Annotated in this window: 314 protein-coding genes, 4 tRNA genes and 1 other RNA gene; 136 read left to right on the top strand and 183 right to left on the bottom strand. The window is 66.3% G+C overall.

Features of this window, described 5'->3' with window-relative positions; genetic code table 11:
* The 49 genes from ACTJI4_RS08520 to ACTJI4_RS08280 all read left to right on the top strand — a co-directional run.
* Positions 1-842 (top strand): flagellin (locus ACTJI4_RS08520; RefSeq protein ID WP_440869039.1); only part of this gene is annotated, 842 nt, incomplete at its 5' end.
* Positions 843-1,074: 232 nt separating this feature from the next.
* On the top strand, positions 1,075-2,433 hold the full coding sequence (gene fliD, locus ACTJI4_RS08515) for a flagellar filament capping protein FliD (protein ID WP_440869038.1): 1,359 nt from the start codon (positions 1,075-1,077) through the stop codon (positions 2,431-2,433).
* A 102-nt stretch (positions 2,434-2,535) separates the two neighbouring features.
* Positions 2,536-2,952 (top strand): flagellar export chaperone FliS, encoded by a 417-nt coding sequence (gene fliS, locus ACTJI4_RS08510; RefSeq protein WP_392917303.1) that lies wholly within the window; start codon positions 2,536-2,538, stop codon positions 2,950-2,952.
* Positions 2,952-3,266, top strand: coding sequence for a hypothetical protein (locus tag ACTJI4_RS08505; RefSeq protein ID WP_440869037.1), 315 nt, complete (start codon positions 2,952-2,954; stop codon positions 3,264-3,266). The genes fliS and ACTJI4_RS08505 overlap by 1 nt, the downstream gene beginning before the upstream one ends.
* A complete protein-coding gene (locus tag ACTJI4_RS08500) occupies positions 3,263-3,844 on the top strand; it encodes a PilZ domain-containing protein (protein ID WP_392917297.1) in 582 nt (193 codons plus the stop codon). Before ACTJI4_RS08505 ends, ACTJI4_RS08500 begins: the two co-directional genes overlap by 4 nt.
* Positions 3,845-3,977: 133 nt before the next feature.
* Positions 3,978-4,610 carry a response regulator gene (locus ACTJI4_RS08495; RefSeq protein WP_392917294.1) on the top strand — a complete coding sequence of 211 codons (633 nt, stop codon included), beginning with the start codon at positions 3,978-3,980 and terminating at the stop codon, positions 4,608-4,610.
* A 264-nt stretch (positions 4,611-4,874) separates the two neighbouring features.
* A complete protein-coding gene (rpoN, locus tag ACTJI4_RS08490; protein WP_440869036.1) occupies positions 4,875-6,284 on the top strand; it encodes an RNA polymerase factor sigma-54 in 1,410 nt (469 codons plus the stop codon).
* Between the two features lie 14 nt (positions 6,285-6,298).
* Positions 6,299-6,676, top strand: a complete 378-nt coding sequence (locus ACTJI4_RS08485; RefSeq protein ID WP_068851692.1) for a response regulator — start codon at positions 6,299-6,301, stop codon at positions 6,674-6,676.
* On the top strand, positions 6,673-8,169 hold the full coding sequence (locus ACTJI4_RS08480; RefSeq protein WP_440869035.1) for a sigma-54 dependent transcriptional regulator: 1,497 nt from the start codon (positions 6,673-6,675) through the stop codon (positions 8,167-8,169). Before ACTJI4_RS08485 ends, ACTJI4_RS08480 begins: the two co-directional genes overlap by 4 nt.
* A gap of 673 nt (positions 8,170-8,842) precedes the next feature.
* Positions 8,843-9,907: a YadA-like family protein gene (locus tag ACTJI4_RS08475; protein WP_440869034.1), complete on the top strand. Its 1,065-nt coding sequence runs from the start codon at positions 8,843-8,845 to the stop codon at positions 9,905-9,907.
* Positions 9,908-10,255: 348 nt separating this feature from the next.
* A complete protein-coding gene (fliE, locus tag ACTJI4_RS08470) occupies positions 10,256-10,618 on the top strand; it encodes a flagellar hook-basal body complex protein FliE (protein ID WP_392917281.1) in 363 nt (120 codons plus the stop codon).
* 12 nt (positions 10,619-10,630) lie between these two features.
* On the top strand, positions 10,631-12,277 hold the full coding sequence (fliF, locus tag ACTJI4_RS08465; protein WP_440869033.1) for a flagellar basal-body MS-ring/collar protein FliF: 1,647 nt from the start codon (positions 10,631-10,633) through the stop codon (positions 12,275-12,277).
* A gap of 22 nt (positions 12,278-12,299) precedes the next feature.
* Positions 12,300-13,286, top strand: coding sequence for a flagellar motor switch protein FliG (gene fliG, locus ACTJI4_RS08460; protein ID WP_392917607.1), 987 nt, complete (start codon positions 12,300-12,302; stop codon positions 13,284-13,286).
* A complete protein-coding gene (locus ACTJI4_RS08455; RefSeq protein WP_440869032.1) occupies positions 13,283-13,918 on the top strand; it encodes a FliH/SctL family protein in 636 nt (211 codons plus the stop codon). The genes fliG and ACTJI4_RS08455 overlap by 4 nt, the downstream gene beginning before the upstream one ends.
* A complete protein-coding gene (locus ACTJI4_RS08450; protein ID WP_440869031.1) occupies positions 13,915-15,297 on the top strand; it encodes a FliI/YscN family ATPase in 1,383 nt (460 codons plus the stop codon). Before ACTJI4_RS08455 ends, ACTJI4_RS08450 begins: the two co-directional genes overlap by 4 nt.
* A gap of 3 nt (positions 15,298-15,300) precedes the next feature.
* Positions 15,301-15,756: a flagellar export protein FliJ gene (gene fliJ / locus ACTJI4_RS08445; RefSeq protein ID WP_392917271.1), complete on the top strand. Its 456-nt coding sequence runs from the start codon at positions 15,301-15,303 to the stop codon at positions 15,754-15,756.
* Positions 15,756-16,895, top strand: coding sequence for a flagellar hook-length control protein FliK (locus ACTJI4_RS08440; RefSeq protein WP_440869047.1), 1,140 nt, complete (start codon positions 15,756-15,758; stop codon positions 16,893-16,895). The genes fliJ and ACTJI4_RS08440 overlap by 1 nt, the downstream gene beginning before the upstream one ends.
* 245 nt (positions 16,896-17,140) lie before the next feature.
* Entirely contained in the window at positions 17,141-17,674 is a 534-nt protein-coding gene (locus ACTJI4_RS08435) for a flagellar basal body-associated FliL family protein (RefSeq protein ID WP_392917268.1), read from the top strand.
* A gap of 9 nt (positions 17,675-17,683) precedes the next feature.
* A complete protein-coding gene (gene fliM / locus ACTJI4_RS08430) occupies positions 17,684-18,691 on the top strand; it encodes a flagellar motor switch protein FliM (RefSeq protein ID WP_392917265.1) in 1,008 nt (335 codons plus the stop codon).
* The gene (gene fliN, locus ACTJI4_RS08425; RefSeq protein WP_392917262.1) at positions 18,688-19,029 is read left to right on the top strand and encodes a flagellar motor switch protein FliN; all 342 of its coding nucleotides are present in this window, start codon (positions 18,688-18,690) and stop codon (positions 19,027-19,029) included. Before fliM ends, fliN begins: the two co-directional genes overlap by 4 nt.
* Complete coding sequence (gene fliO / locus ACTJI4_RS08420) at positions 19,026-19,427, top strand: flagellar biosynthetic protein FliO (RefSeq protein ID WP_440869030.1); 402 nt, start codon at positions 19,026-19,028, stop codon at positions 19,425-19,427. The genes fliN and fliO overlap by 4 nt, the downstream gene beginning before the upstream one ends.
* 2 nt (positions 19,428-19,429) lie before the next feature.
* Positions 19,430-20,212 carry a flagellar type III secretion system pore protein FliP gene (gene fliP, locus ACTJI4_RS08415; protein WP_392917256.1) on the top strand — a complete coding sequence of 261 codons (783 nt, stop codon included), beginning with the start codon at positions 19,430-19,432 and terminating at the stop codon, positions 20,210-20,212.
* A 7-nt stretch (positions 20,213-20,219) separates the two neighbouring features.
* Positions 20,220-20,489: a flagellar biosynthetic protein FliQ gene (locus tag ACTJI4_RS08410; protein WP_017356083.1), complete on the top strand. Its 270-nt coding sequence runs from the start codon at positions 20,220-20,222 to the stop codon at positions 20,487-20,489.
* Positions 20,490-20,496: 7 nt separating this feature from the next.
* Complete coding sequence (gene fliR / locus ACTJI4_RS08405) at positions 20,497-21,288, top strand: flagellar biosynthetic protein FliR (protein ID WP_392917252.1); 792 nt, start codon at positions 20,497-20,499, stop codon at positions 21,286-21,288.
* Between the two features lie 211 nt (positions 21,289-21,499).
* Entirely contained in the window at positions 21,500-23,641 is a 2,142-nt protein-coding gene (locus ACTJI4_RS08400) for a putative bifunctional diguanylate cyclase/phosphodiesterase (RefSeq protein WP_440869029.1), read from the top strand.
* Positions 23,642-23,818: 177 nt separating this feature from the next.
* Positions 23,819-24,949 (top strand): flagellar biosynthesis protein FlhB, encoded by a 1,131-nt coding sequence (gene flhB, locus ACTJI4_RS08395; protein WP_440869028.1) that lies wholly within the window; start codon positions 23,819-23,821, stop codon positions 24,947-24,949.
* A complete protein-coding gene (gene flhA / locus ACTJI4_RS08390) occupies positions 24,946-27,051 on the top strand; it encodes a flagellar biosynthesis protein FlhA (protein ID WP_440869027.1) in 2,106 nt (701 codons plus the stop codon). The genes flhB and flhA overlap by 4 nt, the downstream gene beginning before the upstream one ends.
* Positions 27,052-27,202: 151 nt before the next feature.
* The gene (locus ACTJI4_RS08385; RefSeq protein ID WP_440869026.1) at positions 27,203-29,095 is read left to right on the top strand and encodes an AAA family ATPase; all 1,893 of its coding nucleotides are present in this window, start codon (positions 27,203-27,205) and stop codon (positions 29,093-29,095) included.
* The gene (locus tag ACTJI4_RS08380; protein ID WP_068851643.1) at positions 29,082-29,969 is read left to right on the top strand and encodes a MinD/ParA family ATP-binding protein; all 888 of its coding nucleotides are present in this window, start codon (positions 29,082-29,084) and stop codon (positions 29,967-29,969) included. Before ACTJI4_RS08385 ends, ACTJI4_RS08380 begins: the two co-directional genes overlap by 14 nt.
* A complete protein-coding gene (locus ACTJI4_RS08375; RefSeq protein ID WP_440869025.1) occupies positions 29,966-30,712 on the top strand; it encodes an RNA polymerase sigma factor FliA in 747 nt (248 codons plus the stop codon). Before ACTJI4_RS08380 ends, ACTJI4_RS08375 begins: the two co-directional genes overlap by 4 nt.
* A gap of 16 nt (positions 30,713-30,728) precedes the next feature.
* Positions 30,729-31,121, top strand: coding sequence for a chemotaxis response regulator CheY (cheY, locus tag ACTJI4_RS08370; protein ID WP_017357461.1), 393 nt, complete (start codon positions 30,729-30,731; stop codon positions 31,119-31,121).
* Positions 31,121-31,735 (top strand): protein phosphatase CheZ, encoded by a 615-nt coding sequence (locus ACTJI4_RS08365; protein ID WP_440869024.1) that lies wholly within the window; start codon positions 31,121-31,123, stop codon positions 31,733-31,735. Before cheY ends, ACTJI4_RS08365 begins: the two co-directional genes overlap by 1 nt.
* Positions 31,736-31,739: 4 nt before the next feature.
* Positions 31,740-33,572: a chemotaxis protein CheA gene (locus tag ACTJI4_RS08360; RefSeq protein WP_392917229.1), complete on the top strand. Its 1,833-nt coding sequence runs from the start codon at positions 31,740-31,742 to the stop codon at positions 33,570-33,572.
* A gap of 67 nt (positions 33,573-33,639) precedes the next feature.
* A complete protein-coding gene (locus tag ACTJI4_RS08355) occupies positions 33,640-34,380 on the top strand; it encodes a flagellar motor protein (protein WP_392917227.1) in 741 nt (246 codons plus the stop codon).
* Between the two features lies 1 nt (position 34,381).
* Positions 34,382-35,374: a flagellar motor protein MotD gene (gene motD / locus ACTJI4_RS08350; protein ID WP_392917225.1), complete on the top strand. Its 993-nt coding sequence runs from the start codon at positions 34,382-34,384 to the stop codon at positions 35,372-35,374.
* 4 nt (positions 35,375-35,378) lie between these two features.
* Positions 35,379-36,161: a ParA family protein gene (locus ACTJI4_RS08345; protein ID WP_392917222.1), complete on the top strand. Its 783-nt coding sequence runs from the start codon at positions 35,379-35,381 to the stop codon at positions 36,159-36,161.
* A complete protein-coding gene (locus tag ACTJI4_RS08340) occupies positions 36,158-37,225 on the top strand; it encodes a chemotaxis protein CheW (protein WP_440869023.1) in 1,068 nt (355 codons plus the stop codon). Before ACTJI4_RS08345 ends, ACTJI4_RS08340 begins: the two co-directional genes overlap by 4 nt.
* Before the next feature lie 103 nt (positions 37,226-37,328).
* Positions 37,329-37,637 (top strand): STAS domain-containing protein, encoded by a 309-nt coding sequence (locus tag ACTJI4_RS08335; RefSeq protein WP_095363812.1) that lies wholly within the window; start codon positions 37,329-37,331, stop codon positions 37,635-37,637.
* On the top strand, positions 37,634-37,999 hold the full coding sequence (locus ACTJI4_RS08330) for a response regulator (RefSeq protein WP_038688521.1): 366 nt from the start codon (positions 37,634-37,636) through the stop codon (positions 37,997-37,999). Before ACTJI4_RS08335 ends, ACTJI4_RS08330 begins: the two co-directional genes overlap by 4 nt.
* A gap of 48 nt (positions 38,000-38,047) precedes the next feature.
* Positions 38,048-40,027, top strand: coding sequence for a chemotaxis protein CheA (locus ACTJI4_RS08325; protein WP_440869022.1), 1,980 nt, complete (start codon positions 38,048-38,050; stop codon positions 40,025-40,027).
* A 363-nt stretch (positions 40,028-40,390) separates the two neighbouring features.
* Positions 40,391-42,625, top strand: coding sequence for a methyl-accepting chemotaxis protein (locus ACTJI4_RS08320; protein ID WP_440869021.1), 2,235 nt, complete (start codon positions 40,391-40,393; stop codon positions 42,623-42,625).
* 155 nt (positions 42,626-42,780) lie between these two features.
* On the top strand, positions 42,781-43,560 hold the full coding sequence (locus ACTJI4_RS08315; RefSeq protein ID WP_392917209.1) for a flagellar brake protein: 780 nt from the start codon (positions 42,781-42,783) through the stop codon (positions 43,558-43,560).
* A gap of 536 nt (positions 43,561-44,096) precedes the next feature.
* Complete coding sequence (locus tag ACTJI4_RS08310) at positions 44,097-44,588, top strand: chemotaxis protein CheW (protein WP_392917206.1); 492 nt, start codon at positions 44,097-44,099, stop codon at positions 44,586-44,588.
* Between the two features lie 147 nt (positions 44,589-44,735).
* Positions 44,736-45,119, top strand: a complete 384-nt coding sequence (locus tag ACTJI4_RS08305; RefSeq protein ID WP_392917203.1) for a hypothetical protein — start codon at positions 44,736-44,738, stop codon at positions 45,117-45,119.
* Between the two features lie 94 nt (positions 45,120-45,213).
* The gene (locus ACTJI4_RS08300) at positions 45,214-47,574 is read left to right on the top strand and encodes a methyl-accepting chemotaxis protein (RefSeq protein ID WP_440869020.1); all 2,361 of its coding nucleotides are present in this window, start codon (positions 45,214-45,216) and stop codon (positions 47,572-47,574) included.
* A 195-nt stretch (positions 47,575-47,769) separates the two neighbouring features.
* On the top strand, positions 47,770-50,040 hold the full coding sequence (locus tag ACTJI4_RS08295) for a methyl-accepting chemotaxis protein (protein ID WP_440869019.1): 2,271 nt from the start codon (positions 47,770-47,772) through the stop codon (positions 50,038-50,040).
* Between the two features lie 12 nt (positions 50,041-50,052).
* Positions 50,053-50,919: a CheR family methyltransferase gene (locus ACTJI4_RS08290; protein WP_392917194.1), complete on the top strand. Its 867-nt coding sequence runs from the start codon at positions 50,053-50,055 to the stop codon at positions 50,917-50,919.
* The gene (gene cheD, locus ACTJI4_RS08285) at positions 50,916-51,512 is read left to right on the top strand and encodes a chemoreceptor glutamine deamidase CheD (protein WP_282248259.1); all 597 of its coding nucleotides are present in this window, start codon (positions 50,916-50,918) and stop codon (positions 51,510-51,512) included. Before ACTJI4_RS08290 ends, cheD begins: the two co-directional genes overlap by 4 nt.
* On the top strand, positions 51,509-52,576 hold the full coding sequence (locus ACTJI4_RS08280) for a protein-glutamate methylesterase/protein-glutamine glutaminase (RefSeq protein WP_440869018.1): 1,068 nt from the start codon (positions 51,509-51,511) through the stop codon (positions 52,574-52,576). The genes cheD and ACTJI4_RS08280 overlap by 4 nt, the downstream gene beginning before the upstream one ends.
* Before the next feature lie 162 nt (positions 52,577-52,738).
* Here the strand turns inward: ACTJI4_RS08280 and ACTJI4_RS08275 are convergent, their stop codons facing one another.
* The 6 genes from ACTJI4_RS08275 to ACTJI4_RS08250 form a co-directional block, all read right to left on the bottom strand.
* Positions 52,739-53,614, bottom strand: coding sequence for an amidohydrolase family protein (locus ACTJI4_RS08275; RefSeq protein ID WP_440869017.1), 876 nt, complete (start codon positions 53,612-53,614; stop codon positions 52,739-52,741).
* 11 nt (positions 53,615-53,625) lie between these two features.
* Complete coding sequence (locus ACTJI4_RS08270) at positions 53,626-54,648, bottom strand: amidohydrolase family protein (protein ID WP_440869016.1); 1,023 nt, start codon at positions 54,646-54,648, stop codon at positions 53,626-53,628.
* A 21-nt stretch (positions 54,649-54,669) separates the two neighbouring features.
* A complete protein-coding gene (locus ACTJI4_RS08265) occupies positions 54,670-55,950 on the bottom strand; it encodes a carbohydrate porin (RefSeq protein ID WP_440869015.1) in 1,281 nt (426 codons plus the stop codon).
* 79 nt (positions 55,951-56,029) lie between these two features.
* Positions 56,030-57,343: a C4-dicarboxylate transporter DctA gene (dctA, locus tag ACTJI4_RS08260; protein ID WP_440869014.1), complete on the bottom strand. Its 1,314-nt coding sequence runs from the start codon at positions 57,341-57,343 to the stop codon at positions 56,030-56,032.
* 42 nt (positions 57,344-57,385) lie between these two features.
* Positions 57,386-58,441, bottom strand: a complete 1,056-nt coding sequence (locus tag ACTJI4_RS08255; protein ID WP_440869013.1) for a 4-oxalomesaconate tautomerase — start codon at positions 58,439-58,441, stop codon at positions 57,386-57,388.
* The gene (locus ACTJI4_RS08250; RefSeq protein WP_440869012.1) at positions 58,434-59,105 is read right to left on the bottom strand and encodes a 4-carboxy-4-hydroxy-2-oxoadipate aldolase/oxaloacetate decarboxylase; all 672 of its coding nucleotides are present in this window, start codon (positions 59,103-59,105) and stop codon (positions 58,434-58,436) included. Before ACTJI4_RS08250 ends, ACTJI4_RS08255 begins: the two co-directional genes overlap by 8 nt.
* A gap of 100 nt (positions 59,106-59,205) precedes the next feature.
* Between ACTJI4_RS08250 and ACTJI4_RS08245 the strand changes: the two genes are divergently transcribed.
* Positions 59,206-60,459: a LysR family transcriptional regulator gene (locus tag ACTJI4_RS08245; RefSeq protein ID WP_440869011.1), complete on the top strand. Its 1,254-nt coding sequence runs from the start codon at positions 59,206-59,208 to the stop codon at positions 60,457-60,459.
* 101 nt (positions 60,460-60,560) lie between these two features.
* Here the strand turns inward: ACTJI4_RS08245 and acnB are convergent, their stop codons facing one another.
* The 3 genes from acnB to ACTJI4_RS08230 form a co-directional block, all read right to left on the bottom strand.
* The gene (gene acnB / locus ACTJI4_RS08240) at positions 60,561-63,146 is read right to left on the bottom strand and encodes a bifunctional aconitate hydratase 2/2-methylisocitrate dehydratase (RefSeq protein WP_440869010.1); all 2,586 of its coding nucleotides are present in this window, start codon (positions 63,144-63,146) and stop codon (positions 60,561-60,563) included.
* Between the two features lie 62 nt (positions 63,147-63,208).
* Positions 63,209-63,607: a type II toxin-antitoxin system VapC family toxin gene (locus ACTJI4_RS08235; protein ID WP_392917601.1), complete on the bottom strand. Its 399-nt coding sequence runs from the start codon at positions 63,605-63,607 to the stop codon at positions 63,209-63,211.
* 6 nt (positions 63,608-63,613) lie between these two features.
* Positions 63,614-63,838 (bottom strand): AbrB/MazE/SpoVT family DNA-binding domain-containing protein, encoded by a 225-nt coding sequence (locus ACTJI4_RS08230; protein WP_392917162.1) that lies wholly within the window; start codon positions 63,836-63,838, stop codon positions 63,614-63,616.
* Positions 63,839-64,050: 212 nt separating this feature from the next.
* On the opposite strand from ACTJI4_RS08230, the gene ACTJI4_RS08225 reads away from it, so the two are divergent.
* The 4 genes from ACTJI4_RS08225 (at position 64,051) to ACTJI4_RS08210 (ending at position 70,693) form a co-directional block, all read left to right on the top strand.
* Positions 64,051-64,686, top strand: coding sequence for a hypothetical protein (locus ACTJI4_RS08225; RefSeq protein WP_440869009.1), 636 nt, complete (start codon positions 64,051-64,053; stop codon positions 64,684-64,686).
* 229 nt (positions 64,687-64,915) lie between these two features.
* Entirely contained in the window at positions 64,916-67,669 is a 2,754-nt protein-coding gene (acnA, locus tag ACTJI4_RS08220; protein WP_440869008.1) for an aconitate hydratase AcnA, read from the top strand.
* A 165-nt stretch (positions 67,670-67,834) separates the two neighbouring features.
* Positions 67,835-69,511, top strand: a complete 1,677-nt coding sequence (locus tag ACTJI4_RS08215) for a long-chain fatty acid--CoA ligase (RefSeq protein WP_440869007.1) — start codon at positions 67,835-67,837, stop codon at positions 69,509-69,511.
* A 312-nt stretch (positions 69,512-69,823) separates the two neighbouring features.
* Positions 69,824-70,693 carry a crotonase/enoyl-CoA hydratase family protein gene (locus tag ACTJI4_RS08210; RefSeq protein ID WP_392917150.1) on the top strand — a complete coding sequence of 290 codons (870 nt, stop codon included), beginning with the start codon at positions 69,824-69,826 and terminating at the stop codon, positions 70,691-70,693.
* A gap of 59 nt (positions 70,694-70,752) precedes the next feature.
* Here the strand turns inward: ACTJI4_RS08210 and ACTJI4_RS08205 are convergent, their stop codons facing one another.
* From ACTJI4_RS08205 to ACTJI4_RS08180, 6 genes are all read right to left on the bottom strand, one after another.
* On the bottom strand, positions 70,753-72,966 hold the full coding sequence (locus ACTJI4_RS08205; RefSeq protein WP_440869006.1) for a response regulator: 2,214 nt from the start codon (positions 72,964-72,966) through the stop codon (positions 70,753-70,755).
* Between the two features lies 1 nt (position 72,967).
* Complete coding sequence (locus tag ACTJI4_RS08200; protein WP_392917144.1) at positions 72,968-74,107, bottom strand: HD domain-containing phosphohydrolase; 1,140 nt, start codon at positions 74,105-74,107, stop codon at positions 72,968-72,970.
* 138 nt (positions 74,108-74,245) lie between these two features.
* A complete protein-coding gene (gene lysS, locus ACTJI4_RS08195) occupies positions 74,246-75,763 on the bottom strand; it encodes a lysine--tRNA ligase (RefSeq protein WP_392917141.1) in 1,518 nt (505 codons plus the stop codon).
* A gap of 93 nt (positions 75,764-75,856) precedes the next feature.
* A protein-coding gene (gene prfB, locus ACTJI4_RS08190; RefSeq protein WP_392917598.1) for a peptide chain release factor 2 occupies positions 75,857-76,982 on the bottom strand; the annotation gives its coding sequence in 2 pieces (ribosomal slippage) (positions 75,857-76,906 and positions 76,908-76,982; 1,125 coding nt in all).
* Positions 76,983-77,037: 55 nt separating this feature from the next.
* Entirely contained in the window at positions 77,038-77,949 is a 912-nt protein-coding gene (locus ACTJI4_RS08185; protein ID WP_440869005.1) for a LytTR family DNA-binding domain-containing protein, read from the bottom strand.
* Positions 77,950-77,994: 45 nt separating this feature from the next.
* A complete protein-coding gene (locus tag ACTJI4_RS08180) occupies positions 77,995-80,916 on the bottom strand; it encodes a VIT domain-containing protein (RefSeq protein ID WP_440869004.1) in 2,922 nt (973 codons plus the stop codon).
* 124 nt (positions 80,917-81,040) lie between these two features.
* Here ACTJI4_RS08180 and ACTJI4_RS08175 point away from each other — a divergent pair, with 124 nt between their 5' ends.
* Positions 81,041-82,084, top strand: a complete 1,044-nt coding sequence (locus tag ACTJI4_RS08175) for a DUF1176 domain-containing protein (RefSeq protein WP_440869003.1) — start codon at positions 81,041-81,043, stop codon at positions 82,082-82,084.
* A 19-nt stretch (positions 82,085-82,103) separates the two neighbouring features.
* Here the strand turns inward: ACTJI4_RS08175 and recJ are convergent, their stop codons facing one another.
* From recJ to ACTJI4_RS08130, 9 genes are all read right to left on the bottom strand, one after another.
* Entirely contained in the window at positions 82,104-83,768 is a 1,665-nt protein-coding gene (recJ, locus tag ACTJI4_RS08170; protein ID WP_440869046.1) for a single-stranded-DNA-specific exonuclease RecJ, read from the bottom strand.
* 120 nt (positions 83,769-83,888) lie between these two features.
* The gene (locus ACTJI4_RS08165) at positions 83,889-84,806 is read right to left on the bottom strand and encodes a phosphoglycerate mutase (RefSeq protein WP_392917127.1); all 918 of its coding nucleotides are present in this window, start codon (positions 84,804-84,806) and stop codon (positions 83,889-83,891) included.
* Positions 84,807-84,813: 7 nt separating this feature from the next.
* The gene (gene greA, locus ACTJI4_RS08160) at positions 84,814-85,278 is read right to left on the bottom strand and encodes a transcription elongation factor GreA (RefSeq protein WP_392917595.1); all 465 of its coding nucleotides are present in this window, start codon (positions 85,276-85,278) and stop codon (positions 84,814-84,816) included.
* An 8-nt stretch (positions 85,279-85,286) separates the two neighbouring features.
* Positions 85,287-88,529 carry a carbamoyl-phosphate synthase large subunit gene (gene carB, locus ACTJI4_RS08155; protein ID WP_440869002.1) on the bottom strand — a complete coding sequence of 1,081 codons (3,243 nt, stop codon included), beginning with the start codon at positions 88,527-88,529 and terminating at the stop codon, positions 85,287-85,289.
* A gap of 68 nt (positions 88,530-88,597) precedes the next feature.
* On the bottom strand, positions 88,598-89,728 hold the full coding sequence (carA, locus tag ACTJI4_RS08150; RefSeq protein WP_440869001.1) for a glutamine-hydrolyzing carbamoyl-phosphate synthase small subunit: 1,131 nt from the start codon (positions 89,726-89,728) through the stop codon (positions 88,598-88,600).
* A 226-nt stretch (positions 89,729-89,954) separates the two neighbouring features.
* Positions 89,955-90,683 (bottom strand): 4-hydroxy-tetrahydrodipicolinate reductase, encoded by a 729-nt coding sequence (gene dapB, locus ACTJI4_RS08145; RefSeq protein WP_440869000.1) that lies wholly within the window; start codon positions 90,681-90,683, stop codon positions 89,955-89,957.
* 257 nt (positions 90,684-90,940) lie between these two features.
* Positions 90,941-91,195, bottom strand: coding sequence for a DUF6587 family protein (locus ACTJI4_RS08140; protein ID WP_440868999.1), 255 nt, complete (start codon positions 91,193-91,195; stop codon positions 90,941-90,943).
* A 1-nt stretch (position 91,196) separates the two neighbouring features.
* Positions 91,197-93,056: a ferrous iron transport protein B gene (gene feoB, locus ACTJI4_RS08135; protein WP_440868998.1), complete on the bottom strand. Its 1,860-nt coding sequence runs from the start codon at positions 93,054-93,056 to the stop codon at positions 91,197-91,199.
* Complete coding sequence (locus ACTJI4_RS08130; RefSeq protein WP_392917592.1) at positions 93,053-93,307, bottom strand: FeoA family protein; 255 nt, start codon at positions 93,305-93,307, stop codon at positions 93,053-93,055. Before ACTJI4_RS08130 ends, feoB begins: the two co-directional genes overlap by 4 nt.
* Positions 93,308-93,424: 117 nt before the next feature.
* On the opposite strand from ACTJI4_RS08130, the gene ACTJI4_RS08125 reads away from it, so the two are divergent.
* From ACTJI4_RS08125 to yeiP, 6 genes are all read left to right on the top strand, one after another.
* Positions 93,425-94,213: an enoyl-CoA hydratase-related protein gene (locus tag ACTJI4_RS08125; protein WP_440868997.1), complete on the top strand. Its 789-nt coding sequence runs from the start codon at positions 93,425-93,427 to the stop codon at positions 94,211-94,213.
* Between the two features lie 10 nt (positions 94,214-94,223).
* Positions 94,224-94,610 carry a VOC family protein gene (locus ACTJI4_RS08120; RefSeq protein WP_440868996.1) on the top strand — a complete coding sequence of 129 codons (387 nt, stop codon included), beginning with the start codon at positions 94,224-94,226 and terminating at the stop codon, positions 94,608-94,610.
* A 156-nt stretch (positions 94,611-94,766) separates the two neighbouring features.
* On the top strand, positions 94,767-95,660 hold the full coding sequence (locus ACTJI4_RS08115; RefSeq protein ID WP_392917107.1) for a hydroxymethylglutaryl-CoA lyase: 894 nt from the start codon (positions 94,767-94,769) through the stop codon (positions 95,658-95,660).
* Positions 95,657-98,221, top strand: coding sequence for a sensor domain-containing protein (locus ACTJI4_RS08110; RefSeq protein ID WP_392917104.1), 2,565 nt, complete (start codon positions 95,657-95,659; stop codon positions 98,219-98,221). Before ACTJI4_RS08115 ends, ACTJI4_RS08110 begins: the two co-directional genes overlap by 4 nt.
* A 79-nt stretch (positions 98,222-98,300) precedes the next feature.
* A complete protein-coding gene (locus ACTJI4_RS08105; protein ID WP_392917101.1) occupies positions 98,301-99,071 on the top strand; it encodes an SDR family NAD(P)-dependent oxidoreductase in 771 nt (256 codons plus the stop codon).
* Positions 99,072-99,109: 38 nt separating this feature from the next.
* The gene (gene yeiP / locus ACTJI4_RS08100) at positions 99,110-99,676 is read left to right on the top strand and encodes an elongation factor P-like protein YeiP (protein WP_392917098.1); all 567 of its coding nucleotides are present in this window, start codon (positions 99,110-99,112) and stop codon (positions 99,674-99,676) included.
* A 77-nt stretch (positions 99,677-99,753) separates the two neighbouring features.
* Here the strand turns inward: yeiP and ACTJI4_RS08095 are convergent, their stop codons facing one another.
* The gene (locus ACTJI4_RS08095) at positions 99,754-100,257 is read right to left on the bottom strand and encodes a hypothetical protein (RefSeq protein ID WP_392917095.1); all 504 of its coding nucleotides are present in this window, start codon (positions 100,255-100,257) and stop codon (positions 99,754-99,756) included.
* 319 nt (positions 100,258-100,576) lie between these two features.
* On the opposite strand from ACTJI4_RS08095, the gene ACTJI4_RS08090 reads away from it, so the two are divergent.
* Positions 100,577-101,704 carry a radical SAM protein gene (locus ACTJI4_RS08090; RefSeq protein WP_440868995.1) on the top strand — a complete coding sequence of 376 codons (1,128 nt, stop codon included), beginning with the start codon at positions 100,577-100,579 and terminating at the stop codon, positions 101,702-101,704.
* Entirely contained in the window at positions 101,691-102,722 is a 1,032-nt protein-coding gene (locus tag ACTJI4_RS08085) for a twin-arginine translocation signal domain-containing protein (protein ID WP_440868994.1), read from the top strand. The genes ACTJI4_RS08090 and ACTJI4_RS08085 overlap by 14 nt, the downstream gene beginning before the upstream one ends.
* 660 nt (positions 102,723-103,382) lie before the next feature.
* Here the strand turns inward: ACTJI4_RS08085 and ACTJI4_RS08080 are convergent.
* The 3 genes from ACTJI4_RS08080 to ACTJI4_RS08070 all read right to left on the bottom strand — a co-directional run bounded on the left by ACTJI4_RS08080 (position 103,383) and on the right by ACTJI4_RS08070 (position 106,920).
* A complete protein-coding gene (locus tag ACTJI4_RS08080) occupies positions 103,383-105,173 on the bottom strand; it encodes a DUF7844 domain-containing protein (protein WP_440868993.1) in 1,791 nt (596 codons plus the stop codon).
* Complete coding sequence (locus ACTJI4_RS08075; protein ID WP_068851491.1) at positions 105,173-105,469, bottom strand: DUF2388 domain-containing protein; 297 nt, start codon at positions 105,467-105,469, stop codon at positions 105,173-105,175. Before ACTJI4_RS08075 ends, ACTJI4_RS08080 begins: the two co-directional genes overlap by 1 nt.
* Positions 105,470-105,531: 62 nt before the next feature.
* Positions 105,532-106,920, bottom strand: coding sequence for an FAD-binding oxidoreductase (locus ACTJI4_RS08070; RefSeq protein WP_440868992.1), 1,389 nt, complete (start codon positions 106,918-106,920; stop codon positions 105,532-105,534).
* A gap of 173 nt (positions 106,921-107,093) precedes the next feature.
* On the opposite strand from ACTJI4_RS08070, the gene serA reads away from it, so the two are divergent.
* The gene (gene serA, locus ACTJI4_RS08065) at positions 107,094-108,335 is read left to right on the top strand and encodes a phosphoglycerate dehydrogenase (RefSeq protein WP_440868991.1); all 1,242 of its coding nucleotides are present in this window, start codon (positions 107,094-107,096) and stop codon (positions 108,333-108,335) included.
* Positions 108,336-108,525: 190 nt separating this feature from the next.
* Here the strand turns inward: serA and ACTJI4_RS08060 are convergent, their stop codons facing one another.
* Positions 108,526-109,110, bottom strand: coding sequence for an NUDIX hydrolase (locus ACTJI4_RS08060; protein WP_392917075.1), 585 nt, complete (start codon positions 109,108-109,110; stop codon positions 108,526-108,528).
* Between the two features lie 207 nt (positions 109,111-109,317).
* Here ACTJI4_RS08060 and ACTJI4_RS08055 point away from each other — a divergent pair, with 207 nt between their 5' ends.
* From ACTJI4_RS08055 to mtnC, 5 genes are all read left to right on the top strand, one after another.
* Positions 109,318-110,793, top strand: a complete 1,476-nt coding sequence (locus ACTJI4_RS08055) for an amino acid permease (protein ID WP_440868990.1) — start codon at positions 109,318-109,320, stop codon at positions 110,791-110,793.
* A 4-nt stretch (positions 110,794-110,797) separates the two neighbouring features.
* Positions 110,798-112,222, top strand: coding sequence for an amino acid permease (locus tag ACTJI4_RS08050; RefSeq protein WP_440868989.1), 1,425 nt, complete (start codon positions 110,798-110,800; stop codon positions 112,220-112,222).
* A 287-nt stretch (positions 112,223-112,509) separates the two neighbouring features.
* Complete coding sequence (locus tag ACTJI4_RS08045) at positions 112,510-113,148, top strand: methylthioribulose 1-phosphate dehydratase (protein WP_440868988.1); 639 nt, start codon at positions 112,510-112,512, stop codon at positions 113,146-113,148.
* A gap of 90 nt (positions 113,149-113,238) precedes the next feature.
* Positions 113,239-113,796, top strand: a complete 558-nt coding sequence (locus ACTJI4_RS08040) for a 1,2-dihydroxy-3-keto-5-methylthiopentene dioxygenase (protein ID WP_440868987.1) — start codon at positions 113,239-113,241, stop codon at positions 113,794-113,796.
* A 3-nt stretch (positions 113,797-113,799) separates the two neighbouring features.
* Positions 113,800-114,498, top strand: coding sequence for an acireductone synthase (gene mtnC, locus ACTJI4_RS08035; RefSeq protein WP_440868986.1), 699 nt, complete (start codon positions 113,800-113,802; stop codon positions 114,496-114,498).
* Positions 114,499-114,559: 61 nt separating this feature from the next.
* Here the strand turns inward: mtnC and ACTJI4_RS08030 are convergent, their stop codons facing one another.
* The 9 genes from ACTJI4_RS08030 to ACTJI4_RS07990 all read right to left on the bottom strand — a co-directional run bounded on the left by ACTJI4_RS08030 (position 114,560) and on the right by ACTJI4_RS07990 (position 126,046).
* The gene (locus ACTJI4_RS08030; RefSeq protein WP_440868985.1) at positions 114,560-115,273 is read right to left on the bottom strand and encodes a hypothetical protein; all 714 of its coding nucleotides are present in this window, start codon (positions 115,271-115,273) and stop codon (positions 114,560-114,562) included.
* Positions 115,274-115,276: 3 nt separating this feature from the next.
* Entirely contained in the window at positions 115,277-115,477 is a 201-nt protein-coding gene (locus ACTJI4_RS08025; protein WP_440868984.1) for a hypothetical protein, read from the bottom strand.
* Positions 115,478-115,507: 30 nt separating this feature from the next.
* Positions 115,508-116,038 carry a hypothetical protein gene (locus ACTJI4_RS08020; protein WP_440868983.1) on the bottom strand — a complete coding sequence of 177 codons (531 nt, stop codon included), beginning with the start codon at positions 116,036-116,038 and terminating at the stop codon, positions 115,508-115,510.
* Between the two features lie 203 nt (positions 116,039-116,241).
* Positions 116,242-118,869, bottom strand: coding sequence for a beta-mannosidase (locus ACTJI4_RS08015; RefSeq protein ID WP_440868982.1), 2,628 nt, complete (start codon positions 118,867-118,869; stop codon positions 116,242-116,244).
* Between the two features lie 24 nt (positions 118,870-118,893).
* A complete protein-coding gene (locus ACTJI4_RS08010) occupies positions 118,894-120,087 on the bottom strand; it encodes an AGE family epimerase/isomerase (RefSeq protein WP_440868981.1) in 1,194 nt (397 codons plus the stop codon).
* The gene (locus tag ACTJI4_RS08005) at positions 120,084-121,082 is read right to left on the bottom strand and encodes a carbohydrate kinase family protein (protein WP_392917046.1); all 999 of its coding nucleotides are present in this window, start codon (positions 121,080-121,082) and stop codon (positions 120,084-120,086) included. Before ACTJI4_RS08005 ends, ACTJI4_RS08010 begins: the two co-directional genes overlap by 4 nt.
* Positions 121,083-121,089: 7 nt before the next feature.
* A complete protein-coding gene (gene fucP / locus ACTJI4_RS08000; RefSeq protein WP_392917043.1) occupies positions 121,090-122,400 on the bottom strand; it encodes an L-fucose:H+ symporter permease in 1,311 nt (436 codons plus the stop codon).
* Positions 122,401-122,443: 43 nt separating this feature from the next.
* A complete protein-coding gene (locus tag ACTJI4_RS07995; protein WP_392917040.1) occupies positions 122,444-123,511 on the bottom strand; it encodes a LacI family DNA-binding transcriptional regulator in 1,068 nt (355 codons plus the stop codon).
* A 72-nt stretch (positions 123,512-123,583) separates the two neighbouring features.
* A complete protein-coding gene (locus tag ACTJI4_RS07990) occupies positions 123,584-126,046 on the bottom strand; it encodes a GH92 family glycosyl hydrolase (RefSeq protein WP_392917037.1) in 2,463 nt (820 codons plus the stop codon).
* Between the two features lie 352 nt (positions 126,047-126,398).
* Here ACTJI4_RS07990 and ACTJI4_RS07985 point away from each other — a divergent pair, with 352 nt between their 5' ends.
* Positions 126,399-129,479, top strand: a complete 3,081-nt coding sequence (locus ACTJI4_RS07985; protein ID WP_440868980.1) for a TonB-dependent receptor — start codon at positions 126,399-126,401, stop codon at positions 129,477-129,479.
* Between the two features lie 653 nt (positions 129,480-130,132).
* Here the strand turns inward: ACTJI4_RS07985 and ACTJI4_RS07980 are convergent.
* The 14 genes from ACTJI4_RS07980 to hisS all read right to left on the bottom strand — a co-directional run bounded on the left by ACTJI4_RS07980 (position 130,133) and on the right by hisS (position 144,250).
* Positions 130,133-130,870 carry a copper homeostasis protein CutC gene (locus tag ACTJI4_RS07980; RefSeq protein ID WP_440868979.1) on the bottom strand — a complete coding sequence of 246 codons (738 nt, stop codon included), beginning with the start codon at positions 130,868-130,870 and terminating at the stop codon, positions 130,133-130,135.
* Between the two features lie 2 nt (positions 130,871-130,872).
* Complete coding sequence (locus tag ACTJI4_RS07975; RefSeq protein ID WP_440868978.1) at positions 130,873-131,871, bottom strand: N(4)-(beta-N-acetylglucosaminyl)-L-asparaginase; 999 nt, start codon at positions 131,869-131,871, stop codon at positions 130,873-130,875.
* 53 nt (positions 131,872-131,924) lie between these two features.
* Complete coding sequence (locus ACTJI4_RS07970) at positions 131,925-132,953, bottom strand: glucokinase (protein WP_392917025.1); 1,029 nt, start codon at positions 132,951-132,953, stop codon at positions 131,925-131,927.
* A 103-nt stretch (positions 132,954-133,056) separates the two neighbouring features.
* Positions 133,057-134,655, bottom strand: coding sequence for a calcineurin-like phosphoesterase C-terminal domain-containing protein (locus ACTJI4_RS07965; RefSeq protein ID WP_440868977.1), 1,599 nt, complete (start codon positions 134,653-134,655; stop codon positions 133,057-133,059).
* Between the two features lie 81 nt (positions 134,656-134,736).
* Positions 134,737-135,360: a bifunctional phosphoribosyl-AMP cyclohydrolase/phosphoribosyl-ATP diphosphatase HisIE gene (gene hisIE, locus ACTJI4_RS07960; protein ID WP_440868976.1), complete on the bottom strand. Its 624-nt coding sequence runs from the start codon at positions 135,358-135,360 to the stop codon at positions 134,737-134,739.
* Positions 135,350-136,126: an imidazole glycerol phosphate synthase subunit HisF gene (gene hisF, locus ACTJI4_RS07955; protein ID WP_392917018.1), complete on the bottom strand. Its 777-nt coding sequence runs from the start codon at positions 136,124-136,126 to the stop codon at positions 135,350-135,352. The genes hisIE and hisF overlap by 11 nt, the downstream gene beginning before the upstream one ends.
* Positions 136,120-136,854, bottom strand: coding sequence for a 1-(5-phosphoribosyl)-5-[(5-phosphoribosylamino)methylideneamino]imidazole-4-carboxamide isomerase (gene hisA, locus ACTJI4_RS07950; protein WP_440868975.1), 735 nt, complete (start codon positions 136,852-136,854; stop codon positions 136,120-136,122). The genes hisF and hisA overlap by 7 nt, the downstream gene beginning before the upstream one ends.
* The gene (hisH, locus tag ACTJI4_RS07945; protein WP_093534481.1) at positions 136,851-137,453 is read right to left on the bottom strand and encodes an imidazole glycerol phosphate synthase subunit HisH; all 603 of its coding nucleotides are present in this window, start codon (positions 137,451-137,453) and stop codon (positions 136,851-136,853) included. The genes hisA and hisH overlap by 4 nt, the downstream gene beginning before the upstream one ends.
* A complete protein-coding gene (gene hisB / locus ACTJI4_RS07940; RefSeq protein ID WP_440868974.1) occupies positions 137,450-138,523 on the bottom strand; it encodes a bifunctional histidinol-phosphatase/imidazoleglycerol-phosphate dehydratase HisB in 1,074 nt (357 codons plus the stop codon). The genes hisH and hisB overlap by 4 nt, the downstream gene beginning before the upstream one ends.
* Positions 138,520-139,608, bottom strand: a complete 1,089-nt coding sequence (gene hisC / locus ACTJI4_RS07935) for a histidinol-phosphate transaminase (RefSeq protein WP_440868973.1) — start codon at positions 139,606-139,608, stop codon at positions 138,520-138,522. The genes hisB and hisC overlap by 4 nt, the downstream gene beginning before the upstream one ends.
* On the bottom strand, positions 139,605-140,900 hold the full coding sequence (gene hisD, locus ACTJI4_RS07930) for a histidinol dehydrogenase (RefSeq protein ID WP_440868972.1): 1,296 nt from the start codon (positions 140,898-140,900) through the stop codon (positions 139,605-139,607). Before hisD ends, hisC begins: the two co-directional genes overlap by 4 nt.
* A complete protein-coding gene (gene hisG, locus ACTJI4_RS07925) occupies positions 140,897-141,808 on the bottom strand; it encodes an ATP phosphoribosyltransferase (protein ID WP_068851417.1) in 912 nt (303 codons plus the stop codon). Before hisG ends, hisD begins: the two co-directional genes overlap by 4 nt.
* Before the next feature lie 10 nt (positions 141,809-141,818).
* Positions 141,819-142,145 carry a YerC/YecD family TrpR-related protein gene (locus tag ACTJI4_RS07920; protein WP_282247999.1) on the bottom strand — a complete coding sequence of 109 codons (327 nt, stop codon included), beginning with the start codon at positions 142,143-142,145 and terminating at the stop codon, positions 141,819-141,821.
* A 707-nt stretch (positions 142,146-142,852) separates the two neighbouring features.
* Positions 142,853-144,250: a histidine--tRNA ligase gene (gene hisS / locus ACTJI4_RS07915; RefSeq protein ID WP_440868971.1), complete on the bottom strand. Its 1,398-nt coding sequence runs from the start codon at positions 144,248-144,250 to the stop codon at positions 142,853-142,855.
* Between the two features lie 111 nt (positions 144,251-144,361).
* Here hisS and ACTJI4_RS07910 point away from each other — a divergent pair, with 111 nt between their 5' ends.
* Positions 144,362-145,111 carry a Crp/Fnr family transcriptional regulator gene (locus ACTJI4_RS07910; protein WP_440868970.1) on the top strand — a complete coding sequence of 250 codons (750 nt, stop codon included), beginning with the start codon at positions 144,362-144,364 and terminating at the stop codon, positions 145,109-145,111.
* A gap of 96 nt (positions 145,112-145,207) precedes the next feature.
* On the opposite strand, the gene thrC is transcribed toward ACTJI4_RS07910, so the two are convergent.
* The 5 genes from thrC to ACTJI4_RS07885 form a co-directional block, all read right to left on the bottom strand.
* The gene (thrC, locus tag ACTJI4_RS07905; RefSeq protein WP_440868969.1) at positions 145,208-146,497 is read right to left on the bottom strand and encodes a threonine synthase; all 1,290 of its coding nucleotides are present in this window, start codon (positions 146,495-146,497) and stop codon (positions 145,208-145,210) included.
* Between the two features lie 32 nt (positions 146,498-146,529).
* Positions 146,530-147,462, bottom strand: coding sequence for a homoserine kinase (locus tag ACTJI4_RS07900; protein WP_440868968.1), 933 nt, complete (start codon positions 147,460-147,462; stop codon positions 146,530-146,532).
* A complete protein-coding gene (thrA, locus tag ACTJI4_RS07895; RefSeq protein WP_440868967.1) occupies positions 147,459-149,981 on the bottom strand; it encodes a bifunctional aspartate kinase/homoserine dehydrogenase I in 2,523 nt (840 codons plus the stop codon). Before thrA ends, ACTJI4_RS07900 begins: the two co-directional genes overlap by 4 nt.
* 351 nt (positions 149,982-150,332) lie before the next feature.
* Complete coding sequence (locus tag ACTJI4_RS07890) at positions 150,333-151,280, bottom strand: DMT family transporter (protein ID WP_440868966.1); 948 nt, start codon at positions 151,278-151,280, stop codon at positions 150,333-150,335.
* A 73-nt stretch (positions 151,281-151,353) separates the two neighbouring features.
* Positions 151,354-152,082: a helix-turn-helix domain-containing protein gene (locus tag ACTJI4_RS07885; protein WP_440868965.1), complete on the bottom strand. Its 729-nt coding sequence runs from the start codon at positions 152,080-152,082 to the stop codon at positions 151,354-151,356.
* 143 nt (positions 152,083-152,225) lie between these two features.
* Here ACTJI4_RS07885 and ACTJI4_RS07880 point away from each other — a divergent pair, with 143 nt between their 5' ends.
* Positions 152,226-152,711 carry a GNAT family N-acetyltransferase gene (locus tag ACTJI4_RS07880; RefSeq protein ID WP_392916975.1) on the top strand — a complete coding sequence of 162 codons (486 nt, stop codon included), beginning with the start codon at positions 152,226-152,228 and terminating at the stop codon, positions 152,709-152,711.
* Positions 152,712-152,717: 6 nt separating this feature from the next.
* On the opposite strand, the gene ACTJI4_RS07875 is transcribed toward ACTJI4_RS07880, so the two are convergent.
* The 11 genes from ACTJI4_RS07875 to ACTJI4_RS07825 form a co-directional block, all read right to left on the bottom strand.
* On the bottom strand, positions 152,718-153,002 hold the full coding sequence (locus ACTJI4_RS07875; RefSeq protein WP_392916972.1) for a hypothetical protein: 285 nt from the start codon (positions 153,000-153,002) through the stop codon (positions 152,718-152,720).
* Between the two features lie 176 nt (positions 153,003-153,178).
* A complete protein-coding gene (locus tag ACTJI4_RS07870) occupies positions 153,179-153,628 on the bottom strand; it encodes a PA2169 family four-helix-bundle protein (RefSeq protein ID WP_392916970.1) in 450 nt (149 codons plus the stop codon).
* 553 nt (positions 153,629-154,181) lie between these two features.
* Positions 154,182-155,564 carry a DUF1214 domain-containing protein gene (locus ACTJI4_RS07865; protein ID WP_392916967.1) on the bottom strand — a complete coding sequence of 461 codons (1,383 nt, stop codon included), beginning with the start codon at positions 155,562-155,564 and terminating at the stop codon, positions 154,182-154,184.
* A gap of 182 nt (positions 155,565-155,746) precedes the next feature.
* Complete coding sequence (locus ACTJI4_RS07860; RefSeq protein ID WP_392916964.1) at positions 155,747-156,175, bottom strand: BLUF domain-containing protein; 429 nt, start codon at positions 156,173-156,175, stop codon at positions 155,747-155,749.
* A 76-nt stretch (positions 156,176-156,251) separates the two neighbouring features.
* Complete coding sequence (locus ACTJI4_RS07855) at positions 156,252-156,605, bottom strand: hypothetical protein (RefSeq protein ID WP_440868964.1); 354 nt, start codon at positions 156,603-156,605, stop codon at positions 156,252-156,254.
* 336 nt (positions 156,606-156,941) lie between these two features.
* Positions 156,942-157,015, bottom strand: a tRNA-Arg gene (locus tag ACTJI4_RS07850).
* Positions 157,016-157,122: 107 nt separating this feature from the next.
* On the bottom strand, positions 157,123-157,659 hold the full coding sequence (locus tag ACTJI4_RS07845) for a GNAT family N-acetyltransferase (RefSeq protein WP_440868963.1): 537 nt from the start codon (positions 157,657-157,659) through the stop codon (positions 157,123-157,125).
* 354 nt (positions 157,660-158,013) lie between these two features.
* On the bottom strand, positions 158,014-159,258 hold the full coding sequence (locus tag ACTJI4_RS07840; RefSeq protein WP_440868962.1) for a M35 family metallo-endopeptidase: 1,245 nt from the start codon (positions 159,256-159,258) through the stop codon (positions 158,014-158,016).
* Between the two features lie 599 nt (positions 159,259-159,857).
* Positions 159,858-159,932, bottom strand: a tRNA-Arg gene (locus tag ACTJI4_RS07835).
* A 219-nt stretch (positions 159,933-160,151) separates the two neighbouring features.
* Positions 160,152-160,757, bottom strand: a complete 606-nt coding sequence (locus ACTJI4_RS07830; RefSeq protein WP_440868961.1) for a hypothetical protein — start codon at positions 160,755-160,757, stop codon at positions 160,152-160,154.
* A 170-nt stretch (positions 160,758-160,927) separates the two neighbouring features.
* Positions 160,928-161,140, bottom strand: coding sequence for a hypothetical protein (locus tag ACTJI4_RS07825; RefSeq protein WP_440868960.1), 213 nt, complete (start codon positions 161,138-161,140; stop codon positions 160,928-160,930).
* A 221-nt stretch (positions 161,141-161,361) separates the two neighbouring features.
* Between ACTJI4_RS07825 and ACTJI4_RS07820 the strand changes: the two genes are divergently transcribed.
* A complete protein-coding gene (locus ACTJI4_RS07820) occupies positions 161,362-161,817 on the top strand; it encodes a carboxymuconolactone decarboxylase family protein (RefSeq protein ID WP_392916944.1) in 456 nt (151 codons plus the stop codon).
* 58 nt (positions 161,818-161,875) lie between these two features.
* Here the strand turns inward: ACTJI4_RS07820 and ACTJI4_RS07815 are convergent, their stop codons facing one another.
* The 6 genes from ACTJI4_RS07815 to kdsA all read right to left on the bottom strand — a co-directional run bounded on the left by ACTJI4_RS07815 (position 161,876) and on the right by kdsA (position 164,804).
* Positions 161,876-162,175 carry a hypothetical protein gene (locus tag ACTJI4_RS07815; RefSeq protein WP_392916941.1) on the bottom strand — a complete coding sequence of 100 codons (300 nt, stop codon included), beginning with the start codon at positions 162,173-162,175 and terminating at the stop codon, positions 161,876-161,878.
* 344 nt (positions 162,176-162,519) lie between these two features.
* Positions 162,520-162,708, bottom strand: a complete 189-nt coding sequence (locus tag ACTJI4_RS07810; RefSeq protein WP_392916938.1) for a phage tail tube protein — start codon at positions 162,706-162,708, stop codon at positions 162,520-162,522.
* An 85-nt stretch (positions 162,709-162,793) separates the two neighbouring features.
* Positions 162,794-163,156, bottom strand: coding sequence for a tail completion protein gp17 (gene gp17 / locus ACTJI4_RS07805; protein WP_392916935.1), 363 nt, complete (start codon positions 163,154-163,156; stop codon positions 162,794-162,796).
* Complete coding sequence (locus ACTJI4_RS07800) at positions 163,153-163,488, bottom strand: HK97-gp10 family putative phage morphogenesis protein (RefSeq protein WP_392916932.1); 336 nt, start codon at positions 163,486-163,488, stop codon at positions 163,153-163,155. The genes gp17 and ACTJI4_RS07800 overlap by 4 nt, the downstream gene beginning before the upstream one ends.
* A gap of 268 nt (positions 163,489-163,756) precedes the next feature.
* Positions 163,757-163,833: transfer RNA gene (locus ACTJI4_RS07795), tRNA-Arg, on the bottom strand.
* A gap of 125 nt (positions 163,834-163,958) precedes the next feature.
* Positions 163,959-164,804 (bottom strand): 3-deoxy-8-phosphooctulonate synthase, encoded by an 846-nt coding sequence (gene kdsA, locus ACTJI4_RS07790; RefSeq protein ID WP_440868959.1) that lies wholly within the window; start codon positions 164,802-164,804, stop codon positions 163,959-163,961.
* Between the two features lie 215 nt (positions 164,805-165,019).
* Here kdsA and amaB point away from each other — a divergent pair, with 215 nt between their 5' ends.
* From amaB to ACTJI4_RS07755, 7 genes are read left to right on the top strand one after another with little or no spacing between them, the layout of a single operon-like run.
* Positions 165,020-166,552, top strand: a complete 1,533-nt coding sequence (amaB, locus tag ACTJI4_RS07785; RefSeq protein WP_392916926.1) for an L-piperidine-6-carboxylate dehydrogenase — start codon at positions 165,020-165,022, stop codon at positions 166,550-166,552.
* The gene (locus tag ACTJI4_RS07780) at positions 166,552-167,376 is read left to right on the top strand and encodes an SDR family NAD(P)-dependent oxidoreductase (protein WP_440869045.1); all 825 of its coding nucleotides are present in this window, start codon (positions 166,552-166,554) and stop codon (positions 167,374-167,376) included. Before amaB ends, ACTJI4_RS07780 begins: the two co-directional genes overlap by 1 nt.
* A 50-nt stretch (positions 167,377-167,426) precedes the next feature.
* Positions 167,427-167,711 carry a DUF4190 domain-containing protein gene (locus ACTJI4_RS07775; protein ID WP_392916920.1) on the top strand — a complete coding sequence of 95 codons (285 nt, stop codon included), beginning with the start codon at positions 167,427-167,429 and terminating at the stop codon, positions 167,709-167,711.
* A gap of 7 nt (positions 167,712-167,718) precedes the next feature.
* Entirely contained in the window at positions 167,719-168,489 is a 771-nt protein-coding gene (locus ACTJI4_RS07770; RefSeq protein WP_440868958.1) for a class I SAM-dependent methyltransferase, read from the top strand.
* 9 nt (positions 168,490-168,498) lie between these two features.
* The gene (locus ACTJI4_RS07765) at positions 168,499-169,554 is read left to right on the top strand and encodes a quinone-dependent dihydroorotate dehydrogenase (RefSeq protein ID WP_392916915.1); all 1,056 of its coding nucleotides are present in this window, start codon (positions 168,499-168,501) and stop codon (positions 169,552-169,554) included.
* Between the two features lie 8 nt (positions 169,555-169,562).
* On the top strand, positions 169,563-170,600 hold the full coding sequence (murB, locus tag ACTJI4_RS07760; protein WP_392916912.1) for a UDP-N-acetylmuramate dehydrogenase: 1,038 nt from the start codon (positions 169,563-169,565) through the stop codon (positions 170,598-170,600).
* A 32-nt stretch (positions 170,601-170,632) separates the two neighbouring features.
* Positions 170,633-171,520 (top strand): DMT family transporter, encoded by an 888-nt coding sequence (locus tag ACTJI4_RS07755; RefSeq protein WP_440869044.1) that lies wholly within the window; start codon positions 170,633-170,635, stop codon positions 171,518-171,520.
* Between the two features lie 40 nt (positions 171,521-171,560).
* Here ACTJI4_RS07755 and ACTJI4_RS07750 read toward each other — a convergent pair whose 3' ends face one another.
* The 4 genes from ACTJI4_RS07750 to ACTJI4_RS07735 form a co-directional block, all read right to left on the bottom strand.
* Positions 171,561-172,610: a phosphotransferase enzyme family protein gene (locus tag ACTJI4_RS07750; protein ID WP_440868957.1), complete on the bottom strand. Its 1,050-nt coding sequence runs from the start codon at positions 172,608-172,610 to the stop codon at positions 171,561-171,563.
* Positions 172,611-172,699: 89 nt separating this feature from the next.
* A complete protein-coding gene (locus ACTJI4_RS07745; protein WP_440868956.1) occupies positions 172,700-174,904 on the bottom strand; it encodes a hypothetical protein in 2,205 nt (734 codons plus the stop codon).
* Positions 174,901-176,112, bottom strand: coding sequence for a helix-turn-helix domain-containing protein (locus tag ACTJI4_RS07740; RefSeq protein WP_392916900.1), 1,212 nt, complete (start codon positions 176,110-176,112; stop codon positions 174,901-174,903). The genes ACTJI4_RS07745 and ACTJI4_RS07740 overlap by 4 nt, the downstream gene beginning before the upstream one ends.
* Positions 176,113-176,202: 90 nt before the next feature.
* Positions 176,203-176,727, bottom strand: coding sequence for a DUF3592 domain-containing protein (locus ACTJI4_RS07735; RefSeq protein ID WP_392916898.1), 525 nt, complete (start codon positions 176,725-176,727; stop codon positions 176,203-176,205).
* A gap of 306 nt (positions 176,728-177,033) precedes the next feature.
* Here ACTJI4_RS07735 and ACTJI4_RS07730 point away from each other — a divergent pair, with 306 nt between their 5' ends.
* Entirely contained in the window at positions 177,034-180,072 is a 3,039-nt protein-coding gene (locus ACTJI4_RS07730; protein WP_440868955.1) for a galactose-binding domain-containing protein, read from the top strand.
* Between the two features lie 24 nt (positions 180,073-180,096).
* On the opposite strand, the gene ACTJI4_RS07725 is transcribed toward ACTJI4_RS07730, so the two are convergent.
* The 26 genes from ACTJI4_RS07725 to ndk form a co-directional block, all read right to left on the bottom strand.
* Positions 180,097-180,594: a hypothetical protein gene (locus ACTJI4_RS07725; RefSeq protein ID WP_440868954.1), complete on the bottom strand. Its 498-nt coding sequence runs from the start codon at positions 180,592-180,594 to the stop codon at positions 180,097-180,099.
* 85 nt (positions 180,595-180,679) lie between these two features.
* Positions 180,680-181,267, bottom strand: a complete 588-nt coding sequence (locus tag ACTJI4_RS07720; RefSeq protein ID WP_440868953.1) for a TetR/AcrR family transcriptional regulator — start codon at positions 181,265-181,267, stop codon at positions 180,680-180,682.
* A gap of 333 nt (positions 181,268-181,600) precedes the next feature.
* Positions 181,601-183,436 carry a DUF262 domain-containing protein gene (locus ACTJI4_RS07715; protein ID WP_440868952.1) on the bottom strand — a complete coding sequence of 612 codons (1,836 nt, stop codon included), beginning with the start codon at positions 183,434-183,436 and terminating at the stop codon, positions 181,601-181,603.
* A gap of 41 nt (positions 183,437-183,477) precedes the next feature.
* Entirely contained in the window at positions 183,478-184,779 is a 1,302-nt protein-coding gene (locus tag ACTJI4_RS07710; protein WP_440868951.1) for a hypothetical protein, read from the bottom strand.
* Complete coding sequence (locus ACTJI4_RS07705; protein ID WP_440868950.1) at positions 184,779-187,556, bottom strand: DEAD/DEAH box helicase; 2,778 nt, start codon at positions 187,554-187,556, stop codon at positions 184,779-184,781. The genes ACTJI4_RS07710 and ACTJI4_RS07705 overlap by 1 nt, the downstream gene beginning before the upstream one ends.
* A 9-nt stretch (positions 187,557-187,565) precedes the next feature.
* Positions 187,566-188,063, bottom strand: a complete 498-nt coding sequence (locus ACTJI4_RS07700) for a hypothetical protein (RefSeq protein ID WP_440868949.1) — start codon at positions 188,061-188,063, stop codon at positions 187,566-187,568.
* Positions 188,060-191,272, bottom strand: coding sequence for a DUF1156 domain-containing protein (locus ACTJI4_RS07695; protein ID WP_440868948.1), 3,213 nt, complete (start codon positions 191,270-191,272; stop codon positions 188,060-188,062). Before ACTJI4_RS07695 ends, ACTJI4_RS07700 begins: the two co-directional genes overlap by 4 nt.
* Positions 191,272-192,198 carry a hypothetical protein gene (locus ACTJI4_RS07690; protein WP_440868947.1) on the bottom strand — a complete coding sequence of 309 codons (927 nt, stop codon included), beginning with the start codon at positions 192,196-192,198 and terminating at the stop codon, positions 191,272-191,274. The genes ACTJI4_RS07695 and ACTJI4_RS07690 overlap by 1 nt, the downstream gene beginning before the upstream one ends.
* The gene (locus tag ACTJI4_RS07685) at positions 192,198-193,190 is read right to left on the bottom strand and encodes a hypothetical protein (protein WP_440868946.1); all 993 of its coding nucleotides are present in this window, start codon (positions 193,188-193,190) and stop codon (positions 192,198-192,200) included. The genes ACTJI4_RS07690 and ACTJI4_RS07685 overlap by 1 nt, the downstream gene beginning before the upstream one ends.
* The gene (locus ACTJI4_RS07680) at positions 193,190-195,922 is read right to left on the bottom strand and encodes a DUF499 domain-containing protein (protein WP_440868945.1); all 2,733 of its coding nucleotides are present in this window, start codon (positions 195,920-195,922) and stop codon (positions 193,190-193,192) included. Before ACTJI4_RS07680 ends, ACTJI4_RS07685 begins: the two co-directional genes overlap by 1 nt.
* Positions 195,923-196,159 (bottom strand): methylation-associated defense system helix-turn-helix domain-containing protein MAD1, encoded by a 237-nt coding sequence (gene mads1 / locus ACTJI4_RS07675; protein WP_440868944.1) that lies wholly within the window; start codon positions 196,157-196,159, stop codon positions 195,923-195,925.
* Positions 196,160-196,266: 107 nt separating this feature from the next.
* Positions 196,267-196,521, bottom strand: coding sequence for a DUF2274 domain-containing protein (locus ACTJI4_RS07670; RefSeq protein WP_440868943.1), 255 nt, complete (start codon positions 196,519-196,521; stop codon positions 196,267-196,269).
* On the bottom strand, positions 196,518-197,810 hold the full coding sequence (locus tag ACTJI4_RS07665; protein WP_440868942.1) for a TrbI/VirB10 family protein: 1,293 nt from the start codon (positions 197,808-197,810) through the stop codon (positions 196,518-196,520). Before ACTJI4_RS07665 ends, ACTJI4_RS07670 begins: the two co-directional genes overlap by 4 nt.
* Before the next feature lie 2 nt (positions 197,811-197,812).
* Entirely contained in the window at positions 197,813-199,231 is a 1,419-nt protein-coding gene (locus tag ACTJI4_RS07660; RefSeq protein ID WP_440868941.1) for a TrbG/VirB9 family P-type conjugative transfer protein, read from the bottom strand.
* Positions 199,232-199,533: 302 nt separating this feature from the next.
* Complete coding sequence (guaA, locus tag ACTJI4_RS07655; RefSeq protein ID WP_440868940.1) at positions 199,534-201,099, bottom strand: glutamine-hydrolyzing GMP synthase; 1,566 nt, start codon at positions 201,097-201,099, stop codon at positions 199,534-199,536.
* Positions 201,100-201,205: 106 nt separating this feature from the next.
* Positions 201,206-202,660: an IMP dehydrogenase gene (guaB, locus tag ACTJI4_RS07650; protein ID WP_282245539.1), complete on the bottom strand. Its 1,455-nt coding sequence runs from the start codon at positions 202,658-202,660 to the stop codon at positions 201,206-201,208.
* A 209-nt stretch (positions 202,661-202,869) separates the two neighbouring features.
* A complete protein-coding gene (gene folD, locus ACTJI4_RS07645) occupies positions 202,870-203,763 on the bottom strand; it encodes a bifunctional methylenetetrahydrofolate dehydrogenase/methenyltetrahydrofolate cyclohydrolase FolD (protein WP_392916885.1) in 894 nt (297 codons plus the stop codon).
* A 111-nt stretch (positions 203,764-203,874) separates the two neighbouring features.
* Positions 203,875-205,701, bottom strand: coding sequence for a monovalent cation:proton antiporter-2 (CPA2) family protein (locus ACTJI4_RS07640; protein WP_440868939.1), 1,827 nt, complete (start codon positions 205,699-205,701; stop codon positions 203,875-203,877).
* A gap of 125 nt (positions 205,702-205,826) precedes the next feature.
* Positions 205,827-206,966, bottom strand: coding sequence for a molybdopterin-synthase adenylyltransferase MoeB (gene moeB / locus ACTJI4_RS07635; RefSeq protein ID WP_440868938.1), 1,140 nt, complete (start codon positions 206,964-206,966; stop codon positions 205,827-205,829).
* Between the two features lie 27 nt (positions 206,967-206,993).
* Positions 206,994-208,391, bottom strand: a complete 1,398-nt coding sequence (gene der, locus ACTJI4_RS07630) for a ribosome biogenesis GTPase Der (protein ID WP_392916876.1) — start codon at positions 208,389-208,391, stop codon at positions 206,994-206,996.
* 12 nt (positions 208,392-208,403) lie between these two features.
* Positions 208,404-209,612, bottom strand: a complete 1,209-nt coding sequence (gene bamB, locus ACTJI4_RS07625; protein ID WP_440868937.1) for an outer membrane protein assembly factor BamB — start codon at positions 209,610-209,612, stop codon at positions 208,404-208,406.
* Entirely contained in the window at positions 209,612-210,250 is a 639-nt protein-coding gene (locus ACTJI4_RS07620; RefSeq protein WP_440868936.1) for a YfgM family protein, read from the bottom strand. Before ACTJI4_RS07620 ends, bamB begins: the two co-directional genes overlap by 1 nt.
* 72 nt (positions 210,251-210,322) lie before the next feature.
* On the bottom strand, positions 210,323-211,183 hold the full coding sequence (locus ACTJI4_RS07615; protein ID WP_440868935.1) for a helix-turn-helix domain-containing protein: 861 nt from the start codon (positions 211,181-211,183) through the stop codon (positions 210,323-210,325).
* A 6-nt stretch (positions 211,184-211,189) separates the two neighbouring features.
* Positions 211,190-211,987 carry a tetratricopeptide repeat protein gene (locus tag ACTJI4_RS07610; protein WP_440868934.1) on the bottom strand — a complete coding sequence of 266 codons (798 nt, stop codon included), beginning with the start codon at positions 211,985-211,987 and terminating at the stop codon, positions 211,190-211,192.
* Positions 211,974-213,179 carry a 23S rRNA (adenine(2503)-C(2))-methyltransferase RlmN gene (rlmN, locus tag ACTJI4_RS07605; RefSeq protein WP_392916861.1) on the bottom strand — a complete coding sequence of 402 codons (1,206 nt, stop codon included), beginning with the start codon at positions 213,177-213,179 and terminating at the stop codon, positions 211,974-211,976. The genes ACTJI4_RS07610 and rlmN overlap by 14 nt, the downstream gene beginning before the upstream one ends.
* Positions 213,180-213,189: 10 nt before the next feature.
* Positions 213,190-213,615 (bottom strand): nucleoside-diphosphate kinase, encoded by a 426-nt coding sequence (gene ndk / locus ACTJI4_RS07600; RefSeq protein ID WP_440868933.1) that lies wholly within the window; start codon positions 213,613-213,615, stop codon positions 213,190-213,192.
* Between the two features lie 276 nt (positions 213,616-213,891).
* On the opposite strand from ndk, the gene ACTJI4_RS07595 reads away from it, so the two are divergent.
* From ACTJI4_RS07595 to ACTJI4_RS07585, 3 genes are read left to right on the top strand one after another with little or no spacing between them, the layout of a single operon-like run.
* Positions 213,892-214,554: a TetR/AcrR family transcriptional regulator gene (locus tag ACTJI4_RS07595; protein ID WP_392916855.1), complete on the top strand. Its 663-nt coding sequence runs from the start codon at positions 213,892-213,894 to the stop codon at positions 214,552-214,554.
* 42 nt (positions 214,555-214,596) lie between these two features.
* Complete coding sequence (locus ACTJI4_RS07590; protein WP_440868932.1) at positions 214,597-216,969, top strand: 3-hydroxyacyl-CoA dehydrogenase/enoyl-CoA hydratase family protein; 2,373 nt, start codon at positions 214,597-214,599, stop codon at positions 216,967-216,969.
* A 20-nt stretch (positions 216,970-216,989) separates the two neighbouring features.
* Positions 216,990-218,198: an acetyl-CoA C-acyltransferase gene (locus ACTJI4_RS07585; protein WP_392916849.1), complete on the top strand. Its 1,209-nt coding sequence runs from the start codon at positions 216,990-216,992 to the stop codon at positions 218,196-218,198.
* A 138-nt stretch (positions 218,199-218,336) separates the two neighbouring features.
* Here the strand turns inward: ACTJI4_RS07585 and galU are convergent, their stop codons facing one another.
* The 8 genes from galU to cmk all read right to left on the bottom strand — a co-directional run bounded on the left by galU (position 218,337) and on the right by cmk (position 226,576).
* Positions 218,337-219,221: a UTP--glucose-1-phosphate uridylyltransferase GalU gene (galU, locus tag ACTJI4_RS07580; protein WP_392916846.1), complete on the bottom strand. Its 885-nt coding sequence runs from the start codon at positions 219,219-219,221 to the stop codon at positions 218,337-218,339.
* The gene (locus tag ACTJI4_RS07575) at positions 219,218-221,125 is read right to left on the bottom strand and encodes a polysaccharide biosynthesis protein (protein ID WP_392916844.1); all 1,908 of its coding nucleotides are present in this window, start codon (positions 221,123-221,125) and stop codon (positions 219,218-219,220) included. Before ACTJI4_RS07575 ends, galU begins: the two co-directional genes overlap by 4 nt.
* Before the next feature lie 16 nt (positions 221,126-221,141).
* Positions 221,142-222,116: an MraY family glycosyltransferase gene (locus ACTJI4_RS07570; protein WP_440868931.1), complete on the bottom strand. Its 975-nt coding sequence runs from the start codon at positions 222,114-222,116 to the stop codon at positions 221,142-221,144.
* A gap of 3 nt (positions 222,117-222,119) precedes the next feature.
* Positions 222,120-223,298, bottom strand: coding sequence for a lipopolysaccharide assembly protein LapB (lapB, locus tag ACTJI4_RS07565; protein WP_392916840.1), 1,179 nt, complete (start codon positions 223,296-223,298; stop codon positions 222,120-222,122).
* A 6-nt stretch (positions 223,299-223,304) separates the two neighbouring features.
* On the bottom strand, positions 223,305-223,589 hold the full coding sequence (locus ACTJI4_RS07560) for a LapA family protein (RefSeq protein ID WP_320458539.1): 285 nt from the start codon (positions 223,587-223,589) through the stop codon (positions 223,305-223,307).
* A gap of 36 nt (positions 223,590-223,625) precedes the next feature.
* Positions 223,626-223,931, bottom strand: a complete 306-nt coding sequence (locus ACTJI4_RS07555; protein WP_017355596.1) for an integration host factor subunit beta — start codon at positions 223,929-223,931, stop codon at positions 223,626-223,628.
* 90 nt (positions 223,932-224,021) lie between these two features.
* Positions 224,022-225,701 carry a 30S ribosomal protein S1 gene (gene rpsA / locus ACTJI4_RS07550; RefSeq protein WP_392916837.1) on the bottom strand — a complete coding sequence of 560 codons (1,680 nt, stop codon included), beginning with the start codon at positions 225,699-225,701 and terminating at the stop codon, positions 224,022-224,024.
* Positions 225,702-225,895: 194 nt separating this feature from the next.
* A complete protein-coding gene (gene cmk, locus ACTJI4_RS07545) occupies positions 225,896-226,576 on the bottom strand; it encodes a (d)CMP kinase (protein WP_392916834.1) in 681 nt (226 codons plus the stop codon).
* Between the two features lie 193 nt (positions 226,577-226,769).
* Between cmk and ykgO the strand changes: the two genes are divergently transcribed.
* From ykgO to ACTJI4_RS07515, 6 genes are all read left to right on the top strand, one after another.
* The gene (ykgO, locus tag ACTJI4_RS07540; RefSeq protein ID WP_017355593.1) at positions 226,770-226,895 is read left to right on the top strand and encodes a type B 50S ribosomal protein L36; all 126 of its coding nucleotides are present in this window, start codon (positions 226,770-226,772) and stop codon (positions 226,893-226,895) included.
* 224 nt (positions 226,896-227,119) lie between these two features.
* Positions 227,120-227,446 carry a hypothetical protein gene (locus tag ACTJI4_RS07535; protein WP_440868930.1) on the top strand — a complete coding sequence of 109 codons (327 nt, stop codon included), beginning with the start codon at positions 227,120-227,122 and terminating at the stop codon, positions 227,444-227,446.
* A 44-nt stretch (positions 227,447-227,490) separates the two neighbouring features.
* Positions 227,491-228,531 carry an agmatine deiminase family protein gene (locus ACTJI4_RS07530; RefSeq protein WP_440868929.1) on the top strand — a complete coding sequence of 347 codons (1,041 nt, stop codon included), beginning with the start codon at positions 227,491-227,493 and terminating at the stop codon, positions 228,529-228,531.
* Positions 228,532-228,764: 233 nt separating this feature from the next.
* Positions 228,765-229,652 (top strand): carbon-nitrogen hydrolase, encoded by an 888-nt coding sequence (locus ACTJI4_RS07525; protein WP_440868928.1) that lies wholly within the window; start codon positions 228,765-228,767, stop codon positions 229,650-229,652.
* Between the two features lie 23 nt (positions 229,653-229,675).
* Positions 229,676-230,206: an N-acetyltransferase family protein gene (locus ACTJI4_RS07520; protein ID WP_440868927.1), complete on the top strand. Its 531-nt coding sequence runs from the start codon at positions 229,676-229,678 to the stop codon at positions 230,204-230,206.
* The gene (locus ACTJI4_RS07515; protein WP_392916818.1) at positions 230,199-231,434 is read left to right on the top strand and encodes a TraB/GumN family protein; all 1,236 of its coding nucleotides are present in this window, start codon (positions 230,199-230,201) and stop codon (positions 231,432-231,434) included. The genes ACTJI4_RS07520 and ACTJI4_RS07515 overlap by 8 nt, the downstream gene beginning before the upstream one ends.
* A 135-nt stretch (positions 231,435-231,569) precedes the next feature.
* Here the strand turns inward: ACTJI4_RS07515 and ACTJI4_RS07510 are convergent, their stop codons facing one another.
* From ACTJI4_RS07510 to ACTJI4_RS07500, 3 genes are read right to left on the bottom strand one after another with little or no spacing between them, the layout of a single operon-like run.
* Entirely contained in the window at positions 231,570-234,665 is a 3,096-nt protein-coding gene (locus ACTJI4_RS07510; RefSeq protein ID WP_392916815.1) for an efflux RND transporter permease subunit, read from the bottom strand.
* Positions 234,662-238,177 carry an efflux RND transporter permease subunit gene (locus ACTJI4_RS07505; RefSeq protein ID WP_440868926.1) on the bottom strand — a complete coding sequence of 1,172 codons (3,516 nt, stop codon included), beginning with the start codon at positions 238,175-238,177 and terminating at the stop codon, positions 234,662-234,664. Before ACTJI4_RS07505 ends, ACTJI4_RS07510 begins: the two co-directional genes overlap by 4 nt.
* On the bottom strand, positions 238,174-239,322 hold the full coding sequence (locus ACTJI4_RS07500; RefSeq protein ID WP_440868925.1) for an efflux RND transporter periplasmic adaptor subunit: 1,149 nt from the start codon (positions 239,320-239,322) through the stop codon (positions 238,174-238,176). Before ACTJI4_RS07500 ends, ACTJI4_RS07505 begins: the two co-directional genes overlap by 4 nt.
* 206 nt (positions 239,323-239,528) lie before the next feature.
* Between ACTJI4_RS07500 and ACTJI4_RS07495 the strand changes: the two genes are divergently transcribed.
* Both ACTJI4_RS07495 and ACTJI4_RS07490 read left to right on the top strand, forming a co-directional pair.
* Complete coding sequence (locus ACTJI4_RS07495) at positions 239,529-239,924, top strand: c-type cytochrome (protein WP_392916806.1); 396 nt, start codon at positions 239,529-239,531, stop codon at positions 239,922-239,924.
* A gap of 8 nt (positions 239,925-239,932) precedes the next feature.
* Entirely contained in the window at positions 239,933-240,394 is a 462-nt protein-coding gene (locus ACTJI4_RS07490) for a c-type cytochrome (RefSeq protein WP_320458534.1), read from the top strand.
* A 45-nt stretch (positions 240,395-240,439) separates the two neighbouring features.
* On the opposite strand, the gene abc-f is transcribed toward ACTJI4_RS07490, so the two are convergent.
* Positions 240,440-242,335, bottom strand: coding sequence for a ribosomal protection-like ABC-F family protein (abc-f, locus tag ACTJI4_RS07485; RefSeq protein WP_392916802.1), 1,896 nt, complete (start codon positions 242,333-242,335; stop codon positions 240,440-240,442).
* A 36-nt stretch (positions 242,336-242,371) separates the two neighbouring features.
* Complete coding sequence (locus ACTJI4_RS07480) at positions 242,372-243,274, bottom strand: LysR family transcriptional regulator (protein ID WP_440868924.1); 903 nt, start codon at positions 243,272-243,274, stop codon at positions 242,372-242,374.
* A 114-nt stretch (positions 243,275-243,388) separates the two neighbouring features.
* Here ACTJI4_RS07480 and ACTJI4_RS07475 point away from each other — a divergent pair, with 114 nt between their 5' ends.
* Together ACTJI4_RS07475 and dbpA are read left to right on the top strand one after the other, a co-directional pair.
* Complete coding sequence (locus tag ACTJI4_RS07475) at positions 243,389-244,453, top strand: YeiH family protein (protein ID WP_440868923.1); 1,065 nt, start codon at positions 243,389-243,391, stop codon at positions 244,451-244,453.
* A gap of 143 nt (positions 244,454-244,596) precedes the next feature.
* Positions 244,597-245,973, top strand: coding sequence for an ATP-dependent RNA helicase DbpA (dbpA, locus tag ACTJI4_RS07470; RefSeq protein WP_392916793.1), 1,377 nt, complete (start codon positions 244,597-244,599; stop codon positions 245,971-245,973).
* Positions 245,974-246,005: 32 nt separating this feature from the next.
* On the opposite strand, the gene ACTJI4_RS07465 is transcribed toward dbpA, so the two are convergent.
* The 5 genes from ACTJI4_RS07465 to ACTJI4_RS07445 form a co-directional block, all read right to left on the bottom strand.
* Complete coding sequence (locus ACTJI4_RS07465) at positions 246,006-246,542, bottom strand: adenine phosphoribosyltransferase (protein WP_440868922.1); 537 nt, start codon at positions 246,540-246,542, stop codon at positions 246,006-246,008.
* Positions 246,543-246,582: 40 nt separating this feature from the next.
* On the bottom strand, positions 246,583-248,148 hold the full coding sequence (locus tag ACTJI4_RS07460) for a protein adenylyltransferase SelO (protein WP_440868921.1): 1,566 nt from the start codon (positions 248,146-248,148) through the stop codon (positions 246,583-246,585).
* 37 nt (positions 248,149-248,185) lie between these two features.
* The gene (locus tag ACTJI4_RS07455) at positions 248,186-248,878 is read right to left on the bottom strand and encodes a glutathione S-transferase family protein (protein ID WP_392916784.1); all 693 of its coding nucleotides are present in this window, start codon (positions 248,876-248,878) and stop codon (positions 248,186-248,188) included.
* Positions 248,879-248,979: 101 nt separating this feature from the next.
* The gene (locus ACTJI4_RS07450) at positions 248,980-249,189 is read right to left on the bottom strand and encodes a cold-shock protein (protein WP_068851222.1); all 210 of its coding nucleotides are present in this window, start codon (positions 249,187-249,189) and stop codon (positions 248,980-248,982) included.
* A gap of 407 nt (positions 249,190-249,596) precedes the next feature.
* The gene (locus ACTJI4_RS07445) at positions 249,597-250,487 is read right to left on the bottom strand and encodes a pseudouridine synthase (RefSeq protein ID WP_440868920.1); all 891 of its coding nucleotides are present in this window, start codon (positions 250,485-250,487) and stop codon (positions 249,597-249,599) included.
* A gap of 42 nt (positions 250,488-250,529) precedes the next feature.
* Here ACTJI4_RS07445 and ACTJI4_RS07440 point away from each other — a divergent pair, with 42 nt between their 5' ends.
* From ACTJI4_RS07440 to ACTJI4_RS07430, 3 genes are all read left to right on the top strand, one after another.
* Positions 250,530-251,084: a YaeQ family protein gene (locus ACTJI4_RS07440; protein WP_440868919.1), complete on the top strand. Its 555-nt coding sequence runs from the start codon at positions 250,530-250,532 to the stop codon at positions 251,082-251,084.
* A 10-nt stretch (positions 251,085-251,094) separates the two neighbouring features.
* Positions 251,095-252,279, top strand: coding sequence for an NAD(P)/FAD-dependent oxidoreductase (locus ACTJI4_RS07435; protein WP_392916770.1), 1,185 nt, complete (start codon positions 251,095-251,097; stop codon positions 252,277-252,279).
* Positions 252,280-252,369: 90 nt separating this feature from the next.
* Positions 252,370-254,439, top strand: coding sequence for an EAL domain-containing protein (locus ACTJI4_RS07430; RefSeq protein ID WP_440868918.1), 2,070 nt, complete (start codon positions 252,370-252,372; stop codon positions 254,437-254,439).
* Positions 254,440-254,931: 492 nt separating this feature from the next.
* Here ACTJI4_RS07430 and fabV read toward each other — a convergent pair whose 3' ends face one another.
* The 6 genes from fabV to queA all read right to left on the bottom strand — a co-directional run bounded on the left by fabV (position 254,932) and on the right by queA (position 262,027).
* Positions 254,932-256,188, bottom strand: coding sequence for an enoyl-ACP reductase FabV (gene fabV / locus ACTJI4_RS07425; protein WP_440868917.1), 1,257 nt, complete (start codon positions 256,186-256,188; stop codon positions 254,932-254,934).
* A 170-nt stretch (positions 256,189-256,358) separates the two neighbouring features.
* On the bottom strand, positions 256,359-257,339 hold the full coding sequence (gene secF / locus ACTJI4_RS07420) for a protein translocase subunit SecF (RefSeq protein WP_068851203.1): 981 nt from the start codon (positions 257,337-257,339) through the stop codon (positions 256,359-256,361).
* 16 nt (positions 257,340-257,355) lie between these two features.
* Entirely contained in the window at positions 257,356-259,212 is a 1,857-nt protein-coding gene (gene secD / locus ACTJI4_RS07415; protein ID WP_440868916.1) for a protein translocase subunit SecD, read from the bottom strand.
* Between the two features lie 61 nt (positions 259,213-259,273).
* Positions 259,274-259,618 (bottom strand): preprotein translocase subunit YajC, encoded by a 345-nt coding sequence (gene yajC, locus ACTJI4_RS07410; protein WP_068851197.1) that lies wholly within the window; start codon positions 259,616-259,618, stop codon positions 259,274-259,276.
* 152 nt (positions 259,619-259,770) lie between these two features.
* Entirely contained in the window at positions 259,771-260,901 is a 1,131-nt protein-coding gene (tgt, locus tag ACTJI4_RS07405; protein WP_440868915.1) for a tRNA guanosine(34) transglycosylase Tgt, read from the bottom strand.
* A 58-nt stretch (positions 260,902-260,959) separates the two neighbouring features.
* Positions 260,960-262,027 carry a tRNA preQ1(34) S-adenosylmethionine ribosyltransferase-isomerase QueA gene (gene queA / locus ACTJI4_RS07400; RefSeq protein ID WP_440868914.1) on the bottom strand — a complete coding sequence of 356 codons (1,068 nt, stop codon included), beginning with the start codon at positions 262,025-262,027 and terminating at the stop codon, positions 260,960-260,962.
* 212 nt (positions 262,028-262,239) lie between these two features.
* On the opposite strand from queA, the gene ACTJI4_RS07395 reads away from it, so the two are divergent.
* Together ACTJI4_RS07395 and ACTJI4_RS07390 are read left to right on the top strand one after the other, a co-directional pair.
* Positions 262,240-263,736, top strand: a complete 1,497-nt coding sequence (locus ACTJI4_RS07395) for an aminotransferase class III-fold pyridoxal phosphate-dependent enzyme (protein WP_392916756.1) — start codon at positions 262,240-262,242, stop codon at positions 263,734-263,736.
* 40 nt (positions 263,737-263,776) lie between these two features.
* A complete protein-coding gene (locus ACTJI4_RS07390) occupies positions 263,777-264,376 on the top strand; it encodes a TIGR00730 family Rossman fold protein (protein WP_440868913.1) in 600 nt (199 codons plus the stop codon).
* Here ACTJI4_RS07390 and ACTJI4_RS07385 read toward each other — a convergent pair.
* Positions 264,366-267,251, bottom strand: a complete 2,886-nt coding sequence (locus ACTJI4_RS07385; RefSeq protein WP_392916750.1) for a bifunctional diguanylate cyclase/phosphodiesterase — start codon at positions 267,249-267,251, stop codon at positions 264,366-264,368. The genes ACTJI4_RS07390 and ACTJI4_RS07385 overlap by 11 nt on opposite strands.
* Positions 267,252-267,454: 203 nt before the next feature.
* On the opposite strand from ACTJI4_RS07385, the gene ACTJI4_RS07380 reads away from it, so the two are divergent.
* From ACTJI4_RS07380 to ACTJI4_RS07360, 5 genes are all read left to right on the top strand, one after another.
* Positions 267,455-268,009 (top strand): RNA polymerase sigma factor, encoded by a 555-nt coding sequence (locus ACTJI4_RS07380; protein WP_392916747.1) that lies wholly within the window; start codon positions 267,455-267,457, stop codon positions 268,007-268,009.
* Positions 268,006-268,926 (top strand): hypothetical protein, encoded by a 921-nt coding sequence (locus ACTJI4_RS07375; RefSeq protein WP_440868912.1) that lies wholly within the window; start codon positions 268,006-268,008, stop codon positions 268,924-268,926. Before ACTJI4_RS07380 ends, ACTJI4_RS07375 begins: the two co-directional genes overlap by 4 nt.
* A 10-nt stretch (positions 268,927-268,936) precedes the next feature.
* Positions 268,937-269,545, top strand: coding sequence for an IMPACT family protein (locus ACTJI4_RS07370; RefSeq protein ID WP_392916741.1), 609 nt, complete (start codon positions 268,937-268,939; stop codon positions 269,543-269,545).
* On the top strand, positions 269,538-271,304 hold the full coding sequence (locus ACTJI4_RS07365; protein WP_440868911.1) for an ABC transporter transmembrane domain-containing protein: 1,767 nt from the start codon (positions 269,538-269,540) through the stop codon (positions 271,302-271,304). Before ACTJI4_RS07370 ends, ACTJI4_RS07365 begins: the two co-directional genes overlap by 8 nt.
* 68 nt (positions 271,305-271,372) lie before the next feature.
* Positions 271,373-271,561, top strand: a complete 189-nt coding sequence (locus ACTJI4_RS07360) for a hypothetical protein (RefSeq protein ID WP_392916736.1) — start codon at positions 271,373-271,375, stop codon at positions 271,559-271,561.
* Between the two features lie 186 nt (positions 271,562-271,747).
* On the opposite strand, the gene ACTJI4_RS07355 is transcribed toward ACTJI4_RS07360, so the two are convergent.
* The 6 genes from ACTJI4_RS07355 to hrcA all read right to left on the bottom strand — a co-directional run bounded on the left by ACTJI4_RS07355 (position 271,748) and on the right by hrcA (position 278,891).
* Positions 271,748-272,860, bottom strand: coding sequence for a prephenate dehydrogenase (locus ACTJI4_RS07355; protein ID WP_440868910.1), 1,113 nt, complete (start codon positions 272,858-272,860; stop codon positions 271,748-271,750).
* Positions 272,857-273,765 carry a pyridoxal kinase gene (gene pdxY / locus ACTJI4_RS07350; RefSeq protein ID WP_440868909.1) on the bottom strand — a complete coding sequence of 303 codons (909 nt, stop codon included), beginning with the start codon at positions 273,763-273,765 and terminating at the stop codon, positions 272,857-272,859. The genes ACTJI4_RS07355 and pdxY overlap by 4 nt, the downstream gene beginning before the upstream one ends.
* A gap of 108 nt (positions 273,766-273,873) precedes the next feature.
* Positions 273,874-275,001: a molecular chaperone DnaJ gene (dnaJ, locus tag ACTJI4_RS07345; protein ID WP_392916728.1), complete on the bottom strand. Its 1,128-nt coding sequence runs from the start codon at positions 274,999-275,001 to the stop codon at positions 273,874-273,876.
* A gap of 161 nt (positions 275,002-275,162) precedes the next feature.
* Positions 275,163-277,097: a molecular chaperone DnaK gene (dnaK, locus tag ACTJI4_RS07340; protein WP_440868908.1), complete on the bottom strand. Its 1,935-nt coding sequence runs from the start codon at positions 277,095-277,097 to the stop codon at positions 275,163-275,165.
* A gap of 129 nt (positions 277,098-277,226) precedes the next feature.
* On the bottom strand, positions 277,227-277,742 hold the full coding sequence (grpE, locus tag ACTJI4_RS07335; RefSeq protein WP_392916722.1) for a nucleotide exchange factor GrpE: 516 nt from the start codon (positions 277,740-277,742) through the stop codon (positions 277,227-277,229).
* A gap of 81 nt (positions 277,743-277,823) precedes the next feature.
* Complete coding sequence (hrcA, locus tag ACTJI4_RS07330) at positions 277,824-278,891, bottom strand: heat-inducible transcriptional repressor HrcA (protein ID WP_392916720.1); 1,068 nt, start codon at positions 278,889-278,891, stop codon at positions 277,824-277,826.
* Between the two features lie 92 nt (positions 278,892-278,983).
* Between hrcA and recN the strand changes: the two genes are divergently transcribed.
* Positions 278,984-280,648, top strand: coding sequence for a DNA repair protein RecN (gene recN, locus ACTJI4_RS07325; protein ID WP_440868907.1), 1,665 nt, complete (start codon positions 278,984-278,986; stop codon positions 280,646-280,648).
* 32 nt (positions 280,649-280,680) lie between these two features.
* Here the strand turns inward: recN and ACTJI4_RS07320 are convergent, their stop codons facing one another.
* Positions 280,681-281,598, bottom strand: a complete 918-nt coding sequence (locus tag ACTJI4_RS07320; RefSeq protein ID WP_440868906.1) for a LysR family transcriptional regulator — start codon at positions 281,596-281,598, stop codon at positions 280,681-280,683.
* A 97-nt stretch (positions 281,599-281,695) separates the two neighbouring features.
* Here ACTJI4_RS07320 and ACTJI4_RS07315 point away from each other — a divergent pair, with 97 nt between their 5' ends.
* Positions 281,696-282,937, top strand: coding sequence for an SGNH/GDSL hydrolase family protein (locus tag ACTJI4_RS07315; protein WP_440868905.1), 1,242 nt, complete (start codon positions 281,696-281,698; stop codon positions 282,935-282,937).
* A gap of 108 nt (positions 282,938-283,045) precedes the next feature.
* On the opposite strand, the gene fur is transcribed toward ACTJI4_RS07315, so the two are convergent.
* Positions 283,046-283,462 carry a ferric iron uptake transcriptional regulator gene (fur, locus tag ACTJI4_RS07310; protein ID WP_068851145.1) on the bottom strand — a complete coding sequence of 139 codons (417 nt, stop codon included), beginning with the start codon at positions 283,460-283,462 and terminating at the stop codon, positions 283,046-283,048.
* 104 nt (positions 283,463-283,566) lie between these two features.
* On the opposite strand from fur, the gene ACTJI4_RS07305 reads away from it, so the two are divergent.
* Complete coding sequence (locus ACTJI4_RS07305) at positions 283,567-283,962, top strand: outer membrane protein assembly factor BamE (RefSeq protein ID WP_392916707.1); 396 nt, start codon at positions 283,567-283,569, stop codon at positions 283,960-283,962.
* Between the two features lie 51 nt (positions 283,963-284,013).
* Here ACTJI4_RS07305 and ACTJI4_RS07300 read toward each other — a convergent pair whose 3' ends face one another.
* On the bottom strand, positions 284,014-284,271 hold the full coding sequence (locus tag ACTJI4_RS07300) for an RnfH family protein (protein ID WP_440868904.1): 258 nt from the start codon (positions 284,269-284,271) through the stop codon (positions 284,014-284,016).
* Between the two features lie 3 nt (positions 284,272-284,274).
* A complete protein-coding gene (locus ACTJI4_RS07295; RefSeq protein ID WP_440868903.1) occupies positions 284,275-284,703 on the bottom strand; it encodes a type II toxin-antitoxin system RatA family toxin in 429 nt (142 codons plus the stop codon).
* Between the two features lie 56 nt (positions 284,704-284,759).
* Here ACTJI4_RS07295 and smpB point away from each other — a divergent pair, with 56 nt between their 5' ends.
* The 3 genes from smpB (at position 284,760) to ssrA (ending at position 286,208) form a co-directional block, all read left to right on the top strand.
* Positions 284,760-285,263, top strand: coding sequence for an SsrA-binding protein SmpB (gene smpB / locus ACTJI4_RS07290; protein ID WP_068851133.1), 504 nt, complete (start codon positions 284,760-284,762; stop codon positions 285,261-285,263).
* A gap of 85 nt (positions 285,264-285,348) precedes the next feature.
* The gene (locus tag ACTJI4_RS07285; protein ID WP_392916698.1) at positions 285,349-285,705 is read left to right on the top strand and encodes a hypothetical protein; all 357 of its coding nucleotides are present in this window, start codon (positions 285,349-285,351) and stop codon (positions 285,703-285,705) included.
* 110 nt (positions 285,706-285,815) lie between these two features.
* Positions 285,816-286,208: a transfer-messenger RNA gene (gene ssrA, locus ACTJI4_RS07280) on the top strand.
* Positions 286,209-286,281: 73 nt separating this feature from the next.
* Here the strand turns inward: ssrA and ACTJI4_RS07275 are convergent.
* Positions 286,282-286,593, bottom strand: coding sequence for a hypothetical protein (locus tag ACTJI4_RS07275; protein ID WP_392916695.1), 312 nt, complete (start codon positions 286,591-286,593; stop codon positions 286,282-286,284).
* A 387-nt stretch (positions 286,594-286,980) separates the two neighbouring features.
* Here ACTJI4_RS07275 and ACTJI4_RS07270 point away from each other — a divergent pair, with 387 nt between their 5' ends.
* The 3 genes from ACTJI4_RS07270 (at position 286,981) to ACTJI4_RS07260 (ending at position 296,294) form a co-directional block, all read left to right on the top strand.
* Positions 286,981-294,564, top strand: a complete 7,584-nt coding sequence (locus ACTJI4_RS07270) for a deaminase domain-containing protein (RefSeq protein ID WP_440868902.1) — start codon at positions 286,981-286,983, stop codon at positions 294,562-294,564.
* Positions 294,565-294,666: 102 nt separating this feature from the next.
* Positions 294,667-295,335 (top strand): hypothetical protein, encoded by a 669-nt coding sequence (locus tag ACTJI4_RS07265; RefSeq protein WP_392916689.1) that lies wholly within the window; start codon positions 294,667-294,669, stop codon positions 295,333-295,335.
* A gap of 92 nt (positions 295,336-295,427) precedes the next feature.
* Complete coding sequence (locus ACTJI4_RS07260) at positions 295,428-296,294, top strand: endonuclease/exonuclease/phosphatase family protein (RefSeq protein WP_440868901.1); 867 nt, start codon at positions 295,428-295,430, stop codon at positions 296,292-296,294.
* Between the two features lie 24 nt (positions 296,295-296,318).
* On the opposite strand, the gene ACTJI4_RS07255 is transcribed toward ACTJI4_RS07260, so the two are convergent.
* The 7 genes from ACTJI4_RS07255 to ACTJI4_RS07225 form a co-directional block, all read right to left on the bottom strand.
* Positions 296,319-296,537: a hypothetical protein gene (locus ACTJI4_RS07255; RefSeq protein ID WP_392916684.1), complete on the bottom strand. Its 219-nt coding sequence runs from the start codon at positions 296,535-296,537 to the stop codon at positions 296,319-296,321.
* Positions 296,538-296,742: 205 nt separating this feature from the next.
* Positions 296,743-298,173 (bottom strand): efflux transporter outer membrane subunit, encoded by a 1,431-nt coding sequence (locus ACTJI4_RS07250; RefSeq protein ID WP_392916681.1) that lies wholly within the window; start codon positions 298,171-298,173, stop codon positions 296,743-296,745.
* Positions 298,167-298,904 carry an SDR family oxidoreductase gene (locus ACTJI4_RS07245; RefSeq protein ID WP_282245129.1) on the bottom strand — a complete coding sequence of 246 codons (738 nt, stop codon included), beginning with the start codon at positions 298,902-298,904 and terminating at the stop codon, positions 298,167-298,169. The genes ACTJI4_RS07250 and ACTJI4_RS07245 overlap by 7 nt, the downstream gene beginning before the upstream one ends.
* Before the next feature lie 25 nt (positions 298,905-298,929).
* Entirely contained in the window at positions 298,930-302,100 is a 3,171-nt protein-coding gene (locus tag ACTJI4_RS07240) for an efflux RND transporter permease subunit (protein WP_392916677.1), read from the bottom strand.
* A gap of 128 nt (positions 302,101-302,228) precedes the next feature.
* On the bottom strand, positions 302,229-303,431 hold the full coding sequence (locus ACTJI4_RS07235) for an efflux RND transporter periplasmic adaptor subunit (RefSeq protein ID WP_392916674.1): 1,203 nt from the start codon (positions 303,429-303,431) through the stop codon (positions 302,229-302,231).
* 92 nt (positions 303,432-303,523) lie between these two features.
* Positions 303,524-304,294, bottom strand: coding sequence for an SDR family NAD(P)-dependent oxidoreductase (locus tag ACTJI4_RS07230; RefSeq protein WP_440868900.1), 771 nt, complete (start codon positions 304,292-304,294; stop codon positions 303,524-303,526).
* Entirely contained in the window at positions 304,291-304,518 is a 228-nt protein-coding gene (locus ACTJI4_RS07225) for a hypothetical protein (RefSeq protein ID WP_392916668.1), read from the bottom strand. The genes ACTJI4_RS07230 and ACTJI4_RS07225 overlap by 4 nt, the downstream gene beginning before the upstream one ends.
* 142 nt (positions 304,519-304,660) lie before the next feature.
* Between ACTJI4_RS07225 and ACTJI4_RS07220 the strand changes: the two genes are divergently transcribed.
* The gene (locus tag ACTJI4_RS07220; RefSeq protein ID WP_282245138.1) at positions 304,661-305,683 is read left to right on the top strand and encodes a LysR family transcriptional regulator; all 1,023 of its coding nucleotides are present in this window, start codon (positions 304,661-304,663) and stop codon (positions 305,681-305,683) included.
* A gap of 72 nt (positions 305,684-305,755) precedes the next feature.
* Here the strand turns inward: ACTJI4_RS07220 and ACTJI4_RS07215 are convergent, their stop codons facing one another.
* Positions 305,756-306,451: an OmpA family protein gene (locus tag ACTJI4_RS07215; RefSeq protein WP_392916664.1), complete on the bottom strand. Its 696-nt coding sequence runs from the start codon at positions 306,449-306,451 to the stop codon at positions 305,756-305,758.
* A gap of 116 nt (positions 306,452-306,567) precedes the next feature.
* Positions 306,568-307,977 (bottom strand): cryptochrome/photolyase family protein, encoded by a 1,410-nt coding sequence (locus ACTJI4_RS07210; protein WP_440868899.1) that lies wholly within the window; start codon positions 307,975-307,977, stop codon positions 306,568-306,570.
* A 150-nt stretch (positions 307,978-308,127) separates the two neighbouring features.
* Here ACTJI4_RS07210 and ACTJI4_RS07205 point away from each other — a divergent pair, with 150 nt between their 5' ends.
* A complete protein-coding gene (locus ACTJI4_RS07205; protein ID WP_392916658.1) occupies positions 308,128-309,210 on the top strand; it encodes a catalase family protein in 1,083 nt (360 codons plus the stop codon).
* 6 nt (positions 309,211-309,216) lie between these two features.
* On the opposite strand, the gene ACTJI4_RS07200 is transcribed toward ACTJI4_RS07205, so the two are convergent.
* From ACTJI4_RS07200 to ACTJI4_RS07185, 4 genes are read right to left on the bottom strand one after another with little or no spacing between them, the layout of a single operon-like run.
* The gene (locus ACTJI4_RS07200) at positions 309,217-309,852 is read right to left on the bottom strand and encodes an inorganic diphosphatase (protein WP_392916656.1); all 636 of its coding nucleotides are present in this window, start codon (positions 309,850-309,852) and stop codon (positions 309,217-309,219) included.
* 8 nt (positions 309,853-309,860) lie between these two features.
* Positions 309,861-311,240 carry a metallophosphoesterase gene (locus tag ACTJI4_RS07195; RefSeq protein WP_440868898.1) on the bottom strand — a complete coding sequence of 460 codons (1,380 nt, stop codon included), beginning with the start codon at positions 311,238-311,240 and terminating at the stop codon, positions 309,861-309,863.
* Positions 311,237-312,349 (bottom strand): phytase, encoded by a 1,113-nt coding sequence (locus ACTJI4_RS07190; RefSeq protein WP_392916650.1) that lies wholly within the window; start codon positions 312,347-312,349, stop codon positions 311,237-311,239. Before ACTJI4_RS07190 ends, ACTJI4_RS07195 begins: the two co-directional genes overlap by 4 nt.
* Complete coding sequence (locus ACTJI4_RS07185) at positions 312,349-314,898, bottom strand: TonB-dependent receptor (RefSeq protein WP_440868897.1); 2,550 nt, start codon at positions 314,896-314,898, stop codon at positions 312,349-312,351. The genes ACTJI4_RS07190 and ACTJI4_RS07185 overlap by 1 nt, the downstream gene beginning before the upstream one ends.
* Before the next feature lie 157 nt (positions 314,899-315,055).
* On the opposite strand from ACTJI4_RS07185, the gene upp reads away from it, so the two are divergent.
* Positions 315,056-315,691, top strand: a complete 636-nt coding sequence (upp, locus tag ACTJI4_RS07180; RefSeq protein WP_392916644.1) for a uracil phosphoribosyltransferase — start codon at positions 315,056-315,058, stop codon at positions 315,689-315,691.
* An 11-nt stretch (positions 315,692-315,702) separates the two neighbouring features.
* On the opposite strand, the gene ACTJI4_RS07175 is transcribed toward upp, so the two are convergent.
* The 6 genes from ACTJI4_RS07175 to rsmD form a co-directional block, all read right to left on the bottom strand.
* On the bottom strand, positions 315,703-316,590 hold the full coding sequence (locus ACTJI4_RS07175) for an MBL fold metallo-hydrolase (protein WP_440868896.1): 888 nt from the start codon (positions 316,588-316,590) through the stop codon (positions 315,703-315,705).
* A 79-nt stretch (positions 316,591-316,669) separates the two neighbouring features.
* Positions 316,670-318,415, bottom strand: coding sequence for a gamma-glutamyltransferase (ggt, locus tag ACTJI4_RS07170; protein ID WP_440868895.1), 1,746 nt, complete (start codon positions 318,413-318,415; stop codon positions 316,670-316,672).
* Positions 318,412-318,693, bottom strand: a complete 282-nt coding sequence (locus ACTJI4_RS07165) for a YfhL family 4Fe-4S dicluster ferredoxin (protein WP_068851051.1) — start codon at positions 318,691-318,693, stop codon at positions 318,412-318,414. Before ACTJI4_RS07165 ends, ggt begins: the two co-directional genes overlap by 4 nt.
* Positions 318,694-318,820: 127 nt before the next feature.
* Positions 318,821-319,312, bottom strand: a complete 492-nt coding sequence (locus ACTJI4_RS07160; RefSeq protein ID WP_392916635.1) for a hypothetical protein — start codon at positions 319,310-319,312, stop codon at positions 318,821-318,823.
* 45 nt (positions 319,313-319,357) lie between these two features.
* Positions 319,358-319,867 (bottom strand): pantetheine-phosphate adenylyltransferase, encoded by a 510-nt coding sequence (gene coaD / locus ACTJI4_RS07155; protein ID WP_392916632.1) that lies wholly within the window; start codon positions 319,865-319,867, stop codon positions 319,358-319,360.
* Between the two features lie 7 nt (positions 319,868-319,874).
* Entirely contained in the window at positions 319,875-320,480 is a 606-nt protein-coding gene (gene rsmD, locus ACTJI4_RS07150; protein ID WP_440868894.1) for a 16S rRNA (guanine(966)-N(2))-methyltransferase RsmD, read from the bottom strand.
* 117 nt (positions 320,481-320,597) lie between these two features.
* Here rsmD and htpG point away from each other — a divergent pair, with 117 nt between their 5' ends.
* Complete coding sequence (gene htpG / locus ACTJI4_RS07145; protein ID WP_440868893.1) at positions 320,598-322,496, top strand: molecular chaperone HtpG; 1,899 nt, start codon at positions 320,598-320,600, stop codon at positions 322,494-322,496.
* A gap of 64 nt (positions 322,497-322,560) precedes the next feature.
* Here the strand turns inward: htpG and ACTJI4_RS07140 are convergent, their stop codons facing one another.
* Positions 322,561-322,860, bottom strand: coding sequence for a hypothetical protein (locus tag ACTJI4_RS07140; RefSeq protein ID WP_392916623.1), 300 nt, complete (start codon positions 322,858-322,860; stop codon positions 322,561-322,563).
* A gap of 132 nt (positions 322,861-322,992) precedes the next feature.
* Here ACTJI4_RS07140 and ftsY point away from each other — a divergent pair, with 132 nt between their 5' ends.
* The 3 genes from ftsY to ACTJI4_RS07125 are packed head-to-tail and all read left to right on the top strand — an operon-like array spanning position 322,993 to position 325,715.
* Positions 322,993-324,282, top strand: coding sequence for a signal recognition particle-docking protein FtsY (gene ftsY, locus ACTJI4_RS07135; RefSeq protein WP_392916619.1), 1,290 nt, complete (start codon positions 322,993-322,995; stop codon positions 324,280-324,282).
* A 17-nt stretch (positions 324,283-324,299) separates the two neighbouring features.
* Positions 324,300-325,442, top strand: coding sequence for an A/G-specific adenine glycosylase (gene mutY, locus ACTJI4_RS07130; RefSeq protein ID WP_440868892.1), 1,143 nt, complete (start codon positions 324,300-324,302; stop codon positions 325,440-325,442).
* Between the two features lie 3 nt (positions 325,443-325,445).
* Positions 325,446-325,715 carry an oxidative damage protection protein gene (locus ACTJI4_RS07125; RefSeq protein WP_392916613.1) on the top strand — a complete coding sequence of 90 codons (270 nt, stop codon included), beginning with the start codon at positions 325,446-325,448 and terminating at the stop codon, positions 325,713-325,715.
* Between the two features lie 155 nt (positions 325,716-325,870).
* On the opposite strand, the gene ACTJI4_RS07120 is transcribed toward ACTJI4_RS07125, so the two are convergent.
* The 10 genes from ACTJI4_RS07120 to ACTJI4_RS07075 all read right to left on the bottom strand — a co-directional run bounded on the left by ACTJI4_RS07120 (position 325,871) and on the right by ACTJI4_RS07075 (position 332,804).
* Positions 325,871-326,329 (bottom strand): DUF6491 family protein, encoded by a 459-nt coding sequence (locus tag ACTJI4_RS07120; RefSeq protein ID WP_440868891.1) that lies wholly within the window; start codon positions 326,327-326,329, stop codon positions 325,871-325,873.
* A gap of 87 nt (positions 326,330-326,416) precedes the next feature.
* Entirely contained in the window at positions 326,417-327,130 is a 714-nt protein-coding gene (gene lolD, locus ACTJI4_RS07115) for a lipoprotein-releasing ABC transporter ATP-binding protein LolD (RefSeq protein WP_392916607.1), read from the bottom strand.
* Complete coding sequence (locus ACTJI4_RS07110; RefSeq protein WP_392916604.1) at positions 327,123-328,364, bottom strand: lipoprotein-releasing ABC transporter permease subunit; 1,242 nt, start codon at positions 328,362-328,364, stop codon at positions 327,123-327,125. Before ACTJI4_RS07110 ends, lolD begins: the two co-directional genes overlap by 8 nt.
* A 34-nt stretch (positions 328,365-328,398) precedes the next feature.
* Positions 328,399-328,815 carry a hypothetical protein gene (locus ACTJI4_RS07105; RefSeq protein WP_440868890.1) on the bottom strand — a complete coding sequence of 139 codons (417 nt, stop codon included), beginning with the start codon at positions 328,813-328,815 and terminating at the stop codon, positions 328,399-328,401.
* Positions 328,787-329,035, bottom strand: coding sequence for a succinate dehydrogenase assembly factor 2 (locus ACTJI4_RS07100; protein ID WP_440868889.1), 249 nt, complete (start codon positions 329,033-329,035; stop codon positions 328,787-328,789). Before ACTJI4_RS07100 ends, ACTJI4_RS07105 begins: the two co-directional genes overlap by 29 nt.
* A gap of 71 nt (positions 329,036-329,106) precedes the next feature.
* A complete protein-coding gene (locus ACTJI4_RS07095; RefSeq protein ID WP_093534163.1) occupies positions 329,107-329,892 on the bottom strand; it encodes a succinate dehydrogenase iron-sulfur subunit in 786 nt (261 codons plus the stop codon).
* A gap of 84 nt (positions 329,893-329,976) precedes the next feature.
* Positions 329,977-331,767: a succinate dehydrogenase flavoprotein subunit gene (sdhA, locus tag ACTJI4_RS07090; protein ID WP_440868888.1), complete on the bottom strand. Its 1,791-nt coding sequence runs from the start codon at positions 331,765-331,767 to the stop codon at positions 329,977-329,979.
* A gap of 30 nt (positions 331,768-331,797) precedes the next feature.
* The gene (gene sdhD / locus ACTJI4_RS07085; protein ID WP_440868887.1) at positions 331,798-332,184 is read right to left on the bottom strand and encodes a succinate dehydrogenase, hydrophobic membrane anchor protein; all 387 of its coding nucleotides are present in this window, start codon (positions 332,182-332,184) and stop codon (positions 331,798-331,800) included.
* Positions 332,181-332,573 carry a succinate dehydrogenase, cytochrome b556 subunit gene (gene sdhC, locus ACTJI4_RS07080; protein ID WP_145477963.1) on the bottom strand — a complete coding sequence of 131 codons (393 nt, stop codon included), beginning with the start codon at positions 332,571-332,573 and terminating at the stop codon, positions 332,181-332,183. The genes sdhD and sdhC overlap by 4 nt, the downstream gene beginning before the upstream one ends.
* A gap of 57 nt (positions 332,574-332,630) precedes the next feature.
* On the bottom strand, positions 332,631-332,804 hold the full coding sequence (locus ACTJI4_RS07075; RefSeq protein WP_440868886.1) for a DUF1674 domain-containing protein: 174 nt from the start codon (positions 332,802-332,804) through the stop codon (positions 332,631-332,633).
* A gap of 39 nt (positions 332,805-332,843) precedes the next feature.
* Between ACTJI4_RS07075 and ygfZ the strand changes: the two genes are divergently transcribed.
* On the top strand, positions 332,844-333,707 hold the full coding sequence (gene ygfZ, locus ACTJI4_RS07070) for a CAF17-like 4Fe-4S cluster assembly/insertion protein YgfZ (RefSeq protein ID WP_440868885.1): 864 nt from the start codon (positions 332,844-332,846) through the stop codon (positions 333,705-333,707).
* A gap of 101 nt (positions 333,708-333,808) precedes the next feature.
* On the opposite strand, the gene ACTJI4_RS07065 is transcribed toward ygfZ, so the two are convergent.
* Positions 333,809-334,903, bottom strand: coding sequence for an ABC transporter ATP-binding protein (locus ACTJI4_RS07065; protein ID WP_440868884.1), 1,095 nt, complete (start codon positions 334,901-334,903; stop codon positions 333,809-333,811).
* 333 nt (positions 334,904-335,236) lie between these two features.
* Here ACTJI4_RS07065 and zwf point away from each other — a divergent pair, with 333 nt between their 5' ends.
* The 5 genes from zwf (at position 335,237) to ACTJI4_RS07040 (ending at position 341,231) form a co-directional block, all read left to right on the top strand.
* Positions 335,237-336,676 carry a glucose-6-phosphate dehydrogenase gene (gene zwf / locus ACTJI4_RS07060; protein ID WP_440868883.1) on the top strand — a complete coding sequence of 480 codons (1,440 nt, stop codon included), beginning with the start codon at positions 335,237-335,239 and terminating at the stop codon, positions 336,674-336,676.
* A complete protein-coding gene (gene glk / locus ACTJI4_RS07055; protein ID WP_392916571.1) occupies positions 336,673-337,680 on the top strand; it encodes a glucokinase in 1,008 nt (335 codons plus the stop codon). Before zwf ends, glk begins: the two co-directional genes overlap by 4 nt.
* On the top strand, positions 337,677-338,399 hold the full coding sequence (pgl, locus tag ACTJI4_RS07050; RefSeq protein WP_392916568.1) for a 6-phosphogluconolactonase: 723 nt from the start codon (positions 337,677-337,679) through the stop codon (positions 338,397-338,399). The genes glk and pgl overlap by 4 nt, the downstream gene beginning before the upstream one ends.
* Before the next feature lie 45 nt (positions 338,400-338,444).
* Entirely contained in the window at positions 338,445-340,361 is a 1,917-nt protein-coding gene (gene edd, locus ACTJI4_RS07045) for a phosphogluconate dehydratase (RefSeq protein WP_440868882.1), read from the top strand.
* Between the two features lie 210 nt (positions 340,362-340,571).
* Complete coding sequence (locus tag ACTJI4_RS07040; RefSeq protein ID WP_440868881.1) at positions 340,572-341,231, top strand: bifunctional 4-hydroxy-2-oxoglutarate aldolase/2-dehydro-3-deoxy-phosphogluconate aldolase; 660 nt, start codon at positions 340,572-340,574, stop codon at positions 341,229-341,231.
* Positions 341,232-341,282: 51 nt separating this feature from the next.
* Here the strand turns inward: ACTJI4_RS07040 and ACTJI4_RS07035 are convergent, their stop codons facing one another.
* The 3 genes from ACTJI4_RS07035 to ispG all read right to left on the bottom strand — a co-directional run bounded on the left by ACTJI4_RS07035 (position 341,283) and on the right by ispG (position 344,107).
* Positions 341,283-341,930, bottom strand: a complete 648-nt coding sequence (locus ACTJI4_RS07035; RefSeq protein WP_093534153.1) for a response regulator — start codon at positions 341,928-341,930, stop codon at positions 341,283-341,285.
* A gap of 223 nt (positions 341,931-342,153) precedes the next feature.
* Complete coding sequence (locus ACTJI4_RS07030; RefSeq protein ID WP_392916559.1) at positions 342,154-342,861, bottom strand: phosphatase PAP2 family protein; 708 nt, start codon at positions 342,859-342,861, stop codon at positions 342,154-342,156.
* Positions 342,842-344,107 carry a flavodoxin-dependent (E)-4-hydroxy-3-methylbut-2-enyl-diphosphate synthase gene (gene ispG / locus ACTJI4_RS07025; protein ID WP_392916556.1) on the bottom strand — a complete coding sequence of 422 codons (1,266 nt, stop codon included), beginning with the start codon at positions 344,105-344,107 and terminating at the stop codon, positions 342,842-342,844. Before ispG ends, ACTJI4_RS07030 begins: the two co-directional genes overlap by 20 nt.
* A gap of 132 nt (positions 344,108-344,239) precedes the next feature.
* Here ispG and ACTJI4_RS07020 point away from each other — a divergent pair, with 132 nt between their 5' ends.
* The gene (locus tag ACTJI4_RS07020) at positions 344,240-345,466 is read left to right on the top strand and encodes an ATP-binding protein (protein ID WP_392916553.1); all 1,227 of its coding nucleotides are present in this window, start codon (positions 344,240-344,242) and stop codon (positions 345,464-345,466) included.
* Positions 345,463-346,041, top strand: coding sequence for a response regulator transcription factor (locus tag ACTJI4_RS07015; RefSeq protein WP_392916550.1), 579 nt, complete (start codon positions 345,463-345,465; stop codon positions 346,039-346,041). Before ACTJI4_RS07020 ends, ACTJI4_RS07015 begins: the two co-directional genes overlap by 4 nt.
* 166 nt (positions 346,042-346,207) lie before the next feature.
* Here ACTJI4_RS07015 and pgi read toward each other — a convergent pair whose 3' ends face one another.
* The 6 genes from pgi to pcnB all read right to left on the bottom strand — a co-directional run bounded on the left by pgi (position 346,208) and on the right by pcnB (position 351,880).
* Positions 346,208-347,719, bottom strand: coding sequence for a glucose-6-phosphate isomerase (gene pgi, locus ACTJI4_RS07010; RefSeq protein WP_440868880.1), 1,512 nt, complete (start codon positions 347,717-347,719; stop codon positions 346,208-346,210).
* Positions 347,716-348,096 (bottom strand): aspartate 1-decarboxylase, encoded by a 381-nt coding sequence (panD, locus tag ACTJI4_RS07005; RefSeq protein ID WP_068850963.1) that lies wholly within the window; start codon positions 348,094-348,096, stop codon positions 347,716-347,718. Before panD ends, pgi begins: the two co-directional genes overlap by 4 nt.
* Before the next feature lie 235 nt (positions 348,097-348,331).
* The gene (panC, locus tag ACTJI4_RS07000) at positions 348,332-349,174 is read right to left on the bottom strand and encodes a pantoate--beta-alanine ligase (protein WP_392916544.1); all 843 of its coding nucleotides are present in this window, start codon (positions 349,172-349,174) and stop codon (positions 348,332-348,334) included.
* Positions 349,171-349,986, bottom strand: a complete 816-nt coding sequence (gene panB / locus ACTJI4_RS06995; RefSeq protein WP_392916541.1) for a 3-methyl-2-oxobutanoate hydroxymethyltransferase — start codon at positions 349,984-349,986, stop codon at positions 349,171-349,173. Before panB ends, panC begins: the two co-directional genes overlap by 4 nt.
* Before the next feature lie 31 nt (positions 349,987-350,017).
* Positions 350,018-350,506: a 2-amino-4-hydroxy-6-hydroxymethyldihydropteridine diphosphokinase gene (gene folK / locus ACTJI4_RS06990; protein ID WP_440868879.1), complete on the bottom strand. Its 489-nt coding sequence runs from the start codon at positions 350,504-350,506 to the stop codon at positions 350,018-350,020.
* Positions 350,507-350,509: 3 nt separating this feature from the next.
* Positions 350,510-351,880: a polynucleotide adenylyltransferase PcnB gene (pcnB, locus tag ACTJI4_RS06985; protein WP_392917584.1), complete on the bottom strand. Its 1,371-nt coding sequence runs from the start codon at positions 351,878-351,880 to the stop codon at positions 350,510-350,512.
* Positions 351,881-351,930: 50 nt separating this feature from the next.
* Here pcnB and ACTJI4_RS06980 point away from each other — a divergent pair.
* Positions 351,931-352,005, top strand: a tRNA-Glu gene (locus tag ACTJI4_RS06980).
* 64 nt (positions 352,006-352,069) lie between these two features.
* Here the strand turns inward: ACTJI4_RS06980 and ACTJI4_RS06975 are convergent.
* Positions 352,070-353,491: a sugar porter family MFS transporter gene (locus tag ACTJI4_RS06975; RefSeq protein WP_392916535.1), complete on the bottom strand. Its 1,422-nt coding sequence runs from the start codon at positions 353,489-353,491 to the stop codon at positions 352,070-352,072.
* A gap of 247 nt (positions 353,492-353,738) precedes the next feature.
* Between ACTJI4_RS06975 and fdxA the strand changes: the two genes are divergently transcribed.
* A complete protein-coding gene (gene fdxA / locus ACTJI4_RS06970) occupies positions 353,739-354,062 on the top strand; it encodes a ferredoxin FdxA (protein ID WP_392916532.1) in 324 nt (107 codons plus the stop codon).
* A gap of 234 nt (positions 354,063-354,296) precedes the next feature.
* On the opposite strand, the gene ACTJI4_RS06965 is transcribed toward fdxA, so the two are convergent.
* The gene (locus tag ACTJI4_RS06965; protein ID WP_392916529.1) at positions 354,297-354,806 is read right to left on the bottom strand and encodes a hypothetical protein; all 510 of its coding nucleotides are present in this window, start codon (positions 354,804-354,806) and stop codon (positions 354,297-354,299) included.
* A gap of 28 nt (positions 354,807-354,834) precedes the next feature.
* Positions 354,835-355,728: a 4-hydroxy-tetrahydrodipicolinate synthase gene (gene dapA, locus ACTJI4_RS06960; RefSeq protein WP_440868878.1), complete on the bottom strand. Its 894-nt coding sequence runs from the start codon at positions 355,726-355,728 to the stop codon at positions 354,835-354,837.
* Positions 355,729-355,890: 162 nt separating this feature from the next.
* Here dapA and ACTJI4_RS06955 point away from each other — a divergent pair, with 162 nt between their 5' ends.
* The 6 genes from ACTJI4_RS06955 (at position 355,891) to ACTJI4_RS06930 (ending at position 360,676) form a co-directional block, all read left to right on the top strand.
* Positions 355,891-356,451: a glycine cleavage system protein R gene (locus tag ACTJI4_RS06955; RefSeq protein WP_392916522.1), complete on the top strand. Its 561-nt coding sequence runs from the start codon at positions 355,891-355,893 to the stop codon at positions 356,449-356,451.
* An 81-nt stretch (positions 356,452-356,532) separates the two neighbouring features.
* Entirely contained in the window at positions 356,533-357,012 is a 480-nt protein-coding gene (locus tag ACTJI4_RS06950) for a peroxiredoxin (protein ID WP_392916519.1), read from the top strand.
* 81 nt (positions 357,013-357,093) lie between these two features.
* On the top strand, positions 357,094-358,494 hold the full coding sequence (locus ACTJI4_RS06945) for a PhoH family protein (RefSeq protein ID WP_392916516.1): 1,401 nt from the start codon (positions 357,094-357,096) through the stop codon (positions 358,492-358,494).
* Positions 358,491-358,994, top strand: coding sequence for a hypothetical protein (locus ACTJI4_RS06940; RefSeq protein WP_440868877.1), 504 nt, complete (start codon positions 358,491-358,493; stop codon positions 358,992-358,994). The genes ACTJI4_RS06945 and ACTJI4_RS06940 overlap by 4 nt, the downstream gene beginning before the upstream one ends.
* A 36-nt stretch (positions 358,995-359,030) precedes the next feature.
* Positions 359,031-359,840: a bifunctional hydroxymethylpyrimidine kinase/phosphomethylpyrimidine kinase gene (gene thiD, locus ACTJI4_RS06935; protein WP_440868876.1), complete on the top strand. Its 810-nt coding sequence runs from the start codon at positions 359,031-359,033 to the stop codon at positions 359,838-359,840.
* Positions 359,837-360,676, top strand: a complete 840-nt coding sequence (locus tag ACTJI4_RS06930) for an alpha/beta hydrolase family protein (protein ID WP_440868875.1) — start codon at positions 359,837-359,839, stop codon at positions 360,674-360,676. The genes thiD and ACTJI4_RS06930 overlap by 4 nt, the downstream gene beginning before the upstream one ends.
* Positions 360,677-360,791: the final 115 nt, after the last annotated feature.

Here is a 360,791-nt window from a genome sequence, read left to right as displayed (position 1 = left end):
CCCGCCAGACCAACTTCAACGGCACCAAGCTGCTGGACGGTTCGTTCTCCGGCGCGCTGTTCCAGGTCGGTGCCGATTCGGGCCAGACCATCGGCATCAACAGCATCGTCAATGCCAGCGCCAATGCCCTGGGCGGCGCCAAGTTCGACACCAGCACCCTGGACATCGGCGTGCCGGGCACCAACGGTGACGTGACCATCAAGGGCATGACCATCAAGGGCGCCGACGGCACGGCGTACACCCTGAAGGACATCGAAGTGAAGGCCGGCGTCGATGCGGCCGCCACCCAGAAGGCCGCCACCGCCGCCGTCGCCGCCGCCATCAACGAAAAGATGGACCAGGCCGGTGTGTACGCCACGATCAACGCCACCGCCGGCAAGATCGACCTGACCTCGGTCAAGAACAGTGTCAGCGACACCGGCACCTTCAATGCCATCACCGTGACCGCAGGCACCTGGACCGGCATCACCGCCCCGACTCCGGCCACCCCCACCACCGCCGCCGCCGGCGCCGCCCTGGCCAGCAAGTTCGCCAGCGACCTGGACATCTCCTCGGTCGCCGGTGCCCAGCAGGCCCTGTCGATCGTCGACAAGGCGCTGACCTCGGTGAACTCCTCGCGTGCCGACATGGGTGCGATCCAGAACCGCTTCACCTCCACCATCGCCAACCTCGGCACCACCTCGGAAAACCTGTCGGCCTCGCGCAGCCGCATCCGCGACACCGACTACGCCAAGGAAACCGCCGAACTGACCCGCACGCAGATCCTGCAGCAGGCCGGCACCGCGATGCTGGCCCAGGCCAACCAGTCGCCGTCGAGCGTCATGAGCCTCCTGCAGGGCTGATACCTGCAGAGGGTGCGCAACAGGAAACCCCGCTTCGGCGGGGTTTTTTGTGGTCGTCGCGCATCGAACGACGGCCGATGCCTGCCTGCTCTGGCATGACACTTGCAGCTGCCGTTGCATCAGCGCGCCCACCGTCGGGTGGACGGGCCTCAAGCCTCCCCGTTCCGGGCCGATACCACCTGCAGGAAGCGCAGGTGGATGCGTGCCCACTTTTCAAGACAGGACTGCAGACATGGCGATTGGCACCATTGGTACCGGCCTCGATATTCCCACCCTGGTAGCCCAGCTGGTCGCCAAGGAACGCGAGCCGCAGGAGAACCAGATCAATTCCGCCGGCACCGCCGCCAGTGCCAAATTGTCGGCACTGGCGACCCTCACCAGCGGCATGACCAACCTGCAGACCACCCTGGCCAGCCTGATCAAGAACGCCGACAAGCCGTCCTACAAGACCAGCACCGTCACCGACTCGAACTTCAGCGCCAGCATCGACACCAGCGAGGGCGCCGCCTCGGCCACGGCCGGCACTCACCAGGTCGAGGTCAAGTCGCTGGCGCAGGGCCAGAAGCTGAGCTCCGGCGCATTCGCCAAGGACGCCGTGGTCGGTGACGGCAAGCTCACCATCGCCTATGGCGACAAGACGCTCGATGTCACCATCAATGCCGACAGCAAGCTCAGCGACATCGCCGCAGCGATCAACAAGGCCGCTGGCGGCAAGGTGGTCAGCGCCAGTGTCATCACCGCCGATGATGGCCAGCACCTCATGCTCAGTGCGGTCGACACCGGCCTGGCCGGCGCCGTCAGGATCAGCGCCTCCGGCGGCAACGGTGGCCTCGCCGCCCTGACCTATGACGGCACTGCAGGCTCGCCGATGACCCAGGCGGTCGAGCCCAAGGACGCGGTCGTCATCGTCGATGGCTTCACGCGCACCTCCAGTTCCAACACCATCAGCGACATCGTGCCGGGCGTGAACCTGACCCTGACCAAGGCAGGCACCGAAGCCGGCAAGACCCAGACGCTGACCATCACGCGCGACAACACCTCGCTCAAGACCGACATGGCCGCATTCGTGGCCGCCTACAACTCCATGAACACCGCGCTGAAGTCCACCAGCGCCTACAACGCCACCAGCAAGACTGCCGCCGCGCTCACCGGCGATGCCATGGTACGTGGCCTGCAGCAGCAGCTGCGCAGCCAGTTCAGCAGCAACATCAACGGCCTCAAGGATATGGGCATCAGCCTGGCCGCCGACGGCAGCCTGACCCTGGACAGCGGCAAGATGGAAACGGCCATCGGCAAGGATCCCGACGCCGTCGCCAAGCTGTTCGGCAAGGACGGTGCCATCGGCAAGCCCATGGACACGCTCATCAAGAGCAATCTGGACAAGGAAACCGGCACCCTCACCCAGCGCACCAATTCGCTGAACAAGCAGATCAAGGACCTGGAAAGCCGCCTGGACGCGCTCGACGCGCGCATGGAAAAGGTCTCCGACCGTTACACCAAGCAGTTCACCGCCATGGAAACCCTGGTTACCCAGATGCAGACCACCAGCGACAGCCTGACCCAGGCACTGGCCAAGAAGACCAGCAGCTGAACCCCGGCGTCGCAACGCTCAAGTTTCCGCATTGCACCGCCGATATTCATGGCAGCACCCACCATCTGATTGTCGGCGTGGGGCCCAGAGGAGAGATTCCCAATGTACGGTTCCAGCCGTCAGTTCGCAGAGCAGTACCGAAAGGTCGGCGTGTCCAGCGCCGTCAACGATGCCGACCCGCACAAACTGGTCGCCATGCTGCTGACCGGCGCGTGCGAGCGCATCCGCCTGGCCGAAGCCTGCCTGGAGCGCAATGACCAGGCCCGCAAGGGCAAGGCGATCGGCGAGGCCTGCGCCATCGTCGGTCACCTCAATGGTTCGCTCGACCACGAAGCAGGCGGCGACATCGCCGGCAACCTGTCGGCCCTGTACGACTACGTCATGCAGCGCCTGACCGACGCCAACCTGCACAATGACGGCGCCGCCCTGCAGGAAGCCCTGCAACTGCTGACCGAGATTGATTCGGCGTGGAACGCCATCCCGCATGACCAGCGCCAGCCCGCTGCGGCAGGCGCCTGATGCGTGCCGCACTCGCCACCGACGTTCTGCAACCCCTGCACGACGCGCTGGACGAGTTGTCGCGCGCCGTTGAAGGTGAGGACCACGACCTCACCCAGTGCCTCATGGATGCCTACGACCAGCAGGTACGGGCGTACCTGGACGAACACGATGCGCGGATCGACGCCGGCTCGCTGCGTGGGCTGATCGCCCGCCAGCAGCAGCTCAGCATCCGCATGGCCGCCCGCCGCGACGAAGCGGCGACCCACATCACCGCCGACCGACGCGCCGTTCGCGCGTCCCTCGCCTACCTCCGGGCAGAATCCCTGACATGAGCGACCTTCGCCCCAGCGACATCCATCATCCGGCCGAAAGCGAGCTGTTCGATGAAACGCTGAGCTGCGATGTCGCCCTGCCCGCTGAATTCCGCCTGGGCACCAGCGTGATCCGCCCGGGCAGCGCCGAAACCCTGCTGCGCAGCGTTGCCCTGGTCGAGGATTCCCGGGGCGACGACGGCCACGACGACCGCGGCGAATCCAGCACCCAGCTGCAACGCCTGGAAGCCAAGCTGGACCTGACCATGGTCCTGCTCGGCCGGCTGGTGCGGCAGAGCGCCCAGGACCTGGACCTGCGCCCGCTGCGGTGGTCGCGCCGGGGCATCCGGCTGGAGCTGGGTGCGCGCACCGGTGCGCCTGCCGGCAGCCTGGGGGTGATCCGCCTGCAGCCCTGCGACTGGCTGCCCGACCATATCGACCTGCCCGTGGCCGTGCTGGCCGAGGCGGCCACCGGGTCCGGCTCCTGTTTCCTCTGGCTGCGCTTCGAGCCCATGAGCGACGGCCTGGAAATGGCCCTGGAGCGGCACCTGTTCCGCCTCCACCGGCGGCAGGTGGCAGATTCCCGGCGCTTGCGATAAAAGCCAGCGACTGACCGGTTGCCCGGCCAGGCGGTGGAGCCGATCGCGCCGCCGCCCGGGGCTACCCGCGCTTGGCTTGGGCCCCGCGCTAGGCTAATGTGAAGAACTTCTTGTCTTCACATCCCCTTTGCCCGTGCGCGTTCTCATCGTCGACGATCACACCCTGGTCCGCGCCGGCCTCAGCCGCCTGCTCCAGGGCTTTGCCGACGTGGACGTCGCCGCAGAGGCCAGCAATGCACAGCAGGCGCTTGAAATGGCACTGCTGCATTCACCCGATGTCATCCTGATGGACCTGTCCCTGCCCGGCCGTACCGGGCTGGAAGCGCTGAGCGACATCCTGGTGCGCGCCCCCGGCACCCGGGTGGTGATGATGACCATGCATGACGACGCCGTGCACGTGCGCGACGCCCTGGACCGCGGCGCGGTCGGGTTCGTGGTCAAGGACGCGGCACCGCAGGAACTGGAGCTGGCCCTGCGCGCGGCGCACGCCGGCCAGGTCTTCCTGAGCCCGCAGATCTCGGCAAAGATGCTTGCGCCCATGCTGGGCAAGGAAAAGCCGGTCGGTGTCGCCGCGCTATCGCCGCGCCAGCGGGAGATCCTGCGCCAGATCGGCAAGGGCGAGAGCAACAAGGAAATCGCCGCCGACCTGGGCATCAGCGTCAAGACGGTGGAAACCCACCGCGCCCGCATGATGGAATCGCTGGGCTGCCGCCGCGCCAACGACCTGCTGCTGCTCGCCGCCCGTCACCAGCACGAACTGGAATAGCTGCCGTCGATTCCCCGACACGCACCGGACTCAGCGGCCATCGTCGTCGGCTTTTTGAACCGGGTGCCGCCGGAAGGCTCCCGGAAATCACGCTTCAACCCGCGCACAGCGTCAAATAACCAGACATCCTGTAAGGAATCTCCCTACACACTGTCGGGAAGCTGACGACCCCGCTAGGGAACCCCCTGATTTCGCCCCTGCGAGATCACAAGCAAGATGTGTTCCATAACGCACCGGGGAGTCGGTGCGACGGGGATACACCATATGAAGCCGATGATGTCGACCCAGATGGGTCAGCAGCTGCACCTCACGCCGCAATTGCTGCAGTCGATCCGACTGCTGCAGCTGGATGGCATGCAGCTGGAGCTGGAAATCCGCCGCGCACTGGACACCAACCCGCTGCTGGAGCTGGAAGAGGCGCCTGCGCCCGAAACCGCGGAAACCGGCGAGGCCGGGGCCACGGTGGAGGTGGCCGCCTTCGACGAACTGCCCGAACCGGCGATGTGGGACGTGGCCGGTGCCAGTTGGCACGATGGTGACGACGACCGTCTGCAGCGCATCGCCGCCGACGAATCCAGCGACCCGCAGCTGCGTGCCCTGCAGCGTCTGTCGCTGGAACTGGGTGCACGCGAGCTGGCGGTCGCCCGCTTCTGGCTGGAGCACTGCGACGATGCCGGCTACCTGGATGCGCCGCTGGAGCAGCTGACCCTGTTGGCCAGCGCCCACTGCGATGTCGACGCTGCCGGCGTGGAAGCGGTTCGCCAGCAGATCCTGCAGGGCGACCCGGCCGGCCTGGCCGCCCGCGACCTGCACGAATGCCTCTCGGTCCAGCTGCGCGCCCTGCACGGCCGCGTGCCGGCCCGCCCCCTGGCCCTGCGCGTGCTGGACCATGGCCTGGAAGCCCTGGCTGCACACGACTACCCTGCCCTGGCCCGCCAGCTGGACGCCGAAGTGGCCGACATCCACGAAGCGGTGCGTCTGATCCTGTCGCTGCAGCCGCGCCCGGGCGACAGCCTGCTGCCGGATACGGCCGGCGCGGTGATCCCGGACGTGGTCGCCTGGCACGCCGACGGCCAGTGGCGCGTGGCGCTCAACCCGGCCACCAGCCGCCGCCTGAGCATCAACGCGACCTACGAGAGTGCCCTGGCCGATGCTGGCGACAGCGCCCAGCCGCTGCGCGACATGCTGCAGGAAGCCCGCTGGCTCACCCGTGGCCTGTCCATGCGCTACGACACCCTGCTGCGCACCACACGCGTCATCATCGAGCGCCAGGCCGGCTTTCTCACGCGCGGCGAAGAGGCCATGGCGCCGCTGACCCTGAAGGAAGTGGCCGACGCCATCGGCATGCACGAGTCGACCGTGTCGCGCATCACGACCGGCAAGTACCTGCAGACCCCGCGCGGCACCCTGGAGCTGAAGCACTTCTTTGCCGTGCGGCTGGAGGGGGCCAGCGTCTCCGGCCAGGCCGTGAAGGCCATGGTCCGGCGGCTGATCGACGCCGAACCGGCCGGTCGGCCGCTGGCTGATGAAGCCATTGCGGGACTTCTGTCACGCCAGGGCGTGAACATTGCGCGTCGAACCGTTGCAAAATACCGCGAACAACTGGACATCGCCCCGGCCCGGGAACGCCGCCGGCACAATGCCCGCACCCCGCTACTGGCCCGGGTGGGCTGAAGGAAGTACACGACATGAACAAGCTCACCGTCCTGCTGGTCGATGACCACGAGGGCTTCATCAACGCCGCCATGCGCCACTTCCGCAAGGTGGACTGGCTGGATGTGGTCGGTAGTGCCGGCAATGGCCTGGAAGCCATCGAGCGTTCCGAATCGCTGCGCCCGCAGGTAGTGCTGATGGACCTGGCCATGCCGGAAATGGGCGGACTGCAGGCGACCCGCCTGATCAAGACCCAGGATGATGCGCCGTACATCGTCATCGCCAGCCACTTCGACGACGTCGAACACCGCGAGCACGCCCTGCGTGCCGGCGCCGACAATTTCGTGAGCAAGCTGTCCTACATCCAGGAGGTCATGCCGATCCTGGAGGGCTTGAAGGAGCCCACGCCATGAGCGAGTCGCGCATCCTGGTGCTCGACAACGACGCCGTGCGTGCAGAGCGCACCGTTGGCCTGCTGGAATTCATGGACTTCAACCCGCGCTGGATTGCCGACGCGGCCGATTTCGATACTGCCCGCCACCGCGCCACCGACTGGATGGCCGTCATCATCGGCGGGCTGGAGCCGGGCGCGCGCAGTGAAGCACTGTTCGCCTGGGCCGGCCAGGGCGCATTGCCGCCGCCGGTGATGTTGATTGACGGCGACGCCGCCGCGTTCGCCCAGCGGCATGGTCTGCATGAGGCCAACGTATGGCCGCTGGAAGCTCCGCTGCGGCATGCACAGATGGAAGCCCTGCTGCGCCGGGCCAGCCTGAAGCGGCTCGATGCCGAGCACCAGGCCGGTGCCAGCCAGGACCAGGGACCGACCGGCGACGGTGCAGCGGTCAGCGCACTGCGCCAGATGATCGAGCAGGTGGCGGCCTTTGACACCACCGTGCTGGTGCTGGGCGAATCGGGTACCGGCAAGGAAGTGGTGTCGCGCTCGATCCACCAGCGCTCCCCGCGCCGCGATGGACCCTTCGTGGCGATCAACTGCGGTGCGATTCCGGCCGACCTGCTGGAAAGCGAACTGTTCGGTCACGAAAAGGGCGCCTTCACCGGCGCGCTGAGTGCCCGCAAGGGTCGCTTCGAAATGGCTGAAGGCGGCACCCTGTTGCTGGATGAAATCGGCGACATGAGCCTGCCGATGCAGGTGAAGCTGCTGCGTGTACTGCAGGAGCGCAGCTTCGAGCGCGTGGGCGGCAACCAGACCATCCGCTGCAACGTGCGCGTGATCGCGGCCACCCACCGCGACCTTGAATCGCGTATCGCCGATGGCAAGTTCCGCGAGGATCTGTTCTATCGGCTCAACGTGTTCCCGATCGAAGTGCCGGCGTTGCGTGATCGCAGTGAAGACCTGCCCGCGCTGGTGGGCACCATTGCCGGCCAGCTGGCACGCACCGGGCGTGGCGAAGTGCGCTTCAGCCCGGAAGCGCTGCAGGCGCTGGCCAGCTACGAATGGCCGGGCAATGTGCGCGAGCTGACCAACCTGGTGGAGCGCCTCGCCGTGCTGCATCCCGGTGGCAATGTCCGGGTGCAGGACCTGCCGGCGCGGTATCGGGGTGATTTCGCGGTCACGGCGCCGGTTGCGGTGGCGGCCCCGGTGGCTGCGGCAGGCGACGACCGGCTGGATCTGCGCAGCTTCTCGTTCCATGCCCCGGCAGCGGACGCAGGTGCGGTGACGAACGGTGCCGCCGCCAATGGCAAGGCACCTGCCCTGCCCGATGCAGGGCTCGATCTGCGCAACCATATTGCCAACATCGAGTTGAACCTGATCAACGAGGCATTGGAACGCACGCAGGGGGTGGTGGCACATGCCGCCCAGCTGCTTGGGTTGCGCCGTACCACGCTGGTGGAAAAGTTGCGCAAATACGGCATTGAGCGCGACCAGTCCGAACTGGCGGGTTGATGGGCCGCAGCGTTCACTCCCGTGTAATGAAGGCGCGGTCATCCTGCGGATACCCGATGAACGTTGAGCTCGATTGCAGCGCACGTCGGGGAACCGAGGTTTATGACGCGCCGCTCACGCACTCGTGAAAGCACGGCATGCGCGCCCACAGAGGGTACCGTCCATGGCGACTACTTCGAAATCAACGCACGACACCACTGCCGACCTGCTCAAACCCCTTGATGCAGCGCCCACCGAAGACGCGACTGGGCAGGACCAGGACGTTCAAGCCAGATGGCAGATGAGGAGCACCACGGCTGACACCCCTGATGCCAACGGAATCCCGCCAGCTCTGTCCATCGAGGATGCCGGATGATGTGCAACACAAGGCCCGGTTTCTACCGGGCCTTGTCCGTTCTGGGCGGGACATTCCAAAGCGCGCGCAACAATCGTGTCATCCGTGACCGTCTGTCTTCAGTACCTGTAGAAGATCCAGCCGACGGAGCCGTCCTGGATCACGATGGCAGATCAGTGCGGACCTTCACTCCGTCATGACGGCCACGGGCATAGCGTCGCCAGCAGCCGCGTGCAGGGGCCAACGACACGCTCCGGCACGCGGGGAATCGGGGGATTCACGCAGTTCGCTCGACCGGACAGACCCGGCCGGGTGCGCTGTCACCCGAGGATTTCCGCCATGGATCGTTCCTGGTATCGCATTGCATTGCGTGGTGTTTCGCGCGCCTCCTCCGCACGTTCCCTCGCCATCATCGGCGCAGCGCTGGGCGTGTTCCTGTCTACTTCCGCACCTGTGATGGCCCAATCGGTCTGCGACCAGACCGGGGGCACGGCGCCTACGGCTACCGGCGGGAGCGCCTTTGCGTGCGGCGATGGCGCAACAGCTGCGGGCGGCCTGGGTACCGCGTTCGGTACCGACAGTGCCGCTGGCGGCGGCAACTCCGTCGCCTTAGGTGGGATTGCCAACGCATCGGGTGACTTCAGCAGTGCCATCGGCCGCAGTGCCGCGGCAAGCGCCACTGCGGCTACCGCCGTGGGCTTCAACAGTGCTGCGTCGGGCGAGAACTCGATGTCGTTTGGTGCAAACTCCGCCGCGAGCGCAGCCAACGCCCACGCGTTCGGTACCGGCGCGGTCGCGTCCGGCGCCGACAGCACTGCCATCGGCAACGCCGCCAGCGCGACGGCTGCCAATTCGGTGGCGTTGGGTGCTGGATCCGTGGCTGGCGAAGACAACACCGTGTCGGTCGGTGCGGCCGGCGCCGAGCGCAAGGTCACCAACGTTGCCGCGGGCGTCAACGACACTGATGCGGTGAACGTGAGCCAGCTCAACGATACAGCAGCCACCACGCTTGCGTCGGCCAATACCTACACCGATCAACAGTTCAACCAGATCGGCGGATTGGCCAACAGCGCTGCTGCGGACCTGGCGCAGTTCAAAGCGGAAGCCAATGACCGTTTCGTGGGCATTGACGACCGTTTGAACGGCATGGACGAGAGCCTCCGCAACATGGACCGCCGGATCAGCCGCCAGGCGGCCATGGCGACCGCCCAGGTCCACTCCTTGGGCTCGCCCGAAGCGGAAGGCGAAAGCTGGTTCGGCGTTGGCGTAGGTCGGTCGGAAGGATCCAACGCCGTCGCGGTTGGATTCCGCCATCGCTTTACCAAGGGGTTCTCCGCCTCCGCGGGAGTTTCGAAGAGCAGCGACGAGAGCTCCGTGGGTGGTGGCGTCGGGTTCACCTGGTAACGCTCCGCCGCAATGAAGCAACGGACGCCCGGGCCTTCCGGGCGTCTTCATTTCAACGGGCACATCGCCCCCGCTGGCGGGCCAGGTGACCTTTGGACTTGATGTGCGCCGGCCAACAGCGCCACCGGATGCCGGCATCGAATCCCGGCGACGGTTTCCCGACGCCGGGGTTCCGTCACCTGCCCGCGTCGCCTTGACGCAGCGGCATTCCGTCGCGCCTGTCCTGTAACCGATTGCGCCGCAGGCCTTCACACGGCGCCATCACCACATCGCTGAACCACTCAGCCGTTTCGGCACGGGGCTTGCAACGTCATCACTCGAAACCCCCAAACAGCCGGAACGTTCCAGATGTCACACTCCGTCACCTCGATTCTCTCCCAGATCCGCACCTACCAGACCCAGGTCGGGCAGTCCGTAGCCAGCCCGCTGGCCGAGACTCCCCAGACCAACGCCCTGCAGGGGCTGGTGGCGCCGCGCGATGTCCAGGGCCCGAGCTTCACCGAGACCCTGCGCGGGGCGATCGCCGGGGTCAACGAGGCCCAGCAGAAGTCCGGCGCACTGGCCCGCGCCTTCGAGCTGGGTGAACCGGGCGCCGACCTGGCCAAGGTGATGGTCGCCTCGCAGCAGTCCCAGATCGCCTTCCGCGCCACCGTGGAAGTCCGCAACCGTCTCGTCCAGGCTTACCAGGACGTGATGAACATGCCGCTGTAAGGATAGAAACGCATGGCCCTGTCGCTCACCAAGGAATCCCTGAACGCCGAAAAGGCGGGCCAGTGGTTCGACCGGCTGCAAAGCCTGCAGATCACCCGTCGGCTCGGCCTGATGGCGATGATCGCCGTGGCCGTTGCGGCAGGCCTGTTCGTGTTCTTCTGGTCGCAGAAGCCGGGTATGGTTCCGCTTTACACCGGCCTGGACCAGAAGGCCACCGCCGAAGCCACCGACCTGCTGCGTGCCGCGCAGATTCCGTTCGAGCTGGACCCCGCCACCGGCGGCATCACCGTGCCGGAAAAGAACCTGCACGATGCGCGCCTCAAGCTGGCCGGCTCCGGCCTGACCGACAGCGGCAGGCTTGGCTTCGAGTTGATGGAGCGCGACCCCGGCTTCGGGGTCAGCCAGTTCATGGAGAACGCGCGCTATCAGCATTCGCTGGAAACCGAACTGTCGCGCACCATCAACACCCTGCGCCCGGTGCGCGATTCGCGCGTGCACCTGGCCATTCCCAAGCCCAGTGCCTTCACCCGGCAGCGCGACGTCGCCAGCGCCTCGGTGGTGCTGGAACTGCGCGGCGGGCAGCAGCTTGAGCGCGGCCAGATTGACGCCATCGTGCACATGGTGGCCGCCAGCATTCCCGACCTGGCCGCCGAACGGGTCACCGTGGTGGACCAGAGCGGACGCATGCTCAGTGTGTCCGACCCCAACAGCGAAGCGGCGGTCAACGCCGCCCAGTTCGAGCAGGTGCGGCGCCAGGAAACCTCGTTCAACCAGCGCATCCGCGAACTCCTCGAGCCGATGACCGGCCCGGGCCGGGTCAACCCGGAAGTCAGCGTGGACATGGACTTCTCGGTCACCGAAGAAGCCCGTGAGCTGTACAACGGCGAGCCGCAGAAGCTGCGCAGCGAACAGACCAGCGAAAACAGCACCAGTACTCCTGGCCCACAGGGTGTACCGGGTGCGGCCAGCAACACCCCGCCGGGCCCGGCGGCCGCGCCGGCTACCGCCGCCACGCCGACCGAAACTGCACGCAACGCCACCCGCAATTACGAGCTGGACCGCACCCTCCAGCACACCCGCCAGCCGGCCGGCCGCATCAAACGCGTTTCCGTGGCGGTGCTGCTGGACAACGTGCCGCGCCCCGGCGCCAACGGCAAGACCACCGAACAGCCGCTGTCGGCGGCCGAGCTCACCCGGGTCGAAGCACTGGTCAAGCAGGCAGTGGGCTTCGACGCCGAGCGCGGTGACACCGTGTCGGTCATGAACGCCCCGTTCGTGCGTGAGGTCATCCCCGTCGAAGGCCCCAAGTGGTGGGAGCTGCCGCAGGTGCAGGATGGACTGCGCCTGCTGCTCGGCGCCATCGTGGTGCTGGCGCTGGTGTTCGGCGTGCTGCGCCCGGCGCTGCGCTCGATCACCGGTACGCCAAGGAAGCTCGGCAAGGACGACAACCTGGAGCCGCACAGCGCCGACGTACAGCTGGTGGACGATGGCGAAGGCCTGCCGCAGCTCGCCTCGGACCGGGTAAACCTTTCAGGGCATGAGCCGCTGGCATTGCCCGTGGACTCCTACGAGGAACGACTGCGCATGGCGCGTGAAGCTGTAAAGACCGATTCCAAGCGCGTGGCCCAGGTGGTCAAGGGCTGGGTGGCCAATGATTGATCCCGCCGCCCCCCCGGCCCCGCTGAGCGGCGTCCAGCGCGCGGCCGTGCTGCTGCTGTCCCTGGGTGAAGTGGAAGCAGCCGACGTGCTGCGCCACATGGAACCCAAGGAAGTACAGAAGATCGGTATCGCCATGGCAACGATGAGTGACATCACCCGCGACCAGGTCGAACGGGTGATGGACCAGTTCAACGCCGAACTGGGCTCCAAGACTTCGCTCGGCGTCGGCTCTGACGATTACATACGCAACATGCTGGTGCAGGCGCTGGGCACGGAAAAGGCCGGCAACCTGATCGACCGCATCCTGCTGGGCCGCAACACGACCGGCCTGGACGCGCTGAAGTGGATGGATCCACGCGCGGTCGCAGACCTGGTCCGCAACGAGCACCCGCAGATCATCGCCATCGTGATGGCGCACCTGGAGACCGACCAGGCTGCCGACGCGCTCAAGCTGCTGCCCGAACGCACCCGGGTCGACGTGCTGCTGCGCATCGCGACCCTCGACGGCATTCCGCCCAACGCGTTGAACGAACTCAACGAAATCATGGAGCGCCAGTTTGCCGGCAACCAGAACCTGAAGTCGTCCAACATCGGTGGCGTGCAGTGCGCGGCCAACATCCTCAACTTCATGGACAGCGGCCAGGACCAGGCGATTCTGGGCGAGATCTCGCGCATCGATGCGCCGCTGAGCGCGCGTATCCAGGAAAAGATGTTCGTGTTCGACGACCTGATCGACCTGGAAGACCGCGAACTGCAGCTGGTACTGCGCGAAGTGAGTGGCGAACGCCTGGGCCTGGCGCTGCGCGGCGCCGACATCAAGGTGCGCGACAAGATCACCCGCAACATGTCCCAACGTGCCGCGGAAATCCTTCTCGAAGACATGGAGGCACGCGGTCCGGTGCGGCTGTCGGATGTGGAAACCGCGCAGCGCGAGATCCTGGCCATCGTCAAGCGCATGGCCGATGAGGGGACCGTCACGATTGGCGGCAACGCGGAGGCCATGCTGTGAACCACGCCGTGCGCTGGCTTGCCCCGGACCTGCTGGCGGCTCCTGCTGCGCCGCAGGACGACCATTACGACCTCGACGGACCGGTTGTCGAACACGAGCCCGAACCACTGCTGCAGCTGCCGACCCTGGAGGAAATCCAGGCGATCCAGGAGGCTGCGGAAAAGGATGGCTTCGAACAGGGACACGCCGACGGCCAGGCCCAGGGCCAGGCCGAAGTGCGCCGCCTGGTCGCGCAGATCGAAGGCATCCTGGACAACTTCGGCCGCCCGCTGGCGCGGCTGGAAAATGAGGTAGTGGCCGCGCTCGGCGAACTGGCCGTGCGCATCGCCGGGACCCTGGTCGGCCGCGCCTACGAGGCCGACCCGGCCCTGCTCGCACAGCTGGTGAGCGAAGCGGTCGACGCAGTCGGCGGTGCGAACCGGGAGGTCGAAGTGCGGCTGCACCCTGACGACATTGCCGCACTGGCCCCGCTGCTGCAGCTGTCGCCCACCCAGCGGCTCACCGCCGACCTCACCCTCAGCCGCGGCGACCTGCGCGTGCATGCCGAGGCCGTACGCATTGATGGCACCCTTGAAGCGCGCCTGCGCGGCGCGCTGGATGCGGTGCTGCGTAAATCCGGAGCCAGCGCATGAACCCTGACTCCCTGCCCCCGCCGGCGGCGGACTGGCTGGCTGCGCGCAACCTGCGCCTGGCCGCGCGACTGGACGGCATCCAGCCCGGCGGCGCGCATGGCCGAGGCCTGATCCGCGAAGGCGTGCTGCGCCGCGCGGTCGGCCTGACCCTGGAAGCGGTCGGCTGCGAATCGCCGATGGGTGCCAGCTGCAAAGTCGAAGTCGCCGACGGTGGCTGGGTCGATGCCGAAGTCGTCGGCTTCGCCGGTGAGCGCACTTACCTCATGCCCAGCGCCGAACTGCATGGCCTGCTGCCCAACGCCCGCGTGGTGCCCTCGCTGGGCCGCGGCGGCGTGGAAGTGGGCGAAGGGTTGCTTGGCCGCGTCATCGACAGCGACGGCGTCCCGCTCGACGGCAAGGGTCCGATCCGCGCCGAAGGCACAGTCGGCATGGCCGGGGTCTCGATCAACCCGCTCGCCCGTGAACCGATCACCCAGCCGCTCGACGTGGGCGTTCGCGCCATCAACGCCCTGCTGCCCATCGGCCGTGGCCAGCGCGTGGGCCTGTTTGCCGGTTCCGGCGTCGGCAAGTCCACCCTGCTCGGCATGATGACCCGTTACACCGCCGCCGACGTGATCGTGGTCGGCCTGATTGGTGAACGTGGCCGCGAAGTGCGCGACTTCGTCGAAAGCACCCTGGGCGAAGAAGGCCTGCGCCGCGCCGTGGTGGTGGCCAGCCCCGCCGACCGCCCACCGCTGGCCCGCCTGCACGGCGCCTACCGCGCCACTGCGATCGCCGAATGGTTCCGCGACCAGGGCTTGAACGTCCTGCTGCTGATGGACTCGCTGACCCGCTTTGCCCAGGCCCAGCGCGAAATCGGCCTGTCGGTCGGCGAACCTCCGACCACCCGCGGCTACCCGCCCTCGGTGTTTGCCAAGCTGCCTGCGCTGGTCGAACGCGCCGGCAACGGTGCCAAGGGCCGCGGCTCGATCACCGCCTTCTACACCGTGCTGACCGAAGGCGACGACCCGCAGGACCCGATCGCCGATGCCGCCCGCGCCATCCTCGACGGCCACATCCTGCTCTCGCGCCGGGTGGCCGACAGCGGCCTGTACCCGGCCATCGACGTCGAATCGTCGGTCAGCCGCGTCGTCACCGAGATCGCCGACGAACCCTGGCGCCTGCGCATCCGCAAGCTCAAGCGCCTGGTCTCGGCCTACTCCAGCAACCGCGACCTGATCGCCATCGGCGCCTACCAGCGCGGCAACGATCCGGCCACCGACGAAGCACTGGAACGCTGGTCGGACATTGTCGATTTCCTCGGCCAGGACGTCGGCAAGGCCGCCGACCTGCCGCACAGCCAGGCCGCGCTCAAGCGCCTGGTGGAACCTGAGGGCTGACCCATGCAATCCAAGCGCATCGACCCCCTGCTCAAGCGGGCCCAGGACCACGAAGACGAAGTCGCCCGCGACCTCGCAGAACGCCAGCGCGTGCTCGACACCCACCTCTCGCGCCTGGAAGAACTACGCCGCTATGCCGAGGAATATGCCAACGCACAGATGGCCGCCACCAGCCCGGCCCAGCTGCTCAACCGCCGCGCCTTCCTCGACCGCCTCGACACCGCCGTCGCCCAGCAGCGCCAGACCGTCGACAGCAACCGCGAAAAGGTCGAAGCGGAGCGCGCCCGCCTGATCCTGGCCAGCCGCGACAAAGCCGTGCTCGAACAGCTCGCCGCCAGCTACCGCGCCCAGGAAAAAGTGCTGGTCGACCGCCGTGACCAACGCGAAATGGACGACCTCGGTGCCCGCCGCAGCCGCCTGGCCCGTGCCGAAGACACCGACAGCGGAGACGCCCCGTGATGCCCCCCAGTCTGCTCGGCAGCAGTGCCGGCGCCACCGCCGGCAGCAGCGCCACCTCCACCAGCTCCAGCGCGCGCAGCACGACCAGCGGCAACGACCGACGGGACTTTGACGCCCTGCTCAAGCCCGACAGCGGCAGCAAGGACATCCCGGCCAAAGCCGCCACCAACACGCCCAGCACCGCCGACGCCGGCGGCAAGGCCCCAGGCGACGCCAAGCGCAGCCCGGGCAACGACGAACCGACCGAAGAAGCGGCCCCGGCGGCCGCGCCGTCCACTGCAGCCACCGACACGCCGGCAAGCAGCGAGCCCAGCGACGACACCGACGCCGCGCCCTGGCCCCCGCTTGGCCTCGCCGGCCTGGCCCTGGCCGGGCTCGAACCGGCCACGGTGATGGCAGCCCCCGCGGCCAACGCCGATGCCGCCGCCATGGCCAAGGCAGATCCCGCCCTGCCCACCCTGCCGACCGCCACGACCACCCCGACAACGCCGGCGTTGCCGGGCGCGATCGCAGCCGCCGACAGCAAACCCGCTCCCATCGCCCTGCCGCTGGACGCCGAAGCCGCCGAAGACATCCCCCTGCCCAAAGCCCTCACCGACGCCATCGCCAACGCCGGCGGCGACACCGACGCCCCCACCACCCCGCTCCTGCACGCCCTTCACGCCGCCGCCGAACTCAAAGCCGCCGCCACCGCCAGCACCCCGTTCCAGGGCGATCCCACCGCCACCCCGCACATCGGCGGCGACGACTTTGACGATGCCATTAGCACCCGCATCGGCTGGCTCGCCGACCAGAAAATCGGCCACGCCACCATCAAGGTCACCCCGCACGACCTCGGCCAGATCGAAGTGCGCCTCCAGATGGACGGCGACAAGGTCCACGCCAGCTTCAGCAGCGCCCACGCCGACGTCCGCCACGCCCTCGAATCCAGCATCCCGCGCCTGCGCGAAATGTTGAACGAGCAGGGATTCCAGCTGGGCAACGCCGACGTTGGACACCAGCAGACCGCGCAGGATGGCAAAGCCGGCGGTGGCCAGGCCGGCCACGGAACCACCGACGGCGACCCGGCATTAGCCGAAACGACGATTTCGCCATCTCAGTTGATGCGCCAACGCGGATTGGTCGACGCATACGCGTAAAGCCGGCCCGACCAACGGTCGGGCCCTACCGAAAGACAGGCCAATACCGGGCGCCCGACCAGCGCACCGGTTTTGCATTTGGTTTTTCCCCCGTCAATGGGACACCGACCCGCCAAGCCCTCAGACAGCGCACAGCCGACGCCTTTGACGTTGACGTTGACGTTGACGCCAGACCGTCAAATTCCCGACAACGGAACACCGGCGCATTACGGCACACCCTTTGCATGTAGCCAGGAAGCAATCCTATGGAGCTTCCCCTCGTGGCCGCAGCCGCTGACAAAACCAAGAAATCCACCGACAAGGACAAGGCCGCCAAGCCGCGCAGCCCCCTCCTTGTCACCGCCCTGATCGCCGTCGTCGCCGCTGGCGCCGCCGGTGGCGGCGTGTGGTACTTCACCCAGTCCCACGACGAGAAGACCCCCGCCAAAGCCGCCACCGCCAAATCGGCCGTGCCCGCTCCCGCCCAGTACTTCGGCCTCGAACCCCCGTTCGTCGTCAACCTCAGCAGCAGCTTCGACGGCCCCCGCTACCTCCAGGTCGAAGTCCAGCTCATGACCCGCGACCCGGCCGCCCTGGAAGCCATCAAGCTCCACGCCCCCGCCATCCGCGCCAGACTGCTCATGCTGTTCTCCCAGGTCGAACCGGCCCAGATCGCCGACCGCGCCGGCAAAGAACGCCTGCAGGCCGATTCCCTGGCCGAAGTGCAGAAACTGCTCAAAGCCGAAACAGGCAGCAAGGGCGTCGACGAACTGATGTTCACCAGCTTCGTCACCCAGTAAGGGCATCCCATGAACGACCTGCTTTCCCAGGACGAAATCGATGCCCTGCTGCATGGCGTGGATTCCGGCGCCGTCGAAACCGAAGTCGACGCCATCGCCCCCGGCGAAGCGCGCAACTACGATTTCGCCAGCCAGGACCGCATCATCCGGGGCCGCATGCCGACCCTGGAAATGGTCAACGAGCGCTTTGCCCGCCTCTGGCGCATCGGGCTGTTCAACCTTATCCGCCGCTCCGCCGAACTATCCGTGCGCGGCATCGAGCTGATCAAGTTCAACGACTACATGCACTCCCTGTATGTCCCGACCAACCTCAACCTGATCCGCTTCAAACCCCTGCGCGGCACCGGCCTGATCGTCTTCGAGCCGACCCTGGTCTTCGCCATCGTCGACAACTTCTTCGGCGGCGACGGACGCTACCCCACCCGCATCGAAGGCCGCGAATTCACCGCCACCGAAATGCGGGTCATCCATCTCCTGCTCAAGCAGACCTTCGCCGACCTGCGCGAAGCCTGGGCCCCGGTGATGGATGTCGAGCTGGAATACATCAATTCCGAGATCAACCCCCACTTCGCCAACATCGTCACCCCACGCGAATACGTCGTGGTCTGCCGCCTGCATGTCGAACTTGACGGCGGTGGCGGCGACATCCACGTCACCCTGCCGTACTCGATGCTCGAACCGATCCGAGAGCTGCTCGACGCCGGCATCCAGAGCGACCGCAACGACCGCGACGAAAGCTGGGGCACCATGCTGCGCGAACAGCTCAATGTCGCCGAAGTCACCCTGTCCAGCGTGCTCGCCACCAAGCGCATGAGCCTGCGCGACCTGACCCGGCTGAAGATCGGCGACATCCTGCCGATCGACCTGCCCCCGCAGGTGCCGCTGTGCGTGGAGAACATCCCCGTGTTCACCGGCCAGTTCGGCGTGGCCAACGGCATGAACGCCGTGAAGATCACCGCTACCCACCCCCCGGGCACCCGCCCGCGTGCTCCCGTTATCCAGGAAGACCCGCAATGAACGACGACATCGAAACCAACGAACCGGCACCGGCGCAGTTCACCACCCTGCACTCCGACGATACCAGCGGCGGCCCGGATCTGAACCTCGACGTGATCCTCGACGTACCGGTCACGCTGTCGCTGGAAGTCGGCCGCGCCCGCCTGCCCATCCGCAACCTGCTGCAGCTCAACCAGGGCTCGGTGGTCGAACTGGAACGTGGCGCCGGCGAATCGCTCGACGTGTTCGTCAACGGCACCCTCATCGCCCACGGCGAAGTGGTGGTCATCAACGACCGCTTCGGCGTGCGCCTGACCGACGTGGTCAGCCCCAGCGAACGGATCCGGAGACTGCGTTGACCGCCCTGGCACTCATTGCCGCCGGCGCACCGTCCGCCAAGGTGGGCCAGCACGCCGCGGCAGCACCCAGCATGTTCGGTGCCGTGCTTGCACTGCTGGCCGTGCTTGCCCTGATCGTCGGCCTGGGCTGGGTGCTCAAGCGCATGCCGGGCAGCGGCTTCAAGCCTGCCGACGGCCTGCGCGTGGTGGCCAGCCTCAACGTGGGTGCCAAGGAGCGCGTCGTCGTCGTGGATGTCAACGGCGAACAGCTGCTGCTCGGCGTCACTGCGGGCGGCATCAACACCCTGCACCGCCTGCCCGAGCCGCTGCCGACCCCGGAACCGGCACGCCTGCCGGATTTCAAGAACCTGCCGAATTTCGCCCAGCTGCTGCAACAGCGGCTGCGCAAGGAAACATGATCATGCGTGGCCCCCGAGCACCCTGGACCCGTTACCTGCCGTTGCTGCTGACCCTGCTGCTGTGCGCGCTGCCCGCGCTGGCCATGGCCGCGCCCGGCCTGCCCGGCAGCCCCGCGCTGCCGGACGTGAATGTCGGCAGGATCGGCAGCCAGCCGGTCAGCCTGCCGCTGCAGACCCTGCTGCTGATGACCGCGATCACCCTGATACCGTCGATGCTGCTGGTGCTCACCGCCTTCACCCGCATCATCATCGTGCTCGGCCTGCTGCGCCAGGCGCTGGGTACCGGTCAGACCCCGTCCAACCAGGTCCTGCTCGGCCTGGCCCTGTTCCTGACCGCCATGGTGATGCTGCCGGTGTGGCAGAAAGCCTGGGGCAGCGGCATGGCGCCCTACCTCAATGGCGAGATCGATTTCCAGACCGCCTGGACCCTGACCACCCAGCCGCTGCGCGCCTTCATGCTGGCCCAGATCCGCGAAACCGACCTGATGACCTTCGCCGGCATGGCCGGGCATGGCACCTACGCCAGCCCCGATGCCATTCCGTTCCCGGTGCTGGTCGCGTCCTTCGTCACCAGCGAACTGAAAACCGCCTTTGAAATCGGCTTCCTGATCTTCATCCCGTTCGTGATCATCGACCTGGTCGTGGCCAGCGTACTGATGTCGATGGGCATGATGATGCTCTCGCCGATGCTGGTCTCCGCCCCGTTCAAAATCCTGCTGTTCGTGCTGGTCGACGGCTGGGTGCTGGTGGTCGGCACCCTCGCCGCCAGCTTCAACGCCGTCTGAGGCCGCCATGACGCCCGAACTTGCCCTGACCGAACTGCGCGGCGGCCTGATCACCGTGCTGTGGGTGGCTGGACCGCTGCTGTTGACCGTGCTGATCGTCGGCGTGGTGGTCGGCGTGGTGCAGGCTGCCACCCAGCTCAATGAACCCACCATCGCCTTCGTGGCCAAGGCGGCCGCACTGACCGCCGTGCTGTTCGCGCTCGGCAGCCTGCTGATCGGTCACCTGGTCGAGTACACCACGCTGCTGTTCCAGCGCATACCGCACCTGATCGGATAGCCGCGCGATGGATTCGGCAACCCAGATGGCCGCCGACGGGCTCAACGCCTTCGGCATGATCGGCACCGTGCTGTGGACCATGCTGCGCATCGGCGCCATGATCATGGCCATGCCGCTGGTCGGCAGCCGCGCGGTGCCCAACCGGGTGCGCGTCATGCTCTCCGGCGCACTGGCCATCGCGCTGTCGCCGATGCTGCCGCCGGTACCTGCCTGGACCGGTTTCGATGCCGCCACCGTGCTCAGCATCGCGCGCGAACTGGCCATCGGCGTGTCCATCGGCTTCCTGCTGCGGCTGGTGTTCGAAGCCGGCGCCATGGCCGGTGAACTGGTCTCGCAGGGCACCGGCCTGGCCTTCGCGCAGATGAGCGATCCCATGCGCGGCGGCACCTCGGGTGTGATCGGGCAGTGGTTCTACCTGTTGTTCGGCCTGCTGTTCTTTGCCGCCAATGGTCATCTGGCGTTGATCTCGCTGCTCATGGACAGCTACAAAGCCGTGCCGATCGGGGCCTCGCTGCCCAACATCGATGCGTTCCTGGGTGCGGCGCCCGACTTCCTGCTGCAGGTGCTGCGTGGGGCGTTGAGCCTGTCCCTGCCGATCACCGTGGCCATGTTGGCGGTGAACCTGGCCTTCGGCGTGCTGGCACGTGCCGCACCCGCGCTCAATCCGATCCAGCTGGGCCTGCCGGTCGCCCTGCTGTTGGGGTTGTTCCTGCTCACGGTGCTCGCAGGTGAAATGGGCCCGCCCGTGCAGCGCCTTTTCGACGCTGCGTTCCAGGCCGCAGACGCTGTGACCCGTTGAGGAGCGTCCGCACCTCGCATCCCCCGGCGTATGCAGAACGGATGACGGCCGCGTGATGACGTCATGAAAATTGGCCGGATTTGCCCTTGCATTTGCCCCCGCCTGTGTCGTTACCATGCGCATACGGCAGGGGGAACGTGCCAGAGCAGTCCACGCAGAAGCGCGGGCCAGTCTTTCTAGATTGCAGCTGTGTACGCCAAGGAGAGTCATGATGCTCGTCGGCAGCTACACCCCATGGTTGGTCGTGGTTTCCCTGCTGGTCGCCATCATGGCGTCCTTCACCGCGCTGGACATGGCCAATCGCGTCACCACCGCGCCCTCGTCTCGGATCAGTATGTTGTGGTTGCTGGGCGGCGGCTGTGCCATGGGCCTGGGCATCTGGTCCATGCACTTCATCGGCATGCTGGCCTTCAAACTGCCCATTCCGCTGGGGTACGACCTTGAACTGACCAGCGTCTCGCTGTTGGCTGCGGTGGCCTCTTCGATGTTCGCGCTATGGCTGGTTTCCCGGGCCACGCTGCCGCACTCCCGGCTGGCCCTGGGCGCACTGCTGATGGGCAGCGGCATCGCGAGCATGCACTACCTCGGCATGGCGGCCATGCTCATGCGCCCCGGCATCGAATACAACCCTGGCTGGTTCACGCTGTCGATCATCATCGCGGTGGCTGCCTCATGGGTCGCGCTGTTCGTCGCGTTCCGCCTGCGTCACAACGACATCCGGCTCCAGCATCGCCTTGCACCGGCGGTGGTGCTGGGCGCGGCCATTGTCGGCATGCACTACACCGGCATGGCCGCTGCGCGGTTCCCGGCCGACAGCGTCTGTGGTGCAGCCGCCGGCACCGGCCTGCAGACCCAGTGGCTGGCAGCACTGGTGATGGTGCTCACCACCGCCATCCTGGCCGTGGTGCTGCTGGTGTCCTGGCTGGACCAGCGCCAGCAGGCGCAGCTGCTGCGGTTGCGCAATCAGCACCTGCGCAGTTCGCTGGACGATGCGCACGCCGAGCTCAGCCAGGCCGCACTGCATGATCCGCTGACCCACCTGCCCAACCGCCTGCTGCTGCAGCAGCGCATCGAACAGGCCCTGGTGGACGCCGAACAGCGCGGCGGACGCTTTGCGGTGATGTTCATGGACCTGGACGGTTTCAAGCAGGTCAACGATGCCTATGGCCACCAGACCGGCGACGCGCTGCTGGTGGCGGTCGCCACGCGGACCCGCCAGTTGCTGCGCGCCGCCGACGTGATGGCCCGACTGGGTGGCGACGAATTCGTGCTGGTGGTGGGTATCGACAATGACGAGGACGTGTCCGCCCTGGCCGGTCGCATCATCCAGGCCGTGGGCACCGGCAACCTGGTGCCCGGACACGAACTGCAGGTCACCGCCAGCGTCGGGATCGCCATCTGTCCCGACCACGCCACCACCGAACGCCAGTTGATGGGATATGCCGACGCTGCGATGTACCAGGCCAAGGAAGCCGGACGCAATGCGTTCGTAGTGTTCTCCGCATGGATGAGCGACAGCGCCGAGCAGCAGTTCCGGCTGCTGGCCGACCTGCGCCGCGCGATCCAGGGCAACCAGCTGTTCCTGCACTACCAGCCCAAGGTGCGGGTCAGCACCCACCAGGTGTGCGGTGCGGAGGCCCTGATCCGCTGGCACCACCCCGAGCATGGCTTGATTCCCCCGGATCGCTTCATCCGCCTGGCCGAACGCAGCGGCGTCATCCACGATATCGGACGGTGGGTGCTCAACGAAGCCTGCCGCCAGCTGCGGCGCTGGCATGACGCCGGCCATGACGGCTGGTCGGTCTCGGTAAACCTCTCCCCGATCCAGTTCGGCTCTCCGAACTTGCTCGGCGAAATCAGCGATGCGCTCAAACTGCACCGGGTGGAGCCGCGCCGATTGATCCTGGAGATCACCGAAAGCGCGGTGATGCGCGATACCGAGACCAGCCTGCGCCTGCTGCAGGCATTGGCGCGGCTGGGCGTGGGCATTTCCATCGACGACTTCGGCACCGGCTATTCCAGCCTGCTGTACCTCAAGCGCCTGCCGGCCACCGAGATCAAGATCGACCATGCCTTCGTGCGCGACCTGGAAAACAGCTCCGAAGACGTGGTGATCGTCTCGGCCATCGTCGCGCTGGGGCACGCACTGGACATGGACATCGTGGCGGAAGGGGTGGAAACCGCCGGCCAGCGCGCCTACCTGGAGCGTCTGGGCTGCGATTTCCTGCAGGGTTACCTGCTCGGTCGCCCGGTTGACGCCGACCGCTTCGCGCAGCTGCACGACCTGCCACGCCCAAGAATCGTGGTATCCCAGGACCACAAAGCCTCGCAGGGCGGGCATTTCCTGGATTAGCCGGACACGCGCAACACCACGGCTCCTGCCACGATCAATCCGGCATCGACTGCACGTACATCCCCGACGTTCGGTCAGGGCATGACCATCAACGAAGCAGGCTGTTGCCGTCCAACGGCCCGGTAACGGAACGGTTCTTGCAGCACCCCCGGTACCCCCCGTGGTGCCCTGCTCCCGATGTCCGACGAAGAACAAGCCGGCGAAAAAACCGAACAACCTACCGAAAAACGCCTGCGCGATGCCCGTGAACAGGGCAACATCCCGCGTTCTCGCGAGCTGGCCACCGCCGCCGTGTTTGGTGCCTCGGTGCTGGCGCTGATGGCGTTTTCGGCGGGCATGGCCCGCAGCGCCAAGGACTGGATGAAGCTGGCGCTGACCCCGGAGGCGGGCCTGCGGCTCGAGCCGCTGGGGTTGTTCAACCACTTTGGACACCTGTTCCTGCAGCTGATGCTGGCCCTGTGGCCACTGCTGCTGATCTGCCTGCTGGCCAGCTTCCTGGCCCCGGTGGCCATGGGCGGGCTGCGCTGGTCGAACAAGTCGCTGATGCCGCAGTTCAACCGGCTCAGCCCCATGGCCGGCATGAAGCGGCTGTACGGCGCCGAGGCCATCGGCGAATTCACCAAGTCCCTGTTGCGCATCGTATTCGTCGGCACTGCCGCCGGGCTGGTGGTGTGGCATGGCATCCGCGGGCTGCGTGACCTGGTCCACCAGCCGCTGGAAGCGGCCATGGTGAACGGCCTGGGCTTCACCCTGAAGCTGATGCTGGCCACGGGCGGGGCCATGATGCTGCTGGCCGCCATCGATGCCCCTTACCAGCGCTGGAACTGGATGCGCAAGCTGAAGATGACCCGGGAGGAACTGCGCAGGGAAATGAAGGAAAGCGAGGGCAGCCCGGAAGTGAAGGGCCGCATCCGCCAGCTGCAGCAGCAGATGTCCAACCGCCGGATGATGGAAGCGGTGCCCACCGCCGACGTTGTGGTCGTCAATCCCACCCACTACGCGGTAGCCCTCAAGTACGACGGCGGCAGGATGGGCGCCCCCACCGTGGTGGCCCTGGGCGTGGACGAAACCGCCCTGCGCATCCGCCAGGTGGCCGACGGCAACAAGGTTGCGATCGTCTCGGCCCCGCCTTTGGCACGCGCCTTGTATCGGGAAGGTCAACTTGGAAAGGAAATTCCCGTGAGACTGTATTCGGCCGTCGCCCAGGTGCTGTCCTACGTCTACCAGCTGCGTACCTGGCAGGGGGGGGCAATGCCGGCCGCACCCAGCATCGACGTGGATGAGTTCGGCAAGGGAGGCCGCCCATGAGCGCCCAGCCCGCCGGCATGAACACCCGCCGCGCCCTGGACATGATCCGCCAGGGCCTGGGCGCCCCGCTGATCGTGCTGGCCCTGCTGGCCATGGTGGTGGTGCCACTGGCCGCCCCGGTGCTGGACGCGCTGTTCACCTTCAACATCGCCATCTCGCTGATGGTGCTGCTGGCGGTGGTGTACGTGAAGCGTCCGCTGGATTTCACCATCTTCCCGATCGTGCTGCTGATCACCACCATGCTGCGGCTGGCGCTCAACGTGGCCTCCACCCGCGTGATCCTGCTCAACGGCCAGAACGGCCATGAAGCGGCCGGCAAGGTGATCGCCGCCTTCGGTGAATTCGTGATCGGCGGCAACTACGCCGTGGGCATCGTGGTGTTCGCGATCCTCACCATCATCAACTTCGTGGTGATCACCAAGGGTGCCGGCCGCGTTTCCGAAGTGACCGCGCGCTTCATCCTGGACGCCATGCCAGGCAAGCAGATGGCGATCGACGCCGACCTCAACGCCGGTTTGCTGACGCGTGAGGAAGCCAAGCTGCGGCGTGAAGAAGTCCGAGAGGAAGCCGACTTCTACGGCGCAATGGACGGTGCCAGCAAGTTCATCCGTGGCGATGCCATCGCCGGCATCCTCATCCTGTTCATCAACATGATCGGCGGCCTGGCAGTTGGCGTGCTCCAGCACGGCATGCCGTTCGGCGAAGCAGCAGCCACCTACACCCTGCTGTCGATCGGTGACGGTCTGGTGGCGCAGCTGCCGGCGCTGCTGGTGTCCTCGGCCGTGGCGATGCTGGTCACCCGCGCCTCGCGCTCGCAGGACATGGCCCAGGCCATGATGGGCCAGGTGTTTGGCCAGCACCGTGCCCTGACCATCGCCGCGGCGATCCTGGGCCTGGTCGGCCTGGTCCCGGGCATGCCGAACGTCGCCTTCTTGACGCTGGCCGCGATCCTTGGCTTCATCGCCTGGACGCTGTGGAAGAAAAGCGTGGCCGCCGAACGCGCCGCCGCGGCCCCCGCCGCCGGCTCGACCAACGCGCTGGGGCTGCCCGGTGCCAGCAGCCCCTCGCCGACCGCCGAACTGACCTGGGACGAACTGCGCCCGGTCGATCCGCTGGGCCTGGAAGTGGGCTACCGGCTCATTCCGCTGGTGGACAAGAACCAGGGCGGCGAACTGATGGCGCGCATCAAGGGCGTGCGCCGCAAGCTCACCCACGACATCGGCTTCCTGATTCCGTCGGTGCACATCCGGGACAACCTGGAACTGGGCGCCAGCGCCTACCGGCTGCTGATCCACGGCGTGCCGGTGGCCACCGCCGAGATCCACCCCGACCGCGAACTGGCGCTGGACCCTGGCAGCGCGCTTGGCGCGCTGGAAGGCATTGCCGGCAAGGACCCGGCGTTCGGACTGGATGCCACCTGGATCCAGCCGCACCAGCGGGCCCACGCCGAATCGATGGGCTACACCGTGGTTGACCCGGCCACCGTGGTGGCCACCCACCTGTCGCACCTCATCCGCGAACATGCGCCGGAGCTGCTTGGCCACGAAGAGGTGCAGCAGTTGCTGGCCAACCTGGCCAAGAGCGCGCCCAAGCTGGTCGAAGACCTCACCCCCAAGGCGCTGCCGCTGTCGGTGGTGGTGCGCGTGCTGCAGAACCTGCTGATTGAACGCATCCCGGTGCGCCAGCTGCGCAAGATTGCCGAATCACTGGTCGAGAACGCGCCGATGAGCCAGGACCCTGGCGTACTGACGGCTGCCGTGCGCAATGCGCTGGGGCGTTTCATCGTCCAGGAGATCGCCGGCATGTCCGCCGAGCTGCCGGTGTTCACCCTCAACCCGCAACTGGAACGGGTCTTGCAGGAGTCCACACAGGGCAACGGCGCAGCGCTGGAACCCGGACTCGCCGAGCGACTGCACCAGAGCCTGGCCGAATGCGTCGGCAAGCAGGAAGCGAAGAACGAGCCCGCGGTGGTGCTGGTGCCCGGCCCGGTACGTGCCGCGCTGGCACGGCTGGTACGCCACAGCGTTCCCTCGCTGTCCGTGCTGGCCTACAGCGAGGTACCCGAGGACAAGCGGTTGAAGCTGGTCGGCACGATCAGCTGAGCCGGAACTCCGACAGCAACGCGTCAGAAAACAGACACCCCAATTTCGCATTCACCGCAGCAGGACAAGAAGGGAAACCCGGACCGTGCAGACCACCGACAACCAGCGCTCCCCTTCCACCCCCCAGCCGCCCCAGTCCCGGTACCACAGCATGAAAATCAAACGCTTCGTCGCTCCCGATATGCGCTCGGCCATGAACCTGGTGCGCAAGGAACACGGTCCGGATGCCGTGATCCTGTCCAATCGCCGGATCGAAGAAGGCGTGGAAATCGTGGCCGCGGCGAACTACGACGAAGGCGCGGTGCAGCGTGCGTTGGAAGCCGCCCGCAAGGACGTGGCCCCGCCGCCGCCGGCCCCGCGCCCGCGCAATGCTGCCGATGCGGTGATTGCCGCGGTGACCCGCCGCAGGGCACCGGCCACCGCGCCGGAGCCGGTGGCCGCCACCACCTCGGCCGTGGCGGCCCTGGCCCGCGCCGCCGTCGGCGCCACGGGACGCACCCTGGACAGCGCCCACGAAATCGTCCCACCGCCGGGCAGCAGCGGCTTCGCCGCGACGCTGGCCCGCGCCAGCGTGCAGCCGCCCCCCCAGCTGCCGGAACAGATCTTCGCCCCGTTCAGTGTCGAACAGGCGGCGGCCGCCGAGCGCGCCGTGGCTGCGCAGGTCGCCGACCCCGTACCGGCAGGTGTGGAAACACCGGTCCGCGCCGCCGCGCCGGCCGCGGCCAACCGCGCCCGCTTCATCATCGACCCGCCACTGGACGAAGCACCGCTGTTTGAGATGCACGCCGCACCCGGCCGCACCCGCCTGCCGCCGCAGCTGCCGCAGATGCCGGCGCAGCAGATGCAGCGCGCTCCGCTTGAAACCCCGGCCGCCCCCCTGTGGGAAACCGTGCCGGTGGTTCCGGCTGCCGCCAGCCCGGCCATCCAGATCGACGATTCGGCGGTGTTTGCTGCCCCCGCTCCGGTGATTCCGGTGGTTCCGATGGTTGTGGACGACATCGCCGCGCCGGTCGCCGCGATGACCGTTGCTGCACCGGTCGAGCCGTCGCTGCAGGCCGCCAACGAACCGACGGTGACCGCCGAGGTCATCACCGCCCCGGTGGCTGCCGTTGCCGCACCGGTAACCCTGGTCCGCGACGATGAGGAACTGCGCCAGCTGCGCCATGAAGTGGCCGGCATGCGCACGGTCATCGAGCGCGAAATGAACCGCTTCACCGACGAGCGCCTGCGTGGCTCGGCGGTGCGTGCCGCGGCCCTCGACCTGATGGACGAGTACGGCTTCGACGCGGGCATCTGCCGCGACGTGGCCCTGCAGATCCCGCTCGACACCGAAGCCCACCGGGGCCGCGGCCTGATGCTGGGCCTGCTCTCGAAGAAACTGCCGATCGCGCCGGTCGACCCGCTTGAAGCCGGCGGCGTGATCGCCCTGGTGGGCCCCACCGGCGCCGGCAAGACCACCACCATTGCCAAGCTTGCCTCGCGCTTTGCCGAGGCCCATGCCGCCCGTGACGTGGCCCTGGTCACCACCGACACCGCCCGCATCGGCGCCCGCGAACAGCTGTACGGCTTCGGACGCCAGCTCGGCATCGCCGTGCATGAAGCCAGCAGCGGCAGTGACCTGGCCCAGCTGCTGGAGCGCCTGAAGGACTACAAGCTGGTCTTGATCGACACCGCCGGCCTGGGCCCGCGTGACCGCGCGCTGGCCGCACAGCTGCAGTGGCTGCGCGCGGCCCCGCAGATCCGCACGCTGCTGGTGTTGCCGGCCAACACCAGCTTCGGCGACATGGACGAAGTCGTGCGCCGCTTCAGCGCCGCCAACCCGCAGGGCGTGGTGCTGAGCAAGCTGGACGAGACCGGCCGCTTTGGTACCGCCCTGTCGGTGGCGGTTGACCACCGCCTGCCGATCACCTGGGTCACCGATGGCCAGGACGTTCCCGAAGACCTGCACCGGGCCAGTGCAGCCAATCTTGTACTTCGCCTTGAAGATTTGCGCCGCGCGGCCGATATGCCCTGCAACCCGGAGTTGAACCATGCCGTCGCGTGAGTATGAAAACCTGACCAGGACCTTCCCGTTGTCGGCCACCCGCAGCCAGCCGCTGGGACCGGTGCGCACCATCGCCGTCACCGGCGGCAAGGGCGGCGTGGGCAAGACCAACGTGTCGGCGAACCTGGCCGTGGCGCTGGCCGACATGGGCAAGCGCACGCTGCTGCTGGATGCCGACCTGGGCCTGGCCAACATCGATGTGATCCTGGGCCTGCAGCCCAAGCTGACCCTGGCCGACCTCGTCGCCGGGCGCTGCACGCTGGATGAAGTGATCCTGGAAGGCCCCGGCGGCGTGCTGGTGGTGCCGGCCGCGTCCGGTCGCCGCCACATGGCCGAACTGCAGCCGGCCGAACACGTGGGCCTGGTCAACGTGTTCTCCGAACTGGAACGTGACCTTGACTTCATGGTGGTCGACACCGCCGCCGGCATCACCGACGGCGTGCTGACCTTCTGCCAGGCCGCGCAGGACACCGTGGTGGTGGTCTGCGACGAACCGGCCTCGATCACCGACGCCTACGCCCTGATCAAGGTGCTCTCGCGCGAACGCGGCGTGGACCGCATCCAGGTGGTGGCCAACATGGTCCGCGACCCCAACGAAGGCCGCGTGCTGTATGAAAAGCTCAGCCGGGTCTGCGACAAGTTCCTGGCCGATGTCTCGCTGAACTACCTGGGCTGCGTGCCGCAGGACGACTGGCTGCGCCTGTCGGTGCAACGCCAGCAGCCGGTGGTGAAGGCCTACCCTTCCAGCCCGTCGGCCCAGGCGATCGCCGAGATCGCCCGCCGCACTGCGCGCTGGCAGGCTCCGACCGAGCCGCGCGGCGGCGTTGAATTCTTCCTGGAACGCATCCTCAAGCAACGCGGGGTGACCGCATGAAAGGCGCCGCACAATACAAAGAGGTGCAGCGCGCCGCCGCCAACGAGTGCATTGCCCAGCACTCGGACCTGGTCCGGCGCATCGCCCACCACCTGGCCGCACGCCTGCCGGCCAGCGTCGAGGTCGACGACCTGATCCAGGCCGGCATGATGGGCCTGATCGAGGCCTCGCGCAGCTACGACGCCGACCAGGGCGCTTCATTCGAAACTTATGCCTCGATCCGCATCCGCGGCTCGATGATCGACGAGATCCGCCGCGGCGACTGGGTGCCACGTTCCGTGCACCGCCGTGCCCGCGACGCCGCTTCCACCATCCGCCGCCTGGAACAGAGCACCGGCCGCGCCGCCAGCGCCACCGAAGTGGCTGCCGCGATGGACATGCCACTGGCCGATTATCTGCGCCTGATGGAAGACGCCGCGCGTGGGCAGGTATTGAGCCTGGAATCGCGGATCGAAGACCAGGGCGAACTGGATACCGTCGCCCAGGGCGGTCCGACCCCGCAGCAGGTACTGGAGCGTGGCGAATTCGGCCGCGAACTGGGCCATGCGATCGGGCTGCTGCCCGAACGCGAACAACTGGTTCTGTCGCTGTACTACGAGCAGGAGCTGAACCTGAAAGAGATCGGCGCGGTGCTCGGCGTCAGCGAGTCGCGCGTCTGCCAGATCCATGGCCAGGCAGTGCTGCGCCTGCGTGGCCGACTGAAGATCTTCGAGGCGGCCGACGCCGGCCTCGAGAACACTTGATACCGAGGAAAGTGCTTTGAACAAGAACATGCGTATCCTGATCGTCGATGACTTCTCGACCATGCGTCGTATCGTCAAGAACCTGCTGGGCGATCTGGGCTTCACCAATACGGCCGAAGCCGAGGACGGGCATGCCGCGCTGGCGCTGCTGCAGAGCCAGCCATTCGATTTCGTGGTCACCGACTGGAACATGCCGGTCATGACCGGCATCGACCTGCTCAAGGCGATCCGCGCCGACGCCAAGCTCAAGACCCTGCCGGTGCTGATGGTCACCGCCGAAGCCAAGCGCGAGCAGATCATCGAAGCGGCGCAGTCCGGCGTGAACGGCTACATCATCAAGCCGTTCACCGCCCAGACCCTGGAAGAAAAGCTCGGCAAGATCTTCGAACGCCTGGCGGCGAGCGCCTGATGGAGACCCTTCGCGACAAATCGGCGCTGGTGCAGCGCCTGCAGGATGCCCTGGCTGCGCTGGAAAGTGGCGACGAAGCCGGTTGGCGCCGGGAAATCGACGCCCTGGCCGCACTGCGCACCCAGCCGATGATGGCTGGCCTGAACCGGCTTGCCCGTGAGCTGGGCCAGGCGCTGGGTGAACTGCCCACCGTGCCCAGCGAAGCCGGCGAGCTGGACGATGCCTGCGCGCGCCTGGACCACGTAGTGGCGATGACCGAACAGGCCACCCACCGCACCCTGGACCTGGCCGAAGAATGCCGCGCGCTCACCGAGCAGCTGCGTGCCAACGGGCTGAGCCCGGACCAGGACCAGCAACTGGACCGGATCCGTCACAACCTCACCGAGATCGCGCTCACCCAGAGCTACCAGGATCTCACCGGGCAGATCATCCGCCGCGTGGTGGGCATCGTGCGCCGCGTGCACGAAGGCTTCGGCGCGCTCGGCCTGCCGCCACCGGAAGAAAGCGCCCACAAGCGCGACAACGGCCTGGCCGGCCCGGCCGTGAGCGGCCTGGACCGCCATCAGGTGTCGCAGGTTGACGCCGACGACCTGCTTTCCGATTTGGGGCTTTGAAACCATGAGTGCCGTTCCAGACGACATTGCTGCAGACTTCATCCTCGAGGCCCAGGAGATCCTGGATCGCCTCGGCGAACAGCTGGTGTCGCTGGAGCAATCGCCCCAGGACAGCGACCAGCTCAACGCGGTGTTCCGGGGTTTCCACACGCTCAAGGGCGGTGCCGGCTTCCTGGGCATCCAGGCCATGGTCGAGCTGTGCCACGCCGCCGAAGAAACCCTGGGCATGGCCCGATCGGGCCAGGCCGTACTGCAGGCCCACCACTTCGACGCCGGCCAGCAATCGCTGGATTACCTGCAGTCGATGCTGGATTCGGTGGCCGCCGGCACCGAGCCGGGCTATGCCCCGCCGGAACTGATCGCGCAGTTCGACGTCAACGGACCCGCCACGCCGGCCCCGGTCGCGGCGGCCGCCGCCTCCAGCGGCGAGCTGATCACCGACGATGAGTTCGAAGCCCTGCTCGATACGCTGCACGGCGGCGCCGCACCCACTGCGGTGACGAAAAAGAAAGGCGATGACCTGATCGGCGAGGACGAATTCGAAGCCCTGCTCGACCAGCTGCATGGCGGCGCCGCCCCCGGCGCGCAGGCCATTGCCGCCCCGGCGCCGGCCCCGGCCGTCGCAGCGCGCCCGGTTGCGGCCCCGGCCCCGGCCAAGCCGGCCGCCAGCAAGCCGGTCGCCGAAGCCGAACACACCGTGCGCGTGGATACCAAGCGCCTGGACGCGATCGTGAACCTGATCGGCGAACTGGTGCTGTCGCGCAACCGGCTCAAGACCCTGCGTGCGCGCCTGCACGACGAGGAACTGGACCGCGCCGTGTCTACGCTGGACATCGCCACCGCGCGCCTGCAGTCGGCGGTGATGCGCACCCGCATGCAGCCGGTCGGCAAGGTGTTTTCGCGCTTTCCCAAGGTCGCCCGCGACGTGGCCCGCAACCTGAAGAAGGAAGTGGAGCTGGAACTGATCGGCGCGGAAACCGAACTGGACCGCAACCTGGTCGAAGCCCTGGCCGACCCGCTGGTGCACCTGGTGCGCAATGCGATCGACCACGGCATTGAAATGCCCGACCTGCGCGAAGCCCAGGGCAAGACCCGCAGCGGCAACGTGCGCCTGTCCGCGCAGCAGGAAGGCGACTACGTCAGCATTGAAGTGCAGGATGACGGCGCCGGCATCGATCCCGAGCGCCTGCGTGCCAAGGCCCGCGAGAAGGGCCTGATCGACCCCGAAGCGGCCGCCCGCCTGACCAGCGAGGAGTGCCTCCATCTCGTGTTCCTGCCCGGTTTCTCGACCAAGCAGGAAGTCACCGATATCTCCGGCCGTGGCGTCGGCATGGACGTGGTGCAATCGCGTATCCGCGAACTCAGCGGCCAGATCCAGATCCAGTCCGAACTGGGCCGCGGCAGCCGCTTCATGATCCGCGTGCCGCTCACCCTGGCGATCCTGCCGACCCTGCTGGTGCAGGCCGGTGAGGATGTCTATGCGCTGCCGCTGGCGCGCGTGATGGAGGTGCTGCACGCCCCGAACTCCTCGCTGGGCTGGTTCGACGGCCGCGCGGTGCTCGACCGCAAGTCGCACACCCTGCCGCTGGTCGATCTGCGGCACTGGCTGGCGGTGGAGCCGGCGCCGTCGTCACTGCTCACCATCGTGGTGTTGCAGGCCGGCGAGGCGCGCTTCGGGCTGGTGGTGGACCAGGTCCGCGGCCGCGAGGAAGTGGTGATCAAGCCGCTGCCCAAGGCGCTCCGCGGCCTGCGCGGCTACGCCGGCGCCACGCTGATCGGCGACGGCCGCATGTCCCTGATCCTCGATGTGGACGGGCTGCGCACCCAGCACGATTGACATGCCGGGCTGAACCCCCGGCAGCCCTGCAATTCAAGTCCCCCACCCGCAAGCCGATATCGGACAAATGGACAGACTCAGCCTCATTGGACTTTTCCTTGCCCTGGCCTCGCTGGTCGGGGGCAGCATCCTCAAGGGTGCCGGGCTGGCTTCGCTGTGGTCCCCTGCCGCGTTCGTGATCGTCATCGTCGGCACCCTGGCCGCGATCCTGCTCCACACCTCGCCCGCCGTGTTCAAGCACGCTTTCAGGATCGTGCGCTGGGTCGTGCGCCCGCCGGCCAGCGACCGCGCCGAGCTGATCCGCCAGATCGTGGAATGGAGCAACATCGCCCGCCGCCAGGGCCTGCTGGGCCTGGAAGCGCACGTCGATGCCCAGGACGACCCGTTCCTGCGCAAGGGCCTGCAGCTGCTGGTGGATGGCGTGGAGCCGGAAACCATCCGGCACATGATGGAAATCGAACTGGGCAGCCAGGAGAGCCAGGACCTGGCCGCGTCCAAAGTGTTCGAGGGCATGGGCATCTACGCCCCCACGCTCGGCATCATCGGCGCGGTGCTCGGCCTGATCGCGGTGATGAAGAACCTGGCCGACCCGAGCAAGCTCGGCCACGGCATTGCTGCCGCGTTCACCGCCACCATCTACGGCATTGCCTCGGCCAACCTGCTGTTCCTGCCGGTGTCGGCCAAGCTCAAGAGCGTGATCCACCACAACAGCCGCGACCGCGAAATGATCATCGAAGGCCTGATCTCGATTGCCCAGGGCGAGAACCCGCGCAACATCGAGACCAACCTGTCGGGGTTCCTGCACTGACATGGCCCGCCGCAGAGCCCACGAAGAGCATGCCAACCATGAGGCCTGGGCGATCCCCTACGCCGACCTCATGACGCTGCTGCTTGCCTTTTTCGTGGTCATGTACGCCATCTCGTCCCTCAACGAAGGCAAGTACCGGGTCATGGCCGACGCGCTGACCACCGCCTTCGGTGGCGCGCCGCGCACCATCAACCCGGTGCAGGTCGGCAACCAGCAGGTGCAGGGGGGCGGCTGGGACAGCCCGTCGGTGATCAGGGCCGGCAACCGGGTCGGGCCGTCGGCACCTTCGCCCAGCAACGACCCGACCCTGCTGCCTGCGATGGCCTCGCAGATGCGCATGCCAGTGTCGGTACATAACCAGCAGCAGCTGCAGGCCGCCGAGCGCCAGCTCAACGGCATTGCCGATCGCCTTACCGCCACCCTGGCACCGCTGATCGACCGCGGCATGATCACCGTGCGCCGCACGGAGCTGTGGATCGAAGTGGAGATCAACAGCGACATCCTGTTCACCACCGGCTCGGCGACCCTGGACGTGCATGCGCGCGACACCCTCGCCTCACTGGCCAAGGTGTTGCACGACGCGCCCAATGGGGTCCGCGTGGAAGGCCACACCGACGACGTGCCGATCGCCACCGCCCTGTTTCCGTCCAACTGGGAACTGTCGGCGGCGCGCGCGGCCAGCGTGGTGCACCTGTTCGCCGACCAGGGCGTGCAGCCGGCGCGGCTGGCCATGGTCGGCTACGGGCAGTTCCGCCCGCGCGAAGACAACACCAGCGCGCAGGGCCGCAACCGCAACCGCCGGGTGATGGTCATCATCCTGGCCGACACCGCGCAGGGCGTGGACCCGCTGGGCCCGCAGCTCACCGCCGAAACCGGCACCGCGCCGGCCACGGCCGCGCCCTCCCCTGTTCCCCCCCTCGCCCCGGTGCAGCTGCCACCAGGGCCGGCCGGCAGCCGTGTTGGCGCCGCCGTTTCCCCCGCAATGAAGGAGTAAGCCGATGCGTATCTGGGCAATCGCCAACCAGAAAGGCGGCGTGGGCAAGACCACCACCACCCTGGCGCTCGGCCGCGGCCTGGCCGCCCTGGGCCACCGCGTGCTGCTGATCGACCTCGATCCGCATTCGTCGCTCACCCGTGCCTTTGGTGTGCCGCTGGATCCGCCACCCGCCGGCGTACTGGAGCTGTTCGCGACCCCGCCGGCAGAACTGGGCAGCCTTGCCCATCACAGCCAGGTGCCGGGCCTGGACTTCATCTGCGCGCAGGCCGCGCTGGCCACGCTCGAGCGCCGCAGCGCCAACCAGCCCGGCCTCGGCCTGGCTCTCCAGCACGCAATGGCCCGCCACCAGGGCCAGCACGACTACATCCTGCTGGACTGCGCGCCCACCCTGGGCCTGCTGATGATCAATGCGCTGGCCGCAGCCGATCGCCTGATCATTCCCACCCAGGCCGAGCCGCTGGCCCTGCACGGGCTGGATGGCATGGTACGCACCGGCGAGATGGTCGAGCGTTCGCGCCGCCGGCCGCTGCCGATGTCGATCCTGCCGACCCTGTTCGACCGCCGCACCCGCGCCGGCAACGAAACCCTCAAGCAGATGCAGGACCGCCACGGCCACCGCGTGTGGGAAGACGCGATCCCGGTCGATACCCGTATCTGCAACGCCGCCAGCCTGACCGTGCCCGCGACCTCCGACGACTACCCCGGCCGTGGCCTGGCCGCGTACCGGCGTGCGCTGGAATGGATCCTGGCCGATGACGCGCTGCAGATGGAGCGCGCGGCATGAACAGCACCGGCGTACTCGACGACTATCTCGAGGAACTCCTGGGCGACGCCGTGCCCGTGACCGCCGTGGCGGGCGCTGACACGGAAGACGCCAGCGGCGTGGCCAAAGCGATCCGCGCCGAATTCACCGCCGACGATGAAACACCGTCGTTCGACACACCGACCTCGCCCGGCGCGCCTGCCGCCATGGCGCTGCTCGACGAGCTGATGAACGACCCGGCACTGGGTCCGGTGCCGGAAACCGCTGCGCCTGCCCCCGTTTTCGACACGCCGACGTCGCCGGGCGCGCCTGCCGCGCTGGCGCTGCTGGACGAACTGCTCAATGACCCGGCGCTCGGCCCGGTCGAGGTGGCCGCGACGCCGGACGCCGCGCGGCCCAGCTGGGACGATCTGCCTGCCGAAGCGCTCCACGACACCGCGCCGTTGATTGCCGCCGCTCCCGTGCGCGCACCGGCCCCGGCCACTGTCCCGGCACCGGTCGCACGTACTGCACCGCCGCCGGCACCCGTGGCCGCACCGCGCCCGGCGGCGACCGCGCCCGTTCCCGCGCCCGTCTCCTCCAACCGCCCCAGCAGCTGGCAGGAACTGCAGGCGCAGGCCCGCAACCCGGCCTCCAGCCCGCGCGGCGACCGCCGCGCCAGCGAGCGCACCTCGCGCTGGCTGCGACTGCGCTGCGGGCCCCAGGCCTACGCACTGGAGCTGCTGAAGGTGCAGGAAGTGGTGCTGCCGGTACCGCTGCTGCCGCTGCGCGGCACCCCGTCGGCGATGCTGGGCATCATGAACCTGCGTGGCCAGGTGGTGCCGGTGATGGACCTGGGCATCCACCTGGGCACCGGCCCGGCCCGCGACGACGCCAACACCCGCATCGTGGTGCTGGAGGAAGACGGCGAAACCATGGGCCTGCGCGTGTCAGCCGTCGAAGACGTGGCCAACCTCACCGATTCGCAGATCGAACCGCCCGATACCGCGCGCATCTGCCAGATATCCAACGATCTGTTCCGCGGCGTGGCGCGGGTGACGTCGCAGCCGATGATCCTTCTGGACGCCACGCAGCTGTTGAACTGAGCGGCAGGGGCCGGCGGCAGGCGGCACATGCCATGCCGTCCGCCCCTAAAGGTTTCGCCAATTACGCCGTTATAGACCTCGGAACCGATTGTCCGGAGCAACGATGAGCACTGTGGCCCTGGGTGATGATCTCGGTATCGAGACCAGCACCGAGCTCAAAACACGCCTGGCCCCCTTGGTGGACCAGGGCGGCGACCTGACGCTGGATGCCAGCCAGGTGGGCCGTATCCATACCGCGTCGGTGCAGGTCCTGTGCGCGTTCGTCGAGGCCCGCCGCCAGGCCGGCCACCCGACCGCGTTCGATGGCTGTACGGCCACCTTCCGTGACGCCGCGCGCCTGCTCGGTGTCACCCAGGCCCTGGGCCTGGACGCAACCCATGACAACCTGAAATCTGTGGAGAACGCGGCATGAGCGCACGTATCTTGGTGGTGGACGATTCGGCGTCGATGCGCCAGATGGTTTCCTTCGCCCTCACCTCGGCCGGCTTTTCCGTCGAGGAAGCCGAAGACGGCGCCGTCGCCCTGGGCCGGGCCAAGGGCCAGCGTTTCAACGCGGTGGTGACCGACGTCAACATGCCGAACATGGACGGCATCTCGCTGATCCGCGAACTGCGCCAGCTGCCGGACTACAAGTTCACCCCGATGCTGATGCTGACCACCGAATCGGCCGCCGACAAGAAGTCCGAAGGCAAGGCCGCCGGCGCCACCGGCTGGCTGGTCAAGCCGTTCAATCCGGAACAGCTGGTCGCGACCGTCCAGAAAGTCCTGGGCTGATCCCCACCCGCCTCCCCCTCCCCCCTTGGTAACCGGACCCGAACGCCCATGAGCATGGACCTGCAACGCTTCCACGCCACCTTCTTCGAGGAAAGCCGCGAGGGCCTGGACGCGATGGAAGCGGGCCTGCTGGCACTGGAATCGGGCCAGCAGGATCCGGAAATCATCAACTCGGTGTTCCGCGCCGCGCACTCCATCAAGGGCGGCGCCGGCACCTTCGGCTTCGACGCCATCGCCGCGCTGACCCACGTGCTGGAAACGCTGCTGGACGAACTGCGCGCCGGCAAGCGTGCGCTGGAAGCGGCCGCAGTGGATGCCATGCTGTCCTCGGTGGACGTGCTGCGCGCCCTGCTGCGCGAAGCCGAACACGGCCAGCCGGCCGACCCGCAGGCCGTGGCCGCGGTCAAGGCACGCCTGGAAGCGGTGCTGTCCGGCCAGGCGCCGAGCGCCGCCGCGCAGGTCGCCGCCAAGGTCGATGACACCCCCGAGGCGTGGCAGATCGGCTTCGTGCCGGCACCGTCGCTGTTCATGAGCGGCAACGATCCACTGCGCATCATCCGCGAACTGGAACACCTGGGCTCGCTGCAGGTGGCTGCGCGCCTGGAGCGCCTGCCCGGCTTCGACCAGCTCGACCCGCTGGAAGCCCACCTGGCGTGGGACCTGGGCCTGGTCGGCAAAGTGCCGCGCAGCAAGATCGAAGACACCTTCGCCTGGGTCGTGGACGACTGCGAGCTGGACATCCGTCCGGCCGCGCCACCGAGCCTGGCCACCCGCGCTCCGGCCACCGCCGCGCCTGCCGCTCCGGTGGCCGCCCCGGCAGCGCCTGCCGCTGCAGCGGCACCGGCGGCCACCAGCGAAGCGGAAACCTCCATCCGCGTCGCCGTGGAAAAGGTCGACGCGCTGATCAACCTGGTCGGCGAACTGGTCATCACCCAGGCCATGCTCAAGCAGGTCTCGCACGCGCTCGACCCGGTGCATGCCGAACAGCTGTTCGCCGGCCTGGACCTGCTGGAACGCAACACCCGCGACCTGCAGGAAGCGGTGATCGGCGTGCGCATGCTGCCGGTGGACGCGGTATTCCGCCGCTTCCCGCGCCTGGTCCGCGACCTCTCCTCGCGCCTGGGCAAGCACGTGCGCCTGCGCACCATTGGCGAAGGCACCGAGCTGGACAAGGGCCTGATCGAAAAGATCGCCGACCCGCTGGTCCACCTGGTCCGCAACTCGATCGACCACGGCCTGGAAATGCCCGATGTCCGCCGCGACGCCGGCAAGGACGAAACCGGCACGATCACCCTGGCAGCATCGCACCAGGGCGGACATATCGTGATCGAAGTCAGCGATGACGGCCGTGGCCTGAACCGCGACAAGATCCTGTCCAAGGCACTCGAGCGCGGCTTGGCCGTGCCGGACAACCCCACTGACGCCCAGGTCTGGGACCTGATCTTCCAGCCGGGCTTCTCCACCGCCGATGCCGTCACGGATCTGTCCGGTCGTGGCGTGGGCATGGACGTGGTCCGTCGCAACATCCAGGCGCTGGGCGGCGAAGTACAGCTGGAAAGCAAGGCCGGCAACGGCACCCGCGTGCTGATCCGGCTGCCGCTGACGCTGGCCATCCTCGACGGCATGACCGTGGCGGTGGCGGGCGAAACCGTGATCCTGCCGCTGGCGTACGTGCTCGAGGCGCTGCAGCCGCAGCCTGAAGATGTCCGCTCCATGGCCGGCGAAGGCCGCGTGCTGCGCGTACGGGGTGAGTATCTGCCGATCCTGTCGCTGAGCGAGTATTACGGCTTCGGCCGCCGCACCCATGATGATTCGCTGGTGGTGGTGGTGGAAGGCGACGGCCAGAAGATTGCGCTGGAAGTGGATGAACTGGTCGGCCAGCAGCAGGTGGTGGTGAAGAACATCGAGAACAATTACCGCCGCATCAGCGGTGTGTCCGGCGCGACCATCCTGGGCGACGGCCGCGTCGCGCTGATCGTGGATATCGGTGGCCTGGTGCGTTCGCTGCGGGTGCCGCAGGCGGCGTAATCGCCCCGGCCCCTGCCCGCTGCAAGCGCCCCCGTTTGATGACGGGGGCGTTTTTTTTACGCCGCGCGCAAAACCGTGATGTCGGTCGGAGCCGATACGGCCGCGTATCGATGCCCCATTCGCCACCGCACGGTGAAACCATTGGTATTGCTTGCTCTCGCAACCATTGGCTGCAAACCGCGCTGCCGCGTGGTCCACGAAAAAATGTGACATCGCGCACTCAAGAAACCGTCGTGCGCCGCCGTTATCCGCAATAGCGATGAGACGTTGATCGCCCGCCTGACGCCCCACCGCCCTGCCGCGTTCGTCCTTACGCCCAGCACCCCACGGCTGCGCGCCCCCGCCCTGCCCGGAGTTTCCCGCATGAAGTGGTTCCATGATCTGCCCATCAGCCGCAAGCTCGCGGTCGGGTTTGCCCTCACCACCCTGATGACGATCGCGCTGGGCGTGTTTGCCCTGGTGCGCCTGAACAGCGTCAACGCCGAACTTGCCGCGATGGCGAGCAACGACATCCCCTCCGTCCAGCACCTGGGCGAGGTGCGCGCGCAGCTGGGTGAGTTCCGCACCTTCGAGCTGGCCCAGCTGAGCATGCTGGACCAGGCCGACAAGGTGGCCGACTACAACAAGCGCATGGACGCCACCGCCAAGACCGTGCGCGATGAACTGGCAGCCTACGCGGCCCTGCCCGCGGGCGAAAAGGAAAAGGGCCTCTACAGAAAGGTTGCGGCCGATCTGGAAGTCTACTTCGCCGCCAACGCGGAAATGCGCGCCGCCGTGGCCGCCGCCGATGGCGTGCTGGCGCAGCAGATCTCCGATGAAAAGTCGCGCCCGGCACGCCGCAAGATGTTCGACGACCTCAAGGAGCTCGGCGCCTTCAGCAGCGGCCTCATGCAGTCCAAGATCGCCGCCGCCAATGCCACCCATCGCACCAGCGTGGTGGCCATCCTGGTCACCATCGGCCTGCTCTCGCTGCTGGCCATCGCCATGGGCGTGGTGATCTCGCGCGCCATCACCGGCCCGATCCGCCAGGCCATGCACGCCATCCAGTCGGTGGCCCGTGGCGACCTGTCGGTGAACATCGCCTCGAGCACCACCGCCGACGAAGCCGGCCGCATGCTGGCCGCTACCCGTGACATGACCGTGATGCTGCGCCGCTTCTCCAGCGAAACCCAGCAGATGGTGGAAATGCATGCCGGCCCGGATATCAGCCACCGCATCCCGGAAGACTTCCCGGGCGTGTACGGCCAGCTGGCCGTGGGCGTGAACACGGTAATCTTCGAGCACCTGGATTCGATCAAGGACGCCATCAACGTGCTGAACCAGTACGCAGCCGGCGACCTGTCGCAGAACGCGCGCCGCCTGCCCGGCACCCGCGCGATCCTGCACGAATCGATGGACGCGGCCAAGGCCAGCCTGCTGGCCATCAACACCCAGATCCAGACCCTGGCCCAGGCTGCGGCCGCCGGTGACTTCAGCCAGCGCGGCGATGCCCTGCGCTTCGACCACGACTTCCGGGTCATGATCGAGCACCTCAACACGATGATGGAGGTGGCCGACGGCAACCTGTCGCAGCTCTCGCACCTGCTGCAGGCCATCGCCAACGGCGACCTCACCGCACGCATGCAGGGCCAGTTCCACGGCGTGTTCGCCAGCATGCGCGACGATGCCAACACCACCGTGGCCCAGCTGACCCAGATCGTCAGCCGCATCCAGCACGCCTCGGGCAGCATCAGCACGGCCGCCGGCGAAATCGCCTCGGGCAACAACGACCTGTCGCGCCGCACCGAGCAGCAGGCGGCCAACCTGGAGGAAACCGCCGCCTCGATGGAGGAACTGACCTCCACCGTGCGCCAGAACGCCGAACACGCCCGCCAGGCCAACCAGCTCGCCATTGGCGCGCACTCGGTGGCCTCGCAGGGCGGCGAGGTGGTCGGCAAGGTGGTCAGCACCATGCACGAGATCGACGCGTCCTCGCGCCGCATCGCCGACATCATCACCGTCATCGATGGCATCGCCTTCCAAACCAACATCCTGGCCCTGAACGCGGCGGTGGAAGCGGCGCGTGCCGGCGAGCAGGGCCGCGGCTTCGCCGTAGTCGCCTCGGAGGTGCGCACCCTGGCCCAGCGCTCGGCCAGCGCGGCCAAGGAGATCAAGGGCCTGATCGACGAGTCGGTCGGCAAGGTCGCCGAAGGCTCGGCGCTGGTCAACCAGGCCGGTGCGACCATGGGCGAGATCGTCGCCTCGGTGCAGCGCGTGACCGACATCATGGCCGAGATCTCGGCCGCCTCGCAGGAGCAGTCGGCCGGCATCGAGCAGGTCAACCAGACCGTGATGCAGATGGACGAAACCACCCAGCAGAACGCGGCGCTGGTCGAAGAAGCCACGGCCGCCGCACGCTCGATGGAAGAGCAGGCCGGCCACCTCACCGATGCGGTGTCGCTGTTCAAGCTCGAGGGTCAGGCGGCGCCGGCCGTCGCCGCCGCACCGGCAGCACGCCACGCCGCCCCGGCCCGCCCGCGTGCGCCGGCCGCGCCGGTCCGCCGCGCAGCGGTGCGGGAACCGGTACTGGCCAATGAAGGCGACTGGCAGGAGTTCTGAGCCCGGCCACCCTGCGCACTGACAGCACCCCGCTACGGCGGGGTGTTGTTTTAGCGCTACACAAACGTGCCCTACATTATTGTGAACTGCTGCCGATAAACGGACAGAGACCTGATATCGCACGATATCCGTACCCGCCCAACGCAGCAGAGTCCATGTCCGAAGGCAGCCTCGACCCTCATGACGCATCCCATGCCGCGCACGACGATGGCACGGACGATCGTTACCTGGTGCGCAATCCCCGGCAGATCCGTCAGCTGCTGCAGGCCCTGATTGACCAGCGCTCGCTGATCAACGCGCACCTCGGCGGGCGAGATCAGTCGTTCCCGACCGCGATCCTCGAGCTGGACGAGGACGACGACTGGCTGCTGCTCGACGGCAGCCCATCCGAACCGGCCAACCGCGCCGCCGAAGACGCCGGTCACCTGCTCTGTTTCGCGCAGCTGGACCGGGTGATGGTCCGCTTCCGGCTGGACCACCTGGAGCGCACCGGGGACCACCGCCATGTCGCGTTCCGCGTGCCCTTCCCCACCGAGCTGGTGCACCTGCAGCGCCGCGAACTCTATCGGCTGGAAACCCCGTTCACCGACTCCCCGCACCTGCTGTTCCCGATCAACGAAGACCGCAGCGAAGCGCTGCACCTGCGCGTAGTGGACATCAGCGGCGGCGGCCTGGCCGTGACCGTCCCGGTGGACTGCAACGTCTTCAGCATCCAGAAGCGCTACGACGCCCGCCTGGACATGCCCGACAGCGGCCCGCTGCAGATCTCGCTGGTCGTCTGCAACCAGCTGGCGGTCAAGCTGCCCAGCGGCGTGGAAATGAAGCGCATCGGCATGCGTTTCGATGGCCTCCCGCGCGGCGGCGACAGCGCCATCCAGCGCTACATCTTCCGCATCGACCGCCAACGCAGCGCCCGCAAGAACGGCGAGAGCTAGAACCAAGATCAAGAGCCGCGGTGAGCTGATCGCTTCCGGGCCGGTGCCGGTAGGCCCGCGGGGGGCGCCGTGAATACGTCCATGTAGGCTTGGTCGCCGCATCCATGCGGCTCACACCCCCGCAAACCTACCGCCACCAACCCGCCGACCGTCAGCTGGCGCCTCAGTAAGAGCAAGGGCAGGACCGACCAACGGTCGGTACATACCGCCTTTTCTGTGCGAACCGACCAAGCGTCAAAGGGCTGGCGGGGGTGGGTTTGCAGGGGTGTGAGCGGCATGGATGCCGCGACCAAGCCTACATGGACGTATTTACGGCGTCCCCTGCAAACCCACACCCGCCAGCCCAAGCCAGGGACACCCGCAGACCAGACGCTCTTGCTCTTGCTCTTGCTCTTGCTCTTGCTCTTGCTCTTGCTCTTGCTCTTGCTCTTGCTGTTGCTGTTGGCCCCGCGCCTCTAAAGTCGCGGCATCCCAGGCCGATATCCAGCGTGACGCCCCGGTTTTCCGACCGCCACGCCCGACCCAGGATTCCTTCCATGAACGACAGCAACCCCAACGCCGCCAGCAGCGGTGGCGAGTACCTCAGCTTCACCCTCGGCGCCGAGCACTACGGCGTGGACATCCTCAAGGTGCAGGAAATCCGCGGTTACGACTCCGTCACGCGCGTGCCCGATGCCCCCGATTACATCAAGGGCGTGATCAACCTGCGCGGCACCATCGTTCCGGTCATCGACCTGCGCCTCAAGCTGCGCCTGGACGAAGCCCGCTACGACGCCTTCACCGTCATGATCGTCCTCAACGTCGACAACCGCGTGGTCGGCATCGTCGTGGACAGCGTCTCCGACGTGATCCCGCTCAGCGCCGACCAGATCCGCCCCACCCCCGAATTCGGCGCCGCCGTCGATACCCGCTTCATCTCCGGCATCGGCACCCAGGACGATCGCATGCTCATCCTGCTCGATATCGAAACCCTGCTCGACAGCGCCGACATGGGCCAGCCGGCCGTCGTCGAAGACGCAGCTGCCTGATCCGGCCGCTGCGACAGACCGGAACGACTTTCGTTCAACAAAGTCCTTAAGTTGTGTCGCGATTGGCCGATAGCTGGATTCAGGAACCGGACGCGCGGCCCCGCCACGCCCCGGACCGTTTATCCATATCCCCCGGAGAATCTCCCGATGAAGTCCCTCCTCGCATTGCTTTCGGTCGCTGTCCTCGCCACGTCCGCCTCGTCCGCTTTCGCCCAATCGGCTGAAATGATCCCGCCGGAGCTGGCCGCGCGCGCCGTCGGCAAGGATGGCATGGTCTGCGGCAAGGTTGAAAAAGCCCGTTACGCCGAAGGCTCCGAAGGCCAGCCGACCTTCCTGTACATGGGCGGCGCCTTCCCGCGCCACACCTTCTCGGCGCGCATCGCCGGCGAGAACCGCGGCAAGTTCAGCTTCCCGCTGGAAACCCTGGAAGGCAAGACCGTCTGCGTGATCGGCAAGATCGCCCGCGACGCCTCGCGCGCTGAAATTGAAGTCAGCTCGCCGGCTGGCCTGAAGCTGGCCAACATCAAGTAATCGCCCCACGCCCCGCCACGCCGGTCCAGGCCGGCGTGGCCGCTGCAACCGGGCACCACGCCCGGACGCGTCTGCCACCGGAGAGTGCACCACCATGCAATGGATCAACAACCTCAAACTGATGCCGAAGTTGATGCTGACTTTCGGTGTAATCCTGCTGGTGATGCTGCTGCAGGGCGTCGTCGCCTATCGCGGCCTGCACTCCCTCAACAACGTGACCACCGAGCTGGCCGGCAACCGGATGGAGAGCATCCGCATGGCCGGTGAAATGCGTGGCATGCTCGGTGAATACCGCAATTCGGCCTACCAGGGCCTCATCCGCGCCAGCGACGACGTCAAGGCCGAAGCCAAGACGCGTGCCGCCGACCTGCGCACCAAGATCGACGCCTCGATCAAGAAGTATCCCGCCCTGATCGACAGCCCGCAGCAGAAGAAGCTGTTTGACGCCTTCGCCAAGGATTGGACCGAATCCCTGGCCTCATACGATTCGGTCGCCGAAATGCTGGAGCTGGACCTGCCGGACGACGCCGTCGACACCTTCGTTGGCGAAACCCGCGCCAAGCACCTCAAGGCCGCAGCCGCCCTTGAAACCCTGATTGCCGAAGACAACCGCCTTGCCCGCGCCTCGCGCGAACAGGCTGAATCCACCTACGCCACCTCCGCTACCCTGACCATCATCGCCCTGCTTGGCGGCGCCGCCCTCGGCCTGGTGCTGGTGTACCTGTTCGCCCGCTCGCTGGTGGGCAGCGTCCGCGGCGCCGTATCAGTGGCCAACGAAGTGGCCGGCGGCAAGCTGGACGGCCATATCGACGTCACCCGCAAGGATGAAGTGGGCGACCTGATGCAGGCCATGCAGCGCATGCAGCGCGACCTGCGTGACCGTACCGAAACCGAACAGGTCGTTGCCCGCGAGAACCTGCGCATCCGTACCGCGCTGGATTACAGCTCCACCGGCGTGTACCTCACTGACAACAACCTCAACATCGTCTACGCCAACCGCGCGCTGGAACAGACCCTGTCCCAGTACCAGGACGAGCTGCGCAGGAGCCTGCCGGAATTCGATGCCACCACCTCGCTGGTCGGCCGCCCGCTGACCGTGCTCGAGCACCGCGGTGAAATGGACGCCACCCTGCTGGGCAACCTCAAGCAGCACGGTGTGGCCCGCCGCGCCATGCAGTTCGGCGACGCCCAGTTCGCCCAGGTCGTATCCACCATCCGCAACGAAGAAGGCGAGAGCGTCGGCCACGTGGTTGAATGGCGCGACCGTACTCCCGAAGCGCTGGTCGAAGCCGAAGTGGCCCGCGTCATCGCCCAGGCCGCCGCCGGCGACCTGTCCGGCCGTATCAGCGCCGAAGGCAAGGATGGCTTCTTCCTGCAGCTGGCCCAGCAGATCAACGGCCTGCTCGACGCCAACGCATCCAGCATCGAACAGATCTCCGGGCTGCTCACCGCACTGTCGCAGGGCGACCTGACCGTGCGCATGCACGGCGAGTTCGAAGGCGTGTTCGCCACCATGCGCGACGACGCCAACGCCACCGCCGAACAGCTCAGCGGCATCGTCACCCGTATCAAGCAGTCCAGCCAGGCCATCAGCTCGGCCGCCAGCGAAATCGCCACCGGCAACAGCGACCTGTCGCGCCGCACCGAGCAGCAGGCAGCCAACCTGGAAGAAACCGCCGCCTCGATGGAGGAACTGACCTCCACCGTGCGCCAGAACGCCGAACACGCCCGCCAGGCCAACCAGCTCGCCATCGGTGCCCATACCGTTGCCTCCCAGGGCGGCGAGGTGGTCGGACATGTGGTGACCACCATGAGCGCCATCGAAGCCAGCTCCAAGCGCATCGCCGAGATCATCTCGGTGATCGACGGCATCGCGTTCCAGACCAACATCCTGGCCCTCAACGCGGCAGTGGAAGCGGCGCGTGCCGGCGAACAGGGCCGTGGCTTTGCCGTGGTGGCCTCCGAGGTGCGCACCCTGGCCCAGCGCTCGGCCGCGGCCGCCAAGGAGATCAAGGGCCTGATCGATGACTCGGTCGGCAAGGTCAACGACGGTTCGGCGCTGGTGCACAAAGCGGGCACCACCATGGGCGAGATCGTCGCCTCGGTGCAGCGCGTGACCGACATCATGGCCGAGATTTCGGCGGCCTCGCAGGAACAGTCCGCCGGCATCGAACAGGTCAACCAGACCGTGGTGCAGATGGATGAGACCACCCAGCAGAACGCCGCGCTGGTGGAAGAAGCCACCGCCGCCGCCCGTTCCATGGAAGAACAGGCCGGCCACCTCAGCGATGCCGTCTCGATCTTCCGCCTGGACGAGCAGGCGCTGGCGCCTGTCGCACCGACGCAGGCACCGCGCGCCGCGAGCCGCCCGGCCCCTGCACAGGCACCGGTGCGCAAGCCGGCCGGCCGCGCGGTGGCGGCAGAGCTTGCCGAAGGCGACTGGCAGGAGTTCTAAGCTGCGCTGCACACCCGTGCGGTGCTGAATGACACAGGCCCCCATGCTCCGGCATCGGGGCCTTTTTACGTCTGCAGCTGAATGCGCTCAGCTCGTGCAGCTAAATCGTGACCGCTTTCTGCCGATAACAGCATTGCCTCGACACGTTCGTCGACGTCGGCTTGCGCTGTACGCCCCTGCTAGAGAAGGCCCCCCATGAATCTTTCCAGTCGCTTCGCCAACCTGTCCGTGCGCGGCAAGTTGAACCTGCTTACCGCCCTGATCGCCATCGGCGTGATCGCGCTGGCCATCATCGCCGCGCGTATCCAGTACCTGGACCTGGCCGAAACGCGCAAGGACGCCCTGAAGACCCAGGTCGAACTGACCTACGGCATCCTCGACCACTACAAGCGACTGGCCGGCACGGGGGAACTCACCGAAGCCGCGGCCAAGGCCGCCGCGCTGCAGGCGCTGCACGGCATGCGCGCCGACGGGGAGAGCGCGTACTACAACGTGCTGGCGACCGATTACACCCTGCTGATGCACCCGTTCGCCCCCGACCGGGTGGGCAAGGTGCAGAAGGACTACCTGTCCAAGGACGGTGTGCCGCTGTATCTGCAGCAGGTGGACATGGCCAGGACCGGGGGCGGCTACACCTACTACTCGACCACCAAGCCCGGCGCCGGTGAAGCGCTGATTGAAAAGGCCACCTACGCCGGCATGTATGCACCGTGGCAGTGGGTGGTCACCAGTGGCGTGTACCTGGACGACGTACAGGCCGACGCACTGGCGTTCACTGGCATCATGGCCGCTACCGGCGGCGCGCTGGTGCTGGTCGTGCTGGCGCTGAGCTGGCTGATCGGCAACCGCATCACCGGGCCGCTGCGCCAGGCCACCAGCGTTGCCGACAGCATCGCCAACGGCAAGCTCGACACCCGCATCGGGGCACAGGCGAAGGACGAACCCGGCCGCCTGCTGGAAAGCATGGGCCGCATGCAGCAGCAGCTGCACGCGGTGATCGGCGCCCAGCGCGAAATGGCCAGCCAGCATGATGCCGGCCAGACCACCTTCCGCATGGACCAATCCGCGTTCCCGGGTGAGTACGGCTTGATGGTGCATGAAACCAATGCCCTGGTCGGCGCGCATGTGCAGACCATGCAGGACGTGCTGGCCGTGGTGCAGCGCTACGCCGTGGGCGATCTGAGCGCGGACATTGCGCGCTATCCGGGCGACAAGGCCGCCATCAGCACCACCGTGGACACCGTCAAGCAGAACCTGGCCAGCATCAACGCCGAGATCAAGCGCCTGGGCGCCGCCGCGGCCGCGGGTGATTTCTCCCAGCGCGGCGACGCGGCCCGCTTCGATCACGATTTCGGCCAGATGATCGCCAGCCTCAACGCGATGATGCAGGTCAGCGACGACAACCTGGGCAAGCTCTCGCAGCTGCTGTCGGCGATTGCCGAAGGCGACCTCACCGCGCGCATGCACGGCGAGTACCAGGGCGTGTTCGCCACCATGCGCGACGACGCCAACGCCACCGTCACCCAGCTGACCCAGATCGTGGGCCAGATCCAGGAAGCGGCCGGCAGCATCAACCTGGCCGCCGGCGAGATCGCCACCGGCAACAGCGACCTGTCGCGCCGTACCGAGCAGCAGGCAGCCAACCTGGAAGAAACCGCCGCCTCGATGGAGGAACTGACCTCCACCGTGCGCCAGAACGCCGAACACGCCCGCCAGGCCAACCAGCTCGCCATCGGTGCCCATACCGTTGCCTCCCAGGGCGGCGAGGTGGTCGGACATGTGGTGACCACCATGAGCGCCATCGAAGCCAGCTCCAAGCGCATCGCCGAGATCATCTCGGTGATCGACGGCATCGCGTTCCAGACCAACATCCTGGCCCTGAACGCCGCGGTGGAAGCCGCGCGTGCCGGCGAACAGGGCCGTGGCTTTGCCGTGGTGGCCTCTGAAGTGCGTACCCTGGCCCAGCGCTCGGCTGCGGCCGCCAAGGAGATCAAGGGCCTGATCGACGATTCGGTGGCCAGCGTGTCCGATGGTTCGGCACTGGTGCACAAGGCCGGTACCACCATGGGCGAGATCGTCGCCTCGGTGCAGCGTGTCACCGACATCATGGCCGAGATCTCCGCCGCCTCGCAGGAACAGTCGGCCGGCATCGAACAGGTCAACCAGACCGTGGTGCAGATGGACGAGACCACCCAGCAGAACGCCGCGCTGGTGGAAGAAGCCACCGCCGCTGCGCGTGCCATGGAAGAACAGGCTACCCAGCTGGCCGATGCGGTGTCGATCTTCCGCCTCGACAACCAGGTGGCTGCCGCCGTCAGCGCGGTCACCGCCCGCATCGCCAGCCCGGCGCCGCAGCGCAGCGTGACGCCGGCGGCCGCGCCAAAGGCAATTGCCCGCAAGCCGGCCCCGGCCGCACGCGCCGCCCGCAGCACCAGCGCCGATGACGGCAACTGGCAAGAGTTCTAAGGAACCCCACCCGTGACCACGCCCGCCGCACCTGTCTCTGCTGCATCTACGACCGGCCGCGAATTCGAGTTCGCCGACCGCGACTTCCGCCGCATCTGCGACCTGATCTATCAGCGCGTCGGCATTTCGCTGGCGCCGGCCAAGCGCGACATGGTCTACGGCCGGCTCTCGCGCCGGCTGCGCACGCTCGGCCTGCGCAGTTTCCAGGAGTACCTGGACCAGCTGGAAAGCCAGGGCGGCGATGAGTGGCAGGCATTCACCAATGCACTGACCACCAACCTGACCGCGTTCTTCCGCGAACCGCATCATTTCGAAAAGCTCGACACCGAGCTGCGCGCGCGGGCCGGCCACGGCCCCCTGCAGCTGTGGTCATGCGCGGCTTCCACCGGTGAAGAGCCCTACTCCATGGCGATCACCGCCTGTGAGGCGTTCGGCACGCTGAAGCCGCCCGTGCGCATCCTCGCCACCGACGTGGACACCCAGGTGCTGGCCACCGCGAGCCGCGGCGTATACGCCATCGACCGCGTCTCGGGCCTGGACCCGGCGATCAAGAAGCGCTACTTCCAGCGCGGCAGCGGACCCAACGAAGGCCAGTGCCGCGTGCATCCGGCATTGCGCGAGCTGATCGATTTCCGCCCGCTCAACCTGCTCGCACCCCGGTACGACGTCGGTGGCCCGTTCGATGCCCTGTTCTGCCGCAACGTCATGATCTATTTCGACAAGCCCACCCAGCGCGGCATCCTGTCGCGCCTGATCCAGCACATGGGAGACGATGGCCTGCTCTACACCGGCCACTCGGAGAACTACCTGCACGCCGCCGACTTGATCCAGCCGTGCGGGCGCACCCTGTACAAGCGTGCGCCCGGAGCCCCGGCATGAACCTGGCTGCCCGCCCCGACGATGTGATGCGTTACTTCGACAGCCGCTTCAAGGTTACCGCCGCCAAGCTGCTGCCCACCCAGTACCTCGTGGTCGACGACGACACCGCACTGACCACGACCCTGGGCTCGTGCGTGGCGGCGTGCCTGCGCGACCCGGTGCTGAAGATCGGTGGCATGAACCATTTCCTGCTGCCCGAAGGCAACGTGGGCGATGGTGCCCCGGCCCGTTACGGCAGCTATGCCATGGAACTTCTGATCAACGACCTGCTCAAGCGCGGCGCGCACCGCAAGCGCCTGGAAGCCAAAGTGTTCGGCGGCGCCAACGTGCTCAAGGGCTTTACCAGCAACCCGGTCGGCACGCGCAACGCCGAGTTCGTCCGCCAGTACCTGCAGGCGGAACATATCCCTGTGCTGGCCGAAGACCTGTGTGGCATCCACCCACGCAAGGTCTGGTTCTTCGCCGACACCGGCCGGGTGGTGGTGCAGCGCCTGCCGCACGCCCACGAAGCCGAAGTGGCCGCGACCGAATCGGCCGTGCGTGCCCGCCTGTCCAAGGCCCCGGTCACCGGTGGCGTGGAGCTGTTCGAATGATTAACGGTTCACCCTGCAGGGTTCTGATCGTCGACGATTCGGCGGTGGTGCGGCAGATGCTGAGCGAGATCCTCGCCAGCGACCCGGCCATCGAAGTGGTCGGCACGGCCGCCGATCCATTGCTGGCGCGCGAGAAGATCAAGCGTTTGGCCCCGGACGTGATCACGCTGGACGTGGAAATGCCGCGCATGGATGGGCTGGCATTCCTGGAAAACCTGATGCGCCTGCACCCGCTGCCGGTGGTGATGATCTCATCGCTGACCGAGCGCGGCGCCGACACCACCCTGCAGGCGCTGGCGCTGGGCGCGGTGGATTTCATCTCCAAGCCCAAGTTCGACGTGGCACGTGGTCTGCAGGGCTATGCCGAAGAGATCATCGGCAAGGTCAAGATGGCGGCGCGCTCGCGCGTGCGCACCCTGGCCCGCCCGATCACTCCGCGCATCACCCTGGACGCCATCGCGCCCACGCCCGCGCGCTCGATCCAGTTCCGTACCACCGACCGCCTGATCGCCATCGGCGCCTCGGCAGGCGGTACCGAAGCGCTGCGCGTGGTGCTCGAAGGCCTGCCGGCCGATGCGCCGGCGGTGGTGCTCACCCAGCACCTGCCCGCGACCTTCAGCACGGCGTTTGCCGAACGCCTTGACCGCCACTCGGCGATGTCCGTGCGCGAAGCCACTGACGGCGAAGCCGTGCTGGCCGGCCACGCCTATCTGCCGCCCGGCGGCAAGCACCTGCGGGTCATCCGTGACGGTGCGCGCTGGCGTTGCCGGGTGGATGACGGCCCGGCGGTGAACCGGCACAAGCCGGCCGTGGACGTGCTGTTCCGTTCGGTGGCAGAAAGCGCCGGCGCCAACGCCATCGGCGCCATCCTCACCGGCATGGGCGACGATGGGGCGCGTGGGCTGCTGGAGCTGAAGAACGTCGGCGCCCCGACGCTGGTCCAGGACGAAGCCACCAGCGTGGTCTGGGGCATGCCGGGCGCCGCCTTCAAGCTCGGCGCCACCGACGAGCAGGTTCCGCTGGAGCGGATCGCCGAGCGCCTGATGGCGCACGCGCGGGGTTGATCCCGCGGCGGCGCCGGCCAACGCACGACCAACGGTCGTGCGCTACCGATCAACCGCGCCGGCCACCGATCGTGCGCGACCGGCCAACCGCGCCGGCCAACGGTCGTGCGCGACCGGCCAACCGCGGTAGGTCACGACCGTTGGTCGTGACGCTCTCGCCCGTCAACCCCAGTACAATCGCATCGGGTTGTCCACCAGCAGCTTCTGCTGCTGCTCTGCCGTCACCGCAATCCGTGGAATGAACTCCACCAGCGTGCCGTCATCGGGCATGTGCGACTTCAGGTTCGGGTGCGGCCAGTCCGTGCCCCACAGTACCCGGTCCGGGAACCGCTCGACCAGGTGCCGTGCGAATGGCACCACATCGTCATACGTGGGTGGCCCGGACTGCGACAGCCGCTCCGGACAGCTCACCTTGCTCCACACATTCGGGTGTTCCCGCATCAACCGCACGAAACGCTGGAACTCCGGGCCGTCCACCGGCCGGGTCACATCCGGCCGCCCCATGTGGTCCACCACCACCGTGGTCGGCAGCGAGGTGAAGAAATCCCAGCGCTCGGCCAGATCGGCAGCCTCGAAGTACACGACAACATGCCAGCCCAGCGGCACGATCCGTTCAATGATGGCGTGGTAGTAAGCATCCGGCTTCGGGTCCACCAGCCGCTTCACGAAATTGAAGCGCACCCCACGCACACCGGCTTCATGCAGCTCGCGCAGTTCGCCGTCGGTGACCGTATCCCTCACCGTGGCCACACCACGCGCCCGCCCATCGGCACTGCGCAGCGCATCCACCAGCGCACGGTTGTCGGCACCGTGGCAGGTCGCCTGCACGATCACGTTGCGCTCAAAGCCCAGGTAATCGCGCAGCGCGAACAACTGCGCCTTGCCGGCATCGCAGGGCGTGTACTTGCGCTCGGGCGCATACGGGAACTCGTCCCCCGGCCCGAATACATGGCAATGGGCATCCACCGCGCCCGGCGGCGGCACGAACACCGGCCGGCTCGGGTCCGGGCAGAAATCCAGCCAATCGGCATCTTTCACGAAATCCGACATCACAGTCCCCTCGCCTTCAGCCGCGCGTCCAACCGTGGGTACACCCGGCGCGCATTGCCCGACAGCACCTTGCTGCGATCCGCTGCCGACAGCCCCAGCGCGTCCACATAGCGCAGCGTGTCGTCGAAGTACTGCCCGGTTTCCGGGTCGATGCCCCGCACCGCGCCAACCATTTCCGAGCCGAACAGGATGTTGTCGATGTCGATCACCTTGAACAGCAGGTCAATACCCGATTGATGGTAAACGCAGGTGTCGAAGAACACATTCTTCATCACATGCTCGTTCAGCGGCGGCTTGCCCAGCATGTCGGCCAGGCCGCGGAAGCGGCCCCAGTGGTAGGGCACCGCGCCGCCGCCGTGCGGGATGATGAAGCGCAGTTCCGGGAAGTCACCGAACAGGTCGCCCTGCAGGAACTGCATGAACGCAGTGGTGTCGGCATTGAGGTAATGCGCGCCGGTGGCGTGGAAATTGGCATTGCAGCTTCCCGAGACATGCACCATGGCCGGCACGTCAAGCTCCACCATCTTCTCGAAGAACGGGTACCAGGCGCGGTCGGTCAGCGGCAGCCCGTTCCAGTGGCCGCCAGAAGGGTCCGGATTGAGGTTGCAGCCGACAAAGCCCAGCTCGTTGACGCAGCGCTCCAGCTCGGCGATCGAGTTGGCGATGGGCACGCCGGGCGACTGCGGCAGCTGGCACACGCCGATGAAGGTCTCCGGGTACAGCGCCACCACGCGCGCGATCAGGTCGTTGCAGCGCCGGGTCCATGCCGCGCTCACCGCCTCGTCGCCGATGTGGTGGGCCATGGTGCTGGCGCGCGGCGAGAAGATCGTCATGTCCGCGCCGCGCTCCCGCAGCAGGCGCAGCTGGTTACCCTCGACGCTTTCGCGCAGTTCGTCGTCGCTGATCAGCGGGTACACCGGCGACGGCAGCGCAGGGTCGTTGAAATGGGCCACCTGCGCCTTGCGGAACGCATCGTGGCTGGCGGGAGCGGTCGTGTAGTGACCGTGGCAATCGATGATCATCAGGGGCCTCGTGGGGAGGAATCACCAGCCAAACAGCTGGGCAAAGTGGACGTCCACGCGCAGCCCGACGATCAGCGCGTCGGGAATGTCGGTGGTACGGGTCGGCGCGTAGATCGGGTCCGGATTGATCACATACTGCAGGTTGGGCATCAGCCGGATGCCCTTGTGCACCGCCCAGCCATAGCTGAGCTCGGCGATGATCTCGTCGGCGTTCGGCCCGCCGCTGCCACCGTTGCGCGCGCGGCGGTCGCGCAGGAAAGCGATCTGCTCATCGCTGAAGTGGGTGTTGGAGACGAACATCGCCAACGTGTCCTGGTCGCGGCCGGCGAAGGTGCCGGTCTTGACGAAGCCGACCGCGGCGAACTGGTCCACCGGCGCTTCGTTGCCGGTATTCACGTAGGCGCGCGCGAACAGCGCCAGGTTGCGCTTGCCCTCGCCGCGCCACACGGTCTGGTCGGCCATCGCGTACCAGCCTGCGCGTGCGCCCGCCTGCATCGCCGTGGGCTTGCCGGTCAGCGAGGCCGAGTTGCCATTGGCATCGAAGTAAGAGCTCTTGCCGCCGTCGGTATTACGGTACATGCCCACCCGGTAGGTGCGCGGCCGCCGGTCGTTGGCGAAGCTGGTCTGGTAGCCGGCTTCATAGGCGGTGATGGTGCCGGTGCCTTCGCCAACCGAGAAATCCAGCCCGTTCTTGCCGGCCTTGTTCAGCTCGTTGTTGTAGTCGAACGCGCCGCTCTGCACGTACCAGCGATCATTCACGTCGTAGCGCAGGATGCCGGCCCAGGACGAGTTGGGGAACGCGGTGATGCCCAGGTCGGTGATCGCGCCATACGGGGTGAGGCACATCGCGTTGCTCATGAACACGCAGTTGAGCGCGGAGTTGTTGAAATAGCTGTTCACCGGTGCGCGGCCGGCGGTGATGCTCAGCCCGTTGTCGAAGCGGTGGCGTACGGTCAGCCGGGTCAGGCGGCCACCGGCCACCGGCCGCCAGGTCTGCTGCGCGCTGATCGAATTGCCGATCTTCTCGCGCGCCAGGTTGCGCCCGGCAAACCAGGCCCACTGCGCGTCCACGTCGGTGTTGTGCACGCCGAACAGCGCGTCCAGGTCGAACTTCGACTGGGCCATGATCCAGTACGAGCCTTCGGTGCCCTGCTCCACCCCGCCCACGGGATTGGACGCAACATTGCCGACAAAATCCAGGGTCAGGTCGACGCCCTTCGGCAGGGTGTCCTCGGCGGCGGCCGGGGCGGCAAGTGCAGCGCTGACCAGCAGCGCCAGCGAGGTGTTGCGCAGAATTGACATGAAAACTCCCTCCCCGCTGCCGTGGGCAGCGGGTTCAATGTAGTCAGGTAGGCGCCGCGGGCAGCCCGCGGAGCGTCAGTCAGGCTTCGCGCACGCCGACGTGGCGCAGGCGGGCGCGGCGGGTGCCGATCTGGGCAGCCATCACTTTCTCGTCCAGCTTGCCTTCCCACTTGGCGATCACCAGCACGGCGATCGCGTTGCCGACCAGGTTCACGAACGTCAGGCCTTCCGCCAGGATGCGGTGGATGCCCAGGATCAACGCGATGCTGGCTACCGGGATGGTCCCGGTGGTGCCCAGCGTCGCTGCCAGCACCACGAACGCGGCGCCGGCCACGCCGGCAGCGCCCTTGGAGGTCAGCAGCAGCACCGCGATCAGCCCCAACTGGTGCCACACGGTCAGCTCGGTATTGGTCGCCTGGGCCAGGAACAGCGCCACCGTGGTCAAGTACAGGCAGGTGCCATCGAGGTTGAACGAGTAACCCGCCGGAATCACGAAGCCGACCACGCCTTCCTCGCAGCCCAGCTTCTTCATCTTCTCGATCAGGCGCGGCAGCACCGTTTCGGTGGAGGTGGTGGCTGCCACGATCACGATTTCATCGCGCAGGTAAGCCAGCAGCCGCCACAGACTGGCGCCGGTCCACCAGCACACCGCGCCGAGCACGAACACCGTGAACGCCGCGCAGACCACGAAGAATTCGATGATCAGCTCGCCCAGCGACAACAGCGAACCGGCGCCGAACTGGCCGACGGTGAAGGCGATGGCACCGAACGCACCAATCGGCGCAAAGTACATGACGTAGCCGATGATCTTGAACAGTGCCGACGACGTGCCTTCGATGACCTTCATCACCGGCGCGCCGCGCTCACCGATCGAGGCCAGCGCCACGCCGAACAGCACCGCCACGAACAGCACCTGCAGCACGTGCGCCTCGGTGAATGCACTGACCAGTGTGTTGGGGATGATCGCCATGATGTAGGACACGATCGACTGGTCGTGCGCGGAATGCACGTAGCCCTGGATGCTGGCCATGTCGATGGTGGCCGGGTCGATGTTCATGCCGGCGCCGGGCTGCCACAGATCAACCGCGACCAGCCCGACAATCAGCGCCAGGATGGTGATCACCTCGAAATAGATCAGCGACTTCAGCGCGAGCCGACCGACGCTGCGCATGTCGCGCATGCCGGCGATGCCGTGCACCACCGTCACGAAGATGATCGGGCCGATCATCATGCGGATCAGCTTGATGAAGGCATCGCCGAACGGCTTCATCGCCGAACCCCAGTCCGGCTGCAGCCAACCCAGCACGACGCCGATGATGGTGCCGGCCAGCACCTGGAACCACAGCTGGCCAAAGACGCCGAAGCGGCCCTGCCGCTTCTCAACCACAGTCATAACAACCCTCCCAGGTCACAAGAATAGAGACGTCGTGCGTATTCAGTCGAACAGCACGCCGTCGAACAGCTTTCGGGCGGTGCGCAGGATGGCCGCAGCGGTCACCTGCCCGTGCGCGTCGCGCTCCAGCACGCAGCCGGTGCTGCCGCTGGGGTGTTCGATATCCAGTTGCAGCCGGCTGCCATCGGGCACTAGTGCGAGCGCTTGGGCCGGCGAGCCGGGCAGCAGGCAGGCCGTGGCCACGGTGACCGCGCCGAGCACCCCGATGGACGCGTGGCAGCGGTGTGGAATGAACGAACGCACGCACAGCGCGCCGCCGTCGCGCGGGGCCGCCACCAGCATCATCTTGGGTACCGACTGCGCGCTGACATCGCCCAGATTCATCAACGGCCCGGCCTGCAGCCGGATCGCCTCCAGCCGCGCCTTCAACGTAGCGTCGGCATCCAGCGTGGCGCGGTCCTCGTACCCGCTCACGCCCATGTCGCTGGCGCGCAGCACCACGCAGGGCATGCCGTTGTCGATCAGGGTGAGCTCCACCCCGTCGATCACATCGACGTCGCGGCCGGTCGGCAGCAACGCGCCGCAGCTGGAACCGGCGATGTCGGCGAAGGTCAGCGGAATCGCCGCCGCCGTGCCCGGCACCCCGTCGATCCGCGCCGGACCGTCGTAGCGCACCTGGCCGCCGGGGGTCTGTACGTTGGCGGTGGCCATCTTGCCGGTGTTCACCATGAAGATGCGCACGTCGGTGCTTTCGCCGGTGGGTTGCACGAGCCCGCGTTCAAGGGCGAACGGCCCGACCCCGGCCAGCAGGTTGCCGCAGTTCTGCGCATCGCTCACCACCGCCTGGTCGACGAACACCTGCAGGAACAGGTAATCCACGTCCGCGCCGGGCTGGCGGGAAGGCGATACCACCGCGACCTTGGAGGTCAGCGGATCGGCGCCGCCCATGCCGTCGATCTGGCGTGGGTCCGGCGAGCCGTAGGCGCGCAGCAGGAACGCATCGCGCGCGTTCGCATCGGGCGGCAGGTCGGCGGCCAGGAAGTAGCCGCCCTTGGACGTGCCGCCGCGCATCCACATGGCCGGCACACCTTTACTCATACCGCAGGCCCTTGGCCGCCAGGCGTTCGCGCATCGCGTAGATGTCCAGGCCCAGCTCGCCCTTGGCCAGGCGTTCGCGCTTCTCGGCCTCGCGGGCTTCGCGCGCCTGCGATTCGGCCGCCACCCGCGCCGCATCGGCACGCGGCACGATGCACACGCCGTCATCGTCGGCGATCACCACGTCGCCGGGGTGGACCAGCGCACCGCCGCACACCACCGGCACGTTGACCGAGCCCAGTGTTTCCTTGACCGTACCCTGCGCGTGGATCGCCCGGCTCCAGACCGGAAAGCCCATTGCAGTAAGGTCGCGCACATCGCGCACGCCGGCATCGATCACCAGCCCACGGCAGCCGCGCACCTGCGCCGAGGTGGCCAGCAGGTCGCCGAAGTAGCCATCAGTGCAGTCGCTGGTCGGCGCCACTACCAGCACATCGCCTTCGCGCAGCTGCTCGATGGCCACATGCATCATCCAGTTGTCGCCGGGGGGCACTGACACGGTGACGGCGCTGCCGGCGATGCGGGCGCCGCTGTAGATCGGGCGCAGCCGCGAGTGCAGCAGGCCGCTGCGGCCCTGCGCCTCATGCGCGGTGGCCACACCTGCCTGGGCCAGGACCTGGAGTGCGCCGTCAGCGGCGCGTTCGACACGGGTGACGACGCGGGACATCCATCCATCCTTCAATGACGATGATGCAGTGTTGTCCTCCAGCGCTGACCCCTCAAGATCGATTTCCGCAACAGCCATTTGGTTTGGTTATAGTTGATCCATGAACCGGCCCTTTGAACTGAACCTGAAGCATCTGCATGCGCTGGTTGCGGTGCACCACCACGGCGGCATCAGCGCCGCCGCGCCACACGTGAATCTCTCCCAGCCCGCGTTGACCCAGGCGATTGCGCGGTTGGAGAACCAACTGGACGCCCCCCTCTTCGACCGCCAGCCCGGCGGCATGGCACCGACGGAAGCAGCGGAACTGCTGGTGCCCCGCATCGAGCGCGCTTTGGGCTACATCGCTGATGGCGTGCGCCTGGCACGGCGTGCACAGCGCCTGCCCGCGTTGCCCGCAGTGGAACGCCGCGTCACGCTCGGCCAGCTGCGCGCACTCGTGGCGGTGGACGATGCCGGCAGCTTCACCCTGGCCGCAGCGCGCGCCGGCATCTCGCAACCAGCGATCTACCGCGCCGTGCATGAGCTGGGTACCGCCATCGAAACCCCGCTGACCGAACGCCACGGCAAGACCGTGCAGACCACCCCGGCCGCTACCCGCATGCTGCGGCTGGTGCGGCTGGCGCTGTCTGAACTGGCAGCCGGCCTGGACGAAGTGGCCCTGCTGCGCTCCGAACAGGGCGGCAGGGTCACGCTCGGCGTGATGCCGCTGGCCCGCGCGATCCTGCTGCCGCAGGTACTGGCGCGCTTTGCCCGCGCCCACCCGGGCGCATCGGTCAATGTGATCGAAGGGCCTTATGCGGAACTGCTGGGCGATCTGCGTGCAGGCAGCCTGGATCTGTTGATCGGTGCGATGCGCGACACCCTGCCCGTACGCGATGTCGCGCAGGAAGGCCTGTTCGACGATGACCCGGTGATCGTCGCGCGCAGCGGGCACCCGCTGGCCGGCAGCGGCCGGCTTGAGTTCGACCGGCTATTGGCGTTTCCCTGGGTGATCGCCGCCACCGGCGCGCCTGTGCGCGCCCGTTGGGAACGCATGTTCCGCCAGCATGGCCATGAACCGCCTCGCCTGCGCATCGAATGCGGCTCGGTGCTGATCACCCGCGGCCTGCTGCTGGAAGACGACTGGCTCACCCTGATGTCACGCGACCAGTTCGTGATCGAACGCCGCGCCGGCCTGCTCAGCGAAATCGGCAGCGCCGGCGACGACCTGCGCCGCCGCATCGGCCTCACCACCCGCGCCGACTGGCACCCCACCCGCCTGCAGCAGGCGTTCGTTGAAACCTTCCGCGCCGTCTGCGCCGAACGCAGCCACGACGCCGACAACGCGTGGCCGTTCCGATATCCACGACGCTGACAATGATCGCGTGCGGTGCGGCATGCATGATCAATCGGCGACCAAAGAAAAACCCCCGGCTCTCACCGGGGGTTTTCGTTCAACACATCAGCCGATCAGGCTCAGGCGGCAACCGTCTTGGCCACGTCCTGGTAGTCCTCGATCTGGTCGAAGTTCATGTAGCGGTAGATGTCCTTGCTGCTGGCATCCAGCACGCCGATGTCGGCCATGTACTCTTCCTTGGTCGGGATGCGACCCAGGCGCGAGCAGATCGCGGCCAGCTCGGCCGAACCCAGGTACACGTTGGAGTTGCGGCCCAGGCGGTTCGGGAAGTTGCGGGTCGAGGTCGAGAACACCGTCGCGCCCTCGCGCACCTGTGCCTGGTTGCCCATGCACAGCGAGCAGCCCGGCATTTCCATGCGGGCACCGGCGGTGCCGAAGGTGCCGTAGTGGCCTTCCTTGGTCAGCTCCGAGGCATCCATCTTGGTCGGCGGGGCCACCCACAGCTTGGTCGGGATGTCGCGCTTGCCTTCCAGCAGCTTCGCAGCCGCACGGAAGTGGCCGATGTTGGTCATGCACGAACCGATGAAGACTTCATCGATGGCTGCACCGGCCACGTCCGACAGCGTCTTGACGTCGTCCGGATCGTTCGGGCACGCCACGATCGGCTCGTGGATGTCGGCCAGGTCGATCTCGATGACGGCGGCGTATTCGGCGTCGGCATCCGGCTGCAGCAGCTCCGGGTTGGCCAGCCAGGCTTCCATCTTCTCGATGCGGCGCGCCAGCGAACGGGCGTCCTGGTAACCCTCGGCGATCATCCACTTCAGCAGCGTGATGTTGCTGGTAAGGTACTCGATGATCGGTTCCTTGTTCAGGTGCACCGAGCAACCGGCGGCCGAACGTTCGGCCGAGGCATCGGACAGTTCGAACGCCTGCTCGACCTTCAGGTCCGGCAGGCCTTCGATTTCCAGGATGCGGCCGGAGAAGATGTTCTTCTTGCCGGCCTTGGCCACGGTCAGCAGGCCGGACTTGATCGCGTACAGCGGAATGGCGTTGACCAGGTCACGCAGGGTCACGCCCGGCTGCATCGTGCCCTTGAAGCGCACGAGCACCGATTCGGGCATGTCCAGCGGCATCACGCCGGTGGCTGCCGCGAAGGCCACCAGGCCGGAGCCGGCCGGGAACGAAATGCCCACCGGGAAACGGGTGTGCGAATCGCCGCCGGTGCCGACGGTGTCGGGCAGCAGCATGCGGTTGAGCCAGCTGTGGATCACGCCATCGCCCGGACGCAGCGACACGCCGCCACGGGTGGAAATGAATTCCGGCAGCGTGTGGTGGGTCTTGACGTCCACCGGCTTCGGGTACGCCGCGGTGTGGCAGAACGACTGCATCACCAGGTCGGCCGAGAAGCCCAGGCAGGCCAGGTCCTTCAGCTCGTCGCGGGTCATCGGGCCGGTGGTGTCCTGCGAGCCGACCGAGGTCATCTTGGGTTCGCAGTAGGTGCCCGGGCGCATGCCCTGGCCTTCCGGCAGGCCACAGGCGCGGCCAACCATCTTCTGCGCCAGCGAGAAGCCCTTGCCGGTATCCGGCGGGTCCATCGGCAGGCGGAACAGGTCGGTCGGGGCCAGGCCCAGCGCTTCGCGTGCCTTGGCGGTCAGGCCGCGGCCGATGATCAGCGGAATGCGGCCACCGGCGCGCACTTCGTCGAACAGCACGTCGGACTTGACCTGGAACTCGGCAATGACCTGGCCGTCCTTCAGCGCCTTGCCGTCGTAGGGACGCAGCTCGACCACGTCACCCATGTTCATCTGCGACACGTCCAGCTCGATCGGCAGCGCGCCGGCGTCTTCCATGGTGTTGTAGAAGATCGGAGCGATCTTCGACCCCAGGCACACGCCACCGAAACGCTTGTTCGGAATGAACGGAATGTCTTCGCCGGTGAACCACAGCACCGAGTTGGTGGCCGACTTGCGGCTCGAACCGGTACCGACCACGTCGCCCACGTAAGCCACCAGGTGGCCCTTTTCCTTCAGCGATTCAATGAACTTGACCGGGCCGCGCTTGCCGTCTTCTTCCGGCTCGATGCCATCGCGCTTGTTCTTGAGCATCGCCAAGGCGTGCAGCGGGATGTCCGGGCGGGTGGTCGCATCCGGGGCCGGCGACAGGTCGTCGGTGTTGGTTTCGCCGGTCACCTTGAGCACGGTGATGGTCAGGCTCTGCGGCACTTCCGGGCGGCTGGTGAACCACTCGGCATCGGCCCAGCTCTGCAGCACGCCCTGGGCGTTTGCGTTGCCGGCCTTGGCCTTTTCCTGCACGTCGTGGAACGCATCGAACACCAGCAGCGTGTTCTTCAGCGCGGTGGCGGCGATCGCGCCGACCACGGCGTCGTCCAGCAGCTGCACCAGCGGCGCGACGTTGTAGCCGCCCAGCATGGTGCCCAGCAGTTCGGTGGCGCGCTCGCGCGAGATCAGCGCGTTGGTTTCGCTGCCGAAGGCAATGGCGGCCAGGTACGAAGCCTTGACCTTGGCGGCGTCATCAACGCCGGCCGGCACGCGGTGGGTGAGCAGGTCGAGCAGGAACCCGGCCTCGCCTGCCGGCGGGTTCTTCAGCAGTTCGATGACGTCGGCCGTCTGCTGGGCGTTCAGCGGCAGCGGCGGGATGCCAAGCGCGGCGCGCTCGGCTACGTGGTGGCGATAGGCTTCCAACATGACAACTCCCGGGAAATTCTTTGAAAAAAACTTCGGTTGAATACGGCGGTTGAGTAACGGGCTCAGGCGTGCGGCACGATCAGCTTCAGGCCCTTGAAGTAGTCGCGGTAAAATGTGTCGTTCCAGGTGATCAGGCCGTCGCACTGCAGCAGCGCGTGCGCGCCGACCATGAATTCGTCGATGCTTCGGCCACTGGCGCCGCGCTGGCGGTGGCGGCGGTGCATTTCACCGGCCCGCAAGGCCGACTTGGCCTCCAGCGCATTGAAATGGACACCCATTTCCTCCAGCGCCTCCAGTACCTCGGCGCCGCCCCGCAGCGAAGCGCAGATCTCGGCCAGCGTCGCGCCGCACACCACCACCCGCCCGCCAACCAGGCTCTGGCGCAGGCAGGCCTCCACGGCATCGGCCTGCGGGCCGTTGCTCAGCAGTTCGACCAGGACCGGCGAATCCACGGCGATCATCACGGTTTACCCCTCGTCGCGCACCGCGCGGACGGCGGCCCCGGACGAATCAAATCCGTCCAGTGCGAACTTGCCGCGGGCACGTGAAATGGCGTCATCGACGCTCTTGCGAAGGATGATCCGGCTGCCGTCCAGTTCGACTTTGAGCTGGGTTCCCTTGGTGAGGCCCAGTGCGTCCCGAACCGCCTTGGGCAGGGTGATCTGGCCGCGTTCGGCGACGGTGGCTTCCATGGAGTAGGTCCGGCTTGGTATGTACGAATTATACATACTTTGCATTCCATACCGCCAGTGCGGGCCCCCTGGTCCGGCTGAACGGAACGATGCGGTACGCCGGCCGTGGAGGATGTGCCAGGCCTTCGCAGCGCCCTAACAAAAAACAGGCAAGGATGGGCGCGCAGGTCGAACGATGACGGGGGTCACCGTTTTACGTTCTGGAGAACGTCATGACCATCCAAGCGTCCCACTACGATCACATCGGCATGGCCTTGGAGCCGCCCGCACTGTATGTTCCGCCGCGCCTCCACGGCAGCAACATTGCGCGCCTTCATACCGTCCTTCCGCTTCCCGAAGGGGCGGAACTTGACTGCCTGCTCAACGGCAGCCCAGAAGCGGTGGAAGGGCTCAGCCTGTTCCATTATCCGCCGTCAACCGGGGTATATGTCGACCACCGGTTCCTGGAACATTACCCGGGCCCATGGCCAGCGATAGTGGAAGTCCGTTATCTGAAGAACGGCCGGCCGGCAGATCTGGTCCGGCTGCCACTGTTGAACACGCTGACGGCTGTACCGACCCATCTGCGCGTGTACGTGTCCGGCAGCCCGGTCCAGGTCCCACCGGAGGGCCATGTCGCGGTACTGCAGACCAACCCCTACCTGTACAACGCGGACGGGGTACCTCTTCCGTTCGGGTACGGCACCGCCATCGAACTGCTCGATCCGCATCCGGGCATCGAACATTACGACAACACCTTCACCATCACCCACAGCGCGGTTCCCGGCCATTACAGGGTCCGGATCACAACCCAGTGGTCATTGGAGCAGACGGTAAGCCTCACCGTGCTGGCCAGCGCGTCGCTTTGAGGACCCCTGTACTGGGGGCGTTTATCCGGATGTACAGGCCGCAAGGCCAGCACTGACGCGAAAACTACATGCGAATGTATAACCTTGCGTTCTGGGCCTGCGGCGCTGCGGCCCGCCCGGCATCGGCCATACTGGTGGCCTGCCCGGCCGGGCACAGCGCCCGCCGGCCATCGCAAGCGGGCCTGGAAACGGGCCACTGCAAGCCATCCGCAAGAGGAGTCACCCCCGCATGAGCGATTCGTTCTCCACCCGCAGCCAGCTGGACGTCGGCGGCACCACCTACGACTATTTCAGCCTGCCCAGGCTCGGACAGCAGTTCGACATCTCCCACCTGCCCTATTCGATGAAGATCCTGCTGGAGAACCTGCTCCGGCATGAGGATGGCGGGGTCACCGTCGGCAAGGATCACATCGAAGCGGTGGCGCGCTGGGATCCCAAGGCCGAGCCGGACATCGAAATCGCCTTCATGCCTGCGCGTGTGGTCCTGCAGGACTTCACCGGCGTGCCGTGCGTGGTCGACCTGGCTGCGATGCGCGATGCGGTGGTCAAGCTGGGCGGCCGCCCAGAGCAGATCAACCCGCAGATTCCCTCCGAACTGGTCATCGACCACTCGGTGCAGGTGGATGTGTTCGGCACCCCTGACGCGCTGGACCTCAACGGCAAGATCGAATTCCAGCGCAACCAGGAACGCTATGGCTTCCTGCGCTGGGGCCAGAAGGCGTTCGACAATTTCAAGGTGGTGCCGCCCAACACCGGCATCGTCCACCAGGTAAACCTGGAGAACCTGGCACGGGTGGTGATGACCGCCGAAAAGGGCGGCAGGCAGGTCGCCTACCCGGACACCGTGTTTGGCACCGACAGCCACACGACCATGATCAATGGCATCGGCGTGCTGGGCTGGGGCGTGGGTGGCATCGAGGCCGAGGCGGCCATGCTCGGCCAGCCCTCGTCGATGCTGATCCCGCAGGTCGTCGGCTTCAAGCTCACCGGGCGCCTGCCTGAAGGCGCCACCGCCACCGATCTGGTGCTCACCGTTACCCAGATGCTGCGCAAGCACGGGGTGGTGGGCAAGTTCGTGGAGTTCTTCGGCGAAGGCCTGCAGCACCTGCCCCTGGCCGACCGCGCCACCATCGGCAACATGGCCCCCGAATACGGCGCCACCTGCGGCATCTTCCCGATCGACAACGAATCGCTGAACTACCTGCGGCTGTCCGGCCGCAGCGAGGAGCAGATCGCGCTGGTCGAAGCCTACGCCAAGGCCCAGGGCCTGTGGCACGACGCCAACACCGCCCACGCCAGCTACAGCGCCACGCTGGAACTGGACATGGGCGAGGTCAAGCCCTCGCTGGCCGGCCCCAAGCGCCCGCAGGACCGCGTGCTGCTGGAAGACGTCAAGCAGAACTACCGCGACAACCTCGGCGGGCTGACCACCAACCGCGACAAGCGCAACGAAGAGGTCTCCACGTTCGTCAACGAAGGCGGCGGCGCGGCGGTCGGCAATGAGCAGCTGGCCAAGGGCTATGCCGATGTCGAGCATGACGGCACCCGCTACCGGCTCAAGGACGGCGCGGTGGTCATCGCCGCCATCACCTCCTGCACCAACACCTCCAACCCGGCGGTGATGATCGGCGCCGGCCTGCTGGCACGCAATGCCGCGGCCAAGGGGCTGGACCGCAAGCCGTGGGTGAAGACCTCGCTCGGCCCGGGCTCGCGCGTGGTCACCGACTACCTTGAGAAGGCCGGTGTGCTCAGCGAGCTGGAAAAAGTGGGGTTCTATGTGGTCGGCTATGGCTGCACCACCTGCATCGGCAATTCCGGCCCGTTGCCTACCGAAGTCAGCGCCGCCATCGCCAGCGGCGACCTGGTGGTCACCTCGGTGCTGTCGGGCAACCGCAACTTCGAGGGCCGCGTGCACCCCGAAGTGAAGATGAACTACCTCGCCAGCCCCCCGCTGGTGGTCGCCTACGCGATCGCCGGTACCACCGACATCGACCTCACCACCGAGCCGCTCGGTACCGGCAGCGATGGGCAGCCCGTATACCTGCGTGACATCTGGCCGAGCAACAAGGAAATCGGCGATGTCATCGCCGCCACCATCGGCCCGGAGATGTTCAAGCAGAACTACGCCGACGTGTTCAAGGGCGACAGCCGCTGGAACACCATCCAGTCGCCCGATGGCGACCTGTACGAGTGGGATGGCAGCTCCACCTACATCAAGAACCCGCCGTACTTCGATGGCATGACCATGCAGGTCGGCCATATCGAGGACGTGCACGGGGCGCGGGTAATGGGCCTGTTCGGCGACTCGATCACCACCGACCACATCTCACCGGCCGGCAACATCAAGAAGGACTCGCCGGCGGGCCGCTTCCTGCAGGAGCGCGGCGTGCAGCCGGCCGACTTCAACAGCTACGGCAGCCGCCGCGGCAACGACGACGTGATGGTGCGCGGTACCTTTGCCAACATCCGCATCAAGAACCTGATGTTCGGCGGCGAGGAAGGCGGCAATACCCTGTACTTCCCGAAGGCGGGCGGCGAGCCGCAGAAGCTGGCCATCTACGATGCGGCCATGAAGTACAAGGCCGAAGGCGTGCCGCTGGTGGTGTTCGCGGGCAAGGAATACGGCACCGGCTCCTCGCGCGACTGGGCGGCCAAGGGCACCAACCTGCTGGGCGTGAAGGCCGTGATGGCCGAGAGCTTCGAGCGCATCCACCGCTCCAACCTGGTTGGCATGGGCGTGCTGCCGCTGCAGTTCCAGGCCGGCGAGAACGCCCAGAGCCTGGGCCTGGACGGCTCGGAAACGGTGGACATCACCGGCCTGGCCGATGGCGCCAGCAAGACCGCCACAGTGACCGCCACCAAGGCCGACGGCACCGCAACGAGCTTCCAGGCCCACGTGATGCTGTTGACCCCGAAGGAAGTGGAGTACTTCAAGCACGGCGGCCTTCTCCAGTACGTCCTGCGCCAGCTGGCAGCCCGCTGAGCCGGCCCCTGCCCCTCCCCCGCGCAGGGGGCGTATCGACGCCCCCTGCACGCGATGTTCACAGGTTCTTCGCGTTTTCCATTCGGACCGGTATGCTGCCGGGGACCGAAACGACGGATACTGTCCGTCGGCATCACACCATCAACGTTTCCTGGAGGGGGAATAATGAGTCTGGAACGTCCCTGGCTGCAGAGCTATCCCGACGGCGTACCCGCCGAAATCGACGTCAACGAGTTCCATTCGGTATCAGCCGTATTCGATGCGTCGGTGGCCAAGTTCCGCGACCGTCCCGCCTACTCCAGCTTCGGCAAGGTCCTCACCTACGGTGAAACCGATGCCCTGGTCGAGCAGTTCGCCGCCTATCTGCTGGGTGAGCTGAAGCTCAAGAAGGGCGACCGCGTCGCCCTGATGATGCCCAACTGCCTGCAGTATCCGGTGGCCACCTTTGGTGTGCTGCGCGCCGGCCTGACGGTGGTCAACGTCAACCCGCTGTACACCGCCCGCGAGCTCAAGCACCAGCTGGTCGATTCCGCCGCCGCCGTACTGGTGGTGGTCGACAACTTCGGCGACACCGTGCAGCAGGTCATCGCGGACACGCCGATCAGGCAGGTCATCACCACCGGCCTGGGCGACATGCTCGGCCTGAAGGGCGTGGTGGTGAACTTCGTGCTGAAGTACATCAAGAAGATGGTGCCCAACTACACCCTGCGCGGCGCGGTCCGCTTCAACCAGGCACTGAAGCTGGGCAGCGGCCACACTCTGCCGAAGGTGGAGCTGGACCACGACGACGTGGCCTTCCTGCAGTACACCGGCGGTACCACCGGGGTTGCCAAGGGTGCCATGCTGACCAACCGCAACCTGGTGGCGAACATGCAGCAGGCGTCGGCGTGGATTTCCGCGTCGGGCATCGAGATGGGCAAGGAGTGGATCATCACCGCCCTGCCGCTGTACCACATCTTCGCGCTGACGGCGAACGGGCTGGTTTTCATGAAGTTCGGTGGCTGCAACCACCTGATCACCAACCCGCGTGACATGAAGGGCTTCGTGAAGGAGCTCAAGGCCACCCGCTTCACCGCCATCACCGGCGTCAACACCCTGTTCAACGGTCTGCTCAACACCCCCGGCTTCGACGAGGTCGATTTCTCCTCGCTGAAGGTCACCCTGGGTGGCGGCATGGCGGTGCAGCGTGCCGTGGCCGAGCGCTGGAAAAAGACCACCGGGGTGACTCTGGTCGAAGCCTACGGCCTGACCGAGACCTCGCCCGCAGCCTGCATCAACCCGCTCAACCTGGCCGAGTACAACGGCGCGATCGGACTGCCGATCCCGTCCACCGACGCCTGCGTGAAGGATGACAACGGCGTCACCCTGGCCCCCGGCGACGTGGGCGAGCTGTGCATCCGCGGCCCGCAGGTGATGAAGGGTTACTGGCAACGCCCGGAAGAGACCGCCAAGGCGATCGATGCCGATGGCTGGCTGCACACCGGCGACATGGCACGCATGGACGAACACGGCTTCTTCTACATCGTGGACCGCAAGAAGGACATGATTCTGGTGTCCGGCTTCAACGTGTACCCGAACGAAGTCGAAGACGTCATCGCAATGATGCCCGGCGTACTCGAAGTGGCCGCAGTAGGCGTGCCGGATGAAAAGTCCGGCGAAGTGGTCAAGGTAGTCATCGTCAAGAAGGACCCGAACCTGACCGCCGAAATGGTCAAGGAACATGCCCGCGCCAACCTGACCGGCTACAAGCACCCGCGAATCGTCGAGTTCCGCAAGGAACTGCCGAAGACCAACGTGGGCAAGATCCTGCGGCGCGAGCTGCGCGACACGCCCGCCGCGTAAGTAGAAAGGCCACCGCAGGAATTGAACGCCCGCACGGCATCGCCTGCGGGCGTTTTCTTGTCCGCAGATTCGTCCCATTCCTAAGCCGGCCCATTAACTTGCGCGCCGCCGGCGCAGCGCGATGCGAATCACTCGATTCCCTTGCGGCATAAGGCTGAACGAGATTCTGGCCGGCATTTCGGGCTGCCGTGGACATTATCAATGGCATTTGCATTCCGGCCCGGGTCGGCGGTGTAGGATCGCGGCGTGTGGACCCGTCCGGCCTGCCGCCCACCGTCCTCCCTGCAGGCCAACCCCGCCGAGGTAATCCCCATGCAATCCATCGAAAAGCTTCCGTATTCCCGCGGCTATGCGACCATCCGCACCGAATCGACCCCGGACGACGCCGCCCACTGGCTGTTCATGCACGCCGATGCCGCCACCGGCATCCGTCCCTGCTGCCGCAAGGACATGCTCGATGAAATGTGGAGCGTGATGAGCCAGATCACGCTGTCCCCGGCCGAGCGCAACAGCGGCCGGCTGCGCCACTTCGTGCTGGCCTCCGATGCCACCGCCTACAACCTGGGCGGCGACCTTGCGCTGTTTGCCCAACTGATCCGGGAAGGCAACCGCGACCGCCTGCTCGCCTATGCACAACGCTGCGTGGAAGGGGTGCACCACCTGCACACCGGCTTCGGTGGCGACGTGCGGTCGATCGCGCTGATCCAGGGCGATGCATTGGGCGGCGGTCTGGAAATGGCGCTGGCCTGCCACACCATCATCGCCGAGGAAGGCTGCGGCATGGGCCTGCCCGAAGTACTGTTCGGGCTGTTCCCGGGCATGGGCGCTTACTCGTTCCTGTGCCGCCGCGTGGCTCCGCAGCTGGCCGAGAAGATCATCCTGGACGGACGCGTCTACTCGTCCGAAGAGATGCATGCCATGGGCGTGGTCGACGTGCTGGTGCCGAAGGGCCAGGGCGTCAAGGCCGCCGAGGACCTGATCCGCCAGCAGCAGCGCACCCCGCGAACCTACCTGGCAATGAACGCCGCACGCAACCTGGCCCAGGCGGTGGGCTATGACGAACTGCTGGAAATCACCCGGATCTGGGTGGATTCGGCACTGGCCCTGGAAGACAAGTCGCTGCGCACCATGGATCGGTTGATCAAGGCGCAGACCCGTCGTGCCCAGTCCGATGCGGCGTAACTGCGCCATTGCAAGCAGGGGGTTCCAGTAAAAAAGCCCGGTAGGAGCCGGGCTTTTTTTCAGCGCATGTCGATGCCGCCGTCATCCGTGGATGAGGCACCCGGGCGCCTGCGCTCTTCAAGCGCCTGCCTGCCTTCCTTCACCGCCGTGCGGATCAGCTTCATCCGCTCGCACCATTCGCTCTTGAGCTGCCAGTCGGCCATGTGCATCACCTCGCCGGCACGGTAAGCCACCCGCACCAGACCCAGGTTGCTGGCCACACCCTTGATGGCGTGCGCCTGCTCACGCAGGTGTACCCAGTCGCCGCGTTCGCCCGCTTCCATGGCCACGCCCACGCACTGGGTAGCGTCGGCCAGGCACTGGCGGATGAACTCCTGTTCGAAGCCCTCGCCCATCCCCAGCGCGGCCAGTTCATCGAGCACGCCGGTATCAAGCACACCCACTGCCACCGGCGTGGATGGCACCACAGCGGTGCGTGCCTTCAGGCCGTCGTTGGCGGCGATCTCGGCCAGCGTGTCCAGCAGCTTCACCGGCACGACCGGCTTGCCGAAGAAGGTGTGCGCGCCGGCCTGGGTGCACTGCTGGATGGATTCGGGGGTGACATCGGCGCTGAGCACCAGCACCGGGGTACGCGGCGCGCCCCCGGCCTGCAGCACGCGAAGCTCCTTGAGCATGTCCAGCCCGCTCATGCCCGGCATGTGCAGATCTACGATGGCCACGTCGTAGTCGCTCTCGGCCATCGCATCGAGCACCGCTTCGCCGCCGTTGACGCAGACCACCTTGTGGCCGGCCTTCTGCAGCAGCCGCTGCAGCACCAGCCGGTTCGCCTGGTGGTCGTCGGCCACCAGCACCTTCATGCTGCGCACCCGTGCCCGGTGGCGCAGGAACGGGTCGGCGAAAGCGATTACATTGTCCTGCGCACCCTGCGGGCCGTTGCCGAGGACGGCCGGGGTGAACTCGCCGGCCACCACCGGGGGCAATGCGAAGGGCAGTTCGAACCAGAAGCAGCTGCCCTGCGGCGGGTTTTCGGCATAGCCGATCTGGCCACCCATGGCTTCCACCAGCCCGCGTGAGATCGAGGTGCCCAGCCCGCTGCCCTCGTGGCGACGCCCCAGGCTGACATCGGCCTGCTCAAACGCCTGGAACAGGCGCGCACGCATTTCCGGGCCCACGCCCATGCCGGTATCGAGGATGTCGAAGCGCAGGCGAACCTGGCCATGGGCCTCCTCACCTGCCGGTGAGACGCGAATTTCGACCCTGCCGTGCTCGGTGAACTTGACTGCGTTGCCCGCCAGGTTGAGCAGGATCTGGCGCAGGTGGCCCAGGTCACCACGCAGCAGGCGCGGTACGCCGGAGGCCACCTTGACCTGGTAGTCGAGCCGCTTCAAGCGTGCCTGCGGCATCAGGATCAGGCCGATCGACTGCACCACGTCGTCCAGCGAGAAGTCCTCGGCCACCACCCGCAGCTTGCCCGCTTCGATGGCCGAGATGTCGAGCACCTCTTCCACCAGCGCCAGCAGACTGCGCGAAGACGCCTGGATCGTGTTGACGCACTCACGCTGCTCTTCATCCAGCGTGGTGGTGGCCAGCACCTCGGTCATGCCCGACAGGCCATTGAGCGGAGTGCGGAATTCGTGGCTCATGTTGGCCAGGAAGCGGCTCTTGGCCTCGCTGGCGCGGCGCGCCTCGTCCATGGCGTGGGTGAGCTGGCGCAGCAGGCTGGCGAAATACAGCGGCACCGCCGCCAGGCCCAGCCACAGGCCGAAGCCCAGCCGCGCATTGGCCTGCCAGTAACCGGTAGCCAGCACGGTCACGCCGAAGCTGACCAGCGCCATCCCCACGGCGGCGTACAGGTACTTGTTGCCGTAGCGCATGCCGTTGCCGACCGTGACCCACATCACCACGATGTAGACCCACGCCAGCGGCTCGCCCATCTGCACCATGCCCGCGGCGATCAGCCCGTAGTCGGCCAGCATGCCGGCCACCCGGCGCGGATCGGAGCGCTGCGGGCGTGCCAGCAGCCACGAGAACAGCAGCACCGACAACGCCAGACCGGTCAGCACGATGCCCAGCACCACCTGGTACTGATGGTGTGGCAGGTCGTTGCGCACGCCGGGCATGAGCACATACGCAAGAATCAGCACGATCAGCACGATGCGCACGATCGCCTGGCCGTGTTCGCTGTCGGGACGATTACCGAGCTGGCGCCTCAGCAGCGCAAGGCCAGGGAGCGCACCGAGCCGCTGCTTCAGAGCCTGGAACGGACTGTGCATGTCACATCCCCGGGCGGGAAGACGCAGTCGAATGCTGCGCGCAGATATCGTCGAGCTGCTGCCTGCCGCGCAGCAGCGCATCCACGCAGCGCGGGTCGAACAGGCGCCCGCGTTGTGCGTACAGGTAGGCCAGGGTGGCTTCCATCGTCCATGCTTCCTTGTATGGTCGCGGCGAGATCAGGGCATCAAAGACATCGGCCACCGCCACGATCCGCGCTTCCAGCGGGATCGCGTCGCCGACCAGGCCGTCGGGATACCCGCTGCCGTCGTAACGTTCGTGGTGGCGCAACGCGATCAGCGCGCCCACCTGGATGAACCGGTTCTGGCTGCCACTGAGCAGTTCGTAACCAATGCGCGGGTGCCGGCGCATGATGGCCAGCTCCTCGTCGTTGAGTTTGCCCTGCTTGAGCAGCACGGCATCGGGAATGGCGATCTTGCCCATGTCGTGCAGCGGCGCGGCCATCTCGATGAGTCTGACCTCTTCTTCCGGCAGGCCGAGCTGTTCGGCGATCAGCCCGGCCACGTGCGCCATGCGCTCGAGGTAGGCACTCGTCCCAGCATCACGGAACTCGATCGCGCGGGCCAGCCGCGAAAGCGTCTCGCGCTCGCGTTCTTCGACCTCGTGCATGCTGGCCAGCAGCCGCTGTTCGAGCGACAGCGCGCGTTGCTTCACGTTTTCCGACTGCTGGCGCAGCTGCAGCAGGTTGTAGCAGCGCGCGCGCAGCTCGCGCGGGCGGATCGGCTTGACCAGAAAATCGATGACGCCCGCTTCAAGCGCGGCCTGGCGGATCGGCTCGTCGCCGACCACGGTGATCAGGATCACCGGAATGTCGCGGTGCTTGGGCAGGCGGCGGAAGCGGCGGGCAAATTCCAGGCCATCCATCTCCGGCATGCGGTAATCAAGCAGCAGCAGGTCCACCCCGTGCGATTCGCACCAGGCCAGCGCGGTGAGCGGGTCGCCGAAATCATGCACGCTCAATTCCGGCGCGATATCTTCGATGACATGCCGCAGCATGGTGCGCGCGGACGTTTGATCGTCAACGATGACAATATTCAAGGCTGCTTCCGTCGTCTTCCTGGACCACACTGGAACATGCTGCGGTAAGGATACTCCGCCGCTCTGTACACCGGCACCTTGCATTGGGACCACCTCCGCTCATGATTCCCCGGCCACCGCACCCATAGGGCGCATCAATGGGCCACGCGGAAACCATACTCGTCCGGCCATCGCAGGGGAACCCGCCCGGACGGCCCGGCACGGGCCATCCGGACCTGCGTCTCAGTTTTCGGGTCGCATATACGGGAACAGCAGCACGTCACGGATCGAGCTGCTGCCGGTCAGCAGCATTACCAGGCGATCGATGCCGATGCCCAGACCGCCAGTCGGGGCCATACCGTACTCCAGCGCACGGATGTAATCGGCGTCGTAATGCATGGCTTCGTCATCGCCCCCTTCCTTGGCCGTCACCTGGGCCTGGAAGCGGGCCGCCTGGTCTTCCGGGTCGTTCAGCTCGGAGAACCCGTTGGCCAGCTCCTTGCCATTGATGAACAGCTCGAAGCGGTCGGTGTAGCCGGGCTGGTCGTCGTTGGCGCGGGCCAGCGGGGAGACCTCGACCGGGTGATCGGTGATGAAGGTCGGCTGCACCAGGGTGTGCTCGACGGTGGCTTCAAAGATCTCCAGCAGCAGCTTGCCCCAGCCGTAGGACGGCTTGACCCGGATCTTCAGGCGCTCGCAATGGCGCAGCAGCGCCTCGCGGTCGGTGCAGTCCGCTTCGCTGATTTCCGGGTTGTGGTGGCGCACTGCCTCGTCCATGCGCCAGCGGCGGAACGCCGGGGCCAGGTCGATGGTGGCGCCGTCCCACTCCACCGTGGTGGTGCCCAGCACCGTGCTGGCCACGTCACGGATCACGCCTTCGGTCAGGTCCATCACTTCGTTGTACGTGGCGTAGGCCTCGTACAGTTCCATCATGGTGAATTCCGGGTTGTGCCGGGTGCTGACGCCTTCGTTGCGGAAGTTGCGGTTGATCTCGTAGACGCGCTCCAGCCCACCCACGACCAGGCGCTTGAGGTACAGCTCCGGGGCCACGCGCAGGTACAGGTCCAGGTCCAGCGCGTTGTGGTGGGTGGTGAACGGCTTGGCCGTGGCACCGCCGGGGATGTAATGCATCATCGGCGTTTCGACTTCCAGGAAGTCGCGGTTGTCCAGCCAAGCGCGCATGGCGCGGATGATGCGAGAGCGCTTGATGAACACCTCGCGCGACTCCGGGGTCACGATCAGGTCCACATAGCGCTGGCGGTAGCGCTGTTCGACGTCGGCCAGGCCGTGCCACTTGTCCGGCAGCGGGCGCAGCGACTTGGTCAGCAGGCGGATGCCGGTGGCCTTGACCGACAGTTCGCCGGTCCTGGTCCGGGTCAGCCCGCCTTCGACCGCGATGATGTCGCCCACGTCCCAGCCCTTGAAGGCGGTGTACGCGTCACCCAACGCATTGCCCTGCAGGAACAGCTGGATGCGGCCGGATTCGTCCTGGATCTGGGCGAAGCTGGCCTTGCCCATCACCCGCTTGGCCATCAGGCGGCCGGCCATCTTCACCTGGCGGTCGGTAGCTTCCAGCGCTTCGGCGGTCCACTGTTCGGCGTCGGAAAATTCATCCTGCAACTTGCCGGCGAAATCCTCACGACGGAAATCGTTCGGGTAGGCAATGCCCTGCCCGCGCAGCGCGGTCAGTTTCGCGCGGCGCTCGGCGATGAGGCTGTTCTCGTCGACGGGAGGCTGCGGCGCGGGGATCTGATCGTTCATGGCGTGGGTCTATGTCTGGGGGATATGGACAGGATGACGAAACCCGGGCGTGCCGGGGTGGAGCGGATCGGGCCGCACGTGGCGGCCCGACCGTCAGGCGTCGAGGCGTTTGGAGCCGGCTTCCAGGCCCGACTTGAGGCTGGCCTCGACGAATTCGTCGAGGTCACCGTCGAGCACCTTCTGCGTATCGGAGCGTTCGATGCCGGTGCGCAGGTCCTTGATGCGGCTCTGGTCGAGCACGTAGTTGCGGATCTGGCTGCCCCAGCCGATGTCGGACTTGGTGGCTTCCACCGCGTCGCGCTCGGCGTTGCGCTTCTGGATTTCAAGCTCGTACAGCTTGGCGGCCAGCATCTTCATCGCGTTGTCGCGGTTCTGGTGCTGGCTGCGGCCGGTCTGGCAGGCCACGACCGTATTGGTCGGGATGTGGGTGATTCGCACCGCCGATTCGGTCTTGTTGACGTGCTGGCCGCCGGCGCCGGACGAACGGTACACGTCGGTACGCAGGTCGGCCGGGTTGATGTCGATTTCAATGTTGTTGTCGACTTCCGGCGACACGAACACCGAGGTGAAGCTGGTGTGGCGGCGGTTGTCCGAATCGAACGGCGATTTGCGTACCAGGCGGTGCACGCCGGTTTCGGTCTTCAGCCAGCCGTAGGCATAGTCGCCTTCCACGCGGAGCGTGGCCGACTTGATGCCGGCCACATCGCCACCGGACACTTCCATCAGTTCGGTCTTCCAGCCGCGCGATTCGCACCAGCGCAGGTACATGCGCAGCAGGATTTCGGCCCAGTCCTGGGCTTCGGTACCACCGGCACCGGCCTGGATGTCGACGAATGCCGGGGCATTGTCCATCTTGCCGGAGAACATGCGCTGGAATTCCAGCTGTTCCACGTGCTTCTGGTACTTGTCCAGGTCGGCGACCACGGCCAGGGCAGTGTCTTCGTCCTGCTCGCTTTCCGCCAGTTCCAGCAGTTCGCCGGATTCGGCAAGGCCATCAAGGATGGAGGCGATGCCGCCCACGGTCTTTTCCAGGCTGGAACGCTCGCGGCCCAGGGTCTGGGCATATTCGGCGTTGTTCCAGATATCGGGGTTTTCCAGTTCCCGGGTTACTTCTTCCAGACGCTCTTTCTTGGCGTCGTAGTCAAAGATACCCCCTGAGCGAGAGCACGCGATCGGTGAGATCGGTGATTCGCTGGCGCACGGGATTGAGCTCGATCATATCGGCGGTAATGAAGGCTTGGGACAAGACCGGAATTGTAGCCCAGAGCGCTTGTTCATGTTGCTGTCGACGTCGCGGCGGGCTCCGTCGGTGCTGGCCCCTGCCCCAGCGCGGCGCGCAGCACCGGCAGCTGGCGGCGGCTGCATGGCAGCGCGCTGCCGTCCTTCAGATGGGCCCTGGCCTCCCCGCTGTCCAACGGCTCGATGGACACCAGAAAGCCCAGGTTGAGCACGTAGCTGCGGTGGATCCGCACGAACCGGGCCGGGTCCAGCTTGGCCTCCAGCGCCGCCATCGTGCTGCGCAGCGGATACTCATGGCCGCGAACGTGCAGGTTCATGTAGTTGCCTGCGGCCTGGGCGTACTCGATGTCGGCGGTGGCCACCAGGAAATCCCGGCCGAGCTTGCGCACCAGGAAACGCTGCGGCCGCTCGACCGGCTCCTCCGGCGGGGCATCGTCGGGCGCAGCCAGCAGGTGGGCCTCACCCTGCCGGCGGCGGCCGAACCAGCTGAAGAAATGCTCCAGCGCCACGAAGCTGAAGAACGCGCGCACGTCCTTGAGGTATTCGTACAGGAGCCGGGTGGGCCACGCCGAGCCGTCCACGTAGTGCTCGCCCACGCTGGCGTAGGCCAGGTGGCGCAGCAGCATCATCCCGGCCACGTGCAGCAGCGACCAGCCCACGCTGGCCAGCAGGTACAGCGGCAGCCGGCGCTTCCAGGTATCGGCATGCAGTGGCCAGCGCTGGCAGCCCCACCACAGCAGCGGCAGGGTCAGCAGGATCATGCCGGCGCTGCTCAGCTCCCAGGTCAACGGTTCCCACAGCGCCAGCGCCTCGCCCCGGCGCTGGGCGTCCATCACCTCGACAACGGCATTGGCCACTGCACTGCCGAACAGGATGGCGGCCCACGCCAGCAGGCGGCTGGCGGGCCGCCAGCGTGGGGAACTGCGGTGGGGTACGTTCGGTTCCATGCATCGGGCGCCGGAGAGTCGGCGCCCGATTCTACGGCCTGACGCTCAGCGCACGTCGAACTCGCCCACCAGCACGGTGTCCGTGCTGTCCTTCAGGCGCATCGTCACCTGCTGGTCCTGCTGGCGCCGGGTGCCCCAGTGGGTACTCAGGCGCAGGGTCAGCGTGGTGGCCCCGGTCACCAGCTGCTGGCGGCTGCCGAAGTAGTTCGCCTCCACCTTGTAGCGGCCGGGCTTGGCCTGGCGCAGCGAGAACTGCTCCGGGCCATAGCCGCCGGTGAAGTCGCGCGACATCTGCCCTCCCTGGAAGGTGAGCCGGTTGCCGTAGTAGGCGCGCTCGCCGTTGGGGTCGGTCACCCACAGGTCCATGTCGCTGTTGTCACTGTCCCAGCTGAGCACCACGCGAAGGTCCAGCGGCATCGGACGACGCAGGCGCGGGTCCACCGCGCGTGCGTCCACCCCGGTGCGCGCCACCAGCGTGGTCAGCTCGTCCAGTGCGATCAGCGAAATTCCGTCGAAACGGTCGTCCCACGGCCGCTCCACCACCTCGTTGAACGCGGCCAGCGCCGCCTGCGGCTGGTTGTCGGCTTCCAGCGCCAGGGCCAGGTCGCGGAAGCTCTGCGGCTCTTCCTCGCCCAGCGCCAGCACGTCACGGAACACCGGTACCGCCAACGCCGGCGACTTGGCCTGCATCAGGCGGTAGCCCAGCACGCGCAGCACGTGGCGGTTCTCCAGCTGCATTTCGGCCAGGTTGGACAGCACCCGCAGCGCCAGGTCGCGCTGGCCGTGGGCGAAGAGGATATCGGCCACGTCCAGATAGAAGGCACTGCTGTCGGCATGCTGTCCGCGTTCCTGCAGGTACAGCGCGTACACCGCCTCCGGGCGTGCCGCGCGCAACCGGCGTGCGTAGGCCGAGTCCGGTGCCCAGGCGCCGACGGTGATGCGCAGCGCGCCCTGGTTTGCCCTGCCATCCGCATCGGCACCGGCATCGGCTTCCACCGCCGCTTCGGCCTGCGTGCGCCGTGCGCCGGTCAGCACCACGCGGTCCAGCGTGGTGGGCGCGGCCTCCGCCCGCTGGCGCTGTGCGCTTTCGGCGGCCAGCATCATCGCCGGCGCGGGCGGAGCCGGGGCGGCAGCGGGCATCGGCGCCATCACCTGCTTGCTCGATGCGGCCGGCGGAGGAGAGCCCTTCGGCCAGGCCCGGTTCCACCACTGTTCGCGTTCGGCGAACTGCAGGGCCAACTTGTCCAGGCGTGCACGGCGGGCGCTGGCCTCGTCATCCAGCTTCACCGCGTGCAGCCGGTCGTACGCCTGCCGCAGCGGTGCAGCCGGGCGGATGCCATAGCGCAGGTAGTCGTCCAGCGTTTCCAGCACCAGCAGCGAGGTATCGGCCCCGACCAGGCCAAAGCGCAGCGACAGCGCCTGGATCTGACCCTGGTTGCCCACGGGGTCTGCGGCCAGCTCCCGGCGCCGTGCGTCGGCCCAGGCGTGGGCAACCAGCGTCCCGGCGGTATCGCGCGCCTGCGCCAGTGGCACCGTCAGCGTCTGCCGGGTACCGCCTGCCGCCGGCACCTGCACCCGCAGCGCGCCATTGGCGTGCTGCATGCGCGCCAACACGCGCACCCGGCCTTCGTCCGCTCGGTCGGCATCCACGATCAGGTCGCTCAGTCCATCGCCTTCGGCCTGCACGTAGCCCGGGTTGTCGCGCAGCAGGCGGGCGGCCATGGACGCCACATCCAGGCTGCCGTTCAACACCAGCAACTGCCCGTTCCCCGCACGCGTCCACGCACGCAGCCGGTCACTGTCGGTGCGCGCACCGGCGCCACTGAGCGCATACAGGCGCTGGTTCGCGCGCAATACAGGGCGCTCACGCTTGCCGTAGTTGGCCAGCCCGTCGCTGACCAGCAGGTACTCGTCGATATCGGGCTGCGCGGTCCAGTTGCCCAGCGCACTGGCGCCGTCGTAGGGCACGGCCTCCAGGTACCGGCGCAACGCGCTCCAATCGCCCTTGCGGATCGCGAAGCGGCGGGGCGGCTCGGCGCGATCGCGCAGCACGGTCAGCTGTACCTCGCCATTGCCGATGGCGGCGAAGTAACGCTCAAGCACGGCCAGTTCCGCGGCAGTGTCGCGATTGCGGGCCGAGCCGGACGCATCCCACAGCAATCCGACGCGATGCGGCAAGGTGCGTTCGCGGGTCTGCACCGGCACAGGCACCTGCACCATCACATAGTGGTCGCCATCGAAGTCGCCCCGCACCGCATCCAGCCCGCGCGGCAGCGGCAGCATCCAGCCCAGTTGATCCGGCAACTGCGTGCCGCTGCCCTGCCACCGGGCGCGCCAGGCGCCGTCGCGCAGTGCCAGGGCCAGCGTCGGCGGCCCGTGCGTCACCGGTACGCCGGTGGCGACCGCGTCCAGCCGCAGCTGTACCGACCTGGCCTGGCCCAGGAACTGCAGCGGCAGCGTCCAGCGCAGGCCCTCCCTGCCCGCCGGCAGGGCCTCGCGCACGGTCAGCGCGACCCGGCGCGTGCCCAGCGGTGGAATGGGGTAGATGCGCAGGCGGAACTGATTGCCGGCGGTCTGCTCCAGCAGGCCCGGGTCAACCCGGCGGCGCTCGATGGCTTCGAACACCTGCCGTCCCTGCGCCTTGGGCACGGGCACCGCATCGCGCAGCACCCCGTCGATATCCAGCGCGAACGCGGTCACCTGCTGGCCCTCGGCCAGCGGAATCTCCAGCGCGCCCTCCAGCACGCGCCGGTTCGGGTTGCGGAACACCAGTTCGATGCGGGTTTCAGCCAGACCCGCCGCCACATGGCTGTCGATGCACGCCTGTTCCAGCTCCACCGGCTGTTCCGCGCCGGCCACCTTCAGCAGCGGTTCGACCCCGCGCTGCGCCGCCGCCGACGGCATGCCCGCACCCGCACCCACCCACAGCAACACTCCCAACCCGATACGGCGCAGCACGCTTTCCATGTAACGCTCCTGATCCGATGACGACAGGTTGAACGCACCAGGACAGGAAACGGGGTTGGACAGCACGCCCCCCGCTGGTCCACGATCTCTCCCCCATGGAATGTTGTCGAAGAAGGATGTCCGCATGCGCCTGTCGCTGATCCCCCTGCTGCTTGCCGGCCTGCTCCCGGCCGCACACGCCGCACCAACCGGGGCGATCACGCCCGGCGTGGCCTTCAGCCATGAGGACTGGACCCTGGCCTGCGACAACACCCGAACCTGCCGCGCCGCCGGTTACCAGAACGAAGACACCGGCGGCGACCCGGTCTCCGTGCTGCTTACCCGGCGTGGCGGGCCGGACCAGCCGATCGGGGCCGAGCTGATGCTGGGCGAGTACGAGGAAAGCGACCTGCCGGCCACGGTCACCCTGCGCATCAACGGCACCGCGCTGGGCACCGTGGCGGACAACACCCGCTTCTCACCGGCGCAGGTGACCGCACTGCTCAAGGCGCTGGTGAAAGACAGCAGCATCGAGCTGATCGGCGACAACGGACGCCAGTGGACCCTGTCGGACCGCGGCGCATCGGCTGTACTGCTGAAGATGGACGAGTTCCAGGGCCGGCTCGGCACGCCGGGCGCGATCCTGCGCAAAGGCAGCCGCGCCGAAGCCAGCGTGCCGCCCTCGCTGCCCGTACCGGTGGTGACCCTGCCACGGCGCGTGGCGACGCGCCCGGCCGACGCAGCCCTGGCCAACGCGCCGGCACTTCGCGCCGCGCTTGCCGCAGCGACTTCGCAGGACGACTGCGAATCACTGCACCCCAGCGAGGGCACTTATGCGGACGAAGGCCCCCAGCCGATCGAGGTCAAGCGCCTGGACAACCGCCGGCTGCTGGTGTCCATGACCTGCTGGCGCGGCGCCTACAACGCGGGCAGCGGCTACTGGGTGGTCAACGACCACATGCCCTACCAGCCTGCTTACATCACCAACCTGGGCGTGGACGACGACGCGCTGACCATTTCGTCCTCGCACAAGGGCCGCGGACTGGGTGACTGCTGGTCCAGCGCCAGCTGGGCATGGACCGGCACCGCTTACGTCAAGACATCAGACAGCACCACCGGCCTGTGCCGGCTGGTCGCCGCAGGCGGTGCCTGGGACCTGCCGACACTGGTGACGAAGGTCCAGCCATAGCGCCAGGCGCTGCCCTGCCCTATGCGTCGGCGCAGTGCTCGACGATCAGCTGGATCGCACCGCCGCCCCGGTAGTCGTCGCTGACCAGGCGATAGGCGATGTGGACGTTGTTGGCCGGCGCGTTGCCGCGCCAGCCGCTGAAATGGATGGCGTTGATCGGCTCGGCACGGCCGGGCACGCGCAGGCTGAGCTTGAGGTGTTTTTCCTTCAGCACCTGCCAGCGCGCCACCTGGAAATGGCCATCGAACAGCGGTTCCGGGAAGCCCTGCCCCCACGGACCGGCCAGGCGCAGCGCTTCGGCATGCTGGAAATCCAGCTCGGCCGGGGCCAGTTCGCCGTCACTCAACAGCAGCTGCTGCAGCGCGGCCGGATCCATGCTCGCTTGAACCACAGCCACGAAGGCTTGCTGGAATTCCTGCAGCCGCGCATGTGGAAGGCTCAGGCCGGCGGCCATCGCGTGACCACCGAACCGGTCGATCAACCCCGGGTGGGCTGCGTTCACCAGCGCCAGCGCGTCACGGATGTGGAAGCCGGCAATCGAGCGCGCCGAACCGCGCAGAGAATCGCTGCCCGGTTCCGAGGGAGCAAATGCAATCACGGGCCGGTGCAGGCGATCCTTCATCTTCGACGCCACCAGGCCCACCACGCCCGGGTGCCATTCGGCGTCGAACAGACAGGCCGCAATCGGGCGCTCACCTTCGGCGGCCAGCGCCGCACGGGATACCGCAAGCTCAGCATCGTCGGTCATCACCTGCTGCACGGCACGGCGCTCGGCATTGATCTGCTCCAGCGTCTGGGCGATCTCCCGCGCCTGGCGGCGATCTTCGGTGAGCAGCAGTTCGATGCCCAGGGCCATGTCTTCCAGCCGGCCCGCCGCGTTCAGCCGTGGGCCAAGCGCGAACCCGATATCGGTGGCAGTGAGTCGCGCCGCATCGCGGCCACTGGCTTCAATAAGGGCCTGCAGGCCCACGCAGCCGTGGCCGGCGCGCAGCCGGCGAAGTCCAGCCGACACCAGCGCCCGGTTGTTCGCATCCAGCGCGACCAGGTCGGCCACGGTGCCGACCGCGACGAGGTCCAGCAGGGTCAGCAGGTCCGGTTCGGCACCCGTGGCAAACGCCCCCTGCACGCGCAGGTGCCGGCGCAGTGCCATCAACACATAGAAAATCACGCCGACCCCGGCCAGCGCCTTGCTCGGGAAGGCATCACCGTTGATGTTGGGATCCACGATGGCATCGGCCGGCGGAAGCTGTTCGCCCGGCAGGTGGTGGTCGGTGACCAGCACCTTCCAACCGAGCGCCTTGGCTGCGGTCACGCCGGCATGGCAGGCAATGCCGTGGTCGACCGTCACCAGCAGCCCGGGCTGCAGCGGGGCGAGCTCGGCCACCAGCGAGGGCGACAGGCCGTAGCCGTGCAGCATGCGGTTGGGCACCGCATGGACCACATCACGCGCGCCGAGCATGCGCAGGCCGCGCACGCCGACCGCACAGGCGGTGGCGCCATCGCAATCGAAATCACCTACGACAAGAATGCGCTCATCGGCCGCGATCGCCGCTGCCAGCAGGTCTACCGCGGCCTGCATGCTGCCCATCAGTTCAGGCGCGTGCAGCTGGGCCAGCTTGGGCTGCGCCTGCGCCGCATCGGTGACCCCGCGCGCCGCGTACAGGCGCTGCAGCAGCGGCAGCATGTCGCCCGGCCAGTCGCCGAGGGCAGCAACAGGACGGCGTTGGATCTGGAGGGCATCAGCAGAGGTCAAAACGGGCTCGATGAACAGCGCGAACGCCGATGGCCACCATGATACCCGGCATCAATCGTGCAGCTGTACCGGCTTCTTCCAGAACCGCCAGCGCTGGGTCTTGTCCAGCTCGAAGCGGGCGCCATCCTCGAAATCCAGCACCAGCCGGCGCAGTTCACCGCGCTGCAATGCCGACAACAGCGGCCGGATCGCATCGTTGCCCAGCTGCTCCAACGAACGAAGCTGGCGCAGGTCAACCAGCGCATCCACCTGCTGGTCGCCATCGGCCAGCACGCCAGCCGCCTTGGCCAACGCCTGCAGCAGCGCATCGCGGCTGCGCACCTGCGCATGGGCAGTTCGAACCGCCCCGGGCAGTTCACCGCCCCCCCAGAACCACAGCGAATTGACCGCCCGCTTGCCGGCCGCCAGACGCTCCACGTTCCACGGGTGCTGATGGAGCACCACCTGGGCCTCCGTCAACAATGCACGCCAGCGACGCCCGCCATCGCCTTCGGGCAGGTGGCCGAACAGGTCATCGCCAAGTACGTCATCGGGTGCTGCGAACACCGGCAGCAGGGTCTCCGGTGGCAGGCGCAGATACCAGCGCGACGGGGTCGGCGCATCCAGGCTGAATCCATACCCCGCGAACAACGGCTGCAGCGCCGGCAGCAATGCCGCTACGTCGTCGGCCTCAAGCCGCAACGTGTCGCCATGGCCCATCATCCGCGCGCCGTGCATGTCCGGCACCACGTTGGCCGGGTCCGCACGCAGCCACACACCATCGTGGGCATCGCCCACATCCAGCTGCCGGGTCAGTGCCGCCACCGGCCAATCGGCCGGCTGCAGCTGGAAATGCCGCTGCAGCTGGGCCCGCTCGCCGGCATCGACCCGGCTGCGCTCGGCACGGCCGAGCGCCCTGGCCACGTCATCAGGCAACGCCGCCGCCGGGAAGCGGCTGCGCGCCGGCAGCAACAGCGTTGCCGTGGCCATGGTCAGGTCAGTCCAGGTACTGGACGCTGACGATTTCGTACTCGCGCTGTCCGGCCGGGGCGTCGATCACGATGCTGTCGCCCTCGTTCTTGCCGATCATGGCACGCGCCACCGGTGAGGAAATCGCGATCAGGCCAAGTTTGATGTCCGCTTCGAGGTCACCGACGATCTGGTAGCGCTTCTCTTCATCGCTTTCCACGTCGGCCAGTTCGACCGTAGCGCCGAACACGACCTTGCTGCCAGCATTGAGCTTGGTGATGTCGATGATCTCGGCATGCGACAGCTCGCTTTCCAGCTGCTTGATGCGGCCTTCGATGAAGCCCTGCTCTTCGCGCGCGGCATGGTATTCGGCGTTCTCCTTGAGATCGCCGTGTTCGCGTGCCTCGGCAATGGCCGCGATGACCTTGGGGCGCTTGACCGACTTGAGATGGTCAAGCTCTTCGCGCAGACGCTGCGCGCCCTTCAGGGTAATCGGTGCTCTCATGCGTTCAACTCCTTGTGCAGCTCCTGCAGCGACCAGACCGGGCCGGTTCCGCGGAATTCCAGTGATTGCACCAGTGCCTTGGCACCGGCGATGGTGGTCGAATAGGTGACGCGGTGCTGCAGCGCCTCGCGACGGATCGAGAACGAGTCATTGATCGCCGCGCGACCTTCGGTCGTGTTGACGATATACACGATCTCGCCGTTCTTGATCGAATCGACGATGTGCGGACGGCCTTCGACGACCTTGTTGACGATCTCGCACTGCATGCCATGCTCCTGCAGCCACGCGGCGGTGCCGCGGGTGGCCACCAGGCTGTAACCGCGTTCCAGCAGGGCCTGGGCCACCGGCAGCACGCGCTTCTTGTCCGGGTCGCGGACCGAGACGAACGCCTTGCCCAGCGGCGGGGCCTTGATGCCACCGGCTTCCTGCGCACGCGCGAAGGCAGCGCTGAAGCTGCGGCCCACGCCCATCACCTCACCGGTGGAACGCATTTCCGGCCCGAGGATCGGATCGACGCCCTGGAACTTGGCAAACGGGAAGATCGCTTCCTTGACCGAGTAGTAGTCCGGCACGATTTCCCTGGTGGCGCCCTGCTCGGCCAGGGTCTTGCCGGCCATGCAGCGCGCGGCGATCTTGGCCAGCGGCATGCCGGTGGCCTTGGACACGAACGGCACGGTGCGCGAGGCACGCGGGTTCACTTCCAGCAGGTACACGATGTCCTCGCCGTTGTCGCCGGCCTGGATCGCGAACTGGGTGTTCATCAGGCCGACCACGTTCAGGGCCTTGGCCAGCTCCACCACCTGGCGGCGCAGCTCGGCCTGGGTTTCGGCCGACAGCGAGTACGGCGGCAGCGAGCAGGACGAATCGCCCGAATGCACGCCGGCTTCCTCGATGTGTTCCATCACGCCGCCGATCAGGACGTTGCCGTCCTTGTCGGCAATGATGTCCACGTCCACTTCCACGGCGTTATCCAGGAAGCGGTCCAGCAGCACCGGCGAATCGTTGGAGACCTTGACCGCATCGCGCACGTAGCGCGCCAGGTCGGCTTCACCGTAGACGATTTCCATCGCGCGGCCGCCCAGCACGTAGCTCGGGCGCACCACCAGCGGGTAGCCGATTTCGCGGGCCAGCAGCAGCGCTTCCTGGTCGTTGCGGGCGATGCGGTTCGGCGGCTGCTTCAGGCCCAGCTTGTCCACCAGCTGCTGGAAGCGTTCGCGGTCTTCGGCCAGGTCGATGGAGTCCGGCGAGGTGCCGATCACCGGCACGCCATTGGCTTCGAGCGCCCGCGCCAGCTTCAACGGGGTCTGGCCGCCGTACTGCACGATCACGCCCTTGGGCTGCTCGAGCTCGACGATTTCCAGCACGTCTTCCAGCGTCAGCGGCTCGAAGTACAGGCGGTCGGAGGTGTCGTAGTCGGTCGAGACGGTTTCCGGGTTGCAGTTGACCATGATGGTTTCGAACCCGTCATCGCGCAGCGCCAGTGCCGCGTGCACGCAGCAATAGTCGAACTCGATGCCCTGGCCGATGCGGTTCGGGCCGCCGCCGAGGATCATGATCTTGTCGCGGTTGCTGGGCGCTGCTTCGCACTCGTCCTCGTAGGTCGAATACAGGTAAGCCGTGCTGGTGGAAAACTCGGCAGCGCAGGAATCCACGCGCTTGTACACCGGGCGCACCTTGAGCGCACGGCGCAGCGCGCGCACGCCCGCTTCATTGGTGCCGGTCAGCTGGGCGAGACGCGCATCGGAGAAGCCGGCACGCTTGAGCCTGCGCAGACGGGCCGCGTCGAGTGCGTCCAGACCGTCGGCGGCCAGCTGGGTTTCGGCCTGGATGATCTCTTCGATCTGGTCCAGGAACCACGGGTCGATGTGCGACAGCGCGAAGACCTCTTCCACGCTGAAGCCGGCGCGGAACGCATCGCCCACGAAGAACAGGCGCTCCGGGCCCGGGGCCTTGAGTTCGCGCTTGAGCGTGGTGATGTCGTCTTCGTTGTGCAGATCCAGGCCGGTCGGGTCGAGGCCGATCTTGCCGGTTTCCAGGCCACGCAGGGCCTTCTGCAGCGATTCCTGGAAGGTACGGCCCATCGCCATCACCTCGCCCACCGACTTCATCTGGGTGGTCAGGCGGGCGTCGGCGGCCGGGAACTTCTCGAAGGCAAAGCGCGGGATCTTGGTGACGACGTAGTCGATCGACGGTTCGAACGACGCCGGGGTCAGACCGCCGGTGATTTCGTTCTTCAATTCGTCCAGGGTGTAACCGACCGCCAGCTTGGCGGCGACCTTGGCGATCGGGAAGCCGGTGGCCTTGGAGGCCAGCGCCGACGAACGCGACACGCGCGGGTTCATTTCGATGACAACGACGCGTCCGGTGGTCGGGCTGATACCGAACTGCACGTTCGAACCGCCGGTATCCACACCGATCTTGCGCAGCACGGCGATGGAGGCATCGCGCAGGCGCTGGTATTCCTTGTCGGTCAGGGTCTGGGCCGGGGCCACGGTGATCGAGTCACCGGTGTGCACGCCCATCGGGTCCAGGTTTTCGATCGAGCAGACGATGATGCAGTTGTCGGCGGTGTCGCGCACCACCTCCATCTCGAATTCCTTCCAGCCCAGCACCGATTCTTCCACCAGTACTTCGGTGGTCGGCGACAGTTCCAGGCCGCGGGTCACGATATCGACCAGCTCTTCGCGGTTGTAGGCGATGCCGCCACCGCTGCCGCCCAGGGTGAAGCTGGGGCGGATGATGGTCGGGTAGCCGACCCGGGTCTGGATCTCGATGGCTTCTTCAAGGGTGTGCGCCACGGCCGCGCTCGGGCATTCCAGGCCGATCTCGCCCATGGCCACGCGGAACAGCTCGCGGTCTTCGGCCATGCGGATCGCTTCGCGCTTGGCGCCGATCAGTTCGACGTTGTACTTCTCCAGCACACCGTGGTCGGCCAGGTCCAGCGCGCAGTTCAGCGCGGTCTGGCCACCCATGGTCGGCAGCAGTGCATCGGGCTTTTCCTTGGCGATGATCTTTTCGACCGTCTGCCAGTTGATCGGCTCGATGTAGACGGCGTCGGCCATCTCCGGGTCGGTCATGATGGTGGCCGGATTGCTGTTGACCAGCACCACGCGGTACCCCTCGTCACGCAGGGCCTTGCAGGCCTGGGCGCCGGAGTAATCGAACTCACAGGCCTGGCCGATGACGATCGGGCCGGCACCGATGATGAGGATGGTTTTAAGGTCAGTGCGCTTGGGCATTGTCTTCTCTAAGTCAGTACAGCGTGTCAGGGGTCGCAGCGCCGCGCCGGAGGCAGCGGCGTCTCGAATCAGGCCTTGGCCTGCGCCATCAGAGTGATGAAGCGGTCGAACAGCGGGCTGACGTCGTGTGGACCCGGCGAGGCTTCGGGGTGGCCCTGGAAGGAGAACGCCGGCACGTCGGTGCGGGCGATGCCCTGGTTGGTGCCGTCGAACAGCGAGCGGTGGGTCACGCGCAGGGTGGCCGGCAGGGTCGCTTCATCCACCGCGAAGCCATGGTTCTGGGAAGTGATCATCACGCGGCCATCGTCCAGGTCCTGCACCGGGTGGTTGGCACCGTGGTGGCCGTGACCCATCTTGACGGTCCTGGCGCCGGAGGCCAGTGCCAGCAGCTGGTGGCCGAGGCAGATGCCGAACACCGGCACCTTCCTGTCCAGGAACACCTTGATTGCTTCAATGGCGTAGTCGCACGGTTCCGGGTCGCCCGGGCCGTTGGACAGGAACACGCCATCCGGGTTCATCGCCAGCACTTCGGCAGCCGGCGTCTGGGCCGGCACCACGGTGATGTCGCAGCCGCGTTCGGCCAGCATGCGCAGGATGTTGAGCTTGGCGCCGAAGTCATAGGCCACCACCTTGTACTGCGGGGCGGCGCTGACGAACGTGTTGGAATCCAGGTCGAGCTGGCCCTCGTTCCAGCTGTAAGCCTTGTCGGTGCTCGTTACCTTGGCCAGGTCCATGCCCTTCAGGCCCGGGAACTTGCGGGCCGCTTCCAGGGCGATGTCCACGTTGATGTCGTCACCGGCCATCAGCGCGCCGTTCTGCGCGCCGCGCTCGCGCAGGATGCGGGTGAGCTTGCGGGTGTCGATGCCGGAAATGGCGACCACGCCACGCTGCAGCAGCCAGTCCTGCAGCGAAACCTGGCTGCGCCAGTTGCTGGGACGGCGCGGCACGTCGCGCACGATCAGGCCGGCCGACCACACCTTGCGGGCTTCGTCGTCCTGGTCGGTAAGGCCGGTATTGCCGATATGCGGGTAGGTCAGCGTGACCATCTGCCGGGCGTAGGAGGGATCAGTCAGCACTTCCTGGTAACCGGTCATGGCGGTGTTGAACACCACCTCACCGACGGACAGGCCGGGCGCGCCTACGGATTCGCCCTCGAATACGGTGCCGTCTTCGAGGACGAGGATTGCGGCTTGGGTCACGGGAATCTCACTTTGGCTACCGAGGGGTCACCGAAGTCACGCCACGCTTCACGGAAAAGCGGTTGCAAAAAAGCGCGGACTGCGGTGCGGGACCGGTCCGGCTGTCGTGATTCGGCGAGCGGGAATTGTAAAGGCAACCCCCCTCCAACGCCAGCGTTTGCTTGCAATCGCCAGCGTACGGGGGTGTCCGGCCATCCTGGGGTTCAGGCGTGGCCAGTGCGCGCGTTCAGGCTGCGCTGCCGGCGAGCAGGTCGCGGACGCGGTAGCTGGCGGGGGCGCGCCCGTTCAGCTGTACGGCGGCGAACAGGGCGCCACGGGCGAAGATGTCGCGGTTGGTGGCGCGGTGGGTCAGTTCGATGCGCTCGCCGAGACCGGTGAACTGGACGAGGTGTTCGCCGACGATGTCGCCGGCGCGCAGGCTGGCGTAGTGCGGCTGGGCGCCGCCCTTCTGCGCCGCGGCGCCCAGGGTGAGTGCGGTGCCGGAGGGGGCGTCCTGTTTATGGACGTGGTGGGATTCGACGATGTCGCAGTCCCAGCCGGCCAGGGCGGCGGCGGCGCGTTCGACCAGTTCATCGAGCACGGCCACGCCGAGGCTGAAGTTGGAGGCCCATACGAGCGGGATCCGGGTGGCGGCCTGGATCAGGGCCTGGCGCTGGGTTTCGCTGATGCCGGTGGTGCCGGAAACGAGCCCTGCGCCGCGCTCGACGCACAGGGCCAGGACGGGGTCGAAGCCTTCGGGCAGGCTGAAGTCGATGGCGACGTCGAACTGGGGCGCGCCGTGGAGTTCACTGGCGGCGAAATGCGGGACGCCGTCGACCACGCGCTGGGCGGGCGAGCGGCGGGTGACGGCGGCAACGACCTGCAGGTCGTCGCGTTCGGCCGCCAGGCGCAGCAGGGCCTGGCCCATGCGGCCGGAGGCGCCGTGGATGAGCAAACGGATCGGGGGAGTAGTCATGCCCGCAGGCTAGCGAAAGGGTTTGGATTGGGCAACGTTAAAATCAACGTCAACTTCAAACGTCAACTTCAAAAGCGTCGGCTCTGCGTTGCCGTCTGGCTGGGCGGGTCCGGGGTAGGCCCGCGGGGGACGCCGTGAACCCGTCCATGGGGGCTTGGTCGCGGCATCCATGCCGCTCACACCCCCGCAAACCTACCCCGGCCCCGCCCTCTTCAGATTGTCGATGACGGACAGCAAGAGCGTGGAGCCTGGATCAATCAATGCTGCTTGGGCGGTGTTGGACCACAGCTGTCGCAACCACCGCATGCACCGCCACTGCCGGTGGCCGGTGGTGCGATCTTTCGGCCTAGTGCCTGAAGCCAGTTTGAGCGCTCGGGCTTGATCAGGCCCAGCGCTATTGCACCGCGCGCTTTGCGTACGGTGCCCGGGAACTGCTTTTTCAGCACTACCCAGGCGCTGATCAGGACGATCAGCGCGACGACGATGTACTGCAGGAGCAGGCCGGTGCCCATATCAGCCGCCGCCCAGGGCCACGGTCACCTGGTAGGTGACCAGTGCGGCGACGTAGGCGGCCGCGAACAGGTAGAAGGTGGCAAAGCCGACCTGCTTCCAGGAGTTGGTTTCGCGCTTGATGGTGGCCAGGGTGGAGATGCACATGGGGGCGTAGATGAACCACACCAGCAGGGACAGGCCGGTGGCCAGCGACCAGCCGTTGGCGACCACCGGGGTCAGGGCCTGGATGGCGGCGTCGTCGTCGGCGGCGGACAGGGCGTAGATGGTGGCCAGCGAGGAGACGGCCACTTCGCGGGCGCCCATGCCGGGGATCAGCGCGATGCAGATCTGCCAGTTGAAGCCCAGCGGGGCGAAGAACACGGCCATGGCGTGGCCGATCTGGCCGGCGAAGCTGTAGTCGATGGCCGGCATGGTGGCGTTTTCGGGGGCACCCGGGAACGACAGCAGCACCCACAGCAGGATGGTCAGCGCCAGGATGATGCCACCCACGCGCTTGAGGAAGATCATGCCGCGCTCGTACAGGCCCACGGCCAGGTCGCGCGGGTGCGGGATGCGGTAGGACGGCAGTTCGAGCATGAGGGGGTGCTCGCTCTTGTCGCGGCGCCACTTCTTCATCACCCATGACATCACCAGGGCGCTGAAGATGCCGGCCGCATACAGGGCGAACAGGATCAGGCCCTGCTGGCTGACGAAGCCCCACAGGGTCTTCTGCGGGATGAACGCGCCGATCAGCAGGGCGTACACCGGCAGGCGCGCCGAGCAGGTCATCAGCGGCGCCACCAGGATGGTGGCCAGGCGGTCACGCGGGTCCTGGATGCTGCGGGTGGCCATGATGCCGGGCACCGCGCAGGCGAAGCTGGACAGCAGCGGGATGAACGAGCGCCCCGACAGGCCGGCCGAGGCCATCATGCGGTCGAGCAGGAAGGCCGCGCGCGGCAGGTAGCCCGACTCTTCCAGCGCCAGGATGAAGGCGAACAGGATCAGGATCTGCGGCAGGAACACCACCACTCCGCCCACGCCGGCGATGATGCCGTCGGTGAGCAGGCTGGTCAGCGGGCCCGGCGGCAGGTTGGCACCTACCACTTCGCCCAGCCAGCCGAAGGCGGCCTCGATGCCGTCCATCATCGGCGTGGCCCAGGCGAATACCGCCTGGAAGATCAGGAACATGACCACGATCAGGGTCATCAAGCCGAACACCGGGTGCAGCAGCCAGCGGTCCAGCGCGTCGTCGATCTTCGCGGTACGGGTGGGCATGCTGACCGCGGCGGAGAGGATGCCGCGCACCTGGGCGTGGTAGTCCGCTTCTCCGGCAACGGCCGCCACCCGCGGGGCATCCAGATGCGGCACCATCGCATCCAGCCGTTCGACCAGCGCGTGGGCGCCGTTGCGGCGCACCGCCACGGTTTCCACCACCGGCACGCCCAGGGCCTGTTCCAGCGCAGGCACGTCGATCTGGATGCCACGGCGCTCGGCCGCATCCACCATGTTCAGCGCCACGATCATCGGCTTGCCCAGCTCACGCAGTTCCAGCGCGAAGCGCAGGTGCAGGCGCAGGTTGGTGGCGTCGATCACGCACAGCAGCACGTCGGGCGCGGCCTCGCCCGGGTAGAAGCCCCGGCACAGGTCGCGGGTGATCGCTTCGTCCAGGCTGGCCGGCTGCAGGCTGTAGGCGCCCGGCAGGTCGAGTACGGCGAATTCACGCCCGGACGGCGCGCGCAGGCGGCCTTCCTTGCGCTCCACGGTCACGCCGGTGTAATTGGCGACCTTCTGGCGACTGCCGGTGAGCTGGTTGAACAGCGCGGTCTTGCCGCTGTTGGGGTTGCCGACCAGGGCAATGCGCAGGGTGGCGGCAGCGCTCATGCGGCCGCTCCTTCTGCCACCGGTGTGATGTCGATGCGCCTGGCTTCGGAAATCCGCAGCGCGAAACGGGTGAACCCGACCTGCACCAGCAGCGGTTCGCCGCCGATGGGACCACGGGCCACCAGGCGCACATCTTCACCTTTGACAAAGCCCAGTTCCCTGAGCCGGCGGGCGATGGCGTCGTTTGCATGGAGGTCGCGCACCGATTCCACCAGAGCGGAGCCGTGCAGCGGCAGATCGGACAACGTCACAGGTCGCCTTCGGTCGATAAGAATGGTTATCAATTCTAGCATCGCCGCGCCGCGTCATGGCCCGGCCGCCGTGGGCCGCTATGATCCATACATGTATGGAGCAGGCGCAGGCCCCCGATGAGTGACGCTTTACGAATTGAACGCAGCGCGGCCGTGCTGACCCTGTGGCTTAACCGCCCTACCCTGCACAACGCCTTCGATGCCGGGCTGATCGCCCAGCTCACCGCCGCACTGGAAGCGGCCGGCCGCGACGAGCAGGTGCGTGCGGTGGTGCTGGCCGCCACCGGGGCCTCATTCTCGGCCGGTGCCGACATGCAGTGGATGCGCGGCATGGCCGCCGCCAGCGAGGAAGACAACCGCCAGGATTCGCTGGCACTTGCCCGGCTGATGCGCAACCTGGATGAACTGCCCAAGCCGACCATCGCCCGCGTGCACGGGGCGGCGTTCGGCGGCGGAGTAGGCCTGGTGGCCTGCTGTGACATCGCCATTGCCAGCACCACCGCCCGCTTCGGCCTGACCGAAAGCCGGCTGGGCCTGCTGCCGGCGGTGATTTCTCCCTATGTGATCGACGCGATCGGCCCCCGCCAGGCGCGGCGCTGGTTCGCCACCGGTGAGCATTTCGACGCCGACACCGCCCTGCGCATCGGCCTGGTCCACCAGCTGATCGAGCCTGAACGGATCGACGAAGCGGTCCAGCGCCAGCTGGGCGTGCTCGACAAGGCCGGGCCGATCGCCTCGTCGTCGGCCAAAGAACTGGTGCGCCGGGTCACGATCGGTCGCGACCGCGACGCAACCGACCGCGACAATGCCGCCCTGATCGCCCGCCTGCGGGTGTCCGAGGAAGGCCAGGAGGGCCTGGGCGCTTTCCTGGACAAACGCGCTCCCCATTGGGTTACCCAGGATTGAAGGACGTCCCATGCTCGACCATATCGGTATCCGCTGCAGCGATTTCGCGCGCAGCCTGGCCTTCTACCAGCAGGCCCTGGCCCCTCTCGGCATCCGCGTGGTGATGGAAGTCAGCGCCGAACAGACCGGCGCGGATGCCCACGCCGGGTTCGGCCGCACCGGCAAGCCCGATTTCTGGATCGGCAGCACGCCCGGGGCGCATGGCGGCGTGCATGTGGGCTTCAGCGCCGGCAGCCGCGCCGAGGTGGATGCGTTCCATCGCGCCGCGCTGGCCGCGGGCGGCCGCGACAATGGCGCACCCGGCATCCGCGGGCACTACCACCCCGACTATTACGGGGCATTCGTGCTGGATCCGGATGGCAACAATGTCGAAGCGGTCTGCCACCGGCCCACCTGACCACGCGCTGGCCGCTTTGCCGTCCATCCCGCGTATCCCCCTTTCATGGCCCACAGGGAAACCTGGGCCGCTCCACGTCGCCAGGAACTTCCGTGACCCCATCTTCCACCCGTCCACTGCAGGTTGTGCGTCTTCCCGCCCATGGGGAGCATCGGCATGGATGATTTCGTGCGCATCGTTGAAGTCGGTCCGCGCGACGGACTGCAGAACGAAGCCCAGCCGGTGGCCACCGCCGACAAGATCGAGCTGATCCGCCAGCTCTCGCTTACTGGCCTGCGAACCATTGAAGCCACCAGTTTCGTCAGCCCGCGCTGGGTACCGCAGCTGGCCGATGCCGCCGAGGTCTACGCCGGCATCGAACGCCGCCCGGGCATCGCCTACCCGGTGCTGGTGCCCAACGAGCAGGGTTACGATCGTGCCCGCGCGGTGGGCGTGGAGGAGGTGGCGGTGTTCACCGCCGCCTCGGAAACCTTCAACCGCACCAATACCAACGCCGGCATCGACGAATCGCTGGCCCGTTTCGCGCCCATCCTCGCGCGTGCGCGGGTCGACGGGGTCAAGGTGCGCGGCTACGTGTCCACCGTGCTCGGCTGCCCCTATCAGGGCGACGTCGCCACCAGCGAGGTGGTGCGGGTGGCGCGCGCGCTGCACGACATGGGGTGTTACGAAATCTCGCTGGGCGACACCATCGGCGTGGGCACGCCGCGCAAGGCGCGCGCCATGCTGCGGGCGGTAGCCAATGAAGTCCCGATGGCCGCCCTGGCCGTGCATTTCCACGACACCTACGGCCAGGCGCTGGCCAATATCGATGCCTGCCTGGACGAAGGCGTGCGCGTGGTCGATTCGGCCGTGTCCGGTGCAGGGGGTTGTCCCTATGCCAAGGGCGCCAGCGGCAATGTGGCCAGCGAGGACGTGGTGTACCTGCTGCACGGCATCGGCATGCGCACCGGCATCGATCTGCCGGCGCTGGCCGCCACCGGCCGCTGGCTGGCTGCACGGCTCGGCCGCGAGACCGGCAGCAAGGCCGGCAGGGCCCTGGCCGCGACATGAGCCGCCGCCGCCCGCGCACGGATGCAGCGGTCGGTGATCACCTCGCCGCGCATGTGCATGCGCTGGCGGCGCTGGAGCAGGCCCTGGCACAGCCACCGGGCGAGGACGTGCATGCCCTGCTTCGCCACGTGCAGCAGGCCCTGCAGGAAGCCATGGACGAACGCCAGCTGGCCTTGCGCCGTTACGCCGCCCTGTTCGATGCAGTCCCCGATCCGGTCAGCATTCTCAGCGAATCCGGGGTGGTGCTGGATCTCAACAAGGCCGGCGTGCGCGCCTACGGGCGCAGCCGCGAAGACATCATCGGCAAACCGATCGAACTGCTCAACCCGGACCTGCCCAGCGACCACCTCGGCCCGGTCTGGGAAGCGCTGCACCGGGGTGAAACCTATGTCATAGAGGTCACCAACATGCGCGGCGACGGCAGCCGCTTCCCGGTGGAGGTGCATTCGGCCGGCTTCGAGCACCAGGGCGAGCACTGCATCGTGGCGGTGGCCCGTGACCTGAGCAGTCGCTGGCAGGCCGAATCGCGCTACCGGCTGCTGATGGAATCCATCGACAAGGGCGTGATCCTGTTCGACCGCGACCTGCGTGTGATTTCCGCCAATCCCGCCGCGCACCGCATCCTGGGCACACACGGCAATGGCGGCAGCCTGGCTGCGATGCTCGCTCCCGATGACTGGATCAGCGTGGACGAACATGGCCACCCGCTCACCCGCGACCAATGGCCCGCTGCTGAAGCGCTGCTGCGCGGGCGTATCGTCCGCAGCACCATTGTGGGCCTGTACCACCGCCCGCGCGGGCGCATGATCTGGATCTCCACCACCAACGTGCCGGTCTACAGCAATGGACGCGACTGCCCAGACCATGTGTTCGGGCTGTTCAGCGACATCACCGAGCTCAAGCGCAACAACACCCTGTTCGACCGCGCACAGTCACTGGCCCACATCGGCGGCTGGGAATGGGACCGCGGCCTGCAACGCCTGTACCTCACCGATGAAGCCGCGCGCATCCTTGGCCAGGAGCTGCCCCTGCAGGACATGGCGCACCTGATGGAGTGTCTGCGCCTGGACGACCGCGCGCAGCTGCAGCAGGCGCTGCTGGACGTGATCGACCGCCAGGTGCCGTTCGAACTGGAACTGCAGGGCCAGCGCAGCGACGGGCATTCGTTCTGGGTGCGCATGATCGGTGAAGCCGAGGCCGGCGACGTCAACGCCGCGCGCATCGCCGGCACCGTGCAGGACATCACCTCGCGCAAACACGCCGAGGAAACCCTGCGCATCCAGGCCCGCACCGACCCGCTCACCGGCATCATGAACCGCGATGCGGTGCTCACCGACCTGGCCACCCGCATGGGCAGCCCCACGCACTGCAAGGTGGGCGTGCTGTACATCGACCTGGACCGCTTCAAGACCGTCAACGACCTGCTTGGCCATAACGCCGGCGACGAGCTGCTGATCGATGCCACCCGGCGCATTTCCACCGCGATCGGCACCGAGGGCCTGGTGGCGCGGTTCGGCGGCGACGAATTCCTGGTGGTGTGCGATACCCGCGACCAGCCCGACCAGCCTGAACGCCTGGCCGAGGCCATCACCCGCGCCTTCGCCACCCCGTTCCGGTTCGGCGCCGACGAGTTCTCGGTCACCACCAGCATCGGCATCGCCCGCGCGCCACAGGATGGGCTGCGCCCGCAACAGCTGATCCAGAACGCCGACATTGCGATGTACGACTGCAAACGGCGCACCCGCAACGGCTGGCAGGTGTTTTCCCCGGAACTGGCGCAGCGCCAGCACGACCGCCTGCAGATCGAGAGCCGCCTGCACCGCGCGTTGGACGACGACGAGTTCCACCTGGTCTACCAGCCCCAGGTCAATCTGCACACCGGGCAGCTGGTGGCCGCCGAAGCGCTGATCCGCTGGCGCAACTCGCAGCTGGGCGAGCTGCGCCCGGACATCTTCATCGGGCATGCCGAAAGCACCGGTGACATCGTGCGGATCGGGCTGTGGGTGCTCAACGAAGCCTGCCGGCAGGTGCGTCAATGGCAGGACGAAGGCCTGGGCATCGTACGGGTGGCGGTCAACGTCTCCTACCGCCAGTTCGTCGGCGAGGACCTGGCGCGCAACGTCCGCCAGGCGCTGGACCAGTATGGTCTACCCGGCAGCGCGCTGGAACTTGAGTTCACCGAGCGGGTGCTGATCGAAGATGCGCCCGACACCCTGCAGACCTTCGCCCGCCTGCGCGAAATGGGCGTGTTGCTGACCATCGACGACTTTGGCGAAGGCTACAGCGCGCTCAATTACCTGCGCCGGTTGCCCATCCACGGGCTCAAGCTCAGCCAGATGTTCGTCGAAGGCGTGCCGGGCAACCGCTCGGACGTGGCCGTGTGCGAGGCTGTGTGCGGGATCGCGCGCAGCCTGGGCCTGGGCCTGGTGGCCGAAGGCATCGAATCAGAGGAACAGCGCCGGTTCCTGCACGACATGGGGGTCACCGTCGGCCAGGGGTTCCTGTTCGCGCCCGGACTGTCCCCGGACGAATTCGCCCGCCGCCTGCCGCTGCGCCGCTGAGCGCCGACCTGCGCTGCACAACGGCGGACGGCTCCGCATCCGCTAGAATCGGCGGCTCTTGAACCTGCAGGATCGTGCAATGCAGCTGTCTTCCGTCCGCGCCGTCGTCACTGGCGGTGTTTCCGGCCTCGGTCTCTCGGTGGCCCAGCATCTGGTCGCCCACGGCGCCAAGGTGGCCCTGTTCGACCTCAATGACGACAAGGGCGCCGCCGCCGTTGCCGGACTGGGCGCTGCCAACGCCCGCTACTTCAGCACCAATGTGAGCGACGAAGCCGCGGTGGCCGCGCAGATCGACGCCGCGCACGACTTCCTGGGCGGCCTGAACGCCGTGGTCAGCTGCGCCGGCATCCTGGGCGCTGGCCGCGTGCTCGGCAAAGAAGCGCCCATGCCGCTGGCCACCTTCCAGAACACCGTCATGGTCAACCTGGTGGGCAGCTTCAACGTGGCCAAGGCCGCGGCCAACCGCATGCAGCACAACCCCGCCGGCGACGATGGCGAGCGCGGCGTGATCATCAACACCGCCAGCGTGGCCGCTTATGAAGGCCAGATCGGCCAGGCCGCCTATGCCGCCTCCAAGGGTGGCGTGGTCGGAATGACCCTGCCGATGGCACGCGAGCTGTCGCGCTTCGGGATCCGCGTGATGACCATTGCCCCGGGCATATTCTGGACCCCGATGGTCGATGGCATGCCGCCGGCCGTGCAGGAATCACTGGCCGCGTCCATCCCGTTCCCGCCGCGCCTTGGCAAGCCGGAGGATTTCGCCGGCCTGGTCGGCCACATCCTGACCAACACCTACCTCAACGGCGAGACCATCCGCCTGGATGGTGCGGTGCGCCTGGCACCCAAGTAAGCAAGCACCACTACCTCCCACGAACCGACCTTCATTACATGAAAGCCAACGACATCAAGAAAGGCAACGTCGTCGAGTACAACAACGGCGTGTACCAGATCCGCGACATCGAGCGCAGCTCGCCGCAGGGTCGCGGCGGCAACGTCCGCTTCCGTTTCATCATGTACAGCGTGCCGGGTGGCAACAAGCTGGACGCCAGCTTCGACGCCGACGACAACCTGCCGGAAGTCGAACTGCTGCGCCGCCAGTCCACCTATTCGTACAAGGACGGCGATGCGTTCGTGTTCATGGACGATGAGGATTACACCCCGTACACGCTGGATGCCGACGTCATCGGCGACGACGCCGGTTACATCACCGACGGCCTGACCGGCATCTACGTGCAGGTCATCGATGACCAGCCGGTGGCCGTGCAGCTGCCGAGCAGCGTGGTGCTGGAAGTGGTGGAGACCCCGCCGGAAATGAAGGGCGGCACCGCGACCAAGCGCCCGAAGCCGGCCAAGCTGAGCACCGGGATCGAGATCATGGTGCCGGAGTACATCACCAACGGCGAACGCGTGCTGGTGAATACCGCAACGGGCGAGTTCGCAGGTCGCGCGGATTGACCGAGGTAGAGCCGGGCCCTGCCCGGCTTTCTTTATCGTTCGGCATTGCGTGGGACACGCATGGCGTGTCGCTACGCTCAGGGACGCGTGCTCTGCGCCGGCGCACCGGCGAAATCGCCACACCCATGGTATTGGCGGGCGCCCACGGTGAGCATCACCGTGGCGCCCAATTCCTGACCGCTCATGTTGTCCTGGCACACCGTGCGCTGGTAACTCAGCTTGATCTCGGTACCGTCGGCGGCCTTGCCCGACCACCCGTCCTTGCCCTGCGTGGGCGAGGCGATATCGTACTTCTGCTCACCGTAGCCGGTCTCCACGCGCAGCACCGGATTGGGCCCGTCGCTGACCTGCGCCAGCCAACCCGGCTCGTTGCCGGTGGCGCGGAAGGCCGGCGGCGCCTCGGTTCCGCCAGCGGGCGCCGCAGGCGCCAACGACCCACCCGCATCCGCCGCAGGGGCCTCGGCCGGCGCAGGCGTCCCGACCGCCGGGTCGGCCGCTGCTGAGTCCGCCTGCTGCGCAGGCTGGCAGGCCGCCAGCCCGAGGGCCGCGGCCGCGCTCAAGACAAGGGGAGAAATTCGCATGTTCGACTCCTTTGCCGATGTTCTGGGTCAGCCCCTGATCCTAGCCCTGCGGGTGTGACCGTGGGTGAAATGCGTAGGGATGCGCCATGCGTGTCTGCTTTCGTGCGGCACCGCGCGGACGCGCATGGCGTGTCCCCACCCTTAGTCCCGGGCCAGTTGGCGCATTCGGCTCCCCAACCAAGCAAGCGTTTCAACACTCGACAACGAGCTCCCCCAGTCACGCGCAGACCCAACAACGCCCAGGACGCTCGTCGTCTCCATTCTGGCCTCCAGCACACCGTGGAGGATCACCTGCGAACTGCGCCACAACATGTCGTAGATGACGCGCATCAGCAACGGCGAGAACGCGTCGGCAGTTTTCGACTTAGGTTTGATGCAGATTCAGATCTCAGCCAACACAGCTGCGGAGAGAAACATGCAGACAGGTGTCCAGCCAACAAGCCTTACGATTCTCCCTACATACAAATGTAATGCGTCCTGCAGGGACTGCTGTTTTCAGTCGAACCCACGATTATCAACGAGACTCTCCGGGAAGGCGATTCTCGATCGCATCAACGAAGCTAAAGCGAAATTTCCAAGCATTCGGCAGATCATATTCAGCGGAGGAGAGGCACTTCTCCTCAAGGGAGACCTGCATGATGCGGTGAGACTCGCGTCGGAACTTGGTCTTGGCACCCGTCTCGTCTCCAATGGATTCTGGGGTAAACGCCAACAAACCTCAGAGGCGTTTGCAAGGGACTTGAGGACCTCCGGCCTCAAAGAGTTGAATCTGAGCACTGGCTTGGATCATCAAGAGTTCGTACCGGAGGAAAGCATCGTACAAGCTGCAGCCGCCGCAATCTCGCAACGAATCACAACATTGATCACAGTCGAGGTCGACTCTGCAGAGAGCAAATGCCTCGAATCACTCCTCGCCCATCCAAGCATTCATACCCTCAACAACACTGGACTGCTCCGTATCATTTCCAATAGCTGGATGCCTTACGACTCCAGCGAGAGCGCCCGCCACGCCCCAAACTCCGGAACCCAACTCCGGAAAGGCTGCTCCCAGATTTTCAACAACATCACCATCAAGCCGAATGACCGCCTCTCTGCATGTTGCGGACTCACACTTGAGCGCATTCCAGAACTTGACCTTGGGGCCAACTCCGGAAACAACATGAGGGAGCTGTACGACGCGCAGCAGGATGACCTCATGAAAATTTGGCTGCATCTCGACGGGCCACATCAGATCATCTCCGCATCGACTCCCGGCCACCTTCAGTCCAAGCTGGACGATGTGGTTCACATCTGCCAAGCATGCACCCTGCTGCATCGTGATCCGGAAATTGCAGCCTACGCGCAAGCAGCCGCAGTGCGAATGATGCCCGAACTGATCACCCGATTCACGATCCGCGTCGAAGCGGACAAGCACCTCAAGCGAGGAGTTACCCATGTCCAACCGTAGAGACTTCATCAAGCGGGGCATGCAAAGTGCCGCAGCTGCGGCCGCCGCCGCAGCACTTCCCGCCGGAGCAAGTCACCGCCACAGCATCGTCGATGGCACATGCGAAAGCCCCCCAATGATTGGGAAGCTTCTGATATCCAGATCGGGACTGCCTGCGGAGTTCTGGGACGCAAACAGCCGTGTCGCAACCATAATCGCCCAAGCCCACTCAGAGAGCGACTCTGCTAGCAAGCTGTTGAGCGACCTGCCTGGATTCATGAACTCAGCCGGTTTCAATATCGGAAGTTCAGCAGTCACGGATGAAACGATCTCACTTTTGGCTGTAGCCGTGGACCCGGATTTCTCGAAGTTCATGCAGAATGGCGACTATTCATCTGCTTTTCGACTTCTGGAGGCATCCGGGCTCAGCACAGGCTTCAAGCCTGATTCCCTGAGCAGCAGGATTGAGGTGGCACTTAAGTCGAAGTCCGAGGAGATCGAGAACATCATTGCTGCCTCCCGCGCCAGCGGTACAACTTCGGAGCTTCTCCACCGACTGGCTACGACCTCTGGCGGAAACATCAGCCCCGAAGACCTTGCAGTAGTGAAGGACATCTTCGCCTCGAACCTCTCGACACGTAGCCAAGAGGCAGTCGTCGCGCTCAGCATTGCTGCCTTGTATGTAACCGTTGCCGCGTACGTTGTTCTTTGGGTGGCCGTGGGCGCGTGGGTGTTCACTTCAGGCCCGGATGACGAAAGTAACAACAATCAGCGTGCGAGCAGACAGAGGGAATCACGAATTTCCCGACTCGATCCCGACCTCATGCAAGACTATGAGAGAACGTTGAAGATTGCTTCGCTCACCGGAGACGAAGGCATTGCCCGAGAGGGAATTCTGAGGCTGCTCAGGGCTGAGAGCACGGCAATCATTTCTGCACTTCGAACGTGCGGCTATCTGTCCGGGTCACCATCCAACGACGAAGAGCTTGTCGATGTCGCTACACAGTACGCTGCGCGGGCAGCGGGAGTCAGCAAGTGAGCCCGTCTATTCTCTGGAACGAACGCATACCGTTGATAAACCCATGGTCGCTTGGGTCGGTAGCTGTACTGCTGGTCGCGGCCACCGGCTTCTTCTTCGTCTATGACTACGGTACCGGGTCGGGATTCGGGCTGATTGTGGCTGTACTACTTGTCCTGTATTTGATTGGAAGCATGCTCTGCTGCACGATCAAGATTACCGAGACGGAGCTCTCCGTAGGCGTCTTCCCATACAGGCGGAAAATTCCTATCGCAGATGTCCGAGCGGCGGACGCGCAAGCCTTGGGCTTCAATGACCCTCCGAAACTCCGATGGCGAAAGAATGGGATCGGCCTTCCCGGCGTTCACCTGGGTTGGTTCTCGACCTCCACCGCGCGACCGGTCTTCGCAGCAACGGCGGGCAAACGGAGCCGAGTTTTCATTCCAACGCGAACCAGCCACGACGTGCTGGTCTCATCCCGGTCTCCGGAGCGATTGGTGGTCGTTCTGCATTCGCTTGCGAGGTAGAGCCAGGCGCTGCCTGGCTGCCCTTCGCGCAAAGTAGGACCACGTCGCGATCCGACATTCAGCCAAGCAGGGCCGGGCTCTATCGGCGTTGGCGTTGGCGTTGGCGTTGGCGTTGCATTGGCGTCGGCCCTGGCCGTCGCCGTCGCCGTCGCCGTCAGCCCTCGCGCGCCAGTTGGCGCATCCGGTCGCCCAGCGTTGCCAGGGTGTCATCAATCGTCAGCAATTCGCGCTGTTGCGCCGCCGGCAACCTCGCCCGCATCTGCGCCTGCAGCTGCGCCCAGGCTGGCACGCCGCGTGCGCTGATTCGCCGGGTCGCGGCGGCTGCGGCTGCGCGTTCCTCGCCGATGGGCAGGCCATACCCTCCGCTGTCCACCAGCCCCACCGGATTGACCAGCTGCCCGGCATCGTCCAGCAGTGCCAGCAGCGCGGCCAGTGCGCTGTCGCCGCCCTCGCCCGCCATGCCCAGCGCGCGCTTGAGCCCGTCGCGCGCGCGCAGCTCTTCGCGGTAGCGCGCGGCCTGCTCCAGCAGCAGCAACGCTGACGTCGCGCGCAGTCCACCGCGCTCGGCCCATGCAGCGCGCTGCGCGGCCGGCAGCTGCAACCAGGTGCTGACGTTGCGGGTAGGCAGGTCAAGCTCCGCACGCGCCACATCGAACAACTGCTGGTAGTGCACCTGCGCCGACGGGAAGTAATAGCCCTGGCGCATCGCCTCGCGGCGATCATCCAGCACCGTGGCATCGGCGCGCCCTTCACGCGTCAGTCGGCGCAGCAGGCCGCCCGGGCTGAGCCGGTTCAGGCCGGGATCGGCCCAGCGCGGCACGCCTTCCTGCAGCAGCTTGCCGGTTTCCACCGCGCAGTTGTTGCTGATGAAGCGGTAGCGCCCGTCGTAGCTCCAGTGCACCTGTCCCACGCGTTCGATCAGGCTGGCGATATCCTCCGGCGCAAGCGCCAGCGGCACCGACTTCAGCCCGCGCAGCTCCAGCTGGGTGTACTCGTTGATCACCTGGTTGAGCGGCAGCACAAACAGCCGCGACGGATACGCGCCGGTCAGCCCGCGCCAGCTGGAAATCTGGACATCGCCGACGAACGCGCGGAACGACAGCACCCGGTGATCGGCCAGATCCAGCCGGCACGCCGGGCCACGCGGGCGCCCCGGCGCGCAGATCACCAAGCGCAGCATGCTGTGACCCCAGCGGCTCATCAGCTGGTCGTTGCCCTCAGCCAGCAGGTAGTCCACCGCATATACCCGCTGCGGATCCAGCTCCAGCAACGAGGCTTCGCCGGTGACATCGCCGGCCTGCACCAGCGCCACGCGCGGGTCGCACGCGGCCTGCGGCCCTGGGCCAATGTGATCTGCAAACCACGCCGCCAGCGCCGGGCGGCGACACGCGAAATCGGCATCGAGCAGGTAATGCTCGGCATTCACCGCCAGGTATTCGGCCGGGCTGTGGCGCTCGTACGGGTCGGGACTGCGTTCGGTGAACGCGTTGCCACCGCGTCCCCATCGCCACGGGTGCCGCTGCCAGCCGGCCAGGTCACGCCAGCGGGCGGTGTTCGACCAGCGGCCATCAACGGCGCGGTCCAGCACGTGGGTCAGTTCATGGATCAGCGCCGCCTGCACCGCGCGTGGCAGCGGCTGGCCGGGCTGCACCTCATCCAGCAGGTTGCGCCGCAGCGTGATCGCGTTCCTGCGGGCACGGCCATGCACAGACTCGGGTAGCCGGTCCGACCAGGAAATGGTCACCGGGGCGACGAAGCGCGCCTGCCATGACGCAGGCAGCAACGCAGGCGCCTGCTGCAGTACCTGCTCGGCGTTCGCCCGCTGGCCAGGATCAAGCCCGTCCGCCTGCAGCTGAAGCTGCAGGGCGGCATGGGCGGCCGGGGCGGCCAGCAACGCCGCCAGGACCGCCGCGCATCGGCGCAGGGCCCAGCGGCGCGGTTGCATCAGCGGGCCAGCAGGGCCTGGGCCAGCTGCATGTCGCTGGCGTCGCGCTGGGCGGCACCGGTTTCGCGCAGGTGCAGGAGCGCCGCTTCCAGGCGGGCGCCACGGATGGCGCCGTCGGTGGCCACGAACGCAGCTGCGTCTTCGCGGGCGTCCACCACCACCTTGTCGTCGTCCGAGCTGGACGAGCCGGCCGAGGAGGCACCGGACGCCGAACCCGCCGAGGAGCCGGCGAAGCTGGAGGCGAATGCCGAAAGCGGCAGGGCGAGCACGGCAAACAGCAGGATCGATCGCTTCATCTTGGGTTCGTTGAGGGCAGGAAGTGGCAAAGCGTATCGGCTGCGTGAAATTCTGTCGCCTGCTACAGGTCAAATACCTTGCCCGGATTCAGCAACCCTTGGGGATCAAACGTGCGTTTGACCGCCTTCATCAGCGCGATTTCCGCCTCGCCCCGGGTGCTGTCCAGGTAGCTCTTCTTGACCAGCCCGATGCCATGTTCGGCCGAGATACTGCCGTCGAAGTCCTTCAGCACCTGCGCCAGCAGCTTGGTCACGTGCTCGCACTGCTGCAGGAACTGCGCATCGTCGGTGGTATCGGGCTTGAGCACGTTGATGTGCAGGTTGCCGTCGCCGATATGGCCGAACCAGACCACATCGAAGTGCGGGTACGCCTCGCCAATCAGCGCCTGGGCGCGTGCCATGAACGCCGGCATGGACGAAATCCGCACCGACACATCATTCTTGTACGGCTTGTAGCGCGCCACCGCTTCGGTGATCCCTTCGCGCAGGCGCCACAGCTGGGCGGCCTGCGCATCACTCTGGCTGACCACGCCATCGCTGACCCAGCCCTGCTCCATGCAGGCCTCGAACGCGGACATCGCTGCGGCCTCCTGCACCTCGTCGCCGGCGGCGAATTCGGTCACCACGTAGAACGGATGGACCTCGGCGAACGGCGCCTGTGCACCATGCGCCAGCACATGCTCAAGCGCCCGGTCGGTGAAGAATTCGAAGGCCTGCAGCTGCATGCGCTCGCGGAACGCGGCAAACACCTGCATCAGTACCTCGAACGATGGCAGCGCCAGCAGCATCACGTTGCTGGCTGGCGGCGGATCGGTGAGCTTGAGCGTGGCTTCCACGATTACGCCCAGCGTGCCTTCCGACGCAATCAGCAGCTGGCGGAAATCGTAACCGCTGGAATTCTTGATCAGCCCCTTGTTCAGCTCGAGCAGCTCGCCGTTGGCGGTGACCACCTTCAGCCCGGCAATCCACTCGCGGGTGTTGCCGTAGCGGATCACCCGGATGCCGCCGGCATTGGTGGCGATGTTGCCCCCGATCGAGCAGGAGCCGCGCGCGGCGAAGTCGACCGGATAGATCAGGCCGTGTTCGAGCGCTGCGTTGTGTACGGCCTCCAGCGCCATGCCGGCCTGCACGGTCAGCGTGCGGTCCACCGCGTCGAAGGCCAGCGGCTTGTTCATCCGCTCCAGGCTGAGCACCAGCTCGCCGTTGGCCGCGACCGCGCCGCCGCTCAGGCCGGTCCGCCCACCGGAGGGCACCACGGCCACGGCGTGGGCACTGGCCCAGCGCAGGATGGCCTGGACCTCTTCCACGCTGCCAGGCAATGCGATGGCCAGCGGCGCCGGCGTCCAGCGCCGGGTCCAATCCCGTCCGTAATGCTCCAGCTCGGCCGGCTCGGTGGTGAGCCGCAGCCCGGGGCAGTCCTGCAACAGCAAATCAAGGCGGGGATCGGTCATGTGAACAAGGCAGCCAGGGCAATCCCAAAGGGTAGCGCACGACTGTTAGTCGTGCGACCTCGCCCACAATTGGTCGCATCTGAAACCGTCAAACCACCCCATGGCGCACCGCACCATCCCCGCCCCGATCTGGCATAGTGGGCAGCTCCCGTCCAACATGCTGCCGCTTGCCCATGTCGCCGAAGAAAACCTCATTCCCGAAGCAGGATATCCGCGTGCTGTTGCTGGAGGGGGTGAGCCAGACGGCCATCGACGTGTTCAGTGCGGCCGGCTATTCGCAGATCGAACTGCACAGCAAGGCGCTGCCCGAAGACGAACTGAAGGCGCGCATCGCCGAAGCGCACATCGTCGGCATCCGCTCGCGCACCCAGCTCAGCGCCGACGTACTGGCCCATGCAAAGCGCCTGATGGCGGTGGGCTGCTTCTGCATCGGCACCAACCAGGTTGACCTGGAGGCGGCCGAACTGGCCGGCATCCCGGTGTTCAACGCGCCCTACTCCAACACCCGCAGCGTGGCCGAACTGGTGATTGCCGAAGCGATCATGCTCACCCGTGGCATTCCGCAGAAGAACGCCGAATGCCATCGCGGCGGCTGGTCCAAATCGGCCGCCGGCAGCCATGAAGTGCGTGGCAAGACCCTGGGCATCATCGGCTATGGCCATATCGGCACCCAGGTCGGCGTGATGGCCGAAGCCATGGGCATGCAGGTGATCTTCCACGACATCGAAACCAAGCTGTCGCTGGGCAACGCCCGCGCCGCCATCGATCTGGACGACCTGCTCGCCCGCGCCGATATCGTCACCGTGCACGTGCCCGAAACCCCGGCCACCCAGTGGCTGATCGGCGCGCCGCAGCTGGCGCGCATGCGCCCGGGCGCGCACCTGATCAACGCCGCGCGCGGCACCGTGGTCGACATCGATGCGCTGGATGCGGCGCTGCGTTCGGGCCACATCGGTGGCGCGGCGCTGGACGTGTTTCCGGTGGAGCCCAAGGGCAACGGCGATGCCTTCGTGTCACCGCTGACCGCGCACGACAATGTCATCCTTACCCCGCACGTGGGCGGCAGCACCCTGGAGGCGCAGGACAACATCGGCGTGGAAGTAGCCGCCAAGCTGGTGCGTTACAGCGACAATGGCAGCACCCTGTCGGCGGTCAACTTCCCGGAAGTGACCTTGCCGGAGCACGAAGACAGCCTGCGCCTGCTGCACATCCACCAGAACGTGCCGGGCGTGCTGTCGAAGGTCAACGAGATCTTCTCGCGCCACAATGTCAACATCGATGGCCAGTTCCTGCGTACCGACCCGAAGGTGGGCTACGTGGTGATCGACATCACCGCCAGCGAAGCACAGGCCGCGGACGTGCGCGAAGAGCTGGCGGCAATTCCGGGCACGTTGCGCACACGCGTTCTTTACTGATCGCAGAGGCGGCCGCGGACGTGCGCGCAAACGCGCACGGTAGGGTCGCATCCCAATCGACCGCCGTTAACGGTGATCGGCGCGACGAAGGCATGACCTCCGAACGAAACGCGTTGTCTCCGCCAACGTTCATGCCACCACCGAACGTTGCACCACGGTCGGCGGTCGATCGGGATGCGAACCTACCCGGTCACCGTGCCAACCAGCGCCTGGCCATCCGCGGCAACGAATCGTCCCCGTCCGGCGTCGCGATCGCGGCATTGGCTACGTCGGTGACGTCGCGCCATGCCAGCGCCAGCGACTCCTCGCTGATCGCGAAGGCCTCGCTGCCCACCGCCCGCACCACGTAGCGCGCGTCGTAGTGCCAGTGGCCGGGCACGTCATGCCGTTCCGGAATCCAGTGCTTGTCGATATCGAACAGCACCGCCCCGTCCTCCAGCACCAGCCCGGTCAGGCCGGATTCCTCCTCGGCCTCGGTCAGCGCCACCCTGGCCAGGTCGCGCACGCCGTCGGCATGGCCGCCCAGCTGCAGCCAGCGGTTCAACTTGCGGTGGTGGGTCAGCAGCACCCGCGCCCCATCGGCGCTGACCAGCCACGCACTGCCGGTGAAATGGCCAGCCAGGCGATCGCGCAGGAAGGGGTTTTCCGGGTCGTCCAGCAATGTGCTGAATTCGTCAGCCAAGGCGGCGTGTTCGGGGTGCCGGCGAGCGTAATCGGCCAGCTGGCCGCGCAGCGCGGCGTCAAGTGCTACAACGGATTCAGGGTTTGACGACATGGCAACCGGGCAATCGGGCGGATTTGGCAGATTATCGCCCGGCATGCTGCATTTGCGCTTGTGCGCAGGCTTCAGCTTTGGCTAAGGTACAGCGGGCCGCTCCTTGGGGGCGGCCGGTCACCAATCAAGGGCGCGGCAACGTATCGCGCACTTACCTATCTATTCGCGGGGCCCGCCCCGCACCAACGTCCACCTGGGAAGCACTGCATGCTGAAGTCTCTGTTGAGGGTCAAACCGGTCGAGCCGGCCGGGCACGTCGATGCCGGCGAACCGATTGAAGGCAGCCTGGATGGCGAAGCCTCGCTGAAAAGGACCCTCACGGCGAAACATCTCATCATGCTGGGTATCGGCGCCGTGATCGGCGCGGGTATCTTCGTCCTGACCGGCCAGGCGGCCGCCAACCACGCCGGCCCGGCGGTCATGCTGTCGTTCGTGATCGCCGGCTTCGCGTGTGCCCTTGCCGGTCTGTGCTATGCCGAGTTCGCGGCGATGATGCCGGTCTCGGGCAGCGCCTACTCCTACTCGTACGCGACCCTGGGCGAAGGCATGGCCTGGTTCATCGGCTGGTGCCTGGTGCTGGAATACCTGTTCGCTTCGGCGTCGGTCGCGGTGGGCTGGTCGGCATACCTCATCAGCTTCATCACCACCACGCTGAACATGCCGTTCCCGGACGCGCTCAGCGCGGCGCCGATCAGCTGGACCGGACAGGAGTTCATTGCGTCGGGCAAGCTGTTCAACCTGCCGGCGGTGCTGATCGTGGCGGCGGTGTCGGGCCTGCTGTACGTGGGCGTGACCCAGTCGGCGTTCGTGAACGCGATCATCGTGGCGATCAAGGTCACCGTGATCTGCCTGTTCATCGGCTTTGGCGCGCAGCATATCGACATGGCGAACTGGACCCCGTTCATTCCGGAAAACACCGGTGTACCCGGCGAGTTCGGCTGGAGCGGTGTGTTCCGTGCGGCCACCATCGTGTTCTTCGCCTACATCGGCTTCGATGCGGTTTCCACCGCAGCCGGCGAAACCAAGGACCCGCAGCGCAACATGCCGATCGGCCTGCTCGGCTCGCTGGCGGTGTGCACCATCGTCTACATCATCGTATGTGCGGTGCTGACCGGGATGATGCCGTACAACCTGCTGGGCACCGACAAGCCGGTAGCCACCGCGCTGGAACCGTATGCCAGCCTGTCCTGGCTCAAGACCGCAGTGGAGATCGGTGCCATCGCCGGTCTTTCCTCGGTGGTGCTGGTGATGATGATGGGCCAGACCCGCATCGCCTACACGATCTCGCGCGATGGCCTGATTCCGAAACTGTTCGGCAAGGTCCATAAGCGCTTCCGGACGCCCTACTGGGCCACGATCGTCGTTGGCGTACTGGCTGCTGCGCTGGCCGGCCTGATGCCGCTGAACGTGCTCGGTGAGCTGGTCTCGATGGGTACCCTGCTGGCCTTCGCCACGGTCTGCATCGGCGTGCTGGTCCTGCGCTACACGCGCCCGGAACTGACCCGACCGTTCCGGGTGCCGCTGGTGTGGGTGATCTGCCCGGTGGGCGCGCTGTCGTGCCTGTTCCTGTTCTGGCAGGCGTTCGTGGTGCATTGGCACCTGTTCGTCGGTTGGACGGTGTTGGGCCTGCTGATCTACTTCGGCTACGGCATCCGTCACAGCAAGCTCAACAAGGTGTCGTGATCCCATGCTGAGACAACTGTGGGCCACCAAGCACCCGCACGCCGCCCATGAAGACGCCAACGGGCTGAGTCTGCGTCGCACCCTGGGCCCCTGGGGCCTGACCGCGCTGGGCATCGGCGCGGTGATCGGCGGCGGCATCTTCGTCATTACCGGGCAGGCGGCGGCCAACCATGCAGGCCCGGCGATCATGCTGAGCTTCGTACTGGCGGCGATCTGCTGCGCGTTCTGCGCGATGGCCTATGCGGAGTTCGCCTCGATGGTGCCGGTCTCCGGCAGCGCCTACACGTACACATACGCCACCTTCGGCGAGCTGGCGGCGTGGTTCATCGGCTGGATGCTGGTACTGGAGTACGGGGTGTCGGCGTCGGCCGTGGCGGTCAGCTGGACCGGCTACTTCCTGAGCCTGCTCAGTCATTTCGACATTTACCTGCCTTCTGCGCTGGTCAGTGCGCCGCTGGATGCGCAGCTGCGCCCCACCGGGGCGATCGCGAACCTGCCGGCGGCGATCCTGGTGCTGCTGCTGACGTGGCTGTGCTACGTGGGCATCAGCAAGTCGTCGGCGATGAACATGGCGATGGTGGTGCTGAAGACGGGCCTGATCATCCTGGTGATCGTGGTCGGCTGGAAGTACGTGGACCCGGCCAACTGGACGCCGTTCATCCCGGCCAATGAGGGCCCGGGCAAGTTCGGGTTCGAGGGCGTGCTGCGCGGTGCGGCGATGGTGTTCTTCGCTTACATCGGGTTCGAGGCGGTGTCGGTGGCGGCGCAGGAATCGCACCGGCCGCAGCGCGACATGCCGATCGGCATGCTGCTGTCGCTGGTGATCTGCACGATCCTGTACATCGCGATGGCGGCGGTGATGACGGGGCTGGTGCCGTACACGCTGTTGGGCACGGACGAGCCGGTGGTGACGGCGGTGGCGGCGCACCCGACGCTGGGCTGGCTGCGGGTGGTGGTGGAGATCGGTGCGTTGATCGGGCTGTCGTCGGTGGTGCTGGTGATGGTGATCGCGCAGCCGCGCATCTTCATGATCATGGCCAACGACGGGCTTCTGCCGAAGGTGTTCACGACGATCCACCCGAAGTACCGCACGCCGCACATCAATACGGTGATCACGGGCATCGGCATTGCGCTGCTGGCGGCGCTGTTCCCGTTGGATGTGCTGGGCGAGCTGACGTCGATGGGGACGCTGATCGCGTTTGCGGCGGTCTGCGCGGGCGTGCTGATCCTGCGCCGCACGCAGCCGGACCTGCCGCGCCCGTTCCGCATTCCGGCGGCCTGGCTGATCTGCAGCCTGGGTGTGCTGAGCTGCCTGGCCCTGCTGTCGGCGATGACGATGCACAACTGGATGCTGATGGGGATCTGGACGGTGATCGGGTTCGCCATCTACTTCGGTTACAGCTTCAAGCACAGCCGCCTGCGCGGCTGAACGGCTACTACAACGGCAACGGCCAGAGCCAGAGCGTCGGCTCTGCCGTTACCGTCGGTTTGGGCGGGTCGGGTTGGGTTTGCGGGGGACGCCGTAAACCCATCCTTGGGGGCTTGGTCGCCGCATCCATGCGGCTCACACCCCCGCAAACCCAACCCGCCCCACCCTTGGACACGCTACGGGTGACGGTGCCAAGGGCCAAAGCGGTAGGTCACGACCGTTGGTCGTGACACCCTGGCCCGACCGGGAACCTGCTTTTAACGCCAGACGCCGTTAAAATGCCCGCCATGAACAACGCCCCCTACGACACGGCTCGTCTGAGCGAACTGGCCCAGGTGCTGATCGACAACATCCGCGAACTGGCCCAGGCCGGGTGGACGCCGGCGACCAGCAGCAATTTCTCGCACCGGCTGGATGACCGGCATGCGGCGATCACGGTGTCCGGCAAGGACAAGGGCCGCCTGATCGAGGACGACATCATGGTGGTGGACTTCGACGGCAAGGCCGTGGGCCGGCCGCAGCGTCCTTCTGCCGAGACGCTGCTGCATACGCAGCTGTATCGCCGGTTCCCGGAGATCGGCTGCGTGCTGCATACCCATTCGCCGGTGCAGACCATTGCCTCGCGGCTGTATGCGGCCAATGGGCATATCCAGCTGGAGGGGTATGAGCTGCTGAAGGCCTTCCATGGCAACAGCACCCATGAGACGGCGGTGGACGTGCCGGTGTTCGCCAACACCCAGGACATGGATGAGCTGGCCGCCAAGGTCGAGGCCAAGCTGGATGAAGGCTGCATGTGGGGCTATCTGATCGACGGGCATGGCCTGTATGCGTGGGGCCGGGACATGGCCGAGGCGCGCCGGCACATGGAGGCGTTCGAGTTCCTGCTGCATTGCGAGCTGGAGCTGCGCAAGCTGCGCGGGCCCTGAGCGACATGCCGCAGCGTCATCAGGTCGCGCCCCCATTCAGGGCCGGCCGCTGATACTCTTTCAGGTCCCCTCGCCGTTCAAGCTGCCGCCATGAGCCGACTGCGCATTTACGACCACAATGAACCCACTTCCCCGCTGCTGGATACCCAGGACGGCGCGCTGATTGCCGCCGAGCTGGAGAAGATCGGGGTGACCTTCGAACGCTGGCAGGCGGCCCATGAGGTGGCGCCGGGGGCGAGCCAGGACGAGGTGTTCGCCGCCTACCGCAGCGACATCGACCGGCTGGTGGCCCAGCACGGCTTCAAGAGCGTGGACGTGGCCTCGATCGCGCCGGACAACCCCAACCGCGCCGAGCTGCGGAAGAAGTTCCTGGACGAGCACTTCCACAAGGAAGATGAGGTCCGCTTCTTCGTGGCCGGGTCGGGGCTGTTCACGCTGCACGTGGACGACAAGGTCTACGAGATCGAGTGCGTGAAGAACGACCTGATCGCGGTGCCGGATGGCACCACGCACTGGTTCGACATGGGCGATGAGCCGAGCTTCGTGGCGATCCGCTTCTTCACCGAGCCGGATGGCTGGGTCGGGCACTTCACCGGCACCGACATCGCGCAGAAATTCCCCCGTTACGTTCCGACCAAGGCGTCCTGATCCATGCCCCACCCCACTGTCATCCTCACCGACATCGAAGGCACCACCAGCAGCATTTCGTTCGTGAAGAACGTGCTGTTTCCGTATGCGCGCAAGGCGCTGCCGGCGTTCGTTGCCGCGCACGGCCAGCGGCCGGAGGTGCGTCGCTGGCTGGATGCGGTGGCGGTGGAGATCGGCGGAGCCTGCGAGGACAGCCTGATCGTGGAAACGCTGCAGGGCTGGATCGACCAGGACCGCAAGCACACGGCGCTGAAGGCGCTGCAGGGCATGATCTGGGAAGACGGCTACCGCAACGGCGAGTACAAGGCGCACTTCTATCCGGAAGTGGCGCCGGTGCTGAGCGGCTGGCATGCCGAAGGCAAGCCGCTGTACGTGTATTCGTCCGGCTCGGTGCCGGCGCAGAAGCAGTTCTTTGGCTTCAGCGAGGCCGGTGACCTGACCGGGCTGGTGTCGGGCTGGTTCGACACCGAGATCGGCGGCAAGCGCGAGGCGGAAAGCTACCGCAACATCGCCAAGGCCATCGGCGTGCCGGCCGGGCAGATCGTGTTCTTGTCGGATGTGGTGGAAGAGCTGGATGCCGCGCGTGAAGCGGGCCTGCAGACCCGCCTGCTCGACCGCCTGGACGACTACCCGCTACCGCGCACCGGCGGAGCCACGCACGGCCATGACCGCGTGGAGAACTTCCAGCAGATAGTGCTCTGACAGAGTACTTCGATGCAGCGGTGGGTGCGGCAGCACCCGCGCACGCACTTCCGCCGTTGAGTCAGTGTCGCGCCGTTGACTGCCGGCTCGGTTCCGACTCTTCGGCCATGAACTCGATCATTGTGCTCCGGTCGCTGCCGTCCAGTGCCCATCCCGCGCGGTGACGAATCGGCTCGCCATCCTTGAGCACATAGAAGGTTGGGGTCGACCAGTATTCAAAGTTCCACTGCGAAACCTTGTCCGTCAGCACCAGAGGAATGGTGGGATGCATGGAGTTCCAGTCACCCACCAGGTCAAAATCCAGGTCGCGTTGAGGCGGAACTATCCAGGTCGCGGGTAGACCCTGCAGAGCCGGGTCACGTTCGAATGCATGCATTGCTGCTCTGGAGAACTTGCATGCAGGGTGGGACACCACCACAAGATGAAAGCCTGTGGATAGACCTGCTCCTTCGCGCACGAGGGTATTCGAGGCAGTGTCTACTCGCCACACGATTGCTTCGCCAGGCGCAGGCTCTTGCTCCCGCTCGATAAAGGGAACAGCAGGAAGCCAGTCGTTCCGGCCAGCCTGAGCCCGTCGAGCTTCCTCAAAATCACGGGTGAGAATGAGCGAACGGAAATAGACGTCCCAATCCCCTTGATCGCTCTTTCCGATTGACTCGAGAGCCTTCAATGCCGAGCGGATGACGGAAACACTATGCGCGTCATGTGTGTAGAAGTTCTTCGCACCCGCTGCACGTATCAGAAAGTGAAGCGCCTCCGGGGAAGCGCTCACCATGCCCTATGCCCTGGAGACGGCAGGGTAGAAGGCTTCGTATAGCCTGCTCACCTCCCTGGCTGCCGCAGACGCCTCCGAACCGTCAATCCTTCTCACTTCGGCGTAGTACTTGTTGAAATTTTTCTCTGCTCCGGATATCTCCTGAGCGCCGCCCAACGATGATACCAGGCAAGCAACAAAGCCGAAGAGAAAGCGTTCTTTCATGGCGGCCACTGGGCGTCAGACCTGCACAGTTCAGCAACCGGGGGCGACACAGATGTCTTCAAGCTTCCGAGTACACGTCGAGGTCGTGCGGCACCAGTAATCCATGTAATCCGTGTTGCGGAGTCCAGCTGCTGCACGTGAAATCAAATGATCCTCCTCGCTTTCGATCCTGATCCCCCGAATTGAAGCCGCTGTTGCTTCCCGTCCGAAGAGGGAGAGAACCTGATATGCCTCTGACAACGTAAGTTCGTTGCGGATGTCGGCGTACGTGAAGCTACCCAAGCCATTGCGCGTGAAGACAAGGCTGTCGATGAAGCGCCTCTTCGCGCCTGGTGACAACAGGTCCAATGGGGTCGGGGTTGTGCGATTCGCTTCCAGGTACGACTGAAGGTCAGCCTCACCTTTGATTCTGGCAAGTCGCCCAGCAATCTCCCGCTGCATCAATGCGCGACTGTTGGCATCGTCCAGTTGCGCAACGCCGTCCAGGAGGTCTGGAGCGTCGGCCCTGGCCGGACTTGCCAGAGCGATTGAGACAAGCAGAAAGAGTGATGCGGTTTTCATGATCCACCTCGTTGAGTTTGGCGTTGGCGGTCACGGCTCTGATGAGTGGACACTACGCCCGCATATCAACGAAACAAGAGCCTAAGCCGACGCACTCTCGGACCTGAGCACATCTGTGATCCCCATCGCAATACCTCAGCCCACGGCCGGGGCGGTGTGACTGTTCCCTATGCTGCGACTCTGCCCGGCGTTGGATGTGATTGTCAGTCAACCGCCATGGCATCTGCTACCGAGCGCAGCTGCAGGGCCCTGCTCAGGGATTCAAGGTCCGCGTCTGCCTTGACCCGAATACGCACGGGTTCATCTGGAACCAGGTCTACCGCATTGTCGTCCAGGGTCGCATCCAACCCGTTGAACATCACCCACACGCCACGCGCCAGCTGCGCAGAACGCAGCTCCAGCACGGTATCGTCGCCATCCCGCACCCAGCGCGTTTCGATATTCGTTTTCGGCAACTGCATGTGCTTGGCCGCAGCGAAGTACACCACTTGGCGCGACAGTACGCGCGTGCCATCACGCAGTTCAACCACGGCCACCGTACGCGTTGGATCCGCCGTGCCAAGCAGCTGGGCGTCGGTGAAGCGCCCGACGTCCAGCGCCGACAGCGCCGGCACCGTTACCGCATGCTGCTGCGTCGAGATCTGGCGGCCATCCACATCCATCACCCGCAACCGCCACTGCGCTTTCAGCGGCTGCTGCAGGTCATTGAGCAGGCTGATCCGGGTGACGACTTCGTCACGCAACGCCGCCACGGCATGGTCGGCGAAGAACCGCTTTGCATGGAAATGCAGCGCTTTCCAACGCCCGGCGTAATCGATGCTGGACCAGGACGCGCCCGGCCACACGTCGTTGAGCTGCCAGTACAGCGAGCCCATCGTGTAAGGCCGTGAGGCGCGGTGGTGCAGCGCGGCCAGCGCGATGCCTTCTGCCTGCATCACCTGGCTCAGGTAGACGAAATCGGGGAAATCGCGCGGCGTGCCGAACTCGCGCTCCACGTACTGCAGCAGGCGCTGGTTGCCCTCGCCCGCCATGAACTTCTGGTGCGCGCGCACGGTGGCGCTGTCCACGCGCAGCTCGTCCGCCGGGATGATGCCTTCGAGCGTGCGCAGCGCCGGCCACGCCTGCAGCCCGTATTCGGACATGAACCGCGGGGTTTCGCGCAGGTAGGCCTGCACCGGCAGCGCCGGGTTGCCCCATACCTGCCAGTAATGCTTGTCGCCACGGGTGGAATCATTGGCCACCGTATCGAGGTCGTTGCTCGGCGAGCTGGACCAGTACGGCACGCCCAGTCCCTCTTCGGCCACCACGCTGCGCAGGTCGTTGCCGAACAGGTCGACGTAGCCCTGCCAGACGCGTTCGGCAAATGCGGGATCGGCCGCTTTCAGGTCGCGACCATGGCCCCAATCCTTCCACGCGGTTTCTTCTTCGTTGTTGCCACACCACAGCACCACGCTGGGATGCGCGCGCAGCCGGCGCACGTTGTCGCGCGCTTCGGCCACCACGTTGGCGCGGAACGCCGGATCATAGCCGGGCTGCATGCCGCCGCCGAACATGAAATCCTGCCAGACAAGCAGGCCCAGTTCGTCGGCGATGTCGTAGAACGCGTGGTCCTCGTAGTAGCCACCGCCCCAGTTGCGCAGCATGTTCATGTTGGCGTCGCGCGCGGCGGTCAGCTCGCGGCGGATCCGAGCAGGATCGACCCGGGCCGGGAACATGTCGAACGGAATCACGTTGGCGCCCTTGGCGAAGATCGGCACGCCATTGATGACAAAGGCGAAGCCCTGGCCGCCGTGGGCGTCGTTCTCGCGCCGCAGCGCCACCGTGCGCAGCCCGGTGCGCATGGCGTACTCCATTGCATCCGGGGTACCCGCCGCGGCAACCACGCGCACGGTGTAGCGCGCCTGCTCGCCATGGCCAACCGGCCACCAGCGGCGCGGGCGGTCCAGCGTCACCGGCACCGACACCCGCTGTTGGCCGGCGCGCAGCGCCGCCGTCTTTTCCACCGTGGCAGCTACGCGACCGTCCGGATCAATGAAGGAGACGCTGAGCGGAACACTGCGCGCAGCGGCGCTGTCCACCTCCACCTCAACCTTCAGGTCCGCACGGCGCGCATCCAGCGCCAGCGTCTGCACGGCAACGTCGGTGATCCGCTGCGCGTTCCAGCTTTCCAGCTGCACCGGGCGCCAGATCCCGGCGGTCACATAACGCGGGCCCCAGTCCCAGCCGAAGTGATATCCCGGCTTGCGCACGAAGTTGCCGACCATCGCATCGCGCGGCTCATCGCCGTAGGGCGAGGGATAGTTGCCGGCGATCTTGTGCGGCATCGCCTGCACGCCGGGCAGCAGCGTGGCGATTGGCGAACGGAACACGATCCGCAACACGTTGCCGGTGGGCTTCAGCTGCCCATCCACCCGCGCCCGCCAAGTGCGGTGGCTGTTGTCGGCGCGCAGCAGCGCCCGATCATTGAGGCTCACTTCCGCGAAGGTATCCAGGCCCTCAAACGCCAGTTCCGCATGCGTGTCGGCCAGGGTAGCGGCGTCCACGTCGAAGCGGGCCTGGTACTCCCAGTCGGCCAAGCCGATCCACTGCAACCCGGCTTCGGGCGCACCGGCATACGGGTCCGGAATGAGTTCGTGCGCCAGCAGGTCGGTGTGCACCGACCCCGGCACCGTCGCGGGCCGCCACTGGCCCGCCTCCGGATGCGCCTTCAGCTGCACGTTGCCCGGCAGCAGCCGGAACGACCACTGCGCCCGCAGCTGCGCCGCGCCCGCGGGCAGCGCATGAAGCGCAAGCAACAGAACCAGACCAACGCTCCACGCCCAACGCTTCATGCATCGCCTCACTGTAAGGTCAACTCAACGCACCACGTTGAGTACTTCGTAGCACGCGCCCATGGTGTGGTAATCGGTCTTGCCGGCCGGGCTCTTTTCGTTGCTGTACTTGCGGTTGTCGGCATCCAGGATGCGGTACCACGCGCCGTACTGGTGGTCGATCATGTGCTGCCAGGCATACGCCCAGAGCTTGTCGTACCAGTCCCAGTACACCGCGTCACCGGTACGCGCGGCCAGCAGCGCGGCGGTGGCCAGCGATTCGGCCTGCACCCAGAAGTACTTGTCGTCGTCGCACACCGTGCCGTCCGGCGCGAAGCCGTAGTACAGGCCGCCGCGTTCCTCGTCCCAGCTGCGCGCCACGGCGGTATCGAACAGGTGCCGCGCGGTCGGCACCAGCCAGTCGGCCTGAACGTGGCGGTCCAGGATCAGCAGCAGCTTGGCCCACTCGGTCTGGTGGCCGGGCTGGAAGCCCCAGGGTCGGAACAGGTGTTTGGGGTTGTCGAGGTTGTAGTTCCAGTCGATCTGCCACTGCGGGTCGTAGTGCTCCCACACCAGCCCCTCGCCCTGCGCGGCCTGGCGCCTGGTCATGTGGTCGGCCAGCAGCAGCGCGCGGTCGCGGTAGCGGGCTTCGCCACTGGCCTCGAACGCAGCCAGCATCGCTTCGCACATGTGCATGTTGGCGTTCTGGCCGCGATAGTCGCTGAAGTTCCAGTCGGCGTCCGCTTCGTCCTTGTACAGACCGAACCCGGGTTCCCAGAAGCGCTTTTCCAGCAGTTCCCAGGTCTCATCCATCCACGCACGTGCTTCGCCGATGCCGGCCTTCAGCGCGCAGCTGTAGGCCAGCAGCACGAAGGCCACGCCGTAGCAGTGGTTGGTGGCATCTTCGACCACGCCATCGCGCAGGGTCCACGCATAACCGCCGGTGGCCGGGTTGCGGTGCACCTCGCGCAGGTAGCGGATGCCGTGCTCGACGGCCTTCAGGTCGTCCGCCTCGCCGAATTCACGGTAGGCCATGGCGTGGTTGAACACGAACCGGGTGCTGCTCACAAGGTGGCGGTGGCTGGCGTCGTAGACCGTGCCATCGTCCAGGTAGTAGTGGAAGAAGCCGCCGTTGGGGTCGATCTCGTGCGGCTGGTAGAACGCCATGCTCTGCGCGATGTGCGCGCGCAGGAATTCCGGCGAACGGAAATCAGGCTGGGCGGGAATGGCGGTGGTCATGCGGCGGTTTCCTGTTGTTGCTGCAGCAGTGTCTGGACATCGGCCAGGCTCGGCATCGCGGCGAACGCGCCCTTGCGGGTCACCGCCAGCGCGCCGACGGCAGCGCCGAAACGGATGGCGTCCTGCAGGCCGGCCGCGTCGCGGCAGAAGTCGACGAACGCATCGCCATCGGCACCGCGCTCACCGAGCGCGAACAGCAGCCCGCCCACGAACGCATCGCCTGCGGCGGTGGTGTCCACGGTATGCACCTGGAAGCCGGTCACCACGCCGTTGCCATGGCGGGTGTGCCAGCGCATCGGGGCGGCGCCATCGGTGACCACCACCGCCTGCGCATGGGCAGCGAGCAGGCGCTGGATGACCACCGCACTGCCGTCCGCGCCCAGCGGCGCGGCCAGGTACTCGAGCTCTTCGCGCGAGAGCTTGACCAGGTCGGCCAGCAACAGCGCTTCCCACAGCTGCGCGGTCGGGTCGACATCGGCCGGCCACAGCGCCGGGCGCAGGTTGAGGTCCAGGCTGACCATCGCGCCTGCGGCGCGGGCGCGCTGCATGCCCTGCAGCGTGGCCTGGGCGATGGCCGCTTCGGTCAGGCTGTTGGAGCACACATGGAAACTGCGGGTGCCGTCGAAACAGGCCGGGCTGAAATGCTCCGCGCGGAACAGCAGGTCCGCGGCCGGCGGCCGGTAGAAGCTGAAACTGCGCTCGCCGTGCGCGTCGAGCGCCACGAACGCCAGCGCGGTCTTGGCCGCGTCGGTACGCACGATGCAGTCGGTGGCGACCCCGGCACTGGCCAGGCTCTCGGCAAGGAAGTCGCCGAACATGTCCTGGCCGAGCATGCCGGCGAAATGGGTGTCCGCCCCCAGCCGCGCGGCGGCCACGGCGACGTTGGCGGGGGCGCCGCCGGCGTACTGCAGGAACGCGCGCGGCGTGTCCGGCGTGGCCGGCGGCTGCGCAAGTAGATCGATCAAAATTTCGCCGAAACAAACAATCTTGGTCATGACGCGCTCAGCCCCCCTGGCTGAAACCGGCGCTCGGGCGCGAGCCCCACACGCCGTAGAAGAGGATGTAGCCGTAGCACAGCAACGGCAGGATGAAAGACAGGTGCAGGCCGATACGGTCGGCCAGCAGGCCCTGCAGGAACGGAATGATGGCGCCACCGACGATGGCCATGATCAGCAGGCTGGAGGCCTTGTTGGTCAGCGCGCCCAGGCGCTCGATGCTGAGCGCGAAAATGGTCGGGAACATGATCGAGTTGAACAGGCCGATGGCCACCACCGAGTACATCGCCACGTGTCCTTCGCTGGCCAGGGTCACGGCCAGCAGCGCGGCATTCGCTGCAGCGAACAGCGTCAGCAGGCGGCGCGGCGAGAACCGGGTCATGATCGCCGAACCGGCAAAGCGACCGATCATCGCCATGGTCCAGTACGCGGACACATAGCCGGTGGCCTGCTGTTCGGTGAGCCCACCGATGTTGGGCATGGAGAGGTAGTTGACCAGGAAACTGCCGATGGATACTTCCGCACCGACGTAGAAGAAGATGCCCAGCACCCCGAAGGTCACATGGCGGTGGCGCAGCGCATCCATCAGGGTGTGCTTGACCGGGTCTGCCTGTTCGGTGGTTTCATTCAGCGCGGGCAGGCGGAACAGGTACACAAACACCGCCAGCAGCGCCAGCGCGATCGCCAGGCCCACGTACGGACCCTGCACCGACTGCGCTTCCTGGGTTCGATAGGCCAGCTGTTCGGCCGCGCCCAGCGCGTTCAACTCATCCGCGCTCTTGACCGTGTTGCCGAGAATCAGCAGGCCACCGAAGATCGGCGCGATCGCCGTGCCCAGCGAGTTCAACGCCTGCGCCAGGGTCAAGCGGCTCGATGCGGTCTGTTCCGGGCCCAGCAGCGCCACGTAGGGGTTGGCGGCCACCTGCAGCACGGTGATGCCGGTGGCCAGCACGAACAGCGCGCCGAGGAACGCTTCATATACCCGCAGTTCGGCGGCCGGCCAGAAGCCCAGCGCGCCCACCGCGGCGATGGCCAGGCCGGCGACGATGCCCTTCTTGTAGCCCAGGTACGCCACCAGCCGACCGGCGGGCAGCGACATCAGGAAGTACGCACCGAAGAAGGTGAACTGCACCAGCATCGCCTTGGCGTAGTTCAGTTCGAACACCGCCTTCAGGTGCGGAATCAGGATGTCGTTGAGACAGGTCAGGAAGCCCCACATGAAGAAAATAGTGGTGGCCACCGCCAACGCCACGCGCGTGTTGACCACGGGTGCGGCGGATGACGATGTCGGCGGGCGATGCATTGGAGAAATGGGCATGCGTAACGCGCCTCAATGCGCGGGCAGGTGAAAGGGAACGGGATCAGCCGACGGCGGGGCCGCTGCTGTCACGGATACGGAGCTGCACCGGCGCCACGGTATGGCGCGGTGCGGCGGTGGGATCGTCCAGCCGCTGCAACAGCAGTTCGGCCGCCTGGCGACCGCGCTCGCGCGGATTGACGGTAAGGGTGGTCAGCGGCGGCAAGGCGACCGCTGCTTCGGAGATGTCATCGAAACCGGTGACCGCAAAATCGCGGCCGGGCTGCACGCCGCGGGACGCCAGGCCCAGCATCAGGCCCAGGGCCACGGTGTCGTTGTAGCAGACCGCCGCGGTGGGCACGTCGCCGGCGAACAGCTCGCCTGAACGCGCTGCGGCTTCGAGTCGGTTGGGCGCCGATTCGATCAGCCAGTCCTGCTGCACCGACAGGCCCGCTTCGGCCAACGCCTGCGCATAGCCGGTGCGGCGCTGGTGGCAGGAGCTGGACTCGGCATGGCCGCCGAAGAAGGCGATACGGCGATGACCCTGTTCGATCAGGTGGCGGGTGGCCAGGTAAGCACCCTGCTGGTTGTCCAGGGTGAGGAAATCCCAGTCGCCGCCCTTGAGCTCGCGGTTGAACAGCAGCACGTTGGCATAGCCCACGGCCTGGCGTACCTCGGTGGCATCGCTGCCCTCGGCGGGCGACAGGATGAGGCCGGCCGGGGTGTGCTCCATCAGCGTGGTCAGCACCGCCTGCTGCCGCACCGGCGATTCACCGGTGCTGCCCAGCAGGGTCACGTAGCCCTTCGCGCCCAGCGCCTCGTCGACGCCGGACGCGAATTCGGCGAAGAACGGGTTGGACAGGTCGTTGATGACCAGTGCCACGCTGGTCGAGGTCCGGCGGCGCAGGTTGGCTGCGCCCCGGTTATACACATAGCGCTGCCGGCGCAGTTCGGCCTCCACCCGCGCGCGGGTGTCGACATTGACCAGCGGGCTGCCCCGCAGCACCAGCGACACCGTGGCGCGCGACACGCCGATGGCATCGGCGATGTCGGTCACGGTGACCGCACGTGCGGCACCGGCACGGGGCGTGCTGGCGCGGGTTCCCTTGGCAGCGGAAGTGTCCTTTTTCATCGTGGCGTCGGCGTCCTCATGGTCCTGCAAGCCTAAACGATCACATCGGTCAACGGATCGCTGCCTGCGGGCTCATTCCAGCGCGGCCCCCGGGGTGGCGCAGTACGACACCGGCAGGGCGCCGACCTGGGTACCCCAACCCGTTTCCGGTGCGGTGTCGCCCAGGGTGTAGGCGATGGTGCCGCCCTGCTGCAGGCGGTTCCAGTCCAGCCAGACCGGGGCATGCGCCTGGCCATCGACCTGCACGCCCTGCACGTACTGCAGCTTGCGGCCGTCGGCACCGGGTGCCTGCAGGCGCAGCGTGCGGCCCTGGCCGAGGTCGACCTCGACCTTGGCGAAGCGCGGGGTGTGCAGCAGGAACTCGCCGCTGCCCGGCACCGCCGGGTACAGGCCCAGCGCGCTGAACAGGTACCACGCCGACATGGTGCCCAGGTCATCGTTGCCAGTGACGCCGTTGGGCGCGTTGGTGAACAGCTGCTGCGCGGCGCGCACCACGGTGGCGGTCTTCCACGGCTGGCCGATCAGCGTGTACATCCACGGGGCGTGCAGGTCCGGCTCATTGTTGGGGTTGTAGCGGTACTGGTTGTAGTAGCTGTACGGGCCCACCACCCATTCCTTGCGGGCGGCCTGCAGCGGCGACTGCAGCAGGGCGTCGTAGGCGAAGAAGGCATCCAGGCGCTTGCCGGCGTTGTCGCGGCCGTGCATGGCCTGGACCAGGCCGGGGATGTCCTGCTGGGCCAGCCACTGGTACTGCCACGCGGTGCCTTCATGGAACCCGTGGTGCGAACGCGGGCTGTAATGCCCGTCGGCCGGCAGATACCACTTGCCATCCTCCATGCGCGGGCGCGGGAAGCCGCTCATGCCGGTTTCCTCGTCGCGCACACTGGGGTCCCACACCTTCTGCCAGTTGCGGCCGCGCTGGCGCAGCACGCCGGCATCGTCGGTGTGGCCCAGGCCATCGGCCATCTGCGCCAGCGCGCAGTCGGCCAGTGCATATTCCAGCGTGGCCGAGCCGCCGTGGTGCGGATCGACATCCATGCCCTTGGATGGGAAGGCGCGGTCGTAGGCAACGTAGCCGTTCTCCACATAGCCCGGGTTGCCCGAGCGGCCGGCATGTCGCGAGTTCATCGGCGGCAGCTCGAACGCATTGCGGCGCAGTGCCGTGTAGGCCTCGGCTTCGCGCCCGGCCAGCGCGCCGAAGCGCCACAGGTCGACCATGAACGGGGTGACCGGATCACCGGTCATGATGTTGGTTTCGAAGTTCGCGTAGCCCCAGCGCGGCAGCCAACCGCCCTGCTCGTTGATGGCCAGCAGGCTGCGGCCGATATCCCTGGTCACCTGCGGGCGGGTCAGCGCGAGCCACTGGTTCTGCGCACGGTAGGTATCCCACAGCGAGAAATACTCGTAGTAGGTCCAGCCGTCGGCACGGTGGATGTTGTCGTCATAGCCACGGTAGCGGCCGTCGGCATCGCTCCCCGTCAGCGGCTGCAGCAGCGCGTGGTACAGCGCGGTGTAGAGCACGGTGCGGTCGTCGGCATGCTTGCTGTCCACGCGCACGGTGGACAGTTCCCTGCGCCACTGCTGCTGCGCAAGGGTGCGCATGCGCTCGAAGCCGAGCAGGCGGCCGTCCTGCATGCCGTCGCTGCGCAGGTTGGCGCGTGCGCCGTCGGCGTCCACGTGCGAAATCGCGCTGACGGCGGTTACCGCGCGGCCCTTGGACAGGTCGAAGCTCAGCCACGCGCCGCTGGGCTTGAGCTCGCCTTCCATGCCATGGCGGGCGCCGGGCAGGCCACCGCCCTCGCCCCAGGTGCCATGGGCCTTGAACGGGCGGTCGAATTCGATGCGGAACCAGGTGGTGTACTGGTGGCCACCGCAGAAGCTCTTGGTGACCAGCTTGCCTTCGACCACGCGGTCGCCAACCACATCAATGACACTGCCGATCACCGAATGGCGCTCGTTGGCCTGGCCCACGTTGACCAGCACATGGCCGGTGCCGGCGTCGGCCGGGAACGTGTAGCGCTCGGCGGCGGCGCGGGTGCGCGCAGTGGCTTCGGCGTCGATGCCGCCGTAGCTGGTCAGGCGCACCTTGTAGTAGCCGGCCTGGCCGACCTCGCCTTCGTGGGTGTAACCGGAGGCATAGGCCTTGTGGTCGAAGCTCTTGGCGTTGTCGGTATCGAAATCACCGCCCGGGCCGATGGTGCCGGTGACCGGCAGCACCGAGACCTGGCCGCCCTGCTCCCAGCAGCCGGCGCCGGACAGGAAGGAATGGCCGAAGCCGCGGATCTTGGGGTCGTCGTAGCGCCAACCGGCATAGTGCTCGCCGATCGGGCTGACCTGGATCAGGCCAAACGGGGCCGAGGCACCGGGGAACGTATTGCCATCATCCTTGCTGCCGATGAAGGTGTTGACCTCCCGCTCGAGCGCGGCCGGGGCGGCCTGCAGCATCGGGGTGAAGGCCAGCACGGCCAGGCAGGCCAGGCCCGCCAGCGGGCGGCGCAGGGGCGGAAGGGCGAGGCGGGACGGCAATCGGCGCATGCAGTGGGTCCTATGGTTTGGATCGCTCCAAAGTCACGGTGACGTGAATTTAGATCGATTTAAGTAAACCATGGACAAATTGAGATGTGCATTCTGCGCCGCAACATAGGGTCTGCCTGTCCAAGGCGCATATGCACACCTGCCCCCTCGCCGTCCATATTGCGCAGCAGCATGCTTCCCTGCGCCGACCGTGTTAAAAATTCGCTGCCAACGGTTTAGATCGATCCAACCCGAAACCGTCACAGAACCGGCCATGGCGGGCTGGGCAACCAGAAATCCGCCCACTTGGGCCTCCGAATTTAGATCGATACAACGTGTCAGCCAAACGATTCAATCCAAGGGAGAGAGTGGAATGAACCAGATGTCCCGCAAGTACGGCCGCGACGCGTTGTCGGCCGCCATCACCTTTGCATTGGCCACCGCCGCCTTCGTGCCGGCTGCCGCCTTTGCCCAGCAGGCCACGACGCCATCCGAGGCCCCCTCGGCGACCACGCTCGACAGTGTGCAGGTAACCGGCTACCGCTACGCGATCGAAAAGAGCCTGCAGCAGAAGCGCGACGCCAACGCCGTGGTCGAAGTGATCACCGCCGAGGACGTGGGCAAGTTCCCCGACAAGAACGTCGCCGATTCACTGCAGCGCGTGCCAGGCGTGGTGATCACCCGTGACGGCGGCGAAGGCAAGAGCGTCAGCGTGCGCGGTCTTGACCCGGACCTGACCCTGACCCAGTTGAACGGCAACTACATCGCCACCTCGGAAACCAATGACGAGGCGAGCCGTTCGTTCAACTACACCCTGCTGCCGTCGAACATGCTGTCCAGCGCCGAGCTGTTCAAGTCGCCCGAAGCGCGCATCGACGAAGGCGGCATCGGCGGTACGGTCATCCTGCACACCCGCCGCCCGCTGGAAATGGAATCCAACTCCGGCTACGTCAATCTGGAAGGCACGTCCTCGGACACCAGCCAGGACGTGGATCCGCAGGCGTCGGCGCTGTATTCCTGGCACAGCGAAGATGAGCGCTTCGGCGTGCTGGTCGGCGTGACCCAGCAGAAGCGCACCAGCCGCACCATGGAAGCCACCACCGAGAACTACCAGTGGTATGGCACCGACACCACCGCGCGTGATGTCAACGGCAACCTGATGAACCAGGGCGGCGTGAACTACTGGTGGGGCAACTCCGGTTTCAACGACCAGAACGGCCGCAACTACACTGATTTCTTCATGCCCACCTCGGTGAACTTCGCCGTCAAGGAAGAAGAGCGCGAGCGCAAGGGTGGCCAGTTCACCTTCCAGTTCAAGCCAACCGACAACGTTACGCTGACCGCGAACTACTTCCGCTTCGAGCTGGAGGGTGATTACACCCAGAACATGCTGAAGATTCCGGAATGGAACATGGCGCGCTACAACCAGGACGGCAACTGGGCCGGTGGTCGCCTGTTGAACGGGCTGACCATGGACCCGAGCGGCAGCATCGTCACCGGTGCGCAGTTCGAGAAGATTCCCGGCAAGGCCTACTACTGCAGCGAAGACGAGGCCGCAGCGGCCGGCCTGGCCCCGGGTGGCTGGGGTCCGGACGACTGCACCATCCCCACCCCGCAGCTGACCGGCGGCTACAGCCGCGAAAAGGCGCTGTCGCAGACGGCCGACCTGAGCATCGACTGGGACATCAGCCCGCTGTGGAAGGCATCGTTCAGCGGTGGCCGCACGTGGTCCGAAGGTGGCCCGTCGATGAACTTCCGCATGTCGGCCAAGCCCCGCCGCCGTGTCGATGGCGTGTGGCAGACCGGCAACCAGTATTCGGCATGGGACCTGACCGGCACGCCGTCGGCCACGTTCTCGCCCGACCTGCAGCAGCAGTTGATGAACGGCATTGCTGAAGTGGACACCGGCTCGACCGATTCGTCGTGGATGCAGACGGAGGTCAAGCAGAACCACTTCCAGGCCGACTTCACCAAGCTGTTCGAGAGCGGCTGGCTGGATTCGTTCCAGTTCGGCGCCAAGTACAGTGATGGCAAGGTCCACCGCAATACCGGCAATACCTATTGGGTGTGCCAGGGCACCGACCCGGCCGACTACGACAACAACCGCTATCAGGCAGGCTGTGACAATACCGCGGGCATCGCGCAGCCGGGCTTCTTCCTGTCCAACCCGATCTCCGGCATCCGTGGCGGTTTCGACGCCAACGTGTTCCCGGGCATCGATTACCCGGCGTACATCAACTACCTCAACGATCGCTACGGCGGTTCGCACAACCGCACCGAGGACGACTTCGTCTACAACGTCAACGAGAAGGTGTACGCCGGTTACTTCCAGGCCAACTTCCGTACCGAGCGCCTGCGCGGCAACGTGGGCGTGCGCGTGGTGCGTACCGAGCAGTTCGCGCAGTCGAGCGATTCGATCGAGCGCTTCAACGACTACTTCCTGGACAACGCCTCGGGCGCGCCGATGTCGTGCAACGACCCGGCCGCAGCGGCGTTCCCGAACTACGGGTGCGAAAGCGGCTTCATCCGCCTGCCCGACAGCCTGGCACGCCAGAAGTCGTTCGAGCTGATCGGCACGGACAAGACCTATACCGACTTCCTGCCGAGCTTCAACATCGCCTGGGACATCACCGACAATCTGGTGCTGCGCGGCGCGGCCTCCAAAGTCATTGCCCGTCCGAGCTACACCAGCATCGCGGCACCGGGCGCGCTGAGCTACTTCAGCGCCGAGTACGTGAATGATCGCCGCGTCGCTGGTGGTGCACCGCAGGAAGGGTGGCAGGGCCACGGCAGCAACAAGGACCTGGAGCCGTTCGAAGCAACGCAGTTCGACGTCGGCCTGGAGTGGTACTTCCAGCCGGGCGCGGTGGCGGGCATCGGCCTGTTCCGCAAGAACGTGGACAACTTCACGGTGCCGGTGGTGCGTGACGTGCAGATGGTGGTCGGTGGTGAGTCGGTCACGGTGCAGGATTACGAGACCCAGGCCAACGGTCGCGATGGCGTCTCGCAGGGTGTGGAACTGTACGGCCAGTACACGTTCGACATGGGCTTCGGCGTGCAGGCCAACTACACCTACAACGACACCAACCTGGCTTCGATCGTGCTTGACGGTGAGAGCATTGGTTCGTCGCCGCTGGTCGGCAGTGCCAAGAACCAGGCCAACGTGACGGTGTTCTACGAGAGCGACAAGTTCCTGGCGCGTGCCTCGTACAACCGCCGCGGCGAAGTGGTCGGCGGCCTGAACGGTGGCATGACCGAGTACACCGAGCCGTACGCACAGCTCGACCTCAACGTGGCCTACAACTTCACCGACGCGCTGACCTTCACCGCCTCCGTGTTGAATGCCACCAAGGAAGAACAGCGCATCCACCTCGGCAACGATACCGATGCCCGTCTGATCTCCAGCCTGTACTCGGGCCGCCAGCTGTACTTCGGCGCGACCTACAAGTTCTAAGCGTCAATCCTACCCCGCCTTCGGGCGGGAGCAACGCTCCTCCACGACAACCGCGCTTGCATAGGCGGTTGTCGTTTTTTCTTGGGCTTGGTTGTTGGTGCCGACCGTTGGTCGGTACGCAACGCAGAAGCCGTAGTCTGCGCGTACGCGTGCAGGGCCGGCGGGTATGGGGGTCAGTTCACCTGCGTGGCTGCCTCATGCATTTGGGCGAACAGCCTGTGGGCCTGCGCATGGCCTGAGCTGGGCCGGCGGGTGCGTTGGGGGCCACGGGAAGGTCAACGGCGGTGCCGATCAATTCCATGCGTTACCGGACGCTGGTGCGTTCCGTGTGTTCGTTCGGGAACCGAACCTACCAGCGACACCGCGTAGGGACACGCCACGCGTGTCTGATTTTGCTATCCGCCCGCGACCACTTATGGAGGGAGGCAGGCGGGCAGCCCCTGTAGGGACTGTCAAAAACATGGGTTCGGCGCATGCGCCGGACGGGTTGGGCAGGACGCCCAACCCCGGCCTTGCCGTGTACGCAGGATTGCGTATACGCGCAAGTTTTGCCAAGCCTACAAGGACGTACTTGCGGCGTGTCCCGTAAGGGGCTGCCCGACTGCCTCCCTGCTCGTAGCATTGGAGACGCTGCTGTTGCTGTTGCTGTTGCCTTACGAGACGAAACCGTCCAGCGCAGTGCGCAACCCAGCCACGATGTTGGCATCTGTCTGCGTCCGGTCGTTGTCCAGGCCACGCAGGTCGGCATTGCGATAACGCATCCCGGAAACGCGAGTCGCCTTGGCAGATGCATGCAGTTCACGGCATCCGGTGGCTGTCGCGATACGGGCGACGTTGCCCGGGCCAATGCCCGCGCCCGCCATCACCGACAGGCGATCACCTGCTTGCGCGACCAACTGGGCCAGCATCGCACTGCCTGCTTCCGCGCTGGCCTTGCCACCGGAGCTCAGCACCCGCTGGCAGCCCAGTGCGATCACCTGCTCCAACGCCGCTGGCAGGTCGCGTGCGGCGTCGAAGGCGCGGTGGAAGGTCACGCCCAGCGGCCCGGCGGCGGCGACCAGCTCACGGCACAGCGCGGTGTCGATGTCGCCGTCCGCATCCAGCGCACCGATCACCACCCCCTCGCAACCCAGCTGCCGGCATTGCGCGATGTCACGCAGCATGATGTCGGTCTCCAGGGCGTCGTAGCGGAAGTCGCCCGGACGTGGTCGGATCAGCACGAACAGCGGTATCTGCAACCGATCCCTCGCCACCGCGATGCTGCCGTGGGACGGCGTGGTGCCGCCCTCGGCCAGATTGTCGAACAGCTCGATGCGGTCGGCACCGCCCTGCTGCGCTGCGAGCGCAGATGCCACCGAATTCGAGGCGATCTCAAGGGTATGCCGCAGCATGCTCAGGTCTGCCCGCTGGTGTATACCGAGGCCGAATCGCGCAGGTCATCCTGGCGGTCCTTGTCGCAGACCGCGTAGACAAAACCGCGATGCAATGCGTACGCGCCGACCTCGCCATTGCGGTCCAACGCAAGGAAGCAGACCTGCAGCGTCTTGCTGGCTTCGGGTCGCTTGCGTACCACCCGTGCGATCGCTTCGCGGCAGGCTTCTGCCGGAGATCGGCCCTGGCGCATCAGTTCGACCACCAGGAATGACGCTGCGTTGCGGATCATTTCCTCGCCCACGCCCGAGGCAGTTGCCGCGCCGACATCATTGTCCACGTACAGGCCGGCACCGATGATCGGGCTGTCGCCCACCCGACCATGCAGCTTCCACGCCATGCCGCTGGTGGTGCAGGCACCGGCCAGCTGGCCCTGGCTGTCGATGGCGAGGATGCCCAGCGTGTCGTGGTTGCTGCTGTCGCCCGGACGGGTGCGTCGTTCGGCATTGATCTCGGGCGTGTACTGCGCGGTCTTCAACCACTCGCGCCAGGAGGTTTCGGCAGCCGCGGTGAGCAGCTTCTCGCGCTTGAAGCCCTGCTGCATGGCGAACTGCTGGGCGCCCTCGCCCACCAGCATCACGTGGGGGGTCTGTTCCATCACCTTGCGCGCGACGGATACCGGATGCAGGATGTCGCTCAACGCGGCCACCGAGCCACAGCGGCCATCGCCGGCCATGATGCTCGCATCCAGGCTCAGGACTCCGTCACGGTCCGGATTGCCGCAACGCCCCACCGTGGGATTGCACAGCTCGCTTTCCGCCCAGCGCGCCCCGGTTTCCACCGCGTCCAGCGCACTGCCGCCGATGGACAACACCTTCCACGCCGCCTGGTTCGCCCCTACGCCGAAATCCCAGGTGGACACCACCCGGGCGCGGCCGCTGGCCTGCGCCTGCACGCGTGGGAATGCCATGACACCTGCGGCCAGCGCACTGGCCTGGAGGAATTGCCTGCGATCAGTCACTCGTTGCTCTCCCAACGCCATGAACCGGCCCGGGAGGGCCGGGAAAAGAATGCCTATGCGGCCGCGCAGCGATGTTCGGCGTGCCATACGGCAGCGCCGACCACGCCCAGCTCACCATGTTCGACGCGCCACACGGGCACCTGCTCCAGCACCCGGCGCATCACACCCTTGGCCAGGAAACGGCTGCGGAAGTGGCCATCGTCGAGGAAGCGCGCCACGTGGCTGGAGATGCCGCCGGCCAGGTACACCGAGCGCGCGCCGAAGGTCACCGCCAGGTCGCCGGCCAGGCTGCCCAACCAGCCGCAGAACACCTCCATCGTTTCAACCGCCAGTGCGTCATCGCCCGCATTCGCGGCGGTGATCAAGGCTTCCGGCGTGGCCCACTGCGGTTCCACCCCGCGAATTCCGCACAGGCATGGATACAGGTTCATCAGGCCGCTGCCGGACAGGATGCGCTCGTTGTCCACGTGCTCCCAGCGCGCCAGCATCTGCTGCAGCACCTGCAGTTCCAGCGCATTGCCGGCGCCGAGCGCGGCGTGGCCAGCCTCGCTGGCGAGCACGGCACGCGCACCGGCTTCAAAACGCAGTGCACCGCCCAGCCCCGTGCCCGGGCCCAGTACCAGGGCGGGCCAGCGGCTGCCGTCGGCCGGTTGGCTGTTCAATGCCACCAGCGTCTCAGGGGCGACGTGCGGGATCGCGTACGCGACCGCTTCGAAGTCGTTGATCAGGTCCAGCGTGGCGAGCCCGGCATCGCGGCGCGTGTCCGCCACGGAGACCGGCCACGGCAGGTTGGTGTTGACCAGGTGGTCGCCTTCCAGCAACCCGGCGATGGCCACCACGGCGGTGGCCGGCGCCAGGTGCTGCGAGGCCCGGAACGCGGCAAGGATGGCGGCCAGGCTGGGGAACTCGGCGCAGGCAAAACGGCGAAGGTTGCAGATGCGTGGCGCCTGCCCGGGTACCACCTCCGCCAAGGCGAGGCGTGCATAGGTGCCGCCCACGTCGGCGACGATCAACGTGTCGCCTGCTGGACCCGGGCGCGGGTGGCCCGGATGCGCGTCCGGGAACGGTGTTACGACGCTCACGCGCAGGCCTTGGGTGGATTCGATGTCATTGCCGGAATTTTCGGTGATCGTGTTGGCTTTGCAAAGCAGTACGCGCCGTACCGAAGCGTATTGCGCTCCGGGGTTACGGATTGGCAGCCTGGAGGCGGTAGGTGGTGCTGGCCGTTGCGGTCGGGCCGTCCGCGTGGACGGCCCGCACGTCCACCTTGTGGTCGCCGGCGGGCAGATCGGTCGGAAGCACGCCCCGCCAGAGGTGCGGCGAGGGCGTGGCTTCGGGCGAGCGGTCGAAACCGCGCAGGCGTTCGGCGGTGTCGTCGGCGACGTTCTCGACCATCACGCGTGGGTCCGGCTGCTCCACACGCTTCATGCTCTGCCACGCGCCATCGTCGACGCGGTACTCCACCAGCGTGTCGGCCTGGCCCATGAACACGTTGGCGTACACGCCCCAGGCCGGATAGGCGCCCCTGCGCAGCACCTTGGGCGCGTGCAGGGCGATCTGGTAATCATCCGGGGCACGCGCCACGTAATAGCGCAGGCCGTATTCGCCGCCAAGCTTCACCGTGAGCACTGCGTAGCCATTCGGCGTCCCGTCACTCATCGTGGCATCGGGAATGCCGCTGCTGTCTTTCACCCCTGACCAGAACGCACCGCAGGCCGCGCCCACGTTGTACTCATGCAGCGGCTTGCTGCCCTGCCAGCCTTCGGCCGCACCGTGGTAGTAGTGCTGCTGGGTGTGGCTGTGCCCACTGAGAACCAGCACGTTCGGGAAATCCTTGAGCAGGGCGAACAGGCGCGTGCGGTCGGCGTGGCGGAAGGTCTCGCGGCCAGGCGCGGCATCGAACAGTGGAATGTGCATGCCAAGCACCAGCAGGCGATCACGCGGCACGCTCTTGAGGTAGTTGGCCAGGAAGGTGAACTGGTCCAGGCGCAGGCCGCCGATGTACTTTGGCTTCGCGGTGGGGTCGTAGACCACGTCATCCAGGAACACGAAGCTGGCACCGCCCTCTTCCACCGCGTAGGTGTCCGGGCCATAGACCGCGCGCCAGCTGTCCAGCGAATGGCGGTCGTCCCCGGCATCCATGTCCAGGTCGTGGTTGCCCGGCACATGGAACCACGGCACCTGCAACTGGGCGGTGGCCTTGTTGATCTGCGGGTACAGGGACAGATCGTCGTTGGCGATGTCGCCCAGCGTGGTGCCCAGCCGCGCCGGATGCTTGCCGATGATCGGCTCGACGATGGCGCGCCGGTAGTAGCCCACGTCCTGGCGGCTGGCGGTCTGCGGATCGGTGAACACCAGCATCTCGAAGCCGGCCCGGGCGGCATCGGCATCCTTGTCCGGCTCCAGCGCGAAATCCCAGTTGCGCACATTGGCGCCGGTTGCGGCGATGCCGTCGTACTTGAGTTGCGGCGAACCCTGCGGGGCGTAGTGTCGCCAGTAGCTGGGCATGCCGTTGGCAGCGGCGGGGAAACGGAATTCCTCGGGCTTGATCACGAACACGGTCTGGCCATCGCGCACCGGCAGGCTGTAGCTGCCGTCGGCCGCGGTGCGCACGATCTGTTCACCGTTGGAGACCTGCACCCCCGCCAGGGCCGGGTCGGTGGGACCACGGCCAGGCTTGCCGTCGCGCTCCTGGTAAACCTTGCCGGTCACGGTAGCCTCGCTGGCCCAGGCAGGTGCGGACATCAACAGCAGGCAGGCCAGCCAGGCAGCAGTGCGGGTCATCGAGGCGTTCCGTGGGAGGTGTGCGAGTGTAAGCCGCACATGATCGCCTGTGGCCCGTTTCAACGACGTTAAATGCCGGGCTCACCCGGCGTGTCGGGCCTTCAGTACGTCCACGGCATCCTGCAGCGACAGACCACGGGCGCGCAGCAGCACGGTCAGGTGGAACAGCAGGTCGGCCGATTCGCCCAGCAGCGCGTCATCGTCCTGGACGACGCCTGCCAATGCGGTTTCCACGCCCTCCTCGCCGACCTTCTGCGCGATCCGGCGCAGGCCTTGGTCGAACAGGGTGGTGGTGTAACTGTTGGCTGGGCGCTGCTGTTCTCGCTCGCGCACCAGCGCATCCAGCCGGCCAAGGAAATTGCCGGGCGCTTCGGTGAAGCAGCTCTCGCTGCCGGTATGGCAGGTCGGGCCGGCCGGGCGCGCGCTCACCAGCAGCGTGTCGGCGTCGCAGTCAACGCGTACCGCGACCACCGCCAGCACGTTGCCGGACACTTCGCCCTTGGTCCACAGCCGCTGCCTGCTGCGGCTGTAAAAGGTCATGTGCCCGCTTTCCAGGGTCAGCGCCAGCGATTCGGCGCTGGCGTAGCCCAGCATGAGGACCGCCAGCGTGTCGGCATGCTGTACCACCACCGGCAGCAGACCATCGCCCTTGGCCCAATCCAGCTGTTGCAGCGACTCCCGGGAGGGCAACACTTCAATAGACATCACGAACCTCGATCTGATGCTCGCGCAGGAACTGCTTGAGCGCGGGAATGGCAATGGCGCCACTGTGGAAAACGCTGGCGGCCAGCGCACCGTCGACATCGGCCTGGTCGAACACATCGGCGAAATGCTGCATGGCGCCGGCACCGCCGGAGGCAATCAACGGCACGTTGCACAACGCGCGCGCCTGGCGCAGCTGGACCACGTCATAACCGCGACGCACTCCATCGCTGTCCATGCAGTTGAGCACGATCTCGCCGGCCCCGCGGCGCTGGGCTTCCACCAGCCAGTCCAGGGTCCGCACCGGCACCGCCTCGGTCTTGTCCGGATCGCCACTGAAACGGCGAACGCGCCATTCACCATCCGGCTCGCGCACCGAATCAATACCGACCACCACGCACTGCACGCCGAAGGCATCGGCCAGCTCTTCGATCAGCGCGGGGCGGCCGAGCGCCGGCGAGTTGATCGAGATCTTGTCCGCGCCGGCGTACAGCACCCGGCGGGCGGTCTCCACATCGCTGATGCCACCGGCCACGCAGAACGGGATGTCGATCAACCGCGCAATGCGCTCGATCCAGCCCACGTCCACCGCCCGCCCTTCCGGGCTGGCGCCGATGTCGTAGAACACCAGCTCGTCGGCGCCCTGATCGCGGTAGCGCAACGCCAGCTCGGCGATGTCGCCCATGTCCACGTGGTCGCGGAAGCGCACGCCCTTGACCACGCGGCCATCGCGCACGTCCAGGCACGGAATCAACCGGCGGCTCAACATGCCAGGGCCTCCTGCAGAGTCATGCGGCCTTCCAGCAGCGCCTTGCCGAGGATCGCGCCGCCGCAGCCGACCGCCTTGGCCTCGGCCACATCAGCGGCGCTGCGCACGCCACCCGACGCCTGCACCGCCACACCCGGCAACAGCGCGGACAGGTGCCGGTACAGATCGATATTGGGCCCGGACAGCATGCCGTCGCGGGCGATGTCGGTGCACAGCAGGTGGCGCATGCCGGCCTGCGCGTAACGTTGGGCCAGCGCGTCCAGGGTAACGTCGGCGGTTTCAGTCCAGCCATGCACCGGCAGCTGCCAGCGGCCGTCCTCGGCCCGGCGCGCGTCGAGTGCGACGGTCAGGCGGTCGGCGCCGAACTCCTGCACCCAGCCGATCACGGTGTCCGGCTCGCGTACCGACAGCGAACCCACCACCACCCGCGCCGCGCCGGCGTCCAGCAACCGGGCCACGTCATCGCGGTGGCGGATGCCGCCACCGGTCTGCACCTTCAGGCCGCTTTGGCTGGCAATCGCGCTCAGCAGCGGGGCCAGTGTGTAGCCCCCGGCGCGCGCGGCGTCCAGGTCGACCAGGTGCATCCAGATCGCGCCGGCTGCGGCGAACGCGTTGGCACGTGGCAGCGGGTCATCGCCATAGGTGGTCTGCTGGGCGTAGTCGCCCTGCACCAGGCGCACCACGCGCCCTTCGCGGATGTCCAACGCGGGATAGACGGTGAAACTCATGCGGGTTCGTTCTCGAGGAAGTTGCGCAGGATCCGCGCGCCGGTGGCGGCGGAACGCTCGGGGTGGAACTGTGCGCCGCTGTGGCGGCCGCGCTGCACCACCGCCGCGAACAGGCCGCCGTGGTCGCAGGCGGCCACGGTGTGCTCGTTCAAGGGAGCGGCGTAGCTGTGCACGAAGTAGGCGCTGGCGCGGTCGGCCACGCCGTCCATCAGCGCAGCCTGGCGCAGCGGAAGCAGCCGGTTCCAGCCCATGTGCGGAACGCGGATCCCGGTGGCTGGATGCAGGTGGCGGACCACGCCGGGCAGCAGGCCAAGGCACTCCACGTTGCCCTCTTCGGAGTGTTCGAACAGCAGCTGCATGCCCAGGCAGATGCCCAGCAGCGGCACCTGCAGCTCACGCAACGGCTGCACCAGACCCTGCGCATGCAGGCGTGCCATGCCGTGGGGCGCAGCGCCAACACCCGGCAGGATCACCCGTGAAGCGCCGCGCAGCCCGGCTGCGTCGCGCACCAGCTGCACGCGTGCACCCAGTCGTTCCAGTGCATAGCGCACCGAACCGAGATTGGCGCCGCCGGCATCGATGAGGGCAACGTCGGTCACAGCGCCCCCTTGGTGCTGGGCAGCGCCGTGCCCTGGCGCGGCAGCGCCTGGCGCAGCGCACGGGCCAGGGCCTTGAAGCACGCTTCGACCTTGTGGTGATCGTTGTCGCCGCGCACGCTCAGGTGCAGGTTCAGGCCCGAGGCATCGCACAGCGAGCGGAAGAAGTGCGGCACCAGCTCGGTCGGCATGTCGCCCACGCGCTCGCGCTTGAACTCGCCTTCGAACACGAAGTACGGGCGGCCGCTGAAGTCCAGCGCAGCGCTGGCCAGGGTCTCGTCCATCGGCAGGGTGAAGCCGTAGCGGCCGATCCCGCGCTTGTCGCCCAGTGCTTCGCGCAGGGCCTGACCCAAGGCAAGCCCGGTATCTTCGATGGTGTGGTGCTCGTCGATGTGCAGGTCGCCTTCCGCCTGCACGCTGAGCGCGAAACCGCCGTGCTTGCCGATCTGCTCCAGCATGTGGTCGAAGAACGGCAGCCCGGTGTGGGTCTGTGGTTCGGCGGTGCGGTCCAGGTCGACCTCGACCCGGATGCGGGTTTCCCTGGTGTTGCGCTGTACGGTGGCGCGGCGCGGCGCATCGGCAAGTTCATGGGCGATGCCATTCCAGTCCCACTCGCCACCAAACTGTTCGGTGCGCAGCTGGAAGCCACGGATGTTCATGTTCTGCGCGAACTGGATGTCGGTCGGGCGGTCACCGACCATGCCCGAGCGTGCCCAGTCGATGTTGCGGTCCTGCAGGTACGGCAGCATCATGCCGATGCCCGGCTTGCGCGTGGGCGCGTTGTCGTGCGGCCAGGTGCCGTCGATCAGCACGTCACGAAACACGATGCCCTGGCTTTCGAAGATCTGCAGCATCAGGTCGTTGGGACCGTCGAATGACGCCTGCGGGTAGCTTTCGCTGCCCAGCCCGTCCTGATTGCTGACGATGACGAACTGGTAGCCGGCATCGCGCAGCTTGAGCATCGCCGGGATCACATCGCGCACGAAGCGGATCTTCTCGTAGGCGTCGATCTGGAAATCAGCTGGCTCCTCTATCAGGGTGCCATCGCGGTCGACGAACAGGATGGGGGTCATGCGGCGGCCCTCCGGGCGTTGAGTACCTGGAGCACACGGTCATTCTCCTCCGGGCTGCCAATGGTGATGCGCAGCGCATCGTGCAGTTGCGGCGCGGCGCGCTGGTCGCGCACCACCACGCCAGCGGCGAGCAGCGCTTCGAACGCAGCTTGCGCGTCACTGAAACGGACCAGCAGGTAGTTGCCCTGCGACGGGTAGACGCGGAGCACGCCGGGGGCCTGCTGCAGGCCAGCCGCCAGGCGGGTGCGTTCGGTCTTGACCAGGGCCACGCGCGACGTGGTGATTTCAAGCGCTGCCGGCTCCAGCGCGGCCACGGCCAGTGCAGTGCACGGTGCGGGGACCGGATACGGGGCCTGACAACGGCGCAGCGTCTGGATCAACGCCGGCGCGGCAATCAGGCTGCCGATCCGTGCGGCGGCCAGGGCGTGTGCCTTGGACAAGGTGCGCAGGACGGCCACGTTGTCACGGTGCGCCAACAAGCTGGTCGCCGAGGTCTGCTCCGCGTACTCACCGTATGCCTCATCCACGACTACCAGCGCCCTTCCCTGCAGTGCCCGGGCGACACGTTCGATGTCGTCCAGGGAAATCGTGCTGCCGGCCGGATTTGAGGGCGTGCACAGGAAAACAAGCTTGGCATTCCCAGCCAGCGCGGCGCCGATGATCGCGTCGATGTCCGCCTCCAGTGCATCGCCTGCATCCCGCAACGGCACTTCCAGCAGCGGTGCATTCTGCAGCCGCGCACACACCGCATACATGCCGAACACCGGCGGGGTCACCAGCACGGCGTCGCGGCCGGGGTCGCACAGTGCACGCACCAGCAGGTCGATGGCCTCATCGCTGCCCCGGCCGATCAACAGCTGGTCGGGGGAGCAGCCATACAGCCCCGCCAACCGCGCGCGCAGCGTTGCGGGTTGCGGTTCGGGATAGCGCCGGGCAACTCCCTGCGCGTCGGCAGGATTGGCCCAGGCCGCTTCATTGGCGTTGAGCCATACGTCTCCCACCAGCGCGCTGCTGCGTGCCGAGGAATACCCGGTGAACGCGCGCAGGTCGCTGCGTACCAGATCGAGCACGGTACCGGCGCTCATGCGGCCGCCTCCATGCGCAGCGCCACTGCGTTCTCGTGCGCGTCCAGGCCTTCAGCACGCGCCAGCACGCGAGCGCAGTTGCCGATGGCGGCGATGCCCTGTGCGCTTGCGGCCTGTACGCTGATCATGTTCTGGAAGCTGGCCACGCTGACCCCGCTGTAGGCGCGCGCGGCACCGGCGGTCGGCAGTACATGGTTGGTGCCGCTGCAGTAATCGCCCAGCGCTTCCGGGGTGTAGTCGCCAAGGAACACCGAACCGGCGGCCTCCACCTGCGCCAGCCAGTCGCGTGGCTCGCGCAGTGCAAGGATCAGGTGTTCAGGCGCATAGCGGTTGCTGATCTGGAATGCCTGCACCAGCGAATCGACCAGGATCAGGCGCGAGGACTGCAGCGCCTGCGCGGCGATGTCGGCGCGCGACAGCAGCGCCAGCTGCGCCTGCACCTGCGCCTCAACCCTGGCCAGCATGCCGGCATCATCAGTGAGCAGCAGCACCTGCGAATCCGGGCCGTGTTCGGCCTGCGAAAGCAGATCGGCGGCGACGAAGGCGGGGTTCGCGCCGGCATCGGCAATCACCAGTACTTCCGAAGGTCCGGCCGGCATGTCGATGGCCGCCGCGCCGTCCTGGGCAACCTGCTGCTTGGCTTCGGTCACGTAGCTGTTGCCCGGGCCATAGAGCTTGTCGCAGGCCGGCACGCTGGCCGTCCCGTAGGCCATGGCGGCAATCGCCTGCGCACCGCCCAGCTTGAACACGCGGTGCACGCCGGTCAGGCGCGCGGCCACCAGCACGGCCGGATCGGCGCTGCCATCGCGGCGCGGCGGCGTGCACAGCACCACTTCGCGGCAGCCGGCCAGCTGCGCCGGCACGCCGAGCATCAATGCGGTGGAAGGCAGAGGTGCGCTGCCCGCCGGCACGTACAGGCCGACGCGCCCAATCGGTCGCACCATGCGTTCGCAGCGCACGCCCGGCGCGGTTTCCACCGCGTAGCCCTGGCTCATGCCGGCCTTGTGGAACAGGCGGATGCGCTGGGCCGCCTCGGTCATCGCCTGGCGGAGTTCGGCCGGTACCGCGCGTTCGGCGGCAGCGAACTCTTCGTCGTTCACTTCAAACGAGGCCGGGGCCACGCCATCAAAGCGCAGGCTGATCTCGCGCAGCGCGGCATCGCCATCGTCGCGCACGGCCGCGATCAACGCGGCCACCGATTCGCGGGTACGCGTGGCCACGGCCTGCACCGGGCGCTGCAGCGCCTGTGCCTGCTCGGCGTCGCTCAACTGGGACCATTGCAGACGATTCATGCCAGCGACCGCTCCACGCTCAAGACCATCAAACCCTGGGCGCCTGCGCGCTCCAGCTCTTCCAACCGCTGCCAGGTCAATGCGCCGTGGCACATGGTCTGCAAACGCAGGCGGCCGCCGTCATCGGGCAACTGCACCAGCGGGTCGGCATCGGGCAACAAACGGGCGAGTTCGGAGACGCGGTCCAGTTCGGCGCGGAACATCAGCAGCTTGCTGTCCTGCAGCTTCACCACGCCGTCGAGGCGGCGCAGCAGCATGGCCATCAGGCCAGCGCGTGCGTCGTCGGGGGTTTTCACCGGGCCGGCCAGCACGGCTTCGCTTTCCAGCAGCGTTTCCACCGGCTTGAGCTGGTTGGCGGCCAGGGTGGCACCGCTGGAGACCAGATCGCAGATCAGGTCGGCGGTACCGAGGCGGGGGGCGATTTCCACCGAACCGGACAGCTCCACCACCTGGGCATCCACGCCGCGCTCGGCCAGCCAGTCGGCCAGGATCGCCGGGTAGCTGGTGGCGATGCGCTTGCCGGCCAGCTGCTGCACGCCCTGCCAGTCCCATTCCTCGGGCACGGCCAGCATCAACCGGCACTGTCCGAAGTTCAGCCCGCGCAGCGCCTGGTAGGCATCGGGCAGGCCAATGCGGCGGCGCGCGGCGCCCTGCTCGTCCAGTTCATTGCGGCCAACGATGCCGAAATCGCAGACGCCATCGGCGATCAGGCCGGGAATATCGTCATCGCGCACCAGCAGCAGGTCCACCGGCAGCGATTCGCCATAGCAGAACAGCTTGTCGCGGCTCTGCCGCCAGCTCAGCCCGCAGGCGGTCAGGAGGCTGCGCGCCGGTTCGGCCAGGCGTCCGCTCTTCTGGATGGCAATACGCAGCCGGTCACGTGCCGGGGCGGTCTGGGTTGCACTCATGGGGAAGTCTCTACTCGGATTCTGGGGATGCAGGCGTGGCGGTCGCGGCAATGGCGGCGGCATAACCGCCGTGGCCATGGTCCAGCGAGCGCGCCACGCGCCCGGTGGTGGTCACGCTGACACCGGTCAATTCATGGATTTCGCGATACGGCACGCCCTGCCGCAGCAGCGGCACCACCTTCCAGCGGTCGGACAGCGCCTCCAGCTCGGCCGGGGTGCACAGATCGCGCAGGAACGCAGTGACCTGCTCGGCGCTGGACAGGCCGGCAAATGCGCCGGCCAGGCTGTCCAGGTCGGCCTGGGGGTCTTTCTCACGGGGGACAGGGCGTATTTTCATCGTATCAATGTAATAGCGTGCTATTACATTAGCGCAAAAGCGGGCTGAAGCCAAATCCACCTGAGGTCTCTGATCCCTCCGTTCAGGTTCAGGCCTTTGTTCACAGGGGAACCCCGCATCGCGGTCTGTCGCCGGGCACTGCCTGGCTGGCGATGGTTCTGGACGAACAGCCGGTGGCCTTCGCATGGCCTGAGCTGGGCCGGCGGGTTGGTGGCCAAGGGAGATCAACGGCCGGGTTCGATGTTTTCACTGCGTTACCGGGCGCTGGATTGTTCAGTGCAGTCGTCTGCCGACCGACCCTACCGGTGCCAGCCATGACGTCCGAAACGCAGTGAAACACAGCGGTAGGGTCGGTCGCCAGACGACTGCCCGGAAACCATCCTCACGCTGTAACGCATGACCCCGAAACGAAGACGCTTTAGCTGTTACCCCTGGCCACCAACCACCCGTCGAAGGTGGGACGGGGCGGGTTTGCGGGACTGTCAAAAACAGGGATGTTTTTGCCAAGCCTCCAAGGACGGATTCACGGCGTGTCCCGCAGACCCGCACCGTCCCGCCAAACCAGGGATCGGGTGATAACGGGCTTTACGCACGAATGCATGAAGCACCCGGCAACGCCGGGTGCACAGTGAAACCACGCAATCAGACGCCCAAAAACAACAACGGCACCCAAAGGTGCCGTTGTTGTCATCAGACAGCAGAGAACCTCACGCCATCGCGCGCGTCTGCTCCAGCTCCACCAGCAATGCACTCGCCAGCTCATCGCGAGCGACTTCGAACTGCTGCTCGCGCAGCAGATCCTTCACCGCCACCACGCCGCGTGCCAGCTCGTCTTCACCGGCCAGCACCACGAAGCGGATGCCGGCCTTGGCGGCGTACTGGAACTGCTTGCCGATCTTCTTCGGCTCCATCTGCACTTCCGCGTTGATCCCGCCTATGCGCAGGCGACGGGCGATATCCAGCGAATCGGCCAGGCCGTTGTCGTCCATCAGCGCCACCAGCGCATGCACGCTGCTGTCTTCGATGCCCGCGATCAGCCCCGCCTCGCGCAGCTGCCAGAACAGGCGGGTCAGGCCGATGGAGATGCCCACGCCTGGCAGCTTGGACTTGCTGTAGTGGCTGGCCAGGTCCTCGTAGCGGCCGCCCGAACAGATCGAACCAATCTGCGGGTGGTCGGTCAGCGTGGTTTCGTACACCGTGCCGGTGTAGTAGTCCAGGCCGCGCGCGATCGAGAAGTTCAGGCAGTACGCCGTTTCCGGCACGCCCAGCGCCTTCACCAGCTGCAGCACCTCGCGCAGCTCGGCCACGCCGAGCTTCAGCGTCTCGCTGGCAGTACCATCAGCCACGAGTGCATCCAGCTGCGCCAGTGCATCGGCGTGGCTGCTCGAGCGAACCGCCACAAAGGCCAGGATCCGGTCCACCTGCTCGGCCGGGATCGCGAAGCCTTCGCCGGTCAGCGTGTCGCGCACGTAGTCCGGACCGCGCTTGTCCAGCTTGTCGACCTCGCGCAGTACCGCCATCTGGCGCTCGCCGTCGGCCACGCCCAGGCTTTCGAAGAAACCGCGCATCAGCTTGCGGTTGTTCAGCTGCACCGAGAAATCGCCGATGCGCAGCTCCGCAAACACCGCATGGATCACCGCCAGGACTTCGGCGTCATAGCGCGTGCTCAGGCTGTCCTTGCCGATCACGTCGATGTCGCACTGGTAGAACTCGCGGAAACGGCCGCGCTGGGCGCGCTCGCCACGGTACACGCGCTGCATCTGGTAACGACGGAACGGGAAAGTCAGGTCGTGTTCGTGCTCGGCCACATAGCGTGCCAGGGGCACGGTCAGGTCGAAGCGCAGCGCCAGCTCCGGCAGGCTCTTGTCACCCGCTTCGGCCGCATTGGCCAGCGCGCCGGTCGACTGCACGAAATAGACCTGGCGCTCGGTCTCGCCACCCGACTTGGTCAGCAGCACGTCCGACAGCTCGAACGCCGGGGTTTCCACCGGCAGGAACCCGAACCGCTCGTAATTGCGGCGGATGACGTCCAGCATGCGCTGGAACGCGATCTGCTCGCGCGGCAGCAGTTCCATGATGCCGGGCGGCGTACGGGGCTTGATCACTTGCGGGACTCCTGCGGGGGAACTTGGGGAAGAACGAGCTGCATATTCTAGCCGGAGCCGGGCCGACCGCCGCATGACGTATGATGGGCAGGCCCCGCTCCCTGGTTCGACATGACCCGGCCCCCCTCCGGAACCGCTGTTGCCGCTGTAGAAGATCCCGCACCGGGCTGCGCGCCGCTGCGCGACTGCCTGCACTGCTCGGTGCGCCACCTGGCGGTATGTTCGGCGCTGTCGCCGGACGAGGTGCAGGCCCTGGAGCGGGTCACGGTGTCGCAGCCGCTGCCGCTGGGCGCCACCCTGGCCCGCGCCGGCGAGGCCCGCCAACATGTCTATACCTTGACCGAAGGCGCGCTGCGGCTGGTCCGCACCCTGGCCGATGGGCGCCGCCAGATCAGCGGCTTCGTGCTCCCCGGCGATTATCTCGGGCTGACCGGCAGCGACAATCACCGCTACGACATCGAAGCCATTGCCGACAGCCGGGTCTGCCGCGTGGGTCTGGCCCCGATGAAGGACCTGCGCGCACGCTACCCACACCTGGAGCGCAAGCTGCTGCAGCGTGCCTGCCAGGCGCTGGACGAGGCGGCCGATGCCGCTCTGGCACTGGGCCGCCTGCAGCCGGCCGAGAAGCTGGCCGATTTCCTGCTGCGACTGGCCGCGCGTGAAGCACGCCTGGGCGGCAACGGCCTGCGCGTGACGCTGCCGATGGGGCGCAGCGACATCGCCGACCATCTTGGCCTGACCATGGAAACGGTGAGCCGCACGTTCACCAAGCTGCGGCAGCAGGGCCTGATTGCCCTGCCCCACCTGAACACCGTCGAGATTCTGGACGAAGCCGGGTTGCGGGAGCTGTGCGGGGTCTGAGGGGCGGCTTCAATCACCGCTGAACTCCGGTCGGGTGTGCATGCGCCGAAACAGCCCGGTTTCCGAGGCTGCGCGCCGGGCTGGGATCTGGATACATCAGGAAAGCAGGAATTCGCGCAGTGCCGTGTAATGCGGTGGGCAGGGTTCGGCGCGGGCGGGGCGATCCAGCAGCGCGGACAGGGCGGGCGGTACCTCGATGGCGCCGCCGATCAGCGGTTCCACCACCGTTTCGAATTTGGCCGGGTGCGCGGTTGCGGCTACTGCCCAATCGCCCTGCACCCCTTCGGCACGCAGCTGTTCAAGCAGCTTCACCGCCGTGGCGGTGTGCGGGCAGAAGACCTCGCCGAATGCCGCGTGCCGCCGCGCGATCAGGTCGCGGATCGCCGTATCGTCCACCGCCTCGACGCGGAACGCCGCGCGCAGTGCGTCGTCGTCTTCCGCATACAGCCAGCGCAAGCGTTCGAAATTGCTGGGTGCGCCGACATCCATCGCGTTGGCCAGTGTCGCCACGCTGTGCTGCGGCCGGTACGCACCGCCGCGGAAGAAGCGCGGCAACACATCATTGGCATTGGTGGCCAGTGCGATCTGGCCCAGTGGTACACCCATCGCGCGTGCCAGCACGGCGGCCATCGCGTTACCGAGGTTACCGGTGGGCACCACCAGGTTCAGTACCTCGCCGGTCGCCTTGTGGTGGGTCAGCGCCGCGTCGGTGTAGTAGCTCATCTGCGGCAGCCACCGGCCAAGGCTGATGCTGTTGGCCGAGCTCAAGGGCACCTCTGCCTGCAGCTCGCGGTCGCTCAGGGCCTGCTTCACCATCGCCTGGCAGTCGTCGAATGAACCGGCCACCCGCAGTGCGTGGATGTTGTCGCCGAAGCAGCCCAGCTGGTGCGCCTGGCGCGGCGATACGCGACCGTCGGGATACAGTACTGCCACGCGTATACCGGGCTGGCGATGGAAAGCCGCTGCGACCGCTGCGCCGGTGTCGCCGGAGGTGGCCACCACGATGGTCAATGGGCGGGAACGATCCCGCTGGAGTCGAGCGACGCTGGCTGCCAGGAAGCGCGCGCCAAAGTCCTTGAACGCTGCGGTCGGTCCATGGAACAGCTCAAGCACATGGTCGCCCGGGGTGGCCAGTGCACGCAGCGGGGCCGGGAAGTCGAAGGCTTCCTCGCACAGCGCGGCGAGGTGCGGCGCGAGCGTGTCGCCGACGAAAAACGGCGCCAGCACCGCTTCGGCGTTGCGCGCCAGGCTGCCCTGTGCCAGCCAGCGTTGCGGCTGCGGTCGCTGCCGGGGGACATACAACCCGCCATCCGGGGCAAGGCCGGCGGCGATGGCCGCGCTGAGGGTGGATGCGGGTGCGGCGTGACGGGTCGAAACGAATTCCATGGCAGATCCTGGCAGAAGAGTGGAAGCTGCGGTCACAGCAGCTGCGCCCGGGGCGCGTTCAACGGCGATACCCAGCCCTGGCTGTCTAAGCCCGCACCGGCAAAGGCAACCTGCACGGCACGCTTGGCAGCGTGCGCCGCCGCCTCGCTGTCGAACCAGGCAAACACGCTGGGGCCGGCCCCTGAGATGCTGGCGCCCAGTGCACCCGCCGCCAATGCAGCCTCGCGGGCCGCGGCGAAACCCTCGATGAGGCCGGCACGACGCGGTTCCACCAGCACGTCGCGCAGGCCGGCGCGTACCAGCCCGGCATCACTGCGGAAGCAGCCACTCAATACCAGCGCCAGGTTCGCGCTTTGCGTAACGAATTCGGAAAGTCGGTAGCTGCCCTGCAGCGCGGCACGCGCACGACGGGTTTCCAGCACGGCGTCCGGATGCACCAACAGGCTGTACCACTCGACAGGCACGGGAATGCGCACCAGCCGGTCCGCCGTGCTGAGCACCAGCCCACCCAGCAGCATCGGCCCGAGATTGTCCCCATGCCGGCCCCCACTGGCCACCGCCTCACCGGTCAGCGCGAATGGATACAGTGCTTCGCGCGGCAGCGGCGTATCCAGCAGCGCGTTGGCGGCTACCAGCGCGGCCACGCACGACGCCGCCGAACCGCCCATGCCCGAACCGAGCGCGATGCCTTTGTCGATCTCCAGCTCGAACCCGAACGGCAACGCAAGCGTGTCGATCATCGCCAGCAATGCCGCACCGGCGGTGTTGTCGGCAGCTTCCAGCGGCAGATCAATCGTGGTGCCCCGGATCGCCAGAATCCGAACGCCCTGCTCGTCCGTGCGGCGCACGGTCACGGTGTCGCCCACACCCGTGATGGCATGGCCCAGGATGTCGAACCCTACGGCGACATTGCCCACCGACGCCGGTGAGAATGCACGCGCCTCCCCTGCTGCGTTGGTACTCACAGGCGCGCCCCCTCTCCGGCGGCGACCCGCAGCACATCGGCGAACACACCCGCAGCGGTCACTTCCGGACCCGCACCGGGACCCTGCACCACCAGAGGGTTCTCGCAATAACGACGCGTGGTGAACTGCACCACGTTGTCGGTCAAGCGAAGGTTGGCGAACGCGTGGCCGACCGGCAGCTCCACCAGGCCCACCTGGGCGGCATCCGCTGACAGGCGCGCTACGTAACGCAGCACCGCGCCGCGCGAACGCGCCTGTTCCAGCCGTCCGGCGAACACGTCATCGACCGATGCCAGACCGCTCATGAAGTCGTCCACGCTGGCCTGGCGCAGTGCCTCCGGTACGAGGCTTTCCACGCTGACCTGTTCCAGGCTCAGCTCACGACCGGCCTCGCGTGCCAGGATGACCAGCTTGCGGGCGACGTCCACGCCGGACAGATCGTCGCGTGGGTCGGGCTCGGTGTAGCCGAGGCCGCGCGCCTGCGCGACCAGCTCGGAAAACGGCACCTGGCCGTCGTACTTGTTGAACAGCCAGGCCAGCGTACCGGAGAAGATGCCATCGACGGCCAGCACTTCATCACCGGTATCGACCAGGTCGCGCAACGTGGTGATCACTGGCAACCCGGCACCCACGGTTGCTTCGTAGCGGAAGCGCGCGCCGCTGGCAGCGGCGGCCTCGCGGATGGCGTGATACCGCGGCAACGGGCCCGCGCCGGCCTGCTTGTTGGGGGTGACCACATGGATGCCGGCCGCCAGCCAGCCGGCATAGCGGTCGGCGACATCGGCGCTGCCGCTGCAATCGACGATCAACGCGTGCGGCAGGTGTGCCGACAGCAGGTGTCCGGTGAACTGGTCCAGATCGGTCGCCTGCGCCTGCGTGGCCAACGCAGCGCGCCAGTCGCCCTGCACCCCACGTGCATCCAGATGCATGCGGCTGCGCGATGCCACCGCACGCACTCGCAGGTCCACGTTGGCCCGCGTCAGCAGGGTGGGCTGCGCGACCAGCAACTGGTCGAGCAACGCCGCGCCCACATTGCCGGGACCGATCACGCCCACCGAGAAGGTCTGCGGCGACAGCCAGAAGCCCGCATGCGCCGCGCGCAGTGCCTTGGTCGCCTGGCGGCTGTCCACTGCCACCGAGATGTTGCGTTCGGACGAGCCCTGCGCGATGGCCAGGATGTTCACCTGTGCACGCCCCAACGATTCGAACAGGCGCGCCGCGACGCCCGGCTGCCCGGCCATGCCATCGCCCACCGCCGCCAGTACGCTCACGTTGTCGGTGAGCTGCACGCGTTGCACCTGGCCCAGGCTGAGTTCGTGGGCGAACGCGTGCAGCAGGGCATCGCGCGCCCGCTGCGCTTCAGCCTGGCGCACCACGCAGCAGATCGAGTGCTCGGATGAGCCCTGCGAGATCATCACCACCGACACGTGCGCGTTGCGCAACGCGGCGAAGACGCGCTCGGCCGTGCCGGGAACGCCGATCAGGCCGGTGCCTTCCAGGTTGAGCAGGGCCAGTTCCGGGCTCAGGGTGAGCCCCTTGATCGGGCCGGACGCGGTGCGCTCGGCGGTGATCCGTGTCCCGGGATGATCCGGGTGGAAGGTATTGCGGATGATGATCGGCAAGCCGCGTTCGATGGCCGGCGACATGGTCTGCGGGTGCACCACTTTGGCGCCGAAATATGCCAGTTCGCAGGCCTCATCGTAACTCAGCGCGTCCAGCTGGACCGCCTCGGGCACCACCCGCGGGTCGGCCGAAAGCACGCCGTCCACATCGGTCCAGATATGCAGCTCGTCGGCGTTGAAGAGTGCGGCAAAGATCGCACCCGAATAGTCGCTGCCATTGCGCCCGAGGGTGGTTACCCGGCCACGGCGGTCGCGCGCCACGAATCCAGTGGCCACCACCCGCGCTGAGCCATGTGCGTCCCGCCATGCGGCCAGCCGCTGCGCGCTCTGCACCCAGTCCACGTCCACGCCCAGTTCGCCGCGGTCCACCACCAGCACCTCGCGTGCGTCCAGCACCGCGCAGTCCTCGCCAATGCTGCGAAGGTAGTGGCCCAGCAGGTGCGCCGAGTACACTTCGCCCAGGCCCTGCACGCGGTCAAGTACCTCGTCGGGCAGCTCACCGATCACCGCCAGCGCGCCCAGTACTTCCACCAGCTGGTCGAAGCGTGCATCCAGCCACTCCACCGTGTCGCCTGCGTGCTCGCCCAACAGCGCCACCGCGGCACCGCGATGGCGTGCGCGCAGGGCGTGCCAATCGTCGCGCCACTGCGGCGCGTTGTCCGCGGCCGCGCCGGCCAGCGCGATCAGCGCGTCGGTCACACCCTTCATGGCCGACACCACGGTGACCTGCACCGCCTCGGGGCGCGCCAGCAACAGCTGGGCCACATGGCGGTAGCGGTCGGCATCGGCCACCGAGGTGCCGCCGAACTTGTGCACGACCGTCGAGGATGCCGCGCGCAGCGGCAAGGAAGATGCGGGCGATGCAGCGGCATTGGATGAAGCGGCGACAGAAGACATGCTGACCTCGATTCGAGGCCCCGCGTCATCCAGGCTGAAGGAGATCCCCCGCAACCTGATCTGGTGCGGGGCCGTTGTTTTCGGAAACTACGCGAAGACGACGGGCCGCACCAGGCGAGTGGTGACGGTGGTAATGGTGGTGGTACCGGCGGCCAGGGCAACGCTGCGCAGTCCGCCGATGAGGGCGGTGGAGAGCAGCATGTCAGGGGCAGCGGCGGTGACCATGGGCCAAGAAAACTACGCCGGGAGGGTGCGTGTCAAGTGGTGCACCGCAAAACGTGCAACACGATGAATGGCAGACATCGTCGGCCAAAAAGTTGCGAATGTGACCATTCAGACCAGGCAGCCACATCAGCCGGCGTGTTCAGCCACCATCGGCGGCGGCCGGTGCGCGTGCGCGCACAGCAACACCCCGGCGACCAGGCAGACGATCGCCAGTGATTCCATCAGCGTAGGCCAGCGGCGCTGCCAGCCGAATCCATACAGCAGCGCAAACAGCGTCTCGAACACGATCATCTGCCCGGTCAAGGTCAGCGGCAGCTTGCGACTGGCCCGGTTCCAGCAGGCGTTGCCGAGCACCGAAGCCACCACCGCCACCCCCGCGCTGATGATCCAGAACCACGCCCAGTCAACCAGCGCGTGGGACGGGCCGGCGCGGACAAACGCAGTGGGTACCAGCAGCAGCGCCAGCGCGCCGGTTGCCACGCCCGTCAGCAGCGACCAATCGTGGCCTGAAATATCCGGGCGGCGTGCCAGCCAGCGGCTGTTGCCGATGGAATACAACGCCCATGAAAACAGAGCGCCGAATGCACACAACAACCCCAGCAGGCGTTGATTCGCCGACCCTGGTGCATGCTCGGACTGCAGCGCCTCATAGCCCACCAGTCCCACCCCGAACAGACACAGGGTCAATGCGGGCGAGAGCTGCCGCAGTGGCACCGCGCCCTCTTCGCGCGCCCCGGCCACCGTCACCACCACGGGGATCAGCCCGACAATCAACGAAGCGGCCGCCCCACCCGCCCACTGCACCGCCTGGGCCAGGAGCACGAAGTACACCAGGTTGCCCGCCAGGCTCAGCCACAGCAGCCCCCGCCACTCGGCCATCCCGATCCGCCCGCGCAACTGGCGCCAGCGCGGCGCCAGCAGCAGCACGGCAACGAGCCCATACACCAGGTAGCGTCCGGCCGACAGCTGCACGGCGCTGAAATGGCCCAGCACCGCAGGCGCCAGGAATACCACGCCCCACAGCGCCCCGGCGGCGACACCATTGGCTACACCCACGCCCATCGAACGATTCATGAACAGCTACGCGCCAGGTAACGGAAAGACCGCGCCAGTGTAGGCGGCACGCCGCCGACGATCTTGACCGGATCTACTGCGCGGAGCGGTAGCGGCGCCGGTAATCGCCCGGGGTCATGCCCCACTCCCGGCGCAGGGCACGGGTCAGCGCGCTCTGCTCGGAATAGCCGGCGTGCTGTGCAATCTGCGCGATGGACGCATCGCTGGATGCCAGCCGTCCGCGTGCCCAGCGCAGCCGGCTGGCGCTGAGCCAGTTCTGCGGGCTGAGCCCAAAGGCCTGGCGGAACAGAGCATGCAGGCGACTGCTGCTGACCCCGACCTCACCGGCGATGCGCTCCACGGGCCAGGCCTCGCCCGGCGCGTGCTCGATGCGCGCACACACTGCCTGCAGGCGGGTCGCACTGCCGGCCAGCGAGAACGCCTGCAGCAGCCGGGGCAACTCGCGCCGCACCGTGTCGTCGTCGACCTGCTCCTGCGGCGTGCTACCCACGCGCTGCGCCATTCCCCGCACCTCTGCGGGAAGCGCCAGTACCGGCTGGCGATGCAGACGTGCGAGCGTATCGGCGTCGAACATCGAGGCCGGGCAGTCCACGATCAGAAAGCGGTCGTGATCCGTGGCGCTCTGGGCATGCCCCGCCATTGGCGCCACGAACGCGCCCTGCAATCGATCCAGGCGTACGCAACGGCCCTCGAGCTCGAACGCCAACTCACCCTGCACTGGCAGCACCCATTGCGCGAATGCATGACGGTCCACGCTTGAGGCGCGGCCATAGCACCGGAGGTTGAAGGACGGTGAAGACATCGTGAGCGGAGGAATGATCGACAGTGCAAGTCTGCGCGCGGTTCTCAAAACCTGCAACGCGTCACGGCAGGGGGCTGATACCCCAGTGGTATAACGTCGATGTTGTCACGGGAAGTACCGTCGCGCCGTACAGGGAGTACTCGATGCCGTTTCTTGCCCTGAGCCATGCCCCGCACCTGTTGCCCGTTGTTGCCCGCTGGTACTTCGACGCCTGGGGTAGCCGCGTGCCGGGCTGGACGCTGGAAGACGAACAGCAGCGGCTGGAGGTGTTCCTGCACGACAATGAGCTGCCCATGCTGCTGATGACGATGGACAGGGATCTGCCGGTCGCCGCCGCCCAGCTCAAATTCCATGAGCGCACCGAGCGACCCGAGCGGCTGCACTGGCTGGGCGGTGTATTCGTGTGCCCGTCGCATCGTGGCCGAGAGCTTGCCAGCGAATTGATCGCCGCATTGATGCAGAAGGCACAAGGCTACAGCGTGCGTGAAGTATTCCTGCAGACCGAGCGCGATGATGGCGGCCTGTATGCGAAGCTCGGCTGGGAACCACTCGAGCGGCAGACGCACCGCACCGGGGTGCCGGTGCGCATCATGCGCCGCGTACTGCCGATCACACGCCAGGCAACGTAGCCTGGCTCAGCGGAAGCGCACCGGCTGCGGCGCAGGCCGATCGGCCAGCGAGCCCATGGTGAAGGTGTAACCGGCTTTTTCCAGCAGTTCGCGCATGCGTAGTTCGGCGCGCTTCGGGTAGGCCAGCGACGTTGGCGCATGGAGCGCATAAGCCGTTGACCGCCCGTCGGTATCGCGGGTTACCGAGGACTGGTTTGTTTCGCAGGCATTGGACCACAGTTCCCGCAGAACGCCGGGGCCGATGGACTGGTTGTTGCCAAGACGAAGCGTGAGCCAACGCATGTGTTCCATGAGTAATCCCGACAGTACCTGTGACCGAGTATGCACCATATCGGGTGGGGCCGTACGCCGGTGTCTGGAGTCGCGGACCCGGCTGATACGCAGACGCCCCGGCTGAACCGGGGCGCCTGCGAACGGTGGCAGCGACCAGCGTCGCCGCCACGGCTTCAAGCCTCATGGCGTGATGTTCAGTGCTTCATCGCATGCTTGCGGTTGCGCATCACGTTGTGCGTTTCCTCAACGCTCGGCAACAGCCGGGTCACTTCCGCGCGGGCGGCCGGCGGGGTGTCGGTGTCGGTGAGGGTGTCACGGAAGGCCTTCAGCAGGCGATCTTCCGATTCCTCAAGCTCGGCAACATAGCCGTACTGGGTATCGCCCAGCGTGGCACGGACCTTGCCGTAGAACTGCTGCATCGAGCCGACCATGGTGCCGTGCTCTGCCGGCTTGGCGCCGGTTGCGGCAACGGTGCTGCTCAGGGACGTGACAATCTGCGACTTCACGCCCGCGATGCGGGTGAACAGTGCGGACAACTCTGCATCCTCAACCTTCTTGGCCGCCTCGGTGTAAAAGTCCTGGCCATCACGGGCAATCTCGATGAGGTCGTTGAGGGTATGCGCGGTCTTGGATTCGGTGCTCACTGATATCTGCTCCTGGAGTGGATTCGTGTTGACCCGTGTCGGGGTGGATCCACTTTTCCGCATCGTCAATGAAGTCGGCGTGACCTTGAAATCGAAGTGTTAAGCGATGTCTGCGCGGCGCAAACGTGATGTTTCGACACGGTGTTCGAGGCGCAATGGCTTCGTCACGCGGGTTGCGCTGCAGAAAAGAAAAACGCCGCGTGTTACGCGGCGCATTCCAGCAGGTGCACGGTCTTGCTGCGGTGGCTCACTCTGCTCTGGACGGCGGCGGCGCTTCCAACGGCGGCTGTTCGGTGGGTGGATCGCGCTCGGGCGGTATCTCGCCAGGTGGTTCCTGGGCAGGAGGGTCCTGCGATGGCGGTGCCTCCACCGGCGGTGCCGGGGGCTCCACGGCCGGATCGGGCGCGGGCACCTCTGCTGCCGGCTGCCAGGGAAACTCAAGTCGATGATCGATGCTCAGCATGAAAAACGTCCTGCGCAGTGGCGTTGCAGTCACCCTGACAGGCGGTTCGTCAATGCACAGCGATGGCAGCGTGCAGGGCGCGTACGTTCGCTACGGATCCACACGCACCATCGGCGGTGGATAGTAGCTTCCATCGGCCACGCCACCCTTTGGCCCATAGAAGCGGAACGTCAACCGATAGTCCTGCCCCTTGGGCGTGGGCAGCCAGTTCGGGTCGGGCGCTTCCGCAGGCCTTTCCGCCGCGAAGTAAAGCGTGAGCGATCCGTCGGCGTTGTACTTCAACCCCGATTCGCGATTGAGCAGGAACCGGTTCTTCGGATTGGGCAGCACCCGGGCGAACACCGGATCCACCGCAATCACCGACCAGAAATAGCTGGCAAAGCTGGCCGGCAAGGCATCCTTCGGGAAGGTCAGTGTGTAGGTGTGATCGCCATTGAGCTGGGTATTGGTGCCATCCAGGCTTCCCTTGAAGTACACCACGCCATCAAGCCGGTTGGCCCAGATACCGCCCAGGTTGATCAGCGTCCGGCCCAGCCAGTCGTTACCGTAGGAACCTGCCACGGCAGGACGCACCCAGCCGTTCTGCAGGGTGCCGCGACCGATGGTCGGCGCAGCCTTGGCCAGGTCGGCGTGCGCCTTATCGCGCACCACCCGGTCCACCCGGGCCCGCTCCGCCGGGGATCGGATGCCCTGGGCAATGGCACGCACTTTCGCCGCTACCGTTTCCATGCCGGGGTTGAGGTCGCGTTCGCTGTCCAGCACCGCCTCGGCATTTTCAAACGCTTCCGCGCCGGGAAGGTGCTGCGGATCGAACGGCGGAATCGAGGGCAGTGTCGGAACCGCAGGCGTGCCGGTCGCCCGCAGCGCGAACTTGTGCTGCAGCGCCACCGCTTGTTCCCAGTCGTCGCCGAGCTCCACGCGTGCCAGCACCCGCAGGTAACGCGCCGGCACATCCACCCGGACCACGCCTTCGGGCAAGGTTGCGCTTGCCCCTTCCAGGCACACAGCGAACTCGCCCCAGTCACGCTCGGGCTGCGTCTCCGCATTGATGTTGGCCAGGGTTTCGCCCCAGCCGTTGAGGAACTGTACGGTGTAGTAGCGCCCCGTGATCTTCGGAACCGTGACCTGCGTGCAGCTGTTCTCGTCCAGTGCCACCCAGGCCTCGGAATAGGCCACGTCCAGGTTGGGGTTGGGCCATTCGACTGCCCCCGGCTTGCGGTGGGTGAATTCATTCCACTTCATCCCCTCGGCCAGATCCGCCTTCTGCTGCCGCAGCACCAGCAGCCGCCCGAGCAGGTAGATCCAGGCATCGCTGATGTCCTGGTCCGTGTACGCCGGCGCGGTGGCCGATGGCCCACTGGCGGTGGTTGGCGGCGTGCCGGAAGCAGGCGCCGCTTCCGGCGCGCTGCGGTCGCAGCTGGACAGGAAGAGCGGCGCGACGACCGCCATGGTGAGCCAGACAGTACGGTTCATCGAAGAAATCCTGCGAGGATCGCGATGTTCCATCGTGACCGCCGGCAAGCTTCGCGACCTCTGAGGAATTACTGAAGAAGGGCCGGTAAAATTACGGGCAGGTTCGCCCTCGATCGCGGCGAGCCAGGTCCGATTCGGACGGACGAACGTAAACGAAGCCGTCTTGGTCACAGGTCTGCCGGTCAGGCAATGTAGGGCGCAGCTAGCTCAGCCAAGCGGTCGAGGCCAGTGGAGGTGCGCCCGCGACTGGCGGCAAGGTCGCGACTGGAAAGGCTGGGCCAATCGCTCATCAGTGTGGCCTGCAGCTCCGACTCAGCCACGGATATCCATCGCATGGTCCAGTAAGGGAACTGGCGCTCAGCTACGCGGCCGCGCGCCAGCTCAACCATCCCGGTATGACTGCGGGAGTATTCGATCCGGGCATAGACGACCGACATACCGTCGTCAGGCCCCTCTATGTACTGCAGAAATCGACTGCCATCGAAGAGCATGACACCCGTGACACCGGCAATGCGGTTGTGGGCAGCAGCGCGCAGCGTCAGCTCGTCCACCCGGGAGGAACCGAGATTGGGGATCGCCTGACTTGTGTAGGCAATTGCTTGCAGCGCCATGCCGCTCCTGCGTTGTACGGGTTGTTTCCGGGTATCCAGTTTACCTGCGCGCGCGTGACGACGCAGGTTTCGCAGCTCACGGCGCCGGAGAAGGGAGACGGCCAGAAAGCCGTTCAACTGCGGAAAGAAGTTCTTTGAGTCTGAGTGGCTTACGCACCAGCGGGACAGTGTCGTGCGGCCGAGGCAACAGCTCTATGAACGGTCCGGACATGAACACATAGGGAACGGCACACGTTCTAAGTCGGTCAGCCAACTCGAAGACGAGCTCACTGCCCACGTGGATATCCAGCAGGGCAGCTGCAAACGCATGCGCATGGCTGAGCTGGATGGCGTGCCCTACCGTTCGCGCCCAGTGCACCTCATAGCCATGATCAAGAAAGAGCGCTTCAAGGATCTCGCCGAAGGCTACGTCGTCCTCTACCAACAGCATTCTCATCGGAGGCGATGAGGGTGGAGATATATCCTGCATCAGAGAGCGCTACGAAAGATGACTTGTTCACAATGCGCCGGCATGGATGACTGAAGTTTCACATGTCGCGGCCTGCAACGTGCTAGCAGCCCTCACGCGCGAGTGCACGGCGCTGTCAGCCAGACGCGCTTCAACGCGCCCCGCCGGTCTGGATCCTGTCACAGCAGGAGGCAAATGCAGCGGCCTAACCGCGTCGATGGGCGCTTCGATCGAAGCAACGAGATTGCATCGGCCAGAAGGTGGCCCCGTCGGCGAGCGGGTGCGTACGACCTGCGAATCACGCAAACGGTTGATCTATGGTGACCGCGGCCCGATTCGAACGGGCGACCTTCCCTTAGGAGGGGCGCGATGCGCCTATGTGGCGCAACGCCCTCGAAGCCAACTGTGCCAAACGTGTGCCAATCTGCGCCCAATTGCACGGGATTTGCAGTCCTGACACAACTCTATGCACACCCGATCCACCCTTGGCCAGGCGCTCCTAGCCCGCATCCCGCCCTGTCTGCTGTGCGGAGGGATCAGGCACTACCGGGGGAATTTGATAGATGACTGAGTTGTACTTCGGTGTCACTTCGAATGCCACTACCGTTCCGCCTAAGCGCTCGGCGATGCGTCTGCTGGATTGATTCACTTCGGCGACAGGGTAATGAAACGCGGCGGGAGAACCCTTCGTGGACCACCACCGGGCTACGGCCTGCACCGCCTCGAAGCCGTAACCATGCCCGTGCTCTGACTCACTCACCCAGATTCCGAGCTCGGGGCGCGCCCCGCTCGCATCGTGTAAGCCAGCCAGCCCAATGAAGCGACATCCGTCCTTGCACCGAATGGTGAACGCGTAGTCTGTTCCCTGCTCGGCAGCACGAATCCACTCACGCCAGACCTTCTCGAACGCCAGCGGTGACTCGGTCTTGGTGACGGACCACCCACATCTCTGCCCCGACGATGCCCTGGTTGTAGCTGGTGCATTCCCGCGTCGTCCAGCGCCGCCGGTCAGGCCGCTGGGTGTTGAGGTCGGCAAAACCGCCCTCCCCCGCTGATTCGCTCGCAAAGGCGCAGCACCTGCCTGCCGTCGAAGAACACGCTGTCGCCCCTCCCGTCGGGCGGGAGGCCCCGGAATGCCAGGGAGTCGGGAGGGAGCATGGCGCGGAATCCTACGGGTCCGGCTCTCAGATCCAGCTACTGTGGTCAAAGCCGGATCCCCCTCGCGGATCCGCCTCGCAAGGTCGATGCGTCCACACCCCGGTCAGAGACGCCGCCAGCTGGTAGTCGACCTGCTAACCGCGCGGGTGAAACATAGCGCCGGCAGTTGATGCCGGCGCTTCATCAACGATGAATAGTGAGCCAAACAATTCGCGCAGATCGCTGCGACGAACTATTCAGGCGGAGACAGACCGTGCACCTGACCAAGAACGAAGAACTTGTAAGCGTTGGGGAATCGAACGGCACCAGGGTGCGACTCAGCAGCGAGCTCCAGTGCATACGAAAGAGAGGTGACATCCTGACCCGGGACCGGCGGGTGCCGAAGTGCCACGCCCTTGCTATCGGTGAAATGGGTGAACTCATGGACCATCGTGCCAAGCTTCGACGATTCGCCGATGTGGTTAGCCGGCAGCATCGGGAGGGACCAGAACACAGGGCAGGTGTGAATGACGTAAGGGGCACCTGACCGCACATAGGCAATGGTGCCTGCTGGTACTTCATCCGCATTGCACCGGCAGGAAAGTGAGACCGGCGGCTTAGCCGTCACGCCGTCCCCCGAAATTCGCCAAAGGATCGCCAGTAATGTGCTATCGACCAACGCATCATCTTCATTGACGACTTCACCGGTGCTGATATTGATGTCGGGGCCGTGCTCTCCGAAGTAACGCGTGTAGTGCAAAGTAGGGCTGAACCGTAGCCACATATCAGGTACAGATGATGCATCAAACTGAGTCATCTGCTGAAGCTCAGTCAGCGCAATTCCGGCACCATTGGTAACCCCCGCCAGTACGCTTTGAAAAACTGCGCTCTTCCGCTGAGCCGGCGGGGTTCCCGCAGGATCGCTGCACACCACCGGATCAAGAAATTCGTCAGCGCTGGCACGTCCAATTGTATGGCCGGTCACTGGAACAACGATGGTGCGGGCTGCGGGATACGCACTGATCCATTTATCCGCTCGCTGCTGTGATGACTTGGCGGAGCCACTCCTACCTTCACCACTGCGATAGGAGACCGGAGCTCTCAAGCTCACCTTGTAGCTTAGCCCTGGAGAAAGGCGATAACCCTTCGCAAGTTCGATATCCACACTAAACGTACCGCCCGCAGGAATTGAAAACGACCTTGAAACTTCGGGCAACGTATCCCTCATTATCCCTATGAACTCAGCTTCGCGTCCATCCTCTTGCTTGAGGATGAAAGGATCATCCAATAGCATGCCACGGCCATTCACTGTAGGGACAGAGGACTTATCGACCAAGGCAGTTTGGTCACCAACATTCAGAAGGTTCAATGCAATCGACGTTTCGCTAAGCGCTCCCCTACCAGGTACGATTTCGACCTGAAGGCGAGCGTCAGCATTCGCAACACTGCTGACAAAGAGCGCGATGACGGTGATTGCTACTTTGTTCGAAAAGTTCATTTCGTTACCTGTCTTCTTCCGTGAGCCTATATTGGCGGATAGCACAAACCACATCGGCTTACAACAGGATTTAAGCCTCGGGGCTGTAGGGATACCCCGAAATTAAGCGGGCATTTGCCGAAGTCGTACAGCGGTCACATTTTTACGAGCGACGATTGGGATTCCCGACGGTGAATTAACGGAGCCCGACTGACGGTAACGCAGACTACGCGATTACTGAAAAGTGCTACTCACACCTAACGCCGGATGGGTGCAACAGCGCCGTGGCTAGGCTGAGATTCTGATTACCGGTAAGAAGCCTCAGACCTTTTGAGAGCGATGCCTTTAAATCCGAGCGCACCAAGCATGAGCTGAAGCTCGCGGTCTGTAACGTCGGCGCGAGGACCAATGAAGATCTCTCTAATGGCCGCGTTGTCCTCTGGAAGCTGCACGTCGATGTACGGGGAAGGCTTGGATCCACGCATTTGAAACTGGACCCCGTGCATGCCATTACCTCCTGAGCCAGGTAGTCGGAGGGGAACTTCTTCTCCATGGTGGTACATCAGCCTGACTAGACGCACCTCTGCGAGCAGTCGATAACTCGCCAAGTGATTGATATATGGTGACCCCGGCCCGATTCGAACGGGCGACCTTCCCCTTAGGAGGGGAGCGATGCGCCTATGTGGCGCAACGCCCTCGAAGCCAACTGTGCCAAACGTGTGCCAATCTGCGCCCAATTGCACGGGATTTGCAGTCCTGACACATCTCTATATGCGACAAGGGTTGTGACGGCAATTTCGTTCCGCAAAGTTGTTGAGTCATGGTGCCTTGGCGCTTAGTGCGGCAGGGGGTCGTCAACGATTGCGGAACGAATACGACCCCACCAAAGGCTGGGCCGACCCGGGGGCGCAGCCTTACCCAACTGAACCGTCGGCTGCCGCCTCTCTCGCTGGATAGCCAAAGACCTCCGTTCGGCAATTACCGGAAAGTAGGTTGCCTATCACTCGCCAGGTGTCCCCCGTCTGGTCGCATCCGCCAAACAACCACAGCGCCCCAAGGTTCAAACCAGACAGGTCAAGGTGCTGTACTCGAAAGGACACGTCTCGGTTCACGTAGACCGCCACGGTAAGATCGGATGAGGTGGGGTATTTATCCTTGAGCCCGTCGATCAAGCCCTGAAGGTCTTTGGTGAAGGGCAAGAAGCTTGGCGGAAGCTCCTTCATCTGGACAGGAACAAAACGTATCTCGTCGCCTACACGATGGTGCATGACCGCGTCGTAATCCGACGCTTCGCAGTAGGCCACGGACACGAAGGTCCCCGTTACCCGCCCCATGAGATAAGCGAACATCGCGCATTGCCGCCGCTCGCCGTAGGGCTTCAACTCCCGGGTACGCAATGAGGCGACTTCGTATGGAACATCCTGCAATGCACCGCTTCGCTCATAGTCACGGAGCCCGATAAGCACCGGCGCAGGATCGAAGTAATCCAATGCTTTCCACTGCCGGATGCGCATGTCCATGCTTTCTCCAGGTCTACCGACCGTCAGCCAGCATCATGGCAAGGACCACTACCATGTCAAGGTCGCGGAAGATCAACAAAGACAACGACTAAGCCGATCTTCCGCGAACACATGCACTCTTTTGGAATCAACGGGTTAGCTGGCGCTTAGGGTCAGTTTGGGGGTCACCGTCAGGCGACCTGATCCTCCAGTGCCGCCTCAAACCGACTTGCCATCCTGTCGAATCGAGCGGCCTCGGCGCGCAGCCGCGCCGCTCCCCTTCTCCGCTGCGCCCGAACGCGCCAGTCGCCGCTGCGATCAAGGTCTAAGGCGTCGGCCTGCTGCCATAGCGAAGCCGCCCGTGCGCGCGCCCAGCGCGCCTTGCCGATCTCTGCTTTTGTCATGGTATCGATAGTGAATGCGGGGCGTCGCATGGTGCGACACGGAGGCAACGCCCAATGACTGGACCTAATGGCCCCCTGATCGCCCCGCTCCCTTATCGCGCAGCCTCGCGCTGGGCGATAGCGCGCCGGTGTCACAGCCGACTGCAGTCATCCGTCTGACTTGGTGATCGGCAGGCTATGCAAGCCGAGATCGACCTACCAAGCAAAAGGAATGAACAGAAATGAATCGCTCGAACTGGTTTGTGGTTTCCCCCGAAGGCGCTAAAGCTGTAGGGCAACTTCATCAATTCGTCACGACCGGCACGGCGCTGCCTTCCAAGCTTATCCACCTCGTATTCCTACGGGTATCCCAGCTCAACGGTTGCGCCCACTGCATCGACATCCACACGCGCGACCTCATCAAAGAGGGAATGTCATTCGACACTGTCGCGCTCGTGCCGGTCTGGGAAGAGGCTGCGTATCTTTTCTCCGACCAGGAACGCGCCGCGTTGGCTTGGGCCGAGGAGGTCACCCTTGTCAGCGAAACGCACGCATCGGATGAAGCCTATGCCAAAGCGGCGGCCAGCTTTAATGAGAAGGACCTGGTTGACCTCACGCTCACCATCGCCGCGATGAATGCTATCAATCGTCTCGGCGTCAGCTTCCGGCTGAAGCCGCGCGCAAAAGCCGACGCATAAGCCTGAGGGCGCCGGGGCGACTGTACTCGCCTCGGCGCAGGCGCGACCATCGGTTGAGTCAGCGCCGGACGCGCGCCGCACTTCTTGTTGCCCGCATCAAGTCGATCTCAGCACGGAGGCGGTCTTGGTGACGGACGACCCACAGCTCTGCGCCGACGACGCCCTGGTCATAGTTGGTGCATTCCCGCGTCGTCCAGCGGCGGCGGTCGGGCCGTTGGGTGTTGAGGTCGGCAAACCACCCTCCGCCGTTGATTCGCTCGGACATCCGCAGCACCTGGGTGCCGTCGCAGAATACGCTGTCGTCCTTCCCGTCAGGGCGGGAGGCCACGGAGCGCCAGTGGAAGTCGGGAGGGAGCATGGCGCGGAATCCTACGGGTCCGGCTCTCAGATTCTGCGACGGTGATCAAACCCTGATCCGCCTCGCGGATCCGCGGGGAATCAGGCCGAATGTGGTGACGACCTGCCCTGCGCATCCAGTCCACGTCACCGTAGTGCCGCTAATCGCCGGTACGTTGACGTTCTGGGGATACATGAGCCCGTTCTGATCGAGAATCGGGATCACAAATGGGATGCCTTGCGAGAGCGCCGGTTCCTGCAGGGACCCCGCACCTTGATTCACGTATCCCAGCAGCCGTGTCATTCGGCTGGTCAGGTCGACGGTGATGTTCCCGTTCGCGTCCCAGCATTGAAGTCCAGTAGGCATCAGTTATTCCAGGTAGCCTTTCGGCCGGACACGAACTGATCCCAATCGTCGTCGAAATCGGAGATATCGATTTCCGACGCCTGGCCATCGGGGAAGCCGACGGACCGGACGCGGGTCACCTTGATGACCTCGGTCGCACCGATGGCGATGAAAAGCTGGGTGTGTTTGGACTTGATCACGTCGCCCATTGCGCTGTTCCTTTGGATAAAGCCCGGTCGCCGGGCAAAAGAAAGCCGGCTGTCGCCGGCGGTTGGGGTTGATGTTGTGTGACGGCTACCGAAGTTCCAGCAGCCGCACGTCGAAGGAAATTCCGAAAGCGCCGGTGTCGTCGTCGTCGGGGGACGGGTTGTAGGATTCGATGCTGCCGCGGCGTTCGACCTCATCGCGGATCGCCACCGCTGCGGCGTTCGCCTGGGTCAGGGTCGAACCCCACACAGTGACGCGTACCCGCCAGCCGTCCGCCGGCGGCGCCTCGCTGAGCAGGTTTTCCGGGCCGCCACCGACGACGTCCCATACCCCGTATGGCATCGCGGTATTTAGTGGCGCGGTGCCGTAGAAGAACCGGATTGGGTTGCCCAGCTGGGCCAGCACGCCGGCGCTGCCCTGCATCACTGCCTGGATCAGCGGCACCATCATTTCCAGCCCCTTGCCTTCATGATCTTGTCGATCGCGTTGCGGGTTTCATCAATCATCACCTGGGCCGCCTGCGCGCCACGAGCCTCCGCCGCAGGGGTCAGGAATGGCTTGGCGCGCATGTTCTTCGTGCCGAACTCGAGGAAGCGCCAGTAATAGGCCCATCCGCTCTGCTCGTAGAGCTTCCCAGCCCGGCCCTGCCGGCGGTTGCGCTTGGTGTTGGCGTACTTGACCTTCTTGCCGGTGCGAACGCCCACGGTGAAGTACTCGCCGCCGGCGCCCACACCGATGACGACCCACTTGTCCGCGAGCTTTATGACGGTAACTGCGCGCAAGACCTGTCATTGCACTACAGCGCGCAGGCCCATTCCAGAATAGGCCAGGAGCGAATCTATTTCAGCGAAGGGTTGACTCCACCCTGCATGGACGGAGTGTCTTTCCGTTACAGGATGCCGTGGGCGAGCAACCAAGCAACGGTCCAGACCCCAGCTTTCTAGCCGCTGGGGGCCCGAACAGACCTGTGCCAACTGTGCCAGAACGTGACGAAAACACGGCTAGATCTGGCACCGGAGGCCCCAGTCGCCTCACGTAACCCGTTGATTTTGGTGACCCCGGCCCGATTCGAACGGGCGACCTTCCCCTTAGGAGGGGGACGCTCTATCCAGCTGAGCTACGGGGCCATGTGCGGGCCAGGCGAGCGTGCCTGGCCGCAGGCTGCAACGCACATTGCGTGCGGGCAGCGGTAAAGGATACCCACATTCAGCGACAGCACCAAGGCCAATACCGCCGCGGGGGCATCTCCGCCTCAGCGGATCTCCAGCTCGGCGAAGCCCTTGACCAGCTCGTCCACCGCCTTGATCTGGGCCAGGAACGGTTCCAGCGCGTTCAGCGGCAGGGCGCTGGGGCCATCGCAACGGGCGTGGTCGGGGTCGCGGTGCGCTTCCAGGAACAAGCCGGCCAGACCCAGGGCCATGCCCGAACGGGCCAGTTCGGCGACCTGGCGGCGACGGCCACCGGAGGCTTCGCTGCCGGCATCGCGGCGCTGCAGGCTGTGGGTGACATCGAAGATCGCCGGCAGCCCGCCGGTGGATTCGATCATTTCGCGGAAGCCCAGCATGTCCACGACCAGGTTGTCATAGCCGAACTGCGAACCGCGCTCGCACAGGATGATGTTCTCGTTGCCGGCTTCGCGGATCTTGGAGACGATGTGCCTGATCTGCGTGGGGCTCAGGAACTGCGGCTTCTTGATGTTGACCGCACGCCCGGTCTGGGCGATGGCCACCACCAGGTCGGTCTGCCGGGCCAGGAACGCGGGAATCTGCAGCACGTCGACCACCTCGGCCACCGGGTCGGCCTGGGCCACTTCGTGCACATCGGTGATCACCGGCACGCCGAGCTGGCGCTTCACTTCCTCGAAGATGCGCAGCCCTTCATCCAGGCCCACGCCACGGAAGGAATGGATCGAGGAGCGGTTGGCCTTGTCGAACGAGGCCTTGAACACATAAGGGATGCCGAGCTTGGCGGTCACCGTGGTGAAGTGTTCGGCCGCATGCAGGGTCGAATCGAGGTCTTCAAGCACATTCAGGCCGCCAAACAGCACGAACGGGAGACGGTTCCCGACCACCACGCCTTCTGCAACGGTAACGTTCATTCAGATTCCTGGGGGGCGAACAATGGTGTCCATTCTAGCGGGTTGGCACGGGGCGCCGCCCGACCAACGGTCGGGCGCTACCGTGTCGGCCCCCGGGTAGGTACCGACCGTTGGTCGGTACGGCGGATCGCGACGGGTTAGAATCGTCGTTCTGCACGCCGCACCCCCACCCTGCCAGCGGCTGCGCCCTTTTTCGATCCGCAACAGGAGTTTGCATGTCCTCTGACCTGCTCAAGGCACTCGGCCTCGACGCGACCAACGCTGGCACCTACCTTGGCAATGGCGAGTGGTCCACGGCCACCGGCGCGGGGGTGATCACCTCGGTCAACCCGACCACCGGCGAGGCCATCGCCCAGGTGCACGCCACCACCGACGCCGACTACGAAACCATCGTGGCCCGCGCGCAGGAAGCCTTCAAGGTCTGGCGCACCACCCCGGCACCGCGCCGCGGCGAGGCGGTGCGCCTGTGTGGCGAAGCACTGCGCGCCAACAAGGATGCGCTGGGTTCGCTGGTTGCGCTGGAAATGGGCAAGAGCAAGCCGGAAGGCGACGGCGAAGTGCAGGAGATGATCGACATCGCTGACTTCGCCGTGGGCCAGAGCCGCATGCTGTATGGCTACACCATGCATTCCGAGCGCCCCGGCCACCGCATGTACGAGCAGTACCAGCCACTGGGCCTGGTCGGCATCATCAGTGCGTTCAATTTCCCGGTGGCGGTGTGGGCATGGAACTCGTTCCTGGCCGCGATCTGCGGTGATGTCTGCCTGTGGAAGCCATCGAACAAGACCCCGCTGACCGCCATCGCCTCCATGCGCATCTGCAATGAAGCGCTGCGGGGCGCCGGCTTCCCGGACATCTTCTTCCTGGTCAACGACGCCGGCACCGAACTGTCGCAGAAGCTGGTGGCCGACAAGCGCGTGCCGCTGATCAGCTTCACCGGTTCGACCCAGGTCGGACGACAGGTCGCAGAGAAGGTCGCCCACCGCCTGGGCCGCTGCCTGCTGGAACTGGGTGGCAACAACGCCATCATCCTGGATGAAAGCGCGGACCTCAAACTGGCCATTCCGGGCATCGTGTTCGGTGCGGTCGGCACCGCCGGCCAGCGCTGCACCACCACGCGCCGCCTGATCGTGCACGAATCGATCTACGACAACGTGCTGGCCACGCTGGTCAAGGCGTACAAGCAGGTGGAAGGCAAGATCGGCGATCCGACCGATGCGGCCAACCTGATGGGCCCGCTCAACAGCGACAGCGCCGTGCAGCAGTTCCTGGCCTCGATTGAAAAGGCCAAGGCCAGCGGCGGCACCATCGAAACCGGCGGTACGCGGATCGACCGCGCCGGCAACTTCGTGCTGCCGGCGATTGTCACCGGGCTGAAGAACAGCGACGAAGTGGTGCAGCACGAAACCTTCGCGCCGATCCTGTACGTGATGAAGTACAGCACGCTGGACGAAGCCATCGACATGCAGAACGGCGTGCCGCAGGGCCTGTCCTCGTCGATCTTCACCCAGAACCTGAAGGTGGCAGAGCGCTTCCTGTCGGCAGCCGGTTCTGACTGCGGCATCGCCAACGTCAACATCGGTACCTCCGGTGCGGAAATCGGCGGTGCGTTCGGCGGCGAGAAGGACACCGGCGGTGGCCGCGAGTCCGGTTCGGATGCGTGGAAGGTCTACATGCGCCGCCAGACCAACACCATCAACTACTCCGATTCGCTGCCGCTGGCCCAGGGCATCAAGTTCGACCTGTGATGGTTGAATCGGGCGACAGCGTGCCGACCGACGGTCGGCACCTACCGAATGGGGCCGCATTGCGCGGCCCTTCCCTGGATTTCGTTGATCGCCGGGTGCTGGTGGCCGGTGGCAGCAAAGGCATCGGCCGCGCGATGGCGCTGGCCTTTGCCGCTGCCGGCGCCCGCGTTTCGGCGTGCGCCCGCGGCGAGCCCGGCTTGGCCGCACTGCGCGCTGACGCCGCTTCCCGAGGGTTGTCGTTGCACACGGCGGTGGCCGACCTTTCTCGCCTGGCCGACATCGAGCACTGGCTGGCCGGTGCGGCCGACGCGCTCGGCGGTATCGATGTGCTGATCAACAACGCCACCGGTTATGGCATGACCGACGATGAAGCCGGCTGGGACGCCAGCCTCGGCGTCGACCTGATGTCGGCGGTGCGCGCCTCCCGCCTCGCGCTGCCCTGGCTGAAGCAGTCGGCCGAGGGCTGCATCCTCAACCTTGCCTCGATCGCCGCCCAGCAGCCGCGCCCCGCCGCCGCCCCGTATGGCGCCGCCAAGGCGGCACTGATGCACTACACCACCTCGCAGGCGCTGGCCCTGGCCCCGCACCGGATCCGGGTGAACGCCATTGCCCCGGGCTCGATCGAGTTCGAGGATGGGCTGTGGGCACGCCGGCGCGAGCAGGACCCCGACCTTTACCACGGCACCCTGGCCAAGATCCCGTTCGGCCGCTTCGGGCAGCCGGAGGAAATCGCCGATGCCGCCCTGTTCCTGTGCTCGCCAATGGCGCGCTGGATCACCGGGCATACCTTGAATGTCGATGGCGGCCAGGTCCTGATGGGATAAACCCGTTGCTGGCCCTATCATTCCCTTGTCCCACCTACCCCAGGAGCCGCATGAGCCTCCCGCCCCGCCAAACCAGCGCCATGGCCCTGATCAGCCTGATCGCCGGCATCCTCGGCTGGACCGCCCTGCCCTTCCTGGGCAGCGTGGTCGCGATCATCACCGGGCACATGGCCCGCGCCGAAATCCGCCGCCGCCCGCTGGAACTGGAAGGCGACGGTCTGGCACTGGCTGGCCTGATCATGGGCTGGGTGGTGGTGATCGGCAGCCTGCTGGCGCTGCTGGCAATCGTGCTGTTCTTCGGCGGTCTGGCGTGGTTCGTTTCCCTGCAGTCGTGAGGTGCGCATGAGAGGATCGGACGCAACCGAGCGTTTCAGCAACCGCGTGGCGGACTACGTCCGCTACCGCCCCGACTACCCGCCGGCGCTGCTGGACTGGGTGCACGGCGAGATGGGCGTGCCTACCGAAACCCTGGTCGCTGACATCGGCGCCGGCACCGGCATCTCCACCCGCCTGTTCCTGGCCACCGGGCATCCGGTGATCGCAGTGGAACCCAACGGCCCCATGCGCGAAGCGGCCGGGAAGCTGCTTTCCAAGGAATACCTTCGCCTGAAGCTGGTGGATGGCACGGCCGAAGCCACCACGCTGGCCGACCACAGCGTCGGTCTGGTCGCCGCCGCGCAGGCCTTCCATTGGTTCGACACCGATGCGGTGCGCGTCGAATGGAAGCGCATCCTGCACAAGGAGGGCCTCGCGCTGGTGTTCTGGAACTCGCGCCTGCTCGACGCCTCGCCATTCCTGGTGGGCTATGAGCAGTTGCTGCTGGAGTTCGGCACCGATTACACCCAGGTGGCCGAGCGCTACCAGGACGACGATGCCATGCGTGCGTGGTTCGGACCGGGCCTGCGCGGCATCGCCCAGTTCCCGAACGCGCAGTACATGGACGCCGATGGCCTGCGCGGCCGCCTGCTGTCGTCTTCATATGCCCCGCCGCCGGATCACCCGCGCCACGCACCGATGCTGGAGGCGCTGCAGCAGCTGTTCGACGCGCATGCGGTCGATGGCAAAATCGCATTTGAATACCAAACCCGTGCTTTCATCGGCACGCTGGACTGACTGGACGCCATGTACTCGCTTGCCCGACCCTTCCTGTTTTCCCTGGACGCCGAACGCGCCCATGGCCTGGGCCTGAGTGCGCTTGAGCTCGCCTACCGCACCGGCACCACACCGCTGGTGGCACGCCGCCCTGCCCCGTTGCCGACCAATGTGTTCGGGCTGAGCTTCCCGAACCCGGTCGGTCTGGGCGCCGGCCTGGACAAGAACGGCGAGCACATCGACGCACTGTTCGGGCTGGGCTTCGGGTTCGTCGAGATCGGCACGGTCACCCCGCGCCCGCAGGACGGCAATCCCAAGCCGCGCCTGTTCCGGCTGCCTGCCCACCAGGCGATCATCAACCGCATGGGGTTCAACAACCAGGGGGTGGATGCGCTGGTACGCAATGTCGAGCGCGCGCAGCGCCGCAGCGGCCTGCTGGGCATCAACATCGGCAAGAACAAGGACACTCCCAACGAGCAGGCGTTCGACGATTACCAGCACTGCCTGCAGAGGGTGTATCCGCTGGCCGATTACATCACCGTCAACATCTCCTCGCCCAACACCGCCGGTCTGCGCGAACTGCAGGAAGAAACCGCACTTCGCCAGCTGGTATCGCAGCTGCGTGAAAGCCAGGAAGCGCTGGCCGCCAGGCATGGCAAGCGGGTACCGATGCTGGTCAAGGTCGCCCCGGACCTGAGCGACCGCGACATCGATGCCGCAGCGCGGGTACTGGGCGAATTGAAGGTCGACGGCGTGATCGCCACCAACACCACGATTGACCGCAGTGCGGTTGCCGCTGAGCGGCACGCCAACGAAGCCGGCGGCCTGTCCGGCGCACCGCTGATGGGGCAGTCCACCCTGGTGCTGCGCCGCCTGCGCGCGCGCCTGCCCGAATCCACGCCGCTGATCGGTGTCGGCGGCATTCTGTCCGGCGCCGATGCCGTTGCGAAGATGGCCGCCGGCGCTGCCCTGGTCCAGTGCTACAGCGGCCTGATCTTCCGCGGCCCGGCGTTGGTGCACGACTGTGTCGAAGCGATCCGGCGACGCCGCGAAGCACCGAGCCGTGGCGCGGTGGCCCCGCTATGAGGACTGCAATGCCTGCCTGGTCGCTGACCGAAAACGCCTCGCTGAAGGCCCTCAATACTTTCCACGTCGACGCTGTTGCAGAGCAGCTGCTTGAGCTGCACGACGCCAGCCTGCTGCCGGATGTGCTGGCCCTGCCCGAGGTCGCCGGCCACCCGCTGCTGGTGCTGGGCAGCGGCAGCAACGTGTTGATCGCCGACAACGTGCCAGGGACTGTGCTCGTGTTCGCCAACCGTGCCATCGACGTGCTGGAACACCGCGCCGACCACACCGTGGTGCGTGCCGGCGCCGGCGTGAACTGGCACGCGCTGGTGATGTGGTCGCTGCAGAACGGCCTGTCGGGGCTGGAAAATCTTGCACTGATTCCCGGTACGGCCGGCGCGGCACCGATCCAGAACATCGGCGCCTACGGCGTGCAGGTTGATGAGTTCATCCAGGCAGTGGAGGCCTGGGATCGCCAGAACGGCGAATGGGTGCGGCTGGACGCTGAAGCCTGCGCCTTCAGTTACCGCGACAGCATCTTCAAGCAGGATGCGGACCGCTACCTGATCAGCGCCATTGAACTTCGCCTGCCGCTGCTGCACGCCTTGCGCCTGGGCTATGCGGGCATCGCCGAGGAAATGCAGGCGATGGGCGTGGAACTGCCGGTGGCCGCTGACGTAGCCAATGCGGTGATTGCAATCCGCCGACGCAAGCTCCCTGACCCGGATGTACTGGGCAATGCGGGCAGTTTCTTCAAGAACCCGGTGCTGCCTTTGGAGCAGGTGGAGGTGCTGCTGCAGCACTTCCCTGGCCTTCCGGTGTACCCGGCCGACCAGGACGACCGGCGCAAACTCTCGGCCGCCTGGATGATCGAAGCGTGCGGCTGGAAGGGCTTCCGCGAAGGCGATGCCGGCGTGGCGCCCCAGCACGCACTGGTGCTGGTCAACCACGGCAACGCCACCGGTGCCGAACTGCTGGCGCTGGCGCGGCGGGTTTCCGCATCGGTATTGGAAAAATTCGGTGTTCCCATCGAACCGGAGCCGCGCCTGATCGGCGCGCAGTGGTGACCGTACAGCTTGCCCTTCCAGCGCCCACACCGATGCGTGCGGCGCTGCTGATGCTGGGCAGCACCCTGGCATTCGGGTTGATGGCCGTGGCGATCCGCTATGCCACCCGCTACGTACCCACCCCGGAAGTAGCGTTCTTCCGCAACGCGTTCGGCCTGCTGGCCCTTCTGCCGTTCCTGCTGCGCCCGGGCAGCGCCCCGTTCCGCACGCAGCAGCTGCCGCGCTACCTGGTGCGCAGCCTGATCGGGCTGGCTTCGATGCTCTGTGCATTCTGGGCCATCGGCCACCTGCCGATGTCGCAGGCGATCTCGCTGTCCTACTCCACGCCGCTGTTTGTCACCATTGCCGCCGTGCTGTTCCTGGGCGAAACCGTGCGCGTGCGCCGGTGGGCGGCGGTAGTCTGTGGCTTTATCGGGGTCCTGATCATCGTTCGCCCCGGGGCCTACACGTTCAGCCCGGGCGTGCTGGTGGCGGTGCTGGCCGCTGTGCTCAGTTCACTGGTCGCCATCCAGATCAAGCAGCTGACCCGGGTGGACGGGGCCGATACCGTGGTGTTCTACACCTACGTGTTCTGGGTCCCGCTGTCGCTGGTGCCTGCCCTGTTTGGCTGGGTCTGGCCCAGCGGCGTTGCATGGGCCTGGCTGGCCGCTACCGGCGTGCTGGGCACGCTCGGCCAGCTGTTGTGGACCCGGGCCCTGCGTCTGGGCGAGGTATCGGCACTGACCCCGATCAGCTTCATGCAGCTGCCGCTGGTCAGCCTGCTGGGCTGGCTGCTGTTCGATGAAACGCTGGACCGCTGGACCGTCATCGGGGCGGGCATCATTCTCGCCGCCAATGCCTACATTGCCCACCGCGAAGCGGTACTGGTGCGGCGCGCGGCATCGGAAGCGGCCACGGCCGGCGCGAAGCCGGGCGAGTAAGGGGGCCAAGGGGCCGGTTCTGCGCGTTACCGGCTGCGCGTCATTGCACGGCCGCCCAGCTTCGCGCAGCCGCGTCGATGACATTACCCGGCGCGAACTGCTCCTCCATGAAACGCAGCGCCTGCCGACGCTGGCTGGGGGGGCGCGATGCCGCGCCCGGCTCCAGCAGCAGATCGTGGAATTCCTGCAGATCGTGCAGGATTCGCCAGTGGCGGTAGTAGGCCAGACGGACCGGATCCAGCGCCACCGCGCCATAGCCTTCGCGGAACCCTGGCGGATCATCACGTCCCCAGCGACCGCCGACGCCTGCGCCGACGAACATCAGGTCGCGCTCGCGGGGCGCCAGCACCATGTCATCCCAGTCGATCAGGTGCAGACCGCCATCGGCGCGCAGCAACACGTTGCCCGCGTGCAGGTCGCCGTGGCACAGCCTCCGCGACCAGCGCTGCCCCGAAAGCCGCTCCCGCAGGGCCACGCAGTGCTGCCACACCTCGACCACCCGCGCCTGCCGCTGCCGCCAGACACGCCGGTACTGCTCAGCCAGCGCATCGGGAATGGGCCAGCGTTCATCGCCGCGCTGCAACCACGAACCGACCCGTTCCACCGCCGTGTCATCATCGAAACCCGGTTGCGCAAGGCCGGACGCCAACCGGGCCGGCAACGGGGTGTCATGCACCTGGCGCATCACCAGGCCCAGCCGGTGCCACTGCGCGTGCGACAGGGCCACTTCGAAGCCCGACTCGCCTTCCACATAGGCAAACAACGTCCACTGCAGGCCCTCGGCGTGTGGGGCCGGCGCACCATCAAGCGCAGGCTGCGGGGCCACCACCTCGTCCAGGCCGAGCGCGCAGCGCAGGTGCTGCAGGACCTCCCATACGGCATCTGCAACGGCATAGCGGCGGCACTTCAACCACCAGCGCGCGCCATCATCAGAGGTCACCTGATACACCGTGGCGCCCGCATCGGCCCCCGCCGGCCGCTGCATGACATGACTGACGTGCAGGCCGTAGGCCTGGGCCAGCACGGTGCCAATCTGCGAAGAAGACAACTCCTGGGGATGCAGCATCACTCCGCCGTAGCGCGCGAACATCGCATCACTATCCCAGAATCGCGTCGATACACACAGGGAAACGCGTCACGAAGAGACGTAATTTTTCATTCGTTAGATTGACACCGGAGTCATACCGCCGCGCCGGTCACCAACGCCTGGAGTTCGCGCTGCAGCAGTACCTGCACTTCCTCGCGCTGGAACTGGGTCACGAATACAGGCACCGCAAATACGTAGGGCAACCCGTCAGCTTCACGGCGAATGACATACGCCAGCTGCAACCTCGCCAGGGCATGGCGTATCTGCTCCGGTTCGACCCGGGCCCCCACCGCATCGAATGCGGTCAGCAGCTCCAGCAGGGTGATGCCGCGCTCGCCGCTGCCCACCAGCTGTGCACCCGCTAGCTGGTACACCACAATGCGGTCGATGCGACACGCCAGGGGATCAGGACTCAGCCGCGCCCACCCGGCCAACGCATCGAACATCGGCTCGCTGACCAGCGCCCCGTGTACCTGCGTGGCATCCAGCACGCGCTGGCCACGGTCCAGCTGGGCCAGCAGCTGCTGGCACGCAATGGCGACCAGATTGGCGCGGCGCCCGCACGCCGCCACCAGCCGCTGCGGCAGGTCCGGGCTGGCGAAGTGCACGCCCAGGCGCGCCATCGGTTCGGTGGCCAACGCCAGGCAGGCGTCCTGTTCCAGCCCGCCGATATGGATCACGTCGCCGAAATTGCGCAGTGGCGACGCGAAATCCAGGGTGACCGCTTCGTACAGGTCCCAGAACCCGGCCAGCATGAAGTGGCAGCGCCCCTCTTCGCTCAGCGCGCGCAACGCCGCCAGTTGCGGGTAGCCGTGTGCCGCTTCGGCGCGCAGGAACAGATCGGTCTCATCGATCAACAGCAGCAGGCCCCGTCCGGCAGCCCGCGCGGACAACTCGGCGACCAGCGCATCGATCCCGGTGTCCTCGGCCAGGCCCAGTTCCAGCGCCAGCCGCATCGTCAGCCGATGATCGCGCAGCGACAGGTACACGCAGTGCACGCGCGGGTGGCCGACGAACCGCCGCTCGATCGCCTTCATCAAACTGGTCTTGCCGAGCTGCCGACCGCCCACCAGCAGGTAGTTGCCGGGCTCGCGGTTGAGTACGCGGGCCAGCAGCGACTCGCGCCCGAAGAAGGCCGCCGGGCGGGTAATGCCGCCATGGGTCTGGTAGGGCGAGATGCGGGTGACCCGGAGCTGCCGGGCCAGCAGCCCGACCAGCGCGTCGAGCGCCCCCGGCTGCAGCAGCCAGCGGGTCTGTGCGACCTGGCCCAGGCACACACACAGGTTGGCGGGATCATCAGCGTAGACCGCCAGTTCGGCCTCGGCGGCCAGCGATGGACTCACCACCAGCACCACGTCCTGTCCATTGGGCATGGCGCGCAGCTGTTGCACGATGGCGTCGGCCGCCAATGCCGGATCAGGCTGGTACAACCACAGCCGCTCCAAGGCCAATGGCAGCTTGTCCGGCAGGGTCCATTCGCGCACCAGGCCGGTCAGCGCCCACCCCGGTGCCGGCGCATCGATCGCACCGATGCGCGCGCCCAGCTGCACTGCACGTGTCGCGGGCGTGGCCTGCAGGTGCCGCAGCGCGTCGCGCCATCGCACCGTCGCGATCCCGGCACCGGCCAGGACGCGATCGCGAAGCCGCAGCCATCCCAGCTGGCGGTCGATGGCGGGCAGTGCCTGCAACGGCTGGGCGAGCAGTCGTTGTGGCTCGCGCACGATATCGGCCACCGCCGGCCGCACCCGGTACCAGAGCATGCCAAGCCCGGCCAGGCCCAGTACCGACAGCCCCAGCACCACCGACAGCCACTGCACGATGCCCCAGGGTGCCTGCGCGTGGCAGTTGGCAGGCAGCCAGCGAGAGGGCGGCGCAGGATCGCCGGGACGGCACCGCCAGTACTGGGTGCGCGGCTCCAGCGTCTGCTCGATCGCCGCCCCGCGCAGTCCGCTGTTGGCCGGGAAGCGGTCGGTGAAGCGCAGGCGCAGCACGAACGGCTGCGGCAGTTCGGCAATCACCAGGGTTTCCTGCGGATCATGCACGCCCGGCACGTGCACCTGCTGCGGCCAGGTTTCATGCTGGAGCCAATACGACAACGCCTCTTCGCGCAGGAACATCATGTCGATGTTCGCCCGCTGCATGAGCATCATGCTTTCGCCGTCGCGCTGCATGCGCAGCAGCTGCACCGGATTGAGCCACGGCACGAACAGGTAGCTGCCGACGAACCAGGTCAGTCCGGCCACCAGCAGCAGCCACCACCAGCGCAGTACCGGCTGCCGGCGCGGTGGGCTGCTCATGCAGGCTGCACCTGCAGGCTGTCGATGACCTGTTTCACCGCGCGGCGGATCGCCTCGCAGCGCCATTCCAGGTAGCGCCCCTGCGGGTGCGTGCGCGCGGCAAGCAGGTTGTTCCAGTACAGCTGGCGCAGCACCGGATCGGCCAGGTACGGCCGCGCCGGTGCTACCACCGGGTGGGCCAGCCATCCCTGCACGGCGGCACGGGCCGCCTCATCACGCAACAGCGGCACCAGTGCCTCCCACAACCGTGGATGGCTGGACAGCGTGTCGGTGACCGCCCCATCGTCGAGAGCGGTGTCAGCAAGCAAGGTCAGTGCGGCCTGCGCCAGCAGTGGATGCCCGCCGGACAACCGCAGCGCGCGCGACAGCGTGTCATCGCCGATGCCGGGCGCACTGCGCCGCATGTCCTCGATTCCCAGCTCCGGCCAGCTCTCGCTGGCCGCAATGTTGAGCAGCGAAAGATCGCCGCCCTGGTACTTCAGGTCGGCCAGCGCGGCGCCGCCACAGATCAGCAGGTGCAGCTTGCCGCTGTACATCTCGCTGAGACTGCGCAGGATGCCGGCCAGCACGTCGCGCGGACCGGGATTCCCCTGCTCGAACCGGCTTACCAGGCAGAACAGCGCACCGGGCTGCTGCAGCCGACGCGCCAGTGCCATCTCGAAACTGGCGTCCGAGCCAACCCCGTCCAGCCCGCACTGTGCGGCCAGCAAGGCAAAGTAGTCCTGGTCACCCTCGCCGGAGCGGAACGGCGGCTGCAGGTGCAGCACGCGCTCCTGCCCATAGCGTGCGGCTGCTTCAGCGAGAATCGCCGCGCGTTCCGGGGGCTGCCCCCAATGGGCCTGGGTCAACAGCAGACTCACCGGATACGGACGCAGCAACTGCAGCCGGTCGAACAACCGGGTGACGGTCGGCGGCACTGAGACGGCGGGATCGGCCTGCTCTTCCCGTGCCGATACCGGCTCCACCGGGAATTCCGGCTCGAATCCCACTGACTGCAGCAGTGCATTGCATTCGGTTTCGGTCAGGCGCAGGTAATTGGCGCAGGCCAGGACCCGGTCGCGGTGCCGGCGGCTGGGCCGCGAAGTACCCGCGCGCCAGTTGTTGACCGCCTCGCGGCTGATGCCGATCTCGGCGGCCACCCCGCCGGCACTGGCCCGGATCCGCCGCATGTGTCGAGACAGCAGGTCCGCGAACTCAGGGGCGGGCATCGGAAACGACCAGAACGGAAGAGAGTCGCACACCCTACCGTGACCGTCTGGACTGTCAACCATGCCTGCGCTCCCCTGCCTGCCGCCGGCTCAAACCGCAGGAAGCGCAGGGCCCTGGCGCACGAACAGCTTGCGCGTCACCAGCAGGTGCACCACGAAAGCCAGGATCGCCAGCATGCCCAGCGCCACGATCACCCGGCCCAGTACCGAACCCAGCCCCTTCTGCCCTTCAAGGCGATCAAGCCGGTCGAACTGCGCGGGGTTGCTGCGTGCGTAAGCCACGTCGACCTGCGGCGCTTCACCCAGGTACGGCGTGGCGTTGTCCTCGGAAGTGGAGAAGTGGCCGGTGTACTCAACGCCATCAACGCTGAAGTCGTAGCGGAAGTGGTACTGGTAGGACACCCGCCCCTTGCGGCGCTTTTCCTCGATGTGGTCCACCTGCACCGGTGCCTGCACGGTCACCGCATCCTTGAGGATGGCTTCGGCCTGGCGGTGGCCACTCAGGGCCGACCAGGCAAAGACCACTGCAAGGATGGCGTAGCCGATGCTGCACAGCCACCGCGAAACGCGGGACACGCGGGCGTGCGAGGTGTCTGAAACTGGAATGCTGATCATCTGTTCTTCCCCGTTGGTGGTCGCTTGCGTCATCAGCCAGGTCGCCGTGACATCGGGATCCAGTGTGGGGAGTTCGGTCGCGTTGCTGAACGGGCAGCGTGTCAAGTCAGGACCTCGGGCACCTGACAATCCGTCAACCCGGCGTCGGGGCGCGACCCCGGGGACGCCATACTGCGATGCGTCATGTAACCGATTACAACCACTGCTACGGTTGGCCCGCCTCACTGGTGAGGCCGTAGCAGGAGGGTTGTCTTGATGGGTGTGTATGTACGTCGGCGCATGGTGCTGCTTCCCGTGCTTGGCCTCGTGTCTGCCTCAACCTGTTTTGCCCAGGACCTGCCGGACCGCAGTCAGTGGCAGGCCAGCAGCTCCTCCCCGCAGGTTCCCGCCATGGCGGTGAGCCACCTGATCGACGGCGACCCCAAGACCGTGACCGGCGGCGCGTTCAGCCCCGGCCACTGGTTCCAGGTAGATCTCGGAAAGCCCACCTCGCTCAGCGGCACCCGGCTCACCTGGGATGTCTCCAACCCGGAGGGCTACAGCCTGCAGACCTCGCTGGACGGCAAGCAGTGGCAGGTCGCCTACACCATGCGCGATTCGCTGGGCGGTATCGAAACGCTCTATTTCGCGCCCCGCCAGGCCCGCTACCTGCGGCTGGCCAGTCCGCAGCGCACCTCGGACTGGGGGGTGTCCATCTTCGAACTTGAGCCGCTGGACACGCGCGCGACGGCCCGCATTTCCGGGCTGGATGCGAAACAGACGGCGGCAGTGTGGCAAGGCGGCAGCGCAGTCGCCATTCCTGTCACCCAAGATGGCCACCATGTGCTGGACATCGCTTTGCTTAAAGCAGTCTCCACCACCGGTCTGGCGGTGGACTGGGCAGGCGCGCATGGTAGCGCTCACCTGCAGGCACAGGACGCACAGGGTCGCTGGATCGCGCTGGCGCAAGACCCACAAGCCGGCAGCCGGCAACAGAGCTGGCTGGCCGGCACCGCACCGGTGACCGCACAGGCATTGCGCCTGCAGGTGGAAGGCCCAGCACCGAAGGTCAATCGCCTGCGCCTGCTCGGGCCGGCCGCCGTGATGACGCCGATGAAGCGCTACCAGACCGCCGCAACGGGTGCCCAGCGCGCCCTGTTCCCGGCCTCCCTGCACATGCAGCAGACCTACTGGACCGCCGTGGGCGTGCACGGGGGCCTGCAGAAATCGATCTTCGACGAGTTCGGCAACATCGAAGCGTTCAAGGGCGCACCGTTGGTACAGCCGATCTGGCGCAATGCCGATGGCAGCGCCGCCGGCGCCGCCGACCAACCGGTGCAGCACGCGCTGCGCGACGGTTGGAAGCCGATGCCGTCGGTGACGTGGAAACCGCAATCAGGCCTGGAATTGAACAGCGAGGCCTTCGCCGTGGAGCTGGGCGGCCAACCGGTCACGCTGGTGCGCCACCGCCTGCGTAACGTGGGCACTACCCCCATCGCCGGCAGCCTGACGCTGGTGACGCGCCCGATGCAGATGAACCCGCCGTGGCAGAACGGAGGCCTCTCGCCGATCCGTTCGGTGGCCATCGACGGCACCACGGTGCGGGTCAACGGGCGCTCACTGCTGCATTCGCTGACGCCGGTGGAGGCGTCGGGCGTGGCGCCATTCGGCCCCGATGGCAGTACCGAGATCACCGCCGCGGTGGCGCAGGGCGAACTGCCCAAGGCGCAGCAGGCCGATGACCCGGATGGCCTGGCAGCGGCCGCCCTCGCCTACCGCATCGACCTTGCCCCGGGTGCCACCCAGTCGGTCGTGGTCGCGTTTCCGCTGGGTAGCGCCGCTGCCAACAGCGACGGCGCGCTTCCAGAGCCTCCACCGATCGCATTCGGGATGAAAACGCAGAACCCCGATGCGCTGTTCGACACACTGGCTGCCCGCGTGTCCAACGATTGGCAGCAGCGCCTGGGCCAGGTCGGCCTGCGCCTGCCCGACCCGTCACTGGTAGACATGCTGCGCGCCCAGGCGGCGTACATGCTGATCAACCAGACCGGGCCGGCGATGCAACCGGGACCGCGCAACTACAACCGTTCCTTCATCCGCGATGGCATGGCCACCTCGGCCGTGCTGCTGCGCATGGGCGAATCACGGATCGCGCGCGACTACCTGGACTGGTACACCAAGCACGGCGTGCACGCCAACGGCCTGGTCTCGCCGATCCTCAACAACGACGGCAGCGTCAACACCGGCTTCGGTTCGGATATCGAGTACGACAGCCAGGGCCAATACGTTGCGTTGGTGGCCGATGTGGCGCGGCTGGATGGCGGCCCGGAATCGGTGCGCGCCTACCTGCCGAAGGTGAAAGCCGCGCTGCGCTTCCTGCAGGCGCTGCGCGAGCGCACGCTGGTGCCCGGCTACATGGCCAGCCAGCCCGCGCCGGAGCGGTTCGCAGGCATCCTGGCACCGTCGATCAGTCACGAAGGCTATCCCTCGCCGACCCACAGTTACTGGGACGACTACTGGGGCCTGAAGGGCTGGCATGACGGCGCGTGGCTGGCCGAATCCCTGGGGGATCACGAAACCGCCGCGTGGGCGCGCGAACAGTACCGCCTGCTGCACGATGCGCTGGCCGCTTCGATCCGCGCCACCATGGCGTGGAAGGGCATCGACTTCATCCCCTCCTCCGCCGACCTGGGCGATGGCGACCCCACCGGCGTGTCGATCGCGCTGGACCCCACCGGCGCGCAGGACGTACTGCCCGGGCAGGCCCTGCGCACTACTTTCGCGCGCTATCTGGATGACGTGCGCAAGCGAAACCAGCCTGACGCGCTGTACGCCTACACCCCGTATGAAATCCGCAATGTCCTCAGCTACGTCCACCTGGACCAGCCCGAAGCCGCCGATGAACTGCTGCAGGGCCTGCTGCGCGACCGCCGCCCGCTGGAGTGGCAGGTGCTGGCCGAAGTGGTGCACTCGCGGCTGCGCTTCCCGCGCTACCTGGGTGACATGCCGCACACGTGGATCGGTGCCGAGTACGGGCGCACGTTGTTCGGCATGCTGATGCGCGAGGACGATGATGCGCTGTCGCTGCTGCCGGGTACGCCGCCGTCGTGGCTGGCGGGCGACGGGTTGGCGGTGGAGCGGTTGCCAACGGCGTTCGGGACGCTGCAGATGGACGCGGTGCAGCGTGGCAGCACACTGAAGGTGACGTTGGGCAAGGGCCTGCGGCACAACGCCGCGGTCCGGGTGTGGTGGCCTTCGCGCACCCGGCCCAACCACGTGCGTGTGGATGGGCGGGATGTGCAGGATTTTGATGCCAAGGGCGTGCGGCTGGGCAAACCGTTCCGGACCCTGGAAGCGGTCTGGTAGAGCCGGGCCCTGCCCGGCTGCATGTCACTCCATGCGTCTGTTGCGCGCATGGATCATCCATCCCTGCGCGGCGATCCCGATGAGAAACACGACGAAGCAACCCAGCAGGGTCTGCAGCACTACCGGCGCCATCGGCGCAGCGGCAAGCGGATGCGACACCGGCAGGCGGGTCAGCGATTCATTGACGGCAGGCACCAACCCGAGCAGGAAACTGAATGAAAGCGCGAACGCGGACAGATACGGTCGGAGTCGTCCAAGGAAGCCCATCCGGTTCACCAGCACCCCGCCGAACGCCACCAGCAGCACCACGATGCCGAAGGCGTGACCGGGATTGAGCCCACCGGTGCTGGAGACGGTGAACGAGGTCGCCACCGCCAGCACCAGGCCGACCAGATAGAGCTTGCCGGCGCCGGTGGCGGGATCGATCTTCCGGTGGCGCACGAATCCGTACAGACCGGCGAACACGGGGATCAGGCTGATGGCGGTATGCAGTACGCCGAGTGCTGAGAGCGGATGTGTCATTGGAACGGTCCTCAAGTAAACCTACTAGTAGGTAGGCACGATGGCCATGAGAAAGCCCGCGTGAGGCGGACTTCAGAAAATGGATTCAACGTTGTGCAGTCACCCGCGCAACCGACAGCCGCGCCAGGGCTGCGAACGTCTGCGCATCACCAAACCCCCGCGCGGCCAGCATCGCCCCATGCACGGAGGCCATGAAAGCCTTGGCCTCATCCGAGGGCGCGCCCTGCAGCTGGAACTGCCCCTGCGCTACCCCCTTCTCCAAGGTCGCAGTCAACCAGCCACTGAGATCCTCGAAGTGTCCGCGCACTTCTTCGGCAATTTCCGGGGGAATCATCGGTGACTCTGCCGCGAGCATGGCGCAGATGCAGAACGAGGCCGTGCCACCGGCGATGCAGCTGGACCAGTACTCGACGTAGGCATTGAGCTCCTTCAACGGATCACCCAGCTGCCGGTCCAGCATGGCCAGCCCTTCCCGGGCCTCGGCGCGGTACAGCGCCACCACCGTACGAACCAGCTCGGCTTTGCTGGGAAAATGATGATGGATGCTGGCCTTGCTGATGTTCACCCTGGCCGAGATATCGGCATAGCTGAAGCCGTTGTAGCCGCCCGCCTCCAGCAACGTGCGGGCGTGGGCGACGATTTCGGCGGCTTTGGGGGAGAGGACGGTATCCATTGACCGATCCTACTAGTAGGTAGGCTGAGACGTCAAGCGACCGGGCAGCGCGTATCGACCAACGGTCGATACCTACCCGGTTCCCCAATAAAGAAGGGCGCCTTGCGGCGCCCATCTTTCAGCTCATTCCCACTCCATCATCAACGGGGCTCGTAAGCCCACGTGGTTTAAGGGATTGGCTGTGATCGATATGGAGCCTTACCGTTGCTTTTACCGTCAGAACCGCACATCTTTTACTGGCGCGGGTGATGGAGCAATTTGAGGGGTGGCGACGTTGGCTACACCATTATCAATCGAACTCAATCATAGCCCAACGTGCTGACAGCTTGCATCTCAAACGTCTATGGGAGATGTCTTCCAGATAACCTGTGCCAAGGTTACTAGCAGCCCGTGGCGATCCTCGATGGTCTTGGCGTTCCACGCTGGAAATGCCTTCAACTTCTCATTGATTCTGGAGATGGAGGTGTTCTGCCCGACGCTGGTCAGTTCTACCAGGCTGCGAGTCAGGTAGTTGCCGCTCTTGCGGTACTCGGCTTGCTTCGCTGTGTAGAAATCGTTACCCGCGATTATGTTGATTGGTTTCTCCAGCAAGGTCAGGTTGCCCAGCCGGTTCTTGTAGTCGTCGTAGGCTGTCCCCGGATTCTCGGCGGCCCACTTGCTGCGAAGATCGGCCTCCGGCTTGTTGGGCAGGATGTGTTCGATCTCCAGATTGGTAAACGGTTCCAGACTGCCGGGGATCTTCAAACCGCTGAAGGCCATCTCGACGTGCTGCGTCAGGCGCGCCAGCAGGTAGCGCGTGCGGTACTGCTGCATCGAATGCAACGTGAAGCGCCGGAGTGCATCCACCAGCTCCTGCGACTTGCCAGCTATGTTGGTGTCGAAGCGGTCGGTGATGAAGACGTTAAGCTGCACCTTCTGTTTCACAGGATCGGTCGCATCCGCAATCGCGCGCAGTTCATCGGCCCATTGTGAGAAGCTGCGCTCCAGATCTTTGGTCGGCGTCTTAGTGAAGATGTAGTAGAAGAGGAAGCTTTCCAACTGCGCAACAAAATGGTCAAACAGCGGCTTAGGGAAACTGGCCGCAGCCAGTAGCAGGACGTAGTGCAAACTGAAAGCTCCGCCTGCCAGTCGCTTTAGGCTATCCATCGCAAGACTCGGCTTGCCGTCGTTGCCCAGTCCATTGGAAAACGCAAGGTAGTGCTCGACGTTGCGGATGACCTTGCGGACGAACTCGAAGGGCTTGCCAGCGTAGTCGCACAGCGCCGCATTGTCCTTGTCTACGAACCAGTCGTAGATTTCGTCCTCGCGCACCACGGCGTCTCCACGGTCATTCTTGATGACGTAGTTCGCCATCAGGAAGTATCGCAGGAAGCGTAGTGGCTTTTCCTTTCCTTTCTCCAGCGGCTTGGTGATCTTCTTCCATTCATCCTTGAGCTGGGTGAACTGCGCTAGCTTCACCTGCGTGAACAACAGGTTCTTCAGCAAGTCCATCGGATTGAGGCCGACGCCCCGCTCATTGATGGTCTCGAAGATTTTCAGGGCGCTGCTCACGTCCGTGGAAATCTGGATGAACACCACGTTGTTGGCCAGATAACCCCAATACTTCTTCAGCTTGACCGGGCTGTCGTAGTTGTCCTTCAGATAGCGGTACAGCGTGCTGTAGGCATTGATCAAGTTTTCCAGCGAACCGAAGCTGGCGATGCCCGACGATTGAATGCCCGCGCGCACGGCCTGCGGATCGGCGTCCAGCTCCACCAGCTTGGTGATGACCTCGCCCGCATTCTCGTAGCGCGGCTCCAGCTTCAGGCTGGTTCGCGCCTCGCCGTCGCTGTCCGTGTAGCTGGTCGAGATCAGACCGCTGACAGTCTGACGCTGCGGTTCACCCTGAAACAGGTGCTTCAACGCGCACAGCAGCAGGAAGAACGTAGTCAGGCGTTGCTGCCCGTCGATGACCTCGTAGTGGTTCTTCTGGTCGGTCGGCGACACCAGCACCGTGCCGATGAAGTATTCCCGCGTCGTCCCCGCATCGATCTGCTCGTCGATGTCTTCGAGCAACTGATGCACTTCCTTGTCCGTCCAGACATACTCGCGCTGGTAGTCCGGCACGATGTAGAAGCATTCCCTGAAGGCTTCCTCGATGCTGTATTTGTGGTTCTCGATGCGGGCCATGCTCGTGTCGTTCCTGTCTCGTTCTGCGTCGGGTCGCAATCTCAGTCGAGGTATCGGTTGAAAACGGCGAACTCGGTGGGATCGAACGCCGGGTCAAGCTCCACCGCTCTGGCACGCAGGAGCCGGTGATCGCCACGGGCACGCCCACGCTCCCATGTCTGACTGTTGCCTTGAATGCCCTCGATGAGATCGATGCAATCGTCGATGGAGTACCGACCAAGCGCGGGCCGGATCACCTCCGAAAACCTCTGATCGGCGGCGTTGTAGCTTCCGCTGGCAACGTAGTATTTGTTCGCCAGCCGGATCGATGCCTTGGCCCATTCCGGTGAATCGGAAAGGTCTCGAAGAGACTCCCATGTCCCCTGATCAATCTGTGGGTAGTCCGCACCCGCGATCCATTCTCCAAGCCGCGCGGCATGCTCTTCGAGCGAGCCGGAAATGAACCAAGCCAAACAGCGGGCCGATGTTTCCTGCTCGGCGGTGTGCTGGATCGCCGTTTTTGCATGATCCGCCAGCAACCCGTAGATGCGAGCCGAGCGCGATAGGAAGTGAATCAGGTACACAAGGGGCGATCCGCCCGTGGCTATCGTGCTGAAATAGTCCCTGTCGGCCTCGATCTGGGTTTGGAACTGCGCCGGGTTGCGGCCATACAGCAAGGTCAATGCGCTGTAGTTGATGGTGCGGTTCTTCTCGCACTTCTCGTCCGTCAGCCGGAACACGAATTTCCATAGGGCTTTGAAGACAGCCTTCTCGACCTCCGGATTGAAGCTCGAGAAATACTTGCTCTCCAAGTATGCTTTGAGCTTCTTGTCGTCGATCAGGATGCCGGATGCCTGTTCAAGGTCTTCGACCAGATCGCCCACGATCTGTTTGGACAAGATCGGTGCCTTCGTGAGCAGGCCGTCGAGCGCGTTGCGAATCAGGGCGCGCGCCGTGTCGCGGTTCGGGCGATGCAACTGGAAATTGGCATTGACCACCGGATGCGCAGCAAGGTGGCGCTGCCGTTGCAGATGCAGCAGGTTCTCCCGTTCGGCAATGTCCAGCAACTGCGTTTGCTCGGCCACCGATTCAACCAGCTTCGATTCCCATTCCGACGACCGTTCGTTGGCCTGTTGCAGTTTTCCGACCTCGGCCAGAATCGTCTTGGCCTTGTCGTCCCCGTAGAGATCGACTAGATGCTGGAGCTTGAACAGCAGGTCACAGACCACGACCGACCACAGCATCACGACCGCGGAGCGATGGTTGCCCGCCGCGTAGCAGCTCAACACCTCGGAGAAGTATTCCTTGCTGCGCGCATCGAATATCTGCGTCGCGCGCTGCTCGATGGAGTATTCGTCCAGCATCACGCCTCCCGACCGATGATTTCGACGCAGCCGATCAGCTCCGCCGAATAGCTGCCGTCACCGTTCGCGGCTCCCTTGTGCTTCAGCTCACGCTGCAAGGTCGGCTCGACTGCTCTGGCGAACAGATCAATCCGCTGTTCTGGTTGGAAGGTCGGCGTAGCGGGCGGTGCTTGCAGGTATTTCTCGCACAGGCGTTCGACCGCCGGAACGCGCGTGCCGTCCTGCTTGACGGCGATGGGCTGCACCACCACGCGGCGTTCGCCTTTGCCAGCAGATGCTTCAACCATCCACAGTGACAGCAGCACCGGCTCGTCCACGTCGCCGGACACGGCAATGCCGACTTCTTCTGGCGGCACGCTGCGCCAGCGTCCCAGCTCCTCTTGTACCAACGGGTGATCCAAGCCCATCAGTTGCAGTGATTCCTGATTCGTCGCCGCCTCGCGGCTCAGGGTGAAGCGAGCGCGGCGCGTGCCTTCCGCAGCAACGAGGTCGTAGGTCGCATCGTCCACCTTGACTAGCTTCTGCTGGCGATCCGCGACCGCCGCACACAGAAAGCGCACCAGTCGATCCAGACTGGACGACACATCCGAGAAGGGCTTGTAGTCGTCAAGGCTAAAACCGTCGAGGTCTTGGAACAGATCGAACACCACCTGCCGCGCCTCGCGGGAATTCGACAGCGCCGCCTCCAACTCTACCTGCGTGCGCTTCAATTCCGGGTCGGACAGCGCCTCCTGATAGAGGCGGTCGTAGTTCAACCGTTCGGACAACTGCCCAAGAATCTGCGCGCGCAGGTCTTCGGCCACGTTGCCTTGCTCATCGACCTTGCCGACCGTGCGGGCGATTTCGGTGAGCTTTTCGTCCAGCAGCAGGAAGATGCGTCCCTCGATGGTGTCCGACAGCACGAGGTTGTAAACCTGCGCGGTGTCGCGCTGGCCGTAGCGATGGATGCGACCGATGCGCTGTTCCATGTCCATCGGATTCCACGGCAGGTCGAAATTGAACAGGATGCGCGCGAATTGCAGGTTGATGCCTTCGCGCCCAGCCGCCGTGCAGACCAGTACGCGCGGGCCATCCTTCTGGCGAAAGCGCCGCTCTGCTGCTACCTTCGCGCCGTGATCGCCGCCGCGCAGCACCACCACACCCTGACCGGGGAAGGTCTGTTCGATCTCGCGGGCGATCATGTCCACCGTCCCGAGGTAGGTGGCGAAGATCACGATCTTCTCGTTCTGGTTCTGCCGCCACAGCGTGCCCAAGCCGTCCAGCAGCTTCTGCATCTTTGTTTCGCGCTGCGCCGGGAACACGCGCAGCAGATCGCCAATGCGCAGGCGCTCCTCCGGCAGGTGCAGATTCACCACCGCCGAGGCCGCTTCTTCCGCGTGCCTCGACGAATATTCGCTGCCATAAGGATCGGAGGCCATCTCCAGCGCCTCTTCGTCCAGCTTCTTAACCAGCCGGTACTTCAGATCGGCCAGCACGCGATCCACCTCGCTGCGCCCAACGCTGTCCCAGGGCAGACCAAATTCCTCATGGATCAGCTCGCGCGCCTCCTCGGTCAGGCGTTCACGGCCCTCGATGTCCAGCCCCTTGTCGCGAAGGAAGGCTTCGTGCAACGTCAGCATCAGCAGGCGGCGTTTGAGGGTGCGGCGCACGGCGGCGAAGCTCGACGCTGCGATCTTCTGAAAGATCGCCATCAGGAAGCCCAGCGCCCGCCCTTGGTTGCCTTGACGGCGCGCAAGGTCGAAACCGTCCTCCAGATACTCGCGCAGCTTCTCGTAGAACAGCCGCTCGGTCTGGCTCATCACGAAGGATTCGGTGTGAACCCAACGGCGCGCAAACAGCGGTGAGCCGTCCGGCTGGCAGGCGTCGGCCTTGGTGCGGCGGAACATCACCGCGTTGAGCCGGTGCCGTTCTTCCACCATCTCCTCTGGGCTGCGGAACAACGTCGGATTCAGCAGTTGCGCGAGCATCCAGAACTGGAAGTGATTGCCCTGATGCGGCGTGGCCGATAGCAACACGAGGTCGCGGGAATGATCTTTCAGCGCCTCGGCCAGCTTGTAGTTCTCTGTCTTGCGCACCTTGCCGCCGCTCTTGTAGGCCGTGAGATGGTGCGCCTCATCGAACACCACAAGATCCCAGCGCGGCGCATCCAGCAGGCGCCTGATGCGCGCCGGGCGTTTCAAGGTGTCGATGCTAGCAATCAGCCGGTCGTGCTTGGCGAAGGCATTGGTCTTGCGGTCGGTGATGTCGCCCTCGGAGCCGAACACCTCGAAGTCGAGATTGAACACCTCGTTCAATTCCCGATGCCAGTTGTTCACGAGGCCAGCAGGCACCACCATCAACGCGCGGCTCAGTTCGCCACGGCTGGCCAGCTCGCGCAGGATCAGCGCGGTTTCGATAGTCTTGCCCAAGCCCACCTCGTCGGCGATCAGGTAGCGCCGGGGCGATGCCGTGGCGATGCGATGCGTCAACACTACCTGATGCGGCAACAGGTCGATCTTGGCCGATGTCAGCGCAGATGCGCTCTCCATCACCGGCAGCGCGTGCGCCTCGTAGGACAGCCATGCCTTGCGTGACCGTGCAGCGCCGCCATTCACGGCGCGCAGGATGCGCTCAGTGCGTGTGAGTTCGCGCTGCAGCGAGGCCACCGGGACACGGCGTTCGCCCACGCTGAAGAACACGCGCAGATAGCCGTCACGCGCTGGATCGAGCACGACGCCCTTGCCGTACTCGTGATGAGTGATACGCGCGCCGGGTTGGAACTGAATCTCTGTCGTCACGCACCCACCTCAGGTAATCCGCAGGTGGAACAGCCCTGCAGGCTTGGCTTCATCGCGCAGAAGGATTTCCTGCGGGTACTCGTTGGCTTGCCCCCACAGGATGCGGCCGAAGTCAATCTGGTGCCCATGGGGAGTGTGACAAAGCCAGCCCACCTCATCGGTGGCAGGGTGTGCTCTCACGCGGTTGTGGCCACCAGGCAGCCAGAACACCAGCGCACCATCGCTTCCCCATTCGTCCTGAAATGATAGGACGGCGGGCTTGATCGCATCGCCTAACCACGCTTCTGCATCGGTTGGCGTCAGTAGATCAAGGCTGCCATCCAGCCCTGCGACAACTAACGTCCTGCCACCATTGCTTGGCAATTCATCTGGCCATTTGGCCACCGCGCGCAGAAACTGACGCAGACTCCACACCTCGCTTGCCGCGCAGACCTGGTTGCGTGCTTCTACATCCCACACCCAACTGGTACCGCGACGCTGCCACACCGTATCGATCAGTTGCCTCATCCCCCGTACTCCCCGTCGTCATCAAACAGAGAAGCCTGCAAGGGCTGAGGCCCTTGGCTGGCGGCCCAAGCGTTGTAAATCGTCGTCGCACGCGATGCTGCATTGCGATTGGCCTGATCCGGGCCGTTCCGATGCAACCATTCCAGCAACGGCTTCAGGGCGACATGCGGCTTGAAGTTTTCGTTCTTCAGCGTGTCTGAGGCGTTGATACCGCTGTTGTCGAAGCAGGCGCCAATAAGTACCAGCGCCTGATCCAGGTCGGAAGTAAGTTTGCGGCGATGCTTGCCCTGCCAGTCGCGAGCAAAATCCAGCGGGTCAGTACGGGTGAAGACCTTGCTCTTCTCAGAGCACCAGTTACGCTGTACAAAATCATCCGGCGTAGTGATGCTGCCACGCAAAAACTTCTGCAACTGATCGCGCTTCAGCTCGGTGGCTACGCCGAAGGTGCGCAGAAACTGGCGCGTTATCGGCTCGGCGTTAACGGGAGGAGGCTCCGCGCCTTTGTTGGCATCCTCGTCGATCAATTGATTGATACCGATCAGGGCCTCGCGGACTGAGATGGTACGGCCTTCATCCACATACACCTTGCCGTAGTGGCGCGAGAAGTATTCCAGCGCCTTGCCACGCCGGATGACCTGGATGTCGGCGGCAGGCAGACCTTCCTTCGCGTGGTTTTCCAACATGGCCTGCAACTGGCGCACGTCGGCCATCACCTCGCGGCGCATTCGGCCCCAGCTAACCGGCTTGGGTTCTTCGGTGCGCTTACGGCAGACGTGGATGATGTCGTACTCGATGGTCTTGGAACCGAACTCACCGTCGCCCTTGGTTTCGTCGGAGCGGATGGGATAGGTCGCTTCCAGATAGTAGCCAGCGTCGAACAACGATTCCAGCACCGCCACCCACGGCTCGTCTTCACTGTGGTGGAAGGTGAAGGCCAGAATGCCGCTGGGTTTGAGCACACGGTGCGCTTCGCGCCAGCACTGCGTGAGCAGGCGCTGGTAGAAGCCATCTGGGTCTTCCGGTTCGCGCGCGCGGTTGGCTACCGCCTCCAGCGACTTGGGAGTGTAGTCGGCGCGGAAGTAGTCGGGGTACTTGTCCTTCAGTGCGAGGCGCAGCCAGACGTAGAAGAAGTCGGACAGCTCCGAGTAGTGCAACAGGCCACCGAAGGGCGGATCGGTGATGACCAGATCAAGGCTGGACGCGGGAACATTCGTGAGGTCGGTGGATGAACCGCAATAGGTGTCGGCACCCTGCAACGGATCACCGGGATAAACCTTTTCGCTCTTACCTGATACCTCGCCAGCAATGCTTGGTGCGTGCCTATTGAGGTATTCAGCACTCACGGCTTCCCACGGTGTTTGCGCCCATTCCCCACCCTTGAACAGAACTTCATAGGTAGATGACCACGGGCCATAGCCCATTGGCGGGAACACACCTACCTCAACAACATTATTCTTCGGGTGGAAATTACTGTTCGACATAGCTGGAGCCAGCTTATCGAGCTTCATGTGCCAAAAAGCGAGCGAGTTTTGATTACGCAAGAAATTTTGGAACGCACCAAGCACATACTCGCGCGTTTTCCATTCGTAGCCTCCAACCTCGACAATCGCCTTCAGAAGTTGTGCATGAACGAGCAACTGGCGCGGGTGAAACATAGTCCACCAGTGCGTGAAGCCGTGGTTTGGTACACCGCCTTGCAGGTGGTGCGTCATGAAGCCATACGGCAGTTCAGAGCGCGGCCAGTAGTCCTTCAGATCGGTATCCTTGCGCGTTTCCCATTCCGCAAACGCGCTGTCGTACTGCCGTGCGTGCGCCGTGTCGTAAGCGGCGAAGAACCGACCGCCGTATGGCTTGCCCGCTTCGTCACGCTTCGGCGCATAACCCTGCACCGCGTAGGCCGCCATCGGTCCGGTCTTGCCCGTGGCCTTGATCGTGGTAAGCACATCCTGCACCGTGCCGCAGGCCGAGCAGGCGTAGTGCGACTTCTTCGGCACCGTGCCTTTCTCCGGCGCAAAGGTGACACCCGTTTCCGGGTCGGTCACTTCATCCGGCAGCGCGCCGCGCACTTCCAGAAGACGAATCTTCGTGGCGCGTGCCGCGTCCCATCGCGTGGTCGCTGCCACATCGTCCTGCGCCGAACCGCCGTAGGGCGCGCCCGTAGCGTCTTGCTTCGCTTCGCCCGCCAGCCATTGCGGATGCACCAGCAGGCTCAGTTCCACCTTCTTGTTCTTGCCCTTGCCGAGGTTCACCAGCGCGGTGTGGCCGCAGTGGGGGCAGATCACGCCCTTCTTGCGGTCGAGCACGGAGTGCGGCGCTTCGGTGGGGGCGACGACGAGTGGCACATCAGGGGCCATGCGCGCGGCTTCTTCCTCCACATCGAACGCCTCACCGCATTGACCGCAGGTGTGTTCCCAATGCTTGACGGTGAGCGTTTTCAGCGCCATCACCGGGCTGGTCATTATCGGCGTGCGGTGACCGCAGCCCGTCACCTGACAAGGGCCGTGCTTGGCCCAGAAGGTGTAGATGATCTCCGGGCCTTCGTACTGGTAGTCCTTGCGCTCGTCGCGCGGAATGGCGAGCGGATCGAAGTCGGCGGGCATCACCTTGCCCGTGGGCTGGTGCGTCCATTTTCCTTTCTCGCCCTGCGGGCCGTCGCAGTAGTAGTACGGCATGATCTGCGGCTTGACCTCGGCCTCGATGTCGGCGAGGAGCTTCTTCACCTGATCCAGATCGACATTGGCGAGTTCCTGCTTGACCACGAACCACGCGACCGGGTTGAGGTCGTTGCCGATCATTTGCATGCCGAGGCGCGAGCCTTCCACCAGCGTGGTGCCGCCGCCCATGAAGATGTCCGCCACCTTCAGGTGCTTGAACGCGCCTTTCTTCTGGTGGTTGGCGTAGTAGTTGTCCCACACCAGCTTGGCCGCGTGCGAGGAATCTTCCGGCGCTTTGGTGGCCGCCGCGATCAGCATCGAGCGGAACACGCTGGAACGCCGCCGCGCCCACCATTTGGACATCTGGTAGATGGGCTTGCCCGCGTTGCCCTCGATGATCGCAACCTGATTGACCGGCAAGATGGGAAAATCCACCTCCAGACAGGTCTTGGGACGATTCGGATCATTGAAATCAACGGTTTCCAGCGCGACGGCCTTGCCTGCGCCGACAGCCTTAGCGACTGCTTGTTGGAGTAGTTCCTTCTTGGTGGCCATCAGATCGCTCTACCAATAGTTAACATCATCTCGATTCCTGACAACTTCTTAACCACCCTCGCTAATGCTCGAAGATCCCGCATCATCGGGTTCGCATCCTGCAATAGCTCTCTGTCCAGGTGAGCTTCAAAGAAGCCGCGTATCGATCCTTTGACATCAGACTCACCAGCCAAAGCATCAATTACTCCAGCAGTGAAGCCCTCATAGTTATCGCGATCGACGACACCAATGCCCTGACTAACGCGTCCAATTTGATCCACCAATAGCTCGCGAAAGCTGATGCCTTCGATCTGCACAGGATCACTATGCAAGCTGACCTCGTGATGTTGATTGAAGAAGAACTGATGCTCCTCGGGATTTCCATCCACCTCTTCGTGGGGAGGGATACAAATAAGATCCCTGAACAATGGCACATCAACCCTTTCCAAAATATTCCAAGTGAGGAAACTAACGTGCGATCTCACCCACGGCGACCCGTTAATGAGATCACCGCCGAAGCGAATTCTTTTGAGATCAATAAATGTCGGAGAGACATAGAAGACTCTCGCCCCTCGATTCTGCAAATCTACCAATAACTCATGCTGCGAACGAGGCTCACCCTTTGCTTTGGCTCGCAACCTGAAGTGAAAAAGGCCACCAGCATCGTCAAACCTCCAATCTTCGCGCCAAGCGTATGCTGCAGGCTGTGTTTTCTGCGGCCTCGAAGTGAAGTCTGGCAACTTGTATTGAAAGAATAAAGGAACTACCTGAGAAACAGCAGCATCCCAGCCCCGTTTGGCTTCTGCACCCGGCGAGATCGGAATAATCTCTACCCCTCTGTCACTTGGTGACATTCTAAATATAGAGACGATATAGTCATGGATCGACTGTTCGATAACAGGGGCATCGCTTGGATTTTTCCAGGGAGCCTTTACTTTCTTTGTCATCATGACTTAGTTAACTCAACATAAGGCGACAGCACTTCCAGCAGCGACAAGCCGCCATGCGTAAGCGTCGGGTAACCGCCTTGACTGCGCCACTTCCTGCGGCCCAAGGCCAACAGGTGGGCGCCGTGAGGGCTGTTGATCTGCAATACCACAGGCGGCACGAAGGGGCCGGAGTCACCCGTTCCAGTCTTGCTGCGTCCGCTGGAAAAAGTCTGCTTGAGGAACTGGCTGACTTCGCCATCTGCGTCGGGGAAGTATCCGGTGGCCGCGTAGCCGTGGTCGGAGGTAATGACCAGCCGCCGACCGGTTGCCAGCCGCTCGACGAAAGTCCAGAAGTCATCACTGGACAGTTGCTCGGCCACATCCTTCGTCAACGGCTCCAGCCCTTGGCCCTGGCCCGCGATGTCGTGCAGCTTGGCGTCGGGCCAGTGATGCCAGAAGATTTGGTTCGATGTGCTACTGATCAGGGCTTCGCAGTCCTTCCACGGCAAATCTACCGTTTCGGTGCTGGCCGGTTGGAGCTTGTGCGCGAGACCGCCGCCGTTGTTCTGAAGCTTGCTGCGACCGGCGAAGCCGAGTGCACGGGCGAATTCATCAGTTTCGCCGGGTAGCTCGGAAGCGTGGGCGCTGACCTCATGCGTGGTGAAGCCATGTTCCTTGGCGCCCTGCAACAGCCATGGCAGTTCGCGCAGGCTGAGACCATCGAGGATCAGCACGGCCTTGGCGCTGAAGGGTTCGGCCCACCAGCGCACCAGACGATCCGAGGTACGCTCGACGCTGCCGCCGAAGGCCTGCCACAAATCCCAACCGCTGGAGGAGAGGAACAAATCTAGCTCGCCAATTTCGCGGTCGCGTTTGACGATTTCACTGGGCGCGTTGCCTGCAGCGAGCGGCTTGCTGGCAATTTCGACCGCGTGGCCGACGATGACGCGCCATGCGTCGGCGTCCGAACCCTGCGTCAGGGCTTGCAGTGCGGCGGCGGTCAGTGCCATCAGTTATCCTCCTTTTCAAGGTTCAGCTCAAAGGTCATGCCTTCAGGTAGCTTTTTGAGCAGTTCCTTGAGCTGCGCGCCGGTTGCGGTAGACACCTTGATGGACACCTCCGCCACTTTCGTGGCCGGGCCAATGCCCCAGCCTTCGATCTTGCCGATCAGGTTAAGCGGCGACGTGGCGGGGTTCGACAGCGGGATACGCGGCTTGCTGGTGGTGCCATCAGCGCCAAAGATGCCGCCCGGCTCGGGAGCAGGCTGCGTGCCAGTGGCCGTGCCACCTCCGGCAGTCGGCGACACGGGGGGCGTTGTGTCATCGCCACCTAAGATTCCGCCACCGGTCGGGGATGGTGCAGGTGGGTTGGAGCCGCCGGTCGCAGGCACCGCCGAGGGCAGCATTACAAACACGTCGTCAAGGTGGCGGCCCGTGAGCGAGAGTTTGGGGCGCAGACGCCGCCACGCAGTGTCTTCATCCTCGCCCGGATGGGTTTGTAGGTACTCCATGCCGCGCACGTTGATGGCGACCTTGCCCTTGGCACACAGGCGCAGCAGACGCTCCTTCATGGCGATTTCGCCCAGCCACGGGATGCAGTCCTGCCCTGCCGGTCGCGGCTCCTGCAATTCACGCAGCAGCTTACCGACCGATTCGTTGTTATTGGCGAATTCGAGCACCAATTCCTCGAAGTCCTCTGGCACGAACAGATCGCTGATCAGGGTTTCTTCAATGGCCTCGGGAATCTGCGCACCCTGCTTGTCAAGACGCTCCACGCTGAATCTGCATTGCGCGGGGTCGGCGAAATTCCAGCGTTGCAGCACCGCGAAGCGGTCGAACCGCTTCTTCAGGTTGTCGCGCAGCGTATTCTCGAATTCCTTGTGCAGCTTCTTGTATTCGGGATTCTGGCTACCCCATTCTTGCGCCTTCATTTCGGCACGGGTGAGGATGAGCAAGTCACGATCCAAGAAAGCATTGGTGCTGCCCGTGCGCGGCAGCAGGAAGCGCACAGTGTTGCGGCGTTTCTGCAGCTGATCTTTGAGCCAGTAGCCTAGCGTGGGTTCGAGCTTCTCCGGTTCTTCAGGCAGCACGAGGATAGGTAGGCGATCATCCCACTTGTCAGGTTGCTCGGCCTCTTCGAGCGATGTCCAGGGGTCATTGGCCCACGACTTCGGCAGAGCGATCACGCGGAAGGTTTTGGCGACCTCATCCGTACCGCCGATGACGTAGCGCACCTGCCGAGCGAGCTGTTCGTGATCGGCACCGTCGGCGAACAGCTTATCGTTGCGCGCGTAGGCCATCAGCTTGGCGCGGGGATTCTCTTCCTCGCGAAAAAGCAGCTTCGTGCCTTCCTGATGGATGTTAAAGCTGTTCTCTACGATGGTCGCCAACTCCACCTGGAAGGCGTTGTCGTCCACCGACTTGTCGCGAGTGATGTCCAGTTGCAGAGTACTCGGTTCCGCACCAGCGAGATTGCCAACGGCAATCGAACGCAACCACAGTGCACCGACGATTTCTTGCAGGTGCGGCGCGATGCTGGCGTGGTCGTGACGTGCTTCTTGCACCGAGATGATGTTCTGCTGCGCCTTCTCGCGCAGTGTGCGGTGGTGCTGGTTAGCGACGGCTTCCAGCAGCGCGCCGATGCCGGAGGAATCGTCTTCCAGACGGAAGTCGGCGGCGGTGAGCACCGGCACGGCATCACCGCGGCTCTTGAAGAGATTGGCAAGGATGCGAATCAGGTCGCGCGTTTCCTGCGCATCGGTGGCTATCAGCACCTGCTCTTCGAGCAGACGCAGCAAATGCGGCGCGTAGGGCCAGGATTCTGTGAATTCGCGGCGCTTGCGATCCTGCTCAGCGGGCGGAACGTCCAGCAAACGAAAGGATTCTGCGACATGCTGCTCGACCAGCGATTCAATGGTGCCGTTGGCGATCTGCAAGCGGTTGTCGAAAAGACGGTGGAGCAGCATCCGACGGCGATCCTGCTGAATGCGCTGGGCGCTGCCGCCCGCCTTGAAGTCGATGGCGACCGGGTTGACGCGATGCACCTGCTGATAGGCGTCGCTACCACCGTTGCGCACCGAGATCACCAGCACTAGCAGGTCGGGCCGTTCTTTAGCGATCTCCGAAAGAATCTGGATGAAGTTGAATGCCCAGTTCTTCCATGGGTACTGTTTGGTGTTGGTGAGGCCGTCGTACCACGTCTGGAATTCGTCCAACAGCAGCATCGTCGGCTTGTTCTCTAGCAGCTCGATGATGAGCTTGTCGGATGGGATTTCGGTCTTGGACGCGCCCTGGCCTTCCCATTTGCCCTTGATGAAAGGGCCGTGAGGATGGTTCTCGAACAGAACATCCCACAGAAACTTGTACCGGTGGCGGTGCAGACTTTCGCCAATGACGTGCATCTCTTTGCGCAACGCGATCTTGCTGACGTTGGGGTCGGCAAGGGTTGTTGCCCACGCAGTGAGCCACGCGCCCGTCGATGCGGGATCGGTGACCGCGTGAAAGAGCGCAGCCATCAAGTGCGATTTGCCGAGACCGCGTTCGCCGATTACGACAACTGGGCGACCTTGATTGGGGCCGACGGCCTCTATTCCCTTCAGCAGATCGTGCGTTGGATAGGTGATATTCAAGAACTGCTTGGCCGCGATCTGGGTCGCACCCGTGTTTTGGTCGTTGGACAGCTCGATGGCTGTGCCCTTGAGGCGCTTGCCCCGGAACTCTTCTCGTAGTGTTAGCCCGAGCATTTACTTTGTGCCCCTCTTCTTATCGTCATTGCCAGTATCGTGCGCGGGCCTTGCCGTCGACTGCAGCTCGATCCAGGTATCAATATCAGCGCGCGAAAACCGCCACGTCCCGCCTACTTTGAAAGCGGGAATCTGCTTCGCAGCCGCGAGCCTGTAGATCGTCCGTTCTGTGACCTTTAGGTACTCAGCGACCTGCTTGATCGTGAGGATCGCCTCTTCACCGATATTTGTGGGCATGGCTTGTGACAAGCGGAATGGTAGAAAAGTGCATGATAGTGCAAAATTTTCAAACCTTCAGCACCGAAATGCTTTCCGTGACCAGTCGGCCCGCCCTACCCCACCTATTAGTCGGGCGCGGTTACGGAGGCCCTGGCTCTACTGGTTGCCTGTTGACGTTTGAACCCTCGGTCTGCCGCCATGAACGCCTCCAGCATGTGCGGGATCAGCGTCAAGGCATCGACAGTCTCGCCATACGCCTGCGCGTGCAGCGCGGCGTAGCGGTCAAGGTCGGCTTTCAGGCTAGCCGGGCAGGCAAAGGTCAGCTTGACGTTCTCGGTCTTGGGAAGCGGCCCGAGCCGTAGCTTCTTGGTCGTGCTCATCGTGATGTCCCCCGATTGAAGAACAGCGGCTGGTACGGCCGCAGCACCAGATCCCGATTGACGATGATGCGCACCGGCAGGCCCGGCCGCTCGGTCAAAGTGGGCTGGATGTTGAGATTGCGCCGGGTCATCTCCTGGCCGACCTGATTGATGCTGTCCTGCGCACTGTCGCGCCCGGCGATGATGATGCGATCGCCGTCCTGGCGGTTTTCCGGCGCGGCCAGCTCGGCGCCGACGCCCAGCAGCGTGGTCAGCACCGCACCGGCGAAGATGCGATCCCAATGCCAATCGACGCCATCCTCCAGGCCGGCGTAGCCGGCTGGGTCAGTGCCGGCCAGGTTGTCGAGCGTGAGCGATGACGTGTCGGGAAGGATGATCCGGTTCCAGACGACTTGAACGCGGCTCTGCCCGTAGCTGACCTGGCTGTTGTAGCGGCCGAGGATGCGCGAACCTTGCGGAATCAGCAGGAAGCGCCCGGTGGCGGTGTCATAGACCGGCTCCGTCACTGTGGCGATCACGTCGCCCGGCAAGTCCGACTTGATGCCCGTGACCAGTGCCCCGGCGACCACCGTTCCGGCCATCACCTGATACGGCGATGCCGGCATTTGCAGGTTGCCGGAATTACGAGTTTCCGTGGTTCCGGCTTGCTGGAACGCCTCTTTCTGGTCTTGCCTGTTCTGCACGGCCGTCGGGTCGGCGGGCTGGGCCGCCGTCGAAGCCGGGCCGGCCGCCATCGGGTCGAAGGCCGCATTGGCGGCGAAGCCCGGCGCGGCGGCCACCTGCGACTGCACCATCGGCGCGGCCTGCTGGGTGCCGGTGCGGAAGAATACCGACGACGCAGCCGCTTCCTCGGCCTCCTTCAACCGCGCCAAGCGTTCCGCCTCGGCCGGGTCGTGACCGGGGGCAGCGTAGGCGGCCACGGCCGGCTGCTGCGAGTTCACGATGGCCGGCCCAAGGTCGCCCGGCAGCGGCGGCCCCAGCTCGGGCACGTCGGGGGGCAAGGTCGGCGGCAGCTTGGAATAGTCGGCCGGAAGCTGGTCGAGTCCTTCGGAGCGTGAAACGCGATCCACGTTGTAAAGCTCGGTCTGCTCGTTGGCCGTGCGCCGCTGCGGTTGCAGCGACCACATCAGCGCGCCCAGCACGGCGACCGACAGGCCGCCGGCGAGGATGGCCAGCGTGCGCCGGTTCAGCCGTGTGACCGGACGCGGCTGGGCGCGCAGCGCCACCGCTTCGGGTTCGACCTTGCCCGCCTGCGGCACGGCAACGTCGGGAGTTTCGTCCTGGCTCATGGTCAGTTCCTCCGCGTGCCATCCGTGCGCTCGATGCGCACCATGTCGCCTTTATCCCCGCCGAGGCGCAGTTCGGCCGCGCCAAACAGGCGATCCACGATGTAGTACGGCGAGCGGAAGCGGTAGTTCACCAGTTGCCCGTCGCCCTGTGCGCCGACGACGAACAGCGGCGGCAACTCGCCTTGGGCGATGCCCGGCGGGAACTGGATATAGACCTTCTCGCCGTCGTCGAAAGCGCGCAGCGGCACCATGTCGGCCCACTCTTGGAGCATGTGCCGCCGCGGCCCGGCGTACTCGGCCTTGTTGTAGACCGAGCGCGAAGTCCGGCTGCCTTCTTCGTGCGCCAGGCACTTCTCAATCCAGTCCCCATTGAAACCCACCTCGTTGAGCAGCGTGGACGCGGTGCGCCGCAGGTCGTGCACCGTGAAGGGCTCCAGCGGCAACCCGGCTTCCTTCGCGCGCGACCCAATGAGTTGCGTGACCCGGTTGAGCGTTGCATGCGACATGCAGCGATCGGGGTCATAGCGGGACGGCAGCACGAATCGCGAGCGCGCTGCGCAGGTGTGCAGAGCCACGAAGATGTCCATCGCCTGCCGCGACAGGTAGACCACGTGCGGCTTGCGCCCCTTCATCCGCACCTTGGGGATCGTCCAGGTGGCGTTCTCGAAATCCACCTCGTTCCACATCGCCTCGACCAGTTCGCTCTTGCGCACCATCGTCAGCAGGATCAGACGCAAAGCCAACCGGATGGTCGGATAGGACGCAATGGTCTCAAGCTGGTGGAAGGCCAACCGGATCTCGGCTGGCGAGAGCGCCCGGTCTTTGGGAACGAAGGTCGCGATCGAAGCCGCTTTCACATCGTCGGCCGGGTTGGCGAGCCGCTCGCCGTGCAGGATGGCGAAGGCATAGACCTGCTTCACGATGTCTCGGACGTGGATGGCCGTGGCCGGTGCGCCGCGCCCCTTCACCTTGTTGCACAACGCCCGCAGGTCGTCGGGGCTGACTTCCCTCAGTTTGCGATTCTGGAAGACCGGCAGGATGTCGCGGTCGATGATGTGCTTGCGCATCGCCCGAGTGCTGTCGGCCATGCGGGCATCGGCCAGCCAGCGTTCCGTCATCTCGCCGAACGTCCTGGCGGCCGTCAGCCGCCGCTTGGCCCGCTGCTTCTCCAGCGCCGGGGAAAGGCCCTGATCGACGGACCGCTTGGCGTCGAGTAGTCGCTCGCGTGCCATGGCCAGCGACATGCCGGCCGGCCCGTACCGTCCGAGGGTGAGCGTCTCGCGGCGCCCGTTGAGACGGTAGTCGTAGCGGAAGGTGATGGTACCGGCGGTCGATACCGCCACGTACATGCCATCGCGGTCAAAAACCTTATAAATCTTGGACTTAGGCTTGAGATTGCGCAGTGCTGTGTCGGTGAGCATTGAGGGTGTTCCTCCTGTTCGTGACGGCTTTTACCGTCAGGGACCTGGAGACCCGTTGATGCTCGGAAAGCCGCATGAAATAAGCTTTCCTCAGAAGTTCTTTACCGTCAAAGACCGGTTAGGTCTCAATAGTAAACAGGAAGGTCTGGATCCGACCTCCGGGGGCTTACCGTCAGTTCTGTCGCCGATCCGTTCTGCTGGCCGGCGATAGCCACCGATAGAAAACGCAACTTATACTTTTAAAATCAAAAAGTTAAGCCACTTCTAGCGATACTTAGCGATAGCCCCCGAAAGACGCTCCGTCATTCCCACTCGATCGTCGCCGGCGGCTTGCCTGAGATGTCATACACCACCCGCGACACCCCCCGCAGCTCATTGATGATCCGGTTGCTCACCGTGCCCAGGAAGTCATACGGCAGGTGCGCCCAGTGCGCGGTCATGAAGTCGATGGTTTCCACCGCGCGCAGCGCGATCACCCACTCATAGGCGCGGGCGTCGCCGACCACGCCCACCGACTTGACCGGCAGGAACACCGCGAAGGCCTGGCTGGTCTTGTCGTACAGATCGGCCTTGCGCAGCTCATCGATGAAGATCGCATCGGCCTTGGCCAGCAGCTCGGCATACTCACGCTTCACTTCGCCCAGGATGCGCACACCCAGGCCCGGACCCGGGAACGGATGGCGGTAGACCATGCTGCGCGGCAGGCCGAGTTCGACGCCGAGGCGGCGCACTTCGTCCTTGAACAGTTCGCGCAGCGGTTCCACCAGGCCCAGCTTCATGTGCTCGGGCAGGCCGCCGACGTTGTGATGGCTCTTGATCACGTGGGCCTTGCCGGTCTTGCTGCCGGCCGACTCGATCACGTCAGGGTAGATGGTGCCCTGCGCCAGCCATTTCGCGTTGCTGAGCTTGCTGGACTCTTCGTCGAAGATGTCCACGAACAGGTTGCCGATGATCTTGCGCTTGGCTTCCGGGTCGCTCACGCCTTCCAGCTTGCTGAAGTAGCGGTCCGCCGCGTTCACGCGGATCACCTTGACGCCCATGTGCTCGGCGAACATCGCCATCACCTGGTCGCCTTCCTGCCAACGCAGCAGGCCGGTGTCGACGAACACGCAGGTCAGCTTGTCGCCGATCGCCTTGTGCAGCAACGCGGCCACCACCGATGAATCGACGCCGCCGGACAGGCCCAGGATCACTTCGTCATCGCCCACCAGCTCGCGCACGCGGGCGATCTGGTCGTCGATGATGTTGGCTGCGGTCCACAGCGTCTGGCAGCCACACACGTCCACCACGAAGCGGCGCAGCAGCGCCTGGCCCTGCAGGGTGTGGGTCACTTCCGGGTGGAACTGAACGCCGTACCAGCGCTTTTCCTCGTTGGCCATCGCGGCCACCGGGATGCGGTCGGTGGTGGCGGTGATGGTGAAGCCCGGCGGCGCCACGGAAACGTGGTCGCCGTGGCTCATCCACACGTTCAGGCGCGGCTCGCCCCCGTGGTCGCTCAGGCCCTTGAACAGCGCATCGGGGTGGACCACGTTGACCTCGGCATGGCCGAATTCGCGCTGGTCGGCCGCTTCGGTGGCGCCGCCCAGCTGCGCGGCCAGGGTCTGCATGCCGTAGCAGATGCCGAAGATCGGAAGACCGCTGTCGAACACTTCCTGCGGCGCGGCGGGCGCATCCGGCAGGGTGGTCGATTCCGGGCCACCGGACAGGATGATGCCCTTGGCGCCGAACGCGGCGATCTCGGCCGGGTTGTGATCCCACGCCCAGATTTCGCAGTACACGCCGAGCTCGCGGATGCGGCGCGCGATCAGCTGGGTGTACTGCGCGCCGAAATCGAGGATGAGGATCTTGTCGTTATGGATGTTGGTCATGGCGCCCAGGCAAAGCAGGAATGAAAACGGAATGACGAAAAGCGGTAGCAGATAGAGAAAGAGGAACGGGAATCAACTTCCTCGTTCCTCTTTGCTCACCGGCGCATCAGGCCCGGTAGTTCGGCGGCTCTTTCGTGATCTGCACGTCATGGACGTGGCTCTCACGTTGGCCGGCGCCGCTGATCTTGACGAACTTCGGCTTGCTGCGCATGTCTTCGATGGTGCCGCAGCCCACGTAGCCCATGGTGGCGCGCAGGCCGCCCATCAGCTGGTGGATGATGCCGCCCACCGGGCCGCGATACGGCACGCGGCCTTCGATGCCTTCGGGCACCAGCTTGTCGGCGCTCGATGCGTCCTGGAAGTAGCGGTCCTTGGACCCCTTCTCCATCGCCGCCAGCGAACCCATGCCGCGGTAGCTCTTGTACGAACGGCCCTGGAACAGCTCGGTTTCACCGGGCGATTCCTCGGTACCGGCCAGCAGGCCGCCGATCATGATGGTCGATGCGCCGGCGGCCAGCGCCTTGCCGATGTCGCCGGAGTAGCGGATGCCACCGTCGGCGATCAGCGGGATGCGGTCCTGCAGCGCTTCGGCCACCAGGTCGATCGCGGTGATCTGCGGCACGCCGACACCGGCGACCACGCGGGTGGTGCAGATCGAGCCCGGGCCGATGCCGACCTTGACCGCGTCGGCACCGCTGTCCAGCAGCGCCAGTGCGGCTTCGCCGGTGCAGATGTTGCCACCGACCACCTGCACCTGCGGGAAGTGCTTCTTGACCCAGCTGACACGGTCCAGCACGCCCTGCGAGTGGCCGTGCGCGGTGTCCACCACCAGCACGTCCACGCCGGCAGCGACCAGCGCTTCGACGCGGCGGTCGGTATCGCCGCCGACGCCCACTGCGGCACCGACCAGCAGGCGCGTGGCGATGTCCTTGGCAGCGTTGGGGTAATCGGTGTTCTTCTGGATGTCCTTGACGGTGATCAGGCCACGCAGGGCGAAATCATCGTTGACCACCAGGATCTTTTCGATGCGGTTGCGATGCAGCAGCTGCAGCACTTCCTCGGACGCGGCGCCTTCCTTGACCGTGATCAGGCGATCCTTCTTGGTCATGATGTGGCGGACCGGATCGTCCAGCTCGGTTTCAAAGCGCATGTCGCGGTGAGTCACGATGCCCACCAGCTGGCCGCCATCGACCACCGGCACGCCGGAGATGTTGCGCGCCTGGGTCAGCGCCAGCACGTCGCGGATGGTGGTCTCCGGACCGACCGTGATCGGGTCGCGGATGACACCGGCCTCGAACTTCTTGACCTTGGCCACTTCGGCGGCCTGCTGGTCCACGCTCAGGTTCTTGTGGATGATCCCCATGCCGCCGAGCTGGGCCATGGCGATGGCCAGGCGTGCTTCAGTGACCGTATCCATGGCAGCCGACAGGATCGGAAGCTTCAGCCGCAGATCGCGCGTCAGGCGCGTTTCCAGGGTGACATCCTTGGGCAGGATGATGGAATGGGCGGGGACGAGCGAAACGTCGTCGTAAGTGAGTGCTTCAGCCTGGATGCGCAGCATCGGCATACCCGAGATGTGGGGAAGCGCGACATTTTACCCTGATTCCGCCGCGATGGGCAGGGGGCGGATGCGACGCTGTGTCACGCCACGACCGCCCGTTCACCTACCGGAGAGCACAGCCCCCGAAGTTCGGGGGCGGCCGCGAAGCGGCGGGGGCGTGGGTGCTGGTGAGTGGGGGCCCGCGGTTTGCGCAGCAAATCGTGGGAGCGTCAGCGCGATTGCGCGGACGCGTACCCTTCGGCGGCCTCAATGGTGTTCTGCATCAAGGTAGCCACGGTCATCGGCCCTACCCCACCCGGCACCGGGGTGATCCAGCTGGCCCGTTCGGCCGCCGCCTCGAAGCCCACGTCGCCCACCAGGCGGCCGTCGTCCAGGCGGTTGATGCCCACGTCGATGACCACCGCACCCGGCTTCACCCACTCGCCCGGCACGATGCCCGGGCGGCCTACCGCCACCACCAGGATGTCGGCGTTGCGCACCGACTGCTCCAGCACGTCCTTGGGGGTGAACTTGTGGCAGCTGGTCACGGTGCAGCCGGCGATCAGCAGTTCCAGGCCCATCGGCCGGCCCACGTGGTTGCTCACCCCCACGATGGTGGCGTTGCGGCCGCGCACCGGCTGGTCGGTGTGGCCCAGCAGCGTGGTGATGCCACGCGGGGTGCACGGGCGCAGGCCGAATTCGCGCAGCGCCAGGTGGCCGACGTTCTCCGGGTGGAAGCCATCCACGTCCTTGCGCGGGTCGATCCGGTGGATCAGGCGGCTGGCGTCGGGGATCCCCGGCAGCGGCAGCTGGACCAGGATGCCGTGGATCTTCGGGTCGGCATTGAGCTGGTCGATCAGGGTCAGCAGCTCGGCTTCACCGGTGCCGGCTGGCAGGTCGTAATCGAATGCCTCGATCCCGACCTTCTCGGCGGCGCGGCGCTTGTTGCGCACATACACGGTCGAGGCCGGATCGCCGCCCACCAGCACCACCGCGAGCCCCGGCCGGGTGCCACCAGCAGCCAGGCGGGCATCCACGCGCACTTTCAGGCTGTCCAGCAGGTCTTCGGCGATGCGGCGTCCGTCCAGGATGCGGGCGGAATGGCGGGGAGTGGAATCGTTCATCGAATGCGGGGCGTGGGGCGGCGGAAGGGTATTGTCCCCGATTAACGTGCCGCCGAACACCGTCGCAGCCGGGCATGGCCCCGCCCTACGCTGCGGTCGCGCTCACGCGCGTCATTCTTCTTCCGGCACTTCATCGGCGTTGAGGGTGCGCGCTTTGCGCTTGGGTGCGGTGAACGGGGTCGGCGTTGGCACGCCGGGCAGCGCGGTACCAAACACCATGTGGGCCCCTGCACGCAGATCGCCGCCGGCCATCTCCAGCTCGAAACGCTCGGCATCGCGCTCGCGGATCTGCTCGGCGATGTCGCGTGCGTCGTCTTCCTCCGCCCCCAGTTCCACCAGCGCGGCCTGGCCGAACAGCAGCGCCGACTCGAAGGTTTCGCGGATCTGGAAGTCCACGCCCGCGTGGATCAGGCGCAGCGAATGCTCGCGGTCGAACGAACGCACGAGCAGCTTGGCCTGCGGGAACTCATGCGAGACCAGCTCGACGATGCGGTCGGCATCCTGTGCGTTGTTGACGCACACCGCGATCGCACGCGCGGTGGCCGCGCCCGACGCGCGCAGCACATCCAGCCGGGTGCCGTCGCCGTAGTAGATCTTGAACCCGAAGCGCTCGGCGTTGTGGATCATGTCCACGTCGTTGTCGATGATGGTCACGTCCACGTCGCGCGCCAGCAGTGACTGGCTGGCCACCTGGCCGAAGCGGCCGAAGCCGATCATCAGCACGCTGCCGGACATGCCCTCGGCGGTGTCCACGCCTTCCAGCGAAACCTCGCGCGCCGGCATCAACCTGTCGTGCAGCAGCACGAACAGCGGGGTGAGTGCCATCGACAGCACCACGATGGCAGTCAGGTTGGCGTTGACCTCGATGCCGATCACCCCGGCGGTGGCCGCGGCCGAGAACAGCACGAAGGCGAATTCGCCGCCCTGCGCCATTACCACGCCACGATCCAGCGCCTGGCGGTGGTCGCTGCCCAGGATGCGCGCCACCGTGTAGATGCACACCGCCTTGGCCAGCATCAGCGCCAGCACGCCGGACACGATCAGCGGCCAGTTGTTGGCTACTACGGTGAGGTCCAGCGCCATGCCCACGCTGAGGAAGAACAGCCCGAGCAGGATGCCGCGGAACGGTTCGATGTCCGCTTCGATCTGGTGGCGGAAGGTGGATTCGCTGAGCAGCACGCCGGCCAGGAAGGCGCCCATCGCCATCGACAGGCCGCCCAGCTGCATCAGCAGCGCCGCGCCGAGCACCACCAGCAGTGCGGCGGCGGTCATCACCTCGCGCGCCTTGGCGGCGGCCAGGATGCGGAACAGCGGGTTGAGCAGGAAGCGGCCCACCAGCACCAACCCGATGATCGCGCCGGCGGCGATGGCCACGCTGATCCAGCGCGAACCGCTGCCAGCGTCTGCCTGCACGGGCGCCATGAAGGCGACGACCGCCAGCAGCGGCACGATCAACAGGTCTTCGAACAGCAGGATCGACACGATTTTCTGCCCGGAGGGCAACGCGATGTCGCCGCGCTCGGCCAGCAGCTGCATCACCACTGCAGTGGAAGTCAGCACGAAGCCGGCCGCACCGATGAAGGCCACCGGTAGTGGGAAGCCGAACAACATGCACACGCCGGTCAGCACCGCACCGCAGACCACGATCTGCAGCGTGCCGAGCCCGAAGATTTCCCTGCGCAGACTCCACAGGTGCGAGGGCCGCATTTCCAGTCCGATCACGAACAGGAACATCACCACGCCCAGTTCGGCGGTGTGCAGGATCGCCTGCGGGTCTGAGAACCAGCCGAAACCGAATGGACCGATCGCCAACCCGGCGGCGAAGTAGCCCAGCACCGAGCCCAGCCCCAGCCGGCGGAACAAGGGCACCATCACCACTGCCGCACCCAGCAGGGCGACTACTTTCACCAGTTCACTGGCACCTGCTTCCACCGCCATGCGGTTCGTTCCCTGCAACGCCGATCAGCCGTCACCATAGGACAAGTTGACGCAGGGTCATAGCACGCAGGTGCGCATGATCGTGCTGCGAATGGAACGATTGATCAGAAAATCACCAGGTCGTCCTACGAGCCTGCGCAGAACGCGGCGTAGTCGATGTAACCAGGGAACGCCCGGCCGGGCGCACACAGTGGGCACGCTGGGTCCGGACCCAGACGTATCTCGCGGAAACGCATGCCCAGCGCATCGAACGTGAGCAGCCGTCCTGCCAGCGGCTCTCCGATCCCGAGCAGCAGCTTGAGCACTTCGGTGGCCTGCAGCAGACCGACCATGCCCGGCAGCACGCCCAGCACCCCGGCCTCGGCGCAGTTGGGGGCGAACTCCGGCGGTGGTGGCTCAGGGAACAGGCAGCGGTAGCACGGGGCCTGGCCGCGCTGGCGGCCGGCGTCGAATACCGACACCTGGCCGGTGAAGCGCTCCACGGCGCCATACACCAGCGGAATGGCGTGCAGGATGCAGGCATCGTTGAGCAGGTAACGCAGGGGGAAGTTGTCCGACCCGTCCAGCACCACGTCCACGCCGTCGAGCAGCGCGTCGATGTTCTCCGAGGTCACCCGCGCCTGCACCGCCTCCACGTCCAGCCGGGGGTTGAGCGCCAGCAGCCGTGCGCGGGCCGAATGCACCTTGGGTTCGCCGATGCTGGCGTCGGTATGCAGGATCTGCCGCTGCAGGTTGCTGCGCTCCACCACGTCGTCATCGGCGATGCGCAGGTGCCCTACCCCGGCGGCGGCCAGGTAGAAGGCGGCCGGCGAGCCAAGGCCGCCCGCGCCAAGCAGCAGTACCCGCGCGCCGAGCAGCGCCTGCTGCCCAGCAGCGCCGACCTGCGGCAGCAGTAGATGGCGTGAGTAGCGTTCGTTGAAATCGCGCTCGTGGTCGCTCTGCAGCGGCTGCACGAGCGGCAGTCCAGCAGCACGCCAGGCAGTGGTGCCACCGTGGACAGACGCGATGTGGGAGTAACCGAGATCGAGCAGCGCCCGCGCCGCTTCCAGGGAGCGCTTGCCGCTCTGGCAGATCAGGATCAGCTCGCGGTCGTGTGCCGGGAGGTACGCGGACGGATCTGCCTGGAGCTCCCCCTTCGCAATGCCCAGTGCGCCCTCGGCCATGCCGGTGGCGCGCTCGTGCGCTTCGCGCACGTCGATCAACAAGGCGCCTTCGGTGAGCCGCTTGCGGGCCTGATCTGGGGTGATGTCGGGGACGGCGGTCATAACGCATTATGCCGCCGTCGAGATCGCTTACCGACCCTTTACGTGCTTGATCAGGCGCTTCTTCTTGGCAATCTGCCGGTCGCTCAGCACGTTCTTCTTGCCCTCGTAGGGGTTGGCACCCTCTCGGAAGATGAACTGCACCGGCGTGCCGATCAGCTTGAAACGCTTGCGGAAGAAGTTTTCCAGGTAGCGCTTGTACGACTCCGGCAGTTCCTTCAGGCGCGTGCCGTGCACGATGAAGGTCGGCGGATTGGAGCCACCCGGGTGCACGTAACGCAGTTTGGACACGTGACCACGGATCGCCGGCGGCGGGTTGGTCTCGTAGGCGATTTCCAGCGCCTTGTTGACTTCGCTGGTGCTGAATTCGTGGGTCGCCGAGGCGTGGGCCTGGTGGATCGCGCGGAACAGCTCGCGCAGGCCCGAGCCGTGCTTGGCCGAGATGCGCACCGTTTCGGCCCACGGCACGAAGCCGAGCTTGCGCGAGACCAGCGCTTCGGCCTGTTCGCGCTGGTAATCGGTCAGGCCATCCCACTTGTTGATCGCCACCACCAACGCGCGGCCGGCATCCAGCACCGCGCCCAGCACGGTAGCATCCTGGTCGGTCACGCCTTCGCTGGCGTCCAGCATCAGCACCGCCACCTGGCACTGCTCGATGGCCTGCAGGGTCTTGATGACGCTGAACTTTTCCACCACCTCTTCGACCCGGCCGCGGCGACGCAGGCCGGCGGTGTCGATCAGGCGGTATTCGCGGCCGTCGCGCTCCAGGTCCACCGCGATCGAGTCGCGGGTGGTCCCGGGCACTTCGGAGGCGATCATCCGTTCCTCGCCGAGAATACGGTTGACCAGGGTCGACTTGCCCACGTTGGGGCGACCGACGAAGGCAATGCGCATCCGGTTCGGATCGTTGTCCATCTCCTCGCCACTGCCCTCTTCGGGCAGGCGCTGGACCACTTCTTCAAGCAGGTCGTCCAGGCCCTGGCGGTGCGCAGCGGACACGGTCAGCATTTCGCTGAACCCGTAGCGGGCGAATTCCGCGCGCACGGTGTCTTCGTTGGTGCCGTCGATCTTGTTGATCAACAGCAGGGTCGGCCGCGACAGCTTGCGCAGCCACGACAGGATCTCGTCATCCAGCGCGGAGGTGCCATCACGGGCATCGACCACGAACAGGATCAGATCGGCTTCGCCGGCGGCAGCACGCGCCTGGTCGGCGGTTGCGCCGGCCAGGCCTTCGTCATCCTCCGAGATACCGCCCGTGTCGACGACGAGGAAATGGTTGTCCTCGTCCAGACGGCAGACACCATAGTTGCGGTCCCGGGTGACGCCGGGCTGGTCATGGACCAGGGCGTCACGGGTACGGGTCAGCGCATTGAAAATGGTGGACTTGCCGACATTCGGCCGTCCAACCAGGGCGACCAAGGGCAGCATCGCGGTAACTCCTTATTGTGCCAACCGGAACGCGGTCAGCTTTCCATCAACGTTCTGCACCAGCAGAATCCCGTCGGCGACCACCGGCTGCGCCAGCAGGGCATCGCCGCCGCTCTTGGCACGCGCGGCCAGTTCACCATTGTCCGTCCGCAACCAGTGCAGATACCCCTTGTAGTCACCGACCACAACGTAATCGCCGTGGATCGCCGGCCCGGTCAACGAACGCCGGGCCAGGGCCGTCTGCGACCACATCGCGCTGCCACTGGCCTTGTCCAGGCCGAACACGCCGCCCTTGTTGTCGGTGACGATCACATTGCCCGAGGTCAGGGCCACGCCACCAGCGCCGCCGTGATCACGTGCCCACAGCGGGCGGCCGGTCGGGCCTTCGATCGCCATGGTCTGGTTCTTGAAGCTGCTCACAAACAGGGTGTTGCCTTCCAGGACCGGGGCACCATCCACGTCGGACATGCGGTCCAGCTCGGTGCGGCCTTCGCCGTTGGCCACCATCTGGTCCCACACGGTGCGGCCGTCCTGCATGCCCAGCGCCGAGACGCTGCCGTCGTCGTTGCCGATGAACAGCACGCCCGGGCCGGTCACCACCGGCGCGTTGCCGCGCACCGTCAGCATGGGCAGCTCACGCGGGTTGAACCACTTCTGGGTGCCGTTGCCGGCATCGAAGGCGGTCACCCGGCCATCGTTGCTGCGCACGAACACGATGCCCTGGGCAATCGCCGGCGTGGCGATCACTTCGCCCGGCACCTTGGCCCGCCACTTTTCGCTGCCGTCGTTGGCGTCCAGCGCAATCACCTGGCCATCCAGCGTTCCGATCACGACCAGGCCTTCGCCAACGCCCGGACCGCCCGACAGCCGCAGCTTGGGCTGCTTCTTGACCTTGGCCGGCTCGTAAGTCCAGACCGTCTTGCCGGTCTGCAGGTCCAGCGCATGCACCCCGCCGGTGATGGCAGCGGCGTATACGCGGCCATCGGCCACGACCGGACCCTGGCGTACACCGATGCGCTTCTCGCCCTTGCCCAGGTTGCTGCTCCAGATCCGGTCGACCTTCGCGGTCGGCTCGAACTTGACCAGTTCAGCCGGCTCCAGCGCCTTCTTGGCTTCCGCGTCCTTGCCGGCGAACCAGCCCTTGACGGTGGTGCAGCCGGACAACGCCACGCCCATCAATACCAGGGTGGCTACGCGCTTGATCATGACCATCTGCTTCATTACACCGACTCCGCAGGCTCGGTGACGGCGCCACCGGCATCCATCACTTTGGTTTCCAGCACGCGCCGCTGGGGCGCCGCCACATCCAGCGTCTTGAGCGCCTTCTCATACTGCCCGCGGGCTTCGTCACGCTTTCCCAGCGCCATCAAGGCGTCGCCGTGGATTTCCAGGCTCGCACTGTCAGTGGCGCCGCCCAGCAGCGCGATGGCCTCATCGTGCTTGCCGGTGGCGATCAGCAGGCGCGCAATGCGCTGGTCGATCGCCGTCTTGTATTCAGGGTCTGCCTTGATGGCACGAAGGGTGGCCAGGGCCTCCTGGTTCTTGCCTGCATCGACCTGCGCCTTGGCCAGCTGGAGCGCTGCCAGGTCACCGTAGACCTGGACCTTGCCGGCTTCCAGGCCCTTCACGCCCTTGGCCGCTTCATCCAGCTTCTTGTCCTGCAGCTGCTTCAGTACCGTCTGGTACTCGCCGTGCGCCCCCGCCAGGTGGCTGCCCTGCTCTTTCTGCCACCACTGCCAGCCGGCGATGCCGCCGATGGCAATCGCCACCCCGGCGATGATGCTGACACCGTTCTTCCGCAGCCAGCTGCGGACGCGTTCACTTTGTTCGTGCTCGTCGAGCAGGTCGTCGATCGCCATGCGTACTCTCGCCCCTGCCCGTCAGGAGGGACTGTTTGAATTGGATTGTCGAAATGAATCGGGAAACGCGACTCAGTGTGAAACCGGAGCCACGGAGCCGTCAGAGGATACCGTAAAGCGCGCCACGTTGGCTCGCTGGTACGGCGAAAGGTCGACGATAGTGCCGCCCTGCTGAACCTCCACCGCCGACGCATTACCCAGCACCATGCGGGCCACCTGGCCCGGGCTGAAGGTGCGGGTTTCGCCCGACTTGATCAGCGCTTTCTCGACGGTGCTGCCGTCGGGCGCGGCGATGTCCACCCAGCTGTCGCCCTTGAACTGCAGGCTGAGCGCACCCGACGGCGCAGGTGCGCTGGCGGTGGGACGGGGCACCGGGGTCAACGAGGCCAGGTAGGGTGCCGAGGGCGCCGTTGACGGCGCAGGCGCCACTGCCGGCGCCGCCTGGGCCGCCGGCCCGGTGCCGGCGACGGGTACCGCAGCGGGAATCACATCAAGCGAGGCGGTACTGGGCGTGTTCGCGGCACCGTCGAAGTGGCCGCGGGTGGCGAACCACACCGGCACCGCCAGCACTGCGGTGATGCCGACATACAGGACGCGGCGGCCGACGCTCTCGGCGATCCGCCGGGCCCGCGGGGTGTGGGTGTGGCTGACCAGCTGCGGCGGCACCACCGGTCCGATGTGGGCCTGGTCCAGCAGATCCCCGAGATCGACCTTGAGCAGGCGCGCGTAGCTTTTGAGCTGGCCGCGGACGAACACCGGCGCACCGAGGCGATCCCACTGCTCGGCTTCCAGCGACTTCACCACCTGGACCGGCATGCGCAACTGCTGCCCCACCGCTTCGAGCGACAGTCCTGCCGCTTCCCGCGCCTGCCGCAGACGCGCTCCACAGCCAGCCGCAGCATCAAAAGCGTTCACAGTCTGGTCATCAATCACAATGCTTCAACCCCGGGAATTAGGAGCCGCATCCTGCGGAAATTCGTCGCGAATTCGCTGCAGATAACGACCGGATGCCACTGTGTCGCCAAGCTGCGCCTCGATTTGAGAGGCAAGTTGTAACACGGAACGTGTGGCCGGTGCAGCCGCAAGACGCCGTTGCACGAAGGCCCGGGCCTCGAAAAAGCGACCCTGGGCCGCCTCGTTGCGGGCCATCGCCTCCAGTGCATAGGCGTTGGCCGGATCCAGGGCCAGGGCCCGGCGCAGGTCACGCACGGCCCGCTCGGGCTGGCCTGCGTCCAGCGCACACCCGCCCGCGTTGGCCAGGGCTGCCGCCGGCGTCCGGTAGCCCGGTGCGGCAATGGCCCGGTCGAACAGCGGCAACGCCTCGGTGGCGCGGCCATGGCCACACAACCACGCCCCATAATTGTTCAACACGTCGCCACTATCCGGCGCCAGCTCGGCCGCCTTCTGGAACAGCGGCCCGGCCGCGGCATCGTCGCCGCGCCGGTTGGCCAGCGCCGCGAGCATGATGTAGGCATCCGGGCGTCCCGCATCCAGCTTGAGCGCGCTCCTGGCACGTTTTTCAGACGCCTCCAGCGCCCCGGCGCGGAATGCCTCCGCCGACAACGTCATCTGGTCCTGGTAGCTGACCCGGCGACGGGTATCGGCGTTGTCGCGCGCCACGTATTCGGGCGCGACGCCCAGCGGTGCGGTCTGGGGTTTGACGCCTTTGCTGCCACACCCGGCGAATGCCAGCGCGACGAAAAGAACGGCTGGCAATCGGCGGTCAGGCAGCGGCATCCCGGCTTTTCCCGTCCTGGAGCGTTTTGTTGAACTCGGCCTGGCGCCGGGTGCGATCCATTACCTGGCCCTTGAGCTGGCCGCAGGCGGCATCGATGTCGTCACCACGGGTACGCCGTACCATTGTCAACACCTGCTGATCCAGCAGGATCTTCTGGAAGGCGCGGATCTCCGCATCACCGGAGCGCTCATAGCGGGTACCCGGGAACGGATTGAACGGAATCAGGTTGACCTTGCCCGAATGCGAGGCCTGTACGGCATTGTCGAACTGGCGCATCAGGCGCGCCAGCTGGCGGGCGTGCTCGGGCTGGTCGTTGATGCCCTTCATCAGGGTGTATTCGAAGGTGACCGATTCGCGGCGCTTGTTGGCACGCAGGTAACGCGCGCACGAGGCCATCAGTTCCACGATCGGGTACTTCTTGTTGAGCGGCACCAGGGTCTCGCGCAGCGCATCGTTCGGCGCATGCAGCGACACCGCCAGCGACACATCGCTTTCGGCGGACAGGCGGTCGATCTGCGGCACCAGGCCGGAAGTCGACAGGGTCACGCGCTTGTTGGCCAGGCCGTAGCCCAGATCGTCGCGCATCACGCTCATGGCGCGCACGACGTTGTCGAAATTCATCAACGGCTCGCCCATGCCCATCATCACCACGTTGGTGAGGCGACGCTGCTTGTGCGGGATGTTGCCCAGGTGGCGCGCCGCCACCCACACCTGTCCGATGATCTCGGCGGTAGAGAGGTTGCGGTTGAAGCCCTGGGTGGCGGTGGAGCAGAACGTGCAGTTGAGTGCACAGCCCACCTGCGACGACACACACAGCGTGCCGCGGTTCTTGTCCGGGATGTAGACCGCTTCGATCGCGTTCTTGCCATCGGTGCCCATGGCCAGCAGCCACTTGTGGGTACCGTCGGCCGACGGCTTGTCGAAGACGATGTTCGGCACGCGGACTTCGGCGTGCTGCTGCAGCTTGCTGCGCAGCGCCTTGCCCAGGTCGGTCATCTGGTCGAAATCGGTGACGTAGTGGTGGTGGATCCACTTCATGACCTGGTGGGCACGGTAGCGCGCTTCGCCGAGGGTCTCGGCGAAGAAGCGCTCCAATCCCTCGCGATCGAGGTCGAGCAGGTTCTGCTTGGCCACCGGCGCGCCCTGGGCGAGCACGATGGGGATGGCGTTGGGCTGTACGACCTCGTTCACGGCATTACTCTCAGCGCGGGACCACGTCGGTCGCGGCGAAGAAGTACGCGATTTCAATCGCGGCATTCTCGACCGAATCCGAGCCGTGGGCGGCATTGGCATCGATGGAATCAGCGAAGTCGGCGCGGATGGTGCCCGGCGCAGCGTCCTTCGGATTGGTGGCGCCCAGCAGGTCGCGGTGGGCCAGCACGGCGTTCTCGCCTTCCAGCGCCTGGATCATCACCGGGCCGGAGATCATGAACTCGACCAGCGCGTTGAAGAACGGACGCTCCTTGTGCACGGCGTAGAAGCCTTCGGCTTCACGGCGCGACAGCTGCTTGTACTTGGCAGCCACGACCTTCAGGCCCGCCTTTTCGAAGCGGGCGTAGATTTCACCGATGACGTTCTTGGCGACGGCGTCCGGCTTGATGATGGAAAGGGTGCGCTCCAGCGCCATGGGAATTCTCCGTTGGGCGGGCCACTGCTCGGCCCGAGAGTAACATGAAAAAAACCCGCGTCGAAACGCGGGCTTAGCCTATATACGTGGCGTGATTCTACAACCTCTGGGTACGTCTTGCCACGCCCTGCGTCGCAGCCCGTGGATGTTGACGACTGCCCGCCGTTCAGGTTGGCGGGCATGAACGCGGACCAACATCTTGTGCGTCGCAGCATGCCACCAGCGACACCGGGGTCTAATATCAAACAATCGTTTGATTGAACCCCTGCCCCGCCCATGGCCAAGCCCGCCCATTTCTCCACCAAGGACCGCATTCTCGGCGCTGCCGAGGAGCTGTTCGCCCTGCACGGGTTCGCCGGGACATCGCTGCGCCAGGTGACCAGCCAGGCCGATGTGAACATTGCCGCGGTGAATTACCACTTCGGCTCCAAGGAGAACCTGGTCAACGAGGTGTTCCGCCGGCGCATGGACGAAATGACCGCCGCCCGCCTCGCGCAGCTGGACACTGCCCGTCGCGACCACCCCGGCCAACTGCGCCCGGTGCTGGCCGCCTTCGTCGAACCGGCGCTGGCGATGGCCCAGGACCGTCAGACCGGGGGCGCGTTCGTGCGCGTCATCGCCCGTGCCTATGCGGAAAAGAACGACAACCTGCGCAAGTTTCTCTCCGACCACTACGGCCACGTCCTGCGCGAGTTCGGCAAGGCGATCGCCGCCACCGTGCCGGGCCTGAGCAAGGAAGAGCTGTATTGGCGGCTGGACTTCCTGGCCGGCGCGCTGACCTACGCCATGGCTGATTTCGGGCTGATCAAGCGACCCGCGGGTGTCACTGAAGCCGCGCATCGTGCCCATGCAGCCCACGAACTGATCCATTTCGCCGAAGCCGGTTTCCGCGCCAGCGCGGCCACCACGCCTGCGGCGACACCCCTTACCACCCCGTAGAGCCGGGTTTGCCCGGCTGCCAACACACAAAGGCTTATCGACATGTCCAATTCCCTGCTAGTCCGCCGCGCCGCTGTTCTGGGTGCCGGCGTCATGGGTGCCCAGATCGCGGCCCACCTGACCAATGCCGGCGTCGACACCGTGCTGTTCGACCTTCCCGCCAAGGAAGGTCCTGCCGACGGCATCGTGCTCAAGGCCATCGCCAACCTGGGCAAGCTCAGCCCTGCCCCGCTCGCCAGCAGGTCGTACGCCGAAGCGATCACCCCGGCCAACTATGAATCCGGCCTGGAGCAGCTGCGCGACTGCGACCTGATCATCGAAGCCATCGCCGAACGGATGGACTGGAAGCAGGACCTGTACAAGAAGATCGCCCCGTTCGTGGCCGATCACGCCGTACTGGCTTCCAACACCTCGGGGCTGGGCATCAACAAGCTCGCCGACGTGCTGCCCGAACAGCTGCGCCATCGCTTCTGCGGCGTGCACTTCTTCAATCCGCCGCGCTACATGCACCTGGCCGAGCTGATCCCCGCAACCACCACCGACACCGCGGTACTGGAAGGCCTGGAAAGCTTCCTGGTCACCACCCTGGGCAAGGGCGTGGTGTATGCGAAGGACACCCCGAACTTCATCGGCAACCGCATCGGCGTGTTCTCGATCCTGTCCACCATCTTCCACACCCAGCAGTTCGGCCTGGGCTTCGATGAGGTCGATGGCCTGACCGGCCCGCTGGTAGGGCGCCCGAAGTCGGCCACCTACCGCACCTCCGACGTGGTCGGCCTGGACACCATGGCCCACGTCATCAAGACCATGGGCGACACCCTGCCCAACGACCCGTGGCACCAGTACTTCGCCTCGCCGAAGTGGCTGGACGCGCTGATCGCCAAGGGTGCACTGGGCCAGAAGACCGGCGCCGGCATCTTCCGCAAGGTCGGCAAGGACATCGTGGTGCTGGATCTGGAGAAGCAGGACTACCGTCCGGCCGATCGCACGGCCGCGCCGGAAGTGGTCGAGATCCTGAAGATCAAAAACCCGGCCGACAAGTTCGCCAAGCTGCGCGAAAGCCAGCACCCGCAGGCGCAGTTCCTGTGGGCGACCTTCCGCGACCTGTTCCACTACAGCGCCTACCACCTGGCCGACATCGCCGAAACCGCGCGCGACGTCGACCTGGCCATCCGCTGGGGCTACGGCTGGTCGCTGGGCCCGTTCGAAACCTGGCAGGCCGCCGGCTGGAAGCAGGTCGCGCAGTGGATCGCCGATGACATCGTGGCGGGCAAGAGCATGAGCAACGCCCCGCTGCCGGATTGGGTGTTCGATGGCCGCGACGGCGTGCACGCCGCCGAAGGCAGCTACAGCCCGACCCGCAACGCCAAGCTGCCGCGTTCGGCGCTGCCGGTATACCAGCGCCAGCGCTTCCCGGATCCGCTGCTGGGCGAAACCTTCAGCCCGGGCGAAACCGTGTTCGAGAACGACGGCGTGCGCATGTGGCACGACGGCGACGGCATCGCCGTGGTCAGCTTCAAGACCAAGATGAACACCGTCTCCGACCACGTGCTCAACGGCCTGCAGGAAGCGATCAAGCGCGCCGAGCAGGGCTTCAAGGGCCTGGTGATCTGGCAGCAGAAGGAACCCTTCTCCGCCGGTGCTGACCTGGCCGGCGCGCTCGGCCTGCTGCAGGCCGGCAAGGTCGACCAGTTCGAAGAAATGGTGCACAACTTCCAGCGCACCAGCCAGGCCATCAAATATGCACTGGTGCCGGTGGTGACCGCCGTGCGCGGGCTGGCCCTGGGTGGCGGTTGCGAATTCCAGATGCACAGTGCCAAGAGCGTGGCCGCACTGGAAAGCTATATCGGGCTGGTGGAAGCCGGCGTCGGCCTGCTGCCCGCCGGCGGTGGCCTGAAGGAACTGGCGGTGCGCGCCTCGCAGGCCGCCGGCCCGGGCGGTGATGTGTTCGCCGAACTGAAGAAGACCTTCGAAACCGTGGCCATGGCCAAGGTTTCCAATTCGGCAGTCAACGCCAAGGAACTGGGCCTGATGCGCGCCACCGACAAGGTGGTGTTCAACAGCTTCGAAGCGCTGCACATCGCCAAGGCCGAAGTGCAGGCGCTGGCCGAAGGCGGCTACCGTCCGCCGATGCCGGCCCGCCGCATCCAGGTGGCCGGTGACGTGGGGATTGCTACCTTCAAGATGATGCTGGTGAACATGCTCGAGGGCCGCTTCATCAGCCCGTACGACTACGAAATCGCCGTGCGCATCGCCACCGTGCTGTGTGGCGGCGAAGTGGACCGCGGCACGCTGGTGGACGAAGAGTGGCTGCTGACCCTGGAGCGCAAGCACTTCGTCGAGCTGGCCCAGCAGGAAAAGACCCAGGCCCGCATCGCGCACATGCTCAAGACCGGCAAGCCGCTGCGCAACTGACCTATAAAGAGACCATCACAATGACCAAGCAGATCCAGGACGCCTACATCGTCGCCGCCACCCGTACTCCGGTTGGCAAGGCGCCCAAGGGCGTGTTCCGCAATACCCGTCCCGACGACATGCTGGCCCACGTGCTCAGGTCCGTGGTCGCGCAGGCACCGGGCATCGACGTCAACCGCATCGACGACGCCATCATCGGCTGCGCCATGCCCGAAGCCGAGCAGGGCATGAACGTGGCGCGCATCGGCGTGCTGTTGGCTGGCCTGCCGGACACCATCGCCGCCCAGACCGTGAACCGCTTCTGCTCGTCCGGTCTGCAGGCCGTCGCGATGGCAGCGGACCAGATCCGCCTGGGCAACGCCGACCTGATGCTGGCCGGCGGCACCGAATCGATGTCGATGGTGCCGATGATGGGCAACAAGATCGCAATGGCACCCAGCGTGTTCGATAACGACCACGTCGCCATTGCCTACGGCATGGGCATCACCGCCGAGAAGGTTGCCGAGGAATGGAAGGTCTCCCGTGAGGAGCAGGATGCGTTCGCCCTGGCCTCGCACCAGAAGGCCATCGCTGCGATCCAGAACGGCGACTTCAAGGATGAAATCAGCCCGTACGATGTACGCACCCGCCAGCCGGACCTGGCCGACGGCCGCCGCATCATCACCCGCGACCGCATTGTCGACACCGACGAAGGTCCGCGCCCGGACTCCTCTGCCGAAGGCCTGGCCAAGCTGCGTCCGGTGTTCCGCAATGGCCAGTTCGGCGGCACGGTGACCGCCGGCAACTCCTCGCAGATGAGCGACGGCGCAGGCGCGGTGCTGCTGGCGTCGGAACAGGCAGTCAAGGACTACGGCCTCAAGCCGCTGGCCCGCTTCGTCAGCTTCTCGGTCGCCGGCGTGCGCCCGGAAGTGATGGGCATCGGCCCGATCGCGGCCATTCCGAAGGCGCTCAAGCAGGCCGGACTGAGCCAGGACCAGCTGGACTGGATCGAGCTCAATGAAGCCTTCGCCGCGCAGTCGCTGGCGGTGATCCGCGATTGCGGCCTGGACCCGTCCAAGGTCAACCCGCTGGGCGGCGCCATCGCTCTGGGCCATCCGCTGGGCGCCACCGGTGCCATTCGTACCGCGACCCTGCTGCACGGCCTGCGCCGTCGCCAGCAGAAGTACGGCATGGTCACCATGTGCATCGGCACCGGCATGGGCGCAGCGGGCATTTTCGAATCGCTGTGATGCTTTACCGGGGACCGACCAGGGGTCGGTCTCCCACGCGGCAGGTACTGACCGTGGGTCGGTACGCGTCTGCAGAAACAAAATGGGCGGCCCTTCGGCCGCCCATTTTCATGCACGCATCAACGGTGCGTACCTGCCTCAATCCTCGGCCAGCATCTGCGCCAGCTTCTCGCGCGCGGGCTTGCCCAGCTTGTGGCTTTCCAGCGCGAAGCGGATGGTCGCCTCCACCAGCCCCAGATGGGTACCGCAGTCGAAACGGGTGCCTTCGAACCGGTACGCGTCGACCTCATCGGTTGCGAGCAGTTCGGCAATGGCGTCGGTCAGCTGGATCTCACCGCCCGCGCCCTTGCCGGTGGCTTCGAGCAGTTCGAAGATCTTCGGGCTGAGCACGTAGCGTCCCACCACCGCCAGATCGCTCGGCGCGTCCTCGGGCTTGGGCTTTTCCACGATCTGCGCAATGCGACCCTTGCGGCCGTCGAAGGCCTCGGTGGCCACGATGCCATAGCTGGCCGTGTTCTCGTGCGGCACGTCTTCCACCGCGATCACGCTTGCGCCGGTAGCCTGGTTGAGATCGGCCATCTGCTTCAGGGCACCGTCGCCGCGGTTCCAGATCAGGTCGTCCGGCAGCAGCACCGCGAAGGGCTCGTCGCCAACCACGGACCTGGCACACAGTACCGCATGGCCCAGGCCCAGCGCTTCGGTCTGGGTAACGAACACCGCGCGCACGCCTTCCGGCAGCACGTTGCGCACCAGCTCCAGCAGCTCGGTCTTGCCGGCACGTTCGAGCTTCTGCTCCAGCTCGTAAGCCTTGTCGAAGTAGTCGGCGACCGCATGCTTGTAGCGGTTGGTAACGAAGATCAGGGTATCGCACCCTGCTTCGATCGCCTCATCGACGGCGTATTGGATCAACGGCCGGTCGATGATCGGCAGCATTTCCTTGGGAACCGTCTTGGTTGCGGGAAGGAACCGGGTACCCAGCCCCGCTACCGGGAACACCGCCTTGCGAATACGTTTGTTCGTCACAGCCTGTTGGCCTCTCGTGCCGGAAAGGGAAGCACCTTAGCCGACTCGACGTGAGAATCCTGTTGCAACGGCGCAAATTCCGGCATGGTCGCAAACAGGATGCTGTTGATGGCATCGGTATCGTAGTTGGCGATCGCCTCACGAAGGCGCGGCAGGTTGCCCAGTACCTGGTCGCGGGAGAACGTGCGCACACCCGCCTCAAGGATCTTGGGATGCGCGGTCGGGCGGTAGTCCTCGTCCGAATAGAACAGGGTCTCGTGCAGCTTTTCGCCGGGGCGCAGGCCGGTGTAGATGATGGCAATGTCCTTGTACGGCTGCTTGCCGGCCAAGCGGATCATCTGCTCGGCGAGCACCCGGATCGGCACCGGCTCGCCCATGTCGAGTGTGTAGATCGCCCCGTGCGAGGCCGAGGCCGCCGCCTGCAGGATGAGTTGGCAGGCTTCGGGGATCGTCATGAAATAGCGGGTCACTTCCGGGTCGGTGACCGTCACCGGTCCACCCTTGAGGATCTGCTCGCGGAACACCGGAACCACGCTGCCGGCAGAAGCCAGCACGTTGCCGAAGCGCACGGTGACAAAGCGGGTATGGCTGGTCTTCTGATCCAGGCTCTGGCAGATCATTTCGGCGTAGCGCTTGCTGGCACCCAGCGCATTGACCGGATCGACCGCCTTATCGGTGGAGATGAACACGAAATGTTCGATCCGCGCTTCGACGCAGGCCCGCGCCACCGTTTCGGTGGACAGGATGTTGTTGCGCACCGCTTCGCGCAGCTGCCGTTCCAGGACGGGCACCTGCTTGTAGGCCGCCGCATGGAACACCGCGTCCACCTGCGACAGGGACAGTGCATGGCGGATCACTGCCGGGTCGCCACAGTCACCCAGCACCGCTTCCACTACCAGGTCGGGGAAGCTGCGCTTGAGTTCGGCCTCGATGGTCAGAAGCAGCAGCTCGCTCATCTCCAGCAGCACGACCCGCCCTGCCCCGTGGCGCGCGCACTGGCGGCACAGTTCCGAGCCGATCGAGCCGCCAGCGCCGGTCACCAGCACGGTACGCCCACCCAACCAGCCGCGGATCAGCGACCAGTCCGGCAGGATCGGCTTGCGGCCCAGCAGGTCCTCGATCGCCACTTCCTTCAGCTCACCGGGCAGAGAGTGGCCAAGCAGCACGTCGTTGAGCTTGGGCACCATGCGGAACGGCACCCCGGTACTTTCGCAGATGGCCACCACCCGCTGCATGCCGGCGGCGTCCAGCGACGGAATGGCAATCACCAGCAGCTTGGCGGCGGTTTCGCGCACCACCGAGGCGGCATCGTCCAACGTGCCCAGGATGGGCAGGCCCTGCAGCTTCGCCCCTTGCAGGTGGGGCGCATCGTCAAGCAGGCCCACCGGCTCGAAATCTCCTGAACGGCGCAGGTCGCGGACCAACGCTTCGGCAGCCTGGCCGGCGCCCAGGATGAGTACCCGGCGCGCGGTCGCATCGGACTGCAGCGCCTGGTAGTCCTTCCATGCCCGGTACAACAGGCGCGGCGCGCCCAGCAGGGCCGACAGCGCGAAGGGGTAGATCACCAGCACCGACATCGGCACGCCATTGAAGCGCTTGTAGGCCAGCACCACCACGATGGCCAGCAACCCGATGAAGCTGGATTTGAAGATGTGCAGCAGGTCGGCCACGCTGGCGAACCGCCACAGGCCGCGATACAGGCCGACGCGCCAGAAGACGATGGCCTGGATCACCAGCACCAGGGAGGTATCGATGTTCCACAGAGGCAGCGACGGGGCATCGGCCAGCATTGAATAGCGGCCGGCGTGCAGCAGCTGCCAGCACGCCCACACCATGAAAAGGTCGTGGACCACGATGGCGGCACGGGGGAGCAGACTCGTGAAACGGTCCTGCCAAGGCGTCATAAACCAAACAATCCTTCTAGTGGCGCATTCCATTGCGCAGGAGCAGCCAAAGACCGGTCGCGAGGAACATCCACGCTACGGCCACGGCAGCCTCCCACCTCGGCTGCAAATATGTGCAAGCATTAAACACTGTAATACTGAACAAACCAAAAACAAAGTACATCCCGGTAACCGAAGTGTGCGTTGCACCACTCTTGACCGCACGCTGGTACAGATGCTGGGTGTGGGGCTCCATCCATCTTTGCCCCGACAGCATGCGCGAAAGCAGTGTGAAGCCAGCGTCCACGAGGAACGCCGTCAGGGGCACCAGCAGCAGCAGCCACGACACATCAGTGACCACGCTGGCCAGGCACACCAGGGCTGCAACGGCATAGCCTAGCGCGCCGCTGCCCACGTCGCCCATGAAGATTCTTGCACGTGGAAAATTGAACGGCAGGAAGCCGAGGCAGGCCAGCGCCAGGACAATTCCGGCCAAGGCAAGCGAACCCGGCAGGACAAGCGCGAATGCGGCACCGGCCAGAATGGCCTGGCTGGTCGCGATCCCGTTGATTCCATCCATGAAGTTCCAGATGTTGATCAGCGATGTCGTGAACAGCAGCGCAAGCAGCGCCTGCCAGGGGTTGCCCGTCGCATTCCACACCAGAGCCGCGAGCAGGCCGGCGGCCAGCAGGTGGACCAGCAACCGGCGAACCGCCGGCAGTGGGCGGTGGTCGTCCCACCAGCCGATACCCGCCACCAACACCAGTCCCAGCCCCGACACCAGCAGCGGTGTCCGGGCGGTCGGCCAGGCCACCGCAGCCACGGCCGCAGCCAGCAGCAGGGTCAACACGATCGCGATGCCGCCCCCGCGCGGGGTCGCCACGATGTGGCTGCGGCGTTCACCCGGCTGGTCGAACAGCTTCCTGCGCAGCGCATACCGGCGCGCGCACCAGGTGAGCAGCGCCGCCACTGCCAGCACTGCCGGCAGCCCGATCCACCACGCCGTCGGCATGGCTCAGAGCACCGCGTAATTCAGCAGCGGCTTGACCGTTCCCCACTCCTTGCAGCTGGGGCACTGCCAGTGGTGGGTCCGGGCACCGAAACCGCATCGCGTGCAGCGATAGGCCGGGTTGCGGACCAGCAGCTGGTCGGTGATGTGCTTGAGGTCGTGCAGGGTGGCGGTGGAATCGGCGCCTTCAGCCAGGGTCAGGTCGATCAATGCCGACTCGCCGCGTACCGATGGGCGGTCCTTCAGCTGCCGACCCAGGTAGGCGCGTGCCGGGGCCACGCCCTCCTGCTCTTCCATCAGCTGGGTCAGGGCCAGCACCGGGGCGATGCCGCGATAGTGCTCGGTCATTTCAGACAGGAACGCGCGCGCGCCGCCCAGGTCGCCCACCTTGCGGTAGTTCTGCATCAACTGCTGCAGCACCTCGGGCAGGTATTCGGGATCGTTGCGGGCGGCACGCTCGAACGCGCGCACGGCCGCTTCGGCATTGCCGGCATCGGTTTCCAGGCGTCCTTCGATGATGCCGGCACGCACCGACATCGCATCGGCCTGGTACGCGCGGGCGATGGCCGCACGGGCTTCATCGATCCTGCCGGCCCCACGGAAGCGCTCGGCCAGTTCGCATTCGAACTGCCCCACCAGCTTGCCCATCGGCTCGCCGGTGACCTCCTCGTAACGGGTGGCGTTGTCGATCGCCTTTTCCCAGTCACGTTCGGCCTGGTAGATGCCGATCAGGTGCTTGAGCGCCTGCGGGGCGCGCTGGTCGATCTGGGCCAGCTCGGTGAACACGGTTTCAGCACGGTCCAGCAGGCCGGACTTCATGTAGTCCTCGCCCAGCGCCAGCAGGGCCTGCACGCGCTGCGCGTCGCTCAGGTCGGTGCGGTTGACCAGCCCCTGATGCAGGCGGATGGCGCGGTCAACCTCGCCGCGGCGCCGGAACAGATGGCCCAACGCGACCTGGGTCTCGAAGGTTTCCTTGTCCAGCTCAGCGATGTGCAGGAACAGTTCGATGGCTTTGTCCGGCTGCTCGTTGAGCAGGTAGTTCAGGCCACGGAAGTAGGTGCTGGACAGGTGGCTGACCTGGTTGTCGCCATGGCGCTGGCCACCGCGACGGCCGATCACCCAGCCGGACACCGCTGCCAACGGCAGGAACAGGAAGAACCAGAACCACTCGGATACAAATTCCATCGGCGCTCAACGTCCGTCGAAAGGTGAAGAAGAAGATGCCACGGGCGCGGCGGCCGGAGCCGCCTTCTGCGCCTTGCGCAGTCGGGAATACAGTGGAATCACCAGGCCCACCAGAACCAGGCCGGCGCCGATGATCGCACCGGTCAACAGGGCCACGGTAATGGCCAGGCCGGTACTGGAATGGATGGCAGTGAACCCCAGGTTGAGGGTCATGTCCTGCGAATTGAGGGCACCGATGACAAGCCCGGCCACCAGAACGGCGAGCAGGATCAACAGACGTGCGACTTTCATGCGGTAACTCCTGTTCCCTTGGGGGTTAAGAGTACCTCAGGCCGGATCGCTTTCCAGCGGTACCACGGCGCTCACGCGCTCACGGAGTTCCTTGCCCGGTTTGAAGTGCGGGACATGCTTGCCCGGCAACGCGACCGATTCCCCGGTCTTGGGGTTGCGCCCCAGCCGTGGCGGCCGGTAGTGCAACGAAAAACTGCCGAACCCGCGAATCTCGATGCGATCCCCGCCGGCCAGCGCCCCGCCCATCATTTCCAGCAACGACTTCACCGCCAGATCGACATCGTCCGACTTCAGATGCGCCTGTCGGCGCGCCAGGATTTCGATCAACTCGGATTTGGTCATTGCGGACTCGCGTCGAGGGTCTCAAACCCTGAAACGGCCCGGACATGTGTCCGGGCCGTCCAGGAAACTACCTGCTACGGGTAAGGCCGATTACTCGGACTTGTTGCCGTTCAGCTGGGCGCGCAGCAGCGCGCCGAGCTGGGTGGTGCCACCCGAAGCGGACTGGTATTCCTCCAGCACTTCGCGCATTTCCGCATCGTCCTTGGCCTTGATCGACAGCTGCAGGGTACGACCCTTGCGATCCATGCCCACGAACTTCGCTTCCACCTTGTCGCCGACCTTCAGGAACTGGGTCGCGTCGTCGACGCGCTCGTTGGCAACGTCACGAGCCGAGACGTAACCTTCGATGCCGTCAGCCAGTTCGATGGTAGCGCCCTTGGCGTCCACTTCCTTGACCACGCCTTCGACCTTCGAACCCTTCGGGTTGGCAGCCATGTACTGGCCGAACGGGTCCTGCTCCAGCTGCTTGACGCCCAGGCTGATGCGCTCGCGCTCCGGATCGACGGCCAGGACGACGGCGTCCAGGTTGTCGCCCTTCTTGAAGTTGCGGACCACGTCTTCGCCGGTGGTGTTCCAGCTGATGTCGGACAGGTGCACCAGGCCGTCGATACCGCCGTCCAGGCCGATGAAGATGCCGAAGTCGGTGATCGACTTGATCTGGCCCGACACCTTGTCGCCCTTCTTGTGGATGGCGGCGAAGGTTTCCCACGGATTGGCGGCAACCTGCTTCATGCCCAGCGAGATGCGGCGACGCTCCTCGTCGACGTCCAGGACCATGACTTCAACTTCGTCACCGACCTGCACAACCTTCGACGGGTTGACGTTCTTGTTGGTCCAATCCATCTCGGACACGTGCACCAGGCCTTCGACGCCCGGCTCGATCTCGACGAACGCGCCGTAATCGGTGACGTTGGAGACCTTGCCGAACACGCGGCTGTTGGCCGGGTAACGACGGGCGATGTTGTCCCACGGATCCTCGCCCAGCTGCTTCAGGCCGAGCGAAACGCGGTTGCGCTCGCGGTCGAACTTCAGCACGCGCACGTCCAGCTCGTCGCCGACGTTCACGACTTCGGACGGATGGCGCACGCGCTTCCAGGCCATGTCGGTGATGTGCAGCAGGCCGTCGATGCCGCCCAGGTCCACGAATGCGCCGTAATCGGTCAGGTTCTTGACGACACCCTTCAGGATCGCGCCTTCCTGCAGCTTGTCCATCAGCTGCTCGCGCTCTTCCGAGTGCTCGCTTTCGACGACAGCGCGGCGCGAGACCACGACGTTGTTACGCTTGCGGTCCAGCTTGATGAGCTTGAATTCCAGCTCCTTGCCTTCCAGGTAGGCCGGGTCGCGCACCGGGCGCACATCCACCAGCGAACCGGGCAGGAACGCGCGGACATCCTTGATGTCCACGGTGAAACCACCCTTGACCTTGCCGCTGATGCGGCCGGTGATGGTTTCGTTCTTTTCCAGGGCTTCTTCCAGCTCGTCCCACACCATGGCGCGCTTGGCTTTCTCGCGCGACAGGACGGTTTCACCGAAGCCGTTCTCGATCGAGTCGAGGGCGACCTTGACGACATCGCCTTCGGCGACGTCGATTTCGCCGGCGTCGTTACGGAACTGTTCGATCGGCACGATGCCTTCGGACTTCAGGCCGGCGTTGATCACCACGACGTCGCCGCGGACTTCAACGACAACACCGCTGACGATGGCGCCCGGCTTCAGCTTGGCCAGATTGGCCTGGCTGGCTTCAAACAGTTCGGCAAATGATTCGGTCATTAGATTTACTCTGTTGGACACATGGGCATTGGTCCCCGCGAGGGTTCCGTTTACTGCCCGCCTGTTGGTCGACCCCGGAAACGCAGGTCGTGTGTGAAGTAGGAAAACCGCCACGCATCATTGCGGGACGGAGCTTTTACTGCATTGCGCTGGTGCGACTACCGCCGATGGATTGACGGCCTCCTTGCAACGGATCAGGCACCCGAAACCGGAAGCAGATCCAGTACCTTTGCAACGACTTCGTCGATGCCGATACCACTGGTGTCGATGACGACGGCATCGTCTGCCGGCTTCAGGGGCGCCACTGTGCGCTGTGCATCACGGGCGTCGCGGGCCATGATCTCGCGCAGGAGGTCATCAAAGTTAACAGAAACCCCCTTGTCTTTCAACTGGTTATGCCGACGCCCGGCGCGCTCCTCGGCACTGGCCGTCAGAAATACCTTAAATGGGGCATCGGGGAAGATCACGGTGCCCATGTCACGGCCGTCGGCGACCAGGCCCGGCGGAACCCTGAATGCGCGTTGACGCTCCTTCAGGGCCGCGCGGACCTCGGGAATGGCGGCAATGGCCGAGGCCAGGGCGCCGGTCGTCTCCAGGCGCAGCTCGTCGGTGGCATCCGTCTCATTGACGATGACACGGAGGCCGCCATCGGCCGCCTCGACAAAGCGCACGTGCGTATCGAAGGTGCAGCGGACCAGCGCGGAGGCGTCCGAGGTGTCGATATCGGCCCAGCTGGCGGCCACGCCCACCGCGCGGTACAGCGCGCCCGAATCCAGGTAATGCCAGCCCAGCCGGCGTGCGACAATGCGGCTGACGGTCCCCTTGCCGGCCCCGGACGGGCCGTCGATGGTGAGCACGGGAGAAGGCGGGTTCATGGGTTTCCCTGTGGATTTGACCCCCCATTCTAGCCCCTGCTCCGCCCCGTCCAGGACCTTTTTCGTGCAACCACTTGAAAGGATGGAAAAAAGCCCGGTAGAATGGCGGGCTTGAACGAGCGTCACCTGCCGATTGTCGTCTGCATATCGCGGCCGCGCTCCAACCGAATCCACGTTTACGCCGAGGTATGCAATGAAAGTCCTGTCTTCCCTGAAGTCGGCCAAGTCCCGTCACCGTGACTGCAAGGTCGTCCGTCGTCGCGGCAAGATCTTCGTGATCTGCAAGTCCAACCCGCGTTTCAAGGCTCGCCAGCGCTGAGCCTGGGTACGTCACGGCCGCCGGTCGCGACCTGCCTGAATAAAAAGCCGCCTCCGGGCGGTTTTTTATTGCCGATTTTGTTGTAATCACAGGATCTGCCACGACCACCGCTCATGGCTGTCTTGCCGGATCCGCCGCTGGATCACGACCGCTGGTCGTGACGCCGTTGTTGGTCACGACCGCTGGTCGTGACTCCTTTCTTGATGACTGGGGAGTAGATCGAGATGAAGCGTTACCTGACCACCCTGCCGTTGCTTGCCCTGCTGACCTGCGCCAGCGCCCACGCCGACACCCTGCTGATCGACCGCACCAAGGAACAGGTCGCGCCGGTAGTGCCGGTCCGTGGCCAGACCGCCAGCCAGGTGCTCAGCACGTTCGGCGAACCGAGCGAGAAGCTGGAGCCGCGCGGCGGCCAGAAGCGCCAGTGGCCGACCATCAACCGCTGGGTCTACCCGATGTTCACCGTCTACTTCGAGAAGCAGAAGGTGATCGATGTGGTGGCCAACAAGGCGGACGCCAACGAAGTCGGCCCGAAGCCGCCCATCCGCTGATCCACCAGAACGCCCGCCGCCCGGCGGGCCACCGCACCGAGACCATGAACGATACGCTCCGCTTTCCGGCCGAATGGGAATCCCAGTCCGCCATCCTGATCGCCTGGCCCCACGCCGACACCGACTGGGCCGACCGCCTGGGTGACGTCGAGGACACCTACATCGCGCTGGTCGCGGCCATCACCCGCTTCCAGACGGTGGTGATCATCGTGGCCGACGACGACCTGGAGGCCTACGCCGACGCGCGCCTGCGCTCCAACCGGATCGACACCGACCGCGTGCGTTTCGTCACCGCGCCGTACGACGACACCTGGCTGCGCGATTCGGGCCCGATCACGCTGCGCCGCGCCGACGGTGGCTTCCGCCTGCTGGACTTCCGCTTCACCGGCTGGGGCGGCAAGTTCGAGGCCAGCCTGGACGACCAGCTGGTGGGCGTGCTGCACGCCGCCAACCTCTTCGCGGTCAACGCGGAGCTGAAGAGCATTCCGTTCGCACTGGAAGGCGGCGCCATCGAGACCGATGGCGCGGGCACCCTGCTCACCACCTGGAAGTGCCTGCACGAACGCCACCCGGACCGGGATCGGGCGTCGCTCAGCGCGGACATGGCAGACTGGCTGGCGCAGGACCGGGTGCTGTGGCTGGACCACGGCTACCTGGAAGGCGACGACACCGACGCGCACATCGACACGCTGGCGCGCTTTGCCTCGGTGGACAGCATCGTCTACCAGGCCTGCGATGACGCCAGCGATTCGCACCATGCCGAGCTGCAGGCGATGGGCAACGAACTGGCCGCGCTGCGCACCGCCGACGGCAAGCCGTATCGCCTGTTCCCGCTGCCGTGGGCACGCCCGGTGATCGACGAGGGCCGCCGCCTGGCCGCGTCATACGCCAATTACCTGATCCTCAACGGCGCAGTCCTGATGCCGGCCTACGGCGACGTGGCCGACGACGCCGCACGCGACGTGCTGGCCCAGGCCTACCCGGACCACAAGATCGTGCAGGTCCCCTGCCGCTCGCTGATCTGGCAGAACGGCAGCCTGCATTGCATCACCATGCAGTTGCCTGCCGGGTTGTTGGCTGCCTGAAGCACGTCGGCATTGGATGGTTTCCTTGGCGCCGGGCTGTTGCCCGGCGCTTTTGGTTTTGGGCGAACAGCCGGTGGGCCTCGCATGGCCAGAGCTGGGCCGGCGGGCAGCCCAGCCCGTACAGATGAACAGCTGCTCTTCGCGACCAGGCAAGCACCCCATTTATCGCCCAGCACGCCGCACACACCCATCCGCGATAAACTGCGTTTTTCCCCCTGCAGGACCCGTCCCGGATGAGCTCACGCCACACCCTTTCCGTCGCCCTGATCCAGGAGCGCAACCACGGTGACGCGGCCGCCAACCTGGCCGTGATCGAAACGCACGTGGCTGAAGCGGCTGCCCAGGGTGCCAAGCTGGTCCTGCTGCAGGAACTGCACAACGGCGCGTACTTCTGCCAGCACGAATCGGTGGATGAGTTCGACCTGGCCGAACCGATCCCCGGGCCGAGCACCGAGCGCCTTGGCGCGCTGGCGAAGAAGCACGGCGTGGTGATTGTCGCCTCGCTGTTCGAGCGCCGCGCCGCCGGCCTGTACCACAACACCGCCGTGGTGTTCGAGAAGGACGGCACCCTGCTGGGCAAGTATCGCAAGATGCACATCCCGGACGATCCCGGCTTCTACGAGAAGTTCTACTTCACCCCCGGCGATATCGGCTTCAAGCCGATCGATACCTCCGTGGGTCGCCTCGGCGTTCTGGTCTGCTGGGATCAGTGGTATCCCGAAGCCGCGCGCCTGATGGCGCTGGCCGGTGCCGAACTGCTGCTCTACCCCACCGCCATCGGCTGGGATCCGGACGACCAGAAGGACGAACAGGGCCGCCAGCGCGATGCCTGGGTGCTCAGCCACCGCGGCCATGCCGTGGCCAACGGCGTGCCGGTGCTGAGCTGCAACCGCGTCGGCCATGAGCCGTCGCCGATCGGCGCCTCGGGCATCCAGTTCTGGGGCAACAGCCACGTGCTGGGCCCGCAGGGTGAGTTCATCGCCGAAGCCGGCGGCGAACCGACCGTGCTCGTCTGCGATATCGACCTGCAGCGCAGCGAACACGTGCGCCGCATCTGGCCGTTCCTGCGCGACCGCCGCATCGACGCCTACGGCGACCTGCTCAAGCGCTACATCGATTGACCTTCCCACAGGAACCCTGCCCCGTGACCGTGCTGCTGCGCGACGCCACCGATGCCGACATTGCGGCCATCACCGCCATCTATGCGGTCGAAGTGACCGACTTCGTCAACACCTATGAGTATGACGTTCCGGATGCGGCCGAGATGCAGCGGCGCATGCACGACATCGTCGCACGCGGTTTCCCGTACATCGTCGCCGAGGTTGATGGCCAGGTGGCCGGCTATGCCTACGCCAACACCTACCGTGGGCGCATCGCCTACCAGTGGACGGTCGAAAACTCCGTCTACGTCGATGCCGCATTCCAGGGCAAAGGTGTCGGTACCGCACTGATGCAGGGCCTCATCGACGCCTGCGTCGCGCGTGGCTACCGGCAGATGGTGGCGGTGATCGGCGAACCGACCAACACCGCATCGATCAAGCTGCACGAACGCTTCGGCTTCCACCTTGTCGGCATTTTCCGTGGCCTGGGCCGCAAGCATGGGCGCTGGCTGGATACGGTGCAGATGCAGCGCGCGCTCGGCGACGGTGTCGCCAGCGCCCCTTCGAATGAATGATGAAATGACTCAAAACCTGATGGACGACAACGGCGACACCCTGTTCGCCGGCCAACCCGTGCGCGTGGTCGAGCGCGACGGCGTGCGCTACACCCTGCTGGGCACCGCGCACGTCTCGCAGGCCAGCGTGGAGGCGGTGGAACGGGCCATCAACAGCGGCCGCTTCGATGCGGTCGCGGTGGAGCTGGATCCGCAGCGCCTGCAGGCGCTGACCAATCCGGATGCATTGGCCAAGCTGGACCTGGTCGAAGTGATCCGCAAGGGCCGCGTGGCGCTGTTCGCCGCCAACCTCGCCCTGGCTGCCTACCAGCGGCGGCTGGCCGAGCAGTTGGGCATCGAGCCCGGTGCCGAGCTCAAGCGCGCGGTCGGACTGGCCAACGCGCAGAACCTGCCGGTGCACCTGATCGACCGCGAAGTCGGCCTGACCTTCAAGCGCGCGTCGCAGCGACTGGGCTTCTTCGGCAAGATCAAGCTGGTCATGGGCCTGGGTGCCGGGCTGTTCGCCTCCGACGACGTTGGCGAGGACGAGATCGAGAAGCTCAAGCAGGGTGACATGCTGGAAGCCAGCTTCGGCGAGTTCGCCAGTGAAAGCCCGGCACTGTACGAAACCATCATCGGCGAGCGCGACCGCTACATGGCCACCCGCCTGCGCGAAGTGCACGACCCGGCGCAGCGCGAAGTGCTGGCCGTGGTCGGCGCGGGCCACCTGGCCGGGCTGGCGAAGTATCTGGAATCGGACACCGACGCGCCCGGCCCGCTGCGCGCGTCGCTGGAAGACGTACCGAAGAAGCGCAACATCCCGTGGATCACGCTGACCATCCTGGCGGTGGTACTGGCCGGTATTGCCGTGGGCTTCTATCGCGGTGGACTGGGCGTGGGCACCGAGCTGCTCGCGGTGTGGGCGATGTACACCGGCGGCCTGGCCGGGTTGGGCTGCCTGCTGGCCGGCAGCCATCCGCTGAGCATCCTCACCGCGATCGTGGTCGCACCGTTCAAGCCGTTCCGCCTGAGCATCCCGACCGGCGCCTTTGCCGCACTGGTCGAGGCGCGCCTGCGCAAGCCGGCGTACGAGGATTTCCTCAAGCTGCGCGATGACGCGCAGAGCTTGCGCGGCTGGTACCGCAACCGCGTCACCCGGGTGGTGCTGACCTTCATGCTGACCAACCTGGGCAGCATGCTGGGACTATGGCTGACCGGCTTCCAGGTGTGGAACAAGGTCGGCGGCTGACCCCGCGCACCGACCAACGGTCGGTACCTACCGCCGGCACCCATCGGCGGTTATCAATCCGACGACACCCCTGGCAGGCAGGTATCGAACGTTGGTCGATACGGAAAGGGCTACGCATTGCGTGGCCCTTTCCGTTCATGCCGGCTCGATCACCGCGCCGCTGCCCTTGGGTGGCAGTCCCCTTGCCCGCCGCACGATACGTGCCACGCTGATGCTCATGTCGTCGAGCATCGCGTAGATGGTCGGCAGGAACAGCAGGCTGACCACGGTGGAGAAGGCCAGGCCGCCGGCAATGGCGCGCGCCATCGGGTAATACGGCGGCCCATCGCCCAGCAGCTGCGTGTCGGTCAGCGAGATCGGAATCATCGCCAGGATCGCCGTGCCCATCGTCATCATGATCGGGCGCAGGCGCTCGCGCGAGCCTTCCACCAGCGCCTGGGTGCGGGCCAGGCCGCGCCGGCGCAGGTTGTTGATGTGCTCGATCATCACGATGCCGTTGTTCACCACCACCCCCATCAGCACAAGGATGCCGATGAAGGACATGATGCCGAACGAGGTACCGGTGAGCCAGAACAGCCAGAACACACCGAAAATCGAGAACAACACCCCGCTCATGATGGCGGCCGGGAACAGCAGCGATTCGAACACCGCCGCCATCACCACGTAGATCATCACCAGCGCGATGATCAGGTTGAACAGCATCTGCTGCATGGCCTCGTTGTCGTCACCGAAGTCGCCGCCGTCGAAGGTGAAGGTGTAGCCGGCCGGGAAGCTCATCGGCTTGAGCGTCTCCTCCATCGCCTTGCGGCCTTCCGGTGCGGTCACCTTCTCGGCCAGGTTGGCCTTGATGGTCAACGTGGTCTGGCGGTTGGTACGGCCCACGCGGGTGGCGGATGGCTTGATGCTGACCTCGACCAGGCTCAGCAGCGGAACCGAGCGACCGTCGCCGGTGCGGACGGTGAAGCTGGCCAGGTCTTCCGGGCTGCTCTGTTCGGCGCCGGCAAAGCGCACCCACACCGGCACTTCGCTGTCACCGCGACGGAACTCGCGCAGCGGTGCACCGCGCAGCGCGAGGCCGACGAAGCTGGCAACCTGCTCGGCATTGAAGCCGAACGCGGCGGCCCGTTCGCGGTCCACATGGATGGACAGCTCACTGCCCTTCTCGCCATTGTCGATGCGCACATCGCGCAGTTCCTTGCGCTGGGCCAGCAACGGCACCACGTCTTCGCCGATCTCCTGCAGCATCTGGGTCGAATCACCCACCAGCTGCACTTCCACGCCCTTGCTGCCACCGCCACCGCCGCCGTCGCCGCCCTGGTTGCCAACGATGTAGTCGGCCCGCGCCGAACGCGGCAGCCCCTTGCGCAGCGATTCCTGCACGGCGGCCATGTTGCCGGCGTGCTTTGCATCCAGAGTCACGATGGTGCTGCTGCCCTCCTGCTCGCTGTACCAGGAATACACCTGGGTGATGTGCAGCTTCTCGCGGTTCTGGTCCAGGTACTGCTCCACCCGCAGGATCTCGTCGGACATCTGCGCGCGGGTGAAGGCGCCCTTCCAGTTGTAGCCGATGAACACATCGGTGCCGCCTTCGCCGCCGAACATGTCGATCTTGGTCAGCTTCATCGGCACCAGGCTGACCAGCACCACCATGATGATGCCGAACACGCTCCAGCCACGGTGTTCCAGCGTCCATTGCAGCAGCTGGGCGTAACGGCGCTGCAGGCGGGCGATCACGCCGGTCTGCGAGTGCACCAGCTTGGGCGTCTGCATGCGTGCGGACAGCATCGGGATCAGGCTCACCGCCACCAGCCACGAGGCCATCAGCGAGACCGAGATGGTGATCGCGATCTGCGCCATGAAGATGCTGATGTTGTTGGTTTCGCCGAACAGGTTGGGTACGAACACGATGCAATGGCACAGCGTGCCGGCGCTGAGCGCGATGGCCACGTTGCGGGTGCCGATGATCGAGGCCTGCACCGGCTGGTCGGGCATGCGCTCGCGTTCCTGGTAGATGCTCTCCACCACCACCACCGCGTTGTCCACCAGCATGCCGACTGCCAGCAGCAGGCCCATCATGGTCAGGATGTTGAGGGTGACGCCGACGAAGTACATGAAACCGAGGGTGATCACGAAACAGATCGGGATCGCCAGGGTCACCATCAGCGTCGACGGCCAATGGCGCAGGAAGAAGAACAGCACCGTCACCGACAGCAGCAGGCCGACCGCGCCGGCTTCGGCCAGCTCCAGCAGCGAGGACGTCACCGTCTTGCCCTGGTTGTCGATGACCTTGATGTTCACATCGCGCATCGACGGCTGCCGGCGGATGGCTTCCACCTCCGCCAGCGCGCCACGCGAGACTTCCACCAGGTTGGCGCTGCGCTCCTTGTAGATGTCCAGGCCCACCGCCGGATTGCCATCCAGGCGGCGGCCATAGTTCATACGCGCTGCCTTGAGCCGGACGTCGGCAATGTCGCCCAGGCGCAGGCCCTTGGTGTCGATGACCAGGTCGCGCAGTTCCTGCAGGTCGGTGATCTCGCCGACCGGCTGGATCCGCACCCGCTGGCCGTTGTCGTCGATCTGTCCGGCCGAGATCGAGAAGTTGAGCGTGCGCAGCCGGTCGCTGAGTTCGTTGATGCTCAGGTTGTGCGCGGTGAGTCGATCGGCATCGATTGCGATTTCCACTTCATTCGGCGGCGCGCCGGAGATTTCTACCCGGGCCACGCCGGGAATGCGTTCGATCCGCCGCTTGAACTCGCGGTCGAGCATGTCGTACGCACCGGTCAGGTCCGACGCGCTGGCCAGCCGCACCTTCAGCACCGGCTCGTCGCTGCTGGACCACTTGAACACGTTGTAGCGCTGCAGGTCATCGGGCAGGTCGCTGCGGATCGCATCAATGCGCTCGCGCGCGTCCGAGGCGGCGATGGCGATGTCGCGGTCCCAGTCGGTGAACTCGATGAAGATGCTGGCCCCTTCAGCCGTGGCCTGGGAGCGCATGCGCTTGATCCCGGTCATCGTGGCCAGCGCTTCTTCTGTCGGCCGGATGATGGTGCGTTCCACTTCTTCCGGGGTCGAGCCGGTGTAGGGCACCTGCACGAACAGGAACGGTGCGGAGATGTCCGGCAGCGCCTCCAGCGGCAACCGGAACGAGGCGATCAGGCCCACCACCACCAGTGAGACGAAGCACATGATGGTGGTGATGGGGCGGCGGATGGAGAACTCGGCAATGCTCATGCCGGCTCCTGGGCCGCACCGCCGGCGATGGTGGAATCGGGCGCGCTGCGCTGGTGATGGCGGCCGCGCTCGCGGTAATAGGCATCGCCACGGCGGTCAAGCAGGTCGTACACCACCGGGATCACCAGCAGGGTGAGCAGCGTGGACACCAGCAGGCCGCCGATCACGGTGATCGCCATTGGTGCGCGCACTTCGGCGCCCTCGCCCATCGCCACCGCCAGCGGCAGGAAGCCGAACAGGGTGCACAACGTGGTCATGATGATCGGGCGCAGGCGTGAACGCGCCCCTTCGACCAGCGCCTCATGCTTGGCCACGCCGGCCTCGCGCAGCTGGTTGACCTTGTCGATCAGGATGATCGCGTTCTTGGTTACCAGTCCCACCAGCAGGATCAGGCCGATGAACACCACCACCGAGATCGGCTTGCCGGTGAGCATCAGCGCCAGGATCGCACCGACCAGCGCCAGTGGAATGGTGAACAGGATGACGAACGGGTGCAGCAGCGATTCGAACTGCGAGGCCATCACCAGGTAGACCAGGAAGATCGCCAGGCCGAAGGCGAAGATCAGCGAGCGCGCCGATTCGGCAAGCTCCTCGCCCTGCCCGCCGATGTGCATGCTGACGCCGGCACCCAGCGGGTCGTTGGCCACCATGTCCTGCACTTCGCGCACCGCGCCGCCCAGGTCGATGTCGCGCAGGTTGGCCGACACCACCGCCACGCGGGTCTGGTCGGCGCGGTGGATCTCGCTGGGGCCATTGGTGGCGACCACCTCGGCCACCGCGTCCAGCGTCACCGGGCGCGTGCTGCCCGGGTTGACGATCAACCGGCGGATGCTCTCCACGCTGGCGCGGTCACCTTCCTGGGCGCGCACCAGCACGTCGATCTTGCGGTCACGGAAGCTGTAGCGCGTGGCCACGTCGCCGCGCACCTTCTTGACCACCACGTCGGCGATCTGCCGCGTGGTCAGGCCCAGCGCACCGGCGCGTTCCTGGTCGAAGCGGATCTGGATTTCCGGGAAGCCCTCTTCCACGGTCGACTTCACGTCGGCGTAGTGCGGGTTGCTGCGCAACCGCGCGGCCAGCGCCTGCCCGGCACGTTCCAGAGTGGCCATGTCCTGCCCGCGCAGCTCCACTTCCAGCGGCGTGGAGAAGCTGAACAATGCCGGCCGCGCGAAGTCGACCTGCACGCCCGGGTGCCCCTGCATGGAAGCGCGCAGGCGCTCGGTGATGGCGGCCTCGGTGCGGGCACTGCCCCCATCGGCCATCACCACGGTGAGCTTGCCGATGTTCTCGCCGCTCTCGGTCGGGCTGGCATCCAGCCGCGTCCCGCTGCCACTCACGCCATACAGCGAGGTGATGCTGTCGTCCTTGGCGTGGGCCAGCTGCAGCTCGCGCACCAGCGCGTCGGTCTGCTTCAGCGGCGTGCCGGCCGGCAGCTTGGCGGTCATTTCAAAACGGTCCTGGGCCAGCTGCGGAATCAGGTCCGCGCCCAGCATCGGCACCAGCGCCAGCGTGGCCACGAACGCCAGGGCCGCCATGCCCAGCACCTTGCCCGGGTGGGCCAGCGCGTTCGGCAGCAGGCGCAGGTAACCGCGCTCGGCGCCGGCGTACGGCTTCATCGCCAGGTCGCTGGCCTTGCGCATCACGGGGCCGATCACCGCCACCAGCAGGCGCCACACGCGCACGATGGCCCACGCGATGCCGAACACGCTCCAGCGCACCAGCGTGCCGAAACCACGGCGACTGCCGGCCACCGGCTTGAGCCAGCGGCGCTGCGGCTGCCACGCGGCATGCGCCGGCTCTTCCGGGAACGCCAGCGGCGGGCGGCCCTTGAGCGAGCTCAGCATCGGGATCAGGGTCATCGCCACCAGCAGCGAGATCGCGATGGCGATCGCCACGGTCAGCGCCTGGTCGCGGAACAACTGGCCGGCGATGCCGTCGACGAATACCAGCGGCAGGAACACCGCGATCGTGGTCAAGGTCGAGGCGACCACGGCCATGCTCACTTCGCGGGTGCCGGTGATGGCCGCCTGCAGGATGCCCAGGCCACGCTCGCGCGCCTTGGCGATGCTTTCCAGCACCACGATGGAATCGTCCACCACCAGGCCGGTGGCCAGCGCCAGCCCGCCCAGCGACATCACGTTCAAGCTCAGCCCAAGCTGGCCCATGAAGAAGAACGTGGTGATGATCGAGACCGGCAGCGACAGGCTGATCACGAACGTGCTCCAGCCATCGCGCAGGAACAGGAAGATGATCAGGATGGCCAGCAGGCCGCCGATCACCGCGTCCTTCTTGACGTCGCTGATGGCGTGCTCGATGAAGCGCGACTGGTCTTCGATGGTGGTCAGTTCGGCATCACCGGGAATCTGCGCCTTGATCTGCTCCAGCTTCGCGCGCAGTGCTTCGGCGGTGGCCACCGTGTTGGCATCGCCTTCCTTGTAGATGGCCAGTTCAACCGCTTCGCGGCCGCCCAGGCGGATGATCGCTTCGCGTTCCTTGAAGCCCTGACGCACCGTCGCCACGTCCTTGAGGCGCACCGGCACGCCGTTGGCCACTGTGGTGGAGCTGCTGCTGGAAGCGCTCTGCGCTGCCGACGCGGCGGCGACCGCCGCGTCCGAACCGGTCGAGGCGGCAATGGCGAACATCTGCTGCATGGCCGCGTCGGCGGCGCTGCCGTTGCTGCCCTGGGTGGTCACCAGCAGGTTGCGGATATCTTCCAGGTCCGCGAACTGGTTGACGGTACGCACCAGGAAGCGCTGCGAGCCTTCTTCCAGACGGCCGCCGGAAATGTTGATGTTCTCTTCCTTCAGCCGCTTGATGACGGTGTCGATCGGCAGGTTGAGCTGGGCCAGCTTCTGCTGGTCGATGTCGACCTGGATTTCGTCCTCCAGGCCACCGCCCACCTTCACCGCCGCCACCCCGGCCACCGGTTCGAGCTTCTTCTTCAGGTCCTCGTCGGCATAGCGGCGCAGCGCGGTGAGCTGGCGCACGGCGTCGGCATCGCTGGCCGGGTCGTCCTTGGCCGCGATCACCAGCCGCATGATCGGCGCGGTGGACGGATTGAAGCGCAGCAGCACCGGGGCCTTGGCCTCCAATGGCAGGTTCAGCGCTTCCATCTTGTCGCGCACCTCCAGGCTGGCCTGGTCCATGTTGGTGCCCCAGGCGAACTCCAGCACCACATCGCTCTGCCCGGTGCGCGAGATCGACTTCAGCTTGCGCAGGTTCTTGACCACGCCCACCGCCTCTTCGACCGGTTCGGTGATCAGCGTTTCGATTTCAGTCGGTGCCGCGCCGGTGTACTCGGTGCGCACGGTCAACGTGGGATAGCTCAGGTCCGGCAGCAGGTTGACCTTGAGGTTCCCCAGCGCGATCAGACCAAACAGCACCAGGGTAATCATGAACATGAAAATGGTGACGCGGCGACGGGTGGCGAATTCCACCAGGCCGCCGCCGGGCGCAGCCGGACCTTCACCCGGCTGCGGTTCGTTGCCGTGATCGTGGCCGGCCGAACTCATTGACGGGTCTCCGCCTTGGCCGGGGCGGCCTTGCTGGCCACCGCGGTGGCCGGCTTGTCGCCGATCACCTGCACGGCGGTGCCGTCGCGCAGGGCCACCTTGCCGGCCGTCACCACTTTGTCACCCTCGGCCAGGCCATCGCGGATCTCCACCCATGGGCCTTCGGCGTAGCCCAGCTTGACCGGCACGCGGGCGACCTTGCCCTCGCGCACGCGGAACACCGCCGGGTCACCGTCGTCGAGCAGCGCCAGGCGCGGCACCACCAGCGCGTCGGCGCGCTGGTCATAGTCGATGCGGATGCGCCCGAACATGCCCGGCTGCAGGCCGGCGGCGTCTTCGCCGAAGCCGCTGACCACGCGGAAGGTGCCGCTGCCGGCGTCGACCACCGGGGAAATACGGTCCACGGTGCCGGGGAAGGATTTACCCGGCAGCGCATCGGCCACCAGGGTCACCGGCTGCCCGGCACGCAGCGTGGCCAGCTCGCGCTCGGGCACGTTGAGCGTGGCTTCAAGCCGCGAGTTGTCGACGATGCGGAAGATCGGCGTGTTGATCTGCACGAAGTTGCCGGTCTTGATCGAGCGCGATGCGATCACGCCGGAGATCGGCGCCACCACCGTGGTGTAGGACAGCTCAAGCGTCGCGAGGCGGTACTGTGCGCGGGCGTTTTCCAGGTCGAAGCGCAACTGGTCGACGTCTGCGGCGCTGACCATCTGCTGGCCCACCAGTTTCTGGGCGCGCTGGAAACTGTTCTCCAGCTTGCGCATCTGCGCTTCGCTCTGCGCCACGGCCAGGCGCGCACGGTCCGGGTCCAGTCGCACCAATGGCTGTCCGGCGCGGACCTGCTGGCCTTCCTCGACCATCACGGCCAGGGCAACGCCCGAAGTTTTTGCCACCACCTGCGATTCGGCGCGCGCTTCCAGCGCGGCAGTGCCGGTGTAGCTGGCGGCAACCGCACGACGACTGGCGGCCACGGCCTCCACCGGAACGGCATCGGGGGCTTTTTCGGCCTTGGGGTCCTTTTCGGATGCTGCGGCATCGCCGGCGGGGCCACCCGCACCGCAACCGCCCAGCAGCAGGGTCGTAGTGATCAGCAGCGCCGCGGCGCAGGTTCCGGTGCGGCCGGGCAGAAGAGAGATTCGCAACATCGTGGTGTCCCTGAAGGATGCGTGGGCAGGTGTGGTAGCAAAGTAATGCACCACGTCACGACAACACCATATCCCAAAGGTCATGGTGACCTGCGTCCACTCGTCGGCATTGCCCGGTTTCAGCTAGATGAAAACGCAGGCTATACTCGGGACAGTTCCGTACCCCACGCCGGAACGACCAGAACCCGTATACCGGAAACGACATCATGCGCCCGCAGCCGCTCGCCGCTTGTCTTGCTCTGGCCGTCCTCCTGCCCTTCGGGGTTGCCGTCCAGGCCACACCTGCTCCCGCCGTACCCGCGCCACCCGCCGCTGCCCCGGCAGCCGCGCCCGCCGCCCCGCCTGCCCTGACCGGCAGCTTCGACAATGGCCGCGTGCTGGCCTACACCTGCCAGGGGTGCCACGGCATCACCGGCTACAAGAACGCGTATCCCAGCTACCGGGTGCCCAAGATCGGTGGGCAGACCCAGCAGTACCTCAGCCAGGCGCTGAGCGAGTACCGCGAGGGCAAGCGCCGGCATCCCACGATGCAGGCGCAGTCCATGAGTTTCTCTGAACAGGAGATCGCCGATCTCGCTGTTTACCTGTCCACCGTCAAATAAGCGCGCTCATGACGAAAGCCACGCCCTTCAAGCGTCACGCCATCGCCCTGTCCGTTGCCCTGCTGCTGGCTGCCTGTTCGCAGTCGCAGGTGGAAAACAGCGCAGATTCCGCCGCCGACCCGGGCCACGCCAGTGGCGAGCACGGGTCGGGGTCCTCCGCCGGCCTGCCCGCCGGCCGCATCGCCGCCGGTGAAGCGCGGGCCAAGGTCAAGGGCAAGGCGACCGGGCAGAGCTGCATCGACTGCCACGGCGCCGACGGCAACCAGCCGATCGACCCGACCTACCCGAAGCTGGGTGGGCAATATGGCGACTACCTGGCCCACGCCCTGCAGGCGTACAGGGCCGGGGACCGCCAGCATCCGCTGATGACCGGACAGGCAACCGACCTGAGTGATCAGGATATTGCCGACCTGGCTGCGTATTTCGGTTCGCGGCCGAGCCAGCTCAGGGACCTGCACGGGGTCAAGTGAGGGTGATCGGGGCCGGCACCGCGCAGCGGTGCGGCCCCGCATTCCTCAGGCGTCCAGTTCTTCCCACCGCGCGTACGCCGCATCCAGTTCGGCCTGCACGGCAGCCAGCTTCTGGGTGTGGGCGGCCATGTCGGCGGCGCTGCGCTGGTAGAACGCCGGGTCGTTCATCGCGGCGGTCAGGCCTTCGACGTCCTTCTCCAGTGATTCGATCTTCAGCGGCAGCTGTTCCAGTTCGCGCGCATCCTTGTAGCTGAGCTTGCGCTTGGGCGCTGCCGGTGCGGCGCTGGCCGCAGGCGCCGGTGTCGTGGCGGCCCGCGGCGCGGCAACCGCGGCCGGCCCGGCGGCAGCGGCCGCTTCCACGCGCGCTGCATGACGCTGCCAGTCGGTGTAGCCGCCCACGTACTCGCCGACCACGCCGTCGCCTTCCATCACCATCGTGGAGGTCACCACATTGTCGAGGAAGTCGCGGTCATGGCTGACCAGCAGCAGCGTGCCGGTGTAATCGCCGAGCAGCTCTTCAAGCAGCTCCAGCGTTTCCACGTCGAGATCGTTGGTCGGTTCGTCCATCACCAGCAGGTTGGACGGCTGCGCGAACAGCTTGGCCAGCAGCAGCCGGTTGCGCTCGCCGCCGGACAGCCGGGTGATCGGCGCGCGCGCACGCTCGGGCGTGAACAGGAAGTCCTGCAGGTACGCATGCACGTGCTTGCGCTTGCCGTTGACCTCGAGGAAATCGCGGCCTTCGGCCACGTTCTCGATCGCGGTCCAGTCCTCGCGCAGCACCGATCGGTACTGGTCGAAGTACGCAATCTGCAGGTTGGTACCGGCGCGCACTTCGCCGCTGTCCGGCGCCAGGTCGCCCAGCAGCAGCTTCAGCAGTGTGGTCTTGCCGCTGCCATTGGGACCGATCAGACCGATCCGGTCGCCGCGCAGGACGGTGGTACTGAAGTCCTTGACCATCACCCGCTCGCCGAACGCGAACGAAATATCCTTGACGTCGATGACCTTCTTGCCGGAATTCTCCGCCTGGGAGGCTTCCATGCGCACGTTGCCGCCAAGTTCGCGGCGCTGCGACCGTTCGCTGCGCATCGCCTTAAGGCGGCGCACGCGGCCTTCGTCGCGGGTGCGGCGGGCCTTGATGCCCTGGCGGATCCAGACTTCCTCCTGCGCCAGCATCTTGTCAAAGCGGGCGTTTTCCTGCGCCTGCGCGTTCAAGCGCTCTTCGCGGCGGCGCTCGTAGTTGGCCCAGTCGCCCGGCCAGCTGGTGACCTGCCCGCGGTCGATCTCGACGATGCGGGTGGCCAGCGCACGCAGGAAGCGGCGGTCATGGGTGACAAACACCACGCTGCCGTTCCAGTTCTTGAGGAACATTTCCAGCCAGTCGATGGCTTCAATGTCCAGGTGGTTGGTCGGTTCGTCGAGCAGCAGAAGGTCCGGCGCGGACACCAGCGCGCGGCCGAGCAGTACGCGGCGCTTCATGCCGCCGGACAGGCGCGCGAATTCGGCATCGCCATCCAGGTCGAGCTTGGTCAGCGTTTCGCTTACCCGCTGGTCCAGGCCCCAGCCGTTGGCGGCATCGATCTTGGCCTGCACCGCCGACAGCGCATCGCCGTCGAACTCGTCAGCCACGCTCAGATGGTGGAATTCGGCCAGCCACTGGCCCAGCTCGCCCAGGCCATCGGCGACCACGTCGAATACGCTGCCGGCCGCGCCGTGCGGCACTTCCTGCTCCAGCCGGGTGATGCGCACCCCCTGCTGCACGCGCACTTCTCCGTCGTCGGGCTTGTGGTCGCCGGACAGCAGCTTGAGCAGAGTGGATTTGCCGGCGCCGTTGCGGCCGATCAGGGCGATGCGTTCGCCCGGCTCGATCGACAGTTCGGCTTTTTCCAGCAACAGCGGGCCGCCGACGCTGAAGTCGACGTTTTGCAGAGTAATCAGAGGCATCCGGCCATTGTACGGGCTGGCGGCGTGCGGCGTCGCTCAGGCGGACGCGAAAGCCGACGCGGGCAGCCCCAGCAGCGCGGCCAGTTCCGCGGGCACCCGCTTGCCCGGGTGCCGCACCACCCAGAGCTGGCGCGACAGGGGCGGCAGCGGGGTCTGCAGGATCCGCAGGCTGCCCAGCGCAACCAGATCGGCCACCGCATGCTGCGACAGGCAGGCCAGGCCCAGCCCCGCCGCCGCCGCCTGCTTGATCGCCTCGGTGCTGCCCAGCTGCATGGCGCGACCAAAGCGGTGCAGGTGCGGCAGCAGGGCCTGTTCGACCGCCTCGCGGGTGCCCGAACCGGCTTCGCGCAGCAGCCAGCGCGCAGCGGCCAGGGCCGCCAGATCCATCGCATCGGGCCACGGCGATGCTGCGGCAGACACGATCACCAGCGCATCGCGCTGCCAGGGCAGCACATCGAGGCCGCTTTCATGGCACGGCCCTTCGATCAGGCCGAGGTCCACGTCCAGCCGCTGCACGGCGGCCACGACATCGGCACTGTTGCCAACCCGCAGGTCCACCTGGGCCTGCGGGTTGGCCGCCAGCAGGCGGGCCACCCGGGCGGGGAGCAGATAGTTGCCGATGGTGCTGCTCGCGCCGATCCGCAGCTGCAGCGGAGGCGTGCCGGACGCGCGTGCCTGCCCGGCTCCGGCCTGCCGTTCCAGCTCCCTCGCCGCCACCAGCAGCGCGCGGGCCGGGTCGAGCAGCGCGCGTCCGGTGGCGTTGAGCACCAGCCGCCGCCCGATCCGGTCAAACAGCGGTGCGGGAAGCTGCCCCTCGAGTTCGTTGAGGGCGGCGCTGGTGGCCGACTGCGACAGTTGGAGCTGGGCGCCCGCCGCAGCGGTGGATCCGGCATCGGCCACGCTCACGAAAACCTGCCATTGGCGCAGCGTCAGGCGCATTGCGGATTAACCTTTTTCATAGGTTGATTTCATGCAAACAATGCGTTTTACCAGTTGAACGGTCAAGGGGACGCTGTAGCCCTGTTTCGACGAGAGCGAACCGTGACCATCTCGATGGCAAACGTCCCTGCCCCGAAGGCACTCCAACGCTGGCGCAGCCGGCTGCCGGGCCTGCTGCTGACCGCCAGCCTGGCGGCAGCTGCCATCGGCCTGTCCTCAGTGCCATGGCTGCAGGCGCACGGCATCAGCGCGCTGACCCTGGGCATCGTGCTGGGCATCGCACTGGGTAACACCGTGTACCCGCACCTTGCGGCATCGTCGGCAGGTGGTGTGGGCTTCGCCAAGCACTGGCTGCTGCGCGCCGGCATCGTCCTGTACGGCACGCGCCTGACCTTCCAGGACATCGGCCAGGTCGGCGCAGGCGGCGTGCTGATTGACGCACTGGTACTGATCAGCACCTTCGGGCTGGCGTGGTGGGCCGGCACCCGCTGGTTGGGGATCGACCGCGGTACCGCGATGCTGATCGGCGCCGGCAGCGCGGTCTGCGGGGCGGCGGCGGTGATGGCCGCCGAGCCGGTGGTACGCGGCCGCGCTGAACAGGCCACCGTGGCGGTGTCGACCGTGGTGGTGTTCGGCACGCTGGCGATGTTCCTGTATCCGGCGCTGTACCAGCTCAATCTGGTCCATGCCTGGCTGCCGCTGGGCGAGCAGGCATACGGGGTATTCACCGGTTCGACAGTGCATGAAGTGGCCCAGGTGGTGGCGGCCGGGCGCGCGGTCAGCGAGGGCGCCGCCGATACCGCCGTGATCGCCAAGATGGTGCGCGTGATGATGCTGGCTCCGTTCCTGGTGGCGCTGTCGCTGCTGCTTGCCCGTGGCCGTGGGACGCAGCCCGACGCGGCGCGGGCGAAGATCGTGGTGCCCTGGTTTGCGTTCGGGTTCGTGGCGGTGGCGGGCATCAACTCGCTGCACCTGCTGCCGCCCGCCGTGGTCAGCACTGCCATCGATCTGGATACCGTGCTGCTGGCCATGGCGATGACCGCGCTGGGCCTGACCACCCACGTATCCGCACTGCGCCGGGCGGGGCCGAAGCCACTGCTGTTGGCACTGCTGCTGTTTGCCTGGCTGCTGGGCGGTGGGTTGGCGATCAACCTGACGGTTCAGCGGCTGATCGGCTAGGCACGACCAACGGTCGTGCCCTACCCCGACGGCTGGAATGTCGCAGATACCATCGAACGTAGCGGCGGCGATCCCGAGCAATCCGGCAGGCCTCGACCGTTGGTCGTGGCGGCGCCGGGCCGGCGCAGCGGGTAGAATGCGGCATGAACGAATTCTCCGAACTGCCCCTGTCGGCCTCGCTGGCGGCGGGCATCGACGCGCTGGGCTATACCCAGATGACTCCTGTGCAGGCGCAGGCGCTGCCCGCCATCCTCGCCCGTCGCGACCTGATCGCCCAGGCGCCCACTGGCAGCGGCAAGACTGCGGCCTTCGGACTGGGGCTGCTGCAGGCGCTGGACCCCGCGGTGATCCGCGCGCAGGCGCTGGTGCTGTGCCCCACCCGCGAACTGGCCGACCAGGTCGGCAAGCAGATCCGCAAGCTGGCCACCGGCATTCCCAATCTCAAGCTGGTGGTGCTGACCGGGGGCATGCCGCTGGCGCCACAGCTGGCGTCGCTGGAAGCGCACGACCCGCACGTGGTGGTCGGCACGCCCGGCCGCATCCAGGAACTGGGCCGCAAGCGCGCCCTGAAGCTGGGCGGGGTGACCACCCTGGTGCTGGACGAAGCCGACCGCATGCTCGACATGGGCTTTGAAGAACCGATCCGCGAAATCGCCGGGCGCACCAGCAAGGACCGCCAGACGTTGCTGTTCTCGGCCACGTATCCCGACGAGATCCGCGAGATCGCACGCGTGCTGCTGCGCGACCCGGTTGAAGTGACCGTCGAAGGCGCCGACCACGCCCCGGCGATCCGCCATCTGTTCTGCGAAGTCGACCTGGCCAGCAAGCAGAAGGCGCTCGCCGGGCTGCTGCTGAAGTACACGCCGGAATCGACCGTGGTGTTCTGCAACACCCGCCGCGACGTGGATGACGTGGCCGTCTCGCTGCAGCAGTTCGGTTTCTCCGCGTTGCCACTGCATGGCGAAATGGAACAGCGCGACCGTGACGAAGTGCTGGTGCGCTTCGCCAACCGCAGCTGCAACGTGCTGGTGGCCAGCGACGTGGCCGCGCGCGGGCTGGACGTGCAGGACCTGGCGGCGGTGATCAATTACGAGCTGCCCACCGACATTGAAACCTACGAACACCGCGTGGGCCGCACGGGTCGCGCTGGTGCCACCGGGCTGGCGATCAGCCTGGTGACCCACCGCGAGCGCAACCGCGCCGACGCACTGGAAGCCGCGCAGGGCAAGCCGCTGGACTGGCAGAAGACCCCGCTGGCCACGGCACGCCCGGCGGTACTGCCGCAGGCGGCGATGGAAACGCTGCGCATCGACGGCGGCAAGACCGACAAGCTGCGTCCGGGCGACATCCTGGGGGCCTTGACCGGCGAGGCCGGGCTGTCGGCCAAGGTGATCGGCAAGATCGACATCTACGCCACCCGTTCCTACGTGGCGATCGCCCGCGAACACGTGGGCAAGGCGATCGCCCGGCTGGAAGCCGGCAAGATCAAGGGCCGGCGCTTCCGCGTGCGCAGGATGTAATCGTAGGGACACGCCATGCGTGTCCTGCGTGGTCAATACACCAGGTTCGCGACCAGCGGCACATCGCTGGTCCAGCGTTCGCGGCCGCCCAGGCCGCCCAGTTCGACCAGCACGGCGGCGCCGAGCACCTCGACCTGCAGCTGCCTGGCCAGCGACAGCGCCGCCAGCAGCGTGCCGCCGGTGGCGAGCACGTCGTCCACCACCAGCACGCGCGCGCCGGGCGGCAATGCATCGGCATGCACTTCGATGCTGTCAGTGCGGTATTCCAGCGTGTAGTCCTGCTTCAGCGTGCGACCGGGCAGCTTGCCCGGCTTGCGCACCGGCACGAAGCCCACGCCCAGCACGCGGGCCATCGCCGCGCCCAGGATGAAGCCGCGCGACTCGATGCCCATCACCGCATCCAGCCGTGCCTCGCGCCACGGCGCCGCCATCGCATCAATGGCGGCGGCGAAATCATCACCGTCGGCCAGCAGCGGCATGATGTCCTTGAACAGGATGCCCGGCTTGGGGAAATCAGCGACGTCGCGCAGGCGGCCGGCCCAGGCGGGCGTGGCGGGAAGATCGGTCATGGCGGGAGACAACAACTGGGTGGCATAGGGTAACCCGGCCTCATGAACTGCAGGACAGCATCGAGCAGCCGGCCTTGTCGCGCGCCCAGTCCGGCCGCTTGGCCGCGTAGTGCTCACGCCCGGGTTGCATCTCATAGGGCCGACGCAGGACCTCCTGCAGCGTGTGCACGCCACTGAGGTCGCCCTGCTCCGCCAGCTCGATGGCTTCCTGCGCCAGCCAGTTGCGCAGCACGTACAGCGGATTGGCCGCAGCCATCCGCTGCCGCCGCTGCACGGGCTCGAGCGGATCGGCCTGCAGCCTGGCCGCATACCGGTGCAGCCACTGCTCGACGGCGGGCAGCACGGCCTCACGTCGTGCCTCGCTGTAGAACGCCTCTTCCAGTGCGGCGAGCCGGGGCGCCTGCGGATCCAGGTCGATCAGGCCACGGAACGCGAGGGTCATGTCCATCTCGCCGTCGTGCAGGAGCGTCAGCCAGTCAGCCATCAACGCCAGGTCCGCCTCCTGGCACTGGGCGAGGCCCAGCTTGGCGGCAATGTCGTCACGCTCGCAGCGCGCATGCATGGCCTGGAAGCGCGCCAGCCCTTCGTGCAGCGGGGCCACGTCCTCGAACAGCGGCGACAGCGCCTGCGCCAGCCGGGTCAGGTTCCAGTACGCCACCTGCGGCTGGGTGCCGAAGCGGTAACGGCGGCCCTGTGCATCGGTGGTGTTGGGGGTCCAGTCGGGATCGTAATTGTCCATCCAGCCATACGGCCCGTAATCAATGGTGAGGCCGAGGATGGACAGGTTGTCGGTGTTCATCACCCCGTGCACGAAGCCCACCCGCATCCAGTGCGCCACCAGCACTGCCGTGCGCTCGCAGACCTGCGCGAACCAGTCGCCATATCGTGTTTCACCCGCATCGCCCAGCTCGGGGAAGTCGCGCGCGATGCACACATCCACCAGTTGCCGCAGCAACGCCACGTCACCGCGCGACGCCGGCAGCTCGAAGCTGCCAAAGCGCAGGAACGAGGGCGCCACCCGGCACACGATCGCGCCCGGTTCCGCTTCCGGATGGCCATCGTAGAACATGTCGCGCACCACGCTGTCGCCCGTGGCCACCAGGCTGAGCGCACGCGTGGTCGGCACGCCCAGGTGATGCATTGCTTCGCTGCAGAGGAATTCGCGGATCGACGAGCGCAGCACGGCACGACCGTCGGCCCCGCGCGAATAAGGTGTGCGCCCTGCCCCTTTCAGCTGCAGCTCCCAGCGCCCACCCTCCGGCGCCAGCAGCTCGCCCAGTGAAATGGCGCGGCCGTCGCCCAGCTGGCCGGCCCAGTGCCCGAACTGGTGCCCGCCATAGTTGGCAGCCCAGGGCTGCATGCCTTCATAGAGGGCATTGCCGCCGAACACGCGGGCGAAATCCGGACTCTCCAGCAGATCCTGGCCCAGACCCAACTGCTCCGCGAGGCCAGGCGAGTACGCCAGCAGCGTCGGCGCGGCCACCGGCGTGGGCATCACCGCCGACCACGCCGCGCCGCGCACCTCGCGCACGCGGGGGCCGGTTTCGTCGTCGCCGGGCAGGTCGCGGATGAATCGGTTATCGAAGCGCAGCGGTTCAGTGCTCATCACGACAAGGTGGGGGCACCAGCACGCCCCTGCAAGCTCAAGCCGCGCCGGCGCCCAGGTCGAGCGGACCACCGCGCTCCACGGCGCGCTGGAACGCGGGGCGCTGTGCGATCCGGGCCAGGAAAGCCTGCAGTTTCGGGTAGCGCTCCATGCCGCCCGCGCGCGAGGCTGCGGCCTGGATCGGGAAGCTCATCTGGATGTCGGCGGCAGTAAAGCGCTCGCCGGCGAACCAGGGCGAGCTGCCCAGTTCGCGCTCCATCCAGTCCAGGTGCAGCTTGAGCTGCGGGCCTACGAAGCCCTTCATCACCTTGTCGGCGATTCCGCGCGCGATCGGCTTGGCAAAAAACGGCATCGGCGCCTTGCGCACGCGCGCGAACACCAGGCTCATCAGCAAGGGCGGCATCGCCGACCCTTCGGCGTAATGCATCCAGTAGCGGTAGCGCACGCGCTCGGCGGCCTGCGCCGGCATCGGCTCGGGCGACAGCTGGCGGCCACTGTCGTAGCGGTCGGCGAGGTATTCCAGGATCGCGCCGGATTCGGCCAGGACCAGGGCATCGTCCTGCAGTACCGGCGATTTGCCGAGCGGATGGATGTCGCGCAGCGCCTGCGGCGCCAGCCAGGTTTTCGGGTCGCGCTGGTAGGTAACCAGCTGGTACGGCAGGTTCAGCTCTTCAAGCATCCACAGCACGCGCTGGGAGCGCGAGTGGTCCAGATGGTGCACCTTGATCATCGTCAGGTCCGCAGGGGGCAAACGCCCATGCTACCCGCAATGAAAAACGCCGGAAGCTTTCGCTTCCGGCGTTCTTGGCACCTTGCGGTGGCAGGAGCCTATTAGGCGGCCTGCACCTGGTCAGCCTGCATGCCCTTCTGGCCCTGCACGGCGACGAAGGTCACCTTCTGGCCTTCCTGCAGCGACTTGAAGCCGGTGCCCTGGATGGCGCGGAAGTGCACGAACAGGTCCGGGCCGCTTTCCGGGGTGATGAAGCCGAAGCCCTTGGCATCGTTGAACCACTTGACGGTACCGCTCTGACGATCAGACATGTAACTAACTCCTGAAACATAAGTTGAAATAATCGCGGCCACCGGATTTCCGGAGCCGAGACTGAGTTGCAGGCGTTGGTAAAGCGGATCGATGAGCGGATCGTGAGATCAACCGCATCAGGCCACGATTCACGGTGACCCTAGCAAACACAGTGTGGGGGACGATACGCGTCTTTTACCGAAAAAGCGATAGCTGGGTTATTCAGCCGCCTCCCCCCTCCCGCCTGACAGGACAAGGGATTGGCAAATCCTACACGAATTTCGTCGCCCCATTCATGTTTTTCCTGCCTTAATTGCAGCAAAACGGGTGCCCGTCTGGCGCTAAGGAAGCGGGCGTGGCGGCCGTAAAGCTGCGCCCTGCCTGTATCTCCTGGCTCCGGCTCCGCATCACCATGCGCAGCGCGGCGCTACGGCAGCAGCGTCAACCGGCTTGTGAACCGTCTGGATTCCCCGGTGAGCGGGTCGGTGAACGCCAGGGCGCTTGCCAGCAGGCGGAGCGGGGGGTGTGCTGCGCCCTGTCCGGAGCTGCTCAGGGCCGGATACAGATCATCGCCCCGGATCGGCGCCCCCAGTGCCGCCATATGGACCCGCAGCTGGTGCTTGCGGCCGGTCTCGGGGTACAGGCGATAGCGCCACCACGGCCCGTCTCTTTCGATCACCTCGATCCGGGTCCGCGCATTCGGCTCGCCCGGGGCTTCGGCCATGCGGAAGAACGGCTCGCCCGGCACCACACGGCTGTGCCGCTCCAGCGGGAAGGCAAGTCCGGGCAGCCCCGGCGCGATGGCCTCATAGGTCTTCACGATGCGCCGCTCACGGAACAGCCGCTGGTACGCATCGCGCGTCTCAGGGCGTGTAGAGAACAGCACCAGACCTGCCGTCAACCGGTCCAATCGATGCAATGGCACCAGGTCGGGGTTGCCGGTCCGGGCCACCAGACGCGCCAGCAGGGTCTGCTGCACGTACCCGCCGGCCGGGGTCACCGGCAGGAAATGCGGCTTGTCCGCCACCAGCAGGTGCGCGTCGACATGCACGATCGCCTCCTGAAACGGAATCACCGGCTCGTCTGCCACCTCGCGGAAGTAGTGGATTTCCAGCCCCACCTGCCAGGGGTGGTCGGCCGGCAGCGCCCTGCCCTGCGCATCGCGCACCCGTCCGCGGGCGAACCGGTCCTGCCATTGGCTACGGTCGATGCGCGGAAACCGCGCGCACAGCCCATCCAGCAGGCAGCGCCAGTCGCCCGGCGGCAACTGCAGGCGGCTGGCGGCAACGTGGCCGGTAATCGGATCGGACGGGTGCATATCCCACGCATTATCATGGTGCTCTTTGTTTACGGTACCCCCATGGCCCTCACCGCCACCATCCGCAAGGCCGAACTGCAGATCAGCGACATGGATCGCGGCTATTACGCCACCCATAACCTGACCCTGGCCCAGCACCCGTCGGAAACCGATGAGCGCCTGATGGTGCGCATGCTGACCTTCGCCCTGAACGCCGACGAGCGTCTTGAGTTTGGCCGCGGACTGAGCGTGGACGACGAGCCGGACCTGTGGCGCCGGGACTACACCGGCGACATCGAGCTGTGGATCGATCTGGGCCAGCCCGACGAATCCCGCCTGCGCAAGGCCAGTGGGCGGGCCCGCGCGGTGCAGCTGGTGATGTACGGGAGCAGCAACCTCACCGACACCTGGTGGAAGCGCAACAGCGCGGCCTTGAACAAGCTGTCGTCGCTGGAGGTCATGGACCTGCCGGGCGACCTCGTCACCGAGCTTGGCGAGCAGATCGAGCGCACCATGCGCTGGGACGTGATGATCCAGGACGGCGAAGTGCGGCTGATCTCGGACAGGAAGGAACTGACCTTCACCCCGACCTGGCGCAAGCAGAAGCCGCAGGCCTGATCCAGCGCCGATGAGTACGATCCGCTGCGATGTCCTGGTGATCGGTGCCGGCGCTGCCGGGCTGATGTGCGCGCTCACCGCCGGCCGGCGCGGGCGCATGGTGCAGGTCATCGACCACGCCAACAAGGTTGGCAAGAAGATCCTGATGTCCGGTGGTGGCCGCTGCAATTTCACCAATACCGGCACCACCCCGGCCAACTTCCTGTCAGCCAACCCGCACTTCTGCAAGTCCGCGCTGGCGCGCTATACGCCGTGGGACTTCATCGACATGGTCGAGCGGCACGGGATCGCGTACCACGAGAAGGAGCTGGGCCAGCTGTTCTGCGACATCTCGTCCAAGCAGATCGTGCGCATGCTGGTGGACGAGTGCGCGGCTGCCGGCGCGCAGATCCGGACCGACTGCGCGGTGGAGAACGTCGAACGCGGCGCGGACGGCTTCCACGTACAGACCGCGCAGGGCCGCTTCCATGCCGCCTCGCTGGTGGTCGCCACCGGCGGCCTGTCGATTCCCAGCCTGGGCGCCACCGGCTTCGGGTACGAGCTGGCCCGCCAGTTCGGCCATGAGGTGCTGCCGACCCGCGCCGGGCTGGTGCCGCTGACCCTGAGCGGCAAGCACCAGGAGCGCTTCCATGACCTGAGCGGAGTCGCGCTGCCGATCGCCGCACGCTGCAACGACGTGGAGTTCCGCAACTCGATGCTGATCACCCATCGCGGCATCAGCGGCCCGGCGATCCTGCAGATCTCCTCGTTCTGGCAGCCAGGCGACGACCTGCGCCTGGACCTGCTGCCCGGACAGGATGCCGAAGACTGGCTGCGCATGATGAAACGCGACCGGGGCGCAGCCGAACTGCGCACGGTATTGTCCGAGGTACTGCCGCGCCGGTTGGCGCTGCGCCTGTGCGAACACTGGCTGCCAGACCGCCCGGTGCGCCAGATCGACGAGCGCGAGCTGCGCCAGGCCGCCGCCCTGCTGCGGGATTTCCCACTGGTGGCCAGCGGCACCGAGGGGTACCGTACCGCCGAGGTCACGCTGGGGGGCGTGGACACCCGCAAGGTGTCGTCCAGCACGTTCGAGTCGCAGCTGGTGCCTGGGCTGCATTTCGTCGGCGAAGTGCTGGACGTCACCGGCTGGCTGGGGGGATACAACTTCCAGTGGGCCTGGGCCAGTGGCCATGCCGCCGGCCAGGTCGTGTAGCGGCCCTTTCATTCCGTGATCGGCGCCCGCCGCCGGCATGGACGAAGTCACATGCATCGTGTATCAAGTTTGCAGCCCGGGGAGTAGTGAATGCAGAACGCGAATGACATCACCGTCCGCCTGCTGATCGTGGATGACAGCGGCGAGAACGCCGAAACCATTGTCAGCATGCTGCGCAACAGCGGCATTGCCGTGCGCCCGGCGCGCCCGCAGAACGCCGAGGAGCTGGGCCAGATCATCGGCGGCCAGCCGATCGACCTGGTGCTGGCCGCGCCCGCGCAGAGCATCCCGCTGCTGCAGGTCACCCAGCAGATCGCGACCAGCGGCAAGGACATTCCGATGATCCTGCTGGCCGAGACCATCAACGAAACCGAATGGGTGGAAGCCAGCGCCAACGGCATCCGTGCGGTGGCCCTGCGCAGCCGCCCCGAGCACCTGCTGGCGGTGGTGCGCAACGAGTGGACCGACCTGCACGCGCGCCGTGGCCTGCGCCGCATCGAGGCGCAGATGCGCGAGACCGAGCGGCGCTGCGATGCGCTGATCTCCTCCTCGCGCGACCCGATCGCCTATGTCCATGAAGGCATGCACATCCGCGCCAACGAGGCGTACCTGGAGATGTTCGGGTTCGAATCGTTCGACGACGTGGAAGGCATTTCGCTGCTGGACATGGTGGCCCCACAGCATGTGGAGGGCTTCAAACAGCTGCTCAAGTCGCTGAGCAAGGGCGAAGCGCCCCCGCCGCAGTACCAGGTGGACGCGCGCAACCAGGACGGGGCGGTGTTTGCCGCCACGATGGAATTCACCCCGGCCACCTATGAAGGCGAGAGCTGCCTGCAGGTGGTGTTCCGCCGCCGCATGGAATTCGACCCGGAGCTGGCCCGCGAGGTCGAGGACCTCAGGCAGCGCGATCAGGTCACCGGGCTGCTCAACCGCCAGACCTTCATGCTGCACGTGGAAAACGCGGTGGCGCAGGCCGGGCGCAGCGAGGGCCGGTTCGGCCTGCTGCTGATCGAGCCAGACCACTACGCACGCCTGCTGCCGGATATCGGACTGGACTCGGCCGATGCGCTGATCGCGGCGCTGGCGCGGGTGCTGGCCGACACGGTCGGCGACACGGCGCAGGTGGCCCGCTTCGGCGAGCACAGCCTGGCAGTACTGACTGAAGGCGCATTCGCGCACACCGAAGCGCTGGCGGACCGCATCCGGGAGGCGTTCGCGGCGCAGGTGTTCAGCATCGGCGAGCGTTCGGCGACGGTCACGGTCAGCATCGGCGGCGTGCAGGTAGGCGAGAAGATCGCGAGCATCGGCCAGGTGCTGGCGCGCGCCACCGAATGCCAGCAGGCTGCATCGGAGCTGGGCAACACCAGCCGCATCTTCGATCCGGCGGCAGTGGACCGCGTGGAAGAAGAACGCATCCAGCGCTGGGTGGCCCGCATCAACGAGGCGCTGGCCGGCGACGGGTTCCAGCTGCACTACCAGCCGGTGCTCAACCTGGGCGGCGAAGCCCTGGAGCTTTACGAGGCGTATCTGCGTCTGGACAACAACGGCGAGCTGCTCAGCCCGACCGCGTTCCTGGGCATTGCCGAGGAGCATGGACTGCTTGCGGACATCAACCGCTGGGTGGTGGCGCATGCCATCAGCGTGCTGGGCGAGCGCGCACGCGCCGGCCATGCCACGCACATGATGGTGAAGATCACGCCGGAATCGTTCAACGACCCGCAGATGGTGGCTACCCTGCGCCGCGAACTGCAGGCGCACGGGGTGCCTGGCGAGCGCCTGTGGCTGCATGCGCCGGAAGCGAAGGTGTTCACCCACCTGCGCAACGCGCAGCAGTTCCTGGCCGACGTGGCGCCGCTGGGCTGCCGGATCGGGCTGGAGCAGTTCGGCTCGGGCCTGGATTCGTTCCAGCTGCTGGCACATTTCCAGCCGCAGTTCCTCAAGCTGGACCGCGACTTCACCAGCGATTTCGCCCGCACCCGCGAGAACAGCGAGAAGATCGCAGAAATCACTACCCGCGCGCAGGAAGCCAACATCCGCACGATCGCCGAGTTCGTGGCAGACAACGGCTCGATGAGCCTGTTGTTCAGTGCAGGCGTTGACTACGTGCAGGGCGAGTTCGTGGGGCCTGCAGCCCCTGCGATGAATTTCGATTTCGGGTGAGGTAGTGCCGTAAATCAAAACCGGGGGCCTGCGGTTTCACTGTATTGGGCCGGCGGGTGTGGGTTTGCGGGGGGCGCCGTAAACCCATCCATGGGGGCTTGGTCGCCGCATCCATGCGACGGTTGGTCGGTGGCCAATGGTGTAGAGCGACGCCCTGCGTCGCTGCTCTTGATCTTCCAACCGCACGCGGCCATCTGTCGGGGTCGGTTGGCGGGCAGCCCTCGTAGGGACTGTCAAAACATGGGTCCGGCGCATGCGCCGGACGGGTTGGGCAGGACGCCCAACCCCGGCCTTGCCGTGTACGCAGGATTGCGTACACGCGCGAGTTTTTGCCAAGCCTACATGGACGTACTTGCGGCGTGTCCCGTAGGGGGCTGCCCGCCAGCCGACCCACTCGCGGGAACACAGACGCTGCTCTACACGGGAAGCACAAACAAAAATGCCGCCCAGACCAGGCGGCATCTCGCTTTTCAGCTTTTCAGCAGACCGAACTCAGGTCAGATCAACCAGGTTCGGAATGGCCACATCGGTGGCGACGTCCGCTTCGTAATCCACGCCGTCCACGCCGAACCCGAACAGGCGCAGGAAGTCGGCCTTGTAGCCGGCCAGGTCGGTGATCTCGTACAGGTTCTCGTTGGTGACCTGCGGCCACAGCGCCACCACTTCGGCCTGCACGTCCGGGGCCATCTCCTTGTAGTCCGCACGCAGGCGGCCGGCTTCGTCGACCAGCTCCACCGTGCGGCCATCGGCCAGCAGCTGGTGGCGCAGGCGTTCTACCGCCGTGCCGCTTTCCTTGCCACCGTAGATGATGTCGTACAGCGTATCGAGCTGCTCGATGCAGCCTTCGTGCGTACCGCGCTCCTTCATCACCTTGAACAGCAGCGACAGATACAGCGGCATGGTCGGAATGGCCGAACTGGCCTGGGTCACCACCGCCTTGAGCACCGAGACGCGCGCGTCGCCTTTGATGGTCTCCAGCTTCCCGCGGATGTCCACCACCTTCGCATCCAGGTCCTTCTTGGCCGCACCGATCGAACCGTTCCAGTAGATCGCCTGGGTGATTTCCTCGCCCACGTAGGTGAAGGCCGTGGTGGTGGCGCCGTCGGCCAGCACACCGGCTTCCAGCAGCGCGTCGATCCACATCTGCCAGTCTTCGCCACCCATCACCGCTACCGTGCCGGCGATCTCTTCCGGCGTGGCCGGCTCGATCGTGGTTTCGGTGATCACTTCCTTGTCGGTATCCAGCCCGCGCAGCGTGATCGGCGCGCCGATCGGCTTGAGCGTGGAGCTGATCACTTCGCCGGTCTTGGGGTGCTTGCGGCGCGGCGCGGCCAGGCTGTACACCACCTGGTCGACCTGGCCCAGGTCCTGCCTGATGAGCTCGATGACCTTGGCCTTGACCTCGTCCGAGAATGCATCGCCGTTCACGCTGCGCGCGTACAGGCCCGCCTGTTCGGCGTACTTCTGGAACGCGGCCGAGTTGTACCAGCCTGCCGTGCCCGGCTTGGTTTCGGTGCCCGGGCGTTCGAAGAACACACCCAGCGTGGCAGCACCACTGCCGAACGCCGCGGTAATGCGCGCGGCCAGGCCGTAACCGGTGGAGGCACCCAGCACCAGCACCCGCTTGGGACCGTTCGGCACCTTGGGCTGGGCCTGGATGTAATCGATCTGCTGCTTGACGGCGGCGTCGCAGCCGACCGGATGGGTGGTGACGCAGATGAAGCCGCGCACACGCGGTTTGATGACCATGATGACCTCGAGGAAACGGTGGGCCTCGGGAACGGCCGCACGCAACCCGGGAATCGTAGTGCGCACGGCCAGACAGCACAACCGACGCCCCGGTACGGTGGAAACGAAAACGCCGCGCAGCGCGCGGCGTTTTCGCTGGCGTAGTGCCGGGGCTCTGCCCGGCACGCCCATCAAGGACGGCGTTCCAGGGCTTCCACGTCCTTGGCCTTGGGCAGCAGGTCCTGCTTGCTCACGCGCAGGAAGCCGATGGTCAGCATCGGCACGGCCACCAGGATCGAGGACAGCACTACGATCACCGCACCCACCATGTGGGTCTCGGCCAGGCCTTCCAGCGAGGCGCCGCCGTACATGTACAGGGCGAGTGCCGACAGGAAGAACATCACCGCAGTGATCACTGTACGTGACAGCGTCTGGTTGATCGAGCGGTTCAGCACTTCCAGCGGGTCGGCACGCAGGCTGCGGAAGTTTTCGCGGACACGGTCGAACACCACGATGATGTCGTTGATCGCAAAGCCCATCACCGACAACAGGCCGGCCAGCAGGTTCAGGTCGAACTCGCGGCCCATCAGCGACATGTAGGCCAGCGTCACCAGCAGATCGAACAACGCCACGATGCTCGCGGTGACCGCGAACTTCCATTCGAAGCGGAAGCCGATGTAGATCAGGAAGCCGGCCAGCATGAAGATCGTCGCGTACAGACCGTTCAACGCCAGGTCCTTGCCGATCTGCGGGCCCACGAACTCGTTGCGCAGGATCGTGGCCGGATTTTCGCTGGTGGTGATCGCCTTGAGGACCGCGTCGCCGGTGGCCTTGTCTTCGGCGCTGGCCGCACCGGTACCCGGTGCATGTTCGCCGTGCGGGGCCAGGCGGATCAGCACGTCGGTGTTGCCACCGAAGCTCTGCACCTGGGTGCCCTCGAAGCCATTTGCTTCCAGGCGCGAGCGGACCTCCTCGACGTCCATCTGGCGATCGAAGCGCGCTTCGATCAGGGTGCCGCCGGTGAAGTCGAGTGCGAAGGTGAAGCCCTTGATGCCGATGATGGCAACCGAGGCCAGGAACAACGCGATCGTGACCGCCATGGCGACATGGCGCCAACGCATGAAGTCGATCTTGGTGTCGTTCGGGAGGATGTGCAGCGGAAACAGTTTCATTGTGCGTGTCGTCCCGTCAGATGGCCACGTTCTGGAGCTTCTTGCGACGGCCGTAGATCAGCGTCGCAAGTGCGCGCGATACGGTGATCGCGGTGAACATCGAGGCGAAGATACCGATGATCATCGTCAGGGCGAAGCCCTTCAGCGGACCGGTGCCGAAGGCGAACAGCGCCACACCGACGATCAGGCCAGTCAGGTTGGCGTCGAGGATGGTGCCGCTGGCGCGTTCATAACCGGTCACGATCGCGGTCTTGCCCGGCATGCCCGCACGCAGTTCCTCGCGGATGCGCTCGTTGATCAGCACGTTGGCGTCGACCGACAGGCCCACCGACAACGCCAGGCCGGCAAAGCCCGGCAGGGTCATGGTGGCACCGAACAGCGACATCACCGCCACCACGATCAGCAGGTTGAACAGCATCGCCACCGAGGTGATCAGGCCGAACATGCGGTAGTAGATGGTGAAGAAGACCAGGGTGAACATGAAGGCGTAGACCACTGCGGTAATGCCGCGCTCCACGTTCTCCGCACCCAGGCTCGGGCCGACCACGCGCTCTTCCACGAAGTCCATCGGCGCAGCCAGCGAGCCGGACTTCAGCAGCTTGGCGAGTTCTTCCGATTCCTTCTTCTCCAGGCCGGTGGTCTGGAAGTTCTTGCCGAACACGCCATTGATGTTGGCCACCGAGATCACTTCCTCGTTGACCCGGAAGCTGCGCACTTCCTTGCCATCCACCATGGTTACCGTCGGCACGCGCTCGGTGTACACCACCGCCATCGGCTTGTTCACGTTGGCGCTGGTGAAGTCGAACATGCGCTGGCCGCCCACGCTGTTGAGCGTCACGCTGACCGACGGCGTACCGGTGGTCGGGTCCGTAACTGCCTGCGCGGCCACCATCTGGTCACCGGTGACGATCACGCGCTTGTTCAGCAGGATCGGGACGCCGCTGTCGCGACGCTTGTAGACCTTGGCTTCCGGCGGAATGCGGCCGGTGTCGATGGCGTCCTGCGCGTTGCCATCGACCACCGCGCGGTATTCCAGCGTTGCGGTCGCGCCGATCATGCGCTTGGCTTCGGCGGTGTCCTGCACGCCCGGCAGCTGCACGACCACGCGGTCGGCACCCTGGCGCTGGATGATCGGTTCGGCCACGCCCAGCTGGTTGACGCGGTTGCGCAGCGTGTTGATGTTCTGCTCGATCGCACCGTTGGTGATCTGGCTCAGCTCGGCCTCCGGCACGGTCACGGTGATGCGCTTGCCCGAGACGTCATAGCCCAGCGTGGGCTGCGCCTTGGCCAGTGCCAGGCGGGCGCGCTCGGCGGCGGCATCGTCGGTCGACGGGCTCAGCGTGGCGACGATCGAATTGTCCGGACGACGCTCCACCGACTGGAACGGAACGCGCGCTTCGCGCAGCGTGCCGCGCACGTCTTCGGCGTAGGCATCCATGCGCTTGTCGATGGCCGCCTTCTGGTCCACCTGCAGCACGAAGTGCACGCCACCCTGCAGGTCCAGGCCCAGCACCATCGGGCGGCCGCCCAGGCGCTGCAGCCAGTCCGGCACGGTCGAGGCCAGGTTCAGCGCCACCGTGTAGTTCTCGCCCACGCTGTCGCGCAGCTTGGCGCTGGCCGCGGCCTGCGTCTGCAGGTCCGGCAGGCGCACGATCAGGCTCTCGCCTTCCTTCTCGGCGCCGAGGGTGTTGATCCCGGCCTGTTTCAGGTCGGCCAGCACGCGGGTGCGAAGGGCGTCATCGACCTGGCCGCCACGGTTGGCGGTGATCTGGACGGCGGGGTCCTTCTGGTAGATGTTGGGCAGCGCGTACAGCGCGCTGAGCGCCAGTACGATCAGGATGACGACGTACTTCCAGCGTGGAAATTCAAGCATTGCCAGGTTCCTGCGCGGCGCCAGTCCCGGCGCCGCGGTTGTGCTTCGGAAAGGGAGTGGCTTAGTTGGCCGACTTCAGGGTGCCGGTCGGCAGCACGTTGCCCACGGCGCCCTTCTGCACGCGGATGTTCACGTTGTCGGAAACTTCGATGGTGACGAAGTTGTCGCCGATGGCCTTGACGGTGCCGGCGATGCCGCCGTTGGTCAGCACTTCGTCACCGATCTTGATCTTCTCCAGCATCGCCTTGTGTTCCTTCTGGCGCTTCATCTGCGGGCGGATCATCAGGAAGTACATGATCGCGATCAGGATGATCGGGAACAGCAGCGTGGTCAGGCCCATGCCCTGCGGCTGGCCACCAGCGGCTTGGGCGTGGGCGGCGGGAATCAGGAAGGCGATCAGGTTCATGGTGTGTCCTTGGGTTGGGAGGCGCCCTACCCTCATGGGGTCGGGAGTCGCCGCGAAACAGGGGTCAGCCGCGAAGTATGCCACGGCCCCGGGACTTCGTCCTTGGGCCGTTTGGCAGGGTCTGCGCGCCGGATCGGGGTCGGGCCGACCGCTTACAGCGGCGGCGTGGCCATGCCCCGGGCCGCATAGAAGGACTCGCGGAAGGCCTCGAAGGTTCCCGCCGCGATGGCCGCGCGCATGTCGGCCATCAGCTTCTCGTAGTAATACAGGTTGTGGAGGGTGCCCAGCATCGGCGCCAGCATTTCATTGCAGCGGTCCAGGTGGCGCAGGTACGCGCGGGTGTAGCCGCTGGTGCAGGCGTGGCAGCCGCAGCCCGGCTCGATGGTGTCCATGTCGCGTTCATAGCGGGCGTTGCGGATGCGCACGGTGCCGAACGAGGTGAAATAGTGGCCGTTGCGCGCGTTGCGGGTCGGCATCACGCAGTCGAACATGTCCACGCCTCGGGCGACGCCTTCGACCAGGTCTTCCGGCCGGCCCACGCCCATCAGGTAGCGCGGGCGGTCGGCCGGCAGGATCGGGTGCATGTGGTCGAGCATCGCGTTGCGCTCGTGCTCGGGCTCGCCCACGGCCAGGCCGCCGATGGCATAGCCGTCGAAGCCGATCTGCTGCAGGCCTTCGGCCGAGCGGCTGCGCAGGTCGTGGTGGACCCCGCCCTGGACAATGCCGAACAGCGCGGCGTCATTGCCCAGTGCGTCGTGCGCGTTGCGGCTGCGCTGGGCCCAGCGCAGGCTCAGCTCCATCGAGGTGCGCGCCACCGGCTCGGTGGCCGGGTACGGGGTGCACTCGTCGAAGATCATCACGATGTCCGAGTCGAGCACCTTCTGGATCTTCATGCTCTCTTCCGGGCCCAGGAACACCCGGGCACCATCGGTCGGTGAGGCGAAGGTGACGCCCTGTTCGGTGATCTTGCGCCGGTGGGCCAGCGAAAACACCTGGAAACCACCGGAATCGGTCAGGATCGGCCCGTTCCAGCGCGCGAAGCCGTGCAGGCCGCCATGGTCGGCGATCACGTCCAGGCCCGGGCGCAGGTACAGGTGGAAGGTGTTGCCCAGGATGATCTCGGCGCCCAGGGCGCGGATCTGCTCCGGCAGGATGCCCTTGACCGACCCATAGGTACCCACCGGCATGAAGGCCGGGGTTTCCACCGTCCCGCGCGGGAAGGTCAGGCGGCCACGGCGGGCGCGCCCGTCGGTGGTCTGGAGCTGGAACTGGAGTCGGGACATGGAGCGGGCATTCGGGCAAATAATTGCCGATTATCGCCGAAAACCGCCGCCGACGCGCTCAATCCCCCTGCGGGAACAACAACATGGCGTCGCCATAGCTGAAGAACCGGTATTTCTCCTCGATCGCGGCGCGGTAGGCCTCGAACACCCGCGCCTGCCCGGCGAAGGCGGAAATCATCATCAGCAGCGTGCTTTCGGGAAGGTGGAAGTTGGTCACCATCGCGTCCACGCTGCGGATCCGGTAGCCCGGGGTGATGAAGATCTGGGTTTCACCGGCATACGGCAGCAACTCGCCGTCCCGCATGGCGCTTTCCAGTGCGCGCACCACGGTGGTGCCCACCCCGATCACGCGCCCGCCGGCCGCACGGGTGCGGCGCACCTGCTGCACCAGCTCCGGGCCCACGTTGAGCCACTCACGGTGCATCACGTGGTCCTTCAGGTCGTCGGCACGGACCGGCTGGAAGGTGCCGGCGCCCACGTGCAGGGTGACGTGGCCGAAGTTCACCCCCTGCGCGGTCAACGCGGCCAGCAGGCCCTCGTCGAAATGCAGGCCGGCGGTCGGTGCGGCCACCGCGCCCACCTCGCGGGCGAATACGGTCTGGTAGCGCTCGCGGTCGTCCAGCCCCGGCTCCCGCTGGATGTAGGGCGGCAGCGGCAGTCGGCCGGCGTGCAGCAGCCATTGTTCCAGCGGTTCGGGCACGTGGAAATGCAGGACATAGAACTCGCCATCCCGCCCCAGTACCTCGGCTTCGCCGCCGGCGTCGAGCGCGATGCGGCTGCCCGGCTTCGGCGATTTGCTGGCACCTGCCTGCACCCGGGCCTGCTGCCCGCCAAGCAGGCGTTCGATCAGGATTTCCACGCGGCCGCCGCTGGCCTTCTGGCCGAACAGGCGCGCCGGAATCACCCGGGTATCGTTGAATACCAGCAGGTCGCCCGGCTGCAGCAGCGCCGGCAGATCACGCACCTGGCGGTGTTCGAACGCGGCCGGGGGCTGCGGCACCACCATCAGGCGGCTGGCCGAGCGCTCCGCGAGCGGGGCCTGGGCGATAAGTTCGGCGGGAAGGTCGTAGTGGAAGTCGGACTTCTTCAAGGGAGCGCACGGCAACGTGTAGACAATGCCGCGCATTGTACGACTGGCCCCCGGTGGCAACGCGAGAAGTGTTGAACGTCGCGCAAAATGCTGCTTTGCAACAGTTTTCGGCGGGGTTATCGCGCGAAAAACCGCGTGATAGCATCAAACCGGAAGTCTGATGCATGAGCCGCAGTGCCCCAGGCGCGCGCCCCCGGTCGCGCGCTTTGCATTTGCGCCATGCCGCCAATCGTTTCAGGAGATCTGCAATGAGCTTCATCGAACGCCTCGCCCCTCTTCGCGCCCAACCCGGCACCCGCCTCACCGCCGGCCTGGATGACGCCACTCTTGAACGCCTGGCGGCCGGCCACCCGCAGCTGGTGGCGGCCGTGGAGGCTGCAGCCGTGGAATTCGAGCGCGTCCGCGCCGACCTGGCCGATGTGCTGGCCCTCGATGAGCGGGCCCAGATCGATGCGATGCAGGACGGCTTCGTCAATTTCTACGCCGACGATGCGGTGACCCCGTACGTCGCCCTCGCCGCCCGCGGTGCCTGGGTGGTAACCCTGAAGGGCGCCGTGCTGTACGACGCCGGCGGCTACGGCATGCTCGGCTTCGGGCACACCCCTGACGCCGTTCTGGAGGCCATGTCGGCCCCCCAGGTCATGGCCAACGTGATGACGCCGAGCCTGTCGCAGCAGCGCTTCATCAACGCATTGCGCGCCGAGATCGGGCACCGACGGGGCGGCTGCCCGTATGCAAGGTTCATGTGCCTGAATTCCGGTTCGGAGGCCGTCGGGCTGGCCGCGCGCATCGCCGATGTCAACGCGAAGCTGCAGACCGATCCGGGTGCCCGTCACGCTGGCGCGAAGATCAAGCGGGTGGTGGTGAAGGGCAGCTTCCACGGCCGCACCGATCGTCCCGGCCTGTACTCGGATTCCAGCCGGAAGACCTACCTTCAGCACCTGGCCAGCTATCGCGGGGAGGACACCGTGATCGCCATCGCGCCTTATGACGAGGAGGCCCTGAAGCGGGTCTTCGCCGAGGCCGAGCAGAACCACTGGTTCATCGAGGCGATCTTCCTGGAACCGGTGATGGGCGAAGGCGACCCCGGCCGCGCGGTGCCGCCGTCCTTCTATGCGCTGGCGCGCGAACTGACCCGCCAGCATGGCAGCCTGCTGCTGCTGGACTCGATCCAGGCCGGCCTGCGCGCGCATGGCGTGCTGTCGATCGTGGACTACCCCGGCTTCGAAGGCCTGGACGTGCCGGACATGGAGACCTATTCCAAGGCCCTGAACGCCGCGCAGTTCCCGCTGTCGGTGCTGGCCGTGACCGAACATGCCGCGCAGCTGTACCGCAAGGGCATTTACGGCAACACCATGACCAGCAACCCGCGGGCACTGGACGTGGCCTGCGCCACGCTGTCGCTGCTGACCCCGCAGGTGCGCGACAACATCCGCCAGCGCGGTGAAGAGGCCGTACGCAAGCTGGAACAGCTCAAGGGCGAGCTGGGCGGGCTGATCACCAAGGTGCAGGGTACCGGCCTGCTGTTCTCCTGCGAACTGGCCCCGCAGTTCAAGTGCTACGGCGCCCATTCCACCGAGGAATGGCTGCGCAACCATGGCATCAACGTGATCCATGGCGGCGAAAACTCACTCCGGTTCACCCCGCATTTCGGCATGGACAGCGAAGAACTGGACCTGCTCGTAAGCCTGGTCGGCCGGGCCCTCAAGGAAGGCCCGCGCCGGGAACAATCGCGGGCCGCCTGACAGCCATGCGAGAATGGGAGGTTTCCAGCGGGAACCTCCCATGAAGTCGATCTGCGTCTACTGCGGCTCCAACGCCGGCAGCAAGCCCATCTACACCGAACGTGCCATCGCTCTGGGTGATCGCATCGCCCGCGACGGCCTGCGCCTGGTCTACGGCGGCGGCAACGTCGGCCTGATGGGCACGGTGGCCAATGCCGTGCTGGCCGGCGGCGGTGAAGTGACCGGGGTGATTCCGCAGCAGCTGGCGGACTGGGAGGTGGCCCACCGCGGCCTGACCGAACTGGAAATCGTGGGTTCCATGCATGAGCGCAAGTCGCGCATGTTCAAGCTCTCCGACGCGTTCGTGGCACTGCCCGGCGGTTTCGGCACCATGGAAGAAATCTTCGAGATGCTGACCTGGCGCCAGCTCGGCATCGGCAACAAGCCGTGCGCATTCCTTGACGTGGACGGCTTCTACGCGCCCCTGATCGGGATGATCGACCGCATGGTCGAGGAGCGCTTCCTGCACCCGGACCAGCGCGCGGACCTGTGGTACGGCTCGGATATCGACGCCATGCTGGACTGGATGCGCGCCTATGAGCCGGCCCAGGCCTCGAAGTGGATCGACGAAAAGCGCCGCACCGCGCTGATCAGCCAGTGACGAAGGTGTCCATCGGCGCGGGGCGACCGAGCAGGTAGCCCTGGCCGTAGTCACAGCCCAGCTGCAGCAGCGTCTGGCGCTGGGCCATGTTCTCAATGCCCTCGCCCACCGTTTCGATACCCAGCGTGCGCGCCAGCGAGAGCACGCCCTGCACGAGCGCATGGGTGCTCTGCAGGTCCTGGCCATGCAGGCCGGCAATGAAACTCTGGTCGATCTTGAGCGTGGATATCGGGAAGCGGTGCAGGTAGGACAGCGCCGAAAAGCCGGTACCGAAGTCGTCCAGCTGTACCAGCACACCCCGTTCGCGCAGCGTCTGCAGGATCCGCAGCGTGCGCGGGCCGTCGTCGAGCAGTGCCACTTCAGTGATCTCCAGGCGCAGCCGCCGCGGGTCGGCGCCGGCCGCTTCGATCAGGCCGAACAGGCGCGCGCTGAAGTCGGCCGAGCGGAAATGGCGCGGCGACACGTTCACCGAAAGATAGCCCTCGCCGCCGCGCGCGAGCTGGCCAATCACGTCTTCGTAGAGCAGCCAGTCGACCTGCTCGATCAGCCCGCTTTCCTCGCCCAGGTCCAGAAACGCGCTGGGCAGCAGCAGCCCGCGGCGTTCGTGGCGCCAACGCAGCAGCGCCTCGTAGCCCACCACCTGGCCATCGGCCAGGCGCACGATCGGCTGGTAATAGGGCAGGAAATCGCGGTTGTTGATCGCCCGGCGCAGGTCCGCTTCCAGGTCCAGGCTGCGCAGCGCTTCTTCGCGCATGGCCTCGTCGAACACCGCGCAGCGGTCTTTGCCCTGGGCCTTGGCCCGGTACATCGCCGCGTCCGCGTCACGCACCATTTCCTCGCCATTGCGGTAACGCGGGCTCCACATCGCGATGCCAAGACTGCCCGACGGGAACAGCTCGCGGCCCTGCACCCACATCGATTCTTCAAGCGCTACCAGCATACGCTGGGAAAACTCGCGCGCCGATGCCAGCCCCTGCTCGCATTCGAGCAGGATCGCGAACTCATCGCCGCCAAGCCGGGCGACCACATCATCGCCACCCACCATCGAGACGATGCGTTTGGCCACCTCCACCAGCATCTGGTCGCCGGCCGCGTGGCCGATGCTGTCGTTGACCAGTTTGAAGCGATCCAGGTCCAGGAACAGCACAGCAAAGCGCAGGCCGTCGCGCGAACGCGCGCGGGCGATGGCGTCTTCGAGGCGGTCCAGCAGGTGCGCGCGATTGGGCAACCCGGTCAGCGCGTCATGCAGCGCCTGGTGGGTGAGCCGCTGTTCGGCGCGCAGGCGCTCGCCGATCTGGCCCAGCAGCTTGCCATTGACTTCGGCCAGTTCGCGGGTGCGCTCCTCCACCCGCTTTTCCAGCTCGGCGTGCGCGTTGCGCAGGCGCTCCTGGTCGCGCTGGCGGGCCAGACCGTTGCCGATGTTCTGCGCAACGAACGTGAGCAGGCGCTGGTCGTGCGCGGTGAAACTGATCTCCGGTGAATAGCTCTGCACCACGATCACGCCCACCACATCGTCATCGCTCAGCAGTGGCACCCCCAGCCAGCAGTGCGAACGCGCGCCGAACTCGTTCACGCTGCCCGAGGCACGCAGCGCATCGATCTGCTCGCGCGAGGCCAGCAGGGGCTGCCGGTTGCGCACGATGTATTCGGTGAGGCCCTTGCTGAACGGTCGTGGCGCCCGCGCCGCGTTGTACTCGTCCACCGAGTACACGAATTCCAGCCCCTGGCCGGATTCATCGACCAGGGCGATGTAGAAATTGCGCGCATCCAGCAGCGTGCCCACCACCCCATGCACCTGCACGTAGAACTGCGCCAGGCTTTCGGCGCTCATCGCCATCTCGGCGATGTTGAACAGTGCCAGCTGCAGCTTTTCGGCTCGACGGCGTTCGATCACCTCGTCCTGCAGGCTGTGGTTGGCGCGCTGCAGCTCCAGCGTGCGCCGCTCCACCTGGCGTTCCAGCTGCACCTGCGCCTGGCGCCGGTCCATCGCGGTGAGGATATGCTGGGCCACGTAGCCCAGCAGGGTGCGATCGGCTTCGTTGTAACGCACGCGGTGTTCGTAGCTCTGCACCACGATCGCCCCACAGACCCTGCCCTCGCGCAGCATCGGCACGCCGAGCCAGTCCAGGCTCTCCGGCCCGCGGCTGGGGTCGTATTCGTCGCTCATCGCCGCCAGCAGTTCGTTGGATGGCCCGCTCAACGGCTGCCCATGGCGCAGCAGCGCAAAGGTCAGGCTGCGTGGCATCTCGTGTTCGTCATAGCTGCGATCAGGATCGGCGACGAAGCTGTCGCGCTGATCGGCGAAGTACAGAAAGCGGATCCGCCGGCGCACGTCGTCATACTCGACGATGTAGCAGTTCTGTGCGTACATCAGTGAGTTGAGCACGCGATGGAAGTGCCGCAGCATCTCGGTCATTTCCAGATCCGCGCCGGCCAGGTCTGCGATTTCGTAAAGCGCCTGCTGCAGGCGCTTGGAATTCTCCAGCGAACGGATCTGTTCACGCTGCCGGGCCAGCGCCAGCGCGTCCTGCAGGCTGCTACGCGCCGCTGCCCACCAGGCGTCATGGGGCGATGTCCGATCGGCCAGCACCACCTGGATCACCAGGTCGCCGCCCTGGTGCTGCCAGCGGTACCGTGCGCAGGACCCGGGCGATGCCGGCGGGCCCAGCAGCGCTTCCAGCAACGCCTGCTCTGGCTGCGTCGAGCGCGGATGGGTGATGCAGCCTTCGCCCAGCGCGGCGTCGGACCAGCCCAGTGCAAGCTGCGCCCCCTCGGGCAGCAACGCGCACAGCATCCGCGCAAGCGCGGGGGACACCACCGCGCCACGGTCCGGATGTCCCGAGGTCGTCACTGCCTGGCTGGACAACATGTTCATCTCTTCTGGCGCCGGAGAACCGGCACCTCCCCTGTATCGGGAGCATAACGCGCCCCCGGGGGGGCAATGGAAGCCCTTGACCCCATTGCCCGCCCTTGGCCGTTGTTCGCTGTGTCTCCCGCTGGGTCTGCCCTGTGATTTCAGCTGCTGCTCCCGTTCCGCGCCGCTATGCGCAGGCCCATTCAGCGCTTACTCTGTGCGCCGTGGATGCCGCCGCCCTGCCAACCGACGAATCGCTGATGCTGGCCTGGGCCGGCGGCGACCTGCGTGCATTCGAGGCCCTGTATGCCCGCCACCGCAACCGCCTGTACAGCTTCCTGCTGCGGCAGCTGCGCGATGCGGCGCTGGCCGACGAGATGTTCCAGGACGTATGGCAGCGGGTGATCGCCGCACGCACAGGCTGGCAGCCTGAAGCGGCCTTCACCACCTGGCTGTTCCGCATTGCCCATAATCGGCTCAATGATCATTGGCGGGCGTCACGCCACCGGCCGACGGCGCCCGGCGATGCCGACGAGCGCGTGGCGCGGATGAGCGACACCCGCACCCCGGAGAGCCAGCTGTCTGATTTCGAGCAGCGCCGCCGCCTGCAGCTGGCGATGGAACAGCTGCCCGATGACCAGCGTACGGTGCTGCAGCTGCGGCTGGAGCAGGAACTGAGCCTGGAGGAGATCGCGCAGATCACCGGCGTGGGCCGTGAAACGGTCAAGTCGCGGCTGCGCTACGCGATGGACAAGCTGCGCGCGGAGTTGAGCCCATGAACCGCCCTGATGCCCTGACGCCGGAAGAACGCGAGCTGGCCCGCCTGCTCGGTCGCGCCGCGCCGGCTGCGCCGCCTGCGGCCGTGGACGAGGCGGTGCTGGCCGCCGCCCGCGCCGCAATCCGCCCCGGCGCCGCCGCTGATGTCCCCCCGGCGGGCGCCGCCCCGGTGCACGGCACGCACCGCCGGCGATCACGCCTGCCCGCCGTGTTCGGCCTGGCCGCATCGCTGGTGTTCGCGGTCGGCATCGCCTGGCAGCTGAAGCCCGAGGCACCCCCGCCGGCCGCGCCGGTATCGGCGGCTGCGGAGGCGGCGGCCGAAGTCCCGGCGCCGGCCGCCGCAGAGGCCGCGGTTTCGGCGGCAGCGACCACCGAAACCGTCGCGCCAGCGCGCGCGGAGCCCGCAACGCCCGCTGCCGCGGCGAAACCCCAGGGCGCGCGCGCCGCGCCAGCGCCGAAGCCCGCGCCGCCCCCCTTGCCGCCGGCACCATCGGGTGCCCTTCGGGCCGAGGCGCCGGTGGCGCCGGCGCCCATGGCGGCGCCGATGGCAGCGCCCAGCCCGCCCGAGGCCAGGATCCAGGCTGATCAAGCCCCCGAACTCGACAGTGTGGTGGTGACCGGCAGCCGCATCAACGAATCACGCGAACGTACGCAGGCCAAGGGCGCACCAGGTGTGATGCGGCGTGCTGCACCCGCCCCCGCCGCAACGTCGGCCTACGGCGCGCTGTCGGCCAACGCCATCGCCGTGGCCGTGGACGCCGACGCCGCGCTGCCGCGCCGGCAATGGATCAAGCGCATCCGCGAGCGCCGCGACGACGGCGATGTGGATACCGCGCGTGCCAGCCTGGAACGCTATCTGCAGCAGTACCCGGAAGCCCGCATTCCGCAGGATCTGCGCGAGTTGCTCGACCCCCACTAGAATGGCGGGGATGCCCGATACACTCGCCACCGCCGTCAGCCACAGCCTGGAAATCAAACACAGCCGTTTCGTCGCGCATGCCGCTCCGATCGGGTCGGCAGAGGACGCACTGGCCTTCCTGCAGCAGGTGGCGGTGCCCGATGCCACGCACAACTGCTGGGCGTACCGGCACGATAACGAATACCGCTCCAGCGACGACGGTGAACCGGCCGGCACGGCCGGTCGCCCGATCCTGGCCGCCATCGACGGCCAGGGCTTCGACCGCGTGATGGTGGTGGTGATCCGCTGGTATGGTGGCATCAAGCTCGGCGCGGGCGGGCTGGTACGGGCGTATGGCGGCACCGCCGCCGAGTGCCTGCGCACCGCGCCCCGGCTGCCGCTGGTGGCGCTGGCCGAGCTGACCGTGCAGGCGGCATTCGAGGACCTCGGCGCGTTGCATGCCGCATTGGCGGCGCACCACGCCGAAAAACGGGACGAAACCTTCACCGCCTCGGGCGTGGAACTGCACGTCCGCCTTCCCGCCGATCAGGCCGCCCCGTTGAAAACCCGCCTGCGCGACGCCACCCGTGATCGTATCCGCGTGCATTCGCGCACCGAACCAGGCCTTGTCCATGACTGAACCCTCTTCCGCACCGGAACCGGCGCTGCGCCGCCTTGGCAGCCTGGGCACGCTGTGGCCGTTCGTGCGCCGGCACGTGGGGCTGTTCTCGGCCTGGCTCGTGGCCCTTGCCGTCTCCTCGACCGCCACGCTGAGCCTGCCCCCGGCGGTGAAGCTGATGATCGACAACGGATTCGGCGGCAACGGGCAGATCAACCGTGCGTTCGCCCTGCTGTTGCTGGTGGCGGTGGTGCTGGGGCTGGCGACGGCGGCGCGCTTCTTCTTCGTTTCGCTGCTGGGCGAAAAGGTGGTGGCCGACCTGCGCAGCCGCCTGTACGCCCACCTGATCTCCTTGGGCGCCGGCTTCCACGACCGCAGCCGCAGCGGCGAGCTGGTATCGCGGCTGACCGCCGACAGCGAGCTGCTGCGCAGCGTGATCGGTTCCACCATGTCGGTGGCCCTGCGCAGCAGCGTCACGGTGGTGGGCAGCCTGGTGATGCTGTTCGTGACCAGCCCGCGCCTGGCCGCGTGGTCGCTGGTCGGCATTCCGCTGGCGGTGCTGCCGATCGTGATCGGGGCGCGGCGCGTGCGCGGCATTTCGCGCGCCAGCCAGGACCGCATCGCCGATGCCAACAGCCTGGCGGCCGAAACGCTGGGCGCGGTGCGCACGGTGCAGGCGCACGCGCGCGAGCCGTATGAGCGCAACCGCTTCAACCAAGCACTGGCCGAATCGATCCGCGCCGCGCGGCGCCGCATCGGCGCGCAGTCATTGGTGACGGCCACCGCCATCGTGCTGGTGTTTGGTGCCATCGTGGGCGTGCTGTGGCTGGGTGCGCATGACGTCAACGATGGCCGGATGACCGCCGGCACCCTGGGCCAGTTCGTGCTGTACGCGCTGATTGGCGGCGGCTCGGTCGGTGCACTGGCGGAAGTGTGGAACGAACTGCAGCGCGCGTCCGGCGGCATGGGCCGCATTGCCGAGCTGCTGCAGGAGGACATTGAAATCACCGCACCGAGCGACCCGCTGCCGCTGCCAGACCCACTGCGTGGCGAGATCCGTTTCCAGGACGTGGTCTTCCACTACCCGCAGCGGCCCGACACCGCGGCACTGGCCCACTTCGACCTGCATGTGCGCCCGGGTGAAACCGTGGCGCTGGTCGGGCCTTCCGGCGCCGGCAAGAGCACGGTGCTGTCGATGCTGCTGCGCTTCCATGATCCTGCCGCTGGCAGCGTGCGGGTGGATGGCGTGGACGTGCGCCGGGTCGATCCGGCGCAGCTGCGCGCGCAGATGGCACTGGTCCCGCAGCAGCCCACGCTGTTTGCCAGCAGCGCGTTGGAGAACATCCGCTATGGACGACTGGAAGCCAGCAACGAGGACGTGCAGCGTGCCGCGGCGGCTGCCGAAGCCGATGAGTTCCTGCAGGCGCTGCCCGACGGCTACCTGAGCGAGCTGGGCGAGCGCGGTGCGCGCCTGTCTGGCGGCCAGCAGCAGCGCATCGCGATCGCGCGTGCGCTGCTCAAGGACGCGCCGATCCTGCTGCTGGACGAGGCCACCAGTGCGCTGGACGCACAGAGCGAGCGTGCGGTGCAGCAGGCGTTGGAGCGCCTGATGGCCGGCCGCACCACGCTGGTGATCGCGCACCGGCTGGCCACGGTGCTCAAGGCCGACCGCATCGTGGTGATGGACCACGGGCGGATCGTCGCGCAGGGCACCCACACCGAGCTGCTGGCCGAAGGTGGACTGTACGCTGAACTGGCCAAGCTGCAGTTCATCGATTGATGACGTACCGATAACGCGAGAGGTTGCATGGTGGCGGCGCCCCATCAACCTGCTGCAGGAGGTGTTTGATGTCATTCCGTCAGTTTCCGGCCAGGGACACCAATGGCGAAGAATACGTGATCGTGGAATTCAAGCCTGAGTCGGGCGAAACCGCCGCCGACCCGCATGTCCGTTACGAACTGGCCGATGGCCGCCATCTGGTGCGTGACGGGCGTGAATTCCGCACCAGTGGTGGCGAGCTCACGCTGACCGTGTAGGGCGTACCGACCAGCGGTCGGCACCTACCTGGGTGGCGCACGACCGTTGGTCGTGCGCCTTTGGCCAACACTGGCCAATAAATCACCACCCATCTTGACAGCGTTGCCCCACGGGGGCTGCACGCGGTTATCCACATGCTTGTCCGCATGTCATCCACACCCCCTGTGGATGAATGCGACACGCTGTCAGCGCGGCAGCACCCTGCCCAGGCCAGTGGCGTCGATCTCCACTGCCGCGCGCTGCAGCGCATCCAGATCGCTGCCGGCCACGAAACCCGTCCGGAAATGCACTTCACCCGCGGGGGTGCGCGAAGAGTGGATGGAGGCCAGGCTGACCCCATGCCGCTCGAACACGTGCAGCAATTCGCGCAGCGAACCGGGGCGATCTTCCGGCAGGTGCACGCTGATCGCATTGCGCTCGGTAAGATCGGCCAGCAGGTAGCCCACGCGTTCGAAGGTGTAGTTGCCTGCCTGCAGCAGCGCCTTGCCCTGGTGCTCACGGTTTTCCTGGAGCAGCTGCGCACGGAAGGCGGCGCGTGCGGCATCATCGCCCTGCTCCACTTGCCCGCGCAGGGCCTGCAGTTGGCCCAGCAGCCGGTCCAGCATCGGCCCCACATGCGGGTTGCCGAACTGGATGTCCTCGTAGATGACCGGATTGAGCGACAGGATCCGCGCGATGATCGCGGTATCCAGTTCGAACGAGGCCGACCGGTACGGCATCAGTTCCGCCAGCGGCCCCAGCAGCGGCGCGTATTCGCGCAGCACCCCCGCCTGGGCCAGGTGGGTGGCGTGCACCATGGCCTGCACCAGCGCCATCACCTGGTCGTGGTGCTCGGGCGTGGCGCGCACGCACTCGGCTTCGAGCGCTGCGCACAGCTCGCCTACCCATCGCTGCCAATGCGCCAGCCGCGCTTCGCACACCACCATCACCCTGCCCTTCAGCGTGGGCGCCTTGGGCGGTGCGGTCATCGGGTGCAGCCCGACCACCTCGGCCTGCGAGGCCAGCATCGCAGCCACCGGCTCGCCCTTTACCGAGGTCACATCCAGCCACAGGCGACCGGCTTCGCGGCCGGCCGAACGCCTCACGTAATCGGCAATCAGGGTGGGCGTGTGCCGGATCGGCGCGGAGAACACCAGCACGTCCGCACGCTCCAGCAGTGTTTCGGGATCGTTCGACTGCGGATCGGCCGGATCATGGCCGATCACCTCCAGCCCAAGGCGCTGCTCCAGGAACGTCCGCAGCCAGCACCCGTAGGCGCCGGCGCTGCCGACGATGCCGACTACCGGGCGCAGCGTCACGCCAGCCGCTCGGCGCGGAAGCGGTGCGGCTGCGCCAGCGCGGCCGGTGCGGCGGCAAGCACGTCGAATTCTTCGTGGTCATTGGCCAGGGTAGCCTCCAGCGCGGCATGTACGCCGGAGATCGAGCGCGACAATGCCTGCTCGAAGCGCTCGCCGCGCAGCAGGAACGCGACCAGCAGCGACATCAGCACATCGCCGGTACCGGCCACGTCCACCGGCAGGTGCGGCGAGGACCAGCGCCAGATCGCATCGCGGCTGACCGCCAGCGTGACCAGCTCGCCCGGATCACCGCCCACGCTGTGCGCCAGCACCCATTCCGGCCCACGAGCCAGCAGCGCCTTCGACGCGGCGATGGCATCGACTGCGGCCAGGCTGGGCATGCCGGTCAGCCTGCCCAGCTCGAACGCGTTCGGGGTGACCAGCCAGGCATGCGGCAGCAGGCGCTCGGCGAAGATGGTTTCCAGCCCGGGTTCCACGTACGGGCCGGTGTGGGTATCGCCAATGACCGGGTCCAGGCAGTAGCGCAGCTGCGGCGACGCCGGCAGCACCGCATCCAGCCAGTCGGCAAAGGCCGCGCCGTTGCCGACGCTGCCGAAATAGCCGGACACCAGCATCTTCGCCCGTGCCGGCAGGCCGCGTTCGTTGGCGCCCTGCAACAGGTCGGCGAACCAGTCGGCCGGCAGCACGCGGCCGCGCGTGGTGGGATAGAACGGCGCGTTGCTCAGCAGCGTGGTGGGCACTTCGGCGACACGCACGCCCAGCGCACGCAGTGGCGGAACGGCCGCACTGTTGCCGGCATGGCCGTAGACCAGCTGCGACTGCACCGAAATGACGTCGACCGGCGACGGACCGTCCGGGCGCTGGCGGCGCCCATGGACCAGATGGCTTTCGAGGGTATCGTTCATGGCCCATTTTAGAGCGTACCGACCAACCGTCGGTACCTGCCCGCTGAATCGCAGCCACGAAAAAGCCGGGACGTGCCCGGCCTTTTCGTTACCGATGGAACCAACCGCTTACGAGGTCATGCGATCCCAGAAGCCCTTCACGCCATCGATGAAGGTCGCCGACTTGGGCGAATGCTTGCGCGCTTCTTCGCCGGTGAAGGTGGTCTCGAACTGCTCCAGCAGTTTGCGCTGCTCGGTGGTCAGGTTGACCGGCGTTTCGACCACCACGCGGCAGTACAGGTCGCCTTCGCTGCGGCTGCGCACCGAACGCACGCCCTTGCCACGCAGGCGGAACAGCTTGCCGGTCTGGGTCTCGGCCGGAATGCGGATTTCCGCATAGCCGCCCAGGGTAGCCACGCGCACGGTATCGCCCAGCGCAGCCTGCGAGATGCGGATCGGTACCTCGCAGTGCAGGTCGTCGCCATCGCGCTGGAAGATGGCGTGCTCGCGCACCCGCACTTCCACGTACAGGTCGCCCGGCGGCGTGCCGGCCGGACCGGCCTCACCCTCGCCCGCCAGACGGATGCGGTCGCCGGTGTCGACGCCCGCAGGCACCTTGACCGACAACACCTTGTCTTCTTCCACGCGGCCATTGCCGTGGCAGGTCTTGCAGGGATTCTGGATGATCTGGCCGCGGCCGTTGCAGTTGTGGCAGGCCTGCTGCATGGCGAAGATGCCACGCTGGATGCGCACCTGGCCCTGCCCACGGCACACGCTGCAGGTTTCCACCTTGCCATCATCCGAACCGCTGCCGTGGCAGTCGTCGCACTCTGCCAGGGTCGGAATCTCGATGCGGCGCTCGATGCCACGCACCGCTTCTTCCAGGTCCAGCTCCATCACGTAGCCGATGTCGGCACCGCGCCGTGCCTGCCGCGGACCCCCGCCGGCACCGCCGAAAATGTTGCCGAAGATGTCGCCGAAGATATCGCCCATGTCCGGGCCACCCGGGCCGCCACCGCCGCCCATGCCGTGCTCGAAGGCTGCGTGCCCATGCGCATCGTACATGCGGCGCTTGTTGGCATCGGACAGGGTTTCGTAGGCTTCCTTGCATTCCTTGAACGCCGCTTCGGCGGCACTGTCGCCGGGGTTGCGGTCGGGGTGGTGCTTCATCGCGCAGCGGCGATAGGCCTTCTTGAGTTCGTCTTCGGTCGCAGTGCGGGACACGCCCAACACTTCGTAATAATCGCGCTTGCTCATGGTGAAAATCTGTTTCCGGAAGTCGGGATTCGTCAAAGCGGAAGAGCGGAACCAGGTCCGCTCTTTCGTCGGGCGCCCCGGCACACCGGGGAACGGCGGTCAGGACCCACTGGAAGTGACAACGGGACGCTGCCTGCGCAACGCCCCGTGTCGTGTCCGGATCAGGACTTCTTGTCGTCCTTTACTTCGGTGAACTCGGCATCGACCACGTCGTCGTGCGCCGCGCCACTGGTGCCGGCACCGGCATCGCCGCCCGGGGCGCCGCCGCCCTGCTCGGCCGCGGCCGAGGCAGCAAACAGCGACTGGCCGGCTTCTTCCAGCACCTTCGACTTGGCCTCGATCTGGGCCTTGTCATCACCCTTCATCGCCGTTTCCAGGTCAGCCAGCGCCGACTCGACCTTACCGATGACATCGCCACCGACCTTGCTGCCGTGTTCGTTGATCGCGGTACGGGTACCGTGGATCAGTGCGTCAGCCTGGTTGCGCGCCTGGACCAGCTCATGGAACTTCTTGTCTTCTTCACGGTTGGCTTCCGCGTCGGCGACCATGCGTGCGATCTCGTCCTCGGACAGACCCGAACCGGCCTTGATCTCGACCTTCTGTTCCTTGTTGGTCTTCTTGTCCTTGGCCGACACGTGCAGGATGCCGTTGGCATCGATGTCGAAGGACACTTCCACCTGCGGCAGGCCGCGCGGGGCCGGCTCGATGCCGGAGAGGTCGAACTTGGCCAGCGACTTGTTGTAGCGGGCCTGTTCGCGCTCACCCTGCAGCACGTGCACGGTCACGGCCGACTGGTTGTCCTCGGCGGTGGAGAACACCTGCGAGGCCTTGGTCGGGATGGTGGTGTTCTTCTCGATGATCTTGGTGAACACACCGCCCATGGTTTCGATGCCCAGCGACAGCGGGGTCACGTCCAGCAGCAGCACGTCCTTGACGTCGCCGCCCAGCACGCCGCCCTGGATCGCCGCACCCAGTGCCACGGCTTCGTCCGGGTTGACGTCCTTGCGCGGTTCCTTGCCGAAGAACTCGGTCACCGCCTGCTGCACCTTCGGCATGCGGGTCTGGCCGCCGACCAGGATCACTTCGCTGATGTCGCTCGAACGCAGGCCTGCATCGTTCAGCGCGATGCGGCACGGCTCGATCGACTTCTTGATCAGGTCTTCGACCAGCGCTTCCAGCTTGGCGCGGGTCAGCTTGATGTTGAGGTGCTTCGGACCGGAGGCATCGGCGGTCACGTACGGCAGGTTCACTTCGGTCTGCTGGCTGCTCGACAGTTCGATCTTGGCGCGCTCGGCAGCATCCTTCAGGCGCTGCAGGGCGAGCGGGTCCTTGCGCAGGTCGATGCCCTGGTCCTTGTTGAACTCGTCCACCAGGTATTCGATGACGCGGTTGTCGAAGTCTTCGCCGCCCAGGAAGGTGTCGCCGTTGGTGGCCAGCACTTCGAACTGCTTTTCACCGTCAACGTTGGCGATTTCGATGATCGACACGTCGAAGGTGCCGCCGCCGAGGTCGTACACGACGATCTTGCGGTCCTTGCCATCACCCTTGTCCAGGCCATAGGCCAGGGCAGCAGCGGTCGGCTCGTTGATGATGCGCTTGACTTCCAGGCCCGCGATGCGGCCGGCGTCCTTGGTCGCCTGGCGCTGGCTGTCGTTGAAGTAGGCCGGCACGGTGATGACCGCTTCTGTGACGGTCTCGCCCAGGAACGCTTCGGCCGTCTTCTTCATCTTCTCAAGCACGCGCGCGGAGATTTCCTGCGGCGCCATCTTCCTGGCATCGCTGGTCTGCACCCAGGCATCGCCATTGTCGTGGGCCAGGATGCCGTAAGGCACGTGCGCGATGTCCTTCTGGACTTCAGCGTCGGTGAACTTGCGGCCGATCAGGCGCTTGACGGCGTAGAAGGTGTTCTTCGGGTTGGTGACCGCCTGGCGCTTGGCCGAGGCGCCCACCAGCACTTCGCCATCCTTGGTGTAGGCGACGATGGACGGCGTGGTGCGATCACCTTCCGCGTTTTCAATGACGCGGGCCTTGCCGCCGTCCATGATCGCCACACACGAGTTGGTGGTGCCGAGGTCGATACCAATGATCTTGCCCATGGGGAGACTCCTGAAATATTTGGGAACATCCGGCAGCTGCCGGGTTATGAATGGGATGTGTGGGACGCTTCCGACACTTTCAAGCCATCCATCAAACGCTGTGTCCGATGGCAGCCGAACGCGTTCAGGTCAGTCCCGGGCGACCACGACCAGCGCCGGCCGCAGCAGGCGGTCATTGAGCAGGTAGCCCTTCTGGAACACCTGGACCACGCTGCCCGGCGCCGCGCCAGGCGCATCGGTCTGGCTGATGGCCTGGTGGTGTTCCGGGTTGAAGGTCTGGCCGGTGGGGTCGAGCAGGGTCAGGCCGTTGTCGGCCGCCACCTTGAGCAGCTGCTTGTAGGTCAGCTCAAGGCCTTCGCGCAGCGGGCTGGGCTCGGCGCCGGCGGCGTTGAGCCCGGCGTCCAGGCTGTCGAACACCGGCAGCAGCTCGCCCAGCAGCTTTTCGTTGGCGAAGCGGCGTGCCTGTTCGACGTCGCGGGCCACCCGCTTGCGCTGGTTGTCCAGGTCGGCGCGCTCACGCAGCGACTCGGACCGGAGCAGGGCCAGTTCGTTGTGCAGGCTCTCCAGCTGCTGCTGCAGGGTATCCCCCGCAGCGGCGTCGCCGGCCGGGGTCTGGGATGCGATATCAGGCTGATCTTGGTTCATTTCCGGATCCTTGGCGGTGACTCTCCGCCTCCACCCACCCCTATGTGGGCGGCTGGACCCGATTCAAGAGCCAGGGCGGCTTCAGGTGCGATTACGGGACAATCCGGCACCGGCCGGGGCATCCAACGCCGCGCCGAGTACCTGGGCGGTGGCTTCCACCAGTGGAATCATGCGGTCGTAGGCCATCCGTTTCGGCCCGATCACCCCCAGCACCCCCAGCACCTGGCCACCGGCCGAGTACGGGGCGGTGACCAGCGAGACGTTCTCCAGCGGCATCACCCCGGTTTCCTCGCCGATGAAGATGCGCACCCCGGGGGCCTGGATGGTGCGCTCCAGCAACTGCAGGATCTCGCGCTTGCTGGCGAACAGGTCGAACAGTTCGCGCAGGCGGTCCAGGTCGGACAGGTCCTGCACCCCCATCAACCGGGTCTGCCCGGCCAGCACCATGTCATCGGCCGGCGGCGCCATCGCCTGTTCGGCCAGTTCCACGCTATGCGCCAGCAGCTGCTCCATCTCCGTGCGCGCCTGGCGCAGTTCGACCAGCAGGGTGGCGCGGATCTCGGCCAGCGGGCGCCCAGCGCAGTGCGCGTTGAGGTAGTTGGCCACCTTCTCCAGCTCGGCCGGCTCCCAACTGCGCCTGGGTTCGATCACCCGGTTCTGCACCTCGTTGTCGGCGAACACCAGGATGGCCAGCACCCGGCGCGCATCCAGCGCCACGAAATCGATGTGGCGGAAGGCGAACTGCTCGCGCCGCGGCGCGCCCACCACGCCGACGAAATGGCTCATTGCCGAGAGCAGCTCCGAGGCACTGCCAAGCAGGGCCTGGGTGCCCGCACCGCTGGACAGCTCGCTGCGCAGGCGGTTGAGCTCGTTTTCGCCGGGCGGCTGCATCTTCACCAGGCTGTCGACGAAGACCCGGTAGCCGTGCGCGGTGGGCACCCGCCCGGCCGAGACATGCGCTGAGCTGAGCAGGCCCAGGTCTTCCAGATCGCCCAGGATGTTGCGGATGGTGGCCGGGCTGACATCCAGCCCGGCCAACCGCGCCAGGGTCTGCGAGCCAACCGGTTCACCGTCCTGGATGTGGCGCGCGATCAGCGTCCGCAGCAGGTGGCGGGTGCGCGGCGCGAGATGGGGCGCGGAGGGGTGCATGGAATCAACCTGTGAGACGCGACATTGGATAATGGCAGGAACACTGCCTGCCCCACCCATGCTAGCGTTGCGCGGCTCAAGAACCCAATACCATGCTCAGACATCTATCGATCAAGGATTTTGCCGTTGTCCGCGCCACCGAACTGGAGTTCGGCGCAGGCATGACCGTGGTTTCCGGCGAGACCGGCGCAGGCAAGTCGCTGATGGTCGACGCCCTGGGCTTCCTGTCCGGGCTGCGCGCCGACAGCGGCGTGGTCCGCCACGGCGCGGCGCGTGCCGAACTGTCGGCTGAGTTCGCGCCCGGTGAAGAGGCCCCGGCCCGGCAATGGCTGCGCGACAACGAGCTGGATGACGAGGACCAGTGCCAGCTGCGCCGGATCATCCGCGCCGATGGCGGCTCGCGCGCCTGGATCAATGGGCGCCCGGTGACCCTGTCCCAGCTCACCGAACTGGCCGGCATGCTGGTCGAGATCCACGGGCAGCACGAACAGCAGGCGCTGCTGGCGCGGCCGTCGCAGCTGGCGTTGCTCGACGCATTCGCCCGCAACGAGGCCGAGCGCGGCCAGGTCCGTCAGGCGGCTGCGCGTTGGCAGGCACTGGTGGAGGAAGCGGAGTCGCTGTCGCGGCAGGGCGATGTCAGCGATCGCATCGGCTTCCTGGAACACCAGCTGGGTGAGCTGCAGCGGGAAGACCTGGAGCCGGCTTCGATTGCCGCACTGGGCAGCAGCCACCGCCGGCAGGCCCACGCCGGCGCGTTGCTCAGCGCCTGCGACGTGGCGGCGGCCCGCCTTAATGGCGACGATGAGGTGTCGGTGCTGCAGCTGCTGCAGCAGACCCGGCACGACCTGACCCGCGTGGCCGAACACGACGCCCGCCTCGGTGAGGTGGACGCGCTGCTGGACAGCGCGATCATCCAGCTGCATGAAGCGCTCGCCCTGCTCGACCGGGTCCACGACGATCTGGATGCCGACCCGGAGCAGTTCGAGGACATCGAACGCCGTCTGGGCCGACTGCACGACCTGGCGCGCAAGCACCGCGTGCCGATGGAAGGCCTGGGTGACCACCGCGATGCGATGGAAGCCGAGGTGGAGCAGCTGCGCGGTGCCGATGCGCGCCTGCAGGCGCTGGCCGGCGAGATCGACCGCGCGGCCGCACAGTGGCAGGCGGTGGCCGCCACGCTCAGCGCCAGCCGTGCCACTGCGGCCAAGGCGCTGTCGGAAACCACCACTACGCTGATCGGCGAGCTGGGCATGGGAGGGGGCCAGTTCCTGATCGAGATCGAGCCGCACGCGGCCGCCAGACCGGACCCGAACGGCGCCGAACGCGTTGAATTCCTGGTGGCGGCCAACGCCGGCCAGCCGCCGCGCGCCCTGCGCAAGGTAGCCTCTGGCGGCGAACTCTCGCGCATTTCGCTGGCCATTGAAGTAGCCGCACTGGACCTGGATGCGGTACCGACCATGGTGTTCGACGAAGTCGATTCCGGCATCGGCGGCGCGGTGGCCGATATCGTCGGCCAGAAGCTGCGTGCGCTGGGCGAGAAGCGGCAAGTGTTGTGCGTCACCCACCTGCCGCAGGTCGCCTCCAAGGGCCACGCCCATTATCGGGTCAGCAAGGCACCGGTGGAGGGCATGACCCAGAGCGCGGTGGAAAAGCTGGATGCCAAGGCCCGCGAAGAAGAGCTGGCGCGCATGCTCGGCGGGGTGGAGGTGAGCAGGGAAGCCCGCGCGGCGGCGCGGAAACTCCTGCAGGAAACCTGAAGGCCGTACCCACCAACGGTGGGTACCCACCGTCAGATCAGCGGTCTGCGCAGATCTACGTGTTCCACCAGGAAATCCAGCAACGCACGCACCCGCAAGGGCAGATACCCCCCCTGCCCCACGAACACGGCGTGGACGTCTTCCAGATCACCGGGGTTGGCCTGCTCCAGCACCGGCAGCAGCCGGCCGGCGGCGATATCGGCCTGCACCTGGAACGCTGCCAGCCGCGCGATACCTGCGCCGCCCAGCACCAGCCGCCGCAACGCCTCGCCATCGCTGGCACGTGCGTTGCCGCCGGTCGGCACCCTCTGTACCTGCCCCTGTTCGCGCAATGGCCAGCCGGTCTGCGCACGTGGGTGACCGATATCCAGCCGGTTGTGCGCCAGCAGCGCCGCCGCATCGCCCGGCAAGCCGTGCCGTGCCGCGTACGCAGGCGCCGCCACGATCATCATCCGGGTACTGCCCAGCCGCCGCGCAACCAGGCTGGAGCTCTTCAGGGGGCCGGCCCGTACCGCCACATCGGTGCGCTGCTCGAGCAGGTCGATTACCTCATCGGTCACTACCAGATCCACCCCCACCTGCGGGTGCCGATCCAGGAAGGCCGGCAGCAGCGGCAGCAGGAAGTGATGGGCAAATGGCACGTTGCTGTTCACCCGCAGCCGTCCCCGCGGCTCGGCGTGGGCGCTGGCGCAGCGTTCGGCTTCGTCCAGGTCGGCCAGCACGCGCAGGCCACGCTCGTAGAAGGCGCAGCCCTCCGGGGTCAGCTGCAACTGGCGGGTGGAGCGCTGCAACAGGCGCGTGCCCAGCCGTTGTTCCAGCCGCGCCACCAGCTTGCTGACCGCCGAAGGCGTCATGTCCAGCGCGCGGGCCGCCGCCGAAAAGCTGCCGGCCTCGATCACCCGCACGAAGATCTCCAGCTGGCCGGAACGATTGATGTCGGGCGCCGGCATTGGATGAATCCAGTTCACAGATGATTGTCCGCAGGCAGTCTAGTTCACAGATCGACCGCCGCGCACCATGGCCGTCCTCTTCCACGGGATGGACCGCATGCTTTCCTTGATCCGCCTGGCCGCCGGCGCACTGCTTACGGCGTCAGCCAGCACCTCCCCCTCCATCGCCGTTGCCGCAGCCCGGCCCGGGCCGTCGCACTGGGTCGCCACCTGGCAGGCCAGCCCCCAGCGGGTCTGGGGCGCGGGGTTCCTGTTTCCGACCGGCATCCCGGACGTCCTGCGCAACCAGACGTTCCGCCAGACCGCCCGGATCAGCCTGGGCGGGCTGCAGCTGCGCGTCCGCTTCAGCAACGCATACGGCACCGCGCCGGTGCGGATCGGCGCGGCCAGCGTCGCGGGCAGCGCCGGGGCGCCGCCGGTGGCGCTGTCCTTTGACGGCCAGCCGGGCGCGGCGATCCCGCCCGGCCAGGACCGCGTGAGCGACCCGCTTGCCCTACCCACCCGCGACCTGCAGGCCATACAGGTCGATGTGTACGTACCCGCCGCCACACGCCTCCAGACCTTCCACTGGGACGGGCGCCAGACCAGTGCGATTGCCCCGGGCAACCAGACCGGCAACGCTGCGTTGGCCGACAGCACGCCTACCACCGCGCGGCTGTTCATGACCGGGATCGAGGTCGAGGCCCCGGCGGCGGCGCGCAGCGTGGTGGTGATCGGCGATTCGATCACCGACGGGGCCACCGCCAGCCTCGACCACGACCAGCGCTGGACCGACCACCTGGCCGCCCGGCTGGCTCCGCAGGGCATGGCGGTGGTCAACGCCGGCATTTCGGGCGGGCGACTGCTGCGCGATGGCATGGGCGAATCCGCCCTGTCCCGTTTCCAGCGCGATGTGCTGGAACAGCCGGGCGTGGCCAGCGTCGTGGTGCTGGTCGGCATCAATGACATCAGCTGGCCGGGCACCGCCTTCGCCCGCGACCAGGCGCGGCCAACGCTGGCAGAACTCCAGGCCGGCTACCGCCAGTTGATCGAGCGCGCGCATGCCCACGGCGTGCGGATCATCGGCGCCACCCTGACCCCGTTTGCCGGTGCGCTGCCCGGCACCCCGCTGGACGACTATCACGCCCCGGCAAAGGACAAGCTGCGCCAGCAACTCAATGCCTGGCTGCGCAGGGAGGCCCCGTTCGATGCCGTGGTTGACCTGGACCGCGCCCTGCGCGATCCGACCGATCACACCCGGCTGGCACCCGCCTACGACTCCGGCGACCACCTGCACCCTGGCGATGCCGGCAACCGGGCGATGGCCGAGGCGGTGGACCTGGCGGTGTTCGGGGAATGAAAAACCCGGGCTTGGCCCGGGTTCTTCTGGAGGCTGGTCGACCGATGATGGATTCTTTCAAAGGTCTACCGACCAACGGTCGGTAGCTACCGCGCAAGTAACCTGCGGTTACTTGCGCTTTTTGCGCACGTAGAGCACCAGCGAGTGCTCTTCCAGTTCGTAGCCGTGGTCGGCGGCGATCTTGCGCTGAAGTTCTTCGATCTCGTGGCTTTCGAACTCGATGATCTTGCCCGAGTCGACGTCGACCATGTGGTCGTGGTGGCCGCCCCGGTCCAGTTCGTACACGGCCTGGCCGCCTTCGAAGTTGTGCTTCAGCACCAGGCCGGCGGCCTCGAACTGGGTCAGCACGCGGTATACCGTCGCCAGGCCGATTTCGTCACCATGCTCCAGAAGCTGGCGGTAGATGTCTTCGGCGGTCATGTGATGCTGGTGCTTCTGGGCGTCGCGCTGCTCGAGCAGGGCAAGGATCCGCATACGCGGATGGGTCACCTTCAGGCCAACTTTGCGCAGGTCGTGGGTTTCCATAGGTCTCCGTTCATTGGCGATTTAGCGCCAGCTGCCTCGGATTGGGTCGCGGCGACACGTTCGGAGTGTATCATCGACTGGATTTCCCCAAACGCCATTCCCCGATGCGCAATCTCCTGCTGGTCGCCGCCGTTGCCCTGTCCACCACGGGCTGCGGCATCATCTATAAGCAACCCATCTATCAGGGCAACCTGATCCGGGAGCAGGCCGTCGGTCAGCTGCAGGTGGGCCAGAGCAAGCAGCAGGTCAACGCGCTGCTCGGCACCCCCTCCATCGACGATCCCTTCCATGCCCAACGCTGGGATTACACCGCCAGCCAGCGGCTGGACCGCCTCGGCCGCACCGAAGTGAAGAACTTCGTGGTCTTCTTCGAAGGCGACCAGGTCACCCGCTGGGAAGGGGATTACTTCCCCAACAATGACGCCCAGCTGGCCAAGGATCAGGTGCGCCAGTTCGGCCGCAACCTGGCCAAGGACAAGAAGAAGCAGCGCGGGCGGTAAGCCCGGGCATCGCCTGGCAGTGGATTGACCGGGTAGCCGGCGACGCGTACCTCAGCGCGCGCGAGCCCGCCTGCGCCGGTTGTCCTTTGGATCCACCTGCAGGGGCCGCAGCAGTTCCACCCGGTCCCCGTCGTGGAGCACCTGGCCGGCCTTGGCCAGCAGCCCATGCACGGCCACGGCCGGGCAGCCTTCGTGTCCGTTGATCGCCGCGGCAGCAATGGCGTCGGCCACGGTGGCGCCTTCGGCCAGCTGCAGCGTTCGCGACTCGGCCCGGTCAGGCCAGGCCAACACCACTTCCACGCGGATCACGGCTCAGTCCTGTTCGTCGGCGACGCGGACGAAGTCGGTGACCATGCGGTCGGCCAGGCCCTGGAAGCCCAGCGCCAGGGCCGGCCCCAGCAGGCGCGAGTTCGGTTCGAACTCCAAGGTGAGGCTGACCTTGCAGGCGTCCTCGGCAAGGGCATGGAACTCCCAACGGCCATGCAGCCGCTTGAACGGGCCATCGCGCAGCTGCATGTCGATGTGGTGCGGGCGCTGCAGGGTATTTTCGGTCATGAACCAAGTTGAAAACGACCCCAACCCCAGGTCCAGCCGCGCTACCAGCCGGTCCGGGGCCGATTCCAGGATCTGCGCGGCCGAGCACCACCGGAAGCGGCGCGGGTAGGCATCAATATCATTGACCAGGTCGAACATGCGGGCAGCCGAATGTTCAACCAGGGCACTACGTCGGAAAGTTGGCATGCGAAGGCTTGGCTGGCGAATCGACCAAGGAGGCCCGAATCGGAGACAATACGGAAATGAGCAAGAACAGCGGCAAGGATAAAGCAAAGAACGCGACGGCCAACAAAACCATCGCGCTCAACAAGCGTGCCCGCCACGAATACACCCTCGAAGACCGTTTCGAGGCTGGCCTGGCCCTGCAGGGGTGGGAAGTGAAATCGATCCGTGCCGGGCGCGGCAACATCATCGACGCCTACGCCTACGTCAAAAGCGGCGAAATCTTCCTGATCGGCGCGCAGATCACCCCGTTGATCCAGGCCTCCACCCACGTGGTGGCCAACGACCGCCGCGAGCGCAAGCTGCTGCTCCACCGCAGCGAGATCGACAAGCTGGTCGGCAAGGTTGAACGTGACGGCTACACCATCGTCCCCACGGCGATGTACTGGAGCAAGAACAAGATCAAGCTGGAAGTGGCGCTGGCCAAGGGCAAGCAGACCCACGACAAGCGCGACGCTGAAAAAGACCGCGACTGGGCCCGCGAGAAGCAGCGCACCATGCGCCGCCACAACCGCGACGCCTGACGCGGTCCGCGCGACCCTCTTCCCATATCCGTAGAGCCGGGCCCAGCCCGGCTGCCCTACCCGCCCCAACTGTCCGGAGCACCGCGTGACCCAGGAAATCCCCCAGGAGACCGCCCCGAGCGCGGACCCCATCGCCACGCTCCAGGCCGACGTCGCCGCCTACGAGGCCATCTTCGCCGAGCTGGCCCGCGCCATGGACCCGGCCGCCCTGCTCAAGGTGCTGACCTACACCCTGCGCAACGCCAAGCGCGTGGCCTCTGAGAACCAGAGCTACGACTCGCTCGAGCACCGCCGCCTGGTCGCCCGGATCGAGGCCCTGATGGCCCGGGCCGAGCCCGAAGCGCGCAAGCAGGCCATGACCCAGCGCAACGCCCAGAACCACGACCGCAAGGTCCGGGCCAAGCACCAGGCCGACAGCAAGCGCCAGCGCGAAGGCAGGTAGTACCCGACAGGGCCATGACGCTTTCAGGTGACTGTTCAGCCGAAGTGGAGTAGCATCGGCCCCGTCAAGTAGCGTCTGGTCGTAGACGGCTTGCAGTTCTTGAAGAAGCCGGGGGTGCATTGGTTTCGACGGGGGTTGTGAAGTTACTTGGTGCATGCCGAGGGGGCAGCTTTCCTCGTTAATCCAGCAGCAAACTTCTAGTTGCCAACGACGACAACTACGCTCCGGTCGCTCTCGCAGCCTAAAAGCTGTTTGAGTTACCTTCTGCCGACTTAGGCGGAGCCCCGAACCCACTTGTGTCCATGCTCGTCGGTGTAGGGTCATTATCATGGAATCGGTTGTGATGGCTGCCTGTCAGTCATGACCTAACCCAAAGCAGGCTGATCCTGGAGTGCGTTTCGCACACCGTACTGCTCCAGGACGACACCAAACGGTGAGCTAAGCATGTAGAACCGGGGATGGAGTGCCTTCGGACGGCGGTTCAATTCCGCCCACCTCCACCAATGCGGGGTCTGCCAGGACCCTGGAAAGCCGAGAGATCCCCGTCAAACGGGACTCTCGGCTTTTTTATTGACCTCAGGGCAGCGTGAACTTCCGCGCCATGCGGGTCGGCCACACCGAGGTGAACTGCGCACCGCCGACCAGCCGGTAGGCGGCCGACACGCTGTGCAGGACGCCCAGCCGTTCCAGCACGTCCTTGGCACGGCGGAACGCCGGGCGCGGGTCGGCCGTGAACATGAAGAGGTTGATCTCCTTGGCGCTGAGGTCGTAGCCGTCGAGCTTGGCTGCGCTGCCCAGGGCCGCGCCCAGCTCGGCCTCCAGCGTGGCCAGGAAGGCTTCATCATCCAGCGACTTTCTCCAGAATTTGATGATCAGCTGGTATTCCATGCGGCGGGCCCGGGGTTGGCGATGGGGGACTGCCCAGAGTACCCCGTTCCGGCGTCCGGGTATTGCTGCCGGACAATGGCGAGCGCGGGCGCACAGGCCGCAACAATTCCGATTCCGACAGCGCACAGCACACGCAGGGGGCTGACGGCGGCCTCGCGGAATCGTGCGCCCTGCAACGATGTTGAAGCACGGCTCGTCGGGTCTGGTCAGGGTTGATTGATGTAGTGGACTGCAGCAGCAGGCCGCCGTGGGTAGGATCGGCGCCCTTCCGCGCCCTGCGCCTGCCGCGACGCCCTGCCCGTGCCGACGATGTCCTGCTTCTCCGCCCTCCCCGCCCCTTCACGTACCGTGGCGCGCGTGCCTGCCATCGCGTCGCCGCCGACGCGCATGCCCCGCCCCATGCAGGTGTGCAACCGGGCGCAGACGGGAGTGGTAATCACGTTGCCGCTGCGTGGGGTGCCCCGCGCGCACCTGGACGCGCTTGCCGACCGCCTGGCGGCCGAGCCGATCGACACCACGCTGTTGCACGCACTCATCGCGGGTGGATTGCCGGGCACGCCAACCGGTGATGCGATGGCCGAGTGGCTTGCAGAGCGCTGCGTCCTGCCCGCATGCGTCGAGGGAGAGGCGCTGGCATGGCGCTGTGTGCTGCTGCATGCGCTGCGGCTGCCGGCTGCCCACTGGGAGGTTGAATGCATCACCGCACGCTCGCACCTGACCGCAGCCACCGCCGCTGCCGACCCGCTGCTGCAACGACTGCGCGATGCGCTGTATCGCCCCATGCACGTCGCGCCCGCGCCGTGGCGGGCGCTGCTGATCGAGCGCCGCCACCAGAACACGCAGGCAGACGCGCGCGCGGTGGCACTGGAACTTCAGAAGGGACAGCTCGGCGGCAAGTCTGATCCTGCGCGCTGGAGCTGGGCATTGACCCAGCTTCGGGAGCTGGCCCCGGAAGCTTCGCCACGGACGCTGCAACGGGCGCTCCGGCGCGTGCGGCAGCAGCGTGATGCTGGCCTGGTCGAGCCGCGCGCGGGCCTGCCGCAGGTGTTCGAATCGCTGGATGCGTCTGCGATCGCCGCAGTCCACGCGCGCCTGGCTGCGCTTCACGGCGGTCCCGCCGATGACGGCAGGACGGCGTCCTTGGGCGTCCCCACGCCTGCCTTGGCAGCCAGGTTGCTGGCGGTAGCCCACCAGGCCAGCATCGAGCATGTCGCCGCTGCGCCGCCGCTGGGTGGCTACGGCACCGTCGCCCAGGTGCTGGTCAGCATGCTGAGCATGCCATGGCAGTTGCCGCAGATCGTGGGAGCCGGCTCCGATCTGATCTTCGCCGGCGCGGTGGGCGCGCGCCTGCTGGGCTACAGCGCACTGCCTGCACCCGAGACGGTTGCCAACATCGCGCAGCCGCACGCCTTGGATGCGGCGTGGATGAGCACGCTGACGGCCGTGGCCTGCACACCGGCTGCCGGAACCGCGCCCCCCCTGCAGGGAAGCGACGCGCTGCTCGGTCGGCAACGGCCCGGAACCGCGCTGGCACAGCCGGGCCAGTGCTGGGAGGAAACGCGCACTGTGCCGGGAATGCTGCGCGAACAGGCCGCAGCGATGGGAAACCTGCTGGCCCGTCTGGGAGCCCCTGCGGCGACGTCGACGTCCGCCTTCATGCCTACCGCAGGCCCCGCCGCTGACGGTGCCACCGGGCGCCCGCGGCGGGTCTCGCGGCGGCCGCATCACCCCGCCACCGCGCCGCGGGCACTGGCCGGTGCACTCACCGACAGTGGGATACCCGCGCAGATCATGCCGACCACCGCCGCGCCGGTCGGAGGCGCGGCCGCACAGGAAATGGTGCAGGTGCAGGTACAGGGCGTGCTGCCGCTGGGCGTGCTGGCGCCGTTGATCAACGGCATTCCCCCGCACGCCTGGTGGAGCGTGCTGGATTGGCAGGTACCCCACACGCCGGCCGGCCTGCACGCCGCCGTGACCGACGCCTTCGCGCAGGCCGGGATCGCGCTGCAGCAACGTACGCCAACGCCGGCCCAGCTGGCGGCATTTTTCGACGCCGCTCCAGTGCGTGAATGGTACGCAGCACTGCAGGCCCTCGCGCTGCTGCACGACGGCGGCCGGCATGCCCTTGCCAATGGCGGCCATACTGCACGCGCCTACGCCTTCACCCGCATGCTGGAAGTGCTGACCCATGGCCAGCACGACGACGCCGAATCCAGCGCGCTGCATGGACTGGCACGCCTGGGAGGCGCCGCCTGCCGTTACCTCCTGGAACAGGACGATGTGCCGCTGGAGGCGGCACACGCGCACTTCGATGCCCTGGCCTGGCAGACCGATACCGTCGCCGCACGTCTGGCAGCGCCGCTGACCGGGCCGCAGGTAGCAGCTCACCGCGCACGCATGCGCCAGTCCTACGGCATGCCGCTGGCCCATCCCCACGACGCGGCCCGGACGCGGCGCTGGCTGGTCGAGGCCGCACCGCCACTGCTCGATGCGACCGGATTCGAGACGTTGGACCCGGCCGACGGGTTGCTGGCCGACCTGCTGGTTGCGCTGCGCGACACGGTCGATCCCCTGCGGTTCGGCGAAGGGTGGGAGTGGCGCGGGAACGCCCCCCGCGCGGCCGACTGGCGTGACCACTTTGAGCGCCGCGCGGCAACGGCGGGCACGCACTGGGCCACCGAGCTGGGCGCGCTGTTCCACCACGTCGCCGCATCATTGGCGCGATACGACGACCTGGAGCCGGTGCTGCCGTCCGTGATCGACCCGCGCCGCAACGATCTGCGCGTGCTGACCCGCGCCTTGATCGCGCCAGTCGTGCAGCTGTATGCGGGACTGGACCTGCCGATGGACGATGCCGACCCTTGGTATGGCACGGCGTATGCAACCTGTGCCGCGTTTTTCGACTGGGTGGGCGACACGCGGTCATCCCCCGCGCTCGCGCTGCTGGCGACCATGGACCTGGGCAGCAATTCCCTGCCGCTGCGCCGGCTGCTGCCGCCGCTGAGCATCGCCCAACCGCTGCCTGTTGCGGTGCTGCGCCATCTGCTGGGCAGCGAGCACTACCCGGCAACCGCACAGGATCAGGAACGGGCCCTGCTCAGGCTGATGCGCGGCGATGACAGTCGCCGTCTGATCGGGCGGACGCTGGGCGTCACGGACGAAGCAGTCACCCCCGAGCTTGCGCACGCGTTCTACCGCAGGTTGATCGGGGTCAGTGGCGGCGACGCGGGTGACGCGTGGCGTGCTGCGTTCGAACGCGGTTCCACCTGGCACCTGTCACCGGCCGAATGGCTGTCCCTGCAACCGACCCGCGCGCTGGCTGCGCTATGGCGCGGGCCGGGTGCCAGCAACAGCCGGCAGGGCCTGGTTGACGTGGTGAACGCCGCCAGTGCCTCCGTCGTCGAAACGCGCCAGGCGCAGGGTGTGCCGACGGTGTGGACGCGGGTCATGGAAGGGGCTTCCGCGCTGGATGCCTGGTGCAGCGGCGACGATGCACGCCACACGGTGTGGCGCCATCTGCTTCGACCCCTTCCCGGGGGCAACGCGCCCTTGCGACTGGATCACACTGCACCGCTGACGGCGGCCACGTGTGCCGCCCTCCTGGCCGCATCGGCGCAGGCGCAGCTTGCGCTGCCCGAGGCCCTGCCGGCGTGGCCGCTCCGCCCCCCCGCAGACGATGGCGCACCGGTATTGTCATTGGCGATCGCGCTGCGCGCGCGCTACCCGGCACTGTCCTCCGACGAGGCGATCGCCTTCAGTACCGCGCTGCTGCCGCGCGCGGCGCCCCGGCAGCACCCGCCATTGGAGTTCCCGCTGCTGGCAGCCCAGCGTGACGTGCCCAGGCCGCAGCATGCGGAGGACGCCGCGCTTCCGGAATATGCGCTGCGCGACACAACGACGGTCACCCCCGATGCAGGTCAGCTCGGCGCGGCCCACCTGCCCGCACTCGATGTCCTGCTCGATGGCTTCGGGCTGTCGCTGTTGCACCCGCGCAATGGAGCCGACAGCGATGCGGCACCGCTGGCCGCCGTCGATGCCTGGGAGCTGATGAGCCGCACCCGCCAGTTCGCCGAGTTCTGCCGGCCGCTGCTGGCCGCGGCGGGCTGGTACGGGGGCAGTGATGATCACGCCGCCTCGGTCCGCGGCGCGCAGACGCTGCTCGCGCGGCTGATGCTGGAACGCTACGTCGGCCGTGCGCGGATCGACGCGCTGCGCGAGCGTTTTGCATCACCCGACGTGGTCGATGTGCCGTTCACCGTCCTGGCCGACGAGGTGCGCGCAGCGGTCGCGCACGGCAACGCCAACGCCTCGCCCGCTGCACTGGGGGTGCTGTTCTGGCTGCTGGCCAGCGAACTGCAGCAGCCCGCCCTGCTGGTCCGCGGAATTCCCGATGACCTGAGCTTTGCGCGTACCCCCCTGAGCGTATCGCTGCGCCACGCGGCCACCTTCCTCGACGCCATGCAGCCCGGTGCCTGCAGCCGGGTGGACTTCGATACGTTGGCCGCGCTGCCGGCGCAGCTGGCGCTGCCCCCCCGCGTCGCCGGCGAGCACGATGATCTGCACGACGCCTGGGCACGCACCCTCGTGCCCGCGGCCATCGCCTATGCGAGCGCGCACGGGGCGATCCCCCGCACCACCCGCCTGGACCAGGTGAGCGCGCAGCAGATCAGCGACGCGCTCACGTTCCTCCACACCCGGCAGGGCCAGCACGCACTGCATCTGGAGCAGGTGCGCAGCCCTGCGCCGCGGCGCATGGATGTCGCCGCGCAGACCCTGCGCGAGGCCGGGGTGGACCCGTCGCTGTGGTCGAAGCGGCCGATCGAGATCGGCCAGGACTATCTCACCCGGCACGGCATCGTGCCGTCCCGGCTGATCGCGTTCGAATCGCAGGTGGTTGCATTTGGCCAGCCGTCCGCGGTCGGCGCGATGCCCAGCGCCGATGCCGTTGTCCACGACCTCCTCACGAATGATGATCCGCTGCAGGCGCTGCTGGTGGCCGACGCCTATCGGTCCACCTCGGGCCCCAGCACGGCGGACCGCTACGCCACCGAATTCGACGCCTACCAGCGCCGCGTGGAGGCCGGGCTGGCAGGGCTGATTGTCACGGCACTGGATGGCCTGCCGTCGCGGGACCGGCAACTGCTGCAGGAGGGCACCTGCACCACGCTGCGGGTCAGCTGCGATGGCCGGGACGCCGACCAGGGCCTGCTGCTGCGCTGCGACCCGGCCGGCAGCGATGACGCGCCGGTCTACTACGAGCTGGTGCCGCAGGCGGGGCTGGCGCGACGCGCCTGGGAAGATCCCACGCTGGGGCCGCTGGTCGATTTCGAAGGTTTGGTCAGTAGTGCGATCCGCCGCAGCCGCGATGGCAACGGCCTCACGCCGTTGTCCGGGCTGACCCTGGCATCCACCGGCACGGCCATCCGCGGCAGCGATTCGCAGAAGCTGCCGGGCATCGCCAGAATGGCTGCCACCCATCTGTGGCAGCCACTGCTGAAACGCGTCCGCGACAAGGAGCTCGCCGACCTGACAGGGCTGGAGCAGCTCTGGCAACGCGAGCTTGGCATGCTCGAGCAGCTGGCCATATTCGCAATCCCCGGCTATGGCTGTGCGAAGAACCTGCTCAAAGGCGATTTCTCGGCAGGCAGCCTGGTTGGATGCGCCATGGATTCGATGATCGTGCTGCCGTTTGGCACGTTCGCCCGCACCACGACCCGCATCCTGGAAACGGCTGGCGAACAGAGCGTGAGGTCGATCGCGGCCGAGGCCGGCGGCGCCGTGCTGAAGCTGGGATTGGATCTGGTGCGTCAAGGCGGCCTCGGGACAATCGAAACCGTGGGCAAGGCCGCGCTGTGGATGGGCAGCCATGCGTGGAACAGTGCGCTGCAAGGCGGCGGCAAATGGCTGCAGCGTGCGCTGCGCAGCGGAACCGCGCTGGACGGATCGGCGCAGGCGCTGGAACGCGCCCTGGCCCATGGCGCGGCACCGGCAGGCACGCTGCATGATCTGCAGGCTGCCACCCCGGCGCTGGCCGAGGCGCGGCTGGATGACGGCCGTGCAGTCCTGATCGTCGCGCAGGACATGGCCTGGCACCGCTTCGATCTGTTTACCGGGCGTGCCTACGGGCCCGCGCTGGAGGGGTTCACGTTTGAACACGAGCTGCCGCCGATCATCCCGGCCCGGCGCAGCGAAAGCGGCCTGCAGGTGTCGGTGGGCGACACCCCGGTGCGGTTCCTGCGCCGCGGTGACACCGACTGGGACGTGCTCATGGACGGCCATCCCTACCGGCTCAATGCTGAAGGCAACGCACTGGAAGCGCGGCCCGGCGACGCATCGCCCGTCGAGCCGGGACACTGGGAGGCGTTGCCGGCCACGTGCCGGCCGCACCGTTCGCTGGAGGTCCTGCCCTGCCCTGAAGGTACGCGTCTGCGCTTCACCCCTGATGCGGCCAGGGACCTGGTTGCCGAGGCACTGCCAGCCGAGCGCCTGGAGGCGATTGCAGCGGCCACGCGCGAGTTCAGCCTGGACCTGGCGCATCAGGCACCGGACGGGAGCGGGCCCTTGCCGCTGATGGTCCACAAGGGAGCGGTCTGCTCCTGGACGCCGTCCCCATCGGACGCACCGCCACAGCTGCTGCCCATTTCGGCTGCACAGCGTGACGCGATGGGGCTGCCTGCCAGCGTTACCTATCCCGATACGCTGCACGGCACGCTCGTGGATGAACCCGACTTCGGCCTGCGGGCATCGGCGCAGGAGCCGGATCTGGCGCGCCTGCGGCAGACGCTGCCCGTGGTGGATGTCGGCGCACTGGTGCCCGGCATCGACGACGCACGCCGGCTGCGTGCGATCCGGGTCGAATCGCCGTTCCTGCGGGCGCTGTGCATCGAGCCCGATGATGGGGTGTTCTACCAGGCAGCGCTGCCGGACACCTTCGAACCAGGCACCGGACTGCAGTTCACCCGTCTGCAGCACGAGCGCGATGCGTCCGCGCTCAATGCCTATCTGCGCACATCCGAACAGTACCGGATGACCCTGCTGCGCCCGCATCTCGAGCAGGACCGGGAGAACATCGCGCGACTGGCGTACAGCTTCATACGCCCTGGCCTGAGCGGGGACCTGCTGGCGCAGTTCCCCACTTACGAAGCGTACGAGGCGTACTTCGCTGCACGCGGTCGCCCTGATGTGCTCAAGCGCTACGCTGACAGCGTGCTGACCGGAGAGCGCGAGCAGCTGGCCTTCGTCCAGATCGCGCGCCGCCGCATTCCCGACTGGAAGGCACTGGCCAGCGCACCGGAGGAAGAACGCCGCCAAGTGGCCGATGTCATCAATGCACTGCTGCCGGCCACCGGCGGCAAGGGCGGCTGGCAGCCGGTCGACGCTGCAGCGCTTGCCCTGCCGGATGCCGGCGCATCGATCATGAAACACCTCAAGGGCACCAACCTGGCATTCGCGATCATCGGCGAAAACGTCGACGGCAGCCTGCGGCAGACCATCTACTATGCGCTCTCGGGTGGAAAAAACGGCCTCAAGCTGCAGTTGCGGCCGAACCCCACGCTCGGCGACGGCACCCGTTTCATCGATGCGCGCAAGGTGATGGAGGGCAAAGCGCCGTTGCGGACCATCACCAGCCTGCCGGTAGTACGCAACCCCGGCAACCTGGAGGCGCGCCCGTTCGGCCGCGAAGTGGATTCGGAACGGCTGATCGCCAGTTGCATGGACGATCATCCGCAGGCGGTCGCGTTCAGGCTGTGGTCGCTGAGAGACACGTGCCGCTCATGCGGCGGCGTGGTGATGCAACAGATCCGTAACCGCTTCCCGCACGCCAACCCGTTCTCGGTGCGGTACTTGATGGAGTATGGATCCGGCGGCCGCGTGCCAGAGCCATTGCCTGCGGCTGCGGAGCGGCTGGAGGCCGATACCGGGCTGGTCAGCTACTTCGACCAGTGGCGGCGGGACCGCGGCCTGAGTTGAGCCACTGCCGGCGCTGTACGCCACGGCGCGGCTGGGCCATGCTGGTGCCGGCGGCGCCGTGTCCTGCGGCGTCGCGCACCGCCCACCGCGCCGGAGACCTCGATGGATTTCCTGAAGCTGCTGCGTTCGCTGGAAGAATTCCTGTACGAGCTGTGCACCTGGTTCCTGTTCTTCCCGCGCACGCTGTACCGGGTGGTAGTGCATCCGCAGCGGATGGCCCAGTACGTCGACACCGAGCTGAAGGAGAAGCTGGAGCGCCAGTTCGACGATGCGATCAGTCCGCCCATGTTCCTCATGCTGGCCGTACTGGTCGCGCACGGGGTGGAACTGCTGATGCACCAGACCGTGGTCGGCACCAGCGAACTGTCACGCACGGTGATGGGCAACGAGGAAGGCCTGCTGCTGTACCGCTCGATCACGTTTGCAATCTGGCCGCTGGTGGCCACGGTGCATCTGCTGCGCCGCAAGCGGATCCCGATGACCCGGGAATCGCTGCGCCGGCCGTTCTTCATGCAGTGTTACCTGACCGCACCGTTCGCGGTGGCCTTGTCCACCAGCATGGTGTTCGTGCGCCTGCCCGGGCAGCTGTCCACCCACATCGGCATTGCCACCGCCCTGCTGTCGGCGGTCTGGTTCCTGGTGGTGCAGGCCGGCTGGCTGAAGGTGGCCCTGCAGCGCTCCTGGCTCAACACGATCCTGTCCACGCTCTGGGTGTTCGCGCTTGGCGCGGCGATCAACATCACGATCGGGATCGTGCTGCTGGGCAGCTGACCCCTCCGCCGCTTCCGCCAATCTCCGCATATCCCTGATCGCCTGATCCGTGCGACCCTCTGCAAACGATTTCACGGAATGGAGGGATTCCCATGTTGTCTCGTTTTCGTCGTCCCGCCCTGCTGGCCTTGATCGCGCTGGCGCTGCCGCTCGGCTCCGCCCTGGCCAAAGCGCCCGACCCGCTGCGGGTGATGTCATTCAATGTCCGCACCCCGGTGGACACCGAACCCAACAAGCGCTGGGAGGACCGTCGCGATGCGATGGTGACGCTGCTGCGCGAGCAGCACCCGGTGGTGTTCGGCACCCAGGAACTCAAGACCAGCCAGGCCGATTACCTGGTGCAGCACCTGCCCGGCTACCGGTGGTTCGGCGAGCCGCGTGGCCCCGGCGACAATGAAGAGCACATGGGCGTGTTCTACGACAGCGCCGCATTGAAGGTGGTTGAATCGGGCAACTTCTGGCTGTCCGATACACCGGAGGTGGCTGGCAGCATCACCTGGGGCAACCTGATGCCGCGCATGGTGACCTGGGCGCTGTTCGAACGTACCACTGACGGAAAGCGCTTCTACCTGTACAACACCCACCTGCCCTACCGCGACGAAGACGAGCCGCGCCGGGTACTGGGCGCCAAGCTGATCAGTCAGCGGCTGGCTGCGCTGCCGAAGGACATTCCGGTGGTGGTCACCGGCGATTTCAACAGCGAACCGGGCAGCACCACGTATGCGGCATTCACCACCGGGCTGGGCGATGCCCGCAGGCTGGCGCGCCGGGTCGAGGGTCCACGCCTGACGTTCCAGAATTTCAGCGATACGCCGACGGCCGAGATCGACTGGATCCTGGTCCGCGGCTTTGGCGTGAATCGATTCGCCACGCTGGACCAGAAGCCGGGCGGCGTGGTGCCGTCGGACCATTATCCGGTTCTTGCAGAACTGGTGTTCCCGGCCGCATCGACGCCTTGAGCGCCTGGATGGCCAAGCGGCGCTTCATTGCCGCGGCCCCCGGCGAAGGCCTTCCAGTGCCTTGCACAGGGCCTGATGCTGTTCGCGCGCCTGGCAGATCCGTGCACTGATGGCCAGGAACACGCCGACGCCGACCACGCCGATGCCAAGCAGGCTGTCCGGCAACCGTGCAAACCCCAGGCTTACGGTCAAAGCGGCCACCACGAGGAGCACGATGACGCTCGCCGACAAGCCCGAGGACATTGACGGGTGTTCATCCTTTGCTCGCTCTCCTGATGGTTTCCAGCACTTCCGTTGCATCACGCATCTCCCTGGCAGGCGGTGTTTTTAGCACCGCCCCGGGGCGACCCGTCAGAGGCAAAGCCGTCAGCACGGCGTTGTCAGGTACGCCATTGCGGCGGACCCTTTGAAAGCGTGCAGGGGGCGACGGTGTCGCCCCCGCGTTCCTTCACCGCATCGTGCCGGCCACCGCCGGCGGCGTCGCATCCTGCTGCTGGCCCCAACCGCCCAGCGCCTTGTACACACCCACCACGCTGACGTTGACGGTCGACTCGGCCGCGGCCAACGCATCGTCGGCGGCCAGCTGGGTACGCTGCGCATCGAGCAGGGTCAGGAAGTCTTCCGACCCTTCGCGATAGCGGATCTGCGCCAGCTGTTCAGCACGCCGTGCGGCCTGCGCCTGCTCGGCGACGATCGCCAGGCGGGCCTGCTGCTTGGCATACCGGGTCAACGCGTTTTCGGTGTCTTCCAGCGCCAGCAGCACCGCCTTCTCATACTCGGCAGCCGCGCCGTCGGCCTGGGCCTTGCTGGCCCGCAGTCGCGCCTTCACGGTACCGAAATCGAACGCGGCCCAGCTGATCGACGGGGTCACCGACCACGCCTTGTTGTTGCCGTTGACCAGCCCGCTGGCATCGCCGGACAGGAATCCGACGAACCCGCTCAGGCTGATCCGCGGGAACAGATCGGCGGTGGCCACGCCCACCCGCGCCGTGGCGGCCGCCAGGCGACGCTCGGCCACGCGCACATCGGCACGCTGGCGCAGCAGGTCGGTGGTGTCGCCCAGCGGCAACGCCTTGGCATACGGCGCGGCATCACGCGGTTCGAGCAGCGTGTCCAACGCGTCCGGGCGCTGCCCCAGCAGCACCGCCAGGCGATGCCGCGACTGCACTTCGGCCACTTCCAGCAGCGGAATGTCGGCCTCGATCGCCTTCAACCGGGCTCGGCTGCTCTGCACGTCCAGCTCGCTGCCCGCACCCAGGTCCCAGCGGGTTTCGGTCAGTTTCTGGGTGTCGCGCAGGTTCACCAGCGTGCGCTTGGCCACTTCGATGCGCTTCTGGGTGCCGCGCAGTTCGAAGTAGTTGCGCGCCACTTCAGCCGCCACCGTCACCTGCGCGTCGGCCAGATTGTCCTGCTCGGCTCCCAGGTCCGCACGCGCCGCTTCGGCGGCACGGCGCTGGCGACCGAACAGATCCAGCTCCCAGCCGGCGTCGAAGCCAAGCTGGTAGGTTTCGCTGAAGACGCGCTCGCCACCGGCGGTAACATCCGGAGCCTTGCGGCGGTCATAGCTGCCCCCGGCGGTCACGTGCGGCAACTGGTCCAGACGCTGCTCGACGAACACCGCACGCGCTTCACGCACACGCGCCATCGCAATGCGCAGGTCCAGGTTGTCGCCCAGTGCGTCGTGAACCAGCTGTTCCAGCACCGGGTCATCGAACTGCGCCCACCAGCTGGCCACCGGCGAGGCGGTGCTGAATACCGGCGCGGCCGCGCCCTGCAGGACCACCGGCTGCGCCGGCGGTGCCTGGTAGTTGGGGCCGACGCTGACGCAGCCGGCCAGCAGCGCGCTGGCAACGGCGGCGGTCAACACGCGGATCACCATGGCAGCACCTCGCCCAGGTAAGTGAAGCTGCCGTTCGGGCCGTCGGCACCGATCAACGCCATGCCCACGCTGGAGCGTGCGCCGTCGGCAATTTCCAGCTCGCCTTCGCCACTGTTCATGTCGGTCTTCACGTAACCGGGGTGCACGGTGTTGACCTTGGTGGTGCTCTCGCGCAGCTCATAGGCCAGCTGCACGGTCCAGGCATTCACTGCGCTCTTGGAGGCGTTGTAGGCCGGCACCGCGAAGCCATAGATCGGCGAGCCCGGCTGACTGTGCAGGGTCAGCGAGCCCAGGATGCTGGATACGTTGACGATGCGCCCGGCCGGCGACTGGTTGAGCAGCGGCAGGAACGCCTGGGTCACGGCGATCACCGCGAACAGGTTGGTGTCGAAGGTGCTGCGCCAGGTGTCCAGGGTCTGCGCCGACGGGGCCAGCGCCGGGTTGTCGAGCAGGATGCCGGCGTTGTTGACCAGGATGTCGAGGCGACCGTGGCGGTCGCTGATCTCCTGCACGGCCGCAGCGATGCTGGCGGCGTCGACCACGTCGAGCTGGATCGCCTCCACCGGCAGGCCTTCGGCCTGCAGCTTCAGCGCTTCGGCCACGGCGGTGTCGCGCTTGCGCCCGGCCAGCAGCGTGTGCACGCCGGCCTGGGCCAGCTGGCGGACGGTTTCCAGGCCGATGCCACGGGTGGCACCGGTGACCAGGGCGATCTTGGAAGTAGCGGTATTCATGCGTGATTCCTTGTAGGGGTCGGGATCAATGATGGAGAGTGGATTCGCCGTGGGCGACCAGCTTGCCGCCGCCGTTGCGGCTGACGAACTTGCGCAGCGCCACGTAGAACACCGGGGTCAGGAACAGGCCGAACAGGGTCACACCGAGCATGCCGGCGAACACGGTGATACCGGTCACCGAGCGTACCTCCGCACCGGCGCCGTGCGAGAGCACCAGCGGGATGGTGCCGGCGATGAACGCGATGGAGGTCATCACGATCGGGCGCAGACGCAGGCGGCAGGCTTCCAGCGCGGCTTCCACGATCCCCTTGCCGCCCATTTCCAGTTCGCGGGCGAATTCGACGATCAGGATCGCGTTCTTGCACGCCAGGCCCATCAGCACCACCAGGCCGACCTGCACGAACACGTTGTTGTCACCGCCGGTCAACCATACGCCGAACAGGGCCGACAGCAGCGTCATCGGCACGATCAGGATCACCGCCAGTGGCAGCGACCAGCTCTCATACAGCGCGGCCAGCACCAGGAACGCCAGCAGGATCGCCACCGGGAACACGATGAAGGCGGCCTTGCCCTGGGTGGCCTGCTGGTAGCTCAGGTCGGTCCATTCGGTGGTCATGCCCACCGGCAGCACCTTGGCGGCGATCTCGGTCAGGTTGTTCATCGCTTCGGCCGACGACAGCAGGCGCGGGTCGGCTTCGCCGGCCAGGTCCGCGGCCGGGTAGCCGTTGAAGCGCAGTACCGGATCCGGGCCGTAGGTTTCCTTCACGGTCACCATCGAACCGATCGGCACCATCTCGCCACGGTCGTTGCGGGTACGCAGCTTGCCGATGTCTTCCACGCTGTTGCGGAACTGGCCGTCGGCCTGCGCGATCACCTGCCAGGTACGCCCGAACTCGTTGAAGTCGTTGACATAGGACGAACCCAGGTAGGTCTGCAGGGTGTCGAACAGCTCGGTGAGCTGCACGCCCTGCGCCTTGGCCTTGACCCGGTCCACTTCGGCATCCAGCTGCGGCACGTTGGCCTGGTAGCTGGTGATCGGGAACGCCATGCCCGGGGTCTGCGCCACCGCACCCTGCATCTGGCTCACCGCCGTCTGCAGCGCGCCGTAGCCCAGGTTGCCGCGGTCTTCGATGAACATCTGGTAGCCGTTGCCGTTGCCCAGGCCCAGGATCGGCGGCGGCATCATCGCAAAGGCGAAGCCTTCCTGCAGCCCGGCGATCTTCTGGTTGATCTCGGCGTTGATGTCGGCTGCGGTCCGACCATGGCGCTCACTGAACGGCTTGAGCGGAATGAACGCCACGCCGGTGTTGGGCGTGTTGGTGAACTGCAGCGCGTTCAAGCCCGGGAACGAAATGGTGTGCGCCACGCCCTCGGTTTCCTGGGCGATCCTGGCCACCTTGCGCAGCATTTCATCGGTACGCGCAATGGACGAGCCTTCCGGCAGCTTCACACCGGCGATCAGGTACAGCTTGTCCTGGGTCGGGATGAAGCCCGGCGGCACCACCTTGAAGATGAAACCAGTTGCGACCAGCAGCACCGCGTACACCAGGAACACCGCGCCACGACGGCCGAGGATCTTCGACACGCCGCGCTCGTACTTCTCCGAGCTGGACTTGAAGAAGCGGTTGAACGGACGGAACAACCAGCCGAACAGGCGGTCGATGATGCGGGTCGGCGCATCCTTGGCCGCATCGTGCGGCTTGAGCAGGCGGGCCGCCAGCGCCGGCGACAGGGTCAGCGAGTTGATTGCCGAGATGACCGTGGAGATGGCGATGGTGACGGCGAACTGCTTGTAGAACTGGCCGGTCACACCGGACAGGAACGCCATCGGCACGAACACCGCACACAGCACCAGCGCGATCGCGACGATCGGCCCGGACACTTCCTTCATGGCCTGGTGTGCCGCGGCAAGCGGGGTCAGGCCTTCTTCGATGTTGCGCTCGACGTTCTCCACGACCACGATCGCGTCATCGACCACGATGCCGATCGCCAGCACCAGCCCGAACAGGCTCAACGTGTTGATCGAGAAGCCCAGCACGTACAGGGCGGCGAACGTACCTACGATGGACACCGGCACGGCGATCAGCGGAATGATCGAGGCGCGCCAGGTCTGCAGGAACAGGATCACCACCAGCACCACCAGCGCGATGGCTTCCAGCAGCGTGGAGACCACCGCCTTGATCGAGTCGCGCACGAAGATGGTGGTGTCGTACACCGCTTCGTACTTGACGTCGTCCGGGAAGGTCTTCTGCATCTCGTCCATCGTGCCGATCACCGCATCGCGGATCTCCAGCGCGTTGGCACCCGGGGCCTGGAAGATACCGATGCCCACCGCGTTCTTGCCATCCAGCTGCGAGCGCAGGGTGTAATCGCCGGCACCCAGCTCTACCCGGGCCACGTCGGACAGGCGCACTACTTCGCCGTCAACACCGGCCTTGAGCACGATGTCGCCGAACTCCTGCTCGCTGCGCAGGCGGCCCTGGGCATTGATCAGGGTCAGGAACTGGCTGTTGGGCATCGGCTCGGCACCGAGCTGGCCGGCCGAGACCTGCACGTTCTGCTCGCGCATGGCGCGCACCACGTCGCTGGCGGTCAGGCCGCGCGCGGCCACCTTGTCCGGGTCCAGCCAGGCACGCATGGCATAGTCGCCGCCACCGAAGATCTGCGCATCTCCCACGCCCTGGATGCGCGCCAGCGCGTCCTTGACGTGCAGGCGGGCGTAGTTGCGCAGGTACAGAGTGTCGTACTTGCCCTTCGGCGAGGTCAGGTGCACCACCATCAGGAAGGTGGGCGACTGCTTCTGGGTGGTCACACCCTGGCGCCGCACATCTTCGGGCAGGCGCGCCTGCGCCTGGGCGACGCGGTTCTGCACCTTCACCGCCGCGTCGTCCGGGTCGGTGCCCGGGCGGAAGGTGACGGTCATCTGCAGCACGCCGTCCGAACCGGCCACCGACTTGAGGTACATCATGCCCTCAACGCCGTTGATCGCCTCTTCCAGCGGCGTGGCGACGGTTTCGGCGATCACCTTCGGGTTCGCACCCGGGTACACGGTGCGCACCACCACCGAGGGCGGCACCACTTCGGGGTACTCGCCGATCGGCAGCATGGGTATGGAGATCAGGCCGGCGGCGAAGATCACGATCGACAGCACCGCCGCGAAAATCGGCCTGTCGATGAAGAAACGGGAAAAGTCCATTAGGGGATTCCTGGGTTTTCACCAACGCCGGCGTGCAGCACCCCTGCCGCTGTCGAAGACGACAGCGGGAGCGGTGCCCCACGGGGCGTTGAAAGACACGGTAGAGCCGACCGTTGGTCGGCTGCTCTTTAATTCAATGCAACAGGCGCAGCCGCCGCAGACGGCTGCATTGCAACCACCTTGGCCTGCACCGGCATCCCCGGCATGAACACCTTCTGCACGCCATCGATGATTACCCGGTCGCCGGCGGCCAGCCCCTTCTGCACGATGCGCAGGCCTTCGGCGGTACGGCCCAGCTGGATGTCGCGACGCTGCGCCTTGCCTTCCTTGTCGACCACGTACACGTACTTGCGGTCCTGGTCGGTGAGCACGGCCTTGTCGTCGATCAGCATGGCCTGGAACTCGCCGCTGCCGAGCAGCTGCACGCGGGCGAACAGGCCCGGGGTGAAGGCGCGGTCGGCGTTGTCGAGCAGTGCACGCACGCGGATGGTCCCGGTGCTGCGGGTCACCTGGTTGTCCAGGAAGTCGACCTTGCCCGAGTGCGGGAAGCCCTCTTCACCGGACAGGCCCACCTTCACCGGCAGCTCGCTGTCGCGCTCGCTCGGGCGTTCGCCCTTGCGTGCCATCTGCGCGTACCGCAGGAAGGTGCCTTCGTCGGCATCGAAGTACACGAACACCGTGTCCAGCGACACCAGCGTGGTCAGCACGCTGGCGCTGTCGCCGGCGGTGACCAGGTTGCCGGCGGTGACCATCGCCCGACCGGCGCGGCCGTTGATGGGTGCGCGCACCTTGGTGAACTCCAGGTTCAGTGCCGCCGCGTCCAACGCGGCCTGCGCGGCCTGCACGTTGGCACCGGCCTGGTCGGCGGCGGCGCGGCGCTGCTCCCAGGATTCGGTGGAGATGGCCTGCTGCTCGGACAGCTTCCTGGCGCGGTCCGATTCGCTGCGGGCCAGGGCGGCCTGGGTGCGGGCACGCACAAGCTCGGCACGGGCACGGTCGTATTCGGCCTGGTAGCTGCGCGCGTCGATGGTGAAGAGCACATCACCCTTCTTCACTTCATCGCCTTCGACGTAGTTGACCTTGTCGATGTAGCCGGACACGCGCGGGCGCAGTTCGACGCTCTGCACCGCCTCGACGCGGCCGCTGAAGTCGTCCCACTGGCTGACCGGCTTGACCAGCACCGGCGCGGCGCTGACCTGCGGCGGCGGCGGCCCGGCAGTTTCTGCCTGGCTGCCGCTGCAGGCGGTCAGCACGGCAGCGGCCAGGATCGACACGCCGGCCATGGCCAGCCGTCGGGAGAAGCGATGCGGAGTGGAATTGGAGGAAGTCATGGAATGCATCCGTACGTAGGGGTGGTCAAAGAAAAACAAAATCGCGTTGTACTGCCGGGGGCGGTAGCCTGGGACCTGAACCTAGGTAAAGGTCAAGCGACACCTGCGATGTCGCGCCAGGCGGGGGGGCGGTCCAGTTGCAGCAGTCCACGCGGAAGTTCCGCATCGCGGGTGTCGCAGCGCACGATGGCGCGGTTGTCGACGCAGTTGTCGAGCAGGGAAACCACGCGGCGGCCGACCAGCAGCGCGCTTGGCCATTCGATGCACGCGTTGGCGGCGTTGGTCGGCGTGCACACCGGGTTGCACACTTCCAGCATCTGCGCGCGCACGCCGAGGGCCTGCGCTTCCTGGTGCAGCACCTGCGCATACATGCGCGTGGCGGCGCCGGTGATGGAGCTCTCGCCATAGCCGGCCCACGGCTTGAAGCCGGCCGGGCTGCCGACCAGCACGTAACGGCGCGGATGGCCCTCGCTCTGCAGCAGCGGCAGCAGGCGGCGGCCGGCGTGCACGTGCGGCATCACGTCGACCTGCAACGCCTGCAGCAGCGCATCGCCGCTGCGGTCGATGACCCGGCCGCGGTTGTAGGGGCCGCCCATCGCATCGATGACAGCAGCCAGCGCGCGCGGCCGCTGCGCGATGCGGTCGGCCAGCGCCAGCGCCGAGCCATCGTCGGTGAGCGAACCCAACAGCGTTTCCAGCCCCGGCTCATCGGCAAACTGCTCGCGCAGCGACGCCAGCCGGCCCGGGTCCCGACCGACCACCAGGACCGGGCTGCCGGCCTCCAGCAGCGCAGCCACGATGCCCTGCCCGACGCTGCCGGTGCCACCAAGCACCAGAACTTCGGGGGCCAGTGTCCCGTTCATGGGACTTTAACTCCCGTCGCCGGGATAATCCCAATCCGACCCAGTCGTCCGCCACTGCGGGCACCCAGACGCAGGCTGCCGCCGCGCTGCAGGTTGGCGGGCGGGGTGAACTCGCGGAACGCCTTGCCGGAGAAGGCCGAGGGGCGCTTTTCAACGGTCAGGGCCAGCTCCAGCGAGGGCGTGCGGCCGCCGATGACGCGGCCTAGAATGTTCTGCAACCACATGGTTGGCGTCCTCCAATTCGGGAATGGCGCCAGATTAGTCCTCGAACTCCCCCTTGATTAGTCCGAATTAAGGGGAATAATCGTCCCGTACCCGGCACAATCTTTCGGGCACCCCATCCCATCCCCCGATACGGACTCCGTCATGGCCCACGATCTCAACGACACGCTGATCTTCGTCAAGGTGGTCGAGCAAGGCAGCTTCATCGCTGCTGCCAATGCGCTCGGCCTGCCCAAGACCACGGTCAGCCGCAAGGTGCAGGAACTGGAAACGCGCCTCGGCGCACGCCTGCTGCACCGGACCACACGCCGGCTGGGCCTGACCGAGGCCGGCTCGGTGTACCACGAACATTGCCAACGCATCGCACGCGAGCTGGAAGAAGCCGAAGGCGCGGTCAACCAGCTGCAGTCCGGGCCGCGCGGCTGGCTGCGCTTCACCGTGCCCTACTCGATCGGCATCACCTGGATCGCACCGCTGTTGGGGCAGTTCCATGCCCAGTACCCGGAGATCCAGCTGGACATGCACCTGGGCAACGAAAAGCTGGACCTCATCGCCGGCGAAGCGGACCTCGCGCTGCGCGTGGGGGCCCTGCCCGATTCCAACCTGGTGGCGCGCAAGCTGGGCAGCCTGCGCACGCAGGTGTTCGCCAGTCCCGCCTACATCGAGCGCTACGGCGAGCCGCTGCACCCGGATGAACTGCAGTTCCACCGCATCCTGGCGATGCGCAAGGCGCGCAACCTCAACAACAACCGGTTCTTCTGGCAGCTCGGCGAGAACGGCGGTGACCTGCGTGATTTCCCGGTCAATCCACTGCTCGTCGCCAATGATCCGTCGGCGCTGAACGGCGCGCTGGTCTGCGGCGAAGGCCTGCTGCTCACCGGTGATGTGATGGCCAAGCCGTTCATCGAATCGGGCATGGTGCGCCGTGTGCTGGCGGGCTGGACTGGCCCGGAAGTGGACTTCAACGCGGTGTTCGCCGGCGGCCGGCTGGTGTCGCCGAAGGTGCGCGCGTTCGTCGATTTCCTGGTGGAAAAGCTCAACTTCGATGCGAACTACATGCTGGCGCAGTGCCCGGCGGCGAAGCTGGCCAAGCAGCAGCAGAAGGAAGCCGAAGCGGAGCTGCAGGAGACCGGGAAGCGGATACTGGAAACGGTTACCGCAGGGTGATCCAAGCCGCCTGCGTCATGAAAAATGCCGCCTTCTCAGGCGGCATTTTTTCGTTGCACGCGCAGGCGCGGCTTATTGTTGCAGCGGGATCACGCGGATTTCCACGCGGCGGTTCTTTGCGCGACCGGCGTCGGTGCTGTTATCGGCGATCGGGTACGCCTTGCCGGCGCCCAGCGTCTCGATACGCACGCTCTGCACGCCCTGGGCGGTCAGGTACTGCGCCACCGAATCGGCGCGTTCCTTGGACAGTTTGTTGTTGACCGCGTCACTGCCAATACTGTCAGTGTGGCCAACCACTTCGATCATGGTCTGGTTGTACTCGTTCAGCGTGCTGGCCACGCCGTTGAGCGCACCGTAGAACTCCGGCTTCAGCTGGGACTTGCCGAAGTCAAAGGTCACGCCATCGGGCAGGTTCAGCACGATGTTGTCGCCCTGGCGCTGGACATCGATACCGGTGTTGGCGGTGCGCGCGCGGAGCTCACGCTCCTGCTTGTTCTGATACGCACCCACGCCGGCGCCGGCCAGCGCGCCGATACCCGCACCCACCATTGCGTGCTGGCGACGCTCGGTCGCGCTGTCACCGGTCAGCAGGCCGGCAGCCACGCCGATGGCGGTACCGATCAGCGCATTGCGGCCGGTGCGGCTCTGCTGCTCGGTCGGGTTGCCGTACGGGTCACTCTGCACGTAGGAGCCACCGGTGGCGCAGGCCGACAGGGCTGCAGCGGTCATCAGGGCCAGGGCCACGTTGCGGGGTGCGGATCGAATCATGGTGTTCTCCTTGGATGCCGTCTGACGGCGTGCGGATGGCCAGAAGGATAAACACGCCAATGCGATGCCGGCATGATGAACAGGCACGGATTCGGCATTTCGTTCAGGTTCCGGGGTCAGCCGGTATGTCGGTAGGCCGCCAACGCCGCCTCGCGGCCGGCTGCCAGATCCACCAGTGGCACTGCCGGATAGCCCGGCGCCAGCTCGGCCAGCAACGACGGCGACTGCCACGGCGCGAAGCGCGCCTTTACCGGCAACGGCGCCAGTTCGGGCACCCAACGGGTGATGTAACGCGCATGCGGATCGAACTTCTGCGACTGCGTGACCGGGTTGAAGATGCGGAAATACGGCGCCGCATCCGCACCGGTGCCGGCCACCCACTGCCAGCCCATGGTGTTGTTGGCCAGGTCCGCATCCACCAGCGTGTCCCAGAACCAGCGTGCGCCGTGCAGCCAGTGCTGGCGCATGTGCTTGCAGAGGAAGCTGGCCACGATCATCCGCACGCGGTTGTGCATGTAGCCGGTGGCCCACAGCTCGCGCAGCCCCGCGTCGACGATCGGGACGCCCGTCCGGCCCTGCTGCCACGCCTGCAGCTGTGTCACATTCGGCTTGGCCCAGCTGAAGTTCGCGAAACGCGGATTGAGATTGTTCTCGGGAGTCTGCGGGAAGTGGTGCAGCAGGTGGTAGGAGAACTCACGCCAGCCCAGCTCGCGGATGTAGCCATCGATATCGGCATCGCGGCTGGCGCTGCGCGCTCCTTCCAGCCGTCGCACGATCTGCCAGGGTGAAATTTCGCCGAAGTGCAGGTGCGGCGACAGCAGTGACGTACCCACCCGATCGGGCAGGTCGCGCTGCTGGCGGTAGCCGTTCAGCGCACCGTCGACGAACACCGAGAGCGCTTCCTGCGCACCGGTTTCGCCAGGTTGCCAGTGCTCCCAGAACTGCTTGTCCCAGTCCAGCGCAGGGGCCAGCTGCAGTGCATCCAGTGCCACGCCTTTCGCAGCGTGCGCCGGCAGGGTCTGCGGCAGCCGGGTGGCCGCCGGCATATTCATGCGGGTGAGCGCGTTGCGCCAGAACGGGGTGAAGACCTTGTACGGGCCGCCCTGCAGCGTGGCGATATCCCACGGCTCGAACATCAGGCTGCCGTTGCAGCTGTTCGCGTCTATGCCCCGCTCGCGCAGTTCGCGCTTGATCCGGGCATCGCGCGGTTGGGTGGCGGGTTCGTACTTGCGGTTCCAGTAGACCGCCTCGGCGCCGGTTTCTTCGATCAGCGCCAACAGCTGCGCCTGGCTGCCGCCCTTGCGCAGCACCAGCGCCGAGCCGCGTGCGCGCAGATCCGCGTCCAACGCCACCAACGAACGGTGCAGCCATGCGTTCGAAGCACCGCCCGGCGCCCACGCGCCCTCCTCGTCCGGTGCATGGATGTAGACCGGCACCGGGGTATGCCCCGCCTCCAGAGCGGCCTGCAATGCCGGGTTGTCCTGAAGGCGCAGATCACGGCGGAACCAGACCAGAGCTACCGACACACGCACCGCCTACGATGAAAGAGATCCACATGATAGCGATCTGGAGTGAAGGCAGTGCACGCGCCCTTCGCGCCACGGCGATGTCCCCTGCACCGCTCGTGCACGGATCACGCGGGAAGGTGACCCCTCTTCCACGCGGATGCCATCGCCATGCCTGCCCACCTCCCTGCTGTCGCCTACTCGGTCAATGTTGAACATGCGGACGCTGACGAACAGGCCACCATCGCCGAACTGGTCAAGGTGTTCACTGACATGGCCCAGGTCGTGGCCAACCACGAAGGGCATGCGCACCGCGCGGTGCATGCCAAGGGCCACGCGCTGCTGCGCGGGCGCTTCCATGTGCTCGGTGGGCTGTCGCCCGAGCTGAGCCAGGGCCTGTTCGCCACACCGGCCGAGTATGACGCCCTGGTGCGCTTGTCCTCGCCGCCGGCCGAGCAGCTGCCCGATACCGTCTCCACGCCGCGCGCGATGGCCGTCAAGATCATGGACGTGCCCGGTGCACGCGTGGAAGGCGGCGATGAGCAGCACAGCCAGGACTTCCTGATGGTCAATGGACCGGCGTTCAACACGCCCGGCATCAGCGGTTTCCTCCGCTCGGCGAAGCTGCTGGCGGCCACCACCGAGCGCATGCCGCGTACCAAGCAGGTGCTGTCGGCCACGTTGCGCGGCACCGAGGCGGCCCTCGAAGCCGTCGGTGGGCAAAGCGCCACACTCAAGGCGCTGGGCGGCGAACCGCAGCATCATCCGTTGGGTGAAACCTTCTTCACCCAGGTGCCATTCCGCTATGGCGCGTACATCGCCAAGTTTTCCTGGGTGCCGGTATCGCCGGCGTTGAAGGCGCTGACCGGCGAGCCGCTGGAATCGGCTGCGGACACGCAGCGCGAGGCGGTGGCCGCATTCTTCGCCCGGCCGGGTGCCGTGGCCGAGTGGGAGCTGCGGGTGCAGCTCTGCCGTGACCTGGAGAAAATGCCGATTGAAGACGCGTCGGTGGTGTGGCCTGAAGAGATCAGCCCGTACCTGCCCGTCGGCCGCCTCGTGGTCGAAGCACAGGCCTCCTGGAGTGCAGATGCCGAATCGAGCGAAGACCAGCTGGCCTTCGCCCCCTGGCACGCCCTGGCGGCGCACCGGCCGCTGGGCAATCTCAACCGCGCACGTCGCGTGGTCATGGCGGCCTCGCGTGAATTCCGCTCAACCTTCAACCGTTGCCCGATCCACGAACCCACCTCGGGTTGAACATTGTCAATCGCCCTTGGCGTGGCGCTGCTGGGCGTCGAAGCGCTGCATCGATTCGCGGATCAGCGCCTTCGCTTCAGCGGCGTTGCCCCAGCCGTTGAGCTGCACCGGGTTGCGGCCTTCGGGCAGGTCCTTGTAGACCCGGAAGAACGCTTCGATGCGCTGGCGTTCGATCAGCGGCAGATCCTGCAGGTCGCGGATGTTGGCGTAGGTCGGGTCGATCTTGTCCGTGGGTACGCCGATCACCTTCTCGTCGTGCTCGCCGTTGTCGACCATCTTCAGGTAGCCGATCGGGCGGAAGCGCACGATCACGCCCGGATGCAGCGGTTCGCGGGCCAACACCAGCGCATCCAGCGGATCGTTGTCGCCGGCCAGGGTGCGCGGCATCGAGCCATAGTTGGCCGGGTACGCGACCGGCATCGACTGGAAGCGGTCGACGTGGACCAGGCCGTCTTCCTTGATTTCGTACTTGGTGAAGCTGCCGGCGGGGATTTCCACGGCCAGGTTGGCTTCCTCCGGCGCTTCCTTCGGCTGGGCGGCCAGGAACGGATGCAGCACCGCGTTGCTGGCCAGGCTGGCGCCGGTGAGCAGCAGCAGTGCGGCGGCCAGGGCGATCAGGGGAAGCTTGGGTTGCGGGTTCATGGCAGTCCTTATTCCCAGCAGCGATCAGCGCGACCCTTCAGGGTCTGGGTGCGCGTGCAGTCGCGCGGGGCGATGCGGCCCTCGGTGAGTTCGGTCTTGCGCTTGCTGCCGTCGGCCTCGCGGTTGAGTTCGAAGCCGTCGTACAGGCGGCCGGTGACCGTGCGTGCTTCATAGCGCAGGTGCCGTGGATCGATCGTGAGCACCTGGTACAGCTGGGTGTCCTCACCGACCGGCGCCATCGTCGCGCGTGCTTCTTCGGACAGCCGGTACTGCTTCGGGCCGGCCACCGTCACCACGTACTGCGGGGTGGCCGCCTGCCCTTCGCCACGACGCCCGTAGGTGTGGTCGTGGCCCTGCAGCACCAGGTCCACGTTGTGGCGGCGCACCACCGGCAGCAGCACGTCACGCAGCTCGGCGTTCTCGCGGCCCTCGCGCGGCGAATAGAACGGCTGGTGCAGCAGCACGATGCTCCACGGCTGCGGGTTGTCCGCCAGCACCTTGTCCAGCCACGCCGCCTGCGCCCGGGCCGTGCCCAGGTCCAGCGCCGAGGTCCCGTCCAGCACGGCGATGCGGACGCCCTGGTAGTCGAACCAGTAGGTGCTGGTGGATGCGGCCTCCACGCCGTTGCGCGGCAGGGCGAAGGTCACGGGCCAGTGCCGGCCCAGCACGCGGCGTTCCTGCGGGGTGTCTTCGAATTCCTCGAAGTACTCGTGGTTGCCGATCGCCGGTGCCACTGCGGTTTCCTGCGGCAGCCAGCCGGCGGCAGCGAACCACTCGCCCCACTCGCTGTCGTCCACGCCGTCACCGCCACTCACCAGGTCACCGGCAAACAGGGTCAGGCGTGCATCCGGTGCGGCTTTGATGCCGGCACGCAGCACGCGCGAGACGTGGCTGACGTTCTTGTTCTGGGTGTCGCCGAAATACAGCAGGGTCAATGGCTGGTCGGCCCGCCCGGCGGTGCGCAGCTGGTTCCAGGCGCTCCAGGTGCCGTTGCCCTGCACCCGCCACAGGTACAGCGTGTCCGGCGCCAGTCCCACGACGTCGGCGCGGTGGTGATGGGATGTACCGAGCTCCGTGGCCAGCGCCGTGGTCACGGCGGTAACACGCCGGGGCGTGCCGACATCGGGCGAGTCGCCGGCAACCACCCATTCCAGCAGCGGCGTGCTGACGCTGCCATCAGTCCGCCACGCGACGGCGAAGCCGCGCGATGCGTCCTGCGCCGGCGAGGCCACGATACGGTCGGGGAAACCGGTCGCCGCGTAATGCCGGCTGCCGGCCGGCACCTGGGTGTTCGGTTCGGCCTTGCCCTCCGGCTTGGCCCAGCTGGAAGCGCTGCCCAGCAGCAGCAAGACCGCGAGCGCGCGGGCGCAGGCAGGAATACCGCTCACTTTGCACACTCCAGCGGCAGCGACAGCTGTCTGGCCACGCTGGCCCAGTCGAAGGCGACCACGCCCTGGTCGTCATGCACGGCGTACAGCGCGCCATGCGGGAAGCGCGGCGAGGCGGCCGTGCTCAGCCAGATACCATCGGTATTGGCCACGGTATTGCCCTGGAACGCGCCGACATGCTTCAGCGTGTTGCGGTCGAACAGATGGAATACGCTGCGATCCTTGCCCTGTTCGGTGGTGATCCACCAGCCGTCCTTGCCGCAGGTGCGCAGCATCACGCCTTCGGCCTGGGCCTTGAACGCATCGCGGCCGAATGTGGTGCCGCTGAACCTGCCTTCCAGTGAATACACCTTGATTTCGCTGGCATAGCGTTCGTCTTCTTCGGCAATCAGCAGGCGGTCGTAGGCCGGGTCGCCCCAGATCGATTCCACCACGCGCAGCGCGCCGGCCTCGGTGGTGTCGCCGATGCTGGCGACCAGGCTCGCCTGCACCTTGCCGTCCTGCACCTGCACCGCATAGCGGCGCACGCGCTTGTCCAGCTCGGCCAGCGGCGGCAGCACGTCGTTGCCCTGCGCGTCTTCACCGGCGTCGTAGGAGTCGGTCACGTACACGTCATAGCCGTTGGACTGCTTGTTCACCCACAGCCCGTACGGCTTGCGCAGGTCGTCGGCGGCGAACGTGCCCAGCGGCGTGAACGACGGCAGCTGCAGCACCTGCACGCGGTGGTTGTCGCGCTCCACGATCAGCACCAGGTCATCGACCACGGCGATGCCGTTGGGCCGGACGAACTGACCTGGCGCGGTGCCGGTGCTGCCCACGTCACGCAGGTGCGCGCCGGTCTGGCCGTCGTAGACCACCAGCTTGTCGGTGGCCTTGGCGGTGGCGATCAGCCACACCTGCCCGTCCGGGCTGGTCCAGCTGGCCGGCGAGTCGATGTTGTCGGCAGGCGTCATCGGCGTGAGGAAGGCCTCGGCCACGGTGGCCACGTTGCGGCCGGTGGTGGCTGCGGCGGCGTCCACGGCGGGCGCGGCCGGCGCGGGGGCGGCAGCCGGCTTGCAGCCGGCCAGCAGCGCCAGCGCAAGCAGGCCCAGTGCGGGGCGTGCGCGCATCACAGCGCCACCTTCAGGCCCAGCGCGTAGGTGCGGCCGTACTCTTCGTTCTGCAGCGTGCGCGAACGCACGCCCTGGTACAGCTCCAGCGGCTTGTCGAGCAGGTTCTGCGCTTCGAAGTACACGCTCACGTTGGTGGTGATCTTGTAGTCCAGGCTGAAATCGAGCTGGGTATGGGGCGCCACGAAGATGTCGTAGGCGCGGCTGTCGCCCAGCGTATCCAGGTACTCGCTGCGGTACACGGCGGCGAGACGGGTGCTGAAGCCGGCCTTCTCGTAGCCCAGGTGTGCGCTGTAAACATGCCTGGAGGCACGCGGCAGGGTGAAGTCCTCGTCGGCGCGGCCGTCCAGGCCCGGGTCGAAATCGGTCTCCAGCCAGGTGCCGCTGGCACCGACCAGCAGGCCATCCCAACCGGCCGGCAGGAAGCTGAGCTGCTGCTGCCAGTTGAACTCGGCGCCGTAGACCTTGGCCTTGTCGCCGTTGATCACGCGGGTGACCTCGAAGCCCGGGTATTCGGGATCGCTGTCGCTGACGGTGTTGACGATGTAGCCGTCGATCGACTTGTGGAACAGGCCCAGCGAGAGGATGCCGGTACTGCCGATGTAGCGCTCGAACGACAGGTCCACATTGTTGGATTCGTACGGATCCAGCTCGGGGTTGCCGAGACGCACTTCCTCGTCGCCGCGGTTGTAGCCGATGCGCGGCGCGATATCGCCGAACGACGGGCGCGACACGGTCTTGTTGGCGGCTGCACGCAGCACCCAGTCGCTGCCGGCGTCGTAACGCAGGTGCAGGCCGGGCAGCACGTTGGTGTAGCTGCGGTCGGCGGTGAGCGGGGTCACGGTGAAGCTGCGGCCGTTGGCGGACACGTCGACCTGGTTGCCGGTGGCCTGGAACCGGGTGTTTTCCACCCGCACGCCGCCGATGATGCGCAGGCTGCCCACATCCCATGTACCCATGGCGTAGCTGGCGAAGATGTCTTCGCTGGCGGTGTAGTCCTCTTCCAGCGAGGTCATCGCATTGGCGCCGACATCCTGCGGGCGGGCACTGTACTGGCTGCCGAACTGGGCCCAGTAACGGCGCATCGCATCCGAGCTCATGCCCTGGCCGAGGCTGCCGCCACGGTGGTCGGGCGTGGCGGTGGTCCACTCGGACAACGCCACGTCGGGACCCACGCGAAGCTCGCGCTCGTCGGTATCCACGTCGCGGTCACGCCAGCGTCCCAGCAGGCCGAACTTGTAGCTGCTGTTGTCGCCGTCGAAGCGGATGTTGACCTGGGCGCTGTGCTCCTTGTCATCCACGCGCTTGGGCGAGACCACGAAACGGTCGAAATCGTAGTTGCCGTTGTCCATCCAGCTGGCATCGCTGAGCGTGTAGCGCGGGATGCCGCTGTTCTGGTCCACGGTGGCGGCCAGGTCGTCGCCGTTGTACTCGAAGCGCGCTTCCATCTCGTCGTTGACGCGCTCTTCGGTACGGGTGTAGCCGACCTTGTAATCCAGCACCGCGTTGGTCAGGCGGTTCTCTCCGCCCAGGCTGGCGGCGAAGGTGTTTTCCTCCTTGGTGCGGTAACGCATGCGCTTCTGGATCGCATCGGCCGGCAGGTCGTCGACCCGGAACTGGTTGTTGCCCAGCGCGGTGACCTCGCCATCGCCGAAGTTGAAGATGGTGCGCTGGCGGGTTTCGGCGTCATCGAACTGGCTGTACAGGGTGCGCAGGTAGTACTGGCTGTCTTCATTGGGGCGCCAGTCGAAGTTGAGGTTGGCGCCGATGCGCTTGCGCTCGATCTCGTACTTGCGGTGCTGCAGGCTGTTGGCGAACAGCTCGTCTTCGCTGCCGCCGTCGAACTCGCCGTACTCGACTTCGCTGTTGTCGGACTCGAACTTCCGGTTCTGGTAGTTCACGCCCAGCGCCACGCCGAAGGTATCGGCGAACACTTCGCTGTAGTTGAACGCGGCCTTGGGGCTGGTGTGGCCGGACAGGTCCTGGTGGCTGGCTTCGATCTTGCCACGCAGGCTGCGCCCGTCGCGGTCGAAGGCCGAAGCGGACTCGACCAGGATCGCGCCGCCGATGGCGTCGCCGGGCATGTCCGGCGTCGGCGACTTGACCACGCGCAGGCGTTCGGTCGAGTCCGAGGGAATCACGTCCAGCGGCGCGGCGCGGCTGGAATCTTCCGGGGTACCCACGGCGATGCCGTCGATGCTGACGCTGTTGAGGTTGGCATCCAGGCCGCGCACCACCACGAAGCGGCCCTCGCCCTGGTCACGGGTGACACTGACGCCGGGCAGGCGCTGCAGCGATTCGGCCACGTTCTTGTCCGGGTAGACGCCCATGGCATCGGACGATACCGCGTCCTGGATGGCGTCGCTGCTGCGCTTGAGGTCAACCGCACGGGTCTGCGATTCCAACTGCGGGCGCACTTCCACCCGGTCCAGTTCGGTGGCTGCCGCAGCGCCGACGAGCTCCCCGCTCGCGGCGGCCACGGCAGGCGCGGTGGACAGGACGAGCAACGACAGGCTGATGGCCAGCCCCAACGGCGATTTGTTCTGCACGGCTTCCCCAACGGTGTAAAGATTGGGTCAGCACGGTATGTCCGGGAGATTGCATGAACGTGACACCGGTGGCGATGGGCACCTTCAGGGGCGGACTATGGCCGGCCATGGCACCGGTGCGGCAAAATGGCGTTCTCCCCGTTTTGTTGGCATTCCCATGAAAATCGTCGAAGTTCGCCACCCGCTGGTGCAGCACAAGATCGGCCTGATGCGCGATGCATCCCTGAGCACCAAGGACTTCCGCGAGCTGGCCAATGAGCTGGGTGGCCTGCTGGCGTACGAGGCCACCGCCGACCTGGATACCGAAGCGCACACCCTCGCCGGTTGGGCCGGAGAAGTCACCGTGCAGCGCATTGCCGGTGCGAAGATCACGGTGGTGCCCATCCTGCGCGCGGGGCTGGGCATGCTCAGCGGCGTGCTGTCGCTGATTCCCGCGGCGCGGGTCAGCGTGGTGGGCCTGCAGCGCGATGAGGAAACCCTGCAGCCGGTGCCCTACTTCGAGCGCCTGACCGGGCGCCTGGAAGAGCGCGATGCGCTGATCCTGGACCCGATGCTGGCCACCGGCGGCACCCTGATCGCCACCATCGACATGCTCAAGCGCGCCGGGGCACGGCGGATCAAGGGTATTTTCCTGGTGGCGGCGCCGGAAGGCATTGCCGCGGTGCAGGCCGCGCACCCGGACGTGGAGATCTTCACTGCCGCGATCGATGCGCGCCTCAACGAGAAGGGCTACATCCTGCCCGGCCTGGGCGACGCCGGTGACCGCATCTTCGGGACCCGCGTGGCCGGTTGATCGGCGCGCTGTCAGGCCAGCGCGCGGGCCTTCAGCTCGCCCTGTTCGTGGGCGGTGCCGAACCGCCCCTTCTCGTCGCGGGTGACCTGGGCCAGCGCGCACTCGGGGTCGTGGGTAAAGAACAGGTGCACGTTGCGCGCCAGTTTGTCTTCGAGGAAGCTGCGCTTCTCGTCGATCAGCAGTTCGGCGTTGCGGTCGTAGCCCATGGTGATGGGTACGTGCACCCATGAGCGCCCGGGAATCAGGTCGGCACAGAACACCACGCCGCCGCGCGGCTGACCTTCTACCTGTTCCGGGCCAATGATTTCGGCCAGCATCAGGCCCGGGGTGTGACCATCGCTGAAACTGAAACGCACGCTGTTGCCCAGCGTGCGCGAATGCGGTCCTTCTACGATCTCCAGCCGCCCACTGTCGCGCAGCAGCTGCGGCAGTTCGGGAATGAAGCTGGCGCGGTCGCGCGGGTGAGGATCCAGCGCGCGTTCCCAGTGTTCGGCACCGACCAGGAAGGTCGCGTTGGGGAACAGCAGTTCCGGCGCGCGGCCTTCGCTCCACGGTGCCAGCAGGCCACCGGCGTGGTCGAAATGCAGATGGCTGAGCACCACCACGTCGATGTCCTCGTGCTCGAAGCCGGCTTCGCGCAGCGATTCGATCAGCACATGGCTGGGTTCCTGCACGCCGTAACGGTCACGCAGCTTCGGTTCGAAGAACGCCCCGATTCCGGTTTCGAACAGCACCGTTTTGCCCGCCAGCGGGCTCGCCAACAACGCGCGGCAGGCCAGTTCGATCCGGTTGAGATCGTCCGGTACCGCCCATTTTTCCCAGACCGCACGCGGCGCATTGCCGAACATCGCGCCGCCATCGAGCTTTTGTGAGTTACCGCGGATGGACCATAGTTTCATCGGTAAATTATCCGGCGGGCCGCGTTAATAATTCGCTATCCGCCGGCATGAAAAACCCCGCCGTGGCGGGGTTTTCGGTTTACCGTGCCGCCGCAGGAGCGACCGCTCCCGAACCGACCGGATTGCGCGGGTCGCTGCCCACGCTGAGCTGGTTGCTGCGGCGGTTCCACTCCACTGTCTGCAGGTTGCCCCACACGTGGCTGGAACCGCGCCCGCCTTCCGCGCTGTCGCCGGGCAGGTCGATCTTGTGGCCCATCGCCTGCAGCTGCTTGATGGTACCCGCATCGAACGCACCGGTTTCGGCCTCGATCACGTCCGGCAGCCACTGGTGGTGGAAGCGCGGCAACGCCGCAACCTGCTGCGCGTCGAGGCCATCGTCGTAGCCCAGCACGCCCAGCAGCACCATGGTGATGATGCGGCTGCCGCCCGGGGTGCCGAGCACCACGACCTTATCGGCCGATTCCATGAAGGTCGGGGTCATCGAGCTGAGCATGCGCTTGCCCGGCTTGGGCGCGTTGGCCGCATAGCCCATCACGCCGAACGCGTTGGGGGTACCCGGCTTGAGCGCAAAGTCGTCCATCTCGTTGTTGAGCAGCACGCCGGTGCCCGACGGAATGAGGCCCGAGCCGTACAGCAGGTTCACGGTCTGGGTGGCGCCCACGCGGTTGCCGTCCTGGTCGATGATCGAGAAGTGGGTGGTCTCGTCATCTTCCAGCGGAGTCGGATTGCCCGACAGCAGGTCGCTGGGGGTGGCCTTTTCCGGGTGGATGGTGGCGCGCAGGCCCTGGGCGTAATCGCGGCTGGTCAGCACCTTCTGCGGAATCTGCACGAAATCCGGATCGCCCAGGAAGAAGGTGCGGTCACGGAACGCGCGGCGCATCGATTCCACCACCAGGTGGGTGCGGTGCGCCGGATCCATCGCCTTCAGGTCCCAGCCTTCCAGGATCTGCAGCATCGAGGCCAGCGCGATGCCGCCGGACGACGGCGGCGAGGCGGTGGTGATCTTCCAGTCGCGGTAGTTGAACACGATCGGTTCGCGCTGCTTGACCCGGTAACCGGCCAGCTCGTCGGCCGTCCACTTGCCACCGGCCTGCTTCACCCCGGCCAGCAGCAGCTTGCCGGTCTGGCCCTTGTAGAAGCCATCGAACCCGCCTGCGGCCAGGCGCTCCAGCGTCTGCGCCAGCTCCGGCTGCCTGAACACATCGCCTTCGGCGATCGGTTTGCCGTTGCGCAGGTACACTTCCCGCGTTCCGGGGTACCGCTCCATCACTTCACGGCGCGAGGCATAGCCCTTGGCCATGCGCGCATACACCGGGAACCCCTCGCGGGCGATGCGGATCGCCGGGGCCAGCGATGCCTGCAGCGGCAGCTTGCCGTGCCTGGCCGACAGCTCCACCAGCGCCGCCGGCAGGCCGGGAATGCCGGCCGACCACGGTCCGTTCACCGACCGGTCGCGGTCCAGCTCGCCCTTCCTGTCCAGGAATGCTTCGGGGGTCGCGGCGGCCGGCGCGGTCTCGCGCGCGTCCAGCATCACGTCCTTGCCGGTCTTCGCATCGTGCAGCAGGAAGAACCCGCCGCCGCCCAGGCCGGAGCTGATCGGCTCGACCACCGCCAAGGTGGACGACACCGCCACTGCGGCGTCGAACGCGTTGCCGCCCTTGGCCAGGATCTCCATCCCCGCTTCGGTGGCCAGGTGATGGCCACTGGCAATGGCGACGCCTTCAGGATGCGCGGCCAGCGTGGCCTGCGGCGCAGGCTCGGCGGCCCATAGGGCCGGTGTCCACAGCAAGAGCAGCAGCAACCAGCGACGGGAGCGGGTGTTCATTCGGGCGCAGACTCCACATAGAGTTCGGGATGATCGCGCTGCAGCCCATGCAGCTTGGCCAGCAGCGCTTCCTGGGTTTCGGGAATGTCCGGATCGGGATCGATGCATTCCACCGGGCAGACGACCACGCACTGCGGTTCGTCGAAATGCCCCACGCATTCTGTGCAGCGTGCAGGGTCGATCACGTAGATGGTTTCACCCATCGAAATGGCCTGGTTGGGACAGGCGGGCTCGCATACGTCGCAGTTGACGCAGAGCTCATTGATTTTCAGCGACATGGCGTTACTCCACGCCAGTGCCGGCAGAGGAAAACCGGCCTGCGCAGCTGCGCGGGCCGGTCAACGGCGGCGTCCACGAAGGACGCCGCCCGGGCCGCGCACCAGTGCGCGGCCGCCATGGCACGGCTTACTTGGCTTCGACGAAGATGTACTCGGCGCCGGTCGGCTGGACGATCGACTGGACGCGGGCGTTGTCGGCCGCCTGGCCGATGAACACCACGCGCACACCCTTCATCGAGTCGGCGGACACGTCCTTGAACACTGCCTGGATCATGTCGGCCATCTTGCCCGAGGCGGACGAGCCGAAGGCCAGCATGTTGCCCGGCTGCACGCCACGGGCGACAGCAGCGGTGGCGCTCTCGACCTGGCGGTCGTACTTGGCCTGGAACTCCGGATCCGATTCCGGGGACAGGTAGTACAGGAACGGGCTGTTGGTGATATTGCCCATGTTCTGCACGGCCACGGCCTGCAGGTACTTCTTCCAGCCCGCATCGTCGTCCTTGGCCGGGGCGACGAGCGCCTGCTGGGCCTCGGCGACCGGTGCGGCTTCTTCCTTCTTGCAGGCGGTGAAGGCCAGCGCGAACGACGCGATCAACATGGCACGCATGGTGTTGTTCATGGAGTCTCCCTCTTGGTGATGCTTGGTATGTGTGGGTCTGGGGGTTTACGTTGGGCCCGGCTTCGCTTCGCGGACCTTGCGCAGCGCCTCGAGCACCGAGGCCGGCACGAAGCCGGACACGTCGCCGCCAAGACGGGCGATCTCGCGGACCAGCGAGGACGAAATGAAGCTGTGCTGCTCGGCCGGGGTCAGGAACAACGTCTCGACCTCCGGAATCAGGTGGCGGTTCATGCTGGCCATCTGGAATTCGTATTCGAAATCGGAGACCGCGCGCAGCCCGCGCAGCAGCACCCCACCTTGTTCGGAGCGCACGAAATGCGCCAGCAGGGTGTCGAAACCGCGCACTTCCACGTTGCGGTGGTGGGCCAGCGCATCGCGCGCCAGCGACACCCGCAGCTCCAGCGGCAGCGAAGGCCCCTTGGACGGGCTCTGCGCCACGCCGACCACCAGCTTCTCGAACAACGGCGCGGCCCGGTTCACCAGATCGATGTGACCGTTGGTGATCGGATCGAAGGTGCCCGGGTATACGGCGATGCGGCGGTTGGCTGCGGTCATGCGGAAGCTACGCGTTCTGATCTGGTGAAAGTGTAGCAGTGGCGCGCCTGTACAGGGCAAAGCGGACCTCCCGCGTGGCTCCTTCGCGGTGCAGCAGCCATCCCGGGGGCAGGCGCAGCGTCCGGCCGGCCGGGGACTCCAGGTACAGCCAGGCATCGGCGGCCAGGTGCGGCCCCAGCCCGGCCAGCACGGCCTCCCACAGCCCATCGGCGAACGGCGGGTCAATGAAGGCAATGTCGGCCAGGGCCGACGGGCGCTGGCCCAGCCAGTGCAGTGCATCGCCCTGCACCACCTCGATCTGGCCCTGGGCGCCCAGCCTGGCCACCGACTCGCGCAGCTGGCGGGCCAGCGCGGCATCGCGCTCCACCAGCGTGGCCTGTGCGGCCCCGCGCGACACCGCCTCCAGCCCCAGCGCACCGCTGCCGGCGAACAGGTCCAGCACCCGGGCTCCGCCCAGGCGCGGCATCAACCAGTTGAACAGGGTCTCCCGGACCCGGTCGCTGCTGGGCCGCAGGCCGGGCGCCAGCGGCACCGGCAGCTTGGTATTGCGCCATTTACCGCCAATGATGCGGACCTGGCCGACGGAGTGGGATGCGGGCGGGCGTGAATTCATCCGCCAAGAATACCGTGACCCCATTGAAACGCTGCCATCTTGAAATCGGGACAATCCGTCCCTACCCCTTGTGCAGCCGCCGCGCCGGGCGCGGCACCGTCCAAGGAGCACTCCACGATGACCGAGCAGACCCACAAAGAAACCCTGGGCTTCCAGACCGAAGTGAAGCAGCTGCTGCAGCTGATGATCCACTCGCTGTACTCCAACAAGGAAATCTTCCTTCGCGAGCTCATCTCCAACGCCGCCGATGCCTCGGACAAACTGCGCTTCGAAGCGCTGACCCAGCCGGGCCTGCTCGAAAGCGGCGGTGAGCTGCGCATCCAGGTCAGCGTCGACCCGCAGGCGCGCACCGTGACCATCGACGACAACGGCATCGGCATGAGCCGTGACGAGGCCATTGCCCACCTGGGCACCATCGCCAAGTCCGGCACCGGCGACTTCCTGCGCCAGCTCTCCGGCGACCAGAAGAAGGATTCGCAGCTCATCGGCCAGTTCGGCGTTGGCTTCTACAGCGCGTTCATCGTGGCCGACCAGGTCGATGTCTACTCCCGCCGGGCCGGCCTGCCGGCCAGCGAGGGCGTGCACTGGTCCTCGCGCGGCGAGGGCGAGTTCGACGTCGAGAGCATCGACAAGCCCGAGCGCGGTACGCGCATCGTGCTGCACCTGAAGGACGACCAGCAGGACTTTGCCGACGCCTGGCGCCTGCGCGGCATCATCAAGAAGTACTCGGACCACATCGGCCTGCCGATCCAGATGGTCAAGGAACACCACGGCGATGACGCCCCGGCCGAGCTCGAATGGGAAACCGTCAACCGCGCCAGCGCGCTGTGGACCCGCCCGCGCACCGAGATCAGCGACGCCGAGTACCAGGAGTTCTACAAGCACGCCGCGCACGACCACCAGGATCCGCTGGCATGGAGCCACAACAAGGTCGAGGGCAAGCTCGAGTACACCTCGCTGCTGTACGTGCCCGGCCACGCGCCGTTCGACCTCTACCACCGCGACGCGCCCAAGGGCCTGAAGCTGTATGTGCAGCGCGTGTTCGTGATGGACCAGGCCGAGCAGTTCCTGCCGCTGTACCTGCGTTTCATCAAGGGCGTGGTCGATTCCAACGATCTGTCGCTGAATGTGTCGCGCGAAATCCTGCAGTCCGGCCCGGTCATCGATTCGATGAAGTCGGCGCTGACCAAGCGTTCGCTGGACATGCTGGAAAAGCTGGCCGCCGACAAGCCCGAGGTGTATGCCGGGTTCTGGAAGCAGTTTGGCCAGGTGCTGAAGGAAGGCCCCGCCGAAGACTTCAACAACCGCGAGAAGATCGCCGGTCTGCTGCGCTTCGCCTCGACCCATGACGCCAGCGGCGAGCAGAGCGTTTCGCTGGCTGATTACATCGGCCGCATGATCGAAGGGCAGGACAAGATCTACTTCCTGACCGGCGACAGCCACACCCAGGTCAAGGACAGCCCGCACCTGGAGGTGTTCCGCAAGAAGGGAATCGAAGTACTGCTGCTCACCGACCGCATCGACGAATGGCTGATGGGCTACCTGACCGGGTTCGACGGCAAGTCGTTCGTGGACGTCGCCCGTGGCGACCTCGACCTTGGCGCGCTGGAAACCGCCGAGGACAAGCAGGCGCAGGAAGAAGCGGCGAAGGACAAGCAGGGCCTGGTCGAGCGGCTCAAGGGTGCGCTGGGCGACGACGTGGCCGATGTCCGCGTGTCGCATCGCCTGACCGATTCACCGGCCATCCTGGCCATCGGCGAACAGGACCTGGGCCTGCAGATGCGCCAGATCCTGGAAGCCAGTGGCCAGAAGGTGCCCGACAGCAAGCCGGTGTTCGAATTCAACCCGGGCCACCCGCTGATCGGCAAGCTGGACCAGGAAGCCGATGCGGACCGCTTCGGCGATCTGAGCCGGGTGCTGTTCGACCAGGCCGCGCTGGCGGCGGGCGATACGTTGAAGGACCCGGCGGCCTACGTGCGCCGGCTCAACAAGCTGTTGCTGGAGTTGTCGGCCTGATGATGCGCGCCCACCAACGGTGGGCAGCTTCCGGCAGCGCGCCACCCCCGGTGGCGCGTCGCCGTCAGGCGCGCTCGTCCAGCAGCGCGCCCAGCATGTCGTCAGCCCTCCGGATCAAGGTCGCGTTGGCCTTGAACGCCAGCACCTCGCTGCGAGCCGCCAACAGATCTGCCATGGGCGCGGTGGGATCCTGATCCGTCGTCGCCACGCTGGCCTGCACGCCCCCTTCCACCGTGCTGCTGCGCCACACCTGCAGCCGCTGCGCGTCGGGGGTGGACAGGTTGGCGATGTTGTGCGCCGCGGCCTGTACGCCCTGCTGGGCCGCGCGCAGGCCGCTGCCGGCAATGGCCGGAATGGTGCTCATGGTGACCCGCCCTGAGCCGTAAAAGCACGGCCCTCCACCGTCGTTAACGGCCGCCCCGGCGCAGCCTTGAATGCACGCGGGCCCGACAGGCCCGGGTGATAACATATCCCCCTGATTTCAGCGCCGAATCCCATGCTCAGCTTCTTCCGTCGCAAAAAGCCCCAGGACGCTCCGCAGGACGCGCCCAAGACCCAGCACTACTCGGCTGAAGAACTGGCCGCCGCGTTCCCGTCGGCCGCGCCTGTCGATGAACCGGTCGCCCCGGCCATCGAACCGGCCCACGCTCCGGCGGAACCGGTCACCCCGGATGCAACCGCGGTAGCGCCGGCCGTTGCCCGGCAGCCTGCGCCCGCCGATCTTCCGGCCCCCGCGCTGCCCGTTGAAGCGCCGCCCGCCCCGATCCACGCTGCTGCCCCGGTCGTGGTCGCTACCGAAATCGTGCAGGAAGCCGCGCAACCGCTGGCCTCACCCGCAGCCACGGACGACGCCGCCCCGGCCGCGCCGGGCAAGACCGGCTGGCGCGACCGCCTGCGCAACAGCGTGATCGCGCGCAGCTTCGGCGGCCTGTTCTCGCGCAACCCCAAGCTCGATGACGACCTGCTGGATGAGCTTGAAACCGCACTGATCACCGCCGATGTCGGCGTGGGTGCCACCACCGCGCTGGTGGACGGCCTGCGCAAGCGCATGAAGGCGCGCGAATTCGCCGATGCCAACGCGCTGCTCAAGGCACTGCGCGCCGACCTGATCGCGATCCTGCAGCCGGTCGCGCGCCCGCTGGTGATCGACCGCAGCGCAAGACCCTTCGTGATCCTTACCGTTGGCGTCAACGGCGTCGGCAAGACCACCACCATCGGCAAGCTGGCCAAGCGTTTCAAGGACGACGGCCACAGCCTGATGCTGGCCGCCGGCGATACCTTCCGCGCCGCTGCCGTGGCACAGCTGCAGGCGTGGGGCGAGCGCAATGGCGTGGCCGTGGTGGCGCAGGGCCAGAATGCCGATGCCGCATCGGTGGCATTCGATGCGCTGCAGGCCGGCAAGGCGCGCGGCACCGAAGTGCTGATCGCCGACACCGCTGGCCGCCTGCATACGCAGGGCGGGCTGATGAACGAGCTGGGCAAGATCCGCCGCGTGCTGGGCAAGATTGATGAAAACGCGCCACACGAGGTGCTGATGGTCATTGATGGCACTACCGGCCAGAACGCGCTGTCGCAGCTGCGCCAGTTCCATGCCGCAGTCAACGTCACCGGCCTGGTGGTGACCAAGCTCGATGGCACCGCCAAGGGCGGCGTGGTGTTCGCGCTCGCGCGCGAGTTCGGCATTCCAATCCGCTTCGCCGGCATCGGCGAGCGTCCGGAAGACCTGCGCGTGTTTGATCCGGAAGCGTTCGTGGACGCGTTGCTGCCGGAAGCGCTGGGCGGCTGAGCACGCCCGCACGCCCCATGCCGCGCCCGCCTGCCGCCAGCGAAACGCCAGCCATCGGGGATGCCTTCGTGAGGCGGCTGCTGCCGTGGTTCGACCGCAATGGCCGGCATGATCTCCCCTGGCAGCACCCGCGCACGCCGTACCGGGTGTGGTTGTCGGAAATCATGCTGCAGCAGACCCAGGTCGCCACGGTCATTCCGTACTTCCTGAAGTTCCTGTCCGTGTTTCCCAGCCTGCCGGCCCTGGCCGCCGCCAGCAACGATGCGGTGATGGCACAGTGGGCGGGCCTGGGCTACTACGCCCGCGCACGCAACCTGCATGCCGCCGCGCAGCAATGCGTGGCGCTGCACGGAGGCGAACTGCCGCGCGACATCGACGCACTGCATGCACTGCCCGGCGTCGGCCGCAGCACCGCCGGCGCGATCCTCAGCCAAGCGTGGAACGACCGCTTCGCGATCCTGGACGGCAACGTCAAGCGCGTGCTCACCCGTTACCACGGTATCGAAGGCTTCCCTGGCCTGCCCGCAGTGGAAAAGGTCCTGTGGGCACTGGCCCAGGTGCATGTGGAACACGTACCGGCCGGTCGCCTTGCTGATTACACGCAGGCACAGATGGACCTGGGCGCCACGGTCTGCACCCGCAACCGACCCGCCTGCGTGATCTGCCCGCTGCAGGAAGACTGCGTGGCGCGCCGCGAAGGTCGCAGTGGGCAGCTGCCCACGCCGAAGCCGGGCAAGGTCCTGCCCGAACGCGAGGCGGTGGCGCTGCTGCTGCGCGATGCACAGGGCCGGGTGCTGCTCCAGAAGCGGCCGGACACCGGCATCTGGGCGCAGCTGTGGACGCTGCCGCAGGCCGAGAGCGGCAGCGCGCTGCAGGACTGGTTCGATGCACATGTGCTCGGTTCGCTGGATGATGCCGAGGAGCTGCCAGTGTTGCAGCACACCTTCAGCCACTATCGCCTGCACCTGCAGATCCTGTCGCGCCGGGTGGATGGGTTGCGCAGTGACGATCCTGGCCTGCGCTGGGTACCGGTGCAGGAGCTGCCCAGCCTGGGCCTGCCTGCACCGATCCGCAGACTGCTGGAAAGCGGCAGTGTTCCGCGCGTCCCCGCCACACGCCGTAAACTACGTGCTGCAATGACTTCGAAGAACACCGAGTAGCCCATGGCCCGCACCGTTTTCTGCCAGTACGAACAACGCGACACCGAAGGACTGGATTTCGTGCCCTATCCCGGAGCGCTGGGCAAACGCATTTTCGACGGCATCGGCAAGACTGCCTGGGCGGCCTGGCTGGCGCACCAGACGATGTTGATCAACGAGAACCGGCTGTCGCCGCGCGATCCGAAGCATCGCGCGTTCCTGGAAGACGAGCTGGTCAAGTTCCTCTTCAGCGGTGGCGCCGAGAAACCGGCCGGGTTCGTGCCGGAAGCCTGATCGCGGCTGCAGGCTGCGATCAGGCGGTCGCGCACGCGAAAAACGGCAGGAGCCGTTCTCAACGTCGCGAAGCGACGGCCCCGAGGGTGCCCGCCAGGACGACGGGCATACCGTTGGTCGTGCGACCAATGTGTCGACCAACGGTCGACACCTACCTACTGCTCGGGCGACGTTTGCCCTGCTTCGCGTTCCTGCAGCTGCGCCTGGCGCATTTCCTGCTCCGAGGATCGCAGCGCCTTGACGTCCAGGGGGCGGATCGAGCTGATGAAGCACGGTACGCTCGGGCCACGGTTGGGGTCGCGGACCAGCACCCGGTCGAAGCGCGACGACACCTGCCCGGTCTGACTGGTCAGCCCGATCGCGGTGGCGTAGCTGAGGCCGTAGCACGGGCCACGCAGTTCAATCAGATAGGCTTCGCTGGGGCGGGTCCACACCGCCAGGGCGCTGTCACCCAGTTCCGTCCAGCCATTGAGCGAGCCGAAGTAGCGCATCGACGGTTGCGGCGGACCGGCGTGGGCGCGGTACAACTCCAGGCGTTCGGCGCCGGTCAGGCGGCCGGTGGCACACCCGGCCAGCGTCAAGCCCATTGCAACGATGGCGACAAGCGTCTTCATGGCACCTCCGCGGTGGGACAACAAGGCCATCATGCACCGGCGGCTGCCCGCCCGCAGGCCCGGGCGGGCGGCTGTTCAGCTGGCAGCTCAGACCTCGGCGTGGGCCAGGGCGTGCAGCCGGCCTTCGCGCAGTTCCAGCACGCGGTCCAGCTTCCGCGCCAGGCTGCGGTCGTGGGTCACCAGCACCAGGCTGGTGTGGTGGGCGCGGTTGAGGTCCAGCATCAGCTCGAACACGGTTGCGGCGGTCTTGTCGTCCAGGTTGCCGGTCGGTTCGTCGCCCAGCACGCAGGCCGGGCGGTTGACCAGCGCGCGGGCCACGGCGGCACGCTGGCGCTCGCCACCGGACAGCTCGCCCGGCTTGTGCTCCAGGCGGTGCCCGAGGCCAACCGATTCCAGCAGTCCTTTCGCGCGTGATCGGGCATCGGCTACTTCCTCGCCGCCCAGCAGCACCGGCATCATCACGTTTTCCAGCGCGGTGAATTCGGGCAGCAGGTGGTGGAACTGGTACACGAAGCCCAATGCGCGGTTGCGCAGCCGCCCGCGCTGGCCATCTGACAGCGCCGACATCTGGTGGCCGGCCACGAACACTTCACCGGCGGTGGGTGTGTCCAGCCCGCCCAGCAGGTGCAGCAGCGTGCTCTTGCCGGCGCCGGAGGCACCGATGATCGCCACGGTCTCGCCGGCGGCCACACTCAGGTCCAGGCCGTTGAACACCGGGGTCTGCATGCGGCCTTCCGCATAGGTCTTGGCCAGTCCCTGCGCACGAATCACTTCGTCGCCGCGGTTGATCGGCTCATTCATAGCGCAGGGCCTCCGCCGGCTGGGTGCGGGCAGCGCGCCACGCGGGGTACAGGGTGGCCAGGAAGCTCATGACCAGTGCGACGACGGTGATGATCACGATGTCCGGGGTCTGCATGTCGGTTGGCAGGCCGGTGATGTAGTACACGTCCTCCGGCAGCAGCTTGACGTTGAACAGCGTCTCGATCGCACCCAGGATGCGTTCCAGGTTCAGGGTCAGGGTGATGCCGCCCACCACGCCGAGCACCGTGCCGAAAATGCCGATCAGCGAGCCCTGCACCATGAACACCTGCATCACCCCGCCCGGGGTCAGGCCCAGGGTGCGCAGGATCGCGATGTCGGCCTGCTTGTCGGTAACCAGCATCACCTGCGAAGAAACGAGGTTGAACGCGCCCATGGCGATGATCAGCGAGAGCAGGATGCCCATCACCACTTTTTCCATGCGCAGCGAGTGGTACAGGTTGGCATTCTGCTGGGTCCAGTCGCTGACCCGGTAGCCGCCCTTGAGGTTGTGCGCCAGGTCCACGCCCACATCCAGCGCCTTGTCCATGTCGTGCAGTTTCAGGCGCACGCCGGTAACCCCGTCCATGCGCAGCACACGCTCCAGGTCGGCCATGTTGGCGTAGGCGACGCCGCGGTCGATTTCGTTGTAGCCGGCCTCGAAGATGCCGCTGACCGTAAAGCGCTTCAATCGGGGCATCGCGCCCATCGGGGTGCCCTGCACTTCCGCCAGGGTCACCAGCACGGTGTCGCCGACGTCCACGCCCAGCCAGATCGCCAGTTCCTGGCCGACCAGCAGGTTGTAGCTGCCTTCCTTCAGGCTGTCGAAGCTGCCCTTCTTCAACTTGGTATTGATCACCGACACCGCCGGCTCCAGCGCCGGATCGATGCCCTGCACGATCGCGCCCTGCACCCGGGCGCCGCTGAGCATGGCCTGGATCTCGATGTACGGCGCGGCACCGGCCACGCGCGGATCCTTGCGGGCCACCTCGACCGCATGCTGCCAGTTGGCCATGGGCGCGCCGTCGGCGGTGATGGTGGTGTGCGCGGTCATCTGCAGCAGGCGGTCGCGGATTTCCTTCTGGAAACCGCTCATCACGGCCAGTGTCGTGATCAGCACGGCCACGCCCAGGGCAATGCCCAGGATCGAGGCCATGGAGATGAAGGAGATGAAGCCGTTGCGGCGCTTGGCCCGCAGGTAACGCAGGCCGATGGCTACTGGTATGGGTTTGAACATGCAGGTACGCCGGACAATTCAGCCTATGGTGCCATCACGGAGGTGAACACGGAATGGAACGCCCCCGGATTGCCAGTCGCAGTTCACGTCGCCGCGTTGGCGGCAGGGTATCGGGCCAGAACAGGCGGGCATGATAGCGGCCATTGCAGCGCCAGCTGAGCTGCAGCAGTGGGCCGCGGTCCTGCAGGGCCAGGGCGTCCACGGCCAGGCCATCAACCTGGGCCGGGGCGTCGCCGGCAGGGATCACGAAGGTGAGTGGCCGACGACGGGCATGGCGCCAGCCCTGCACGGCCGTCGCTGCCGCGGCCGCCAGGCCCAGCGGCCACTGCGCGGCGGTCGGCAGCGCGCTGGCCGTGGCGACCCACGGCATCAGCAGGGCAAACAGGATGTGCGCGGCAACCTGCCAGCGCGAGGGGCGCCACTCAAGCCGGCAGGGCGCGGATCCGGGCAATGAGATCGGTGAGCTCGGCATCCGGACATACCTCGTAACCCATGAACCAGCGCCACAACTTATCGTCCTCGCAGTCGAGCAGGCGCAGGAAAACCTCGCGCTCGTCGGTCAGTGCAGTACCCCATTGGCGGTCGAGGTAACGCTCGAACAGCTGGTCCAGTTCGCGCATGCCGCGGCGGCAGCGCCAGCGGAGCTTCTTGAGGAGGATGGCTTCGTCCATTTCGGGTTCCCACATAAGGCAAAGCCACGCAGGGCGTGGCTTTGCCGGTTTCGATCATTTCCGTGAGGAAATCAGGCGCGGCGCGCCATCATCAGCTTCTTGATCTCGGCGATCGCCAGCGCCGGGTTCAGGCCCTTCGGGCAGGTGCGGGCGCAGTTCATGATGGTGTGGCAGCGGTACAGCTTGAACGGGTCTTCCAGGTCGTCCAGGCGCGCACCGGTGTCTTCGTCGCGCGAGTCGACGATCCAGCGGTAGGCCTGCAGCAGGATCGCCGGGCCCAGGTAACGCTCGCCGTTCCACCAGTAGCTCGGGCAGCTGGTCGAGCAGCACGCGCACAGGATGCACTCGTACAGGCCATCGAGCTTCTTGCGGTCTTCCGGCGACTGCAGCCGCTCACGGTCCGGCGGCGGCGGGGTCTGGGTGCGGATCCACGGCTTGATCGAGGCGTACTGCGCGTAGAAGTGGGTCAGGTCCGGTACCAGGTCCTTGATCACGCTCATGTGCGGCAGCGGGTAGATCGGCACCTCGGCCTTGCCGCAGTCGGCAATGGCGCGGGTGCAGGCCAGCGTGTTGGTGCCGTCGATGTTCATCGCGCACGAACCGCAGATGCCCTCGCGGCACGAACGACGGAAGGTCAGGGTCGGGTCGATCTCGTTCTTGATCTTGATCAGCGCGTCCAGGACCATCGGGCCGCACGCGTCCAGATCGATTTCGTACGTATCGGTCCGCGGGTTGCTGTCGTCGTCGGGACTCCAGCGGTAGATCTTGAAGGTACGGGTGTTCTTCGCACCGCTCTTGGCGGGGAAGTGCTTGCCCTTTCCGATCTTGGAATTCTTTGGGAGGGAAAACTCGGCCATGGCTGTTCTCGTTGGCTCAGGCGGCTCGCGCTGCAATGCAGGCGCGGCTGGCTCGGAAGGTGAGGAAGTCGATCCGCATGGCGCTTAGTAGACGCGCGGCTTGGGCGGGACCACGTCCACGTCCTTGCTCAGCGTGTACATGTGCACCGGGCGGTAATCGAAGCTGCACTTGCCGTTGTCGTCGACAGTGACCAGCGTGTGCTTCTGCCAGTTCACGTCGTCGCGGTCCGGGAAGTCCTCGTGTGCATGTGCGCCACGGCTTTCCTTGCGCTGTTCGGCCGAGTTGATCGTCGCCACCGCGTTGAGCAGCAGGTTGTTCAGCTCGTAGGTTTCGATCAGGTCCGAGTTCCAGACCAGCGAACGGTCCGACACCTTGACGTCCTGGAAGGAGTCGAAGATCTCCGACATCTTGGCGCAGCCCTCTTCCAGCGTCTTGCTGGTACGGAACACCGCCGCATCGTTCTGCATGGTGCGCTGCATGCGGTCGCGGATGACCGAGGTCGGGGTGTCGCCGTTGGCGTAACGCAGCTTGTCCAGCAGGCCCAGCGCCTTGTCGCACGCATCCGACGCCAGGGTCTTGTGCGGCTGGCCCGGCTTGATGGTCTCGGCGCAGCGGTTGGCCACCGCACGCCCGAACACGACCAGGTCGAGCAGCGAGTTGGAGCCCAGGCGGTTGGCGCCGTGCACCGATACGCAGGCCGCTTCGCCGATGGCGTACAGGCCCGGTACCACCGCATCCGGGTCGTCACCGACCTTGCGCACCACTTCACCATGGTAGTTGGTCGGGATGCCGCCCATGTTGTAGTGCACGGTCGGGATGACCGGGATCGGCTGCTTGTGCACGTCCACGCCGGCGAAGATGCGGGCGCTTTCGGCAATGCCCGGCAGCTTGTCGTCGATCACGCCCGGGCCGAGGTGGGTCAGGTCGAGCAGGATGTGGTCCTTGTGCTCGCCAACGCCGCGGCCTTCGCGGATTTCGATGGTCATCGAACGCGACACCACGTCGCGCGAGGCCAGGTCCTTGTAATGCGGTGCGTAGCGCTCCATGAAGCGCTCGCCGTTGCTGTTGCGCAGGATGCCGCCTTCGCCACGCACGCCTTCGGTGATCAGGCAGCCTGCACCGTAGATGCCGGTGGGATGGAACTGCACGAACTCCATGTCCTGCATCGGCAGGCCGGCACGCATGACCAGACCGCCGCCGTCGCCGGTGCAGGTATGGGCCGAGGTGGCGCTGAAATAGGCGCGGCCGTAGCCGCCGGTGGCCAGCACCACGCCATGGGCGCGGAACAGGTGCAGCGAGCCGTCGGCCATGTCCAGCGCGAGCACGCCGCGGCAGACGCCTTCCTCGTCGAAGATCAGGTCGAGCGCGAAGTACTCGATCATGAAGCGCGCGTTGTGCGCCAGCGACTGCTGGTACAGCGTGTGCAGCATGGCGTGGCCGGTACGGTCGGCGGCCGCGCAGGTGCGCTGCGCGGACGGGCCTTCGCCGTACTTGGTGGTCATGCCGCCGAACGGGCGCTGGTAGATCTTGCCGTCTTCGGTACGGCTGAACGGCACACCGTAGTGTTCCAGTTCGATGATGGCCGGAATCGCTTCGCGGCACATGTATTCGATGGCGTCCTGGTCGCCCAGCCAGTCCGAGCCCTTGATGGTGTCGAAGAAGTGGTAACGCCAGTCGTCTTCACCCATGTTGCCCAGCGCGGCGGAAATACCGCCCTGCGCGGCCACGGTGTGCGAACGGGTCGGGAAGACCTTGGTCAGGCAGACCGTCTGCAGGCCCTTGGCGGCCAGGCCGAACGTGGCACGCAGACCGGCGCCGCCGGCGCCCACCACGACCATGTCGTACTTGTGTTCCGTAATCTTGTAAGCGGACATCTACTCTGGATTCCTGTCTTGGTGCCTGACTCAGGCAACGCCGAGCGCAATGCGGGCGACCGCAAAAACACTGACGATCGCGCCCAGCACGGCAATGAACTTCACCGTGGTCTGCAGCGCCAGGGCCAGCAACGAATTATGGACGTAGTCTTCCAGCACGACCTGCAGGCCGATCTGGGCGTGCCAGAACATGGCCACCAGGAAGCCCACCAGCAGCACCGCGTTCCACGGCTTGGACACCGCGTCGGCGGCGGTCACGTAATCGGCGTTGACCAGGCTCAGCACGAAGATGAGGAACCAGATGGTCAGCGGGACCAGCGCGGTGGCGGTCAGGCGCTGCAGCACGAAGTGCTCGGTGCCGGTCTTGGCCGCGCCGAGGCCGCGCACGTTCTTCAGCGGGGTACGGAACTTGTTCATGCGGCGGCTCCGAGGAAGACGTAGGCCCAGACCAGCGCGGTGATCACCAGGCTGGCGATGACCGACATCCAGCTGCTGCGGACGAAGGCCGGGATGCTGAAGCCAATCGCGAAGTCCTGCACGATATGGCGGATGCCATTGCACAGGTGGTAGGCGAAGGACCAGGTCCATGCGAACAGGAACAGCTTTCCGTACCAGCTGCCGGCATGGCCGGTGAAGCAGTTCCAGGATTCGGGACCCATCATCAGGGCGAGCAGGCCGCCAGCGATGATCAGGGCTCCAACAGACAGAAAGATGCCGGTGGCTCGATGCAGGATCGAGGTGGCCATCTGGATCTGCCAGCGATACACCTGAAGGTGCGGGGAAAGGGGACGTTCTCTGGCGGCCATTCGCTGGGCTCGTTGTCTCGGCTGGGCGGCACAATTGCCGCGTTGGCTCAATGCTGATCAGAAATCGATGCAGCGTCCGTTTTTCTCCCAATCGCCATACCGCACCGGATCCAGTCCGCCGCGGCCACCGATCTCCACAGGCACCTCCGGCGTATCGGCGAGCGGCTGCTCCTCCGGTACCAGCGGGGCTTCAGGATCGATATCGGGAGTGGGGGTTGTTTGGCCTATCATGGGTGGTCTCGCAACGCACAAATTTTAGACCCCGTTCACGTGCCTGACAACCTGCCCCTCGATTTCAGTGGTTTTCCGCGCCTTTCCGGTCACGCGCTGCTCAGCCTGCGCGGGGCGGACGCGGCGGCCTTCGCCCATGCCCAGTTCGCCAGTGATGTGACCACCCTGCCCGTGCGGCACTGGCAGTGGAGCGCCTGGCTGAGCGCCAAGGGCCGCACCCTTGCTGTGTTTCAGCTGTTGAAGCTGGACCAGGAGCACGTTCTGCTGGTGCTGGCTGACGGTGATGCCGATGCGATTGCGTCGCAGTTACAGCGGTTCGTATTCCGCCGCAAGGTCAAGATCGAGGTGCGCACCGAGCTGGCGGTGGCCGGCAGCTTCAGCGCGCCGGAAGCGGCGTCTGGCGCAGCGATTGCGCAGGAGGGCGATGCGCTGGAGCTGGATGTGGGCAGCGATGCGTTGCCACGCACCCTGAAGATTGCACCCGCCGATGCGGATCCGCCGCCGGCCGATGCCGCGTTCGAACTGGCCTGGCGCCAGTCGGACCTGCGCTATGGCCTGCCGCGCCTGGCCGCCGACCAGCGCGAACAGTGGACCCCGCAGCAGCTGGGCCTGGATCGGTTGAACGGGTACAGCGTCAAGAAGGGCTGCTATCCGGGTCAGGAAATCGTGGCGCGCACCCATTTCCTGGGTAAGGCCAAGCGTGCCCTGCAGCTCCTGCGCGTGGCCGAGGGCACTGCCAGCGGCGCCAAGGTCGAGCAGAACGGCGCGGCCGTTGGCACCGTGGCCAGCGTGGCCGGCGACCTGGCGCTGGCGGTGTTGCCGCTGGAGATGGCCGAGGGGGCGTTGAGCGCTGGCGGCGCGGACGCCCACGGCGTGCCGCTGCTGGAAGGACTGGCACGTTGAGCGCGATCACGACCCACGGTCGTGATCTACCCCCGGACATGTTCGTTGGCCTGGATCACGACCAACGGTCGTGATCTACCGCGCGGACGTGACCTGATCCATCACAGGTCGTGGTTCAACCGCTCGCCGGTGTCCGCATCGAAGAAGTGCAGTCCCTGCGGCTGGATCGCCACGCGGATCGTGTCACCTGCTGCCGGCAATGCCTGCGGCGCCACGCGCATCACCAGCGCCTGGTTGCCGTGGGTCATGTTGACGAAGATCTCGTTGCCGACCGGTTCGATGCCATCGATGATGGCCTCGAACGCGGTCGCATCACCCGCCGCGGCCGGCTGCAGATGCTCCGGGCGGACGCCTACCGCCAGCGTGCGGCCGATCCAGGTCGGATCAACCGCCGCCTCACCCAGCGGCGCGCGCAGTGCCGCCTCGCTGATCACCACCCCACCCTCGCCGCGCTGCAGCGTACCGCGCAGCACGTTCATTGCCGGGCTGCCCAGGAAACCGGCCACGAACAGATTGGCCGGGCGGTCGTACAGCGCCATCGGCGTGTCGATCTGCTGGATCACCCCGTCCTTGAGCACCACGATGCGCTGGCCCAGGGTCATCGCTTCGACCTGGTCATGGGTGACGTAGATCATCGTCGTGCCCAGCTTGCGGTGCAGCTGCGCGATTTCGGTGCGCACGCTGTGGCGCAGCTTGGCATCCAGGTTCGACAGCGGCTCATCCAGCAGGAACACCGCCGGCTCGCGCACCAGTGCACGGCCCAGCGCCACGCGCTGGCGCTGGCCGCCGGACATCGCCTTGGGCAACTTGTCGAGCATGTCGGTCAGGCCCAGGGTCTGCGCTGCCTCGTTGACCCGCCTGGCAATCGTCGCCTTGTCGTGGCCGCGCAGCTTCAGGCCAAAGGCCAGGTTTTCGGCCACGGTCATGTGCGGGTAAAGCGCATAGCTCTGGAACACCATGGCAATGTCGCGATCCTTGGGCGCCACGTCATTGACCACGCGGTCGCCGATGCTCAGGGTGCCGCCGCTGATTTCCTCCAGACCGGCGACCATGCGCAGCAGGGTCGACTTTCCGCACCCCGACGGCCCCACCAGGACCATCAACTCCCCATCGGCCACTTCGAAGGTCGCGCCCTGGACGGCCACCTGACCGTTGTCATAGACCTTGCGAACGCCCTGCAACTGCACTTTTGCCATATCACCCATTCCAGTCCGCCCGCTGCCGGGCTGTTGATGCGGAACTGCCTTCGGCCCTCCCGATGGCAGGTCGATGGCGTGGTGCCGCATGACGGCGACCACTGCAATCGAATACAGTCTGCTCATTCTGCCATGTAAACGTTTTCACGTGGCAGTATCCAGTGATCGGTCATGACCGCGTCGCCGTGAGGACGTGACATGCCCCATGATGGGCGGGCCCGCACCTGTTCATGTTGCAGCTGCAACGACCGGACACCGCGGCCAGCTTTGACCCCCGAGAACATAGACGAGAAGCGATTGACAACGATGTCACCCGGATCTGAAACTCGAGCGATGCACGATACCCTTTTCCTGTTCGGCGCCACCGGCGACCTCGCCCAGCGCTATCTGTTCCCTTCGTTGCTGCGCCTGCTCGGCGATGGCCTGCTGCCGGAGGACTTCAAGGTCCGCGCACTGGCACTGTCCCCGCATGACACCGACGCGTTCCGCCAGATCCTCCGCCCGCGCCTGCAGCAGGCGATGCCGGCGGCAAGCCTGGACGACATCCAATCGCTGCTGGAACGCATCGACTACCGCTCGGTGGACCTGCGCGATCCGCAGTCGGTGGCCGACTCGGTCAGCGATCTGGTCAACCGGCGCTGCGTGAGCTATCTGGCCATTCCACCGGGCCTGTACATCTCCACCTGCGAGGGCCTGGCACTGGGTGGCGCACTGGCCGCGCCGGCGCGCCTGATGCTGGAAAAGCCGATCGGCAGCGACAGCGACAGCGCAGAACAGATCCTGAGCACCATCGGCCAATGGATCGACGAAGACCGCGTGTTCCGCCTGGATCACTACCTGGGCAAGGCCGCGGTGCAGAACCTGATTGCCCTGCGCTTCGGCAACACGCTGCTGGAGGCGGTGTGGAACCGCAACTACATCGAATCGGTGCACATCCTGGTCGCCGAAAGCGAAGGCGTGGATGGCCGCGATGCCTACTACGCACGGTCGGGCGCACTGCGCGACATGGTCCAGAGCCACATCCTGCAGCTGCTGTGCCTGGTGGCGATGGAACCGCCGGCGTCGCTGGAGGCCGACCGCATCCGCGATGAAAAGGTCAAAGTGCTGCGTGCGCTGCGTCCGCTGGATGCCAAGCACGCCGCGCGCGACAGCGTGCGTGGCCGCTACACCGCCGGCACCATCAATGGCCAACCCGCCCAGGCCTACCAGCCACCGGAAGGCAGCGACGTGGAAACCTTCGCCGGCGTCACCGCGCATATCGACAACTGGCGCTGGTCCGGGGTGCCGTTCCACCTGGTCACCGGCAAGCGCTTGGCCGAGCGCACCACCCGCGTGGTGGTCACCCTCAAGCCGGTCACGCATTGGCTGTTCGAACGTCCCGACCGCGCCAATGCCACACCCAACCGCATCACCTTCCAGCTGCAGCCCCAGGAGAACATCGAGCTGGGACTGATGAGCAGCCTGGCGGGGCCGGAATGGGGTGCGCTGGAGCTGCACCCGCTGGAACTGGAGCTGTCGGTGCCGACCGGCCTGCACCGGCGCATTGCCTACGAACGCCTGTTCCTGGATGCCTTCAACGGCAACCATGCGTTGTTCGTGCGCGACGACGAAGTGCGCGCCGCCTGGGCCTGGATCGACAGCGTCAGCGATGCGTGGAAGGAAGCGCAGCTGCCGCTGCAGCCTTACCCGGCCGGCGAATGGGGTCCGGAACAGGCGTTCGGCTTCCTGCCGGCCGACGTCGACGCCGAAGCCAACCGCAAGGATCGCGCATGACGGTGTCGACCCAACCGGCGCTGGTGGCCGATATCGGCGGCACCAACGCCCGCTTTGCGCTGGCCGATACCGGCCTGGCCGCGCCGCTGCTCAAGGACAGCATCCGTGAGTTCGTGGTGGCCGACTTTCCGTCGCTGGGCGATGCCGCGCGGCATTATCTGGAGCAGATCGGTGCCGAGGCCCGCCGCGGCGTGTTCGCGGTGGCCGGTCGCGTCGATGGCGACGAGGCACGCATCACCAATCATCCGTGGGTGATCTCCCGCCTGCGCACCGCGCACATGCTCGGCTTCGACGACCTGCACCTGATCAATGACTTCGCTGCGCAGGCGATGGCGATCTCGCTGCTGCAGCCGCAGGACGTGGTCCAGGTGGGGGGCGCGGCGTGGGTGCCAGGCCAGCCCGGCCAGCCGCGCAACTACGCGGTGATCGGCCCGGGCACCGGGCTGGGCGTGGGCGGGCTGATCCTGCGCCACGGCCGCTGCTATCCGCTGGAAACCGAAGGTGGCCACGTCAGCTTCCCGCCCGGTACGCCGGAGGAGATCCGGATCCTGGAGATCCTGTCCGAGCAGTTCGGTCGGGTCTCCAACGAACGCCTGATCTGCGGCCCGGGGCTGGTCAACATCCATCGCGCGGTGTGCGAGATGGCTAACGTCGATCCGGGCCAGCTGCAGCCGGTGGACGTCACCGCACGCGCCCTGCACGGCGACCCGCAGGCGATGCGCACCGTGGATCTGTTCTGCGCGGTGTTCGGCGCCATCGCCGGCGACCTGGTGCTGATCCAGGGCGCATGGGACGGCGTGTTCCTGACCGGCGGGCTGGTGCCGAAGATGCTCGATTCGCTGCAGCATTCCGGTTTCCGCCAGCGCTTCGAGCACAAGGGCCGGTTCTCGTCGATCATGGCCCGTGTCCCGTCGCTCGCGGTGATGCACCCGCACGCGGGCCTGCTGGGGGCGGCTGCCTACGCGGCCGACCTCGAACGCGATCTGCCAGGAGGCGCTGCATGAATCCGCTTGATGAATCCAACCGCTTCACCCTGATCCGCCACACCGATGCCGATGCGTGGATCGAGACGATCGCGGCCGAGATGGCGCAGATCCTCAACCATGATATCGGCGCTGCGGGCCGGGCCCGGATGCTGCTGTCCGGCGGCACCACGCCGGCGCCGGTGTACCAGGCGCTTGCCGAACTGGACGTGCAGTGGGACCGGGTTGAAGTCAGCCTGGTGGACGAGCGCTGGCTGTCACCGCAGGACCGCGACAGCAATGCCTGGCTGGTCCGGCAGAGTCTGCTGAACCGCGCCGAGGGCGCACACTTCGATCCGCTGGTACGGATTGGCAAGCCACTGCCCGAATGCGTCTATACCGCCAACCTGCAGGCGAAGCATACCGAGGCACCCTCGCTGGCCGTATTTGGCATGGGCAATGACGGACATACGGCCTCGTTGTTCCCCGGCTCCAAGGACCTGGCCCGCGCGCTGGAAAGCACCCTGCCCTACGCAGCGCTGGACGCCACCGGTTGCCCGGGGTCGAACCAATGGCCGCTGCGCATCACCCTGACGCCGCACGGCATGCGCCAGTGTCGCCAGCGGCTGTTGCTGCTGCGTGGCAAGCAGAAGCTGGAAGTGCTCAAACAGGCACTGGAAAGCAACAACGCAGCGCTGTATCCCATTCTCAACGCGATCGATCTCGATGGTCCCAAGCTGCGCATCCACTGGTGCGACTGATTCGATGGTCCGTCATTCCGTTCGCCTTCTCATAGCTGGTAGCCAATGAGCCTGCACCCCAAACTCCAAGCCATCACCGAGCGCATCGTCCAGCGCAGTGCCGCCTCGCGCGCCGCGTACCTGGCGGGCATCGACGCCGCGCTGCGCGACGGTCCGTTCCGTTCGCGCCTGAGCTGCGGCAACCTGGCCCACGGCTTCGCAGCCTGTGGCCCGACCGACAAGAACCGCCTGCGCGGCGGGGTCACGCCGAACCTGGGCATCATCACCGCGTACAACGACATGCTGTCGGCGCACCAGCCGTTCGAGCACTACCCTGAAATCCTGCGCGAGACGGCGCGTTCGGTAGGGGCCACGGCGCAGGTTGCCGGCGGCGTGCCGGCGATGTGCGACGGGGTCACGCAGGGCCGCGGCGGCATGGAGCTGTCGCTGTTCTCGCGCGATGTCATTGCGCAGTCAACGGCGATCGGGTTGAGCCATGACATGTTCGACAGCACGGTCTACCTGGGCGTGTGCGACAAGATCGTGCCGGGGCTGCTGATCGGCGCGCTGGCGTTCGGCCACCTGCCGGCGATCTTCCTGCCGGCCGGGCCAATGACGCCGGGTATCCCGAACAAGCAGAAGGCAGAGGTGCGCGAGCGCTATGCGGCGGGCCTGGCCACGCGCGAGGAGCTGCTGGAAGCGGAAGCGGCGTCGTACCACGGAGCGGGCACGTGCACGTTCTACGGCACGGCCAATTCGAACCAGACGTTGCTGGAAGCGATGGGCGTGCAGCTTCCAGGCGCGTCGTTCGTGAATCCGGATACGCCGCTGCGCGATGCATTGACGCGGCATGCCGCGGTGCGTGCGCTGGAGATCAGTGCGCTGGGCGATGATTTCCGACCGCTCGGTCGATTGATCGATGAGCGCGCGATCGTCAACGCGGTGGTCACGTTGATGGCCACGGGCGGTTCGACCAACCATACGATCCACTGGATCGCCGTGGCGCGGGCGGCGGGCATCGTACTGACCTGGGACGACATGGACCAGCTGTCGCAGCTGGTGCCTCTGCTGGCCCGGGTGTACCCGAACGGCGAGGCGGACGTGAACCGCTTTGCGGCGGCCGGCGGAACGGCGTTCGTGTTCCGCGAGCTGATGGACGCAGGGCTGATGCACGCGGACCTGGTGACCGTGGCCGAAGGTGGCATGCGCCAGTACACGCAGGATCCGGCGCTCCGCGACGGCGCACTGACGTGGATCGACGGCATTGCAGAGAGCGCGGACCGGGATGTGGTGCGCGGGGTCGCCGAACCCTTCGAAAGCCAGGGCGGGCTGCGGCTGCTGCGCGGCAACCTGGGCCGTTCGCTGATCAAGCTGTCGGCGGTGAAGCCGCAGTACCGGATGATCGAGGCACCAGCAGTGGTGGTGGATGCGCCGCAGGTGCTGAACAAGCTGCATGCGGCGGGGCTGCTGCCGCAGGATTTCGTGGCGGTGGTGCGTTACCAGGGGCCGCGGGCGAACGGGATGCCCGAGCTGCATTCGCTGGCGCCGCTGCTGGGCCTGCTGCAGAACCAGGGCCGGCGGGTGGCGCTGGTGACGGACGGTCGTCTGTCGGGCGCGTCGGGCAAGTTCCCGGCGGCGATCCACATGACGCCGGAAGCCTCGCGCGGTGGTCCGCTGGGACGGGTGCGCGAGGGCGACATCATCCGGCTGGATGGCGAGGCGGGCACGCTGGAGGTGCTGGTGGACGCGGCCGAATGGGCAGCGCGCGAGCAGGCGCCCAACACGGCACCGGCGGCGCACGATCTGGGCCGCAACCTGTTCGCGATGAACCGCCGTCTGGTGGGTCCGGCTGACCAGGGCGCGATCTCTATTTCGTGCGGCCCGGCGGCTGACGACGGCGATATGTGGAATTACGACGCGGAGTATGAGCTCGGGAACGATGCTGCTGCTGCGCTTGCACCTCATGAGGAGAAGGACGCCTGACGGGTTTCCGCGTAAAGCGGCGGTTGGGTCTGCGTGGGTGAGGCAGCGACGGAGGTCCCCTACGGGACACGCCGTGAACCCATCCATGGGGGCTCGTAGAAAACATCCATGTTTTCTACGGTCCCTACGGGGACCCCCGCCGCTGCCTCACGACACATTGCGGCGCCTCTTTGGCGTCGGCGAATTTGGTATCAACAGGAAGAAATATTCATGGGCATTGCCGAACAGCAGAAACGCGCTGAAACCCTGCTGCTTGCAGCAGGCATCCTGCCGGTGGTTACCGTGCACACGCTTGACCAGGCGCGCGCGGTCAGCGCGGCGTTGCTGGAAGGTGGGCTACCGGCGATCGAGCTGACGCTGCGTACGCCGGTTGCGATGGAGGCGCTGGGCATGCTCAAGCGCGAGCTGCCGGATGTGGTGGTGGGTGCGGGCACGGTGCTCACGGTTGAGCAGATGCAGCAGGCCATTGATGCGGGCGCGGATTTCCTGGTGACGCCGGGCACGCCGGCGTTCATGGCCGATGCGCTGGCGCAGGCGCCGTTGCCGGTGGTGCCGGGTGCGGCGTCGCCGACGGAGCTGCTGGCGCTGTATGCGCGCGGTTTCCGGGTCTGCAAGCTGTTCCCGGCCTCGGCAGTGGGCGGGCTGGCGATGATCAAGGGCCTGGCCGGTCCGATTCCGGACCTGAAGCTGTGCCCGACCGGCGGCATCACGGAAACCACGGCGGCCGAGTACCTGGAGCAGAAGAACGTGGTCTGCATCGGCGGTTCGTGGATGGTGCCGGGCAACTGGATCGAGAACGGCGAATGGGACAAGGTCCGCGAAAGCGCGGCGCAGGCCGCGAAGATCGTCGCCCGGGTCCGCTCGCGCTGAACGAAAAAGGCCCGGGAATTCCCGGGCCTTTTTTTGGAGCGCGAGGCGGACTTACATCGGCCTTGACGGGTCCACCAGGCCGTACTGGCTGGCCATGCGCGCCAGCGCGATATTGTCGTGGATGCCCATCTTCTCGAACAGGCGCGCCTTGTGCGTATTGACGGTCTTGGCGCTCAGGCTCAGGCGCTTGGCGATGTCTTCCTGGCGCAGGCCCTGGGTCAGCAGCAACGCCACTTCCAGTTCACGCGGGGACAGGCTGTCGAAGGGCGACTGGCTGCCTTCGACATTCGACAGCGCCAGGTTCTGGGCGATGCTGCTGCCAAGGTAACGCCGGCCGAGCGCTGCGTCGCGTACGGCGCGCAGCAGCTCCTGGGCATCGCAGGCCTTGCCGATGTAGCCGGAGGCACCGGCTTCGAGCAGGCGCTTGGGCATCGGGCCGTCTTCAAGAACGGAGACGATCACCACGCGGGTGCCGTGGTCGCCGCGGACCACGCGCTCGGTGACTTCCATTCCGCTCACGCCGGGCAGGTGCAGATCACACAGCACCACGTCCGGGCGCAGCTGGCGGATCGCAGGCAGCGCGTCTTCGCCGGATTCGGCTTCCCCCACCACTTCAATGTCCGTCTCGTTGGACAGGATCATCTTCATGCCGGTTCGCACCAGCGCATGGTCGTCCACCAGATACACTCGAATCGTCATCCCACGCACCCTCGTCCAAACGCTGCAAACCGGGGCCAGCCTAGCGACGGGGTCCGGCGATAACAAGGAAGCGTGTTCCCCATCAGCGCGTTCTGATGCCCGCGTCACATCCGTGCCGGGCTGCCCCTGCCTCACGCCTATCACCCCAGGCCGTATCGGTTTATTGGACCTATCACAGTCCGCGGAAACCCTGCCGCATCCGGCCCGCTCCCAAAGGCCGGTCTCAGTGCCGGCGGCGCCATGGATGGCGGCGGCGGAACATCACCAGGAAGCACCCTACCACCCAAACCAGCGCGGCACACCATCCGGCCAGGATGTCGGAGGGGTAATGTACGCCCAGGTAGATGCGTGACAGGCTGACCGCGCCGGCAAACAGCACGCCGAACACCACCGCCGGCCAGCGCCAGCGGGTGTTCCAGGCCAGCAGCACCAGCACGGCGGCGAGGGTCATCGAACCCATCGCATGGCCGCTGGGGAAGCTGTAGGTGCTTTCCGGGGCGATCGATTCCCACAGCGTCGGCCGGTCGCGCTGGAAGAACTGCTTGCTGCCGATGTTGAGCAGCGCCGAGCCGGCGAAGCTGAGCGCGGCAAAGCTGGCCTCGCGCCAGCGTCGGCGGACCAGCAGCACGGCCACGATCAGAATGTCGGCCGGGATCACGCCCCATTGGTAGCCGATCCGGGAAATCAGCACGAACGCGGCGTCAAGGCTGGGCCGGGCCACGTCACGCATCTTCCACAGCAGCGGGGCGTCGAAGTAGAACGCCTCCAGCTCATGCACTTCGTCGGCCAGCGCCACGAAGCCCGCCAGCGGCAGCAACACGCCGGCAAACAGCAGCACGAAGCGCCAGGCATTGCGCGCCATCCAGTGGCGGACGCCGGCTGCCGGCTCCGCTGCCGCCAGGATGGCGGGCTTATCCGACGCTTCGGACATACTTGCGTTCGACGTACTCGTCGATCAGCGCAACGAAGTCCTGGGCGATGTTGTCGCCGCGCAGGGTCACGGTCTTTTCCCCGTCGACAAACACCGGCGCGGCCGGGGTTTCCCCGGTCCCGGGCAGCGAGATGCCGATGTTGGCGTGGCGCGATTCACCCGGCCCGTTGACGATGCAGCCCATCACGGCCAGGGTCATGTTTTCCGCGCCGGGATGGCTGACCTTCCATTCGGGCATCTTGCCGCGCACGTGGTTCTGCACGACCTTGGCCAGTTCCTGGAAGAACTCGGACGTGGTGCGGCCGCACCCGGGGCACGCAGTCACCAGCGGGGTGAAGGCGCGCTGGCCGGTGGTCTGCAGCAGTTCCTGGGCGACGATCACTTCCTGCGTACGCGACTGGCCAGGTTCAGGCGTCAGCGAAATGCGGATGGTGTCGCCGATTCCTTCCTGCAGCAGCACGGCCAGCGCCGCCGACGAGGCAACGATGCCCTTGCTGCCGATGCCGGCTTCGGTCAGCCCCAGATGCAGGGCGAAGTCCGAACGCTGGGCCAGATCGCGGTACACCGCGATCAGTTCCTGCACGCCGCTGACCTTGGCCGAGAGCACGATGCGGTCGCGTGGCAGGCCCAGTTCGACGGCGGTATGCGCCGAATCCAGCGCCGAGCGGATCAGCGCCTCGCGCAGCACCCGGCCGGCGTCCCACGGCTGCGCGCGCTGGCTGTTCTCGTCCATCAGGCGCGCGGCCAGCGACTGGTCCAGCGAGCCCCAGTTGGCACCGATGCGGACCGGCTTGTCGTAGCGGATCGCGAACTCGATGAGCTGCGCGAACTGGGTGTCCTTCTTCTTGCCGAAGCCGACATTGCCTGGATTGATGCGGTACTTGGCCAGCGCTTCGGCGCAGGCCGGTTCCTGGGTCAGCAGCTGATGGCCGTTGTAATGGAAATCGCCGATCAGCGGGACCTCGATGCCCATCATCCGCAGCTTCTCGACGATGCGTGGAATGGCGGCGGCCGACTCGGGATTGTTCACGGTCAGGCGCACCATTTCCGATCCGGCCCGCCACAGCTCGGCCACCTGCTTGACGCTGGAGGCCACGTCGGCGGTGTCGGTGTTGGTCATCGACTGGACCACCACGGGCTTGCCCCCACCCACGACCACGCCGCCGATGCGGACGGCCTGGGTCTGGCGGCGGGCCCACACGGTGGTGTCGGAGGGTTGGGTCGGTTGGCTGACGGCGTCGTGCATCCGCGCATTTTAGCGCGCCAAGCGCACGGGTAGGTGGCGACCGTTGGTTGGCACTCATTTTTGCCCCGGGCCGGCCCGATGCGGCCGATTGTCGCAGGCAGGCTGCCGCGCAAACGCATACGATGACAGCTGATGACTGGTACCGACGCCCCCTTCCTCCGCACCCTGTGCAGCCTGCGCTGGCTGGCCGTGGCCGGCCAGGCCGCGACCATCCTGGTGGCGAGCTGGGTGCTGGGGCTGGAACTGCCGCAGTTGCCGCTGTGGTCCGGGGTACTGGTGCTGATCCTGTTCAACCTGTACGCACAGTTGCGGGTGCTGGACGCCGATACCGCCCCGCTCACCGCCTTCTGCCACATCCTGGTGGACGTGGCAGTGCTGACCTGGATGGTGGGGTGGAGCGGCGGGGTGGGCAACCCGTTCGGTTCGCTGTTCCTGATCCTGATCGCGCTGGCCGCGCTGGCCCTGCCGGTGCGCTGGACCCTGGCGGTGGCAGCGGCCTGTCTGATCGGTTATGCGGTCAGCGGCATCTTCGGAAAGCCGCTGCCGCACGGGTACTTCACCGCCATGGACCTGCACCAGTGGGGCGTGGTCGCCAACTTCCTGCTGTCGGCCGCGGTGGTGCTTGCCTTCGCCACCCGTCTGGCGATGGCACTGCGCCGGCGCGAGCACGAACTGGCCCTGCTGCGCGAGCGCTTCGCACGCAACGAAGGCATCGTAGCGCTGGCGACGCATGCCGCCTCGGTGGCGCATGAACTCAACACGCCGCTGGCGACCATGACACTGCTGGCCGACGATATCGCCGACCAGACCGACAACCCGGAAGTCCGCGACGACGTGGACACGCTGCGCGAGCTGCTCGTGCAGTGCCGCGAGCGCGTGCTGGCCCTGGCCCGGCCGGCCGCCGGCCGGGCCCGGGGCAATGAACCGGTGACCCTGCCGCAGGTGCTGGAACAATGGCAGCTGGTGCGCCCGACCATCACCCTCAAGCGCAACGAGGATGCACCGCTGCGGCTGCCGCTGGACCCGGGCATCGGCCATCTGCTGATGGTGCTGCTCAACAATGCTGCAGATGCCGGGGAACAGGCCGAGCGGCCGCAGGTGGACCTGACCCTGCGCATCGAAGGCCACGACCTGATCGGCGAAGTACGCGATTACGGCCGCGGGTTCGACGCCCGCGATGCGGTGCTGCCGGGCACCCTGTTCAACAGCGGCAAGACCCAGGGCATGGGGGTGGGCCTGGCCCTGTCCCACGCCACCATCGAGCGCCTGGACGGCGAGTTGTGGATGCGGCCGGCGCAGGGCGCCGGCACCCGCGTCGGCTTCCGCCTGCCTTTGGCTGCACCGGAGATTTCACCATGAACACCCCTCCCCTCCCCGCCTCCAGCCTCGGCCTGCTGGTCGACGATGATGAGCTGTACCTGCGCACACTGCAGCGCAGCCTGGCCCGCAAGGGTCTGGAAACAGTGACGGCCAGTGACACCGCCTCGGCGCTGCTGCTGGCCCGGCAGCAGCCCCCGGCGTATGCCCTGATCGACCTGAAGCTCGGCTCGGAATCCGGCCTGGCGCTGATCCAGCCGCTGCGGGCGTTGCGCGACGACATGCGGATACTGCTGGTTACCGGTTACGCCAGCATTGCCACCGCAGTAGAGGCGATCAAGCTCGGCGCCGATGATTACCTGCCCAAGCCGGCCACCGTACCGATGATCCTGCGGGCGCTGGGCGAGGAAGACGACGGCCCGGCCGACGATGGCGAGATGGAGCCACCGGACGCGATGACGCCGATCAGCCGCCTGCAGTGGGAGCACATCCAGCAGGCGATGCACGAAACGGGCGGCAACGTGTCGGCGGCGGCACGCCTGCTCGGCATGCACCGGCGTTCGTTGCAGCGGAAGTTGGCAAAACGACCCAGCCCGGAGCGTGATCCGACGCGGTAGCGGCCGCGTTCAAGGCGCGACGACCAACGGTCGTCGCCTACCTCCGGGGCCGATACACCCGCCCCGGTGGGTATCGGCCGTTCGTCGACACACCCGACCCCCGCCGATATCGACCTTTCGTCGATACACCCGCGCTGGTAGGTATCGACCGTTGGTCGATACGTCGTTACCGAAGCCGGCCCAGCAGCTCCAGCGTCACCGGATCGGTGATGCCGTGCGGCTCGCCCTGCAGCGCCGGCAGCAGCTGGCTGGCCAGCTGCTTGCCCAGCTCCACGCCAAACTGGTCGAAGGCGTTGATGTTCCAGATCAGCGACTGCACGTAGACGGCGTGTTCGTACATGGCGATCAGCGCACCGAGCGACTGCGGGGTCAACGCGTCCAGCAGGATCAGCGTGCTCGGCCGGCCACCCGGGTACTCGCGGTGCGGATCGTCGCTGCCCTGGCCGTTGGCCAGCGCTTCGGTCTGCGCCAGCAGGTTGGCCATCAGCGCCTGGTGGTTGATCTCATAGGGGTCGTCGTTGCGCACGCAGCCGATGAAATCGGCCGGGATCACGCTGGTGCCCTGGTGCAGTGCCTGGAAGAAGCTGTGCTGCACGTCGGTGCCCGCCCCGCCCCACCACACCGATACGGTGTCGCTGCCGACCGGGCTGCCGTCGAGCTGCACGCGCTTGCCCAGGCTTTCCATCACCAGCTGCTGCAGGTAGGCGGGCAGCAGCGCCAGGCGCTGGTCGTAGGTCATCACCGCATGCGTGGCATGGCCGAGCAGGTTGCGGTTCCAGATGTCGGTCAGGGCATGCAGCACCGGCAGGTTCTGTGCCAACGGTGCGTTGAGCGCATGCGCGTCCATCTCGGCCGCACCGGCCAGCAGCTGCTCAAAGCGCTCGAAGCCGATCGCCAGCGCGATCGGGAAACCGACCGCCGACCACAGTGAATAACGCCCGCCTACCCAGTCCCACATCGGCAGCACGCGGCCGGCGGCGATCGAGAACGCCTTGGCGGCGCGCTCGGGGTTGGCGCTGACGGCGTACAGGCGTTCGCTGCCACCCAGCCAGTCATGCAGGATCTGGCCGTTGAGCAGGGTTTCCTGGGTGCCGAAAGTCTTGGAAATCAGGATGCCGGCAGTGGTGGCCGGCTCCAGCGCGGCCAGCGTGCGCTGCATGGCGGCGCCGTCGACATTGGAAACGAAATGCACGCGGAAGCGCGCGCCGGTGACGGGACGCAGCGCGTCGGCGACCAGGCGCGGACCGAGGTCGGAACCGCCGATGCCGACGCTGACAATGTCGGTGACGTTGGTCTTTTCCAGCGCGGCAATCAGTTGGCCCATCTGCGCGCGCACCTGCGCGGCCGTGGCGAAGGCCTCACCGGCGACCGGGGCGCCACTGACATCGCCACGCAGCGCGGTGTGCAGCGCGGCACGGCCTTCGGTGACGTTGACCGTCTCGCCGCGGAACAGGCGCTGGAAGCCGCCGGCGACATCGCGCTCGGCGGCCAGCTGCAGCAGCGCATCCAAGGCCGCGCGGTCATACTTCTGCCGCGCGAAGTTGGCATACAACGGACCGACCCGCAGCCCCAGCGATTGTGCGCGGCCGGGTTCGGCAGCGATCAGTGCGGGGATGCTCGCGCCACGCAGGCGCTGGGCATGGGAGTGAAGCGGGTCGAATCCGTTGGTCTGTGTCATGCGGCCTGGGTCGGGATGCTGTCGTTGGTGTGGGAGATCTGGTTGTTGCCGTCCACATATACCAACTTCGGCCGGAAGCTGTCAGCTTCTTCTTCACTCATGCTGGCGAAGGCGGCAATGATGATGATGTCGCCGACCTGCACGTGGCGCGCGGCGCCGCCGTTGAGCGAGACCACGCCGCTGCCCGCTTCGGCGCGGATGGCGTAGGTCGAGAAGCGCGCACCGTTGGTGACGTCCCAGATGTGCACCTGCTCGAACTCACGGATGCCGGTGGCCAGCAGCAGGTTGTCATCGATGGCGATGGACCCTTCGTAGTTCAGCTCCGAATGGGTCACGGTGGCGCGGTGGATCTTGGTCTTGAGCAGGGAGAGGTGCATGGCACGGGACGACGTAAAGGAAAGGGAAATTCTAGCACCCGGGGGCCGGGCGGCCGTTATGGAGCCCTGCCCGCTGCCAACCATTCAGGTACCGTCCGTGGCGCACGACGGTGGGGTCGGTTTCCAAACGACTGCCGACCCTGTTGATTCGCGCTGGGACGCATGACCGTGGCCGGAGAAGCGATTTCGCCAGAGGTCATGCGTTACCGGACGAGCCAACGGCCGGCGCTGCCGCTCAGAACTCCAGGTTGTCGATCAGGCGGGTGTTGCCGATGCGCGCGGCGATCAGGGCGACGCGGTTGCCGTCTTCGCTGTCGGCCGGCTCGGACAGGTCCGGCTTGCGGACGACGGCGTAGTCGACCTGGAAGCCGGCCGCCTGCAGGGCGGCGGCGGCTTCGGCTTCGATCAGGCTGCGGGTCTTGCCGGTGATGAAGCCTTCGCGCATGCCCAGCAGCACCTGGTGGATGGTGGTCGCGACCGGGCGCTGTTCGGCGTTGAGATACTGGTTGCGCGAGCTCATGGCCAGGCCATCGGTTTCGCGCACGATGTCGCCGCCGACGATCTGGATCGGGAAGGCCAGGTCTTCCACCATCTGGCGGATCACCGCCAGCTGCTGGTAATCCTTCTTGCCGAAGGCGGCCACGTCCGGCTGGACCTGGTTGAACAGGCGCGAGACCACAGTGCACACGCCGTCGAAGTGGCCCGGGCGGTGCGCGCCCTCGAGCAGGCTGGAAATGCCCGGCACATTCACGCTGGCAGCGAGCTCCACCCCGAACGGGTACATCGATTCGACGGTGGGCAGCCACAGCACGTCACAGCCGGCCTGCTCCAGTCCGGTGGTGTCGGCTTCGGGCGTGCGCGGGTAGCGGGTGAAGTCTTCGTTCGGGCCGAACTGGGTCGGGTTGACGAACACGCTGGAGACCACGCGGTCGGCGTACTGCCGGGCCAGGGTGACCAGCGAATAGTGGCCGGCGTGCAGATTGCCCATGGTGGGAACCAGCGCGACGCGCAGTCCCTCGCGCTTCCAGCCGTTGACGACGGCGCGCAGGCGGGACAGTTCGGTGATGGTGTCGATCATGAGGCGTAGGCGTGCTCTGCGTCGGGGAAGGAACCGTCGCGCACGGCGTCGGCATAGGCACGGACGGCGCCGGCAACCGACCCGCCTTCGGCAAGGAAATCCTTGACGAACTTGGGACGGCGGTGGCCGCTGTCCAGGCCGAGGAAGTCGTGCAGCACCAGCACCTGGCCATCGCAGCCCGGGCCGGCACCGATGCCGATGGTCGGCACTGCCACATCGGCGGTGACCTGGGTGGCGATTGGCGTCGGCACGCACTCGAGCACGATCAGGGTGGCGCCGGCTTCCACCGCTGCCTTGGCGTCGTCACGCAGCTGCTGGGCGGCGTCGCCGCGCCCCTGCACCTTGTACCCGCCCAGGCGCAGTACCGACTGCGGGGTCAGGCCCAGGTGCGAACACACCGGGATCTCGCGTTCCACCAGATGGCGGATGATATCCAGCTTGAAGCCGGCGCCTTCGATCTTGACCATTTCCGCGCCGGCCTGGAGCAGGCGCAGCGAAGCGTCAAGCGCGCGCTCGGGGGTGGCATCGGCGCCGAACGGCAGATCGGCCACCAGCAGTGCGCGCTGCAGCACGCGGGCCACGGCGCGGGTGTGGTAGACCATGTCGTCGGTGGTCACCGGAAGGGTCGAATCATGCCCCTGCACCACCATGCCAAGCGAATCGCCAATCAGGATCAGATCGACGCCGTTGGCATCGAACGTACGCGCGAAGCCGGCGTCGTAGGCGGTCAGCATGACCAGCTTCTGGCCGTTGCGCTTGGCCTCGGCCAGTGCGGGCACGGTCCAGGGCTTGCTGTCTGCGTGGATACTCATGAGCTGATAACCGGTGGCGATAAGCCCCGCATTATCCTCCTATTGGCGCGATCCCGCAGGCCTCGATACGCATCGCAGCGTCCCGCACGCGGCCCTGCCCCGGAATCATCGCCTCCGGGGCGATCTCGGCCAGCGGCAGCAGGGCGAACGCGCGCTCGTGCAGATAGGGGTGCGGCACTTTGAGCTGCGGCAGATCGATCACCGCATCGCCATATAGCAGCAGATCCAGGTCGAGCGTGCGCGGCCCCCAGTGCACGGCCGCATCGCGGACCCGGCCGAAGTCGCGCTCGATACCCAACAGGGCCTCCAGCAGCGCAGCCGGCTCCAGCGCCGTCTCGAGCAGCGCCGCAGCATTGACGAACGCCGGCTGGTCCTCATTGCCCCAGGCCGGCGTGCTGTACAGCTGCGAGCGCGCCCGCAGCGCGGTCAGCGGCAGCGCGGCCAGGGCCTCGAACGCCGCGCGCAGGGTCTGGGCGGCGTCGCCGAGGTTGCCGCCCAGTCCAATACAGGCCAGGGTCACGGCTTACTCGCCTGCGGTGCCACCGGGACGACGACGACGGCGACGGCGCTTGCGCGGTGCCCCGGTCTCGTCCAGCTCCCCGTCGACCTGCGCCGCGTCCAGCGTGGAATCCAGCTCAGGGCCGGATTGCAGCTGGGCTTCACGCCAGAACTCGACATCGGCCTGGTGCTCGCTGGACGCCACCTGGCGCAGCGCCAGGAAGTCGAACGCGGCGCGGAAACGCGGGTGGGTCAACGTGCGGATCACGCGCTTGCGCTGGCGCGAGCTGAAGCGCCCCTGCAGCAGCCAGATTTCCTGCATCGGCAGCGAGAACCGGCGCGGCAGCGCGATGGTGGTCAGCTGGTGCAGGGTGACCCGGTCGGCAGCGCGGCGCTGGGCTTCTTCCAGCTGCACGCCCTGCTTCTGCAGGGTCGCCAGCGCGCGGCAGAAGGCCGGCCACAGGAGCAGTGCGAACAGGAACGAGGGCGACACCGGCTCGTCGTTGGCCACGCGCTGGTCGGTGTTGTGCAGGCCTTCGATGACCATGCGGCGCAGCGCGCCGCTGCGGTTGCTGCGCAGCGCGGCGGCACTTTCGGGAAACAGCACGTCGAGCAGGCCATACCGCTCCAGCCCTTCGAAACTGGCCACGCCATGGCCGGACAGGAACAGTTTGAGCACTTCCTCGAACAACCGGGCCGGGGCGGCTTCGCCCAACAGGCTGGCCAGGCGCGGAAGCGGCTCGGCGCTGGCGTCGTCGATCTGGAAACCGAGCTTGGCGGCCAGGCGCACCGCGCGCAGCATGCGCACCGGATCTTCCTGGTAGCGCATTTCCGGATCGCCGATGAGTTTCATCAGCCGCGCCTGCACGTCTTCAAAGCCGCCGGTGTAGTCGCGCACCGAGAAATCCTCGATGGCGTAGTACAGCGCGTTGCAGGTGAAATCGCGGCGCACCGCGTCGTCCTCGATGCTGCCGTACACGTTGTCGCGTACCAGCATGCCGTTTTCCATTTCGCGGTCGCCGCTGCCGTCGTCGATGTTGGCGCGGAAGGTGGCCACTTCGATGATCTCGCGGCCGAACACCACGTGCGCCAGCCGGAAGCGGCGCCCGATCAGGCGGCAGTTGCGGAACAGCGACTTGACCTGTTCCGGCGTGGCATCGGTGGCCACGTCGAAGTCCTTGGGGTTGCCACCGACCAGCAGGTCGCGCACGGCGCCACCGACGAGATAGGCGCCAAAGCCCGAGTCGCGCAGCCGGTACAGGACGCGCAGGGCGTTGGGGCTGATGTCCTTGCGGGAGATGTTGTGCTGGTCGCGGGGGATCACGCGCAGACTGAACGGTGATGTAGCGGAGGAATTGATGTTGGCGCTTCCGGTTGAAGTTTCGGGATTGCCCAATGGCATCGAGGTCCATATACTAACGCGCTGCGCAGTTCGCGACAAAGCATGCTCCCTTCGTCTAGAGGTTAGGACGTGGCCCTCTCAAGGCTAAAACAGGGGTTCGAGTCCCCTAGGGAGCACCATCTGCCGCGCCAGCCGACGAAAAACCCCGCCTTGGCGGGGTTTTTGCGTTGAGGGAGCTGCTCCTCAGCCCTCCATCTGCTCCAGTTCCTTGCCCTTGGTCTCGCGCACGTAGCGCAGCACGAAGAAGATCGAGGCCACCGCCGCCACCGTATAGATGCCGTAGGCACCGGCCAGGCCGATGCCGGCCAGCAGGATGGGAAACGTCACGGTGATGGCGAAGTTCGAGGTCCACTGGGCCGCGCCGGCCACCGCCAGGCCCGAGCCGCGGATCTGGTTGGGGAACATCTCGCCCAGCATCACCCACATGACCGGGCCCCAGGACATGTTGAAGAACACCACGTACACGTTGGCCGCCACCAGCGCCAACCGGCCCATGCCGTCGGACAGCTGCAGGTGGCCATCGGCCAGGGTGCCGCTTGCGAAGGCCACCACCATCAGCGCCAGCGCCACCGACATGCCGACCGAACCGACCCACAGCAGCGGCTTGCGGCCGACCCGGTCGATCAGCACCACGGTAAGCAGGCAGGCGCCGATACTGAGCGCGCCGGACAGCACGTTGATCAGCAGCGCGTCGTTTTCGGAGAAGCCGACCGCCTGCCACAGCACCGCGCCGTAATAGAACACCACGTTGATGCCGACCAGCTGCTGGAACACGGCCAGGCCGATGCCGACCCACACGATCCCGCGCAGCTTGCCGGTGCCCTTGTCGACCAGGTCCGACAAGCGCGGGCGGTGCTGGTCCTGGGCCAGCGAGCCTTCGATTTCGGCGATCTTGGCCTGTGCCTCGGCCGCGCCATACAGCCGGGTCATCACCGCCAGCGCATCGGCGCGGCGGCCCTTCACCACCAGGTAGCGCGGGCTTTCCGGAATCACCAGCAGCAGCACCAGGAACAGGGCCGAGGGAATGGCCTGCATCCAGAACATCCAGCGCCAGGCTTCCTGGCCCAGCCACAGCGCTTCGGTGGAGGCGCCGGCAGCGCGGGCCAGCAGGAAGTTGCTCAGGAACGCGCAGAACAGGCCGCTGATGATGGCGATCTGCTGCACCGTGGCCAGCCGCCCACGATAGCGGGCCGAGGCCACTTCGGCGATGTAGGCCGGCGACATCACGCTGGCCGCGCCGACGGCGAAGCCGCCGATCACGCGGGCGATCACGAACGCCAGCGAGCTGTGCGCCGCGCCTGCGCCCAGTGCCGACAGCAGGAACATGACGGCGGCGATGATCAGCACCCCGCGCCGGCCCATGCGGTCGCCCAGGCGGCCGGCGAAGAAGGCGCCGATCGCGCAGCCCAGCAGCATGGAGGCGACCTCGAAGCCGATCCCGGCCTCGCTGGACTGGAAGGTCTGCTTGAGGCCATCGACAGTGCCGTTGATGACGCCGCTGTCGAAGCCGAACAGGAAGCCGCCAATGGTGGCGACACAGCTGATCAGCACGATGAAGGAGGTGTTCTCGCCGCGGGCGGCGTTGGCTGCAAGTGTGGTGGACATGAAGGGTCCTGGCAGGAGTGGGACAGCAACGGGTCACGCAGCGGGGTCTCATCCGGCAGGTTCTCACACGCCCCTGCCCGCCCACAAAGGGTTGCGGGGGCCCGATCTGCCTGCCTCGTGGCCGCCCGGGTGTCTACCGGTAGGCATCGCATCTAACCCTACCGACCGGCTTCGGCGCATCGTGCACTGCGACAAAGGCCCAACTGTTCTAGAATTGTCCGGCTTACTGTCGGATCCAGATCCAGCCATGCCCTTTGTCGTCACTGAAAACTGCATCAAGTGCAAACACACCGATTGCGTGGAAGTGTGCCCCGTGGATTGCTTCCACGAAGGCCCGAACTTCCTGGTGATCGACCCGGATGAGTGCATCGACTGCACCCTGTGCGAACCCGAATGCCCGGTCAACGCGATCTTCCCCGAAGACGACGTGCCCGCCGGCCAGGAAAAGTTCGTGGAACTCAACGCCGAGCTGGCCAAGGCCTGGCCGGTCCTGACCGTGCGCAAGGACCCGCCCGCCGACGCCGGCGACTGGGACGGCAAGCCGGACAAGCTCCAGTATCTGGAGCGGTGATACTGAAAAAGGCGCCTCTGGCGCCTTTTTTGTTGTTTGCGGCGCTTCATTGTCCCGTGCCGGGGAGGCCGTCGGGCAGCCCCCTACGGGACACGCCGCAAACCCGCACCGTCCCGCCAAACCAAGGAACCGGTGCCCACCGGCTGTTCGCCAAAATGCATAAAGGCTGCCGGGCAAAGCCCGGCAGCCTCATTCAAACCGCAATCCCAGTAGGCCTTAAAGGCCTTAAGGGCCTTACGGCGCCAGCTTGGCCTTCAGCTCACCCAGCAGCTTGGTCGGGGCCGCGCCGGTAGCCGGCAGGCCGCGCGGGTCCACGGCCGAGATGTAGGCGCCGGCTTCGACGGCCACCACGCGGACCAGGAAATCGCTGCCTTCGAAAGCCACGTCGTAGGAGCCCAGCAGCTGGGCCTTGCTGGCAATCTTCACGCCTTCAACCGACTCCAGCGCCGTGCCGACCTTGCCGAACACTTCGTCCTTGGTGCCCGGGACGGTGAAACCGGCATTGCTGGCCGCCGCGGCCTGGCTCGGGGCCGGCTTGGCGGCCTGCGAGGCCAGCACCGGGACCTGGGCAGCCGGGTTGGTGCCCGGGGCGTTCAGATCCGGCGGGATTTCCAGCGGGCGCACTTCCGGTGCCAGTGCGTAGTCGCCCTTGACGCCGCGGTTGCAGCCGGTGACACCTGCCAGCGTGGCGGTGGCCAGAATCGCGAACGACAGCACGCGGATGGCGGAAACGGATTGACGCATGTGAATCTCCTGGGTCAGGCCACTGATGTCAGTGGCTGGAAAGGGCTTCGAGCGCACCGATGTCGGTGGCCAGGTGTTCGGCGGCGGCGTGGTGGGCGGCCGACAACGGCAACAGCGGCAGGCGCAGACCGTGGCCGATGCCGATCCGGCGCAGCAGGTCTTTCACCGGAATGGGGTTGGGTTCCACCCCGCAGAAGTCATGGAACGGCTCCAGCCGGGTATCCCAGGCCTCGGCAGCCTCGCGCTCGCCGGCTGCGGCCAGCTCGCACATGCGCCGGTAGGAACCGGGAAGCGCGTTGGAACCCACCGAGATCAGCCCGTCGACCCCGGACAGGATCGAACGGGCGGCCGTGCCGTCATCCCCACTGAGGATGGCAAAGGTGGGCGAACGCAGTGCCAGCAGGGCGTGGACCCGGCCCACATCGCCCACCGCTTCCTTGATGCCCACGATGTTCGGGTGCGCGGCCAGCTCGGCCACCGTCTCCGGCAGCATGTCGCAGCCGGTGCGGCCGGGCACGTTGTACAGGACCACCGGCAGGCCGCCCTGGTCGGCCACCGCCCGGTAGTGGGCGATCAGCCCGGCCTGGGTCGGACGCACGTAGGGCGGGGTCACCACCAGCGCGTGGGTCGCACCGCTGGCCGCCGCCCGGCGGGTCTGCTCGATCGTTTTGGCGGTTCCCGACAGTCCGGTACCGGCCAGCACCGGAACGCGCCCGGCGACGGTTTTGACCGCGCTGCGCAGCAGCTGATCGTATTCGTCATCGGACAGGGTCGCGGCCTCGCCGGTCGAGCCGGCTACCACCACCCCGTGAACGCCACCCTCCAGTTGCAGGTGCAGCAGGCGCTGCCAACCGTCGGGATCCAATGCGCCATTGGCCTGGAAAGGCGTGGCCAGCGCGGTGATGAGACCGGAAAGGGACAAGGAAACGATGCTCGGAAGAAGGGGGACGAAGGCCGCCGAAAGCGCGGTCGGACGCAAGTTGCATGTTACTTGCGGGTCGAAAGCGCGGGCAAGTATGCTGGACTCCGGCGAACGCGCCGTCGTCGGCGCCGTTCAGACTCATCCCGCATTACCGGAACCACCTTGACCGACACCACGCTGCGGCCTGCGCCGACCGAAAACCATCTCCTGATCAACGCCTACACGACGCATCCGGAGTCCCCCCTGCTGCCCGTCACCCGGCGCATCGCCGACAGCGGCTGCAACCTGGTCGATGCCCGCCTTGCCACCGTGGGTCGCGATGTCTCCGTAACCGCCCTGGCCACCGGCTCGTGGGACGCGGTTGCCAAGCTGGAAGCCATGCTGACCCGGCTCGAGCGCGAAGAAGGCCTGAAACTGGTGTGGTACCGCACCGGGGCGAAGCAGGCACAGTCCAACCTGCTGCCCTACATCGTGGAAGTGATCGCGGCTGACAAGCCCGGCATCCTGTTCCAGCTGGCCGATTTCTTCGACCGCCAGGGCATCACCATCGAAAACCTGCAGAGCACGCGCTACCGCGCCATGCAGACCGGCGCGGAAATGTTCTCGGCGCAGGTCACCATCGGCGTGCCCGCCAACATGCACATCGCCGCACTGCGCGACGATTTCCTCGAATTCTGCGACCACCTCAACCTGGACGCGATCATGGACCCGATGAAGTTCTGACGGTTTCGCGCGTTAATCACGAACGCGCGGTGTTTCATGCAGTTGTAAGACGCTTCACTCAGGCTCCGCAGCAAGGTCCTCATGAACAACGGCGATACCCTGGACAGCACCACCCTCGCCCTCCCGCTGGCCCTGTCCGGCGGCGACCACACCACCCTCGGCGATCTGGCCGGCCAGTGGCTGGTGCTGTACTTCTACCCGAAGGACAGCACCCCGGGCTGCACCACCGAGGGCCTCGATTTCAACGCCCTGCTGCCGGAATTCAAGCGCGCTGGCGCGCAGGTATTTGGTGTCTCGCGCGATTCGGTCAAATCCCATGACAACTTCTGCGCCAGGCAGGGCTTTGCCTTCCCGCTGATCAGCGACGGCGACGAAGCGCTGTGTACCGCCTTTGATGTGATCCGGCTTAAGAACATGTACGGCAAGCAGGTGCGTGGCATCGAACGCAGCACCTTCCTCATTTCTCCCGACAGTCGTATCGTGCAGTCGTGGCGCAAGGTGAAAGTCGCCAGCCACGCCGAATCCGTGCTTGAAGCGCTGAAGGCCGCGAAAACCCAGTGACCCACCTGCACCCCACAATGGCCATCACCCTGCCCCGCAGGTCGTGATGGCTTGCCCCTGTTCTGCCACCAGGAAATGACGATGACCCGAGGCAAGCGCATCTACGTTCTGGATACCAACGTGCTCATGCACGATCCAACCGCGCTGTTCAAGTTCGAGGAGCATGATGTCTACCTGCCCATGCAGGTGATCGAAGAGCTGGACAACGGCAAGAAGGGCACCTCCGAGGCGAGCCGCAACGCCCGCCAGGTGAGCCGCTTCCTCAACGAGCTGGTACAGGCCTCCGGCCTGGACAACCTGGCCGATGGCATTCCGCTGCAGCGCCCGAACGGGTTGCAGCTGCGCGGCAAGCAGAGCGTGGGCCTGCTGCGCTTCCAGACCAGCCACTTCGACGCCGGCAAGAGCTTCGGCGCGGTCATTCCGGACAACGCCATCCTCGGCGCGATCCTGGCGCTGAAGGAAGAGGTGCCGGAAATCCCGGTCGTGTTCGTGTCCAAGGACATCAACCTGCGGATCAAGGCGGCCATCGCCGGGATCGTGTCGGAAGACTACGAGAACGACCGGGCGCTGGACGATTTCAGCCTGCTCTACACCGGCGCCACCGAGCTGCCGGAAGACTTCTGGAAGAAGCACACCAACGACCTGCGCAGCTGGAGCGACAAGGGCCGTACCAGTTACGAAATACAGGCCACCGATGACGAGGACTGGTACCCCAACCAGTACGCCTACCTGCCGGGCGACGATGAGGTCGAACTGCGCGTGGCCAAGGTCGACGGCAGCGGCAAGGTCACCCTGTCGCTGGTCAACGATTTCCGCCATGGCAGCCACGCGGTGTGGGGAATCAGCGCGCGCAACCGTGAGCAGAATTTCGCGCTGAACGCGCTGATGGACCCGGAGATCGATTTTGTCACCCTGCTGGGTACCGCCGGCACCGGCAAGACGCTGCTGGCACTGGCCGCCGGCCTGGCCCAGACCATGGACCAGCAGCGTTATCGCGAAATCATCATGACCCGCGCCACGGTCAGCGTGGGCGAGGACATCGGCTTCCTGCCCGGCACCGAGGAAGAAAAGATGACCCCGTGGATGGGCGCGCTGACCGACAACCTGGAAGTGCTCACCCACACCCAGGAGGGAGGTGCATGGGGCCGTGCAGCGACCAACGACCTGATCGCCAGCCGGATCAAGATCCGCTCGCTCAACTTCATGCGCGGCCGCACCTTCCTGTCGCGTTACCTGATCCTGGACGAGGCGCAGAACCTCACCCCCAAGCAGATGAAGACGCTGATCACCCGTGCAGGCCCCGGCACCAAGATCGTCTGCCTGGGCAATGTCGAACAGATCGACACGCCCTATCTCACCGAAACCACCTCGGGCCTGACCTACGCGGTGGACCGCTTCAAGAACTGGCCGCACAGCGCGCACATCACCCTGCGCCGTGGCGAGCGATCGCGTCTGGCCGATTACGCTTCGGAGGTGTTGTGAACCGTCCCCTCTCCCGCCTGCTGCTGCCGCTGGCGCTGGCCGCGCTGGCGGCCGCCTGCACGCCAGCCAATACCCGCCCCGGCGCCACCGTACCGACGGCGGTCAGGACCGGACAGTCGTGGGTGGTAACCCGCCCGCAGGTGGTTGCCCAGGTCCTTGATACCTGTTCGCGTCCCAGTCCCGGCCAGACGCCGGGGCGGGTGACCGGCTACTGGGCACCCAGCCGCCAGCAGATCGAACAGCTGGAAAGCCGGTTGCCCACACTTGCACCGCAGGTCCCCAACGTCACTGATTTCGACCGCCAGTACGTCGGCATCGAAGTGGAAGGACGCAGGCTGATCTACCTCAACGCCTTCCGCCTGCCCGACCACAGCGAGATGAACCCCGCGCGCGAAGCGATCCGCGTGTGCGATGGCGGCAGCATGTTCTGGGGCGCGGTGTTCGATCCGGCCAGTGGCGAGTTCTCCGAACTGGCATTCAACGGCGGCAAAACCGGGTAGATGGCGCAACAGGCCGCCCCGCTGCACAATCGCGGGATGAGCCCTTCCACCCCCGTGTCCGTCCTCACCATCGCCGGCTCCGATTCCGGCGGTGGTGCCGGCATCCAGGCCGACCTGAAAGCCTTCGCCGCACACCGCGTGCATGGGCTGTCAGCGATCACAGCACTCACCGCACAGAACACCCGCGGGGTGTCCGCAGTGCACGTGCCACCCCTGGATGTTCTGCAGGCACAGATCGACGCCTGCTTCGCCGATTTCGACATCCACGCGGTCAAGCTCGGCATGCTGGCCAACGCCGAGGTGATCGCACTGGTCGCCGATGCACTGGAGAAGTATCGACCGACCCATGTCGTGCTCGATCCGGTCATGGTGGCCACCAGTGGCGCGTGCCTGCTCGAAGGCAGCGCATTGGAGGTTCTGCGCAGGCGGCTGCTGCCACTGGCCACGCTGCTGACCCCCAACACCCCCGAGGCCGAACTGCTGCTCGGCCGCCGCATCGAGAACGCCGATGACGCTGAAGATGCCGCCGCTGCGCTGCTCGATCTCGGCGCCGGTGCGGTGCTGCTCAAGGGCGGCCACATGGCCGAAGGCGCACGGGTGATCGACCGCTACTTCGATGGCGTCACCCGCGAAGAATTCATCCACACCCGGTTGCCGGTGGACGCGCATGGCACCGGCTGCACGCTGGCGTCGGCGATTGCCGCGCAACTGTGCTGCGGGCTGTCGCTGCCGAATGCCTGCGAGGCGGCCATTGATTACGTCGCACGCGCCCTGCAGGGCGGCTACACGCCCGGCCGCAGCGCGGTGCGGGTACTGGATCACTTCGGCGCGGCGCGGCCGGCATGATGCGCCCGCTGGTGGTGCCGGTGCAGGCCGATGACGGCCACCGGTTCGAGCTGATCGGGCGCGTGCCGGCGCAGCCGCGTGCGCAGCTCCTGTGGCTGCCGGCGCTGGGGGTATCAGCACGCAACTACCAGCCGTTTGCCGATGCGCTGGCCGCACGTGGCATCAGCGTATTCCTGCACGAATGGCGCGGTAACGGCAGCAGCAGCCTGCGCCCGTCGCGCGAACAGGACTGGGGTTACCGCGAAATCCTCGAACAGGATCTCCCGGCGAGCCTGGCCGCGTTGCGCCTGCATGGCAACGTGCCGCTGATCATCGGCGGGCACAGCCTGGGCGGGCAGCTGGCCTGCGTGTTCGGCGGCCTGCATCCCGGCGTGTTCGCGCGTTTCTGGCTGGTCGCCACCGGTACCCCGTACTGGCGCAGCTTCCCTGCCCGGCGCGGCTGGACACTGCCGCTGGTGTACCGCTTCCTGCCATGGCTGGCGCAGCGCCAGGGCGTGCTGCATGGGCGGCGGCTCGGTTTTGGCGGCACCGAAGCGCGCGGCGTGATACGCGACTGGGCCCGGGTGGGGCTGAACAACCATTACGCTGCGGTGGGCGTGCAGGCGGACCTGGAAGGCGGAATGCGTCGCCTGCGCGGCCACGCCGACGCGGTGGTGCTGGCCGACGACTGGCTGGCGCCGCCCGGCTCGATGCAGGGCCTGCTGTCCAAGCTGCCGCAGGTCACTTCCACGCTGTCGATCGTGCCCGCCGACACGCTGGGCACGCAGGCCGACCACTTCGCGTGGATGAAGGCGCCGGAGGCCGTGGTGAAGGCGCTTTTTCATTCATTTGAATGAAGTCCTTCACAAAAGCGTTGACGGATGCGACGTCGATCCGCATAATTCCGCTCCTGTTGACGCGCCCGTAGCTCAGTTGGATAGAGTACCTGGCTACGAACCAGGCGGTCGGGAG

Origin of the sequence: Stenotrophomonas sp. 22385, from assembly GCF_052045085.1 — a bacterium.
Classification (GTDB): Bacteria; Pseudomonadota; Gammaproteobacteria; order Xanthomonadales; family Xanthomonadaceae; genus Stenotrophomonas.
This window is presented reverse-complemented; position numbering and strand designations above follow the sequence as displayed.

Excerpts from the sequence above, each read along its gene's own strand:
- fliD (WP_440869038.1), top strand. The coding sequence starts at position 1,075 with ATGGCGATTGGCACCATTGGTACCGGCCTCGATATTCCCACCCTGGTA.
- fliS (WP_392917303.1), top strand. The coding sequence starts at position 2,536 with ATGTACGGTTCCAGCCGTCAGTTCGCAGAGCAGTACCGAAAGGTCGGC.
- ACTJI4_RS08505 (WP_440869037.1), top strand. The coding sequence starts at position 2,952 with ATGCGTGCCGCACTCGCCACCGACGTTCTGCAACCCCTGCACGACGCG.
- ACTJI4_RS08500 (WP_392917297.1), top strand. The coding sequence starts at position 3,263 with ATGAGCGACCTTCGCCCCAGCGACATCCATCATCCGGCCGAAAGCGAG.
- rpoN (WP_440869036.1), top strand. The coding sequence starts at position 4,875 with ATGAAGCCGATGATGTCGACCCAGATGGGTCAGCAGCTGCACCTCACG.
- ACTJI4_RS08485 (WP_068851692.1), top strand. The coding sequence starts at position 6,299 with ATGAACAAGCTCACCGTCCTGCTGGTCGATGACCACGAGGGCTTCATC.
- ACTJI4_RS08480 (WP_440869035.1), top strand. The coding sequence starts at position 6,673 with ATGAGCGAGTCGCGCATCCTGGTGCTCGACAACGACGCCGTGCGTGCA.
- ACTJI4_RS08475 (WP_440869034.1), top strand. The coding sequence starts at position 8,843 with ATGGATCGTTCCTGGTATCGCATTGCATTGCGTGGTGTTTCGCGCGCC.
- fliE (WP_392917281.1), top strand. The coding sequence starts at position 10,256 with ATGTCACACTCCGTCACCTCGATTCTCTCCCAGATCCGCACCTACCAG.
- fliF (WP_440869033.1), top strand. The coding sequence starts at position 10,631 with ATGGCCCTGTCGCTCACCAAGGAATCCCTGAACGCCGAAAAGGCGGGC.
- ACTJI4_RS08450 (WP_440869031.1), top strand. The coding sequence starts at position 13,915 with ATGAACCCTGACTCCCTGCCCCCGCCGGCGGCGGACTGGCTGGCTGCG.
- fliJ (WP_392917271.1), top strand. The coding sequence starts at position 15,301 with ATGCAATCCAAGCGCATCGACCCCCTGCTCAAGCGGGCCCAGGACCAC.
- ACTJI4_RS08440 (WP_440869047.1), top strand. The coding sequence starts at position 15,756 with ATGCCCCCCAGTCTGCTCGGCAGCAGTGCCGGCGCCACCGCCGGCAGC.
- ACTJI4_RS08435 (WP_392917268.1), top strand. The coding sequence starts at position 17,141 with ATGGAGCTTCCCCTCGTGGCCGCAGCCGCTGACAAAACCAAGAAATCC.
- fliM (WP_392917265.1), top strand. The coding sequence starts at position 17,684 with ATGAACGACCTGCTTTCCCAGGACGAAATCGATGCCCTGCTGCATGGC.
- fliN (WP_392917262.1), top strand. The coding sequence starts at position 18,688 with ATGAACGACGACATCGAAACCAACGAACCGGCACCGGCGCAGTTCACC.
- fliP (WP_392917256.1), top strand. The coding sequence starts at position 19,430 with ATGCGTGGCCCCCGAGCACCCTGGACCCGTTACCTGCCGTTGCTGCTG.
- ACTJI4_RS08410 (WP_017356083.1), top strand. The coding sequence starts at position 20,220 with ATGACGCCCGAACTTGCCCTGACCGAACTGCGCGGCGGCCTGATCACC.
- fliR (WP_392917252.1), top strand. The coding sequence starts at position 20,497 with ATGGATTCGGCAACCCAGATGGCCGCCGACGGGCTCAACGCCTTCGGC.
- ACTJI4_RS08400 (WP_440869029.1), top strand. The coding sequence starts at position 21,500 with ATGCTCGTCGGCAGCTACACCCCATGGTTGGTCGTGGTTTCCCTGCTG.
- flhB (WP_440869028.1), top strand. The coding sequence starts at position 23,819 with ATGTCCGACGAAGAACAAGCCGGCGAAAAAACCGAACAACCTACCGAA.
- flhA (WP_440869027.1), top strand. The coding sequence starts at position 24,946 with ATGAGCGCCCAGCCCGCCGGCATGAACACCCGCCGCGCCCTGGACATG.
- ACTJI4_RS08385 (WP_440869026.1), top strand. The coding sequence starts at position 27,203 with ATGAAAATCAAACGCTTCGTCGCTCCCGATATGCGCTCGGCCATGAAC.
- ACTJI4_RS08380 (WP_068851643.1), top strand. The coding sequence starts at position 29,082 with ATGCCGTCGCGTGAGTATGAAAACCTGACCAGGACCTTCCCGTTGTCG.
- ACTJI4_RS08375 (WP_440869025.1), top strand. The coding sequence starts at position 29,966 with ATGAAAGGCGCCGCACAATACAAAGAGGTGCAGCGCGCCGCCGCCAAC.
- ACTJI4_RS08365 (WP_440869024.1), top strand. The coding sequence starts at position 31,121 with ATGGAGACCCTTCGCGACAAATCGGCGCTGGTGCAGCGCCTGCAGGAT.
- ACTJI4_RS08360 (WP_392917229.1), top strand. The coding sequence starts at position 31,740 with ATGAGTGCCGTTCCAGACGACATTGCTGCAGACTTCATCCTCGAGGCC.
- ACTJI4_RS08355 (WP_392917227.1), top strand. The coding sequence starts at position 33,640 with ATGGACAGACTCAGCCTCATTGGACTTTTCCTTGCCCTGGCCTCGCTG.
- motD (WP_392917225.1), top strand. The coding sequence starts at position 34,382 with ATGGCCCGCCGCAGAGCCCACGAAGAGCATGCCAACCATGAGGCCTGG.
- ACTJI4_RS08345 (WP_392917222.1), top strand. The coding sequence starts at position 35,379 with ATGCGTATCTGGGCAATCGCCAACCAGAAAGGCGGCGTGGGCAAGACC.
- ACTJI4_RS08340 (WP_440869023.1), top strand. The coding sequence starts at position 36,158 with ATGAACAGCACCGGCGTACTCGACGACTATCTCGAGGAACTCCTGGGC.
- ACTJI4_RS08335 (WP_095363812.1), top strand. The coding sequence starts at position 37,329 with ATGAGCACTGTGGCCCTGGGTGATGATCTCGGTATCGAGACCAGCACC.
- ACTJI4_RS08330 (WP_038688521.1), top strand. The coding sequence starts at position 37,634 with ATGAGCGCACGTATCTTGGTGGTGGACGATTCGGCGTCGATGCGCCAG.
- ACTJI4_RS08325 (WP_440869022.1), top strand. The coding sequence starts at position 38,048 with ATGAGCATGGACCTGCAACGCTTCCACGCCACCTTCTTCGAGGAAAGC.
- ACTJI4_RS08320 (WP_440869021.1), top strand. The coding sequence starts at position 40,391 with ATGAAGTGGTTCCATGATCTGCCCATCAGCCGCAAGCTCGCGGTCGGG.
- ACTJI4_RS08315 (WP_392917209.1), top strand. The coding sequence starts at position 42,781 with ATGTCCGAAGGCAGCCTCGACCCTCATGACGCATCCCATGCCGCGCAC.
- ACTJI4_RS08310 (WP_392917206.1), top strand. The coding sequence starts at position 44,097 with ATGAACGACAGCAACCCCAACGCCGCCAGCAGCGGTGGCGAGTACCTC.
- ACTJI4_RS08305 (WP_392917203.1), top strand. The coding sequence starts at position 44,736 with ATGAAGTCCCTCCTCGCATTGCTTTCGGTCGCTGTCCTCGCCACGTCC.
- ACTJI4_RS08300 (WP_440869020.1), top strand. The coding sequence starts at position 45,214 with ATGCAATGGATCAACAACCTCAAACTGATGCCGAAGTTGATGCTGACT.
- ACTJI4_RS08295 (WP_440869019.1), top strand. The coding sequence starts at position 47,770 with ATGAATCTTTCCAGTCGCTTCGCCAACCTGTCCGTGCGCGGCAAGTTG.
- cheD (WP_282248259.1), top strand. The coding sequence starts at position 50,916 with ATGAACCTGGCTGCCCGCCCCGACGATGTGATGCGTTACTTCGACAGC.
- ACTJI4_RS08280 (WP_440869018.1), top strand. The coding sequence starts at position 51,509 with ATGATTAACGGTTCACCCTGCAGGGTTCTGATCGTCGACGATTCGGCG.
- ACTJI4_RS08270 (WP_440869016.1), bottom strand. The coding sequence starts at position 54,648 with ATGATCATCGATTGCCACGGTCACTACACGACCGCTCCCGCCAGCCAC.
- ACTJI4_RS08265 (WP_440869015.1), bottom strand. The coding sequence starts at position 55,950 with ATGTCAATTCTGCGCAACACCTCGCTGGCGCTGCTGGTCAGCGCTGCA.
- dctA (WP_440869014.1), bottom strand. The coding sequence starts at position 57,343 with ATGACTGTGGTTGAGAAGCGGCAGGGCCGCTTCGGCGTCTTTGGCCAG.
- ACTJI4_RS08255 (WP_440869013.1), bottom strand. The coding sequence starts at position 58,441 with ATGAGTAAAGGTGTGCCGGCCATGTGGATGCGCGGCGGCACGTCCAAG.
- ACTJI4_RS08250 (WP_440869012.1), bottom strand. The coding sequence starts at position 59,105 with ATGTCCCGCGTCGTCACCCGTGTCGAACGCGCCGCTGACGGCGCACTC.
- ACTJI4_RS08245 (WP_440869011.1), top strand. The coding sequence starts at position 59,206 with ATGAACCGGCCCTTTGAACTGAACCTGAAGCATCTGCATGCGCTGGTT.
- acnB (WP_440869010.1), bottom strand. The coding sequence starts at position 63,146 with ATGTTGGAAGCCTATCGCCACCACGTAGCCGAGCGCGCCGCGCTTGGC.
- ACTJI4_RS08235 (WP_392917601.1), bottom strand. The coding sequence starts at position 63,607 with ATGATCGCCGTGGATTCGCCGGTCCTGGTCGAACTGCTGAGCAACGGC.
- ACTJI4_RS08230 (WP_392917162.1), bottom strand. The coding sequence starts at position 63,838 with ATGGAAGCCACCGTCGCCGAACGCGGCCAGATCACCCTGCCCAAGGCG.
- ACTJI4_RS08225 (WP_440869009.1), top strand. The coding sequence starts at position 64,051 with ATGACCATCCAAGCGTCCCACTACGATCACATCGGCATGGCCTTGGAG.
- acnA (WP_440869008.1), top strand. The coding sequence starts at position 64,916 with ATGAGCGATTCGTTCTCCACCCGCAGCCAGCTGGACGTCGGCGGCACC.
- ACTJI4_RS08215 (WP_440869007.1), top strand. The coding sequence starts at position 67,835 with ATGAGTCTGGAACGTCCCTGGCTGCAGAGCTATCCCGACGGCGTACCC.
- ACTJI4_RS08210 (WP_392917150.1), top strand. The coding sequence starts at position 69,824 with ATGCAATCCATCGAAAAGCTTCCGTATTCCCGCGGCTATGCGACCATC.
- ACTJI4_RS08205 (WP_440869006.1), bottom strand. The coding sequence starts at position 72,966 with ATGCACAGTCCGTTCCAGGCTCTGAAGCAGCGGCTCGGTGCGCTCCCT.
- ACTJI4_RS08200 (WP_392917144.1), bottom strand. The coding sequence starts at position 74,107 with ATGCAAGGTGCCGGTGTACAGAGCGGCGGAGTATCCTTACCGCAGCAT.
- lysS (WP_392917141.1), bottom strand. The coding sequence starts at position 75,763 with ATGAACGATCAGATCCCCGCGCCGCAGCCTCCCGTCGACGAGAACAGC.
- ACTJI4_RS08185 (WP_440869005.1), bottom strand. The coding sequence starts at position 77,949 with ATGGAACCGAACGTACCCCACCGCAGTTCCCCACGCTGGCGGCCCGCC.
- ACTJI4_RS08180 (WP_440869004.1), bottom strand. The coding sequence starts at position 80,916 with ATGGAAAGCGTGCTGCGCCGTATCGGGTTGGGAGTGTTGCTGTGGGTG.
- ACTJI4_RS08175 (WP_440869003.1), top strand. The coding sequence starts at position 81,041 with ATGCGCCTGTCGCTGATCCCCCTGCTGCTTGCCGGCCTGCTCCCGGCC.
- recJ (WP_440869046.1), bottom strand. The coding sequence starts at position 83,768 with ATGCTGCCGCTGCTGCAGCGCCTGTACGCGGCGCGCGGGGTCACCGAT.
- ACTJI4_RS08165 (WP_392917127.1), bottom strand. The coding sequence starts at position 84,806 with ATGGCCACGGCAACGCTGTTGCTGCCGGCGCGCAGCCGCTTCCCGGCG.
- carB (WP_440869002.1), bottom strand. The coding sequence starts at position 88,529 with ATGCCCAAGCGCACTGACCTTAAAACCATCCTCATCATCGGTGCCGGC.
- dapB (WP_440869000.1), bottom strand. The coding sequence starts at position 90,683 with ATGACTACTCCCCCGATCCGTTTGCTCATCCACGGCGCCTCCGGCCGC.
- ACTJI4_RS08140 (WP_440868999.1), bottom strand. The coding sequence starts at position 91,195 with ATGGGCACCGGCCTGCTCCTGCAGTACATCGTCGTCGCGCTGATCGTC.
- feoB (WP_440868998.1), bottom strand. The coding sequence starts at position 93,056 with ATGAGCGCTGCCGCCACCCTGCGCATTGCCCTGGTCGGCAACCCCAAC.
- ACTJI4_RS08125 (WP_440868997.1), top strand. The coding sequence starts at position 93,425 with ATGAGTGACGCTTTACGAATTGAACGCAGCGCGGCCGTGCTGACCCTG.
- ACTJI4_RS08120 (WP_440868996.1), top strand. The coding sequence starts at position 94,224 with ATGCTCGACCATATCGGTATCCGCTGCAGCGATTTCGCGCGCAGCCTG.
- ACTJI4_RS08115 (WP_392917107.1), top strand. The coding sequence starts at position 94,767 with ATGGATGATTTCGTGCGCATCGTTGAAGTCGGTCCGCGCGACGGACTG.
- ACTJI4_RS08110 (WP_392917104.1), top strand. The coding sequence starts at position 95,657 with ATGAGCCGCCGCCGCCCGCGCACGGATGCAGCGGTCGGTGATCACCTC.
- ACTJI4_RS08105 (WP_392917101.1), top strand. The coding sequence starts at position 98,301 with ATGCAGCTGTCTTCCGTCCGCGCCGTCGTCACTGGCGGTGTTTCCGGC.
- yeiP (WP_392917098.1), top strand. The coding sequence starts at position 99,110 with ATGAAAGCCAACGACATCAAGAAAGGCAACGTCGTCGAGTACAACAAC.
- ACTJI4_RS08095 (WP_392917095.1), bottom strand. The coding sequence starts at position 100,257 with ATGCGAATTTCTCCCCTTGTCTTGAGCGCGGCCGCGGCCCTCGGGCTG.
- ACTJI4_RS08090 (WP_440868995.1), top strand. The coding sequence starts at position 100,577 with ATGACGCGCATCAGCAACGGCGAGAACGCGTCGGCAGTTTTCGACTTA.
- ACTJI4_RS08085 (WP_440868994.1), top strand. The coding sequence starts at position 101,691 with ATGTCCAACCGTAGAGACTTCATCAAGCGGGGCATGCAAAGTGCCGCA.
- ACTJI4_RS08080 (WP_440868993.1), bottom strand. The coding sequence starts at position 105,173 with ATGCAACCGCGCCGCTGGGCCCTGCGCCGATGCGCGGCGGTCCTGGCG.
- ACTJI4_RS08075 (WP_068851491.1), bottom strand. The coding sequence starts at position 105,469 with ATGAAGCGATCGATCCTGCTGTTTGCCGTGCTCGCCCTGCCGCTTTCG.
- ACTJI4_RS08070 (WP_440868992.1), bottom strand. The coding sequence starts at position 106,920 with ATGACCGATCCCCGCCTTGATTTGCTGTTGCAGGACTGCCCCGGGCTG.
- serA (WP_440868991.1), top strand. The coding sequence starts at position 107,094 with ATGTCGCCGAAGAAAACCTCATTCCCGAAGCAGGATATCCGCGTGCTG.
- ACTJI4_RS08060 (WP_392917075.1), bottom strand. The coding sequence starts at position 109,110 with ATGTCGTCAAACCCTGAATCCGTTGTAGCACTTGACGCCGCGCTGCGC.
- ACTJI4_RS08055 (WP_440868990.1), top strand. The coding sequence starts at position 109,318 with ATGCTGAAGTCTCTGTTGAGGGTCAAACCGGTCGAGCCGGCCGGGCAC.
- ACTJI4_RS08050 (WP_440868989.1), top strand. The coding sequence starts at position 110,798 with ATGCTGAGACAACTGTGGGCCACCAAGCACCCGCACGCCGCCCATGAA.
- ACTJI4_RS08045 (WP_440868988.1), top strand. The coding sequence starts at position 112,510 with ATGAACAACGCCCCCTACGACACGGCTCGTCTGAGCGAACTGGCCCAG.
- ACTJI4_RS08040 (WP_440868987.1), top strand. The coding sequence starts at position 113,239 with ATGAGCCGACTGCGCATTTACGACCACAATGAACCCACTTCCCCGCTG.
- mtnC (WP_440868986.1), top strand. The coding sequence starts at position 113,800 with ATGCCCCACCCCACTGTCATCCTCACCGACATCGAAGGCACCACCAGC.
- ACTJI4_RS08030 (WP_440868985.1), bottom strand. The coding sequence starts at position 115,273 with ATGGTGAGCGCTTCCCCGGAGGCGCTTCACTTTCTGATACGTGCAGCG.
- ACTJI4_RS08025 (WP_440868984.1), bottom strand. The coding sequence starts at position 115,477 with ATGAAAGAACGCTTTCTCTTCGGCTTTGTTGCTTGCCTGGTATCATCG.
- ACTJI4_RS08020 (WP_440868983.1), bottom strand. The coding sequence starts at position 116,038 with ATGAAAACCGCATCACTCTTTCTGCTTGTCTCAATCGCTCTGGCAAGT.
- ACTJI4_RS08015 (WP_440868982.1), bottom strand. The coding sequence starts at position 118,869 with ATGAAGCGTTGGGCGTGGAGCGTTGGTCTGGTTCTGTTGCTTGCGCTT.
- ACTJI4_RS08010 (WP_440868981.1), bottom strand. The coding sequence starts at position 120,087 with ATGACCACCGCCATTCCCGCCCAGCCTGATTTCCGTTCGCCGGAATTC.
- ACTJI4_RS08005 (WP_392917046.1), bottom strand. The coding sequence starts at position 121,082 with ATGACCAAGATTGTTTGTTTCGGCGAAATTTTGATCGATCTACTTGCG.
- fucP (WP_392917043.1), bottom strand. The coding sequence starts at position 122,400 with ATGCCCATTTCTCCAATGCATCGCCCGCCGACATCGTCATCCGCCGCA.
- ACTJI4_RS07995 (WP_392917040.1), bottom strand. The coding sequence starts at position 123,511 with ATGAAAAAGGACACTTCCGCTGCCAAGGGAACCCGCGCCAGCACGCCC.
- ACTJI4_RS07990 (WP_392917037.1), bottom strand. The coding sequence starts at position 126,046 with ATGCGCCGATTGCCGTCCCGCCTCGCCCTTCCGCCCCTGCGCCGCCCG.
- ACTJI4_RS07985 (WP_440868980.1), top strand. The coding sequence starts at position 126,399 with ATGAACCAGATGTCCCGCAAGTACGGCCGCGACGCGTTGTCGGCCGCC.
- ACTJI4_RS07980 (WP_440868979.1), bottom strand. The coding sequence starts at position 130,870 with ATGCTGCGGCATACCCTTGAGATCGCCTCGAATTCGGTGGCATCTGCG.
- ACTJI4_RS07965 (WP_440868977.1), bottom strand. The coding sequence starts at position 134,655 with ATGACCCGCACTGCTGCCTGGCTGGCCTGCCTGCTGTTGATGTCCGCA.
- hisIE (WP_440868976.1), bottom strand. The coding sequence starts at position 135,360 with ATGTCTATTGAAGTGTTGCCCTCCCGGGAGTCGCTGCAACAGCTGGAT.
- hisF (WP_392917018.1), bottom strand. The coding sequence starts at position 136,126 with ATGTTGAGCCGCCGGTTGATTCCGTGCCTGGACGTGCGCGATGGCCGC.
- hisA (WP_440868975.1), bottom strand. The coding sequence starts at position 136,854 with ATGAGTTTCACCGTCTATCCCGCGTTGGACATCCGCGAAGGGCGCGTG.
- hisB (WP_440868974.1), bottom strand. The coding sequence starts at position 138,523 with ATGACCCCCATCCTGTTCGTCGACCGCGATGGCACCCTGATAGAGGAG.
- hisC (WP_440868973.1), bottom strand. The coding sequence starts at position 139,608 with ATGAGCGCCGGTACCGTGCTCGATCTGGTACGCAGCGACCTGCGCGCG.
- hisD (WP_440868972.1), bottom strand. The coding sequence starts at position 140,900 with ATGAATCGTCTGCAATGGTCCCAGTTGAGCGACGCCGAGCAGGCACAG.
- hisG (WP_068851417.1), bottom strand. The coding sequence starts at position 141,808 with ATGAGTGCAACCCAGACCGCCCCGGCACGTGACCGGCTGCGTATTGCC.
- ACTJI4_RS07920 (WP_282247999.1), bottom strand. The coding sequence starts at position 142,145 with ATGAAAATACGCCCTGTCCCCCGTGAGAAAGACCCCCAGGCCGACCTG.
- ACTJI4_RS07910 (WP_440868970.1), top strand. The coding sequence starts at position 144,362 with ATGACCCGGCCCCCCTCCGGAACCGCTGTTGCCGCTGTAGAAGATCCC.
- thrC (WP_440868969.1), bottom strand. The coding sequence starts at position 146,497 with ATGGAATTCGTTTCGACCCGTCACGCCGCACCCGCATCCACCCTCAGC.
- thrA (WP_440868967.1), bottom strand. The coding sequence starts at position 149,981 with ATGTCTTCTGTCGCCGCTTCATCCAATGCCGCTGCATCGCCCGCATCT.
- ACTJI4_RS07890 (WP_440868966.1), bottom strand. The coding sequence starts at position 151,280 with ATGAATCGTTCGATGGGCGTGGGTGTAGCCAATGGTGTCGCCGCCGGG.
- ACTJI4_RS07885 (WP_440868965.1), bottom strand. The coding sequence starts at position 152,082 with ATGTCTTCACCGTCCTTCAACCTCCGGTGCTATGGCCGCGCCTCAAGC.
- ACTJI4_RS07880 (WP_392916975.1), top strand. The coding sequence starts at position 152,226 with ATGCCGTTTCTTGCCCTGAGCCATGCCCCGCACCTGTTGCCCGTTGTT.
- ACTJI4_RS07875 (WP_392916972.1), bottom strand. The coding sequence starts at position 153,002 with ATGGAACACATGCGTTGGCTCACGCTTCGTCTTGGCAACAACCAGTCC.
- ACTJI4_RS07865 (WP_392916967.1), bottom strand. The coding sequence starts at position 155,564 with ATGAACCGTACTGTCTGGCTCACCATGGCGGTCGTCGCGCCGCTCTTC.
- ACTJI4_RS07860 (WP_392916964.1), bottom strand. The coding sequence starts at position 156,175 with ATGGCGCTGCAAGCAATTGCCTACACAAGTCAGGCGATCCCCAATCTC.
- ACTJI4_RS07855 (WP_440868964.1), bottom strand. The coding sequence starts at position 156,605 with ATGCTGTTGGTAGAGGACGACGTAGCCTTCGGCGAGATCCTTGAAGCG.
- ACTJI4_RS07840 (WP_440868962.1), bottom strand. The coding sequence starts at position 159,258 with ATGAACTTTTCGAACAAAGTAGCAATCACCGTCATCGCGCTCTTTGTC.
- ACTJI4_RS07830 (WP_440868961.1), bottom strand. The coding sequence starts at position 160,757 with ATGGACATGCGCATCCGGCAGTGGAAAGCATTGGATTACTTCGATCCT.
- ACTJI4_RS07825 (WP_440868960.1), bottom strand. The coding sequence starts at position 161,140 with ATGACAAAAGCAGAGATCGGCAAGGCGCGCTGGGCGCGCGCACGGGCG.
- ACTJI4_RS07820 (WP_392916944.1), top strand. The coding sequence starts at position 161,362 with ATGAATCGCTCGAACTGGTTTGTGGTTTCCCCCGAAGGCGCTAAAGCT.
- ACTJI4_RS07815 (WP_392916941.1), bottom strand. The coding sequence starts at position 162,175 with ATGCTCCCTCCCGACTTCCACTGGCGCTCCGTGGCCTCCCGCCCTGAC.
- ACTJI4_RS07810 (WP_392916938.1), bottom strand. The coding sequence starts at position 162,708 with ATGGGCGACGTGATCAAGTCCAAACACACCCAGCTTTTCATCGCCATC.
- gp17 (WP_392916935.1), bottom strand. The coding sequence starts at position 163,156 with ATGATGGTGCCGCTGATCCAGGCAGTGATGCAGGGCAGCGCCGGCGTG.
- kdsA (WP_440868959.1), bottom strand. The coding sequence starts at position 164,804 with ATGAACGTTACCGTTGCAGAAGGCGTGGTGGTCGGGAACCGTCTCCCG.
- amaB (WP_392916926.1), top strand. The coding sequence starts at position 165,020 with ATGTCCTCTGACCTGCTCAAGGCACTCGGCCTCGACGCGACCAACGCT.
- ACTJI4_RS07780 (WP_440869045.1), top strand. The coding sequence starts at position 166,552 with ATGGTTGAATCGGGCGACAGCGTGCCGACCGACGGTCGGCACCTACCG.
- ACTJI4_RS07775 (WP_392916920.1), top strand. The coding sequence starts at position 167,427 with ATGAGCCTCCCGCCCCGCCAAACCAGCGCCATGGCCCTGATCAGCCTG.
- ACTJI4_RS07770 (WP_440868958.1), top strand. The coding sequence starts at position 167,719 with ATGAGAGGATCGGACGCAACCGAGCGTTTCAGCAACCGCGTGGCGGAC.
- ACTJI4_RS07765 (WP_392916915.1), top strand. The coding sequence starts at position 168,499 with ATGTACTCGCTTGCCCGACCCTTCCTGTTTTCCCTGGACGCCGAACGC.
- murB (WP_392916912.1), top strand. The coding sequence starts at position 169,563 with ATGCCTGCCTGGTCGCTGACCGAAAACGCCTCGCTGAAGGCCCTCAAT.
- ACTJI4_RS07755 (WP_440869044.1), top strand. The coding sequence starts at position 170,633 with ATGCGTGCGGCGCTGCTGATGCTGGGCAGCACCCTGGCATTCGGGTTG.
- ACTJI4_RS07750 (WP_440868957.1), bottom strand. The coding sequence starts at position 172,610 with ATGTTCGCGCGCTACGGCGGAGTGATGCTGCATCCCCAGGAGTTGTCT.
- ACTJI4_RS07745 (WP_440868956.1), bottom strand. The coding sequence starts at position 174,904 with ATGAGCAGCCCACCGCGCCGGCAGCCGGTACTGCGCTGGTGGTGGCTG.
- ACTJI4_RS07740 (WP_392916900.1), bottom strand. The coding sequence starts at position 176,112 with ATGCCCGCCCCTGAGTTCGCGGACCTGCTGTCTCGACACATGCGGCGG.
- ACTJI4_RS07735 (WP_392916898.1), bottom strand. The coding sequence starts at position 176,727 with ATGATCAGCATTCCAGTTTCAGACACCTCGCACGCCCGCGTGTCCCGC.
- ACTJI4_RS07725 (WP_440868954.1), bottom strand. The coding sequence starts at position 180,594 with ATGACACATCCGCTCTCAGCACTCGGCGTACTGCATACCGCCATCAGC.
- ACTJI4_RS07720 (WP_440868953.1), bottom strand. The coding sequence starts at position 181,267 with ATGGATACCGTCCTCTCCCCCAAAGCCGCCGAAATCGTCGCCCACGCC.
- ACTJI4_RS07715 (WP_440868952.1), bottom strand. The coding sequence starts at position 183,436 with ATGGCCCGCATCGAGAACCACAAATACAGCATCGAGGAAGCCTTCAGG.
- ACTJI4_RS07710 (WP_440868951.1), bottom strand. The coding sequence starts at position 184,779 with ATGCTGGACGAATACTCCATCGAGCAGCGCGCGACGCAGATATTCGAT.
- ACTJI4_RS07700 (WP_440868949.1), bottom strand. The coding sequence starts at position 188,063 with ATGAGGCAACTGATCGATACGGTGTGGCAGCGTCGCGGTACCAGTTGG.
- ACTJI4_RS07695 (WP_440868948.1), bottom strand. The coding sequence starts at position 191,272 with ATGGCCACCAAGAAGGAACTACTCCAACAAGCAGTCGCTAAGGCTGTC.
- ACTJI4_RS07690 (WP_440868947.1), bottom strand. The coding sequence starts at position 192,198 with ATGACAAAGAAAGTAAAGGCTCCCTGGAAAAATCCAAGCGATGCCCCT.
- ACTJI4_RS07685 (WP_440868946.1), bottom strand. The coding sequence starts at position 193,190 with ATGGCACTGACCGCCGCCGCACTGCAAGCCCTGACGCAGGGTTCGGAC.
- ACTJI4_RS07680 (WP_440868945.1), bottom strand. The coding sequence starts at position 195,922 with ATGCTCGGGCTAACACTACGAGAAGAGTTCCGGGGCAAGCGCCTCAAG.
- mads1 (WP_440868944.1), bottom strand. The coding sequence starts at position 196,159 with ATGCCCACAAATATCGGTGAAGAGGCGATCCTCACGATCAAGCAGGTC.
- ACTJI4_RS07670 (WP_440868943.1), bottom strand. The coding sequence starts at position 196,521 with ATGAGCACGACCAAGAAGCTACGGCTCGGGCCGCTTCCCAAGACCGAG.
- ACTJI4_RS07665 (WP_440868942.1), bottom strand. The coding sequence starts at position 197,810 with ATGAGCCAGGACGAAACTCCCGACGTTGCCGTGCCGCAGGCGGGCAAG.
- ACTJI4_RS07660 (WP_440868941.1), bottom strand. The coding sequence starts at position 199,231 with ATGCTCACCGACACAGCACTGCGCAATCTCAAGCCTAAGTCCAAGATT.
- guaA (WP_440868940.1), bottom strand. The coding sequence starts at position 201,099 with ATGACCAACATCCATAACGACAAGATCCTCATCCTCGATTTCGGCGCG.
- guaB (WP_282245539.1), bottom strand. The coding sequence starts at position 202,660 with ATGCTGCGCATCCAGGCTGAAGCACTCACTTACGACGACGTTTCGCTC.
- folD (WP_392916885.1), bottom strand. The coding sequence starts at position 203,763 with ATGAACGATTCCACTCCCCGCCATTCCGCCCGCATCCTGGACGGACGC.
- ACTJI4_RS07640 (WP_440868939.1), bottom strand. The coding sequence starts at position 205,701 with ATGGCGGTGGAAGCAGGTGCCAGTGAACTGGTGAAAGTAGTCGCCCTG.
- moeB (WP_440868938.1), bottom strand. The coding sequence starts at position 206,966 with ATGACCGCCGTCCCCGACATCACCCCAGATCAGGCCCGCAAGCGGCTC.
- der (WP_392916876.1), bottom strand. The coding sequence starts at position 208,391 with ATGCTGCCCTTGGTCGCCCTGGTTGGACGGCCGAATGTCGGCAAGTCC.
- bamB (WP_440868937.1), bottom strand. The coding sequence starts at position 209,612 with ATGAAGCAGATGGTCATGATCAAGCGCGTAGCCACCCTGGTATTGATG.
- ACTJI4_RS07620 (WP_440868936.1), bottom strand. The coding sequence starts at position 210,250 with ATGGCGATCGACGACCTGCTCGACGAGCACGAACAAAGTGAACGCGTC.
- ACTJI4_RS07610 (WP_440868934.1), bottom strand. The coding sequence starts at position 211,987 with ATGCCGCTGCCTGACCGCCGATTGCCAGCCGTTCTTTTCGTCGCGCTG.
- ndk (WP_440868933.1), bottom strand. The coding sequence starts at position 213,615 with ATGGCGCTGGAGCGCACCCTTTCCATCATCAAGCCGGACGCCGTCGCC.
- ACTJI4_RS07595 (WP_392916855.1), top strand. The coding sequence starts at position 213,892 with ATGGCCAAGCCCGCCCATTTCTCCACCAAGGACCGCATTCTCGGCGCT.
- ACTJI4_RS07590 (WP_440868932.1), top strand. The coding sequence starts at position 214,597 with ATGTCCAATTCCCTGCTAGTCCGCCGCGCCGCTGTTCTGGGTGCCGGC.
- ACTJI4_RS07585 (WP_392916849.1), top strand. The coding sequence starts at position 216,990 with ATGACCAAGCAGATCCAGGACGCCTACATCGTCGCCGCCACCCGTACT.
- ACTJI4_RS07575 (WP_392916844.1), bottom strand. The coding sequence starts at position 221,125 with ATGACGCCTTGGCAGGACCGTTTCACGAGTCTGCTCCCCCGTGCCGCC.
- ACTJI4_RS07570 (WP_440868931.1), bottom strand. The coding sequence starts at position 222,116 with ATGCCGACGGCGTGGTGGATCGGGCTGCCGGCAGTGCTGGCAGTGGCG.
- lapB (WP_392916840.1), bottom strand. The coding sequence starts at position 223,298 with ATGGAATTTGTATCCGAGTGGTTCTGGTTCTTCCTGTTCCTGCCGTTG.
- ACTJI4_RS07560 (WP_320458539.1), bottom strand. The coding sequence starts at position 223,589 with ATGAAAGTCGCACGTCTGTTGATCCTGCTCGCCGTTCTGGTGGCCGGG.
- ACTJI4_RS07555 (WP_017355596.1), bottom strand. The coding sequence starts at position 223,931 with ATGACCAAATCCGAGTTGATCGAAATCCTGGCGCGCCGACAGGCGCAT.
- rpsA (WP_392916837.1), bottom strand. The coding sequence starts at position 225,701 with ATGACCGAATCATTTGCCGAACTGTTTGAAGCCAGCCAGGCCAATCTG.
- cmk (WP_392916834.1), bottom strand. The coding sequence starts at position 226,576 with ATGAACCCGCCTTCTCCCGTGCTCACCATCGACGGCCCGTCCGGGGCC.
- ykgO (WP_017355593.1), top strand. The coding sequence starts at position 226,770 with ATGAAAGTCCTGTCTTCCCTGAAGTCGGCCAAGTCCCGTCACCGTGAC.
- ACTJI4_RS07535 (WP_440868930.1), top strand. The coding sequence starts at position 227,120 with ATGAAGCGTTACCTGACCACCCTGCCGTTGCTTGCCCTGCTGACCTGC.
- ACTJI4_RS07530 (WP_440868929.1), top strand. The coding sequence starts at position 227,491 with ATGAACGATACGCTCCGCTTTCCGGCCGAATGGGAATCCCAGTCCGCC.
- ACTJI4_RS07525 (WP_440868928.1), top strand. The coding sequence starts at position 228,765 with ATGAGCTCACGCCACACCCTTTCCGTCGCCCTGATCCAGGAGCGCAAC.
- ACTJI4_RS07515 (WP_392916818.1), top strand. The coding sequence starts at position 230,199 with ATGAATGATGAAATGACTCAAAACCTGATGGACGACAACGGCGACACC.
- ACTJI4_RS07510 (WP_392916815.1), bottom strand. The coding sequence starts at position 234,665 with ATGAGCATTGCCGAGTTCTCCATCCGCCGCCCCATCACCACCATCATG.
- ACTJI4_RS07505 (WP_440868926.1), bottom strand. The coding sequence starts at position 238,177 with ATGAGTTCGGCCGGCCACGATCACGGCAACGAACCGCAGCCGGGTGAA.
- ACTJI4_RS07500 (WP_440868925.1), bottom strand. The coding sequence starts at position 239,322 with ATGTTGCGAATCTCTCTTCTGCCCGGCCGCACCGGAACCTGCGCCGCG.
- ACTJI4_RS07495 (WP_392916806.1), top strand. The coding sequence starts at position 239,529 with ATGCGCCCGCAGCCGCTCGCCGCTTGTCTTGCTCTGGCCGTCCTCCTG.
- ACTJI4_RS07490 (WP_320458534.1), top strand. The coding sequence starts at position 239,933 with ATGACGAAAGCCACGCCCTTCAAGCGTCACGCCATCGCCCTGTCCGTT.
- abc-f (WP_392916802.1), bottom strand. The coding sequence starts at position 242,335 with ATGCCTCTGATTACTCTGCAAAACGTCGACTTCAGCGTCGGCGGCCCG.
- ACTJI4_RS07480 (WP_440868924.1), bottom strand. The coding sequence starts at position 243,274 with ATGCGCCTGACGCTGCGCCAATGGCAGGTTTTCGTGAGCGTGGCCGAT.
- ACTJI4_RS07475 (WP_440868923.1), top strand. The coding sequence starts at position 243,389 with ATGGCAAACGTCCCTGCCCCGAAGGCACTCCAACGCTGGCGCAGCCGG.
- dbpA (WP_392916793.1), top strand. The coding sequence starts at position 244,597 with ATGAACGAATTCTCCGAACTGCCCCTGTCGGCCTCGCTGGCGGCGGGC.
- ACTJI4_RS07465 (WP_440868922.1), bottom strand. The coding sequence starts at position 246,542 with ATGACCGATCTTCCCGCCACGCCCGCCTGGGCCGGCCGCCTGCGCGAC.
- ACTJI4_RS07460 (WP_440868921.1), bottom strand. The coding sequence starts at position 248,148 with ATGAGCACTGAACCGCTGCGCTTCGATAACCGATTCATCCGCGACCTG.
- ACTJI4_RS07455 (WP_392916784.1), bottom strand. The coding sequence starts at position 248,878 with ATGATCAAGGTGCACCATCTGGACCACTCGCGCTCCCAGCGCGTGCTG.
- ACTJI4_RS07450 (WP_068851222.1), bottom strand. The coding sequence starts at position 249,189 with ATGTCTGATCGTCAGAGCGGTACCGTCAAGTGGTTCAACGATGCCAAG.
- ACTJI4_RS07445 (WP_440868920.1), bottom strand. The coding sequence starts at position 250,487 with ATGCACCCGTCCGATCCGATTACCGGCCACGTTGCCGCCAGCCGCCTG.
- ACTJI4_RS07440 (WP_440868919.1), top strand. The coding sequence starts at position 250,530 with ATGGCCCTCACCGCCACCATCCGCAAGGCCGAACTGCAGATCAGCGAC.
- ACTJI4_RS07435 (WP_392916770.1), top strand. The coding sequence starts at position 251,095 with ATGAGTACGATCCGCTGCGATGTCCTGGTGATCGGTGCCGGCGCTGCC.
- ACTJI4_RS07430 (WP_440868918.1), top strand. The coding sequence starts at position 252,370 with ATGCAGAACGCGAATGACATCACCGTCCGCCTGCTGATCGTGGATGAC.
- fabV (WP_440868917.1), bottom strand. The coding sequence starts at position 256,188 with ATGGTCATCAAACCGCGTGTGCGCGGCTTCATCTGCGTCACCACCCAT.
- secF (WP_068851203.1), bottom strand. The coding sequence starts at position 257,339 with ATGAAACTGTTTCCGCTGCACATCCTCCCGAACGACACCAAGATCGAC.
- secD (WP_440868916.1), bottom strand. The coding sequence starts at position 259,212 with ATGCTTGAATTTCCACGCTGGAAGTACGTCGTCATCCTGATCGTACTG.
- yajC (WP_068851197.1), bottom strand. The coding sequence starts at position 259,618 with ATGAACCTGATCGCCTTCCTGATTCCCGCCGCCCACGCCCAAGCCGCT.
- tgt (WP_440868915.1), bottom strand. The coding sequence starts at position 260,901 with ATGTCCCGACTCCAGTTCCAGCTCCAGACCACCGACGGGCGCGCCCGC.
- queA (WP_440868914.1), bottom strand. The coding sequence starts at position 262,027 with ATGCGCGGCATTGTCTACACGTTGCCGTGCGCTCCCTTGAAGAAGTCC.
- ACTJI4_RS07395 (WP_392916756.1), top strand. The coding sequence starts at position 262,240 with ATGAGCTTCATCGAACGCCTCGCCCCTCTTCGCGCCCAACCCGGCACC.
- ACTJI4_RS07390 (WP_440868913.1), top strand. The coding sequence starts at position 263,777 with ATGAAGTCGATCTGCGTCTACTGCGGCTCCAACGCCGGCAGCAAGCCC.
- ACTJI4_RS07385 (WP_392916750.1), bottom strand. The coding sequence starts at position 267,251 with ATGAACATGTTGTCCAGCCAGGCAGTGACGACCTCGGGACATCCGGAC.
- ACTJI4_RS07375 (WP_440868912.1), top strand. The coding sequence starts at position 268,006 with ATGAACCGCCCTGATGCCCTGACGCCGGAAGAACGCGAGCTGGCCCGC.
- ACTJI4_RS07370 (WP_392916741.1), top strand. The coding sequence starts at position 268,937 with ATGCCCGATACACTCGCCACCGCCGTCAGCCACAGCCTGGAAATCAAA.
- ACTJI4_RS07365 (WP_440868911.1), top strand. The coding sequence starts at position 269,538 with ATGACTGAACCCTCTTCCGCACCGGAACCGGCGCTGCGCCGCCTTGGC.
- ACTJI4_RS07360 (WP_392916736.1), top strand. The coding sequence starts at position 271,373 with ATGTCATTCCGTCAGTTTCCGGCCAGGGACACCAATGGCGAAGAATAC.
- pdxY (WP_440868909.1), bottom strand. The coding sequence starts at position 273,765 with ATGAACGATACCCTCGAAAGCCATCTGGTCCATGGGCGCCGCCAGCGC.
- dnaJ (WP_392916728.1), bottom strand. The coding sequence starts at position 275,001 with ATGAGCAAGCGCGATTATTACGAAGTGTTGGGCGTGTCCCGCACTGCG.
- dnaK (WP_440868908.1), bottom strand. The coding sequence starts at position 277,097 with ATGGGCAAGATCATTGGTATCGACCTCGGCACCACCAACTCGTGTGTG.
- grpE (WP_392916722.1), bottom strand. The coding sequence starts at position 277,742 with ATGAACCAAGATCAGCCTGATATCGCATCCCAGACCCCGGCCGGCGAC.
- hrcA (WP_392916720.1), bottom strand. The coding sequence starts at position 278,891 with ATGCACCCCTCCGCGCCCCATCTCGCGCCGCGCACCCGCCACCTGCTG.
- recN (WP_440868907.1), top strand. The coding sequence starts at position 278,984 with ATGCTCAGACATCTATCGATCAAGGATTTTGCCGTTGTCCGCGCCACC.
- ACTJI4_RS07320 (WP_440868906.1), bottom strand. The coding sequence starts at position 281,598 with ATGCCGGCGCCCGACATCAATCGTTCCGGCCAGCTGGAGATCTTCGTG.
- ACTJI4_RS07315 (WP_440868905.1), top strand. The coding sequence starts at position 281,696 with ATGCTTTCCTTGATCCGCCTGGCCGCCGGCGCACTGCTTACGGCGTCA.
- fur (WP_068851145.1), bottom strand. The coding sequence starts at position 283,462 with ATGGAAACCCACGACCTGCGCAAAGTTGGCCTGAAGGTGACCCATCCG.
- ACTJI4_RS07305 (WP_392916707.1), top strand. The coding sequence starts at position 283,567 with ATGCGCAATCTCCTGCTGGTCGCCGCCGTTGCCCTGTCCACCACGGGC.
- ACTJI4_RS07295 (WP_440868903.1), bottom strand. The coding sequence starts at position 284,703 with ATGCCAACTTTCCGACGTAGTGCCCTGGTTGAACATTCGGCTGCCCGC.
- smpB (WP_068851133.1), top strand. The coding sequence starts at position 284,760 with ATGAGCAAGAACAGCGGCAAGGATAAAGCAAAGAACGCGACGGCCAAC.
- ACTJI4_RS07275 (WP_392916695.1), bottom strand. The coding sequence starts at position 286,593 with ATGGAATACCAGCTGATCATCAAATTCTGGAGAAAGTCGCTGGATGAT.
- ACTJI4_RS07270 (WP_440868902.1), top strand. The coding sequence starts at position 286,981 with ATGCCCCGCCCCATGCAGGTGTGCAACCGGGCGCAGACGGGAGTGGTA.
- ACTJI4_RS07265 (WP_392916689.1), top strand. The coding sequence starts at position 294,667 with ATGGATTTCCTGAAGCTGCTGCGTTCGCTGGAAGAATTCCTGTACGAG.
- ACTJI4_RS07260 (WP_440868901.1), top strand. The coding sequence starts at position 295,428 with ATGTTGTCTCGTTTTCGTCGTCCCGCCCTGCTGGCCTTGATCGCGCTG.
- ACTJI4_RS07255 (WP_392916684.1), bottom strand. The coding sequence starts at position 296,537 with ATGTCCTCGGGCTTGTCGGCGAGCGTCATCGTGCTCCTCGTGGTGGCC.
- ACTJI4_RS07250 (WP_392916681.1), bottom strand. The coding sequence starts at position 298,173 with ATGGTGATCCGCGTGTTGACCGCCGCCGTTGCCAGCGCGCTGCTGGCC.
- ACTJI4_RS07245 (WP_282245129.1), bottom strand. The coding sequence starts at position 298,904 with ATGAATACCGCTACTTCCAAGATCGCCCTGGTCACCGGTGCCACCCGT.
- ACTJI4_RS07240 (WP_392916677.1), bottom strand. The coding sequence starts at position 302,100 with ATGGACTTTTCCCGTTTCTTCATCGACAGGCCGATTTTCGCGGCGGTG.
- ACTJI4_RS07235 (WP_392916674.1), bottom strand. The coding sequence starts at position 303,431 with ATGACTTCCTCCAATTCCACTCCGCATCGCTTCTCCCGACGGCTGGCC.
- ACTJI4_RS07230 (WP_440868900.1), bottom strand. The coding sequence starts at position 304,294 with ATGAACGGGACACTGGCCCCCGAAGTTCTGGTGCTTGGTGGCACCGGC.
- ACTJI4_RS07225 (WP_392916668.1), bottom strand. The coding sequence starts at position 304,518 with ATGTGGTTGCAGAACATTCTAGGCCGCGTCATCGGCGGCCGCACGCCC.
- ACTJI4_RS07220 (WP_282245138.1), top strand. The coding sequence starts at position 304,661 with ATGGCCCACGATCTCAACGACACGCTGATCTTCGTCAAGGTGGTCGAG.
- ACTJI4_RS07215 (WP_392916664.1), bottom strand. The coding sequence starts at position 306,451 with ATGATTCGATCCGCACCCCGCAACGTGGCCCTGGCCCTGATGACCGCT.
- ACTJI4_RS07205 (WP_392916658.1), top strand. The coding sequence starts at position 308,128 with ATGCCTGCCCACCTCCCTGCTGTCGCCTACTCGGTCAATGTTGAACAT.
- ACTJI4_RS07200 (WP_392916656.1), bottom strand. The coding sequence starts at position 309,852 with ATGAACCCGCAACCCAAGCTTCCCCTGATCGCCCTGGCCGCCGCACTG.
- ACTJI4_RS07190 (WP_392916650.1), bottom strand. The coding sequence starts at position 312,349 with ATGCGCGCACGCCCCGCACTGGGCCTGCTTGCGCTGGCGCTGCTGGCC.
- upp (WP_392916644.1), top strand. The coding sequence starts at position 315,056 with ATGAAAATCGTCGAAGTTCGCCACCCGCTGGTGCAGCACAAGATCGGC.
- ACTJI4_RS07175 (WP_440868896.1), bottom strand. The coding sequence starts at position 316,590 with ATGAAACTATGGTCCATCCGCGGTAACTCACAAAAGCTCGATGGCGGC.
- ggt (WP_440868895.1), bottom strand. The coding sequence starts at position 318,415 with ATGAACACCCGCTCCCGTCGCTGGTTGCTGCTGCTCTTGCTGTGGACA.
- ACTJI4_RS07165 (WP_068851051.1), bottom strand. The coding sequence starts at position 318,693 with ATGTCGCTGAAAATCAATGAGCTCTGCGTCAACTGCGACGTATGCGAG.
- ACTJI4_RS07160 (WP_392916635.1), bottom strand. The coding sequence starts at position 319,312 with ATGAACAACACCATGCGTGCCATGTTGATCGCGTCGTTCGCGCTGGCC.
- coaD (WP_392916632.1), bottom strand. The coding sequence starts at position 319,867 with ATGACCGCAGCCAACCGCCGCATCGCCGTATACCCGGGCACCTTCGAT.
- rsmD (WP_440868894.1), bottom strand. The coding sequence starts at position 320,480 with ATGAATTCACGCCCGCCCGCATCCCACTCCGTCGGCCAGGTCCGCATC.
- htpG (WP_440868893.1), top strand. The coding sequence starts at position 320,598 with ATGACCGAGCAGACCCACAAAGAAACCCTGGGCTTCCAGACCGAAGTG.
- ACTJI4_RS07140 (WP_392916623.1), bottom strand. The coding sequence starts at position 322,860 with ATGAGCACCATTCCGGCCATTGCCGGCAGCGGCCTGCGCGCGGCCCAG.
- ftsY (WP_392916619.1), top strand. The coding sequence starts at position 322,993 with ATGCTCAGCTTCTTCCGTCGCAAAAAGCCCCAGGACGCTCCGCAGGAC.
- mutY (WP_440868892.1), top strand. The coding sequence starts at position 324,300 with ATGCCGCGCCCGCCTGCCGCCAGCGAAACGCCAGCCATCGGGGATGCC.
- ACTJI4_RS07125 (WP_392916613.1), top strand. The coding sequence starts at position 325,446 with ATGGCCCGCACCGTTTTCTGCCAGTACGAACAACGCGACACCGAAGGA.
- ACTJI4_RS07120 (WP_440868891.1), bottom strand. The coding sequence starts at position 326,329 with ATGAAGACGCTTGTCGCCATCGTTGCAATGGGCTTGACGCTGGCCGGG.
- lolD (WP_392916607.1), bottom strand. The coding sequence starts at position 327,130 with ATGAATGAGCCGATCAACCGCGGCGACGAAGTGATTCGTGCGCAGGGA.
- ACTJI4_RS07110 (WP_392916604.1), bottom strand. The coding sequence starts at position 328,364 with ATGTTCAAACCCATACCAGTAGCCATCGGCCTGCGTTACCTGCGGGCC.
- ACTJI4_RS07100 (WP_440868889.1), bottom strand. The coding sequence starts at position 329,035 with ATGGACGAAGCCATCCTCCTCAAGAAGCTCCGCTGGCGCTGCCGCCGC.
- ACTJI4_RS07095 (WP_093534163.1), bottom strand. The coding sequence starts at position 329,892 with ATGGCCGAGTTTTCCCTCCCAAAGAATTCCAAGATCGGAAAGGGCAAG.
- sdhA (WP_440868888.1), bottom strand. The coding sequence starts at position 331,767 with ATGTCCGCTTACAAGATTACGGAACACAAGTACGACATGGTCGTGGTG.
- sdhD (WP_440868887.1), bottom strand. The coding sequence starts at position 332,184 with ATGAACAAGTTCCGTACCCCGCTGAAGAACGTGCGCGGCCTCGGCGCG.
- sdhC (WP_145477963.1), bottom strand. The coding sequence starts at position 332,573 with ATGGCCGCCAGAGAACGTCCCCTTTCCCCGCACCTTCAGGTGTATCGC.
- ACTJI4_RS07075 (WP_440868886.1), bottom strand. The coding sequence starts at position 332,804 with ATGATAGGCCAAACAACCCCCACTCCCGATATCGATCCTGAAGCCCCG.
- ACTJI4_RS07065 (WP_440868884.1), bottom strand. The coding sequence starts at position 334,903 with ATGGCAAAAGTGCAGTTGCAGGGCGTTCGCAAGGTCTATGACAACGGT.
- zwf (WP_440868883.1), top strand. The coding sequence starts at position 335,237 with ATGCACGATACCCTTTTCCTGTTCGGCGCCACCGGCGACCTCGCCCAG.
- glk (WP_392916571.1), top strand. The coding sequence starts at position 336,673 with ATGACGGTGTCGACCCAACCGGCGCTGGTGGCCGATATCGGCGGCACC.
- pgl (WP_392916568.1), top strand. The coding sequence starts at position 337,677 with ATGAATCCGCTTGATGAATCCAACCGCTTCACCCTGATCCGCCACACC.
- edd (WP_440868882.1), top strand. The coding sequence starts at position 338,445 with ATGAGCCTGCACCCCAAACTCCAAGCCATCACCGAGCGCATCGTCCAG.
- ACTJI4_RS07040 (WP_440868881.1), top strand. The coding sequence starts at position 340,572 with ATGGGCATTGCCGAACAGCAGAAACGCGCTGAAACCCTGCTGCTTGCA.
- ACTJI4_RS07035 (WP_093534153.1), bottom strand. The coding sequence starts at position 341,930 with ATGACGATTCGAGTGTATCTGGTGGACGACCATGCGCTGGTGCGAACC.
- ACTJI4_RS07030 (WP_392916559.1), bottom strand. The coding sequence starts at position 342,861 with ATGTCCGAAGCGTCGGATAAGCCCGCCATCCTGGCGGCAGCGGAGCCG.
- ispG (WP_392916556.1), bottom strand. The coding sequence starts at position 344,107 with ATGCACGACGCCGTCAGCCAACCGACCCAACCCTCCGACACCACCGTG.
- ACTJI4_RS07020 (WP_392916553.1), top strand. The coding sequence starts at position 344,240 with ATGACTGGTACCGACGCCCCCTTCCTCCGCACCCTGTGCAGCCTGCGC.
- ACTJI4_RS07015 (WP_392916550.1), top strand. The coding sequence starts at position 345,463 with ATGAACACCCCTCCCCTCCCCGCCTCCAGCCTCGGCCTGCTGGTCGAC.
- pgi (WP_440868880.1), bottom strand. The coding sequence starts at position 347,719 with ATGACACAGACCAACGGATTCGACCCGCTTCACTCCCATGCCCAGCGC.
- panD (WP_068850963.1), bottom strand. The coding sequence starts at position 348,096 with ATGCACCTCTCCCTGCTCAAGACCAAGATCCACCGCGCCACCGTGACC.
- panC (WP_392916544.1), bottom strand. The coding sequence starts at position 349,174 with ATGATCGACACCATCACCGAACTGTCCCGCCTGCGCGCCGTCGTCAAC.
- panB (WP_392916541.1), bottom strand. The coding sequence starts at position 349,986 with ATGAGTATCCACGCAGACAGCAAGCCCTGGACCGTGCCCGCACTGGCC.
- ACTJI4_RS06975 (WP_392916535.1), bottom strand. The coding sequence starts at position 353,491 with ATGTCCACCACACTTGCAGCCAACGCCGCCCGCGGCGAGAACACCTCC.
- fdxA (WP_392916532.1), top strand. The coding sequence starts at position 353,739 with ATGCCCTTTGTCGTCACTGAAAACTGCATCAAGTGCAAACACACCGAT.
- ACTJI4_RS06965 (WP_392916529.1), bottom strand. The coding sequence starts at position 354,806 with ATGCGTCAATCCGTTTCCGCCATCCGCGTGCTGTCGTTCGCGATTCTG.
- ACTJI4_RS06950 (WP_392916519.1), top strand. The coding sequence starts at position 356,533 with ATGAACAACGGCGATACCCTGGACAGCACCACCCTCGCCCTCCCGCTG.
- ACTJI4_RS06945 (WP_392916516.1), top strand. The coding sequence starts at position 357,094 with ATGACCCGAGGCAAGCGCATCTACGTTCTGGATACCAACGTGCTCATG.
- thiD (WP_440868876.1), top strand. The coding sequence starts at position 359,031 with ATGAGCCCTTCCACCCCCGTGTCCGTCCTCACCATCGCCGGCTCCGAT.
- ACTJI4_RS06930 (WP_440868875.1), top strand. The coding sequence starts at position 359,837 with ATGATGCGCCCGCTGGTGGTGCCGGTGCAGGCCGATGACGGCCACCGG.